The sequence below is a fragment of the Nostoc sp. GT001 genome (genome assembly GCF_030382115.1).
Taxonomy (GTDB): Bacteria; Cyanobacteriota; Cyanobacteriia; order Cyanobacteriales; family Nostocaceae; genus Nostoc.
This window is the reverse complement of record NZ_JAUDRJ010000003.1, coordinates 3,960,548-4,421,920: the sequence shown is the minus strand read 5'-3', so window position 1 is coordinate 4,421,920 and position 461,373 is coordinate 3,960,548. Positions and strand designations below refer to the sequence as shown.

Here is a 461,373-nt window from a genome sequence, read left to right as displayed (position 1 = left end):
GTGGAACGCATCGAGCGACTCTTCTCACCTAAGGTATTGTCTCAACGGGTTGGGCAGGCAATACAAATCAGCATCGGCTTGGTGTTGGGCAGTGTTGTGTTATGGTTCCTGCGGCGAACTCTAATTCGCAAACAAACGATATTGCAAGCTCGTTATCAAGAGCATATGGCTGAGGCAAAAGAGGCTGCGGTCAAACGCTCTCAGGCAGAAACATCGGCCAATATTCAAGCAATCGACACCAGCGAACCAGAGGCACACACCATCGCCCATCAGCGATCGCAATTTCTAAAAATCATCCAGCGACAGTTCACTCTCAAGCGCCAACTGGGGATCTATTCTTTTCTCACCTTGCTACTGTTTTGGGCGTTTATTCTCGTATGGTACATCGGGATTGTGGTCATCATGTCTCGCGTCCCCTACCTGATGAGATGGTGGAGTGATGCTTTAGCGCGTCCCCTGGCGCTGCTGATTATTTGGTTTTTCATCAGTGTTGTCATTCGTATTGGCAAAAGCTTAATTGACTACATCACCGATGTCTGGACAACCCATCCCTCTCTCCCTTTGAGTGAAACTCAACGGATTGCCCTGCGAGCTGCAACAGTTTCCGGGGCACTAAAAGGATTAATCGCTTTTGTTTTCATTACCTTCGGGATCTTGCGGACTCTAGACATTTTTAATGTACCCACTAGTTCAATTTTGGCAGGGGGTGCTGTTATCGGTATTGCAATTTCCCTTGGTTCTCAAAGTTTAATGAAAGATTTGGTCAATGGCTGCTTGATTTTGATGGAGGATCAATTTGCTGTGGGAGATGTGATTGAGATTGGGAATAAAAGCGGACTGGTGGAAAATCTCAACCTGCGCGTGACTCAACTACGCAATGGCGAAGGTCAGTTAATTACCATTCCTAATAGCAATATCACTGATGTCAACAACTTAACCCGCCTTTGGTCGCGGGTAGACTTTTCTATTGTGGTGGCCTATGAAAACGACCCGAAGTATGTTTTAGAAATTCTCAGGCAAGTATCCCAGGAATTGTATAACGAACCAGAATGGCGCGATCGCTTACCAGAATTGCCTGAAGTGCTGGGGATTGATGACCTCTCCCACACAGGAATGTTAGTCCGCGTCTGGATTAAAACGGCACCGATGGAACAATGGAATGTTGGGCGAGAGTTCCGTTTAAGGGTGCGGCTAGCCTTTGAAGCAAACAATATCCAGATTGGCAGACCGCAACGGATCAGTTACAACACTGATTTGGGATGAACTGAGTTTAAACGGTTCTTCTTCCATTCCCAACTACTTCAAGCAATCCAGTTACCAAGATTTGCTCAACCAGTTACAATCTCTAGATGAAACGGGTATCTTAAGCTTGTGAATTTTCAAACCTCTCTTTTATGCCTTCAAATGAGCTTGTAGGATCATTTACATTAACAGCAAATCCCGGTGTTGGTATTTCCACATCGTTTTACTTATGTTATTGACGCTGGTCATATCGTGCAGGTAGGTAATTTTTCAGAATTGATTGCCCAATCAGGGTTATTTGCCAGACTGGTAGCCCAACAGTTAGAAGGGGAGCTTTAGTTCTGCTTCAGCCTCGGTATGAGGGCACTTGAGCATTAGCAATTTATCTCTGCGGCAAAGGTGGCTTTTTTAGGCGCAGATAGCTAAAGAGAGCGAATGTGTTTAATACTTTACTCCCGTTCAAAGACAAAAATAATGGAAATCGGTTTATTTGTCTTGGGATCGGATGGCTCATATAAATTTAGCAATCGGTAATTCAAAGTCTGAAATTCGTTGATCCATGATTCCAGGGTTCTGAAATACCAAGGAGTAGGGTAAAAGGGTTGATCCGCATTTGGTTGCCATGAAGTTTCGCGCCACCCATTGGAATATGTAGAGTCACCACAAGCAATTATCGGGTGAAGTGTTTGAATGATTATTTTGCCCTTGTCCTCTAACAGGCTATGACCCGCCTTAGCGATCTCATCAAGAGCGCATTCGCCTAGAATTGAAAAGTTGCAGATCAAGCAAGAGAAATAGTTAATGGTGCTAAATCTTTGTGATGTAAGATCCGAGTACGAACAGACAACAAAGCGAGAATCACCACTATCTTTTGCTGTCTCAATAAGATCGGTGCAAAAATCAACACCCCAGCCATCAATTCCTAAAGAAAAAAGCTGTCGAGACAACCATCCCTCGCCGCATCCAATATCTAAGAATGTTCTTGGATTAAGTTGAGTTATCACTTTAAGTATAGCGGCATCTGTGGCGATCGCACGGCTTTCAATTTGTTGATTACGAATTGCTTGTGTCCATAATTTAGCATTCATCTGCCATGAGTCAAGGATTCGTTTTTCATTCTCGTCCATACAACACCGCTCAAATAGCACGAACAATCTTCTCCTTTAAAACATAAGCGATAATGCAGCCAGATGCAGGATTTACACTATTTCTAAGAATCGCAGTTGTAACTCATGCCTAGACATGATTACACCAATTCTTTAGGTTCTCTTGATTGGCGATACTCAGTTCGTGAAGCCCTAAAACTCTCAAGCAAGGTTCTGTTTGACAATCCCACTGCTACCCAAAATTTAGAAGCATTCATCAAACAGGCGATCGCTGCAAGAAGTTAAAGAAAGTATATTTTGACTTTAACTGAAAAATAAGTAAGTATTAACATTGATATTCAAAGGCTATGAAAGTCGAAAATGAAACGTCCAAATCGCCTTGCTTGGATGGGAGCGATCGCACTCGCTGCGATCGTTTTACTTAGTTTGTTCGCGGCTCCCAATAATACTAAAATTAACGCTGGCTCTACTTATAACGATAACTCTGATGGCTATGGTGCTTGGTATGCTTTTATGCAACAACAGGGAATTTCTATTAAGCGCTGGCAAAAGCCTTTTAGTGATATTCAGCCAGAGAACAGCCCAGTTACCTTCCTACAAGTAGGCGGCTATCCCAGAGAAACCACACTGGATAGTCAAGAGCGGGAATGGGTAGAAAAAGGAAATACTTTGGTAATTTTGGGTGCAAAGGCGCGGGTTACAGAAGCGGAGTTTAGCACTATGCAAAAATCTCCTGAAGGTGATATTAAAATTGATACACGTAGACGATATAAAAAAGCTAACTCCCAGCAAGTTAATTTAGGCGATCGCTTTGGTGCTGTTGTCTGGAAAGAAAATTACAAAAAAGGAAAGGTGATTTTTTCTACCACTCCTTATTTAGCCGCCAACGCTTACCAAGATTATTTAAGTAATTTCAAGTATTTAGCTAGTTTGGTTACTGAAAAAAGTAACACAGTCTTTGTCGATGAATACATCCACGGCTATAAAGATGCCGATGTCAGAAAGAAAGAAAACGAAGGAGATTTATCTAGCTTTTTTGCCAAAACTCCTTTACTTCCAATCTTGATACAGGTAGGTATCCTGCTATTAGTGCTAGTTTGGGCGCAGAATCGCCGCTTTGGTAAACCAGTAGCTTTAGATACACCAGTTGTAGATAATAGCGAAGCATACATCCAAGCTTTAGCCGGGGTGTTGCAGAAAGCTGATACCACCGACTTTGTTGTTGAAATGGTGGGTAAACAAGAACAACTACAACTCCAAAAAGCCTTGGGATTAGGGCAAGTACTTTTAGAACGTCAAGCCTTGATCGATTTCTGGATGGAAAAAACAGGCGCAAGTGCAGCAGAACTAGATGCAGTTTTAAAGCTACAATCTCGCAAAAAACCCATCAGTGAACGAGACCTGTTAAGCTGGTTGGGGAAATGGCGAACCATTAGATTAATTCGTAATACTTCTCTACGAGAGGCTGCACTTCGACTACGCTCTGTTACCACGCCAACGGCTACGCGGTAGTTGAGCGCAGTCGAAACTCAGTACAAGTTCGTAATTCATAATTCGTAATTATTTTTGCGAAATTGTACTCTGCGTTGGTTATTTATCAATAAAAAATATGAGTGAAACACATCCTATCTTAATTCGGCTTGGTCAAGGTCTTAATCAAGTAATTGTCGGACAATCTAGCTTAATACAGCAACTCTTAGTAGCACTGCTAGCGGGTGGGCACGTAATTTTAGAAGGAGTACCGGGAACTGGGAAAACCCTTTTAGTAAAGGTGCTAGCGCAGTTAATTCAAGGGGATTTTCGCCGGATTCAATTAACACCAGATGTTTTACCTTCAGATATTACTGGTACTAATATTTTTGACTTGAATAGCCGCAATTTCACTTTGAAAAAAGGGCCAATATTTACTGAAGTATTGCTAGCGGACGAAATCAACCGTACTCCGCCCAAAACACAAGCGGCGCTGCTAGAAGCGATGGAGGAGATGCAGGTAACACTGGATGGTGAAAGTTTGCCTTTACCAGATTTATTTTGGGTAATTGCGACACAAAATCCCCTGGAATTTGAGGGTACTTATCCTTTACCAGAGGCACAGTTAGACAGATTTTTATTTAAGCTGGTAGTAGATTACCCCGATAAAGCTGCTGAAAAGCAAATGTTACTCAATCGTCAGGCGGGTTTTGCCGCACGACGTTTGGATATTAGCCGTTTGAAACCAATCGCAACAGTAGCCGACATTTTGCAAGCACGACAAGCAGTCAAAGAAGTTAAAGTATCAGAAGCGATCGTTGATTATTTGTTGGCATTGGTGACAATATCGCGTCAATATCCTGATTTGACTTTGGGTGCATCACCTCGCGCTACTGGTGCTTGGTTGCAGACATCTCAAGCCATAGCATGGTTAGCGGGAAGGGATTTTGTAACACCAGATGATGTAAAAGCAGTTGCATCACCGTTGCTACGTCATCGTCTCATATTGAAACCAGAAGCGATGCTGGATGGTTTACAAATGGACGCAGTAATTGCGTCGGTAATTAATCAAGTACCAGTTCCAAGGTGAAAATTTCAAAGTCCCTCTCCCAAACTTGGGAGAGGGATTTAGGGTGAGGGCTTTTGGCAATTTTTAGATGAAAGGGCGGTTAAAAGCCACATTTTACAGAAGCGAAGTTGTTTCACTAAGACATAGCGATCGCCATCACAACATTACTGATAAAATATGCAAAATGCGAGAACTTTACCCAGCGATCGAGCCTTACTTAGAAGGTAGTTTACAGGTTTCCGACCTTCATACTATCCATTTTGAAGAATCAGGAAACCCGCAAGGTCAACCCATCGTTTTGCTGCATGGGGGGCCTGGTGGTGGATGTCCAGCTTTTTATCGGCAATATTTCCACCCAGAAAAATGGCGGTTAGTCATGTTTGACCAGCGCGGTTGTGGTCAAAGTACGCCCCATGCTGAATTACGAGAAAATACCACTTGGGATTTAGTCAGTGATATCGAAAAACTGCGCCAACATTTAGGTATAGAAAAGTGGGCTGTCTTCGGTGGTAGTTGGGGTAGCACTTTATCATTAGCCTACAGTCAAACCCATCCCTCTCGATGCACAGCATTAATTCTCCGTGGGATCTTCATGCTGAGACAAAAAGAATTGTGCTGGTTTTACCAAGAGGGTGCTAGCTATATTTTTCCTGATGCTTGGGAAGAATATCTCAAACCGATTCCCATAGATGAACGTGACGATCTGATCGCAGCATACTACAAACGCTTGACCAATCCAGATTTAGAAATTCAATTAACAGCAGCGCGTGCTTGGTCAATTTGGGAAGGTAGTACCAGTAGACTGTTTTTAGACCCAGAACTTATGCAAAAGTTTGGCGAGAGTGAATTTGCTTCAGCTTTTGCTCGGATTGAATGCCATTACTTTATGAATAAGGGATTTTTGGAAACAGAAGATCAATTACTGTTAAATGTAGACCGTATCCGCCATATTCCGGCTGTAATTGTTCAGGGACGCTATGATGTAGTCTGCCCAATGATATCAGCTTGGGAATTACATCGGGCTTGGCCGGAAGCGGAATTTATAGTGGTTCCTGATGCCGGACACTCGATGAGTGAACCAGGAATTCGTAGTGCTTTGATTGAGGCAACAGATAATATTTAATTTGGTTGAATATTGAATTTAGATGTTTTTCTGAGTCACTCGATTTTAGATTTTCATTTTAATCCAAAATCTAAAATCTAAAATTGTTCGGTCAGTTAAAGATGCAATTGTTAGTTTCCAAACATCTAAGAAATTGCACGCTGATGGAATTGTCGGTATAAAAAATTGGATAGCTTTACTATAGATTTAAGTAAGTGGGCGTGAATAGACAAAGTTTTTTAGTAAGGCTTGGAGTGTTTGACTGCAACCCTTTAATTGATTTTATATTGCATAATATAGTTTGATTTATTCTGTCCACTAATTAACATCGTAATGAACAAAATTGGGATTTTACCTGGAAAAAACCTTTAAGGATTCGTTTGAGTGAATTAAACTTAACCCGCCTGATAGCTTTATTCACTTCTACCCACTGCCGTTTTCTTTTACTTGCTTCTGGATAATCTTCACTCAGCATATCGACTGATAGTAAATACATCTTGACACAGTAAATTTTGCCTTGTTTGCGGTACTTGTAAGTTCCCAGTTCATTTCCATCTACTTGCCCAATTATCCCTGCTTCTTCCCACGCCTCTTTAGCTGCGGAATCAGGCGGACTCATGCCATTAGGGATATCTCCTTTCGGAATCACCCAGTGTTGAAAGTCACGGGTTGTAATTAGCAAGATTTCAACTTTACCATTGTTCACTCTGTAAGGAATCACCCCAGACTGTTTCAACACTTTGCTGGCTTTTCGACTCATATAATTTACATCCTGTACTAACTAGCTTTTTTGTACAATGCTTACTTCAGAAAGTCTAGAGCTAATACCGGATAAATTTTGGTTAATTTTAAGTTATGAAAAGATTAAAAACAGATTTTTTTTATAAGAGTTAATTATTCAAAAAATTTCTAGCATTAGTGTTTGAGCGGGTAATGATGGTTTTAATTCCGCAGTTACGTTAGGAATAAGAATTAAATAACATCGACTTTTGTAGGTTGGGTTGAGGCACGAAACCCAACATCTCTGGGGCGTTGGGTTTCGCAGACTCAACCCAACCTACACAGGTTATTAAATCCACGATCCTTATGTTCAACTAACTGTAATAACTGTTCCCGTACTCTCATTGGCTAATCTATCCACTGCACACACGGCATAGGTTCCCGCTTGTTGGACGGTAGCGAAGGTTGTGCCAGCAGACAAAATTCGCACAATTGTCCAAGTATCGCCACTCAGCCGATAAAGTGTCCAGGAACGAACTGGCTGATTATCTCCAGGCTGCCAACTCAGTTTGCGGTTATTGACTTGTAATCCAATGGGTGGAGATGGTGGTGTTGTATCCTGCCAAGGCAAAGTTGGCGGTAGCGCAGGTTTGTTATACAGCAAACTTTGGAATTTATCAGCAATGCCCTGACTATTTTCTGTCAAAACACCGACATTAAAAAAGATATTCCCTAGTGATAACTGTGCAGCTTGACTACGAGTAACTATCACCTGCTTTTCAATCTCATCACTCTCCCGACTCTTGTTGCTTGGTTCTGTCAGATTGTTGCCAGCGTAAACGTGTCTTTGTTTTGTGTTTACTTGTGTCCACCACTTTAGTAACGCTGAATAACTTTGTTGTGGTTGGTCTGTGCGCCAGTAAAGTTGAGGAGCGATATAATCAATCCAGCCTTCTTCTAACCATTTCTTTGAGTCAGCATACAGCACATTGTAAGCATCTAATCCAGTAATACCAGCGGGTTGGCCGGGGCGATAAATTCCAAAGGGACTAATACCAAATTTAACGTCGGTTTTGGTTGTTTTAATTCCTTGCCAAAGCCGCTGTACCATTTTGTTAACATTGTCTCGTCGCCAGTCGCCAAGGCTGAGTGTACCACCAGCTGCTTTATATGCAGCGTAGGTTTTATCATCGGGGAAAGGTTGTCCCTCGATGGGATATGGATAGAAATAATCATCTAAGTGAATGCCATCAACATCGTAGCGCTTCACTACATCGAGAATTACGTTATACGCCCTATCCTGAACTATTTTTAGTCCTGGGTCCATCCAGCGTTGAGTTTTCCACAAATAAACGCTTTCTGGATTGGTAGCTGCGATGTGGGGACGGACTGTTTTTGCTGGGTCGGTGGAGGTGCTAGCGCGGTAAGGGTTAAACCAAGCATGGAGTTCAATATTGCGCTTATGACATTCTGCGATCGCAAACGCTAAAGGATCATAAAATGGTTCTGGTGCTTTCCCTTGAGTTCCTGTAATCCAAGCACTCCAAGGCTCTAATTGAGATTCATATAAAGCGTCTCCCTCCGGTCGCACCTGGAAAATCAGAGCATTGAAGTTTAACGCTTGTAATTTAGTAATAATTTCGGTAAGTTCTGCTTTTTGTTGAGCAACAGAAAGTCCTGCTTTGGAAGGCCAATCACCATTCCACACAGATACTATCCATGCCCCCCGGAATTCCCGGCTATGATTTACCCTAACACTACCGATAGGTGTGGGTGTTGGAGTTGGAATTGGTATTGGAGTTGGAATTGGTGTTGGTGTTGGTGTCGGTGTTGGTGTTGGAGTTGGCGTTGGTGTTGGAGTTGGAGTTGGTGTCGGTGTCGGCGTTAATATTGGCGGCTGTACTAGGTAACTAGAGGCAATTTTTTCTGCCTGACCTAAATACACCAAAGCTTGATAAATAATCACTGCCACATCTGCACGAGTAGCTGCGAGATTAGAATTGAGTAATTTAATATTTGGAAAACTAACCACCAATCCAGCGCTGGTGGCAATAGCTACGTGGTTTCTACCATACTCAGGAATCTGAACAGAATCCTGATAAATTTGTGAGAGTTTTGAGAGGAGTTCAGGTTTTATCTCGGTAGCAATTTCTAAGCCTGCTACCAAGGAAACTAAGACTTCTACTCTAGTAATTCGGTTAGCGTAACGGAAAGTTTTATCAGGAAACCCGCTAATAAATGCTTTTTCGTAAGCTGTTTTGATGGCTGCTGCTGCCCAATAATTTGTGGGTACATCAACAAAGGGAACATACTGCCGCTTCTTGGAAACTGTCCCAAATGCTTTGGCGATAATAGCGGCAAATTCAGCACGGGTAAGTGAATTATCAGGGCGATAAGTGCCATTAGGCAACCCACTGACAATACCGCGTTGGGCTAAGGCTGTAATAAATGAGCGTGCCCAATGGTTTTGAATATCCGAGAAGGGAGTAGCAATAGATACCATTGTTGATTGCAGCTAGCTGGCCTGATTTGATTTCCTTAGTTAATTTAGCAATTTTGTTGGCGGATCGCTGCTGCAATATCTTGTAAACTTTTTTGGGTATTGGGTGCTGGGGATTAAGCATTCAGAAAACTTTTCTTTAGTCCCCATTCTCCAATCCCTATTGCACACTTAAGGTAGAACGCCCATTCAACGCCAGCATCACGCGTGAAATGCCGCTAAAAATAATGCTGACACCAACTAATGTCCCAATTAGCCAAGGCGCATTGAAGGGCCACTGGAACCAAATCATTGCACCTAACACGAGGGTAATAATGCCATTAGTTAATATCCACGTCCAGTTTTGTTGTGGACGCAACTTAAATGCCAGAATTAACTCGAATGTGCCTTCAGTCAACAAAAATGTGCCAAGTAACAGAGTCAGTGTCAAAACACCCGTATAAGGGTAAACAAACAGCATGATGCCGGTGGCAATATAAAGCCCGCTCAAAAGAAGTTTCCAAAGAAAACCTCCTCGTTCGCGGGTTTGCGTGGCATAAACTAGTTTTGTAAATCCGGCGAAAATCAAAATTGCTGCAATCCAAGTTTCGGCGAATATGGTGGTGAAGTTAGGGGCTGCGATCGCAATAACCCCTAAAATACTCAAAAGAACACCTGTTATCAGTGACCCATTCACATTTTTGTTAGTATCTCTAGAAATATCGGTTGTCATAAAAATCCTTTTCCTATTCTTAGACTAAACTCTACATTTAGGTTAGGGAATTTCTAAGTAACAGAGTATGAACCCTACGATAGACTCTTCAGTATTAACTTAATTCTAATAGTGACTAAAATCTATCACTCTTGAGACACTAAACAAATCATCTCATGATAAATCTATTGTCTGTAAGTAATCATTATAAGAGTCTTGCAAGACTGCTAAGGCGTTCATAAACAGAGATGAGACGATCTCCTTCAAGTTCAACAGAAGTATTTGGATAATTTTGAATAGCTCCAATTAGTGTAACTTCACCATTTTGTTGAATAGATGTACTTAAAGCGCTTCGCAATGCCTCCTGATTTAGTTCTCCTCCTGGAGGATGAACTACCTCACCAATTTGGTTAACTAAAATTGGCCCAGCCCAACTAGCTAGTAAGCTATTTAAAAAGGCAGCATCAGCTTTTATTGGTGCTTTCAGTGCCTTACGAGCTACTGCGGGATCTTGTTGCGCCGCCTGTAAATAAGCTCTTAATGTTGGAGTAGTTTCGCCAGTTTCTGTAAACTGAGTTAATTCTTCAACCGATATTTGCCCCTGAAAAGTACCATACTTTAAAACAACTTGCTCGGCAGCATTAGCATTAGTAGTTGAAAATAGAACGATAGCGCCTAAGCCTAAAGCTACTGTCTGAGTGAGTAACTTACTAAATTTTTTATTGTTTAAGCGACTGAAAAGTTGAGAAATCTGCATTTTGTTAAACTTGATAATGGTATGGAGCAGATATAGACAAAAAATGCCTATATCGTTAGTATTAAACCTTTTCATTAGGCGAAGCCGCATGAGGTAGTATTGATTTATCTTCGTCTAAAGTTGGTGCAGGTACGCCCAAATGCTTCCTTGCAGTTTCTTCAGCAAGCTTTCGGTCTTGTTCGTTCTCGAACTGATTCTCATCTAACAAATGAGGATTTTTTGCTGCTTCGTCTCGGCTTGGTCGATAACCATTTTTCCACCTGTACTTCCAGTCCATAATTTAAAAGGCAGATATCCTGCAATTTGATTTCCTAGTTCTTTATAGTAGACGCTGAATGGAAAGTGATACTCCTGCTATGGGTTGAAGAGGCTCATTCATAGGGTATAATTTTAACATTTTATGGTAAAAATACTTTACTGCGTAAAATTTAATACTTTAATACGTAAATAACAAGTCATGAGTAGCGATCGCAAAATAACTATTGTCATGACGATCTGCGATCGCTACTGGTGTTACATAAAATTTTACAGTTGCAAGGATTTATTTGATTTTATATTTTCATTCAAAAATAGATATGATAAATATTATTTTAGATATTGCCCAAACACATAATCAGACAATTATGCTTAAAGAACAGATTACACAAGAACTAGAAAAATTACCTGAACCTCTGTTACAGGAAATTTTAGATTTTGTTCAATTCTTACAAGCAAAGTACCAAAAAGATAAAATTTTAGAAATCACCATTATGAGTGAATCATCACTGCAAAAAGATTGGTTAAAACCAGAGGAAGATACAGCATGGCAGGATTTGTAAAAGGAGATGTTGTTATTGTTCCATTTCCCTTTTCAGACTTAACTCAGACAAAACGCAGACCTGCTTTAGTTATTGCTACACTTCAGGGTAATGACCTGATTCTTTGCCAAATTACTAGCCAATTTGTTGGCGATATCTATGCTATTGAAGTGGACAATAGTGATTTTAACTTTGGGAGTTTAAATCAGCCAAGTAATATTCGACCAAATCGCATTTTTACTGCCGATAAACAAATTATCTTATATCAAGCAGGTCAAATAAAATCTGAAAAATTAACAGAGGTGATTAATAAAATTATTGAAATTATACAGTACTCAAGCCTGTAGTTATATCGATTATTTGATTAAGTTGGACTAGTGTCAGATGGTTCGGTAACTGGCGGTTGCGTCACAGTTATACATGGATTTGGTGCGTCTGATTGTAAAACAACGCCAAAACGGTTGACTTGGGAGGAGTTTAGCAATACTGTTGCTGGCCAAGGTTTTGAATTTCGGGGAACAGGGATAGTTACAACTGGGTTATTAGGATTAGCTGGAGTTTGGGTACTTTTATTGGCACAGACTCGCATAGACACCAAAAAACTGCCAGAAGTAGGATTTGGATTTGATTTTTTCTCAATAACTTCTAAAAAAGTCCCACGGGGGAGTGATTGATTGTTTCCCAAGGAGATGTCATTGTTAGTTTGAATTACCCAACCAGGAGAAAGATTAGCCAGCGATCGCGGTGCGGGTGTTGCTTCGATGGTAGGATTTTGAGTTTGTAATGGATTGGAAAAAATTGGAGAGGTTCCTCGCAGTTGCTTGACGAACAATCCTAAAAAACCTGCTGCAACGACAAATATTAATGGAACTATCCACTGTGGGAGAAATTTAGCAGTTTTGACTGGCTTAATTTCTGGAATTACCTGAGTTACTCGCTTTGATAAAAACTGAGTCGGGAATTCATTTGCTTTTACCTCTTCTAAAAACGTATCTACATCAATTGAAGTGCTTCAGTAAAGTCCCGCTCATATTGCTGTAACTTTTGTCTAAATTCCTGACGAGCAACTGCTAACATCTCATCTTCAATTGCAGTTGCTTCTATTTCGGATATTCCCAAGCGTCTTCTGAGCGCGTCCAAAGTCTTGCGACCACAAAAGAAACATCGCCACGGCTACTGTATCGCGCCACTTCTTTACGATACTTCTGTTTAGGATCGCCTTGCGGAACTTTTGTAAGTCGAATCTTAAAGCCTTCTCTACTTGTGTAGATTTCTGGCTTCATCGTCGGCTGTATTTCTCTAACTTTTCTGCTGGCATACTCATGCAACTCGTCAATTGAGACAACGCCATCTTCATCTAAGTCTGCCGCCCCGGTTGTGATTCCTTCAATCAAATAACTTGGATTGTTGTAAATACAAAATTTGCCAATATTCATAACGTGCTATGAATGAGAAGAGTACTGTAAAGTAAAAATAGATACTCTTGCTTACCACATTTACTTTGTTAATTTAGCAATACCAGAGCGATCGCAATTGCTGCCTAAATTATGATTTCATCATCCTAAAGTTACAGAGGCACTTTGAATTTAGTACAAAATTTATCAAATTTATGTCTAAAGAAATAAGCACAAAATTAACCTGGCTCTACCTAAAAATTCTCTATGCATAGAATAGTCAATTCTCAACAAATATCTCTATAGATATAACTAAAAAACCTACTTTTATTAGAATTACGCCTTTAGGCTCACGCAATTTAAACTAAAAAGGTCAATACTAAAAAATAACATTATTCAGAATTAAATCTGGTTGTAATTAAAAATTGCAGCCTAGACAACAAACAAATAGACAAATAGAGAAAAAAGCACAAACAATGGCAACTTCTACAGACCGCGATCAACAGATTCAAAAACTGCATGAACTAATCAAAGATATTGATTATGGTATGTTTACTACAGTCGATGATGATGGCAGCTTGCATAGTTACCCTATGTCAAAGAGTGGTGAGATTAACTCTGATAGTATACTCTGGTTTTTTACTTATGCTGGTTCCCATAAGGTAACTGAAATTGAACACCATGAGCAGGTCAATATTAGTTTCTCATCACCCGAACAGCAGCGATACGTTTCTATCTCAGGTACAGCACAACTTGTAAAAGACCGCAACAAGATGCGAGAGCTATGGAAGCCGGAACTTCAAACCTGGTTTCCTAAAGGACTAGACGAACCTGATATTGCTTTGTTGAAGGTGAATATTAACCAGGTTAATTATTGGGATAGTGTATCGAGTTTCAAGCCACAAACAATTAGTTTTTTGACACCATCACGTCTTTAAGTAATTCGTAATACTTCTCTAGGAGAGGCTGCACTTCGACTACGCTCTGTTACCACGCCAACAGCTGCGCTCAGGAACCACCCGTCGTAGACATCGCTCCATTTGTTTTCATGAAAATATGATGACTAATAAGGAATCGCTTTTGCTTTATAGGATATAGTACAGTTTTAGAGATATGAGCAAAAATGAATGTAGAGACGTAGCACTGCTATGTTTCTACAAGGGTTATGGGTAACACATATTTAATTTTACTCATATCTCTTTTATGTAAAATCGTAGTCTTTCTAAACGCACAGGGACGAAAAGCAAGCGCAGAGTGTTTTGGAAGCAATGTTGTATTTAGGAAGTATCAGATGTCGCACAAACAATTGATTTATTGCTGGCAAAAATGGTTACTTCCCATCTTGATGTCTGCCACTGTGCAAATAGTGGTTCTAACATTAGGGATCTTGAGCATCTTGGGAAGCACTGCTCCTATGAGTCATGCTCAAGCTGTTTTTAGCACTATGCACATCCAGCAGCAACAGATACCATCAAAATCAACAGTGCTAAATGCTACTGTATATCACAGTCCCGATTGTAACTGTTGTGGCGGGTGGATTGATCACTTAAAGGCACAGGGTTTTAAAATCACAGATTTTTCAACAACTGACATCGAAACAGTCAAACAAAAGTACAACGTGCCGGATAACTTGTCATCTTGCCACACAGCAATTGTTGATGGATATGTTATTGAAGGACACGTCCCAGCAGACGACATCAAACGTCTGCTGCAAGAAAAGCCAAATGTTATTGGTTTATCTGTTCCTCAAATGCCTGTAGGCACTCCTGGGATGGAAATGGGGAATCGAAAAGACCCGTTTTCTGTGCTTTCTTTTGATCGCAAGAACTCAGTAGTAGTATTCAATAAGTATCCTGGTGAGTCCTGATTAAAAGGGTCTTTTAACTCGAAACTCACCACTCTTTATTTAGAACCAGTTTTGATCAACTGCGACAAATGACTTAACCATCTCCTTAACCAGAAAGTAGATGGTGTGCTGGCAATATTTTGAGAAAGAAACTCAATGGCATGGTTACAATCTTGCAGACTGGCATCGAGTCCCATTGCATGATAAATTTCACGAGCATTGCAAAAGGCAGCCATCGCTTCTGATTCTCGATTGATTTTTTCTAATACCAAACCCAAATTAAACCAGGCATTTGCTTCCCCATTTAGGTCATTAAGATCCCTTCTAATCTCTAATGATTGCTGATAAAAATCCAACGCCCTTTGGTACTTTCCTAAAGCCTTATAAGCACTGCCCAATCCGCTCAAGGCCATGCTTTCAGCATTGCGTTGGCTTTGCCCGCCGTAGGCATCGCTAATGAATTTTGCTAGCCCTAACCATTGTTGGTAAAACTCAATTGCTAGTTGGTAAGATCCCAATGATTCATAAGTATTGCCCAAACTTCCCAGGCAAATGCATTCCCCAGTCCAATCGCCTGTTTTCTTGGTAATACTCAACCACTGGTGATAGAATTCAATCGCTTGCTCGTACTTACCCAGGTATTCATAAGTATTACCCAAGCTTCCCAAGCAAATACCTTCCCCAGTGCGATCGCCTATTTTCCTGGTAATACTTAACCACTGGTGATAAAATTCAATCGCTCGCTGGTATTTTCCCAGTGATTGGTAAGCGTTACCCAACCCAGATAAAGATTTGGCTTCTTCTAAGCGATCGCCTATTTCTTTAGCTATATCTAACCACTGCTGATAAAACTCAATTGCTAGGTGGTACTCACCTAGTGACTGGTAAGCATTGCCCAAACTTGCCAAAGAAATGACTTCTGCATTGCGATCGCCTGTTTCTCTGGCTTTTTCTAAGCACTGCTCTTCAAACTCAATGGACTCAATATTATTTAGGCTCCCGGATCTTATTACTTCTGTCATTCTCTATAGAAATTTTTGCTCGATAAGCTGTCGATTATACAATTTTCTATGGCTTTAGCACAGGATAAATATAACTTATGTCAAAATTTAGAAATTATTCTTCAATATCAAGCTTTCTTGTATACTTTTAATACACTGCAATCACTATGTATAAAAGGCTTTTATTTATCCTTAGTAACAAGCATACAAATATACCATACTGAAAAACTTAGCTTTCTCAAAAGATACAAGAAAAATCAAATTAATCAGCAGCAGCATAATCTGGTAATACGTTGAGTTCTAAATTAACAGCACTTAAATAATTTTGATCGTTTAAAACTTGTGATGGTAATTTATCTGCATTCACAGCAGCTTTAACCAAATCTTTCGCAAGAATATTTTTATTCAGAGTTTTAAGTACTAGTGCTTCTCCGCTAGGAATACCGTGTTGTTGCAGACCTCCTTGATAAGCAAAAGTAACTAGATTAAAAGGCTGGAGGTAATTCGCAGAAGTCGAGTTAGTGGATAAATTATTAGAGTTAACAGCTATTGTTTCACTGTTGTTAGTAGTAGCTGTTTGAGCGCCAGCGATTCCAGGTACAAGAGTGATAGAAGCAAAAATCAGTGCAGAATTTATTAAGGTAGTAAGTTTCATAAGTTATACTTAGGTAAAATGCAATCGGTGTTCCTTAGTAATAGAGTCCTCTTTATTATTAATCTCAACTTCCTTCAGTCAGGTCATCTGATCGGTTGATCTATGACTCACCCAAAAGGGTGAGCTAATTGAGTGATACAAACAGCAATAGAGACTCAGTTGAGTCTAGACACAACAAGGATTGGTTGAAATTCTCAACTACTTAACTGAGGCAAGTTGAACATTTATGCAATTTTTGAGTTCGCCTGTTGAGTTCCCCTCACAAAGCAGAGATTTCTGCGGCAGGTGACTCAAATACGCTCATTCACCCAAGCCTAATCACAAGTATTTCCCCGAATGTCAGAGAAAAACACTGCGTGCTGCTTTGCTAAAGCGTCTCTACATACCTAAAATTCTCTCTTAGGAGAAAAACTTGACACTTAAGTGATTATTTAGTATAAATGTACTATAGAAGTGCTTGATATTGCATAAAACTTTACCACTCCCGACTACGCCAATAGGAGAGTAGAAAATAAATGAAGCTATCTAAGATAGACTTGAGCAGTTTAGTAGCGATCGCTCATTCTGATGGATATTTGCAGTTGTTGCTCGATCGAGGCAACGAACTAGAGTTTTTAGAAATTCCGGCACCGATACAAGCTTATGAAGGATTGCAAGAACTCAACGAAGCGATTGCCGAAACGACTGCATTACCCTTTGAAGAAGAACCAATCGTCATGCTACCAGTTGTCTCATCAATGGCTATGGCTGTAGGCTACGATCGCAACGAACAGATTTTGCAAGTTGAGTTTCAAAGTGGAGCGGTTTATCAGTACTTAGGCGTAGACGAGGATACTTGGGAAGATTTACATTCCTCGGACTCAATTGGCAGCTTTTTCAATCAAGAGATTAAAGGTAGATATGAGTGCGATCGTCTAGATCATGCAGATTAATGACTAATAACTGCATGTAGGGTTTTCAATAATTCTTGCGTTGTATAAGGTTTAGGTAAAAAGGCTGTATACTCAGCCGTTTTATCGATCGGTACTTCTTCACTTTTTACTAGTCCACTTACAGCAATAATCGGCAACAGCGGATTTATATCTTGCAATGTGCGAATGGTAATTGCTCCATCCATCTTAGCCACTCAACATAGACTAGTAATGCTTTCTTCAGAGACAATAGAAAAAACCCATATAATATCAACGCAGTTATGACAACCACACTTACCTCTGCTGTTAAACCAAGAGCCGAAGATAGTTTTGCCATTACCTTTGCGCCATTATCTCTGGAAGAAATCTACGCCAAATCTGACGATTCAGCCAATGGTGCTGTGGTTGTGATGAGTGGTATGGTTCGCAATCAAACCGATGGTAAACCTGTGATTGCTCTAGAGTATCAAGCTTATGAACCAATGGCGTTGCGGATATTTTATCAAATTGCTGCTGATATTCGCTTATCTATGCCTGATGTGAATCGAGTCGCGATTTATCATCGTGTTGGACGTTTGCAAGTTGGGGAAATCAGCGTTTTAGTAGCTGTGGGTTCTCCTCATCGAAGTGAGGCGTTTGAAGCTTGCCAATATGCTATTGATACGCTCAAACACAATGCCCCTATATGGAAGAAAGAACATTGGCAAGACGGTTCTAGCACCTGGGTGAGTATTGGTGCGTGTGAAACATCAGGAGAAAATTGTTGATTTGAAGAAGAATTCAGAAATCAGGAGTCAGATTGGAATGGCACTAAGAAAAGCTCTAAGCTATGCGGGATAAGCGCTACAGCTTTTAAAGCTATTGAATTTTGACATCCTCACCGACCTAAAGGCGCTCTTAAGAAGGAGTAATGAGTAATAAGTAATGAGTAATGAGTACAATACCTCTGCCAATTTACGAGGGTTCAACGCCAGTGGAAACGGGATGAATACGTCCTAAAGAAGTAAGCTTGGCAAAAATCTGGGTTAATAAAATAGGCTCAGGGATTTCGGGAAGCATTTTTAACATTTCACGAACATATCGAAAACCACGATGGTAAGCCTTAAGGTCAATAATGCCAGAACCGGGATTGAGTTGCTGGAAATCAGCGAGAAGATGGTGGGATAAATTGACCATAAAAAATGCTAAATTAGAAGCATTAGTCACGGCAGTTTGGCTCAGGTTCATAAAATCTTCCAATCCCCAAAACTGCTTGGCATCCCTAAAATTAAACTCGATTTGGAAACGGAGTTTGTAATAGTCGATAATTTTTTCAAATGACAGAGTTAGGTCGCTAGAAAAAATAATTACATGGCTGCAAGCATTAGTTTTAAGATTGGTTTTGACCAAAATCACTACATTGAGAGCTTGGGCAAATTCTTTGTGAATAAGAGTGGCTTGATAAATATCAGTTTGAATATCATCCTCAATAGCACTTTTACATAAGTATTTGTCAGGTATATTACGATAGTCTAGCTTATCACCGTATTTACGACGAGAGCGCTTACTGGAGTCAGGATTTTCATAAGGGAAGTATAATGCTGAATCATGGCGCAATTTGGAAATTATCTGCAAGTTGACAAGACGTGCCATCTGCAAAGCATTGTTGTTACCAAAATGACCATCTACTACCAAGTAGGTGAGGGAAATAGAGTTAGCTAATAACTTGAATAGTGAACCAATCATTTTCTGAATTAGTATTAATTCAGATGTTAATATCACTTCCTTTTTATTTTTGTTTTTACTTCCTTTTGGTCGTCCACGCCCACGCTTTTCTTTTTTGTTTGGTTTTTCGATTGTCGAGGTACTTTTTGTTTGAGTATCTTTCTTTATTACCTGTTCTATCTGAATCGGAAACGAGTGCCTCTGTTCAACACTCACTAATGATAATACAAAGAAAGATAATCCTGATATCGGTTTATTGGCTAGGCTAGAAAAGAATCTATCTAATCCATAAGTCTTTTTACCCGATTTACTGACTACAACTTCATCTCCTGCAAGCAAATATACCTCATTCGCACGGAACAAATGCTTGCGGAAAAATAGCCAAAACAATGTAGCCCAAGGTATTACTGTATGAAAAAACCGCAACATCGTCCGATAACTACCACCAATGCCTGCCCAACGGGAAATTCCCAACATCGTGACTCGTCCGCTCATCGCTAACATAGCCAGGATTATCTGGTTCAATTGCCGCATCGTCGTAGCGTTTATCTGCGGTAGCAAGCATTGTAGCAGTGATAAGATATCGGACATGGGCTGATTGTAGTTTTTGAGTTGTCGTTGTGAGAGACAATAACTCTACTACATCGGCCCTCTCTCCTCATCCTCTTATTTTGGCTAAGGTATTGGAGTAAATACCCATTTTTCATCCACTATGAAACTCATTACTTTAAAGCATTGCGTGAAGCCTTAAGATTCAGACCCAAATATGTGGTGAAGGTATTGGTATGGAACAGGCGACTGTCCTTGATGCAACGTTGCGTAGCACTGCCGCCGTAGGCATCGCTCGCTGGTAACATTGAGAGTGCGCTTTGCTCCTGGTGTAACTAACTGCCTAACTTCCCACCTTGTTGCGATCGCTGTGCCTGACAGAGACAGTGGGATCAGATGTACGGGTTGCCGAGTTATTGCTGCCTAATTTTGTCCGAAGTATTGTTATAAAAAACTAGTAGTCTGACGCAGCTCGAGGATAATTTGAACAGCACCAACCACAGCTATAAGCCCAATCAACTCCATACCTGACAAACCCGCGCCAACTACAGCGAGAATCAGAATAACAGTTGCTGCCACAAAGCGATACCCCGCTCGGACTTTGCAGCGTAGTCTGGTGTCAGTGCTCACACCTGTAAGATAGATGATTCCAAGGGTAAAGAAGCACAGCGCCAAGCTAGCGCAAATAAGCCAGCGTTCAGCAGATGCCAGTACCAGACCTGTATCACTTGCTAGAGCGTGCTCCACCCCAACTCCGGTAGCGGCAATACCAATCACCAAAGGTAAGTGCATATAGACCCAAGTCTGATAAGCTCTTATGTGGCGGCAAGCACGAGCAGCCTGGATTGCTGAACCACCAAGGTTGTCAAAATACAGCCACCACAAACTAAAAGCAATAGTCAAGCCAAACACGGCAGTATATGCTGATGAGAAATTCCACTGCTGTTGTGCGACCCCATTAACTACCGCTAAGACTGCCTCGCCTAGCACAATTAAGGTAAATAAGCCAAAACGCTCAGGCAAGTGTGAAGCGTGGGGAGCCAGTTCCACATGCACAGCCTTTCCTGCTGTCAATACTATTCCAAATTCTACTGTCAGCGCTAAGATCCAAAACCCAAATCGCAGTGGTATTGGTACAAATGCCGACACCAGCCAAAGCAATGCCCCTAGTCCAGAACCGCTCACGATTCGGGTTGTTAGTGGTCGTGCTGTAACTATATGCTTTCCAGCACGTAAGAACTCAAGGACAAGCAACACCCGAGCAATAGCGTACGAAAGAGCGAAACCAACTGAACTTTTACCCAACCCGTCGTGTACGTTCACAGCTAGTGCCGCCACTGCAAGCATTTGTAAAGCGGTCAGGAGTCGGTGTCCCAAATCATCAGTATCAAATAGATTGGCGTAGAACGTAGCTCCAATCCAAGACCACCAAATCGGCACAAAGAGCATCAAAAAGCCAAGGAAGCCCGATAGTGATACATCCCGATTCAAATTGTGAGCAAGTTCCGAAATCGCAACTACGAAAAATAGATCAAAAAAGAGTTCCAACCACGTCGCGTGCCGTTCTTCTTCCTTATCTTCACTAATACGTAATTCAGGAGATTTCAACCATTTATTCATCCCACACACTCCTTAATCAACTGTGTATAAATTGCATAGTTGTATCATCAGATGGTATAAATTGGCATTGATGGCATTCAGATGTTTTTTCAACCAAAGATATGGGCAGAATAACCTGAAAACGGGTGTTTCCTGGTTCGGAGAACAAGCGGATCTCGCCTTTATGCTTTTCAACAATTCGGTAACTAATCACTAGACCTAAGCCTGTTCCCTGACCCACCCCCTTGGTGGTAAAGAAAGGCTCGAATATCCGCTCTTGGATCTCTGGCGGAATGGCTGGACCATTGTTGGCAATTTCTACTAGCACACACTTATTTTCTCGTGCTGTGCGAATCCTGATTTGTCCTTGTCCACTCATTGCATCAATCGCATTGTCAATCAAGTTCGTCCATACCTGGTTGAGTTCGCTACCATACACCAAGATTAGTGGTAGGCTCCGGTCATAATCGCGCGTTAGACTAATGCCACCCTTGAGCTTATGACCAAGAATAGTCAGCGTACTTTCAACTCCCTGGTGTATATCCACCTCCTGCATCGGAGCCTGATCCATATAGGAGTACTCTTTAATAGCTTTGACCAGTTCGGAAATGCGCCCCGAACTTTGGTCAATTTCGTCCAACAACTCAATTCCTGTGAGTGTGGCTCGAGCCAAGCTAGAACTTCAGCGAGTGATCCTGGGGGTAAATGCTCCACAATAGTATCCAGGGATTGAGTATCCAGTCCTCCCCGGACTAAGGAAGAAACAATTTTCCAGCCATCAGGCACGTTGTGTAAATCCAACCAGGCTGTCACTTCTTGTTCGCGATCGCTCTGCGCAAGTAAATTTTCTAAGTCGCAGGGTGTTTTGGCACGTACAATTACTGAGTGCAACAAGTTGTCAAGAAACAACAGTTGTTCTTTTGTCATCTGCCTGTGATTGAGTTGGAGTCCAAGGTATGGCAATTGTTGAAAGATTTTCTGCAAGTGCTTCCCACCTCGAACAACGGCTGTTGCTGGGTTGTTTAACTCGTGGGCTAGTCCAGCTGCTAAAGTACCCAGTGCAATTAGCTTTTGGTGGTGTTGTGACATAGATTCCAACATTTGCACCCGTTGTGCCGTGATGATTAAAAGGTCACGTGTAATCGACGGACAGGTTGTCAGCATTTCCCAGAAAGTATCTGTGTGCCATTTCAACATATAACTCGGTTTCACGGCACGCACGTTGAGAAGATAGTGAGGAACATCTAATAAAATCAACTCATGACCTGTATATGTTCCAGCACCAAAACTCATGACGTGTTTTTCTGCATTGCCGACCTTTTTAGTAAACTCAATTTCGCCTTCGATCAGTACATAGAAATAGTCTAGTGGTTCTCCCTCAATGGCTATGTATTCTCCCGAAACCAGACATAGTTCGCAGCCGTGTTCAGATAACCATTGCAATTGCTCATCTGTCAATTGTGCAAAAAGTGACACTTGACGCAAAGCATCTAACATAATTACACCTTACTGAGATATTGATGGATGAACTGAATAGCGATCGCACCCTCTCCGACGCCAGAAGCAACTCGCTTCACAGACCCATTACGCACATCTCCAGCTACAAATATGCCTGGTACACTCGATTCCAGCAGGAAGGGTTGGCGATCCAGTTTCCATGCCTTTGAACATCGTTTATCGGGTATCAAGCTTGGCCCAGTTAAGATAAACCCTTGTTCGTCTCTGTCCACAATTCCAGCCAGCCAATCAGTGTGTGGGTTGGCGCCAATTAAAATGAACAGCAACTTTGTGGGAATAGTTTCCTTTTCGTGGGTTTTAGTGTCAGCGATCGTAATTGCTTCTAGGTTAGTCTGGCCATGAACCTCGACAATGTGAGAGTGAAACCGTACCGTGATATTGTCTGTTGCTAAGATTTGGTCTATCAAGTACTTTGACATACTTGTAGCCAGTGAGTTGCCGCGTACCAATATAGTCACACGGCGAGCATACTTAGAAATGTACACCGCAGCCTGCCCGGCTGAGTTAGCTCCGCCAACTACATAAACATCTTCATTTTGGCAGGAGAGTGCTTCGGTCATTGCCGCACCGTAGTATACACCGGCCCCAGTCACATTCTCAATCCCAGGCACATTAAGCTTACGATATGAAACACCTGTCGCAATCAGCAATGCGTAACAGCTTAATTCTGTCCCATCTTTCAGCTTAATGATGCGATAACAATCTTGCAAGCGAATGTCAATTACCTCTTGAGGCGAGAGAATCTCTACTCCGAATCGTTTAGCTTGAGTAACGGCGCGGCGAGCTAATTCCGATCCAGGAATTCCTTGGGGAAAGCCTAAATAGTTCTCGATCCGGGAACTCGTCCCTGCTTGACCCCCTGGAGCTTCTTTTTCAATCAATACTGTGCGTAGACCTTCAGAAGCTCCATAGACTGCTGCTGCTAAACCAGCTGGTCCAGCCCCCACGATCGCCAAATCGTAAAAGGGCATTTGGGCCTGCATCTTCAACCCGATTTTTTCAGCAATTTCGGCGTGCGTTGGCTGTATGAGATACGAACCGTCAGGGCAAACTACTAGTGGCAAATGCGCGGTATTACATTGAGCATATCTAACCCACTCACGCGCTTCTTCTTCTACCTCAATGTCCAACCACTGATAAGGCATATAGTTGCGGGCCAAGAAGTCCTTAATGTGATGACTCTTGGGCGACCAACGAGAGCCAATAACGCGGATACCTTCAAAGGGTGGGCGGTATGACGAAATCCAATCGTCTAATAAATCGCTCAGAGCTGGATACAGAAGGTCTTGTGGCGGCTCCCAAGGTTTGAGAAGATAGTAATCAATCTTTGCTGTATTTATCGCAGAGATAGCAGCATCGGTGTCTGCATAAGCTGTTAGTAAAACTCGTTTTGCAGACGGGAAAATTTGCATAGCCTGTTCCAGGAACTGCACGCCCGACATTTGTGGCATCCGCTGGTCTACTACACAGAGCGCAACTGTTTCGTTACGTAATTTTACCTGTTGCAATACTCTTAAAGCATTTGCACCTGAGTTGGCTCGTAGTACCCGAAAGCGATCGCCATACTCATGTCGGAGATCTCGCTCTATGACTCGTAGAACTCCGGGGTCATCGTCAACAGTAAGTAGTACAGGATTAACCAAAATAGCTCCTTTCTGGGGATGATATTTGTAATTATTTGCCTCATCCTAAGCCTTGAGTGTCTTATGACTATATTTAGAACTATTGACTGACACTTTTGTTAGGGTTCAGGCTTTAAAATCGGTTGTTATATAACAACAATACAGCCAAGAGTCCTGAGTAGCTTTTGATGGAAAATATCTTTGCCACAAGGGAAGATAGTCTAAGTTTTACCCCTTCCAATAGATTTTTTCTCAAATGCAAAGCCAACTCTGTACAAGGTTTTGAGATGAATTCTACTAAACAGATTTAGTATTTTTATACAGAATTTAGTTGCAGTTGTGTCAAAGACAAAGCATAGTCCCAATACTCTTTGAATAAGTAAGGGAGGCTAGGAGTGCAGGGAGAAAAACTTCCCCAGACCCCCCGCTCCCCCTGCTCCCTTTACTCATTTTAACAAATAACTTTCCTTAACCGAACTGTATTGAGCCTAGTCCTAATAGCTTTGGATAAACTCTACTCTCTTTGTTGAAACTGTGTATTTGCTATCCAATTTTTAGGACTACTAAAACGTCTTTCAACGCAATCTACACACTAGCCATCTCAGCAGTTTCATACTGATCCAAAACAGTTACGCTGTCGCAAAATGCACTCATCATCAGGAATTGTTTCACGTTCTCTGGTGCCCCAACTATATAGAGTTCAACATGAGAACCCAGTTTTTGCTTAGTTAAAATCAGAGACCTCAGACCAGCAGTAGTAATACATTCTAATTCTTGTAGCAGTAAGACTAGACGATTGATTGGCTGTTCTGTAGCTTTGGCGATCGCTTCCTGAAAATGTACCACACCATTGGCATCCAATAACCCAGTTAAGGAGATTTTAGCAGTACCATTACTCACTTCTAACAGCGTTGCGTCGAAAGATACTTGAGTCGGGAGAAGCCTGACTCTAACTTTGAGATCGTCTTGAGTAATCGGCAGTTTTACCGTCAGGTTTGCAGCATCAAAATCGGCATACCTTTGCCCATTGATCCATACATCGCCAATCCGTACACTGCCTGGTGGTAAGATATCTGGTGCAACTCGCAGAATGTTGTCCTTAAAGCCACCCGGCTTTGGTTTGAAGTACAAATCCATTGGCTGTTTATTAATCAGCAAATTTGTATAAACGCAAGCTAAGTAGGCCAACTCAAACGAGTGATAACCGCTCATTGAGTGGCTCCCCTTGCCTCGTTCCGTTCCTAACAAGTAGGGAATCCCATTGGACAGAACATTGAAGTAGATACCCCCAGCTACGTAATCGAGGAACCAAGCATTATAGAAAGCTGCCGCTTCACGGGCTTGGCGTTGATACTCAGGTTTATCAAGTGAGCCATTTAAGATCAGGTAGGCTAAGATAGCTTGTTCCTGTTGCCACCAAGCTTTCCGATTATGCCAGACAAAGCGGTGTACCTCTTGCCCTGGTTTTAAGGTGCGTTCCACGACATCGTACCACCCACCACGCTGTTGGTCGCTACCGACTGCTGGCATGATTTCTGCAATCTTTTCTGCCAGAGCCACATAGTTTTCTTTTGGTTTCAGGTGGTTCATCCGCATTAAGTTCCAAGCAATTTTCAGGTTATGACCTACAACTGCTCGATTCTGCTGCCATCCCCAAGTTGTATCGTGAGTCCAGTCCTCATAAAAACGTTCTTGGACAAATGGGCTATGGTCATAATCTGGGAACCGCTTTTCAATGGTGTCGAAGGTGTACTCCAAGAAATTTGCGTATTCTTCTTTGCCAGTCGCTAGCCAAAGATTGATCAAATAAGCCGGAGCATGATCACCTACCGAGTTCCAGTTCTTCTTGGCCTGATTGTGGCCTAGAGTCTGAGCGTGGGGGCTGAGAGTAATCGGATCGATGTGAGAGAAAAATCCTCCTTTCTCTGTCTTGTCCAAGAAATACTTGTCAAACAGATTAATCGTCAACTCGATATCTTTGATGATGCGGGGATCGCCTGTTATCCGATAGGTTTGGGTGGGGCCAGCTAGGGCATAAATTTGCTCGTAAGCTGGAATAGCGTCATAATCATCCCCAAATTCTGAGGAGAATATTTTCTGTTCGCTACCACCTGGGTTCACATCAACAGCATGGTACCAATAGCAAATTCCTTCGCCTTCATCTAGAAAACGCATGTGTTGGCGCAGATATTCAGTACCTTTTTCCGCAGCTTCAAGATAGCGATCGTCCCCAGTCATCATGTAGGCTGTAGCAAAACCGTAAACTAGGCGAGAAATGGTGTCAGTCTCCTGACGATTACTATCTTCTTTGGAACCAACTAAACCGATACCTGTGCGATATTTTCGATAATCAATTTCGCCATCTTCAAACTGAGCTTTGAGGTAAAAATCGCCAAGGCTTCGTATCTGCTTGACCCACCAATCTGGTCTTTCAAAAAGATACTCATTTTCTGTTCTACCCAGAAAAACTATGTGTTTAGCTTCAAATTTATGTTCACCTGCTTCAGGATAAAAAATGCCATAGGCGAAAAGATAGCAATTTGGAACGAGCATTGAACTTATTTGGCTAGTGCAATCAAAGAAAGGCTCATCTAAATTGCGTACTAGTTCAGCATAGGTCATTGATGTCAATGCTACTTTAAATTTCCTGCCATCTGAGGTTTTAAGTTCAAAAGTACCAAAATCTCCTTTACCTGAATCAAAACCGATAACATACCCAGCAATCAAATCCGAAAACGAAAAGCCTATGTTAGTCATTGAATTCACTCCGAATTGGAAATTCATTAACTGGAAACCATTTAGAAATCAAAACAACAACGCTACGCTCTTTAACACGATAGACGTTACTTGAAACTATAGTTTCTTCTCCTGGCTCTGCAATATCCATTGGCGAAGGAAGAGCAGTATCTACGACTCTGCACCATCTTCTTCCTTTCATAGAAGGAATTTCAAAGTCGAGATCCTCCCAATACATGTTGAGCATGATATGAATATCTGCTTCTCCTTCAAAGCCGCCAACAGTCAATGCGAGAACTCTAGCATGAGAGTCTTGCCAACCTGGTTCAAACAACTTACAACCATGCCAAGAAATGTCTGCCAACCCACGTTCGTTAACTTCACCAGTGAAAAAATAACTCCGACGTAAGGCAGAATGGCAGTAGGATTTGCGTAAATTAATCATCCCTTTGAAGAACCTAAAAATATCAGCATTCTTCTCGGCAAGATTCCAATCTAACCAACTAATTTCGTTATCTTGACAGTAAGCGTTATTGTTACCTTTTTGGGTACGTCTGACTTCATCACCAGCCACAAGCATGGGTACACCTAGAGAGAGCATGAGAATGGCTGCAAAATTCTTAATCTGTCGCCGACGTAATGCATCAATTTCTGGATTGTCAGTTTCTCCTTCAACCCCACAATTCCAACTCAAATTGTCATTGACACCATCCCGATTGTTTTCACCATTGGCTTCATTGTGCTTGTGGTTGTACGAAACTAAATCATTGAGGGTGAACCCATCATGACAAGTAATAAAGTTGATGCTGTTAATGGGTAAATGTCTGCTTGATTGATATAAGTCAGCACTTCCAGCTAGTCGCCAAGCAACTGCTCCAACCATTCCAGGATCTCCTTTGACAAAGCGCCGGATATCATCTCGAAAACGTCCGTTCCATTCTGCCCAACGATATCCAGGGAAATCGCCAATTTGATAAAGCCCACCAGCATCCCAAGCCTCGGCAATGATTTTGGTGTCAGCTAGTGTTTCTGATGTTTCAATGTGCCAAATCACTGGCGGATGGATCATTGGTACTCCGTCTTGGCTACGAGATAGGATGGAGGCTTCATCAAAGCGGAAACCATCAACATGCATCTCTTTCACCCAAAATTCCAGGCAATCTACAATTAACTTTTCTACTATGGGATGGTTGCAATTAACAGTATTGCCACACCCGGAGTAGTCCATGTAGTACTGCTTATCCCCATGCACTAGGTGATAAAAGATATCATTAAAAAGTCCTTTGAAACTGATGGTTGGGCCTTCATGGTTGCCTTCGTCGGTGTGGTTAAAGACTACATCTAGAATGACTTCAATTCCTTCTTTGTGTAAAGCCTTAACCAAATCTCGAAACTCTCTGATATGATTTCCAACATCAGGAAAAGCACAATATGAAGCTTCTGGAGCAAAGTAACTGTGGGGGTTATATCCCCAGTAGTCTTTTAGTTCCTTACCGTTGACTTCTCGAAGAATGTTCTTTTCGTCAAAGTCAAATATTGGCAGGAGTTCAACCGCTGTAATTCCTAACTCTTTGAGGTAAGGGATTTTCTCTATGATCCCAGAAAAAGTGCCGGGGTGTTTGCAGCCGGAAGATGATGATTTGGTAAATCCGCCAACATGTACCTCATAAATGATGGTGTCACTCATTGAGCGATTGAGCGGGCGATCGCCTTCCCAGTCATAATCAGATATATCAATAACTACACTACGCATAGATGTAGTCACGTTATCTTTTGTCCCTAAAGCATCGTTGCGCTGCCAAAGAGTGTTGGTGTTTCCTCTAGCATAAGGGTCAAGTAGTACCTTATTCTTATTAAAGCGGTGTCCTGCTCGGTGTAAATCAGGATTACCATTAACTCGATAAGCATAGTGAGCGCCCGCTTTTAACCCTCTAACATAGATATGCCAAAAGTGGAAGGTTTTATTAATCTTTGGGTTTAACTGAATAATTTTTGTTGGCTGCGGAGCATCATCCCGATCAAACAATAAGAGTTCCACAGAGGTAGCATGTTCTGAAAAGAGGGAAAAGTTTACTCCATCTTTGTCTGGTACTGCACCGAAAGGATGTGAACATCCCGATTCTAACTGGTAATCAGGTATTGCTAGTTCAACCTGATATCTATCTGTAGTTAAAGTCATTTGTCTTTCTGTCCTGACAGTATTTTACTGATGAGTCATTTAGCACTATTTTAGCCACTAAAAAATTCTTTATTGTGTTTTGCAATGATGTGTTTAGCAATTTATTAATGGCTATTTTTATGTTAAATAACTCATGAAATTTTCATTACAATATTGCCTTCAAACATGCTTGTAGCTTGTATTATCTACTCTTCCATCTTTTTCTTGATTAGGTTTAAGCAATTGTTGAGTAAACTTGGCGAAAAAATAAGTCACCAATCTAACTATTCTGGAAATTTAATTGCCTATTAATTGCTTTACAAGAGTTAATATTAATGAGTGTATAGTATAGTTTCAAGGGTTAAATTTTGGGGATATGTTTGTATTTTTTAGATAATAAATAAGTAGGTAAAGACTAGCATTTTCAAATATTAAATATGGCAAGGCTACGGTGTACACACAAGTAGAAAAAGCTTGATTTTCCATTATTGAGTCATATCATGTCCGCTTGATTGCTTATTAAACCCGAAGAACCCCACCCCCGCCAAAGCTACGCTTTGTCTCCCCTCCCCGCAAGCGGGGAGGGGATTAAGGAGAGCCAGCGCGGTCTTGGGGGTTTCCCCCATGAGCGACTGGCGTGTGGGGTGCAATGACTGTGGTTAGCATAACTAATTATGCGGACATGATATTACAACGAAGTTTTATTCTGACAAAACCTGTTCTGCACATTGCTGGATTAATTTGGCGATTAAACCTGTCCAACCAGTTTGATGACTAGCACCAATACCAGCGCCATTATCTCCATGAAAGTATTCATTGAACAGAATCAGGTCACGCCAATTTGGGTCAGTTTGAAATTTATCTGTTCCACCATAAAAAGGTCGTTTACCAGAAGCATCTGTGAGAAAAATTTGGATTAGTCTTTGAGCTAATTCAATTGATACTTCCTTGAGCGTCATCATTTGACCTGAACCGGTGGGACACTCAACTTTGAAATCGTCTCCAAAGTAGCGATAGAACTTTTGTAGTGATTCTAGGAGTAGATAATTAATGGGAAACCAAATTGGCCCACGCCAGTTGGAATTACCGCCAAACATCCCTGTACTAGACTCAGCAGGTTCATAATCAACTCGATACTCCCGGCCATCTACTGTTAAAACGTAAGGATCGGATGCATGAACTTTAGAAACAGAGCGAATACCATAAGGTCCGAAAAATTCTGTTGCATCTAACATTTTTTCTAGGATGCGACGGAGTTTATCTGGATAGGCGATCGCTAGCAGTCGGCGCTCACCGATACCTTCTTTCTGCATACAAGCAATATTTCGGGTCAGATCGGGGCGATTTTTCAGAAACCATTGCGTCCGCTCTCTAAAGCCTGGGAGCTGATCTAAGGTTTCTGATTCTAAAATGCTCACGGCACATAATGGAATTAGCCCCACCAGCGATCGCACTTTCATCGGGAATTGATGACTATCTGGTAAATGTAGAGCATCGTAGTAAAAACCATCAGTTTCATCCCATAGCGCTATTTCGGCATCACCAACGCCGTTCATCGCATCAGCAATGTACAAGAAATGCTCGAAAAACTTGCTGGCGATATCTTCATAGGCAGAATTTTCTTTTGCTAATTCTAAGGCGATCGTTAGCATATTCAGAGAATACATCGCCATCCAACTTGTACCATCTGCTTGTTGCAGATATCCACCAGTTGGTAGTTGAACACTGCGATCAAAGACACCAATATTATCCATGCCTAGAAAGCCACCCTGAAAGATATTCTTACCCTCAAAATCTTTCCGGTTAACCCACCAAGTAAAGTTCAGCAGTAATTTTTGAAAGACGCTCTCCAGAAATTTTTTATCTGCACGACCATAGATTTTTTGCTCAATCTGATAAACCTGCCATGCTGCCCAGGCATGAACGGGCGGATTGACATCACCAAAAGCCCATTCATAAGTCGGTAGCTGGCCGTTAGGATGCATATACCACTCTCGTGTCAAGCGACTCAGTTGCAGCTTGGCAAAGTCGGGATCAATCATCGAGAGCGGAATTACATGAAAAGCTAAATCCCAAGCCGCAAACCAAGGATATTCCCATTTGTCGGGCATGGAAAGTACATCGTCGTTAAATACATGAAACCATTCATGGTTTCTGCCATTGAGCCGTGATGCTGGCGGCGTCGGCCTAGCTGGATCGCCTTTTAGCCATTGGTCGGCTACATAGTAGTAAAATTGTTTGCTCCATAACATTCCAGCAAATGCTTGCCGCTGCACATTCCGCCTGTCTTCTAACATTGGCAACGGACAAATTCGCTGATAAAATTCATCTGCCTCGCGCTGGCGCTGTTGCCAAACTGTATCAAATTCCGTACCGAATGGTGCAATTAAATTTTGCGCGTCACTTAATCGTAATCGCACTGTCTTGGTTTCGCCTGCACCAATTTCTAATTGGTAACGAGCTGCAAATTTAGTGCCGATCCGATTGGGATTGACCCCTGTTTTTTCCTCATTCACTACATAATTATTTATTCCATCTTTAACGTATGGCGAAGCATTGTTGACCCCAAACAATCTTTGATTATTAGTCTCATTTTCTGTAAATAGTAGTTCTGGAGTTTCATTACAGTACAGCCATCGAGTTTCTAAAGAGGGGTGATAAGCTTCGATGGTGCTGAGGTCAGAGTTAGATTGGCTAATTTTTAACCACGGCTTTTCTTGTTGATTACCAGTCCAAGACCAGGTGTTGCGAAACCAAAGCGTTGGTAATAAATGCAACGTTTTTGCTTCCGGTCCTCGGTTAATCACAGTGATTTGAATCAAAATGTCGTCGGGTGAAGCCTTGGCGTATTCAACAAATACATCAAAATAACGGTCTTGGTCAAATATACCTGTGTTGATTAATTCAAACTCCGAGTTTTGGCGACCTCTGCACCGATTTTCTTCTACGAGCTGACTGTATGGGAAAGCTGCTTGGGGATATTTATAAAGATATTTCATATAGGAATGAGTCGGGGTATTATCCAGGTAGAAGTAGTATTCTTTAACATCTTCCCCGTGATTCCCCTGATTTCCTGTAAGACCGAAAAGCCTCTCTTTGAGAATTTCATCCTCACCATTCCAGAGAGCGATCGCAAAACATAGTCGCTGATGATTATCGGAAATTCCCGCAATTCCATCTTCTCCCCAGCGATAGGCGCGGGAGCGGGCATGGTCGTGGGGAAAGAATTCCCAGGCGGTACCATTAGGGCTATAGTCTTCGCGCACTGTTCCCCACTGCCGTTCACTCAGGTAAGAACCCCATCGTTTCCAATAAGCGGTGCGATCGCGGTCTGCTGCTAATCTTGCTTCTTCTTGAGTCATAGGGATTTTGGATTTTGGATTAAAAATCTTTAGCACAAGGTTGTTTTGAATGTCTTAAATAATACTTTTTCTCTGACTGCAAAACTTAAAACTCAAAATTCTATGTGGTAGGTTGTGTTGCTATCTAGTCGCTAAGAACTTCCGCCACCGTCCAGGCTTGAGCAATACAACCTCATGGAGTGAGTATAGCAATTCGTAATTCGTAATTCATGGGGAAGGGGAAAGGGGAAAGGGAAAAGGTTTTTTATCCCTTACCCTTTTCCCTTTAACCTTTACCCAACCTCCACTAACCTTTACCCAACCTCCACCTAACATTTTTGGGTTGGCAGACTACTAGTGTTCTAGCTTACCTATTGCTCATGATAGTTCCGGCTCAATCCTCCATCTACATAGAAGGTTGCGCCTGTGATGTAATCAGCATCGGCTGAGGCTAAGAAGCTAACTATAGGTGCGATATCTTCTGGCTTACCTAAGCGACCCAAGGGAATGTTTTTTAACAGTGCTGCTAATTTTTCGGGGTCATTTAACAGCTTACTATTGATTGGTGTCTCAATTGCTCCAGGAGCCACGTTGTTAATTGTAATTCCCAAAGGCCCAAGCTCAACGGCTAGGTTACGCATCATCATTTTTACGCCACCTTTACTGGCACAGTAGCTTAGTGAAGTGGGGAAATGCTATTTCCTCATGAGTGGAGCTAATATTAATGATTTTGCCAGTTCGCTTGGTTTCTATGAAGTGCTGCACTATCGCTTGAGTGGCAAAAAATGTACCTTTGAGGTTGAGATCGATGACTGCATCATAGTCGGCTTCAGTGATGTTCCAGAAATCAGCATTTCTACCATCAATACCAGCATTGTTCACAAGAATGTCTAACTTGCCAAAGTATTGAATACCCTGGTCTATAAGTTGACGAATATCACTAATTACACTTAAATCAGCTTTAACAGTTAAACCTTTGCTACCAGCTGCTTCTACCTTCGACAGAGTTTCTTGAGCGCCTTCAGGATGAGAGCGGTAGTCTATTACAACATCTGCACCTTGTTCAGCGAGATGTACAGCAATAGCTTGACCAATTCCTCCGCTACTACCTGTTACTAAAGCTACCTTACCTTCTAGTTTCTTCATTGACTTTCTCCTTTTAGAGTATTTTGATGTTTTCTAAGGTTGATAAATGACTTTCAACTAAAAGAATATTTGTCAGAATTCAAAAGTCACAATAGTTCAAGAATCAGGAAAATATTTGCTGAATGAATCTATCAATCTGACTAGATTCTTTACAAATTTTGACTTTTGACTACTAAATTCTTCTATATCCCTGTTTTGTCACTCGAAGGAGAAAAAATACCTCCCTTTAGTGAGCCTCAGATATAGTGAGGAATTGTGCGATCGCGCTAGCTACTTTGCAGCATCGTATAATTGTGACTTATTTGTTACGAAAGTAGAAACCAATCAAGCTTATAGATTATTCTCTGTTGAAAGTAATAGAAGAGGGATATCTGCCAGATTTTTTGCTAGTCAAGCTTTGATACCAAGTTTGTTGTTTCTAGGTTAAATTTACCCATGCTTTGGTAGATGTGGTACTTTAACATTTTTAAAAATACAACGATAGTTGGGAACATGAAAAAGTTTCCCTGTCAGGACTTCGCGTTCACCCATAGCTATTAGGTCAAAAATTTTTACGGCAACTAATGCTCCTAATGGAGATGCAATACAATAAAGCCATTGGTTTTGCCAAGACCATGCTAATAAAGCAGGGCCAATGCTGCGTGCTGTATTCAAACTAGTACCAGAAATGGGCGCTCCCAGCCACACCATAGTTGCCACTAGAAGCCATACCATTAAAGGTGTCCAGCGCAATAAATGATGATGACTCAAGAAGATAAAGATAGACAGAACTAACAGAAATGTCATGAAAACTTCAGCTAGAAATACATACCACAATGGATAACCTATTCCAGGTGAAGTGATACAATAATTGACGCTGACCAGATAATTTTTCCACAAAGCTAATGCTAAAGATGTGCCCAGAATAGCGCCAATAAATTGACCAAAAATATATCCAATTAAGTCATGTTTATGCATTTTGCCTTGCAACCAGAACGCTAATGATAAACATGGGTTGAGGTGCGCCCCACTAAGTTTACCTAAAGGTGAAATACTAAATAATGCACCACTTCCAGCAAAGATCACACCATTAATTAATAAACGAGGACTCACTGCCGGGATGAGATGCTCCATAGGTAAGCCTTTGCCAAAATTGAAGGTGATGATACTGAATCCAATCAAGAGATTAAAAGCAGTTCCCACCAACTCTGCACCATATTCAGACCAGTTAAGGGTTTTCCAATTTTTGAAAGCATTCATGAGTTTATTTCTGCTTTTTAGACTAGAAGAATATATCAACCACCAATTAAATGATTAGAAAATAGTGCAGAGGTTCTTATCATAATGCCAATTTGGTTTTTATGAAAAAGTTAAGTAACACAGGAGCATCCCAGTTTTTTGCAGTAATCCGAAGTAACCGCTATACTTCCTACACTCTAATGCTAATCTTGCCAAAGTACTTGCCTTGATTCATGTAATCAAACGCTTCTTGGGCTTGCTCAAACTCAAAGACACTATCGACGATAGGACGGAGTTTAGCGATGCTAATAGCACGGTTCATAGCTTCAAAAGATTCACGATGTCCAGGAGTCAAAATGCCACGTAATCGGATGCGGCCGAGAATGAATTGTAATGCATTAATTCCGGCATCTGAAACCGCTTGTGCTCCTACCATGAGAATCGTTCCACCTAAACGTACCACTTGCATTGACTTAGCCAAGGAAGCACCACCACTCATTTCAACTACGTAATCAACACCACGTCCTTGAGTTAACTGCAATACCTGCTCCTCCCAATCAGGGGTTTGTTTGTAGTTGATGACATCTGATGCGCCCAACTCCTTGACACGTGACAGTTTGGCGTCACTACTGGAGGTGATAATGACTCTTGCACCCGCAAAATGGGCAAATTGCAAAGCAAACAGTGAAACAGCAGATGTGCCTTGTAAAAGAACTGTATCACCAGCTTGTAGTCCCCCTTCTGTCAAGAGTGAGTGCCACGCGGTGAGAGCAGCAGAGGGTAGCGTAGCAGCTTCTTCGTCGGTGAGGTGTTCTGGTACTTGCACTAGTGATTCTTCATCTAAAACAGCATATTCTGCCAACAAGCCCGGTAATATCGAACCAAGGGTAAACTTGGTCATCCACTCGCTTAGTTCTCCAGAAACCCATTTTTGGACAAAGTTTCCACAGACGCGATCGCCTAGTTTTACCCGTGTCACACCATCGCCCAAGGCTACGACTTCTCCCACTCCATCGCTTAGAGGAATTAATGGCAAACTTAAAGCGAACGGATATACACCTTTGGCAATCATCCGATCTCGGTCATTGATAGAAACTGCCTTTACTTTGATTAGGACTTGTCTACAACCGGGGCTTGGTTGTGGTAGTTCAGTCCGCTTAAATTGATTCACTCCAGCGACATTTTGAACTTCATATGCTTTCATTTTCAACTTGCTCCTTTTTGTGTATCAGAAATTTTCTTCGTAGTTCAAAAAAATACATTGCAACCTGACAAACAGCTTGTTTAAGGCTGAATACTGACTGCTAACTGCTATAAGCTTCCACCAAGAACTTCCTTTATGCTGTTATTAGCTAAAAAGAAGCGCTCATCCTCGCTGGCAAACTCTTCTTTTTTGTTGGAAGTTGTCACATAAACCATCGCAATGCTCAGACTGCTCCCTTCAAACATTGGTAGATGAGGATAAATATTTTGAGGTCTACAATCCTTAATGATTGGGCGTTTCTAAGTTAAGATCCGTTTGCCATGACTATGCGTTCAGTCTACAAGTTATGAAACATAGTTACAAGGGACAATTTTTTGGGACAAGGTTGTATTTTGTGGTGCTATTCCAGAAGTATAAAACTTTGGATATTTGATAAGCGATCGCGCCAGTGGTTCTAGTAGTCCGCCAAGTGAACTTGGCGGGGTAAAGGGTAAAGGGGAAGGGGGAAAGGGTTTAAATCCCTTACCCTTTTCCCAGTCCTCACAAGCACATTTTTGGGTTGGCAGACTACTAGTGTGATTGTTCTATAGGTAAGCGAACCTGAAAACAAGTACATCCAGGTTGGGAGATGAGGCTGATGTCACCTTGATGGTGTGTAACAACAATGCGGTAGGCGATATGCAGACCCAAACCTGTGCCTTCTCCCACTCCCTTCGTTGTGAAAAATGGCTCGAAAATGCGTGAATGAATCTCAGGCGGAATTCCGGCTCCATTGTCGGTAATCTCCACTAGCAAGCTGTCATTTTCTCTTGATGTGCGTATCCAAATCTGCCCATTTCCTTGGATCGCATTGATGGCATTATCAATTAGGTTAGTCCATACTTGGTTGAGTTGACTGCCATAAGCATAGATCCTGGGCAAGCTTAGATCGTACTCGCGGGTTACAACCACGCTTCTTTTAAGCTTGTAACCGAGAATTGCCAGCGTACTTTGCAGCCCCTCATGCACATCCACTTGCTGTAGTGGAGCCTGATCCATATACGAGTAATCCTTAACCGCCTTGATTAGCTTAGAAATGCGTGTCGTGCTTTGCTCGATTTCGTTTAAAAGTTCAACTCCTGTTAGTGTTGCCTCAAGCCATTTCAGGGCATCGCTTAACAAGTCGGCAGTTACATGTTCTACAAAAGTGTCTAGCCATTCAGTGTTTAGCCCAGCTTGTACTAGGGCTGGAGTGAGTTTCCATACATCATCTACGCTGTGCGTCTTTAGCCAGTCTGCAACCTCGTTTTCTAGGTCGCTCTGTGTTAGTGAATCAATGTAAGGCGCTGGTGTGGCACGCTTGATCGTGTGGTGCTGTAAGTTCACAATATACGCCATTTGCTCTTTAGTTATCGGCTGTTGACTGAGCTTGAGTGCGAATGATGACAACCTTTCAAGGGTTTCTTGTAATTGCTCGGCAGCTCGACAACTAGCAGCAGCAGGATTATTCATTTCATGGGCAAGACCAGCCGCCAACGTGCCAAGTGCAACAAGTTTTTCACGTTGTTGTGAGGTTGACTCTAGGACTTGCATTCGTTCCCCCATGATGTTCAGAAGATTACGGGTAATCGAAGGAAGATTGGTAAGCATTTCCCAAAAAGCGTCTTTGTTCAATCGGAAGAGATGGCTTTCCTGCAAAGCACAAGCACTAGCAAGGTAAGGCTTGTTTGTAAACAAAGGAACCTCACCAAAGGGGGTTCCAGGTTCGTAAGTAGCCAAATACATCTCGTGACCGCCGAAATTTTTCGTGATCCGAAGCTTGCCTTCTAAAAGGACGTAAAAATAATCAGCACGCTCTCCTTCTTTTGGGAATTTCTTACCTGGTTCTAGCCATAGGTCGCTACCGTGTTCTGCTAACCAGTGGAGATCCTGATCATTTAACTGCGCAAAGAGGGACACCTGGCGTAAACTTTGTAAGTCTATCATGCTTAAATCTTGCTAAAATAGATTAGGACTTACGCAAAAAACCTCTCTAACTCTTATTCCTCTGTGTTATCTGCGTTCTCTGTGGTTTGATTTTCCGTGACCTGTGCGTAAGTCCTGTAGATAAATGGAACCGCCATTGCGCCCTCACCCACCGCTACAACGACACTCTTTCAAGACATTAAAAGCGGATACAAATTTTGCCGAAGTGTGCACCTTTTTCCATATACTCAAATGCTTCAGGTGTCTCATCAAAGGAAAATACTCGATCTACTATCGGTCGTAACTGATGCTGTGCGATCGCCCGATTCATATCCTCGAACATATCACGATGACCGACGTGTATTCCCTGAACCCGCACGTTCTGCTGAACAATTGGGACGATATTTAAATCTGCCGCCATACCCGTGAGAACACCGATCAAGCTAATCTGACCACCAAGACGAACTGCACGCAGAGACTTTGCAAAAGTTCCAGCACCGCCTACTTCCATGATGTGGTCTAGACCGACGCCTCCGGTAAGTTCCCGGGCTTTTTCATCCCAGTTCGGTGTCTGCTTGTAGTTAATCTCATCGGAAGCTCCCAACTGACGTACTCGCTCCAACTTTTCGTCGCTACTTGATGTCACAATTACACGTGCACCTGCAATTTTGGCAAACTGCAAGGCGAACATAGAGACGCCTCCCGTGCCTTGCAAGAGTACAGTTTCTCCTGCTTTCACGTCACCCTCTGTAATCAGGGCGTGCCAAGCTGTAACTCCTGCACAAGGTAGTGTAGCAGCTTCCTCATCTGACAGATGTTCCGGTACATGCACAACGCCATCCTCATGCAGTACCGCATACTCTACTAACATCCCATCTTGCGATCCGCCCAAGTCCGACTGAGCCTTTTCTGCTGTCAGTTTACCAGCAAGCCACTTCTGCATGAAAATGCTAGCCACCCGGTCTCCGATCTTTACACGCGTAACACCTTCTCCAACTGCAATCACTTCTCCAACACCATCAGAGACAGGAATCAGAGGTAAGGGTTTAATAGGAGTGTATACGCCTTTCACAACCATCAAGTCACGGGCGTTCAGTGAAACTGCCCGCAACTTGATGAGCAATTGATTAGGGCCAGGAATTGGCTCAGGTCGCTCTGTAAAGATGAGAGAATCTATGCCAAATGTGTCTTTAATTACATATGCCTTCATAAGTTATCTCCTTCAAGATGCTGTCAGTATTTTCTATTTTTAGGCTGTCTTGCTAGTAAGTGGTGAAGCCTTAAGTTAAGAGTTGTCCAATCACAAAAAATCACTATTTAGCACAGCAATGGCAGTTTTTGATTGACAAATACCCTTTCAAGGAGGGGAGTATCAATTCTTCAACGACGGGCTAACGTGAACGCAAATTCCTTCGTGATACCTGACTTCACAATTTGCTCATACAATTGTTCCATTGGTTCTAAGAAGCGTGCACTGCTCAGTGGTCCTACATCCATCGGCTCAAACCCAACGTCTTCAATCAAAGAAGCGACTACGATCTTAGCTACTTTGTCGTCACCGCAGTAGAAGAGGACTGCTCGCTCCGAGCCAAACAGCCGGGATTCGCTCTGAAATATGCTGGCTGCAACAATGTTGAAAGCCTTGACAACCCGAGCACCTTTTACATGCTTGGCTACCTCTTCGCCGCCAGAATTTGTCCATCCCACCAAAAGACCGCTACAATTTGACTCAATTGGGTTCGTGCTGTCGATCAGGATTTTCCCTTCAATTGTCCCGGTACAAGCAAGAGCGTCTTCGACTGCGAGCCAGGGTACAGCAAGGAGAATTACTTCGCCAAACTGTGCCGCTTCTGCCACACTACCTATGCTGGCATTTTCACCAGCAGACTTGGCTACCTCTTGCAGTTTCTGCCGATCGCGCGAGCCGCTAAACATAACTTTGTGACCCTTCTTTGCCCAGATATTACCTAGACTGCCTCCGATATTTCCTGAACCGATAATGCCAATATTCACACAGTTACCTCCAACTGACTAATTTCCTAACTTTTTTTGGTAGCTTTTCTGAGCATAGACAAAGCTCTAAAGGCTGACTATTGATGAATATCCCTTTTCTAAGAAATATTTCTGTTTCTTTACATCCATTACGGGCGATCGCTCGTAAACAGCTTCTGTCACTTTCAGAAAACAATAATCTAAATCAGGCTCTGGAACTTTTATTTCACAAAGGTTTGAGGCTTTATTTTCTAATATAAATTAAAATCTATAGCCAAAAAGTGAAAAGTAAAGCTGCGAAAAGCTTTTAGCGATTGGGTTTTTCCACTTTGACAAAAGCTGTTTACGGACGCGCTCGCTTCCGTTATGGATGGAAGAAACAAGTCTAATCCTCTTGCCTTCTGCCTCACTTCGGCTACGCTCAGTGACCTCCTGCCTCCTGCCTTGTTTCTTAGAAGAGGGAAACGCTATAAGTTTAATAAGCACCAAGCATTATAACAAGGGTGGATATTTCATAAATAGTTTGTATTCTTTTGCTAGTAGTCTGCTAATCTAATTTTCTCTAGTAAATTTTGTCATTGGTAAGCTAATTCCAAAACAACGAGACCTATTGCAAACAAATATATCTTCAATAGATTTTATAGTTTTTTTTACTCCGGCGTGTAATCAATCTAATTTTAATATCGAAAAAATCCAAACTTGACCCTAAATATTTACCCTTGTAGTGGTGCTTTTTGCTCTCTAAACTTTAAAACGTTCAGAGTAAAATTATGTGTCATTTTAGAAAAATCACTTATGTTTAAAAAGGTGCTTTTGCTAACTTAGATTGGATTATAAAGCTTGTTTGCTATTTCTAATAACAAAAGTACAAACCTTATTTACAGCGCTTCCGGCTATTATGCAATACGGTTTTTCTTCTTGTCCTCTCCTATCAAAGCTTTCAGATTTTAGGATGTACCTCATAGCTAACGGAAGTGCTGTAAGTCTAAGTGTTCTTATCTTTGTTGATCCTCTTAAAAGAATATCAAACAAATTCCAAAAGCCGAAAATCCGCATTCAGACGCATAAATGCATCATTTTTGACTTGAAATGAGTATCTATTGACATCATTAATTATTCTGAAATAGCAACAATTTACTTAATAAGGAAACCATATTATGATTCATCGAATGATTTTTGTTCCTCCTAAGCCAGGAATAACCGAAGAAGAATTTCAACGTCACTGGAAGGAAAATCATGTACCTCTAGCAATAAAAATGCCTCACCTAAAGCCTTACCTTATCTCTTTTAAAATTCCCTTTTTAGAAGACCAAGGAAATGATCTTTTTAGTGGTGGAGTAAGTGAAAGTTGGTTTGAAAATGAGAATGCAATGCTAGAGGCAATTCAGTCTAAAGAGTATATACAAGGAGCTAGACCCGATGAACCTAACTTTGTTGCATTCTGGCAAATATTCGTTTTGGATACAGAAGATTATGTCCTGAAGGAAAAAGACGCACTCAAACAAGAATCTAGCTTAGTCAAAATGTTTATTCTACTGAAGCGTAAACCTGGTATGTCATTGGCTGAATTTCGCCAATATTGGCTGGAAACTCATAGCTCCCTTGTACTGAATCTACCTGGTATACGACGTTATGTTCAATGCCATGTACAAGATTATTTTTATGTAATTGGTGAATCTAGTTTTGACGGTGTTGAGCAAATTTGGTTTGACGACACGCAGGCAATTGAAAAAATGATGAAGTCGCCAGAGTATCAAGATAAAGTTATGCCAGATATGGAAAACTTTGTTGAACCTAAATATATTTTTCGCTTTGTTACTAATGAGTACTGGGCTGCTGGAGAGCCAGTCTACTAATATACGTTGGCAAAAGTTAAAGTATGTGAATTAAGGTAAAACACCTGTTTTTAGCTATATGAGTGGTGCGATCAAGGAGAGAGCAGTGAAATCACGTTTCCCTTTTAAGCAGATAATATTTTTCACCTTGATTTCTGGTAATTTTAGTTGGATTGCAACAGGTTTTTCCTCTGTTTTAGCAGCACCAGAAGTAAATAAATCATCAAACGCTACAACTCTAATTCCAGGCAAACTAGATACCACAGAACTAACAACAACATCAGCAGCAAATTCTCAAATTGGTGATTATGATTTGAATCTGGATCGTTCAATTCAATCCAAACAGCAAGGAAATATTCATGCTCTAATGACTCAGATAACTGATGTCTCTGAACTATCTGATGTACAACCCAGTGATTGGGCATACACTGCCCTACAGTCTTTGATTGAACGTTACGGCGGAATCGCTGGATATTCAGATAACACGTTTAGAGGTAATCAGGCGCTAACACGCTATGAATTTGCTGCAAGTTTAAATGCAGTGCTTGATCGGATTAAGGAATTTATTCCTGCTGGTACATCTGACAAAGTTACAACAGAAGATTTAGAAACTCTGCGAAGACTGCAAGAGGAGTTTACTGCTGAATTAACTACACTACGGGGTCGAGTTGATACTTTAGAAACTCATATTGCTGAACTAGAGGCCAATGAATTCTCCACAACAACTAAACTGAATGGTTTGGTTTCGTTTAATATTGTTGGAGCCACCACCAATGGTTCTGTGAAAAGAGAAACTGGGCGTCGTGTGGGTGGCATACCTGAAGTAGAACTTGTTAACAGTAAACCTAATATCACTTTCAGTTATCAAACAGTTCTGGGACTTAACACATCTTTTACTGGTAAAGACTCTCTAGTACTGCAACTTGCTGCTGGTAATTCTAGAACCCCTGTCACTACCGAGTACGGCTCTGGTGGAATTAGTACTTTGGGATTGCCTTTAGGAGATTTTCTTGCTGGTACCCAACTTGATAGCTTAACAGTCTTTGATTTATACTACTCCTTTCCGATTACAGAATCATTTCAGGTAACAGTTGGTCCACGCATCAATTGGCTAACCCTTTTCGACATTAATAGATTTACCAACCCTTACGCAGGGGGAGCAGGAAGCTTCAACGCTGTAAATAGTCCCACACTGATTACTACTGTACGGGGTGCAGGTGCAGTCGTGTCATGGAAATTAAGTGACCAACTTACATTATCTTCTGGATATTTAGCGGAGAGTAACGAGTTTTTACCTACTAATGCTGCATCTGACCCCACTAGGGGGTTGTTTGGGTCTAACCGCACTAACTCGCTGACGGCTATGTTGACTTACTCTCCAACCCGGAATGCCAACATCAGGTTTACCTATGTCAAGGGCAATCAAGGAACTAACCAAATAGGACAAATTTTTGAAAGACCTATTATAGGATTAGCTGATGACGGGCGTGGTGGTCCCCTCAGAGGAGGGAGTTCTAACGCCTTTAGTGTAAGTGCAGACTGGTTGTTAAATCAAAAATTTGGGGTCTTTGGACGCTATTCTTACTCTAGGATCGATTTAGAACCAGCAACTCCAGGTGTGTCTAATGGTAATGTGAATGCTCAATCCTATCAAATAGGACTTGCTTTCCCAGACCTGGGTAGTGAAGGAGCAATAGGCGTCCTTTCTTATACAGTTCCCTATTCTGTTACTGAAGGTCGAGAATACCTTGTTTCTACTGGTGGCGATGGTGGAAACCAATATGAGTTAGAAGCCACCTATTTCTTGCCCCTCTCCAACAATATCGCAATTAACCCATCTGCTTATGCAATCTGGAACCCAAATAATTTTTCTGATAATCCGACTATCTACGTGGGTTACTTACGAATGCAATTTATTTTTTAACCAAATATAGCAACAGACAGGGAGCTTAGGACAGCAATAAAATCACAAAGTACGCTGTTGAAGACGCGTTTCCCGCAAACTGTCCTAACGGCTTTGGCGACTGCTATATAACAAAACCCGACTTTTGACTTCTAGTAAGCGAAGCTTAAGTCGGGTTAGTTCATCTCCAATCACTCGTATATCTTTCCAAAAGCCAAAATGCCCAATTTTTAAGTTTTCAGTGTAAGTAAAGCTTTCTAGCTGGCATTACCGAATGGCACTAAGAAAAGCCCAGAGACTTATTGTATCCTCGTTCCCAGCCTGGAGGCTGGGAACGAGTTCCGAGAGGCTCTGCCTCTTGTCAAGAAACTCTTTGGCAAAGTACTGGCGATCGCATCGGCATCAAAGTTACCTAACGCTTTTGCTGTTTCCGTTTCAAAACCCATCCAGTAGTTAAATAAGTCGCAACTACCAACAGAGAAGAATCACTAGAGGGTTCAGGGACAGAGATGGAGCCGATAGGTGTACCCGATGAAACCCCAGGTTCCTCAGTGGGAATAAATTGTATTCCATTGTTAAGAGCGATCGCTACGATTGTTGCTAGGTCATTGGCATCTGGAGACGAACCAGAAGAATTGTCAAGTTGCACACCTGCTTGCTTAATCAAGTTTTCCACAGGTGTTACAAAAGAATTTGAAGGTCTTTCCTCGAAAAAATTGTACACTAAGGCTCTTGCTGGCGTTGTTTGATTATTTATGATTGCACGGGGGCGCTTGGCAGGAAGGTAAAAGAAACTTCCGGACGGCGCATTCACAGTTTGCCCTTCCAAATTTAGTGTTAACTGCCCGTCCAGAACCGTGACCGCTTCACTATCATTGCTGTGGATTGCCAATGGAAGCGTACCACCCTGTGGGAACGTAGCCAGGTATGCTGAGTATTTTCCTTTACTATCAACTCCAGATGTTAAAAACTCAAACTCAATTCCCGCCAAAGAGTAAGTTGGTTGTGTGTCTTCTGGTGCAACGAATATGAAATCCTCCAAACCTGTCTCAGAAGATGTAATGCCCAACGTACTTGCGGATGCAGGCTTTAGGCTCAAACAAGCAACAAAAAGCGTTGTAACAACGGTAAACGTTGATAATTTTTTCATAATCATCACGCAGATATGTATTTCATGAGTAAAGGGTTTCAAATTTTATCTTTTTTTGCCAGACTAGGGATGAAATCTTAGCTTTGTTGGGAGCAGGTGGAGCGCGATTTTACTTGTCCCAGTTTGACAGAAGAAAAATAATGCATGATCAAGGCGAGAGGTCTTTCCCATACGTTCACCTGTCTAAGGAAAGTTACTTAGTCTAGGTACAGCATTTTTACTAGTCTGGGAAAGTCATACCTCTCTTTTTCTATTCTCTCGCTCCAGAGATCGCTGGATTTCATGGACTAGGTATAGGTATGGGAGGCACAAACTCTAATCCATATTTTTGCGTAGCAATTGTTATGATTTTTTGCAAGTCTATGGGAGGAGCAATTGGTGCAGAACGATCTTTCACTTCCACGCCTACATCCTTGAAGAATTCCAAAAATTTTGCAGGAGTAATTACAGTAACCAAATATGCTGGCGTTTCTCCAGAGGTTATAAATCCATGTGTGTGTTTTCTTGGAAGGAAAGCCCAAGAACCAGGAGTTACAGTCATAGTTTCTTGCTTCATCTGGACTGTAAAAGCCCCTCCACTCACATGAAAGTAACCCTCATCTTCAAAGGGGTGTTTATGCGGTGGAGTTGCAGCTCCCGGTGGATTTTCAAAACTAACAAATCCAAAATTCCCGCCAGTCTCTTCACCAGTTGCTAAAAGTGTATATCGGCCACCCAACGCATCATATACTGGACGATCGTGTGCATCTGGTGGCACTATTATATACTTGCGATCTGGTTTGTATTGTTTATTAAAAGGTGCTATAAATTCTATTCCATTTTGCATACCGATCACATACATTTTTCTTGCCCAATTAGGAAATGCCCAATTAGGAAATGCCCAATTGTAAAATGGAAAAGACGGAGTATATAAGTTAGCCACTGGCATACCAGCTGCTTTTATAAACCTTTCCAAAGGTGTTGCCAAAGACCGGGAGGGCTTTTCAGGAAAATTGTATAAAAGGAATTTAGCTGGTTGAGTACCACTATTTCTAATTGCGTGTGGTAATTTGGGAGGGAGGTAAGCGAAGGTTCCGGAGGGCGCACTCACGCTCTTTCCATCTAAATCTAGTCTTAACTCTCCATCTAGCACTACAAGCACATCACTATCATTGTGGTGAACTGCTAATGGCAACCCGTCACCCTGTCGTGAAAGTGTAACTAAATTTACTGAATACTGTCCGCCTGTATCTTCTCCTTGTATTAGAAACTTAAATGTTGAAGTGTTCGCTAAAGTGTAAGTTGGAGTTGGTTGGTCCGGTGTAACGGTTACGAAATTTTGAGGTTCCGGGCTATAATAATTCCGGATTCGTTCAGTTCCTTGGGCGGCTTTCAAGCTTATGTTAAATGAAACAAAAGAAAACGCCACTATCAAGATAACTATTAGAAATTTTTTCAGATTAAACATAAACAGTTGTTCTCCCGATAAAGTTCTACATCACATCAAGTTCTTTCCTGCTCTTTTCTCCTCTACATTCCATGCAAGTTTGCAGTCCATTAGCAAGCTCTGATAATTTAGTTTGCTAATTCAGGTTGCAATAGCAAAAAAGAAGCAATGTGATTTTGTTAGATCGAGTTTTAATTCTCAGTTACATAGCTATATTCTCAATAGAAATGAGCTATTTCACTGCAATGTCTGCAACAGGCTATGCCGACGCTTACGCACTATTAAATAGGTAAAAGTTAGTTATTTAGTCCAGGTACAGCATTTTTACTAGTCTGGGAAAGTCATGCCTCCCTTTTTTCATTTTCTCGCTCCTGCCAGCTGGAGTATTTTCAGTTGACCTGAGGAGGCCAGTTAGGCTGGTTCACAAATTCTATGTGGTATTTGTTAATAGCGATTGACGCGATTTTTTCTGGGGAAGCAGATGGTGCAATCGGTGCATTTAGGTCAGTTACTGGAGTACCTACATCCTTGAAGAAATTCCCAAAAAATGCAGGAGTAAACAAACATATCAACCGTGTTTCTGTCGTTCCAGTGGTTATCCATGCGTGCTGATGCCCTCTGCCAAGCAAAGCAAAGGTTCCAGGAGTTGCAGTCGTAATTTTGTCATTCATCAGGATTGAAAAATCTCCACCACTTAAGATAGAGTACAACTCATCTTCATTATTGTGACGGTGCGGTACAATAGCATTCCCTGCTGGATTTACCACACTGGCGAATGTAAACTTCCCATTAGTCTCTTCATCAGTTGCTAAATATGTATATCTGCCGCCTATCGAATCGTACACTGGGCGATCGCGTGCATCTGGTAGTACCACTAGGTAATTGTGATTCGCTTTGTTTTTATTAAAAGCATAAAAAGGTGCGCGAAAATTAAAACGGTTAAAAAATCCGTAGAAATTAAAAGCATAAAAGGGTGCGCGAAAATCTATTCCGTTTTTGAGAGCGATCTTTTCAATTAAACGCCGATTACCCACTGGCGAAGACCATCCAGAGAAGTTGTCTACTGGCACACCCGCTGTTTTTATCAATTTTTCCAGAGGTGTTGGTGACTTAGAAGACCCTTCATTAAAACTATATAACAGGAATTTAGCAGGTTCCGTCCCACTATTTGTAATTGCATATCGTGACTTGGCAGGAATATAGGCAAAAGTTCCAGGGGGCGCATTCACGACATCACCATTCACTTTTAGTCCCAATTGTCCGTCTAAGACCAGAAGCGCTGTAACGTCGCGGTAGTGGAATGCTATTGGAAGCCCACCATTGTGTTTTTCAATTGTAACCTGGTATGCTGAGTACCCGTCTGCTGTATCTTTTCCTTCTGCTAAAAACTTAAACTGACTGTCAAATAAGGAGTAAGTTGGAGTAGGTGTGTTTGATGCAACAGTGATAAAAGGCGAATATTCTGTATGAGAACTATTGCTTTGTTCAGTTCCTTGGGCGGCTTTCAAGCTTACATTGAATGAAACAAAAGAAAACGCCGCTATCAAGATAACTATCAGGAATTTTTTCAGATTAAACATGAACAGTTGTTCTCCCGATAAAGTTCTACATCACATCAAGTTATTTCTTTCTCGTTTGCCTCCTGCTCCTTTCTCCTCTACATTCCATACAAGTTTGCAGCTTGTTAGCAAGCTCTGATAATTTAGTTTGCTAATTCAGATTGCAATAGGAAAAAGGAAGTAATGTAATTTTGTTAGATCGAGTTTTAATTCTCAGTTACATAGCTATATTCTCAATAGAAATGAGCTATTTAGCTGCAATGTCTGCAATAGGCTATGCCGACGCTTACGCACTATTAAATAGGTGATTTATACCCCTAATTTTTAGCACCTAACAAAATCGCACTGCTCCCTTCTTCTTTGTTATGGGAAGCAAAGTCAAAGCGTCAAAAGCACGCCCGACAAAGTTTGAGGTTCCTTATAGAGTCAAAACAAGCATTAAAGAGAAGCTTGTGGAATTTTCTTAGATTGTGAAAGCTGGCAGGCGCAAATCTGCCTCCAATGGAGGAGGATTATCTTGGTCAACAAATCCTTGACTTATCTCAATAATTCTACCGTCTGGATCTGCTACCCAAACAGTGCGCCATCCAGGGATATATTCATCAAAGTTAAAAGGTCCTAAAGTAATCTTAGCATCGTCGCCCATTTCAGCTAGTTTAGCATCCACATTATCGACTTTAAAAGCAAGGTGACGCACTGAGGGGTACTCAGGTCCATCATTAATCGGAGGGGCTATAGGAAGCTCCTCTTTAGCCTTAAAAAGCTCAAAGTAGAATGGATAATCACTCATCTTGATGAAGACAATCTGACCGCCATCTGGCAGTTTTGCCACCCTAGCCCGCTTAAAACCAAAGTTTTTAGCATAGAAGATTTCGGTAGCGATCGGGTCTTTGCAAGTAAATGCCACTTGAGAAAAAGTTAGCGAAGCCATCTTTTGGTTCTCCGTAGTCTTTGAACTAGTGTTAATACCAACGTTGTTTGAAGCTGCATAGAATATTTTCTTTACTCACCAGGAGTTCTATGCTGTTCCTGATGTGCGACTTGACTTGGAATTGGTATAAGGATGAGTAAATCTATTCTGTATTCCTTTATTGAAGAAACCTCTTGCATAAATATTTTTTTGTCTCACGCAAAGAAGAAGATGAAAAGAAGGATTTTAGCAAGAGGTCTAAGGAATACAGTTCTTCTGGTCAATTCAACTTTTGATTAACAAAAGGGCCAAATGGCAGTGTATCGTGGAAGTTTGCCATGTAAGCAATCTTGCCGTCCTTTATCTGAAAATAATTTGAGCCTCTAGCATCTATTGGTACACCGCTAGCATTAGCTGCCTCAATGTGCCATACAACGCTGGCTTCGTTACCTTGAACAACTATATGTAAAGGACGATTTTGAAAACTGGAGTAGCCCTTTTTAAGTCCATCAATTCCTCCTCTTAAGGACTCGACACCTTCGATACGACCTGCAAGTTGTTCGTCCATAACAACATTGTCGTCGAATAGTGTTAGCCAAGTTTCCCAATCACCAGCGTTTACAGCATCAAAGTATTTGTCAACTACTTCTTTCGTATTCATACAAACCTCTTGCAACAATTAAAAATGGTATAACGATTTACAACAGCAAAAATCTTGGCAGATGCATTTAGGAAGGTTTTTAATTTGCAAACTTCCTGTTTAGTTCCCGATTAAACATTACGATCGAGAAAAGCAGCAACTAGAGAATTTGTTTCCATGAAGCCATTGAATTTAGCAATCTTGCCATCACGGACAACAATAAAATGGACAATTGGCACATCATAAACTCTATTAGTAGCCCTATTAGAGGCTCTTTCATGGTTGAGAGTCATTGCTTTGTCGTCTTGAGCAACAATTTCCTGTAGCTGAAAAAAATTGACCTTTACTGTCTCATCAATGAGAGCGAAATATTCAGCTACTTGATCGCGCCCTTGTCGCTTACCACACCAGGGTACTACTTGTGTGGGTCCGGGTACTTCCCATTCAATATCATCTGTTACCATATCCAGTACACCCTGCATATTGCCCTTGGCAAATTCTGCATACCATGTTTTAACCAACTGGAGAGTTTCTTGCGTTCTGGATGTAGTCGTTTCTGCTGGACTTTGAACCATGAATTTTACCTTTGTGAGAAAAACGACCTGCTTTAGGATGGGTAGATATAATCTTGCTGCTGTGCATTGCAACAGGGATATCTGCAAATGTAAATTTCAGAGAGCATCTGAGCATTAACAATGCTCTTAACTCATGTACAAACCGCCGTTAATGTTGATAGTTTGGCCAGTAATAAAACCATTGTTTGCAAGCAGTACCGCTACCTGACCAACTTCTTCTAAAGTACCGAAACGACCCACGGGTATTACCTCTTCAGGGTTAACTTTAATATTTTCAATTACGGCATCAGTTTCAATCAGCGCTGGCGCGATCGCATTAACGGTAATCCCTTCTTTCGCTAGAAGGGAAGCATAAGAATGAGTCAGTCCCAACTGACCTGCTTTAGTTGCAGCATAATGCGGGCCAACAGCTCCACCAGTGAATGCTGCTATTGAGGACACATTAATAATTCGTCCCCATCGAGCGGCACGCATACTAGGCAGTATGGCCTGCGTAACTAGGAATGTAGACTTGAGATTCATTGCAATTAACTTATCCAAGTCTTGCTCCTGGATAGTATCGAGTGGTACACGATAGCCGCCGCCTGCATTGTTCACTAGGATTTCCACAGGCCCCATTTCTTGCTCAATGCTTTTTAGCATACGGTTGACTTCAGAGGCTTGTGAGACATCGGCAGCTATAGCTAAGGTGCGACCTCCAAATTCTCTAATCACGGCGCAAGTTTCTATTGCCTCTTTCTCCCGCGATCGATAGTTCACGACAACATTTGCACCAGCTGCGGCAAGAGCTTCAGCAATTCCTTTTCCTATACCACGGCTTGCACCGGTGACTAAAGCCAGTTTGCCACTCAGTTTGCTGGTCTTTTTAGCTTCAACAATTTCTAAGGTTTGTAAAGTTTGCTTTTGCATAAAGCCCTCTGGATTGATCTAAACTTACGTAACTATGAAATGGACTGACAAGTGGATTTGAGGACAATACAGTTTAGATAAGTCCAAAACCCTGATGTAGAGACGCGATTTATCGCGTCTTCAAAGACTAATTATCTACACTCATCTCTCAAACCACTGTCAGTAGTTTTTTCACATCAGGATGATCATTCAGTTATTAAGTACGCATTGAGGTAAAAGCAACATCGGTATTGAATGGAACAGAATCGTGGTAGTTGCTCAAGTAAATAACTTTGTCATTTTTAACTCGGTAGTAGTTAGCACCTTTAGTGTTAATGTCAACACCATTAGAAGTAGTTGCCTCAACCTCCCAAAGGACGAAAGCCTGGTCTCCTTCAACAAGCACTTTCCGAAGATGCATAATCCATTTTTTGTAGCCCTCTAGCATCTTGTCTGCCAGGATTGCCATCGGTTGAACCCCTTCTTGGCGACCTGCTAACTGCTCGTCCATCACAAAGTCTTCGGCGAATATCCCCACCCATTTACTTAGGTCTCCTTGGGCAAACCCACTGTTAAGATATTCGTAGTAGTTCTCAATTACTTTTCTAGTGTTCATTCTGACTTTCCTTCCTTCTTTGTATACGAGAGGACTTTCTTATTAACGTGAGTAAAAAAGCTGAAACTAACTAATGACGTAGTTTTTTGTAGGCTGTGTCAGAGGCGAAAGGAATAGTGTCATGAAAGTTCTGCATATAGACTATTTTGTTGTCTTGAAATCGACAAAAATTCGCACCCACAGCGTGAATTGGGACGCCAGTATCAGTGATGGCATCAATTACCCAAGCAGTACAAACTTCGTCACCTTCAACAATCATGTATGTTGGCTTGATTTCAAACTTGGAATAATGCTTTACCAAGTTGTTTGATAGAGTTCTCATGGACTCAATGCCTTCAAGATGACCCGCTAACTGCTCATCTACTATAATTTTGTCATCTAGTAAAGATAACCAAGTACTCCAGTCGCGTTCGGTACCAGATTTGTAGTAAGTGGTCATTAATTCTCTAATATTAGCCATAACTTCCTTCAAACCTCTTAAAAACAGTGTTGTTCAATTGATTGTGTTGCTTTGATTTTTGGGATTTACAACCAAAACCAATTTTTTGTGGATTATGGCTTTGATTGTTTATGTCTACTTAACTTCAGTAAAAGAATGAACAATGTATTTGGTAATAACGGGTTTACCAGTAGTAAGAGACTTTGTTAAAATCCAAGTTTGAGGAATACGAAAAGCCGATGATGTATTATCAGAATACTTGCTTGCTTTCCAGACAACTATGACATCAATTTTTGCGGCATCGGAAATTGTGATGTCAAATTTTTCAACTGTATGGTCTTGGTCATAATAGGTTTTACCAACAGCTTCATACCAGTTTCGGAAATCATCATGATTTTGGATTGTACTGTCAGGAAAAATCATTTCTAACAAAGTGTCTGAAACCATTGGCAAAAGTTCTTCTACATCTGCGTGGCGATTTAGCCTGTCATACCAAATTTTGCCGAATTGAATAAGTTCTTCTTGTGTTAGGGTTGTTTTTTGTCCAACACTATGATTGCGCTCTTGCGATTGAATAGCCATATATTGTTCCTTGTTTGATTTTCTGATTTACAAATTGCTTGGTTTACTGTTTATCAACTACTTAGCGAAAAAGTTAGTTCATTACTGCCCACACTTGACGCCAATATTTGTGCCGACAATTTCGTTTGTCAGTACCAAATCAATCAAAAATGGCCCATTGTGATCCAATGCTTTTTGGATAGCTGGGGCAATCTGATCTGGTTTCTCTACCCGAATAGCCTGAACCCCTAAAGACCTTGCTAATTCAGCGAAATCGATATTTGGGTTGCACAAGTTAAAAGAAGATGGGTAGTCGTGTTCTGGTATTTGTTGCTCGCCCCAATAGTGCAGAATATTGAGCTTGAGGATTTGATAGCTGTGATTATTACAGATGACAAATTTGGCATCTATATTGTGGTGGGCAGCTGTCCAGAGGGCTTGGATAGTATACATACTGCCGCCGTCACCCGTGAACGCAACTACGGTTTTATCTGGATGAGCCAGCTTAATACCGATCGCTCCGGGAATACCAACACCTAGCGAACCGCCTCGTGTTTGGTAATATTGTCCTAGTTTTGTCGGTGGTATATACCGACAAAGTTCGGGAGAATTGGTAATGGCTTCATCGAAAATAATGGCATCTGCTGGGAGATGGGCAGCTAATTCTTCTGCAAAACGAGTCATGTGCAGAGGTACTGAATCCCGAACCGCTTTATCAGCTTCCAATCGAGCCGCCGATTCCCGCTTCTTGTTTTCAGCTATCCGGCTAGCCCTAAGAGAAGCCTCTTGCTTCTGTTCAGGTGTCAAAGTTGACTCAAGAGCGATCGCTAATTTGCTCAGACTAGTTTTCGGATCGCCAAGCAGCCCCAGATCCACTGGAAAATTCTTCGCTATTTCGTAGGTATTCAAGTCAATGTGAATTACTTTCGCTGACGAAGCAAAAACTCCAGATAGTGCCGGAAATACCTCTGGAAAAACGTAGGTTCCAGTAATCAAGATTACGTCTGCTTGTGATGTAACGCGACGGCTATCATCCCCAAACATGTGACCTAACAACCCTCCGAACAGAGGATGTGTAGCACTCATGTTCGCTTCCGATGAATCTGCTCCCCAAACTTGTGCGCCGATGAGTTCGGCTACATTTGTCAACTCAGTTTGGGCATCGGAAAAAGCCACACCATCGCCCATAATAATTAGGGGATGTTTAGCAGTAGCTAATAAAGTTGCTGCTGTTGCCAGTTGATCGGGTTCGGGCGCAACCCGTGTCACTGGAAAAGAAGTTGGGACAACTTCTTCATAATTAGGAGCATCAAGGATATCCATCGGCAGGGAGACGAATACCGGCCCCATAGGCGGCGTAGCGGCTATTTTGATAGCTCGGCGTAGCACGCGTAACAAAGAAGAAGGATCTACTACCCTAGTTGACCATTTTGTTACAGGCTTGGCCATACTGACCAAATCTGCTGCCATTTGGGCATCCATCGCATCGTAGCAGATACCAGCTTCGCCAGCCAGTACTACTAATGGTGCATGACCACGCATGGCCTGATAAATCATCCCGATGCCATTGCCTAAACCGACTCCGCTATGGAGTTGCACAATAGTAGGCTTTTTGGTGGCGCGGGCATAGCCATCCCCTGCACCAACTGCTATTGTTTCTTGCAATGCAAAGATATACTCAAATTCTGGATAATAGTCTTTTAACGCATCTAGGAACCCCTGCTCAACGGTGCCAGGATTGCCAAACATGTAATTTATGCCATCTGCCAGAAGTTGTTCGATGATTGCAAAGCGACCATTTCGGTTAGCCATCAAAGGCTTATCGTTGCTCTGTTTGATCAAACTTACCATCCGTACCGCCTCAGTCCTTTATCCAGAACTTCCACTACCTTTTGACCAGTTGTATAAGAATCTGCGGTAGACCGACCTGTGATAAATGGATAATCAACAATTACGGAGATTTCTTTCCCAAAATTACCGTGATATGATCCATCTGGGCTGGTGGCATCTTGGAGAATATACTCTAGAGGATAGGGAGGTGGGCCCATGTTAATGTCTGCGCCGACAAATCCGGTGCCATCCTTGTAATCATATTCCTTGCAATGGCCTGTGACGTGCTTACCCCAAATAATGCTCTTGCGGTCTGCTAAGTCACGAGCAAAGGCGAGACAAGTTACACCGTAGCATTCTGCTGCGATCGCCTTACCCTTTCTGTAGAAACTCAGAATCAGGTCGTGAACCCGATGGTTATTTACTAAATCAACAATAGGGCCACTACCACCGACTATCAGTAGAGCATCGTATTGTTCCAAATCCTTCTGCACTTCATCGAGTGCATTGTTGTAAGCTTCCATTTCCCGAAGGAATTTTTCAGCACTCCAGTAAGGGCGATCGGGCAACCATTCTGAGAGGATGATTGGGTTGTCCAGTCGTGGGTTCTTAGGATCTTCCAAGCGCTTGACTTTTTCGGCCATCTCCTGGGAAACAACAGTTCGACCTAAAGGTGGGTCGATATAAGTAGGATCCATGCTGGGAGGAAGCGCTACTGGCCTTTTTCCTGTTGCAGTTGCAAAGTCAACCTGATAACCCGCAGCATCGAAAGTTTCTAAAGGTCCTACCAGTTCTTCACCCCAATAACCATATTCCGATAAAATTATGAGAATTTTTTTCACAAGATTGTCTCCTAGTCATGAATTAGTTTTGAGATAATTAGCTTGCAACTTTTAGTCTTGAAACAGAGGTAGTAGCCCTTCTGTTTGAGAAACGATTAGTGGCAATAGATAATTGCTGGATTTGTTCGGTAATCGCATCAATGAATGGTTCAACTTCATGTTTTGAGCGACCAGTAACAAGATCACCGTCCACCACCACACCTGTAGGCGATGTTGTATAAACTGCACCCGCATTGAGAATATCTGCAAGGACAACCTCATGGCAGATAACTTGTCGGTCTTTGAGTAATTCAGGTATTGGTGTCAGTATCCAAAGACCGTGGCAGAGTGCGCCTTTAATAATCCTGGGATTTGCCATTGCCTTGGCGTAAAACTGTACAGCAGGTGAAGTGCGAACTTGTTCAGCACTAATTGGCTGACCTATTGGTGGCTCAAAGTAACGCAGACGCACGCTAGTATAGTTAGCCGTCATAATTACAGCCGCATAGTCGTTAACATCTACGTTTTGAAAATCAATATTTACGTCTATCGTTCGAGGTGTATTGCCCGTATCTTCATCACTGAAAAAACGAACGCTCGGCTGATCCCAGAGCCTAGACATCAGATGTACCGTTGCTTGAAGTTCTGAGAAGCGTTTTTGATATGCTTCAATTTCTTCAGGGATGAACTCACTTTCTAGAAGAATTGCGATTTTTTTCCCACCAAGGGATCTAGGTATCATATTGGTTCAATATTCTTAAGGTCACTAGATTATTAAATTTGGAATGTACGTGACTTATTCTTAAGCCTTTAGCAAAAAGTTTATAGAGACTAAAACATAAATACAAGGGTGAATATTTTGCAGAAAGGTTACTTTTTTTATTGACTAAATTTTATGTAAATTTAAAAAAATAAAATAAAATTACAATGGTTTATTTTTCGCTATAAGGTTGTATTTTTTTGGTAATTACGGCTCGATAAATGCTCAGAATCACCCTAAGAATTCAGGAGTCAGAACTCAGGATTCAGAATAGTTAAAGAATCAGCAGAGCGTTTGATGAATAAATATACCAATCATTCTAGATTCCTGATAAATTCTGACTCCTGACTCACCTCGGCTACGCTCGGCGACCACCTGAGTGCTGAATTCTTACGAATCACCTTTATACTGCAAGTAATCATTCATAAATAATAAAATTTTAATACTTAAAAATAATAAGTTTACGACAATAAATAATCGTATTATATTTTTATCAATTCTGAGTTTTGACTTCTGATTGCGGAATTATGTGTAATCAGAAGTTTTCTCCCACTATCAATAATAATTGACAATTTTTCACAGACTTATCTTGACTTAACTATGAATTTAATCAACCAAGAAATTTATTACAAGCTGGAGCTAATGCGAAAGGCTCTGAGCGAAACTGGTGCAATGGGCGTGCGATTGCGCGGTTCAGATTGGTTCGCTTGGGCTACTGCTGGTGGTTCTAACACAGTGCTACTCGCTAGTGAGACTGGAGTAGCAGAAGTTTTGGTAACTGCTAAAGATGCCTGGATATTGACTGATGAGATTGAAGCTCAACGCTTACAGGATGAAGAACTTCCGGGTAGAGATGAGTCGTCAGATCGTCTTTACAAACTGCACATTAATCCTTGGGCTGATAAGGTTGCCCGCGAGTCTTTCGTGCGTGAGGGTACAAACGGGGGAAAGATTTTGAGTGACATTCCCACCACCCATGAAAGTTCATTACCTGTGTCACTCATAAATCAGAAGCGGGTGATTCTGCCAACAGAACTGGAGCGCTATCGGCGAGTGGGGCGTTTAGCAAGTGAAGCAATGACCGAAGTACTTTTGAAAGCCCAGCCTACCTGGACAGAGTACCAACTGGCCGGAGCAGGTGCAGAGGCGTTGTGGTCAAGAGGGCTACATCCAGCTTTGACGCTAGTCGCTGGAGAAAGGCGTCTGCCGCTATACCGTCATACCACGCCCAAACAAGAGGCGTTGGGAGGTGCAGCAATGCTGGTTTTTTGTGCGCGGGGATACGGTCTATATGCAAACCTGACAAGATTCGTCTTTTTTGGTTTGGGACATGAGAATGCAGAGACACGAAATTTCGCATCTCTGCATTCTCATGTCCATAAGATTGAAGCTGAAGCTTTGAACTTGTGTGTTCCTGGCACGCCTATCAACGCAATTTATGACGCGCTTGGTAAGGCTTATGAGCAGCATGGTTATCCCGAAGCAATTCGCCAACATCACCAAGGAGGAACCACTGGCTATTTATCTCGTGAAATCATCGCTAATCCAACCACGAGCGAAAATTTAGTGGAAAACACGGCTGTAGCCTGGAACCCAAGTTTACCAGGAGCAAAGGTTGAAGATACTTTCATTATCCAGAAGGATGGAGGGCTAGAAAACCTGACTTTCGATCCAAAGTGGCCAAGCGTGAAAGTTGAAGGACGCGATCGCCCCTTGCCATTAGAAATTGACTAAAATTAAGCCAGCCGCAAGCCTCTTGATGTGGTGTATCAATGGGTATTGCGGCTAGTTCGTTCTAATTTTATTGGTGGTAAATCGCCCGTCCATAAGTTTTAGTCATTGCTTTGAGGCGATCGCTAATCTCTGGCGTTAAAGCTGCGGACTGATATCGCCAACCCCAACCCCCTACATTTTTGCCAGGAAAGTTCATCCTAGCTTCGGTACCTAATCCCAAAACATCCTGTAGAGGAATAATCGCCTGATTAGCTACAGAACTTAGTGCCAATCGAATCAAATCCCAGTGGATTCCAGACTCACTCTGACAACCTAAATAACCTAAGACTTGTTCTTTTTCTGGGGGTAACAATTGATTGAACCAGCCAACTGTCGTGTCATTGTCATGAGTACCCGTGTACACAATACAATTAGACTGATAATTGAACGGTAAGAAACGTTTTTCAGCTTGTGAACCATCGCCAAAAGCAAACTGTAAAATTTTCATGCCGGGAAATTCAAATCTGTCTCGCAGAGCATATACCTCTGGTGAAATTTCTCCCAAATCCTCGGCGATGATTGGCAGATTACCTAACTTCTGTTTGAGTACCTCAAAGAAAGCCTCTCCTGGAGCTTCAATCCACCTACCATTCATAGCAGTTGTTTCGCCCTGCTTTACAGCCCAGTAAGCTTGAAACCCGCGAAAGTGATCGATGCGAATCAAGTCTACATAGTTAAGCATGGACTGGAAGCGTTGCACCCACCATTTGAAATTCTCCTGCTGTAGCCGCACCCAGTTATAGATCGGGTTCCCCCAAAGCTGTCCAGTCGCGCTGAAGTAATCTGGTGGTGTTCCTGCCATTAGTGCTGGCTCACCTGTCTGTTCATCAAGGCAAAAGTTACCGGGATTAGCCCAAACGTCAGCGCTATCGTGAGCCACATAAATTGCGATATCTCCTAGTATCTGAATCCCACGCTGGTTAGCGTAGCGCTTTAGTTGTAACCACTGCGAGAAAAACTCAAACTGTAGATATTTATGGTAAAAAACTTCATCTGCAAGTCGCTGCTGCCATTGCTCGATCGCTTCTGGTTTGCGTTGAGCGATCGCCATCTCCCAAGTATTCCAACTAGCGCCGTTATGGGCATCCTTAAGCGCCATAAACAAGGCATAATCATCTAGCCAGTAAGCCTGACTCTGACAAAACTCCTGAAATTCCTCTTGCTGACTTGATTTTGCACTAGTTTTGAAGTTTTTGCAGGCTTTTTGCAGGATTGGTATCTTGGTTTGGATAACCTGGGAATAATCTACTCTTTCAGTGGAAAACTTTGGTAAATTTGTGAAATCTTCAGCCAACAAGCCCTTTTTTTGCAGCAGTTCTGGGCTGATTAACAGGTGATTTCCGGCGATCGCTGAATAAGAAGCATAAGGAGAATTACTATCTCCGGTAGGCCCCAATGGTAATATCTGCCAAAGCTGTTGCTGACTTTCTACTAAAAAATCAACAAAGCGATAAGCTTCCGATCCGAAGTCACCAATACCAAACTGACTAGGAAAAGAAGTAGGGTGTAGCAAAATCCCGCTAGATCTGGGAAAAGGCATAATAAACCTCTATCTTAAGAAATGGGAATAAAACATAAGATTAAGATGCATAAAACATAGATGCAAAGGTTAATTTTTCGTAAAAAGTTTGTATTATTTGGCTCTCTTTTTTTAATTAGGCTTTCACTAAAAAATAATTACCATAAATACCAAACTTTTTAATTTTTGCCAAACAAAATAGATTGATCAATGCATAACTATATCACTATCAAAATAAGACTACACTATCTCATACCTCATTTCTGATTTAGAGAGAATGAAATGGAAATAAAAATCGGTAAAATCAAAAAAGTGCAACCTTTTACCAAAATTATAGCCATTGTATTTATGTTGGATATTTTATAAATTATTTTATGGTTATAGGATATTTTAAATTTTTTATGCTCTTTTGTTTAGCAGATATAAGTATTTAAGTACATGGCTAAAACCTTTATTTGTAGTCGAAATAAACCTAAGCAAAAACAGTAAATTTATATCTTATAAACTTTTAAAGCATCCTCTTAGGTTATATTTGATGCAAGCAAAATTTTAATGTTAATACATTTTTTGGTAATAAAATATTCTTCTGAAATCAAATACTTAGTAACTTGAATTTCCTTGTAAATTTACCCGCGATCTGTTTCTTAAAACAACCACAAAAAAAAGAGGTTTTTCTCTGATGCGGAAATTTTATTTGATGGTTTTCAGCTATGCACAAATTTTGCTACTGGCTTCTTGCCGTTATACTTCCAATAACGCCACATCTACCTCTGCACAGGCGCTAACGCAGTTAACAAATAGCACTGTAGCTGCTACGTTATCTCAAGTAATACTGCCGCCAGCATATCTCATTTCACCAATGAAGGTTTTGCAGAGTGAAAAATACTCTGAGGGAATTGTCTTAGACGCTAAGGGCAACCTCTACTTCTCTCAAACTAAAGCTGGGACAATCACAGTTGTAACTCCTGAAGGCTTCACTAAAATCTGGGCTAAAGTCCCAGGTGCTAATGGTCACAAGATCCTGCCCAATGGCACTCATGTTGTCGCTGCCAAAAACTCGGTAGTACAGCTAGATGCTGATGGCAAGCTCCTGAAAGTGATTGCGAAGGAATTTAATGGCAAGCCCCTGGAGTATCCCAATGACATTACTATTGATTCACCAGCAGGAAGTTTTTACTTCACTGACTCCGGTAACTCAAACCCCCAGACCTCAAACGGCGCAGTTTACTATGTGGATTCTACAGGAAAAATTAACTTAGTTGTTACTGGATTGGCTTTTGCCAATGGCATTGTCCTCACTCCAGATCGCAAGCGGTTGTTTGTTAGCGAGAGCAATAAGAATCAAATCTTGGTCTATGACATAGTGTCACCAGGAAAAGTGTCTTCGCAGAAAGTGTTTGCTCAACTCCCTGTCAAACAGGGAGAGCAAATCGACAATAAGCCTGACGGTATATCCCTAGATGCGATGGGTAATCTTTATGTCGCTCACTATGGCATGGGTCAAGTGCAGGTTCTCAATCCTGAGGGTAAGCTGATCCGTCGATATTCAACTGGTAATCTCACCACCAGCAACTGCGCTTTTGCAGGCCCAAAGCTCGACCAGCTATTCGTAACTGGCGGTATAAAAACAGAAGACGGTTATGGAGGGATATTCCGCTTGGATATTGGCGTACTCGGATTAGATATCCGCCAAATGGGAACAGATCCTCGTTACAAAAAAGACGGCAGCATTCCTAGTTTGCCAAAGTAATCCCTCTCTGAAGAAACACTTTGCGTAAAGCTTATGTAGCAAGGGTAGGAGAGGATAGAGTATTTTGCTGCTCTGGAGAAATTGGGACAATTTCAAGACCAAGAGCATGAGCTTTGTTCCTGAGATTTTTGAGAATCAGTTCCTGATATTTTTGCTCATAGTAGTCCATACCAGGGTCGGTATATTGCCCAGCAGTCGCCCACATTTGGTAAAACAAGCGTGCCAATTTATGGGCAGTAGCGGTGATGGCTTTTGGAGCACCCAAGCGCGATCGTAAACGCCTGTAAAAAGCACCCAAAGCAGAACGGCTTTGAGTTAGAGAAAAAGCAGCCATCCGAAAAGCCGAAGCTGCACGATTAACAACTCGACGAGTCTGAGAACTTTTGACTTTACCACCAGTAATTTTTTGACCAGGGCATAAACCCAACCATGAGGTAAAGTGCTTAACAGTGGGAAATCGTTTGGGGTCTAATCCAACTTCTGAGAAAATGGTTTGCACAGTCAAAACATCAAGGCCATCAATCAGGGTAAAATCTACGCCAGAAATGTGATAAAGATATTTACGTAAATCAAAATTGGGATTATTGCCTACGGGCTTTTTTCTGCGTTTTCGCTTGCTGGGAGGTGGTTCATCCTGTACTTTAATTTCAAACGTATTTAAACATTTTTCAATTTCTTTATCTATGGCAGCTATCTGTTGTTGATAAACCTCATAAAGGGTTAACTCTTGATTGAGGACAAACAAATGTTCTGGACGATAGTCTCCAGTTAGGGCTTTAGCAATGTCTGTTTTACTACTTTTAATTCTAGGGTCTTTGAGGGCAGCTAACTTTTGTGGGTCTCGTTCACTAGCGACAATTGCCTTAATAATTGTCATTCCAGTTAAACCACTAATATCGCTAATCACTTGATGTAAATGTAGATTCATTTGAATCAGTGCTTTTTGCATTCTTTGCAAATGAGTTCCAGCACTTTTAATCAAGCATTCTCTTTGGCGAATATAACTACGTAAGATACAAACTTGATCTTCTGGGCGGAAAGAGCCAGACAATAGCCCATAGGTGTGTAACTGTTGTAACCATTGACAGTCTTTGACATCTGTTTTACGTCCTGGCACTGTTTTCAAATGGTGAGCATTTACCAGTTTGACCTCAAACCCTCTGGTTTCCAAAATTTGGAACACCGGAATCCAATATACTCCTGTTGCCTCCATTGCTACAGATGTTACGCCACATTGACTCAACCAATCAGCCATTGCCATCAAATCTGGGGTAAAACATCCAAATCGCCGCACATTTTTCTCGTCTCTCAGAGGCGGAACACACACCCAATGTTCTGCACTACCCAAGTCAATTCCTGCCGCATTCTCATTTATTTGCGCTAAATGTGAAGCATTAGATGACTCTAGCCTTTGTTCTTGACCACTAAATGGATTTTGATCTTGGTTTATTGGCAATTTCATCTTGGCACCCCAGTTTGATCATTCCAATATGTCCTGACCTGGGTTGGTTATATGTAGATAATCTCTGAAACGGGATAGGAAAATTTTCCTTCACCAATGCCATAACCATTCAACCCAGAACCATGCTTTCAATCAGGCTTTTTTTAATACACTATTGTGGGTACGGTTTTAACTGTCAGGATACTTATAAATGTATCTGGTATTTCGCCCATGCGCCCATGCTTATTGTTTCTTTCATCCATAACGGGCGGAAAACGCCGCCAGTGCGGTGCTTTCAAGAAGCACATTCGGTGGAATTAAGTTCTGGTTGATTATTTGTGCAATCTATTGTCCAATCAGGAGGCATTTGCATGATTAACCTTGTCCACACTTTAGAAACCTGCTGGTATCTTTCGTCACCTTGGGGCAAAGAAATTTTACCCCTAGAAGTATGCCTGCTGGAGAGAGTCTACCTCTCCACCATCAAATCATTCGGCTACTGCTGCGGGGTGGAATGGTCAGATCAAGGCTGGAGTTACAAGATTGCCTGCGACAACAATAATATAACTGTTTTGGGACGTGAAATTATTGGCACGGGCGAACTCCTTGCACTGACTTTTGAAAAACCTGTTTTCAGACTCGGTGAAACCGTCGAGTTCCGGTTTCATGGCGACGGGCTCGAGCTTCGGATTGTCCAGGGCATTCAACTGATTTGCGATTCTTGGTTTTACTGCATCGAATGGATGTCGCCAAGGATATCTGATAAAGGGGATGAGGTTTTCACCTCCAGAGATTCCATCGCACGAGTGACTGACTATGATTTGGAGAGGGTACGAGTATGAGCAATAGACCTGCCTTATTTTTATTTTCAAGGCAGGTCTAGTATTTAGGTAACGCAAGTAGGAATTAATAAATTTGAGATTCAAGCACAGTCAAGTTCCTACCCAGAAAGCATGGCAACAATCTCTTTTAGCCCACTTTTCTTGGCAATGTCTAAAGGAGTGTCTCCGTTCTTACCTTTGATATCTAAGCGAGCACCTGCGTTTAGCAGGAGCCTGACTCCTTCAATATTGTTCTGCCAAACTGCATCGTGTAGGGCAGTATATCCGTTATAAGGACCCTGAACATCTATATTAATCCCATATTGAATCAGAATTTTCATTACCTCTGGATGTCTCAAATAGGCAGAGGCATGGAGTGCAGTGGCCTTCATATTTGAGTCAACCGCGTGAATATCAGCACCAGCGTCAAGGAGTAGTTTCACCATTTCTGATTGGCCGTTAGCAGAACTGACGAGCAAGAGGCTATTTCCACTGCTGTCTGTTTGGTTAACATTTACGCCAGTTTCAATGAATTTTTTAGCGTCTTTAAGGTTGTTATTGATGACCGCAGCAACTAAATTAATATTCATATTTGTAAGATGAAAAAGTTAAAGCCTGTTTATATGGTCAATTTTTATTTTGCAAGTTTCTATTATTTTAGCCATGCTTAGTATTGCTGCTAGAACGATTGGAAAACCTCCTGAAGCGTGCTTGTACTACTTCCTTTTTCTCCAATTTGATAAAGTTCATTAAGCTTTCAGCTTTTTCTTGAGTTGAACTTTCTAATTTCAGCAAAGGCATTTCCAGCCAGCAGCTTCGGCAGAACCAGTATACCTGGTTATTACTAATGTGTTGTAGAAGTAGGTGGGAGCAGAAAGGACAATTTTTCATATGATCTGCTGGTTGAGAGTTGACTTTTGACTGCTGATTGCTCTCAAGCTTTGATTAGTCAGGAACTGCATCTGACGATCAATAGACTTATTGCAGAGCTTGGGAAAGGATCAAGATTAAAGATTCAAGGAAAATTCAGTCTCTTTAACCGTTTTTTATTCTCCTGTTCCTAACTGTTGCAAAAGATAATTTTGCAGGAGGCTAATAACCCAATGGGGCATTACTGAATTCAAGTATAAAATTTAAAAGTTCGGTATTTTCAACTATTTCATTTGCGTCTTTGCAATAAACTAAATTCATACTCAAAATCAGCAACGTCTCAGCGTGAGCAATTACTCCCTTGCTGCTACTACCGTTATCATCAATCGCATCAAATCATCCCGCTGATAATTTATTGCCTTTTGTGCGTGAGGATAGTTAGTTGATCGGTAATAGCTCGTAATTACCTTCCGTAGCCATTCATATGCCGATAAGACTTCGGAGTACCCCGATTTGAGTACAGAATTGTCACCTGATGGGTAGATTCTGGTGTAAGGAAGAGGAAATTCCAAACCATGTTTGTATCTTTAATGATTTCAACACGATTCGCAATTTGAAACTAAGGTTATGTGTATCAAACCATTGTCTATTTTTGCAACCGAACCATTTTCGCTTTTTAACATAAGTACTTCATTAGCAACAGTACTCTTATTAAAAATTTCAGCAATTTCTTGGATACAGGCTTGCAACCGTTGAGCTTCTGCAAAAGTTACAGTTGTGGGTTCCTGGTTGATTAATTCGCTTGAGTGTGCCTTTTGTGGGACTCTTTGCCAACATGGGATGCTCTTACTCCGATGCGACCTTCGCCATGTTTGCGGGGTTGTATTGTGGAGGCGGAGAAATTGGCGACCGAAATGGCGTCTATCTAGATAGCCCACAGCTTCAGCAATCTGCTCTACCGACTGGTCTGTTTCGATAAGCAGACGGCGTGCCTCTACCATACGACGCTCAACAATCCAACAGAGTACGGTTTTTCCAGTCTCTCGCCGTACAAGATCGGTGAGGTAGGCAGGGGATCGATTGACCGCCTCAGCCACCTCTCTAAGACTAATTGAATTATGATAATTTGTCTCAATAAATCGAAAAACATGGCTTAACAAAGGTTGGGACTGAAGCAAGAACTTTTCAAAACTTGTCAGTATCGCCGTATTAATAGCGATGTTAACGTTATAAGAGTCAATGCCATTTAATAAATAATTAGAGTTCATCACTTTAGCCTCATTCATTGCATTAAATACACTTGGATTTCATCTCATCTGAACTAGAGTAGAATCTAAATATTTCTCATTTATGTTATGTTAACTTTCAGTTAGCCTCCAGAAAATAATTCCTTTAATGTTATAGTTTCTCTTCCTTTATTTATAGATATCCTTTGATAACTAGTTTGGTCAACGCCTGATCCAATACAGCAATTCATCAGAGGCAGAAACGTCGCGATAAAAGCTAAGTTGCTCGCATTTTAAGTAGCACGAACCGCGATGTCCTCGTCGAAGCAAAGTTTCGTTTCCTTTGGCAATGACTTCGTTCGTTTCATCATCAAAACAATTCCATTCTGAGTAAATAACTTCACCATTGAACATAATAATTGGCCAAGCTATTGTTACACTTGGTTGAGCAAGAATTGCCCAACGATTTACTTCTCTATTTGTTGCTGCGGTTCTGCCATAAAAAGGTCCATCAGCACAAAAATATACAAGATTATTGGCATACTCACCTGCTAAAATGTCCCCCCGTCCTTGTCGTAGCGCTTCACAGTGGGTTGACCACCAATGTTTATTTTCCTGTTCTACTTGCTCTAAACTGTATTCTAGAGTTATTTCAGGTAAGGTATCATTACGTAAGGAAAGATATGTCTCTGCGTCTTTGAGTAGTTTTACTGCTAGTTCATTAGAAACTCGTTCAGGCTTGGAGTAATCTATTAACATATCATTGTAGTAGTTGGTTCGCTTCGTCATTTCAAGCCTCTACAATCTTTAAGCAATTTTCTCTGTGTATGCTTTTAATCCTGAATGCCTATAATCACTATATGCTGTAAAAAAACTAAGTTTCTGCTAAGGGTATGATCTTTACAAAAAGAAATCGGAAAGCAAAACCGTTGTTGTCCAGAATGTGTACATATAGCAGCCGCGGAAATTAGAGGGGAAAGCCCCCGGTGCATGAATCGGGGGATATAACCTGGTAAGTTAGTGTTAGGAGGCCTTGAGAGTGAGTAATTCTCTCAAAGGCTTTGCGTATAATTATCTATTTCAACACTGCTTTTAGCCAGTTAAGATAGAAAACTTAAGCGGAAAAGTTTGTGTTTTTAATTTGGATTTTAGGCAAAGTTCCAACGGAAGCGGTTTTTCACCAACAGTAAATGTAAATAACAGGTTTTGCTAACTTTGCTAAAATTTGCATTTTGTACCATTCTCAAGCAATTGGTTATTGAAGTAATTTGCACAGGTATAATCTCTAAATTTCTTGCTAATAGGGTTGAAAATTACTAACACTCGCCTAAAAAACAGAAATGTTTCTTTACATCCCTTACTGGGCAGGCGATCGCCTGTAAACAGCTTTTATTACTCTCATGAGAGTATAATCAATCTACTATTTGTTTAACTCATCAAGGGTATTTGATTGGGTTCAAGAATGGCTATTTCCACTTTTACAGATGTGCATTTTTGAAAACTGGAATCGTGCTATTGCTTATGTATCAAGCTTTTTAGGCTAAATAGTACATTTATCTGTGCAATTTTAAATTTGAAGAAGAGAATGTCACAGGAAATAAAGAACTTATCTTTATCTTAAGTTTCTTATCTTGAGTTGCAAAAGTTTTGTAAAGTTAGCAAACTTAACTGCAACAGACATCAGTCAACCAACCACATAAATGAGGGTGCGTAAGATGAGCAATTACCAATGCTGCGAAACTTTAGATTCGTATACATTGCCTCTGGACTAACTCCTTCGGTTGCACATTGAGTCTGCTACCGAACGGTTTTGACTACCAACAAGGCACTTTTGCAGGATACGAGATGCAGGAAGATACATAAGTCCTAATGGTATGGAATTTTTTCGCCATCTAAGTCATCTTTAACTACCTCTTTTTTTGCGAATGTCCAGCGAAACTCACAATTGGACATTGCATTTCTCAAAGAAAGTCAGCAAACTGCCCATGTCTTGGTAGCCAAGGCGGTGGTCAAGACGCTGGAAGACATAGAAATGCAATATGCATTTGGTATTTCGATAGGTGCGATGGCGTAACCGCCCGCCGTAGGCGATCGCATTCCTTTAGCATTCCAATAGCACAAGCTGTAACACAGTTCAATTTAGTTACTCAATTGACGATTTTTTGGAATTGTCGCTTAATAACGCCTCAAATAGCTTAACTGATTGTCATGTCTAGATTTTAACCATCGGACGAAATGCTTGCTGTGCTGAATTTGATGAGTGATTTAGCAACAACTCTATTATTGCCACGAGTGACTTCCCCCAATTCTGTAGCAACCGTAACTGAGGAAACAAGCTATGCGTAATGACTTTTTAATTAAAACTGATTCAGCGTGTTTCGTACCTGACAAAACAACGATCAAGACTGCTAACTATACTCAAAGGCATCGACCCGGTTTTACAAAAAGTGGCGATCGCTTTGCCTCAAATATGAGTCATGCACAGAAGATAGCTCAAACTCAGAAGCTTTTAGATAGAGCGATCGCCTATGCTTGGCACACAGTCAAGAGCGATCGTAGACCACCAAAACTGACCCGCACGCGTTGGGTATGGCAACTCGCAGCTTCTTACCATCTAACTCACACCTACCCTCAACTGATAGAAAAAGCTTCTTGGCGCTTTGCTGCATTTGGTCGGAACAATTTGGCACAGTGGGCTGCACAAAAAGCCAGAGAAGAAAGGGGTCACGACCGACTTGCCCTACTCGATATTCAGTCGATGGGATACAAAGCTGAGGCTGTAGTGGAAGCACTCATTCCCCACAGTGCAACGGTATTAGGGAATTATTTAGCTCAGAGTGTACATACTCCAGATCCAATAGGTTGCGTTGGCTATTCCTATACGCTGGAACGGATAGCGACAGGCATTAAAGAAAAGCATATTCACTCGGTTGAGGCTTTGCTGCCACCAGGTATCTGTGCTACCCGGTGTCTGCGTGTACACAGTAGTATCGGTGGTGATGTCGAGCATGTGAAGGAGACGGTTGAGATGGTTGCAGAACTTACTCATAAGGAGCGCATCGGTGTAGCGATCGCCTGCTACGAAACTGCATTACTGTATTTCAACCCTCTTGCGGAAGATGATATTTCAGAGGAGGAACTGAAATATGCATTGAGACCGCTAGAGTCACCTACACATATACAAGGAAAAGTTTACATTCACTCGCTCACCCGATAGAGTCAGTCAGTCCAGTCTTTCCAATGCTCCCCTAACTTTACTGTCCAAAATAGTTGATTTACTCTCAATAATTTCACTGAGGATGCTATCCATGTTATCAACCAAATTGTTTACTTACATTGCCTCTACTTTGTTGGCCAATACGTTAATTGTTGAATTATTGCCACCAGTATATGCTAAGTCAGTTGAGCCTATTAAATCTATAAATCCTGTAGAGAAGTTAGCGCTCAATCCATCATTTCCAATTTGTGCATATAACACCTTGCTGCAAGGTAATGGTGTGGAAACTTACTCGATCCAGTCCAATAAAGGCGAAGTGATTCCATCTCCCTTTAATTCTAACGGTTCGGGTTTAACGACCACCACAACAATTACAGATATCGGGCAGCGATTTTTGATTCAAGATTTTGATAATAGACTTCTTGAGAACGATATCGAAGTTTTAAATGGCATTGAACTTGACCTAGATAGTATTTTAGATACTGAGTTTGAACAAAAAGGGGCTATCCTAATATCAAAGTGCTGCTTGTAGTCTGAGCATCAGGTTTTTTCAATCAACTGCTCCCAGCACTTTCAATGTAGCAAAGGTTGCTGGAGCTAAACCTGTAACTCCCCTAATTTTCATTCGCTGATAGAGTTTTTCTGCTTTGAGTGTTTTTGAGCAATTACCTGTTGTTACATCCCACAGCCTAATTGTCTCATCTTCACCACTGCTAGCGAGAGTTCGATTATCAGGATTAAAAGCGATTGACCAAATCCTGCCTGTATGTCCTTGCAAGGTTCTGAGGCATTGACCCGTACTAGCATCCCATAGCTGAACTGTGTAATCTTGGTTACAACAAGCTAGTGTCCGGCTATCTGGACTAAAGGCAGCTAACTGTAACCAACCTCTATTTACCTGTAAAACTTTAAGGCATTCATTAGTGTAGATACTCCACAATCTTATTGTTCCATCAGGACTAGTACTTGCTAATAGCTTTCCATCTGGACTGAAAGCAACTGACCAAACCCAAGCTGTATGCCCTGACAAAGTTGTTTTACACTCACCAGTAGCAACATCCCATAACTTCACTGTCTGGTCATGACTGCCGCTAGCTAATAGATCGCCCTGTGGACTAAAAGCAACTGACCAAACAGCTGCGCTATGTCCCTGAAGAATTCTCAAGGTTTTACCTCCACTCACATCCCACAGCCTCACTGTTTGATCTTCGCTGCTGCTTGCCAGTGTTTGGCCGTCAGGACTAAAAGCAACTGACCAGACTAAAGCGCAGTGTCCGTGGAAAGTTCTCAAAGCTTGACCTGTGTTAGCATTCCACACCCTTACAGTTTTATCTTCGCTAGCACTAGCAACTGTTTGACCATCAGGATTAAAAGCAACTGACCAGACGGCTGCATGATGTCCTTGGAAAGTTCTTAAAGCTTGACCTGTGTTAGCATTCCACAACCTCAGTGAAGAGTCATGACTACCACTTACCAGTGTTTGCCCATCTGGACTAAAGGCGACTGAAAGTACCTGTTCAGTATATCCTTGAAATGTTTTGAGGCATTGACTGGTGTGAATATTCCATAACTTAACAGTCTGATCATAACTGCCACTAGCCAGGAGATTGTCCTGTGGACTAAAGGCGACCGAGTATACCCAACTTGTATGCCCCTGGAAAGTTTTGAGACACTCACCAGTACTGATATCCCATAATTTCACTGTCTGGTCATGACTACCACTTGCTAAAAGATCGCTCTGTGGACTAAAGGCAACCGAATATATTTCATTGGAATGTCCCTGGAAAGTTTTGAGGCATTCACCAGTGTCGATACTCCATAACTTCACTGTCTGATCTTCACTGCTACTCGCCAGCATCCGTCCATCTGGACTGACAGCAATTGACCTTATTCCATCACAGTGTCCTTGGCAAGTTTTAAGGCATTCACCAGTGGAAACATTCCATGACTTAATAGTCTGGTCATCACTACCACTGACTAACATGAGTCCATTCGGACTAAAAGCAACCGAGTGTACCCAACTAGTATGCCCTAGAAACGTTTTGAGACATTCACCAGTGGAAACACTCCATAACTTAATAGTCTGGTCATCACTGCCACTCGCTACGGTGCTACCATCTGAACTAAAGGCGACTGACCAAACCTCGTTCTCATGTCCTTGCAAAGCTTGTAAGCATTGACCCGTATCAATATCCCACAGTTTTACTGTATAGTCACCACCACCGCTGGCAAAAATTCTACCATCTGGACTAAAAGCAAGTGATATAACCCAGCTACTATGTCCCTTAGAGACAAAAACCTGTCTGCCATCTGCAACCTGCCGTAAGTGAATCTCACCATTGGTATCACCCAAAGCCAAAAGTTTACCATTAGAGCTAAAAGCTACTGACAAAACACCACCGAAGGTTTCAGCAAAAACAGACTTATCAAAATTGGCGTTTTGGAAATTTACATCGTGCAATTTCAAACACCGCAGGTCTGCTTGCCAAACGCTCAGATCAGAAAAATCATAGCCAGTGAGATCGCTCTCTAAATGACAAAGCAGATTGAGAATATTCCCAGTTGTATAACTTTGTTCTAAAGGTGATGTCTCTCGTAGCCTTCCTAAAATTTGGGTTAGCTGATTTTCAAGGTTTCTTTTGCTTCTTGTGACAGCGAGCAACCCATCTATAACTGGCTTAAGAATAAGGCGAATTTGAATTTCCTTCACGTAGTCTTTAGCCGTCGCCTTCATCAAAGCATGACACCTGAACAAATCAAGATTCTGAGTTTCAATCTCTTGACAAACTATCTCTATCAATCGCTGAGTAACATACTCCATGACTACAGGTTGTAGTGTAAAGAGTGCTGTGCTTTTCTCGACTAAGGAGCGCCTTACCAGAGACTCCAGAGCTTCTAGTAAGTTTTGTGGTGGAATTGGTGATACAATATCCTCTCGTATTTCTGATAGCGAAACTGGCTCACGATTGATTGCTAGCCAGTATATGATATCTTTTTCTAAATTTGCCAAGCGCGAAAACTGCTGGTCTAGCAGATCGCGAATGCTACCAAAAACAGCCGTGTAATGTTGCAGAAATTCAGCAACATTACCATCAAAAACATCTTGTATCGTTGTCGCCACTATTTTCAAAGCTAGGGCATTACCTGCATAACGCTCGACTACTGCTGGTAATTCTGACTCTGAGCCAGAAAAACCCTTGGCTTCAAAGATTTTTTGCCCTGCTACTACCTCTAAACCACTCAGTTGTAATGAGCGAACAGCCAGTGTTTCTCCTCCCAGTGAGGCTATATCTTTGGGTTTTTCACGTGAAGTCAGCACCAAGGAGCTTTGATGCATAACTTGTCCCAATCGTTTTATCAGTAAGCCATAATCTTCATAGCCTTCTCGATAGCATCCAGCATAAGCGCCTGTTTGCAGAATAGTCTCTACATTATCTAATACGATCAGACAGCGCTGTTGTTGTAAATATTCAATTAGTTGTGATATTCTACCATCTACACTTTTTGGTAAGTCAGTTTCTAAAACCTGCTCGTTAGAAAAAAATTGAATTAAATTTGCCAGCAGGTCAAAAAGTGGGGGAGCATTGTAGAGCGATCGCCAAATAACGTACTCAAACCATCCTTGAACCTTTTGTGATAATTTGGCAGCAAGAGTTGTTTTACCAATTCCTCCCATTCCTAACAGCGCCACCACTCGACAGCGTTCCTTAATCAGCCATTGCTCTAGTAGAGTCAGTTCATCTGTGCGCCCATAGAAAACAGATACATCCACCATCTCTCCCCAATCAACGCGCTTGGGGTTTTTCAAGTCTTTTTGCCCTTTTAAATCAGAGTCTGGACTTGTGTAATCGCTTTTATCCAGTTCCAAATTAAACGTCATAAACAAACGCACAAGCGTTCGTTTGTCAACCCCGGTTTCACGAGTAAGTATCTTTCTGAAAGTGACAGGAGTGATCCCAGCTTGTTCGCTTAATTCTTCTAAGGTAGATTTGGAGCCATTGTTTTTCCTAAATTCCCACTCAAGTTTGGCATTCTGAAGCTTTTGCCAGCCTTCACGAGTCAGTATAAGCCCACGATTGCGTTTGGGTTTCTCTGGTTTCATAATTTTTTAGGGAGAATTGTATTTGGAGTAATAGGCTCCGACCACTGGCATTTATGGAAGAGAGTTTTCACTAAATTATAGTTGTTGCAAAACAAGCTAAATAATTCGATAAAACCCTGTCAGAGAAACCATTTAAAAAATATAATTTTAGATAGTTAAAACTGAAATAGTAAAAGATATTGAGGGAGTTTAAACGTTATTAATCGCCAAATCTATTATTAGCAGATTAAGAGTTAATTTGTAAATTTATACCCACCATTCATGATGATATTAATAAATATCTCCTGAATTGAATTACCAAGTTTTGACTCTAGTGGAAGAAAATTTTAATTTCCTGTTTATAATTTTTGATTAATCTTGATTACTCAGTAGTTTACTATGTAATAGTAATTGGAAAGTCATTAAAAGTCAATGACAATGGCTAAAAAAAATGCTGCTAATTTAACAATTCAATTTTCGCTAGAGGAGAAAATCATCTTGGAGGAATATTGTGAGAAAATGCAGCGAACAAAGAGCGATGTAATTCGAGAGATGGTACGCACACTTAAAAAATACTTAGACAGTAGCCAAAGTATTTAGTAACTTTGGAAACCCATATTTAAAAAGTAAGCTATTGTGCATCTAATGTTCCAGAATGAAGTCCCTAAATCTGCAAAATAGGCAGTTAAATCTCCAATTTTTACAACCAAGTTAAATACGCAATAGCTTATGGGTTTTCAAACCTCTGTAATTTTATATATGCAACGATTGAAGAAGAATTCAGAAGTCAGAATTCAGGAGTCAGAATAAATCAGTCGGGGATTCAGACCGCGCAGGAATTGAAGACCACCAAATTTNNNATTTGGTGGGGGTGCAAAAACGCCNGANNNTTCATCCGCCAGTCGCACAGAAAACATTGCGAATTCTGACTCCTGACTCCTGAATTCTGTTCGATAAATTCAAAAGCCGTCTCTTGGCTCCAGGCTCAACACAAAGTGAAGCAAAGTCAAGCCAGGGAGAAAGTCAATTCTCGATTGCTCCTAAAACTTTCAAAGAAGTAATAGTTCCTTGGGTTAAACCTGTAACACCAGTAATGTTCATTCCCTCATAAGGTCTTTCGTTTCTTAAAGTTTTTAGGCATTCACCCGTCAAAACATCCCACAACTTTACCGTTTCATCTTCGCTGCCACTTACCAGAGTTTGACTATCTGGACTAAAGGCAACTGATCTTATCCAATGGGTATGACCATGCAAAATTTTGATACATTGACCGGATTGGACATCCCACAACCTTACCGTTTGATCTACACTCCCGCTAGCCAGAAGTTTACCTTCAGGACTAAAAGCAACGGACAATACCCAGCTTGTGTGTCCTAACAAAATTTTGAGACATTCACCTGTGCTAACATCCCAAAGCTTCACAGTTTTATCTTTACTGCTACTGGCTAAGGTCTTACCTTCAGGACTGAAAGCGACGGACAATACCCAACTTGTATGTCCCGACAAAATTTTGAGACATTCACTTGTGCGAATATCCCAGAGCTTGACTGTTTGATCATCACTGCCACTGGCCAGGATATTACCTTCAGGACTGAAAGCAACCGACCATACCCCATGACTATGTTCCAAAATATTCAAAACTTGACCAGTGTTGACATCCCAAAGCCTTACAGTTTTATCATCACTGCCACTGGCGAGAATTTTACCTCCAGGAGCAAAAGCAACTGACTTTACCCAGCCAGTATGTCCCCGTAAGATGTTGCAACATTGGCAGGTGCTGCTATCCCACAGCCTCACAAGTTGATCGTAACTGCCACTTGCTAATATATTACCTTGAGGACTAAAGGCAACGGTTCTGACTCGATTAGGGTCTCCTCGCAAAGTTTTGTAGCACTTCCCATCCGCGACATCCCAGAGCTTTACGGTTTGGTCATTATTGCTGCTAATTATGGTCTGGCCACCAGGAGCAAAGGCAACAGACCACACCCCATTATTGTAGCCCTGCAAGTTTCTTAAGGCTTGACCAGTGCTAACATCCCAAAACCTCACAGTTTGGTCATCACTACCACTGACCAAAGTTTGACCATCTGGACTAAAAACAACAGAACAGACAAAACTTGTATGTCCCTGCAATGTTTTAACGCATTCTCCTGTGCGGAAATTCCATAGCTTCACAGTTTGGTCATCACTACCGCTAGCCAAAATATTACCATTAGGAGCAAAGGCGACTGACCTAACCCTGTCACTATGTCCCTGGAAAGTTCTCAGGCACTTCCCATTTGAGATACTCCAGAGTTTCACAGTTTGGTCATCACCACCACTAACCAAGGTTTGACCATCCAGATTGAAAGCAATTGAGGAAACCGAACTAGTGTGTCCATGCAAAGTTTTGAGGCATTCTCCTGTGCAGAAATCCCATAGCTTCACGGTTTTATCACTGCTAGCACTGGCTAAAATTTTACCTTGAGGACTAAAAGCTACAGATAATACCGAATTAGTATGTTTTCGTAAAATTTTATAACACTTACTATTCGGAATAGTCCACAAACGCACTGCCCAATCATCGCTGCCAGAAGCTAAAACTTCACCTTGAAGGCTGAAGGCAACAGCTCGTACCCGCTCAGGATGTCCTGTTAAAGTTTTCAGGCATTCACCTGTGTTGACATCCCACAATTTCACACTCTGGTCACTACCTCCACTGCAAAGAATGCTACCATTTGGACTGAAGGCGATCGCTCGAACCCAATCAATATGTCCTAGACAGGTCAAAAGTTGTTCGCCCTCAGCAAAGTCTCGCCACAAGCAAATCTTGCCATTTGCGTCACTCGCCGCTAAAATTTTTCCGTTGGGGCTGAATGCTAAAGCAGAAATTTTACTGAAATTTTTAGTAAAAACCGATTTAGATAAATTAGCGTTTTGGAAATTGACTTGAGGTAAACTTACACCCCGCATATCTACTTGCCAAACGCTTAGGTTAGAAAAATCATAACCTCTTAAATCTGTCTTTAACTGACGAAGCAAGTTGAGAATATTCCCGCTTGTATACCCAGGTTCCAGTGGAGATTCTCCTTGCAGCTTGACTAAAATTTCATTTAAATGATTTTCTAGTTTTTTTGGGGTTTTAAAAATAGTTAAAAGTTCATCTATAACGGGCTTAATAATTAAGCGTATTTGAGTTTCTCTAATGTAGTCTTTGGATTGAGCTTTACTCAAAGCATAATACTTCAGAAGCACAATCTTTGGAGTTGCAATTTCTTGATAAGTTTGCTGAATTAATTTACTAGTGATATATTCCATTACTACAGAGTGTAATGTGAAGAGGAAACCACTTTTTTCACTTAGCGTTGACTGAAATTTGTCGATGAGACTTCGCCTGATCAAAGACTCTAGAGCTTCTAATAACTTGTGTGGTATTACTAATGAAGTTAAATCTTCTTGCAAATTGTAGAGTGGAATTGACTCACGATTAATTGCCAGCCAGTACATAACCACACGCTCTAAATTAGATAAACGCTCAAACTGCTGCTCTAAAACAGCACAGATATCGCCAAAAACAGATGTCTTTTGGTTCAAGAACCCACAAATATCACCATTAAAGACATCTTGAATAGTCGTTGCAACTATCTTCAAAGCCAATGGATTACCAGAATAAAGCTCAATCAGTGCTTTCTCTTGGGATTCTGCTCCAAACAGACCTTTGAGGTGAAAAATTTTTTTTCCTTCTTCCTCTTTCAGACCCCTCAGTTGTAATGAACGAACAGGTAGTGCTTGTCCTTCGTGTGACGCCACGTCTTTGGGTTTTTCACGTGAAGTCAGCACCAAGGAGCTTTGATGCATAACTTGTCCCAATCGTTTTATCAGTAAGCCATAATCTTCATAGCCTTCTCGATAGCATCCAGCATAAGCGCCTGTTTGCAGAATAGTCTCTACATTATCTAATACGATCAGACAGCGCTGTTGTTGTAAATATTCAATTAGTTGTGATATTCTCCCATTTACATTTTTTGGTAAGTCAGTTTCTAAAACCTGCTCGTTAGAAAAAAATTGAATTAAATTTGCCAGCAGGTCAAAAAGTAGGGGAGCATTGTAGAGCGATCGCCAGATAACGTACTCAAAACATCCTTGAACCTTTTGCGCTAATTTGGCAGCAAGAGTTGTTTTACCAATTCCTCCCATTCCCAACAGCGCCACCACTCGACAGCGTTCCTTAATCAGCCATTGCTCTAGTAGAGTCAGTTCATTTATGCGCCCATAGAAAACAGATACATCCACCATCTCTCCCCAATCAACGCGCTTTCTAAACTCCAAGGCTGAAAGTCTCGCCAAATCGGGATTTAACTTAAGATAGTCTTGGGGATTTAACTCTAAGTTAAACGCCATGAATAAATAAACTAGCGTTCGTTTGTCAACCCTTTCCTGGTTAGTAAGTATCTTTGCGACTGTATTTGAAGTTAATCCAGCGCGTTCACTTATTTCTTCTAGAGTGTACTTGGAGCCAGATTTTTCTCGGATTTCCCCTTCAAGTTTTGCCTGCTGAAGTTTTTGCCAGCCTTCAGGAGTGAGTATAACGCCACGATTCCGTTTTGGCTTGTGCCGATTCATAAATCATGAATACCTATTTTTTACAGCAAAAGCTCATGGGCAGACCTTTAAAAATAGTGATTCCCGTCAGTTTTGGCTCAAAGCTTGGTCATGCATGGAATCAGGGCTAACAATAGAACTCTTGCATCAATATTTTGTGGTATGATTAAGAGTTATTTAAATTTCATCTTTGACAATTCAAATAGTAAGAGTTTATAAATTTTTTCGATCAAGTACTATCAGGCGTTCGCTAACTAAAAAATGGCAACAAACGCTGTTTAAGTTATTGATTAATTCCTGAGATTATTTGATAAATTTAATTTTTTAATCGATTACAAATTATTCCAACAGTGAACACTAGTTACCGATAACTGATATTGATGTGGTGTTTCGCCAAATATGAAATCGATAACTGAGGAGTTTATAACAAATAAATTATCCAATCTTATAAGGCAGACAAGATGTCCGCCCCACAAGAATTAATTGGATGTTTTTTAGTTGGAAGTCTCTCTGAGAACAGTTAAACCAGCGCTGCTGTTGTTTTCAATGTAAAAATCTTCTCAATCACATCTTCTACTACCTTATCTGGCGTAGAAGCACCAGAAGTAATTCCCACAACAATTTCTCCATCAGGCAACCAGTTTTCTGTAGTTATTAACTGCCCATTTAATTGCCGATGTTCAATAGAATATCCTGATTTAAGGCGTTCAACAGTATCAATATGATAAGAAGGAATTCCTCGCTCAAAGGCAATTTGTTGCAACTGAGTAGTGTTCGAGGAATTAAACCCACCAATTACTACCATCAAATCTAAATTATGTTCCACTAATTCCAACATCGCATCTTGACGTTCTTGAGTGGCATCACAAATGGTGTTGAAGCTTTGAAAATGCTGATTTAATTCGGTGGGGCCATATTTCTGTAACATAGTTCGCTCAAAAAGCTTACCGATTTGCTCAGTTTCGCCTTTAAGCATTGTAGTTTGGTTAGCAATGCCAACTCTTTCTAAATCGCGATCGGGGTCAAATCCTGCTGAACAAGCTTTCGCAAATTTTGTCAGAAATTCTTCACGGTTGCCACCATTGATAATATAGTCAGCAACATATTCTGCTTCTTGCAAATTCAACACTATTAAATACTTGCCAGCGAAGGAACTAGTCGCAACTGTTTCTTCGTGCTTATATTTGCCGTGAATTATTGATGTATAATCGATTTTTTTGTGCTTTTCTACTGTATTCCAAACTTTAGATACCCAAGGACAAGTTGTATCAACAATTTTGCAGCCTTTCTCGTGAAGTATCTGCATTTCTTGAACGCTAGCTCCAAAAGCGGGTAATATGACTACATCACCAATTCCAACAACAGAAAAGTCTTTATTCTTTCCTTCAATGGGGATGAATTCTACTTGCATCTCCTGCATCCGCTGATTTACAGAAGGGTTGTGGATAATTTCGTTAGTAATCCAGATGTGTTCTGTGGGGAAGTGCTGACGAGTTTCGTATGCCATCGCTACAGCCCGTTCTACACCCCAGCAAAAGCCAAAGGCCTGCGCTAGTCGGATTGTCACATTACCCCGTTGCAGAGTGTAATTGCGATCGCGAATTTCCTGAATCAAGTTACTCTGATACTCAGATTGCAACTGGGTAGCAACTTCTGCTTGATGACCAAAGCCCTTGCGATTGTAATTTTCTGAATGTTGGAGGCTGCGCTTAAAAGCTTTTGTATCCATTAGATTTGTCTACTTAAACTCACTATTTCTTATTTTCTCGCGCCTAGACGCGATTGATACAGAGTTGTCTTCAAAGATATTACTTCTTTTTGGGCTTTAGCCTTTTTCTGGCGCAGAACGTTGACGCTGGGGTTTTAATTCAATCTCACTATAAATCTGCAATGCAGAACGCCAAACCATATAGCCTTCAGGACTTAAGTGTAAGCCATCAGTAGTAAATTCGCGGCGGAGATTTCCTTGCTTGTTGGTAAACAAGGGATATAAATCGAGGTATTTGACACCTTTTTTGGTAGATAAGCTTTGTAATTGCTGATTTAACTGGCGGATGCGGCTATTGGCAACAGCCAATAGTTTATCTCGTCCTTTCCAAGTTGCTTCTTCTGCCCCATGTGGCAAAATCGATTGGACAACAATTTGCGCTGTGGGATGCTTCTTTTGTAAGTAATTGATAATTTGCCGCTGATTATCTAAAATTTCCCCATTGCTCATCCCCTTAATTAGATCATTAATACCAATCATCACAAAAATCACTTCTGGCTGGGTGCGGTCAAATATTTTTAATCTTTTCAAGAGTCCATTGCTGGTTTCGCCAGAAATTCCTTGATTGAGCCAATTGTTCCCTTCGGGTAATAACTCAGGGGGAAACCACAAACTTAGAGAATCTCCCGCCAGGATGGTTAAATGCGGGGGACGTTGGTCAGCGGCGACCTTGGCTTCTTGGTTGAGGATATCTACCCACTCTCGATAACTGAGTTGGTGACGGCGACCTAAATCAGGTGTAGCAATTTGCGGTGAGTTATTTAGTTTGATTGGCTCTGGGGATGTGATTATCCCAAAAAAAGCGGCCAATCTCTGCTGTTGCCAAATTAACAGGATGACCGCCAACATTAGGATGCCGTTGGTTAACAGCGAGAAAAATGCCCAGATAGGAAAGGTTTTTGCAGATGTAGACACGACTAGCGAAATTTACCAATTATTTGAATCAAATTTTAACGCTAGCGATCGCAAATTACCCAATCTTCAAGTGTAAATTGGCGAGAAAGGGAAGCAAACTCCTAACTCCTAACTCCTAACTCACCACTCAGTACTCTCTACTAAGTGGGACGATCGCCAAACTCGGAGTTGTAACCTTCTTCACCGTGTTCGTTGATATCCAAACCTTGCAATTCAGCTTCCTCTTTGACTCGCAGCCCGACTGTAGCATCGATAACTTTGAGAATAATCCACGTACCAACACCTGCGATTACATAAGCAACGGCAATTGCTACTAGTTCAACTCCCAATTCACCAAAATTACCACGCAGCACTCCGTTTTTACCTCCTCCGTTGACTTGAGTAGTGGCAAAGATGGCTGTTAAAATTGCCCCCACTGTACCACCAACGCCATGCACGGGATAGGTATCTAAAGCATCGTCAATTTGCAGCTTATGCTTGAAACTCACGGCATAGAAGCAAACAAAGGTGGTGATGAAACCAATTAAAATCGCTGATAGTGGTGTGACAAATCCGGCGGCGGGAGTGATACCCACTAAGCCAGCAACGGCTCCTGTCGCTGCTCCTACGGCTGTTGGTTTACCCCGTAAAACCCCTTCCAAAATAAGCCACATCAATGCACCCGCCGCCGCTGCCGTATTGGTGGCGACAAAGGCTGTTGTTGCCACATTTGTAACTAAGTTACCAGAAGTTCCACTGGCAATAGATAAAGCACTCCCAGCGTTAAAACCGAACCAACCAAACCACAACAAGCCAGCACCCAGCAAAATAAACGGAACGTTGTGCGGCGGGCTAAGACGATCGGGATGGGTTTTGCGAGGACCAAGGACGATCGCTGCTACCAAAGCTGAAACGCCGGAACTAATATGAACTACTGTGCCACCTAAGCAAAGTCCAGGGCACCTAATCCACCATACAAACCTAAAAATCCACCTTTCGCCCAGACCATGTGAGCCAGAGGAGCGTAAATAAAGGTTGACCACAGTAGGACAAACAGCGAATAGGCGCGGAAACTCATCCGCTCTGCGATCGCTCCAGAAATTAAGGCTGGGGTGATAATGGCAAACATGGCTTGATAGATCATGAATGCCTGATGGGGTATTGTTCCGGCATAAGAGACGACTTCTGGCGGGTTTGACCCTTTGAGATAATCGGTTATCTCTAACCCGACACCATTCAACCCCAGCCATTGCAATCCACCGATAAACGGTAAACCTGGCGCAAATGAAAGACTATAGCCCCACAGAATCCAGGTAACTCCGACGATCGCCATTAACACAAAGCTCATCATCAATGTGTTTAGAACGTTGCGCGATCGCACAAATCCACCATAGAAAAATGCCAATCCTGGTGTCATTAGCAGCACAAGTGCTGCTGAAATCAGCATAAATGCCGTATCTCCAGTATCAGCAGTAGGCGGGGCAGCAGTTGGGGTTTGGGCAAAAGCATTGCCCATCAACGGCCCTCCTAAAAACAGTAGGCTGATAGCTCCAATCATCACAACTTTCTTCAACACTTTTTTTCTTCCTAAGCACCAACGATTTGTATACTTAACTACATTTGATTACTTTTATTGCCACATTTTTGTCTTGAAAGTTACTTAACCTCAATGTTCTTGAAATGTTAACAAAAATATAATCCTGATTGTCGTTGCTAAAATTTCAATCAGCGTATAAACACGCAATCATTACATTGCATCTTTTTTTTTAAGAAGAGAAGAATAGTATTTTATTCAAGCCTGAGAAAATTCCAAATTTTTAGTTACTTACTGTTACAAACCAAAATAATTGTGATAGTTGACAAGTTGTGAAAAGACTTTTGCAATTTTGCATGGGATTATTATCTGTTTAAAAGGGAAAGTTATAAAAGTTATTGGTGAAAAATAATATAGAACTTTTACTTAAGTTCTGGGAGCAAACATGATAATTAAAACACTCATTAAAGCTAAACATCCTCCGATTAAGTCGTAGCGATCTGGAGTTACCCCGTCTACTTTCCAACCCCAAAGCATTGCCATTGCGATAAACACGCCGCCATAAGCCGCATACACTCTGCCAAAATTTGTTGGTTGTAGAGTTGCAATAACCCCATAGAAAGCTAAAGCAATTCCCCCCAATATGCCCAACCAAAACGGTTTACCTTCGCGTAACCACAACCAGATTAGGTAGCCGCCCCCAATTTCCAATAAACCAGCCCAAAAAAAATACAGCAGGGATTTAATCATTTAAACGATTATTTAATAACATATAACTCAGTAAAATTACGCTAACGCTTTTAAGTAAACTGTTGTCATTAATTAAAGTAAGTTTGTTGAATTGGGCATTGAGCATTAGGCATTGGGCATGGGGCATTAGTTATTTCCTTCTCCCCTGCCTCCCCTGCTCCTCTGCTTCTTCCCCACTCCCCAGAATGTAGATAAGGCTCAAGGATGAAAGCACCATTACCTGATAACGAAGCCCAGAGAATCGAGGCAATTTTGCAGTATAAGATTCTCGATACGCCATCGGAAGCCACCTTTGACGATCTGACTCGTTTAGCCTCGTATATTTGTCAGACTCCTATTGCCTTAATTAGCTTAATTGATACAAATCGCCAGTGGTTCAAGTCAAAAGTCGGTTTGGATACCCCAGAAACACACCGAGATTTCGCATTCTGTGCCCATGCCATTCTCCAGCCTGATATTTTTGTCGTGCCTGATACAAGAGATGACGAACGGTTTGCAACAAATCCACTGGTGACATCTGATCCAAATATTCGGTTTTATGCTGGTGTACCTTTAACTAACCCTGAAGGATACGCCCTCGGAACCCTGTGTGTAATTGACTACGTACCACGAGAACTTAATCTAGAACAATTAGAGGGATTACGAACTTTAGGTCATCAAGTCATCAAGCAACTGGAATTGCGCCGAAATTTAGCAAGTTTGGTACTTGTTACCAAGAAAAGCAACCAGGCACAGAAGGTACGCAAGCAATTTTTTAAAAAGATTGCAGCAAGTTTTGGTTTCTCGTCGGTAATTTTAGTTCTGATTGGGGTGGTTTCTTATCAGAATACAAGAATATTGACTAATTTTAATCGCAGTATAGTAAAACATACTTATAAAAAACTTAACAGCCTAGAGAAAATACTGTCCCAGGTAAAGGATGCTGAGATTGGACAACGTAGTTACATCTTCACTGGAGAAAAACTTTATCTAAAATCGTATCAAACAGCACTTAGTAACGTCGATCAAGAAATTGCCCAGCTAAAGAATTTAACAGTAGCTCAAGCGAATCAACAAAAGCAGATTGCAACGCTTGAATTTCTGATAACGGCTAAACTTACTGAACTAAAACAGACTATCGACTTGCGGCAGAACAAGGGATTAGAGGCGGCGTTGCAAGTACTGCTGAAAAACGATCGAGAAAATCTCATGGATGATATTCGCAAGGCGATCAATGAGATAGAAAATGAGGATAGGGGACAAATCCAAAAGCAGTCACAAGCTGCAAAGGCTTGGACTCGAAACACAGTTCTGACACTGGCGATCGCTATTTGCCTAAGTTTTATCGTTCTTGCTGTAGTATACTACTCGATCTATCGTGAGGTTATTGAGCGGAAGAGAACAGAAGAAACCTTAAATCAAGAACGCAACTTTATCTCAGCAGTCCTTGATACAGTCGGAGCGTTGGTAATAGTTCTCGATTCTCAAGGGCAAATCGTTCGTTTCAATCAAACCTGTGAGCAAATAACTGGTTACTCCTTTGATGAAGTGAGGGGTAGGTATAGCTGGAACTTGTTCCTCATTCCCGAAGAGGTGGAGCCAGTCAAAGCAATTTTTGACCAGTTACGATCTGGTCAACTTTCCGATAATTATGAAAATTATTGGGTAATGAAAGATGGTAGTCGGCGGCTAATTGCCTGGTCGAATACCACTTTAAAAGACTATGAGGGCAATGTTGAGTACATTGTCGTCACTGGCATTGACATTACCGATGGCAAACGCGCACAACAGCATCTAACTGCACAATATGTTGCAACCCGCGTTTTAGCCGAGTCCGCCACAATTAGCGAAGCTACTCGCAAAATCTTGCAAGGAATCTGTGAGAGTTTGGCATGGGATTTGGGTGAAATTTGGATGGTAGATGAGCAAGCAAATGTGCTGTATTTTCTCGATATCTGGCATAAAGCATCCATTGAAATGCAAGAGTTTGAAATACTGAAGCGGCAAACCACCTTTGCACCCGGAATTGGACTACCTGGAAGGGTTTGGGCTAGTTCTGAACCTGTTTGGATCTCTGATATCGCTAAAGATATTAATTTTCCTGACTTCAAAATAGCTGCTCAAGTAGGACTACACGCAGCTTTTGGTTTTCCGATCCGCAGCGGTAACAAAATCCTCGGTGTGATTACCTGCTTCAACCGGGAAATCCAGCCCCTTGATGAAGATTTAGTAAAAACAATGAATTCTATCGGCGAGCAAGTAGGGCAATTTATCCAGCGTAAACAGGCTGAAGAAGAAATACAACGCCAAAATTTGCGATCGCAACTATTTACCGAAATCACCCTGAAGATTCGTCAGTCTTTGGATATCGAAGAAATTCTCCAAATCACTGTCAAAGAGGTACAAAAGATTCTCCAGACTGACCGAGTTTTAATTTATCAGCTTTTGCCAGATCAGTCTGCAAATACCGTTATTGAAGCAGTAGTTTCTGGTTTACCAGCAATCAAAGAGCAAAACAACGCCGCCCCCTATTTTGAAGCAGAATATCTCCACCAGTACAATCTACAGCAGTATCGTCAAGGCAAGATTTTCGGACTGGATAATTTGGATCTCCTGGAAGTTGAACAAAGCCATCTGGAATTAATGCAACAGTTTGGGGTCAAAGTCAATTTGGTTGTACCTATTCTTGTCAAAGAAGAACTTCGCGGTTTGCTCATAGTTCATCAGTGTGACGATTCCCACCACTGGTCTAGTTTTGAAACCGATCTTTTGCGGCAAATAGCCGACCAAGTAGGTATTGCTTTAACCCAAGCCCAACTATTAGCAGCCGAAACTCGTCAGCGACAAGAACTTGAAATTGCCCGTCGCCAAGCCGAATTAGCTTCGCAGACGAAAAGTGCCTTTTTGGCAAATATCAGTCATGAAATTCGCACTCCGATGAACGCTGTGTTGGGGATGACCAGTTTGGTCTTAGATACTCCCTTAGACGAAGAACAGCGAGATTTTATTGAAATAATTCGCAGTAGTGGAGACGCTCTTTTAAGTTTAATTAACGAAATTTTGGATCTTTCCAAACTTGAGGCTGGAGAGATGGCTCTCGAAACTCTCGATTTTAACCTATCCACTTGTGTAGAAGAAGTGGTGGAATTATTGGCTCCCTCAGCCCATAACAAGGGATTAGAAATTGCTGCAATAATCGATCGCAATGTCCCCACCCAACTCAAAGGAGATACTGGTAGGCTGCGGCAAATTTTGATGAACTTAATCAGCAACGCCATCAAATTTACCAGCGTTGGCGAAGTATTAGTACAAGCCGAATTGCGTTCGCCCTTGGCGTTGGCAGAGCCATCGCTTTCCTCAACTACAGCCACCATCCATTTTGCGATTACAGATACAGGTCTTGGCATTAGCTCTGAAGACCAACGCAAACTCTTTACACCATTTACCCAAGTGGATGCTTCGACCACTCGCAAGTATGGTGGTACCGGTTTGGGATTAGCCATCTGTAAACAACTTGTAACTTTGATGGGAGGAGCGATTGGGGTAGAAAGCCAGATGGAAAAAGGATCTAAGTTTTGGTTTGAGTTGCTTTTTACCAAACAAGTTGAGCCTGTTGAGCCAAAATGCGAACGCGGAATTTTGCAAAATCGCCGCTTATTGGTAGTGGATAACAACACTACTAATTATAAAATTATCTCCCATCAAGCTACTCATTGGGGAATGGAGGTAGATCGAGTTGACAGTATTGCTGCGGCCGTTAAAGTTATTCAGCAAGCTAGCGAGGAGGGTAAATTATATCATGTTGCCTTGGTTGATATGCAAATAGCCCAAACAAATGGCATGACAATAAAAGAACAAATTCCAGCCAATTCTGCAATTACTGAGATTCCTTTAATTCTGCTCGCTTCTACTAATCAACGGGATGAAGTACAACAGGCGCTCAAAATCGGATTTGCTACTTATTTATTCAAACCCATTAAGCCATCACGACTCCTTGATGCCATCATAAATATTTTAGAAACTCAGCCGGAATCAGAACAAGAATTTAGAGGCAGGGAGCTAGAGGCGACAGAAGAAATTTCGAGTCCAGAAACTTCAGATATTCTGACTTCTTCCTCTAACCTTTCTACTAAATCCAAGTTAAGAATTCTCTTAGCCGAAGATAATTTGGTGAATCAGAAAGTAGCACTAAACCAACTCCAGAGTTTGGGCTATAAAGCCGATGTCGTTGCCAATGGAAAGGAAGTTTTGCAGCTATTAGAAAAAATTCCTTACGATTTGATTTTAATGGATTGCCAAATGCCAATTCTCGACGGTTTGGAAACTACAAAAGAAATTCATCGTTGGCAAGAGGATGCTTTTGCATTGGGTCATCGTCCTGTAGTGATTGCGATGACAGCTAATGTAATGAAAGAAGACGAACAAACCTGTCTAAATGCCGGAATGGACGACTATTTGAGTAAGCCAGTATTTAAAGAAAAATTGGCTGAGACTTTAGAGCATTGGACAGGTGTGATCGTTTCCCAGCAAGAGGCAGGTGTGTATGAACAGACTGTTTCCACTGACTTAGCAATTGATTGGGAACACTTGCATCGGATATCGGGAAATGATGAAGAATTTGAATTAAATTTATTGCAAATATCCATTGAAGATATTAAACCACGTTTAGAAATAATGAAAGCAGCGATCGCAGCTGATGACTTTGGGCAAATATCACGAGAAACTCATCACCTTAAAGGTGCTAGTGCCAACATTGGAGCTACAGCTATGTACTTAGCAACTGACAAACTAGAACAATTAGCTAGCGATCGAGACCTTAAAGGTGCTACTAATTTAATTTTAGAATTAGAAGAATTTGTCAACTGCATTCAATATTTTTTAATTAAAAACAAAGTCGTGAAGCAGGCGGGAGGTAGGAGGTAGGGGGCAGGTGGGCAATGGTTTCCATAACACTACATCAAGGACAATTGCCCGATTCATCCCGACACTTGACATTATGCAAATTATGTATTACGCTTGTAGTATGCAAAAAAAGCCTCCTCAAAAGCATTGCAATAATGCTTTCCTTGGGTCTGTAGCTCTAACGGTAGAGATCCCGGATGTCACTTGTGCCCTGACAGAAAAAGCTTACATACTTGCTCAATGGTAGAGCAATCGTCTCTAAAACGATAAGTTGCAGGTTCAATTCCTGCGGTGTAACCACAGCTTTTTCAACTCGCATGAGGTGTGAGTGTAACTCTCACAGGGAGGGTATCGGTTCAATCCCGATCAGATCCACTAATACGAATTCGTAATTAAAACAAGAGGTGATTGTAATGGTTCATATTCGATTTGAAGGACGTTCTGTTGATGTGCCAAAAACACAATTGGGAATTGCAGCAGGGATGAATGATGTAGCAGTAAAGGAGCGCGTTGCTCGGCATTTAGATGTGAATAGCGATCGCCTTTCTGCCTATGTAATCGATCGCCGTCCTAGTGGCGATCTGATCGTTCGCCCGGAAGCTGTCTATGGTTAGATAGGAGTTAAGAGTTAGGAGTTAGGAGTTTTGAATAAATTAGTTTCTTCGATCGAACGCTTTTAATTTTTCACTCTGAACTTATGATCTAGCACTTTTAAAGCAGAAGGTAAGAAAGTATAAAACATAAACCTTTCCTTCATTTCTAATTACATAGTTTTATTCCGCGCCCTAACTTGTAAAGCCTACACACACACTCCGGCAACGGAATGCAGGTTCAAATCCTGTCGCTCCCTTTGATGGGAGCGTAGCCAAATTGGTATAGGCAATTGTGAAAACTGCTTTGCTAACTTGTGCGGAATTTCAATTATTTGAATTGTATTTATCTATAACCTGTACTCAATACGGAGGTGAGTTCAATGATGTTAGCTAACTCATGTTTAATGACAACTCAATTAGAAAAACTGCATTTAAACAACGTGAGATATGAGCGAACATCGTTTGAGCGAGATTGTAATTGAGCGTCCTCGCGGTGGGAGGAGAATTAGCCTCAAAAAGGTGACTGGCTTTAAGAAGCAATTATACAAAATCACCCAGGATGCAATTCAGGATGGATTGTTGAATCCCTATTTGATTAAACCAACAAATAAATCTAAGTATCTTTCAGACCATCTCGGCCCTCTGCGTCGGTTTTTGCGATCGCAAGTCGGACAGCCTTGGAATGAGGTTTACAGCCAATTGTGTCAACGATTAGATCCCAGCACAATGGCAGGACAGCATGTTATCGATCATGTATGGGACTACGTTGAACGGTATGTGGAAATAATTGATGGTGGTTTCTATAGCAAACCTTATCAAGGGTATGGAAATCAGCTAGATACAAGCTATCGCGATCGCTTCTATATCCATCCTGAAACCGGAATTCTTTGTGCAGTCGAGAAAATACCTCGAAAGCAGAAGCAAAAGCAGGAACAAACGGATATTCTCATCATTGATAATTATCATCAATACCAAAAGCTAAACGAGATTTGGTATTTAATTACCTTTGAAGATATTCCGCCAGTACACACTCATTATGTGATGGATGCTGTCAAGGGTAAAATTCATTATTCTGCTGCAACTTATAGAGGTCAAACAATTTACGCTGTTAGGAAACAGCAGTGTAACAAGAAAGAAATTCGATTTATTTTAAATCAACTTTCTAAAACCTAAAATTTTCACTTCGTGCCCTAACTGAAAAAGCTTACATACTAGCCGAATGGTAAGGCACTTGAATGAAGATCAAGCAACTACGGGTTCAAATCCCGTGTGTGAATCAACAGCTTTTTCGACTTGCACGAGGTGATCTTATTTCATTTCAATATGGAGGTGATATCATGTCCGCTTGATTACTTACTAAACCCCAAGAACCCCACTCCGCCAAAGCTGCGCTTTGTCTCCCCTCCCGAAGAGCGGGGAGGGGCTGGGGGTGGGGTGCAATGACTCTAGGAATCATAACTAATTATGCGGACATGATATGAGAACGATGAAGAAGATTAATGATTTCAACATCGAGCCTGAAGATTTCGACGATTTCTGCTTTTGAACCCTTGAGCAAACGTCGTCGTGGCTTCCCATCTGAAAAAGCTGTTAAACGTGGCTATCGCCTTGTTCATGGCGACAAGGAACTACAGGAAAAGCTTGGTAACAATGACCTTTATCTTTGTGGTTCTGGTCGCTGCTTTCAAGAAGTGCTGTCGCAATCGCGGCAGATATGATGGCAGCTTACGCAGCTACTACTTTTAGGGAGTAGTACTAACGATTTCGATACGTTACATCAAATTTCGGGGTTGCATATTTGCGGGATGATTTTACTATTTTTGTGGGATGGGCAACAGTCCCTTGTATTTCTAGGCGGGCAGGATGCCCACCCCACAAGAATCATCCCTTAATTCAGCAACGCCCAAATTTCTAATTGGCAGTTGTTGCCGCGCCCCGATCGCAGAAGCTTACATAATTTTGCAAAAGTTATACACAATGCTTCTACAACTTGCGCGGTGACTTTATCACCTCGCGTGCAACATCTGCCTCCTCATCCATCACAACTAGAGGAGGTTCATAATGAATACCGCAGAACGTGACCTGCGTTTGGAAATGCTCAACAGTTTGCTAACAACTCCTCACCGCAAGCTTGAGCAAGTCGCAGAAATTCATCAGTTGATTGTTGAACTCGATCCCATCTTCTACGGACACCTGGCAGTTTGGTATCAGCGTCATGGTGATGTCCGCGACCACAAGGAGGTGTTTGTTGCTCACTTGTTAACTAGCAATCTGACTGAACACCGAGATGCTGGATTTATGATGCTGCAAGAGTTTCCACCCTATCAGGTGGCTCGTGTGGTGGACTTTATGAAGCAGCAGCAGAATAAACTGCCTCGTTCGGCTCGGACTGCGGTACGACGTTACTTGAAGACACGGGAGAGCAATCCGGCTCTGTTCGATCGCGCCGCTTTGCGGGGTCGTAAAGCAATGAAGCACTTATATGCTTCACTGCACATTAAGCCAAATGAGCGGGCAAATGCGATTCTATTCCGCGATACTCCTCCAGAGGGTTCCTTGGCAAATGTGCTGAAGCAGCTTGCTAAGGCAGAAAGTGCCGCAGAACAGGCACGGCTGATTGTGGAGTTCAACATTCCCTACACGATCGCAATTGGTGCAATCAAGCAACTTACACCAGTTGTCTTGGTGGCGTTAATCAACAGCATGACTCCTCAAGAAGCGATCAACAACCTCAAGTCTCTCCAGACTAGAGGTGCAATGGATCACCCACAAGTCAAGAAGCTGATTGATTCCAAGCTGGAAGCAGCGTCTAAGAGTACGCGTGTCTCAGCATTCAAAGCACAGATTGCCACAGACGCAGGAGATTTTGACGCAGACACCGTTGCCCAACTGGAAAAGGTGACAAACGAACAGGTAAAGCGGCGTGGTGCGATCGCTCGTCCAACTGCTTTACTAGTGGACAAGTCTGGTTCAATGGAAAATGCGATCGCGATCGGTAAACAACTCGCTGCCCTAATTTCTGGTATCACTAAGGCAGAATTGTTTGTCTACGCCTTTGACACCATTCCTTACGCTATTACAGCAAAGGGCAAGGAGTTGACCGATTGGGAGCGGGGCTTCCAACACATCAATGCTGGTGGTGGTACTAGCATCGGCTGTGCATTGGAAACAATGCGGAAGAAGAAGCAGGTAGTTGACCAGATTATCATAGTGACGGATGAGGGCGAAAATGCGGCTCCTTACTTCGGTGAAGTCTACAAGAATTACTGCCGGGAGTTGGCGATAATGCCCAACGTGGTGATTGTCCGTGTGGGTGGTCATTACGACTGGGTGGAGAGTCAATTGAAGCAGCAGCAAGCACCTGTAGATACGTTTACTTTTGCGGGTGACTACTACAGTTTGCCGAACATCGTCCCACTGCTAACGCGCCCCTCTCGCCTGGATTTGCTGATGGAGATTTTGGATATGCCGTTGCCTGTGCGAGATGATAAATAAGTTCTAAAATTATAACAATGCTTATTATTATAAATAGTAAGCATTGATTTTTTGTAAACTTTAACCGCTTGTATTTTCCTCAAGCCAAGCAACTAAATCAGATATATTTTAAAAATCCAAAAACTCTTCTCCTAAACCTTCTAATTGCTCAGTAGTTAATACCTGGAGACGTTCAATTATTAATGAATCTATCTTACCAAAGCGTCTATTTAAAAGGCGTAAAGTATATTTCAATGCTTCCTTCTGCTCTCCCCTTTGTTCTCCCTTCTGCAAAATATCTTGATAAATTACTGACTCTTGCATAAGATCCTCCTGCAATAATTGACGAATAAAATCTTTTTCAAACTTTAACCCGGCTAAAATCTCGGTGTAAGCAGCAGTATTTTCCCGGATTTCTCACCACACCTCTTAAAGCCTTCGCTTGTGCAGGGGAGAAGTAATGAGTAAGAAGTAAGAAGTAAGAAGTTTTTACTTATTACTCATTACTCATGAGTCATGACTCATGACTCATTACTCATTACTCATTACTCATTACTCATTACTCATTACTCATTACTCATTACTCATTACTCATTACTCATTACTTCTCCTCTGCTCCATCAAATCGCTCTACAGCAAAATCTCTCTTTTCATCTCTTCTAATTTTATGTAGTATATTGTATTATATTAATATCCTGCGTGCCCCAACTTTTGGAGCCTACATACTAGTACGAGAGGAACGGTACACTGCCAAATGCAGTGGGCGTGTGTGAACGGGGAGTGCGAAGAACCTGGGAGGTTGGCTTAAAAGTAGCCATCCTTGAAAGAGTGTGTAACAACTCACCAGCGGAGTCCCTCTAGTAACTGAGAACACGCAATGCTCCAGCAACTTGCACGCAGAATTATATTAATTCGTAATTAAAAAAGTGATATTTCATCACGGTTTCTAGGGTTGCATTGGTAGCCTTATTTTTGAAAATTGGTATTAGTTATGGCTAACATATTTAACCTAATCAACCAAATTGCGATCGCAGAAGCACAGTTATATACCACCCAATTCCTTGCACCCTGTGTCAAAGGTGGACGAGTTCGCACAAGGGTAGCCGGGATGGTTTACACCTTCACGCCAAAGCCTAGTAAATTTGAAGGTTGGGGCATCTTTCAGGCTGTAGATGAAAAAACAGCAAAGGTTGTAGAAGAAGCAGACTTACCCCAAATTGCAGAATACCTGCAACACTTTCCCCAAATACGGCTGCGGTTAGCACACCAACTGCAAAAACAAACTTGGTTAGCATACCCAGTGAATGAAGCAGATGTGCGTCAACGGTTGAAGGTGGTTAAGCCGATCGCAGTCCACTTAGTTACTGAGGGTATCGCTTTTGAGCAAATCATTGCCCGATGGAATGGACAGTCTTGCTGGTTCGAGGAAATAGATCGCCGAACCGATCCGGTAATTGTTGAAACTCTGCAATCTGCCGTCAAGCAACTCATTCCTGCGGAAGAATTACAGTTTAAAGGCATTACTCCAGAAATCCGCACAGTGTATGAATTAGCAACTCGGCGCATTGAGGGATTTACTCAACCCCAACAGGATGAAAAGCGATTGAGAAAGGCATTGCAAATGGGTGGTGGTACTTTAACTCAATTCCATGATCGCAACGATTACTGGACAGTCGATTGGACAACTGCTGATGGTGTTCGCCATAGTAGTGCGATCGCTAAAAATGACTTGACTGTTGTCAGTTCTGGTATTTGTCTGAGTGGACGCGATCGCGATTTTGATTTGCAATCCTTAGTAGGTGTAATGGAACACCAAGAGTATTAATTACGAATTACGAATTATTATGAGTATCTTTTTTCACGAACAGCTTTACCGCACTAATGCTGTGATGGCAAAGCTGAAAAACTATCCTGTAACCATTTGTGGAGCTGGAGCATTAGGAGCTAACATAGCTGAAAACTTAGCTCGGTCTGGTTTTGATAAACTTACAGTGATAGATCGCGATCGCATTGAGGAGCGTAACCTTTCAACTCAGCCTTACTACCGTTCCGATGTGGGAGCGTTTAAGGCGAAGATTTTGGCGAACAATTTATATAGAGCAATTGGGACTAAAGTTGATGCCAAAACAAAGGAGTTGACACCAGCAAATACAAATCAATTACTTCAAGACAGTCAGCTAATTGTTGATGTCTTTGACAATAGCGTGGCACGTCAAGCAGTGAAAAATTATGCTGAAAAATTAAGCGTACCTTGCCTTCATGCTGGACTATCGGCTGATTATGCAGAAGTGATTTGGAATGACGTTTATCGCGTTCCTTCCGAGGTTAATGATGATGTCTGTGATTATCCGCTTGCGCGAAACCTGGTGATATTAACCGTTGCTGTGGCGTGTGAAGCGATCGTTTCATTCATTGCCACAGCAGAACAGCGTAACTTCAGTATCACCCAGAAGGATCTGACTGTTAAATCTTTATTTTTGTAGAAGGTACTTGTCCCGCCGCCGCGATCGTGGCTCAAAATGGAAAATGTTTAAGCTTAGCGATCGCCATCTCCCAATTACTGATACAAATCACTTCCTCTGCTCCCCTGCTCCTTTACTCCCTACTCCTCTATATTCAGCAATTTCGCCATCGCCAACCGTTGCAGTTTCCCGGTAGCACCACGAGGTAGTTGATCTAAAATGTGAATTTGCTTGGGAACTTTGAAGTCTGCCAGCATAGTTGCACAGTGAGCTAAAAGTTCTTTTTCGCTAACTTCTGCTTTCAGAACCACAGCTGCGTGGATATCTTCTCCTAAAGATTTGTGGGGGACGGCAAAGGCTAAGGCTTCGGCGACGGCAGGATGGCGCAGTAAGACATCATCCACTTCTAAAGGAGAAATTTTTTCCCCACCCCGGTTAATCAATTCTTTAATCCGTCCAGTCAAGCGGAGGTAGCCGTCTGCATCCACTGCACCCTGATCTCCGGTGCGGAACCAACCGTTCACAAAAGCAGTAGCGTTAGCTTCTGGGTTGTTTTCGTAGCCATCTATAACGTTGGGTGCTTTTATCACCACCTCGCCCAAGCTTCCCTGAGATAATAGGTTGCCTTCGGAGTCCATAATGCCCACTTCCACACCGAAGCCATAACCTACAGTACCTGGTTTCCTGACTTTTGGCGGTAGGGGATTGGTGGTCATTAAGTGAGATGCTTCAGTCATGCTGTAAGATTCCACCACAGGAGCATTAAGAGTAGCCTCTAACTGTTCAATGATAATCGGCGGCAAAGAAGCGCTACTAGAACGAATAAAACGAAAACGGTTAGCTTTGACAATTTCTGTATTACGGCTAGCACGCGCCAAAATTGTCTGGTGCATGGTTGGCGCTGCGGAGTACCAAGTGGGTTTGTAGGTATCTACCAATTTCCAAAACTCCAAGGCATTAAAACCATTGGGACAAACTAATGTACCACCCGAAGCCAGAGTTGCCAGCAAACAGCCCACTAATCCGTGAACATGGAACAAGGGCATTAGGCAAAGTGTAGTATCAGCTGCTGTGAGTGAGTAAGCACTAATCAGATTGCTGAGCTGAAGCGATTAAGTTGCGATGACGAATCGGCACACGCTTGGGACGACTGGTAGTGCCGCTAGTGTGGAGAATCATCGCTATATCATCAGCGTTGGGGGCTACGGGATTCGCAGATTCTGCTGGTTTTGAGCCTGTTTTGACTAATTCAAAGCTTAATGTGCCGTCAGTATTTATCTTGGCATTAATCACCATCATGTCGGGTGTGACGCTAGCAATGGCTGCTTCTGACCCCTCAGACAACGTAATCACTGCTTTTGCTTGGGTATCTTGATAGTAAAAGGCAAATTCTTCTTGTTTGTATTTGGGATTTAAGGGTGCAGCAGTGCCACATAACGCAGCAGCCAAAAAGGTAATCGCCATTGGTGAACCGTTAGTCATGGCAATGGCAATGCGTTCTCCCCGTTTCAATCCAAAGCTGTTGAGTTGAGATACCAGTCCAATAACATTCTCGCGTAATTGCTTATAGGTTAGCGATCGCCCTTCAGACGTAACTAGGGCTGGATGATTGTCTTCCCCTACTAAAAGCTCAAATAAATTCATTAGTTTTTCTGATCTGTAAATACATGATTTAGCTTAAACAAAAAATTATTACTTAGCTTTTAGTTATGAGAGAGTGCTAGAATGCTGTTATTAACAACAATATTTTCAACAGCCTTATAATAATCCCTATGACAAAATTTTGTTATGGAGATCATCCTGTAAAATCATAAAAGTGTACATTGAATAAATTTATGGATCTGCGCTCAAGCAGATAGAGTTATTAGCATTAATTCTCAAAATGCTCTTGGAGTAGTCCTTTGGATATAACTAGAAGAAATTTGTTCAATAGCTTATATAAATAGCCGTGTACTCAATTTCCAAAACATATTAATAGTAATTATGAATTCCATAAAAATTACTATGTTGGGCGAAAGCTTAGAGCGCCAAGGTGGAATAGTTTCTGTGGAGAAGCTCATTCTTGAAGAAACTACCTCTGATATTCAAATTAAACACATTACGACTTTACCGAATGGTTCTACTTTCCATAAAGTGTTAGTGTTTTTGCAGGCAATAGGTAAGTTATTTTGGAACTTATTAAACCAAAGAACTGACCTAATTCACATTCATGTTTCAGATAGAGGTAGTGCTTTTCGTCATTCAATTACTACTCTTGTTGGTTGGTTATTTAAGAAACCAGTAATTATTCATACTCATAGTGCTGATTTTCATTTGTTTTACTCTAAACTACCTCAATTGCTTAAGCAGTGGCTAAGTTGGTCTTTTTGTAAATGCACCCGTTTCATTGTTTTATCAGATAGCTGGAAAAATTTTTACATTGAGAATCTTGGTTTGAAGGCAGAGCAAGTTATTGTTCTCCCTAACCCAGTAAAAATTCCTGCACAAATTCCACAGCGAATAGATTCCAAACAGATATTTTTCTTATTTTTAGGGCGCATTGGTGAGCGCAAAGGTGCTTTTGATTTAATTAAAGCATTTGCTTCTATGCCTGTTGCTCAACAAAGCCAAGCCAAGTTAGTGATAGCAGGGGATGGAGATGTAGAACAAGCTCGTAGTTTGATCCCAACTCTAAATCTTACTGACTACATCACTATTCTTGATTGGGTAGATCAAGAAAAACGCGACGAGCTTTTAACTAAAGCTGATGTCTTTGTGTTACCTTCCTACAACGAAGGTCTGCCTATGGCACTACTAGAAGCAATGAGTTGGGGTTTGGCAGTTATCACTACCGCAGTAGGAGGAATACCCGAAATAGTTACTCAAAACCAGAATGGTTTATTAGTTAATCCGGGGAATATTCAACAATTGTCAGAGGCAATGCAATCCTTAATTGCAGACGAAAATCTGAGAATATCTTTGGGAAATAACGCACGAGTCAGAGTTAAAGACTTGGACATAAATAATTATCTTACGTCTTTAACATGCATTTATACAGCAGTTATCAATTGAGAATCATCTTGATGAAAATAGTTTGAATTGACTTCCACTATGTATTAAATACCAAACTTCAAAACGACGTAATGAATTCTGTATAAGGATAATAGGCGTTAAAAAGGTATGGATTTAATATTAGGGAAAATCAAGGGAGCGATAGAAGTATTATTCTTTTGTTGTTCGGATTATTCTAAACTTGGTATACTGGCTCATAAGTGAGGGAGGTGCAGAAATGAAAACTTTTCCGGAAGTGAAATTATTTGATACAAGATTCCATAAAGTTAAAGTACAAGAATTAGTTGATTATTTAATAGAAGCAGCAAAAAGCCAAAAAAAGACAGTTGTAGGACATGTGAATATCAGAGCAATGAATTTCGCTTATGAAAAGTCTTGGTATCGAGATTTTTTGAATAAGGCTGATTTAGTATTTTGTGACGGATTTGGTGTAATGGTAGGAGCTAGATTCAACGGTTATTCAATGCAATCTGCACATCGAATGACAGCACCAGATTACATCGAAGATTTAGCATTAAAGTGCGCTCAAGAAAACCTTTCTTTATTTTTGTTAGCTGGAAAACCTGGCGTAGTGGATAAGGCAATTACTAAGTTAGGATCAATTGCACCTAATTTACGCGTACATGGACATCATGGTTATTTTGATAAATCAGGAAAAGAGAATGATTTGGTAATAGAAAAAATTAATAAATTCCAACCAGATATTTTATATATTGGTTTTGGTATGCCATTACAAGAACGCTGGATTTTAGATAACTTCAATAAAATTGAAACTACTGTATTTTTACCTTTGGGTGCTTGTCTAGATTTTTATACTGACTCTATATATCGCGGCCCGCGTTGGTTGACTGATAATGGTCTGGAGTGGTTAACACGCTTAATTACTGAACCCACTCGTCTAGCAGACCGTTATCTTGTAGGCATTCCATTATTTTTTTATCGTGTAGTTAAACAGCGAATCACTCAAGGAATGATAACAAATCGCTAAATAAATTTTTCTAAATTTCGCGTTTGTTATGACCATGACTGGTGAAAAGTGGCCAATTGTTTCCCCTACCTCTGCGGCCAAGACTAGAATTAGAATTGACGTGACATTCTCCTAGTAGCCAAAGTGCCAGACTCTCTGCCATTAAGCGATCGCTATCTTGCCTTAATCGATGAAATTGTCGAAACCACCCTCAAGGGCAAAATTAGCTCTGTAGAACAGGTGTATCAAATGCTGCTTAAAGGAATTACTTCCGGGACAGGGGAAGTGTTTGAGCTAGCTTTGAGCGATCGCCTGAATTCCCTCCAAAGTCAAGTAGATAGCGAAAAAGACGAACTCAAGAAAGCCAAGGCGACTCGCTCTTTGAGAGCCATTAAGACCATTCAAAGCCAATGGCAACGCTGGCAAGAGCAAAATAAAGCCACAGAAGCGATCGCCTTTGCAGCTACAGAAATCACCACAGCACCTGCTGCCGAGCGTCTAGCGGCATTTATCCGGGTTACTGACCCAAATCAGAAGTATCCGCTAAATTTACAACAGTTACAGCAGTTATCAAAGGCATTGCAGCAATTTGCTCAGGCAGATGCTGATTTACAACAATTTTCCGAAGGGATTACCCGTGGTTTAGCTTCTTGGCAGCGATTGCAAGACAACTTACTCAGTTGGATGTACGAGCAAAAGGAATCTTTGGGATTTGGCGGCGTACCGGGAGAAAGTGGCCCTTGGGCAAGTTGGGCTAAACAACTCAATAGTGAATTACCCAAAACACTACTTCGCACCTTAGCTAGGGAAGAATCCGCAATTGAGTTTGCCGAACGACAACGAGGCATCACCCTTAGAGATTGGGTGGAAATGGCATTGATTTTACAGTTCTTGCAACGGGGACTAATTAACTGGTTTGACCAACAAGCTTACGATGTGAAAGCGGGACCAAAGTTGTCCATTTCCACTTTTTTGACCTTTGCAGTGATTTGGAGTCAGTTAGCAAGTGGTTTTAGGAGCATTGGGACAATATACAGCGATGCCTGTTCTCAAATCATGCTCCAGATTTTACGAACCTTTGCCCAGCGTCCGTATTTTCCCTTTTACGGCGGGATTTTTGCCTCTTTTACTGGTACTTATTTACGAGATGCCCTAGATTATCTGGATGAACCACTGCGAAGAGGTGAGGGAACGCAAGAAAAGGCACGGATTTTGACCCTTTTGGGCTATTCTCAGCGGGCTTTGGGACAATACCAGCGGTCAATTGATTTTCATCAGCAAGCGCTAGATATAGCCAGAAATGCAGGCGATCGCACCTGTGAAATTGCCAATCTCAATCACCTCAGCCGTACCTACGTGCAACAGCAAAATTATGCTGAGGCAATTAACTACAGTCAACGAGCATTAATACTGAGTCGGCAAGCAGGCGATCGCACCGGAGAAGCAAACGCGCTAGTGAATTTGGGTTACAGCGAAGTCATGCAAGCTCAGGAATTGGAAAACCTAGAACCAGAAACCTATGAAGCCGCAATTAATTATTTGGAACAAGGTTTAAAATTATCAGAAAAATTAGGCGATCTTCAAAGTAAAGCCTTATGTGTCAGCAGCTTAGGAATTGCCTATCTAGTAATTGGAGAACACCAAACGGCAATTAAGTATCTGGAAGATGGCTTTAAAACAGCGCAAGTTTCCGGTGATTTGTATCTCCAAGGACGGAACTTAGCTTATTTAGCAGAAGCTTATTATCATCTGCAAAATTCCGAAAAAACTGTTTACACAGGCTGCTTGGGAATGTATCTTTTAGAGCAAATTGCTTCTAATGAGTGGCGTCAAGCAGCAGGGTTACTGACAATTTTACAAGGACAAATCGGGGCAGAAGCTTTCCAAAAGTTCTTACAGCAACATCGCCCGAAAATTATTGCGGTTATTGGTGTGGATGGGTACGATCACATTCCGCAATTGTTAGAAGAATATCAGGGAGATATGTGAGAAGGCAGGAGGCAGGGGGCAGGAGGTAAACCCCATACAAAAAATATATTTTCTTCGTCCCGCTTCTTGTCCTCTACCTATCTTTGGTAAAAACCGTGCGATCGCTCCACAGCTTAACAAATCCCAACAGTCTCTATACGAGTAAAGAAATAACACTCTCTTTAAGTATATTTTGTAGCAAAACTCTATATTTAACTTGCTTATTTAAATGAATTTTGGTGGCACGATAAGTCTGCCTTAGCTGCTTTCGCGAAATTTCATGAAGCTTGAGTCTTTTGAGCAGGAACAATATCTTCTGTCGCTAGTTTCAAGGTTCTAGGGATCTGAATTCCCTGCACTATAACCCTAGTCACCATGAACAAAGACATCGCCAACCACAAAAGATGTACACTCTGTAACTTCCAAGCCAGGGCTGCTGTGGGAATAAACCCTAACCCAGTTGCAATAAAAGCCGCATTTCGGAGTATTAATGCTTCTGCCAAACCAAAGAAATAAGCCTCAATTGAGACGACGAAGGCATACAGCGCCAGTACGCCCATTAGCCAGGGAATATAGCGATCAATCTGGGTGGTTATTTCCGTATGATTTGTGAGTAGCCCAAATACCGTCTGAGGAAACAGGATGCAGGTAAGGGACATGGTAACTGCAAACATCAGAGTCACGCCTACAGAAACGCCAAGCAGTGGAACCATCTGCTTGCGATCGTTTGTGCCATGAAAGTTGCCTGTCAAGGTTTCTGTTGCATAAGACAAGCCATTGAGTATTTGAATTCCTAGCGTCAGGAACTCAAGCAGTAAGACATTTTCTGCAAAGGCGATTCTTCCCATCCCAGCAAACAGATTGGTAAAAGCCCAAAAGGTAAACCCAACTGCCAGTGTCCGCACAAAAAGCTCCCGACTCAGGGCAAAAGTCTCATTCCAAGCAGATTTGTCCCAAAGTTGAGGCGCGACGGCACGGATCTCTTTCCACTGGATTTCACTCTTGGCCCAAATTAGTCCAAGCACCATCATGAGAAATTGGCTCAAAGCTTGTGCCAAGCCTGCTCCCATACTGTCCCAACCCACTCGCAGAATCATCTGGTAACTTAAGACGATGTTAAGGATGTTACCAAAAGCCGATAAGGCCAACACTTTCCCGCTCTGTTCGCGCCCCATCAACCAGCCAAACAGCACCATATTCACCAAAACCGCAGGTACACCCCAAATCCGCATGTTGAAGTAGTCCACTCCAGCCGCTTTCACCTCTGGAGCATTGTTCAAGACAATAAACCCCAACTCTCGCAGTGGGTATTGTAGGAGCAAAACAGCAAATCCTAAGCAGAGGGCAATTAAAACATTCCGTAAGCCTAGCAGTAGTACTTCCTCGCGATCGTTCCTTCCAGTCGCCTGGGCAGTTGTGCCAGTCACAGAGAGACGCAAAAAATTGAATGTTCGATAGAAGTAATTAAACAGAACTGTCCCCAGTGCAACGCCAGCTAAATGACGAATGTCTTGCAAGTGTCCTAAAAAGGAAACACTAACCATTCCAGACAACGGCACCATTAAATTGGAGAGCATATTTGCGATCGCTAATCTGAAATAGCGAGGAATCCATCGGTCTTGCAAGTCATTATTTCCTAACATTTAGAATTAGTTAGCTGATGCGATTGGATATTTAGCTAATTCGTAGTTCGTTATTTTCGGCGCAACACCACACCAAATTGTCAAATTGGTGATTTTGAATTAGTTGTAATTGAAGAAGAATCCAGAATCCAGAATCCAGAATTCTGAAGTCAGAATCAATTAGCGGGGGTCTTAAACTCACTTATTTATCCACCAGTTGTGCATTATTCATACTGAATTCTGACTCCTGAGTTCTGAATTCTGTTTGATAAATCTCCTACTATTTTAATCACGAATTACGTTAGCGAGGTAGGAACGTTATTACAAATTACGAATTATTTTAACCCCTGTCAAACCCGTTCTTCTATTTGCGTATAGTCATAATATCCAAAAATTGCTTCTGGGTGACGATAATGTTTAAACTCTATCAAGTTATAGAAAGGATCTTCTAAAAAAAAGGTATCATGCTCTATAAAAGAATCAGCAAAACGGAGTTCGGGTTTTTGTCTAAAAGTGAGCTTTTGTCGCTCTGCCCTTGAAAGTACTTCTTCCCAATCACTTTTTAAGCTAAAGACAATTCCGCAATGCCTGGGGTATATCGGTTGAGGTACAAGGATTTCTTTAGTCAAGAAAGCCACAAATTGATGTCCGTGGAGATTAAGAATTAAAAGTTGACGATTTTCTCGACCAGGAATACAACCCAAAGCATCAACATAGTAGGTTTTTGCCAGAGCAAGGTCTGTCACAGGAAAGGTAAGATGAAATAAAGTTTTGTTCATTGCTAAAGACTACTTTCAAAAATTCAAGGTAAGGTAATCAATCGCTTGTTTTAAACTCCCTAATAGTATGCTGGAGTAGCCAACAAGATTAGAGATTTAAATTCACCACGTGATATTAATACCACAGGCAATAATTCAGCTAGAAAACTAAGTATTTTCTGATTATCTTATACAGAGTGCATATTAATTAGTATTTTTCCATCTTTTCTGGAACGCGAAGACTCGAAAGCATTTAAGATGTCTCTCAAGGGGAAAGATGAAGTTACAAGTTTTTCAATTCCACAAAGTTTTCCTTTGTGAATCATGGCGATTACGTTATTAAATATTCCATATCCAGAATGTCCACGAGAACCTACTATTGTATGTGCCCCACTTACAAGACTATTCAAATCTATAAATGCTTCTGAGTCTGCCCGACCTAAATAAATAATTTTTCCTCTTTTGGCAATATTTCTTTCCATCATTGGGATGGTATATTTAGCTGCTCCTGCGGCTTCAACTTGAATATCGGCTCCCCAACCTCCTGTAATTTCTTGAACCATCTCCGAAAAATCATTTGTGGAGGCTATATTGTAAGCGTAATCAGCTCCCATTGATTTAGCAATATTGAGTCTTTCTTCAATAGAATCAACTGCTATTACTATTGCTGCACCTGCTGCTTTAAGTAACATCACAGCACCTAGTCCAATTGCTCCTACACCATAGACTATGGCAAATGCACCAGGTAAGAAACCATTTCCCGATATAAAGATACCGTTATAAGCACAACCGATAGGTTCTATTAAAGTACCTATTTTACAAACCTCTTCAAAGGAATATCTTTCTTGTAAATGATTAAGTTTCCAACAATATTTTGCTTTGAGAGTTATATATTCAGCGAAGCCACCATCTACTGTTAATCCCAACAGTTCGACATTTTCACACTGATTAGGCATTCCTATGCGGCAAGGTGTACAGTGTCCACACCATAAAATGCTTTCTGTAGTTATAATATCACCCTGGTAAAATCCTTTAACTTCTTTACCAACTTCGACGATTTCACCTGAAAGCTCATGTCCTAAAACAACGGGTAACTTGGTAGGGCCAGAAAATAGAATATACCCTTCTTTATCTGTCTCATAAACGTGAATATCTGACCCACAGACACCACAATATTTAACCCTTACTAGAAGCTCATCATGCCTAAGAACAGGGAAGCTTTTATCAACAATCTTCAATTGTGGATCTTTCCAAGCAAGGCTCCCGACAACACCTAAATTTTTGTTAAGGTTTTGCTTCTTTGGTGTCCATGTAGCTTCAGCCAGTAATGCTTTCATTAAATAATTTCCAATTACTTGTAATGAATGATTTTTCACAGAGGGATTTCTCACCTCCCTGCGATGCCTGTAAGCACATTGTCTTGGTAAAACACTGGAGCAGAATACTGTGGCAGTAGTTTACAAAGTGCCAAGATATATGTGTTAATTTTGACAATTTCTATGAGAAATTATTGAAGTATGATTTGAATATCATTTTTAGCCCCACCTTCAAGGGCGTTTATAACTGCCTTACCAAGAGGTACAGAACCTTCTGCAATGTTTATGCTGCCTTTTACATCCAAAATAGTCACGTCATTAACAGTTATTTTTTATACCGATATATTTATGTCCTTCTTTTACTCAATGAAAAAATATTAAAAATTAATTCAACAAAAAGCAAGGACAGTTAAGACAATTAAGGAATTTAATAAAAATTTTATAATTCCCCTAACGGGGATGTATGAGTGTTATGAAAGTACAATCGCCTCTGAGTGGGCAGAATAGCAAAAAAAATCGCAATGTTAAGATACTCAAAACCCACATTCCGGCTGAAGCAGATCGTGTTTGCGATCGCATTTCGCCCACCATAGGCGATCGCACATTGCAGAACCTGAGTAATTTTCTTATCCTTACTCAAAGAAGTCCTGCTGATTCATATAATCGTTTGAGCATTGCTGAAATCTTTGTACTATAATCCAAATCTGCTGACCACCGCCCTGATAGCTGATCGATTAATGGCGCAATTCCCCGCGTTACAAAGCGAAATCTGGGATCTACTACTTCTTGTACCAAAGGTTCTAAACTGGCGTAAGCTTTCAAATGTTGGATGTGCGCCCTGACTCCAATTCTGGCACTTGGAAAAGACGCAGCCTCCGAACCGCCACCGATCGCACCTAAGCCTGCAAAGTTATTTTGCTCAGGTCTAATATCGCCACCAAACCGTAAAAATCCAGTTTCTACACACATTTGGCAAAAGGCAATATCATAGTTCACTCCTTCTATACCTGCTTCTTCCCGATAAAGTTTTGGGATATCAGGAAACTTTGTTAAGGCATTTTCATTATTGTTTCTGAGGAATAATTGTAACTGTATTTCAGAAGTATTACCGTTCGACATTAACCGCTCAAATTGACCAGGGCAAACCACCAAATTCGATCGCAAGCTAACAGTACGAGTTGCCGCATCCCAACTAACTGCAACATTAAAATCTCGCAGTTCAATCGCTTTAACATAAACTACTTTGCGATAGGTAATGCGATTGACATTAGCTGCTTTTGAAAGGTCAATTCTTAGACGATCTACTAAATCGATGGGAATGTAAGCATTACCATTAACTAGCACTCCTTGTTCCGAGTAACTTTGCCCATTAATATTGATATTAATTGGCGGATAATTTGCTTCTGTCGGAGTTCCAGTAGTGGGGTCAATTACACGACTCCAAGTTACCAATCCATCGACAATTCCCAAAGCAAAATCGCGGCGACGAGTTTGCAGCAAAGCCCGATCTTCTGGATTGCTGAGAAACCCTACTTGCATTACCAAAGCTGGCAGCGTTGTCTGACGACAAAATGCTAAACTACCCAATCCACTATCTGTATCTGGTTTGACTCCGCGATTCGGTAATTGGGGTACGCGGCGCAACAACCCCACTAGTAGCTGTTCAGCATTGCTCTTGCGATCGCTATTATTAGCAATGTAGAAAACGCTAGCCCCACGCACAGAAGGGCTATTAGCCGCATTAGCTGCAATTTCTAGGGCGACATCACCCCGGCGGCCGCGGGAATTGATCCAGGTGATAGTTTGGGCGGCGCTCAAGTCATCAGGAACCGCTAAAATTTCCAAACTCCGCGCCCTCAGTTCCGTGACAATCAAATCCCGCAGCAGAATCATTTCTCTAGCTTCAGTTGTACCACCTGCGATCGCACCTTGATCTATTCCTCCCGCTTCTTTGCCTCCATGAGCCGCTGATATAAAAATACGCCCCATTTTCAGTATTTCCTCTAGTAAAATTAAGTCTAAGCAATTCTATACATCATTCTTGGTCTAGCAACAAGAATATAATAGCTATCAGAAGTCTAAAGTCATTTGTCCTTTGGCATTTCTCCAAAGTTCATGACCAATAACCAATAACCAATACTTCGGCTTCTCTTCTCTACGAGAGCTGCGCCAACGAGACGCTACGCGAACGCGGTAGTTGAGCGCAGTCGAAACTCAGTACAAGTGACTAATGACAAAGCCATGCAAATCCCCCGCTTGCACCCAGACACAATTGAGGAAATTAAATTACGGGCTGATATTGTAGATGTCGTCTCGGAATACGTAGTTTTACGCAAACGCGGAAAGGATTTTGTCGGTTTGTGCCCATTCCATGATGAGAAATCTCCCAGTTTCACCGTTAGCCAGACCAAGCAAATGTACTATTGCTTCGGCTGTCAAGCTGGGGGAAATGCCATTAAGTTTGTCATGGAGTTGGGAAAGCGTTCTTTTGCTGACGTGGTGCTGGATTTAGCACGGCGTTACCAAGTCCCTGTGCAAACTCTCGAACCCGAACAACGCCAAGAATTACAGCGTCAGCTATCTTTGCGTGAACAGTTGTATGAAGTTCTGGCTTCGTCCGCACAGTTTTATCAACACGCACTCAGACAATCACAAGGGCAAAAGGCACTTAAATATTTACAATCTAACCGCCAATTCAAAGAAGAAACTATACAGCAATTTGGTTTAGGTTATGCCCCCGCAGGTTGGGAAACTCTCTATCGTTATTTAGTGGATGATAAACATTACCCAGTGCAAATACTGGAAAAAGCGGGATTGATTAAGCCACGCCGGGAAGGGGGCGGATATTATGATGTATTTCGCGATCGCTTGATGATTCCCATCCGCGATGTCCAAGGGCGCGTCATTGCCTTTGGTGGGAGAACTCTCACGGATGAACAGCCTAAATATCTGAATTCACCAGAAACCGAACTTTTTAGTAAAGGTAAAACATTATTTGCCCTCGATCAAGCCAAAGGTGGGATTTCCCAACTCGATCAAGCCGTGGTGGTAGAGGGATATTTTGATGCGATCGCTCTCCACGCTGCTGGTATTAATAACGCTGTCGCCTCCCTTGGTACAGCCTTAAGCTTAGAACAAGTCCGGTTAATATTACGCTACACCGAATCGAAACAATTAGTACTCAACTTTGATGCTGATAAAGCCGGAACTAATGCCGCCGAACGGGCGATCGGTGAAATTGCCGAATTAGCATACAAGGGCGAAGTTCAGTTAAAAATTCTCAATTTACCCGATGGCAAAGATGCTGATGAATATTTGCATAGTCACACTCCAGAAGATTATGGAGAACTGCTAAAAAATGCGCCACTTTGGCTAGACTGGCAGATTCAGCAAATTATTCAAGACCGAGATTTGAAACAGGCTACTGATTTTCAGCAAGTAACTCAGCAAATAGTCAAATTACTTAAAAATATAGCTAACAGCGATACACGAAATTATTATGTTTCCTACTGTGCAGAAATACTCAGTTTAGGAGATACCAGACTTATACCCCTAAGAGTCGAAAATCTGTTAACTCAAATTGCTCCGGCTGCGGCTACATATTCTAAGCCCGTATCAGCAAAGAAAGCATGGGGAGGTGGCAAATCCGCATTGTCCACTACTTCGGCTTCTCTCAGTACAAGTCCCAACTCTCCACTCCCCACAGAACGCAGCCTTTTAGAACACGCAGAGGCATTATTACTACGGATTTACTTGCATTGTCCCGAACAGCGTCAAATGATTGTTGACGAACTAGAGGAGCGAGATTTGCAATTTAGTCTTTCCCACCACCGATTTTTATGGCAACAGATTTTAGAAATGTCATCCGGTGATGGAGAGACGAAAAACTTTGCGTCTCTACCAAATTTAATTTCCCGTCTCCAAGATCGGTTTTTAGAATTTGACAGCGAGATTGGGTTAATTTCCCATTTATTTCATGTGGATGAAAAAAACCAGAAAGAAATACTGCGGACTCCGCAAGTAGTTCAAGCTGCGATCGCTTGTATGGATTTAGTGATGCTTGAAAAACGCTATCGTCACTTTTTGGAACTATGGCAACAAACCGATCCAGAAGCGGAACCAGAGCGCTATGAATATTATTATCAGGCTTTCTACGCTGAAAAAATCAAGCTTCAACAAATAGACCGACAACGCTTATTTTCCATCACCGAGTTATTGTAGCCTTGCACTCACGCTCAACCTAAATCTTGATTAGACCTCAAGATAGTTCAGTAGACTTCTTGGCATTGTGGGGAAAAATATCGGACAGGCGTTTTGCAAATACCTCACGCCCTCATCCCCTCTTCTCCCAAGGGAGAAGGGGAATTGAATGTCTAGTTCCCCTCTCCCCAAGGGAGAGGGGGTGAGGGCAAAACGTTGTCACCAAGTGGGTTTAGCGTTAAGTTGACACCTATGAAGGCCTTGCACCCCTACGACATGTATGGTTCAAATACATGAAAATTGCTGTCTGGACAAAATTTCATCTTTGCGGTTCTCAACAGCCATGCTGCCTCTAAAGTGGTTGTATCCCCAGCAAAGTTGGTAAATCCAGAGAGGCGAGGTGTTGATAAGCTCGATCTATAACTCGCTTACCTCTAAGAAAACCTGTATTAGCTCCAGGACAAATATACTGGAGAGTTTCTGGTGTGAAACGTTCTAACAATAATCGAATGCTCTGAATTTGCCTTGGCCAGTGAAAGGTTTTAGCTGTCCGTAATGGTACTGATTGACCATTCTGGTTTGGGAGTAAATGGCGACCAGAAAATAATATACCTCCAAGTTCACTGTAGTAGAGACAAGATGAGCCGGGAGAATGTCCTGGTGTCCAAATTACTTGTGTTGCAATATCAAGAGTAAATTCTTGTCTAAAAGTAGTTACGGTTAAGCCTGGTAATAAATACGCTTCTTGCTCTTGAATTAGCACCTCGCAGCCAAAGGCTTGCTGAAATTCAGCAGTCTTGCCAATAGCGCCGCGATGGGTGATAAATAACCAACGCACGCCTCCATGTGCTGTTAAAAAATCTTGATTTGTTTTTTCTAGTGCAGGGCAATCTATGAGGATATTGCCTTCATTTCTTACAATAAAATAAGAGGTTCCCCCTAATGTGTCCCGATTGGGTGGAAAAGCAAAAATGCTCTCTTGTGCGAAGTCCGATTGCAGAGAACCTCCGCTGAGTACTTCGTCCAGGAAGACAGCCCGTGGTGGCTTAGTTGTATGACTTGGCTTTTGAGGTAAAGGGCACATAATCAAAGAACCGAAACTGAGGAGTTGTGGACAATTTGATGACAGTGTGGAAATTCTCAAGAATTGCAACTTGAGCGTTAAACAGCACTGTTATTGGGATTTGAGGTCTGCCTTGTAGTTAATGCTATGGTGCTGAAGCTACTGGTGGGGCGTTTTGTCAAAATTACTGAAGAGAACATGGCATTTTGGTTTCTGTTTATCCTCCTGCTGGGGCTTGCTACTTATCTAATGGTGCAGCGCAGCGTTGCTCTCATTACCCGCACACCAGTATGGTTGTTGTGGCTGGTTTTAATGACACCAGCATTCCTGTTGAGTGGATGGACGCTAATCTACGGGGCGAAACAACCTCCACCGCCAGGACTGATTCTGTGGTCGGTATTTGTCTGCACAGTCTTGTACTGGGCGTTGTTTCAATGGGGGCGTCAAGTACCAAGAGATACACAGACAGACGAAGCCCAAACCCCAGCCTCAGAATCACAACCAACTATCCAGCCTACCCCAGAACCAATAGTGCGTCCCATTGAACTAGCCGAAGAAACTCAACTGCGAAATTGTTTTCCTTGGTCTGTATACTACGTTCAAAATATTGAGTATCGACCACAATCTGTGATTTGTCGGGGGCAGTTGCGAACTAAAGCCAGCAACGCTTACCAGCAGATTAAGACTAATATTGAAGCACAATTTGGCGATCGCTTCTTGCTGATTTTTCAAGAAGGCTTCAATGGCAAACCTTTCTTTGTCCTAGTTCCCAACACTCAAGCTGCTGCGAAACAGACAGATACACCACGACGCAACCAGGAACGATTAACTCGTCCAGGATTAGCGCTGATGCTGCTAATAGCTACTTTGATCACTACTACCTTGGTGGGAGTGGAAAATGCTGGTGTTACTCTGCCGCCTATTTGGCAAATTGGATCTTTGTTTCAACTTCTATCTAACCCAGATGTCCTATTCAAGGGATTGCCTTATGCTTTAGGGCTGATGGCTATTTTGGGCACTCACGAACTTGGGCATTATTTGACAGCTAAATTCTACAAGATTCGCTCGACGTTGCCTTACTTTATTCCCGTACCTTTCTTCTTGGGAACTTTTGGCGCATTTATTCAGATGCGTAGTCCCATTCCCAACCGCAAAGCTTTATTTGATATTAGTATTGCTGGGCCAATTGCAGGTTTTGTTGTCACCTTGCCATTACTAATCTGGGGTTTGGCTCATTCTGATGTAGTTTCCCTGAGTGAAAAAACCCGACTTTTAAATCCTGATGCCCTTAATCCCAAATATTCAATTTTACTGGCTATCCTCTCGAAGTTAGCTTTGGGAAGTCAGTTAACAGCAACATCAGCCCTCGATTTGCATCCAGTTGCAGTAGCAGGTTTTTTAGGGCTAATTGTCACAGCGTTAAATTTAATGCCTGTGGGACAATTAGATGGAGGTCACATTGTCCATGCGATGTTTGGACAACGAACTGCGATCGTTATTGGTCAAATTTCTCGCGTGCTGTTGCTATTACTTTCTTTAGTTAGGGAAGAATTTTTGGTGTGGGCAATTATCTTATTATTTATGCCGTTGATTGATGAACCTGCACTGAATGATGTCACTGAATTGGATAACAAACGTGACGTTTGGGGGTTACTGGCAATGGCTTTGCTGATTGTAATTATTCTGCCATTACCGCAAGCGATCGCTAACTTTTTGCAAATTTAAAAAAGCAGAATTCAGGAGTCAGAATGGGNNNAACCTTAGCTATCCGNNNACAGGANGTCAGAATNNNGGAGTAAAACAGTCTTTTTACCTGGCTTTGAGGCGAATCGTTGTGTACTTCACTTTCCTTGCAATTGGCTGTATCAGCGATCGAGATTGTTTTTTTCAGCAGCTCATAGATTTGTCTATGAGGTTTTCCCCTTGTCCTCCTCCATGACGTTCTCAAACCTTAGCGTTTTGCTAATTCTGGAGTCCGCCCCTTCAAGCCAATCATCAATTTCAGCATAAATACTTTTAATACAGGTACTCGCTGCAAGAACCATAAACCCAAGCGACGAACTACCACCATAGGGAAGAAATTATTAGAAAACATCCGATCTAACAAATCAGTGAAACCTAAAATTGTCAGATTCTCTAGTTTGCGCCAGTGTTCATAACCTTTGAGAATCTGAATGTCACCAATATCTTTACCCGCTTTGTGCGCTGCTTGAATTACTTGCGCCAAAGCTGCTGCATCCCGGATACCCAGATTTAAACCTTGTCCGCCTACGGGATGACAATTGTGTGCCGCATCACCAATTAATGCTAGTCGCGGGAGAACATAGCGATCGCTTTGCATGAGTTGTACCTGGAAAACAAAGCGATCGCCTAGTAATTCCAGTTTCCCCATCTGATCGCCATAGCGGCGGGTTAATTCTGCCAAAAATTGCTCATCATTTAAAGCACACAAAGCTTTTGCTTCTTCATGGGGCGCTGTCCAGACAATGCGGCAACGGTTCCCCGGTAAAGGTAAAATCGCAAAGGGCCCGCTAGACCAAAATCTTTCGTAAGCGGTGTTATTGTGGGGTTTTTCTGGTTTGACAAAGGCCACAATGCAAGACTGCCAATATTTCCAGCCCGAAGTTTTGATTCCAGCAGCTTGCCGAATAGGCGATCGCGATCCATCTGCTGCTACAACTAATTTGCTGCGAACTGTTCTTAGTTGATCGGCAACTTTAATATCTATGGCGACTATATTCTGGTGGTATTGCGTATTTACCACTTCCGCCGGACACAGATAAGTCACATTTGGGCAATCTTGGACGAAATCTTGCAACGGCTGCAACAAAGCTTGGTGTTCCGCCACATAACCCAACTCTGCTGTACTTATATCATCTGTGGTAAATTCCACCACATCAGGATGATCGGCATCCGAAAGACGAACTCGGCAATATTTAGCGATTTGAGGCAACATTTTGTCCCAAACGCCAATTCCTTGATAAATTAGCGACGAAAGCTGATGAACTGCATAGGCTTGTCCCTTCGCTACCGCCGCTGATGCCACTTTTGCCTCAATTAGCAAAATACTCAAGCCAGAATCTTTTAAAGCAGAGGCTAGAGTTAATCCAATAATCCCACCGCCGACAATTACCAAATCATATTCATATCCCCGCTCATTTGGCGGTGTTAGTTGAGGGGAAATTTGCTCAAGCTGCGTTATGGCCATTGTTAAGTTAGATTACAGCGTCTTAACTCTTATTTTGACGCGATCGCGCCTTCTTGAGCAAGTTAACAATTCAAAATTAAAGATAGCCCTCACCTCTAACCCCTTCTCCCAACATGGGAGAAGGGGAACTAGAGAATTTGCTCCCCTCTCCCAGTATGGGAGAGGGGCTGGGGGTGAGGGCAAAATCTGGCAAGATCCCAGCCCAAAATATTGAATAATTTATTTGCTGACTCGATAGACTGGTCTAACCTGACGATAAGTATTAAGCAAGCTGAGAAATTTATTCCCATCAAAATTTATCGGGTCAACTTTTTTACTAGAACGGTCTACTAGTTTATGGGTAGTGATGCGATCGTCTGGGACTTGACTTTGAGCAATTAACCAAGCAAGAGAATTATATTGAGCCTCCGTATAGCCGCTATGGGTTTGTTGACTACTAGCGTCATAACTATCTGGCGGTGTTTCCAAAGAAACGTGATAAGCAAAATTATTTACAGACGCGGGTAAAGTCGGATTAGTCTGCACAGTTTCCACTCCCTGTGGAGTCTCAAACACAGAGTTAGCTGCACCAAAAGCCCGCTTTTCTGGCGGTACTAGATAAACTACCGTTCCGTCTAACTTGATTAAAGCGTGGTAACTTGCTTGCACACTTTCATCATCATGGGCTACTTGAAAGAAATTGATGGCGCTAGAAGCTGAATAACCAGTTTCATGGATGACGATAATTGGTTGGTTGTTGAGAGGAAGTCCGTTAGCATCTTGGGCGTACCGTTCTCCATAGTTAGTTGGGTTAACTGCGACAACTTCATAATTAGGTCTGTACTGTGCAAAAGCTTGAGTGGTTACATACCTTGCTACAGGCTGGTTAGTCTTGACTGGGGACTTGATAACATTTTGAAATTTCTTCTCTGGCTCTTTCGCTGATTGAAATTGCGCCTGGGGATATTTACTGAAAGCTGTAACCTGTGGATTGGCTGCACGGGATATTGTCGGATTGTTGTGTAATTTTGTTGCTCGTCCAATTAGCAGCACTACAATTAGAGTGGCGAACATCAGCCAGATTAGTAGCACTCTAGTCACCCAGTCTGTAAACTTCATTTTTCTAATACCCGTAAAACGGTAGATATTAATTTATAGCTAAACTGGTATTTCAGTCGTAGAGGCGCACTTCTGTAAACCCCTACCGCTTATGGTATCCAAATAATCATCGCTATAATACCTTAATTCTAGTCAAATATACCTTGATAATCCCTGCAATGGTGCTGTTAAAAGCCATTTAATTTCAATGCCGTGGGTAGTGGATTGGTGGGTGTAAAAATCTTCATCGTGTAGCGCTGTTAATGATGTTTTGCCCGCATCCTCTTCACCAACTACTAGCAGCTTAGAAAAATATTATCCTTTAGCTTCTAACCTGGCTCGAAGATAGGTCAAAATGGGAGCGTTGAATCCCCTTCTAAATTGAACCTTCTGCCCTCTGCCTCCTGCCTTCTGCCTTCTTCAAGGATTAACTAGCCAGATTAGACGCTCGGCAGTTTCCGTACCATCAAATATAGCTGAAGGCTATGGAAGACGAACGCAGAACGAATATATCCAATTTCTGCACATTGCTTTAGGTTCGCTTCGAGAACTCGATACTCAGTTGATTATTTCTAAAGAAGTCGGATTAGCATCGCCTGAACTATTTACTCCTGTTTTGGAAGAAGTTGATAGATTGCAAGGAATTTTAGTGTCAAGCATTCAAAAGATTAAGTCTTAAAACCCTTCTATCTCTTGCCTCCTGCCCTCTGCCTCCTGCCTATTGCCTACGCAAATTAGTTCAGACAAAGCGGATTTTTATAGTTAGCAGTCGGCAATTCCATTAGTGTTAATCAATAACTGTTACGTGAAATTGAACAACTCAATGATAAGCAATTATTAACATTGCTAGATTTTACTCTTTCTTTGCCACAAGTGTATAGCTAAGTTTCGCTACTTTCGGTTAATACTTTCTTCTTATACCTACTGTTTAATCCCTTATCAATTCTTAAATTAAGAATTACTGGGACTGGTATAAGAAACTAAACTAGCCATCAAGTTGATACAAAACTTAAACACTTTATTATATATACTTACGTAAGACTGTGATATACCTACTGACATATCATATTTTTTTAGTCAACACCTCACTATGAAACAAAAAAACAACAACCCTAAGACTCGTGTTGTTAGGATATTGTATGGTTCAAAAACCAAAATTTTCTTATTAATCTGCGTTTTTATCATTAGTGTTTTTGGCATTTTGTTATCAAATTGGTTGATGACGAGCCAGACAGCTTTAGCTAAGATTGACCTTTTGCAACCTGCTCCTACTCAACCGCTAGGCTATTACGACTATTTCGGCAAACTGCTGAGTCCTCAAGAAGCAGCAGGAGTAGTTGCAAATAAGGGACTCAATTCTAATGACCCCATTTCCTATCAACGGGTAGGGGCAGTTAAAATTACTCAGGAATTAATAGCGCAAGGTGAAAATATATTCTTCAACCGTAAGATTGGAGACACACTTGGTTTCCAAGGAGTATTTGGTTTTGCACAGGGATTAAATAAAATATCTGATGAAATAGGTGTAGCGATCGCTAGTTTGCAAGGTCAGCCAACGACAAACCTAAAAATTACTCTCCAGAAGAATTTAACCTTAGGTAGCCGAACTTTTCCTAAAGGGACTGTAGTTAATACAGGTTTAAAAGTTCCAGCGAGACAGGGTGTTGCACTAGGATTAAAACCTAACGGCGACATTACCTGTGCCCTTTGTCATGCAACTCTTTCCAATAGTAAAATCATTCCAGGAACATCTAATGGGGAACTCGCAATCCCTTTGTTGATTGCCTTAGCACCAAATACAGCCGCAGGGTTTGCGCGGTTAAACTTCAACCCATTAGATCCACAATACAAAGGCAAGGGTAAGACTATTATTGACAGCAAAGGCAATAAAGTAGAACTACCCGATCCAAAGAAGTTAGAAGATGCCTTTGATGATGCTGTGTTAGATGTACCTTTCGGTTTTTTCGAGAGTTCACCGGATGGTATTAGAGACAGTACTAAAATTCCCAGTCTCTTCACCTTTAAAAATCATCCTTATGCAGCATCAGGAGAAGCAGCTGTTAGCCCGTTTGCTGGACTCAGCGCTCTGACTAACAGCGTTCACTCTTCAGAAGTCAATCTGTTCGCAGCCGCTCAAATCAGTGCAGATACTCTTGGTATTGATCCAGAAGTTTATATTGGTACATTACTGCAAAATGCTGCCGTTAAGAGCCTACGTTTACCAGAAGGAGTTATAGTAAAACCCTCTGAATGGCTGCGGAAAATCCTACCGAATCCTATACAAGCAGAATTAGAAGACCAAATTCCTACTCCTGGCACAGGAACTTACCCAAACCTGCGTCCCAGTTTGTTTACTTACAACGGTTTAGTTTTCAGCCCAAATACTGGAAAGCCTGAAGATATTGCTAGCGGCACTTTCTTATTTGCTAACAATGCTATGTCTGCTTTCCAAAATAGCTTAGTACCACCCGCCAACCAGACTTCAGAAAACTGGCAAGCCTTGACCAGCAATTCTGTTAAGCGTGGTGCAAAAGTATTTGAGAAAGCTAATTGTGCAACTTGCCATATTCCACCCTTCTTCACCGACAACAAAATTCATCCACTTGATGAAATTCGTACTAACCCAGCCCGTGCCCAGTCTCGCTTGGGGCTGAATAAATTGTTAGTAGCACCCAAGCTATACACTTTTAATACTCCCGTTCCCATACCTGCTAATGCTGAAGTGCTGAATGTACCAACGCAGGGTATATCTGATACTCCCACAACTTTACCCAAAGGAATATTGCCCAAAGGCGGTTACAAAACGACTACGTTACGTGGTCTTTATGTAAACGCACCATATTTGCACGATGGTGGTGCAGCAGTAAGGGCAGGAAGCTTGAAATTTGACTCAAATGGTAGTTTTACGGTAGTTGATAAGACTGGCTTAGGGCTATCTGGCACTCTTAGTCAGGGTATACCTGCCGATCCAGCTAGCAGCTTGCGTGCCTTGGTCGATCGCAATCTTCGTGCCTTAGTTATAAAAGCCAACAAAGCTAACCCTAGTTTAGTGCGTAGTAACCTTGATGGCACAGGTCATGACTTCTATGTAGATAGACAGGCTGGGTTTAATTCCAATCAGCAAGCAGACCTAGTTAATTTCTTGCTGGCACTTGATGACAATCCTGGAAGCTTTTAATCAAGCTACGGCTGATAAGCTGTTCTACCTTAAACTGGTATAATTAGGGTGGGTAAGACTCTGCCTACCCTACAAGACTTTGATTAAATCTTAGATATGCAAACTAGATTTGGAACAGGTTATCCGATCTTAAGAAGCTTTTTCTGGGAAATTACTGCTTGCTTTCGCTTCGTCCACCAGCCAAAACCAACAGCAACCAATGAGCCACTTACTGTGTAGGGTTCGGGAACTGGGCGTGGTATGACACTAAAGCTGCCATAATCTACATTGCTTGAAAGCTCTGAATATCCTTCGTCGAAACTACTATAAAATACGTTAACATTGCCATTTCCATCTTCCCCGCTTCCAGAAACTAGGTAAGAAAAACCGTTCTGGGTTAACAGTGGTGTACTCCCATTCAACAGATTATCATTGGTTCCGTATGTACCTGGTGAGAGCAACCCCATGATTGTCTCAGTAATCCCTTGGGCTGTCCTTGTACCAGTTATTCCTGTGATTGTGTAATTGTTTTTTATCGGATCTAGATCATCGGTGGTAAGGATGCCGCTAGCGGAAATTGTACTATTTCCTTCATAACTGGGAAAAGAGTACTGAAAATCAAATAGTTGTACAGCTTGCGCCGCAGAAGATGCACTGACAACAGTGATACCTATAACAGCACTAGCGGCAGCAATACCAAGCTTTGTGACTAATTTCATCAGATAATTCTCCTGAAAAACAATGTTGGTAGGTTCAAAAATCAGTGCTGTGCTGACAATTCTGGAACATTACCTAATAGATATTCTCCGTCTAAACTGCGCTACTAGCCGAGACTTGATGAAACCACATATCAAGTATTTGGCAGAACATTCACCTTTCATCGTTTCCTATATTCCCAACGCGGGTTTACCTGAGAACCTCGGCAGTCAAGCTGACTACTGTCATTCACGAGTAACAAAGGGTGTGTTACGTTTTTGCGCTAACACACCCTACGACTACGATCGCTTTATAATTGCGATGTCTACGACAGGCGTAGTTGCGACATCACCAACGCTACAGGCAATCGCCTCTTCTGAGATAAGATGTACTAAGCACTCTTCCCTAAGTATTGAAAAATTGTAGTTGACTACTCTAAATGTTTAACAGGCATTGATACCAGGTTTCCCAAGCAATCAGCAACTTCTTTCCGATGACAGCGATTCGGGTTCATTTCAGCGCACAACAGTAAAACATTACCCGTTTGAGCAATTTGTGCAATTTCATGTAGAGCTATATCTGCTTCTTCTTGATTTACTGGAATCCAATTTTCCTTCCCAGATGTATTACCTAAAGCGGTTTTAGAAATATACTCAATATTATTCAATTCACAGAATATTTTAATTTTGTCGCCGTACCATTTACGACTCCAAGCACGAGGAACCATCCTCACATCAACAACACATTCAACATTAAACTTTTGTAGGTATTCCAAGAAGGCATCGTAGTCTTTGCGATTGCCATATCCAAAAGTAAGTATACATCTTGTTTTAGCAATATCTTTAACTTTCATTTTTAATTCCTGGAACAATCAACTTTTAATATTACATTTTTATTAATGGTGGGTAAAATATCCCAATAATCATAAAACTATTTTTGTGACTTTTTAGGTTTCCCATGATAAAGTATAAATCTTTTTTGTTTAAAAACTCGTCTTCTAGTTTCTGGCGGACTTTTTCTAAAGCCTCCTTTTCTTTATTGTCCATACTTGTTTCCTTTGATCTATCTCTACAATTTCTATAAAGTTGTTGAATTTCCCAATCGCTTATTGTACAACGATGTTTATCTCCATCTTGAGAAATAAACTCGTAACCAAAATTGTAAGGGATTTTATCTAACTGCACTGAAGGCTCAAACAAGTCTAGTTGATCCAAGATTCCTTGCTGTTTTGGGTTCCATTCTCGTTCTGTCTCGTTACAGAAGTATTTTTTTATAGTTTGTGGTTTAATAATACCGAGAGACTTACCTTGTTCTTTAATCTCCCGAATAGATTTGAATTCTAGTGGCAGAACCAAGGCTTTTCGCTCTTCCCAGTTTTTGCGAGTATCAATTTTTCGTATTACTTCTATTGAAGAATCATCTATACGAAAACTTTCTTCTCTATAATCTTTGTCATTTCTTTCTATTTTAGCACTTATAATTGACCATCTTGGATAACATTTATCAAAATCTAGTTGACGAAACCGAATGGGATAAATGCGAATCCACTGAACTGGTTTTTCATCATCATCTAATAAAACTTCTGCTGTACAGACTGTNNNTTGATATTTGGTACTAATNNTTGCAATTAAAATTTTCCTTCTTTCCATAGAACAACCTCTATTTTATGAACTAGTTTATTATTTACAGTGATATTATAGATACATTAGCAATTTCAGTATAGTATCAAAACTTTTCCACTACATACTGCCGAAACTCTCAAAATTTTGGAAAATAATAAAGTAAGTCGAATATTATACGACTAACCCAAATTCTTCTCGGAAAATATGACTCATTCTTTCCTTGAACGCCTGCGTAGTCCAGATAGCCCAGTCCTCGTATTCGACGGGGCGATGGGAACCAACTTACAAACCCAAAACCTCACCGCTGAAGACTTCGGCGGCGCACAGTATGAAGGTTGCAACGAATACCTAGTCCATACCAAACCCGAAGCAGTCGCTAAGGTTCACCGCGACTTTCTCGCTGCTGGTGCTGATGTGATTGAAACCGATACCTTTGGTAGTACGTCCTTAGTGCTGGCGGAATATGACTTGGCAGACCAAGCTTATTACCTCAGCAAGACAGCCGCAGAATTGGCGAAGCGTGTGGCCGCGGAATTTTCCACGCCAGAAAAACCCCGATTTGTGGCTGGTTCTATCGGCCCCACAACGAAACTCCCTACCTTGGGACATATTGACTTTGACACCATGAAGGCGACTTTTGCTGAACAAGCAGAGGCGCTGTGGGATGGTGGTGTCGATTTATTTCTGGTGGAAACTTGCCAAGATGTGCTGCAAATTAAAGCGGCGCTGAATGCCATTGAAGAAGTGTTTGCCAAAAAAGGCGATCGCAGACCGTTGATGGTGTCTGTGACAATGGAAAGCATGGGCACAATGTTGGTTGGTTCAGAAATCAGTGCTGTGCTGACAATTTTGGAACCTTACCCAATAGATATTCTCGGTCTAAACTGTGCCACTGGCCCAGACTTGATGAAACCACATATCAAGTATCTGTCAGAACATTCACCTTTCATTGTTTCCTGTATTCCCAACGCGGGTTTACCTGAGAACGTCGGCGGTCAAGCGCACTACCGCCTGACACCGTTAGAATTACGGATGTCGCTGATGCATTTTGTTGAAGATTTGGGTGTCCAAGTGATCGGGGGTTGCTGTGGGACGCGTCCAGAACACATTCAACAATTGGCAGAACTTGCTAAAGGTCTGAAGCCAAAAGTTAGACAACCTAGTTTAGAACCAGCAGCAGCATCAATTTACACCACTCAGCCTTACGACCAAGATAATTCCTTCTTGATTGTTGGCGAACGTCTCAACGCCAGTGGTTCCAAGAAGTGCCGCGATTTGCTAAATGCGGAAGATTGGGACGGACTCGTTTCAATGGCGCGGGCGCAAGTTAAAGAAGGCGCACACATCCTCGATGTCAACGTCGATTACGTGGGACGTGACGGTGTGCGGGATATGCACGAATTAGTTTCGCGCATTGTTAATAATGTCACACTGCCTTTAATGCTTGACTCCACCGAATGGGAAAAGATGGAGGCGGGTTTAAAGGTTGTAGGTGGTAAGTGTTTGCTGAACTCCACCAACTACGAAGATGGGGAACCGCGCTTTTTGAAAGTGCTGGAGTTAGCGAAGAAATACGGTGCTGGTGTAATCATTGGTACTATCGATGAAGATGGGATGGCGCGGACAGCCGAGAAAAAGTTTGCGATCGCCCAACGCGCATACCGCCAAGCTGTAGAATATGGCATACCACCCACAGAAATATTCTTTGATACCCTAGCGTTACCAATTTCCACCGGGATTGAAGAAGACCGAGAAAACGGTAAAGCCACCATTGAATCCATCCGGCGCATTCGTGAAGGATTGCCTGGATGTCATGTGATTTTGGGTGTTTCCAATATTTCCTTTGGTTTGACTCCAGCCTCGCGGATGGTGCTGAACTCGGTGTTTTTGCACGAAGCGACAACGGCGGGAATGGATGCAGCTATTGTCAGCGCTAACAAGATTTTACCACTCTCGAAGATTGACGAACGCCATCAAGAAATTTGTCGCCAGTTGATTTATGATCAGCGGAAGTTTGAGGGTAATGTTTGCGTTTACGATCCCTTGGGAGAGCTTACCACAGCGTTTGCTGGGGTAACAACTAAACGCGATCGCTCCTTAGATGAAAGTCTCCCCATCCCAGAACGTCTCAAACGCCATATCATCGACGGCGAACGCATTGGTTTAGAAGAACATCTGAAAAAAGCCTTAGAAGAACATCCCCCCTTAGAAATTATCAACACCTTCTTGCTAGATGGCATGAAAGTTGTCGGGGAGTTATTCGGTTCTGGACAAATGCAGTTACCCTTCGTCTTGCAATCTGCGGAAACTATGAAAGCTGCGGTGGCGTTTCTAGAACCCTTCATGGAAAAATCAGAATCAGGCAACAATGCCAAGGGAACCTTTATCATTGCCACAGTCAAAGGCGATGTCCATGACATTGGTAAAAACTTGGTGGATATCATCTTGTCCAACAACGGCTACAAGGTGATTAATCTGGGAATTAAGCAGCCAGTAGAAAACATCATCAACGCTTACGAACAGCACAAACCTGATTGTATTGCCATGAGTGGTTTGCTGGTGAAATCCACCGCCTTCATGAAAGAGAATTTGGAGGTATTCAACGAAAAGGGAATTAGTGTCCCCGTAATTTTAGGTGGTGCGGCGTTAACTCCCAAGTTTGTCTATGAAGATTGCCAAAATACCTACAAAGGTAAAGTTGTTTATGGCAAAGATGCCTTTTCTGACTTGCACTTCATGGATAAATTAATGCCAGCAAAGGCAACTAATAACTGGGAAGATTTGCAGGGATTTTTGAATGAAGTGGAAACTGCTGAAGTTTCGACAAATGGTCACAAAGAACCAAAAGCTACAACTGCTGAAGAAACATCTGCTGAACCAAAAGTAGTAGATACAAGACGTTCTGAAGCTGTGGCTGTAGATATTGAACGTCCCACCCCACCTTTCTGGGGAACGAAATTGTTGCAGCCTAGCGATATTCCCATTGAGGAAATATTCTGGCACTTGGATTTACAAGCTTTGATTGCTGGACAGTGGCAATTCCGCAAACCAAAGGAACAATCTAAGGAGGAGTATCAGGCTTTCTTGGCTGAGAAAGTGTATCCAATTTTAGAAAGTTGGAAACAGCGAATTATTGAAGAGAATCTGTTGCATCCGCAGGTGATTTATGGGTATTTCCCTTGTCAATCTGAGGGCAATTCTCTACATATATATGACTCAGAAAACCAATCACAACAGATTGCAACTTTCGAGTTTCCCAGACAAAAGTCTTTAAGACGGCTGTGCATCGCAGATTTCTTTGCACCAAAGGAGTCGGGAATTATTGATGTCTTCCCCATGCAAGCCGTGACTGTAGGGGAAATTGCTACAGAGTTTGCCCAAAAGCTGTTTGCTGCCAATCAATACACCGATTATCTGTATTTCCACGGCATGGCGGTGCAGGTAGCGGAAGCTGTAGCTGAATGGACACACGCCAGAATTCGTCGTGAGTTAGGTTTTACTGCTGAGGAACCCGACAATATTCGGGATATATTGGCACAACGCTATCGTGGCTCACGATATAGTTTTGGGTATCCAGCTTGTCCAAATATTCAGGATCAGTACAAGCAACTGGAGTTATTGCAGACTGACAAGATTAACTTGTATATGGATGAAAGTGAACAACTTTATCCAGAACAGTCTACCACTGCAATTATTACCTATCACCCAGTAGCAAAATACTTTAGCGCGTAGAATCTTACTCGTTAAAGTAATACGCTTGGTGTTAGTGATATAGCAATCCTAAATCATTCGTGAACAACAAGATCCCCGACTTCTTGGAGAAGTCAAGGATCTGAGCCTAACGATTTTCACAAATCAAATAGGATTGCTATATTTTGCTCTGGAAAATCGCCCTAATCTGTTCTCTACCTCTCTAACCCTCTCCTGGTAGGAGAAGAAGGGGAGTAAGATTCAAAGCCTCTAACGCCACGTGCTTCAAGTCGGGAAACCCGCCCAACGCAGTGACTCCTCCTTGTAGGCTACGGTGTAAACACAAGTCTTTGAGAGTTGCCTCGCAGCGTTTAGTATCCCCCCTAACCCCCCTTAAAAAAGGGGGGAACCAGAGTCAAAGTCCCCCTTTTTAAGGGGGATTTAGGGGGATCTTCAACGATTCGATTTTAGTTTTATACAAAGATGTGTGTACACTGTAGCCTTGTAGGAGAGAGGTTCAGATGTTACTTTGCTGATTTTTACGGGAATCCTGTAGTTGTATGCGCACCAAATTTGTTAATCTCTCAGCTTAGGTAGGCTTATTTATGCAACTCACAGACTCGTTAGATATTAGAAATTCAGAATATTTATCAAAAAATCGCCTCATCAGTTACCATCACCAGTTGCGTTTAATTTTTTCGCTGGGTAATCAGGTAAAAAACGTTCTGGAAATTGGGATTTTTAATTCTCTATTAACAGACATCCTGAAGAATAATGGATACAACGTCTCCACTGCTGATGTTGACCCCAGCCTCAAGCCAGAAATAATTTTGGATTTGACTACAGATTTTTCCTTACCAAAAGATAAATTTGATGCGATTGTCCTGTTTCAAGTTCTGGAACACTTCCCCTACGAACAGTCAGAAGAAGCATTGAGAAAACTCGCTATTGCAACTAAGAAATTTTTGGTGATTTCGATTCCCTATTGCACTCAATACCTCTCGTTTCAGGTGAAAACTTCTTTCTCCGGTAGACCAAGGCATTTACTATTCAATGTGCCAAAATTCTGGAGTACAACACCAGTCTGTGACGAACACTGCTGGGAAATGGGTTTGAAAGGATATCCGAAAACGCGGATTTTAAACTCTGTTGCCAAAGCTGGGTTAACTGTTAAGCAAGAATTTATCGATCCCACTTATCCATACCATTATTTTTTGGTGTTGGAGAAGAATTCTAGTAATACTTAAACAGCAATCTGTGGGGAGTGGGGAGTCGGAAGTAGGGGAATCCGAATCAGAAAATGGCGGCAAACAATGCTTCAAAAAGGTGCGATCGCTTAAGTTATGCTTTTAAAATCCTAATTGGTATCATACCCTTCTATGTTCTCCGGGTTTATCCTGGAAAACAGATGGCTAGGTTGTATTACCTACTATCATCATTTCAGATACTAACATCGAAAATTACCAATTATGCTAGAACAAGGCACTATCAGTATTCATACTGAGAATATTTTCCCGATCATTAAGAAGTCGCTTTACTCAGACCACCAAATCTTCTTGCGGGAACTGGTATCCAACGCTGTAGACGCCATCCAAAAGCTAAAAATGGTATCCCGCGCCGGCGATTATGCTGGAGATATCGGCGAACCAGAAATTGAAATTGCCATTGACAAAGATAAGAAAACTCTATCCATCTCCGATAACGGTATCGGGATGACCGCAGATGAAGTTAAGAAATATATCAATCAGGTTGCCTTCTCTAGTGCTGAAGAATTTATTCATAAATATGAAGGCAAATCAGATCAACCGATAATCGGCCACTTTGGTCTTGGTTTCTACTCTTCCTTCATGGTGGCGCAAAAGGTAGAAATTGATACCCTATCCTACCAAGAAGGGGCGCAAGCGGTTCACTGGACTTGTGATGGTTCGCCAGCTTTTACTCTCGAAGAATCTTCCCGGACAACTCGCGGTACTACTATTATTCTCAGTCTGCAAGGGGAAGAAGAGGAATTTCTCGAATCAGCACGAATCAAGAATCTTGTCAAGACATACTGCGACTTCTTGCCAGTCCCAATTAAACTCGATGGCGAAGTAATAAATAAGCAAAAAGCACCGTGGCGAGAGTCTCCAAGTAACTTAACTCAAGAAGATTATTTAGAGTTTTATCGCTACCTGTATCCTTTTCAGGAAGAACCGCTGTTATGGGTACATTTAAATACAGACTATCCCTTTATCATCAACGGGATTTTGTATTTTCCCAAAATGCGACCGGATGTAGATGTTACCAAAGGGCAGATCAAGCTATTTTGCAATCAAGTTTTCGTTAGCGACAACTGCGAAGAAATTATCCCGCAATTCCTGATGCCGATGCGGGGTGTGATTGATAGTACCGATATTCCCCTGAACGTATCGCGCAGTGCCTTACAAGGCGATCGCACCGTGAAGCGAATTGGTGACTACATTGCCAAAAAAGTAGGCGATCGCCTCAAAGAACTTTTCCGCGACAACCGCGAACAATACATTAGCGCCTGGAAAGACCTCGGTACTTTCGTAAAATTCGGCGTTCTCAACGACGAGAAATTCAAAAAACAAATCGAAGATATCATCGTCTTCCGCACCACCGCCAAGCTGACAGAAAAAGTTGCTGCTGAAACTCCAGTGGTTGAAGTCCAGTCTTCAGACGGCGATGCTTGGCAAGATGTCACTCCTTCACCCAGTTCTGACTCAACTCCCATAGCTCCCTATACTACGCTGAAAGAGTATCTAGAACGGAACAAAGAACGTAACGAAAACCGGGTTTTCTACAGCACTGATGAAACAACCCAAACTACATACATAGAACTGCACAAAAATCAAGGTTTGGAAGTCCTGTTTATGGACTCCTTCATCGACACCCACTTTATCAACTTCCTAGAGCGGGAATATCAGGATGTCAAGTTTACGCGGGTAGACTCAGATTTAGATAATACCCTGCTGGAACAAGATAAAGATAAGGAAATTGTCGATCCCAAGACGAACAAAACCCGGAGTGAGACAATCAAAGAGTTATTTGAGAAATCTCTCAACAAACCCAAACTCAACATCCGTACTGAAGCGTTGAAATCAGACGATCCTCATGGAACACCACCTGCGATCGTGCTTTTACCAGAGATTCTCCTGCGGCTGCGAGAAATGAGCGCCATGATGCAGCAGGGAACAGCAGAGTTTCCCGAAGACCACATTTTGTTGGTGAATACTGCTCACCCGCTCATTCAAAATCTGGCAAATCTGAACCAAGGTAGTATCATTCAAGGTGATGGTGAATCGTCTACAAATCAGTTAGTCAACTTGATTTGCCAACACGTCTACGATTTAGCGCTGATGTCTCAGAAAGGATTTGACGCTGAGGGAATGAAATCCTTCGTCGAGCGATCAAATGAAGTACTCACCAAGCTGACAGAACAAGCGAGTAAATAGTGCTGAGTGGAGCATTGGACATTGAAAAGAGGCAGAGTGGCAGAGGGGATGAGGGCAGAGGGGAAAAACTTAGTGTAACTTCTCCTCTGCTCCCCTGCCTCCCCTGCCTCCCCTACCTCCCCTGCTCCCTCATCTCCCTCATCTCCCCACTTCTGCTGCCTAAGACCTAAAATGGAAAGGCTGTATTAAAATAACAATCTGGAGATAGTAGCTATGTCCCGTCGCTGTGAACTAACTGGTAAGAAGGCAAATAACGCTTTTTCTGTTTCTCACTCCCACCGCCGTACAAAACGCCTTCAGCACGCTAATCTGCAAGACAAGCGTGTTTGGTGGGAAGGCGGAAATCGCTGGGTAAGACTAAAGTTGTCTACCAAAGCAATTAAAACCCTACAAATTAATGGGTTAGAAGCAATGGCAAAAGCAGCTGGGATTAACCTGAATCATTACTAAGTAATCTGGATTTTATAACCCGAAACTTTCTTAGGTTGGAATATAGGTGATTCGTAGTGGCGCACAGCTAGCTGTGCGCCACTAGTGTTTATTACACCTTTAGTAGCAGGTAGGCTCTCTAATTAGACTTCTTGCAAAAGTCGGGGTAAAGGTGAAGGGGAAAAGGGTAAAGAAACTCAAAATCCTTCCCATTTAACCTTTACCCTTTTCCCTCTCTTGGAAAAATATATTTTTGCAAGAGGTCTATTTTGAATTCTGTTGGCAGTCAGAGAGAAAGATAGAAATTCATTTTGATTTGGAGAATTTACTTGATTTAGTAGGCAAGAGGCAAGAGCAAGAAGACTATTTGAGTTATACTGAGCTTTTTGACGCAATCAATATGAGTTCTTTATGTAATTTTTACACTACGGATAAATCCCGGTATTTCTGAATAAAAATACTTACCAGGTTTCTATTTTTCATAATTAAAGTTAGACCTCTGTATACCCAAAGTTAATTATGAATTGATTTTTTAATTGCTCAACACTTTTAACAAGGAGACGAGATAAAGATTAACTGAATAAATACACAAACTTCCCGGACTCGAACAACTATCAAAGGAGGAAACAGAAGCCTTGATAGTTTAGCTATGAAAGGAAATCCAGAAACTAAAAACCGCACTGGAAGCGACAAGTAATCAAGACTATCCACCAAGCAAGACTAGTTGAGCAATTACAAATAAACAAGGGAATACTGAAAGCAGGTAGTGTATTTTCTTTATACTTTATGACAACGAACAGTTATGAAACGTCGAACCACTTAGACCTGCAAGAGTGTCACAAACAGTTACATCTCACGGTTCAATATCAAAAAATATTGGCGAGGATTCTGGCTAAGATTCGCGCATCTGTAAACATCGAATCCCTCTGTTCGACTTCTTGTCAAGATATTTGTCGGCAATTGAAGATTGAGCGAGTTGCAATCTATCGCTTTAACACTGACTGGAGCGGTAGTTTTCTCAATCGTTTTGGCTTTGCAGAACATCCTTGGGATGCATTGACCGCATTTGGACAGGACTTAGTTTGGGAAGATTCGCATTTGCAAGAAACTCAGGGAGGGCGATATCGCAAAAATGAGCCGTTTGCTGTAGCTGACATTTACGATGCCGGGCACGCTCGTTGTCATATTGAAGTATTAGAACAGTTTCAGATTCGGGCGTATGCGATCGCACCCATCTTCATCGGGCCAAAATTGTGGGGAATGCTGGCAGCTTATCAACACTCTGCTCCTCGGCAATGGTATCCTCACGAAGTCGAATTCTTTGCCCAAGCTGCCAGCCATCTCGGTTTAGCAATGCAGCAAGCAGAAAATTTAGAACAGACTAAACAACGCACAGCAGAACTGCAAGATGCGATCGCAAGGCAACGTGCGTTGACGGAAGTAGTAGGAAATATTCGCTCGTCTGTAAATACCAAAATTATTCTAGACACTGCCTGTCAAGAACTCTGCAAACTCCTGAAGTTAGAGCGGGCAGCAATTTACCGCTTTAATGAAGACTGGAGCGGCGAATTTGTCAGCCAATTCGGGATGGTAGAAGCACAGTGGAATAGAATCCATCCTTTTGGTAAAAATCTCGTTTGGGAAGATACCTACCTCCAAGAGACGAAAGGTGGACGCTATCGCAATAACGAAAGTTTTGTTGTCAACGATATCTACCAAGCCGGACACTCGCGTTGTCATATCGATATTCTGGAGCAATTTAAGATTCGGGCATATACTTTAGCGCCCATCTTCATCGGCCCAAAACTGTGGGGACTGATAGCAGCATATCAACACTCCGGGCCGCGCCAATGGGCAAATTACGAAGTGGAGTTTCTGGGACAGGTAGGGGCACAATTAGGAGTAGCGATTCAGCAAGCCGAGAATTTGGCTCAGTCGAAACAACAGGCTTCTGCCCTACAAGATGCGATCGCAAGGCAACGAGCATTAACTGAAGTAGTCGGTAAAATTCGCTCCTCCCTGAATATTGATTTAATCCTAAAAACCACTTGCCAAGAAGTATGTAAACTGCTGCGAGTTGAGCGGGTTGGCGTTTATCGCTTCAATGAAGACTGGAGTGGCGAATTCGTCAGTAATTTCGGTATGGTTGAGGCACAGTGGGATAGCATCAATCCCTTTGGCAAAAATCTCGTTTGGGAAGATACCCACCTCCAAGAAACTAAAGGGGGACGCTATCGCAACAATGAAAATTTTGCCGTAGAGGATATTTACCAAGCTGGACACTCACGCTGTCACCTCGATATTTTGGAGCAGTTTAAGATTCGCGCTTATGCGCTAATCCCAATTTTTGTGGGAAGGAATCTCTGGGGATTGCTAGCTGCCTATCAACATTCTGCACCGCGCCAGTGGGATAGTGTGGAAGTGGAATTTTTAGGACAGGTTGCTAGCCAACTAGGAGTAGCACTGCAAAGTTCTCAAATGGTGACTCAAATTCAAACTCGCGCTGATGAACTGCAACAATCAGCTGAACAGCGCCGGATTTTATTTGATTTGGTCGTCAAAATTCGGGAATCCTTGGATTTGGAGACGATCCTTAAGACTACAGTACAGGAAGTGAGGCGATCGCTAAATACAGATCGAGTCGGCATCTTCCGTTTCGATCCGAATGTCGGTTTTTGCAGCGGTGAATTTATTGCTGAAGATGTCTTACCCAAGTTTGATTCTGCCCTTGCTGTGAAGGTACAAGACTATTGCTTCGGCGATCAATACGCACCCCAATATCGTCAAGGGCAAGTGCAAGTAATGTCTGATGTCAACAGCGTTGGCTCCAAAGTCCCTCATCTGGATGTAATTGAGCGATTCCAAGTCAAAGCACAGATTGTTGTGCCGTTGATGGAAGGGGATGAATTGTGGGGGTTGTTGTGCATTCACCAATGCACCCATACACGTCATTGGGAAGAAGCTGAATTGGAATTTGTCACCCAAGTGGCAGCTCAACTCAGTGTAGCACTACGTCAAGCCAACTTATTTCAACAATCCAGTTTACTGGGTCAAACTCGTGAAGAAGCGAATCAACTCGCTCAAGCACTGAATGAGCTGCGTACTGCCCAAATGCAAATTATCCACGCTGAAAAAATGGCCAGTTTGGGGCAACTGGTGGCGGGAGTTGCCCATGAAATTAATAACCCGATTAATTTCATTCACGGTAACTTAGAACACGCCCACCAATACACGCAAGAATTGCTTCGCTACGTGCAGCTTTTTTGGCATCATTATCCCAATGCCGCACCAGAAATCCAAGAGTTCTTCAAAAAAGCCGAAATAGAGTATTTGGTCGAGGATTTACCTCAATTATTCCAGTCCATGCAGGTAGGTACTGAACGCATTCGGGAAATTGTCACATCTTTGCGGAACTTCTCGCGCCTAGACGAAGCTGACTTCAAACCAGCAAATATTCACGAAGGCATCGACAGTACATTAATGATTTTACAAAACCGTTTGAAGCCCTCAGCCGATAGCCTCAACATTCATGTGAGCAAAGATTATGGTACTTTACCTCTAATAGAATGCTATCCCGGTCAGTTAAATCAGGTATTTATGAATTTGCTGTCCAATGCCATTGATGCTCTAGAAGAACGAACCACGCAGGAATCTTCTGAAGCACTGGCAAAAAACCCCTGCAAAATCCAAATTTCTACCTCCCTACTCAATAAAGATTGGATTGTCATTCGCATCGCCGACAACGGACTCGGCATAGATGAAAAAGTCCTCTCTCGACTGTTCGATCCATTTTTTACTACCAAGGTTGTCGGTAAAGGTACAGGTTTGGGACTGTCTATCAGTTATCAGATAGTTACAGAAAAACACAACGGTAAAATATACTGCCAATCTGAACTTGGCAAAGGTACAGAGTTTGTGATTGAGTTGCCGATTCGTCAGGTCGCAGCTAGAAAATCAGTAGCTAAACTCAAGGTGTTAGACCAGGTATAAGCAAAGAGGTAAAGTGATGATTTTTACCAGTTAAACTGAAAAATTATCACTTTTTTACTCAGCACTCACTACTGTTTTGGTAACAGTGGTGTTACATAATTGTTTTACTTTTTCTGTTACCCAATCAACACGATCCTTTCCCCAAAATCTCTCGCCTTCGACTACCCAAGTCGGGACTCCGGGACAGCCAAATTGTTCGTATTCTGCCAAAGCTGCCACTGCTGCAAGTTTTGCTGCTTCCCCGTAGATTAACTCAAGAATGCGATCGCCATTCAACCCAACATCATTTGCAACTTTCTTAATCACAGACTCATCGTTGACATCAAGTTGGTCAATGTACGTCGCTCGAAAGAACGCAGCATCAAGCAGATGCTCTTTCCCAGCTCCACAAGCAGCGTAATAGGCTCTCGCGGGAAGTTCTTCGCGACCAAACTTCATTTTCTCCCAACGCTTCACCCACCTACCAAATTCTTCAAATTCCTTGAGCCGAATTTCAATGCCGTACTTTTTCGCCCACCGCAGACAATCTTCTTTGTGATAGGACGATAACACGGCGCTTTCACTTCGTCCTTGTAGGTCAGCTACCTTGATACCTCGTTCCTTCGGTATGTACATTGGTCGTCGTTCAATATCAACAGGTAAACCTTGCAAAGATTTTTCGGCAAGAGCAATACCAACAAGAGCAAAAAATGATTTATTTTACTTATATTTAATATAAATATCATAAAAGGTGTTATTGTCTGAACATTAAGTGATTCATAACTACTCCTTAAAAATTATTGAAACAGAATTAAGTAGTCTTAATTGTTCAACGTAAAGAACGATACTTAATTAAATGTAAATTTTAAAGAAAAGTTAATGAATTATTAAATCTCTAAACATATTTCTGTAAGACGTAAATTTAAGAGAGTTTATCTGTGTTATGCTGAATAAATTTGAATCTTCAAGTGTTTTTGTTTTGGTTTTATCTATCAGTAATTTATCATTAATTGACTATACCTTAGCTAGTAAGATAAAAGGTTTAAAACAAAATCAAGCTAATGTAATTACTCAAAATTACGTTAGTGATAGATGGGATAGTATAGCAATCGATTCAGAGTTAAATTCAGTAAAAAGTAATTTGTTTTTTCAAAGTGAAAACTATAAAGGTAGACTTTCAAAACAATATCAATTTACTATATCTCAAGGAGCTATTCCACCAGCGATGAGACAACTTGCTGAATCTTTAAGAGGAGAGTTTAAAAAAGTATCTTCTATAGAAGAAGCTGATATTCTTAGACAAGAATTATCACAATTCCCAGAAAAAATTTCACTATCAAAGGAGGAGTACGACTATTTACAACGAGTAGTAAAAGGGAATGGACGTTTTCAAATAGTTGTATTTGGTACTGTAGTGACACTAACTGGTGGTGGTATATACATATGTGTTAAAGAAGAGTGTGCTGCTGAATTGGTAAGTAATTAACTTTTAATCCCGAAAACATGGAAAACATGGAAGAACAATTAGAAGCATTTGTTAATGCTCTAGAAAAAGAAATCCCAGAAAACGGAATTATAGAAAAAAGATACCTTGATTATTTAACAGAAAATTTTCACAAACAAGAGATAACTTTAATTTTACGTAATTTAGGGGTGAAAAAATTAGATAAAAATGAATACGATGCGGCTATAAGTATTTTTGCGACAGCAATTAATTATGATAGAGATAATCCATATCTACATCTTTTTTACGGTATGGCTCTTTGTAAATTGCCAGAAACAATGTCAATAAAAAATGCTAAGGAAGAATTTAATATAGCAAAAAAACTTATAGAAAAAGAAAAACCATCTGATTATCGAGAAAAGCACCTATCTATACTTAAGAAGTATTTAGACTATTATAAGTATTCTCCTGATGAAGTATTTATGCCAAAGAATAAGAAACAACCAAAAGTACAGCAAGATTTTCATGGTCCGGTCTACGGAGTCGTTGGAAATGTTGAAGGCGATTTTAAAAACTATCCGCCAGAACAGAGACAAAATCTTGCTGAGGCAGCAGCAGAAATTCAACAACTTATCAATCAACTAGCTCAAACTAATCCAACAACAGACGTAGTTACAAAAGAGATTGATCAGAAAATTAAACAGAATCCGAAATTAAAAGAAAGATTGAAATCTGCACTGGAAGCAGGAGGACTGGAAGCGTTAAAGGCAATATTTAACCATCCAACTTTTAGTATTCCGGTTGAAACAATAAAAGGATTCCTAGAAGCCTAATAGGTGATGCTTTGGGTTTACTTATGGAGAGGGAGAAGCTTTTTTGTCCTGTCGTTTGGTGTTTACTTTGGCTTGTTGGTGTGATGAAGCCTCTTCTATTCTTAATAACGGTTCCACCACAGGCGATAACATAGCCAAGCTAGCCGCTGCTCCTAACACCTGCTCGTCAGTCACTTCCAAATATTTCTGCAACTGTTCTAAATTCCGATGTCCCGAAATTTCCTGAATTACCCGCAGTGGGATACCAGCATTACTCATCTGGGTGAGCGCGTTACGCCTGAAGCTGTGGATACTCACGCCAATTATCCCAACTTGTTTGCAAGCTGTTCTCAAAATCCTAGCGTTTGCCTCACTCTCTCCACGCACCTATCGACCAATACCAGGATTTAGTGAACTGGGATTACTGCCATTCGTATCAGCGATTGCGGTTTTGTCAAAATTGGAGAAAAGGGAGAGAGTGATCGCGCCGTGGTTGATTAGAGGGAAAGAGATTAGACAGTCAGGATATTGACTCACGCACAACACTTATCTAATAACCCAAGTTGCGGGTTATCAAAATCTGGGTGCTTTTCATCCAGAAATTAGCGCAATCGCCAATTTTCTCACTGGAGGGGATTTTACTCCTTAAGTGACCCCTAGTGCTCGTCTAAAAGAGTAACTAGCAACTTGGGTTATTACGAATTAGCGATCGCCGCGATCGGGTTGCATTAGCGAGTATTCAAGCATCGGATGCCCCATGCTCAGTATCTGGTTGCTACAGTCGCGGTGAAAAATACTAAGCTGGTAGATAGCACGTTAAAACTTTAGCGGAAATTCGCGATCGCATTCATCGGCGGTTTAGAATTCCCCATTGGCGAACTACCTGTAATTACATTATGTTTGATGCATTATCTGACCGTTTAGAATCCGCCTGGAAAAAACTGCGGGGACAGGACAAAATTTCTCAATCCAACATTCAAGATGCATTGCGCGAAGTGCGCCGCGCCCTGTTGGAAGCAGATGTCAATCTCCAGGTAGTCAAAGATTTTATTAGCGAAGTCGAAGCCAAGGCACAGGGAGCCGAGGTGATTATCGGCGTGCGACCTGACCAACAGTTCATCAAAATTGTTCATGATGAACTGGTGCAGGTGATGGGAGACGAAAATGTTCCCATTGCAGAAGCACCAGAACAGCCTACTATTATTCTGATGGCTGGGTTGCAAGGTACTGGTAAAACCACAGCTACCGCTAAGTTAGCCTTACATCTGAGAAAATTAGAGCGTAGCTGCTTGTTGGTGGCGACAGACGTATATCGCCCAGCAGCGATCGATCAGTTGCTAACCTTGGGTAAGCAAATTGACGTACCAGTCTTTGAACTAGGAAGCGACGCCGATCCCGTAGAAATTGCAAGGCAAGGTGTAGAACGCGCCAGGGCAGAAAATGTAAACACAGTAATTATTGATACTGCTGGTCGCCTGCAAATTGACGAAGATATGATGGCGGAATTAGCCCGCATCAAAGCAACCGTCCAACCCCATGAAACTCTGTTGGTGGTGGATGCGATGACTGGTCAAGAGGCCGCAAATCTTACCCGCACTTTCCACGAACAGATCGGAATTACTGGAGCGATTCTCACCAAATTAGATGGTGATAGCCGTGGTGGTGCTGCGCTTTCGGTGCGAAAGATTTCGGGAGCACCGATTAAATTTGTGGGCGTAGGTGAAAAAGTCGAGGCACTGCAACCGTTTTATCCCGATCGCATGGCATCGCGGATTTTGGGAATGGGCGATGTGTTAACCCTGGTAGAAAAAGCCCAAGAAGAGTTTGATTTAGCCGATGCTGAGAAAATGCAGGAGAAAATCCTGTCAGCAAAGTTTGACTTTACTGACTTTCTCAAGCAGTTGCGAATGCTGAAGAACATGGGTTCTCTGGGAGGCTTGATCAAGATGATTCCAGGGATGAACAAGCTTTCAGACGATCAACTCAAGCAGGGAGAAACCCAGTTAAAGCGCTGTGAGGCGATGATTAACTCCATGACTCGCCAAGAACGCCACGACCCCGATTTATTAGCCAGTTCTCCCAGCCGGCGGCGGCGGATTGCTGCTGGCTCAGGCTATAGAGAGTCAGATGTCAGCAAATTGGTAGGTGATTTCCAAAAAATGCGATCGCTCATGCAGCAAATGGGCCAAGGTGGCTTCCCTGGAATGCCGGGAATGTTCGGCGGTGGCGGTGGCATGGGTAATGCCTTCGCAGGCGCTGGTAATCGTCCCGCAGCCCCCGGATGGCGAGGTTATGATGGTGTCCCAGCCACGAAAAAGAAAAAACCCAAAGATAAAAAGAAAAAAGGCTTTGGTAATCTTTAATTATTGGGCATGGGGCTCTTGCATAAATCAAAAATAAGAACCCCACCCCGCCAAAGCTATGCTTTGTCTCCCCTCCCCGCTTGCGGGGAGGGGTTGGGGGTGGGGTGTTATGGACTTTGGCAATAAGTCTATTACCAATGACAAATGACAAAGGACTAATGACAAATAGCAGCAAATGCTAGGCAGTGCTAAAATTAGCATTTCGACCTCAGAATTTATCAGCAGAGGAAACTAACCCTCAATTTCTTGGCAATAGCCACATTTAGGATACTTCCTCACCAATTAGTTGCTAACTAATATCTAACAACAGGAGAATGATTCTTCAACCATGATCAAACTGCGCTTGAAACGATTCGGTAAAAAGCGGGAAGCAAGTTACCGCATTGTCGCCATTAACAACCTCGCTCGCCGCGATGGCCGTCCCTTAGAAGAATTGGGTTTTTATAACCCCAGAACTGATGAAGTGCGACTAGACGTTCCCGGTATCGTCAAGCGACTACAACAAGGCGCTCAACCCACTGACACCGTTCGTCGCATTCTAGTAAAAGCTAATGTTTTTGAGCAGGTCAGTGCAACAGCCGCATCATAATTTCGGAACAAAACTCCCAACAGCTAGCCCCAACTATGTTGAGCTGGTTCGGTTTTTGGTGCAGCCGTTTTTGGAATCTCCAGAGACATTAAGTGTCGATTGTGAAATTTCTCAGGCCCTCAACCGGGTTTGGGTTCGCATCGCCTTTGAAAGCACAGATAAAGGAAAAGTGTTTGGTCGAGGGGGACGCAATATTCAGGCGATTCGTACAGTAATTGCCGCAGCCGCAGCCGCAGCTGGGCAATCAACATACCTGGATATCTACGGCAGCACCACGCCGGGCCGCGAGGGTATGTCTTTTGATGAAGAGACAGAAGAGCGATCGCCACCGCCGACTAAGAGAGAACCGCGAAATGATGAGCCTAAACCCATTGTTAAACCACGCCTCCGCTAGGTTGAAACTAAAGAGCAAGTCTGAGCGGTTGTTGTTACCTCCGCTCAGAATTTTTATAAAGATGGAAAGTAGCAAAAAGATTTAAAAATCTTTTTTTGGACTCTTCACCAGTAGGGGCTATGCCCTCACCCCCGGCCCCTCTCCCAACATAGGAGAGGGGAGTAAATTCTCCAGTTCCCCTTCTCCCTACAGGGAGAAGGGGTTAGGGGATGAGGGCAAGCTGTACGCCCCTAGGGATGATTCATTTATTACAAAAATTTTTCAAAATGTTAGGTAATAAAAACATAATTTCGCCGTTAGGGACTTGCGTGAAAATAAAGTACCAATAAACCGAGTTTCGACTGCGCTCAACCCTCAGATGTCGAGAGTTGAGCGCAGCGATGCACTGAGCGCAGTCGAAGTGTCGAAACCCTCCTGGCTGGGACACTATTAACCCGCAGATCCCTTAGCAAGAAAAAATTAACCTTTGTCAAATACAGATCCTCACCAATTAAGAAATACTATGGCAGGTGCCTTAACAATTCAGCTGCCGAATGTTCCCAGTGCGATCGCTCTTGCAGGAGATGGAGAAGAAAATCTCAAAATCCTATCTCGGCAAACAGGAGCCGCTTTAGTGCTACGCGGGCAAGAATTAGTGATTTCTGGTACTGAAAAGCAAATTGATCTGGCTTCTCGATTAGTGCGATCGCTTGAAGACCTCTGGATTAAAGGCAATACTATTTCCAGTGCCGATATTTTAACAGCCCGTCAAGCCATAGATAGCGATCGGCAAGGGGAACTGCAAGATTTACAGCGAGATGTCCTCGCCAAAAGTCGCCGCGGTGAAGAAGTCCGTGCCAAAACCTTCCGCCAGCGCCAATATATCGACGCACTCCGTAGACGCGATCTCACCTTTGGAATTGGCCCTGCTGGTACCGGCAAGACTTATCTCGCTGTTGTTGTCGCCGTGCAAGCACTCCTTGCCAACCAAGTGGAAAAGCTAATTTTAACTCGCCCTGCCGTCGAAGCCGGTGAAAAACTCGGTTTTTTGCCTGGAGATTTACAGCAGAAAGTTAATCCTTATCTTCGCCCACTTTACGATGCTATTTATGAATTCATCGACCCAGAAAAAATACCCAGTTTAATGGAACGCGGTGTGATTGAAGTCGCACCACTCGCCTATATGCGGGGACGCACTCTCAATAACGCTTTTATAATTGTCGATGAAGCTCAAAATACTACACCCGCTCAGATGAAAATGGTTTTGACTCGTTTGGGTTTCCGTTCGCGGATGGTGATTACAGGCGACATGACACAAACTGATTTACCGCTTCATCAACAATCGGGTTTAGGAGTGGCTTTACAAATTTTAAAACACGTTGAAGGCATTGCCTTTTGCGAATTTTCCCAAAGAGATGTCGTGCGCCATCCTCTAGTTCAGCGTATTGTCGCTGCTTATGAACAATATGAAAAATAGGGATTGGGCATTAGTCATTAGTGAAAAAACTGACAAAGGATAACAATTGATGAGTACTACTTTGAAAGAATTTTTAGAAGCTTGCGAGACTCTTGGAACGTTGCGTTTAATTGTTACTAGTAGCGCTGCTGTTTTAGAAGCACGAGGTAAGGTAGAAAAGTTATTTTATGCAGAATTGCCTAAAGGAAAGTATGCGAATATGCATACTGAAGGCTTTGAGTTTCACTTGAATATGGATAAAATCACTCAGGTTAAATTTGAAACAGGTGAAGCGAAGAGGGGTAACTTTACAACTTATGCCATCCGGTTTTTAGATGATAAACAGGAATCTGCTTTAAGCCTCTTTTTACAATGGGGTAAACCGGGAGAATATGAACCAGGACAAGTGGAAGCTTGGCAAACTCTAAAAGAGAAGTATGGCGAAGTTTGGCAACCTTTACCAGCAGAAATTTAATACAGCTAAACTGATAAGGGTGGAGGAAATCGGATATCTGCACTGAACTGCTCGATATTAACGCTGCGATGAATCGGTAAAATATATTCTAAATTTTCGTGGGGACGGGGAATAATGTGATTAGAAAGTACCTCGCCACCGTCAACTCGCAGCACCGCCTTTAATCCTGCTGTCACTGCTACATTCACTTCGCCTACAGCTCCTCGAATTAAGACAGTAATTCGTCCCAAATCAGTGTTTTCATAACCAACAAGGGTTACACGGGCAGCTTTACACATGGCATCTCCCACTTCCACTGCTGCGGGAACGCCATAAACTTCAATCATGCCTAATGCCAATGTCATGCTATTACTATAAATTCGGGATAGGGCTAATTATCTCACTACAAAGTTTTAATTTATTACAGAAAATTACTTAATTTTTAATCGATAAACAATAACCATTAAATACAAAATTGCTAATGCTTGTAATGAAGGTAATTTGGAGTTTTTGCTTGCTATTTTTATTCCTTATCTGGGGTGGCGATGCTTTAGCAGGAGAGTTGTCTGAAAGGTTAGCAAATTTTCCCCAATGGGAAAAACTAACTTCAGTGCAATCGGCTTCGGGTGATTTAGTTTACCCTGAATGGATGTCTGGTACTTGGAAAGTTACAAGTACCTTAGTAGATTTAGCTGCACCTTTGGCACCAGAGATTGTAACACCAGGATTTGAAGGTAATCGCCGACAATTAAATCAGCCTGTGAGTTTTGTTGTAAGATTTGTGAAGGAGCAAGCACATACTCCTTGGTTAAAAATATTACCTGAGATAGATGATAAATCCCCCAACTTAGTAGCGGATAGAGCATTTAATAGCTTGAATTTGGCAAGGGCTTATTTAGGGGATGAAGCAGTGTTATCAGTCAAAGTAGATCCAGATTCACCTAATCGTCAAATTACATTCTTGCGTAGCAGTCGCCAACTAGTTTCCATTGTGACTGCACGCGCCACAGAAACTACCCCTAATGGTAAGTTCATCACCACAGAAGTGTTTCAACAACTATTTAAAGGCGGTTCGCGCCCTTATTTAAACTCTGTAGAATCTACTACGGCTTATCATAAACTTCCAAAATCCAATCCGGCGATTGAGGCAGATCAAGTAACTGCTGTCTATCTTTCACCCCAAGATCCAGATTACTTTAAAGCCGGTTCTCGACCAGTTGCTCTCTACCGCTATCGCCTCGAATTTTTCCCTCAAGAACTACCAACTACTCCCAAAGGGTGATTTGTCATCTAGCTCTTGACTACTTTGTAATACGTCTGTAGTATATAAATTCCAAGTTTACGATCGCGCTCTTGGACGGTGTGCATCATGGCTAAATTTCAAGATATTGTCAATTACTTTCGCTCTGACTGGAAGCTGAGTCTCTTTAGTATCGCAGCATCCAGCGTTTACGAAATTATTGATTTAGTTGTTCCTTATGCGATCGGGCAGATATTAAACGTTTTGTCTGCTCAACCTTTGGACAAACCACTTCAAAGTGCGATCGCAACTTTTTCGGACATCACTAATTATCCAGTTACTAAAACTCTATCTTTGAGTTTATTGCTGGGTTTAGTTTTCCTTGTCACTGTAGTGAGAGCGCCAACACAACCTTGGTTAACCCACTGGTTTCATTGGGATATAACCTTAAGGTTGCGTCGGCAGAAAGCCCAAACAGCCATAGAAAAAATTCTCACTCTTCCACTAGAATTTTATGATGAAAATAACCCTGGACGCATCGCTGGAAGAATAGCTAGAGGTATCTCTAACCACACTTTTACATACCCTGAAATTGCGGGGCAGTTGATTCCTAAACTAGTTCGGGTGCTGGGAATTTTCGTATTTATCTTAGTGATTGAGTGGCGAATTGCGATTTTATATCTGATTTCCTTTGTGCTTATTCTTAGCTTTACCTTGAAAGATTTAAAGCAGCTAATTTGGCACGAAACTATTCTGGATAAATATGGAGAGGATACTGAAAGTCGCAATTCGGAACTGATCACCAACATCAAAACGGTGAAAGCATTTGCCACAGAAGCTAACGAACTGAAGCGGCAAAAGCAACGTTTGGATCGCGAATTAATGGTGGTTGAGTATCGTGTCCACAAAGGTTATACGAAACTGGCTACTTGGCAAAGAACTGTAATTCAGTTCTGCGTCTTTACTATTCTGGGTATGACTCTCGCAGCAACCGCAGACGGAAGAATTTCTCTGGGTCACTTTGTTATGACTTTAACTCTTTCTAGCATGGCTTATGCCGAATTAGAACCTATTAGCAATTTGGCAGAAATTTTTGCCCGTCGTTATTCTTCAATGTTGCGGTTTCACGAATTTCTCCAAGAGCCAACTGCATCTGATTCAGCTAGTCTTTTAGAAGAGAGTAACCAGACAGAATCACCTTATAAATTTACTGGAAAAGTCGAGTTATCACACGTCAGTTTTGGATATGATCCCAACCGTCAAGTTTTGCAAGATATCAACTTGTTGATTGAGCCATACCAAACAGTGGCATTAGTGGGGCGTTCCGGTTCTGGTAAGTCTACTTTAGTGAAATTGCTGTTGCGATATTTTGAACCTCAATCAGGTCAAATTCTGATTGATGGTCAAGATATTCGCACTTTGAATGTAGGTAAGTATAGACGAAGGCTAGCGATCGTTCACCAAGAAGTAGACGTTTTCAACGGTACTATCTTGGATAACCTGACTTATGGCAGAACAAATGCCAGTTTGGAGCAGGTTAAGGAAGCCTGTAGAATTGCCAGAGTCGATGAAGTAGTGCAGCACTTACCCCAAGGTTATTACACCGTGGTGGGAGAACGAGGTGTCAGGTTATCTGGAGGACAAAGACAACGCTTAGGAATTGCTAGGGCGTTGTTAGTGGAACCAGACGTGCTGATTTTTGACGAAGCCACCTCTAGTTTAGATTATGAGTCTGAGCGTTCAATTCAGCTAGCGATGCGATCGATTCAGGGCACTTGCACCACGATTGTTATTGCCCACCGTTTAAGCACAGTACGGGAAGCAGATAAAATTGTCGTTCTAGAGCAAGGAAAGATTGTAGAAGTGGGTAGCCACGACGAACTCTTGCGTCACGAGGGTATTTACCGCCGCTTGCACTCCCTGCAAGAAACAGGAGAACTTCTGAGTTAGGCGACATACACATTTGGGATTTTGGATTGACCCTACAAATTAATCTGCTTGATTAAATCGACCTTATTGCCAATAAAGTCGATTTTTTTTCCAATTGTCCAGAACAGTATTTTGTACAAGACTGTTTGACTACTATACAAAAAAAGTTTCACGATTCTGATTTTTGAAGAATATTTCAGATAAAACCCCGAACAAATGGGCTTTTGAGTCTCATTATGTTTTCAGAAATCAAATTGAAGTCCTATAAGTACAGCTTTGCGTAAAATCATGGCAATTGAGGGTTGAAATTTAAACGCAAAGGTACGCAAAGAATTCGCTAAGAATTAATGAAATGTTGTACTAAGATTTGCTCTTACCTGATTCTTTCTGTGCCGCCTCACTATATTTTTTATATAGTTGAGTACGAATCTTAGCTTCTTGATAACGACTGTGGGTTTGTGGTACTGTACTCATTAAATCTGAAGCCCGTTGCCACTTAGCAGCAATCTCTAACCACTGAGTTGAGGTTGTAGCTGTTTTTCCAGATGCAGAGGCTTGGTTGGCAATTCGCACAGATATTTGAAATGGATCGTCAGATGGCTCAGAAAAGCTATTGTTAGGAGAGCGAGATGGTGTTTGGGCTTTCCTCTCGTTAGTATTTTCTGTAGTTAAAGATTTGGAACTTTCTGGTTGTATTAGGTTTTTCAGTTTATTACCTAGCTGGGCATAAACAACCCAACTAAGCAACAACAGCGAGCATAAACCAGCTGCTGCTAATATCTTTGTTTTAGGTTTATTTTTGTATTTTTCTTTGTTAATAAGTACTAAAGGACGAGAGACTTGAGTTTTAGGATAATTTGGTTTTCCTAGTTCAGCTTGAGCTTCTGTGAAATCTTTAATTAATTGCTTTAGAATACTTGGCTGAATTAATGTAATTTCCTGTGACCAAAGCAATTGGTTTTCGCGATCGCTATCTATTTCTTTTAACCACAGCAATTGTTGTTCTCGAACAATCCGACTATTGATCTTAACACGGCGAATGTGACGCGGGGCGATAGACTCAAGAATTTGCTGGATTTGTTCTACCAGGGGAGATTGCTCTAGTTGCTCTACTTTAGCTGCCTCGCACAGAATTTGTAAGACACCATCAGAAAAAATGGCTCTAGTTCTGACACAAGACTGGGCTAGCTTTTCGTTCAATAGCTGAATAATTGCCGCAACGCTGCCTTGGTGAGCTTGCCAAGCTATATCGTTTATCCGGTCTACCACCTGAAATTTAGTGATAGCTCTTCCACCCTGACTGATTAACGTATTCATTAATTTAGGGACTCTTTTCTACTGACCTTGATCTTGTCTTCGATTTTACGAGTAAAAAGATGAGTTGCCAAATAATATCATAAATATAGAAATATAGAGCCTTCTTTTGCGGTTTGTAAGGAAGCTCGCTGATGGTCAGTTGATTTGTACGCTGCCACATTTTCAAGATGTGGAATTCTTCGGTTGAAACTGCGCTTTCAAGGTAACGCCTATGCTGACGGACGAGTTACCTATTTGATATAGTACACGATCGCGTCTTTTTGCGTAGGCGTAGCCCGCCATAGGCATCGCCTTTAGTCAGAGTCAGCTAGGTGAATACACTCTGTTCCCGATGCAAAGTGCCTATGATATGCGATCGCAAAGTTCATAAACTAAACAAAATAATCATATCAGGATACTTTTGTGAGGAATTATAGTTTTTTTTACCTTTTTGCCACAGTGACAATAATAAATAGCACAGCGATCGTTACATTAGAAGATATATAAATAAAAATCAACAATGATTTTTTTTCGTTCGCAGTTCACACAAAATCATGAGTGCAAGTACCATTATTTCCGATAATCCCTTACTCCAAGGCAATGGTTTACCTCCCTTTACAGAGATTAAACCAGAACGAGTAGTACCAGCCTTCAATCAGTTGCTAGCAGAACTTGACCACCAACTTGCCAGCTTAGAGGCTAGTGTACAGCCCACTTGGAGTGGTTTAGTAGAACCCTTAGAAAAGCTGACAGAACGGCTTACCTGGAGTTGGGGGACGGTAAATCATTTAATGGGTGTTAAAAATAGCCCGGAACTGCGCGAAGCTCATGAAATCGTACAGCCACTAGTTGTACAATTTATCAACAAACTCGGTCAAAGCCAACCCATCTACAATGCTTTTAAGGCACTCCGTAGCAGTGATAGTTGGGCAACTTTAGAATTAGCGCAACAGCGCATTGTAGAAGCCGCCATTCGAGATGCAGAACTTTCTGGTGTTGGCTTAAAAGGAGAGGCAAGAGACCGTTTCAACGCCATTCAGATGGAGTTGGCAGAACTTTCTACTAAATTCTCTAACCATGTACTTGATGCCACGAAAGCCTTTAGCTTAACCCTGACAACAAAAGCAGAAATTGACGGTTTACCACCAAGTTTAGTGAGTTTAGCTGCCCAAGCTGCACGAGCCGCAAAAGAAGAGAACGCCACACCAGAAAATGGCCCTTGGCGCATCACTTTAGACTTCCCCAGTTACGGCCCTTTCATACAGCACAGCACCCGTCGAGATTTGCGTGAAAAGCTCTACAAAGCTCATATTACTCGCGCTTCTAGTGGCGATTTAGATAATAATCCGTTAATTGTGCGTATTTTGGAGTTACGGCAAGAACTCGCAGATATACTTGGCTTTAAGAGTTTTGCCGAGTTGAGCCTTGCAAGTAAAATGGCTCCTAATGTTGAGGCAGTCGAAGCACTATTAGAAGAACTACGCCAGGCCAGTTATGATGCTGCTGTCAAAGACTTAAAAGAACTCCAAGCTTTTGCTGCATCTTATGGAGAAGAATATCAAGATTTAAAACATTGGGACATCAGCTTTTGGGCAGAACGCCAACGAGAAGCAAAATTTGCCTTTACCGCTGAAGAATTACGTCCCTACTTTCCCCTTCCCCAAGTGCTAGATGGCTTGTTTGGGCTTGTTAAGCGGCTGTTTGGTGTTACAGTAACCCCTGCCGATGGTAAAGCTCCAGTATGGCATGAGGATGTCCGTTATTTCCAAATAGCCGATGAAACTGGTTCTCCCATCGCTTACTTCTACTTAGACCCCTATAGCCGTCCAGCAGAAAAACGCGGCGGTGCTTGGATGGATGTATGCATTAATCGTGCCAAAACTGAAAATGGTGCAACTGCCATCCGGTTGCCTGTGGCTTATTTGATATGTAACCAAACTCCCCCAGTAGATGGCAAGCCGAGTTTGATGACTTTCTATGAAGTAGAGACTTTGTTCCACGAGTTTGGTCATGGATTGCATCACATGCTCACCAAGGTTGACTATGCTGGAGCCGCAGGCATCAATAATGTGGAATGGGATGCAGTGGAACTACCCAGTCAGTTTATGGAAAACTGGTGTTATGAACGACCCACTTTGTTTGGCATGGCTAAACATTACGAAACTGGAGAAGCCCTACCAGAGCATTATTATCAAAAGCTGCTAGCGGCGCGTAATTATATGAGTGGTACTGGTATGTTACGGCAAATTCACCTTAGCAGTATTGATTTAGAACTACACTACCGCTATCGTTCTGGCAGCAATGAAACTCCAGCAGATGTGCGTCATCGCATAGCTAAGACTACTACTGTTTTACCACCACTTCCAGAAGATTCAATGTTGTGTTCTTTTGGGCACATTTTTGAGGGTGGTTATGCAGCAGGTTACTACAGTTACAAATGGGCTGAAGTCCTTAGTGCTGACGCTTTTGCCGCTTTTGAAGAAGCTGGGCTAGAAAATGAAGAAGCTATAAAAACTACAGGTCGGCGGTATCGGGATACGGTGCTAGCACTCGGTGGTAGCAAGCATCCAATGGAGGTGTTTAAAACTTTCCGGGGTCGTGAGCCAAGTACGATCGCTTTGCTCAGGCACAATGGTTTAGTAAGTGCAGCTGCAAACTAAACAACACCTATGTAGAGATGTTGCAATACAACATCTCTACAACATTAAATATTGGCTTAACTAAACATTATTTTTTAGTTTAGGACTTACGCAAAAACTCTCTGAAACTCTTGTTCCTTTGCGTCCTTCTCTAACGAGACGCTGTGCGAATGCGTCCTTCTCCCAAGGGGAGACCTAACGCGAATGCGGTTCGTTTTTTCATGATTTTGCGTAAGTCCTGTAGTTTAAGGTGTTCCTGGAAGAATCGGTTCTCCGGCAACATCATCTAAGCGGATGCTGCCTAACAAATTTCGCCACTCTGCTTTCAGGGCTGCATCTTGAGGATTTTGTTGACGCAGTTCAGCCAACGTCGTCAGTGCCTCGTACCATATCCCATTTTGGGCATAGATAGCATAGCGCTTTATAGGTTCTGCTGTTTCTATTTCTTTGACTGTTGGTTGACTCAGGTTAACTCGTTTGATTACCCCTTCAACAAAAGTTGGGGGCGAGTTCTTTTGCTTGTCACAGTTAATTGTGAAAAACCAACGGTATTGTGTGTCTACTGCTAAAGCGGGAGCATTGCTAGGCAAAGAAACGCGGATTACTCCTGGCTTATCCGATAAAGCGATCGCTTTTTTGTATACCTCGTTAGCGTCTGGATCTTGCAGTACAAATTCAACTGTATATGGCGAATCTTTGGTATATGGCACATAGAAAAACCAACTTGGATGTTCTACAGTTGTTTGTCCCCAGACATTAATCACTGAGTTAGCTTCCTCAGTAAAGGGTACTAAAGCAGTCAAGTCAATTTTAGTTGTAGGACATCCAGTTTCCCCACGCTTCGCTCCACCACGAACGCGACCTCCAGGAGGGGAGCCAGCTGGAATTGGAGGTTGATTAAAGGTTTTCGCTTGAGCAAGGATCGTTTTAGTATCAGAGCGATTAGGGGTTGGTTTCGCCAGTACTGGAGTCAGACTAACTGATAAATTTGTACAGCTAAAAGCTACTACTAAAAACAGTTTTATCGGTTGTGAATTTGAATTCATAGAAACCTGACCTCATAGGATTTTAGATTTTAGATTTTAGATTTTAGATTGGGCATTTAAAAGAGGCAGAGGGACAGAGGCGAAAGACTTACTGCTACTTCTCCTCTGCTCCCCTGCTCCCTCGGTTACTGAGCGTAGTCGAAGTATGCTCCCTCGGTTACTGAGCGTAGTCGAAGTATGCTCCCTCGGTTACTGAGCGTAGTCGAAGTATGCTCCCTCGGTTACTGAGCGTAGTCGAAGTATGCTCCCTTGCTCCCTCGGTTACTGAGCGTAGTCGAAGTATGCTCCCCTGCCCCTGCTCCTATTCCCCATTTCCCGCCCGCGCTTTTGTTTTTGAATTATTATAAATTGACATCAAAACCCCCATAGCTACCAACGATAAAGCCGAGGGTACGAAAGGCACCCAAGCACCCGAAATGAACAGACCAAAGCAAACTACATACAAAACGCTAGAAGTAACACCGATTGACAATGCCAACCAGGGTAAGGAAAGCCTGCGCCAAGCCAAGACTCCCCCAATCAAAGACCAGCCCCAAATCCAGGCGACCTCCGCCCACCATGACCAAGCCCGCAGCAAAGGCCGCCCATCCTGGACTGCACCAAGGATCTGGCTGACCATGTGAGCTTGTACCAGTACTCCTGGCATTTGCTCATCTAAAGGAATGCCATAAGGTGTAGGCCAGGTGTCTGGAGAATCGCCCTTTGCAGTCACACCAATGAGAACAATTCGGTTTTTGATGGCGTTGGGGTTAATTGGACTAGATAAAAATTGCGTTAGCTTTACCTGTTCGGCTATTTCTTTTGAAGAACGATAGTTGAGTAAGATTTGACCGCCATTCGCATCAATCTTCTGATAGCCACCAGTACGAGACTTCAGATTTGGAAAAATAGTCTTACCCAACTGCAAATTTCCTTCAGGGGTGAACTTTGTTTGAATTCCTAAAGGGCGCAGATAAAGGGATGCTAGTTGTAAACTGAAGGAATATTCAGCAGAACACAATGATGTCGTCTCCTGACTCATGAACAGAAGATGCCGACGAATAACTCCATCGCGATCGTGAATAAAGTCACTGAATCCCAGATTTCCTGGGGGGATTTCTGGTGGCGGCTTAATGCCTTTGATATTTTCTGAGCGATCGCTCCCCTTGCATACGCCAACCAAGTTATGAGTTTGCTGGAGACGAGTAATTAAATCTGGCTCTTTGGCCTGAAAATCACGGTAGATATCCAAGCCGATCGCGCGGGGTTGGTACTGATTCAGTTTTGCTAAGAGTTTATTGAGAGATTTTTCGGAAATAGAAGCTCCGATCAAGTACTCGCCATTTTGTCTTTGAATGGCTAAATCGTCATCGTCAATTGTGATGATCAACAGTCGGTGATCGAGAGCTTCGGCAGGGCGCGATCGCATCATCAGGTCAAAGGCTTGAATCTCTTGATTTTCTAGCAATCCCACCAATCTCGCGCCAAAAACCAAAGCTGTAATTGCCAAGCTGGATAATACAGTTCTCTTAAATTTGCGTCTGTTAGACAAAGGTAAACTTGCTTGCTCTTCCTCTTTAGATTTTGTAGACCTTAATTCATCCCAAGTCGGTGGTATCTGCGCCGGATTTTGGCAAATTACTGGTAGCCAAGTCGCACAAGGAAATCTATCTTCAAGTCCTTGCAAGCGTTCCCGCGCTTGGCGTACCGCTTGATATAAAGACTCGCCACCAGCAAAGCCTTGGAGAAAATATTTTAAAAACTCCTTCGCAACCTGGTCTGGGACGGGTTCGCGCATGACAATTATTTGAGGAATTTGCAAATCAGCCAATTCTCGCGCTAACCCCAATCCATCACAGGAGTTGAATATAGCTAATTGCAAACCGTTTTCAATGGCTTTTTTGAGAGCGTACTTTAACTCGCCAATGGTAAGACTATCAGTTCTATTCAGGTAAATTCGTCCGCTTTCCCCATTTTTGTTGCTAGAACTGTGTCCCGCAAAGAAGAGAATATCCCAGTTTTTTCCCCAGAGATGGTCAGTCAATTCCTTACGTTGTGGTTCTACCAAAAAGCTCACTTCTGCGTTACTACACTGTTGCAGTAAAGCTCGATCGGCTTGGGTGTCAATCCCTTTACTATTGCCCACAATTGCCAAAATATTGACTAATTGATTGAGAGTGCGTGGCTTTTGAGTGCGATCGTAAGATGGTGAAGAAAGGGCAATTTCAGCTTTGGGATAGCGTTCTAACAAGTCCCAAAGATGCCAAGGTAATAACTGCAATTGGCTATTTTCTGTTTGCAGAATCACCCGTACTTCGTCGCTAGACGATAATCTTTCTAACCATTTTTCCCTCAACGGGCGAAACTCCTCTGCTCGCAGCCAGGTATTAAAGCGTGCCCGCAAAATATGAGAAGCGTTTTCGCAGTCTTGCACCATCGATACATTCGTCACCTGCATTTTGTCAGCATGGAGGCGATAACGATTGCCTATCTGCCGATAACTAGACTGCCAATGACTATAATAGAGCGGCATTTCCGGGAATGAAGGGAGCCTCCCGGTGATTTCGGTTGTAGCACGCTCGTGTTCTTCACCAATTTGGAGGGTGACAGCAAACCCCTGTTCAAAACTACCCTCTCCAAATTTGATCGCCACTAATTTACCCATAACCGTCGCTATTTCCCCATGCAAGATCGTGCCCTGTTCTAATGTCCGATCACAAGCGTCTACAGATTTTTTTCAAAATCCCCAAAAACTGGCTTGGATTTTTAATTTTTAATTTTCAATTAATGAATTATCACTTAATAAATTACCGACAAAGAAGGAAGATAGCTACATATTTCAAATTCGGAAATATTCGGTAATACTGGTATTATCCAAGGATACCCTAACACTAAATTGCTCTGTAGGTTCACCACGAAACTGCAACTGAATATAGTTGTCTGATTTTCTCGATTGAGCATCTAGAAATATTGCTCCTGAACTATCTATAACAGTGAGATGAACTCCTGGTGGCAAGTAGATTTGATTTCCAGTGGCGTGCAATTGGAGATGAATACTAGTTTGTTGATCTTTTTCGGGGCTGATTTCTACAATCAACATCACAGGTTGGTTGTGGATTTGGATACCTAAATCAATCACTTTTGCCCGTTTAGTAATTGATTCTGGTTGTTTGAGGGTATCTAATTCCAAAGTTTCAATACTGCGAAAGGCATAAGTTGGCATGAGTTCTGGCACGTTCCACAGCGATTCAATAGTCTCCCAACCAGTTTCAAAGATACCAGCAAACCATTGACTCAAATTCACTAATGAATTAGGTGGGGATTGGCGCAGTTCCCAGATGTGGTCAATAAACGCTTCCAATGGTTGCAGTTGCGCTAAAGGAACTGTTTCAGTGGCTACAGTAGGGATAAAACCAAGCAGCCTTGCTTCTTCGAGCGATTCATCAAATTGAACTATTAAATAACCCACCCGTTCTTCCCAAGTTTCTGGAGGAATAAAACATATTTGCTGATGCAGATGGACAGGGCGACACTCCAGACGGCCAATTGAGGGCAGTTCTAAATCAGCGATATCCCCACAAAGGCGCATGATGGGGTTCCAACTGTCACTAGCTTGAAGATCGGTAGGAATATCCATCATTTGCAAGTAGTCATTCACCACCCATACAGCTAAAGTATTCAGCCGGACTTGCTCTGCTTTTTCAAGATTTGGTTGCTGGTTAGCAAATTGCTGGGCAGTTATGCGGGCTGTTTGGGAAATCGGCAATGTTAAAGCGACATCATCTAGCTGATAGGTGGAGTTATTCATAAGTCAATTTCTAGGGATCAATGCTGCTATGTATATATCACCCGCATTCAATAAATTTATGCCACAAAACTGAATACTGGAAAAAAAACTGAATACTGGAAAAAGAGAATTGGGGACTGGGGATTAGGTAAAAATATCCCATAAAATTAAAAGATTGTATATTGAAATGATCTGGGAGATAGAGATTTTGAGTATTTATACTTCTATGAAGATAGCCTCAAACTGCTAAAAGCGGTTTATCAACTAGCAGATAGGTTGCCAAATTTTGAGCCGACAATTTGAGCGTTCAATCACAACCAATTACCAATCAATATATAGGCAGACCAAAAGCTTGGCGCTCTGTAGTTGGGATGTTTTAGCAGTTGTAGTTGGGCACGATGGACTGCTTCGGCTTTGGTGATTTTGCCACTCTTGAGTTCTCGATAGAAGGCACTAACAAACATCGCTGTTGATTCATCATCAATTTGCCACAGGGAAGCGATGGTACTACGTGCCCCAGCACGGACAGCTGCTCCTGCTAGACCGAGTGCTGCACGGCTGTCTCCTGTTGCTGTTTGGCAAGCACTCAAAACCAATAATTCTACGATGGTTTTACCCTGACTGTGAAAGAGAGTATCAAAATCTTTGACATTGATCTGACCATCGAAATCTAAAATAAAAGTGTCTTCAAGGCGGGAGCTAAACTGACCGTGGGTTGCCAAATGCACTATGTTGAATGAAGTAGCACCAATTTCACTTTCCAAATTCTTTTTCTTAAAATCGCCATCTAATAGGCTGGTTGTCGAAACTCCAGCTTTCGCAATACCGTCAAATTCAGATTTGATCGCCAGCAATGGTGCAAACTTGGGAAATCCTGGCGGTGGCTGAGTCAGTCCTGCGGTTAGCGCTCTCAGTTGCTGTTTTACCAGCGGTTTTGGGTCGAGGAGTTGCAGACCGACACTCAGAGCGATCGCATATTTCTCTACTAAATATTGTTTACCATCGTAGAGAGCTGCCATTGGTAAATTGCGTAATGGCCCATCTAGGACGAACACTAACGTATCGACGCCACTTTGTTGCAATTGTGACTCAATAGGTTTAAGTAGCCAGTTGTAAACTTCTTGCGATTGGGTTTGGACGATCTTAGTAGCAGTTGGATTGACAAGATTTCTTCGCAGTTCTATTAAAAGGTTCTCTACTTCGGCTTGGGAAATCTTGGTACTGTAGCTTTGCAAAGATTGTGTAGGAATTTTGACAATTACCTGGAGTTCGTCACGAAGAATAATTGGATAAAGGATGGCAGCCTTGGAATTATCTTTCTCTACTACTCGATCGAGGGCTACTTTCTGACCTTGCAGACAAGCTTCCTGAAAGAAGTCGTCTAATTCTGCTAGTTGGAGTGCTTCAATCCGTTCGCGTGCTTTCTCCAATATTTTTTCATTTGGTTTTCCTTTTTGGGATTGCAGTAGCAACTCCACTGACTGGCGGTAAACGGGTTCTACACTGTCCCGGAAGTCAAATTGCACATCTTGGTTCACGACATCTTTATTGACTACTAAATCTTTGCGGAGAGACTCAAGAGTGTCTACAGCAGCATCATAAGCGGCGATCGCACCATTAATATCTTTTTGTGCCCAAAGCAATCTACCTAACTGCCACTCCAAGCTATAGGTAATTTCTGAGGCATTGCTACTCTGTGCCAAAGCTAATCCTTGCCGGGTCAGGTCTTGCGCTTCTGCCCACTGTCTGGTTTCTTCGTACAAGCCGCCTAAACTCTTTAGAGCATAAGCCTCTGCCCGTTTGTCTTCTAAACTGCGGGATTGCTGGATGGCACTAGCGAGTAATTTTGCTGAGTCTTTTGTACTTAATCCTGAGTAAGAACTCTGACTTGATGCTTGCAATACACCACTCTTGACTTTGGCTAAACTTTGTGAATAGTTAACGTGAGCGTAAATACTCGCACGGCTGAGGGGAAGTTGCTTGAGGTGGGACTCAATGGACGGCAAAATAGTTTGCACCTTTGCCCATTCTTTATCTTTAATCAGTAGTCCCAGGTGATTGAGTTGTGCTTGAACTTTTGTGAGGGGTGAGGGAGATACTGCAACTGTTTGTTGATAATAGGCGATCGCCTGTTCCTTTTGGTTTTGTTTACGGGCATTATTCCCCAAGCTGAACAGACTAGCCCCAATATCAGCGCTTGATTGGAGATTTTGAGCAATTATCAGACTTGCTTCTAAGGCTTTGCGTGACTTTTTCAAATCGCCCAATACCAAAAGGGCATCACCGAGCGATCGCAAACTCACTGTTTTTTCTCTAGAATCTGGTTGAGATTTTAACGTCTTACTTATTCGATCGAGTGTTTTGAACGCTCGCGGGTAAAATCCTTGGGTGCGCCACGCTTGTGCTTGATTGATTAGCGATCGCACCACGCCACTTTGATTATCTGCTTGTTTGTAAATTTCTTCTGTCTGCTGCCAAGTTGCCAAAGCCGCCTCAGACTGTCCCATTGCCAATTGCAGACGACCTTGAATATCTAATGATTGGGCAAATATTTGCAGATTTTGGTTTTTATCCTGTCCTTGGAGTAAATTTAAGCTTTCTGTAATTGCCTGCTGCGCCTGACTCCATGCACCGAGTTGCTGGTAAGCTAGGGAAAGATTACTCAGTGTCACTGCTAGTGCAAGGCTCTCCCCTTGCTGGTCACTGAGCAATGCCGAAGTGTGCTTATATATTTGGACAGCCTGTTGTAATACTTCTACAGCTTTGGCAAATTTGCCATTCCTGTATAAAACTTTGCCCTGCTGTAGGAGTGAAGCGGCATCAGTGGGCACAGCCAGCGATATTGTACTATTTATTGGCAGTTGGGATAAAGAATTGATTGAGCTAGGAACTTTTGCTAGCACTGGTGAACCGACAATGCATAGCAAAGCGATCAAAAAGTACAAAGGCAAACGTAAACAGTGAGCTAGTGCAGTGAGCCAGCGCGTCCTTGCCGTTTCTCTACTCCTGCTTTTAAACTTTAGAGAATTTGCGCCAAAAATCCTAGTTGTTTTAGCCATAAGCATGACGAGAGGTAGGTGATAACCAGAAACACATAGGATGAACTATAGGCTAACAGGGTAATGTTACCATTCCCATCCCTCAGCAATCTTTGAGCTTCCACAATTTTCTGATTTATGGCGATCGCGGTGAAACTTGATTAGCAAAGTATAGTTAAAAGGCGATCGCTAACCTTAACCAAAAACCCGCCGAAACAGTACTGAGTAAAAAGTAAAATTAACTAGGTCTAGACATGAAATCAATTCCGAGGATGAATACCTCGGCTGAAAACGGGAAGATTCATCAGTACTACTTCTGACTCAGCACTGGCTCGACCGTGGCTAGCTATTCGTTAACAGCACCGATCATAATAATCCCTCCAATTCTGCAAACTTACGCAAACGCGGTAAACATTGGCGTTGATAAAAACTGCTTAATGTCGGAATTGACAACCCAAATTCCTCAGATAAATCTTTCCAGCTAACTTCTGGGGGTAAGCGTTTGATAATTAACACCTGACAATTCACATCTGGACGCCCTTTAATGTAAGTACCGCGCAGTTCCCCATCCGAATCTGTCTTCGCCCATATCTCCAACTCTTCCAAAATTGGAGGTGCTTGGGGGGTAGCGTGTAGGTTATCTACAGGATCGATGGTTTCACTTATTCCACCAGATGTAGACTGACGAATTCTCAAAGGGACTGTTGTGGCTTGTTCTCGGTTCTGCTTAAGGTAAAAGTCTTGTAGTCTCCGTTTTAGGTAAGCATTCAGCCAGGTGATCACACTGCCATAATTTGGATCGTAGATTTGACCTGTCAAACCTTCACAAACATTACGACAGAAATACAACCAAGTTTGTTGTAGTGCGTCTTGATAGTAGGGAGTAGTTTCCCTCCAGAGTCTACTTGCTGTCAAGCGAATAATTTGCGTGAGCAGCTTCTGACGCTGAGGGCTTCCAGGTTGGTGTCCACAGGCTTCTATAACTAAGCGGCGTAGCTGTTCATCGAATTGAACCATGACAATCTTGGCGAAGAAAGCAAGAATATCTTAGTATTGCGTATAACAACACCCGAAAGAATTACCTTTCGTCAAGATACTAGTATCTTTTTAAAAGGCGGTGGTGCATTCAAGTTATTTTAAATGCATATTTTAGTTAAGTTTTTGAAACAGCAGTAATAGTTTTTTCTAATGATTGCAATGCTGTCAATAATTTGCCTTTTTGGGGTTTAGAAGCTTTAAGTTCTCCTGTAATCTGATCCATATTTGTCTCTATAGTTTCATAATTATTACGAGATTTAACTTTGATACCGTCTTCAACTTCTTTCCAAGAATCCTCAAATTTATCAAATTCTTTTTTAGCTTGAACAAAGTTGCCAGATGTAACTGCGGCTTTAGTTTTGGATACTATAGTTAGTAAACTACTATTACCTGTAGTAGATGTTGTCGCCGGGGCTGATGCTACGCTAGGATTAGGAGTCACCGCTGGGGTAGTTTGGGTAGTAGCTTGTTCGGGACTGTTACAGCCTACCAAAGCTAGCAAGCTGATACCTACAACGCTCGACATTAGTTGAAAAAACTTCATTGTAAAACTCCTTGATTAATTATAGGACTTACGCAAAAACTCTCTGAAACTCTTGTTCCTTTGTGTCCTTCTTTAACGAGACGCTGCGCGAATGCGTCCTTATTCCAAGGGGAGACGCTAACGCGAATGCGGTTCGTTTTTTCATGATTTTGCGTAAGTCCTGAATTATTAAAATCTAATTGATGAAAGAAAAAAGTCTCATATTTGCCAGTATTAACAGCAACATTTATAGAGATAGTCTCTACTAGCTAAATATATCATTTAATCCTATACTTATTTCTATAATAAGTTTCAAAAGCAAAAAAAGGTAACATAAGACGGGCATTTGATTAATAATTTTTTATACAGGAGATAACTGCTTCCTTTGCAGGATAAATTGGCGGCTGTAAGCATCGAAATTTCAAGCCATATTGGTTTAAATTATCCCATAAGAGACTTCCAAATAAAAAATATCCCAAATTCTCTTGTAGTATGGGTGTCCTCATCCGTCACATATTCAAGGCGGTCAGGATGCCCACCCTACAAGATGGATAATTTATTTCTTGTCAGTTCCTAATTCCGCAAAGCCTAATTTTAATAACCACTAGTATAAAATAATAATCTTTCTGGAGCAAAGACTATGAAACGAGCATTTCGCAAGTATCACCGCGCGATCGGTATCATAATTTGTCTACCTTTAATGTTAACTGTATTGACTGGTATATTGACAACTATTGTTAAGGAATGGTCAATTAGTACTGGGCTTTCTTCTAGTTTGCTGTTAAGAATTCATACAGGGGAAATCTTGCATTTAGAAGCAATTTACCCAATTTTTAATGGATTGGGATTGATTGGGTTGCTGGTGACAGGAATAAGTATGTCTGGATTATTAAACCGTAAAAAACGGAGCGACCTCAATAATTAAGATTAGCTTATTCGAGATTTGAGAGGTTCGGTGAAGAGTACTTACAACAATACCTTAATTTTTATCAAATGATAAAAATTAAGGTAATAAAATTATAGTATATTTCAAGTTGGGGAGTTACACTAGCTAACTCTGTCACCAAGATATAAACCAGGTTTTCCTTCTGAATTCTGCTGTATCAGATTTGATTTTTATCTTACTCCCCACTCTCTTTAATATAATCCTAGCCAGGATAGGATATTTTCCCACCAAGAATATCTCAGATTACCTACACTCAATTTCATTTTGTTGCGAATATCTTGGATTTTCCAGTTGGTTAGTTTAGCTAGAGTTTGCGCCTCTTGTTCAAAACGTTTAGGTAAAGACTGCTTATATTGTCTACCAGCCTGACATTTGAGTTCCCCTTGGAACGGATGTTGCAAAACATAACGTCCTTGGAAAGATTCACTGTTGGCTGTTTGTTGAAATATCAAGTCTTCAGGGAATTTGTCGCGGGTATAGCGAACATGCAAGCGAGAGATAAAAACGTTACTTCTAGGAGAGGGACGACGAAAGCTGGGGGTNACTGGCACATTACTTGGAGAATTATCATCTAGCCAAAATACACCTGCTTGCTTGAGTTCTTCTGGAGTCAGGGGTTCGGCAGAACAAGGATCGCAACTACCCATATCCCAAGCGTATTCTAAAAAACCAACTTTCCTGTCTTCTTTGGTGTAGATAGTTTGAAACATGGATTTGTAGAATTCACCAAATTCATCTTTGACAAATAAGGGAATATTCGCGTCGGAGGGAATTTTTACCGTCCGATAGTTAGTGATTTCTGCCTGTCCTTGGGGCGAGAGAATGTAGACAATTAAATCCTGCTCTGTCTTAGCATTGATCATGCCCAAACGAATTGGCAGCATGAATTTAGGTGATTGGTAGGAAATTTGTAACGGACGGAGAAACTGGTAGCCAGATTGCTCGAATTTATCCAAGTTGACTTTAGCAACAAAGAATTTCATTGAGGAGCGAATATAAGGCTGAAGTAACTGTTTCGCACCTCTGGGGATTTTGTAGCCATTGCGTTTAAGCCAAGTTTCCAACCCACCAGATTCTTTCGCACTGAGGATCACAATATCGTATTCGCCAACGTTAAAACGTGCTTCAACCGTCACACCCAAACTAGCATCGTCCCTTGCACTTCCCGCCTCACTTCTCGCTGCTGCTGGCGCTGGTGCTGCTGATAACTCTCTTTCGTAAACTGGGGCACAAGGATCTGGGTCAAAATATTCTACCAATCGCGGCGCACTAAAAGCATCTAGCCGCTCGATAATCTTGGGTTCTGTGACGCGAACTTGTTCTTTTTGCAGCACTGTTGGCACTGGTACTACCATTGCAAAATCTTTGACTTCGCCTTGAAAATCGTTTGCCATTGTCATGATAGTGCGATCGCCATCCCGCGCGATCGCTACCTGAGAAGCTTTGTTATACAGTTTTGTATCAGCTTTGGCTACATAAAATCCACAAAATGCCCAAGCTGCGGGGGCAAAGCACAAAACAGCTACAATTGCTAACAATAATGGTGTTAAAAGTCGAAAAAACTTCATTATTTTATACCTCTATCTTTTTGAGTTAGGAGTTAGGAGTTAGGAGTTCTATCTCTGCTTCCTGATCTTTTTCTCGCCAAGTAAACCTTGGGGCTAACCAGAAACCATCTAGGAGGATACTCAACGGTGCAAGGGCAAACAGCGCCCAGAAAACTGCTGTGGAAACAAAGAAATAATTTCGCAGGATAAAGGTTAATCCGGCGATGCAAATTGCCCAAACTATACGCCCAATTCGGGAATTGGGAATCGATCGCGGATCGGTAATCATAAATAGGGCGAACAGCAGCAAAGATCCACTCATCAATCGATGCCAGTAAACATCCCAAGTCCAACCCAGCCAGAAATTGCGAATGGCTTCTAGCAAAGAGTAGGAACCCAAAAAAGCTGCTGTGGTATCCCAACGACCAATGCGCTGCAAAATCATACCGCCAGTACCGAGAAATAATAGCCCATACCACCACTCTTCACCCCATTGTCCCGGCGAAACCCAAGCATCCGGGGTGAGAATTAAGGCAGATATGATGCCAAAGTTGGCGGGATTGAAGAAATGCTTATCGCCGACTTGGAAGATAAATTTGCTAGCGATCGCAATTGCTGCGGCTATTGCCATTGTCGTCCAATGGTCAGCCCGCAACAGTAAACTCAGTCCCAGTGATGTAATTAAAGCACTGCGAAAATTTGCTACTTGTTCTTTGCCTGTTACCCATGACAATATCCATTGAGTTGCTAGACTTGTGGCGATCGCTACCGCAATTAACTCTGGTCGCAGCGTCCAATCTCGTGTACCGATTCCCAAGACTAGGAACAAGCCCAAAAATAAAATCTGATAATCTCGTATATCTTTTAGTAACATCAACCCTTAATTCAGGGATTCCCCGTAGATTTGTCATCAATCTAGACGAGAGATAGGTAAAATAGCATTGCTGTTACAGATTTTGTTACAAAATAAAGCATTGACAGACCAAAGCGATCGCTCTGATGTTAGAACCTTTGATGCCGAATTTTGATGCAATACCCCAAGTAAAAATAGCCAAAAAATAGAGTGCGATCGCACTCTATTTTTGAAATTAATTGATGCACAAGCTCAATAGCAATTACACCAGCACAATGTCTAGATTAGTACTAAGACCAGAGGGTTTGTTCTCGATGGTCGCGAATAGGCTTCCATTGTAGGATAAGTTTCCATTATTGTAGTCGTAGCTGAACTGGCTGTTAGAGGTAGCGCCAAAGCCATACTTAGAAATCTGGATTTTGTCACCCTCTTTCCACTCAAAGTCTTTGATAATGTCAACGCCTTCGTAGAAGCTATCGAAGACAAATGTATCTGCGCCAGCACCGCCATACAGTACGTCTTGTCCGCTGCCACCTTTTATGTAGTCATTACCAGCCCCAGTGATGATTGTGTTATTTGCGGCACTACCAATCACATTGTCATTGCCGCTCCCGGTTATGATGTTCTCGAAGTTGAGAATGTCTTCGTTATAGAAGCCTGGGAAGGATGCAACACCAGTTGCCAGGTTGTAAGTGCCTCCACCATTCCAGTATGTGTAATCAACGGTGTCTATACCAGCACCACCATCCATGTAATCATCGCCACCACCACCACTAACTGTATCGTTACCAGCCCCAGTGATGATTGTGTTATTTGCTTCACTACCAATCACATTGTCATTGCCGCTCCCGGTTATGATGTTCTCGAAGTTGAGAATGTCTTCGTTATAGAAGCCTGGGAAGGATGCAACACCAGTTGCCAGGTTGTAAGTGCCTCCACCATTCCAGTATGTGTAATCAACGGTGTCTATACCAGCACCACCATCCATATAATCATCGCCACCACCACCACTAACTGTATCGTTACCAGCCCCAGTGATGATTGTGTTATTTGCTTCACTGCCAATCACATTGTCATTGCCGCTTCCGGTTATGATGTTCTCGAAGTTGAGAATGTCTTCGTTATAGAAGCCTGGGAAGGATGCAACACCAGTTGCCAGGTTGTAAGTGCCTCCACCATTCCAGTATGTGTAATCAACGGTGTCTATACCAGCACCACCATCCATGTAATCATCATCACTGCCACCGCTGATTATATCGTTACCAGACCAACCTTTGAGGGTATCTTCGCCACTATCGCCGTAGATACTATCATTGCCAGAACCCGTCCAGATAAAATCATTGCCCTCATAACCAAAAGCCTTTACATCATCGGAAGTCAGTTGGTTGTAGTAGTCGTTGCCAGAAGTTCCGTTGTAAGTGAATACCATGAGAGATCATCCTTAATTAAAATAATTGTGAATGTTAACTAAGTAAGCTGTGTTGTTCGCACGCGTTATCAGCTTCTATATTTAAGTAATCAACATCATTCTGTAAGATTACGCAAAAAAAAGTTTTTATAATCTACAACTATGTAAAAAAATATAAAGTAGGATAAAACCCTTTTACTTCTTGCACTTGCTTGATTCAAACTACAAATTTTGACACCGACCTAATGGGTGTTAGCTTTGTTTTAGCGGCAGGAAAAAGCGACCAACATGTATTTCATGGCGATCGCTATGAGATGTTTACTTAACTTCGCAAAAATAAAATATGAGTTCTATATATTGAGTAAGGGACTTCCAAATAAAAAAAACATCCCAAATTTTCTTGTGAGATGGACATCTTGCTCGTACTAGATTTAGGGCGGGCGAAACGCCCACCCCACAAGATGGATAATTTAGTTCTTGTCAGTCCCTAAGTAGACAGAAAAAACCAAAATATGTGATGCAACTTGCTCCCCTGTTCCCAATTTTCTACCGCATTCTCCAGCCGAGTTTTCCCAACTGTCTTTGGACTGGAAATTCTCATGCTAAAGCGATCGCACTCACATTCGATGATGGGCCACATCCGCAATACACACCCGAAGTCTTGGCAGTGTTAGATCGTTACAAGATTACAGCGAGTTTTTTTGGTTGGGTGTTTGCGTCAACCGTTCACCAGCCATTGCTAAAGCCGTTAGCGATCGCGGACACTGGATTGGATTGCATGGCTACGATCATCGCTCTTTTCCTATGCTTTCCCCAAACGACCTAAAGGACAGTTTAGAAAAAACCCAAGCTGCCATTTACAATGCCTGCAATCTGCAACCTGAACAAGTGCGAGATGTTCGCCCCCCCAATGGTTTCTTTACACCCGTGACTTTAAAATTGTTCTTTCAGTGGAATTACCGCCCAGTAATGTGGAGTGTTGTACCAGAAGATTGGGTGCGGCCAGGTGTCACTACTGTGGTACAGCGAATTATGCAACAGGTCAAAAATGGTTCAATAATTGTCTTGCATGATGGTGCTTGCGGTGGACAAGATGTTGCTGCGACAATTCAGATTCTTATTCCGCAACTGCTAGAACAAGGTTATAAGTTTGTAACTGTTGATACTCTATGGCAGCAAACTAAGACAACCCATTGATTGTTACACATTTCCAAAATAGGTGAAGTTAATAATTTGTTTTAAATCAGGCTTTCCCATAAATGATGCCAGAGCAGTTTTCGATTATTGACGTTCCCCTAGATGCCCCAGAGGCCGATGAAGATTTAGGAACCAAAGAAAAGTTCTGGTTTCGCCATCAGTATTTAGGTCGTTGTCTATTCAAGAAAGCTAGACCAAACACAGGAGAAGATTGGGCAGAAAAGATTGCAGCCGAGTTGTGCGAGTTACTAGGTTTACCCCATGCTGATTATGAACTGGCAATATTCAATGGGGAAAACGGTATTGTTTCACCCTCATTTTTGCCGCCTCAAGAAGGTGCAATTCTCATCCTTGGTAATGAAATTCTGGCTCGGCTAGTATCTAATTATCCACAAGATTCTAAAGACCTGTCCCAACACACAATTGATAATGTATTCAATGCGATCGGAGATGCTTCAGTTAATTTACCTATCGACTGGACACCACCAGAGAGAATTAGTCATGCGACAGAAACTTTTGTTGGGTATTTACTTTTAGACGCTTGGATCGGGAATAGCGATCGACACCATGAAAATTGGGCATTCATCAGTTTACAAGACAAGATTTATCTAGCACCAACCTATGACCATGCCTCCTGTCTCGGTAGGAACGAGCCTGATTCTAAAAGAAAAAACAGACTAACCACAAAAGACGCTGGCTTTTCTGTCCAAGCGTATGTAGAAAAATGCAATTCTGCGTTGTATGCTATAGTTGGTGATCAAAAAACTCTCAAGACTTTTAATGCATTTTGTGAAGCGCAACAACGGTATCCAGATGCAGCGAGAGTATGGTTGAATAATTTAGCAAGGGTGTCAAGCAATGATACGTTAGAGCTTTTTGAGCGTATTCCATCTAATCGCATATCGCAAACAGCAATTGAATTTGCACAGAAGATATTGGAATTAAATCAAAGTAAGCTGCTGAACACCCTACTATGAAAACACTTTTTTTAGCTTGGCAAGATCCTAATAGTCGTGTTTGGCTTCCCATTGGTCGCTTAAAATTTGACGGAAAAAAATATCAATTTGTATATACGCAAGGTGCTGTAAAAGCTCAAACTGAACATAATTTTCAGCTATTGTATTCCTTCCCAGACTTAAACAAAGAATACACATCAGTTGAACTGTTTCCCTTGTTTTCTAATCGATTAATGCGACGCTCTCGCCCTGACTACAAAAATTATATTGAATCGCTAAATATTCCCGAAGGTGAAGACGATCCAGTTAGCATTCTTTCTCGTAGTGGTGGACGCAAGGTAACAGATTATTTTGAAGTTTTCCCATGCCCAGAACCACATGAAAATGGTTTATACCACATCCATTTTTTTGCACATGGACTACGACACCTTCCTGCTTGTGCAACTGAACGGATTAATCAATTACAAACGGGTGAACTCTTATATTTAGCTAACGAATTTCAAAATCCCCATGACCCGCGTGCATTGCTCTTATGCACTGAGGATCATTACATCGTAGGTTATTGCCCTCGGTATATTGTGGATGATGTTTTTAAACTCAAGAACAAAAATTCAGAACTTGTAAAAGTACATGTTGAGCGCGTTAACCCAGTACCGACCCCTCTGCAACTGCGTTTATTGTTGAATATGACCGCAGAATGGCATGAAGATTTTCGCCCATTTTCTAGCCAGGAGTATCAGCCTTTGGTGGCTGATATCCCTGTGGCTTATACTAATTTCTAGAGTTGATGTGTAGCTAAAAAAGCTTCGACTTCAGCAGCAGTAGGTTGAGAAGCGATCGCACCTGCTTTAATAGTAGTCAGTGCCCCAACAGCACTGGCATAAGTAACAATGCGTTTTGCTGTTTCTGCATCCCGCAAGCTGTGGATACCATATTGACTCAGTTGATAGATGAATCCTGCCAAAAAGCTATCTCCTGCACCAGTTGTATCAACTACAGGGATGGAAAACGAGGGTAATTTGCCTTCGTTCTCACCCAGACAATAAGTGCAGCCGTTTTCCCCATCTGTCACCAGTACCCCCTCAATCGAAGCTAGACGATAAGTAATGGCTCCGGGATCTGCGGTTTCAAATAACCATTCAGCTTCTTCTTTGGAGAGTTTGAGGAAATCAACTCGATTAAATAATTCGGGAATTTTTTGATGGGCGATGTTTGGCTCCTTCCAAAATACAGGACGCCAGTTGACATCCAGCACAATTTTTAAGTCGTAATGTTCTGCTAACTCTAGAGCGCGGTTTATTGCCTCTTCACTTTCAGGATAGGCTAATTCCAAAGTACCCAAAACTAGAAAATCTGCCTGTTGAAACAGCGAATCTGACAATTGTTTAGCTTGCAGGCGAGTATCGGCAAATTCTGCGGTATCGTACTGACCAAATCCGGCAAAGGTGCGATCGCCAGCCAGATCCCGTGTAACATAAACTTGCCGCGTTGGTGCTGTGGGATGGCGTTGTACTCCTGTCGTTTCTACACCTACATCTTGTAATAGCTTGACCAATTCATTCCCTGGTTCATCTTCGCCAACAGCTCCGATAAATCCCGCTGACATTCCTAGCTTGACTAAAGCACAGGCTACATTAGCTGGTGCCCCTCCTGGATAAGGAGTCCAAGATTTCACTTCTTCCAGCTTTAGCCCTAATTGATCGGCTAAACAATCAAATAAAATTTCACCAAGGCACAAAACACGGGGATTGCTCATCTCATTTTCAATTTTAGATTTTGATTTGGGATTAGGAATTTACAGTATAAAATCTACAATAGTTTTTGATAATCTGTCGCCAGTCCTTCATAGAATGAAATAGCAATTTTTACTACTCCTATAGCATATATATGCTTCTCATACTCGCTTATTTTAACTAAGTGCTTAGACAATATATTTATGAAAATAAGCTATATTTATTACATAAAGTTTCGCGTAGTTTATATTTTTGGCAACTTGAAATCCAAAGAAAATATTGACAATCATATTACTGCTAACACTTGAAACCCCTACCAAGAAAAGAATCTTCTAGAATTAGAAAGAGCGATTAAGTACATATACCAAGGGAGGATAGAAATAGTCATGGCTGGTGGCAAGTCTGAGACCCCCGTTAGTCTGTCAGACAGAGAACTGCAAATTATCGACCTAGTGGCCGCTGGCTTAACTAACCAAGAGATTGCAGGAAAACTGGAGATTAGCAAGCGTACAGTTGATAACCATATCAGTAATATTCTCACGAAGACTGAGACAGATAATCGAGTAGCCCTTGTCCGCTGGGCTTTACAGTGGGGCAAAGTCTGTTTGAATGATGTCAATTGCTGTACTCTACCTAACCAGATCGAATGAACAATTTACCAGTAGAAGCTTAATTGCTTTGGTCTAGTAAATTACAAGCCAATTTTGAGTTTTACTGATTGTTCTCCTCTTTACGCCTAAGTTTTCAGTGTGAACACTCTACCAAAAGTTCCGAGTCCATCACTCAGCCGGAGTTTATGTTAGTGGAGCCAGCTGACCCTCGGACTCGGAAACTAAAAAGATCAGAATTCCTTTCCAAGTTGACTGGGGATTGGGGACTGGAGAAGCAGGGGAGCAGGGGAGCAGCACTTCGGCTACGCTCAGTGACCGAGGAGCAGTTGCAGTAAGTCTTTCTCCTCTGCCCCTAGGTTACTGAGCGACTTGCTTGCCTTGTGCCGAGTGGAGCCGAGGTAGCAAAGTCGAAAGGAGCCGAAATGCTGCACCTCTGCCTCTTATGTCCACATACCGCAACTAAACAATCATCTACAAAAATTAGCAACAATTCAGTGGTGCAAGCGTTACATTTGAAAGAAATCTATGTTGTCCCATCGGCTTTGGGAGTAGTGTTTCAATGAATACTTCCGCTTCTTTTCAGGGTAGCTCGTCTCCCTTTGAATTTTTTAACTTTGATTTTACGATACCTCTATCTGAAAAGGTTCCCAGTCTGGAAGACCAATCTTCAGACTTTCCGCAAAACACACAAGATGCCGACTTACTCAGACAGCTATCATTTATTCCAGGGTTGAAAGAAATTTTGATGCTGCGGCAGGTTCATGCTTTAGAACATGCTACTGTTTGGGTTCTTAGCGAATCAAAAAGCCCCTATTCTGCTCCAGCAGAATTCACTAACGTTCAACTAGATAATGAACTATTAGGCGGTTTATCTACTGAGCAAGGATTCTACCTCTATGGTGAGGTAAATATTAGTGATTTGCGGCGTGCAGTTACACTTGCTCGACATCGCATCACCAGTGGAGAATGGGATTTGGCTGTACATCCCCGTTGTGGGACAAATTTATCAGTAGCAATGGTCTTAACGGCTGGACTAGCTATCGGTGTGCATCTGTTGCTACCATTTCGACCAATCGAGCAACTTATAGGTTTGGGATTAGCAGCAACGACGGCCGCGGAACTCGCACCAGATTTAGGTTCTATGGCACAGCGTTACCTAACAACTGCCATTCCTTTTAACCTAGCAATTGAAAATATTACCCGTACACGAGATGTTTGGGGGCGTGAGGCACATTTTGTTAAAGTGGGCTGGCAAGAATAAAGAGAGCAAGAAGATATGAGGAGGACAAAATAAAATTTTCTCCCCCATCTCTCCACACTCTCTACTTCCTACTCCCATACAAAAATTATGAGAAAACTTTATTTCTTACTTCCCGGTACAGATAGCAAATTTGCCTGTGGTGGTCTTTGGGCTGAGTTAAAAGCACTTAATCTAGCTCAGAATTTCTGTAGTGCTGAAGTTATAACTTACCGTCAACGGGAAAAAGATAAGCTTTTTATTGATGATTTGCTAAAAGAGCAAAATTTAAATGATGTAATTTTTGTGATCAGTTGGGGATTTGATATAGCTAAACTCGTGGCTAAACTTAAGCAATACAATGTTGTTTATCATGCACATAGTGCAGGTTATCGATTTAGGCTACCTGCAAGTATTCCAATCATCACTGTTAGCCGCTATACAATGGGATATTGGGGAGAAAAATCACCCAATTCTCTGATTTATTATTTGCCAAATCAAATTTCTGATGAGTTTCAAAATTTAGGATTGGAACGGGATATTGATGTTTTAGTTCAAGCTCGGAAGTCTTCTGAATATTTAATTAAAGAATTGATTCCGGCGTTGCAAAAACGTTGTAAAGTATTGGTTGTTGATTCTTATGTAGAGGATTTACCCGGACTATTCAACCGAGCGAAGGTTTACCTCTATGATTCTGCTGAGTACTGGGCACAACAGCGCGTTAGTGAAGGATTTGGTCTACAACCAATGGAAGCTCTTGCTTGTGGTTGTCAAGTATTTTCTAGTGTCAACGGTGGACTAGCCGATTACTTAGATCCTGGATTTAATTGTTATAAAATTGCTGGATATTCTCAAGAATATGATGTCCAACGAATTCTCAAGGTGATTGAATCTTCGGAAGTTTTTAGCTTATCCGAAGATTGTTTTGTTGAGCATCGGACTGAAAATATTATTAAGCGTTTCCAAGTTATTCTGGATGAGTTAAATGAGTTTTTTGATCACAAAATTCAGCAACCATCTAATATTAAGAGTTTGACGAAAATACGGATGGCGAAATTACTCGCTCAAAAGATATATGGGAAGCTGAAGAAGAAATATTTTAAGTAATAGAAACTAACCACAGAGGCGCACAGATCACAGAGAGAAGAGAGGAAATTGAATGAATCGGCGGTTATTAGTTACTGGGGGTGCCGGGTTTATTGGGGCGAATTTTGTCCATCATTGGTGTCAGGTTTATCCAGACGATCGCGTGGTGGTGTTGGATGCTCTTACATACGCGGGAAATCGTCTGAACTTGGCGCTGGTTGAGGGAAGAGAGAATTTTCGGTTTGTGCAGGGGGATATTTGCGATCGCACCATCATAGACAACCTATTATCAACGGAAAATATTGATACCATCGCTCATTTTGCCGCTGAATCTCATGTCGATCGTTCGATTCTTGGGCCGGCTGCTTTTGTGCAAACTAATGTGGTAGGAACTTTCACGCTGCTGGAAGCTTTTCGGCAACATTGGGAGGCGAAAGCACAGCCATCTGATTATCGTTTCCTGCACGTTTCTACTGATGAAGTCTACGGTAGCCTGGGCGCAGATGACGCAGCTTTTTGTGAAACGACAGCCTACGCTCCTAATAGTCCCTATTCAGCTTCAAAAGCGGGTAGCGATCATTTAGTGCGTGCTTATTATCATACTTATCAACTTCCAACCATTATCACAAATTGCTCTAATAATTATGGCCCTTATCAGTTTCCCGAAAAGCTAATTCCTCTGATGTGTATCAACACTTTGATCGGGAAACCATTACCTGTTTATGGTGATGGGAAAAATGTACGCGATTGGCTTTATGTGGGCGATCATTGCCGTGCTTTAGATGTAGTAATCAATCATGGTCTACCAGGAGAAACATACAATATAGGTGGCAACAATGAGGTGGAAAATATTAACCTCGTACAGCTTTTGTGCCAGTTGATGGATGAATTATCACCTGATTTACCTATACATCCAGCAAAGCAATTGATTACTTTTGTTAAGGATAGACAGGGACACGATCGCAGATATGCAATTAATGCAAACAAAATTAAAACTCAGCTTGGTTGGACGCCTTCAGTAACAATTACTGAGGGTTTACGTTTAACAGTTGAATGGTATCTCAATCATCGTGATTGGTGGGAACCTCTGCTGTCTGCGGAATATCAAGCTTACTATCGCAAAAATTATCTGTAACCTACAAACTCACATTCTGCATCTAATGCTCTGACAGTTTCTGTAGATAATGACTATCCTTGAATATAAGGGAATTAAATCAACGTAAATTGCCAGCAGGTGTAAGATGCTGCAACCAGAACAGATATTACAAGACCGTTATCAAATTCAACGGCAACTCGGCAACAATGGAATTCGCCAAACTTGGCAAGCATTGGATTTACAAGCCTCTGATGGCGAAAATTCTATCGTTGTGGTCAAACTTTTGGCCTTTGGCGGTACTGTACAGTGGGATGACCTGAAACTTTTTGAGAGGGAAGCACAAATTCTTAAGCAGCTAAATCATCCCCGCATCCCTCGATATATAGATTATTTTTGTATCGACGATCGCACACTTTGGTTTGCCTTAATCCAAGAATATATTCCTGGTGAGTCGCTTAAAGAAAAACTTGCTGCTGGCCAAAGGTTTAGTGAAAAGCGAGCGAGAAAAATTGCTGTTGAGGTTTTAAATATTCTCACCTATCTACATGAATTGAATCCTGGAGTGTTGCATAGAGATATTAAACCGAGTAATTTAATCTGGGGCGACGATAATCGGATTTATTTGGTTGATTTTGGCGCAGTTCAAGACAAAGCGGCAAGAGAAGGCGTTACTTTTACCGTTGTCGGTACTTATGGTTATGCCCCGATGGAACAATTTGGTGGTCGAGCTGTTGCGGCTTCAGACTTATATGCACTGGGAGCGACTTTGATTCATTTGCTCACTGGAACTTCCCCCTCTGATTTACCCCAGCAAGATTTGCGACTACAATTTACAGACCGAGTTAACTTGAGTCCCAGTTTTGTTAGTTGGCTACAAAAGTTGATAGAACCCGCTCCCGAACAAAGATTTACTAGTGCCAGTCAAGCATTAAATGCTCTCAAATCGGGACTGACTGTCAAATCTGCAAATAAGAATCAGCTTTTGCCGTTAAAAGAAATAATCAACAATTCTGGATGCGGGATCAATAATCACAATGAAACAGTCCCAGAGGAAATTCTTGGTTGGAATTGGGGCGCTTTTCTGATGCCTTGGTTGTGGATGTGGCCGAATCAAGTATGGTATGGTTTATTCTGTTTTGTACCTAATGCTTGGTGGATAATGGCGATCGCACTCGGTGCAAAAGGCAATGAATGGGCTTGGAAAAGTAGGCAGTGGCGCAGTATTGAACAATTCAAAGCCCATCAGAGAGGCTGGGCGATCGCTGGTATTCTCCTGGGAGCGCCTATTAGTATTATGTTGTGGATTCGAGCGATCGCTTTACTCCAATCTGCATTTTAGTAGGGCATTGGGTATTGGGCATTGGTATTGTTTATTCTCCCCTGCCCCTCTGCCCTCTGCCCCCTGCCCCCTGCCCCCTGCCCCTCTGCCCTCCCGCTTCCTTCTAACTACTAACTTGCGATTCAACTACACCTACGGGACAAGAAACATTTGTCCCTCCCAAACCACAATACCCGTTGGGATTTTTAGCCAGGTATTGCTGATGGTAAGCTTCAGCGTAGTAAAATTCCGGCGCATCCAAGATTTCTGTAGTAATCTTGCCATAACCTGCACTGTTGAGGGCTTGCTGATAAGCTTCCCGCGATGCTTCTGCTAGCTGCTTTTGATTTTCGGAATATACATAAATTCCCGAACGGTATTGAGTGCCAGCATCATTACCTTGACGCATCCCTTGGGTAGGATTGTGGCTTTCCCAAAAGACTTTCAGCAATTCGGCATAACTAATCACTTTGGGATCAAACACAACCAACACCACTTCATTGTGACCAGTGCGCCCACTACATACCTCTTCATAAGTAGGGTTGGGTGTTAAACCAGCAGCATAACCGACTGCGGTAGTGTAAACTCCTTTAAGTTGCCAGAATTTGCGTTCTGCACCCCAAAAACAACCCAAACCAAAAATTGCCTTCTCTAATCCATCGGGAAAAGGAGGTTTTAAAGGATTCTTGTTGACATAATGAGCGGCGGGTACTGACATAGATTGTGCCCTTCCTGACAAAGCTTCTTCAGGTGTAGGCATAACTGACTTTTTGCCAAATCCGAATAGTCCCATTGATTTTGACTCTGATATATATCTTTACCTTATTTACTATTCTAAAGATTCTAGCGATCGCTTGGGCTGTAAGTATTAATACTTTGCTGATATTGAAGGTGCGCTTTCGCCGCATCAAAGGCAATTGTGCCAGTTGCGTAAGTCCTGTTAGCCTCAGAAGATAATTATGGATAAAACACCGAAAATTGACCGTCAAAGGGAGCATCAAGCGAATGAACGTACCTTTCTGGCTTGGCTACGCACTTCTATTGCATTGATTGGCTTTGGTTTTGCGATCGCCCGATTTGGCATATTTCTGCGCCAGTTGAATCTTGCTATTACCCAGCAAGAACCTCCATTACATCAATTATCCAACTCGGAAAATTTGGGTGTTGCTTTGGTAATTTGTGGAATTTCGACTATTGCCTTAGCTGCATGGCGATACAACCAAGTTTTCTGGCAAATTGAAGGAGGGAACTATAGACCAAATAGGTTAATGGTTTGGATCATGACTGGAGTAGTAATTATTTTGGGGCTTCTCTGTCTTCCTTTGCTCCTATGGCGCGATAAAGTACCTTCTCGTTCTCCGGTTCCAAGTCAACCACAGTCCCGAAAGGGGAGTGTGTTGACTTTGTACCTTTTTAGGGGTCAAAAATTCATGCACAATCCTTTCCAATCTAAGAGGAGTAAAATTTGCAGTGGGAAAAGTTATTCTTCGCATTTATTAAGTAATGAGTAATGAGTAATAAGTAAATACCCATTACTCATTACTCATTACTCATTACTCATTACTCATTACTCATCTAATTTGGGGCTGAATCGTCATACACTGATTTTGAACTAATGAAAGCGGTTGCCCTCAAAGAAACGATGAGCGAAAGTAAGATATCAGAGATATTAGAAACCTTCGAGGCAGACTTGCTGTCGGAGTGGACTCAAGAACTAGCCACTGTGAATATTCGGAGAGGCTTGATTAAAGAAGCACAGCTAAAGGAGGAGTGCCGGGAATTCCTTAGTTTGTTTCGGATTGCCGTTGGGCAGGGCAACTTTACCAATATTCAGACAGCGACATGGCAAGATATGCGGGAGATGCTCAACAGCATTTCTCGATCGCGATCGCAAAATGGTTTCACACCCTCAGAAACGGCTACATTCGTCTTTTCGTTCAAGCAACCCCTCTTCAACCGAATGCGTCAGCAATTGAAAGACCCCATTGAGTTGGGTGAAAATATCTGGCTAGCCACAAACTTACTCGATCAGCTAGGATTGCTGACCGTTGAAGTCTATCAAAAGACGCGGGAAGAGGTGATTTTGCGGCAGCAGGAAGAGTTGATGGAGCTGTCTACCCCAGTGGTTAAACTCTGGGAGGGAATTTTGGCATTGCCGATAATCGGTACTCTGGATAGTACCCGGACTCAAATGATGATGGAGTTGTTATTGCAGAAGATTGTCGAAACCAGTTCAGAAGTTGCCATTATTGATATTACCGGGGTTCCCACTGTCGATACCCTGACTGCTCAACATCTGCTCAAGACTATTACTGCCGCCCGTCTCATGGGAGCCGATTGTATGATCAGTGGCATTCGTCCTCAAATTGCCCAAACAATCGTCTATCTCGGCATTGATTTGACAAATGTAGTCACAAAAGCAACCTTAGCCGATGCCTTTCTGACGGCGCTAAAACGGTTGGGAACAACCATTACCCGCTCTCAATCCAAATAGCTGGAAGAAAGCAATGGAACGCATTCCTATACTTAAAATGGGCAATTTTCTACTTGTGACAATCCAAGTAGATATGCACGATCACCTTGCCATGACGCTACAAGAAGACCTGACAAACCTGATCACTCAAACTCACACTCACGGTGTCCTGATCGATATTTCGGGATTAGAGATTGTTGATTCTTTCATTGGTAGGATTTTAGCCAACATTGCCAGAATATCAAGGGTGCTGGATACTGAGACTGTTGTCGTCGGGATGCAGCCTGCTGTGGCAATTACTCTAGTGGAATTGGGGCTATCGCTGACGGGTATTCGCACTGCCCTAAACGTTGAAAAGGGTATGGCATTGTTGCGCTCGTCATTCAATGAAACCACAAATCAAATCACTGCCACTAAATGGGGTGCAGATGATGATGGAGAAGACTGAAACGATTAACATTCAATCTTCTATAGATGTAGTTTTAGTTCGGCAGTCTGTGCGCCAGCTGGCCGTGGAAATTGGCTTTAACTTAGTAGACCAAACTAAAATTATCACCGCCGCCAGCGAGTTAGCCCGTAATACCCTAGACTACGGAGGGGGCGGCACAGTCAAGCTAGAAACGCTTCAGGAAGGGCGACGACGAGGACTCCGACTGACCTTTGAAGATCGGGGGCCGGGAATTTCCGATATCGAACTGGCGCTGAAGGATGGATTCACCACAGGCAACGGCTTAGGTATGGGGCTGGGTGGTGCCAAACGACTTGCCAACGAGTTTGAGATTCAGTCTGTGGTGGGAGAAGGAACACGGATAATAATTGTACGATGGAAATAAAATGAGAGAATCTGTCGCCGTCACAATTACTGAATCTAGCCAAGCTGGGGAAGCTAGACGGGTAGCGATGGCTTTAGCAACTCGGCTCGGTTTTCAAGAAACAGAACGGGGCAAGGTTGGGATTGTGGTGACAGAAATTGCGAACAATCTGGTACAGCACGCCCACGGCGGAGTCGTGTTGCTGCGATCGCTCAAGGAAGATTCCAGAGTTGGCATTGAAATCTTATCGCTAGATAAAGGACGGGGAATGGTCGATGTGGATGAGTGTTTGCAAGATGGCTTTTCCACAGCCGGAACCTTGGGCAATGGTATGGGTGCAATTCGTCGCCTTTCTAGTTTATTGGAAATTTACTCCGTTCCCAACCAAGGTACAGCCCTTCTCGCCCATATCTGGACAGACTCAGCACCCCATCAACCTGAGAAGATTTTAGAAATTGGAGCAATCTGTTTGCCCAAACAAGGAGAAGAGGTTTCAGGAGATACCTGGACATCGGAAGTCGATTGTTGCCGTAGTCTGTTGTTAGTAGCTGATGGTTTAGGGCACGGGCCTGCGGCTGCTTCTGCTGCTGACGCAGCCGTAAGAATCTTTCAAGAACATCATCATCGTTCTCCGGGTGCGATCGTCGAAGCTGCCCACGCCGCCTTGCGAAGTACGCGAGGGGCAGTACTTGCCATTGCCGAAATCGACTTTGAACAACAGTCTGTCCGCTTTGCTGGAATTGGCAACATCGCTGCTAGCATTTTCTCCTTTACTGAGCATCGTCATCTGCTATCTCACAATGGCACGGTCGGACATGAAATCCGCAAAATTCAAGAGTTTAGCTATCCCTGGTATGCCAACGGAATTTTAATTATGCATTCTGACGGATTAGGCGCTAAGTGGCAGATTGCTCGTTATCCCGGCTTGATGCAAAAACATCCCAGCCTGATTGCAGGTGTGCTATACCGAGACTTTTACCGAGAGCGGGACGATGTTACGGTGTTAGTTGCGAAAGGAATGGGCAGTTAAGGCAAATGAGTAATGAGTAATGAGTAATGAGTAATGAGTAATGAGTAATGAGTAATGAGTAATGAGTAATGAGTAATGAGTAATGAGTAATGAGTAATGAGTGGATTGTTTTTTATTTTTCTTTCAATTTGTTGATTGAAGTTGTTAATATTTTAATAATTCTTTCATTCTCTTCTATCAGATTTTGAAATTTTGATTTTGACACCAACTCCGATTTGATCATTATTTTTATCCAATAAATGGTTTCGTTGGCTTCCTTTAAGGCTATAGAATACTTATTGATAAAGTCTTTATTGGATTGTGCATATTTAGCTTCTGAACAGTTTGCACCTATTGATGTCCCGCTTCTTAAAAATTGTTTAGACAAGATTTTACCAGCGTCGTCAAAAGGTCTTTTATTTAGCTCGGAATAAGCTTTAATAACTCTTATTGCAAAGTTTTCTGTTCTTTCTTGAATACTGATACTTACGTTATAATTAATCATGAGTAAAAAAAGAATGTGGTAATTCAACTTTACTTTATAAGTCAATACAGTTCAGTTAAGGCTAAAACTCTTTATCAAAGTCAATTTTTTTAACGAACCGCAGAGGCGCAGAGGGAACAGAGAGAGGAAAACAATGCTTAACTGAACCGTATTGCTTTATAAGTAATGGGTATTTACTCATTACTCATTACTCATTACTCATTACTTCTTACTCATTACTTAAAGAACGCGAAAAATAACTAGAAGTTTAAGAATTTTGAATTGGAGCGAAGCGACTTGACAATCCTTTTGGCGATCGCCATTCAGTACGAACAAGATGTTGTGCAAGCTCGGCAACGAACTCGTGAGATCGCCGAGCAGTTGGGCTTTGATGTGCAAGATCGGGCGCGATTGGCAACGGCAGTTTCCGAAATTGCCCGTAATGCCTTTCAATATGCCGAAGGTGGAACAGTTGAATTTTCTGTGGTAGGAGAGCCGCAAGCCTTTCTGATTCAGATTCAAGATCGGGGTGGGGGCATTCCTGATTTAGAGGACGTTTTGGCCGGACGCTACACCTCTGAGACGGGAGCGGGTCTAGGCATCGTGGGTACTCGTCGGTTGATGGATTTGTTTGAGATTGAATCGCTACCGGGACAGGGAACAACGGTAACAATCGGCAAAAGGTTGTCGAAACGCACACCTACTTTCACCGATTCGCAATTGCAGCAGATTCGAGAAACCATAATGGGGCGATCGCCTGAAAATCCCTATCAAGAAATTCAGCAGCAAAACCAAGAATTACTCCGGGCTATGGCAGAGCTACGGAAGCGCGAGGAAGAATTAAGCCAACTCAATCAAGAGTTGGAAGATACTAATCGTGGTGTAGTTGCCCTCTATGCAGAACTAGATGAGAAAGCCAGTTCTCTGCAACAGGTAAACGATCTAAAAACCCGCTTTCTCTCGAATATGAGTCACGAGTTTCGCACGCCGCTCAACTCGATTTTGTCCCTCTCTCGGATGCTGCTAACCCGGATGGATGGGGATTTAACTATCGAGCAAGAAAAGCAGGTGACATTCATCCAAAAGGCGACGAACGGATTATCAGAATTGGTCAATGATTTGCTGGATTTGGCAAAGGTGGAAGCTGGAAAAATTGAAGTGCGTCCCAGTTCCTTTGAAGTGAGTGATTTGTTTGCCACGCTGCGGGGGATGCTACGCCCATTATTGGTTCAAGGTTCCTCTGTCACCCTAATTGTCGAGGAAGCTGAAGACATTCCACCGCTCTATAGCGATGAGGGCAAAATTGCTCAAATTCTCAGAAATTTTGTCTCAAATGCGCTGAAATTTACCGAGCGGGGAGAGGTGCGCGTCAGCGCTGTGCAAACGGGTCATACCATCACCTTCTCTGTATCTGATACAGGCATCGGCATTGCTCCTGGCGATGAAGAACGGATTTTTGAAGATTTTATGCAAATTGACTCCCCTCTGCAAAAGCAGGTAAAGGGAACCGGGTTAGGATTGCCGTTATCGCGCAAGCTAGCGGAACTACTTGGGGGCAGCATTTCGGTGAAAAGTCAGCTAGGTGAAGGCTCTACCTTTACAGCCTTGATTCCCATCGTCTACCCAAATGCCACCGAATTGACTACCGTACTGCAACCAATCGCATCAGTTGAGCTAACTCGCCTGCCCATTCTGGTGGTTGAAGATCATCCAGAAACCCTATTTATTTATGAAAAGCACCTTCAGGAATCAATCTATCAATTGATTGCTACCCGCACCTTAGCTCAGGCAAGGCTGGCCTTACAAAAACTTCGACCGACGGCGATTATACTAGATATTCTGCTGGAGGGGCAAAACGGCTGGACGTTCTTGCGAGAAATCAAAGGAGATGAAACAACCCGCACTATCCCTGTACTGGTTATTACCATTGTTGATAACGAAAAGCAAGCACTGGCGCTAGGAGCAAACGGTTTCCTAATTAAGCCGGTAGACAGATTGCCGCTGTTGAACAAACTTAATAGGCTAATTACTGAGAACAAGCCTCAAAAAGTCTTGTTAATTGACGATGACCCCGCCTATCGATATCTTGTGAAACAGTTGTTAATAAATACACCTTTGAGCATTTTAGAAGCCACGAATGGAAAAGAAGGGTTAAATTTGGCACAACGGGAGCAGCCAAACGCCATTGTGCTGGACTTGGAGATGCCAGAGATCGACGGGTTTGATGTACTCAAGCAACTTAAAAACAATTCCGTCACTCAGTCGATTCCTGTGATTATTCACTCATCTGCTCAACTGGATGCAGAAGCGCAGAGCAGGTTAGCGGCGCAAAGTATAGCCATTGTTTCCAAAGAAATAGGCTCTCAAACTACGGCAATTGCCCAACTTCAAGATGCGCTCATCAAAGCCGGACTTGTTCTAGAGGTTTCAGGGAAAAGTCATGTCTGAGCCACGGGTTACGATCCTGCATGTTGACGATAACGAAGCCAATCGTTACGTTGTTACCCGTATTTTGCAAAATGCAGGTTTTAGCGTTGTGGAAGCGGCAAATGGAGCAACAGGTTTAGAAGCTGTTGCAAAGCTTCAGCCTGACTTAGTAATTTTAGATGTCCAATTACCAGATATCAGCGGCTTTGAAGTCTGTCGCCAAATTAAGGCAAACCCGGAAACGGCTTTTATCCCTGTGCTACACCTTTCTGCAAGTTTTGTCCAAAGCCAGGATAAAGCAGAAGGCTTGGATAGTGGTGCCGATGCTTATCTGGTGCAACCTGTTGAACCAATTGAACTGCTTGCCACTTTGCGATCGCTGCTGCGAATTCGCCGAGCAGAGGAAGCTGCTTTGTCCTCAGCGCGAGAGTGGCAAACCACCTTTGACTCCATGAACGACGGCGTATCTCTGGTAGACCGAGAAGGGATAATTATACGCTGTAATCGAGCGATGATGCAGCTTTTTAACAAGCCCTCCCACGAAATCTTAGGTTATGCCCACAATGAACTGATGGGCGCAAAATTGGGAATCGGCGATGGCACTTGTTTTCGCCGTGCGAAAGAAAGTCACCAACGGGAAATTCTCGAATTCCAGTTCCAAGAACGCTGGTTTGCCAAAACTATTGACCCGGTACTTGATGGGGATGGGACTCTCACAGGCGCAGTTTTTATTCTGTCAGATATCACCGAACGTAAGCGAGCAGAAGCATTGCTGAAAGAGCAAAACGATCGCCTCAATCAACTGATGATTTCTTTGCAGCAACAGACTGAACAAGCGGAGCAAGCTAACCGCATCAAAGATGAGTTTCTAGCAGTGTTGTCTCATGAATTGCGATCGCCCCTAAATCCAATTCTGGGTTGGGCAAGAATTCTCCAAAAGAGTCATCAGGATGCAGCCAAAACTCAGTACGCTCTCGAATCCATTGAGCGCAACGCGAAACTGCAAGCACAACTAATCGAAGATTTACTCGATGTGTCGCGTATTCTCCAAGGAAAGTTGAATTTAAACACAGTTCCAGTCGGTCTAAATTCTACGATCAAAGCTGCCCTTGAAACCGTGCGGCTGGCTGCTGAAGCTAAATCTATTCAGATTCAAACAATATTTGAACCGAATGTTGGGCCAGTGTTGGGTGATTCTGGTCGTTTGCAACAAGTTGTTTGGAATCTACTTTCTAACGCGATTAAATTTACCTCACCGGGTGGTCGAGTAGAGGTGCGGTTAGAAACAATTGAGAATGAAGCAGATACTCATGCTGCGGAATACACTCAAATTACTGTCAGCGACAATGGTAGGGGCATCTCTGGTGAGTTTCTGCCCTACGTCTTTGACTACTTCCGCCAAGCCGATGGGACAACGACGCGAAAATTTGGCGGGTTGGGGTTAGGGTTAGCCATCGTGCGTCATTTGGTTGAATTGCACGGCGGAACTGTTCACGCAGACAGTCCTGGAGAAGGCAAGGAGCAGTATTTAAAGTTAAACTGCCACTGATCGCTACTTCAACATTGAATCAAATTAATACAGCCGATCGCGATCGCTCAGATTTAAATCTCAATGGATTGCAAACGCTGCTTGTAGACGATGATAGAGATTCGCGGGAGTTTATTGCCTTTGTGCTAGAACAGTACGGGGCACAAGTGACTGAAGCAGACTCAGCACATGATGCTCTGAGCAATTTGATGCAAGCAAAATTTGATTTGTTAATTAGTGATATTGGTATGCCCGATATGGATGGCTACACCCTAATTCGTCAAATTAGAAACCAGTCACCCGATCAAGGCGGAGAAATTCCAGCGATCGCCCTGACTGCCTATGCGGGAGAAATTGATCGACAACAAGCACTAGCCGCCGGATTTCAACATCATATTTCTAAACCAATTGAGCTAGAAGTATTAATACAGGCTATTTTGACGATAGTAACGGTTTAGCAACCTGAATTTTTTGATTGGGGAACTCCAAGAAATAAATTATCCAATATTGTGGAGTGGGCAACATGAGCGCCCTATGGACTGGGCTATCGTGTCGCCACTGGTGTCAACTTAAGCCAAAAATAGCGTACTGATTGGGTGTTGTTCACCCGCCAGCCAGGGATTGTAAATCCCTGACTAATTGCTCAAGTCTACTGAAGTAGACTGAAAATTTTTGCGCTCTAAGAGGTTGTTTGAAAAGTGTTTCGCTGTGACTTTAGCCCTCTTCTGTCACTCTCCGGGAGGGCGATCGCTAGAAGCCTCATGAGGCAATCAATACAAGCTATACTATTAGAAAAAAATGGGTCTTGTATTTACTATTAGAAAAGAATCGCGCAATCGCTTGCTATACAAAAGCTCTAGATTTTAGAAAAGGCAAATGTTTTCGGAGAGTGACAGAAGAGGGTTAGGCACTTTTAGATCCCCCTAGCTAAATCCCCCTTAAAAAGGGGGACTTTGATTCTGGTTCCCCCCTTTTTTAAGGGGGGTTAGGGGGGATCTAAAACTATTTGATACCGACAAAAGGACTTTTCAAACATCCTCTAAAGTCCTCTGAAGAGGACTTTAGCTATGAGACAGGGATTTACAATCCCTGGCGGACGTGCGGTTTCGCGTTAAGTTGACACCAATGGCGAGACACCCACCCCACAATAAATAGTTGTATATTTTTTTATTTGGAAGTCCCTTGCTATCAGTTACAGTAGGGTATATAAATAAACTCAATTAACATTAGCCTCAGAAATAACCGTCACACAAGCATTCACTAAGGGTAACAGCGGCCCTAATTGTTCTTGTCCATTCACGGCTAAATCGCTGTGACACAAATAAACTCTCTCCGATACACGAGAGAGTAAATCTGTCAAAATTCTTCGCAGTCGTTGTTCTTCTGCCAATTTCTCATCTTCTGCTGTCCAAGGTTCGCCTAATCTATCTCGCAGAAAAAACGGCGCACCGAACAAAGTTGCTGCACCACCTTTCGCCCACAGGGGTGAACCAGCATCTAGCCAAAAATGCCATCGGTGCGATCGCCTACTAGATCGATATTGAAATATAGTTGCTAAGGTGACAGCTTTTCTCGCTCCACCAATGGGACGCACGGGGTAAGGGTTGGCGGTAATCGTACCACGTCGCAGTAATTGAATGAATTCGATAATAGTTGTATGAGGCGTTGTCTCAACTGGGGCAATTTGTCGTAACCTGGTGTCAATTTCCCAGTAGTGTTGGGCGGTTTCTAATAATTCCCGCAATGCTGCTAGTTGTTCGTAAGGGAGATTGCTCCCATTCCACAAAAAGCGTTGAATTGATCTGTCTAACAGAGAAATAGGACTGGGAATTAACCGCAGTTCTTGTTGCGATCGCTGCTGTTCTAACCACTCTAATATCTCATTATAGGCTGTAGTCGCTGCATAACCGATTCGATCCCAGCGCTCAAACGTTGATACTGGTAGCAAGTTGGGGCGATCGGGATGGGGGACAAAGCAGTAATCTGCAATTAAACCAGCACGTACCGGATCAATTTGAGTGCTGAGTGCTGAGTTGTGAGTGCTGAGTGAGGAGTTAGGAGTTAGGAGTGAGGAGTTTTCTGGTGGTTGTTGTTTCCTACTCAAGACAACCAGCATTTCTGCGACGGCATCCCGATCTACAAGGCGTCCCAAGCCGGGATAAACTAGTGCCAGCATGGTGAGTAAGGCGCGAATGACGGGTGAACTAATTAAGGGACGTTGGTCATTCAGCGATTCTACTGGGATATTTTGTTTAATCAGGATTTCTACTAGAGTATAACGAGCGATCGCATCTAAACCTGGTGCAATAATCGCCACTTCTTCCGGTTGCACTTGCTGCGATTGGATGGCATTAGCAATTTCCTCTGCTGTTTGCCGCAATAATTGGGCGCGGGAGGTGGTTTGAATTGAATACACCGTTTTTGGTAAACTCAACATTACCATCGGTTCTGTGACTAATTCCACCATCTGTTTAGTCAGTTGCTCGCTCAAAGACTCTGGAGGCGGCCCATTCAAGATTTCTACCCGACAACGCTCTGATAACCTTTCTAGATAGCTGGGGTCTGCTCCCAATCCCAATCGCACCGCACCGTCAGGATTATAGCTAAACGCGCCAACTGCACCTCGATCTAATAGCAACTCAAACAAAAGACGCGCTACGCTAGGATAGTCATCGACATCATCCGCTAGTACTGCCTGATAGCGTTTAGTTAGGTGCTGTTGGTAGTTGCGATCGCTCAATAAATGCTGACTATAAAGTTCGGTAATAATCCCATAAGTCAGTAAACCCCTCTCTAAACACCAATTACGCCAATCTAGCAGCAAAGATGCTAAAAATTCCGGCTCTAAAGTTGTGGTATTTTCCCCTAGACCCTTGGCTAAAATCTGGGCAATATCTTCACAAGGTATACCACTGTAAGCTGCTAATTGTAATAAGTCCAAGATGCGACGCACCAAGCGAGATTCATTCACTCCCGCCAGACGTAAAATTTCTTCGTCTAATTGCGGACGCCAAAGTTTGGTTGCTAACTCTTGTTCGGTTTCTGGTCGCAATCTTACCGGAAACTGTGCTTTCAGGTTCAATGAGTTAATCAGCAACGGCCAAAATAAAATGACTTCATCCTGAAAAAAACCTAGTGGCGTCTTGGCACGAACCGGATATTTACCCAAGGTGGAGGTAACAATTATATCTCCTAATTCTCGACGATTATCATCATTGGCAGCTAAAACTAAAACACCCGGCTCTGTTTGCTTGAGATATAAAAATTCGGGTACATGACCAGTTTTTTTACGTCCTGTTTTTTTTGTATAAAATGATTCAGTATATTGTTTTTCTGATGTTACCCAATTACAAAATTGCTCTACCAAGCGAGCTGTCTTACCACTGCGGCTAGTGCCAACAATCCAAACCGAATGAGAAACCACAAACTTTCTCCTTGTAGATTTGTTAGTATACCTCGTGCGTTAACTTAAGGTTAATAGTCATCAAACAATGCTGAATGATTGTCTGCAATGAAAAACTCTGTTTTTAGTCAAAAAATCTATTCTTTCTTACTTGCTGCTTATCGATGGTACTTACAGACTCCTGAACGTTCTTTAGATGAAGCTTACAATGCAGCATTAAAAATTCAGGAAATAGAAGATAAGCATTTCAATGGTAATAAAATAGACAATGACTCAACCATGTACAGTAACAGTGTGATGGATTATTTTGAGTCAGACCTTAAGAAGCTATTAAAAATTGCCAGGATGCGGTTGACGGAGTTTAGAGGAAGCCGTTGGTTTCTAAATGAAGAGAATCAAAAAGCTGCCGAGAAAGCAGGTATAGAGTATCTAAGTCCTTCTTTAGTTTTAGAAAAGCTAAACTATATCGACCAAGTTATATCTAAATACACAACAAGTTCCGATCAAACAACTTCCAAAGCTTTAGTAGTACAACCTCCAAATCTCCCAGTTAACTCTGTCACATCTGACGAAAAATTGCTGCTCGTCAATACTCCAACATTACCACCCAAAATACCAAATCAAGACTTAAATCATAAACCAAAAGCCAAGAGTAAAACCGATACAATGGGTGTTTTACCTCGCTCTATTTTAAGTACTATCAGTCGTCTGCAAGTTGAATTAGACCCTAATTCGGAACAAGAAGTAATTCAGAGTTTTCGTCAAACTCAGAAAAGAACAATAATCTCTATCAGGTTTATTTTACTATTAATTATTGTACCACTTTTAACACATCAAATAGCAAAAGCTTTTGTAGTTGGGCCAATTATTGATAAATTTAGAAGCACTCAGGAAATGCAGATATTTCTCAATTCCGAAATGGAAGAGGAAGCTCTTGTAGAATTACAAAGATTTGAAGAAAAACTCAAGTTTGAAAATCTTATTATCAAAGCCCCTCCACTGTTACCTGAGCAGATGGAGACTGAAATGAAAAATAAGGCGAAAGAGCTTGCTGAAGAATTTCGTCAAGAAAGTTCTGGTGCTATCAAAAATGTTTTTGCAGATATGTTCTCGGTGGTTGCTTTTATCTGGCTTTTGTTAGTCAGTAAGTCTTCTATTGCTGTAGTCAAAGATTTCTTTGATAATATTGTTTATGGACTTAGTGACAGTGCAAAGGCGTTTATCATTATTTTGTTTACTGATATCTTTGTAGGATTCCACTCTCCTCATGGCTGGGAAGTACTGCTAGAAGGAGTATCACGTCATTGGGGATTACCAGCAAATAGAGATTTTATCTTCTTATTTATTGCTACATTTCCGGTGATTTTAGATACTATTTTTAAGTATTGGATCTTCCGATATTTGAACCGAATATCGCCTTCTGCTGTTGCGACTTACCGTAATATGAATGAATAGGGGATTGGGGATTAGAAAATTTTTTGGTGTTTGATTTTAGAATTTGAGCGAGGTGGGAGAATCTTAAACATTTTGAATTTTAATGAAAAAGACACTTACTGGATTAAGAAAGTTTAATCAAATTATTGCCATCAGCTTACCTGTAGTTTTGTCGATTTTCCTGGTGCGGATGCAATCTTTGACTCATCGAGAAGTCATTTCACCAGAATGTCAGGTGAAAAAGTGGAATATTCCAGTGTCCTTGACTGGTGAAAATCAAGATGCATTTCCACAAAAACAAAAATTACCATTAATCCCAAGACTACCAATTACTTGTTGTGAAAGTGATACCTCTTGTTTGGATGAAGTAATTTATGGAGAAATACCAGAGAAAAAGGCACTGATAAGTGCGATCGCTCGCAGTCTCCAATATCTGCAAACAGCTAATGCGGCGGCTGCTTATCAAAATTATCCGGTGGCTGGGATTACGCGCGATCGCGTCATCAAAAGTTTGCAAAGATTCCGCGAACTCCTATTAAAAACCAATTCTGCGACAGAATTACACCAAGCCATTGAGCGGGAATTTGTTCTTTACCAGTCAGTCGGTAAAGATAACCAAGGTTCCGTTTTATTCACCGCCTATTATGAGCCACTTTACGCAGCTAGCCGCGTCCCGACAACAGAATATCGCTATCCTGTTTATCGCTTACCTCCTGATTTCAACTCTTGGACTAAGCCTCATCCGACACGCGAGGAGTTAGAAGGAGCAGATGCTTTACAAAGTGCAAAAGGCAAATTGCGAGGATTAGAGTTATTTTGGTTTCGCTCTCGCCTCGAACCATATCTAGCTCAAATTCAAGGTTCAGCGAAACTTCAGCTTCCCGATGGGACTCAAACCACAATCGGCTATGCGGGTAACACCGCTTATAACTACAAAAGTATTGGGCGAGAATTAATAGATGATGGCAAGTTACCGCAAGAAGGTGTAACTATGCCGATTATTCTCGATTATTTCCAAAAACATCCCCAAGAATTAAATATTTATATTCCGCGCGATCGCAGCTTTGTTTTTTTTCAAGAAAATCACGGAAAGCCAGCTCAAGGTTCGATCAACGTACCATTAACAGCAGAGCGTTCTATTGCTACAGATAAATCTCTGATGCCTCCTGGTGCTTTAGCGTTAATTCGCGCTTCTATTCCCTTCGTTAATCCTACCGGAAAAATGCAGGAGCAGATTATTAGCCGCTATGTTCTTGACCAAGACGCTGGAGGTGCAATTAAAGGTGCAGGTAGAGTGGATTATTTTTTAGGTACTGGGAAAATTGCAGGCGATCGCGCTGGTGTTACAGTCAGCAATGGACAATTATTTTATCTCTTACTCAAGTCCAAAAATTAAACACACTGCGATTTTAATACTAAAATTCCTGACTTCTCTAAAAAGTCAGGAATCTTAGCTTTTGCTGAAAATGAAGCACCCATTCCAAATCAATGGAATGCTTACGCTGTATTCATTTTGAATTTTGAATTTTGTTAGCGCAGCGTTAGCGAGTCTGCGTTCGCGCAGCGTCTCGTAGAGAGCGTCATTTTGAATTCCGCCTTGCGGTACTAGGCTTCTAAATCCATGTCACCATCATCATCGTCATGATCGTAAGGGATATCGTCAAGGTCTATCATTTCGGAAATTTCTTCTACTTCAGTTAGATACTCAGATTCTTGATGTTCGCGTTCGATTAGACGACCAGTTGACTTCAGCCATTCCAAGAGAATAAATTCATTACTTGTACGAATTACAGGCGCTCGCTGGTTACGAGGTTCTTCACGTAAAGGACTTATAGGCATAAAAAAAACTCACTTTGAATTTATAGGTTAGCGTACAAAAACGTCAAAATTGTACATTAAGCTTAAAAGTCTTGTATGACAAGTCTTTTCTCAACAGACAAAATATGACCCATTGAAGTTTTGTCTCAAGTCCATTTAGCTACTTACCATTAAAATGTCCAGATGTCAGTTTTAATAATAAATATTTCAGCGGATGCAATATATATTACAAAGCATTTGGTACCTTAACGAGAGTTTCATACATATCAGAGGGTAATGCAGACAGTCTATTCGCTACAGCGACTGCATCAGCTAAGTTACTAAATTGACATCGGACTATTTCTTGTCCATTTCCTGAAGGAAATCGTTTCCTAGCTTTATTAGATACAGCACAAATAATCGCTAAAGCTTTGGCGAACCCATCTTTTGTCAATATTCTTTCTTGAGCGAACCCTTCAACTGGGATAAGACAAACCTCAAATCGATAGCCAGGTCTGGGAGAAACAGCTATGTCGATATATGGCTTATCTTCTTTTCTGATTCGGCGTAAATATTTGGCTGTTAAATTAGTATCATGCAAATCAGTCCCAAGGGCGTAAGTAAAAAAGCAATCTTCAGTGAGGGATTCAGGACGAGTAATTATATCCGTGGGCATAAGTTCCAGTAGTATCGGTATGCTGTCTGCGTGTGTGACACACTAGACTTGTCCGTTCTTCTTAGCACATTTTTTTGACGGTTAGATGTATCAGTGTCACGCGAGACATTACAATACATTTCGACTAACTAAAATTTTAATTTTTGAAATACTTATGACATCAAACACCTTCAGAATCAAAGGGTGTAGAGATTTAGATTCGGAGAGGGGTCTATATAGTCAGTTACATAACCGAAAATATTTCTCAACATAATCAAATCATAACATAGTTGACGCCAAATCCTGCGATCGCTTCACCTGAAAGCATCGGTGAATGCCTAAAAGCGATCGCGATCGCAAACTATCTAAATATTTATTTATACTCATCTACTTATAAACTGAGTGGGAACCGCTACATTAACGTAATTATGGAGAAGCTTAAATATATTTTGGGAATTTAGAGATGTTTGAAAAACGATTTTCAGGGCAAATTTATTTTTTCCAGAGAAAAATCTGACACTTTCACTTAATATTTAGTTTTGGTTATTAAGACTGTTTAGAGGTTTTAATCAGTATTTAATAGACTTTATTAATTACTTGACAAACTGCACACTATTAAAACTTAATCTGAATCTATAGTTTGCGGCTATTTATCTCAAACTTGTGGATTTTTCAGCGTTTTTTGTGTTTTTCACGACATCAAAAAAAATAAATAGTGGTTTATGCTACTTAACGAAATCATTAATGTGCCATTCACGTTATTGACTCAGTGCTACTACGGTTTTTGTAGTGTAGGTAGTAAAAATAGGCTTTCTGAGTCCTTTTCAAATAGGGCTATACCAACCAATATTTCTGGCATTTTCTCACTGTTGTTTAAGTTAACAACTTATACCAGTCTTAGATAAAACTGCGCTCAACACATAGGTTAAAGCGTAGCAATATCTCGTAGGTTAAGGAGTAAAAACCAACACGTATGAGATGTTGGAATCTTGGATTGCGTCCTTCAAACGCCACTTGCTTCTCCCTTGGAGTCAAAGGAGAGGCTTGGCGTAGCTTGCTTAAACGCAGAAAAGCCGGAAAACCCTTATACATCTGTGGTTTTCAAGCCGAGATGCATAGCAATCACTTTTCAGATTGGTATTAGCCATGAGTAACAGCGATGCCGAAGGCGGGCTACGCCTACGCAAAACCCGTTAGAACTAGCTACTATTCCGTCTCCACCAAACTTTTTTGAGGCATTCAATGAACAAGATTAATCTGTACAAACAACACCAGACCAAAAATAGGGTATTGATTTTTACTTCTTTGACTGTTTTGGCTTCTTCATTAGTACTACCCTTCCAACAAGCCTTTGCGGCAACATTGACTACTGTTGTAAATTTCAACGGCACTAACGGAGCTAGGCCAGAAGCTGGTGTACTTAAAGGTAACGGTACTGACAACAATCTTTATGGAACTACTTCTGCTGGTGGCACTTCTGGCAAAGGAACCGCATTCAAGTTAACTCCTACTGCTTACACGACTCTGACTACACTGATAAACTTCACTGGAACCTCTGGAACCAACAAAGGGACTAATCCAGTCGCTAGATTATTTCAAGCAGCCGATGGCAATTTATATGGCGCAACCTTTACAGGTGGTGCAAGTGACCTCGGCAGTGTGTTTAAGTTGGCGAAAACAGCTTTTACAACCCGACAACTCTTGCAAATTTCACAGGCGCTAATGGGGCTAACCCAGCAGGCCCGACTGATTACAGGTACTGATGGTAATTTGTGGGGGACAAGCTCTACAGGTGGTGCCAATAATAAAGGAACTATATTCAAGGTTTCGCCTACTACCGGGGCACTCACCACTGTCGCAACCTTTAGCGGTACTAATGGAGCAAATCCATTAGCAAGATTGCAACTGGCTAGTGATGGAAACTACTACGGCACTACCTCTACCGGGGGAGCAAGTGGTAACGGAGTTGTGTACAAGTTAACTCCCGCAGGAGTACTGACTCCATATAGCTTTAGTGGTGCTAATGGGGCAAATTCGCAGTCTGCATTAATTGAATCTGGTGGATTCCTCTACGGCACTTCTAAACTGGGTGGAGCCAACAATAAAGGAGCTGTATTCAGGTTTCCGCTCGGTGGCGGTACACCCGTTTTAGTTGCCAGTTTTAATGGTACCAATGGGGCCAACCCAACGGCTGCACTCATAAAAGCAAGCAATGGTAACTTCTATGGCACAGCTTCTGCTGGTGGGGCAAATAACAAAGGAGTTATCTATCAGCTGACTGGGGCAACCATCACTGGCTTAATTAGTTTTAATGGTACTAATGGGGCAACGCCAGAGTCGACGCTAATTCAGCTCTCAAATGGTGCCTTTTACGGTACTGCCTCTTTTGGCGGTAGTTCTAATCTAGGAACTGTGTTTAAGTTTGTAATCTAGTTCCAAATTTAATCGGCGTGTAGAAAATGGTAAAACGTACATTTGAACGTCTACCATTTTTCTACAATCGATGTAAACTTAATCTCGATATTTGCAATCCAGCTTCTCAAATCAGAGAAATTTAGTTTTAGATAAATCTTAATATCATGTTAACTTAACTTCAGAATACTAATGTAAAATATAGAACTTTACTACAGGTTGATAATTTGATTAATAATGAATGATGTTAAAATATGTTTAATTGTAGTAGTTGTAAAATTTGATACAAACAAGGACAAATTATAGTACACCATAGGAAAATTAGCAAATGTTTAGACAAAGTTCTCACGAGAGAAACTTTTTCAAAGCTTTAACTGTTAGTGCGGCGAAAGAATCTCACAAGTTAAGACGGGCATTTAAATCCTGTCTGACTATTTTGCTTGAATCTGTACCTTTTTTGATTGCTTGTGCTGTATTGGTTAGCGTTATCAGCCTCAAAAGTCCTATTCTGGTCTTTTGTTTACTTGTAGGTAGTTTAATTGCAGTCATCACCCAGCAAATTGGTCAGCAAGTGAATTTACCAAGGCGATCGCTAATATTATTACAAATTTTAGCAGCAGCGATCGTTCTGAGTTTATATTGGTTAGACTGGTTTGCAGCCCCCGCACAAGCACAGTTTTTTGGGGAAGCTGAAAAGTTTTTCAAAAAAACCTTAACAGCAAACAACGGTGGTGCTGGCGAAACTCCAGTAAGCCTGATATTTAATGTGTTACGGGCAATTTACTTACTTTATATTGCAATCTCCCTAGTTGGTGTGATTAATGCAGTGCGTAAAGATGAAGATTGGCAAAGCATCGCCAGAACTCCCCTATTAGTGGTTGTTGCTGTTACCATTGCTGATGTACTCACACGCTTTGTAATCGGCGATAGCAGTAGATAATTCAAATATTTCAAATGTCTCAAGAGCGGGAACAAGAATTTCGTCCAGTCAATCAGGTTCTGGGAAGTCAACCTTCATTAGGGCCAATTCCTGCCGATCAAATTCTTCCTTGGACGGTAATAGCCTTAGCCTCCTACTTTATTATCAATGGGATTTTTGGAGGTCTTTTTGAAGAAGAGTTTCAAAAATGGTTGTGGACAGTACTAATGACTGGTTGGGGAATAGGAACTTGGTGGATTTTAACTGGTGGTAGGAGTTGGAGTTTTTTAAGTAAATTTATTGGCGTTCCCGCTTGGACAAGAGGCTTTGCTCGTTATCAAAGCTTACTGGAAGTTAACCATGAAGCAAAAAATCGGAAAACAAAGCGTCGGCATCGCCGGAAATGAAAGTAGATTAACGCCATTTGAAGACGCCTTGCACTTGGCGACAATGCTGCGTGTTGCAATGAATGGACGTGATATTGGCGCTTACCTGTTGACAAAAGGTACTCAAAAAGATCGGTTCTGCTTTGTTTTTGGTTTTGATTGTAAGGGAATTCATACCACCTTAAGACCTGAACAAATTGATACACTTTTTAATAACATTGAAGCTGGATTAAAAGACATTCCTAGCGGTGAAAGGATGACGCTGCACTTGGGTTCTTTTAGTTCAGATAAAGAGCGCCAAAAAGAGTTAGCAACATTAATCAAAAATGCGCCATCGCGAGACATCAAATATTTGTTGATGGCGGAGAGAGCCAGAATTAAAGAACTTACTATATCTGGAATTCGTAAACCTAAATTTTTGCGGATTTATGTAACTTACACCATTGAATCTAACTCACAACACGCAGATGATTGGATAGAAAAGCTTTTAGTCAAAGCTGAATCCTGGTGGTTGAAATTTAAAGGCGATCTTTTAGAAGTAGAAAATCAACGTATTGAAACCCTGATTACAAATGCTTACAACCAGGGTTTTCTCCGTTGGGAACAAATCTTATCTAACAAAATGGGATTGGATGTCAAACCTTTGACTGCTGATGAACTNTTGGGGGAAATCTGGAAAAGGTTTAATGATACGCAGCCAATAGATATTCCCCAGTTAATGACTTTAGATGAAGAAGGGTTACACGAACAAGTTAATTCCGATTTAGCTAGTACTAAATTACTTCTAGACAATATCCACGGCACAACTTTGCTGATGGAATCTAGTGTACCTTGTGCCGATCGCCGCTGGGTTAATGTTAATAATCGTTATATTGGCGCACTGTCATTTCTGGAAAAACCCGGTGGTTGGGTTAATAAATCGTCTCAACTGCGCTATTTATGGGAACTGTTGGCCAGAGAAACAGTAGTAGATACAGAAATTTTTTGCGAGTTGACTGCTGCCAATCCAGCATTGGTAAAAACTACTTTGCAACGAGTGCTGAAGCAGTCAAACATGACAACAATCATGGCTCAAGAAAAAAGTAAAACTATTGATGTCAACGCTCAATTAAAGTTGAAGAAGTCGGTAGCAGCGCAAGAGCAGTTATTTGAAGGTGCAGTCCCGATTTATACGAGTCTCGCTATTTTAGTACATCGTCCAACTTTAGAAAAATTAGATGAGGCCACAAGATATATTGAAAACTGTTTTCAACGTCCAGCCAGAGTAATTAGGGAAACTGAATATGCCTGGAAAATTTGGCTGCAAACTCTACCAATAGTTTGGGAGGGTTTATTAGCAACACCCTTCAACCGTCGCCAACTATATTTAACAAGCGAAGTTCCGGGATTAATGCCTCTAGTTTTAACCAAAAAAGGTGACAAACAAGGCTTTGAGTTGATTGCTGAAGAAGGCGGAACACCCATACATTTAGATTTATTTAATCAGCACAAAAATTTAGCTTTGTTTGCGACAACTCGTGCTGGTAAATCGGTATTGGTGTCAGGAATTTTAACTCAGGCTTTAGCGCATGGGATTCCGGTTGTGGCGTTAGATTTCCCTAAACCTGATGGGACATCTACTTTCACTGACTACACAGAGTTTATGGAGAGGAATGGAGCCTATTTTGATATTTCCAAACAATCGAATAACTTATTTGAGCAGCCAGATTTACGATCGCTAGAAGCAGAACAACAGCGCGATCGCTTTAACGATTATACCGCCTTCCTGGAATCAGCGTTAATGACAATGGTTTTAGGATCGTCCACTGAAAGTCAAATTTTATCGCAAACCGTGCGATCGCTGCTCAACCTCGCTTTAGAAGCCTTCTTTAGAGATGAGGGCATCAAAGAGCGATATCGACAGGCAATGGAGGGAGGATTTGGCACTCTTGCTTGGCAGAAAACCCCTACCTTAAAAGATTTTCTCTTCTTTTGCTCACCAGAACACTTGCAGTTAAGTTCTTTAACTGGCAGAGTCGAAGACGCCCTCAGTCAAATTCAGTTACGCTTACGATTTTGGCTTTCTAGCCGCGTGGGACAAGCTATTTCTGCACCATCCAGCTTTCCAACCAATGCACAACTGTTAGTTTTTGCTCTCAGAAACCTATCGGATAGTGAAGATGCAGCCGTACTATCCTTGAGTGCTTATTCAGCCGCACTCCGACGTGCATTAGGTAGTCCAGCTTCCATATTCTTTATTGACGAAGCACCAATTTTATTTGAGTTCGAGCAAATTTCTGATTTAGTTGGTAGAATTTGTGCGAACGGTGCTAAAGCCGGTATCAGAGTCATCTTATCAGGACAAGATCCTGACACCATTGCTAAATCTAAAGCTGCATCGAAAATATTGCAAAACCTGACAACACGGTTGATTGGACGCATTCAGCCAGTTGCAGTGGATAGTTTTGCAGACATCTTGAAATATCCCCGCCAAGTTATTTCTCGTAATGCCTCAGAAAGCTTTTTTCCCCGCAAAGAAGGCGTTTATAGCCAATGGTTATTAGATGATAACGGTATTTATACGTTCTGCCGTTACTATCCAGGTTACGAACAATTGGCAGCAGTTGCTAATAATCCTTATGAACAAACTGCACGTAGCCAAATGATGCAACTTCACAGTGATAAATATGAAGCAATTTCTGCGTTCGCACGTCAATTAGTGGCCACTCTGCGTAGTAGTTAATTGAGTTATTGAGGCAGTTAACAGTGAGTCAAACCATTTTGGATTTTAGATTTCTGATAGTTTAGCATTAGCGAGTTACGAGCGTCTTTTAGATTTACTGCACCCACTATTAGGTTGTAGCTTAAGGATTTTAGATTTACAGTGCATTGCAACGGGAGTTGAACCGAAAAACTAATTCTATTATCCAAAATCTAAAATTAGCACGGTTAAAAAGCTAAATTTTTACCTCACTATATAATGTAGTCTACCTTTTTCAGGCACAGATGTATGCGAAAAACTACCATTTTTACTTTTACCTTACTATCATCTCTCGCAATACTACCAGCGATCGCACAAGTTCAGACAGGCGGATTAGGTCAGGTTTGGACTGACTTTCAGTCATATTCCAAAGATATGCAAGATTACTTTCAGCATAATAATTTGAAGGATACCTTAAACCCTTTAGAAGAAGGTCAGAGTCGAATTGCTATTGAGAATGCCAAGGGAGATTTAAAGATACCTAACCCCGTCATCGCGGGACAAAAAATTCGTGATGATGTAATTAACTACTCTTATAATTCAGATGCTAAATCAAGTCGCTTTGAGAATAATTCAGCAGTGCGGGGAAATTTAGTTAGTAATGAACTTAATCGTATAATTACCCGTGGAGTCGCAGTAGGTGTTCTCGGTAAAAATGGACAAACTAGGACAAAAATAAAGTTAGAAAATACAGAGAAAAGTCTGGAAGATATTGAGGGATTTGCCCAGGAAACAGAGGGTAGCAATAATATATTTCTTGAGAAAATTAAGTCCGGTATTGCTAACGTAACTAAAGATGCACTTAAAGCCTCTGAACCAACAGTAAATGCTATTTCTGGATTAGCAGAATTGCTAGGTGTTAGTCAAGTGCAAATGATGAAAATTCAACAGGAACAAATAAAAATTGTAGCTGAGACATTTGGTCAAACATTACAAACAAATCAGGCTTTGCAATATTCCAACTTAAATTTAGCAAATATTTCTCAGCAAGCGGAAGAAGCTAATCGCGCTCGAAGAGTAGAAACATCAACAGAAGCAGCGCGACTTTTACGAGCAACTTCTCAACTAGATTTGTTTGGCAGAAACGTTAATAATAAGGATTTGAAACTAAAAAAACTTTAACTTTCCAAAGAGCTTTTAAAATCCTTTAACTGATGACAGCCAACAAAAAATCTAAAAAAAGTCTGGTAGAGTGCGTTACCTTCTAACGTACCCTACTAAATCTAAGAAAACAGCCGATAAACTCAAAATGCAACTTGCTATTAAACTAATTTTTGCCCAAGTAGGCATCGATCAGATTCTCGATACTGGTGCTGCAACTTCCCAAAGCCTTGCCGAAGGTTGGGATAAACAATGGCTGGATTTATTACAAAATAACACTAGTAATAATTTGTATGGAGCGCTGACTAATCTGGGTATTTTTTTTGCTGTAGGAACCTTGTTATTTTTTATGATACAATTCCTCAAAGACTTAATATCCTACGAATACAGCCGTCCCATATCAGCTTTAATTTGGCCTTTTATTGTGGTAGTACTCTTAAGTAATTCAGGCAATGGAAGTATACTTTCTAATCTGACACTGGGAGTGCGGAATTTTTTAAACACTGTAAATCAGCAAGTAGTGGTATCAGCAGATGCAGACAAAGTGTACCAGCAAGCGCTGAATATGAGTGTTGCTGAGGAAGTAGCTGGTTCTTTACTACGTCCTTGCCAATCACTAACTGGCGAACAACAAACTCAATGTTTTGTTAAAGCTGCTGATAAAGTTAACGTTCTCTGGCAGAAATATAGAAATACTTATGGAAATAAAAGCTGGATAAATAGACTACAAACTAAGGTAGATAATATCAGATATGGTACTGGCATTGTATCAGAAACCTCTTTTAATTCTCTGTTAGGTTCTACAGTCCAAACGAGCATCAAAAACTTTTTAGTTTCCTTACAGTATGCCTTCCAGAATTTGATAGAAGCTACGATGTTATTAATAGCAGCTTTAGGCCCAATTGCTGTAGGTGGATCTTTACTACCTGTAGCTGGTAAACCAATTTTTGCATGGCTGACCGGCTTTTTATCTATTGGAATCGCCAAAATTTCATTCAATATTATCGCTGTGCTGACTGCCGCAGTGATTGTCAATGGCTCAGGTCAAAATGCTAATGTCGATCCAGATTTAATGTGGTTCATAATTTTTCTGGGAATTTTAGCACCAATTTTATCTTTAGTTGTGGCTGCTGCTGGTGGTTTCGCAGTCTTCAGCGCTATCAGCAGTACGGCTTCTTTAGTAAAGGAGAGGATATAGAAAATTCAAAATTCAAAATTCAAAATTAATAAACTACTTACAACACTTGTAACTAGTAAGTATATGCAAAACATCATATATAATAGCTGAAGTTTTTGCGGGAAGAGGTGAGGAAATGGTGCGTTTACTAGAAAAAAGACAAAGAACGGGAAGTGTTTTGACATTTTTTGCGATCGCTACCTTCAGTTTACATATATTAGTTTTATTTTTATTCTTATTACAAGGGCTAAATATTCGCCAACTTAGTTTGAGAAAACCTCCCAACTTTGTACAATTAATCAATGGCAAACCAGTAGCTAATATTGATGATTTAGCAAGAGAACCAGAAATAATTCGCCAATTTATCAGCAAAACGATGATATCAATGTTTAGCTGGTCTGGAACCTTACCACCACAAAATATTGAAGAAGTTGCAAGCCCCAAACCAGATTTAGGAATACTTATTAATACACCTCAAGGTGGTAGCCAAAAAATTAGTACCAGCAGTTGGGTAGCTAGTTTTGCCTTATCAGAAGACTTTCGTAAAGGTTTCTTAAGCACAGTTGCAGAAATGACACCGCCAGAAGTTTTCTCTGAAAATCCCAACCAAGCGATGACTTCACAACTAGTAATTAAGAGAGTTTATCCGCCAAAACAAATTGCACCAGGTAAGTGGCAAGTGGGTATGGTAGCCGACTTAGTTCAAAAAAATCGAGTTGGTGGTGCAAGACTTATAACTCCTTTTAATAAAGATTTCCTTGTACGTGCAGCAGATTATTTTGCTAATCCCCAAGTAAGCAATAGCACCGACTTGCAAAAAGCAATTTATAGTGTTCGCACTGATAGACTAGAAATTTATGAAATTCGTAACTTATGTTTGCTAGATGACTACAACTTGAACGCAGATAAATCAAAACCATGCGGAACTGGACAAACATCTGATAGGTTTATCAGATAATCGATTTTTTACGTAAAGATAGTTCAATTTATAAGATAAATTATTAATGCAATTACTCAAACCAGAAAATAAGAAAAATAGCCCCTTACCGTTGTTGGCAGTAGGAACGTTTGGTTTACATCTATTTACCTTGCTGTTACTAATATTTCACGGGTCTATGTTACAACAGTTAGGCCGACAACTTACACCTCAAAGTTTAGTGCAACTTGTTGATGGCCATTCTATAACAGTAGACCCCCAACCCAATTTAGAGCGGCAACCAGAGACTATTCGGCGTTTTGTGGGTGAAACTATGAGTTTAATGCTTACCTGGTCAGAACAACAGCCACCAACACAAGTCTGGGAAATTACCTCCCAACTGGTAGCTGATGATTTTAAAGAAAAACTTAAATCAGAAATTACTAACTTAAATCCAGATAGCCAATTTGAAAATGTTAATAGAGGAGCGGAAAATGTCTTAGTAATCCAAAAAGTTTCTCAACCGAAAGCAATAAGTAATGGAAAATGGAAAGTAGAGATACTTGCCAATCAATTAATTTTTAACAGTTATGATAAATTAGGTAAATCAGTTTCTTTTAATAAACAAATTTTAGTAAGAGCAATAGATCAGCCTGTAACTTCACTAGCAAATGCAGCACTACCGTCGCAGTTTGCAGCTTACCGCCTTGGAGAAGCCAGATTAGAAATTTATAATATATGTGAAATTAAAGATAATAATTGTTCTGGAAATCCAAACTAGGCTCTACCATGACCCGATACTCAACTCCTGCCCAAACGCCTCCCCAAAATGGATTTACTCTAACTACCGACGATCGCCAACCAGAAGTAGAATCTGTAGATTGGGAATCGCGGATGTCAAGGTTGGTCGGTTTTGAAGAAGAATCTTCTTCTAGTGACACCGAAGGCTCAAAAGACTCTGCAACGCCGCCAGAGCCTCTTTCTCAACCACAAGAAGTTCAGACTAAGCAAGCACTCTCATCTAATCCCTTTGCCAAGTTAGGCTTGGTAGGGGCTGCTACCTTAGCGATAGTTTTGGTGGGTGGTGTGTTTTTATCTCAGTTGATGAGTAGCAGCAATCAAAAACCAAAAAATATTGTTTCTCCACCAGTGCAAGAGCAGCCCACTGATGAATCCATATCTCAACAGATGGAAGGCCAAATAGATACTCTCAAAACGAAATTAGCTCTGACTGAACAAGCACAGATGGTGAAAGCTGCCCAACAACAGCTGAGAATTGCCAAATCAACGCCGACAGTAGCCTTACGACAACCCTCAGTTAGCCAGAAAGTGATCCCAACACCCCCACCAACAGCTTACGTACCTCGGACAGTGACAGTTGAGCGCGTCATTAGAGTACCTGCTTCTCAACCTTCGCTATCACCCCAGCCACCAGTTGTGAACCCTACTCAACCAGTAGTTAATCTAACTCCACCAACTCCACCAAGCCCATTTGAAGAGTGGGCAAGGTTAGCAAAGTTAGGTAGCTATGGTCAAGTTAATGCTAGCAATCAACCTACTAGTAATATAGCTACTTTGGAACCTCCAACCAATGCGCAGCCGCAGCAAGAGACGCCAAACCCCAATCCCGACTCTAATCCCGAACAAACGTCACAAACCCCACAACCAGAAAATTCTGCGGTCAGTCAAGCCCAACCGCAGGGACAGAAATCTGTAGCAGTTGGGAGTAGTGCCAAAGCTGTGTTGGCGACAGCAATCTTTGGAGAAACTAGTAATAAGTCAGGCGGTGGTGGTGATGCAGACGAAGCGAAAAACGTATTTGTAATCCGATTGAAAGAACCACTAAAATCTACTGATGGTACAGTCGCTCTACCCGCAAACACCGAATTCCTCGCTGAAATTGGTTCGCTTTCTGAACAAGGTCTTTTGCAGATGAACGTAGTCAAGGTGATCTCGCAAAATAATGGCAACCCCACAGAACGAAGCTTACCCAACAATGCAGTTATTCTTCGCGGTACCCAAGGTAAACCTTTAATCGCAAATAAATATCCCGGTCAAAGTTCGTCTATAGCCTCGATGGATGCAGGACTATTTGTTTTGGGAGGTATTGCTAAAGCAGCAGAGTTAGTAAATCGCCCTGATACAAAACTCGTGCCATATTCCATAGAATCAAAATCTCCCAACACTAGCACCGAAGACCCTAACGATACCACCACCAACACCTCCACTGGACTTGTTAGTGAGACTGAGAATAAACGCGACCTTGCAGCCGGGGTTTTAGAAGGTGGTATGAACTCTGTAGTACCCCAAATTGCCCAACGCAATCAACAGGCGATCGCCCAAATGTCTCAACAAGGTGGTGTTTGGTTTTTGCCAGCAGGCACAAATATTGAAATATATGTGAATCAAGCAACTCAGTTTTAAGGGGTAATATTTATACTAATTTTAGATATTTGCAACCATGAAAAAGAATATTAAATTGTCAGGAAATAATCCAAAACGTTCTTATTTCCTACCTATAGCTTCCTTAATTTTCTCGGTTGCTATGTTCTGGTTGGTAGGTCGCGCCGTAGCTAATAACGCCGTTCTGCGTTCCATTTTTTCCTGTCAAGCACAAGGTTTAGGGGGACTAGTACCTACGGTTGATGTCTGGTATCAACAAGGAACAAACTTAAGTTTTATTCCGGCTGGAGAAATAATTAAAAAAGTTTGGTTAAATGACCCATCACAAGTAACTATGGATTTTGATGGGCCAGTATGTATGCAGTTTGGCAAAGAACCTAATAGTAGTTCAGGAGATTGTAAAAACTCCGCAGCAAATGTAATTCAACTCAGACGAATTCAAAAACTGGACATTCCTGGACTTCCTCCCACTACCAATACACTTTTAACAGTTGTTACCGAAGCGCAAGGGAAAAACAAGTTGTATACTTTTCGAGTGATATATAAAACAGATAATCCTGAATATCACACCTTAGCAATTTTTCCCGATCCTTCTGGACAGGAAGGAGCTTGTTCAAGAGTTTTACAATAAAGTTATAGCAAAATTACCCGATAGCCATAGAAGTTTCCCCTCGACAAAAAGCGTTGACTCCTACGTATGTCTGCATTGTGGCCGATCAAAAGCCCTGCTATAATTCTCTGCATATAAAAAAGGTTACGAGAGATTTAAGTCTTTGGGCAGTTTTATTTCTTTACGTAGCACGCTTAAGATAACGTGTGAGGTAGTCCTGTAGTTCAATCACTTGAAAAACGCTATAACTTAACAGATTTGACTGACTTAGGTATTTTTAGCCTACATCTTTATAAATCTTCAGATAAAAACTAACCACAAATTCCAAAATTGTGTAAATATAAAGAAAAGCTTAAGAGGTTACAGACTCATGGTGACAGCGAAAATGATGCAACAGCTTTGGGCTGTAATCGAGTCTACCCAGGTCAACACCCTGCTCCAGTTTGACGATGCTGCTTTAGTACAATTGCTTCTCCAGCAGTTAAAAGCCAAGCAGGCGCTTGATGCCCAGGCAGATAGCACTCTAAATACTTATATAAAATCTAAACTGCCCCTAATTCGTGATACGGCTGAGGGTCGATTATCTTTAGGGCAAGGCAGCAATCATTAGTCTGTAAAAATCAAATGATTGCTCGCTGCCAAGCATACGCTCAGAGTTGAAACAGTGGAATATTATGAATAACTGGCTAGTAATTGCCCTAGTAGCTTATCTAATTGGAGCAGCGATTGAAGGGGTGAGTGCAGCCAGTCAGCTATCTCATTCAATGCCAGAATTAGCTAAAAACACACAAGCTCATCCTTCAGAGTCTGACACTGAGACTAGTTCAACTTGGCGAGTTGTGGCCGCCATCGCCTCAGTCAGTATTTGTGGAGCTTTTTTGTGGCCTTGCCGCCTTTTCCACCGTTTAATTAAAGGCAATGTTCGTTCCTAAGCCTAAAACATTAATACTGGAAGAAGCTCTCCTCTTCTGAGAGAAGAGTTGTGAGTTTGGCTCCCGATTACCTATTCATACAGTTTGTTCGGGTTCTGTCGCTACAGGTTGCCCAATTTTCGGCTCCGTTCCCGCAAACAGTCGTTCAATATTAGTGCGATGGCGCAAAATCACATACAATCCACCAGCAATCCCAAACAGAATATAGGGTAAGGGTTGATGCAAAATTACCATGAAAATGGGAACTGCGATCGCACCTGCTATTGAACTCAAAGAGACAATCCGCGATATCGCCACAACGACGGCAAACACACCCGCTGTTGCTAAACCTACCTGCCAACTCATTGCCAACAAAATCCCCAAACTGATAGCAACAGATTTACCACCAGTAAAACCCAAAAAAATTGATTTACTATGTCCCAGAATGGCAGCTAACCCAGATATGGTTACTAGCCACGGTTGCCACAGTTGTACATCTACCGTTTGAGGGATATAATTTTGGATTGGTTCAAAGTTAAATAACCAATAAACTAGAGCGATCGCTAATACTCCCTTTAAGGAATCAAGTACTAAAACCAATGCTCCTGGCCCTTTGCCCAAGGTTCTTAGTACATTAGTTGCGCCAGTGGAACCGGAACCAACTGCCCGAATATCAATACCTTTTAACTGCTTCACAGCAATGTAGCCAGTGGGAAAAGAACCCAGCAGGTAAGCTATGACCACAATTGCTCCGCACAGAGTTAACCAAATAGCCATAATACAATTCAAAATTCAAAATTCAAAATTCAAAAAAGTCAAGAGGTATTACTCTTGACCAATGACTCATTTAAAAGTCGTCATCATAGTTTCTCACCATTTTGGGGTCAGGAGCAAAGGCTAACCATAGGGGAAATTGCAAGAGTGACAAACTGATTTGTTCTTCTGAATCGTCAATGATAATTAAGGGCAGTTGATTGGCTTTCGTCAATCGGTCTGCTTTTTGAGCGAGAGCGTCAGATGCCTCAAATAATACCACACCCCGGTCTGGGCCGAAATCTGGGCGACCGATTCCTAGACAATCTTGCAAGCCACGCCGCCATTCGCCTAATCGCTCCGGTGTATTAGCTAAGACTAAAGTACGGACGCGATCGCCATAAAGCTTGTGTAATATCGAAATTGCAGCTGAGGCAATCAGAATATTTTGTAAGCGGCTACCCATTGTCCGCAAACCACCCCTTCCTCCTTGGGTAAAAAACCAGTTGGAGATTCGTTCAGCGTGGATTGGTTCAAAGGTACGGCGTAGTTGCCACGGTGGCCCGTAGTAATCTGGTTTATTGCGGTATTGGTCAATTAGGCGGCGAATTTGCTTTGTAGTATCTTGAAACTGCTGTTGGGCAAATTGGGGTATTCCAGGTTGGGGTTCAGCTGGTTTAGCCTCTTTTACAGCTGGTTTTTCTCGTTCCACTACACTTGGCGTTAGTTGCAACTGCTCGGCGGCAGAGGCCAAATCCTGTAAGCTACCCGTGAGATAGTCTTTAAAACCCTGCACCCGAATTGCCAAGTCTTGGGATGCACCAGCAAAAGTGGTTCGCATCTCATTGCGGATACGTTCTTGTCGGCGTTCTAATTGTTCTACAGAAATTTGCAGAGTTTGTTTGCGTTGTTCTAACTGCACCAATGACTCTTGCACGAGTCGCCCCAGTGAGGTTTGAGTTTCACTCACCTGTGTCTGAAGCTTTTCGTAAGAAGCTTGCAGCTTGGCTATTTCTGACTTAAGAGCTACTTCAGCACTCTGCAACTCTGCTATCCGCTGCTCTGCTTCTGTATATAATGAATGATTTCCTGATTCTATTTCGGACCCCAGCGCGACATTTTCCGCTTCTAACTGCGTTACAAACTCGCCATTTAAATTTTCTGTTAGCTCTACTGTAGAATCTACCACTTCTGCATTGGAAATGAGTGGTTCAAAATTTGTGTAGTCCTCTGATGAGCTAATGGCTTCTATGTCTACCACTGACTCAACTGATGGATTTACTGGATGTTCAACTGCATTGTTTTCTTCTAGTTTCTCTGCCAACCGCTCATCAATTGGTTCTGGGGTTTGAGATGCCTCTGGGTTCATAAACAATAGTGTAATTCCTATGATGCGAATAAATAGCTTTCAGAAATATTACAATTGACCTGCCATAAAAGTCCTGAGCATGAGTGCTGAGTTCTGAGTCTATATCAAAACGACTCAGCACAGATGGCACTCAGCACTAAATACGCGGACAACGTTGTTCTAAACAAGTTTTCAAGGTGTTGGGGTCAAATAAAATCGGCAAAAAGTGAATACTTTTAATTTCTTTAAAGTAAAACAAAATGGGGACTCTATTCCAAAATATCCGCCAGTTTTGCCATTCCTGGTAGGGAAAGCGCCGAATCAATTTTTCGCCTCTGTAAATATCTAAGTCGGTAGCGGTAAATTGCAAACGCAACGTTAACGCCTGAAACATGAGAAACAAACCAAACAGCGTGAAAACAGAGCCTACCCAAGGTTGTACCAACAGTAGTGGAATCGCGGCAATCACCAACACTATCGGTATATTGTAACTAGGCTTGAGTTCCACAGTTGATATGGAGTTAGAAGTAAATGAGCTGGTCACAGTTTTAAATCCTGCTTTGTTTAGTAGGCATCTCTCCTATTTTAGGAGTCAGGAGTTAGAAGTTAAGAGTTAGGAGTTATGAGTTAAAACTCCTCACTCTTAACTCTTAACTCCTCACTTCTAACTTCTATAGCCCTATGAATGCACTGCCAGTCCCCTGAAACATTAACCAAGAAAGAAAGAAGTTGCTCACAAATATAATCAGCAAGGCAGTCACAACAGCAGTTGTAGTTGACTGTCCTACACCTTTAGCACCTCCTGTTGTCGTCAACCCCCAACTGCAACCAATTACAGCGATTAAAATACCAAAACAACACGCCTTAATCATGGCGCTTAAAATATCCCAGATACCAAGGAAGTTACGTGCTGAGTCTAAAAATACTGTATCAGACAGGTTGTAGATATTTGTCGCAATGATGAATCCTCCAAACATTCCCGTTATCAAAGACAGGAGGGTTAAAATTGGTAACATTAAACAGCAAGCAATAACGCGGGGAATAACTAGATAATCGATTGGATCTGTTTTTAACATCAACATGGCATCGATTTGCTCTGAGACTCGCATGGTACCGATTTCTGCTGCAAAGGCAGAACCGACTCGTCCCGCCAAAACCACTGCTGTCAACACAGGAGAGAGTTCTCGTGTCAACGCTATCGAAAGCACTCCGCCGATAATGTTTCCGGCGCCAAAGTTGATAAATTCCCGCGCCACTTGAATGGTAAACACCGCACCAACGAAAATAGCCGTCAATAGGGCAATAAATAAGGAATCTGGCCCAACTGCTGCCATTTGTTCTAAGGTGTTACGCCGATGGATTTTGCCCCTCAATAGGTGAACTAGTACTTGCCCACCCAGAAAAATCGCCGCCAGCAGCCGCTGACTCCATTCCCCTAAACTGGATTTGGATGTAGTCTGGTTCAATGTTCTGTAGCTAACTCGGTAACTGCCTTAAGAATAGCGGAAGTCATGGGAATGGGGAATGGGTATTGGAAATTGGGCATCCCTTCTCTGCGAGACGCTACGCGTAGCTTGCTTCCCTGGAGGGGTACGGCTACGCTCAGGGCAAGTGGGCATTGATTATTATTCTCAGTCTCTCTGCTCTCCTGCTCCCGACTCCCGAATAAGACTGAATATTAACTTAGATTAAAGATGTTCTCAGAAAATGAAGCTGTTCTGAAACGTGCTGCAAAGCAATAAATAAGTAGTACACTGGGCTATAATCTTTATTCTGCAAGGCTTTTCTAGATTTAAGTTTCTTTATATATCCCCAGCATAGGCTGTAACTACTACCCATTTATTTTAATGAAAACTTAAGATTTTTGACAGATTCGCTGCTCTGGGGCGATCGCTCGTATTGTAGAAAATGACAAACCGCTATCTTGCTTTTGTCACCTCTACTCACGGAGTTTGTCTTAAATGACTATTTTTACTAACTTTCTCCGCTCGCTACTACTTACAATCATTTTTAGTTTTGTCGTTCCCATGTTCCTCATTGGCGGCGGATTGCTTTTTATATCCCTCATCGGTAACATTCCTGGCTTACAAGAGTTAACCGAGGCAATCGCTACTGAGATTATGCATTTTCTCGCCACCTTCGGCAGTGGAACTCCCCTACGCGGATTATTTGTAATTAGCTTGACCTTTAGTTTCGTTGGCGCACTGTTTGATATGTTTGTATATTATCGGCATCAAATTTTACGTTTAAATTCTTAAGTAGTAAAAATAGCTTTGTCTGGGGATTAATTATGGGCTGTAGAAAACAGGAAAAAGTGATATTTCCCAGAGTGAAAGTACTACTAGTCTTAACCTAAATAGAGATGAGTGTTGCTGAATGAATTTGTATTAATTAAATTGAGTGTCGAAGTAATTGATTAAATATTTATATATTCATTAGTTATTAGTGATTAATTACTGACAACTAGTGAACGTGCGCGACCTGAGTCAAACCAGTCCTCAAACATTTAAAAAGCCAGAATAACAAGGCATCGAGAGCTTTTAATTTTGCAAAATAGCTAAAATAGCCTTTCTAAATCATCAGGTTAACGCTAAACTAGAGTTTGGCATTTTATGCTAACTGTAATCTTTGAGGATTTGATTAGTATTAATCGAGAATATCAAATAAAACTCACTGAAAAATATAAAAATTTCCTTAAAATTCTGACGATCGCAATGCCTACTCATGTTTCTTAACAGAGGAAAGCAGGTCGTCTGACCGTTGGGGATCTTATATTGAATTTATTACGAGGTATGTTGACGAGCTCATGGTTTGGCCGTTTAAGCCCAAGTTTAAAAAACAAATTGCGCGGATTGAAATTACTGGTGCGATCGCTGAGTGCTACTCGCAAACGCGTCCTAGAAGCCCTGAAAACTGTAGAAGAAAAAAAGTTTCCGGCATTATTGCTACGTATCGATAGCCCTGGCGGTACAGTCGGAGATTCTCAAGAAATCTACAGTGCCCTGAAGCGTTTGCGCGAGAAAATCAAAATCGTCGCTAGCTTTGGCAATATTTCGGCTTCTGGAGGAGTATACATCGGTATGGGAGCCGAACACATCGTTGCCAACCCAGGTACAATTACGGGCAGCATTGGTGTGATTCTGCGTGGGAATAACTTGGAACGCTTGCTAGAAAAAATTGGTGTCTCCTTCCAGGTAATTAAGTCTGGCCCTTACAAAGACATTTTGGCTTTCGATCGGCAACTGACCGAACCAGAAGAACACATCCTGCAAGAATTGATTGACACAAGTTATCAGCAGTTTGTCCAAACGGTAGCTGATGGCCGTTCTTTAACGGTAGAAGCTGTAAAAAGTTTCGCCGATGGTCGGATTTTTACTGGACAGCAAGCCCTAGCCTTGGGTGTTGTAGACCGCTTGGGCACAGAAGAAGATGCCCGTCGTTGGACAGCAGAACTGGTTGGTCTCGATCCAGAAAAAACTCTCTGCTATACCCTAGAAGAACGTAAACCCTTATTGAGTCGCTTTATACCAGGAAGTCGTCAATTTTCATCAGGAATTGGGGCTGGTATTGATTGGCTCGAATTTGAAATGTCTACTAGTGGTTTACCTCTGTGGTTATATCGACCCTAATATGAGTTAGGAGGAGCCAGTGCGGTCTTGGGGTTTCCCCAAGTGGAGCAACTAGCGTTTATGAGTGAAGAGTTATGAGTTAAAAATCTTAACTTCTCATTCTCAACTCCTAACTCCTCACTTTTGCGTTTTAAGGAGGATTTTGGCGTGGACTGGCAAATGCGGGCTATTCGCGGAGCAACAACCGCTTCAGAAAATACTGTTGAGACAATTCAAGAGGTAGTTACAGAACTACTCAATGAACTGGAAAACCGGAATCAATTCCAGCCAACGGACATCATTAGTGTGACTTTTTCAGTGACACGCGATTTGGATGCAGTTTTTCCAGCTGCGATCGCAAGAGCGCGTCCTGGTTGGGATAATGTGGCTATGTTGGATGTGCAGCAAATGCACGTCGAAGGCAGCTTACAGCGCTGCATTCGCTTCTTAATCCACGCCTATCTGCCAGCCTCCGCCTCAATTCATCATATTTATTTACGCAACGCCGCTAGCTTGCGTCCCGACTGGAGTTTGCCTCAGACTTTACAAGCATCACAGCAAGCAGTTAAATCAAAAGTTTAAAATACTTAATATTTTTAGGTTAAATCCAGTTTTCCAGCCTGCAAATTAGAAATGCGGCTGTAGTGACGAGTATTGTTTGTTACTAAAGTGTAATTTTCTGCAACTGCAACACTAGCAATTAGTAAATCAAATTCAGCAATAGTTTGTCCTATTTTACTGAGTTCTGCTTTTAATTCACCATACTTTCTCAGAGCAGGAGCGGTTAAAGGTAGAACGGGTAAGTTTTGAATAAAGTCTTCTGCACGAGCTAAATTTTCCAATACTCGTTGAGAATTATAAGCACCAAAATATAATTCAGCAACCGTGATGCTGCAAATACAAATTTGCTCCCATCCTATTTATCTAACTTTATTTTTGACTGAATTAATATCCTTAACTCAATAAATGTAAGTATCAGTATCAAGTAAATAAGTCATAGACTAATGTCATTGTTAGAAATAGTACGGCTATCATAAATATCTTTGACTATTTCCTCAGCAGTACGTTCATCTTCCCAAGGGCCAAGCCTTTCCATAAACGTGTCTAGTGAATGCGATTTTGCCTGGTGTTTAGATGAGAGAATGATTTCATTTGCTATCAATTGATTTGCTTCTGTCACTCCTAATTTTTTGGTTTCCTCTTTAGCTATAACCATAATTTGCATCAAGGTTATAGCCTGACGCAAAACATCACCTTTATTTGTACCTATTTTATTTGCTAGTTCGTCTAATATCTGATTTAGTTCAGGTGACAAATCTAGGTTTAAGCGAACCATCTTTTGAGTGTTAGTCATGGTTCCATCCTTATCTAAAATCTTAATTACATTATAGTTGGCTGAGGCTGCAAGATTGATAGCGATGATTCAAGAACTCGATCGGGTTATTTTGACTAGGGATCTCCCAAAACATAGCTTAGAAGAGGATGATATAGGTACAGTTGTTTTCGTGCATCAGGGTGGCAAAGGATATGAGGTTGAATTTGTCACATTAGATGGAGAAACTGTGGCAATTGTTTCACTCTACAGCATACAAGTACGTCACATTGGTAGAAAATAAATTGCGCGATCGCGCGTGATAAATTAATGTAAACAGTGCGATGTATACTTCGTAAATTTATCCTCTTGAGCCTAACGATTGAAGTCGCGGCTAAAGGCATACAGCCAAATAATACTTGAAAATTTAAAATATATTTAGTTTATACGAGACGCTAGATAAAATGAGTATTGAAGAAATTATGATAGACAAGGTAAGAATATTACCTCCTGATAAGCAACAAGATGCGTTAGATTTTGTAGAATTTTTACTTGCAAAAATACAAAAGCAAGAGTTATCTTCTCAAGATAAAAATTTAGGGGTTTCAGCTTTGAGTTTGGCTCAACAATATGTTGGTTGTGTGGAAGCAGCGAGTGATTTGTCTACTAATAAAGATTATATGGATGGTTACGGTTCGCGATCAGGCGATAGGTATTGCCCAATCTTTAGAGTGTGATACGTGTATATTATTTTGTTGTAAATGCTTATACAAAAACTTTTAGTGGATGATTCATCTGTTTTGTTTGATCTAGTAAATGATCGTGCTTTAGCTTTTGCATCTCTTCTTTAAGAGTTTTCTGAACAATTTTGACGATTAAAGCTTCTAAGTCTGATACTGTGAGACTACTTAGAAGCTGGTCTGATGTTGGTTGGAAGTTTTGCATAGAAAATATTTCTGCATCCTGATCTATTAGTGTAACTGATGTTTGTTTTTCTATTTCAGAGTAATTTAAGGATTCACTTGTAATCATATTTTTAGTTATTAAAGGATTTTTTTTATTCCAATTTGACACAATTTCAAAGTAACCTGTGGCATCTTCTAAACAATACTCAAACATATTTAATAAAATATCTATCCAGCCCCTTTTTCGTAAAAATACTTTGTTGGGATTTTTACGAAAATACTTACCGTCAATTTTTTTATTTACTTTGATTTCAAGTTGTTCAAACAAACCATTTAATCCTTTATAGCCATATTCTTGCGAGTAATCTCTAAAATCAAATAGTTTTATTTCATTAACATTTGGATATATTGATAGAGCTTTAAATCTGTTTCTCAACGTTTTTAGATCACTCTTTTTTATCTCGAAGCCGATAAAAGTTTTGTTTTTCAGCCTAGAAATATCTTGCATAATTTCCTTAACAAGTTGCTCTTCCTCAACTTCAAACTCTAAAAATTTAACTTTGATATATTGCTGATTAGTTCTTTTGAGAAGCCGAGTAATAGTGTATCCATATATTCTTTGTACTGCTTTTCCCTGTACCTGTAAATAATCCGGCCAAAATTCTAAGTCAAGAAAAACCAAATCATAGATAGAATCATTAGAAAAGTTATTGATAAATTGGCCATCAATCTTGACCTCTATCTTATACATAAAATATTTTGGGAATTATTTACACATTAAAAATATACAAAAAAATAATTACAATCAAAACAGGATATACACGTATTGAACCGCTAATCTATTTGCGTTTGATCTGCGTGCATATGCGGTTAGAAATTCAGACTTTTCTAGTTACAAAACCCAACCTTAATGAACTAAAGCGATCGCACTTTTTGTCAAGCTTCCACAGTGAATCCATTAAACGCCATGTTTTCTATAAAAATATCGGGTTTCATCCTGGCTTGTAAATCAAGTTTTGAACTCGTAAACTAGCTTTTGCGACTTGAAAAGTAGCTTTTCTGACTTCAAAAGCAGCTTTTCTGACTTCAAAACCTGTTAATGTTAAAGAATTTCAGTAAATCTAACCACATTTATTTATAAATTAATCTTAATGCCTTAGAATTAATGCCTTAGAAATTCTCATAAAAAAACGCAAATATACGCATTAAACGCAATTTTTCAGCATTTCCATACGTACATTTGCGATAAAATAAAAAACGATACCTACGGCTGGCTACGCCTACGCAGCTTTAATGCACTAATGCGATCGCACGTTTCGTTAACGCTTCAGCAGTCAATCCATTAAATGCCATCAACTCGCCAGCACTCGCGGTAGTCTCCCCACGCTTCCAAGCAAAGGTGTCGCGCTTCGCCGTACTCCGCAACAGAATCGGTTCTAACATCGCCGCAGCACCACCTGTCACCGCAATTAGCGCATCACCATCAAATAATTTGGCAAATGCTGCATCATCCAAGAAACCGCCTTCGGGTTCAGAACAGGTATCCCACGCGGTATCATGACTACGGTACAATTGCCGAGGATTGATCACAGAAACTATTTTCACGCCAATACCTTCAGTTTCTAAGAAAGCCGCAGCTTCAAATACTGGCATTAATGTCATATCGCCAATTACAGCAAATACAACTTGTTTATCACCAGCAATTTCATGTAATAACACTGCACCATCGCGTAACCCTTGACGAGTTTCTTCTAAAGTTGTGCGAATTGGTAACGGCGATTTACTTGCTGTAATTACAATTCCCTTATTCTTGGTTTTCAAAGCCCAGTCATAACAGGCTTGAATACTATTAGCATCAGGGGGAAATAATGGGAAAACATTTCCATTTCGCATCAACGAAGCAAAGTAAGCTTCAATTTCTGGACGTTGGTGAGTCCAACCGTTACGCCCTTGCTCTAATGCACCTGCTGTGAATAAAGTAATAGTCGAGGGAGTTTGACGGCGCAATTCTGCCATTGATTGGGTTACAGTTTGCCAAATTGGTAATCCGTTGATGGCAAAAGATTCGTAAGAACACCACAAAGTTCTCGCACCCATTAACGCTAAACCCGCAGCTAAACCGGCACAAGCATCTTCACTCAATGGTTCATAAACTTGTCCATTTGGTGCTTGATTATATAAGTCGTCGGTTGTCGGGTGGATAATCTTTAATGCTTGGTTGATGTTGGCAATTCCTGATGCTTCGTTACCATCGGCGTTGGTGACGAGGAAATTTCGATCTTTATTTCCAACTATTCCTACCAATCGTCCCATTGCGGTTGTGGAAACTTTGGCTTCACCTCCAACTGCATATTCTTCTAAAGGTAATTCGCCTAATTCTGGTAATGGAAATTCAAATTCTGTCACCACAGTTTTTGCTGCTGGGCCACCACCTGCGCGTTCGGCATTTGTTCTGACTAATTGCCAAGCTTCCGCAGATAAAGCACGGGTTTGCAATGCACTGATAATATGTGGCGCATCCAACGTATCTTTAGGATATAAGTTGTGAGATTTTGCACCCCGCGCGTGGACTCCTGCACCTTTGAGTTGTTTAATAATGAAGACGGTAAGTTTACCACCAAGGGCCGATCGCGCTGCTTTATCTACACCCGAAAGTACTGCTTGCGTAAATTCTAGGCGTTTCTCAAAGGAGAAAGCCGTACTATCAACGTAATCCCCTGGTTGGTTTTGATCGTCAAAATCTTTGGCATCCACTAACACGACTTCATCAAAACCGTTACCTTGCCAATATGCTTGCATCTGTTCATTGGTTTTGAGGGAAACCATGCTGTGATGTTCTTGGCTGTAACCGTTCCACACTAACACCGGCAAGAAGTTGGTGACAGCAGGATAAGCTGTATGGAAGTGAGCGATCGCACTTACAATATAAGGCTCACCCAATCCACCATCCCCAACTGTAAAGGGGAATAATTTATCTTTGTGCAACAGTGCAGCCGCCATTGCAAAGTGTTGCCCTTGTCCTAAAGGCCCCGCAGGTGCGAGAATACCAGGAATGTAACCAGAAAGGTGTCCTAATAGTCCGTGCTTTTCTCGGAAGCGATCGCGCAATTGTTGGACTGTAAAAATTCCCATGTCCTCTAGCGAACGATCCAAGAACATGGCACTATAAAATCCGGGGGCGTGGTGTCCGACTTCGGTAATGATGTTCTTGTATCCCAGCATGACAAGAGATGCGTAAGCTTCTGCTTGGCTAGCAAATCCGCCGGGATGCCCAGAAGCCTTACTACCAGTAACTTGCAAAGTCAGGTAGCGTAAGGCATCGGCGGCAAGTAAAGTTTGATATACAGCTGCTTTATCTGTGGGAAATGCGATCGCGATTTTGCCCGACTCAATAGCAGGTGTTGCACCATAAGTTTCAAAATTTGGTAAAGCTTCACCAAAATATTGAATCCCTTCCGAAAAATTAGGAAGCGCTGAAGATGCCTTTGCGGAGATTGCAGTCATGCTGAGTACCTTTTGACGATGAGGTGAAACTGTAGATGCTCGTTGAATTTAACCAAAATTTTACATCTTCGAGGTTGTAACAGTTTATTGCTTTTTTGCAACGTTAGAATAAGTACTTTAAATAGTTACGCAACCAAGATTTCAATTAGTTGAAGTAGCAAAAAAATATTAAGTAGGAAAAAAATTTATGAAATTCCCAAATGGGCCGCAAACTCCAGCAGTTGTACAGATGCTGCGCTGGGTTGTTAATCCGATGTCATTTATGGAGGCTTGTGCCAAAAGCTATGGCGAGATTTTTACTCTCCGATTAGACAAAAATCTGCCTCCTATAGTGATTGTCAGCAACCCCGAAGCGCAACAGCAAATTTTGACAAATGATACCAAAGAATTGGAAGCACCTGGCGATTTGAATCAGCTGTTTGAACCTTTATTGGGCAAGCATTCTGTGATTACTATCAGCGGCGCAGAACACCAGCGCCAACGTCAGTTGCTAATGCCTCCATTTCATGGCGAAAGAATGCGGAACTATAGCCAGGTGATTACCGATGTCACCAAGCAAGTTATCAGCCAATACCAAATAGGTAAACGCTTTAATATTCGGTCTGCAACTCAAGCTATTACCTTACGGGTGATTATGCAAGCTGTATTTGGTCTATATGAAGGGCCTCGCGCCGAAAAACTACAGCACTTTTTGGGCGATCTTTTAGAAAAAGCCAGTTCTCGCTTAAGTGTAGCTTTGCTTTATTTTCCAGCTTTGCAAAGGGATTTTAGGCCGATTAACTTCTGGGGAAAACAGAAGCGCCTTCAGCAAGAAGCTGACGAACTCATCTACCAGGAAATTCGAGAACGTCGAGAACAACCAGATTCATCACGCACGGATATTCTTAGCTTACTCATGGCTGCTAGAGATGAAGCCGGTCAACCCATGACCGATGAAGAGTTGCGCGATGAATTGATGACTCTGTTAGTCGCTGGTCACGAAACCACAGCGACAGCCTTGGCATGGGCATTATACTGGATTCACAAAATACCATCAGTGCGCCAAAAGCTACTGCAAGAATTAGATAGCTTGGGCGACAACCCAGATCCCAGCACCGTTTTCAAGTTACCTTATCTCAACGCTGTTTGTTCCGAGACATTGCGGATTTACCCAGTAGCTATACTAACTTTGTCAAGGGTAGTCAGAACCCCGATATCGCTAGGTGGTTATGAATTAGAATCGGGTACAATCCTACTTGGTTCTATTTATCTGACCCACCAACGGGAAGATATTTATCCAGAACCTAAGCAGTTTAAGCCAGAACGCTTTTTAGAACGGCAATTTTCCGCTTATGAATATTTGCCCTTTGGCGGTGGTGCTAGGCGCTGTATTGGGCTGGCATTTGCCCAGTTGGAAATGAAGCTTGCACTTGCTCAAATCCTTTCTAGTAAGGAATTAGAACTAGTTAATAAAGGTGAAGTGCTACCTAAACGTCGTGGTTTGGTGACAGGCCCAGATCGCCCCATTGAGATGGTTGTCAGGAGTCAACGTCAGGTAAAGTCTCCCATTTTACAGACAACCACTGTTTGATGCTGGGGGGTTTGATGGTTGCGTTCAGCAAATTTTTTCCTCGTTTTTCCTCGTTCCCAGTCTCCGACTGGGAACGAGATAGAGGAGAGAATAATTGCGATCGCTGCATACAGCACTTCCGGCAGCTATGAGGTACATCCTCAAAGCTGAAAGCTATGATAGAAAAGGGCAAAAAGAAAAACTGTACTGTATTGCATAATAGCTGTCAGTGCTTTAACCCAAGTTTTTCTAGTCCTCTTCTAGAGGACTTGCACCATTAGACAGGGAATTCTATTCCCTGGCGGTCTGTATTGCATAATAGCTGTCAGTGCTGTAACGATCGCAGTCTTATTTCTAAATCACAAATTACCTATACCCCAATATAGATTTACTCTCCAGAATTAGCCTTTACAGTTATGAGTAAGAGGACATTTAGGAGAATTAATAATTCATGCCTGATGAGCATCGGTTAGAAGAACAATTTCTATCCCAAGAAGCTGAAAAACAAATATCCAATCAGCTAGATGAAGTAGAACAAATAGAAATAGATGTAAAAACCGATCTGTTAAAAATACTTCAGGGACAGGCAGATGGAGTTGCGGTTGCAGGGCAAGGATTAGTCATTAAAGAAGACATTCGCGTACAAGAAATAAAACTGCAAACAGATAGTATTGCCATCAATCCCTTTAGCGCTCTTTTTGGTCAAATAGAACTTAATGAGCCAGTAAATACAATTATTCGCGTTGTACTCACAGAAGTAGATATTAACCGTGCCTTGACCTCAGACTTTGTTCGTAGCCAGATGCAAAACTTTGGGTTGAATGTAGATGGGGAAATTGTCAGTTTTGAGCCAGAAGAAATTCAGGTATTTTTACCTGGTGATGGCAAAATAGAATTTAGGGGAAAGGTGTTGTTAAAGGAAATGGGAAATACTCGCCCTTTAGCTTACACTGCGATCGCTCGCCCACGAACTCATTCACAACCCGCGATGCTGGAGGGTTTTAGCTGTACTGAAGGAGAAGGGATTTCCATAGAATTAATTACAGCGTTCATGCAGAAAGCTAAAGAACTGATGAACATACCATCTTTTAAATGGGAGGATATAGCTTTTTCTATCAAAGATATAGAAGTACAAAAAGGTACTTTAATACTGATGTTAGAAGCTCAGGTAAAACAAATACCCTCATCAAGTTTAATCTCTCTTTAGTAGGATTGACACTATTTAAAGATAATTTTTGTTACTGAGGGATGATGTCAATGTAATAAAAATTTTCTAACATTTCAGAAAGCTAATTATTTCTAAATTCCAACTATGCAAGAGTATGATGTTGTCCTAATCGGTGCTGGACATAATGGGCTAGTTTGTGCAGCTTATTTGCTAAAAGCTGGTTATAGCGTTCTGTTACTAGAAAAGCGTTCTGTACCAGGTGGCGCAGCAACAACTGAAGAATGTTTACCGCAAGAAGCTCCTGGATTTAAATTCAATTTGTGTGCTATTGACCATGAATTTATTCACTTAGGGCCAGTTGTTGAAGAATTAGAACTAGAAAAATACGGCTTGCATTATTTGGAGTGCGATCCAGTTGTTTTCTGTCCTCATCCTGATGGTAAGTATTTCTTAGGACATAAGTCGGTGGAAAAGACTTGTGCAGAAATCGCCCGTTACAACGAACGTGATGCCAAAAAATATGCAGAATTTGTAGATTTTTGGCAGCGATCGCTAGGTGCAATGATTCCCATGTTTAACGCACCGCCAAAGTCAGTTATAGACATCCTTGGTAACTACGACATCACCAAACTGAAAGATTTAGTCTCAGTTATTGGTTCCCCTAACAAAACGCTGGACTTCATTCGCACAATGTTAACCAGCGCTGAAGATTTACTTAACGAGTGGTTTGATGAAGAATTTCTGAAAGCGCCACTAGCCAGACTAGCATCAGAACTGGGCGCGCCGCCATCACAAAAAACCCTTGCCATTGGTGCAATTATGATGGCAATGCGTCATAATCCGGGAATGGCCAGACCTCGCGGCGGAACTGGCGCACTTGTACAAGCTTTGGTGAATTTAGTCACAAGTAAAGGTGGCGTTATTCTCACAGACCAACATGTTGAAAAAGTTTTAATTGATGATGGCAAAGCTGTAGGTGTGCGGGTTGGTGGTGGGAAAGAATATCGTGCCAAACACGGGGTTATTTCTAATATTGATGCCAAGCGGTTGTTCTTACAAATGACAGATAAAAGCGATGTTAACGCAGCCGATCCAGATTTATGGGAAAGATTAGAACGCCGCATCGTTAACAATAACGAAACCATCCTCAAGATAGATTTGGCTTTAGATGAACCACTGCGCTTTCCACACCACGCTCACAAAGATGAATATCTCGTTGGTTCTATCTTAATTGCAGATTCCGTGGCTCATGTAGAACAAGCCCACAGTAAATGCACTTTGGGAGAAATTCCTGATGCTGACCCATCAATGTATTTGGTGATGCCTAGTTATTTAGATCCCACATTAGCACCACCAGGCAAGCACACCCTATGGATTGAGTTTTTTGCCCCTTATCAAATTGCTGGTGCAGAAGGTACTGGTTTAAAAGGAACTGGTTGGACGGATGAATTGAAAAACAAAGTTGCAGATCGGGTGATTGATAAATTGGCAGACTATGCACCTAATGTCAAAAATGCAACTATCGCCCGTCGGGTAGAAAGTCCAGCAGAACTAGGAGAAAGACTAGGTGCGTACAAAGGAAATTATTATCATGTTGACATGACTTTAGATCAAATGATATTTTTCCGTCCCTTGCCAGAAATAGCCAACTACAAAACGCCAATTGATAATCTATTTTTGACTGGTGCAGGGACTCATCCAGGTGGCTCAATTTCGGGAATGCCGGGACGCAACTGTGCGCGGGCATTTTTGCAGGCAAAACATCCCATTAGCCAAACTTTAAAGGATGCGCGGGATTCGATTAAGTCCACTGTCGAGTCAGTGTTTGGCATTAATTAAGCCTTGCACAGATAAACTCAAAACCCTCATGTAGAGACGCGATTTCTCGCGTCTTTATTTATTAGGCAATCACGAAAATATTTGCATTAGTCATGGCTAGACCCATTCCTAGTTGAGCAACTTCGATTTGACCGGATAAGCCTGTACCATCAGCATCAAAAAATAATCCCCCTGTATTATTGTCGTAGATAAAGCGATCGCTGCTGTTTTGTGCTACTGAACCGATAAAAAATTGCGTGGCTTGAAGTATACCCTCACTAAGTCCACCTCCAAACCCTATTTTAGAAACATAAATTGTGTCATCTAAAGACGAAAAATCTGTAATGTTATCAATTCCTTCAGAAGGGGTATTAATAATAAAAACATCAGATCCAGTTCCTCCAGTTAGGGTATCGTTACCTAAAGCTCCAACGAAAGTATCGTTACCACTTCCCCCTATAAGGATGTCATTGCTATTTCCACCATTTAGCTGATTATTACCAGTCTCATTAATATTGGCTGTACCTGTGGTGAGATTTTCTTCACGGGCTGTTAAAGAAGAGCTAAGAGTTGATGAAATGGTCAGAGGTGATATCGCACTATTGGCAACAGTGAGTAAAGTTCTAAATACCTTTTGGTTGCTAGTTAAACTTTCATCAAACTCTTGGATTGAATTAGTTGGATCTAGAAATGAAATAACATAGTAATTTCCAATTGGGATATTAGGAAACGCACCGTTCCAAGTCGCTGTTCCCGAATTGAATGGATTAATCGAAGAAATAGTTGTATTACCAATTAAGTAATGAGAGCCAATACTATTAGTGATATTGGTATCAGTAGAAGCGTAAAAAGAAACCGATAAATTACCTGTAGCGGCTGTACCATTGTTGCGAGGATAGACCGTGATGCTAAAATTTTCCCCATTTTTAATAGTGTTATTACTAAAACTTCCAAGAGTTGTGTTAAACCACACATCAGAATCTACTAAATCAGCTTTGTCAGTGGGTTTGCGTGTAGTAGTGTCTTCGTTGATCCAGGTTTGAATCTCATTATATCGAGTGCTTGTAATTCGGGCGAACTCGTTGTAAAGCGGAGTTTGGTTGCTGGTTGTCTCATTTGAAGCTACTCCATAAATAGTCGGTTTATTTGTGTTGGAATTATTCAGCCAGAGAGGGCCTCCACTATTGCCAGGTGAGATATCTAGCTCATTACTACGCAAGATCGAGTCAGTTGTACTTGTGATTTTTCCACTCTGAGTCCACATATCATAGTTATCAAATTTCCCATCGATATTGGAATCAAACTTATCAGAAGGGTATCCAGTAACATTCATTAAAGTTCCACTGGTGAGATTATCGTCATATCCATAGTTAAACCAGCCAGTGAAGTTTCCAATATTGCGGTCAAGAGTCACCAATCCTATATCGTATTGAAAAGTTTCGCTTTTCGTCTGATCTCCTTGAATCCATCCTTCAAAAGAACGTGTATGAACAGATTTGGCTTCACCATAGTACTCGTAGTCAGCTCGGTTTGTACCAGCAATGATATTTCCTTTAGAACCAAGCATCACCTCAATTTTATCTGCCCAACCCCCATATCTCGTGTCATACACAGAGTGCCCTGCTGTTAAAAAGTGGTAGGGAGAAATCATCGCACCAGAGCCGTTGATGATAATATCATCAGCAGTATCAATAACCCCATCTGGGCCTTTCCAGCGTATTCTCATCTTTCCTATAGCACTAAACGGAAAAGTTGTGGTGTTGCTAACTTTTGTCCGTCCATCAGGGGAGAAAATAGACATAGCTTTATATCCTTAATAGAAAATAATGAATACAAAATATCCAAATTTAATACCAGAAATTATTTCCTGGCATTAGCAATACACTAGGAATTTATATGAGAAACATTTCCTATTATTGCGTTTTTAAGTAATATCAACCATATAAGTTGCCATGTATTTAATAGAAATTATGTCTACAACTTATCAATAATATAGAGTTGACTTTGTGTTTTGTTTTGAAGAAAAATAAAACTAATTAATAGAGATAAAGGTTGGAAAAACTAGCGATTCTGATATTACATCCACGCTCATCCCTATGATCCTGGCTGATTTATACCGTCGGTATTAGCGGATTGAAGAAGGTTTTTATCAGGGTAAATTACTACACGAGTACGATGTTTAGGACGAGTCCCAGCTAGGCAATATATATAGCAACACAAATAATTGTTTTTTGAGTAAAGTAGGTTCTAAGCGATTGCTTTATATGTATTTATTATGATAATATTATACACTATTGATTTTAATAAAGTTTTATGCATTGTCAACAAAACTCTTTATGAAAATAAATATAAGTAAATTAATGGGTAAAAACTAGTGTATTTTGATAATACTCAAAAAACTAACAAATTTTAACATCATCTAATAATTTTTGTAGGTACAGCATGGTTTTTCGGCACTGCTTCGTTGCATCTGGCTTGATAACTTTCTTGGCATTTGGCTGTAGTGGTGGGGCAAACTCATCGGCAGAAAATACTACACAGGTTGTTCAAGAAAGCAATGTAACCCAACTTTTCATAGAAGCGAAGGCTACGCAAAAAGCAGAAGATTACTTTCATCAAGGCAATAATTTATTAGATAGACAAAATTATGAAGATGCCATAAAAGCTTATGATAAAGCGATCGCCATCAAAGTTGAGAGTCCTGAAGCTTGGATTAACCGTGGCATCGCCTTAACATCGTTGCAACGCTACCAAGACGCTCTTGCATCCTATGATCGAGCGATCGCCATCAAACCCGACAAATATGAAGCTTGGTATAATCGAGGCATCGCCTTAACATCGTTGCAACGCTACCAAGATGCTTTTGCATCCTATAATAGAGCGATCGCTATCCAACCCGACAAATATGAGGCCTTAATTAACCGAGGCATTGCTCTGACAAAGCTACACCGCTACCAAGATGCGATCGCATCTTATGATAGAGCGATCGCCATCAAGCAAGATTTGCACCAAGCATATTACAATAAAGCTTGCTCTTATGCTTTACAAAGCAATCTAGAATTAGCAATTGAGAATCTAGACAAAGCAATCAAGCTTGTTCCTGATAAATACAAGAAATTAGCAAAAACTGACCCAGACTTTAGCAAAGTGCGTAGTAAAAAGCAGTTTCAGGAATTACTGCAATAGTATTTTATCACCACCACTCAGTGTAGAATATAAACCTGCTGTAGAAAGGATTTTTTCTTGAGCGGTTTGCGATTAGACATGAAAAAATTGTTAATCACCGGAGCAAGTGGTTTTTTAGGGTGGCATCTTTGCCAGCTTGCAAAACAAGAATGGGAGATTTATGGCACTTATTTATCTCATCCCTTAGAAATTCCTGACATGAAAATGTTAAAAGCGAACTTAACAAATTTTCAGGAATTGAAACGTATCTTTAATGATGTAAAACCAGAAGCAGTTATTCATACTGCTGCACATTCGCAACCAAATTTTTGTCAAACCAACCCCAAAGAATCCCACGCAATTAATGTTATCGCATCCTGCAATATTGCCGGGCTTTGTGCGGATAATTCTATTCCTTGTGCTTTTACTTCAACCGACTTAGTTTTTGATGGCTTAAATGCTCCCTATCAAGAAACAGATGCCGTGTGCCCTGTAAATCTTTACGGTGAGCAAAAGGCGATCGCAGAAGCAGATATGCTAGAAAGGTATCCCATGACCGCAGTGTGTCGGATGCCGTTGATGTTTGGTGCAGCAACACCCACAGCGAAAAGCTTTATTCAGCCATTTATTCAAACTTTACAAGCCGAAGAAGAACTAAGTTTATTTATAGATGAATTTCGCACACCAGTAAGTGGAACAACTGCCGCCAAAGGACTTTTATTAGCATTAGAAAAAGTTAACGGCATCATTCACTTAGGTGGCAAAGAGCGGATTTCGCGTTATGATTTTGGACAGATATTAGTAGAAGTATTTCAACTTCCTGCTACCGGACTTAAATCTTGCCGACAACAAGATGTGAAAATGGCAGCACCTAGACCAACAGATGTTTCCTTGGATAGTTCCAAAGCTTTTGCATTGGGGTATCAGCCTTTATCTGTAAGGGAAGAATTAGAGGCAATACAATTGAGTTAAGACTAAGTGTTAAAACTAAAAACAGGAATAGGCTATTTTGGAATGCGATTACCTCTAGTACACTACGCATAGGCATCGCAACGGAAAAACCTGTTTTATTGAGAATTTAGTAATGTAATTGATAATTTAACCCCGCCCTTCTTTAACGAGCGTCTTGATTCGGACTCCTGTTAGCGCAGCGGGGCGTAAGCCCATTCTGAATTCTTTTTCAATTTTACCTTTGATTAAAGTTTGCTTAAACTCCTAATTTTAAAATGGGGTGTCTCAAAACAATTTGGGCAGTTGTTTGCTTCTTATTGAAAAATGATTTCATAACTGGATCGAACAGTTATGGATTTCAATTGGGAAAATAAGTAAGTTAGATAAAAGCTATTTTTGTAGCTTGTAATTGCATTATTTACAGAAGTTGATGGTAAGGAAAATTGAGATGAAATTGGTTCCAAATTTATTGGTTGCTGCTACTATTGCTTTAGGTTTTTCTACCATAGATGTAAAATCTGCATCTGCTGCAATTGTTAATTACGCTTTCACCGTTGATACTCCATTAACAAAGGACAATGGTTTTTTTAGCTTTGATGACTCAACCTTCAGGAATGACTATAATACCGAAGCTCCCATTAAGTCACTTTCTTTCAAATTTGATGGCGACTCTACCATTTACACTGAACAAGATGATGCAAATTACCCAGATTTTCCTCTTGTTTTTAAAACCACATCCTTAACAGGACAAACGTATTTTGGATTAGATTATCAGTTTAATGATAAAGCTAATCCTTCCAGTTCTATCAGTTATGAAATTATTGGTGAGGATTTTACAATTTACTCTAAAACTTCTCCCAATGCTGAACTTATATCAGGTACAGTTTCTTATAGACAAGTACCTGAATCTACACCTTTAGTTGGTGTTCTTTTTGCTTGTAGCCTTGGCTCAATAATGATGAAGAGAAAGGTAGCATCAATGAAAAAGATTAAAATCTAACCTTGGTTAAGTTGATATTAACAATTCCTTTGCCAAGGATTAATCTCTTATTAGTAGGCTTTTATGTGGGGGGAAACAACATCTGACACATTGATAGCAGAGGGAAAAATTGGAACTTAAAATCTGATTTTGATCGTACCAATTTTTTATAAAGCTGCACATTATGACCCCTCCCAACCTGTCCTTAACAAGGGTGGTGGGGTTATTTATATGGGTTTTAATAAAGAATTGGTATAAGGAAATAATTACGAAATTTTCCTCCGATTACTCCACCTTCTTTGTGTTAGCTGTTGCTGCACTTTAACTTGTTAGCCAGGAGTAGAGAATGGTAGATTACCGGAATTTTGAGCAGTTCTTGCACAGTCGAATCAAACGACGCAACTTAATTATTGGAGCAGGAGCATTATCTGGTTTGGCGATCGCTAACCAATTTTCTTCTCAAAGAGCGATCGCTAGAAGCAGATTTTCCAATTATCCTTTCACTTTAGGTGTTGCATCGGGTGAACCCTATCCTACCAGCGTAGTGATCTGGACTCGTCTTGCTCCTGAACCCCTAAACGGAGGTGGAATGCCACCTGTGAATGTGCCAATTCGCTGGGAAGTTGCAACTGATTCTAATATGAGGCGGATTGTCTCCAGAGGTACGGTACTGGCAACTCCAGAACTAGCTCATTCAGTTCGAGTTGTGGTAGAAGGACTGCAATCTGATACTTGGTACTGGTATCGGTTTCTTGTCGGTCAAGACGCTAGCCCCGTTGGTCGCACTCGTACAGCGCCTTTAGCAAATAGCTACTTAAATAAATTTAACTTTGCCCTTGTCTCCTGTCAGCACTATGAGCAGGGATACTATACTGCCTACAAATATCTGGCTAAAGATGACCTCGATTTAGTAGTGCATGTGGGCGATTACATCTATGAAGGGGGAATCACAGAAAATCGCCCTAGACAACACAATGGTTCAGAAATTTTTACTTTAGAGGATTACCGCAACCGTCACGCCCTCTATAAAACCGATACCAATCTGCAAGCAGCTCATGCAGCGTTTCCGTGGATTGTTACCTGGGATGACCATGAGGTAGAAAACAACTACGCCAACAACATCTCACAAATTGATACTGAACCAGATCAGGATCGGGCAATTTTTCTCCAACGGCGAGCTATTGCTTATCAGGCTTACTACGAACACATGCCACTCCGCCCCTTCTCGCGTCCCGTTGGCCCCGATATGCAACTTTACCGTCGGCTCTCCTTTGGTAACTTAGCCACCTTCCATGTTTTAGATACCCGCCAATACCGCACCGATCAGCCCTGTGGTGATGGCACTAAAGAACGTTGCCCAGAAAACTTAGATCCGAATGCAACGATTACCGGCAAGGCACAGGAGGATTGGTTATTCGATGGTCTAAATAACTCAAAAGCGAAGTGGAATGTTTTGGCGCAGCAAGTACCAATTGCTCAAAGAGACACAACACCAGGGGAAGGCGGAACTTACAGCATGGATAAATGGGATGGTTATGTGGCTTCGCGCGATCGCCTCATGGCTTTCCTCGGACAGCGCCAGCCTTCTAATCCAATATCCTTGGCAGGTGATGTGCATTCTAACTGGGCGATGAATCTGAAGGCTAACTTTGATAACCCAGAATCCGCCACACTTGGAAGTGAATTTGTCGCTACCTCAATTAGCTCCGGTGGCGATGGGGCAGACAGCAACCCCAACGTTGAAGCTTACTTACCCGATAACCCACACATTAAGTTCTACAATGCTCAACGGGGATATGTTCGCTGTGCCTTGACTCCCACAACCTGGAAGACAGACTATTTGGTTATGTCAAAAGTCACAACCCCAAATGGCACGATTAGTAAGCGGGCTTCATTTGTGGTTGAAGATGGTCGTCCAGAAATACAACAAGCCTAATCGTCTAATTCCCAGGTATAGCAGGCTACGGTGTACACACAAGTCTATATCTTTCTTTATTAATGAATCTCGCACTGTGTTTTGATCCCGCCTCGGAATGAATTCCGAGTCTCATAGCCCAAGTCCACTTTCAGTGGAGTTTCGCTATCAGCCCAGAACTTCAGTTCTGGGCGGGATATGGGTGGGCGTGACAGTTTCACTGTAGAGGATTTTTCGACTTGTGTGTACACCGTAGGGTATAGCAGGAGGCAGGAGGTAAGTAGTTAAACAAAATTAATTACACAAAACTAAGGCATGAAACCCTTATCCAGACTGGAAACTCATGTGTAAATAATTCTGTGCGATTACTTAAAAGTATTACTATTCCTAGCCTTGGGGTTTTCAAAATGTCCTAATCCATGTGGCTACGGCTATATTATCCCTCTTCTGTCACTTTCCGGAATAAGCAAGTAGTAAATAAACTAAACTATCCAGAAGCATAAGAAGGTTTAAATTGATTCATTGCACTAATTAAATGATTGAATCCCAGGAATAAATCGGAATTAGGAAAAATATCTAGCCAAGGATAAATCAACCAAAATAGTAAGAGCGGTTGGAGAATTAGACGGAGATTATTTAAAGTATTCTTCCATCCGACCTCATGGTTCCATAGTTTATGATTAGAAAAATCAACAGAAGTATTTTGTTGTATCTCTGTTCCCATTTGACGAGATTTATTTAATTCTAGGAAAGCTGAAGAATTTAAACTAATCATTGTGTAAACACAAAAAATAATTTCCCACCACCTCTCAATATGTTGGAAATTAGTAAAACGATAATCTGTCCAACCTAGTTCCTGCTTACACTGGCGAAAACCATATTCTACCCATGTTCTTAATCCATATAGATCGCCTAAAGTTTTCTTCAGCTTTCCTTGAAGATTTGTCATCACAAATGTTGTAGAATTTTCCGGCATGGTCTCTGGGTCAGTAGTTATTTCCCAGTAAGTTATGGCTCTTTTTTTACCATAAACTATTTCCCTAATGTATCTAATCTCTGATTTTTGATTGCTAAATGTTCTCTCAAATTTACACCACTTATTCGCCCTAACCCTCTGATTAGCTGGCAACCAGACTCCATGATTACTTCTTATTGCTACTACATAATTTAATTTATATTCAGCCAATTTTTTAATAAATTGGCTACTTTCACCATATAAACTATCTGCCAGTACCAGTTCAATATTAAAGCCATCTTCAATTAATTCTGTAATGATTTCTGACGCTAACTCTATTTTAGTTTGATATCTATCTGATTCTTTTAATGTCCCTTTTGGCTTGAATACTTTTACACTTAATGGAAATGTTATATTAGAGTAAACTCCATAAGCATTGACTGTAACTATCCCATTATCTATTTTTCCGACACTCCCTAGATATTGCCTTGCTACATAATCTGTCTTTTTACCTTTTTTCCTATCTCCTGTTTCATCTATTACTACCGTAATGGCATTTCCATTTAATGCTCTCTTGATTTGATTTAATCTTCGGATTTTTAATTCATTTATTGACCAATTTGAATTGGCTATAAAATGATGTAATCACTGTGCAGAGTTTATACTCACAACTTTAGCTATTTCTGGTAATGATTTTCTTTTTATTGGCGAGATTATTCCTAAGTGCAAATATTTGAAGCACTCATAATTTCTTACCTCTTTAAATAAATCTTGATACTCTGCACAATATTCATCTACGATCGCAACTGTTGGGTGGGCGTCTCTTGCCAAATGTTTCAGGATTTGTAATTCTACATCCATTGCCCTGCTTACCTTCCAGAGTTTTTTCTTTTAATCCTTTTATTAAGAATACTCGGAAAGTGACAGAAGAGGGTTATATCATGTCCGCCAAATTACTCATAATAAAATAACCCCACCCTCAACCCTTTCAAGGGCAGGCTTTTAGGCTTTCGATAAATAGTTGAGAATGTTCTCAATTATTGAACGTAGTTTTAAGTTCTCAGACAATGGTTTTGGTTTTAAAATCCCAAAAATTTGTCTAATCAAAAAAACCTGCCCCAGAAAGCACCCTCAACCCCTCCCCGCCTGCGGGGAGGGGAGACAAAGCACAGCTTTGGCGGGGTGGGGTTCTTCGGGTTTAATAAGCAATCAAGCGGACATGATATTAGAACCAAACAAAAACAGATAGAAAAAGGTAAATCATCAGTGTTTATCTGTTTCTATCTGTTTTTTCATTAAAGAGGAGTTAAGAGTTTTAATTCCTAACTCCTAACTTCAGTTTAGTAAGCATCCATTGGCAGACAAGAACAAACAAAATTCCTGTCGCCAAAGGCTGCATCAATGCGGCCAACTACCGGCCAGAATTTATACTCACGAGTCCAAGGTGCAGGATAGGCAGCTTGTTCGCGAGAATAGGGATGCTGCCATTCTCCGGTGATGAGACTTTCGGCAGTGTGGGGTGCGTTCTTCAAAACATTATCTTGGGTATCCACCTTGCCAACTTCTATTTGGGCAATTTCTTGGCGAATAGAAATCAACGCATCACAGAAACGATCCAACTCTTGCTTAGATTCACTTTCTGTAGGTTCCACCATGATTGTACCCCCTACAGGCCAGGAGACAGTTGGCGCATGGAAACCATAATCCATGAGACGCTTGGCGACATCATCGATTTCGATCGCAGCGGATTTTTTTAGCGATCGCAAATCTAAAATACATTCATGGGCAACTAGACCATTTTTCCCTTGATACAAAACCGGATAGTACGATTCCAGTTTCTTGGCCATGTAGTTAGCATTGAGAATCGCCACCTTAGTAGCTTGGGTTAAACCATCTGCACCCATCATGGCGATGTACATCCAAGAAATCACCAAGATACTCGCACTACCCCAAGGTGCAGCCGCCACAGCACCAATATTTGAGTGCTGAGTTGAGTTGTCGATAGTGACAACAGGATGTCCGGGTAGAAAAGGCACAAGATGAGATGCAACACCAATGGGCCCCATACCAGGACCACCGCCACCATGAGGAATGCAGAAGGTTTTATGCAAGTTTAAATGGCAGACATCCGCGCCAATATCTCCAGGACGGCAAATTCCCACTTGGGCGTTCATATTTGCCCCATCCATATAAACTTGTCCACCGTGACTGTGGACAACAGCGCAGATTTCCTGAATTGGCTCCTCAAAAACACCGTGGGTTGAGGGATATGTCACCATCAAAGCGGCTAATTCATTGCTGTGTTTTTCTGCCTTAGCCTTCAAGTCATCAACGTCAATATTACCTTGTGAGTCACAGGCAACAGCCACCACCTTCATCCCACACATCACCGCACTTGCTGGGTTTGTCCCGTGCGCAGAAGTGGGAATTAAACAAACGTTGCGGTGTGCTTCACCCCGATTTTCGTGATATTGACGAATTACTAAAAGTCCCGCGTATTCGCCCTGAGAACCAGCATTTGGTTGCAGAGAAATTCCCGCAAAACCAGTAATTTCAGCTAACCATGCTTCAAGTTGCTCAAATAGGATTTGATAACCTTGCGTTTGCGACGCCGGGGCAAATGGATGAATCTTGCCAAATTCCTCCCAACTTACCGGAATCATCTCAGCAGTTGCATTCAACTTCATTGTGCAAGAACCCAAAGGAATCATCGATGTCGTTAGCGACAAGTCCTTGCTTTCTAATTTGTGCAGATAACGCAACAACTCCGTTTCTGAGTGATAGCGGTTAAATACTGAGTGAGTGAGATATGTACTTGTACGGGAGAGAGGAAGATGGGAGGATGAGGAAGAAGTTAATTCTTCTAAAGTGAAGGGTAAATCATCTGTACCAGCGAAAATCTGCCAAAGGTCGATTAAGTCTTCTGGTGCAGTTGTTTCATCCAGCGAAATACCAACAGTAGTTGCATCAAAAACCCGCAGGTTAATTTGAAGTTGTTCGCTAGCTGTCAAAATATCTTTTAAATTGTGTCTTCCCAGTTCTACTCGCAGCGTATCAAAGAAATCTTTGGAAGCGATGCTGTAACCCAAACGCTTCAGTCCTTCTGCCAGCAACACTGTCAAAGAGTGGATATTTTCGGCAATTTGCTTAAGTCCAGCAGGACCATGATAGACCGCATACATACTCGCCATCACCGCCAGTAGCACCTGTGCAGTACAGATATTACTAGTAGCTTTTTCGCGGCGGATGTGCTGTTCGCGGGTTTGCAAGGCGAGACGTAATGCAAGCTTACCTTGGGCATCTTTTGATACTCCCACAATTCGCCCTGGAACTAGCCGCTTATACTCTTCTTTCGTAGCAAAGTATGCTGCATGAGGGCCACCAAACCCCAAAGGAATACCGAACCGCTGAGTGCTTCCGACAGCAATATCAGCGCCAAATTCCCCAGGAGGGGTCAGTAAAGTTAAACTTAGAGGGTCTGCTGCTACCGTCACCAATGCACCCTTAGCATGGGCTTTTTCGATAAAAGCGCGGTAGTCGTAAATGGTGCCATCACTAGCAGGGTATTGCAGAACAGCCCCAAAAATAGGTTGATCAAAATCAAACGTTTGATGAGCGCCAACAATAATCTTAATCCCCAATGGTTTAGCGCGTGTTTGCAACACATCAATGGTTTGGGGATGGCAGTCACGAGAGACAAAATAGGCATTGGCCTGATTTTTGGAGACACCATAGCTTAGGCTCATCGCTTCAGCGGCGGCTGTGGCTTCATCCAGTAATGAAGCATTGGCAATTTCCAAACCTGTTAAATCAATAATCAGGGTTTGAAAATTCAGCAGCGCTTCTAATCGCCCTTGAGCAATTTCTGGCTGATAAGGAGTGTAGGCAGTATACCAACCGGGGTTTTCTAAGATATTACGCCCAATCACAGGAGGGGTAATACTGTCGTAATATCCCATACCAATGTATGAACGGAAAACCTGATTTTTGGCAGCAACTTTTTTTAAAGATGCCAGTGCTGCATACTCACTTTCTGCTGCTGGTAACTTTAGCGGTTGCTTCAGCCGAATTGTCTGTGGAACTGTTTGGTCGATTAGGGCATCTAGGCTGGGAAATCCCAAAACCTTAAGCATTTGCTGGATATCATCGGAGTTAGGACCAATGTGTCTTGGCACAAAACTACTTAACTTTTGACTTTTTTCGTCCAGCACTTGCTGCTCATTAGACTTGAGAATAGGGGCGTTCGATACCACAAATTACTCTCCAGATGGTACTATTTCATATTTTGCAATAAATACTGATGAGAAGTAGGTGTAACTTTTCAATTTATCTAAATTTCATCACTTATTTTCGAGTGGAGTGAGAGATGGGGGAGACAAGGAAGATGGGGGAGACAAAGGAGAAATTTTTACCATGTCCCCTCTCTCATCCCCCACTCCCTACTCCCCTTCTACTTGGGCGCGATACTCATCAGCTGTCAAGGCATCTTCAACTTCGCCAGGGTCATTGACGCGCACTTTCAAAAACCACCCTTCCCCATAAGGGTCTTCTGACACTTCTTCGGGAGAACTAATTAAGGCTTCATTCCGTTCTATAACGGTGCCTGTCACTGGTGAATTCAGTTCCTCAACGGCTTTCACTGATTCAATTGTGCCAAAGTTTTCTCCCCTGGTAAGAGCGTCGCCAATTTCTGGTAGTTCCAAAAAGACGATATCACCCAATTCATGTACGGCAAACTCAGTAATGCCAATGGTGGCAATTTCACCATCGATTCGCACGTATTCATGAGAATCCAGGTATCTGAAATCTTGAGGATATTCAAAAGACATATCACTTCCTCTCCCTTATTAAAAAAATTATTGCCCCAATAGTCATCCAAGCCATATTTGGTAATGAACCTGACTGTAGATTGAATAACTCACAACACATTATTCCTCAAAAACCTCAGCGCTTATCAGTTGGCAACACGATTTTTTGACCGATAAAAGGGACGTTTGACTACAACTGCTGGATAAGCTTTGCCGCGAATTTCGACTTCTAGCTGCTGACCAACAGTTGCTAACTGGGTGGGAACGTAGCCTAATGCAACAGGATAACCAAGTGTAGGTGACAGGGTGCCACTAGTAACTTCTCCCACAACTTTACCTGTGGATAACACTTGATAGCCATGACGGGCAATGTTGCGTCCTTGGGTTTGTAAACCTACCAATCGACGCTTCACTCCTTTGGATTTTTGCTCTGCTAAAACTTCCCGACCAATAAAATCGCCTTTAGTATCTAAGTGAACTAGCCACCCTAAACCTGCTTCTAAGGGTGTGGTGGTGTCATCTATATCTTGTCCGTAAAGTGCCATCGCTGCTTCTAGGCGCAGAGTATCTCTCGCACCGAGTCCACAGGGGATAACACCACTTTTATGGAGACTTCGCCACAATTCTACTCCCACATCTGGGTCTACCATTACCTCAAAGCCATCTTCTCCGGTGTAACCTGTGCGGGCTAAAAAGGCAGGTTTACCTAGTAAGGTTGCTTCTAAATGTCCAAAGGCTTTAATTGGTTGTAAGTTTTCTTGCACTAATGGCTGGAGATATTTAATCGCTTTTGGCCCTTGCACGGCAATTAAGACTTTATCTGGTGAAAGGTCTTGGAATTGCAATTTATCTAGGTCAAGGTGTTGTAATAGCCATGCTTTATCTTTATTGGAGGTTGCCGCATTGACTATGATGAATGCCTTTTGTGTACCACTGGTGTCTTCACCTTGATAATAAACAATGATGTCGTCAATAATTCCCGCTTGGGGATTTAACAATACGGTGTATTGTGCTTGACCAGCTTGCAAACGACTCAAGTCGGAAGGTACTAGCGGCTGGAGTTGGGAAATCAGGTTTTTACCTTGGAGGGTAAATTTGCCCATGTGGGAAATATCGAACATTCCGGCTGTATTTCTTACAGCCTCATGTTCGCGGCTAATTCCACTAAATTGCACAGGCATTTCCCAGCCGCCAAAGCTGGTAAGGCGTGCTTTGAGTTCTACACCCAGTTGATATAAAGGGGTTCGCGCCAGAGATTGGGCGTTGTCTTCTTGATTAGCCACAGGTAATTATTGCGTAGATGCGGAGCAACTTGCCGTTAGGCATCGCACCTCAACATCTATCATCCTACGAGAGATTAGGGAAGAGGTGACAGGGGACGGGTGATAGGGAATAATCTCTACCCTGTAACCTGTACCCTATTCCCTTCTCCCTTTTTCTCCTTGTCCCCTTCTGTAAGGTTTAATAGTTAATGGTGGAAGTGTTGAGATTTATTAAGAAGACATTATGAAATATTGGCAACTGTTAGCTAGCTTTGTCTTAGCTATGGTTCTTTTTTTGTTTCCCCTATCGGCGCAAGCTGCAAGTTCTTCTAGTATTACCCGTTCTGTGGGTAATGATGAACTCAAGGGCAAGGATTACTCTGGTCAAAGTTTAATTGGTACTGAGTTTACCAATCTCAAATTAGAGAATGCTAATTTTAGCAATGCTGACTTACGTGGTGGCGTATTTAACGGTAGCTTATTGGAGGGAGTAAATCTGCATGGTGCTGATTTTAGTGAGGGCATAGCCTATCTAACAAGGTTTAAGGATGCTGATTTAAGTGATGCTGTGTTGACTGATGCGATGATGCTACGTTCTACTTTTGATGGTGTGGATGTCACCGGTACTGATTTTACGAATGCAATTTTAGATGGAATACAAGTGAAAAAGCTTTGTGTTAAAGCAAGTGGTGTAAATTCTAAAACTGGTGTGGATACTCGGAAATCTTTAGGATGTAAGTAAATCCTAACCCCTCTTCGCTAGTGGAGAGGGGTATATTTTTTTAACGAATTACGAATTACGCGCAGCGATCGCTAGTGATATGCTTCTCTTAAAAAGCTGGCATAATTTGCCCGAACCGTCATAGTTGTCGGATGACTTATACCTAAAGTCCGTTCGCAAATTTTCAAAGCTTTCTCAAATAAAGGTTTGGCTTTCCTATAGCGTCTTGTGTGACGGTAGAGTGCTGCTAGATTGTTTAGACTAATAGCGACATCGGGATGGTTATTTCCCAGCAGACGTTTACTCAGTTCTAAAGCTTGCTCATACAAAGGTTCGGCTTGCTTGTAACTTCCTGTAGATTCGTAAAGTTGTGCTAAATTATTCAGGCTGGTGGCAACATCGGGATGGTTATCTCCTAGTAGGCGTTTTCTTAGTTTTAATGCTTGCTTGAGCAAGGGTTCGGCTTCGCTGTAGCGTTTTGTATAACAGTACAATGCTCCTAAATTGTTCAGACTCGTGGCAACATGGGGATGTTGTTCTCCCACTAGGCGTTTCCACAGTTCTAAAGCTTGCTGATACAAAGGTTCGGCTTCGCTATAGCGTCCCGTATATTCGTAGATTAATGCTAAATAGCTCAGGCTAGTGGCGACATCGTTATGTTCTTCTCCTAGCAGGCGTTTTCTCAGTGCTAAAGCTTTCTCAAGCAAGGGTTCGGCTTCCCTGTAGCGTCCTGTAGTTTCGTAGAGTGCTGCTAAATTGTTCAGACTAGTGGCGACATCGCTATGTTCTAAACCAAGACGATTTTGAGTCAGTTCTACACACCGTTGCAACCAAGGCTCTGCTTGCTGATAAAGTCCTTGACTTTGATAAAACCAGGCTAATTTGGTAAACAGAGTGATTAGATTTTCATCGCCCAGATATTCGGATAGGTGAGTTGCAACTTCTGTAATGTGCGGGATATGTGGAGTGAAGTTGAGAATATCTTTAGAGTTAAGCTGTTGCGGAATTAGCTTTGCTACCTCTAACATCATGGCTGCAAATTTAGTTTTTGCTTCATCCGCCTCACTTGACTTATGCAACTTCACTTGGAAAAGTTGTCGAATCTGTGGATTTAGAAGATAAATTCCTTTACTTTTCTGGTGTAGCAAATGCAATTCCAGTAAATCGGCTATGGCTTTCTCGTTAAGTTTTTGTTTTTTGTCATCTTCTATTGTCTCAACAGATAGGGGAATGTCAGCTAAAGCACACAAACTTAGCAAACAACCAAAGCTTTGGGCATTTTCATCCAACTGTTCCCAACTCAATTCAAAAGCTTCAAATATACCGTATTCATCAGGCATCAATGAGTTAGCATTGACTACTGGTTCATGTTCCACTCGTTTCTTCTCTAGCCGCTTCAGCAGTGTTTCCAGAGACAAATCTGGCATTTTATCCAAATATCGTCCCACTAACTCTAACGCTAAAGGTAAATATCCCAAAAATTTACAAATTCTTCTCGCAACCCAAGCTTCTTGTTGCAGTCGTTCTCGAACCACTAGCGATTTTAATAGTTTCATCGCCGCCAATGGTTTGAGGGCATCTAATTCGCTATTATATTTTACGCTCAGATAAGCTTGTAACTTTTCTAGTTTGTCTCGATTGTTGAAAGTCGCTAACTCAGGAGAATTCTGGGCAAACTTGTCATATACCTCACCCACCCACTTTGTGAAAGCAGTAATATCAACGTTTAATTCGCTGGCAAGTTTAACTTTAGTTTTACCTAAGTTTTCTGTCTGAAAATATTTTGCAAAAGCTACCGTTTGCTCTAGAGATAAGCCATTCGTAGCAGCTTCTTTGGCTAGAAAATTAGCCCATTGCATAAACAGCTTTGTGAAGTTTATTTTTATTCTAGCTTTGTCTTTATTAGTAAATATTCTCCCTTTGGAGTAAAAATACCATTTGGATAAAAATATTTAAAAACAGTGGCTTGGCTTTAGGTATCGTCACTTGAGCCTCTGAAGTTCAAGTTTCGAGTTTTGTACTCAAAATGGCTATGCGATGTCTACGGTGTCACTGAGCGTTGGTCATTGAGCGTAGCCGAAATGGGTCATTGAGCGTAGCCGAAATGGGTCATTGAGCGTAGCCGAAATGAGCCGAAGTGGGGGCTACGTCTACGCTCTTTAAGGTACATTTTTACTGAGTATAATTAACGCTTATTCCCGTGTCACCTTGAGTCAAAATTTAGCCCAATAATCGCTGCCAAGTTAGTTCTTTTGCCGCTTCATCCCAATGCCAGCGTAATAAATTAGCAGGTTGACTCTTGGTAATTCCAGGCAAACCAATTGCTTGTCTAGGTGCATCTGTAGCTAGTAAAATGGCAGTCTCTACATCACAAATTCCCCACTTCACCAAATTCTGCACTCCCACTAATAAGGGTAAAGTCGTCCCCGATAAAGTGCCATCGGCTAGTCGTGCTGTACCGTTTTTAACTTCAATTTGCCGACTGTCCCAAGGATACATGCCATCGGGTAGCCCCAGAGGTGAAAGGGCATCACTCACAAGAAACAGCCCTTTTTCATAATCACTAGCGCGGATTAATATTTGCAGCATCGTAGGCGAAACGTGTTCACCATCAGCAATAAAACCACACATCACATTATGATGAGTAATTGCTGCGCCTAATAATCCTGGTTCGCGGTGATGCAATGGTGGCATGGCATTGAAAGCATGAGTTACCATCGTTGCACCGAGTTCAAAAGCAAGTTGCCCTTGGGCTGATGTTGCTTGAGAATGTCCTAAACTAACGGTAATTCCCAAAGAACGTAAATATGGAATTACTTCGCCAGTGGGATCTAACTCCGGCGCTAAAGTTATGACTTTCACAATGTGGGCATAATCACCCAAAACCCGCTTTACCTCGTCAATTGTTAAGGATAACAAGTACTCTGCTGGGTGTGCGCCGCGCTTTTGGTAATTCAAAAATGGCCCTTCTAAATGGACTCCGAGAATCTTGGCAGATGACCTCACTCCCAACCCCTCTCCGTTGACGGAGAGGGGAGTAAAATTAGCAATGACTGCAAGCGATCGCTGAATCTTTTCTACTGAAGTTGTCACAAGTGTTGGTAAAAATCCATCTACCCCGACATCCCACAAAAATTGCGTTATTTTCTGGAGTATATGAGCATTTTCAGCCGTTAAATCAGGAAATGCCAAACCCAAAGCACCGTTAATTTGCAAATCAACCCCACCCAATGAAATCCAGTCGCCAGCTACATCGATTACGGATGCACAGCTTGCCCCTACTGTACCCATTGGCAAAATTTGCTCAATTATGCCCTCTTGATTAACCAAGAGTATCTGCAAATCTTTGTAACCAGGCACTCTAGCATTGATAATATCTACAGGTTTTTGTATTGCTTGGGTCATCACACTGGCGAGAAGATACCTAAATCTGATTTTAGATGCAACCAACATCAATGAATCAATTAAAACAACGCCAATAGATGAGATGATAATCGGCATCACCTAGCTTCCATAAGCTAAGTAGGTCGGTGTGAATATTTATTGTTGGGATGAGGCAGGAGGCAGAAGGCAGGAAGCAGGAGGGAAGAGGGTTTAAGTCTATTTAATTTTTCTTAACATAGTTTGGTTTTTCCACATCGTTCTACTTAGCTCAAATAATTTTGAATTTTGAATTTTAAATTTTGAATTATTATGACTCCCCTAGTTGGTATTATCATGGGCAGCGATTCTGATTTGCCCACTATGAAAGATGCGATCGCAGTTTGTGAAGAATTTGGTGTAGAGAGCGAAGTGGCGATCGTTTCGGCTCACCGTACCCCAGAACGTATGGTGCAATATGCTCAACTTGCACACCAACGCGGTATTAAGGTAATTATTGCTGATTTAGGTGGTGCTGCCCATCTCCCTGGAATGGTAGCATCTTTAACTCCACTTCCTGTGATTGGTGTTCCTGTACCCACTCGGAACTTACAAGGTGTAGATTCTTTGTATTCTATTTTACAGATGCCTGGTGGTATTCCTGTGGCAACAGTAGCGATCGGTAATGCCAAAAATGCCGGTCTTTTAGCAATACAAATCCTCGCAACTCATCAACCAGAATTGTTAGAAAAAGTGCAACAATATCGTCAAACCCTATGTGAATCAGTAATTGCCAAGCAAGCAAAACTAGAACAATTAGGCTATGAGCAATATTTACAGCAAATGCTTTAAGATAATTCGTAATTCGTAATTACTTAAGAAATCTTAACAGCAGAGCAGGGGAGGCAGGGGAGACAAGTGGACAAGAGGTGAGAACTTGAAACAAGTCTTTCCCCTTGTCCCCAAGTCCTCATGCCCAATGCCCGATTAAATTCTCAGATTGAAGCGATCGCTCCAGAATCAATGCAGCATTCTGAAGTATCTTGATCTTGAGACCTTAGTCAAAAATTGAGAGCTAATGTGCCAATTGCTCGGAATGAATTGCAATGTTCCAACGGATATTTGCTTTTCTTTTGAAGGGTTTTCTGCACGGGGAGGAAAAACAGATGACCATCGCGATGGTTGGGGCATTGCTTTCTTTGAGGGAAAGGGATGTCGAATGTTTTTAGATGCTCAACCTTCTGTTGCTTCTCCGGTAGCTGAGTTTGTGCGGAGTTATCCCATCCACTCAACCCATGTCATAGCCCATATCCGCAAAGCTACTCAGGGTGAAATTGCCCTACACAATTGCCATCCTTTCCGCAGAGAACTGTGGGGTCAGAATTGGGTGTTTGCCCACAACGGTAATTTGCCAGATTTTAATCCAGAAAATTTGGGCTTTTATCAAGCCGTAGGTGATACCGATAGTGAAAAAGCATTCTGTATGATCCTAGAAACACTGCGATCGCGCTTTCCTAAAGGTAAGCCTGACATAAAGGAACTATACTCTGTGCTGCAAGAAATTACTGGTTTAATTGCAAAACTGGGTATATTTAATTACTTATTGTCAGATGGAGAACACTTTTTTGCTTATTGCTCAACTAATCTCAGCTACATTGTTCGCCAAGCGCCCTTTGCTGCTGCCCATTTAATTGACCAAGACATGACTGTAGATTTTCGGGAAGTGACTACTGAACGCGATCGCGTTGCTGTCATTGCTACCACACCCCTGACTGACAACGAAGTTTGGACACAAATTCAACCGGGTGAATTACTAGTTTTTCAGGACGGTTTGCCCTTGAAATATGCATTCACTTAATAATAACGTGAGTTCGATGAACCTCTCCCTCCCAGCCTCCCTCTCCGAAACGGAAAGGGAGGAGAAACGAAAAATTAAGCTTTTTGCTCCCCTCTCCGCGTCGGAGAGGGGCTGGGGGAGAGGTCAAATAAGACTTGTCGAACTCACGTTAATAATAAGTAGTTATTCAATTTTGCCCATTTAGATAATTTCTAGATGGGTTTTATTCTTCATGGTGTTTGTATTAAGTAATTTTGTTGATAAATTAAATAGAAACTCTATATAGCAATCCTATTTAATTTGCTTTTTACTGAGAGGCTCAGATCCCCGACTTATTGAAGAAGTTGGGGATCTTTTTATTACAGATGTACATTACTTTTGTAACTTACCAATTTATATAATTTCTGCCCAACTTAGTTGTTAAAAACTTATATAAAATACCGATTTTATTGGTATAAATTTTATGTCTTTACACTGAAATACATCTATATTAATATAGTTAAGAAAATGCTGTAACTAATGTTAAACAAGAGTCACGGATATTTATACTGACTGGAAACATCATTGTAGAAAATGTATTCCTAACGACATAAAATAAAATTCTCTGATGAATACTATCCAATTGCTCCTCCTCATTGCAATTTTCTTTATCACAAGTGTCATAAGTGTCATTACAGGAAGCACTTCTTTAATTACCGTCCCTGTAATGTTGCAATTGAGTATTGAACCGCGTATTGCTCTTGCCACTAATATGTTGGCATTAACCTTTATGAGCGTTGGTGGTACATTGCCTTTTATTGGTAAAAAAGCAATTGACCGCAGTCGCTTGCCAATCATGATTGCCCTAACGCTTTTAGGCTCAATTATCGGTGCATTACTTGTTTTAGTTGTACCTTCAAAATCGATGCCTCTAATTATCTCGATTTTGATGATTGTGGTTGCCGTGTTTTCAATCACCAATCGGAAAGCTGGAATAGTTTCAAGAACAGGGAAACCATCACCAATAGAAGAAATTGGTGGATATGTGGCAACTTTTGTGCTTGGTGTTTATGGTGGTTTCTTTAGCGGTGGCTATGTCACTATGCTCACAGCAGTTTATGTCAGCCTATTTCGGATGACATTTGTACAGGCGATCGCAAACACAAAATTTATCAATATTTTTTCTTCGCTGATTGCCACCATTATTTTCTTTATGCAGGGAATAGTTGATTACAAACTAGGTATTATTCTGAGTATTACTATGTTTATTGGTGGAGTTGTTGGATCGCGGGTTGCTCTTAGACTCAGTAACCTCTGGTTGCACCGTATATTTCTCACTACAGTAATTTCTCTTGCACTCAAGACGTTATTTGATTTTGTTGCACTGCATTGAGCGAAGTCGATATCTACGATGGTCACTGAGCTTGTCGAAGTGCGGGCTACGCCTACGCTAGATTAGCTATTCCCTAGCAAGTTGCTTGATGCAGCAGATAGTTGATTGCGATGCCTACGATGGTCACTGAGCCTGTCCTGAGCGTAGCCGTTCGCGCAGCGTCTCCGATAGGAGAAGGGCGCAGCCGAAGTGCGGGTTGCGCCTACACAATTTGATAGTTGAAAGTAAAAGCATTTTTATTTTTCACAGAACTGGTAAAATCACCATTACCTTGATGAAGAATGTGAGGTTTTTTGGTATTTGCAACTAGATAGATGGAATCATCCAGTATTATAAACACTATTAACTGTATTCCCATCAGTTATCTGTAGATTTAGTGGAGGAAATGGAATGAGTTTGTGGCAACGCCCACTGAAAAGATTACAAGCGATGTCTTACGACAAGCTGCTTCGCATCTACGCTGAACATAGAACGTATCGGTTCAGACTAAGTTCGCTCAAAGGCTTTGTATCACTCTTTTTGGTAGGGACTGTATTGAGTGTGGCGCTTGCCGCCTGCTCTGGTGGTGGAACTGGGAGTAATTCTGCCTCTGAAACCCCTGGTGCTACTGCTACCCCTGTGGCTGCCAGTAAAGATAATGTTGAATTAACTCTAGTTTCCTTTGCTGTCACCAAAGCGGCTCACGAAGCTATTATTCCTAAGTTTGTAGAACAGTGGAAGAAAGATCGTAATCAAACTGTCGTCTTCAAGCAAAGCTATGGCGGATCTGGTTCCCAGACACGCGCCGTTATTGATGGTTTGGAAGCAGATGTTGTTCACTTGGCACTAGCTGGAGACACCTCAAAGATTGAGAAGGCTGGATTGATTCAGCCAGGATGGGAAAAAGAAGTTCCCAACAATGGTATTGTCTCCAAATCAGTTGCAGCATTAGTCACTCGTCAAGGCAATCCTAAAGGCATCAAAAACTGGGCAGATTTAGCCAAAGATGGTGTCAAATTAATTACTGCTAATCCCAAAACATCAGGCGTTGCTAAGTGGAATTTCTTGGCACTATGGGATTCTGTGATTAAAACAGGTGGCGATGAGGCGAAAGCTACTGAATTTGTGACTAAAGTTTACAAAAATGTGCCAATCTTACCTAAAGATGCACGGGAAGCTACTGATACATTCGCCAAGCAAGGACAGGGTGATGTCTTAATCAACTACGAAAACGAAGTTATTTTGGCACAGCAAAAGGGCGAAAAGGTTGAGTATGTTGTTCCTGACGTGAATATATCCATTGACAATCCGATCGCTGTCGTCGATAAAAACGTCGATAAGCACGGAACCCGCGAAGTTGCTGAAGCTTTTGTCAAATACCTCTATACCCCAGAAGCACAACAAGAGTTTGTCAAATTAGGATTCCGTCCTGTGGATGAAACTATAGCTCAAACCAAAGAAGTTACAGACAAATTTCCCAAGGTGAAAACTTTGGGTACAGTTGCAGACTTGGGCGGTTGGGAAGCAATTGATAAGAAGTTCTTCGCAGATGGGGGCGTGTTTGACAAGATTCAATCCCAAAAATAATTCGTAATACTTCTCTACGAGAGGCTGCACTTCGACTACGCTCTGTTACCACGCCAACGGCTACGCGGTAGTTGAGCGCAGTCGAAACTCAGTACAAGTTCGTAATTCGTAATTTATGATCCCACAACTTTCTTTTCTCCAGAATTAAAAGTAGTTGGTCTGTGCTTGAATTACGTTAGCGTAGCGGTAGCGAGTCCGCGTACTCTTTCAGAGAAGCAAGCTACGCTTTTAGCGTCTCGTAGAGAGCGTCATTAGCAATTACGAACACTGCCAAAAAGCTGCTTGTGAATTTTAAATTTTGAATTTTTCACTATGACATCTGTATCTCCTTCTGTGGAAGTTGAACGCAAAACGCCATTCTGGAAGAGATTGGGGCAAGTTCCTTGGACTTGGCGAATTACCATTGCATACCTGACGGTGATGTTGTTTGTCCCTATAGCTGCTATGTTCCTGAAAGCAGCTACAGAACCTCCATCTAGGTTTTGGGCGATCGCAACCAGTGATATCGCACTAGCAACATACAACGTAACTTTTGTTACAGCAATATTTGCTGCCTTACTAAATGGCGTATTTGGAACTCTGATTGCTTGGGTTCTAGTTCGCTACGACTTTCCCTTCAAACGCGTGATCGATGCCACAGTGGATTTACCCTTTGCACTACCAACTTCGGTAGCAGGGCTAACCTTGGCAACAGTTTACAGCGATAATGGCTGGCTAGGTTCGCTACTAGCACCACTGGGAATTAAGGTATCTTTTACCCGCACGGGAGTAGCAGTGGCAATGATATTTATCTCACTACCTTTTATTGTGAGAACTGTGCAACCCGTGCTTCAGGAAATGGAACATGAAATCGAAGAAGCCGCTTGGTGTCTGGGTGCTTCTCAATGGCAGACATTTTGGAAGGTGATTTTGCCGCCTTTATTTCCGACGATTTTGACTGGTGTTGCCTTGGGTTTCTCTCGTGCAGTTGGAGAGTATGGTTCGACTGTGATTATCTCTTCCAATACGCCCTATCAAGATTTGATCGCACCTGTACTGATTTTCCAACGGTTAGAGCAGTATGACTATTCTGGTGCAACAATAATTGGCATAGTTTTACTATCAATTTCCTTGGTACTGCTATTGACAATTAATTTCTTACAAGCATGGGCAAGGCGATATGACACTAGATAAGCCAAGTTTTCACTCATTTGTATCTGAGACACATACAGCCAAGCCGAAAGAGCAGAAGAGTTGGGTGCCAATAGTTTTGATTGGGATAGCGATCGCCTATTTAGCCCTAGTTCAATATATCCCGGCAATTAACGTTTTTGTCCAAGCCTTCAGCAAAGGAGTTGGGCCATTTCTGTCCAACCTGACGCGACCAGATTTTATCCATGCAGCTTGGCTGACACTGTTGTTAGCTGTGATTTCTCTACCTTTAAATACGGTATTTGGTTTATGTGCAGCTTGGGCGATCGCTCGTAACAAATTTCCAGGACGCGCCATAGTTTTGAGCATTATTGACCTGCCTTTTTCGATTTCGCCCGTAGTTGCAGGATTAATGATTGTGCTACTTTACGGCCGGAATGGCTGGTTTGGCCCTTGGCTCCAAGCCCATGATATCAAGATAATCTTTGCCTTTCCAGGTATGGTATTGGCTACAGCCTTCGTGAGTATGCCCTTTGTGGCGCGGGAAGTGATTCCTGTTTTAGAAGAATTTGGTAAGGATCAAGAAGAAGCTGCTAGAACACTAGGTGCAAAAGATTGGCAGATATTTCTGCGCGTCACTCTACCTAGTATCCGTTGGGGCTTACTCTATGGTTTAATTTTGACCAATGCCAGAGCAATGGGTGAATTCGGAGCGGTTTCCGTCGTCTCTGGTAACATTGCTGACCAAACCCAGAGCCTACCACTGTTTGTAGAAGACGCTTACAAACAATACGAAACTGAAGCGGCTTTCTCTGCGGCTGTACTGTTAGCGTTGCTAGCAGTAGTAACCTTGGTGCTGAAGGAGATTCTAGAACGAAAAACCCGCATTAAAGATGTTGAATAGAAAAATCAAGCAATTGTAGTTATCTTTTGAAATAGGATACAAGCAAATCATGGGACATGGTACGATCTACTTAGTACCTATCAGGAAATTACCGTTAGGGTTAAGAGTAGTTCTGTACCAATCCCGATCAGGAATTGAAATAATTAAGATATGGCTACTGATAATACACTTACCAATAAACGGATTCGACTCAGAATTCCTAAAGATTATCACCAGGAACCTGTTATTTCTCGCCTGGTGTCTGACTACGGACTGATTGTGAATATCACGGCAGCGATTTTGGGAGCCAATGCTGTCGGAGATGGTTGGTTTGATCTTGAACTACAAGGAACAGATGCACAAATCCAAAGCGGGTTAACTTATCTCCGCGATTTGGAATTGGAAGTTTGGGATGATACTAAAGCAAGCGATTGGTAAGGGTTATATAGAATTCCGATTTGATTTCTGAAAGCATACTGAGACTGAAAAGCCCATTTTCTCAGGGTTTTATCTGAAATCTTGTTCAGAAATCAGATATAGCAATCCTAAATCATTCGTGAAAAATTAGATCCCCGACTTCTTCGAGAAGTCGGGGATCTGGACATCGCACATTTTCACAACTCATTTAGGATTGCTATATGAGTCCTATAGCAACACAAACAGTTTATTTATCTGGTTTTAAGAGAATTGCAACCCGCAGATCCCCGACTTCGTAAAAGTTGTCGGGGATCTTGTTTATCATGAATGATTCAGAATTGCTGTAGTGTTTTTTTTACAAAAGGGTATACCAAGTACCGTTATTATTTTGACGTAAAATACGGTATTTTCCTTCAAGAAATTCCAGCATTTTTGGAAAATTTTTGTTGATAGTAGGCTGCTGAATATAATCAATAAAGATATAAGGAGGCTTAGATGAATCTAACTCTTCTAGAAGTTTTGTCCATTGCTCAGGTAGAAAATATTCAAGTGCCCAACCACGTAGTGATGTTGCCTGAGTCCGATTAGAAAAGTAGTAAATAGATGGATCGCCAGCTACATAAATCTTACCAGGAAGACTTTCTGCTTGGGAGATAAATTCAGCCTCTGAACGAAGAGACGGATATTTTTCTCTAAAAACAGCCTGATATTTAAATCGTGTATCTTCAGTTAAAGCAAAGTTATTATTAACTAGAACAACACTCTTTTTTAGCAGAGTGTGCGATAAAGGGAAGAAAAACAAAAATATCAGTAGAATTGTAGTAAATGGGGAACTCAATTCTTTTAAAGACTCCCATAAAACATCTAATCCTTTAGTAGCTAAAATACCTAAAGGTACAAAGAATAGTAAATAATGGTATTCCCAAAATGCCCCACGTTGTAGAGCAATCACACCCCAAGCAAAAATACACCAAATCACGAGTAGCAAAGTCAATATATTCTTAGACTTACGCAATGATACATCTACTGCAACAGTAGCGGCTAAAATTAGAGGGTAAAAATTATTTAAGAACCATTTGATTCCTGCAAAAAGCCCACTTGGGTTAAATTGGGAATTAGCAACAATCCGAGGTGGATATAAAAAAAACGTCTCATACAAAATTGGTAAACTATTAAACCAGGCAAAATAACTAACAATAAATAAAATAGGAAATATAATCCCCATAAAAATGGGAATAAAGATTTCTACAAATACTTTTTGAATTGGCTCCCGCTTGATTAGCACAGAATAGATTAAAAGAGTTATCCAAAAAGAAAGTAATATTAACAAAAGTATTAATTTAAATGTGATGACAATTCCACCAATAAAGCCTGATAGTAAAAGTAGAAAAAATCTTTTTCTACCTTCATATTGAAAAGATTGAGAAGTCAACCAAACACAAGTAAATAAAGGCAAACTAACCAGTGCCTCTACTTGAGTCAGATGCCAAGGCTGTGAAACAGTATAATAAACGCCAACCGTTAGCAAAGGTACTAGACTTGCGATTATCGGATGCTGAAAATAGCTTTTGAGACTCAGCAACAATATTATAGACAGAAACACCATATAAATAAGTTCAAAGAGATGGATGCCAATCTCATTAAAACCAAATAAACTTCCCGCTAAAAAGTAAAAGCAAAAAATCCCCGGTTGCTTCACATCCCAAAAATCACGATAGAGTAACTTTCCTTGTTGCATTTCTAAAGCACCAAGCCTAAAAAATGCTTGATCTCCGTCAAATGGAAAAGGTAAATGTATAAGACCAATAATCACAATCCCAATCAAAACGAGAAAGTCAATTTTATTGAATTTAGTAATATTAATCATCAAACTTTATACTTTATAATCAAAAATTAACCGACTATCTTATGCTGATTAATATCCTAACAGTGAAAAGAAGAAGGTAATTTTAGGATATGAACTTAAAGTTTAAAGTTTTCGCGATCGCGCCAGCAATGATCTGTCAGTTTATTAATAATTAGCTCTAGTACCAACCAAGTCCCACATCGTTGCGCGTGGATTGCTCATATCGTCCGAGAGGTTTGCTTTCGTCCTTGTTGATGTCTTTAATTTAACTAAGTATTAAAAGGGTTTAATTTTTGTGGCGGTAGTGGTATCCGTCCGTAAAGCTGCGGTTATTGGCAATGAAAAGCTATTTCTCTCCTTGCGCCCTTGTAACGCAATATGCATTTCTTTTGTTCCTCCCGCTCTTTGCTACCGTGTATACACAAGTCGGATGTAAAGAGGTGCATAGGATTTCTAAGAGGCAAAAACTTTGGATAATCCCATCTTAATTCACGCTAAAACATACCAGGAAAGCCGCAGACTTTCGGTTGATAAAAAAAGGGCGGTATTATTATGAGGCGATTCCCCAACATCAATCGGTAAATATCTGGCAAATCAGTGGAGTAAATTGCTTAATGAAGGTGGTCTGATTAAATGGGAGCTAAAAATTAAAGTAATGCAGTTTATTAAATTTAGCAACGTGACAGCTTACCAGAAAATATTACTATTTTGGAGATGTCTATAGAACTTCCTAGTGATGATTGTGCAATTATATTAATACCTAATAGTCCTTCTCCACCACATGAAGTAGATAGAACAGTAATACCATCTTGCTCCGCAAATCCATTAGAACCGTTAGATGTAAACTTGGTAGTTTTAATCGGAGATATGGTTTGACCAAGAGCACCACCACTAAAGCTATAGGTTCTGCTTAAGCTAGCACCTTTACTCATTGAATTAACTGTAGTACTTCCTTGGTACAGTATCTGTATATCTTCAACGAAGAAACCACTAGGAATAAAAGTCTGGGCACGTAAAATACACCTTTGACGCTGACCCTCGCTTGCACTGATTTGATCCAAGGCGATGGGTAAGGTACTAGTGACAGATCCAGGAAGCGTATTTGTAACACTACATCCAGACGTTATTATTGCTCCAAAAGAAATACTAGGTAAATCGTGAGCCAAAGTCTTGGTCATAATAACGTTCATTCCAAGAATTGTAGATATAGACAGTAATACACCAAATTTTTTAAAGTTCATATAGATTGTACTCATATTGTTAAAGTTGTTTAAAGTGGTGAATTCTCAAGATAATTAATGCAATACTTGAGCGCCTCAATCTTGATGCTTAATATTAGAAAAAGAATGTAAGGAACTAGTGAATAAATACAATACTTATTAAAACTTAAATTTTGTAAACGACATTCCACAGTTGGAGGGTCAGGTGATATTTAGGTTTATTCGTGTAAGTCCCTAAAAGCTATGTGTAACTTATTCTCTCACAGGATCATGGAACGGGAGCAACGCGCTTTGGTGAGGTTGGGTAAAAAGGATGCGTTCAGTTTTGATTCCAAGATAATAATGACGATATCACCGAAGAGACAGATAGAATAAAGTCTCACTTCGTTTAACGTCAAGTACTCTACATAACTTGCTCCTGATTTACGTTAATTTGCTGATTGCTTTTTTATTAACTTTGTGATATTTTCCTTTACATAACAATTTAGTTCATTAAATCGATACAGTTACCGTAGTTTAATAAACCGTAGGCATCGCTATTGGGAATTAATCTGATGTCTGAGAGTAAATCTGTAGAACCTGCTTCAGTCCACAGTCGAATTCTTGTGCCTCAACGGTATAATAGGCAACCTATAATTTCTCGGCTGGTGTCTCGTTATGGTTTAACTTTCAATATCAAAGCTGCATCCCTGACATCTGACCATGACAGCGATGGCTGGTTTGATTTGGAACTTTCAGGAAATCCCCAAAAACTGACAAATAGCCTATCTTACTTGCAAGGATTGGGAGTGAATTTGCTACAACTAGCGATCGCTAACCAAATTCAACCCAACCACCACACTCTACCTTTCCCAAATCCAGCTACCAAACTGAGTCCCAAAGACTCTGCATGGCTGACAAATAAATGGCAAGAACAATTCCAGCAATGGATTTCTCTGGGTCAAACCAATAGATTGCGCTTACAACTGTGTGTCTTAAAATCTTATTACCAAGAACCAGTGATTTCCGAATTAGTTTCTCGTTATGGACTAACGGTCAATATTACCAGTGCTATACTTCAACCCGATACGCAAGATGACGGCTGGTTTGACTTGGATTTGTGGGGGAGAACAAAGCAACTTTACTCTAGCTTGAGTTATTTAGAAAAACTGGGACTACCGATTTGGCTGGATTTGTCTAGCGTTTATAGCGATGTCTACGACGGTCACTGAGCGTTGGTCATTGAGCGTAGCCGAAATGAGCCGAAGTGCGGGCTACGCCTACGCTAATTAATAAAATCATCACTATCTAATGTCAGTACTAAATAACCAAAAAACCAATTCCCAAAACAGATTATCACTGGTTTCTTCAGTTTCTGAAAAAAGCCAAGTCACTCAGATTCGTCTGCGAATACATATTCCCAAATGCTATCTGCAAGCGCCCGTGATTTCGCAGTTAATTTCTACTTGTGGCTTGGTGGTTAATATTACCAGGGCTATGCTACAACCAAATACAGATCAAGAAGGATGCTTTGACATCGAACTGCGGGGAACAGTGCCACAAATTTCTCGCGGTTTAGCTTACCTAGAATCCCTGAATCTTAGAATTGTGGGTAAGCCGAATGCTGACGGCGATAGCTGGTTTTACTGAAATACAGCAGAATTCAGAATACAGAATGGGCTACGCCCCGCTGCGCTAACAGGAGTAAAACACGCTTTATACCTGGGTAACAGACTTAGCTTGTATACCTCACTTTCCTTGAAATCTGCTGTAATTTAAATTTCGTAGTACCAAATTTCTTCTTCTTTTAAGACAATTCGATGTAAGGAGAGACGATCGATCAAGCCCTCTTGCTCAAACTGCCCAAGAACACGAGTGATAGTCACACGAGTTGAACCGAGCATTTCCGCCAGGTCTTCATGAGTCAGACGCATATCTATTAAACGTCCCTTCTCAACTTCCGAACCAAACTTTTTGGATAACCATGCCAACAGCTTGATGAGCATAGTATCCACTTTTTTATGGCTACGAATAATCATCAATTCTTGAGCCTGTTGGATATGGGCCAGTAGAGTCTCTGTTAGTTCAGTCCACTCCTCTACAGGTAAAACTGTTGCCTCCACTTTGGTTAGGCATTCCATCTGATAAGGTTCTAATTTTGACAATCTCTTACCAACGACATCTCCAGGGCCCCACAATCCTAAAGCAACGGTTGTACCATCTTCTAGATAGCTAAAAGTTCTCACAAAACCCGTTTCAATCTTCCAAAGGTCATTATGATGCTCTGGCAGAAATGACCTACGGGCAAAAAGTTGCTTAGTATTGTTACTGCTTGAACTAGATAAGTTTGTGTACAAAGACAGCATATTATATAAAACTATTCTCCGATAAATTAACCGTAGTATTACATTTATATCAGGTTATAAGAACCTATGGATATTTTAAAGAGGAGAGTGGGGAGTGAAGAAGGGAATAGGTTACAGGGTAAAGGTTACAGGGTACAGATAATTCCCTATCACCACATATTTGGGTGTGAAGCCCCGTGCTTCACGCAATGCTTTAAAGTAATGAGTAAGGAGTAATGAGTTTCATAGTGGATGAAAAATGGGTATTTACTCATTACTTATTACTTGTTACTCATTACTCCAGAATCACCGCGCCTTTAGGTCGGTGAGGATGTCAACTGTCACCTGTCACCTCTCCCCCTCCATTCCCTAAATTCCCGCACCATCAAGAAAATCTTCAATCATCCCATCAGAATTTTTGCTTTTAGGGTTATTGGTTTGTTCGTCTCCAAGTTCAGTTGGAGACAAACTAGATTGTTCCAACTGCTCGAACTGTTTCTCTAGAGCCTTGACACGTTCAAATAAAGCGCGGATTACCTCAGCTTCTACGTCGCGGACTTTATCATGATCCAGAACGCTGCTAGACGAGTTATTCTGACGAGTTACGCGCCCTGGAATCCCAACTACAGTAGTGTTACTGGGGACATCTCGTAGCACTACAGAACCAGCTCCGATACGGACGCGATCGCCAATTTGAATATTTCCCAATACTTTCGCACCCGCTCCCACAACCACATGAGAGCCTAAAGTTGGATGGCGTTTACCGCTTTCTTTCCCAGTCCCGCCAAGGGTGACACCTTGATAAATCAGAGCATAGTCGCCCACGATCGCAGTCTCGCCAATCACTACTCCCATACCGTGGTCAATAAACACTCCCTGGCCAATTAATGCCCCAGGATGAATTTCAATTCCGGTTAAAAACCTACTAATATGAGAGATGAATCTTGGTATGAACGGAATTCCAATTTTATAGAGCCAGTGCGCCAATCGATGAAACACTAGAGCTTGGAGTCCAGGGTAACAGAACAATACTTCTAGCCAGTTACGGGCTGCTGGATCACGCTCAAAAATGGTTCGCAAATCAGTTATTAGCATACTCTGTTGAGATTTTTGTTGGTAGGTGAGGCTCTGAAAACAGAAACTCAGGATAATTCCCAGAAAAAGATCGAGTTCTTTATGGGAATTGTGTAATATCAAAATCTACGGTAATTCGATAGAGTATAGTGTTTTTGTGGATAATAAGTGGGATGCTATCACATTCCACAGTTGAAAAAAATTAATTTCGCATAAACTGCGATATGTCTCTCAATTCACCGTAGTATGTTGAGTACAGTGTTGAATAGCCAAAACTACGCTCTCTTGGATCTGTCTTCCAAAGTGGAATACGCATTGCTGGCACTATTAGAACTGGCAAGCCACCACGGAAAAAAACTTCCTTTAACCATGAGCGAGATTACTGCCAAGCAACCCATACCTGAGCGCTATCTGGAACAAATTTTGACCAACCTCCGGCGTGCTGGTGTGGTGCAGAGTCAACGCGGATCTAAAGGAGGTTTCGTTTTAGTTCGGGAACCTTGGCAGATTACAATACTTGAAATTGTCACTTTGGTTGAAGGCGAGCGGAAAGAGAAAGATACCTCTAACTCTCCGACTCTGGAAAAGACTCTGGTTTATGAAGTTTGGGAGCAAGCTAACGCTGCCTCGATAGAAGTTTTGGGTCGTTATACACTCCAAGACTTGTGCGAGGAAAGAGAAACTCGCGCCCAGCAGAGTCCAATGTATTATATTTAGTCACGACGGAGTACCCACATGCGGATAGCGAAAGATATCACAGAGTTAATCGGCCGAACTCCTTTAGTTCAATTAAACAAAATTCCCCAAGCTTCAGGAGCGGTTGCTCGGATTGTGGTGAAGCTAGAAAGCATGAATCCAGCATCTTCTGTGAAAGACCGGATTGGCGCGAGTATGGTGGAAGCGGCAGAAGAAGCAGGCTTGATTCACCCCGGAAAAACTGTTTTAGTAGAGCCGACTTCTGGAAATACAGGAATTGCGCTAGCGATGGTGGCAGCCGCTAAGGGGTACCATCTCATTCTAACGATGCCTGACACAATGAGCCACGAAAGACGATCCATGCTCAAAGCTTATGGCGCTCAACTAGAGTTAACACCAGGGGTAGAAGGGATGCGAGGAGCGATCGCTCATGCAGAGGAGCTTGTAGCTAAAACGCCCAATGCCTATATGTTGCAGCAGTTCCGCAACCCGGCTAACCCGAAAGTTCACGCCGAAACCACAGCCGAAGAAATTTGGAATGATACCGATGGAGAGGTAGATATTCTCGTGGCGGGAGTGGGTACTGGTGGGACGATTACGGGAGTTTCAGAAGTTATTAAAAAACGGAAGCCGAGTTTTAAAGCGATCGCAGTTGAACCAAGCAACAGTCCGGTATTAGCAGGTGGTAAATCAGGACCTCACAAAATTCAAGGTATCGGCGCGGGATTTGTCCCAGCAATTTACCGTCCAGATGTGGTAGATGAAGTGATCCAGGTAGCGGATGAGCAAGCGATCGCTTACAGCCGTCGCCTAGCAAAAGAAGAAGGATTGCTATCGGGGATTTCGACTGGCGCTGCTTTATATGCAGCTATTCAAGTGGCACAACGGCCAGAAAATGCAGGTCGCCTCATCGTCATGGTGCAGCCTAGCTTTGGCGAACGCTACCTCAGTACCTCACTATTCAAAGACCCAGAGGAGAATGAGTGGTTGAGTAAAGTTTGATTTCTTATAGTTAAGTAAGCATTCTCAGGATAAGACTCTTAATGAGGCAACTTAGAATCTTGAATTAAATAAGTTCCAGGATTAGATAGGGGCGGGTTTCCTCGATATAGTTGCGCAACTGTTAATTAGATCGTCAAATCTGCCCTTCCTTACAGTTTGGGGAGTTATTTAATCCTGATTCCTTCCTTTCGCAAATTTCCGCCACGCCCGTCTTACTCCTTACATTCATTTACTAGAATTTTCGCCAATNNNATCGGTAATTTCATTATTTTTCACCAAAATTATCAAACAGATGCTACTAGCAGCTAGCTTTATTGGACTTAAAGCTTCGCTTTTTAATACAATAAAAATGCCTAATCCGATCAGAACGAAAGGCACAAGATTATTAACGTAGTGAGTAAATAGTTCAGCTATAAATCTGTTGTTAATTAATTTATATGCAGCGTAGCACCAAACTCCTAACAAGAGAAAAAATAATCCGATAATTACCAAAAAACTCTCTAAGTTGCAGCTAGCAAATAAAGGCACGTAGACACTAATATTATCGCTACCATTGGCAATTGTAACGGCTGCCACACTATAAGCTTGGGGAGAAAANAAGCTAGCAATTGTTGATGCTTCAGCTTCTTCTGTGGTAGCTATAATTTCTTTTGATGAATCTTCTTCCCGATTCACTAAGCTACTGATACCTATGGACATTGGTAGTAAACCAAGTAATCCAATCCAGTTTTTTGATAAAACTAACCCACCAAACAAACCCGGAAGACTAAGGATTAACAGAACTGTAAAACCGAGAAACTGACCAGCAACTATATGCCGGGGGCGAAAGTTAGCATTGATTTGAGAAAAAAATAATAATAAAATGACAATATCATCAATGTTAGTGGCAATGAACGCGATTGCCCCTGTAGTAATTGCAGTAACTAACTCGTTCATATTTTAAGATAAAGAAGAATTGAGGAGTCAGTAATAATTACTGTGTCATTTTAAATCTAAGTTGTACCAGAAGGTTAAAATAATTCGTGATTGATAATGACGCGCGAGTATTTCGTCAATAATTACGAATTACGTTAGCGTAGCGGTAGCAAGAAACGAGCGTCATTACGAATTACGAACTTGTACTGAGCGTAGTCGAAGTATTACGAATTACGAATTACGAATGAGTGAATTTGGTATGGTGGTAAATCGTAGATTCTAAAAATCCAGTATGAGTCAGCTAGGGACAGCTTTCAGTGAAGGGATAATTGCCTTCATCGCCACTAACATAGATGACATCATTATCTTGTTAATTTTTTTTCACAGGTAGATGTTAACTTTCGGCGGCGGCATATCTTACTCGGTCAATATCTGGGTTTTACAGCCATTATCATCGCCAGCTTACCAGGATTTTTTGGTGGATTGGTTGTACAACGGGAATGGATAGGATTGCTAGGACTACTACCAATAGCAATTGGTATTCAGCAATTAATATCTAGAAAAGAAAAAACGATCACACTTCAGACAGTCAGTAGTGATTTTAGAGAGCCTACACCTACGAACCCAGTATTATCTTTTATTTTGAGTATTTTGCACCCCCAAACCTATAAAGTGGCAGCAGTAACGATCGCAAATGGTGGTGACAATATTAGTATATATATCCCTTTGTTCGCTGGTCATGACCTTGCTAGTTTGGGAGTAATTTTAAGTATATTTTTTATCATGGTAGGGGTTTGGTGTGCGATCGCTTATTTTTTAAGCCGTCAACCTACCATTGCTAATATTTTAAGTCGCTACGGTAAAGCTGTTGTACCTTTTGTGTTAATTGGCTTGGGTCTGTTCATTATGTATGAACGAGGTACATTCACTCTACTACCTTGGGTGAGAAGTTAATCAACGTTGCATATTGAATGCTGGATTTGAGATTCAACGATGAAAGTTCCAATCTTAAATCTAAAATTTGTTATAGAAATACGCACAAAATCCTTAGTGTTCGATGTTCAGAGAAAAACTTTTTGTTTACCAATTCTTAACCAAAACGTATTTTTAACATCAATATAATGAACAATGATTTTTTCAATCATTGGAAGCTGTATCATGCAATACTCCATGATCTCTGCGATTGGGCACAGTTATATCCGTTTTTGCCCAAGCATTCAACCTGTTTTTTGTCTGATTTCAATGATTGCCCCGTTTTTGTGCTTTAACTCAGCACAAGCGCAGATAATCGGAGAAGATATCACTTCAATTACTACTGACACTGCTTCGTTTCCTACTATATCTATTACCAAAGTTGCAGGTGACAGCGAATTTGCAGGCAATACTTTTACTCTCAACTTCGGGGGNCAAATTGAATCAATTACAGGATTGACAACCACAGAAGGTAGCACAACATTTAGATCCATCCCTGCTTTTGTGCAGATTCGCCGTAATCCCACTACAGATGACAGAAAGCTAGCTTACTACAGAGGCAGTTTCGACTCCTCGTCTAAGACCTTTAACTTTCTCAGTTTAGGCCCACTTCCAGAAAAAACGCTATTTAGTATTAACAATATCTTGGCAGGCCCAGATAACGTTTTTACTAACATAGGTGCAAATTTAGGCGGCACACCTTACAACGGTAACGCTAGTATCGAGCGGCTTGACTTTGTACTGGTTAGACCTGTTAAGGCGAGTAATAAAATTCGCTTTACCGTCTTCGAGCGTGGATTACCTACTGGACACGATGGTTTCGGTATTGCGGCGATTACAAGTGTGGATAAACATGGAAATCCTACTTCCTATGGGCCGATTTACGTGATAGCAGCTTCCACCTGGGGTAAAACACCGTTACAAGACCCCATTCCACAATATTATTTCCTGAACAATGCTGCCAAAAATAATCGGGAAATTCCCATAAACCCTGCACTCACTATTCCACCGAATCAAGTTTTAGGAGATCTTCTGATTCGCACCGACGAACTCGTGTCGCAAGGAAAAAAAGTCTACGGCTACTCGCTGTTTGCCCCTGATGTTACTTGCACTCCCAAAACACTGCTGAATGTCGCTAATTCTTGTTTTCCTACGAATACTGGAACGAACGGAGGGATAGATTTAGCCGCACCTAATCTCGGTGCTGTCTTTTTGGAGAGTCAGTAAGGAGCAAAAAACTTTTACAACCACACTCTATTATTGAGTCCTGTTAAACCTGATGAACCAATTTCCAACTTACCATCATCAAAATGGCATAAATAATAAACCGTAGTGGGCGTTGCGGAGCTACCTGGCAGATTTTAGCGCCTAGTAACACCCCAGGCACAGAGCCTAGCCATATAGGCAGTACCAAACTCCAATCAACTGTTCCCAGGCTAAGATGACCAAGGGCTGTAAACAGCAGTAAAATCGCTGCGTGTGAAATATCTGTACCCACTAACTTTCGTGCATCAAGGCGGAAAAACCCAATCAGCACTAGGGCAAACATTGAACCTGATGAGACGCTAGTTAGACCGACAAAACAGCCTAAAATTGCTCCCAATGTGATTGTTAAGAAGCGACCAAAGTTAGTTTCTAAGTCTAACTTTGGCAGTTCGGGTAAATTAAATTTGGGGAAAAAAGTCAATAACAACAATTGCACTAGTGCTAACACAGTGACTAGCAAAATCATCCCGCCAAGCAAACGGAGCAAGATATTATCCAGGCTATATTCACCTGTATGTTTAATGAAGTGCAAAATCCCCACTCCGAACAATGAACCTGGAACACTCCCAAATGCCAGCCATTTGACAACTTCTGTGTCGAGGGTTTTCTGTTCCCAATGCTTGACGCTACCAACAATTTTCATCAAAGTGGCGGCCACAACATCAGAACTCACAGCGATAGAAGGCGGAACCTGAAAAATAAAAATCAACATTGGGGTGATGAGAGACGCTCCACCAATTCCCGTCAAACCAACGATGATTCCAACAAAAAAGCTTAAGAACGGTAGTAATAGATAGTGCATACTCTTCGGGGGTTTCAACAATTAGTTATCAGTTATCAAAGTCCTGTTGAGTCTCCCACTTCTATAAGTGAGCAGCGTCGGTAAGGGTTGATTAATTTCCCAAACGAAGCCTTAATAACTGTTCACCGACTTAACTACGAGCAGTTAGAGAGCAGAAACTCAGCCAAATCTATAGCCCAGTGGTAGACAGGGCTAGTTATGACAAGTTATTGCGTTTCTCAAGGATTCCTGGACAACTCAAAACCTGTGTGGAAGTTTTTGTAAGCATGACGACTGGCGTTTAGCTCAAGCAGACTTTGATAACTGCTTATNNNTCAGTCGTTCTGCCAAATTCAACTTCTACTAGGTTTTCTGCGGTTTTACATATAAAATCTCGTAAGACTATGTACTTACCGTATTTTACTCGTAAGTATGATNNNACGTCCAGCGTATTCGCGTTGTATATCGCTCATTATCTGGATAATACACCGCAGTCAGTCAAACTCCCTACGGACTGGTTGCTCAAAAATTTACCTACAAGTTAGTAAGCATAAGGATAATTCCAAACTTTGTAGAGACGCGATATATCGCATTATGCTGCAATTAGGCAACATCCTGAAAGTGATTACAATACTCAAGGTCAATTTCGATTCCCTAGTTTAATGACTCATGGAAAACTTTGTTTTTTGCAATCAAGTCAAAATTCTGTTTGGCAAAGGTCAAATCGCCAACATTGCTGCTGAAATTCCTGGTAATGCCAAAATCCTGATTAATTATGGTGGGGTAGCATCAAAACTAACGGCGTCTATAACCAGGTGAAGTCTGCATTGGCAAACTTTGGCTATAGCCAATGCCTAGTTCTTTACTCAGTGTTGAAAAAATATTGACTTACAAGCAACTATCATGATATTTTAAATCAGACCATTCGGTCGGTAATATTTAATTTACAGCAATTTTCAATTCAATCAACTCCCTACTATCAAAATCGCTGTAATGTCCAAAGGCGAAGAAACAAAAACCAGAATTCTTGAGCAAGCAGCCGAACTGTTTAATCAACAGGGGTATGCAGGTTCATCGATGTCAGACATTATGCGTGTAACTGGATTGCAGAAAGGAGGAATTTACAATCACTTCCAAAGCAAAGATGATCTCGCACTACAGGCTTTTGATTTTGCGATCGCTCGCATTAAGCAGCATACTAGATTTGTATTACGAAGCAAACACCACGCAGTAGAACGTCTGCAAGCAATCATTGGGGTGTTTAGTAGCTTCGCAGAAAATCCACCGATTAAAGGAGGGTGTCCACTGCTGAATACTGCTGTGGAAAGTGATGATGCTCATCCGGCGTTGCGAGAACGTGCTCAACAAGCAATGAACTCTTGGCTACATCTAATTTGTCGAATTATTGAAAAAGGAATTGAAAAGGGTGAAATTCGCTCTGAAGTGAGTGCTGATGAAATTGCTACCATCATAATTGCAACACTGGAAGGAGGCATAATGATGAGCAAGCTATATGGAGATTCAATTCATATTCATAGGGTAATTAATCACCTGAATCAATACTTGAAAACTTCTCTTTAATTGAACAGACCGAGCAGTATTAAAAAATCTCAAGAGAAATAATGCTAGTAAATAACAACTTACATAGACCATTAGAAGTAGTATTAGCAATTCCTGTCAAAACATACGACATTGATTTTATGGGAATTGTGAGTAATATCGTGTATATCAGATGGCTAGAGGATTTACGTCTAAAGTTTTTAGATGAACATTGGCAACTCAATCAACAAATTGAACAAGGATATACACCAATTCTAGCTGGAACAGAGATTGAATATAAACGTCCAATAAAGATTATTGATAAAGTGATTGGACGTTTATGGCTGAGTGGTTTAGGACGCTTAAAGTGGACTGTGAAAGCTGAAATTTTATCTAACAATGAGTTAGCAGCAGTGGCTAGCCAGAAGGGTGGTTTTGTCAGTCTGGAAAATAATCGTCTTATTCCCATTCCAGAGGAATTACAGAAAAAATATTTACAGTATCAACAAGGGATTCAGAAAATTTAATAATTAGGAATACTTCGATATTTTTTTAATTTTTTACAGACTATTCGGTTTGTTTTTGTATAAACATAATCTGGACTATAGCAGTCCTAAATCATTGATGTTTCCCTTTAATACCCTCTTTGCAAGCGGAGCTAGCGTGTATATAAGTCGAAAAAAGCCCGATTTCCTATTGTCTTCTCGTTCCATACTCTGCATGGGAATGAGGATGACCTCATCAGGCTTAGATTTTTAGGACTTGTGTCTGCACTGTAGATAAGCGGTCAGTGAGACGAAGTGTAGCTTAAGCTCTTTGGGGTTATTCGGGTTTAATAAGTAATCAGGCGGACATGATATGAGAGGTCAAATATTCACAAATATTGTGTTGAGTGGGTAAACAGCCAACTTTTTTATTGTCAATCTCGTAAATATACGGGAACTTCTTGTTCTGAGTTTTGGTCACTTTATGTCACTTTGAACAGCAAGACCGTTCTGACTCCAATCAATTAGGTATAGTCGAACTCAGGCATTGCAGCCTTATATGTCGTCCAATTTAACTCACCCTAACTCTTCGGTAAACCACTGTACCCATCCAAAGGTATGTACAAATGCTATTATCCGTTGTCAGCTTTTCCTGAATTGTCTTTATATATACAATAATTACACTTTGTTAGTCAGATTAACGCAGACTTAAAGCACTTTCAAATCGCTAAAATGGATGTTTGCTTATGGAAAAATTTCGTAATATCCAACCAAATATTACCATAATTCTTTATATGTATACTAAAAGTTTATGAAAGCTATATCAAACGACACTTCAAACACTTTTGCACCCAAAAACCTCTATACTAGACTAAACTTTGATAAATTTGAGAGTTTTGTTAATTGCAATACCAAAAACTATCAATTTTTAGATGAAATACTAGCGTATCTTATAGTCTATAGTTTTTAAGGTTTAGTCAAAACTATATCCAGTATCATCAAAAAACTGCAAACTTCATGTGGTGCAAAAATCAAGTGGGGAGTGAAAACATGAATTTACGTAGAGATGCATTGCAAATCCTCAAAGAAACTAGCCGAACTTTTTATATCCCAATTAGTGTTTTACCGCCAGGATTGCAAGAAGCAGTAGCATCAGCATATTTGTGTATGCGTGCCATTGATGAAATTGAAGATCATCCCGAACTAGATAATGCTACTAAAGCCAAGCTGTTAAGAACCATTAGCCTGACATTGCAAGCAGGAGTTGATGGTTTTGCGGTAGATGCTTTCTTTGCAGGATTTAGTGGGTATGAGAATTCATTAGCAGAAGTCACTTTGAGGATTAGAGAATGGTCACTGCTAGCACCAGACACCATTGCACCTCGAATTTGGGATGCCACTGCTGCAATGGCAGACCGGATGGCTTATTGGGCAGAAAAAAACTGGAAAATTTATACAGAATCTGATTTAGATCGTTATACCTTTGGAGTTGCAGGTGCAGTGGGACTGTTACTTTCTGATTTATGGACTTGGTATGATGGAACACAAACGAACCGTATCCAGGCGATTGGTTTTGGTCGGGGTTTACAAGCAGTCAATATCCTGCGTAACCACACTGAAGATTTGGGGCGTGGAGTAGAATTCTTCCCAGAAGGTTGGAGTGCAGAAAATATGCAAGAGTATGCCCGACGCAATATCGGGCTGGCTGAAGCTTATATCAAAGACCTTCCTACCGGGCCAGCCTTAGATTTTTGTCAAATCCCCTTCACCTTGGCAAATGGCACTCTTGACGCCCTTGCTAATGGTAAAGAGAAACTCAGCCGCAGTGATGTTTTTGCACTTATCGAACAGCTGACTAGTGTGAACATGAAAGCTAGCTAATAATCTCTTAACGACTGATGGAGATGATTCTAAATTGCCTCCAAATTTGGGCATCCAAAATCCTATAGCGACTTTCTGTAGGGTAGCCAGTGCGGTCTTGGGGTTTCCCCAAATATAGTAACTGGCGTTGGGCACTGCCCTCCAATACCTTTTAATACCAATTCTCCCATGCAAAAACCAGATTAAAGCTGATTTTCTGAATGGGATAATAGCGCGATGAACGCCACAAGCCTTGAGAGAGCGTGACTAGGAATTAGGAATTGGTAGAAAGCAGCATAAACAGTATTTGCCAATGTAAGTATAATAAATAATCTTGTTTAGCGATCGCTTTAGGTAATCTCAGTTAAACTTTAGGAACTCTTCAAAGGATTTCCAGCAGAAATTACCTGGCAAGAGTTGATTAATGTCTAAATAATTGAAAGGGAGTATAACACTCCCCGTGATTATTCGTGCAGCGAGTTGAGAGTGCATGAGCTACTGCTTAAATCCTACCTGTTCCAATCCAGAAAATTTGGTATATAGCCAAAGGTGTCAGTCTTGTGGCTCGCAACTACTGTTGCGCGATCGCTATCAGGTGATCCAACCATTAGGTCAGGGTGGCTTTGGAGCGACCTTCCTAGCCAACGATCAAGGCTTACCAGGAGAACCGAGTTGCGTAATCAAACAATTACGCCCATCAGGAAGCGCCCCACACGTTTTACAGATGGCCAGAGAACTCTTTGAGCGAGAAGCTAAAACTCTCGGTAAGATTGGCAATCATCCCCAAGTACCAAGATTGTTAGACTATTTTGAAGATCACGAGCAATTCTACTTAATTCAAGAATATATCAGTGGTGACACCTTGCAAGAGGAGGTCAAACTTAACGGCATCTTGAGTGAAACTGGAGTCAAGCAATTTTTGAGCGAGATTTTGCCACTATTGCAATACATCCACGATCAAAAGGTGATTCACCGTGATATTAAGCCAGCCAACTTAATCCGCCGCACTCAAGATGCCAGAATGGTACTGATCGACTTTGGTGCCGTCAAAAACCAAATCAGCCAAGGTGCAACAGGCCCATCAGGACAGACAGCATTAACTGCGTATGCAATTGGTACTCCTGGTTTTGCACCTCCAGAGCAAATGGCTATGCGTCCAGTCTACGCCAGTGATATTTATGCATTGGGGGTAACATGCATTTATTTACTGACTAGCAAAACTCCTAAAGATTTAGATTACAATCCCAACACTGGCGAGATGATGTGGGAGCAGCTTGTGCAAGTGAGCGATCACTTGGGCAATGTGTTACGAAAAATGTTAGAGGTGTCTGTACGTAATCGCTATCAGTCAGCGGCAGAAGTTCTCAGAGCATTGGAAATAGAACCATACTTAGATAGTTTAGCAAAGGGTTTGCTGATTAAATCTGATAACGGATCTAAAGAGCGAACACATAACCACCTGGAAAATTCTGCTGTTTTATGTAACAACCCAGCTGCTACCAGCACTGGAGTGGCACAGGTAGCGGCAGCGATTCGTGCTAGACGAGCCAAGGCAGCGGAAGCTGCGGGATTACACCAGGGTTCTGGGATGGCTAAATCAACGACTTTCAGTAGCAACAGCAATAGTTCACAAGGTCAAAATTCTAAAGTTGGGCGGAAGTTAGATACCCAAGGTTTATTAACAGCTTATCTGAAGGGAAGACGAGATTTTGCCTTACACAATTTAAATTTGCTAAATCTGCAAGGTGCTGATTTATCTCAAACAAATTTTCATTCTGCTCAATTGCAAAAAACCAATCTTCAGGGAGCTAATCTTCACAATAGTGACTTTGGCAGAGCCAGTCTGACTCGAGCAAATCTTAAAGATGCTAATTTGAGCAAAGCATACTTTAACCATGCTGATTTAGAAGGAGCAGACTTGAGAGGCGCAGACCTTAGCAATGCTTATCTCAGCAATGCTAACCTCCGAGGAGCTAATTTGTGTGGTGCTAATCTCACCAGTGCTAAAATTTCTGATGAGCAGCTAGCACTAGCAAAAACAAATTGGATGACTGTGCGCCCCAATGGAAAACGAGGCTTGTTATGATTTGAAAGCGTGAACTACCGCAATCTTATAGACGGATGGAATTTCCTAATTCATCGGAAATAGCCTCTTTTGTCGCCATAGTTCTATGCGAATATTTTCCTATATTAGGTTCTAGATTATCCTGATGGATGAATCCTTTTTCTTGAAGTCAATTATTTGAGATTAGCAGAATAGCCTCAACCTCCCTGCTTTTAAGTTCTCCATTTTTATTAATAATTTTAAAACACTCATTTTATCAGAATCACAAGGTTGAACTTTTCTTATATCTGGGAAAATTAGCCCTGATTATTCTCGATAAAAACTTAGATTTATTCAGAATTGACCAAATATGTATAATGTTTAGGTTGAGCCATAGCTATCACTCTCATCAATATTAAGAAATATCCAAATATCTAGCAGAAATACGTAGATATTTGTGAATTCTTCATGAAATCTTTATGATTTTCATCTGTTACAAATAACAAATGATTATTTACAATAAACAATAAAGCATCATAATAATTTTATAAAGATATTTATTTATATGCTTTTTATGGCTATAAATAACAGGGAATCTCACACCTAAAATTTGTAAAATAGAATGATCCTAAACCACTAAATTTTTCAGATGGCAGCAAAAAGCAAAAAATCAATTATTCCTGGTTGTCGGCTGGAGATGTATATTACAACCGAAATCAGGTAGTATAAGGTTTACGTATAATGACTGACTTTGCACAAACGGAAATAGAACGGCGATTAACTTTATATCAAGTATTTCTCAAGTTGTATGAACACCACAGCAGCCTTCTAGATGAAATACTTCAGCTAGAAAACCTATCTCAACCGTCGTTGAGGAGAGTCAAGACGACGGGTTACGTACATGGTGTAGTGGATAGTGCTGCTGTTTATTTGATGACTAACTTGGGCGACAATCAGACTCAGAGTTTACGACAGCCACAACAAATCTGGACGATAGGTCGTAATCGCACCAGTGGTATTTGCATTGCTGACAATCATCTGTCTCGTCGCCACGCTGCTATTCAGCATATTGACGAGCAAGGCTTTTACTTAATTGATTTCAACAGTACCAATGGCTCCTTTGTGAATGGTAATCGTGCTGTTAGGCCGATTAAGCTCAAAGATGGCGATCGCATCCGTCTAGGAAATATGGCTTTTGATTTTTTCGTGACTTCTACCTACCGCGTTCTGCCAACTGTTGCAATGGATTTATTGATGCAGCTTGTGTATCGAAAGAATAATCATACAGTAGACATACTTACTTATTCCCAGAATAGACAAAAATCTCTAATTGAAAAACCAGATTCTAATTTAGAGGCTTTCAAAAATTTCGGCATAGTTGAGAAGTTTGACAATTTTTATGACAACTTCAGTTCAGAACAGAAATCAGAAATTTTAGACCGCCTGTTTACCACACAAGTACTGTCTAATCCCAACCAGCTAAAAAATTGTAACTTTTAGCAGTTTTCAATTGTTTGAGGAGTGCTGTTAGCGGTAGCGTGGCATTTAGTTTGTTAGTCTGTGCTGAGTAAGAAGGTAAGTTTTGCTGAGGCAGACAAATAGTGAAAGTTAAAAGGGAACTCGTCAAAATATATAAAAAAAATTAAGAATGTGATTAAATATCATAGCAATCATTTTGAAGTAGCATCTCTAGCTCACAATAAAAAGAAAGCGATTCAGAGATTGAGTGAGTAAGTTACGCTCTATCCTGTCAACAGGAGGATACTCAAGATCTACCAGAGTGATGTACTCCCGGTTATGTGGCTCACCACTACGCGTCTACGGCAAAAAAAACCCCCAGTGGGTGTTAGCCTACTAGGGGAGTTAGTTATCAGGGTGCATCTACCAATTAAGTGTTCTCAGGTTGAAGACCATACTCCGGATAAATTTGTACAAAGGTCAATTATTTTTTAAATAAAAAAACCCCCAGTGGGTGTTAGCCTACTAGGGGAGTTAGTTATCAGGGTGCATCTACCAATAATCTTTTCTAGGGCAGCCAGCATCTTCCGGGAAAAATGGACTAAATTAGAGGCGATGTCTACGATGGGCTGTAAAGCTCGTACCTCTATGAAGAAGTAAAGCATCCCTGAGAGAAAAAGACTCGCAAATATCTCTCTACGAGACGCATTTGCGATCGCTATTGGTAACGCAAGTAGTAGAAAAAATTCCCAGTGGGTGTTAACCTATCAGGGGAGTGAGTTATCAGGGTCAGTTATTTTTTAAATAAAAAAACCCCCAGTGGGTGTTAGCCTACTAGGGGAGTGAGTTATCAGGGTGCATCTACCAATAATCTTTTCTAGGGGCAGCTAGCATCTTCCGGGAAAAATGGACTAAATCAGAGGCGATGTCTACGATGGGCTGTAAAGCTCGTACCTTTATGGAGAAGTAAAGCATCTCTGAGAGAAAGACTGGCGAAAATTTGTCTAACAGAGGCATTTGCGATCGCTATTGGTAACGCAAGTAGTAGAAAAAACTCCCAGTGGGTGTTAACCTATCAGGGGAGTGAGTTATCAGGGTCAGTTATTTTTTAAATAAAAAAACCCCCAGTGGGTGTTAGCCTACTAGGGGAGTGAGTTATCAGGGTGCATCTACCAATAATCTTTTCTAGGGGCAGCTAGCATCTTCCGGGAAAAATGGACTAAATTAGAGGCGATGTCTACGATGGGCTGTAAAGCTCGTACCTCTATGAAAAAGCAAGCTACGCGTAGCATCTCTGGGAGCAAAAGACTCGCTAACATTTTTCTACGAGACGCATTCGCGATCGCTATCAGTGACGTAACTAGAAAAAACCCCCAGTGGGTATTAACCAACCAGGGGAGTGAGTTATCAGGGTGCATCTACCAATAATCTTTTCTAAAATAAATGGGTGGCTACCGGATAAATTAGCAGAGGTTGAAGCTTTTACTATTTGTTGCTCAAAGAACAACCTCAAAGGGGTTAGTTATCAAGACAGACCTACCAATTAAACGCTCGGCGCGCTGCCTGACAAAATAGGTGTGTCAGGTTAATCAATAGGACTCAATTTTCATAAAAAAACCCCCAGTGGGCGTTAGCCAACCAGGGGAGCTAGTTATCAGGGTGCATCTACCACTTAAATGTTCTAGGTTTAACCACCATGCTCCGGATAAATTTATGAGAAAATTGATTGTTATCGTGTGTCAAAAAAACCAAAGTGGATATTAACTCAATTAGGGGAGTTAAAGATCAAGGGACATCCATCTATTAATCAAGTATTCTAGGATTAAGCACTATTTTCTGGTAGAGAATATCTGCGTCAGAAGTTGCTGTTGTTTGCCAAAAATAAAAAAACCCCCAGTGGGTGTTAGCCAACTAGGGGAGTTGAAGATCAAGGTGCATCTACCAATTAAGTGTTCTAGACCCAAGTAATCCGATCCGGATAAAGTTGTAAAGGCAAAAAACCAAAACGACACCGAATCAGAAACATTCAGGGGCAGGATGCATCTAAATTATCAGAGAAAGCGAAAAATCGACTTGAAACTTTCGCGTTTCAAACCAGATTTAGGAGGCGGACAGGAGAAGTTGTGACCCAGGAATTCCATATTTCCGTAACCCCAGTAGGGCAAAATGACTACTTGGTGCGGACGGAACAAGTCGCGCCTGGGGTACCATTGGCAGAAGAATTGGTGACTTGGCCTATAGCTGATTGGTTGATGGCTGCTGGGCATTTGATGAATGACCCGTTGAATTCGGTGTTGCAGGGAGATCCATTCACCTCTGGTGGCCATGAAAGCGATATCGCCAGAAACTCTGTGAATTTGGTGGCGTTGGGTCAACAATTTTATAACGCCCTATTTCAAGGCACTCTCAGAGATAGTTGGATTACTGCCCAAGGTATTGCCCAGAACCATCAGCAAGTACTACGCTTACGCTTGGGGCTAAAAGATACTAGATTAGCTCGTTTGCCTTGGGAAGTAATGCACGCAGGCGATCGCCCTCTGGCTACTGGGCCTTATGTGGCTTTTTCTCGCTTCCAAAGTGGAATTTCGGGGGCTTCTCCTTTGCGGTCGCAAAATATGCCCACACCACCAGAACAAGGTGGTGTCAGAGTCTTGATGGTAATTGCTTCCCCCTCAGATCAAGTCCGTCTTGACTTACAGAAACAAGAAGCGATTAAACTACAAACGGAACTTCACCGTCAAACGTCACGACCTGGTGAAAGTCGGAATCGTTTCCCCGAAATTGAACTCACTGTATTAGACCAACCAGGGCGGGAAGAACTGACGCAAGCCCTAGAACAAGGCAGATACCACGTTCTCCACTACTCTGGTCATAGTAATTTAGGCGCAAATGGCGGAGAAATTTATCTTGTTAGTCGCAGAACTGGCTTAACGGAAATCTTGACTGGAGACGATTTGGCAGGTTTGCTCGTCAATAATAATATCCAAATGGCAGTGTTTAATTCCTGCTTGGGCGCATACACAGCAGCGTCCAATCCCTCTGGAGATACTGGCGAACGAAACTTAGCGGAAAGTCTCGTGAAACGAGGAATTAGAAGCGTTTTGGCGATGTCAGAAAGGATTCCTGATGAAGTGGCATTGACGCTCACACAATTGTTTTACCGCAACTTGAGTCAGGGATATCCAGTAGATTTGTGTGTAAGTAGGGTGCGCCAAGGATTAATTTCTGCTTATGGTTCTCTCCAGATGTACTGGGCATTACCGATTTTATATCTTCAGCCAGAATTTGACGGTTTTCTGAGTCAGGAAACTGAGGTATCCGCAAGTACGGAGTCGCTGAATCAGTATAGTTCGCCTTTAGGGGCAACTTCCACGATGTACCCTGGTATACCTGATGATAGCGAGATGCCTTTAGGAATGGAAGACATGATTCCTTCTGGTTTGACGCGGGACTCTTCTGGGTTGGACTGGCTGGGTGAAGATACTTGGGGCGATCTGGTTGATGAAATTGAGTATGATGACCCAAGCTATGAAGAAGATTCTGCAATCGTTTCGGATTTGTTTCGTCAGCTAGATAACCAAAAACCTCCAACTGAACCGGATCAACAAATTCGCGAAAATAGTCTTCACCAAAGCCAGATTTCTGAGGAAGTCATTTCCTCTGAAGAGTCAGCAGATTTGTGGGGAGAAGTTCCACCACCGCCACCTGCAACTCCAGGAAACCTTGAAGAAAATTGGCAAAATTCTAATTTTTCGCAATCGCAACCACCCCCGCCAAGAAATCGTACCCGTCGCCGCAAACTGTGGCCGATTGTGGGTGTTGTGGGGATCAGTGCGATCGCCGCTGCGATCGGTTTAAATTGGTGGTGGCAAAATCGCCCCCAAGCACTGCCTAAAATACCAGAAATTCCTGCCCAGTCTCTACCTGATTCTCGACCGATTCAAAAGCAGCCGAATATCGATTTAGGAATAGCACCCACTGGAATTGTCACTGCTACTGCTACGGAAAAATTGAGCCAGGGTGACTTGCAAGGTGGGCTATTGGCTGTAGAAGAACTACTGAATCGGGGCGCACTGGCTGCGGCTGAAACTTCCTTAAAACTAATTCCTAGTAAACAAGCTGACGATCCCTCTGTGAATTTTTACAAGGGAAGATTGGCGTGGCAGTCGATCCAAACTGGAGACAATAACTATAGTGTCGATGATGCCCGTCGTTATTGGGAAACTGCTGCCAAAGCTAAACCCGAATCGCTTTTGTATAATAACGCTTTGGGATTTGCCTACTACACAGAAGGCAATCTGAATCGCGCCAATGATGCTTGGTTCAAGGCTTTGAATTTAGCTCTCAAAGAACAGAACACAAACTCAACATCCAGAAATACAGCAGTTCCTCAAGATGCTTTAACTTCTTATGCTGGTTTAGCTCTTGGATTGTATAAATCTGCACTTAGTCAATCTAATGGAAAGCAGACGCAATATCTGAATGAAGCGATCAAATTGCGACAAACAGTTCTTAAGTCCGACCGAGAAAATTTCCAGGTAGATAAATTAGCTAAAAATTGGCTGTGGACGGAGAAGGCGATTGAAGATTGGCGATCGCTCCTTCAGCAAAAAGGCGAAGAACAGTAATATATTGTGATGAGTAAGGAGTAAGGAGTAAGGAGTAATGAGTAATGAGTAATGAGTAATGAGTGAAATCTTTAATTCAGCGGGAAGGGCGAAAGAAACAAGTCAAATCCTCTTTTCTTCTGCCTCCTGCCTTATTTCTTAGGAGTTCGACTTTATTCCTAAATTTTTCGTGATTTAGGATATAGCCAAAAGCTAAACAAGCGGCTAACTCTAGGCATGACAACATAAGTTAATAGCAAAACCATAGTAATCGTTATAATCAACGAAATAATCAAGGGTGGTAAAGCCCGAATTAGGGGTACTAAGAACGTATTCAATAAATTAATCAACACATATACAGCTCCCCAAGTTAGCAAGGCTGTTTTATAGCGCGGCGGAGTTTTTAAGGGTTGACCGGGAAGAGAAAACCAAGCTTCTAATCCACTAATTTTTTGAACATAAGGATCGGATTCAACCAAATGCTTACCTTGATTGAGCAAATGTTCGCGATCGCGCGATGTCATCCACACATCTAAATTTTCATAACTGTCAAATCGGAAGATAATCACATATTCATTTCGCACCCCAAGTTGAGGACAAATCACATTTGTTCCCATGTGACCTACATAGGTTCTAGAAACCCTGGTAATCTCTTTCAACCAAGCTTCGTAAGCGGTTTCGCATCCTGGTTTGACAAGTTGTGTAATGACCACGGTTACAAATTGATCGTTCTGTTCTATCTCCATTAGTTATGCCAATCAATTGTGGATTTTAGATTTTTTCACGTAGTTTAAACTGTTCCACATTTAATTTGCATATATTGGGCGGGCGAGACGCCCACCCCACAAGAAATTTACAATTTCAGATTATGCAAACTAAATGCGGTTGAGCTTACCAATTGCAGAGCGAGTAGCAATTTGGGATTTTCAATTGAAAATCCCAAATTTAAAATATAAAATTCGGTCACGCTCAAGCTAAGGGATATCCAGGTTTTCCAACTTCAAGCCGAACAACATTAGCAGGAACGACACCAGTGGGTGGAGGTAAAAACATTCCACCATTAGTCACAACATAAATTGCGGTGCGTAGGCGTAGCCCGTCGTAGACATCGCCTTCAGTTTGACCAAAAGCCACGGCTGTGCTGCCAATTACACCTTGCTCGGCTTGAGCAATAATAGTAGTACTGCGATCGCTTGCAATTCGCACAACACTGTTGTAAATATGCGTCGCTCCATAAAGATTCCCTTCCACGTCAAAGGCGAAGTCATCAATATTAGTTTGCTCAACAAAAATTTCCGGCTCACCTGGTCGATTTGCGGTATCGACGGGAATTCGCAACAGCAACATTTTTTCCGTATTTGAAACGTAGAGAAAATCACCAAAACGCTTCAAACCATTTGCAGCCGGAATGACATTTTCCGAATTGCTGCGAGCAAGCATTGGATGTTCTAGCCAAATTGAGGCGCGAGGTTGAGCGATATCAATCAGCCAAATTGCACCCCGATAAGAATCTGCTGCTAAATACTGAGTGTCAGAAAGAGGAGTGATGCCATTGAGAAATATTGCATCTGGCAGTTTCAGCAAGGTTTCCACTGTCCCATCACTGGCAACTAAAGAAATCACTGGTATAGAATCAGCATTCCAGCCTGTTGCCACTAAACCCCCGTTTGCAGTGAAAGCAAGACCACTCACTTTACCCTCAAGAGTGGCATGAATCTGCTGATTGCCATCTGGACTAATACGAACAATCTCGCCAACTTCGTGATTAGTTACAAATATTGTGCCATCTGGTGCGATTGCTAGATTTTCTAAAAAAGTATTAATGGGGAATGAGGTGACAACTTTAGCTGGTGCTAATTCAATAGTTGTATCTGCGTAAATCGGCGGTAAAACTGCGGAATTTCCCATATTAACCTACCACTGTAATTGAATGGGGCCACCAAACTTTCGCATCTCTGCAAAAAATAGTCCTTGCGCTCCTCCATCGGGAAGTGTTGCCAAATAAACAGCTGTTTGCGCTCCTTCTTCTGCTGTGAAAGGAGCATCATCTCCTCCCATATCGGTCTTCATCCAACCTGGAGAATAGGCATTTACGAGAATGTTAGCACCTTGAAGTTCTTTCCCCAGAATTGCTGTTAGTCCATTTACTCCTACTTTTGAGAGTCGGTAGGAAGGTGCTAAAGGGTAGTAGTCACTTGAAACTGACGCTAGAGACGCCATTTCCGTTGAGATATTGACAATGCGACCGTAGTTTTGCACCTTCATTAACGGAATTAATGCTTGAGAAATTCTGAGTACCGCTAAAACATTAGTTTCAAAGGTAGATCGCATCGTTTCCAGTTGGACAGTCAGTAAGCTGGACTCTTCAGGCTTGGTTGTGGGATTTACACCTGCATTGTTGACCAGAATATCTACTTTACCGTAAGTTTCACGCAACCATTCGGTAAACTGCTGCACGCTTCCATCATTGGTAACATCCAGCTTGTGATAGTCAACATCAAGCCCTTCACTCGATAACTGCTGCTTGGCAGCAAGACCATCTGTTTCATTACGACTCGTCAGAATTACGCGGTTGCCAATTTGGGATAATTGACGGGAAATTGCATATCCTAGCCCTCGGTTACTTCCTGTGACTACAGCAATCCTTTTTTGAGTCGTCATTTTTATGACCTTCAAACTGCTTTTAAGTTTACTGTACTGAGATGTTGTAAATTAAGCAAATTGATTTTAGCAATATATATTTTATGGTTTATATATTGACAATAAATACCAAATATGATTCTAGTAAAGATGAATTGCAATCTTGGCGGCCTTTAATATAGCAATCCTAAATCATTCGTGAAAAATTAGATCCCCGACTTCTTCGAGAAGTCGGGGATCTGGACATCGCGCATTTTCACAACTCATTTAGGATTGCTATATATGAGGCGATATCAAAAACGTTTCAATCCCTAATAGGGATTTTGATGAATTGCAATTCGAAGTAGTAGCTAATGGTCAAAGCGTTAACAAGTTTCAATCCCTAATAGGGATTTTGATGAATTGCAATTGATGGTTGAAGGTAAACCATACAGTTGGTACATAGAAGTTTCAATCCCTAATAGGGATTTTGATGAATTGCAATCCAGTTGGGCTGATTTACCAGGGTGTGACCAAATCGTTTCAATCCCTAATAGGGATTTTGATGAATTGCAATTATCACGATAGGCTATGGAAGCACTGTAAAGCTTGTTTCAATCCCTAATAGGGATTTTGATGAATTGCAATGCTTACCTTCGCCAGCTTCGGGTTACGCAAAAGCTGTTTCAATCCCTAATAGGGATTTTGATGAATTGCAATTCTAATATTGCTCCAGGTGCTACTCTATCATGGGATGCGTTTCAATCCCTAATAGGGATTTTGATGAATTGCAATTGGATGAATGCGCGATCCTCTTCCACACATTTGCGTTTCAATCCCTAATAGGGATTTTGATGAATTGCAATATGAATCCAGAAGTGCCTTGGGCTTTCAGGATGGGGTTTCAATCCCTAATAGGGATTTTGATGAATTGCAATCCTTATGAAGTAGGATTACGACTGTATGATGTCACGTTTCAATCCCTAATAGGGATTTTGATGAATTGCAATTAGGAACACAGATTTTTATCACCGAAACTTTTAAAGTTTCAATCCCTAATAGGGATTTTGATGAATTGCAATATAAAAGAAACGCCGCCCTCTTTTGTTGTCGTCAAGTTTCAATCCCTAATAGGGATTTTGATGAATTGCAATGTGCTTAAAAACCCTTCTACATCATGTTCAACCGCTGTTTCAATCCCTAATAGGGATTTTGATGAATTGCAATGCAAAAGGGAAGTAACCGTGAATAGGATCGATGTGTTTCAATCCCTAATAGGGATTTTGATGAATTGCAATAGCGGGAGCCTGAAAGGCAAGCTGTATTTAGTTTTCAAGGTGCGGTTGCGCGATTCTGGAGCAATGATAGCATTAGAGGATTCCTTTGGGAAGAGTGCCGGGAAAAGTTAAAGGCTGACATCCTAGTTTTTGTAAGCATTTCAGAGATTGCGCGGATGATAATTGGGTAATGAGTGGGGTGAAATGCTTGCTGGTATTGAGATAAAAGCAATTTTTTGGGGCNNNGGAATTTGTACACCTACCCATTCGCGCATTGACATACAAAAACTCTGCGAGATATGCGTCGCTAAAAATAATCTAATGGTGATGGGGGGCGCGATCGCTGCCTTCGGAGCCAGAAATCCCAGTCTTTATATNGCTTATAGCCTCCCACATCACACACAACAACACTTGTAATTTTAGTCTTGAGACTCCTCAGAGATAGATTCTGATTCGGTTTCAAGTTCTTCTGTTTGAACTTTGGGGGCTGGAGGTTTAACGGGTTTTGGGCCACGTGCTAGTGCAGGATTCACAGGTTGTCTGCCTTCATCCCTATATGACGATCCTTTTTTCCCTTTGTCAGACGAGCGTTCGCGGCTCGGTTTTGAGCTTTTGGGGTTGGATTCAATCGGGGTTACAGAATCCGAATTTTCGGAATTGCTGTCAGTGCTTCCTTGAGACTGACGTTCCGATTTCTTAATTGGACGTTCTACCATTGTTGATTTTTGTAAATTTATCTGTATGGTACATCGGTTTGGTGACTGTCAGACTGTAGAGTAGCATTTTTAAAGATTTTATCGAACAGAATTCAGGAGTCAGGAATCAGAATTCAGAATAAATTTTGTACGACTGGCGGATAGCGCCGACGGCAAGCGAGTCCGCGTATTCTTTCAGAGTTGCAAGCTATGCTTTTAGAGGATGTCTGAAAACTTTTTGGTGTTGTATTCGAGACTTGTAGATCCCCCTAAATCCCCCTTAAAAAGGGGGACTTTGATTCCAGTTCCCCCCTTTTTAAGCCTAGGGGGGATCAAGCGAAATATTGAATACTTCTCAGACATCCTTTTAGCGTCTGTCTGCGACACGCTGTTAGCGTTCGTAGAGAGCGTCTGAATAACCTGATTGATTCTGACTCCTGAATTCTGAATTCTGAATTCTGTTTATCAATTAACTTACTAAATTAAAAAATGGGTGCGTTATCCATAGCTAAACGCACCCGACAACTATTAAACAAAATCAGGTCGTGCCTGTTGCCTTGATTTGAACTTTTCCTCTAAAACTACCCAATTTTCTTGCTCAATTAAGTTAGTCAACTCATCGAGATTTTGACGATATTGTTGCAGCGATCGCAGCAATGCTTGACGATTATACCGTGCCATCATCACGCCCAACTCTGGATTCCCACCACCCACACGACTAGTATCCCGGAAGCCTGAACTAGCTAACTTTTGGGCTAATTGCAAAACATCGGGGTCAGTTTCGCTCAAACAAGCCGCAATCAATGAGGAACTGACCATTACAGGTAAATGGGAAATCCAACTCACAGCGCGATCGTGTTGCTCTGGTTGACAATAATAGATATTAGCTCCCAGCGATCGCACAATTTCTTCCACAACTGTAATTGCACTAGTTGGGGTTGTAGTTATCGGTGTTAATACGTAAGGTTTATCAACAAATAAATCTCGCTGTGCAGCTTCTATCCCACTGTCTGTTCTGCCCGCCATTGGATGACCACCAATAAAATTATCCCAAAGGGGAGTAATATCCTTGACTATCTGTGCTTTCGCCGAACCTACATCAGTGACGATTGTAGTAACAGGCAAATGAGCGACTAACTGTTCAAATTGATGCACAATAAGGGCTAGAGGTGTACAAATAAATACAACTTCTGCGGCTGCTAATAGGCTCAGATCGACTGATGCTTCATCAACACTGCCCAAGCTAACTGCCTTTTGACAGGTAGCTTCACGGCGACTAACTCCTAAGATATGATGTCCTTGCGATCGCAAATCAAAGCCCAAAGATCCGCCAATCAGTCCCAATCCTAAAATCCCAATATTCATTTTTGATTTTGACATTCCGTTTTTTATGACTTTACCAACTATTAAAGTTGGCATCCAAGGGGTAGCATCGATGACTGTAGAGGAATTACTGGAACAATACGCAGCAGGAGTCTTAAACTTTAATGGTGTTGACCTCCCAGAAGCCAATCTGAGTGGAGTAAAACTCAGTGGTGTAAATCTGAGCGATGCTAATTTGAGTATAGTCAACCTGAGTGGCGCGAATCTGAGTGAAGCTAACTTAAGCAATGCCAAGTTGAATGTAGCTAGACTGAGTGGTGCGAATCTATGCAGCGCCATTCTCAATAACGCCAGTCTCAACGTCGCTAATTTGATTCGAGCGGATTTAAGTCGCGCTCAACTCAGAGGAGCCTCATTAATCCGCACCGAGTTAGTTCGCGCTGATCTCAGTCGCGCTGATTTATTGGAGGCCGATCTCACTGGTGCTGATTTGCGAGAGGCGACACTCCGCCAAGCGAATCTCCGTCACGCTAACTTAAGTGAGGCTATCTTGAGAGGTGCTTCTTTAACTGGAGCCAACTTGGAGATGGCTAACTTAAACGCCAGCGATCTCAGTCGTTCTGACTTGAGCGGTGCAAATTTGCGAGATGCCGAACTCAGACAAGCCAATCTTAGCCATACTAATTTGAGCGGGGCTGATTTGAGTGGTGCAAATCTCCGATGGGCTGATTTGAGTGGCGCAAATCTCCGATGGGCAGATTTGAGCGGTGCAAAATTGAGCGGGGCTGATTTAATTGGCGCAGATTTAAGCAATGCCAATTTAACAAATACAAGTTTAGTCCACGCCAATTTAACTCAGGCAAAATTAATTAGGGCAGAATGGATCGGTGCTGACTTAACAGGAGCAACTTTAACGGGAGCCAAGCTTTATGCCACTTCCAGATTTGGTTTAAAAACTGAAGGCATGGTTTGTGAATGGGTCGATCTTAGCCCAAATGGCGATCGCTCCATTGTCCAAAACTTCCATTCTGAAGAATCACGAGATTTTTTTAACGAAACACCGCCAACAATTCGGATTATTGTTGATGCAGCTCTAGAACATGAAGCCAATTTTGCGATCGCTGGCGCTTACTACCAAATTGCTCAAGAATATCGGGGGCTGAAACAACCTCCAAGCATCGAAAGTGGCCGTCGTCGAACTATTTTTACCTTTCATGTAGATAGCGACGAAGCATTATTTATCACTGCTTACATTGTCATTCTTCCCTTTCTAGATGCAGCATCTATCCAAAAGAATATTTGTAGCATTATGGAAATGATTAACAGTGAAGTTGTTGCAAATCAAAACTTAAAATTGCTAAAATCACCTCATATAGTGAAACAACTAAATACTCTTTTAGAACAAGCTATAAATCAGGCTACAATAATTAAACAGACGAAAAAAAATATCGAAGTAGCCGCAAAGTTAAATTTTTGTAAAGCCCCAACCCAAATAGTTTTAACGAATTCCAGCGCCCACACTTTGATTGTTTATGACCATCCCAACTTTGGGAAAAGATTTATTAATCGTTCTGCTCTCAACGCTTCAGCTTATGATATATCCAGTGATTCAACAAAAAATATATTACCTTCATTAGATATAATTATAGATTTTGTCAAAGGATTTCATTATATTAGTCATTAGTTATGGGGCATTGAACTAATGACAAATGACCAATGACAAACGACAAGAAACAAAAATTTTGGAGGAAAAAATGCGCGATACCTTTAATAAAATGATTGGTCGAACTCGCTATGTAGTGTTTCGCCTATTTCTGCACTTAGGGGGAGGTGAAGTAGCGCCAATTTTGGGAGTATTGAATAGTGCTGGACGGGATGCGATCGATGTCGATGGCGACTTAGAAGTTTTAGGAGAAGGATTGGTAGAAATTAGCCAAACCCTGCTGCAATATGATGAATATTGGCTTTCTGCTGCTAACGAAGGTGACGTATTTTTTAATGAAGGCGAAGCGGGGGATTACGTGAATGAATTATTTACTGACTCTGCCGAAAGATATCTCAGCGAACCAAATTACAGTTCTGACTCTGGATTGAATGAACCTTTATCTATACCTGTAACCCGCAACGTCATTGTGATGATTACAGTAGCTTATGAAGGAGAAGTACCAGAATTGGAAACCGATCTTTCTAACGTTCAGGCGCTCAAGGAAGGCTTGAAAGCATTGATAAATTTGCATTATAAACATAGATTAAAGGCAATCCAAGTACATTTCTCACCAGCACAGTTAGGCGATGAACTTACTAGCGATCAACTGTTGCAATATTACCCAGAATTGATTCCTTTGTAATTTGTTGGGTAGTCCGTACCTACTACTTACATGATAAATTGTTAAGCTCAGAGATAGGACAATAATCCAATGATCATGACCATAGTACGTAAATTTACAGCCGTTTTTTTAGCTCTGAGTTTGTGTATCACAACTGTCGGTTGTGGTGGAGGAAACGAAACTACTCCTCCGGCTAAGAACGTTAGCCAAACCTCAGTTAACACAAAACTGAGTGACGGAGAGTATCAAATACAACAAGCTACTTATGATGATGCAACTGGTGAGTACAACCTGTTTTTACTAAACAATAAGCCCCCAACTTTTTCAACCGAAAATTTGCAAATGGCGCGGTTAACTGACGATCAAATTAAGGAGGGTAAAAAAACCTATCTGAAGGTAGAAAAAGGACAACCGATTTTATATCTAACAGAAGACTTTAAACTTGAGTACGTCCATAACGTTACCGAGAATAAAACCAATCCCCAAACCGGACAACAAGAGACGGTTGTAGTCCGTCGAGAAAATAGCTTCTGGGCACCATTTGCCGGGTCTGTGGCTGGTAGCTTGGCGGGACAGGCAATTGGTAGTATGTTGTTTAGACCCCAATATTATGTACCCCCTGTCTATCAACCAGGACAAGGATTAAGTGGCTTTGGTGGATATGGCGGAAGCTATGGCCAAGCAGTTCAAAGTTACCAAAGCCGCTACAATACGCAACCCGCAGCCGTGAGAAATCGCACTGCGTTCCGCAATACAGGGACAATTAGAAGGTCATATCCTGGTAATTCAAATATACGCAATACCCCGCGTAGCACTACAGGTAATAACCGTCCTTCTGGTTCTGGTTTTGGTGGTAGCACCTTGCAACCTTCTGGCAGAGCCACCTCACCTAGACGCAATTCTGGCAGTGGTTTTGGTAGTGGGCGTAGCACAGCACCCCGCCGCTCAAGTGGTTTTGGCAGCAGACGCCGTTAATCAATTACAAGTTGAATAAATAGACTGCTTAACAAGTAAAGGTAGTTGTACATAAAGAAGCCGGAGGGTAACAAGTCAAACCTCCGGCTTCTCTTTATATCTATGCAATTTAGGAGGAGGAATTATTAATTATTCGGTTAAATAATATGAAATACTAAATACAAATATTGCTAAGAGAACAGGAATCACTTTACTAAAGTCTATTCGCTTTTGTTGAACCATTTCTAAACAAGATATCGGAATCATCAGAGGCCAGAAGATAGTTGTCACCACAAACATCACAACCGATAAAAATTTATCTTCTGGATTGGAAGCAGGATGACGTAGGGAAAATATTAACCAATTAGTTAAAAAATAGCATGTCATTAATAAGTAACCAATAGTTAAAGTCAGTTGTATCTGATTCACCGTGAGTACTCCTGAAGTTATGTAAGCTTTACTAATCATCATTCGTACAAAGTTATAACATATACATTCGGAACCTCACGCCGTATTTGCTTATGCAAACACTCCCCTTTGTGAGGAGAGGTTTGGGGTTGAGGTTCAAAAATTTACTTTATATAAACAATACCTTAGCCAAAATAAGAGGATGAGGAGAGAGGGCCGATGTAGTAGAGTTATTGTCTCTCACAACGACAACTCAAAAACTACAATCAGCCCATGTCCGATATCTTATCACTGCTACAATGCTTGCTACCGCAGATAAACGCTACGACGATGCGGCAATTGAACCAGATAATCCTGGCTATGTTAGCGATGAGCGGACGAGTCACGATGTTGGGAATTTCCCGTTGGGCAGGCATTGGTGGTAGTTATCGGACGATGTTGCGGTTTTTTCATACAGTAATACCTTGGGCTACATTGTTTTGGCTATTTTTCCGCAAGCATTTGTTCCGTGCGAATGAGGTATATTTGCTTGCAGGAGATGAAGTTGTAGTCAGTAAATCGGGTAAAAAGACTTATGGATTAGATAGATTCTTTTCTAGCCTAGCCAATAAACCGATATCAGGATTATCTTTCTTTGTATTATCATTAGTGAGTGTTGAACAGAGGCACTCGTTTCCGATTCAGATAGAACAGGTAATAAAGAAAGATACTCAAACAAAAAGTACCTCGACAATCGAAAAACCAAACAAAAAAGAAAAGCGTGGGCGTGGACGACCAAAAGGAAGTAAAAACAAAAATAAAAAGGAAGTGATATTAACATCTGAATTAATACTAATTCAGAAAATGATTGGTTCACTATTCAAGTTATTAGCTAACTCTATTTCCCTCACCTACTTGGTAGTAGATGGTCATTTTGGTAACAACAATGCTTTGCAGATGGCACGTCTTGTCAACTTGCAGATAATTTCCAAATTGCGCCATGATTCAGCATTATACTTCCCTTATGAAAATCCTGACTCCAGTAAGCGCTCTCGTCGTAAATACGGTGATAAGCTAGACTATCGTAATATACCTGACAAATACTTATGTAAAAGTGCTATTGAGGATGATATTCAAACTGATATTTATCAAGCCACTCTTATTCACAAAGAATTTGCCCAAGCTCTCAATGTAGTGATTTTGGTCAAAACCAATCTTAAAACTAATGCTTGCAGCCATGTAATTATTTTTTCTAGCGACCTAACTCTGTCATTTGAAAAAATTATCGACTATTACAAACTCCGTTTCCAAATCGAGTTTAATTTTAGGGATGCCAAGCAGTTTTGGGGATTGGAAGATTTTATGAACCTGAGCCAAACTGCCGTGACTAATGCTTCTAATTTAGCATTTTTTATGGTCAATTTATCCCACCATCTTCTCGCTGATTTCCAGCAACTCAATCCCGGTTCTGGCATTATTGACCTTAAGGCTTACCATCGTGGTTTTCGATATGTTCGTGAAATGTTAAAAATGCTTCCCGAAATCCCTGAGCCTATTTTATTAACCCAGATTTTTGCCAAGCTTACTTCTTTAGGACGTATTCATCCCGTTTCCACTGGCGTTGAACCCTCGTAAATTGGCAGAGGTATTGATAAACGATAACTGCTATAGCTGTAGCTATTAAAGCAATCATTAAGCAGTCTTAAAAAATCGAATAATTTCGCGGACATGATCGAGAAATTGCCCGTCCGTGGAAAGTTGCGCGATCGCATTTCTGGCTTCTCTCCCCAAACGCTCATGTTCTGTTTGATTTGTCGCCCGTAATTCTTCTAAATTAGCTGCAATCCGGGCTAAATCTCTGCGCGTTTCTTCGGCAAAACGTTGTTGAGTCGCGGATAAAGAATAGGGTTGTTCGGGGTTGAGTTGATCTTCCAATGACTGAATTTTTTGTTCCAATATCGAGAAGCGATCGCGCAGTTCAAAAATATCTTCGCGTGGATACTTCCATTCTTGGCGAATCATCGCTAACCGCGCATATAAATACTCATAAGCGCGAATCGCGGGACGCAGAATTGTTAATAATAAAGCTGCACCAGAACTTATATATCCAACTGTACTAATACCAGTGGCAGCAAGAGTATAAAGACCAACGGCTGAGAATAAGTGTAAAGCAATGGCAACCCAGAGCGATCGCTTTGCCAACAATGTGACATACTTCACTTGTTTCTCATCGACTGGAATTCCTTTCTCAGTTGATTGTGCTGCTTCTGCTAAGACTTCTTTGGCTTGAAAATGCACATTCCAAGGTACGGTAACAATTACCAACAGCCACCAAAAACTAGCACCACCAATCACCCAATCAAGAAAGTTGCCAGCAGGTATGTGCAACCATTGCAGTAAGCCAAAAGCTGCCAACACCACAACCACAATTCCTGCAATGGAACTGATGAAAAAGTTAATATACATCTTGCCCTGTCTCCGGTGAAACTATACCTCGATCTTTACTATGCCTCACCAGTTATACGGAAATGATTGTGATGGTTTTTCTAGTAGCACATATCATACTGTGCAGAATTCAGACTTAGAGAATGTTTGAAAAGTCCTCTTATCGGTATCAAAAGTTTTAGATACCCCTAAATCGCCTTTAAAAAGGGGGACTTTGATTCCCTTTTTAAGGGGGGGAAAGGGGGGATCAACAAGTGCCTAAAATCACACCCAAAGACTTTTCAAACAACCTCTTAAAAAAATTTTCTGATTTCAATAATTAACAACTTGTAAGAAATCATGATGTCAGCAAAATCTTACATAACCGGAAAAAAGCACTTTGATGACACAGGTTTACTCAACTAAATAACTGCGCCAAATTTTTTGAGTATTTTGACTACCCTTTTCTGGAAGCAGCAATCGCCAAGTTTTACCTTCTTGCTGAATTTGTAGATAAACATCAAAGGGTTGTTTTGGTTGCGTCAAGCGTCGTTTTGGTAGCTTAACAATCAAGTCGTAGGTTCCCCGAACATGGAAAGCTGGTAAATTTTCAATCGTCAGGGGTTGTTCTTGGGTAATTGATAGCCGCTTGATTTCAAATCCTTGAAAATCTAAATCCAACTGTTGGCTAAGTTTTTGTTGAGTTTGTTCTAGCCCAAGTGCGATCGCTTTTTGCACTAAATCGCTAGTCGGTAGCAGTCCAATACTGCCACAAGCTGTCACTAGCACCAGCAATATTGCTGTCAAAACTAACCGCACCATGTTATTCCTGAGATTCCACTTATCAGCGATAGTATAACTGTAGTTTCTCTCAATTCTCTCATCTATCATGCCAAAACAGTCTATAGGTCTTGATAACCAACTCTACAATTATCTTTTATCTGTTTCGCTGCGAGAACCAGAAATTCTCGAAAAGTTGCGCCAACAAACCGCCAATCATCCCCGGAGTGGAATGCAGATTTCACCAGAACAAGGGCAGTTTATGAGCCTTCTGGTGCAGTTAATTGGAGCGAAGAAAACCCTAGAAGTTGGAGTGTTTACGGGTTATAGCTCACTTTCTGTAGCTTTGGCACTACCAGCTGATGGGAAAATTATCGCTTGTGATGTGAGTGAAGAATTTACTGCGATCGCTCGGCGGTATTGGCAAGAAGCTGGGGTTGCTGATAAAATCGATCTCCGATTAGCACCAGCTTTGGAAACTTTAGATCGGCTATTGGCAACTGGGCAAGCCGAAACTTTTGATTTTGCCTTTATTGATGCTGATAAAGAAAATTATGATGGATATTATGAGCGATCGCTGCAATTAGTTCGTCCAGGTGGATTGATTGCGATCGATAATGTTTTATGGTCTGGACAAGTAGCTGATGAGCAAAATCAAGATGAAAGCACCCAAGCAATCCGAGCGCTGAACGAAAAGTTACATCATGATGAACGAGTTACTCTCTCCCTTGTCCCCATCGCCGATGGACTTACTTTAGCAATCAAGCGACCTTAATACAGCAAGGGCACACAACTAATTGTGCGCCCTTACCACATTTCTATTTACTTAGAAGTTATAGCCAAGTCCTAATTGTAGTCCTACATCTGTGTCATCTACAAAAGCAGCATTTACACCACCTGTTAGCGTAAATCTAGAACCGATAGGAACGTCTACACCACCTGTTAACAACAATCCAATATCAGTATCAGTGTTAGCTTCAATTGCTATGCCAGCACCTATGTAGGGAGATATGCTATAAGTTCTCTCGCCTACCGAACCTGCTCTGCGGGGAGAAAAATCCAAAGTTACGGGAACTAGAAATATTGTATCGTCCCCAAAGATTACTGATGGTCGCACTGATAGATAGTTTGTCAGACCAAGTTTGCTGATTACTGTAAAGTTAGTATCGCTCAGAGCTGTATCGTCGCCGCTCAAACCAATGTTACCACCAACTCCGATATAGCTTCTGCCACCACGAGTACTTCTACCTACATTCACATCAGGCGTTGTACTTCCTGTTGATGGCTGATTTAACTGACTGATGTTAACATCAGGCGGAATCAGGACTTGGTTAATTGCATGGATGACACCATTGCTAGCTTTCACGTCTGCTTGGAGAACTCTGGCATTATTCACCGAGACTTGACTGTTAGCGGAATCGATTTGAATATTTACAGGTCTTCCTTCATCGGTTGTCAATTCCCCTGCCGAGAGTTGACTAGCAGTTACCGCACCGGGAACCACATGATATCTCAAAATCTTAACTAATGCTTCTCTGTTTTCTGGTTGCTCTAACTGTTGTAAGGTAGCGGCAGGCAAAGCAGCAAATGCATCATTGGTAGGAGCGAAGACTGTATAAGGGCCTGGCTGTTGAAGAATATCTGATAGACTAGGCTGTCTTTAATAAAGAAGTCAGAGTTGTAAAAGAACTACTGGATGCCGCCAGAGAAACAATATCAGTACTTGCAGGAGTTCCAGCGACAACGTACTGACTAGCTGGAAGATTGCTAGCAATGGGTTGCGCCCGTCCTTGTCTAACTAAAGCTTGATATAAAAGTGCTGCTGCTTCAGCACGAGTCAAAGACTGTTGCGGATTGAGTTGTTTTACATCCGGGTAGTTGACAACAAGATTACCTACTGTCGCTGCTGCCACACTGCCAACAGCATACTCAGGGATAGCTGAGGCATCGTTGTAGTAATTAGTGAGAGTACTTGTATCGCCACCAGTTAAACCTAAGCCACTACTTAAAGCAACGATCCCCTGCACTCTAGGAATTTCTTGATTTGGTCTAAACACGTTCCCAGGATAGCCTGCCAAAAATCCAATTTCGTAGGCGTTTTGAATTGCAGCAGCCGCCCAGTAGTTAGCAGGAACATCACTAAATCCACCCGCACTTAATTGCCGGACTCGGTTTTGGGTACTGAAAGCTTTTTGAATCAAGGCAGCAAATTCAGCACGAGTCACAGGCTGATTTGGTCTATAAGTACCATCAGGAAAGCCACTAATCACGTTATTCTCAGCTAGGGCTTGAATGAAGGGACGCGCCCAATAATCTGAGGAAACATCAGACAGGTTAACTGTTGAAGTAGGCGATGGTGTCGCAGGTGAGGGTGTTGCAGATGGAACAGGAGTTTGAGATGAAGCTGGGGCAGAAATTATGATGGGGGTTATTGTAGCAGCTGTCATTCCCAGAACTAGCAAAGTAACCTTTGTTGATGACCAACGAAACAAACTAGACATGGAAATATCCTCTTTTCAATTTCTTGGGTTGACTATTGGAAAATACTGGATGCAAGGTTAAGTGAATACAAATATCCAGATGATTATTTGGTTGCCTTGATATGGAAACCAAAATGAAACCCGTTAACTCTGGAAAGTTCAAATGTGGGACATTATGAGTAGCTGCTCTGATATCTCATAACATTTATCCAAATGTTTACCACATTATGTAGTATCGGATTCCTATTTGTTTGTTTTTTAAAGAACCGCAGATCGCACTAAAGAGAAGCAGGCATACTGTGGTAATCTCTTCTGTTGCAACAATAAAGATAATTAATGCAAGTAGGCGATTTTATCAGTTCTAAAATTGCAGTCAAGCAGTAAAATAATTGGCCTTTAATAGCCATCTCTTTATAATTGCCGACGAGGGTTCATGCCGTCAAACTTAATGTATCATGATCTTTAACAAGATTTAAGAAATAAAATGCCTTTTGGCGATATGATGTATTATTAATCTTTGATCGAAATTATACAACTAACTCAGGGCTAGATTTTGAGGAAAAACTTTCACTCTTTAGATAGTTGTCCTTGGTGGTAAATTTTCAAATACTAGACTGGAAATTAGCGATCGCAATCAAAATTTTCGAGCCTGATTGCGCCAAGATTTTTGGCTAGGAATTATTTTTTTACAAAAGACTATTTGATAAAAGGGAACCCAAAGATCAACTAGGATTTCTGGAGGATGGCTAATCTGTATCAATTTTGCTCACAATTCCTCTGGAGGTAGGGCAACAAATCCGGTTTTTAGTCCACGCTTGAATCCTGCTTTTTCATAGAAGTGCAACGTCTCCTCGTTTTTTGAGCCACTTAGAAGCATCACTTTATAGCACTGTTGCTGCCATGCTAAAGCTAGGGCATAATGTAGCACTTGTGTACCTAATCCTTGTTGTCGAAAATCGAGATGGGTGACAACATTTTCAATAATGCCGTATGGACGTGTACCACGCGTTAAGTTGGGAACAATAGTTAAGTTGCATGTTGCTACTAGCTGGTTATCAACATCAGCCACTATGTAATACAACCGGGGATCATGTAAAATTCCATCCCAGATAGATTTTGACATCCTCACCGACCTAAAGGCGCTCTTAAGAAGGAGTAATAAGTAATAAGTAATGAGTAAATACCCATTTTTCATCCACTATGAAACTCATTACTCCTTACTCATTACTTTAAATCTGTCGTAGAACGACGGGGCTTTTACCCATTTTTTTGGTAAAACATCATCAGTCGGTAGAGGCGCATCAACAGGATTTAGATGGTTATATAAAACCAAAAGTTGGAGAAGTTCGTCGCGTGTAATGAGGCGAACGGTAATTATCGGTTTAGACAAGACTGTATTAGGGTAATTTAATTATCCCAAGAAGTATGTTTGGCAATTTCAAATGTCAAAATTCTGGGAATGTCAATTCAGTGCGAACAACTCCAGCACGCTGATGACGAGCTAGCAGTTTAACCGTGCTACCATGAGGCGCACGCACTACCCATTCCACCTTCGCCCGATCCTTGGTAGGATCGCTGTGCCGTCTAATGGGAGTTGAAGGCTTGTAGGCTCGTCCTTCTAATTGACCTAACTCTTCACGGGGCTTACCCGTTACCAAAGTTCCCCCAGGAGGCAGTTCAATTTCACAGATACAGCCCCGCACCAACTTTTTTTCTAAAGCTTTTTGGGTGACATTGGTGGGCAACCAGCCTGTATTATGCACAACCAATTGCACCCGATAAGTATCATCACCCAAGCTGTGGATACTGGCTTCGTAAATCTCTAAACGCGGAGATATTAATAGATGCCAAACCAGCCATTCTGGGAAGAGGGCTATTTCTTTCTCCAGAAACTGAGAGGGTGGATTTGCCCAAGCGTACATCGTATCCCAGCCGCCTAGTTCAATCTGTCCGAGTTGGGGATGCTCGAAGGGATACCAATCTATGTAGCCCTTACCTGCAAGTTTTTCATCGCTCCAACGCAGCAATTTCAGGTCATCTTCTATAGAGTGTTCTCGCTGCCAATCGATGTATTTATAATCATTAATTCCAGCTTGGCGCTGCGGACTCCAGACTTCTACTGTCCAGGCAAATAGACCTTGATATTCATAAGCCCAGTCGTCGAATGTACCTGTAATTATATCTTTGGGGTCATAGCGGAAATCATGAAAGGCAGAGATGGCTGGGTATTGAGTAAGTTCAGTACCTTTTGCACCAATGCGTTGATAAGTGCGGAGATCATTGACGGGGAATTCGTCATCGCTGAGGTGGGTGTAGGGACGAATGAAAACACCGCTAAAGGTGTGAAAGGCGATCGCTCCTGTAATATTAGGATGTGTAGTGATAAATTGAACTAGCGATCGCACTTCTGTTTCAGATGTAGGATAGAGGCCAGATCCAAATTGCTCAGATTCTTGCCGCCACAAAAATGGAAAATTCCGGTTTAAATCTAGTCCTTCTTTAGAAGGCTGAATTTTAATCTGAACTCCGTCGTAATTTTCGATATTTCCTTCTGGTAGTACGCGATAATATTGACCACCTGTTTCTGTTGGTTCGCGTCGCACCAGCAGCCGAGGTTCAGTAGGACAGACTTTCCAAGCCCCATTGTCATCGGGGATTCGCATCAGTAAAATCCGACCATCGCCATCGATATCTTCCATCACTAACCCGTCATTGCCTTCTTCATCATGGGGATAAGGGCGAGTACTGGAGCGAATAAATTTCGGTTTGTCAGCCAATGCCAACTCCGCGCCATCAGGATTAACACGGGGACAAATGTAGAAGGTGCGGGTATCCAAACAACGGGTAATTTCTGGGTGAGTACCGTAAGCTGTCACTAATGTTTGCAATAGGTATAAACAAACACTTGACGGTGCTAATTCAGTGGCGTGAATGTTGCCATCAACCCAGAGGGCAGGTTTTTCTTGATGTACGCCAGTGGCAAAGTTGCTAACTGTTAATACCCAGATGTCACGTCCTTCGTAACTTTTGCCAATGCTTTCTATGCGTACTAGTTGGGGAAATTCCTTCGCATAACTGTGTAGAATGCGTGTCAGGTCTTCATAACGATAGTATTTATCAAACCGAACATCTGGCATAACAAACCTCCCCATACACTCGTTGATCATTATTTACCATACTAAGGTAAGTGCATCTCAAACACTATTGATAAGCGAATTTAGAAGTATTATCATCTCGATCAAATAATTACTAGTTCGTAATTATCAAGTCCGAATAATATCAATTAATTTATGCCGTTTTGTATGCTCAACTCGTGCGTCTTGCATTGCTGCAAAATGGTCTGCAAGCGTTACTTTCGGCTTAATTTTCATCTTCTCAGTACTATTAAGAGTAATTTTTGACCGCTTAATATTTCTTGAAAGTATTACTGAGCGATCGCATCTCCATCAAAATAGCAGCCTCAACGATGCTAGCGTATGTCAGAGTCCGATTTCATAGCACATTTGTTCGACCAATCCTGACGAATGTATTTAACCACGCTGTCTTCTGTATTTAAGCCAATTACCAATGACGAGTAACGCTTGAGTTCGGCATCTGCGTTAGCAACTGCAATGGCACGATCAGCAATTTTGAACATTTTGATGTCATTAATTTGATCTCCAAAGACCACAATCTCACTTTCCTGTAACCCATAATTCTCTACCAGAGTCCGAATAGCTTGGTCTTTAGTAGCTTTGCAGTCATGAATTGTTAACCAGTACCACCCCGGAGAGTATTGGTTCTCGATCAAGTGTGTCTCTACGGTAGTTCCATGTTTTTGAATAATCGCACCTTGAAGTTCGAGCAGTTGTTGTGCGTGCCCAATCACGGTCAGACAAACAACTTGATCGCCAAAAGAATGCATCAAATCTTCAATTGTTCGCCATCTTCGGTCTTTGCTTGTTAGGCGATCGTTAAGATACCATCGCATACCGTCGTTAATTACATCTTTATAGTAAGCACAATCTTCTCTGCCATTAAAACTAGATACAAACGGAACACAGCCGAACTCTAGGATAAGTTTGTAGATACTTTCAACTACAGAAGGACAAATAGAGTTAATGATTTCATGTCTGCCAGAATCCAAATCAGAAATAAAAGCACCATTAAATTCGATAATCGGTAGAGTAAGATTCAAACCTTTCAGCATCATTTGCATAGAAACAACGCTACGCGCACTAGCCACAGTAAACTGTAATCCTTGATGCAAGAGTTCGTGAAGGACTTTCTTGCTTAACAAAGAAAGAATTGCATTATCTCCAAGCAATGTACCGTCTAAATCTGAAACATAGACAGTGTTCATAATGTTCATAAACTTTAGCTACCACTGATTGAGACGAAAATTATATCTTAAATTTACGGTAAATCGCTAGAGTTTATGTAATATATATGTACAGCGCCTCGTAGAGAATGAGAGACGCTGCGCTAACGCTATCGAACGTTATTATCAATTACGAATTATTTTGATTAAGTTTCAAAAGATTAATTCGGCTTACCCATAATCGTAAAAGCTGCCCAGTAGTAAGGATGGTTATAAAGAATTTTGTCTGATGCCATTTTACTATTTCTATATAGTTGTGTCGCTAAATAAGTTTGAATTCTTACTTCCTCTGGATGCAGATTATTTAAGATCTCTTCATACCATTTTGTCAGTTCTCCAGCAGTTAGTTCTTTTAGCCATCGTGTTGCTTCGGCTAAAGCAATAACTGCTGATTTATTAGGCTGTAATCGCCGGTAAAACTCGATCATCACCAAGGCACTAGCCGAAGATTCTACACTCCAGAGAGTACTCACTACATGAGGTACACCCTGAGTTACAAAACCACTGACTAAACTCACATATTCGCTGCTGATAGTGTAGTTGTTAGTACTTAAATTTTCACAGGCAGAGAGGGTAATAAGATTGTAACTATCTAGATTTTGTTGGCAGATTTCATCTAGAGTAAGTCTGTCTTCACCTGCTAATGCTAATTCTGATTTTTTAGGTTCAGCTAAATTATTAGTGACATGACCCGTAAAATGCAAGATATTATAATTATCAGATAAGGCATTTCCGACAATATTTTTCGTTGCTTCTACCCCCTGAATTCGTTGGATATTATTGAACATCTGGCTAACAACTTCAGACTCCAGTTTGGCAAATTTAAGTGTGGGATAACCTGTACTTTCAGGATGTTCAACACTGAGCAAGAACTTATTTTGCCACTGCCAAATATCCTCAGTTCTGATTGATAAACCTATTTGGGCACTAGGTAGATAGGTGACGCTGAAATTTGATTCTACGTTGGGTAAATCTTCTGGTGATGGTGAAGAAAGATGGAAAAGTGTATGAATGGGCAATCTGTACAAGTCACGGTGAGGAATTAAGACCAGTTGGGTGATGCCTTCGAGTTCCTGTGCAATTGTGGAAATATTTAGGATTTCATACAGTTGCAACAGTTTCTCTTCCATTTCAACTCGCCAAGAATGGTGACTTTTACTTTCTTTGTCGTGGGCTGTGCTGCGATATTCTTGGTATTGTTGATGCCAATCTTCTAGCCAAATTTCAAATTCAATTAGGCGCTGCACTGCTTCGGGTAGAGGCAATTCATTGAGACGAATAGCATCTTCTCCTAAAGGTATTAGCCCAGTATCTTGCATGGGTGTAAACAGGAGAATTGGTGATGGCGCTTGGTCTTTGAGAATGAAAGTATGTAGGGCAACTGGGCTAATATGCCAGTAAATAATTGCTGTTGTGGGATTGAATAGTTGTTGAATTGCGCCATAATAAGGCGAGTAAATATTATGATTCCAGCCAGAAAGCAGCCAGTTTAAACAAGCATTTTTACCTTGTTCGGCAATTTCCCAAGCTTCTACTAAATCACCCGATTCCACAGCTAAATCAACTGCCAATTGATCGAAGCCTAGAAATTTTAGAGCTAGCTGTTTTTTACTTTCGTCTGAGCGAGTTTCTTCACTCAGTAATTGTCGCAATAAATCTGTCCCGCGTTGCAGCAATTCTTGAACTTGTGTGGTTTGTCCCAAACCCATCAAAACTTTGCTTAGAGATTGTAAAACCTCTAAATGCAACTGGGGAAAATATTCTAATGTCAGGGTTAACAGCGCTTGATGGTACTCAGATGCAGCTTTGCGCCAATAATCGCGGGTATTGGTATGTTTTTTACCTTCTTCGTAGTAAGTATTAGCGATCGCAAAATGCAATCTCCCCCAACCTTCTGGATGGGTATCTGTCCGCAGATGCCTTAACCCTTCTTCGTAGCTGGCTAATTTTCCTTCGTAGCCGCCCTGTTGTAAAGCGGGATTTGTCGCTGTGATACTACTCGGCAAATTCAGTAATTCGTCATAATTCACTAAATGACCGATCGCAGTTCCCCGACCAATCCAAGCTTCCCAATAATCTTGTTTGATTTGCAAAGCGTTGTCATAACAAGCGATCGCTTCGGCAAATTGTTCTAAATTAAACAGTGCTATTGCCTGATTATACCAAGCTAAGTGGAAGTCGGGTTTAATGGCGATCGCTTGCCGATAGGAGGCGATCGCTTCTTCTCTCCGTCCTAAATTGTCTAATGCTATACCTCGGTTGTACCAAGCTAAGTAGAAGTCGGCTTGAACTGAAAGTGCTTTATCCCAGGAGGCGATCGCTTCTGACCACCTTCCCAAATTAAACAGTACTACACCCCGGTCTATCCAAACTTCATGGTATTCTGGGTTAATTTCTATAGCTCTGTCATAAGATATAATTGCCTCAGCAAATTGTTCGCTGACAGCTAGGGCTATGCCTCGGTGATACCAGTTTTCCTGGTCTTCTGGTTCGAGTTGTAGCGCTTGGTCATAACTAGCAATAGCTTCTGGTAGCCAACCTAATTTCAGCAGTGCCAAACCCTTGCTAGACCACGCTTCTTGATAGTCTGGCTTGATTTCTATAGCTTTGTCAAAAGAAGCGATCGCTTCTTCAAAATATCCTAATTCTCCGAGAGTTCCACCCCGGTTGTACCAAGCTTTGTAGAAGTCTGGCTTCAATTCTATGGCTGTTTCATAAGACGCGATCGCTTCATCAAAACGTTCTAAATGGAACAGCGTTAAGCCTCGATTAAACCAATATTCTGAGAATTCGGGTTGCATTTCAATAGCTTGGTCATAAGATGCGATCGCACCTAACAGATCGCCTGTTTTCGCTTGCTGAAGACCTTGGTAAAACCACCCTTGAGCGTGGGTAATCGGATTATCACTATGCCGCTCAATAATACCAGGGGAATTACTGCTTTGAACAGCCAAATCAGAAGCAAGTTGCTGGACTAAATTGGTACTTTGATCCAACCTTACCCACAACTCATCTAAAGTATTAGCCACATTTGGCTCTAAATTCGTCAAAGTGTTATCCCAGGTTTCCACCGAGGGAGACGTTGCTAATTCAGTCTTTTGTCTAGTGGAAAGGAGATTTACTGGTGTTGTAATTTGAACAACAACTTCTTCGTCAAACCTCAATTCAGTTAACAAGCTGATTGAATCTTCCGCTGCCGGGAGAGGGATATTTTCTGGTATTGTGGCTTGAGCGTCTTCCCTTTCATATTCCCATACCACTTCCTCGAAGTTTTCGGGCGATGTCTCCTCAAAAGAGACATTTTGAGGTGCTGACGTTATTGGTTCAACATCTGGCACATCATATTCCCATAATTGTTCGCCAAAGCTAACGATTAGCTCTTGTTCAGGAGAAGTTGGGATAATTTCTTCATCGGTTGTAGTTTCTACCACATCTGGCTCATCATACTCCCATAACTGCTCGCCCAAATCGCGGATCAGTTCTTGTCCAGGAGTAGTTTCTATTACATCTGGCTCATCATGCTCCCATAACTGTTCGCCCAAATCGCGGATCAGTTCTTGCCCAGGAGTGATTTCTACATCATCTTGTGCCTGATTGTCAGGGTAATCTTCTATTTCTGTAGGTAAGTTTTGCATTAGCCGAATGCCAATGTCATAAGCAACTTCTCCAATTCTGCCAACACCAAGTTCCCCCAATTGCACCATCTGTGTTGCTAAAAGAGGATTTGGTGTAGGTGAAGCTAGCAAGCTTTCACCAAACATCACCAACCAGTCTATCCAACGTTCAGCCGGAACGCGATTTTCAATCCGTTGCAGATACCTCAATGCCCACTGTCGTCCTCGTGCTTGATGCACGCCTTCTAACAATTGGATAAACAATTGTTCCAGATCCGCATTGGTTAGTTCTGGTAGTACCCCCACCAGATTGCGTCCTCTCGCACCCTTGAGAGAACTATTCTGTTTACTTGCAATGAGGCGCTTTATAAACCTTTTAAGCGACTGCGATATCCGCCTGAGCATCTGCCACACTCTTGGATTTTGTTTTTCTAGATTGTAGCCATCGTTGTGTTAAAAAAATCATCAATTACGTAAAAATCCATTAGATTCGGACAGCGCTTCCGTAGCAGGTTAGCAAAAAATATACAAATCTTCAAGAGCATAGCATTACAACGTTACAATTCCCAGGTTTAACTCTTGAATTTGATTCTGGCAAGCAGTTAATTTTCAGTTTGCTCTGTAGTCGATTGACCGTCAGGATATAACTGACTAATTAATGCCTGGACAAGCACTTGTGGATCGTCTGTTTCAACGGCAAGCTGTTGAGCAATTTGCTGACGTAAATTTTCATCCTCCTGTAACATTACAAACAACTGTTCTAGGGTGACAGTTTGGTATTCTCCCTCTGGGAGGTTTTCTGGTGCATCTGCTGACTCTGATACTGGGGCAACTACCTCAGAGGGCAAAGGAGTGCTAAAAGCATCTGGCCCTTCATATTCCCAAACTGGTTCGCCTTCATTGCGTGTCAACAACTGCATCCCGATATTATAGGCAACATCTCCAATTTCTCCGACTTTTAACTCACCCAATTGCACTAACCGCGCAGCCATTTCATTATTGGGTGTCGGAGATGCGAGCAATCTGTCGCCAAAGCGCCCTAACCACTCAACCCAGTCTTGAGTTGTGATGCGATGTTCAATATTATGCAGCCACTTCTGTGCCCATGCTTCCCCTCGTGCTTGATGTACCCCTTGCAACAGTTCGTTGAAGAGAAATTCCAGATCAGTATCGCTCAAGGGTGGTGCTGGTTCTTTTTCCACATTCCCCCTAGATTTTGAGGTAGTCTGTTTTCCACCAAACAAGCTCTGAAAAAGCTTTTTGAGCCATTGAAATAGCCGCTTGAGCATCTGCTGCACCATCGAGTTTTACTTTATCTATAAAATTGTAGCGATCGCACTGGACTATGGCGTTAGTTCAGTAAATAAAACGTATAGTCATTTGTTATTTGTCAAGAGTTATTCTCCTCTGCTTTCCAGTCTTTTTAAATAGAACAAATGTACTAAATGATATGCTATAATTCCCATACTATTGATGTTGAAATCATAGTAGAGGATAAGCTCTGGTTGCTTGCTTTCCTGAGTGCCAAAATTTACGGCATTAGTTGAGTCTTGGGCTATGGCAACATCGATCAACAAAGCAGGTACGAGAGTTTAAAATAATTGAATCCTCAACTCGACTCGGTGCTACTAATTCACGTTGAAAGGCATTGAAGTCTATTTTTCCATGTCTTATGAACCCCTGCACCACAAATATCGCCCCAAAAGTTTTGCTGAACTGGTGGGCCAAGAGGCGATCGCCACCACCCTCACGAACGCGATCGGCACATCGAAAATTGCCCCTGCCTATTTATTCACTGGGCCAAGAGGTACGGGGAAAACTTCTAGTGCCCGGATTTTGGCTAAATCCCTCAATTGTCTCAAAGGTGATCAGCCCACTGCTGAACCTTGTGGTGTGTGTGAGGTTTGTCAGGGGATCACCAAGGGGTATGCCTTAGACGTAATTGAAATTGATGCTGCTAGTAACACTGGTGTCGATAATATCCGCGAGTTGATTGAAAAAGCCCAGTTTGCTCCTGTGCAGTGTCGCTACAAGGTTTATGTTATTGATGAATGCCACATGCTCAGTACCCAGGCATTCAACGCGCTACTTAAGACACTAGAAGAACCACCGAGACACGTGGTTTTTGTATTGGCGACAACAGACCCGCAAAGGGTTTTACCAACAATTATTTCGCGCTGTCAAAGGTTTGATTTCAGACGCATTCAGTTAGAGGCGATGGTGAAGCATTTAAGTGCGATCGCCTTTAAAGAAAACATTCATATTTCACCCGATGCTGTCACCCTGGTAGCCCAACTTTCTCAGGGAGGCTTACGGGATGCCGAAAGTCTACTCGATCAATTGGGTTTATTAGCAGGTGAAGTCACACCAGAGCGAGTTTGGGATTTGGTGGGGACGGTAAGCGAACAGGACTTGTTAGCCCTTTTAAATGCGATCGCTCAAGATAAACCGGAAGCAGTTCTAGACTGTACTCACTACATCCTAGATCGTGGTCGAGAACCCCTAACTATTCTGCAAAATCTCGCTGCTTTTTACCGCGATTTACTCATAGCTAAAACAGCACCCAACCGCCATGATTTGGTTGCTTGTACTCAGCAAACCTGGATAGCGCTGGTTGAATTTGCCCAATACTTCGATATGAGCGTGATTTTGGCGGGACAGCAACACCTACGAACATCAGAAGTGCAAATTAAAAACACCACCCAGCCGCGTTTGTGGTTGGAGGTAACATTACTAGGATTGTTACCCAGTGCGACGACGAATATTCAGCCACAAGCCTCAAGTTTCGCGCCGCGAGTTAATAATCCTGCTGTATCTCCAAGCTATCCTCCAGTAGTTGCCCAAAATCAGCCAGTCTCTTCTGTACCTCTGGCTGAACCGAAAACAAATCATAATTCTTTAAACCATCATCAAGCGGCTGCCCAAAATCACCCAGTCTCTTCTTTACCTGTAGCTGAACCGAAAACAAATCATAATTCTTTAAACCATCATCAAGCTGCTGCCCAAAATCAGCCCATCACTTCATCTCCCCTAGTTGAACAGCAAACCAATGACAATTCTGGTGCTAAATCAGTTTCACCACCAACCCCAGAACCTGTTGCTGTTCCTGTGCCACCTGCGAACATTGAACCAGTAACTTCAGAAGTTGTTGGCGAAGCAGAATATGACTTAACTCAGATTTGGCAACAAGTGCTTGCCAACCTCCAGCCAAAATCAAGGCAAGAAATGCTGCGTCAAATGAGCCAACTTATAGAGTTCGACGGTGTTATGGCTCGAATTGCTATCAAACAGGCATGGTATGACAAGGGAAAATCTTATCTACCGATGATTACGGCAGCTTTCCAGCAGACTTTCCAGCGTGAAATCCAGATAAATATAGAAAAAGGAATTTCTTCAAACTCTACCTCCGCCAAAAGAAATCCTCCGCCAAAAGACTCTACTCGCGTTCAGCAACCACCCACACCTAGCTACAACCAGCAAATTCCGCCTCCAGCGTCAGCACCACAGCCAACTAATCCACCACCAGCACCGACAGCAGCAAAAAATGGAAATGGTGTAAATGGAAATGGTGTAAATGGAAACGGTGTAAATGGAAATGGGGCGCAAACTTTGCCTCCACCCCCAAAACAAACACCCGCACCTGATTGGGAACCTGATGAAGTAGCGATCGGAGCTCAACGTATAGCAACATTCTTCAACGGACAAATTATCCGTTTTGCAGATGATTTCCCAGAATTCTCCGATTCCATAACTACACCAGAATGGGTAGAAGAAGCAGACGTGGATGATGAATAAAAAATGCAAAATTATTTTTGGTAATTTTGCATTTTTAATTTTGAATTTTTTATTCCCCAAAGGGGCTATTCCCCATTCCCCGTATGCAAGGTTTTCACCCATTTCAGGCGCTTTGGTCTTACCGACATCCGAGCAGTAGTACTGCTCATGACGACTAACCAGTGCAACATATATAAACTGCCACGCAGGGTTTGCACCAGCATCGTCAGATATGTAGAAAGTGGGAACTTTTGATCTTGACGCGCCCGCTTCAGACCTGTGAACATTCCTACCATCGACATAGAAATGGATAAGCCTGTGATCGGACTTAACATTGGTGGACGATGACGAGCGATCGCCATTAATAAATCTGGGACTGCTGCTGTCGGTAAGATATACATAATCAGCATGAAAATCAGCAAATCCCAGGTTTTACGCGTTCCCATGCGGTTTTTGAGAATTAAATCCCAATAATCCAAATAGCGCTGATAACCGCCTTCTGCCCAACGGTTGCGCTGATGCCAGAGTGAAACTGCATTTGTCACTCCTTCTTCTTGCACTGCTGGATGGAAAACACACTCAATATCCCATTTATCCAAATGTAAACGGATTGTCAAATCCAAATCATCGGTAATGGTTTCTTCATTCCAGCCACCGCAGCTTTCCAAGGCGGAACGCCGGACAAATTGACCATTACCTCGCAGTTCGCCAATGCCACCAAGGGCAGTCCGCTGTTGCTGAAACCAGGTATCAAGTGCCATTTCTGCCATTTGACCCTTAGTCCAAAAGTTGTCTTTAGCGTTGGCGTTCGCGTTAGCGTCTGCTTGCAGAATCGCTTTTCGCACCTGCACCGCCCCCACATTTTCTCTTTGAAATAAAGGTACTACCTGTTGCAGCAAGTCTGGTGTTACTTGGGCATCAGCATCAAATACTGCTATAATGTCGCCCTTTGTCAGCGGCAACACCTGATTCAACGCCCCCGATTTGCCACCAGTAGCTTCTGCTGAACGCCTTAGTACTTTCAGTTGGTCGTGTTTCTGTTCGAGTTCTGCTAATAAATGTGGCGTGCTATCACTGCTGTGATCGTCAATTATCCAAATTTCGTACTGCCCACCTGGATATTCCAGATTACAAAGATTTTTGACTAATTTAGCAATTACCGCTTCCTCATTTTTCGCAGCTACTAGCACAGAAACAGAAGGCAAATCTCCCTGTATTTCTTTTGGATAGCGACGGGATTTAGTAAACACCACCACCAAAGCATGAAATCCTAGAATGGTGGTCAGTCCTAGAATAAAAATTGAAGCCCAAGAAACTAAATGTAGAGCGATCGTGCCACTCCAGACGATAGTCAAGACTAGAGCTGCTTTGCCTCTACGACCTTGAAACCGGGATGGTAGAGACATAGAATCTGTCTCTAACACCGACTCCTCATCTACTGATAGGTCAGACAACAAGGAGTTGAGCGGATCAAGCTCTTGATAAGAATCTTCTTCGGGCCAGGAATTCGCTGGCATAGGTTAGGTTGCTTGATTCAAAAACCACTATTTGTCTACAGTTAGTAATTTTACGGACAAATATCCCTAAGCTACTTTTCCCGATATTAATCGGAATGGGCAAACTGCAATACCCGCTATCCCTAAGCCAAAAGCCGCTGGGACTACCTTTGTTGTCACCGCCACTGTGCGTAATTACCTCATATTAACCGCGTTTACTACTCTTAGACAGAAGCTTGATTCCTTTGATAGCCACTTCGGCAGGAAGCTTGTAGAGTCGGACTTTCTCCAACGAGAACTCCGGTTTGGGTAAAGTAATCGCAAGGTAGCAGCAGCTTTTTGTTGGGAAAAACTGCAATAACGGCATCCACCACTTTACAGTAGACATTTTTAGTGTTACCGTTTCCAGATTCGATAACAGTTAATGCAGCATTATTGTAACCGAAATTTTAATATTTCTTAGTAGTAACTTCATTTATTGGGCATTGGGATTATAGATAGGTGACAGGTGATAGGGAATAATCTGTACCCTATTCCCTTCTTCACTGACTACTATGTGCTTTAGACACATCTTTGGGGAATACTACTAACATCCACTAATATCCCTAGTTGCTAACTAACTTGAGGAATATTTAACTATGTCTATTGAGCAACTCCAGCCTGCAACTCAACAACAAGCCAGTGTTTACTTACCTTATGTTCAGGGCGCTAGGCGCAATTTCTTACCCTATGCCATCAGTCTTTATCAAAAAGGCGTCTTGGAAGGACATCGGAAAATAGAAGCCAGCGAACATGTCCCCTTTGTCGCCTCCTGGAATGTTGCTACTTTACCCTCAGACTTAACCCGTTGCCGAATTCAGTTTGATGGCAATGCTGACCTGAGTTATGAACTGATGATGGCTAGTTTCGAGTTTATTAATTTTTTAATTGAACTTATGGACAACTATAAACGTTATCGTATAACCGATTTTTCACAACCATTTTACCGCAAGCTACTGCGTATAGATGATTGATTAAACTCAGCCGGATTTGCAAAAGTCCGGCTTATTTTAAATTGATAGATAAATAAGTTCGTATCATAGTAAGGACTAAAGTTCTTATTTTCTAAGATTATTTGCTCACAAGGCACTGATTTTTACAATAGACTTCTTGGCATTTGTAGGGAAAAGGGGAAGGTGGGGTCCCCTCTGGGGATAAGGGGAAAGGGGAAGGGGAAAAAGTTCTGTATCGTCCCCTTCCCCTTTAACCTTTACCCTTTTCCCTCTCTCGGAAAANGTGCTTTTTGCAAGAGGTCTAATTCAGCTTCAGCCTTGTGAGCTTTTTTACAACAACCTTTCAGTTTTAAAACGTCTTCCTAAGTCCGCTGTCTTTTCTTCTTTTCAGAACGACACCAAAACTAGCTACCATCAGAGTTCCGAGAAGGCTAGCGGGTTCTGGAATAGAAGTTTCATTTATAGGTACTATGATTCTTAGATTTGCCAAACTAGCGTTAGTTATGGTCAAGGATGTTACGCCTGGGAAACCTGGGATATCAGACTGGAAATCAAAGACCGTGGGAGTTAAATTACCATTGGGATTACTATATCGCTCCCCATATCCACTCACTTCAAAAGTACCTTGATATTTCTTTCCGGTGTTTGGGTCAGTGACAGTACCAGTGTAGAAAGCTTTTGTCAGATTAAATTCATCTTGAACTACTCCTTGAAATGTGGTTCCTGACAATTGTCCCTGGTAAAGAAAGGTAGTCAATTGACCACCAGAAAGCACTAAGCGATGTCAAAACACCATCAAACGAGACAATTGGAATACCTTTAAAGTCAACAAAGTGATGCAGACTTCCATCGGAGCGTGTTTCTACCTGTAAATAGTCTGATTGGTATACAGGAACATAATTAGGATTATTATTAGTGCCTAAATTCCGGTAATAAGTTCCATTTTCATCCGTATCAATACGAGTGGTACTATTATTGAAATTGGGATTATTTCTGGGAATTTCGATAGTTCCTGATAATGTGCTTAGGTGCTTTGAATTGTGATGAATTGAGCAGCAATTGCACTTGCTCCACTCATAGCGATCGCGACTGCCGCAAGACAACTGCTACTAACAGCTACAAAACCTAGCTTAATCCCTGATGAACTGACTTTCATTAACAAACTGTTCCTTTAATTGCCGATAGTAAACACACCTAATTTGCTGAGATTTATTACAAATATTTCTCAAGCATGATTTATTATTCCCAAGCTGGTGATGGAAGCTTCATCGGCAACAAAAAGTCTTGTCAATCGCTATTTTTATCGAACAGAATTCAGGAGTCAGGAGTCAGAATTCAGCAATGTTTTCTGACCGAAAAAGCGTCTGAATAATCGGCGTTTTTGCACCCCTACGCTTATTGAAAATTTATTGGTCAACAAGAAAGTCGCGGGTCTGAATCCCCGACTGATAGCGCTGGTGGCAAGCGAGTCCGCTTACTCTGTAAGAGTTGCAAGCTACGCTTTTAGCGTCTGTCTGCGACACGCTGCGCGTTCGCGTAAGCGTCCCGCAGGGAACGTAGAGAGCGTCTCCGGCTCCGCTCCTGAATTCTGACTTCTTCTTCAATTGATTCTAATTTTTAGATTAAACTACAACGCGATCGCGTCCTTTTCTTTTGGCTTGATTGAGTGCTTCTTCAGCAGCATTAACTAAAGTAGCAGGTTCAGTTCCTATTGCCGGAATCACGCTAGCCACACCTAAGCTGACGGTTAAAACAGCAGCAGGTAAACCACCAATGCTAGGATACTCACATTTAATCTCTAAAACTTTTACTTGCTCTCGAATATATTCGGCAATATCCATTGCAGCAGTAACATCTATTTGAGCAAGAATGGCAAATTCTTCACCACCATAACGAGCCACTAATACTCTACTGCTTTCGTCTCGAAAATCTCCTCTTTGGGAACTCACAAAAGCACTACTGGTAGAACAATTGATATTCCTACTATATGAGAAACTGCTATGAGTTAGTGAGTCTTTAATGCTGTTACAGATAGTATTAGCGATTTGTCGTAAACACTCATCTCCCGCCGCTCTACCATAAGTTTTATTATAAATTTTAAAATAGTCGATATCGCACAAAATCAGTGATGTTGGAGTGTTTTGACTAGCGAAATTTTGCCACTCAATTTGTAGGTAGCTTTCAAAGTAGCGGCGATTAACTAATTGAGTTAGTTCATCTAAACTAGAGAGGAAGAGAAACTGTTGATTTTCTTGCCTCAACCTTTCAACATGAATATTGTGGAAATGCTCACTTTTTTTGAGATATTGTTGGAAATATAACCGATATAATTCACACGCAGGAGTACTGCGATCGCCTTCTAAATTAATTAGCCCTATACTTTGTAATTTATATGCCAATCTTGGCTCTAATTTTACATAATTTGTAGTATTAATCACTTCATAAAAAGCATCTTCCAATTCTGGCTCATCTCGAAGTACTAGTAAATACTGCCTTAGACACTGGTTATAGATTCCGGCTTCTGTGGGTGCTTGTTGCAATAATTGCCCTAAATCCCCTTTTAATCCGCCTTTACCCACAAGGTGATACAATGCCAATCGCACCAAATAAGGATTTCCTCCCACCATTGCCATCAAACTATCGGCATCTTTACCATCTGTCCAATCCAAGCCATGACGTTGTGCTAAATCCTGCACCTGCTCTTTCGTAAAAGGAGGTAAATTAATTGTCAAACCAATATTAAATGGCGATTGAGTCAGTTTTATGGGAACAAGAATTTCTGTTGAATAAACCAGAACCAGACGTAATTTTTGCCAAATTTCTACCCTTTTGGCTTGTTCATGCCACGATCGCACTAATGGTAGCAATTCTCCAGTAATTTCCTGATACTCAAATACCCAATCCACCTCATTTAATACTAAAACCAAGGGACTTGAGAGCGCAGACAGTAAATATTTTTGGAAATAGATAGAGCAGCTGACTTTGCTACCCATATCTTCATCCCAATAATCATTGAGTTTTGGTTCTAGCTGTAACTCCCGACTAACATTGGCACAGAACCAGCGCAAAAATTTATCCAAACTGGCAAATACTGCTTTGTCTGCTTGCTGAAAGTCCAAAGTTACGGTGCGAAAGCCTTGTTTATTAGCGTGTGCAAGCAACCGGAGAATCAAAGAGCTTTTTCCCATCTTTTTGGGCGCTTTGATGCAAATTACACTCCCAGGTTCAGCCATTTCTGCGTAAGCGAGTTCTTCAATTGGCGGGCGAGGGATGTAAAATCTGGAATTAAGAGATACTGGGCCAGTAGGAAATTCTAAGGATATCGCTGTGGCGGCTCGGTTGAATTCCTTAATTAACTGCTGATGTGCTTCGCTAAAAGGGTGATTTTCTAGAGTCTGGCGAAAGTTGGATTTATGTATTGGTTCTTTGCAAAAATTACTCAGTACTTGCCATAAATGAGCAGCAGTTTTCTTGACACGTTCCTCGCCGTAGTGCGCTTCACTCGCTATATTAGTGTAGGTTTTTCCTTCCCATGAAGAACGCAATATCAATTCTTGGAGCGTCGTTAAACCGGTTGCTTGACTGGCTTTTAGTAGCAATACTAGTTCATCTATAGTCATTACTCATTGACTCTAATTCAGTATGATATTTTTTCACACCATTCAGCTTTGTAAGTCAACTGATTTTGGATTTTGGATTGGTGATTTTGGATTGATCTGAACCGAATAATCTAAAATCTAAAATTGGCACGGTCAATGTCGGCTGCCTTCTATGCATAGCGGCCAGCCCTGACTAAAAAAGCTACAAAAAAGCCTTGACAATTTTTTGCATCCTTAAATTATTTGGCGTGATTTAATCATAGAATTTTTTTTACAAATTTTTCGGGGTTTTTAGGTAATTATATGTGACTTGAACTACTTTTTTTAGACATATCTTAGAATGTAGATGCACACAATGTAGCGATTGTTTTCTAAAAGATTGCTATTGCGATCGCAACAGAGGTTACATTCTTCTAAATTCCATGCCAATTTATGATATGGGCTGATATATCCCTGACTTAAGTTACAGCCTAATAAACCAACTAGGCGATTTGCCCATAACTGAATCTTTAGGGTGCTAAAACAGCGTAGAGAGAAAGCTACAGAATATCTTCCTCATCGTACCAGCAGCTATGCATATCCAAAAACCCGCTACCCATGAATCGGAAGCTCCACTTTCAGTACAAGATTCTCAAAGTTTCCCCGAAGCCAAAGACTTATCTCTAGAAAATTTAGATCCTTGCCAATGCTCACAAGCCGCCTTACAAATGGCACTAATCGCTAGTGGCTTGGGGTTGTGGGATTGGAATCTGGTAACTGACAAAACCTATTACGATCCCCAGTGGAAAAGCATCCTGGGATATAAAGTAGACGAAATCGACAACGATTATAAATCCTTTGAACAACTTATACATCCACAGGATTTACCAAGAATTCGCCAGGTATTGCACGATTATCTCCAAGGATGCATACCTGTGTTTGAAGTCGAATTGCGAATGTTGACTAAATCCGGGGAGTGGAAGTGGATTTTGACTTGTGGCAAAGTATTTCAGTGGGATAAATTCGGTAAACCAGTGCGGATGGTGGGAACGCACAAGGATATTAATCAGGATAAGGCGATGTCTACGACGGTCACTGAGCGTTGGTCATTGAGCGTAGCCGAAATGAGCCGAAGTGCGGGCTGCGCCTACGCTACTCAACAATACCAACTATTTGAACAACTCCAAACCGAAATTGCTCAACGCCAGTCTACCGAAGACCAAGTTAGGGAAAAATCACAACAGCTAGAAACTACCCTCGAAGAACTCAAATATACCCAAAAGCAGTTATTGCAGAACCAGAAAATGGCTAATCTCGGTCAACTGGTGGCGGATATGGCTAACGAAATTAACAACCCCGTTAGCTTTATCTCCGGCAATCTCCATCCGGCTAGTAAATACGCTGAAGATTTAATCAGAATTATTGAACTTTACCAACATCACTATCCCACGCCTACCCCAGTTATTACCTTACATTTGCAACGCCTCGACCTTGGTTTCGTGAAGACAGAATTTTTAAAATTACTATGGTCAATGCGAGTCGGTTCTGAGCGCGTCAAAGATATTGTTTTCGCCTTGCGTAATTTTTCCACCTCTGACGAAAGTCAAATGAAAAAGGTTGACATACATGAAGGATTTAATAGTGTTCTCAGGATTTTGCAACATCGTCTCAAAGAAAAACCTGATAGAGCAGAGATTAAAGTAATTAAAACTTTTGGTGAATTACCTTTAATTGAGTGTTATCCTGGTGAACTAAATCAGGTATTCATGAACATCTTAACTAATGCTATTGATGCTTTAGAAGAGAGGATGAAGTATGATGATTCTTTTACTCCCAAAATTTTGATTCATACAGAAGTTATTAGCAGTCATTTATCATTGGTCAATAATCATGAACCTTGGGTAAATGACAAACTACTAGGGAAAAAACACAAAGTTATCATTCGCATTTTTGACAATGGCAAAGGTATACTTCCCCACATCCAAAGACATATATTTGAACCGTTTTTTACAACCAAACCAATAGGTAAAAGTCAAGGGCTAGGGCTATCAATTAGTCGGCAAATTATAGTTGAAAAACATCAAGGAAAACTTAAGTGTAATTCTCAATTAGGTCAAGGGACAGAGTTGGTGATTGAGATGAATACAACACCAAGACACTATGCCGCGATTAGAAAACACGCCAGCTTTTAGGTAATGAACTTTGGGGAGGAGATATTAATTTTTGCAAGTCGATACATTCACAATATCTGAGTTTGATACATTTGGTATTGTCTTTTGAACACCTAAATTACAGCACAAGCCATCAGTACACTTCCTACGATAATCACTGCGATCGCACTAATTATCGGCGTATACTGCTGCAATGGTTGAACCCATGAAAAACGCTTCAGCCATTGGTGAGCATAAATAATCACTAAACCAATGGTTACTAGTACAACTGCCAATCCCACACTGAATGCACACACCAAGATTAAACCGTATGCAGTTTGGTGAAGTGCGATCGCACTCAACAATAATACCAGCGCTGATGGGCAAGGAACTAAACCACCAGCTATCCCCAAAGTTAAAAGAGACTGTAATGTAACTTGATTTGCAGAATGATGGCGATCGTTGTGAGTATGGTGATGCTCAGAATCATTGTGAGTGTGATGATGTTCTGGTGCGGGGTTGAAATAGCGATCGAGTAACCAAAAACCAACACTACAGACCATCAATCCGCTCAATAAACTGAGAAATGGATACAATTGCTCTGGTAAAATATATTGAGATAATAATAAAGCTAGAATACCCAGTGCAAAAACGCTGATTGTGTGGGTAAGAGTTGTCACCAATCCCAGCACAACTGCTTGCCCAGGAGTGCCCCGCGAACCAACGAGATATGCTGCTACCATCGTTTTTCCGTGTCCAGGTGAAAGAGCATGTCCGGCTCCAGCCACCAAAGCGATGCCAATACCACTGAACATTAAAGATGGAGAGAGGGTCATCTGAGCCAGATTTTGCATCAGAAAGCTACCATGTCCGATATGAGCCACGGCTGATTGACTCGGCAGGAAACTAACTAGCAATGCTAAACCTAAAATCAGCATCGGCCTGTTCATAAACTACTCGTTTCCGATTTAGAAGCGCGGTACAAACCATAGCCAATCAACGCCAAAATAACGCTGACTGTTGCAACGGCGACGTTAGGATAAATCGGAATACCTCCTATGATTGGTGGAGGTTCTTTCAGATCGGCTTGCAAACTGGTTCCAGGAACCACTAGCGTCACAAAGAAAAAGGGCGACCAGAAGATTACAGGTACTAACATGGCAAAGGTATAAGCGATGTCAGGTTCAGTTGTTCGTCGCCATAGTAACCACAGCGCCACAATACTCATGCCACTGAGCAACCACAGCATTACTGCATCATGAAATTTAGCATGGGGATGCCATTCGGAGTTAAAAAGGTGAGTCGCGTTCCAATCGACTGCTACGGAAACTACAGCAGTGCTGACGAGAACAATAGAAAGCAAAATACGACTAATTCTTCTCATAAATTTAGTTAATCGGTTTTGTTGATTTGTGGGTTCATCAACCGTAGATCCCACAAATGAAGGTACAGTGTGCTGCTGGATAAACGATAGACTTTTCTTGCTATATCTAATCATGATTTAGGTCATTCTTGCGATGTCTACGGTGGGCTACGCCTACGCAGTTAGCATTGCAGAGTTTTACTTTTTCTTTAAAAACATCCTGGGTGTGACTCCGACATATTTTTTAAAATGTCTTGTAAAACGACTTTGATCTGTACAACCAACAAGTAGAGCAATTTCTGCGATCGCATATTTTCTTTGTTGCAATAGTTCTTTAGCTTTTTCCATTCGTTGCCCCAGCACATATTGATAGGGCGCTACACCCATTGACTGTTTAAATAATCGGCAAAAATAATATTGACTCATGCCCACAATTTCTGCCAGTTCAGCCAGATGTAGCGGTCGATCTAAATAGCTATGAATGTAGTCCAACACTGGTCGGAGTCGATTGTTGGGCATCTCTCTCACATCAGGCTGCATTTTTGGTGAAAATGCACAATATTGTCGCAGCAAGTGAATTATCAACACTTGTATCAGTGATTCGGCATAAAGATTTCCACCGATTCCACCCGTGTCAAATTCTGCTTGAAACAAACGAGCGATCGCTTCAATCTGTGGATCGTGGGCATTTACCGTACTGAGCAATTCAACTTTGTTTTCATTCAGCCCCCCGACTTCATCTGCCGTTTGAGACAAAAACAATGGATCGATCGCAAACATCAATGATTCATCGGTACTCTCCCACGCCCAAACCCCCGACATCTTCGCAGGACAAATCCAGAAATCTCCTTTAGCTTGAGACTTTTCCGATTTTTGTTCGCCGATATGAGTGATTTTTTGTTGATTATGGTCGCTCAACAAAAGACAAAGCAGATGATGGTTGCATCCAGGAAATTCAAGCTCGTTCGGTGCTGAGATATGGCGATCGATAGTTAATCCAGGCAATTGAATCACCCGGCGCTCAGAAATCCATGTTTCCTTCATAAGCAGTCCAATTAGCGATCGCTGTAAATCCCATTTTTATGCCTTGAAAAAAATGTCCACAAAGAACAAGATATGGCAATACTGTTCGGTTAAGGCAAGAGACGCAATGAATCGCCGTCAAGACAAAACGACTGATTATTGTAGAGACGGCGATTTATCGCGTCTTTGCGATTTAGAATTTTCATCAAAAAACCTTAACCGAACCGTATTGGCATAAGTCCCTAATTAAGCAATTTGCTGCAATCCATTAAGAGGTAGATCGAGAATCACTCCTGAATTTGGAGAATAACCAATATCTAGAGAAACACTAGCTTTTATCGTCTGAGAACCACCAATTATAGGAGTTGTAGAAACCCTATCTGTTATTAGATTAGACACGAAGGGAGATAGTGTAGGATTGTCATTTGAATTAATATCAATGTCAATAATCTGTCCGGGAGTTAACTGCAAGGTACTAAAAACAGCCTGAGCCTGAGCTTTAGCATCTTTAACAGCTTCGCTCAAAACTTGCAGTCGTGCCTGCTGCAATACTTCGTCTGAGGCAGTGAAGCTGATATTCTGTATGACATTTGCACCTGCTTGAATAGCTTTGTCAATTGCTGCCCCAGATTGATTTGTTGGTAACTCAAACTGAAGTGTGTTGAGGCCTTCAAAGCTGGTGAGAGTTTGAGTACCATTTTCATAGCTATAGACAGGATTTAGTTGAATAGATGTAGTTTGAAGTTCTTTCGCCCCAAGCTTTTGCAGTACATCAACTACCGCTGTTGAACGTTGAGCAACTTGTTCTTGAACTTCGGTTGCAGTTTTTCCCTCTACTTTAATCCCCAATTGCACCTCAGTTAAAGTAGTGGCAACGCTGACCTCTCCTTTACCAGTAACTTCCAATATCTGAGCAGTGCTACCAATGAGGGGATCGGCGATCGCAAGACCCAAATTTCTCACACCGATGAGATTATCAGTAGCCGAAGCAAGAGTCCCTGCTGAATTTGGAGAATAACTGATATCTAGAGAAACACTAGCTTCTATCGTCTGAGAACCACCAATTATAGGAGTTGTACTAGCTGCTGCCGAAACCTTATCTGCTGTTAGATTAGACACCAATGGAGATGGTCTAGGATTATCATCTGAGTTAATATCAATGTCAATAATCTGTCCGGGGGTTAACTGCAAGGTACTAAAAACAGCCTGAGCCTGAGCTTTAGCATCTTTAACAGCTTCGCTCAAAACTTGCAGGCGTGCCTGCTGCAATACTTCGTCTGAGGCAGTGAAGCTGATATTCTGTATGACATTTGCACCTGCTTGAATAGCTTTGTCAATTGCTGCCCCAGCTTGATTTGTTGGTAACTCAAACTTAAGCGTATTGATGCCTTCAAAGCTGGTGAGAGTTTGAGTACCATTTTCATAGCTATAGACAGGATTTAGTTGAATAGATGTAGTTTGAAGTTCTTTCGCCCCAAGCTTTTGCAATACATCAACTACCGCTGTTGAACGTTGAGCAACTTGTTCTTGAACTTCGGTTGCAGTTTTTGCCTGTACTTTAATCCCCAATTCTACATCAGTTAAAGTGGTAGCAACACTGACTTCTCCTTGACCAGTAACTTCCAATATCTGAGGAGTTTTTGCATCAGTGCTATCAATGAGGGGATCGGCGATCGCAAGACCAGGATTTCTCACACCTGTGAGATTATTTGTGCCAGCCATCTTATTCTCCTTGCTTAAATGATGTTTGATACCTGTTGATGTTTTAATCTTAAAGGATGTCTGAAAAGTAAACCGCGTTTATCACCAATACATACTGGATAAAAAACGCTCTCGCATTCGCCAGCCAAAATCTGATAATTTGACAACTCTAGGGTCGTCAGAAAACCCCATTCCACCAAGAAAGAGCAATCCTGTACTGCTACGCTGCTGATTTAGGTATTGGATTGACACTGGTCTACTGGTAATGTATCTGGACTTTAATTCAACGTGAGTTCGATGAACCTCTCCCTCCCAGCCTCCCTCTCCGAAACGGAAAGGGAGGAGAAACGAAAAATTAAGCTTTTTGCTCCCCTCTCCGCGTCGGAGAGGGGCTGGGGGAGAGGTCAAATAAGACTTGTCGAACTCACGTTAATTCACATTAGGTAGGCGTAATTTAGCTTAGAACAACCCTAGCCATACCTAAACTGACAGCTAAAACAGCAGATGGTAGACCATCAATGTCAAAATACTGAATCTAAATGATGGGAAAATAAAAGTGAGTAATACCCATCCAAACTTGCTGGGCTATTTACCCAAGACAGATAAACAGCAAATTTTATCAGTCAAAATTTATGACTTCCAATGTTTCCTCTCCAACTCGAAAGCGACCCACTCAAGCAATAGGAGCCAAAATTTTCCACTGGTGTAACATCATTAGTCTATTTATCATGCTCACCAGTGGACTACAAATTTACAACGCCAACCCTGTTTTTGGTGGACGCGCAGGTTTGCACATTCCTCCGATATTTACTTTAGGAGGTTGGCTTGCAGGAGGTAGACACTGGCATTTTGCCGCAATGTGGCTATTCTCATTGAATCTGTTGTGGTATGGAATTTACATTTTAATTACCCGGCGCTGGCGACATCGCTTTGTCGGTGCTAATGACTTCAAAGCATTACAAAAAACTCAAAATTCCCAACGCCTAATTTATGCTTGGCATCGGATTGCTTATACAGCAATTATTCCTATTTTGCTGCTGGCATTATTTACAGGGATAGGAATGTATAAACCTGCTCAATTTCCCTGGATTGTGGATTGCTTTGGCGATTGGCAAGCATTGCGAATTGTTCACTTTGCCTCAGTACCGATGGTTATCTTATTTGTAGTAATTCACTATCAATTAGGGAAAAAAGCTGGAGGTACTCAACTAACAGAATCAATGTTTTAGTAAACAAACTTTGGTCATGGAGATAAATAAACGAGAAGACAAATGACAAATGACAAATACTTCTCTACGAGACGCTACGCGAACGACTTCGCGGTAGTTGAGCGCAGTCGAAACTCAGTACAAGTGACAAATGACCAATGACTCTTTAAAAAAAATGAACTTTTTTGATAAATTGAATGGAAATATCTTACAAAATCAAAGCTTACTATTTGTAGGACTCGATCCAAATCCAGAGATGATGCCTGGGCGTTATGAATCTGAAGAACTCATCGCTGGTTTGGAGAAGTGGTTACAATTCATTATTGCGGAAACTTCTGATTACGTTTGTGCTTATAAACCGACACTTGGCTTTTACGAAGCTTTAGGTATTCCTGGTTTAGAACTGCTGTACAAAACTTTAGCAGCTATTCCAGCCCATATCCCAGTGATTTTAGATGCTAAACACAGTGACTTAAATACTAGTACCATCTTTGCCCAGACTGTGTTTACACAATGGCAGGTGGACGCAATCACTCTCAGTCCCTATACAGGACAAGATCACGTAGCACCTTTTTTGGTCTATCCTGATAAAGCGGTGTTTATTTTATGCTGTACTTCTAATCCAGGTGCAGAAGCTCTACAGCAATATCCTACAAAGGAATCACCCCTTTATTTACAGGTAGTAAAAGAATCAAAAACCTGGGGAACTCCAGAACAATTGGGTTTGGAAGTGGGAACTACAAATCCTGAAGTTTTAGCACTTATTCGAGCAGTTGCACCTGAACGAATTATTATGGCGCGTAGCATCTGGGCGGAGGGTAAAAACCTGAAACAAATTTTAGAAGCTGGCTTGAATAGTAATGGTGATGGTTTACTGATTCCTGTTCCTCAAGATATGTTGGGAAATATCCAATTATCAGAAGAAGTCCAGTCTTTACGTGCAGAAATAAATCAAATAAAAACTGAAATTGTTCACGAAAATTCTACTTGTTCTGTGTGGTTTCCTGATGTTTGTTTTCTAAATCAGCATCCCCACCAAGATTTGATTTTACAACTTTACGATCTTGATTGCATTATGTTTGGCAGCTTTGTCCAAGCATCAGGAGCAATATTTCCTTATTACATCGACTTACGCAAAATTATTTCCAACCCCCAAGTTTTTAATCAAGTTCTTACAGCTTATGAGGATATTTTGAAGAACCTAAATTTTGATAGATTAGCAGGTATTCCTTATGGTTCATTACCGACTGCGACTGGTTTAGCTTTGCGCCTTCACTGTCCGATGATTTTCCCGCGTAAAGAGGTGAAGGCACACGGAACTAGAAGAGTAATTGAGGGTAACTTTCATGCTGGTGAAACAGTTGTAGTGGTTGATGATATTCTCATTAGCGGCAAAAGTGTCATGGAAGGGGCAGGAAAGTTGGAATCAGCAGGATTAAAGGTTAATGATATTGTGGTATTTATCGACCATGAACAAGGGGTGAAAGATAGGTTACAGCAAAATGGTTATTGCAGTCATGCGGTTTTAACTATTTCGGAAATCACTAATACTCTCTATCAAGCAGGGCGAATAAATGAGGAGCAATTTTCAGCTTTGGCTGAAAGTTAATCATTTAAATAATGGGAAGTGGAGAATCTGGAAATATTTTTATTGTCTACTTCCTGTTGAGCAGATTTAATTACTCGGTTAAATGTAGTAAATAGAATAATTTTCGCTTTAAAATTAATTATGAATTTTTCACTGAATCAACTACTTAGATGGTTAATTTTTACGTTGTTATTTCCTATAGTATTTCTCAATGGTTGGCTGGCATTTTTGCTAGTTAAAAACTTTCAACCTGTCTTCACAATTCTTGTATTGGCTACTTTGCTTGCATTCGTTTTAAACTATCCTGTTTCGATTCTCCAACAGCGGAGAGTTAAACGCAGCTATGCAGTAGCATTAGTTTTTATATTAGCATTGGTAATTGTTGTGGCTTTGGGTATCACATTAGTACCTATTGTTTTAGAGCAATTTAATGAAATGGTTAAAGTCTTTCCCCAATGGATTGATTCTAGCGAAGAAAAACTTCAGAGTGTCAATAATTGGTTTTTCAAACACAAATTAAATGTGAATCTAAGTCAGCTATTAGCAAAAATTACTGACCAATTACCTAATGAAATAGAGTTTGTTTCCGATAAACTTTTAAGTATTATCATAGATACAATTGATAGTATCTCTGAGGCGTTAATCACAGTAGTGCTAACTTTTTACTTGTTGTTAGATGGCCCAAGAATTTGGGAGGCGATATTTAAGAAGTTACCTGGAAATCTTGCCCAGCAAATAAGCCAGTCTATTCAGCAAAATTTCCAAAATTACTTGATTGGTCAGGGAACTTTGGCTTTGCTGATGGGTGTTTCCATAACATTATTGTTTTTAGGTTTTCAAGTCCAGTTTGCTTTACTCTTTGGTTTGGGAGTTGGGCTTTTGAGCTTAATTCCCTTTGGTGATGTCGTCAGTCTTGTTTTAATAACTTTAATAATAGCCTCACATGACTTTTGGTTAGCAGTTAAGGTTTTTGCGGTAGCTGTTGTTATCGATCAGTTAATCGATCAGGCGATCGCACCACGTCTTTTAGGTAAAATTACTGGTATTAGACCAATATGGGTATTAATTGCTCTGCTTGTAGGAACCAATGTTGGTGGAGTCTTGGGTTTACTAGTTGCGGTACCTGTAGCTGGTTTTATCAAAGATGTAGCAGATGGTTTTTCTAAATCTGTTAATTCTGATAACCTGGGTGAGGGTGAAGCAGCATCAGAATTGTTGGTAGAAAAATCAATATCACATGAGTTGTAGATAAAAATTGCCATCTCTACCGTTAACGAGAAGTTGCAACGGTATCATTTAGGTCGTAATTCACTCAAGTCAACCTTATTCCCAAACCTCGTAAATTGGCTAAGGAATTAATATGGACAAATTGCCCCTAAAACAGTTAGTCAAAAACATTTATCAGGAATTACTGCCTAGATTACAGATTGAAAGTGTCAATCCCTGCGATCCAATTAAGGTAAGCTATCTTCCACAACCTTGGCGGCTGCTTGGCAGAGGAAATTACGCCGCAGTATTTTATCACCCCGATTGCCCTGACTGTGTAGTTAAGATTTATGCCCCAGGAAGGATAGGCTTTGAAGAGGAAGTAGAGGTTTACCATCGTCTAGGTTCTCATCCAGCCTTTTCTGAGTGTTTGTACGCCAAGGATGGGTTTTTAGTCTTGAAACGGCTTTATGGAACAACCCTCTACGATTGTATGCACTTTGGTTTACTAATTCCCAAGCAGGTAATAAAGGACATTGATGAAGCTCTTGACTATGCGCGAAGTCGTGGACTCCACCCTCATGATGTCCACGGGCGTAATGTCATGATGTACCAAGGCAGAGGATTAGTCGTAGATATATCAGATTTCCTGCATCAAGAAGCTTGCTCAAAGTGGAATAACCTAAAAAAGGCTTACTACTGGTTATATCTGCCCGTGTTTTACCCACTGCGACTGCGCGTACCATACTTTGCCTTAGATATCGTCCGCAAATGTTATCGCTTGGGAACTTCTGTTAAAACTTTTTGTTGTCAACTACTCTTAAGATTAACTAATATTAAGTATTTAAAACGTTAAGAGCTTTTATCAATATAAGCACTCAAAAATACTAGTTGGTTTACCATCTCCTCAGCCGAACGAGTAGCAACCAACTTGAGCAACCCTTGTAACTGTTGCCCTACGGAATAGCGTTGTTGCTGCAACAAGATAATGCCAGCATGATTTCTTTCTGTGGCTAAAAACTCGTTATGTAAGCAGCAAAAGTCTCTTCGGTTGTAGCTATAGATAACACGCCCTTGTTCTGTTGCCCAAATTAGCTGCTCATCATCAGAATAGCTCTGCCTGCTCACATCGGCCACTGTCACAACATCCAAGTTTGCATTACAGAAAGCTTTGATTAGGGACTTCTCAACACTGTCCTCATCTAAATACAAACGAATTTGGCTCACTGTCTCTTCGCCGTGTACTCAGCTTCCAAACGGTCGTATTCTTCAATTTCTGCGGCAATCTCCCTGTCAATTACTTGCTGGTTAGCATAGTAGTAAGCTAGCGCGGCATAAACTTGTGCCAACATTAGCTGTGGTCTTTGGACAACTATCTCTTCCGGTTTCACGCCTGCGTTGAAATCGATCGCAATATTATGTACCGTAATCCGGTGTCCCGCAATCCGAGGGCGACCACCACAGGTTCCCGGTGTGCTGACAATCAGTGTGCCAATATCGGTAATTGTTTGCATAGCTTGTTTACTAAATTTTGCTCTCATAGACAACTGAGCAATTTTAAACTTCTTCTAATCTAGAAATATAAATATCCAGTTGTTTATTTAGCTACTCACAGCAAAATAAAACATTTATCCCTAATAATTAGGAGTCTACCATTAATCCCACAATACCAAACATCCTGCCTGCATTGGAGACGATAGACTTTTTATAAGAGTAATTTTGACAAAAACTCGAATCTCCCAACATTTCAAGGCAGGTATGGGGCAATGGTGCGGTTAAAACTTTGGCAGTGGGTAGTCTTAGCAATCCCGATCGCGTTTATCATCATTTTCTTACTGGTGTCCGCTCGGTTCGCAAATTCATGCGTGGGGCATTAATTGGATTTGGGGTGTATTCACTGTTTTATTTGTTGGTTGGCGTTGGCTGCTAGTCAAGTGGACTCAACCAGCTGTTAACGAGGTGGAAGCTGTATTAACTCAAGTCCGTGAAGAATTGGAATCGACAACAGAGGATACAGTAAGCCTACCTGTGGGAAGTGACACCACAAAACTTGCAGAAACCGCCCTTCAAGAAATTCTCCAAGCAGCACAAAGCGAGCGCCCGATTTGGGAAGACTGGCAAACTTTTTGGACGCGATGTCAGGATTTAGTTGTAGCGATCGCTCGTATCTACAATCCTCAGATTCAATATCCCCTACTAAACATCTACGTCCCCCAAGCTTACGGGCTGATTCGGGGAACGGTGGATGATATGGATAAGTGGATGCAAAAGTTATCCCCAATCCTCAATCAGGTAACGGTTGGACAAGCATACCAAGGATATGAGGTCTACCGGAAGTTGGAACCATCGGCTCGGAAATTCTGGAAAGCTTGGAACTGGGCACAATGGATCTTAAACCCGGTGGCGGCGGTGGCAAAACAAGCCAGTCAGGGTTCTAGTAACCAAGCAACTCAGCAATTATTGGGGAATTTGAGCCAGTTATTTCGGGAAGCTGCCCTGAGAAATTTATGCCGACAAGCGATCGCACTTTACGGACGTAGCATCTTACCAGTGCCAGCAACCGTAGTTTCCCCACCAACTTTACCCAAGGCAAAAACCCAAACACTGCGAGAAATCCTGACTCAAGCTCAACCAGCCGAGGCGGTTGAGCAAAAACCCGTGAATATTCTGCTGGTGGGGCGCACGGGATCGGGAAAAAGTAGCCTGATTAACACGCTATTTCAGGCGGATCTCGCAGCCGTTGATGTTTTACCCAGTACCGACCGCATTCAGAATTATCAATGGCAAACTGAAAGTGGCGAAACCCTAACGCTTTGGGATACACCTGGTTACGAACAAGTCAACCGTGCCGAACTCCGAAACTTAGTGCTTGATTATGCCATAAATTCAGATTTGCTGCTGTTAGCCACCCCTGCCCTCGATCCTGCCCTGCAAATGGATGTGGACTTTTTGCAAGACATCAAAGCAGAAGTTGCAGATTTACCTGCGATCGCGATCGTCACCCAAGTAGACCGTACTGCGTCCAATCCGAGAATGGCAACCACCTTATGATTGGGAATGGGGCGATCGCCCCAAAGAAATTGCCATTAGAGAAGCCACTGAATATCGCGCTAAACTGCTAGGAAACTTCTGTAATCTCGTTTTACCCGTGGTTACAAGTGACAGCAAAACAAATCGAGTTGCCTGGGGAGTAGAAGCGCTATCCTTGGGATTAGTGGATGCGATCGCACCTACCAAGCAACTCCGTCTCGCCCGCTTTTTGCGTAATCTAGAAACTCGCATCGTCGCCGCCGCCAAAATCATCGACCACTACACCTTCCAAATGACGACAACACAAGGATTAACGGCATTGCTCAAAAGTCCCGTCCTTCAATTTGTTTCTACCCTCTCAACCGGATCTCCAGCCTTAGCGTATATGCTGGCGGAGCAAATTCCCGTGGAACAGTTGCCGATTGTGATTGGCAAATTGCAAATGGGATATGAACTTTTCTCACTCTTAAACCCCAAGTCGCTCAACTTTGAATTGCTATCCCTTTGGCCGCTACTGCTGGAAAACACCGCTGCACCCGATCGCAACGCCTGGGCATTTGGTCACGCCCTAGTGGAGTATTGGACTCAAAATTTGACGGTTGAAAAACTCCGGGAGCGATTTGAGTATTATTTAGCGATCGCCAAATAATTTGTCTGCGATCGGCAATATCTACGAATGATTGTTACGTATCTTCGATTCTCTTGCAAATACTACGTCTAAATAACGAGTTTAAGCTGTTACGTAACCCCCGTAGATTAAACACCAAAAGTTGTATTAGGAAATAAAAATAAATTGCGAATATTTACTTAGGAATTTTGAACAATTTCATACTATACAAGTAAAAGCAAAAATGCTGTAACAGATTGTAATCTCAATATCAAGGTTAAGATTACGATTAAGAGTATGTGTCTGCTGAATTACCCGCTTTAGCTAAGTTTTTATACAAATATATTTTTGTTCGGAGTTATTTATGAAAAATATGTTAAAAACCTCCATCTCTCAAGAACAGAATTCAGATCCGAGCTATAACATTTCGTCTTACAACAGGCTGCTTTCGGTAGTGAAGGATTTAGCTTGTGTGCGGACTATTGAGGAAATTATTGAGATTGTGCGTTTGGCTGCTCGCGATCTCACAAATGCTGATGGAGTCACTTTTGTATTGCGGGATGGTGAATGTTGCCACTATGTCGATGAAAACGCCATTGGCCCACTTTGGAAAGGTATGCGTTTTCCGCTCAAGTCTTGCATCTCCGGTTGGGCAATGCTCAATAAAAAAGCAGCCGTAATTGAGGATATTTACCAGGATGCACGAATTCCGATTGAGGCGTACAAGGTAACTTTTGTCAAAAGTTTAGTGATGGTTCCGATTCGGGTTTCCGATCCACTGGGTGCGATTGGAGCCTACTGGAGTACACGCCACCTAGCCACACCCGAAGAAATCGGAATGCTAGAGATTTTAACCGATACTACAGCAGTTGCGATCGCAAACGTGCAACTTTTCCAGAAACTAACGAACCAAAATGCCCTAAAAGACAAATTTATTGCCATGCTTGCTCATGAACTAAGGAATCCTGTTGCCCCCATCTCTAACGGCGTTCAGCTACTAAAGTTGAAGCTAGGACAGACTGGCGCAGTTGGGGAAACAGTTTTAATGATGCAAAACCAGATTAAGCACCTCTCGAAATTGATCGATGAGTTACTTGACGTATCGTCCATCACATACGGGAAGATTTCATTAAATCTTGAGAAGGTTAATCTGGTGGAATTGGTTCGCCAAAGTCTCAATGACCATGCACAAGCAATCAACAGATGGAATCTTAAAGTAGTACAAGACCTGCCAAACACACCCGTGTGGGCCTATGTTGACACCACTCGCTTCTTCCAAATCTTTGGGAACCTTCTTGATAACGCCTTAAAGTTTTCCCAGCCAGATGGGACGATCTGGGTAGATTTCTCAGTTATTCCAGGTGAGAATGGCTCAGGTAGTGTGGCTGCCTTATCTGTAAGAGATACAGGCATAGGGATAGACCCGACAATATTACCAGAACTTTTCGAGCCGTTTACCCAGGCTGATCGCAGTTTAGATCGTTCGCGGGGCGGGCTAGGTTTGGGACTTTCGGTAGTAAAAAGTCTTGTAGAACTTCATGGTGGTAATGTTGAAGCCTCAAGTAGAGGGATAAATTTGGGAGCAGAATTCAAAGTCACTCTCCCTATATGCGAAGAGATTACAACCTTAGACAAAGACCTAGAGATTACAGAGGCGGCGAAAAAATCGTTGAAGATTTTAGTCATCGAAGATAACGAGGATTCAGCCTTATCATTACAAGCAGTACTTGAGCATTTTGGGCATGAAGTTTCCATTGCCAAAAATGGAGTTTTAGGGGTAGAAACTGCAAAGAAGCTTGAGCCTCATGTAATTATTTGTGACATCGGACTTCCTGAAATGGATGGATTCGCCGTTGCACAGGAACTAAGTAAAGACTCCAAATTTACTCGCTCAATTCTGATTGCGCTTACTGGCTACGGTAGCCAAGAGGATCGGCAGCTTGCGCTGAAGGCTGGTTTCAAATGTCACTTAACCAAGCCTGTAGACTTTGAAATACTGATAGCAGAAATCGATCGATACTTTGATGAAGTATTATCAAGCTAAAATTCTGAAAAAGCTTTAATAACCCTTTTGAAAGCGGGGTTGCACATTTGCGGGATGATTTTACTATTTTTGTGGTATGGGCATCTTGCCATTGGTGTCAATTTAACGTGAAACCTGCTTGGTGAAAACGTTTTGCTCTCTCCCCCAGCCCCTCTCCCAAGGGAGAGGGGAGCTAGACATTAAATATCCCCTTCTCCCAAGGGAGAAGGGGTTAGGGGATGAGGGCGTGAGGGATTTGCAAAACGCCTGTCTGATATAGTTTTTGGCTTAAGTTGACACCAATGGCAGGATGCCCACCCCACAAGAATCATCCCTTAATTCAGCAACGCCTTGAAAGCTAGCCAATTCTTGTATTTTTAGAAAGAGAATTCTCCTTCGCTCTTTCAACGATTATCATTCTTCTTCAGTAGACTTTTTGTAAAAATGCAAAATTCGCCCTCAACCCTTACCCTAAATCCCTCTCCCAAGCTCTTGTCATTACCAACATCTTTTAAACTGACTGGGTGATAAAATCAGCAGCCCAACACATATCCTGTAATCGCAACCAGCCTCGCCATAAGGTCTGCCAACCAGGTAGACCATCGGATTTGCGGCCAAGAAAACCACCCAAACGAGCGATCGCTAAAAAGAATTCACCCAAAGTCAACTCACAATTTGTCAACCCAAGACGAGCAACTAAGACTTTTAACATAATTGTAGGTATGTACTCGTGTGCCTTCAGTTGGGAATTGCTGCGACTAAGTTGGCGTAACTGTAATAATCTGACTGAAACTATAGCAAAAAAGCCAAGTAACCTTACCAGTGATGAAGCTGACTCCAATTGACGTTTTTCTACAGCACAACCAGTTTTGAGACACTTATGATACTCTTCAATTAACCAACGTGTAGCATACCAATCTAGTTGCATGAGGGCATCCTCACGAGCATTTACAGCAACAGTGGTAAATAGAATCCATTCTAAATCTCCTTCTGGTTCCCAACAACGAATACACCAACCATCTATTGGCTGTTGTTTTCTTTCACAGCCAATTGCTGGGGGTTGAATTGTCAATTGAGACCAAGCTACTTGTAAGTTAACTTGACGTTTGGGTTCTCCGTTGCGCCCACGCAAAACAACAGTTTTCTCCGCCATTGGTTGTAAAGAACGAGCAAATGCCTTGAGATACCCTTTGGTGGCATCAGGTTTAGTAATCACTCGGTTTTGAGTGACTCGTACTAAGCAGTGCCAGTACAAAGCTTTGGCTCGTCGAAGGTAAGAAAAAATATCACTCCCCCTGTCTCCGACACTTACCCAAATTGACCCAGTTTGTGGTGTTGGTGCAGTGCCGATGGATTCCACCATCTCTGCCCAAATTTCCCCTTCACCATCTGTTCTCAATAGTTCTGGTAGCGCTTCCACCAACGTGTTGTCATTGTCCTTTTTTTGACTACGCAGCCAAGGTATTTGTCCTGCCAATCCCAAAATTTGTGGATTCAAAGGTAACGGTACTACTGCTAAACACGTGTGTAGCATCATTCCTCTACCTTTGCCATCTCCAATATGCCCTAATCCCTTAACTTGCCGATGATGAGTATAATCTAGTTCTGTTGTGTCTTGGATGAATAAAACAACATTGGATTTTATTTCAGTTGCGCTTTGTTTCGTCTCCGTGATGTGAGGTTGAATTAATGCCTTATGAGTTACATCGTCTTCCGCAAATAATCGGTACGCAGCACGAATTTCATTCCAGCCTTGCATCATATCTGGTAAACTCCCTTGCGGGTTGGCAGCTATGGCTGCACCGATAGCGATCGCTCTTTGCGTACGACGAGTATCCCCTAATTCGGCATCTCCCCATTGCTCAACTGCCCAAGCATTGAGGTCTGTGAAATTTTTCAACTTCATACTCTGACTCTATTACATCCCTACCTCACTTTAAAAGATGTTGGTAATGACAAGCTCCCAAGCTTGGGATAGGAATTTAGAGTGAAAGCTCATAGATTCATGCAATAAGTCTAGTAAAACTTAATTTTTTGCAAGTGCCATCTGATGAAGTATTGGAGAATTCTATATCGAGGTCAATCTTCAATATTTAGATGCGTTTGTCCTGGTAAATTTGGTGTTTTATCTAAAATTTACACACATGAAAGATATATGCCTCTACTGTTCGTTACGGTTTGCGAAAAAGCTTAGAACAACTAAAAAGTCACCACACTGCGAATTGATTCACCTTTGTGCATTAATTCAAAAGCATCATTAATTTGCTCAATGGGCATTACATGGGTAATTAAATCATCAATATTTATCTTACCTTCCATATACCAATCAACAATTTTTGGCACATCTGTACGTCCTCTAGCACCACCAAAAGCTGAACCTTTCCAAACGCGCCCAGTTACTAGTTGAAAAGGACGAGTACTGATTTCCTGTCCAGCACCAGCAACACCAATAATCACGCTCACACCCCAACCTTTGTGGCAGCATTCTAATGCTTGACGCATCAATTTGACATTACCAATACATTCAAAACTGTAATCGGCACCGCCTTTTGTTAAATCAACTAGATAGGGAACTAAATCACCCTCTACTTCTTGAGGATTAACAAAGTGCGTCATGCCAAACTTTTCCGCCAAGGCGCGTTTGTTGGGATTAATATCTACCCCGACAATCATATTTGCCCCTACCATCCGCGCCCCTTGGATGACATTTAAGCCAATACCACCCAAACCAAAAACTACAACATTTGCCCCAGGTTCCACCTTGGCAGTATTGATGACTGCACCAATACCAGTAGTAACACCGCAGCCAATGTAACAAACCTTATCAAAGGGGGCATCTTCCCGAATTTTTGCCAAAGCGATTTCCGGCAGCACCGTATAGTTAGCAAAGGTGGATGTACCCATGTAATGATGAATCATTTGCCCATCGAGACTAAAGCGACTAGTGCCATCAGGCATCACACCGCGTCCTTGAGTTAGGCGAATGGCTTGACAGAGATTAGTTTTGAAACTCAAACAATATTCGCACTGGCGACATTCGGGAGTGTAAAGGGGAATCACATGATCCCCTGGTTTGAGACTGGTGACACCAGCGCCTACTTCTACTACCACACCAGCACCTTCATGTCCCAAAATAGCCGGAAACAAACCTTCGGGATCGTCACCAGATAGGGTAAAAGCGTCGGTATGACAAACCCCGCTTGCTTTCACTTCAACTAACACTTCGCCGGCTTTTGGCCCCGATAATTGAACGGTTTCAATTGTCAATGGCTTACCTGCACTATAAGCTACTGCTGCTTTAACTTCCAATGTCAGCGCTCCTGTATAGTTTTGTCATTTGTCATTTGTCATTTGTCATTCGGATTAGGGGAGAGGTGACAGGTGATAGGGAATAATCTCTACCCTGTACCCTATTCTCTTCTTGACTCCCCAGTTTCCTCACAGGCATTGAACGCATGATAAACTTTTGTATTACTTCATCGTATTTATTAAGCACGATCGCGGCTATAACGATAAATATTATTACCTTTGTTAAAATGTCATTCTCTAGCTAGATTGGTTAAAGGCGGCAACAGCTGTTTTGGCAACGATGTAAACTGGATGTCAGCAGCAAACCTCAAATAATTTGTCCACCCCTAAATTAATATATTTTTTCACAGCTTATGAACCCTGCCCTAACTCAAATTGGCGCTCAAATGTCCAACCTGACTGGCGTCAGAGCAATCATGAAGGATATTATCGAAACATTACGAGCGGGTGCAGGGCAGCAGTTTATTAATTTGAGTGCTGGTAATCCGTTGATTTTGCCAGAGGTAGAACAATTATGGCGGGATTGCACTGCACAGCTTTTGGCTAGTCCAGAATATGGTGAAGTAGTTTGTCGCTACGGCTCAAGTCAGGGTTATGCACCATTTGTGGAAGCGATCGCTAATGATTTTAACAAACGCTACGGGTTAAACTTAAGCGATCGCAATATCCTGATCACCCCCGGTAGTCAAACCCTCTACTTCTATGCTGTAAATAGCTTCGGTGGCTACACCCCTAGCGGCGAGTTAAAACAAATCGTTTTGCCCCTCAGCCCTGACTACACAGGTTACGGCGGACTATCCTTAGTTCCAAAAGCTTTAACTGCTTACAAACCGACTCTCGATATTGATGAAGCCGCCCACCGATTTAAATATCGCCCCGACTTCAGCCAACTGTCGATTACAGAAAATACGGGTTGTATCCTCTTCTCTCGCCCTTGTAATCCCACTGGTAATGTCCTCACTGAGGATGAAGTGAAAAAGATTGCTGCTTTAGCTGCGCCTTACAATCTGCCCGTGTTAATTGACTCGGCTTATGCGCCTCCCTTCCCGGCATTGAACTTTACCGAAATGACACCAGTGTTTGGCGATAATATCTTACACTGCATGAGTTTATCAAAAGCAGGATTACCAGGAGAAAGGGTAGGTATTGCCATTGGCGATGAAAAGTGGATTGAAGTGTTGGAGTGTTTCCAAGCAAATATTGGTCTCCATTCTTCACGTTACGGCCAAGCGATCGCAGCTCTTGCAATTAATTCTGGCGCTTTAGTAGAAATTTCTCACACTGTCATCCGTCCCTTTTACCAAAATAAATTTACTGTTTTAGAAACCAGCTTAGAACAAGCAATGCCCAAGAATTTACCTTGGTTCCTCCATCGCGGTGAAGGAGCAATTTTTGCTTGGTTGTGGTTGCAGGATCTACCCATAAGTGACTGGGAATTTTATCAGCAAGTTAAACAAGTAGGTGTGATTATTGTCCCCGGAAGTAGCTTCTTCCCCGGTTTAGACGAAGAGTGGGCGCACAAGCACCAATGTTTCCGCATCAGTCTCACAGGCAGCGATGAGGAGATTGCTACTGCTATGCAACGTTTAGCAAAAGTGGCTGAAGAAGCTTATAAAGGTGCGGCTGTGACTGCCTAATACCGCAAGGCGCAATTAAGGGACTTCCAACTAAAAAAATATCCCATCGCTGAGTAGGCAGGGGGGCAAGGGGAGAAAGAAAAATATTATCTGAGTAAATTGGATAATTTATTTTCTGGAAGTCCCTAAAAATTAAAAATTAAAAATCAATACAGTGTAAGCATTTCATTGATTTGGAATGGTGGTTTATTTCCGCCGTGTTGTACTAGTAGGAAAAATGGAAATGAAACACGAAGAAGCTAATAAAGAGATTGGAGGCAGAGGTGCAGAGAAGCAGAGGGGTAAGAGAGTCGGAGGAAATTCAAAAATTAAAAATGTCCAATCTCCAGCCCCTAATCCCCAGCCCGTAGTTGCCAGTCCCCAATCCCCAGCCCCCAATCTCGACGATTGGCTAGAAATTGGTAAGATTGTTTCCCCTCAAGGATTATCTGGAGAATTACGGGTTTATCCTGTATCAGACTTTCCCGAAAGATTTGAGGTGCCAGGAAAACGTTGGTTGTTGCGTTTAGATGGTACAGAACCGCAACCAATCGAATTATTGACAGGACGTTATATCAGTAACAAAAACTTGTATGTCATCAAATTAGCTGGTGTGGAAAATTGCGATCAGGCGGAGGCGTTGCGCGGTTGTAAGTTAATGGTGCCAGCTAGCGATCGCCCCCAATTAAGCGAAGATGAATATCATGTCCTCGATTTGATTGGCTTGGAAGTCTTCATGCAAGCATCTGGCGAACTCGTTGGTACGGTGGTAGACATCATCCCCGCCTACAATGATTTGTTAGAAGTAAAGTTGCATGAATCATTGGCTGGCGACAAAAAGCAAAAGACTGTTTTGATTCCGTTTGTGGAAGCGATCGCACCAGTAGTAGACTTGAAATCTAATCGCATTGAAATCACGCCACCGCCTGGGTTATTGGAAATTAATAATTAAGACATTAATTTATCTCCCTCTAGCTAGTTTCGCTGTACTAGATACTTTCAGGAAAAGCAAAGCTTGAAGCATAAGAAAACTAGGAGGCGGTTTAACGCAAGAGTCAGTGGTGTTTTCTTATCAAATTGTTGTTATCGCTTGACCATAGCTTCACAGCATTTCATTTTTGTGTGAGCAAGAAACTAATCTTGAGTTGTCTTTGATGCGATCAAAATCGAACGCTGTTGCTGAATTGGAATATTAAGTATGTTCGCTAGTTTTTGACGATGCTTAAATCCTATATCGTGCATATAACAGTGGCGCAAAATAATCTGTTTCAATAAGCGATCACAAACAGGGTTTTTGGAGAACTCAGAGTGCAATTTATCAATTTTGTCGGCATCTAATTTTTTTTCAAACTGCAATTCAATAATTTGTTGAATCAAGCAGAATGAAGGTTGATTCTTGGTTTCGGTTACTTTTATATATATATCACGACCTTTAGGAGAACCTAGAGAAAACGAAATTTTGTAAAGCATCGCTAAAATAAATGTGTAATTAATACCTAAGTAAAAAGACTCAACTTCCCGAATAATTTTAGAGTCGGGAAGCTTTGGATTTTGTTCTAATATCTTTTTAAGTTTTCTGATTGATTCTTCTTGCACGTATTCCGAAAATCTTAGAAATACTCTGAGGAATCTTAGTGAAACCATAACTGATTCTTCATAGATTAACTCTAAAGAGTGTCGTTCTAGGGAACCAAGTCTATTTCTTAAAATTTGTCCACAGACTTCAATTGCTCTGAATACTTTATTCACCTTTACCATTAATTCTTCTACGTCTTTGTCGTCATCTACAAGGCTATTCTGATCTTCATGTTGTTCAATAAAATCTTTATGTTTATCAGCTTCTAATCGTTCTTGCCTTGCGTCACGATTCTCTAAAATAAGGTCAGGTATTTCTTTAACAAAATCTTGAAGAAAATATAAAGAACTTGCTTCTAATGTTACTTCTTTCTCATCAGAAAAAATATCCATAACAGAAAGTAGAATCTCGTCAAGAATCCACGGATTTTTGGAATGGTAGGTAAGAAACAGAACTATGTTTGATGCCTTCTCAAGATGAATCGTATTTACTAGATGTTTTATTCTCTTTTTAGCTTCTTCGCCTTGATGAAGAGAGTCTGCCAATTTTTTTGCTGCAAAGAAGTAAAACAGATAACGGTAACGAAACTTTAGACCAGCCTCTGATCGTTGAAGAATAAATGAACTGACCAAATCTCTAATTACTTTGTCTTGATCAACTGTTGTAATAAAATTCTCTGAGTACTTTTTAAAAAATACCTTTAAGCTAGAGTCATCAAGACTTTCGGAGGGAGACTCTAAAATTGCTCCCCCAAGTTCTGATAAAACATTGAGATATGTATCAATCTCATTTTGTTTTACATGAACACGCTCTAGGGCTTGGTAGATCAAATATTGATAACAGTGTCCGTAAGCAGTAATTTCAAGTCTCTGCGTGGTCATTGTCTCGAAAGACTGAAGAAGCATCAAAATGTGGAATGGTTTTGCTGGAACTATATTCTTACGTACAAGCGAGTCTACATGGAGACGCAGTTCATCTATCTTTGCCCAAATCTGCTGATCGTCTGTTTCTTCAGTTAAGTCTAGTGCAACCCATTTCTCAATTAGTTTTGCACGATGGACATTATCAAAAGGGAGAATTTCTAATTTTTTATAATCATCAAGATCAGGAAAATCAGGTATGGCAAATCTAAAAGATTCCTCAGCAAACAGAATAGTACGAGGGAAAATCGAATTAAGACTTGCTATAAATTTACTTTTACCCTTCTGATTAAGTTTGACTGCTGATATATCATCAACAATACAAATAACATTAGATTTCTTAATAAATTCTTCTACCGATATAAAATTATATGTATCTAAAACTAACCTTGCAATTTGTTCCTCAATCCTAGAACTTTTTATATTTGCTCCGTCAACCAGTATAGGTAATAATCCAAAGGAAAGAGCATCTAGACAGATTTTTTTGGCAAGAGTAGTTCTGCCTGACTGCTCATCTCCTAAAATTAGGATACGGCTATCATATTCTAGTAGCTTTTCACCTGAAATATTCGATGAGATTCCTTCTAACGATTCTTTTATAACTTTTAAATTAGGGAAGACAAATAAATCATTTAGAGAAATAGTTTCACGATTTCGATGTGCAAACTTTATTCCAGTATCATCAAGGAAATCTTTAAATTTGTTTGAGAATTCTATATTTGAGTTTGAAGTAGTGCTTAAACTACTGAAGTGGTGTTCACTAGAATTTAAAGAATCTGTTTTTTTTTAATTGCTCTGTTAATCAAGCTAATAAAAGTTGGAAAATGGTTACGCAAGAAGTTTTCTGTATCTAGCTCTGCTTCGTAAGAAATTCCTACAAAAGGGGGGATTGAAGAAATTACTCCTTTGACCTTTGCTGCTGCTGATTTATCTGGCTGATTCAGTTTATCTCGGATTTCTTTCAAGAGCATAAGAGCTTCATTAGGATAAGTAGGTGAGTTTACCTCAATTTTATGAACTTGGTTCACAATTTCTGCAACTACAACCTGTGCCTCTTGTTCTGAAATTTCGATAGATTCTGACTGCTCTGATAGAATCTTCCAGTACTCTTGTTCATACGGCTGCATCGATTTTTTTAATTTGGTAATCTGCAACTTAATTCGCTCCTTGTCTTCATCGGGAGTAGTTGTCAACGTCAATTCTTTTCCGAACACTTGTTTACGATAACTGGTCAAAATTTCCTCAACCTCACCCAGGCGATCGCTTGACATCCCTAAACTCCAAAATTTCAAAGACAACTGTTCCGTTTTACACAATCTAGTTCATTATGTCTTTAGGGTTTTTACATAACTAGGACTTACATATGGTACATGGGTACTACTAAGTGTTTCAGCCATGTTTAGCATCCAGGGATCGCAAATATGCAAGTAAATCAGGGTTATGCAAAGCGCCTGAAACGACCAAATATAATGAATGATCTACATTATGATTAATTTGTACAGTACGTAAGTTATAATAACTTGCAAAAATTTGTACAGAAAGCTCTAGATGAAGAAAATGCCGATTGATAGGATTAATCAATAGCGTAGGTGTAGCCCGTCGTAGACATCGTTTCCCAACCTGTTGCCCAAAGCCAAGGAATTTAGTCACGAAGGCTGAAAAAATTCATCATGGTAGATGGCCATCATCTGGAAAACAAGTATAATTGCTTACTGATGAACCCATCAAAAACCTTTTGGAATGGAGTGTCGATAATGACATTAGCAACGACTCCACAAACAAAGCCTTTAACTGATGAAGAATTACAAAAGATAAACGCCTACTGGCGTGCAGCTAACTATCTTTCCGTTGGGCAAATATATCTACTCGACAATCCGCTACTAAAAGAACCCCTAAAGCTGGAACACGTCAAACCCAGACTATTGGGGCACTGGGGAACAACGCCAGGGCTGAACTTAATCTATGTTCACCTGAATCGGGTCATCAACAAATATGACCTCAACACAATATACATTGCTGGCCCCGGTCATGGAGGCCCTGGATTAGTAGCCAATACTTACTTAGAGGGGACTTACACTGAGTACTATCACAACATCTCCCAAGATGCTGAAGGAATTCAGAAACTCTTCAAACAGTTCTCTTTCCCCGGTGGTATTCCCAGTCACGTAGCACCAGAAACCCCTGGTTCAATCCACGAAGGCGGAGAATTAGGTTATGCCCTTGTCCATGCTTTCGGTGCTGCCTTTGATAACCCGGACTTAATTGTTGCTGCTGTTGTCGGTGACGGTGAAGCCGAAACAGGTGCTTTAGCGACTAGCTGGCATTCTAACAAATTTCTTAACCCTGTACGTGATGGTGCTGTGCTGCCGATTCTGCACCTGAATGGGTATAAAATTGCTAACCCAACGATGCTGGCACGGATTAGCCATGAGGAGTTGGAGAGTTTATTTATAGGCTACGGCTACAAACCATACTTTGTTGAAGGTGACGATCCCGCAGATGTCCATCAGCAGATGGCGGCGACTCTAGAAACAGCGATCGCCGAAATTCAAAGTATCCAAAGGGAAGCCCGCGTACATGGTTTCACCAAACGTCCCCAGTGGCCGATGATTGTCATGCGAACCCCCAAAGGTTGGACAGGGCCTAAGGAAGTAGATGGTAAAAAAACCGAAGATTATTGGCGATCGCACCAAGTTCCCTTTGGCAATATAGCCAAACAGCCAGACCACCTGAGACTTCTAGAAGATTGGATGAAGAGTTACAAACCAGAAGAACTCTTCGACGCTAACGGTAAACTGATTCCCGAACTAGCAGAACTCGCCCCCAAAAAGCATCGACGCATGGGTGACAATCCCCACGCTAACGGCGGTATTTTGCTGCATGACCTGAAAATGCCCAACTTTCAAGACTATGCTGTAGATGTCTCTGAACCAGGGAAAGCGATCGCGGAAGCTACTAAAGTAACTGGCAAATTTCTGCGAGATATCATGCGACTTAACCAAGAAAGTCGCAACTTCCGTATCTTCGCCCCCGACGAATTAGCATCAAATCGTTTAGACCCTGTACTGGAAGTTACTGACAGAGTTTCCGTAGCTGATATTTACCCTGAAGATGACCACCTTTCCCCCGACGGTCGGGTAATGGAAGTTCTCAGCGAAACTTCTTGCCAAGGATGGTTAGAAGGCTACCTCCTCACCGGGCGTCACGGATTCTTCACTTGTTACGAGGCATTCATCCACATCATTGATTCCATGTTCAACCAACACGCCAAATGGTTGAAAACCACCAAACACATTCCCTGGCGTAGACCAATCGCTTCCCTCAATTACCTACTCACCTCTCACGTTTGGCGACAAGACCATAACGGCTTCTCTCACCAAGACCCCGGTTTTATCGACCATGTACTTAACAAAAAAGCCGAGATCGTTCGCGTCTATTTGCCCCCCGATGCCAATACTCTATTGTCGGTAACTGACCATTGTCTAAAAAGCCGTAACTATGTCAACGTCATCATTGCTGGAAAACAGCCAGCATTGCAATATCTCAACATAGATGCCGCTATCAAGCATTGCACCAAAGGCATCGGCATTTGGGAATGGGCAAGCAGCGACCAAGGCGGCGAACCAGATGTAGTGCTGGCTTGTGCTGGGGATATTCCCACCTTAGAAACCTTGGCGGCTGTAGACATCCTGCGTCAGCATTTTGCAGATTTAAAAGTGCGGGTAGTGAACGTAGTCGATTTGATGACACTCCAGCCCAAAAGCGAACATCCCCACGGCTTGAGTGAAAAAGATTTTGACACAATTTTCACCACCGACAAACCTGTTATCTTTGCCTTTCATGGCTATCCCTGGCTAATTCATCGCCTAACCTACCGCCACACTAATCATAAAAATATCCATGTGCGTGGCTACAAGGAAGAGGGAACTACCACCACCCCCTTTGACATGGTTGTTCTCAACGATTTAGATCGCTTCCATTTAGTAATTGATGTAATCGATCGCGTGCCAAAACTAGGATCTAAGGCAGCTTATGTCAAACAGCACATGCAAGATAAGCTGATTGAACACAAGCATTACATTCAGAAGTACGGCGACGATATGCCGGAAATTCGTGATTGGAAGTGGCCTTATTAATAGGGGATGAGGATAGAGAGGCAGAGGGGAAACTCTTCTCCCTGCTTCTCTCTTTTTTAGGAGGGTATTATTGATCATTAAGATACTTTAGATACTCAAATTTCTAACTCCTCATGTCCTACCCTTTTGAATTAGTCAAGTACTAGTGAAACCCAAAAGCATCTGCATAATTTTTTAACTTTCCAGTGAGAAGTACTTAAAGTTACTTAATGCATCAAACGCTACTTACTTTCATAGTTAGCGCTAGGATAGCTATGTATTTTATGAAAGTATAAATATGGCTCAAACTTTTTACGTAAATCCAGTATCAGGCAGCAATACCAACCCAGGTACTCAACAAGCCCCCTTCAAAACAATTACGCAAGCCCTCAAGGTAGCGACTGTTGATACCAAGATTCAACTAGCAGATGGTAATTACAATGCTGCTAATGGTGAAGTCTTTCCGTTGACGATTCCATCTGGCGTAACAGTGGTGGGTAATGAAGCCAATAAAGGCAATGGTATTTTAATTGAAGGAAGTGGTAGTTACCTGAGCCGTACTTTTGCTGGTCAGAATGTCACATTTGTACTGCTGGATAAAGCTGAACTCCGAGGAGTGACTGTAACAAATTTAGCTAGCCGTGGTAGTGGTGTCTGGATCGAATCAACTGCCCCTACTGTTGCTAATAGCACCTTCATCAACAATAAGCGGGAGGGAGTATTTGCTACAGGCGATGCTAACCCAGTGATTCTAGGTAATGTGTTCAGTGAGAATGCAGCTAATGGAATTGCGATCGCTAAAAATTCTAAAGGTCAAATTGAAAATAATACCTACTTTAAAACAGGTTTCGGCATTGCCATTAGTGATACTGCATCACCAATCCTTCGAGATAACAGAATCTATGAAAACCGTTCTGGGATCGTCATCTCTGGTAGTGCCCGTCCCGTATTACGTAATAATGTCAGTGAAAATAATACTGATGATGGGATCACAGTAATTGGAACTGCTCTACCGGATATCGGCAGTATCAATAATCCAGGGGGCAATACTCTACGCAATAACGGTAAATTTGATTTGCAAAATGTCAGTTCCAATAAGCTGATTTCTCTAGGAAATAAAATAGATGTGTCTAAAGTCGCCGGAAACATAGAGTTTGCAGATAGTTCGGTTCCAACACCGACACCCACGCCAACACCGACACCAACTCCAACACCGACACCAACGCCAACGCCAACCCCAACTCCAACGCCAACGCCAACGCCAACCCCAACTCCAACTCCAACCCCAACTCCAACTCCAACTCCAACTCCAACCCCAACTCCAACCCCAACTCCAACTCCAACTCCAACTATCGAATTAACTGATATTGCAAATCATTGGGCAGGTGGTTTTATTCGGGAATTAGTCAAATTGGGGATAGTTAATGGTTTTCCCGATCGCACATTTAAACCCGATGCAACTATGACACGGGCACAATACGCTGCATTACTGGTAAAAGCTTTCAACCCATCGCCCAACCGTGCGGTGATCAAATTCAAAGATGTACCAGCAGACTTCTGGGCATCTAAAGTTATTGATCAAGCATATCAAGGTTCATTTCTCTCTGGTTTTCCCGACAATACCTTTGGCCCTAACAAAAATATTCAGCGCGTGCAAGTGATTGTCTCTCTGGTGAATGGACTGAAGTTATCTGCTGATGGTACAGCAAATATCAAAGTTTTCGATGACCAAGCTAAGATTCCTGAATATGCTAAGGATGAGGTAGTAAAAGCTATAGATAAGGAAATTATCGTCAATTACCCAAACCTGAAACAACTTAATCCTACCCGCGATGCTACACGGGGTGAGGTAGCGGCGATCGTGTATCAAGCTTTGGTAGATGCTGGGCGTGTAGCAGCGATCAATTCGTCTTATATAGTGACTGCTTGAGGGAGGCAGGGGGGCAGCACTTCTCTTCGAGAGGCTGCACTTCGACTACGCTCAGTGACCGAGGAGCAGGGGAGCAGAGGAGTAAATCATTTATAGGACAATCAGTTCAGTTAAGTATTTCTTCCTTTTCTTCCTTTGCGTTCTTCTCTACGAAAGCTAATGCGTAGCTTGCTTCTCCGTAGGAGTATGCGTTCTTTGCGTTAGCCTACGGTAATTTTGCGTCTGCGTTAAAAAAATTGGCTTTGATAAAAAGTTGAGCTTTAATGCAAGCGTATTGAGCGATCGCCACCAAATATTGACTGCTTTTAACGGTGTCTTCACCTGCCCCACTTTCCTGGAAACCCAAATTAAATCAGGCTTTCTGAATTTGGAATTTTGAATTGGTATTATTACTATGTTCCAGTAATAGAATTGATAACGAAGGCTTGGTAAAGTCTTCAACTCTCAAAAGATAGAAGCTTTAGTAGCAGATTTTACCTGTAAAAAAACAAAAATCTGTATTCAAAGTAAGCTTGTAGCATATAAAACGCTTGTAAGATTTTTATGACTTCCCGGATTCGCTTTTTAATGTGCCCTCCTGACCACTACGATGTGGACTATGTGATTAATCCTTGGATGGAAGGGAATATTCACAAGTCATCGCGCGATCGCGCCGTGGAACAGTGGCAGGGACTACATCAAATCCTTAAACAACACGCCATTGTAGACTTAGTACCACCTGAAAAAGGCTGGCCTGATTTGGTTTTTACCGCCAATGCTGGCTTAGTTCTGGGCGATAATGTCGTCCTCAGTCGCTTTTTGCACAAGGAACGTCAGGGAGAGGAGCCTTTCTTCAAACAATGGTTTGAGGCAAATGGTTATACAGTCAATGAACTTCCCAAAGATTTGCCCTTTGAAGGCGCAGGAGACGCACTCCTAGATCGGGAAGGACGCTGGTTATGGGCAGGATACGGTTTCCGCTCAGAATTAGATTCTCACCCTTATCTGGCTAAATGGCTGGATATTGAGGTGCTATCCCTGCGATTAATAGACGAACGTTTTTATCACCTGGATACTTGCTTTTGTCCCTTAGCAAATGGCTATTTGCTTTACTATCCCGGTGCTTTTGATTCTTACTCCAACCGCTTAATTGAAATGCGAGTCGCACCAGAAAAGCGGATCGCAATTGAAGAAGCCGATGCACTGAACTTCGCTTGTAATACGGTGAATGTGGATAACATCGTCATCATGAACAAGGCGAGTGATGCTTTGAAAACCCGTCTTGCAGATGTAGGTTTCCAAGTGCTGGAAACACCGCTGACGGAATTTCTCAAAGCTGGTGGTGCGGCTAAATGCTTAACTCTGCGGGTTACGGAACCAGTTAGAGATGAAATTCATGCCAATGTCTCGGTAGAAAGCCGCATCATTCGGATGGAAGGGCATTTGCTAGATGCTGGCTTAATTAACCGCGCCTTGGATTTGATTATAGATGCTGGGGGAAGTTTCCAAGTCCTGAATTTCAACTTGGGAGAACAACGACAAAGTACCTCAGCCGCAGAGGTGAAGGTATCAGCACCATCTCATGAGGTGATGGAAGAAATCATCTCAATGTTGATTGATTTGGGTGCAGTGGATTTACCCCATGATGAGCGAGATGCCAAGCTGGAGCCTGTAATTCAAAATGGTGTAGCGCCCGATGATTTCTATGTCAGTACCATTTATCCCACAGAAGTGCGAATTAATGGTCACTGGGTGAAAGTAGAAAATCAGCGAATGGATGGAGCGATCGCCATTACGCAAACTCCCAGAGGTTTAGTTGCTCGGTGTAAAATACTGCGCGATTTAGAAGTTGGTGAACAGGTAATTGTAGACGTTTTAGGTATCCGCACCATCCGCAAAACGGAATCACGGGAAGTCCGTAGCACTCAAGAATTCAGCTTTATGTCGGCGGGAGTTTCCAGCGAACGGCGCGTGGAATTGGTCGTTGAACAAGTGGCTTGGGAATTACGTAAAATCCGTGATGCTGGTGGTAAAGTAGTTGTCACGGCTGGGCCAGTGGTAATTCACACTGGTGGCGGCGAACACTTGGCGCAACTGGTTCGGGAAGGATATGTACAGGCGTTGCTGGGTGGGAATGCGATCGCAGTTCACGACATCGAGCAAAATATCATGGGCACTTCCTTGGGTGTAGACATGAAGCGGGGTGTCGCCGTCCGTGGTGGACACCGCCATCACCTGAAGGTAATTAATAGTATCCGCCGTTATGGCAGCATTCCCAAAGCTGTGGAAGCGGGAGCAATTAAAAGTGGCGTGATGTATGAATGTGTCCACAATAATGTACCTTTTGTGCTTGCGGGATCGATTCGGGATGACGGGCCTTTGCCTGATACCGTAATGGATTTGATTCAAGCACAGGAGGAATATGCCAAACACCTAGAAGGTGCAGAGATGATTTTGATGTTGTCATCGATGCTGCACTCCATTGGCGTGGGGAATATGACCCCGGCTGGTGTGAAAATGGTATGTGTGGATATTAATCCAGCTGTAGTGACTAAGTTAAGCGATCGCGGTTCTGTAGAATCAGTGGGTGTGGTGACAGATGTGGGATTATTCCTCAGTCTGTTGATTCAGCAGTTGGATAAGTTGACAAGTCCTTATGTAAATAAGGTAGGTTAAGAAAACGTAGACGCAAAGACGCAGACAAAGAGAAATGACAAGAGTAGCTTTCAGTGAAGAGTTGCAGATTAATTGGGTCAGTTTTATCGCTGATTTCTTGTTGGTAGGGATGGTGTTTGGCCCGCCTATCGCTCCCTTTTTGGCTGCGTCTGGAGTGTCTTTGCTTCCTGGAATTGCGGACATCATTTATTTCATGGGTAATCATGTCTGTCCGCAACCAGATATGGGGTTAGATTTAGCACCACCGTTTATTATGGCTGTGTGTATGCGCTGCTACGGCACTGTCACGGGTTTGCTGATTACTCGTCTGCTGTATGGCGTAACTGGTGGTAAGGGATTTTACTGGTTAAGTCAGTATGGCTGGAGTGGTGCGGCACTAGCTAGTGTGCTAATGATGGCTTATCCTTTGGAATTGGCAGCACAGGTTTTCGGTTTGTGGAGTTTTAATAATTATCTGGTTACGCCTTTTGGGTTGATTACAGGTTTGGCATGGGGATTGTTTACTATGCCAATCTTGCATGGGTGGCGGGTTGGTAAAATCAGCTTGCATGAATTGTAGAATTAGAAACCGCACGTCAGTAGCCTCTTCCAACTGATAGAGGCAAGGGTGCGGCATGACCGAAACCAAGTGCTGAGGGCGATCAATTATGATTCAAGCCTTACGTAAACTAGTAACATTCGATGAATTCATCGCTTGGTATCCAGAAAATTCGCAACAACGTTATGAACTGCATGATGGAGTAATTGTTGAGATAGCACCACCAAAAGGCGACCATGAAGAGGTCGTTGGATTTTTGGTACTAGAAATATCTGCCGAAATTAAGAGGCTAAAACTTCCCTACTTCATTCCTAAAACAGCGTTTATTAAACCATTGGAAGGTCAATCAGCTTATTCTCCAGATGTGCTGATATTAAATCGGACTAATTTAGTAAATGAGCCTCTGTGGAAAAAAGAATCAACTATTAGCCAAGCAGCATCAATTCCTTTAGTAGTTGAGGTAGTTAGTACTAACTGGAGAGATGATTATTTAAAAAAAGTGGCAGACTATGAGGCAGTAGGCATTCCTGAATACTGGATTATAGATTATGCAGCTTTAGGTGGTAAGCGGTTTATAGGCAATCCTAAACAACCAACTATCTGGATTTACTCGTTAGTTGAAGGAGAATACCAAGTCAGGCAGTTTCGAGGTAGCGATGCCTGTAGCGGTATAAGCATTATCTCACCTACTTTCCCGGAATTGAATTTAACCGTCGAACAGATTTTTCAAGCTGGAGGTCTAATAACATAGTTACAACCCCACTTGACTGATTTTGAAAGGCGATCGCATTTAATGATAAAGAGATAAAGACCTCGATAAATCATTAACTCACAACTTCTGCTAGCTAAAACGACAAGAATGCAAGTCGGATGTGTTTAATAATCCTAAAACTCGTTGGTGCAAAAAGTTGCAGTAGCGATCGCTAGTACTGTAAATACTAGCGATCTGTTTGTGATTGTTATCCTCTTATACTGCTTGTACTTACCTCAACCTTCTGCGCTCCTTCAATGATTTGGTAGAGTTTGTGTTCAAATTTCTGCATACACGCTGACCAATCAAATTCGAGTATAGAGGGGCGAGCGTGTCTAGTCATATCTGCTTTCAAATCGGGATTTTCCAGAATCGCAATTACCTTTTGGGCGAAGTCTGTAGGGTTGTTAGGTTGGGCAAGGAAGCCGTTACGACCAGGAAATACCTGTTCTGAGGTTGACGGCGCAATAACAGCAACCAGAGGAGTTCCAGATGCTAATGCTTCGTTATTTGTCGTGCAGAAGTTCTCGGTAACGGAGGGATTAACAAAAACATCCGCTCTGGCAAACCAACCTAGAAGTTCTGTACCGTGAGACTCACCCCATACAGTAACGCCCGATCCAAACTTTTTAGCACGTTCGCGGATCTCTTCATCTAGCGGGCCACTACCAACAATTACCAGATGAACATCAGGAATTTTGGCAGCTATGATTGGAAAGATATCAAGCAATTGATTGACATTCTTTTCGGGTGTGATGCGTCCGACAAACAACAGAGTTGGTCGGTTATCGTTGGGAATTGGGTTGTAACAAATATTTCGCGGGTGAAATTTTTCGCAATCGATACCTTGATAAGCGACGTATTCAGCGCGTTGGCATTTCAGTTCTTCGTATTTAGTCAGTTGCTCTTTAGAAGAGAAGTAATTGAAGTCATAAGACTCACTAAATTGCTTAACTAAAATGGGAACGATGGGACGAACCAAATTGAAGAATCGGTCTCCAAAGTAATATTTGATATAGGCAACGATATCTGTATGGAAGAGTGATATTATTGGCGTGCCTGTTCGTTTTGCGTATTGAGTGCCGATAGGGCGACCATAACCTTGCAAGAAAAATGAGTACAAACCTCTCATTTGTGCTGCTTCTTCAACTACGATAATATCGGGTTTGAATTCCTCCAGCAACTTGGTATCACTCCAATACCGATAGTTCAACGGTTGAGGAAGAGACTTATAGAATAGCAGCGGTTCTGTGGGGAATGCGTAAGCAGAGAAATTGGGGAAAGACTGAATTTCCTCCAAACCTGGCATGGGGCGATCGCCAACATTTTTGGGGTAGCGATCGTTGATTTGCGGATGGATTAGAAAAACCTCATGTCCCTGCTCTAGTAACCAACGAACTCGTTGGTGAACTGCAACGGAAACACCAGTTAAGAAAGGAGCGTACAACCCTGTAAACAGTGCAATGCGAAGTTTTTGCTTAGTCATAATAAAGGGGAATATTTCACAAAATTGCTGGTTTTTAACTTAGGATTTACGCAGCAAATGTTTCATGAACATCCTGATTATCTGGCTCAGAAATTCCCACCAATACAGTTAGACTAAGGATTTACGCATTGTCAAATAGCTGAAATTTTCGATTTTGAAGTGGATGTTTATAAAACTAACTTGAAACTATCAAAACATCCAAAATACTAAGTCAAAATTCAAGACGGTTCAGTTAAGGCTAAAAACTACAACTGGCGTAGGTTGGGTTGAGGAACGTAGCTTGCTTCCCGCAGGGTAACTCAACATTATCAAGGCTTTGTTGGGTAACGCTTAAGCTCAACCCAACCTACTATTCTTCTTAACTGAACCGTATTGAGTCAAAATTCCCCTTAATATATTTGTCTAAACCCTTGCTAAAAATGTAAATACATTTTGATAATCAACAAGTAAAAACGTATCTTTTTACAAGGGTTATAGCTAATATAGTTCTACTAAATATAAGATAATATAATTTGAAGACTAGGGAATGTTTAGTGTAATAACTTTCATGCCCTAGTTGATATTTAGCGATTTAATTCAAAGAGAAACCTTGCTATTAATAGGCTGATCCAACCATTGATAAGGGCGATATTCCACTAAGCGGATATTCCAAGGCCCTTTAACGCGATAGCTGACACCGCGCCAGGTAACTGTTGATGTCCACAGGGATGATAGCATCGCTAACCCATAAACCCACTGTGTCAACGGAATCCCAATCAACATTTTAATGATTGTAGCAGCCGATAATTTGGCGTAGACGTGGAACGGCTTGCCGGTAGGCATCGCCTGGTCATTAGAGTGAACCACTCGCTGTATCTCTAATTCCAACACCAGCATTATCAAGAGTAATCCGACAGTGTAAACTCCATAGCAGACTAACAACAGAGCCGCAGCTTCCCATTTTGCCTCTAATAGCGACTCTAGAACTAACACGCTCAGTAGAGTCGGAAACAAAATGCTAGAAACAGCTTCACTAACAAGAGCCAACCAACGGGGATGATACAGTCGAGAAAAAAGGATAAGGCGCTTGAGATAGTCTATTAAGTTGAATAAATCAGTCTCTTCGCGATTGACTATTAGCAGCGAAGGCACAAACTTTACCTGAAAACCATGTTTTTTCAGGATGTCGTGCATCATAAAATCTTCGCCTAAAGCTTGTCCCCACTTATCTAGCAGTTCTGTTTGGCGAAGCACTTCTGTTTTCACAGCCAAAGTTCCACCCCAAGGAATCTGGAAGATAAACATTTGCACTACTGTGGATACATTGCCGATGTATCGTACTAAAGAACCCCAATAGCTACCTGTTGGTACGTACCAACGATTGCCTGTTGTTGCGCCTACTTTGGCATCGCCTAGAGGACTGACTAATTCTCGCAGCCAATTCAGATGAACTATAGTATCAGCATCTACTAAAGCAACCACCTTATAGGAGTCGTCCAACTCTCGGACAGCTTGGATTAAAGAACTGCATTTGAGACTACAACTGTTACGTACTATTCTCAAAGGGCTGATTTGAACGTTGGTTGCTTCTTGCTCAGTGATGGTTTCACTAGCAATTTTCCAAGCAGGATCTTCGTGACTATCAACGATCAACTTTAAATCATACTGTGGATAGTTTTGATTTAGGAGCGATCGCAAACATCTAGGCAAAAATGGATCGGCTCCACGTAAGCAAAGAATTACTGCTGTTTTGGGTAACTGATCGTCTGGTAATAAGTTTTTTTTAGACGAGCGCAGATACCATATAAAGACAAGCGTGAAACACACCTGAATAACCAGCCAACCCATCAAAGACTTAGACAGAAATATTGCCAAATCTTCCATTAAATTTTTAATCTCCGACAGAATAATGGATTGGAAATTAGGGATTGGGCATGGGGCACAAGAGGCAAAGGGGAAAAACTTACTGCAACTTCTCCTCTGCTCCCCTGCTCCCCGGTCACTGAGCGTAGCCGTTGGCGTGGTCACTGAGCGTAGTCGAAGTGCAGCCTCTCGTAGAGAAGTGCTGCTCCCCTGCCTCTTTCCCCATTCCCTTTACGAATCAAGTGAATATTTCATGATGATGGTCACTGTTGTATTTTTGTTTACAACAAAACTGGCATCACGAAACTTTGGTGTACCTGTTTGTATAGACACAGTTGGATTTTTGGAAATCCCAAAACCTTCTTTGGGAATACCGAAAAAGTCTTTATTGAGTTTGCGATCGCCATTTTGATCGTCAACCACAGCTACAGCATAAGTTCCAGGTTTCAAACCGGAGAATTCTTTTTTTACAGAAGTGCCAGTAATCTTAGCGCAGCCACTTTTAGCTTCACTAGTACTACTCATTGGAAATCCTTTTTCATTTGCATAAACTCGGAAGCAAATCTCACCTTTTTGGTGATGTATTCCATTTACTACAACATTAAGTGTTGCAGTTGGCTCTGCGTTCACTGTTTTAGCAAAGCTGATGCTCACTAAAGTAGCAAGCAAAACATGAGATAGTTTCAGCATAATTTTGTAGTCAAATAGGTGATTTTGGGGCTGACTTTTCACGGGATCTGGAAAACCCCTCTCCAAACCTCTCCCCTACAAGGAGAGAGGCTTTGATTTCTCCCCCTTCCCTACAAGGGAAGGGGGCTGGGGGTTAGGTTTTCCGTTGGCTTTTCCACATGACGTGAAAACTCAGATTTTGGGGTTGATATAAAGCTGGCGATCGCTAGCTTTTATTTGTAAACTGGCTCTTTCAAAAAATGACTTGCTTTTCTTTAACGAATGCTGTTTTCCAACCTTTCCAAAGTACTTGCAGCACACTTAGCAAATCTTTCAGCAAAAGATATTCTGTCCCTTTTAACTGCTGTTGTAGACTTCTATGACAGCAAAGCCGCTCATTCAAACTCAAAGGACTACGCCATATAGAGAGTATATACTCCCAGATTATTCTCCAATGTGGGAATAAAATTTGTCCTTTCTTTGCTGAATCAAACCACACTGTATACTCATAAAAATCAGGCAGCATACTCAAGAATGATTTTTGATTTGTATTTGTTAACAACAAATAATTGGGGAAAAACATACTCATTGATTGTTGCGGATGACTTCTGAAGAAAAACAGGTATTCAGGGATTTCATAAAACCTACCGAGAATACCAAGTCTTAACAAAAGAATTCCATCTGCATTACCGTAACCACCCATAGGCGGTATTTTTTTCAAAGCACTAGCGCGAATTACCCCGTAACATTGATTGCATAAATGCTTGGTCAGTAATTCGTGAAAGCGCTCCTGTGGTTTTAGTGCATCTGCCTTGACTTTGATATTGTAATTTTGGATAAAATTCCCCTGTTCATCAATGAAATATGCATGGGAGTGACACAAGATTATGGTAGGATCTTGGTCAAGCACATCGACACACTTCTTGATAAAATCTGGAGAATGTAGATCGTCATGGGCTGCCCATTTAAAATACTCACCTGATGACAGTTGCAAGACGCGATTAAAGTTACCAGCACAACCTATATTCTTGTCATTGCGGTAGTAACGAATACGTTGATCTTGCTCTGCATAAGCTCTACAAATTTCTTCAGTTTTATCTGTCGATGCGTTATCTGAAATAATTAGCTCAAAATCTTCAAAAGTCTGAGCCAAGAGTGAATCTATGGCTTCTTTGATAAATTTTTCACCATTGTATACAGGTAATCCGATGCTCAATCGTGGCTGATTGCTACTCATAGAAAACAAGTATTCGGAAAATCTGTGGATTAGTTTACGCTTAATCGTAGTTAGGTAGATGCAAGGTAAGAATTCAGAATTCAGGAGTCAGGATACTTTGATACCAACCTGAATCATTTCAAGTAAATCAAGAGTCTCCCAGATGTTTCATTTTCCAATCATTCTGTGAGCGATAGCGGGGCGTTTAGCCCATTCTGACTCCTGACTCCTGAACTACTAAAAATCTATGAACTATTTCATCAAGCTTTGAATATCTGTTTTTTGCAGCCATTCATGTGTTCGCTGCATTCCTTCTTCGAGGTCAATTGCTGGTTTATAATTTAACAGATTTTGGGCTTTGGCAATGGAACAAGCATAGGGACGAGTCATAAAATCTATAGACTCTGGTAATATATCAACTTTTTTCCGAAAGAGTTTTTGTCCTTGAACGCGTAGCTTTAGAAACAACTTGATTTCATCTTTCGATAATGAAAGGGGTGCTTGTAAATCTTCCATTGCTGCTAAACGCATAAAATACTCTTTCCACGAAGTTTCTTGTCCATCGGTGATATTAAATATTTCACCGTAGGTTTCTTTTTCTATCGCCAGAAAGATGCTATCAATCAGATTATCTATATATACGTGATTAATCACTCCCTTAGCATCATTGGCACAGGCAAATAACTTTTGGCGCATCATCAGAATTGGTCTGACTATCCAGGGGATACTTCCAGGGCCGTAAACATCGCTTAGCTCGAATAACAATGATGCCAAAATCTGGAGGATGATTCAGTTCTAATACTGCTGTTTCAGCTTCTATTTTAGTTTGACAGTAGGGATTATTTTCGCCAGAAAGTGGCCCGGATTCTGTAACACCATCAGGATAGTTAAAACCGTAAACCATCACACTAGATAGATGCACAAATGTTTTGACCCCAGCCTGTTTAGCGGCTTTAGCCATGTTGACAGTACCGCCAACATTGACTTCACGAAAATGCTTAATTGCACCAGCTTCTTCGGCAATTTGCTCTGTATGTAAAACGATATCTACTCCCTGACAAGCCTTTTGAGCAATAGTAGAATCGGTAATACTACCAATAATTACCTCTACACCTAAATTCTGTAATTGTTTGTTCTGTTCTGTAGAACTTTGTAGTCCCCGAACTTTCATCCCTTGCGCTATGGCTAACTCGGCTGTACGCAATCCGACAAATTCATTAATTCCAGTAATTAGGAGGGTTTTGTTGTTGAGGTTCATATAGTAAAGGTTATACCAATTTTGGATTTTGAATTAAAAGAAAAGTGCTAGTTTTGATAGTTTGTATTCAGCACTTTAGTGCTTAGAAAATAAGGACTAAAGTCCTTACTACAAACTTGCTTGTTTTTAACAAGTTACTCTGAGCAAGTTATCTTGGTTAGAAAATATCTCCCGGATCTGCGGAGCGGAGTTTGTTAATCGCAAGCGCTCCTGATGTTATGCACATTAAAACTGTTGAAGTTAAGACAATCACTGCATTATTAGTGGTCATCATTATTGGTAGTTTAGTTGCTTCTGCCGCAAAGCTATATAACAAAACAGAAGTAATAAATCCTGGGATATAACCTAAAATTGCTAAAATCAAAGCTTGTTGAAATACCACATTTAATAAGTAGCTATTGGCATAACCAATGGCTTTTAAAGTGGCGTAAGCAACGAACTGTGTAGCAATATTGCTGTAAAGAATTTGATAAACAATAACCACCCCAACAACCGCAGCCATTGTCAACATCAAGTTAAGAATAAAACCAATGGGTGTTCTGACAGCCCAGTATTGTTTCTCAAAATCAATGAAGCCTTGGCGGGTAAAAACTTGGACATCATTAGGCAAACTTGCTTGCAAATTTTTTAGTACTTTTTCGGCATTAGCACCAGGTTTGAGGGAAATCAAACCGACATCAATCATATCTGCTGGACGAGTATTGGGATTTATCCTCAAAAAAGTTGAGTCACTAACAAGCAAATTTCCATCTACCCCAAAGGAAGGGCCTAATGTGAATAAACCACCAATTCTTACTCTATAGCCAATTAATGAACTGTAGGGAAATATTTCAATTGTCTGTGCAGTTTCTCCCGCATTAAATTTTTCAGCTATTGGGCCAAACTCTGGGCGAGAACCTCGGTCAAAAAGCACAACATCGGGAATTTTGAGTTTATCTAAATTTTTCTCCACTTCTGGGAGATTCATCATAGGTCTACCTGGATCGAAACCAATAACATATATTGAATATTTCTCACTAGTAGCCGGATTTTTCAGTTTGGCAAATTGCAAATACATGGGGCTAACTGAATCAACGCCATCAAACCCCAAAGATTGGTATAAACGAGTCCGCGAAAAACTTTGATTTGAGGTCAAAGATTTATATTGCGAACTAACTAAAAATAAATCTCCTTTGAGATTTTGATGTACAGCAGTTGCACTGGAATAGAGGGCATCTTGGAAACCAAGTTGCACAAACATTAGCAGCACAATAAAACCAATTCCGGCTACAGCTACTAGTAAACGAACTTTTTGCTGGGCTAGCTGTAGCCATCCTAAAGGAATTTTAAAATTCATGGATTTATTTTCATTTGTCATTTGTCATTTGTCATTTGTCATTTGTCATTGGTGAATGACATCTGCCAATTGACTAAATCTGAATGGCGACATCCACTTGTAAGTTAGTTAAACGAGCAACTTTTTCACTATCTGCGGGATTATCGATGGAAATTTTAACTTCAACTATTCGGCGGTCTGTGTCTGAACCAGGGTTTATGCTGAAGATATTTTGCTTGTCAACTTGCCAACCAATTTCTTTGACAGTTCCTTTTATTGTTCCAGTAAATGCAGTGCTGTTAATGGTGGCTTTTTGTCCTACACGCACTTTTTGAACATCGGTTTGATACACCTCTGCAATCACATACATTTGAGATGTTTTACCGATTTCAGCAAATCCTTTGTTGGTGTTGATTACTTCTCCAGTTTTGGCGTGAATTTTCAAAATTTTGCCATTTATGGGAGATTTTATATAACTTAAATCCAAGTCGGCTTTTGCTTGTTGAACAGATGTTGTTGCACTGTTGACTTCGGTTTGTGCGACTTGAACATCTACACTACGCACTTCGCTAATACTGGTGAGTTGTGCTTGTGCTTGCTTAACTTGTTCTTGGTATGTGTCTTGAGTTCGCTTGAGGATGGCTTGAGCTTCTGCTAGCTGCTGTTGGGTAGTTTTTAGTTGCAAAGCTTTGCTATCTGCTACAGAAGCCGCGATCGCACCTTGTTTATATAATTGCTGATAGCGGTTATTCTCGGCTTGAGCATTGTCTACTTCCGCCTGGATGCGGGCAATTGTCGCTTCTTGAGTAGCAACATCCCCTTTATATTGTGGCTCTAACCGGGCAATTACAGCCTTTTGAGCATCAATATCTCCAGTTTTACCTCCAGATTTCACCTGCGCTAGTTTAGCTTTGGCAACTTGCAGTTGGTCTAAAGCCTGTTGCAATGCAGTTCTAGAACGACCATAATTTTCGAGATAGGCCAGTGTTTGCCCAGCTTTAACCGCATCTCCTTCTTTCACCAACAGTCTATCTACTCGCACCCCATTATTGGAAGCAGGAGCAGTCAAAGAAGTAACTTCGCCTTCTGGTTCCAAACGTCCCAAGGCTGTCACAGCAACTTTTGCAGGTGTGGCAGCTTTTGGTGAATTTGCTGGTGGTGTCTCAACTTTTGGTTTAGACCAAAACGGTACCAAACTATAAAAAGCGATTAATCCAGCCGCTAAAGTTAGAGAAGCTGCTAAAATTACTTGCGATCGGCCTACGGGTTTTGTGAATAATCGGCTTTCTTTATTTACTGCCATATTTTCATTCCAATTCTGCTTTTTTAGGAGATAGCCTGGTTATATTTAGTCGATTAGATATAGACTCATCCGCAAATTACCAAGAGGATTTTGCCTCTAGGGTTTCTACCTTAATAATGTGGATGGATCTAAATTGGTTTTATATGAATTGTTCTACGCTTCTACCGCCCAAAGTTACTATTGTGGCGTGAAAATTAATGGAGTNGTTACTTCAAAGCTTCCTAAGTTATATCCTAATTTGACATCTAATCCAGTAGCGTAAAATACAATAGCGCTAACCAGAAAACTTAACTCNNNAGAACAACGAAGCGCTAATAAAAATGAACTTAAAATNTGGATAAACTTGTCATTAAGTATGGCGTAAAATTTGATTTTTGTCAACCAAAAAGCTTTGCATAAATCCTGATTCTCTCACTAAATTATTTCATCCCAGTAAGATGAGATGCTGCAAAAGTTACTTGTCACTAATCTCTTGTTTAGCAATTGAATACCAACAGATATTTAGTTATTAAGCAGATTTGATATTACTAACAGATTATTATTAGCAAGGTTGTGTACTATAAGACATTATTATTGCTTTCGATTCTACTAATTCAATGCATGAAGTTATACCTTTGGTGAGTTACGTTAACATACATCTAAAAATACCTAGTTAAAAGGGCGGTTAGAAACCGCGTCTACACAAACAAAACCCACCTCCGTGGGATTAAAACACTCAATTTTTCTTAGAGGATGTTTGAAAAGTCCTCTTATTGGTATCAAAAGTTTTAGATCCCCCTAAATCCCCCTTGAAAAGGGGGACTTTTACTCCGGTTCCCCCCTTTTTAAGGGGGGTTAGGGGGGATCTAAANGTGCCTAAAGTCACAGAGAAATACTTTTCAAGTCCGCCTCCGCGGACTTTGTTTGTGTAGCCGCGAATTCTATTCGCCCTAACTGATGCAATCACGATTATGTTTATCAAGTAACATACTAAAAATTAATATTTGCTTTATAAATAACCACCTTGCTTTTTAACTTGACTTATATTGAAAAATAACCAAAAACTTTGACTAAATTATGATGTTTCTCTGAGAAAAAATACTTATGGATATTTAATTCATCTATGTATTCATTCAATTGTGATTTACTAGACAACAGATTTTCATTGTTAACTTAATTCAGCACAAACTTATGGCTAACACGTAGATAACAAAATATCTCATACATTTATAGAGTCATAAATTATACTTTTTTGCTTATTTTTATTCAAATTAACATCAGTAATTGTTGATGTTTGTTTATGAAATAACTTTAAAGAAATGATTTAGTTTCTGTAAAATATGCTAGTATTTTTATTAATTCAATGCTTTAAAGTAGTTAAACAAACTAGTTATTTAATTGAGATTTTTAAATTAAAAATAACTAAAGATAACTGCTTTGTCATTACCTTGTGACCGTTTCATTACTTGTTCAAGTTACATAAATTCGGATTCAAGGTGGTGTCTTTTGTGTAACAAGCTTGTCAACTTTCCTGGTTTAAATAGCATAAAATATATTATCCCGGACGTTGAAACTGGCTATGACATTGAACAAGATACAGAACGTTGTCATTCACAACAGCTATGTTGCTGTGGTTAGCCTAGATAATCAAATGCTTTTGGGNNNNAAAAACGTTTCTGTTCTCTTAGCTACTCCTCAGTTCCCATCACCCAGTAGGATACCATTACTCAAAATCTTTACCATTACAAATGGATTAAATTCACTGGTCAAGCAGCTATTACACTCCAAAACTATTTTACCAGTTTTAACAACGTCTTTGACCTATTGCCACAATTTCAAGAGTCTAGCGTTGGATAACATTTTTGTGCGATGTCTACGACGGGCTACGCCTACGCAGTGTGCCAAAGCCGCCTGAAAACATCAGGTTTTTCCCTGGCAGTATGTGTCGTGTGTTGTCGATTTGGAAACAAGCATTTAGCAAAGATAAGATAGCTAACTGCTTAGAAAACGAGAGTTTTTCATTAATTAGTAGGCAACAGAAATTACTGTAGCTACACAATTCACAGTACTAACTATGCCCTATGTCTGCTTATTCAATTGATACTGCCTTAACGGAGTTAGAGAGCCTGATAAATAATTGTGAACAGGCTGTGATTAAGTCTATCGAGGGAAAAAAAATGAAATCGGATAAATCAGTGTCAATCAACAAAATTAACAGACAATTACAACACAATCCTATCGCCATTGTTGGAATGGCTTCTCTATTACCTCAAGCTAGAAATTTGCGGGAATACTGGCAAAATATAGTAAACAAAATTGATTGTATTACTGATGTTCCTTCTACTCACTGGAGCGTCGAAGATTATTACGATCCAAATCCTAGAACTACTGAAGATAAAACCTACTGTAAAAGAGGCGGGTTTCTTCCAGAGGTAGATTTTAACCCGATGGAATTTGGCATACCACCTAGCATTTTGGAAGTCACAGACGTATCGCAACTATTAAGTTTAGTGGTTGCGAAAGAAGCGATGGAAGATGCTGGCTATGGCGAAAAACGTGAGTTTAACCGCGAGATGGTTGGGGTAATCTTAGGCGTGGCTATGGCCAAGCAATTAGGAATGCCACTTTCTGCCAGGTTGGAATATCCGATTTGGGAAAAAGCGCTTAAAAGCAGTGGTTTATCTGACGAAGATACCCAAAAAATCGTTGATAAAATCAAAAGCGCTTATGTGAAGTGGGATGAGAACGCTTTCCCTGGAATGTTAGCTAACGTAGTCGCGGGTAGAATTGCCAATCGCCTCAATTTTGGCGGGATGAATTGTGTAGTTGATGCTGCTTGCGCTAGTTCCTTTGGTGCTTTGAAAATGGCAATCAGCGAACTAGTTGAGCATCGTTCTGACATGATGCTAACTGGTGGTGTTGATACCGATAACACCATCATGGCTTACATCTCATTCAGCAAAACACCGGCGGTTTCTCCTAGTGAAAATGTCAAACCTTTCGATGCTAAATCCGATGGGATGATGTTGGGTGAAGGTATCGCCATGATGGTTCTCAAACGTTTGGAAGATGCTGAACGTGATAACGATAAAATATATGCCGTAATTAAAGGTATTGGTACTTCCAGCGATGGACGTTACAAGAGCATTTATGCTCCGCGCAAAGAAGGTCAAGTTAAAGCCTTAGAACGTGCTTATGAAGATGCCGGCTTCTCTCCTGCTACTGTTGGTTTGATGGAAGCACATGGCACCGGCACAATGGCTGGAGATCCGACAGAATTCGGTTCTTTAAAAGACTTCTTTGATGTCCATGATGATAAAAAGCAGCATATCGCTTTGGGTAGTGTGAAATCGCAAATCGGACACACAAAAGCGGCTGCGGGTGCGGCGAGTTTGATTAAAACTGCTTTGGCTTTACATCACAAAGTATTACCGCCGACAATTAACATCACTGAGCCAAATCCCAAACTCAACATTAAAAATTCATCCTTTTATTTGAATACCCAAACTAGACCTTGGATTCGTCCAGAGGGCGAAGCGCCAAGACGTGCGGGTGTGAGTTCTTTCGGCTTTGGTGGAACAAACTACCACGTTGTTTTGGAAGAGTATGAATCCGACCAAAACGACGCTTACCGCTTACACAGTGATGCTAGTGAAGTGCTGTTGTTTGCTCCCACAGTAGAGCAATTGTTGAGCAAGTCGGAAGAGATTTTAGGTAAGTTGCGATCGCCAGATGCACCTACACATTACTCACAATTAGTCAATGAGTGCAAATCACAACAAATTCCTCTTTCTGTTCCAAGATTTGGGTTTGTCGCTGAAAATCTCGAAGAAGCTTGCAAGTTTCTGCAAACTAGCATTGACTGGCTGAAACTCAAAGGTTCAGCAGCATCTTGGGAGCATCCCCAAGGAATTTATTACCGCTCCTCTGGTATGGAATTGGGCGGAAAAGTTGTCTCTCTATTTTCTGGTCAAGGTTCGCAATACCTGGAGATGGGACGCGAACTGGTGATGAATTTTCCTTTGATGCGCCGTCTTCATGGCTATATGGATAGCCTGTTGCTCAAAGATAATTTGCAGCCGCTATCAGAGATTGTTTTCCCTCATCCTGTGTTTGGAGAGGCAGAAAAGAATGTCCAAATTGCTGCCTTGCAACGCACAGAATACGCTCAACCAGCGATCGGGGTGTTGAGTGCAGGGATGTACAGCATCCTGCAACAAGCTGGGTTTAAGTCAGATTTTGTTGCCGGTCATAGCTTTGGTGAACTAACAGCGCTATGGGCTGCGGGTGTTTTGAGTACAGAAGATTACTTGTTCTTAGTGAAAGCTAGGGGTCAAGCAATGGCTGCACCTGAAGATCCAGATCATGATGCGGGAAGTATGCTGGCTGTCAAAGAAGATATCAGCAAAGTAGAAGCAGTGCTGAGACATTTTCCCCAAGTTGCGATCGCTAATCAAAATTCTCCGACTCAATTTGTCTTGGCTGGGCCTACCGCAGAAATAGCGAGAATCAAAGACGCTTTACACGAGAAAGGATATACAGCTGTATTGCTACCTGTTTCAGCAGCGTTCCATACACCGCTAATCGCCTTTGCTCAGAAATCCTTTGCGATCGCCACCAAGTCTGTTAAATTCCAAAGTCCCAAAATCCCTGTTTACAGCAACGTTACCAGTAAGCAGTATCCCAAGGAAGCCCAAGGTATTCAAAAAATTCTGGAAACGCACCTTTCTAATTCAGTGCTGTTTAAGCAGGAAATTGAAAATATCTATGCGGCGGGTGGTACTTGCTTTGTGGAATTTGGGCCGAGGAGAATTCTGAGCAACTTGGTAAAAGAGATTCTTGGCGATCGCCCTCATATTACCGTATCTTTAAACCCCAGCACTCAAAAGAATAGCGATCGCTCTTTGCGAGAAGCGGTTGTGCAGTTGCGGGTGATTGGTTTGACTTTAAATAACCTCGATCCTTACCAACTTCCCCAAACTATTCCCCCAATTGAGACGAAGAAGACATTAAATGTTCGTTTAAACGGCATCAATTATAGATCCGAAAAAACGAAAAATGCCTTCGCTCTAGCTTTACAGGATGGGCATAAAGTCACATTACCTACCCCTGAATCTTTTGAAACTGTAGCTCCTTTATTTAGCAGCCCAGGTGTGACTCCAACTCTCGCAGCGATCGAGACTAACGGACATAAAAAACTTACCCCAGCAATGAACGGTGTGACTGCTACTATCATCGCCCAGCCAGAGCAACAGATGAATCCTGTTACCCTGTCACAACCAGCCCAGGAATCTAAGATGCAACCAACACCAGAAAAACTTACAAATTACGAACAACTTTTAGCAAGTTTAGAATATCTCCTGACACAGTTCCAGGAAAATCAAGCCGAGAATTTACAAGTTCACGGTACTTATCTCAACCATCAAATGGAATACGCTAAAGCGTTTTTCCAACTGATGCAGCAGCAGAATTCCTTGTTGAGTGAAAGTAAATCAACAGCCGAAACTGCCAAAATGAAGCTAGTTGTCATGGAAAGCTTAGAGCGTAGCATGATGCAGTTTCATTCCCAACAAGGTGAAACTCTACGCATCCATGAGCAATATCTTCAAGAGCAGTTGGAATATACTAAGAGCTTTTTCCAACTAATACAGCAAGAATATTCTCAAATCATCTCAGGTGAGGGAACAACTCAACTAACAGAGAAACTCAGCAATTTCACTCCGTTCACAACAGAAACAACTGTTAGTGATGCACCGACCAAGATAGTAGAAAGCCAGCCTTTGCCTGTAGCTGTTACCCAAGAACCTCTCCCGGCTGCTGTAGAGCCTGTAGTTGAAACTTCTTACTCTCCACTTCCCACTCCCCATTTTGCCACTGTCGAGACAGTCGAGCCTGTAGTCGCGCCACCTGTCCCAGTAGTAGAAGAACCCCAAGCTGAGGTTGTAGTCAAAATTAGCTCACCCCCAGTTAAGGAAGTTGTTGCAGAACCAGCACCCACAACTGCTGCACCTGTATCTGGCGCAACCATCGATATTGTTGACTTGGATAAAAACCTGTTAGCCATTACCAGCGATAAGACTGACTACCCAGTCGAAATGCTGGAAATGGACATGGATATGGAGGCTGATTTAGGAATTGACTCCATCAAACGGGTGGAAATTTTAGGGGCGCTACAAGAGATGTACCCCAACCTACCCAAGCCCAATTTAGAAGAACTGTCAGAAAAACGCACCATCGGTCAAGTTGTAGAGTATCTGCAATCCCACGCTTCTAAAAGTGTTTCAGTAGAAATTGCAGTTCACGAAGTACAACCAGCAACCGAGATTGCAGTAGAGACTGCACCAGTAGTTGAGGTAGTCGTTGCACCTGAACCAAGCATAGTTGTTGCATTCACCCCAGAACCAGAAGCCGCTCCTTCTACAAGTGATGAATTTGCAAACTTAGGTGAAACCCTGTTAGCCATCACCAGCGATAAGACTGGTTATCCAGTGGAGATGCTGGAACTGGAAATGGACATGGAAGCCGACTTGGGGATTGACTCGATTAAACGGGTAGAAATCTTAGGGGCGATGCAAGAAACGTACCCCAACTTACCCAAACCAAATATCGAAGAACTCGGCGATCTCCGCACCATCGGTCAAATAGTCGATTACCTACAGCAGTTGGCTGGAGGNNNNAAAAAAAAGTCTGAGCCTGAGTTTGTCCAACAGCAGCCACCTCAATTAGAACATGAACTAGAGCATACTATCCAGCGCCATCCGGTCAAACTCAGAAGCCTAGCACAGCCCGATTATTTGGATTTCACGTTACCAGAGGGACACATCGGTTTAATCACCGATGATGGTTCCCTCACCACTTACAAATTAGCTGAATCCCTAATCGAGAAAGGCTGGAAAGTAGTAGTTATCAGCTTCCCCCAATCGCTTCTCGTCCAACAAGCGCCCCTACCCACAGGAGTAACCCGCGTCACCTTAGCAAACTTGAGTGAAGAACATCTCCAACAACAATTGCAAGCGATCGCATCTCACTGCGGAGCGATTGGGGCTTTCATCCATCTACACCCAATGTTTGTAGGAAATCACACCTACAGTATTTCTTATAACGAATCAGAAAAGGCGATCGTCAAGCACGTATTTTTGATGGCGAAACACCTTAAACCTTCCCTCAACGAAGCCGCAAAGCATGGACGTAGTTGTTTCTGCACAGTTGCTCATCTTGATGGAGCCTTCGGTTTAGAGTATAAAGTCAACTTCGGTGCGATCGGCGCTGGTTTGTTCGGATTAACCAAAACTCTGAGATGGGAATGGCCAAAGGTATTTACTCGTGCGATCGACCTAAGCCCTAGACTTGATGCCAAACAATCAGTACAAAACATCATCGCCGAACTTCACGACCCCAACCTTTATATAAGTGAAGTTGGCTACGGCTCACAAGGACGAGTCACCATTATCGCCGATTAAAAAGTTGATTAATGCCGTGTGCAACTTTCTCTCGAACCTAACCCCCAACCCCTTCCCTACAAGGGAAGGGGAGTAAGAATCAAAGCCTCTCTCCTTGTGGCTACGGTCGAATTACCCCCCTTAATCCCTCCTTGGAAAGGGGGGAAAAAGAAATCTAGTTCCCTCCCCTTTACAAGGGGAGGGTTAGGGTGGGGTAAAACCCTGGTTAATCAGCTACTTCAGACCGAGGGTTTCAAGAATAAGTTACACATCAAAAAACCCAATTTATGCAGGTATTCACGAGGATTTATGACACAAACAGCCCAGCTTAGTCCATCATCTGTCTTTGTCGTGAGCGGCGGTGCAAAAGGGATTACGGCTGAGTGTACTATCAGATTAGCTCAACAGCAACCCTGCAAATTCATCCTCCTCGGTCGCTCTGAACTATTAGAAACCGAGCCAGGTTATGCTCAAAATTCTGATGAATCAGCATTGAAAAAATGCATCATGGAAAATCTTCTTTCTCAAGGAGAGAAGCCCACACCCATGAATGTACAAAAAATATATAACAAAATTACCTCCAGCCGTGAAATTAAAAAGACTCTAGCAGCAATTGAAAAAACCGGAGCTAAAGCAGAATATATCAGCGTCGATGTCACAGATACACAAGCTTTACAAGAAAAACTTGCCACTGCTGTGCAACATCTCGGTCCAATTACCGGAATTATCCACGGTGCTGGTAACTTAGCTGATAAGTTAATTGAAAAGAAAACAGAAGAAGATTTTGAAAAAGTTTACACTGCTAAAGTTCAAGGTTTAGAAAACCTGCTAACTTGCGTCAACCCTAATCAACTTCAGCATTTAGTTTTGTTTTCTTCCGTAACAGGCTTTTACGGAAATCCCGGACAATCTGATTATGCGATCGCAAATGAAATTCTGAACAAATCAGCCCATATATTTAAGCAAAGCTATCCCTCATGTCATGTCGTCGCAATCAACTGGGGTGCTTGGGACAGTGGGATGGTGACAGCAGAATTAAAGAAGATTTTTCAAGAGCGAAAAATTGATATAATTCCCATTGCAGTCGGGGCACAAATGCTCGTTAAAGAAATGGATAATACCAATCACGCAACTGCACAAGTTGTTATTGGTAGTCCACTCGTTCCACTGGCAGCGGAGTTAGATTCAGAACTACAAACTTATCGTATTCGTCGCCAAATGACATTAGAGGCTAATCCATTTTTGCACGATCATACGATTGCTGGTTCTCCAGTTTTACCAGCAACTTGTGCAATGACCTGGATTATCAATGCTTCTGAACAATTATATCCCGGTTATCGGTTGTTTAATTACCAAGATTTTAAAGTTTTAAAGGGGATTACTTTCAATGAGACATTAGCGAAGGAACATATTTTAGAAATAGAAGAGATTTCTAAAGTTAATCTTGAAAGAATCGAACTTAAAGCCAAAATTTCGAGTAAAAACCCAGAAGGCAGAATCCATTTTCATTTTAGCGCTCAACTAAATCTCCAGCGTGAAATCCCAGATGCACCAATCTATGAATCTCTCAATCTCGAACCAGATAATATCATCACTGCGACAGGAAAAGCATTTTACCAAAATGGTGGGGCTACATTATTTCACGGCCCCGGTTTTCAAGAAGTTAAGAGAGTTTTAAACATCAGTCCTGAAAAAATCACTACAGAATGTCTGTGGCCAGAACTCAGCGCACAGCAACAAGGACAATTCCCAGTCCAATGGGTAAATCCTTACACCACTGACTTGAGTATGCACGCCTTATGGATTTGGACACAACACTTTCATGAAGAAGGTTGTTTACCTGGAAAAGTAGAGAAATTTGAACAGTTTGAAGCGATACCACATAACGAAACATTTTACGTTTCTTGTGAAGTACTAGCTAAGACACCAAGCAGTGCGATCGCAAACTTTATCATACACGACCGTCAAGGTAAAATCTATTCACGAATGCTCGGCGCTCATGCCATTATTTGGTCAATGAAAATGCTTAGAAGCTAGTAATCTGTGAAATTAAAAGTTTGTAGTAAGGATTTTAGTCCGTGAACTCGTGGCGAATTGAGGGTTGAATTTTAAACGCAAAGGGGCGCAAAGGGAAACGCAAAGGTTCGCAGAGAATTCATGAAATGTTGTACTAAGTAATAAGTCTTTACTGCAAACTATCAAAGCTAGCTTAATCTTAGGATTGTTATAATTTGCCTCGTTTGAAGTTTGGGGAACAGCGTAAATCCTGCCTGGTAAATATCTCTTGCTAAATACCCAAACTCGGAGCATATAAATCGTGGAAAAAATAGCCATCATCGCATTATCATGCCTATTCCCCGATGCAAAGAATCCTGAAGAATACTGGCAAAACATCGTTAATCAAAAAGATTCGACATCCTCTGCAACCGTCGAAGAAATCGGAGTAGATCCGACAATATTTCACAATCCAGTTAAAGGTACACCAGACAAAACCTATTCTCTCAAAGGCGGTTACATCCGCAACTTCCAGTTTAATCCATCTGAATACAATCTACCATCAGAATTTGTTGCTAGTTTAGATAACACCTTCAAATGGTCATTGTATGCCGCTAAACAAGCAATCGTACAAAGTGGTTATTGGGGTAATCAAAATGTCCTGGCAAAATGCGGCGTAATTTTAGGTAATTTGTCATTCCCAACAAAATTATCTAATCAATTATTCTCGCCAATTTACCAGCAAGCTATTAATCCTGCTGTCAGAGAACTTTTGCAGTATGAAGATTTTGATTTAGCTGTCCCAAGTGCAACTAAAGCATCTTTATACAATGCAATGATATCTGGTTTACCAGCATCTATCGTAGCTCAAGCTTTATCTCTATCGCAAATTAATTTATGTCTGGATGCTGCTTGTTCGTCATCATTTTACGCGATTAAACTAGCATCTCATTACTTATGGTCACACAAAGCTGATGTCATGTTAGCTGGAGCTATCAGTTGTGCAGATTCCCTATTCGTGCGGATGTTATTTTCCGGTGTTCAAGGGTATGCAGAAAACGGTATCAGCCGTCCCTTAGATAAGTCATCTAGAGGATTAATCCCCGCCGATGGTGTTGGGATGGTGATGCTGAAGAGATATTCTGATGCCGTTAGAGATGGTGATAATATTCTTGCCACTATCTGCGGTAATGGACTCTCGAATGATGGCAAAGGTAAACATTTACTGAGTCCAAATCCTAAAGGACAAGTCCTAGCTTTTGAACGAGCCTATAATGAGGCGAATTTTAGTCCCAAAAGCATTGATTATTTAGAGTGTCACGCCACTAAGCACATTACTAGGAGATACAACTGAATTCAACTCCATAGAAACATTCTTTGGTCAAAACCAAGCTGCGCCTCTGGTAGGTTCTGCTAAGGCAAATACTGGTCACTTGTTAACTGCTGCTGGCATGGTTGGCTTGACTAAAGTGATTTTGAGTATGTCGCATAGTGTAATTCCAGCAACCATGAATGTTTCGGAACCTTTAACTTCAGAAAAAGGTACAATTTCTGCCGATAAAATTGTTAGAACAGCTACAACATGGCCGAATAATAATGCACCAATTAAACGGGCGGCTATTAGCGCTTTTGGTTTTGGTGGCACTAATTCTCATCTGATTTTAGAACAAGGAAATACAACACAATCTGTTGAACCAACTCCACCTGTTCCGCCTACCAAAGTCGCCATTGTCGGCATGGATGCCTTTTTTGGTAACTGCAATGGCTTAGATGCTTTTGAACGCAGTATTTATGATGGAACACAACATTTTACTTCTCTACCGCCTCAAAGATGGCATGGGATAGAAAATCAAGAAAGTGTTCTGAAAGAGTACGGTTTTCCAGACGGGAAAGCACCAGTAGGGGCATATATTAAAGATTTTGAAATCGATACTTTATCGTGCAAAATCCCACCGAATGAGATAGAGAAATTAAATCCACAACAATTGTTGCTTCTGAAGGTTAGCGATCGCGCCGTCAAAGATGCGAAACTAAAGGAAGGTGGCAATGTAGCGGTTATAGTCGCCGCCGAGACAGAATTCTCTGTGCATCAGTTACAGCAAAGATGGAATCTCTCTTGGCAAGTTAAGGATGGCTTACTCAACCAAGGAATTTCTCTACCTGCTGAACAGCTTTCCCAACTGGAAACCATTGTCAAAGATAGCATTCACCAACCAGTAGAAATCGGCGAATATGTAAGTCACATCGCCAACATCATGGCAAGCCGGATTTCTGCTTTGTGGAATTTCACTGGCCCTGCATTCACCGTCAGCGCTGGCGAAAATTCTGCCCTCAAAGCTTTGGAAGTTGCCCAAATGCTACTCGCTACGGGAGAAGTAGACGCGGTGGTTGTGGGTGCGGTAGATTTAGCTAGGTGGTGTAGAAAATGTCTTGTTCCGCAGCCAATTTGCCCCAATTAATACGGGTGTCAATACGTTGGGTTACGACCAACAAGCAAATGGCTGGACAGTTGGCGAAGGTGCGGGTGCTGTCGTCCTCAAGCGCTACGAAGCTGCTAAAGAAGATAATGAACGCATCTATGCAGTAATTGATGCTATGAGTTTCGCACAAGGTAATTCTACTTTGAGTGACGCTTTGGTAAAACCTGATGCTTCAGCTATCAGCAATGTCTGCAAACAAGCTTTCCAGATGGCGGAGATTCAACCCACAGAGGTTAACTATGTGGAAGTCTTCGGTAGTGGCGTTCCCCAGGAGGATGAAGCCGAAATCACAGGTTTACTCCAAGCTTATCCGAAAGTGGGCAATGGTTTGCACTGTGCATTGGGCAGCGTCAAAGCCAATATCGGCCACACCTATACAGCATCGGGAATTGCTAGCTTAATCAAAACCGCTCTCTGTCTTTATTACAGGTATATTCCCGCCACACCCAAATGGTCTGGTGTCAAAACACCGCAAGTATGGGAAGGTAGCCCCTTCTATGTGGCAATGGAATCAAGACCTTGGTTTGTCGATAAAGGCGGCACACGCAGAATAGCAGCAATTAATAGCATGGCTATAGATGGGAGTTATGCCCATTTAATCTTATCGGAGGAACCCAGCCAAGAGGAGCGCGATAACAGATATTTGCAACAAATGCCTTTTCATCTGTTTCCGATCGCAGTTAGCGATCGCTCCACTATACCCGATATCCTAAACCATCTCCAAAAATCCATTGAAGCTAGTTCTTCTTTATCAGCTACCGCCAGCGAAACATTCGCTACTTTTCAACAGCACTCTAATCCAAAATACGTTTTATCAATCACAGGACGTAACACCAAAGATTTACTCAAAGAAATTGAATCTGCCCGCAAAGGTATAAATAATGCCTTTGAAAACGGCACAGATTGGCAAACACCACTAGGTAGTTATTTCACAGCAAAACCATTAGGTAAAACTGGAGCAGTTGCTTACGTTTACCCCGCAGCCGTCAATTCTTATATTGGCATTGGTCGCAGCGTCTTCCGCTTATTTCCGAAAGTATTCGAGGATTTAAAAAGTAACAATCTCTACAATCGGGCTGCCGATGTTGAAAAGTTAGTTTATCCCAGAAGCTTGCCTAAATTGACAACCAGACAACTAGAAACACTCGAAAAGCAATTGTTAGATGATTCACTAGCAATGTTTGAAAGTGAAATCGCCTTTGCCAGATACATGACGGCAATTTTCCGAGATGATTTTCAAGTCAAGCCGCAATCTGTATTTGGGTATAGCTTGGGTGAAACTAGTATGATGGTTGCCCAAGGAGTTTGGAGTAATTTTGAGGGCGGAAGTAACACCTTAAACTCATCACCTCTATTTGGCGATAAGTTATCTGGGCCAAAAAATGCTGTGCGTGAATATTGGGGATTAACCGATTCACCAAACAACAATCTTTGGAATACCTATGTTCTCATGGCTACTCCATCGCAAGTTAGAGAGTGCCTCAAACAGGAGAATCGCGTCTACTTAACTCAAATCAACACACCAGAAGAAGTATTAATCGCTGGTGATGATGCCGCCTGTAAGCGAGTGATTGCGACTTTAGGCTGTAACGCCTTCCCCGCTCCCTTCGACCATGTGATACATTGTGAAACGATGCGATCGCAGTACGAGGAAATCAAGAAGGTAAACACCTTACCATCGCAAAATCTCCCCGGTATCGTTTTTTACTCAGCCGCCGATTATCAACCAATTGTACTTGATAGTGATACCATTGCCCACAACATCGCCAAAGGGTTGTGCCAAGAACTTGATTTTCCGCAATTAGTTAATCGTGTCTACGGTGATGGAGTCAAAATATTTCTAGAAGCAGGCGCGGGTAATGTCTGTTCGCGATGGATTGACAAAATTCTCGGCAACCAAGAACATATCACAGTCTCTCTAAATCGTAGAGGGATGGATGACCATGCTGCAATGGTCAAAGCATTAGCAAAACTACTCAGTCATCAGGTGAACGTGGATTTATCACCACTGTATAGCAAAGCCCAAGACACTGCTAATTCAAATAAAGCAACATTGAGAACAGTTACCTTGGGTGGGAAAGCGATCGCTGCTACAATTTTGAGCGCAGAAAATCGTAAACTTGTTGAAGATTTTGCTGGGGATCTTAGGAGCGATCGCTTCAAAATACAGCATCCAAATATACCTAATCTCCAACAACCTGAAATCACAGATTTTCTTAATACTTCCAAACACATAACCCAAGAAGAAACTTATTCCTCTAACATCTTGCCTCAGCCAGAAGAAGTAAAACCGAAAAATATCATTGATAACGTTTTTGAACCGAAAGAACAATTACAATCTTCTGAGTCAAGCGCAATTAGACAGCCAATTCCTCTTTCTTCTGCACCTGTCATAACTCGAAAAATTAGTAGCATCATCAGCATGTTCGATTTAAATAAGACCCAGTATCAAAAGCTCAATGCTAATAATTCAAAGATAACTAAAGCACACACAGCCTTCTTACAAGCTAGACAAGATTACAGTCAGCAAATGAGCGAAATCATTCAATTGCAACTAGCTTGCGCCCAAAACTTACTTAACGACGAATCTTGACATAAGTCTACATACTTCAACCGTCAATAACCTTGGGTAAGGGGAAAGGTGGATTGATAAAAGGAAAATATTTCTTCCCCATTCCCTATTCCCCATTACCCCTTATCCCCAGAGGGGGCCCCACCTTCCCCACTCCCCTTATTTAATAATTGTAATCCGAGGGATAACTGCCGTGACAACCGTAGATACGGTACTAAGTAAACACGATAATGGCCTTAATTTTTCTTCCTGGTCATATAACAAAAACCAGGTTTGGAAAGGTTCTTTAGAAACTGTATCTTTTGAGAAACAAACCATCAAAGATAAATTGATGGTGTTAAATAAACCCTGCTACATCGTGAAAGTTGCCGGAAAAATCGGTGTCACTAATGAGGGTTATTTATCCCCTGGTGATAATGGCACAACAGCACAAGTAGAACTGCTGACATTTGCAGCCCCAATCCGCATTCAACAATTTGGAGATCCCAATTTTCTCTCCTCTCATGGAGTGAAATATGCCTACGTTACCGGCGCAATGGCTGGCGGAATTGCTTCCGAAGAAATGGTCATTGCACTCGGAAAAGAGCAAATTTTGAGTTCCTTTGGTGCAGGTGGTTTAACTCCAGAACGTTTGGAAGCAGCCATAAATCGCATTCAACAAGCTTTACCTCAAGGGCCCTACGCATTTAATCTAATCCACAGTCCCAATGAACCTGCGAGTGAACGCCGGGCTGTAGATTTATATCTCAAATATCAAGTAAGAACAGTAGAAGCCTCTGCATTTCTCGACTTGACCCCCAACATTGTTTATTACCGTGTTGCTGGATTGGGTTTGAATAACGCCAATCAAATTGAAATCAAAAATAAAATCATTGCCAAAATTTCTCGCCGAGAAGTTGCGACTAAATTTCTGCAACCAGCACCAGCCAGAATAATCAAAGAACTTCTTGAACAAGGGCTAATTACTGAGTTACAAGCAACCCTTGCAGCCAAAGTTCCGATGGCTGATGATATTACCGTCGAGGCTGATTCTGGAGGACATACAGATAATCGTCCCCTAGTTTGTGTGTTACCTTCTATTATTGCCTTGCGGGATGAAATTCAAGCCCAATATCATTACCAAACACCGATTAGAATTGGCGTAGCAGGGGGAATTGGGACACCACAATCAGCATTAGCAGCCTTTATGATGGGTGCTGCTTATATAATGACTGGTTCCATTAATCAATCATGTGTTGAATCTGGGGCTTGTGAACATACCAAAAAGTTACTAGCCCAAGCAGAAATGGCTGATATGATAATGGCCCCAGCAGCAGATATGTTTGAAATGGGAGTCAAACTGCAAGTTCTCAAACGGGGTACAATGTTCCCCATGCGAGCGCAGAAATTATTTGAACTCTATCGCGCTTATGATTCCATTGAAAGCATCCCCATTGCAGAAAGAGAGAAATTAGAAAAACAAGTTTTTCGTAAAACTATTGCTGAAGTATGGGAAGGAACTGCGGCTTATTTGTCCCAAAAGAATCCTGAGAAACTTGGGAAAGCAGTCAATAATCCTAAACTAAAAATGGCGTTGATTTTCCGCTGGTATCTAGGATTATCTTCTCGCTGGTCTAGTTCTGGTGAAAAAGGTAGAGAAGTCGATTATCAAATTTGGTGTGCTCCGGCAATGGGCGGTTTCAATGACTGGGTACGCGGTTCTTACCTGTCTGAACCAAATAATCGTGGTGTAGTTGATGTTGCTAATCAAATTATGACTGGTGCAGCCTTTTTGTACCGTGTCCAAAATTTGAAAATTCAAGGGCTGCAAGCTTCCGATTATTACAGTCAATATCACCCTGTTCGTTCTACATCCTTGTTGGAGATTTAAAAATGACTATAAAACAGTCTTTCACAGCAGACGATATTCAAATATTTTTGGTATCTAACTTAGCTAAGTTGCTAGGAGTCGCAACTGATGAAATAGATGTCAAAGAACATTTAGAAAACTATGGTTTGGATTCAGCCCAAGCAATGATTCTAGTCAGTAACTTAGAAAAGTTGCTCGGATTTCAACCATCTCCGTTGCTGCTGTGGCATTATCCAAATATTGAAGCTCTTTCACAGCGTTTAGCTGAAGAAGTGCAAGAAGGTTCACCAGTTCAAGATACAAAGGTAGTAGCCTCTAATGCCAATACTGCACCCTCTGTTCTAGATTTAGGTGCTGAGGCTGTTCTTGATCCTACCATCCATCCTGGTGCTGCATCTAATGTACTTGTGGGTGAACCCAAGAACATCTTTTTAACTGGAGGAACAGGCTTTTTAGGAGCTTTCATCATCCGGGAATTGCTACAAGAAACTAATGCGGATATCTATTGCTTAGTACGTGCTGCTAATGCCCAAGAAGGCAAAAGCAAACTCCAAAATAATCTGGAACAGTATGCTATTTGGCAGGAAGAATTTACCTCCAGAATTATTCCGATTGTCGGCGATTTATCTCTGCCATTGTTAGGTGTTGGTTCGGAACAGTTTCAAATTTTAGCTACCAATATTGATACTATATATCATAGTGGTGCTTTGTTAAATTATGTTTTTCCTTACTCAGCACTGAAAGCAGCCAATGTTTTAGGAACGCAAGAAGTTTTGAGATTGGCTTGTCAAGTTAAAGTCAAGCCTGTACATTACGTTTCTAGTGTTGCTGTTTTTGAATCCACTGCTTATGCTGGCAAGGTTGTCAAAGAGCAGGATGAATTCAATCATTGGGAAGGTATTTATCTTGGTTACTCCCAAACTAAATGGGTAGCTGAAAAGTTAGTTAAAATTGCTCGTGACCGTGGACTGCCTGTAACTATCCACAGACCACCACTGATTTCTGGTGATAGCAAAACAGGTATTTGTAACACACATGACTTTATCAATCTGATGACCAAAGGTTGTCTACAAATGGGATATTTTCCTGATGTAGATTATATGTTGGATATGTCACCTGTGGACTATGTAAGTAAAGCGATCGTTTATCTGTCAAGACAGAAAGAATCCATAGGTAAGGCTTTCAATTTACAACATCCCCAACCCGCCGCTTTAAAAATGCTAGTTGAGTGGATACGCTCATTTGGTTATTCAGTTGAAATGATTCCCTATGAAAAATGGCAATCTGAGTTAATCAATAATGTCACTTCTGCTGACAATCCTTTATACACTCTGCGGCCATTTTTACTGGAACGTTGGTCTGATGAACAACTGACTATTCCTGATTTGTATTTACAAGCTAGAAGACCCCATATTAGCTGCCAAGATACTCTTCATGCATTGGCAGGTAGTTCTATTGCTTGTCCTCCCATTGATTCTCAATTGTTTATGACTTATACTTCCTACTTGATTCAAAGCGGCTTCTTGAATCTCGCTTAGAAATTCACAACTTGCGTAGGATGTGTTAGGAACGTAACGCACTATCCCGGATACTTTCGGTGCGTTACGGAAGCCTTAACACACCCTACAAATACAACAAAACAAGTTTATTCAGTCGATGTTTTTTAAAACTCAGTACTGCTGAATAGTTAATATTTCAGATGCCAGCAACAACTTATATACCAACAGTGGCAATATAATTGCCCTGTTTTTTTATGCTCAATCATGTAAATATTTAGTATTCACCCCTTGACAGAAGCAATTGAGGATAGAATGGTTAATGTCGGGCATAAAAGTTTGATTTTACCTGCTGGCTTTTGTGAGTGATTAAAAGCCTTATGCTAGTAATCTGAAATAACCGAACTTATTTAATGCCCAACTTCTTCGATGCATAAGTCCTAAATTTGCGTTTGGACTGCTACATCTATCCAATGCACTAAACAAGCATTTGAAAGAGTAATAACTCAAGATATTTCTTGTAGGTTGAGATATTACGCGTACTTAATTGTAGAACGAGAACCACTGTAAATGCAACGCAGCTTGATCAAGTTGAATTCACCAATATTCTTAAATGAAAACAACACTTCAAAGACAGAGCAAACAAACTGCTCTTATTACCGGGGCAGCTAGATGGAATTGGCTACGAATTAGCCTGTATTTTTGCTGCTCATGATTACAATCTGGTCTTAGTAGATAGAAACGGGCCAAAGCTAGTAGAAATTGCAGCTAAATTCCAAGAGAAATTTGGAATTTTTGTCAAGGCTATTGTTAAAGATTTATCTATATCAACGGCTCCTGAAGAAATTTTCACGGAGTTACAAAAAGCCGATATTAATGTTGATGTGCTGGTAAATAATGCCGGATTTGGTATCTATGGATTATTTCACGAAACAGACCTAGCTACTGAACTGGAAATGCTACAAGTAAATTTGGTGTGTCTCACCCATTTAACCAAGCTATTCCTGAAGCACATGGTCAAGCAAGGTGAAGGTAAGATATTAAACGTCTCCTCGGCTGCTGCTTTTCAACCAGGGCCTTTGATGGCAGTTTATTTTGCTACTAAGGCTTATATCTTATCGTTTTCGGAAGCGATCGCTAATGAATTAGAAGGTACTGGTGTCACTGTGACAGTTCTTTGCCCAGGCTCAACCGCATCCGCTTTTCACGAAAGAACCGGAATGGCTGACTCTAAGTTGCTCAAGGGTAAGAGGATGATGGATGCACGAACAGTAGCAGAAGTTGGTTTTCGTGCCTTAATGAAGGGTCAAACCATTGTCATTCCTGGTTTACTCAATACAATACTTGCAAAAAGCGTCAGATTTGTACCTAGAAATCTGGTAACAAAAATTGTCAGAAATATGCAGGAAGATAAATAAGCAGGGGGAGCAGGGGAAGAATAATTAACTTAATTAATGACTAATGCCTAGAATTAGTATTGCCAACACTTTAAATCCCAGCCAAAATCTGCTACCGCAACAGCAGCAACATAATTGTTAGCGGGTACTAGTTCAAATAAACTCCAGTCTTCAGTTATCTGTAACTTGGCTGGTTCTGTGGGAGTGAGCGACACTTCAATTTGCTCTAACTGGGATAGTCCGTCTCCAGTTGCTTTTAAATAAGCTTCCTTACAAGTCCAGTAACGGAAAAATACCTCTTGCTGTTGGTTGGGAGATAGCGATCGCAACATTTCATATTCTCTCGGTAAAAAGAACCGTTTGGCAAGAGCTTCAATATCAGACATCGGGCGAATATATTCTAGGTCTACACCAATTTCTCTGGTGCAATTCACTGCACACAAACCCAACCCTTGGGAATGAGACAAGTTAAACGCCAGTCCACTATCGGCAAATGTATCTGCTAATACTGGTTTGCCACGCTGTTGATAATTAAACTGCACTTGTAAAGGCTTGATATCTAAATAGCGACTTAATATAGTTCGCAAAATACCACGACCAGCAATAAAACGCTGCCGATGTTCCTGAAAATAGAACCGTTCCGCACGGGCCATTTCGTCACTGGAAAGAGTTGCTGCTAAATTTTGTAGTTGTAGTTCTGGTTGGTCAAGTTCTATACGCCAGACATGAATATCATCCGGTAGCAAAGTGAAATCCGTGGGTGCAGGTAGCCAAATATCATTAGAAGCGGTCATTGAGTCAAAAAGTCAAGGGAATTGTACTTTAATAGTTTGTTTAATTACGACGATTATTATGGGTGGATCTGGTTTAACGCTTTAGCATTACTATATACAACTGCGCGTGTTTTTCCTAGAATTTTCCATAAATCAAAGGAACTACGACCAATGTCTGCAAGTGTTCTGAAGTAGATATCTCTTCAGTAATAAATAGTTTTTTTCAGAAAGTGTTAAATCTGGAACAAAAAACTCTTGCCAAAGCTTGTTAAAAACCTATTACAACTACTTTTTTGTAGAACATAGTGAGGATGAATGATCATTAATTTGGAGTACTTTGCCTTTTTTATACTGCTACTAGCAGCGCTGCTATTAGCAATTAGGCAAATGAGCGTTGCTTTGGATGAGTTAGATATTGCGCGTTTTACTCTCTGGACAGGTATTGCTTCTGTTCTTGCTGGTTTACCAATGATATTGTGGTAGCCTCTGGGTCAATGCCATCCTCTCTATTTTGGGCTTCCAAGCAATACGACTCCATCCGTTGAGTATCCTAGCAACTAGAATGTCGTCCTGCCTATTACTCTATTCGTTGTTGCTCTAACCATTGTAAGACCCGATTCCATGCCCACCAAGGATCAGAATCGTTTACCTGACGCTGGCAGTCTTTACTGCTCAAATAGCCAACATGGCCGCCGTATTGAGTGAGTAACAAATCTATTGCAGGATTGCGATCGCACGCTTGTTCTAATTCCGGTATGATAGCTGGGTCAAAAAGTGGGTCATCGGCAGCATATAAAATCAAAGTCGGTTTCGAGATTTGCGGCAATATTTGTAAAGCACTACTAGCTTGGTAATACGCCTCCACGGAAGGAAAACCAAGTCGCTTAATTACCAGTTCATTGTCAAAACCCCAAATACTGTTCGCCCGTTCAATCGCTTCTGGGTCAAGGCTTCCAGGATGGGCATCATGAATTCGCCACGCCAGTTTTTTTAAATTTTGGGCAATCCCTGCTTCCAAATATCTACCAAATGGCTTTGTAACTAGATAAGATAGCGATCGCTCCGAATCCAAGCTTGGACAAATCACCATACCACCGCCAATATCGCTATCTTCTAGTCCTAAATCTCCATAGTCCCTAATCACCTCACCAGCCACCTTCACCGCCCATAGCGCCAATTGCCCCCCTAAAGAATACCCTGTAAACCAAAATTTACCCGGACATCCTATTGCCTTAGCTGCGGCGGCGATGCGAACAAAATCTTCCCCCTCATACAAACCATCAGAGGTGAGAGTCGGCGACAATTCGGCACTTTTGCCGTGGGCACGCCAATCAAATAACACCACAGCATATCCTTGAGCGTAAGCCTTACGTCCTAGCACTCTCAAAAACCATTCTGTTTTTAATTCTCCGGTAATGCCATAAGTACCGATAATCGTGCTGTGAGCATTTTCCGGGATGGCAACCAAGCCAAAAATTGGCACACCTTCCCCACCAATGAAGATTTTCTCGTGATAAGACGGTTCTGGGTCTTTAGTAGTACTTTGCCAGTTACGTTTTCCCCACAAAGCGGTGTATACAGTCATCATCACACCGTTTTGTAAAAACCAAGACGGATTGTAGGTGGGAGTATAACACATCATAGACTATAAGATTTCGTGTAATTGAGTCTTGATTTCACAGTCATTTAATCTTAATATTTATGTAAGATTTAAAAACTTTTTCATCATTGATTCAAAAATCTTTGTATCTATCAAAGGTTGTTAATTATCCTTAATAAGTAGTAGTAATTTTTAAGAATGCCGAGGATTCTTGTCATAGACGATGACCCAGCGATTTCAGAACTAGTTGCCGTCAACTTGGAAATGGCTGGCTACGATGTTAGTCAAGCTGAAGACGGCATCAAAGGTCAGGCGCTGGCTCTCCAGCTTCAACCAGACTTGATCATGCTCGATTTAATGTTGCCCAGAGTAGATGGGTTTACCGTTTGCCAACGCCTGCGCCGCGACGATCGCACCTCTGAGATTCCCGTGTTAATGTTGACGGCTTTGAGCCAAACTCAGGACAAGGTGGAAGGCTTCAATGCTGGCGCAGATGACTATCTCACCAAACCTTTTGAAGTTGAAGAACTGCTGGCGCGGGTGCGGGCACTTTTGCGGCGGACTGACCGGATTCCTCAAGCCGCAAAGCACAGTGAGATTCTCAACTATGGCTCATTAACCCTCGTTCCCGAAAGATTTGAGGCAATATGGTTCAATGAGACGGTGAAATTGACTCACTTGGAATTTGAGTTACTTCACTGCTTATTGCAACGCCACGGTCAAACAGTTTCTCCCAGCGAAATCCTCAGAGAAGTTTGGGGCTACGATCCTGATGATGACATAGAAACGATTCGAGTGCATATTCGCCACTTGAGAACCAAGCTAGAACCAGATCCCCGCCATCCCCGCTATATCAAGACAGTGTATGGTGCTGGATATTGTCTTGAATTGCCCGGTGTACCTCCAGCAAATGAAGGGGCTTCGGTAACAGTCGTTGAATAAAATGACGCTAAATTGCCTTAACTAAGCTATCACTTAGGCAAGAACTTCTCTGTAACTCTTATTCCTTACCGCTTAGTTAAGGTTATTGGTAAGACTTTCTGCTGTGTAGAGACGTTGTATTGCAACGTCTCTACAAACGCATCCTTGAGATTTTAAGATAAAGCTGATTTTGTCAATGAGTTAAAATACTTAAAATAAGTTTAATCAAAATGATAATCATGTGGTACAGAGGGAGAGGATGCGAGTATAGATCGCACTTCTTTGCCTCTTTTTGATTATCATTATTTTCAAAGTCTTTGACAGCTTAAATATTATATGAAAAAGTTATAAAAAAGTATTGTAACGACAGAATAACTTTGTCAAAAACGTGCTTAATTCTTAGGTAAATTCAATTTATGAAACTGAAATATATACAAAATTGGAGTTAAAAAAAATGCGGTTTTTTATAAAAGGTTATTTGGTAAGTATGTTGGCTGGAGTTATAAGCTTAATAGCGAACCAAGCTTTGGCAGTAACGGCACCAGGAGCTACTATGAAGAATTCCTTTCCCCAAGACAATTCATGTTTAAGCACTTCGAGTTATGGGGGAATTATCAATAACTGTAGTTACAGTGTTCAAGTTGTAGGAACCTTGCAACTGTCACCAGGTTCTCACCCAACGTCAGTCAGAATTTATGGAAATAATAGCTCGTGTCAAGCAGTTTCGATTAATGGTGTTGGAAACGGTTTCTCGTTTAGTTCTCTAGTTTATACTACTTCTGGGCCAAAAGATTGGCAAACCCTTAATCTCGGTAGCCTTGATGTAAATGATGGGCCTGATGGGAATAGCGAAACAGGTACACTTTTTAGGTGTTCGCTCGAAGCTGGTGGCATTATAGGCAATTTCACAGCAAAGTAAGGTTTCTGAAGGTAGACATTAGCCGTCATTGAATTTCTTAAATTGTAGTGCGATCGCGCTGTTTCACCACAGCGCGATATTTTCCCAAAGAACTTTTCTACTTATTCCCGCACAATAAACCAAACCGAACTAACCCGCGCTCATAACCGCGACGCATCAACCCCAGTGATAACGCCCCTTGAATGGTAGTCCAACCGGCGTTGAGTAAACCCCAAAGTGCTTGGGGAGTAAATGCCGAATCAATGACTACATTCCAAAAGGGAGCGACGGCGGTTGACCAATCGGCGGTGCGAATATTGTTTAATGGAAGTTGACGTGCGATCGCTTCATATTCTGGTAAAGAAATCACATAAGGCAAACAATACACCCGATAAATATCCTGCAAATGCTTTTCCTCATCCGCCGTCAGTGGTAACTTATCAGTCGGTCGATGACACCAAGTCACCATAATTAACTTCCCGCCAGGTTTCAATACCCGATAACATTCCTGGAGAAACTTAGTTTTATCTGGCATGTGTTCGCCGCTTTCTAGCGACCAAACCAAATCAAAAGAATTATCAGCAAAAGGCATTGCTTGAGCATTGGCGACTTGAAACTGAGTTTTCAGACTCAAATTCGCTTCCGTTGCGCGTTCCGTTGCTCTGGCAGCTTGCACAGGACTCAAAGTAATTCCTGTAGCCTTAGCATTAAACTTTTCTGCCAAATATAAAGAACTGCCGCCAATACCACAACCCACATCGAGGATATTTTCTGCTGCTTGTACCCCCGCCCAATTGAGCAGTTCCTCGATTAAATCAATTTGAGCTTGACGGCGGTCTTTTTTCTGGCTGCCATCAGTCCCGTAATAGCCGTGGTGCATGTGTTCGCCCCAAATCTGTTCCCACAGACCAGAGGAAGCATCGTAGAACTGCTGAATTTGCTGGTAAAGTGTTGCACTCATGAAAAAAGTAGTATTGAGACGAAGTAGAATTCAAAAAAAACATACAGGTAGGCTACCATGTATGTTTTTAATTAAATAAGGGTATTTTTACTTCCAGGGAAGGTAAACCGAGATTTATCCTCCTGGGAAAAATTTCTCAGTTTTACCTTAATAAACTTTACTGAGTCGAATTTATGTCAATTCTCCTAAATAGGGCTACAGCTTAAAGCATCTGGCAACCCATTTTAAATCTGACTTTTTGAATTTTGAATTTTGAATTAATTATGACTGTCGCTCGCACAATTTGTTTGGGGTTTCTGGCTGTCATTGCTGTTGGTACTATCCTGTTGATGATGCCTTTCTCAACTAGCGATGGTACATGGGATAACCTGATTGTGGCACTATTTACTTCCACATCCGCAGTTTGTGTCACAGGTTTATCAGTAGTCGATCCTGGTACTTATTTTTCCTTTTGGGGTCAGTTATTTATTGCCCTCTTAGCTCAGATTGGCGGGTTGGGCTACATGACAACCACCACATTTCTGATTTTGCTAATTGGTCGTAAGTTTGATATGCGGCAAAAAATCGCCATTCAACAAGCTTTAGACCGACCAGGGATGAGTGGTAGCTCCCAAGTTATCCGTTCAATTATTGCCACAACTTTAATTTTTGAAATTACCGGAGTCTTCTTACTTATACCAGCTTTTGTTCCAGAGTATGGATGGAGTCAAGGACTTTGGTTAGCGATTTTCCATAGCATCAATGCTTGGAACAATGCTGGTTTTAGTTTGTTTAAAGATAACTTAATTGGCTATCAATCATCCTTTTTAGTAGTCTTCACCATTAGCATGTTGATTATCTTTGGGGGAATTGGCTATCAGGTAATTTTGGAAATGTATCTTTGGTTGCGCGATTGCATCCACAAAAAAACTCAAACCCAAGTCTTTACCCTAGATTTCAAAGTTGCGACTAGTACAACTCTGATATTATTAGTAATAGGAATAATAGCCTTTTTCTGTATAGAAATCAGAAACCCTGCAACATTTGGCTCTCTAAGTTTTCGTGACCAGATATTAGTAGCTTGGTTCCAATCAGTTACTCCCAGAACTGCTGGTTTTAACACCATTGATATTAGCAAAATGACTACGGCTGGTCTATTTATTACGATTGCACTAATGTTTATTGGTGCAAGTCCAGGTGGTACAGGGGGAGGTATGAAAACAACAACTTTAAGAGTTCTAACCAGTTGTACAAAAGCTATTCTCCGGGGAAAAGAAGAAGTTTTGTTGTATGATCGCAAGATAGCAATAACTTTAATTTTAAAAGCTGTAGGTGTGTTAGTAGGATCGGTAGCGACCGTGATTTTCGCCACGATTTTAATTAGCCTCACAGATCCAACATTAGATTTTATTCAAATTTTGTTTGAAGTAGTATCAGCCTTTGCTACTGTAGGGCTTTCTACAGGCATTACAGGAACTATATCTACAGCAGCAAAGCTCATCTTAATTGTCACTATGTACGTTGGAAGAGTAGGTGTTTTACTACTGATGTCTGCCGTACTAGGAGATCCCCGCCCTACGAGAATTCACTATCCTGAAGAAAATTTACTTGTGGGATAGTTATGGAGACAGAATAGGGAATGGGGGAGAAAGAATAACCAATGCCCAAACTGATAAAATATACATTAGAAGGCAAAAATAAAATTTTTAATTCAAGCGGTATAACCGTTTTTTGCCCTAAATACAGGGAGCCATAATAAGGATAACAACGGTGAATCTGTCATCATTAAGTTTTTTTCGCAGTTTACGTAAAGATAACCACCAATTTGCTGTAATTGGGTTAGGTCGTTTTGGAAGGTCTGTCTGTTCCACGCTGCACAATTTTGGTTATCAAGTGCTGGCAACAGATATTGATGAAAAACGAGTTTCAGAAGCATTAACTGAGGGAATAGTTGGTCATGCTTTGCAACTAGACTCTACAGAACCAGCCGCACTCAAAGAAGCTGGAATTTTTGAATTTGATACTGTAATTGTTGCAATTGGCAACTACGTTCAAGAAAGTATCATAACCACTCTAAATGTGAAAGAGGCTGGTGTACCTCATGTAGTTGCTAAAGCTTCTAGTGAAGTTCACCGTAAACTATTGCGGCGAGTAGGAGCAGATCATGTTGTTTTTCCTGAGTATGAAGCGGGTTGTGCCTTAGCGCGTACTCTTACCAAACCAGCAATTCTAGATCGGTTTGACCTCGACCCAGATAACAGTATTGTAGAGTTGATTGTGCCTGATGAATTTCACGGCAAAACCATCACTGAACTGCAACTTCGTAACCGCTATGGTTTAAATTTGTTAGCAGTAAGCCAGGATGGTAAATTTCAAATTAATCCTGACGCTACCAAGCGTTTAGAGCGTGGTTCAGCAATGGTTGTTATTGGTTGCAATAAAGATATTAATCGTTTGCCGATTTAAAAAAGTTAGGAGTTAGGAGTTAGGAGTTATGCTGTGTGCAACTTTTACTCCAACCTAACTTCCAGTAGAGAATAGACTTATTGCATGAATCAAAAGCCCTCTCCCAAGCTTGGGAGAGGGACTTTGAAATTCGTTCTCCTTCTCCCAATTTTGGGAGAAGGGGTTGGGGGATGAGGGCAAATCGCCTTAACTCTGAGTTTTTATTGTCAGGGACTTGTTGAAGTGGATTGTGGTTCAACTGAGACAGGCACATCGCCAGGGTTCGCGGACGTTTCTGGTTGATTTGGCGTCTGTGACTCAGGTGTTTGTGCTGTAGAATCTGAACTCTGAGAAGGAGTAGCTGTTTGACTAGCTTGAGGTTGCTGTTGCCCAGTTTTCTGAGCAATTTGCTGCATTAGCTGCTCAATTTTCTGGGCTTGTTCAATGTTGCCTTGCTCGCGATATTCGTTGTGAGCGCGTTTCAAAACTCCACTGGCTTTTTTGAACTCGCCCTGATTATATAAAGTTACTCCCAAGTTATAGTAAGTTGAGGCGCTTTTCGGATTTAGGCGAATAGCTTGCCGATAAACAGAAATAGCCTCAGGAGCTTGACCATGCATTGCTAGCAAATTTGCCATATTGCTGTAGGCTGTGGCATTTTTAGGATCTAGCTTCAAAGCTTGGCGATAAGTAGCGATCGCAGGCTCGATTTGACCTTGTTGTTGCAAGGCGATCGCTAAGTTAAGATAAGCATTGGCATTGCTGCCATCTAGATTAATCGCTTTTTGGTATGCTGCGATCGCTTCCTCTAACTTTCCTTGTTCGTACAGCAACAAACCCAGATTATACAGTGCTGCCACCCTTGTGGAATCTATCACTAAGCTCTGGCGATAAGCCGTAATTGCTGCATCTTTTTCTCCTTGTCGATGCAACACTAACCCTAAGTTGTAATAAGCTTCGCTAGAATTGGGATTAAGTTTTATCGCCTCTGTAAATTCTTGTAAAGCTTCATCCAGGCGATTTTGCTCTATTAATATATTACCCAGATAATTCCGTGCTGCCCCAAGGTTAGGATCTCGCTGCAACGCTTGGCGAAAGGCATATTCTGCACCTTGTAAGTCTTGGCGGTTATAGCGCGTAACTCCCTGCTGGAAAAAGCTAGCTACTTCGAGATCCTGAGAAATTGCAGTTTCTGCCAGCAGCTTGCTAACTGGAAAATTAGTAATTGTCGGTGCAGCCAAGAGCAAAAATGCAGAACAGCCACCGAGTGTTACCTGACAAAATAAATTTAACCAATGAGAAAATAGGTATTTTTCAGACATTAATAGCAGACCTGTACTTATTTTTAACTCCTATAAGTCAGAGTACCCACCACGAAAGAAAAAATTCCTAATTTCCAACTTTTAACTCCTAACCCCTCACTCCTAACTCCTAACTCCCCACTCCCACACCTGACGGCAAAATTAGCATGGCATCACCGAATGAATAAAAGCGATATTTAAAAGCGATCGCTTCATTGTATATATTCAATAACCGTTGTCTACCAATTAGGGCACTTACCAACATCAATAAACTAGAACGCGGTAAGTGAAAATTCGTAATCAAACCATCTACCACCCGCCATTGATAGCCGGGATAAATAAACAAGTCTGTTTTTCCGCAAAATGGTTGTAAATTACCAGATTGAGCCGCCCCTTCTAAAGCCCTTACTGCCGTTGTTCCCACAGCAATAATTCGACCGCCAGCAGCTTTAGTGGCGCGGATTTGCTCTACTGTAGCAGCAGGGACTTCAATCCATTCTTCATGCATCTGATGGGTAGTTACGTCTTCTACTTCCACAGGGCGAAATGTGCCGACACCAACGTGTAGCGTCACAAAAGCTTGATTGATTTGGCGATCGCGCAACTTTTGTAATAACTCTGGGGTAAAGTGTAATCCTGCCGTTGGAGCCGCGATCGCTCCTGGTTGTTTAGCATAAACTGTCTGATACTGTTCATCAGCAGCTTTTGAGGTAGTGATGTACGGTGGTAACGGTACTTCACCAAATACCTCTAACAGTTCTACCAAAGTCTTTCCCTCTGGTACATCAAATTGCAACAAACGCCCCCCGGTAGCTGCGTCTGTTTCTAGAACCGTAGCCGTGAGTTGGGGACACCTCTCTACGAGAGGCTGCGCCAACGACAGGCTCAGTCCATCGCTGGGGATTGGCGAAGAATCTTTATAATCCCGAATCCCTAATTGCCTTGGTTCAAAGATAATCTTCGCTCCCTGTTTGAAGCTTTTTCCTGGCTTAACTAAAGCTAACCAACAGTTATGCTGCCGTTCTTCCAACAGCAACACCTGGATTTTCGCACCAGTGGATTTATGACCATAAAGCCGCGCTGGAATGACTCTTGTATTGTTCATAACCAACAAATCACCAGAGCGTAGCAGTGCAGGCAAATCATGGAAAATATGGTGTAGAGGTGCTGCTTCTATGCCTGTAGTCCGAGAATCAACTACCAGTAACCGTGAGCTATCTCTAGGAACTGCTGGGTTTTGGGCAATGAGTTCTGGAGGTAGTGTGTAGTCATAGCCAGCTACCGAGCAATCTAATTCCAAATCTTTTGCTTGTGGACGAGATGTATCTTTCAAATTGGCTTGTACTAGTTTTTGCTTTATTTAGTATTTATACTCTCTTAAAAAGGTTGAGTTAAGTTTTCCCTTCTAAAGGAACTTTAAGGCATTTTCGCTCAGTTTTGTCGCAAGGCTATAAGATTGTTACTATTAAGTAACACGGAAAAATTAACATAAAAATTGGGTAAACCTCCCCATCTAAAAACGGGGGCTTTTACCCTACCGGGAACAGGTATTATTGACGAATATAGATATGTAGGATTGGCTTTGATCCCAAGCACAACAAACATGGAATACTTGTACTATCTGGCAAATGCCAGTCTAACCCTGAGGGTCGTTCAACACCTCCACGCTAGACCCCAGACACCAGTTTCGTTCGTCACCGTAATTCATCAAATTGATGGCTGGGTGGTTAGGATCAAACTCAAAGGTCAAGTCTCGGCCCAAGAAGATGGCGACTTTCGCGCTTTTCTAAATGAATTAGGAATTAGCTACGAACCGCCAATGAGGGTGCAAATGGCACTTTGGAGTTTGGAAGCGGGACAGTGCCCTGTGGATGTGATGCGTCGCTATCAGGTAGCGATCGTTTCTCATGGTAGCCCAGAAAGAGACGAAATTGAAGCGTTCCGGCAACAGTTTGTCAGGGGCTTAGGTTACTGTCCAGAAACTCTGGCCTGAGACTATTTGGTTGTAACGCCACTACAAAATTATTGGTCATTGGTAATTAAGATATTTTATCCATTACCAATTAACCATTATCAATTGAAGAGTCAAAAGCTGCCAGAATGTATTCTTGCAGCTTAAACTTATATCCGGGTACTGATGAAGTAGCTAGAGCTTCCTGATTTGCTATAACCCCAGTCAGATTTTTTGATATTTTTTGGCAGTAGACAATAGCAACATCAAACCTACAAGAATAATCTGCCTTCTCAGGGTACTGCGCTAAAAATATTCCAGCTGTACGCCAGATTTTTGCTTGCTTTTGTGGAGTGATTGCGCTTCTTCCCCCGGCATCCCAACTACCTGAACTACGGGTTTTAACTTCAACAAATGCCAATATTGAGTGCTGAGTGCTGTTAGCGGTAGCGGGGCGTTTAGCCCGTAAGGAGTCCTGAGTAAAGAGTTTTTCCCCAGTTCGTCCATCATATTGAGCAATAATATCAATTTCTCCCCAGCGGCTAGAAAAGCGACGATGGAGAATTATCCAACCAGTAGATTGCAACCATTGGGCTACTAGGTCTTCTCCTAAATGACCAATATCTGGATAATGAGATGGAGGAAGGTTAGCCATTGACTAAAAATATGATGAATTCTGTGAATTCTAGGTTAAGCGATGCCTGCGGCGGGCTATGCCTACGCACAACGGGTTCTACACTCAACTTATTCAGCACTGAGTTGGAATTGAAGCGTAAAACAAACCATCACATTTGGGTAAGTATACTCAGCTTATTCCTGTGGGGAATAGTTGGCATCACCGCAACAGTCGGTTTTACTCCAACAGCTCTGGCACTTGAATATAATAAGGAAATTTTGGTAGAGGCTGATTTTTCAGGACGTGATTTAACAGACTCTAGCTTTACTAAAGCTAATCTTCGCCAGAGCAACTTCAGCCGAGCTAATTTGAACGGTGTCAGTTTCTTTGCAGCAAATTTAGAGTCTGCGAATTTGGAAAGTTCTGATTTGAGAAATGCCACTTTAGACTCAGCTCGTTTAGTCAGAGCAAATTTGACAAATGCACTATTGGAGGGTGCCTTTGCTGCTAACGCCAGATTTGATGGTGCAATCATTGACGGGGCAGATTTTACCGATACGCTGCTGCGTCCCGATGAGCAAAAAAAATTGTGCAAACTTGCCAAAGGGACTAATCCGATTACAGGACGAGATACGCGTGACACGTTGTTTTGTCCTTAGTATTTTCTACCTGGGCACTAGTGATTGGGCATGGGGCATTCCCCATTTCCCACTCCCTACTTAACCTACCAACCATCTGCACCAATCTTTTGACAAACAATTTGCATTCCTTTGCCTGGTGAAGAATTAGCTACAAAAGGTATTTCTCCTTTTTCTCGATCCTCTTGAAGTAGCTGTCCCTCCGAACCATAAATGGCAATGCGATTCCGAAAAAGCCGCGATTCTTTGCACGAAGCATCGAATGTAGTCTCGAAAATGCCATCACCATACATTCCGTAAAGCTTGTATGTAGTGCCTTTTATAGTTTCCGTATCCAGAGCTACACTGTTTCCTAATTTATCATGCCCTACAGTGATATATCTCTGTGCATCTTCAGCGATGGCACTACCATTACTTAATAAAATAGCGATCGCTCCCACAATCCCGCCTATCTTAAAATACATACAGTTTCAAAATATAAGATTTCATATATTTCTAGCCGCAATCAAACGGGTTCTGGCAGGGTAAAAGCACTGAAATCAAGACAGAGCAAGATGCTTATGATTTTATCAGAGGCGATCGCATCTGTGTTCAAATGGGAACCATAAGAAAATAAGCTATACATCACACTAGATTGGTTTACCCATGTCTGACGAACAAGAGCGTAATTCCGCTTTTAACGCTGCTGCCAACATTAATGTTCAACATCCTCAATTACAGGATTTATCCTTAAGTGCAGCCCGTAGATTATATAAAGGTGGGATTCGATCTGGCGATCCGATCAGAACCAGAGTGCAAGCCCAAGAAATGTTAGATAAAATCCCTCCATCTCAAAGAGCAGGGATTGATGGCAAATCTACTGATGTTAATACCCAAAAATACCTATCAGATAAACACGCCAGTCATATCAAATCGCATAGCAAAGGCGGCTCAAATGATCCTCAAAATATCAAGTGGGAAAACGCCAAAGATAATTTAGCCCGTGGCGATAAACCCATGACTTCGCAGGAGCAAATGAGACTAGATGCTAAATGGCATTTTGACAATCTAACAGGTGCAGTTAAAGCAGGTGTTAAAGCCGCGCCCCTGGGAGCAGCCATTGGTGTAGCGACGACAGCACCATTTTCGTTACTAACCAACGCGCTGCGGGTAGTTCGGGGTGAAATTTCTGCACAAGAAGCCGCTATAGAAACATTGAAAGATACCGTAAAAGGCGGCACAGTTGGGGGTGTGACAGCGTTTGTAACCACAACAGTAGCAGCAGCTTGTCCACCAATTGCGATCGCTTTAACCGCAGCAGCACCAGTTTTAGCTGTTGTTGGAACTGCGGGTATGGTTTACGAGTTTTTCAAAATCCTCGATGACCATAAACAAACTGTGAAAATCTATTATGAATCTTTAACTCAACAAGAATTAGAAAGATTACAAGCAATTGAAAAAGAACTGATTTATGAACACCATAAAAATCTAAAGTTTTTGGCAGAATCAGAAGCAATTAATCAAAAAATTACAAATCGTCCAATTGCACCGGGAATAGAAGGGACTATGCAACGCTTACGTGAATCAGTCGCTATTGCTCAGTCTTTAGGACTAGCATCAACTGATAGTAAGTTACTGCCTGATTCTCAACTTCTTTACCTTCCTCCTCATTCCTAGAGAATTAGTCAAAAATTGTATGATTTTTATAATTCCTCTTCTGTTTGGTGTTTTAGGGGCGGCAGTTGGTGCTGTCGCAGGTGCTTTTACTGCTCATGCTGCTGGAGAAAAGGACAGACAAGCAGGCAAGCATCACAGACAAGTTGCAAATGAATTAACAGACAAATACGCTAATTTAGAGAAGAAATATTATGAATTTGCTGATCAGAGCAAAAGGCAGATTAATGATTTAACTCGCCAACACGCATTAGATGAAGTAGAAAAAGACTGTTTGCGTTTGGCAGTGCGATTGCAACAGAATCTCATTTCCTTAATGTGGGAGATTGATAGAGAATCTACAACAGATGCTTTAAATAGATTTCAAGCAGCAGTGGAGCAAACTAACCAAGTTCTATACCTCTTAAAAGAGGAGTTAATTATTGTTCCTAATGACTACTATGCACGTCTTTTAACAGCAACAGCAGCAACTAAACAAATCAACACTGTAAAACCCAACAATGTTGGCAGTAAAACTCTTCTCAGTGTTGACTTAGGCAGAACTTCCACAAAAACTTGTGTGAGTCGTGAACCAGGCAGTGTGGTGTTCGTACCTGCCAACGTCAAGCAGATGTCAATAGAACAAGTACGCGGTGGTGTTTTTGAAGCCAGAGCTACTGACCCCTTAATGGATTTGTGGCTGGAGTATCAAGGAAATGGATATGCTGTTGGTCAACTGGCAGCCGATTTTGGGGCGAATTTAGGAGTCGGACAATCTAAGGTAGAAGCTGCACTGGTAAAAGTTTTAGCAAGTGCTGGCTACTTCAAACTCAGAGACGATATCTCAGTTGTACTTGGTCTGCCTTTTCTTTCTTTAGAGCAATTTGAAAAAGAAAAAGCACAATTGATTAGTCAAGTAGGTGGCCCTCACGTGTTGAACTTCCGAGGCGAATCTGTGTCGCTGAATGTCAGTAAGGTATGGGTAATGCCAGAGGGCTATGGCAGCCTGTTGTGGTCTGAAGCTCAACCTAAGAAAAGTCCTAACAGTCCCGATTTTACAAAAATATCGGTGGCGATAGTTGATATCGGACATCAAACCGTCGATCTTTTGATGGTAGATAAATTCCGTTTTACTAGAGATGCTTCTAAGAGTGAAGACTTTGGTATGCATAAGTTCTATGAACTGGTATCTGCTGAAATAGAAGGTGCTGATAGTCAATCTCTAGCGCTGATTTCTGCTGTTAACAAACCCAGAGGCGAGCGTTTTTATCTTCCTAAAGGAGCAAGCAAACTCACTAACTTAGACGATTTTCTTCCTAACCTCACAGAGATGTTTTCTCGTGAAATCTGTAGCCGTGTTCTAGCCTGGTTGCCAGAGCGTGTAACTGATGTGATTATTACTGGTGGTGGCGGTGAATTCTACTGGGATGACGTTCAACGTCTACTCAAGGAAGCAAAGATTTATGTCCATTTAGCGGCACCCGCTAGGCAAGCTAATGCTTTGGGGCAGTATATTTATGGTGAGGCGCAATTACGCGCCATTGATCGCCGTGCTAGGTCAGAAAACTGATGTTACTTTGAATTTATCCCAAAGCAAAGATAATTTTTGGTAGCTGTAAAGATTGATTTAACATACCAGTAAACAAATGAAAATTAAACTTTATGATGATGTCAAACAGAGACATTATAAAGAGTGTATTCCTCTTAACCAACCGAAAGACTTTAAGGCAGGACAGGAATTGCTTGTAAACAAAGAAAATATTTACAAGCTACCGGATAAAAATTGGGAAGTTTGTTATTTTGATTTAGAAAAAGAGGTGACTTACCCATTTCTAATAACGCACGATGAGATAAAAAATGATTCTAGAAAAGAAATAAATTTTTTAATTGTTATTGAATCTGAGTTTGAAGAACTAATTACAATACCCGAAATAAAGGAATTGATAGACTCTCAGAGGGTAGCGATATCTCGTTCAATGACTACATTAGCGAGTACATTTGAATTCCTAGATACTTATCAACCTTTTGAGCCATATTATCAAAGGCTATCTTGAAATAGGTGCGTGACTATCAATCGATAAGGGGCAACGCGAAAAAGTGAGATCGGGGTTTAATTCTCAGTTATATAGCTAGATTCTCAATAAAAATAGATGATTTATACCCCTAATTTTTAGCACCTCACCAAATCGCGTTGCTCCCAAATCGATACAGCTTGTTAACAATCACCAATGCCCTATTTGCAGTCTTTCCTATGACGATCGCACTATAAAAGTCAATCGCAACATTGAGCAGGAACTAGCTAAAAAATTGCGATTACTGAATATTGACGCTGCCGAATAATATTCAAAAGTAGACTTATGAAAAAGCGGGTAGTTTACCGCACTTCTGGAATAATGTTATTAACAGACTACGGTTGTACGTCCAATTGGGCGATTTTCAGGTTTGGGTTTAATTGTGATTTCTACATCATTACCCAAACTATTCAAATAGCTAATCAATCTATCAAGTGAAAACCCGCTTAATCGTCCTCTAATTAATGAAGAAACTTTAGGCTGATCAATTCCTAAAATTTCACCAGCTTGCACTTGTGTTAATTTTCGAGTAGTAATGATTTCACTAATTTTACGAGCAAGTTCGGCTTTGACAAGTCTTTCTTCGGGATTAGGTAATCCTAAATCAGCAAACACATTCCCGCTACTAACGTAAACATTATTTTCGTTACTCATTTTTTAGCTCGTTCTTTTTAGCTGTTTCTGTTGAATAATCTTTCTGAGCGTCTTTTAATCTCTTTTTAACCAAATCTATGTCTTGTTGCGGTGTAGCAATACCATGTTTTGATTTCTTTTGAAATGAATGCAATAAGTAAACAACTCCTGCAAATTTAACAGTGTAAATTGCTCTGTATGTATCCCCATCAAAATCATCTACAATTTCTAAAACGCTAGCCCCTGAAAATCCATGTAAAGGTTTTGCATCAGGATGCTTTTCACCATGTTGTGCCAAATCCAGGGCATAACCCATTACATCTTGTACATCTTCAGGAAACTTCTTTAAATCATCAAGAGCGCTTGCAATCCATTTAAGTGGTTTTTCTTGTTGTTCACTCATGCAATCTCAATTATGCTAAAACTGGCATATTCTGTCAACAAGTAATTTTGTTGTATCAAATTTAATCTATCACCATCAAATATTGATTAAATCTTGCAAGTGACTTCAGAACTAAAAATAGCGATCGCACTCCACCAAATACAATTAGGAACTAGTCTTGTACCTCAAAATTTATCTCACACTCCTAACCCACTCTGTAATCCCTTGAGCGATCGCTTTTGCCATTTTCTTCTGTTCTTCTGGGTTCACTACCTGCTCAAATTCATCAGGATTACTCATAAAACCCAATTCCAGCAATACTGATGGCGCAGCAGCGGGACGTGTCAGTGCTAGGTTGTTCCAAAACACCCCATAATGAGGTCTGCCGAGTTTTTTGACTACATAGTTCTGTAAAAATATTGCGAGGCTGTGGGCTTGGGGATGATACCAAAACGTGCCGAATCCCTTGGTTTTCTCGGCATCGCCATTATCGGGTAGAGAGTTGTGATGTATGGAAATAGCGATCGCAGGTTCTTCTTGACTGATAATTGCCTGACGTTCTACTAGCGAAACTTCCTTGTCGTCCTCCCGCGTCATCACCACCGTTGCCCCTCGCTTCACCAATTCGTCCCGCAACAACTTGGAAACTACCAAATTGACATCTTTTTCTAAATATCCAGTTGGCCCACTGGCACCAGATTCTTTACCGCCATGCCCTGGATCTAGTACAATCTTGAAATTAGCTAAAAGCTTTCGTCTTGTGTTCCCGATTTTAGGCGGATGACGCAAAGCCAAAACCAGGGTTGTACCGTCGTATCTCAGCTTGTATCCCCACTGTTGAGCTTTTTTGAGGTTAAAGGTGTATTTTACTTGTCCTGGGGCTTCCTGTTGCCAGTCTAGGCGATTAATTAGGGGGTTGTCATCCAGGCGAATGATGTCTGTTTGGGCAGTGGTATTGTAGAGAGTGAGAGCGAGAGTTTGCTCACTTTGTTGTACGCTCACGGGTACGGGAACTTGCAAGGGGAAAACTATCTCTGTCGCACTAGGGAGTTGACGGTATCCGACACTGCGAATTATTGTTTGTGGCGGAACTGCACCAGGGAGAATGCGGGTTTCTTTACTATTAATCCAAGCGCCATAATCTAGGCGCAACCATTCACCTTCCCTACCTGTAACTGTTGCGCGTGTGCCTTTGGGCAATGGTGTAAGTCGGGAATAATCGGTGCTAGGGCCAGTACGAGCAACGCCTAACTCTACTGTAACCTCAGAAACTGGCAACTGTGATCTTGAGAGGATTTCAATCTTACCAGATCCTGATTGAGTTATTGTCTTCCCATCAAGCGTCAGTTGAAATTGAGGTTTTCCTAGATCGGCAGCTGTTGCTACTGCGGTGCAACCTTGATAGTTGCCTACGCTAGACTGGGCATGAGGCTGATTTTGACCTGTCAAAGCTGCCAAATTACTTGGTAGTTGTGCTTGTTGAGGTTGTGGTAAAAGGGCAATAGTTTGATTAGCCAGGGTTACAGAGACATTAGCGTTAGGAGGTGCGATCGCGCTAAAACAAATTACTTCTCCCGGTAATCTGGCAATGTCAACTGCGGGAGTCAGAGAATCTTTCGCAAAGGCTACCCCCTGTGGTAGTTCAGGGCTAGCGTTAAGCCCGATCACCTTAATTTTAAGTTCTTGATTCTGGTGACGCACAGTAAAAAGATTTTCCCCCAACTGTAAGGGGAAACTAGGCGAAAAATGACCAGCTTTGCTGCGGTTAATTGGCTTACTATTGATCAAAACCTGACCATCTGGTGGTGCAGTGCCCAGAAAGAAGATTTTTTGGGCACTTGTCTGGTAGTTTGTCTGGGGAAAAACGACTATGAGAGATGGCTCTGCCAAGGTTACTGAGGAGGTGAGAATACAGCCTAATATTACTAATCCTAAGAGGTTTTTCACAGCAAATCACAGAAGATGACACCACAACAACTGTGGCACAATGACGGGATGTATTTTTAGAAGTTGTTAGAAATTCAAAATACTATGACTAAGTTTATCTTTGTTACTGGAGGCGTAGTTTCCAGTATTGGTAAGGGCATTGTAGCAGCAAGTCTAGGGCGTTTGCTCAAGTCGCGCGAATATTCGGTGTCGATTCTCAAACTCGACCCTTATATTAATATCGATCCTGGGACGATGAGTCCCTTTCAGCATGGGGAAGTATTTGTTACCCAAGATGGTGCAGAGACAGATTTGGACTTGGGGCATTACGAACGCTTTACCGATACCTCGATGTCGCGTTTGAACTGCGTGACTACTGGCTCGATTTACCAGGCAGTCATCAATAAAGAGCGGCGCGGAGACTACAATGGCGGTACTGTACAGGTAATTCCTCATATTACCAATGAAATTAAAGAGCGGATTCTGCGAGTTGCTAAAAGTACAAATCCTTCTGTAGTAATTACAGAAATCGGCGGGACAGTGGGAGATATTGAGTCACTGCCGTTTTTGGAAGCAATTCGCCAGTTCCGTAAAGAGGTAGGACGGCAGAATGTGCTGTACATGCACGTTACGCTGGTGCCGTGGATTGCCTCGGCGGGTGAAATGAAAACTAAGCCGACACAGCATTCAGTTAAGGAACTGAGATCCATTGGCATTCAACCAGATATTTTAGTTTGTCGCAGCGATCGCCCTTTACCCAAGGGATTAAAGCAGAAATTGTCGGGATTTTGCGATGTACCGGAAGAATGCGTCATTACTTCCCAAGATGCCAAAAGTATCTATGAAGTACCGCTAAATCTAGAACGGGAAGGAATGGCAGAACAAGTGCTGAACTTGCTGCAAATGGAACAACGTAAACCAGATTTGACGCAGTGGCAAACCTTGGTACAACGTTTACATAGTCCCAAGCACGAGGTAGAAATTGCGATCGTTGGTAAATATGTGCAGTTAAGTGATGCCTATTTATCTGTAGTGGAAGCACTAAATCATGCTGCAATCTCCACTTATGGCAAACTGCGCCTGCGTTGGATAAATTCGGAAAATTTGGAAACTGAACCAGCCGAAAATTATCTTGAGGGTGTCGATGGCATAGTTGTACCAGGAGGTTTCGGGGTTCGGGGAGTTGATGGCAAAATTGCCGCCATTAAATACGCCCGCGATCGCCAAATTCCCTTTTTGGGATTATGCCTGGGAATGCAATGTTCCGTGATTGAATGGGCCAGAAACGTAGGGGGATTAACAGGTGCCAACAGTGCTGAATTTGACGTTCATACAACTGATCCGGTAATTAATTTATTGCCAGGACAGCAGGAAGTAGTTGATTTAGGCGGTACAATGCGCTTGGGGCTATATCCTTGTCGTGTTATACCTGATACTTTAGCTTTCAAGCTTTATCAAGAAGATGTAATTTATGAACGACATCGACATCGATATGAGTTCAACAATGATTACCGCGATCTGTTGTTAAAGTCTGGCTATGTGATTAGTGGTACTTCTCCCGATGGACGTTTAGTTGAAATTGTGGAATTACCCAAGCACCCATTCTTTCTTGCTTGCCAATTTCATCCAGAATTTCAATCACGCCCCAGTACACCTCATCCCTTATTTAAAGGGTTTATTCAAACAGCGATCGCTCTTTCTCTTTCCACATCTAGCACACCAACACCATTGGAGGTGTCATAACAATTCGTAATGACGCTCGAATACTCGCTACCGCTACGCTAACGTAATTCGTAATTCAAAATTAATTTTTTAGATTTTGAATTGGTGCATAACAACATTAACTTAAGGCTTCAGTAGATTTGGACATCCAGGGTGCATCATTCGTAAATTTCGGACTTGAGGAGATGTTGTGGCGTACTGGGTGAAAATCCTTTACGAGAGGAAAGAATATGTAGTAAATTTTGAACGTGTCCATGCTTTTTGTTATGAACTGAATGGCAGAGTTACTTTTTGGCTACCCGATAGCGCCATTCCCATAGTAATTAACCCACAAAGTAACCTGGAAGATTATCAAAAAATTCTCGATTATTTAGAATGTGTGACAGGATTAGAATTAGATCATGCCCACTGGGTGAGAATAATTTACGAAAAAAATGAATATGTAATTAATCTCAACTGCATCAGTTCCTTTTGTCATGAACCGAACGGTAGGATAACTTTTTGGTTGCCAGATGGCACTATTCCCATCATCATCAACCCTGTGAGTAATCCTGAATCTTATGAAAAAGTTGTGAAATACGTTAAGAAAGCAACAGGATATTCTTTATCTTAGTGTGAATGAGGAACTTACTCTTGTTAAACTTTTAACTAAAGGTAACGTAGTTAGCAATACAGCACTTCCGGCAGCTATGAGGTACATCCTCAAAGCTGAAAGCTATGATAGGAAAGGGCAAAAAGAAAAACTGTACTGTATTGCATAATAGCTGTCAGTGCTTTAACCCAAGTTTTTCTAGTCCTCTTCTAGAGGACTTGCACCATTAGACAGGGAATTCTATTCTGTAGAAGTTATGCAAATGCCAGCGATTCTTTCTGGAGAAGATATATTACCTGGATTTGAGTTGCAAGTATAGGTAGGCGATAAGCCTGATGGCATAACTTTGCATTCTGGAAAAAAGTTAGTGTCTATGGCAAGTTGTAAACCAGATTTTTCTTCTAATTCGTAAAGACTGATGTCTCTAGCTGGGATTGTTTTAACCATAATTTAAAATCTTGAATAGTGTTGCCACGCCAACTTTGCTGCACCCACTATCCCGGCAAAATTACCTAACTCTGCGGGCAATATCTGTAAACCTTCTCGTGATAAAGGCTGTACTCGCTTCTCAATTTCTGCCTTTACACCTGGTAAGAAAAACTCAAAGCTGCCACTTATACCACCACCAATAACAATCGCTTGCGGTGTGAGTACATAAATCAAACTGGTCAAACCAATTCCCAAGTACTTACCATATTCTTGCCAAAAAGTCAATGCTGCGCCATCTCCTTGTTGGGCAAGAAAACCTAATTCAATGGGTTCTTTAAGAGTGCGGCGGCGAATTGCAGTCGCACAGGCATATTGTTCCAAAGAGCCTCGATTGCCACTATTACAAATTGGCCCATCAGGGTTGAGTGAAATTAAACCCAATTCCCCAGCGGCTCCTTGATGTCCAATAAATAGTTTGCCATCGAGGATAATTGCACCACCAACCCCAGTTCCTAAAGTTAGCAGAATCAGATTTTGAAAGTGGCGACTAGCTCCCAGCCAAGCTTCTCCCAAAAGAGCGCAATTAGCATCGTTAGCGATCGCAGTCGGTTTGCCAGTTTTAACTTCTAACCAGTCTGCTAAAGGCACATCGATCCATCCAGGTAAGTTAATGGCGATTTTGGCAATGCGTCCTGCGGCATCGGATGGGCCAGGAGTACCAACACCAATGGCAACAGCTTGATTTTCTGGATCAATTTGAGCGATCGCATCTACCAACACCGTCAACACCGCTTCCGGCGTTGTCGGTTGGGGAGCTGCCACAGTCAAAGATTGCAGACAAGTACCATCAGCGGCAAAACGCCCCAGCTTAATAGCTGTTCCACCCACATCAATGCCAATTACTTGAGAACTCACCACTTTAAAATCCTCACACCAAGCCATAAACCTTTGCGTATCCTCTGCGCTTACCTCTGCGCCCCTCTGCGTTTCAATTTCCACCCTTAATTCGCCACTATTTTCCGCAAATCTGTACTTAGCGTTTTGGCGCGAAAGAATTCTAAATTTTCTATTTTATTGAATGCGAGTCGTTTTCATTACCAATCTTAAGACGCGGGGCTTTCAATTCTGCTCTCTGTAAATTAGCAACAGTTGTGGTACGAAAACTCGATTGTTCCTGCCAAGCTGTAATTGGCGTACCCCTTAAGATACCAGCAAGAGCAACGGAAAGGATAAACCCGCCTGTAGCGGCAGCAATTAACGTTAGATTATCTTTCATACAAATCTCTCTATTGTTTATTTGTGTTTATTTGTCCTTTGTCCTTCGTCTTTTGTTCTTTGGGACTTCCAGAAAATAAATTATCCAATTTACTCAGATAATATTTTTCTTTCTCCCCCTGCCCCCTGCCCCCTGCTCCCCTGCCTAGACAGCGATGGGATATTTTTTTAGTTGGAAGTCCCTTTGTCCTTCGTCTTTTGCTAATGACTAATGACCAATAACTACTTTCGGATTCTATTTTCTCTCCGTAATCGGGGATTGACAAATTCATTTAACCCCTCACCAAGTAGTGATAACCCTACAACCATGAATGTCATCGTTAAACCAGGGAACAGGGTAGTCCACCAAATACCAGTAGGTAGAGCTTCTAGGGCTTGTTTTAAATCATGTCCCCATTCTGCCACTTCTTCGGGAAGTCCTAGCCCCAAAAAGCCCAAACCACCCAACACCAAAATCGCATCAGCGGCGTTGAGTGTAAATAGGACGGGTACGCTTTGAATGACGTTGAAAAACAGATAACGAGAAAGCACAACCCAAGTGGAAGCGCCCATTGCTTGAGCAGCTTCGATAAACACTTCAGTTTTCACGCTCACGGTGTGGTTGCGAACAACGCGGTAATATTGGGGGATGTAGGCAATGCTAATAGCGATCGCTGCATTTAATATCCCACGCCCTACTACAAACGCCAGTGTCACAGACAGCAGTAGCCCTGGTAGAGTGTAGATGCTATCCATAATAAATAGCAACACCTTATCCAACTTCCCACCGAGATAACCACTCAGCATCCCCAAAGGCACACCGATAATCATACTCAGCGCCGTTGCCAAAATCACCACCTGCAAAGCAGCTTGAGCGCCGAAGATTGTTCGGGAGAACACATCATAACCCAGGCGACTAGTACCAAACCAATGTTTAGCTGAGGGTGGCTCGTGAATTGGATTAGAGAGGAAATCTTTGGGGTTTTGCAGCCATCCCCAAGCCTGCAATACGGGAGCGAAAAATGCCAGGAAGATGAAAAATAGGGTAATGGCTAACCCGATGAGCATGAGTTTTTGGGAAAGATTGAGACTTTTGCCAAACTGTAAAAATGTCGGTAGTCGCCGTTTTGTAATGGCCATAAAGCGATCGCCTGGAGCAAAGCTTGATACGCTGACCATTTTACATATTAGATGGAGAATTGCGTAAACATCCTGAATAAAAGTCCGACTGCTTCGCGGTGTATACAGAGCTAGACTGAGTTAGAGGTGAAATTATGCCTTATTTTTAACCGTGATCATCTTTATCAACCAATCAGTCATCTTGATGATGCAGCCTTTGATTTCTTTGACACACTTTCAGTATTTTAACTGTTGTCTTAGCTATTAATACTTACTTAATATGTTGCACAATCTTTTTCATTATCTTTAGTCATTGTGAAACCTCTTCTACAGACTTACTTAGAACAAGAAATCTGGATACTAGTAAGAGATAAGTGGTATTTCGCCACAATTATCGGAGTTTGGGATGATTTGTTGTGGTTTAAACATAGAACTTACAACAAAGATACAGAGGAAGATACTTTCTGGGAAATGGTTGTGAAAATCAGTGAAGTAATTGCTATTGATAAAGTTAAGTCTATTATTAGCAGAAAACCAGATATGCTTATTTCACGGCTACTAGAAACTGAGCAAGATACAAGTGATCGTCATCAAGATAATTGATATTAATTAGCTCAATTTCTGAGTTAGAATCATCCTTTGCACCTGTCTCAAGATGCAAAGAATGAGCTGTTAAAGTTATCGGCTATGGCGCAATACAGTTCAGAATGAGCAACAAAACCCTGATGTAGAGACGCGATTTATCGCGTCTTAAAATAACAATTATCTACACCAAGAACCTATAACCCAAGCGTATTGGGCTATGGCAGGTATTGGATATTGGGAACTGCCCAATTCCTAATATCTCAAAGATTACTTTCAATCAACTGGCGATATTCGCTCTTTTGCTTCACGCCTTTGACTTCCTTCACCAGTTCCTTGTTTTTGAACAATTGAACCGTTGGCGTTCCTGTCACACCAGCATTTTCAGCTATATCTCGGTCTTTGTCGATATCAATTTCCACAAAGTGAATTTTACTGTCAAATTCATCCACCACTTTATTTAAAATTGGCTTCAGGGTATGACAAGGGCCACAGCCAGGAGAGACGTATTTAACCAGGAGTAAGCGATCGCTTTCATGGAATAATTTCCGTAAAGCATAACCTCCCTCATGACGCGTTCCATCCAAGTTAAATCCAGCTTCTTCCTCAGCTTCAGTCTTTTTGGCTGGCTGATGTTCTAATTCATTATCTGCTGTTTCTGCCTGTTGATGGAATTCTTGAATCAAGCCAGTAGATGACAACCAACGTTCTGCCAACATCGCCGCCATACAACCAGTACCCGCAGCCGTAATTGCTTGCCGAAACTCATGATCTTGGACGTCGCCAGCGGCAAAAACCCCTTCTACGCTGGTTTCCACAGTACCGTGCTTGGTGACAACGTAACCCACCTCATCCAGTTCTAATTGCCCTTTAAATAAAGAGGTATTGGGAGTATGACCAACGGCGTAGAATAAACCCTTAGCGTGCAGTTTGCTCTCTTCACCAGTTTTAGTATTGCGGATTTTCACCCCTTCCATGCGATCGCTACCGAAGATATCTACGGCTTCTGTGTTCCAATGCACCTGGATTTTCGGGTTGCTCAAAACCCTGTCTTGCATGGCTTTAGAAGCCCGCATTTTATCAGTGCGTACCAACATATTTACCTTGGAACCATATTTGGTGAGGTAAATTGACTCTTCCGCCGCCGAGTCGCCAGCACCAATTACAGCCAATTCTGCACCGTGGAAAATTGGTGTTGCACCATCGCAAATTGCACAAGCAGAGATACCCCGACTCCAAAATTCGTGTTCGCTGGGTAAACCTAAACGCTTTGCTGTTGCACCAGTAGCAATGACGATGCTGTTGGTTTTTATTTCCCTTTCTTGCGATCGCACTGTAAATGGACGCTGACTCAAGTCAACTGATATAACATCTTCAGTATATAGTTCAGCCCCCCAGCGCTCCGCCTGTGCCTTCATCTGATCCATCAGTTCAGGCCCAGTAATTCCTTTAGGAAACCCTGGAAAATTCTCAACTTCCGTCGTTGTCATTAGTTGCCCACCAGGTAATCCCCCGGCTTGGAAACCTTCAAATACAACGGGTTTCAAGTTAGCGCGTCCGGCATAGATGGCAGCTGTGTACCCTGCTGGGCCAGAACCGATAATTACCAAGTTTTCTACTGTAGGGTTAGTCATGAAAATATATGAACTCATAACGACTACGCTTAATATAGCACAACAATTTACGATTGGCTATGGCAGACGGTAAGCGATCATAAAACGCCTACGGTACTTAGTATCTGCTCAACGCTTGCCAAACATCCTCTTAAGCGCTAAGACTCTTCTTGCAGATATTTTCTGATAGTTTCAACATCTAGTGCTAAAAATTCTGCTGTTTCTTGAATACTCATACCTTTATCAACACATTTTGGGACTAATTTCAACTTTGTTTCTAGTTCAGTTTTCGGCTTAGTCTTTGCCAACATACTCTCGTACAATCGAGTATTTTTGAATGCATCTAAATCAAGCATTGTAGATTTCGTAGGTTAGGGTACGTATGATAGATATAAAAGCGTTATTTAGTGTATTATGTCCTTTGCGATTAAAGACTTAGAACAGCTACAAACTGAGCATCCAGAATGGCAGATGGAGCTGGTAGAGGGGAAAATTATAGTTATGGGGCCATCAGATTACGAGTCAGAGGAAATTGGCGCTCGTCTCATTACCTTCTTGAATAACTGGGTCATGTCGCGCAGACTAGGACGTATAACTGGTTCTAGCGCTGGCTTTATCATACCGAGTATAGAAGATGGTGACTCGGAAAAAACAAATCTGCGTGCCCCTGATGTGTCTTTTGTTCGCGCTGACAGATTGAAGAAGACCAAGCGCGACTTTGTAGAGTTAGTTCCAGACTTGATGGTTGAGATTAAATCTAAAAGCGACAGAATTAAACCGCTTGAAGAGAAGATTCAGTTATTTTTGCAACTTGGGTCTACAGTCGGTATATTGATTGACCCTGACAAATTGACAGTAACGGTTTATCGAATAAACCAAACTCCAATGGTATTACAAAATGGAGAGACACTTGTATTACCAGACTTGCTACCAGGTTGGGAACTAGCAGTATCAGAACTGTGGCCACCTGAGTTTGAATAAAGTAGTCTCACAAATGAAATTAAGAATCTAGCTCTTGGTGAACAACAGGGGCTTAGTTATATCTGTGTCAATTGGGATACAAGGATTCTGGATTGTCTAACCGGATCTTGCCAAACTTTTTTTCTGGAGGTGATAGGAAAGCGATCGCAGCTGGGTAAGTTACATCTAGAACACCCAAGCACTTCCTACCCCAGGAAAACACTTATGAAAACCGAATTAAAAGCCAAGTTTCTCCAACACATCCTCAACAAAAAGAATGAAAATGAGGGTTTTACACTTATTGAATTACTAGTAGTAATTATCATCATCGGTATTTTGTCTGCGATCGCTCTACCTTCTTTCTTGAACCAAGCTAACAAAGCCAAGCAGTCAGAAGCTAAAACTTATACAGGTTCGATGAACCGCGCGCAACAAGCTTATTACTTGGAACAAAATCAATTTGCAGCCCAAGCTGACTTTGGTAAATTAGGTCTTGGCGTGGCAACACAAACCACGAATTACATATACAAAATTACTGGCGGTGGTAGTGGTAGCCCCAGCCTAGTAAGTAACCAAGCAGATACAGTGATTGCTACTGCACCCCTCAAAACTTATGTTGGTGGTGTGAGTGTAGCAACACAAGCTGCTACCAGTGAAGCTACTACTATAGCTATTTTGTGTGAAGCAGACAAAGCAAGAGTTAACGGTGGTTTAGCAGCAGGTGATGCTACCGCTGGCGCAACCGGACCTAGTTGTCCCACCAACTTTACTCCTTTGAGATAAGTAGAAACATGATTTACTACGTGAGAATATAGTTCGGTTAAGCCACTTCATAGCAAAACTAATTCTTTATGTAGTTTGCATTTAACTAAATTATGTACTTTTTAAAGTGGGTAGATTTTTCTATCCACTTTATTTCCATAATGTGAGTCCTTGACAATATATTACCCATACATTTTCCCCAACAATCACAATGATTACTAATACATATAGTTGGCAAAATCAGGCTGAAGAATACTTCCTTCAAGAAAACTATCTGGAATCGTCAAAATTATATGAGCAGGCAATTGCTATAGAACCAAATGCTGTTTCATATTATTGGCATTTAGGATTGATATTATTATTACAAGGTCAAGAGGCAGAAGCTCAAATGACTTGGATGCTGCCAATGACAGAGGCAGACGAAAAGCATTTAGAAATTTGGACACTTGAACTGTTTGAATTTTTGCAAATAGAAGCAGAAAGGCGCGAAAATCTAAGGCAATACTCCATAGCCTGGTTAATTCGTCAGCATATGCGGGAAATTAATCCTAGTGATATCAATAATTTACTCCAGATTTTATTGCTTTCTCTCAAACTCGAAAAATTGGAAGAAATTGATGATTTGCGTGAGTGGGGATTAATTAAATTTTTAAATGAAAAGCAAAGTGCAAATGTCAATACCGAACTATTAACACAAGTTTTACAAGAAGTTTTAAGTACTATTCCTTTACATCCAATAAATTTAGATTTAGCAGAAGCTTGTTTACCTTACTTTTCTGATATTTATCAATGCTTCGATATATTACTTACGGCTGCTCTGCAAATTGGTCATACTTTACTACAGCCTGTACTAGCATCATCTCTTCTAAAATTACATTTACGATTGGAGCCAGAAAATGTAGAAATTTTGCGGCATTTAGCGATTTTTTATCAAGATGCTCGTAATTATTCTCAGGGGATAGAGACGGCTAAGTTGTGTTATTCCTTATCAGAAGGCTTGGCTGATAAAATTTTTGCACTCCATTTGCTGTTAAGAGGTCTAATGTCAGCAGGGGGATATTGGCAAGAGATATGTACAACTTGCCAAGAATTAGAAACTGTATTTCAACAGTTTATTCAAGCTCAACCAATTCCTTTAGAAAAAGGAAGAATATTGCGTTTACTTACACCATCTTTTGCGATCCCTCACATTAAAGATGCTCCTGCTGAATTCCGAGCTATTCATAATAAAGTAGCTGAAATTTTTTATAATGATCTTCAAGCTCTTGCAAAATCAGAAGGAAAAAACTACGAGCGCCAAATTATTAATCATTCCTCTTTAACTGCTCATTCAAAAAAATTAAAAATTGGTTATGTATCTTACGCTTTAAGAAATCATTCTGTTGGTTGGCTAGCTCGCTGGCTATTTCAGCATCATAATCGAGATAAATTTGATATTCATACTTATTTTGTTAATTACAAATTAGTAAATGACTATCTCCAAGAGTGGTATCTAGGTAATGCAGGAAAAGCCCGTCAATTAGGTATGAATGGTCTAGAAATTGCTGACCAGATATATCAAGATGAAATTGATATTTTAATTGACCTTGATAGCATCACTCTAGATGTTACTAGTGAAGTAATGGCACTCAAGCCAGCACCAATTCAAGTTACTTGGCTGGGGTGGGATGCATCAGGTATACCTGCAATTGATTACTTTATTGCAGATCCTTATGTACTGCCAGATGATGCACAAGATTACTATACAGAAAAAATCTGGCGATTACCCCAAACTTACATAGCAGTAGATGGTTTTGAAGTTGGTGTACCAACTCTCCGCCGCGATGACTTGGATATTCCTATGGATGCCGTTGTCTATCTCAGCGCCCAAAGAGGATATAAACGTCATCCAGAAACTATAAAATGGCAAATGCAAATTCTCAAACAAGTACCTAACAGCTACTTTTTGATAAAAGGGCCTGCTGAACAGGAAACAATTAAACGCTTCTTTTACCAAATTGCCGAAGAAGAAGGTGTAGATTGTTCTCGGTTACGATTTTTACCACAAGTTTATTTAGAGTCAGTTCATCGTGCTAATTTAGGCATTGCTGATATTGTATTAGATACATTTCCCTACAACGGAGCAACAACAACCTTAGAAACATTGTGGATGGGTATCCCTTTAGTGACAAGAGTTGGTGAACAATTTGCAGCACGTAACAGCTACACTATGATGATGAATGCGGGTATCACAGAAGGTATTGCCTGGACTGATGAAGAGTATATAGAATGGGGTGTGCGTTTGGGGAAAGATGAGGCTTTACGTCAGCAGGTGGCTTTGAAATTGAAAGCATCTCGACAAACAGCCCCGTTGTGGAATGGCAAACAGTTTACCCGTGAGATGGAAAAGGCTTACGAGCAGATGTGGCAAAGGTATATTGAGGGTAAATAAGCTTTTAGTGAGGGTTTTAACCCTCAAATTCAATATTAATAAAAGCTAGTACAATGTCTAAGCTAATAATGAAAAGTTTGTAGTAAGCACTGAAGTGCTTACTACAAACTTATTTATAAAGCGCTTCTTAAGATGCGCTCAAGCTATCTACATCGCAGGATAGAAGAGTTTCTGCTTTAGCTTGTGCGATCGCCTGTTGATTATCTGTTGCTAAAGCAATTCGAGTCTGAATTCTAGGCAAAAGAGTTTTCCATTGTGTATCACTCATCTTACTAAGCAGAGAAATTTCTGGCCCCTCAGTTATATCGACATCATCTTCCATGAGCAAATTCATGGTCAAAGACGATAAAAGCATATCGGCTTCTTCTTCAGAAATATTTTGAGTATCTATCAGGAGAGTTAAGTTACTTTTATCTGGGTGAGTAGTGAGAGTAGAAATGACACTTGCTAAATCTTGATATAGTAAGTCTTCTGGCTGTAACCAATCTGGAAAAATAATTAGGTTAATATCTCCTAAGCGGAAATTTTGACTCAGAGTATCTGCAAGATATTTACTAAATAGTTCTTGGAAGAGACTACCTATTTTATCTGAGTAAGAGCGACTATCTAGAAAACTAGGATTAGCTTGCATTTTTGCCTTGATTTCGGCGCTCTTTTGTTGGCGTAATTTAGGGTTATTGCCGAGTGCGATCGCTAACTGTATATAAGACTCTTCACTATCTGCGACTAAATCAGGTATATCTAATGTCTGCACCATTGCAGCCCCCATTGTAGAGCGAAAACTAGTTCCCAGTCTAGCAATTACTGGTAAATTAACCTGTAGTGGTTCTATTAAAGAAGTTGTTCCAGAAAATGGAAAAGAATCTAGATAAATATCGGCAATTTTGAAGTATTCTTTAACTTCTTGGCGGTTTGGCACGGGCTGAGGATCTAAAACTATTAATTTTTCTGCCGATATTCCATGCTTTGAAAACACTTTCATTAAGTGATTTACAAAAGCTTTCTTAGGATAATTGTTTGACCAATTTGGGCCAAATGGCAGAAGCACTAAAACAGAGTTAGGAACTCCAGAAATTATTTTTGCCCAAATATCAATTAGTTCAGGGATGATTTTAAAGAAGTTAGCACCAGAGATAAAAATAACTGTTTCTTCGGATATACCCAAACTTTCTCGATCGACTTTGACAATTACATTTTCTTCCTCATTACCATAACTAAAGCAATGAGCAGACCCTTCAAGTTTCACCAACTTTTCTTGATATTGCTGTTCTGCCGTTGGCGATGGATCGGTTAGAGTACCAGAAATGTAATAATCTATATGCCGCATTCCTGTTGTTACCACAGATCCGCCACTTGTAATTTGTATTCTGGCTAACCGATGCATTGATAAAAGGCAAATTTGATTTGTTACTGCCGTCACATTGGTAGCAATAAATAATATATCGAGATCATCAGCACGAATAATATTTACCTGTTCTACTAAATCTTGTGGCAGTAGTTTAAAAGAGTTAGCACAGCTTTGACAATATTGCTCTAGTTTATGACCAGTTTGATTAAGAGAGTACAAAATTACTTCAAAATCTCTACTGATATACTCATAAACAGGCAGGTAAGCAAATGTTTCAGAACCAGGTAGAAAATGTGCAGCCAGGACACCCAAGCGTATTTTTTTTCTGGTTATAGGTCTATCAACAAACTCGTAATCTACCTTATAACCCTTAACTTTTAGTAAATATTCTATAATTCCTGCACGTTTAACATAGATATCTTTAAGATTATGATCATTAAAATATAGGGCAATAAAATTAGAAATGGACACAAAATTATTAAGTATTGTATCCCACGATTGAGAATCAGAATTTTGTAATATTGATGTGTGTAAATAATTAATCCATCCTTGCATAAAGTAATAGTAATTATCTGCCTCACCCGGTTCTTGAAAGTGAACTGGGGAAGAAAATAGGAATTGTAAATAGTCCTGAACTAACCAATGGGGTATGTGAGAGAGGTTATGCTGTAATGGTAACTGGTCAGCACGGCAATACAGCATAGCTGCGAGTAAACTCTGAATTGCTTTTGGCTGTTCAAAACCTTGAGATATAGTTGTAACGATATTATTAACAAAAATCTGTTCTTCATTAGCCAGGCTTTCATATTTGATGCTACTATTCACTAACATCTTATGTGTTTTACCTAACAGACCCAGATACATATCTGTTATCTGCTCATCTGAAGCATTTAGACATTCTTCTGTTATTTGTTTTCGCAACTGATGCAATTCTCCATTTTGTTCACTCAAAGTTGCGTATCTATAAAGAGCTTGTTGCCTCGTTGCTTGAGGATATCGTGTATCGCTGTAAATTGTCTTAAAAAGCTTTTGATAATCTAATAAAATAGCATCTTTTAAAGCAGCATTCCGACGAGTTTGTTGTTGTGGATGTATCCTAAATTGGGATAAAACTTTGTCAACAAAACCGATTTTGTATTGACTCATAACTCTGAGCCACATTTCTAAATCTACAAGTTGGCAAAACTCAGAGTTAAATAATCCTACTTTATCAAAAACATCTTTTCTAATAAGTACTGTGCTTGGCTCTCCAATTTTATTAATTGGATTGTCAAGTATATTGGAATCTTGCAAAAGTTGCTGTCCTGATTGAATTGGCTTTAATTCTGACCAAGCTTTGTGTACATCCTTAGCTTCGTGATGCATTAAAAAGTTTGAATCATAGACAGTATCGCCAGTATTAGTGAAAAGTCTTCTCGGCGAAAAAACCAAACCTATTTCTTCATCTCGTTCAGCCAAATTAACCATTTCTTCAATAGCAGTTGGCTCTAATAAGTCATCTTGAAATAAAAACTTTATATACTTGCCTTTAGCTTGAGAAATACAAAAATTCCAATTCTGAGCTAGTCCATACTGAGTATGATGGAGAATTGAAAAATCAAAGGATAATTTTTGGTTAAATGATTTAGAAATCTCAACTGTTTTGTCAGTAGAATTATCGTCAGATAAGATAATTTCTATATTTGGATAGGTTTGGCATAATACACTATTAATAGCTTCTGCAATAAAGCTTTCCCCATTATAAGTAGGAATGCAAATACTTACAAGAGGCTGAAAAAATTCTTTTGGCTCTGTTTCTACATCTTGACTATAATGTTGTATTATTTTCTTGTTTTCTGCTTGAATTTTAAGGTTTAGGTTTCTAATTAAGTGAGGACTACAGCAAGGATCATATTCAAGGATCTTACCCCACTTTTCTTGCATGAAATTAACTGCTATCTCTTCAATATATAAACGTTCTTCCTTCCTAATTTGAACTTCCCAACTGCTGAATTCATGGTGAATGAGCTTGACATGAGGAAGATAAATATTTTTATATCCTTTCGCTATCAGTTTTAAACACAAATCCACATCGTTGTAGACAAGAGGTAATGTTTCATCAAATCCATCAACACTTTCAAACACGTCTCTACGACACATTAAACAATCTTCTGTTACGGCTGAGACGTTCTTAATCAATGCTATATTAGCTAAAGTTTCGTATTCGTCTATTTTAGTAAGTCCTTTATAGATATGACTAGCAATTTTGCCTAAACCCAGTGCTAATCCTACGTGTTGAATAGAGTTGTTGGAATCAATTAAAAATCCACTAACGGCACCAATACACTCTCTTTGGGCTTGCTCAACCATTACATTAAGCCAATCCCCTTGAAGAACCTGAATGTCACTACTCAGAAAAAATAAATAATCACCTTGCGCTTTTGTAACAGCATAATTATTTAGCTTTGAGTAATTCAATGGAATATTATGAGAGTAATACTTAAATCGATTAGGCTGTTGAACTTGCCACTTATCAATAATTTTTAATGGCTGAGATATACTACCATTATCTATGACAATTACTTCATAGTTCGGATATAAAGTTTCTGCAAAAATTGATTCTAGGCATTGATTGAATATGGAGCCAAAATCTCTTGCAATAATGATAATACTAACTAGTTTATAAGAGTCTATTTCGTAACGAGCATGGTAATGCCCAGGAATATTAGAGTCTGGTAAGATTGTGCCTTTTTCGCCTCTTCTAGCAAGCGCATCTGTCAAAGCCTTAAATCCTGCTTCATAGGCATAAGATTTTGCAGTCGTAGAAGCAGATGTAGAACCAGAGTGAAGACGCCAATGATATAGAACTTTAGGTATATGAAATATTTTCTCTGTTTTCTCTGTCAATCTCAAAACCAAATCGTAATCTTGGCTTCCTTCATAACCAACTCTAAAACCGCCGATTTCGTTAATAAGCGATCGGCGATAAATGCCGAGATGACAAGTGTACATTCGAGACAAAAATGAATCAGGACACCAATCTGGTTTATAAGTAGGGAAAAGAAATTGGTTGTTGTCATCAACTTTATCTTCATCTGAATAGATCATATCTGCATCTGGATGCTGATTGAGCAGCAGTGCTACTTCGTATAAGGCATCTGATGTTAATAAATCATCGTGATCAAAAAGTGCTATAAACTCTCCTGTTGCTATTTCTATAGCTGAGTTAGAGGAACGAGAAATATGACCATTTTCATTTTTGAAGATAACTTTGATGCGGGAATCTGTTCGAGAATACTCTTCTAATATTTTTCTAATATTAGGTTTGGTAGAAGCATCATCAGCAATACATAACTCCCAGTATGGATAAATCTGATTTAATACAGACTCAATGGCAGGTTTTAAGTATTGCTCAGGAGTATTAAAGACTGGGAATATTATACTAAAAACAGGTTGAAAGTCAAGACAAGAAACCGTTTTATTTTCTAAGGCGGAAGCGATTAAGATATCTATATCCCAAGCTGCAAGGTTTTGAATTAGTTTTTTTGCCTGTGCCTCCTGGTTTTCCTGTTTCAAAACAATTCTTGCCTTAATGCGTGGTAACAAAGCTTGCCATTGGATATTATATAAGTCTCCAACTAAGGAAATTTCTAACTCATTAGTTATGTCTAAATCTTCTTCCATCAGCAAATTCATGGCGACACTGGATAAAAATAGTTCAGCATCTTCGATTGGAATGTTACTACTGTCAATCAGCAGAGTAGTATTTTGACTATCAGGATAAGTTGCAAGAATTTTAATCACTTCTTGCAACTCTAAACCAATTGATTCTTCTGATTGACTCCAATCTGGGAAGATAATAAAGTTAATATCTTTCAGATTATTAACAATCTTTTTTGAATTATATTGTTGTGTACTCTCTTCTAGTATTAGTGGAAATTTACTAATCGGGAATACATCTATAACTCGTAAAATATTAGAATTTTTTGGTGATATTGTTGATTCTGATTCAGCACAAACTATGCTAATCATATCATTGATAAAGCGCAAAACAGAATCTTTGCCATATTGGACAAATATGCCTTGTTGATTTCGTACCTCTTGCAATGTTTCTCTTGCATATTCTACTTCTTCTAATCCATAAGCAATTCCCTTTAATTCCTTGTCTTCAGATTGTTCCAAAACTTTAGAAATAAATGAGCTTTGAAGCCATTGCTCTTTGCTAGTTCCTTTGATTGGCATTACTATGGAAATACACCCACATAAAGCCGCCATGTAAGTAATATAAGAATATGGATCATAAGAAATTAAATATTCTTTTATATTAAATATTTCAATAAGAACTTCTTGAGATAAATTATCATCCAACAGAAGGGAATTGGACGGATGAATATGGATCAATGGTTTGTGAAATTTGTGACCTTTCCTTATAATGTGACAATATCCATCTCTTGATCTGGCATTATTTTTTAATCTGGGTTCTACGTATACAGGGGAAAGAATATTATAGTATTTTACATTTTTTTGAGGATTGTATGTACTATAATGATAAATAAAATCATCTTTTCCCCATGTTGTATATATATCATGTGGACAATGAATGCCAAGTTCGCAAAGAATCCATCTAACTACATACTTTGCATTTACAAGATTGCCAACAACAACCTCTGAATATATTACAACCGTATTCTCATTGAGATCAGCTTCTGTTGCATAATCATCAAAAATATTGTTTGGCAATCTAGCTCCATCTGTGTCAAATATTTTGCAAGGAATATTATATTCATCAATGATTCGAGCGAGATTATAAAGAGCGACAACTCCACCCGTATTAAATTTAAATGCTGGAGCAGATATAATAAAGTTTAACTGACATTTTTTGGTATTTCTACTCATAATATTTACCTTAATAGTTAGTTTTTTTTGGCAAAAAAAGGGTTTAAATTATTATAGATATCCCCATTATTGGTAAGCAAAAAATAATGGTGTGTGCCGATGTATCTTTGAGTCTAAAAGCAAAAGCTATAACTATCTTTTATCTAAATCATTCATTCTATATATTGGATAAGCTATATAGGACTCCTATTTAATTTTTGAACAAGACTCAGTACTGATCTATGCCTTCTTTCCTGTTCCCTATTCCCTGTTCCCTGTTCCCTGCTCATGCAAGTAAATTCAGAAATAAAACCGGATTCCTATATATTGGATAAGCTATATATTGGATAAGTAATTGATTGTTTTTTGTTAACTAGTTTTACCTTCAATAATAGCAATTCTAATAAGTTTAGCTATCATGCGAATCTGATCTTGATTAACTGATGTTCCTGTAGGTAAAACTAAAATAATATCTGCTAATTGTTCAGTTTCAGGTAGTACTAGTCTGGCATACGGAAAATACGATCTGTAAGGCTCCATTCGATGACAACCTGGATAAAAATAGCGCCGAGCTATCACATTTTGAGTATGAAGAATTTCGAGTAGTTTGTCTCTACTTATTTTAGTTTTATATTGTTCTATTTCTAAAACAATATACTGATAGTTACATTTTTCACCTTCATTATAAGTCAATAAAGAAATCCCTGGAATATCAGCAAGCTCTTTTTGGTAACATCTATAATTACTATAGTTAACTTCAATAAAGCTATCAATACTTTCTAGGGAAGTTAATCCCATTGCTGCTGATATTTCATTCATCTTGCCATTTGTACCAATATAGATAACATTATCCATACCAGCAAAACCAAAATTTGTCATCAAGCGAATTTTTTCCGCTAGTTCATCACTATTTGTAACAATTGCTCCACCTTCAAATGTATTCAAAAACTTAGTAGCGTGGAAGCTAAAAACTTCGGCATCTCCAAAGCTACCAATCATACGTCCTTGATGTGAACAACCGAAAGCATGAGCCGCATCAAACATTAATTTTAAGTTGTGGGTACGGGCAATTTTACTTAAAACCTCCACGTTACAAGGACGACCCCACAAATGAACGCCAATAATACCTGTAGTACGTGGAGTTATTAACTGCTCTATTTGTTTTGGATCAATGTTGTGTGTTTTAGGATCAATATCACAAAATACAGGGGTAATTTCTTGCCATTGTAGAGCGTGTGCAGTTGCAATAAAGGTAAAAGAAGGGACAATAACTTCACCTTTTAAACCCACAGCGCGGATAGCTATTTCTAATGCTACTGTAGCGTTACAGCTAGCAATACAATGCTTTACTCCGACAAATTCAGCAATGCGTTGCTCAAATTCTTGTACATAAGACCCATTGTTCGTTAGCCATCTTTTATCTAAGATGTCATTGATGCGATTAAGTAGGTGTTCGCGGTTTCCAATATTGGGACGACCAACATGTAATTTTTCCGAGAAGGTTGGTGTTCCGGCAAACAAAGCTAATTCCTTGAAGTATTTTTTTATCTGAAACATTTTTTCTTTTATATTTTGGAAAACTTTATAAAACATTAAAAAAAGATTTTATTATGTTTTAAAAGTGAGGGTATTTGATATATTAAAAATAAAAGTAAAATGATATCAAAGGTTTATTCCATAACTTTTGCGTAAAGCACTGTTTCCCCTAAATGTATCGTGTAATGATCTATGTACAACTGGTAGCCAATATCTAAACTATGGATAAAAATAGGAATATCAAAAATGTCATTTGGTCTATGATATATAGAAATAGCAAGTTTTGGACGGAACTTACGGATAGTTTCTACAGCCCCATGTAAGGCACTTAACTCAGCACCTTCAATATCCATTTTAATAAAATCCACTCTATCTATACTTTTTTCATATACAAGTTGATCAATTGTGGTAGTAGCTATAGGTATTTCCGATGGAGTGTTACTAATATTTGCACTAGGTCCATCACCATGTAAATAAAGCTGAGTTTCTGAACTATCTGTTAGAGCATAATCACTAATAACTACTCTCTCTGCCAAATCCTGATTCTGCATCAAGTTGTAGCAAAATACATCTAAATTATGTGGCTCTATTTCAAATGAAAAAACTTTGCCTTCTGAGCCAATAGTTGATGCAAAAGCTATTGCTGTATCTCCAAAGCACGCACCAGCATCAATAACATAATCTCCTAGTTCAGGACATATTTTAACATTATTTCTATTAAAATAATATTGCTTAAATAAAAATGTCCAAGCCACATTGAGCCACCAGCAATCAATAGTAATATATTGATCTTCAAAGCTAACCGCATACTTCTGCAATTCACCAAAAATACCAGAGTAATCTGTATCAGATTCTGAAACTATCATTTCCTTAGCTTTCTGTCTGTCTCGCCAGTGTTGTTCATTATTGGTAGGTAATTTAAAGTGTAAATGTCCTACCATTCGGAAAAGTAACAAGTTTGTTAACCAATTCTTAGACTCAGAATCAGCTAGAATTTCGTGAACTTGCTGAAGATTTTCCTGATTTTGGAAAAGAAATTTAAGATAATAACTGTATGAGTCTATAAAAATCTGTCTGTTGGTATGATCGTTTGATAATGTTTGAAACATATCATAATCCCAGTTATTTTCCTGAAAACTATGAATATTTATATAAAACTCATGGATAATATCATTGATAAATTTGGACATAACTTTTTGTCACCATATTTCTAAGATATTGGGTTAATTTGTAGTAATTATATTTTCTAATAAAAATTTGTTGTAGTTTTCAAGAACTCCTGATTTATCTCGATCACCGATTTTGCGATTTCCAATATATATCCCCCACGGCTCTAAGTTTTTGCTGACAACTGAGCCAGCACCAACTGTAGCCCCTTCGCCAACAGTAACACCTGGTAAAATAACGCTATTTGCACCGATTACACAAAATTTGCCGATGTGTATAGGTGCTCTCTTAGTATTTCTATACTTTTCGTCAATTGTAGGATTTCCAAAACCCCATTCCTGAAAATCTTCTGAGCCAGTAAAAATTCTTACACCAGAAGATAAACCTGAAAAATCCTCCATTGTAAAATACTCACCTCCCGTTATTGAAGTGAATGATGCAATATGAACGTTGTTACCTATCTTGATTCCTTTTTTGGCATATATAAATACGAAATCATCAATTATGATATTTCTACCAAATTCTATATTTTCTAAACCTATTATCTTTGTATACTCAAAAATACTTACACTTGGTATCCCATACTTATTAATAGGGGTTTGCATATTTGTTAACCTCACATTTTGAATAATTTATAAATATCGATTCAATAAATTTCGCTTTGATTACTTAACTCTGAGCTTGGCAATTAAGAAAATAAGCTTGTTTATTTACTTGGCTTATCGCTATTTCCCTCTTGCTTCTTAATCTTCTCTAATACAACTTTGTAATCTTGCCGCTCAGGATGTAACTTCACTAGCTTCTCCAAAAGTTCCATCGCACCTTTCGCATCCTTCAATTGCAACCGCAGTAAAGACAGCTTCTCTAAAGCAAGTTGGTTTTCTGGTTCCCGTTGTAAAACCAACTCGTAGCCCCGCGCCTGTTGCTGTAATCCTGACTCAGGAGAAGCAGACGCAGTTGCTGGCTTTGGTTGAGTAGCCTGTTGGATTGCCGGAATTACTGCAAATACCGTAGAACCAAAAAACGAGAACATCGACACTATCGTGACAATCTTTTGCCGCCGCTGAATCTGCTTTTTGCGGGTAATTAGGTATTCTTCGTCCGAACCAGCCATGCCTGACATACTTGCTGCGGTAAATACTTAGGTATCAGCAAGCCTCCCGTTCTGAGGATACCCATCTGTTCAACAGAAACTAACATCCTCGCTAAAAATTTTTCACACAAACTTCAAATACTGACTCTGAAGACGAGAGAACCTTATGGTAAAACTATGCTGTACTGCCAATTTTGCCATGCGTAGTTTACCGCCGATCGCTCTTATACCTCAAAGCAAAACCCTACCCTGCGCCCTAAGAGGTCTTATTCTCTGAGCAAAACATAAAAATTATATAAAGATTTGCAATTATTTCGCCTAAAGCCAGATGTTTGCGATAATCTAAATAGCATTTAAATCAACAGAAAGAGTAAACATTTCTATTAAATTGCAATTTCCCTGTCAGTCAAAGACTTTCAAACTAGCTCGTATCCTATAGCTACTGCAACAAGCAAGCATATTTTTTCTAATTTAAACAAACAGAATTTTTCCAGTAGTCCTCAGTCACACTACTTAGTGGAACTTCCTTGAGGAGTAATTATTCTGATCGGCGTTCACAATAAATATCTTACGAAAGGTAGTGTTGCACTCTTGCAGAAAAAAGGTAGACCTAAAGGGGAAAAACAAAAGGGGCAAAGGTTAAAGGAAAAAGGGGAAAGATAAACATCCCTTACTCCTTATCCCGAAACTTTTATCTGGCTTCTGCAAAAAGTTTAAGGACTGCTTGGTAAAATTGGGATTTTCTGGTGGTAATTACCGTACAAAACCGAATTNNNCAGNNNCTTAGTAGAGTTTGTTATGGTATAGTTAAAAAGTTAAGACTAGCTTTACAAATTACACCACTCTACGGGCCGGCAACAATTGCAGAATGGAAAGCAGTTTTAATTAAGCATTTACCCACAAAATCAGAATTGAATCGAGGTTATGACTCAGCAAGTGATTCACCCAATGGTGAAATTGCAACGCAACGTGCAATCACTCATAGAATCTAATATTATCAAGCCAAGCGATAGCATCTGGAAAATCGCTCTGCTCTATGGTAATGAATGGCAGCACTGGAAACAAGAACTGCTTGACTTTGGCTTTAGTATGCAAGACCCAGTTAGTGAATTGCTAGCTGTAGAAACTTGGGATGAGGAGTAGGGAATAGGGAATAGAAATTTTTAATATTCACCACTCCCTAGTGGTTCATCGCATTAATTTTGCGGGGCTGCTAGCTCCCCGACTTCTTGAAGAAGTCGGGGAGCTGAACACCACTAACCTCTTAAAACTTTTGCGATAGACCACTAGTACTCTGTCCCAAAAGTTTTGATGGGTGAATAAGTTTGTAGTAAGGACTTCATTCCTTGATTTTAGCGCTTAAGCGCTCACTAAAAACCAAGCATTGTTGACTCGGCGGACTACTAGACGTGATTAATCGCGTCTCTACACACTCCCGATTCTCTAAACTTTACAGGCAGCTAAAGCCGCAGCCAATTCCTTTGCATTTTGATAGCGATCGCGTGGCAATGGTTCTGTAACGCGATCGATAACATCCCTTAATTGGGAACTAATAGTGGGAACTTTTGCCACATCAAACCTGAAGTTTCGCCCTCGTTGGCGGTAATACTTGAAAGGGTTTTCGCCTGTGAGCAGAAAAATTAGTGTTGGACCAATTGCATACAAATCAGATTGAGTCAAAGGTTGTCCTCGTTCTTGTTCAGGAGCGCAGTAACCTTCTGCACCAATTCGAGTACCGGGCGCTGTGCCAATTTCTTTAACTGCGCCAAAGTCTAGCACCACTATACGATTTTCTGAACTTCGCACCATTAAATTGGCGGGTTTGATATCGCGGTGAATTAGTGGAGGCTCTTGGCTATGAAGGTAGTCTAAAATATCACAGGTTTGGATCATCCAAGCGATCGCTTGGTTTGGTATTACTGGGCCAGTGGTATAGACACGTTTCTCCAAATCTTGTCCGTGGATTAATTCCATTGCCAAGTATTTTTTTCCGCCTTCTACAAAGAAGTCATAATACTTGGGAATTCCAGGATGGTTAAGGGATTTGAGAGTATGCGCCTCTCGTTCAAATAACTCTTGAGCTTTGACAATTTTCAGCATATCAGCATTCATTTGCTTCAACACCAGCAGTTGTGGCATACCCGCAATCAGACCAGCCTCATCCCAAGCGAGATAGGTAGTACCCATACCTCCTTGTCCGAGAGTTCGCAACACCTGATAATGGCGAATTCTCTGTTGGACTGAGAGAGGTTGACCGCAGTGGATGCAAAATAGATTGTTTGGGGAATTACCTTCGTGCGTGCAAGTGGAGGATGAATTTGCCGGGTTTTTTGCTGAGTAAAGTGTCTCGGCGGCGTTTTCTTCTATCCCTTGTATTTGCTGCGATCGCAAACCAGTTTCCAGTACTGTTACCTCCTGAATTTGGAATTGCAGTATTGGGCCTCCCTGTGCCAATTGCAAAAGAGAATTATCTGGTAACGGACTCTGAAGTACAAGGATACCGTTGAGAAAAGTCCCATTTGTACCCTGACTAATCAGCTGCCAAGCATCGCCATTGCTAGCGTCACCGACTTTTCTCAGTTCTAGATGATGCCGCGAAACTAAACTATCATTTAAAACAACGTGATTATCTGCCGCTCGACCAATCCGAATTATGGAGGAGTTCTCAAAGCTCCACTGCTGGAGGGGCGTTTTCTGTTGCGGTTCTAACAGGGTCAGACTAACCACAATACAACCTACAAGGTAAATGGATTAGGGATTGGAGAATGGGGAAAGGGGAATGGGGAAAGGGGAAAGGGGAATGGGGAAAAACCTTATATACCTTATATATTATTGAGCCTTCCAATCCTTTTCCCCTTACCCTTTTCCCTTTAACCGAGCAGTATTGCTCCCCTGCTCTCCTGCTTCTTCGCCATTCCCATTTATTTATGATTAACTTTCTAGATTTGGGCGTACTTTTGCCCGAATAAGTATACCAGTAATATTGTCGTGACCGTTGTGTTGATTTGCCAAATCAATTAAATCTGTCACACCCCGTTCTAAGTTAGCGCCAGAACTAAGTAAGGGTTCTAAGTGCGTCTGCCAATGAGTTTCTAGTAAATCATTATCTGATAGACCATCCGATGCCAACAGCAGAAGAGTATCTTCGTTGATGTCAAAAAAGCCTACGTCGGGATTAATCGAGTTTTCATCACGAGGCCCCAAGGCTTGGGTAAGTTGGTAGGCATCTGGACGGGCGTAAGCTATGCTTGCTTCCACTCCTCGGTTAATTTCCCGTTGCCCAACTTCGTGATCTACTGTGACTTGTTCTAGCCCCTGCTTACGCGTCAGGCGATAGAGACGGCTATCTCCCACATGAGCGACTGCTGCTTGAGTATCTTGAATTAAAAGCATTACTAAAGTTGTACCCATACGCCCAACTCCAGAACGGGCATCTTGTTGATTGAGCTTGTAAATCGCCTCATTAGCTAAATACACTGCCTCACGAATGCTATCTTCTGTTGGCAGCTGGTTGGCAATCCAGTGTTCTTGAAAGTATTGCCGTAGGGTGTTGACTGCTAACTCGCTGGCTATCTCGCCGCCAGCATGTCCACCCATACCATCACAAAGAATATACAAACCATACCCTTCTAAAACTCGACTTTTGGGTAACTCCAGTTTATGAATTTTGGTTTCAATGCCAAAGTAGTCTTCGTTATGATGACGTTGACGCCCCACATCTGTGCGTCCTGCATCTTCTAAGCTACTTAACTGCATTGCCAGCACCACAGTTGGCATATCATCAGTTTTGCTAATGATATCTTCTAACTCATCTGATTGCGGGGTAGTGGACACAGCAGTATTTTTCTCCTTTATTGGGGGCAAAGTTGCGGTTCCTAATGCTTCCAGTTCAATAGAAATTTCCTCCAAACGCGATCGCAATTGGGCGATCGTCTGAATCTTACCCACCTCTAAATCCCCCAACATCTGGACTACGGAGCCAAATTGAGTCCGTTGCGACTGTCTAAATAGTGCTTGCCAAACTCTTCCCAAAGCTTGGATCGTTAACGGCTCCTCTGGAATGGCAGATGTTTGGCTTTGGGCATCTTCTGGCGACTCCGTGGCGGGCTGAGAATTCGGTGATTCCACATACAACCTTTGTAGTGCCAACGTTTGGTCTTCATCCAATCGCAAATTCGACAAATCTAAAAGGCTTTGACGACAATTTACTGGTTCCAATACTGCCCAAAGTTGGGTCATTTCATAACACCAGTGTAAAATTTTTAACGAACTGGTTGTTTCTTCTTGCCACAGGTCGAGTAAATACTGCCAATCCGAGCGGTTTTCGATTATTAATACCTGTATATCACCTTGCTGCCATGCGTCGTGAATCGACGGTATTCCCCGCTCACCTTGGGATTGTAAAGCAATATAAAGTTTAGCAAGGCGAGGAATCTCACTCGCTTCCACTGATGGTGTTAGCAAATCTGATTCCTGACTTTCTAGGATTGCCTCAATCGGTGATATTTGATACGGCTGGCAGTCTAAAACTCTGACACCTAAATCAGTAATAATGTCAGTTTCCGTTTGGGTTGGTAGTGCATCTAATAATTGATAGCGCTCCTGGGAGTCTAAATAGGAGCCTAATGTAATTTGAAAACTAGGAGATACAGGAGATGAGGAGGGTATTGCTTGCTCATCTCCTTCACCTCCCACATCTCCGACATCCCCTTCTCCTCTCAAAGCTTCCCCAGTAGTTTCTTTAGCAATAATTGCCCAAAACACTGTTCCACATTCAGTGTCACAGTTATGACAACGTAGTGCATTCACAGGTACATCATCGGTACTGCATTCAGGACAGACCTTGTGAGTCAGGGACGTGCCACAGTTTTGACAGAATTTGTTGCTATTGGGGTTTTCAAATTTACACTGAGGGCAAATCAGCATAGTGGAAGTTCCTTTATTCCCGTTCGTTCCAAGGTGCTTCTAGCCACTAAGATCCAAGGTGCCACAATTGGCTGTCCCTGACTACAGTAGATTGTAGTTTATCAATGAATTTTGGTGGCAGTATTAATTGTGACGCATATTATATAAATATTTCATATATTGGCAGCTAATTCCTTATAAATGGAGCAGGGGAGCAGCACTTCTCTACGAGAGGCTTCTCTTTCAGAGACGCTAACGCGAACGCCAACGGCTACGCAGTTCGACTGCGCTCACCGTAAACTCAGTGACCGAGGAGCAGGGGAGTAGAGGAGAAGTTGCAGTAAATTTTTCCCCTCTGCCCCTCTGCCTCTTGTGCCTAATGCCCAATTGTCAAGAGTCTGGCAATTGTGGAGGTTCAACTTTAAACCATTTTTGATAAATTTGCTTGTAAGTGCCATTGGATAGCAAAGTTGCTATACCTTTGTTAATTGCATCCAAATGCGGTGAATCCTTGGGCATAGCAATCCCGTAGTATTCTTGAGTAAGCAAATCCGCAACAACTCTGATGCCTTTGAGTTTGCCATTTTTAATCGCATACAAAGTCGCGAAAGCATCACTAACAACAGCATCAACGTTGCCATTGAGCAAGTCTTGGAAAAATTCTGGGCCAGAATTAAAAGTACTAATTTTGGCGTTGGGGATGGTTTTGGCAAAATCTGCCCCAGTAGAACCAATTTGGACAGCAATTTTTTTACCTTTGAGACTATTGAAGTCTTTAATATTTTGATTGTCTTCGCGGACAGCGATCGCAAGTCCGGCTTTAAAATAAGGTCGTGAAAAAGCAATTGTTTTCAGGCGTTCGGCGGTAATCGTGATTCCACTAATTGCTGCATCGACTCTTTTGGCTTGCAAAGTCGAGATCATGCCATCAAAGGGCAGACTTTCAAACTGGACTGCAAAACCTGCTACTTTAGCAATCGCATTCATCAAATCAATATCAAAGCCTTCCAAGTTCCCGCTAGCTGTTTGAAATTCAAAAGGGACAAAGGTGGGGTCTGTAGCCACCTTGAGAGGTTTAACTTCTGGGTTAGTAGTGGGATATAAACTTTGACAGGCAATAATCAGTAGTAGGCAGCCTAAGCTGAGAATTAGCTGCTGCCATTTGAAGTTACTTAATTTCACTATAGTAATTTTGTTCTAGCAATCAATATTTACGATACTTGTCATGATGTTATAAGAAAGAATACATACGTATGACTTTTTGCTAATTGCCTTTGTTTGTGTTCCATATTCTGACTCCCAATTTTTAATCGCTTATGGCTTCTACCACTTCTGCTTACCAAATTGCTGATTTGTTCGCCGAAAGAGCTAGAAATTTGACACCACCAACTTACGGCACTGAGTTAACCAAAATCATCACCGTCAGCTTTGCCTATGGTCTGGCTGACCCAATTCTCTTTCCCCATGCTGACTTGTCTGCTGCAAGTGCGGCTGTACTGGCAGAAGAAGCTCCGATCGCTCTCAATTACGGGCCACCTTCAGCCCAACTTTATGAACAAATAATCCTCCGCTTGCAAGCTCAAGGAATTCCTGTAGGTCGCGATCGCGTAATTATTGGCTACGGTTCCGGTCAGATTTTGGGCTTGCTACCAGATGTGTTTGTCGAACCTGGTGATGTGGTAATTGTAGAAGGGCCAACCTTCTTGGGAGTAGTTAGTAGATTTGTCCAGGCTGGCGCCCGCCTGATTACCATTCCTGTAGATGAGATGGGAATGGATGTAGATGCGTTAGAAGAAACTTTAAGCGACCTGAAAAAACAGGGTATTCGACCCCGTTTTATTTACACTATCCCTACTTTTCATAATCCCACAGGCACTACTATGCCGTTATCTCGCCGCCAAAAGCTGGTAGCGTTAGCGGCTGAGTATGGTGTGTTGGTGGTGGAAGACGATGCCTACAGCGATTTGCGCTTCCAAGGTGAAATTGTGCCATCCTTAGCAAGCCTTGACAAGGAGGGGTGGGTGTTATATGTGAATACCTTCTCGAAAATCATTGCGCCTGGTATTCGGCTAGGCTGGGCTTGTGGCGATCCAGCAATTATTGAGCGGTTGGCAATGTTCAAAAGTGAAGGGCCTGTGGGGCCGTTTGTCAGCCATGTGGTTGGCCGCTACTGTGCTACAGGCAAACTAGATCATCACATTCAGGAGTTAATCGCGTGCTACAAGCATAAGTGTAATTTGTTGTTAGAAGCGATCGCTCACGAGTTTCCCAGTGATGTAGTTGCTTTGCGTCCAGGTGGTGGCTTTTTCGTTTGGTGTAAATTGCCGCCAGATATCAGCGCCAAAGCACTCCTCAGAGCTGCCAATGAACACGGCGTCAGTTTTCTGCCAGGGACTCGTTGCTATGCCAATGGACAGGGAGATGATGCCATTAGGCTGGCTTTTAGCTTTCAAACAACCGAGAAGATTGTTGAGGGAATTGCTGTCTTGGGAGCAGTGTTGAGGAAATGGCGGTAATTCGTAATTCGTAATTCCTTCCCAGTCTTCGACTGGGAATGGCTTTTAGAAGGCTTCCGCCTTCCATTTAAGCAGCAGAACCGCAACGAAAAGCACTTCTTTCTTAGACCTGGAAACGAGATTTAAAATTTTGTAAACTTTAAAAAATTTGCTCCAAGCGCTGGAAATCGCGCTGGACTTCATACCAGAGACTTTTATTATGAGGATCTGTTTTCAAAGCTTTTTTCAGATAAATTCTGGCTTTGAGTAGTTGTTTTTCAGAAATTAGCGCCCGTCCCCAAATTTGATAAGCGATCGCCAACCATTGACGGACTTCTGCATCTGTTGACAAACGATCTGCTAAAGCTTCCGCCAGGGCGATCGCTTGCGGAAATCGTCTTTCTTGCAAAAATCGCTGCAATTGCTCATAAGTCTTCCACTTCAGCCGTTCTTCTATTTCCAACAGATTCGGCGGCTTTGGTTTCCCTGATTCTTGGCTTGTCACCGTCGTTACTGGTGTTTTCTGCCGCTGCGTTGCCTTGGCGTCGTCACCTCCAGACGTTGACACCTGACTTGAATGTACGCCAATTTCCTCTGGTAGTACTACCGTCAGCAGGAGTTTGTAGGCNTCTGTCAAGGCAATAAACTTATCTTTGGCTTTGTTGTCATCTGGGTTGATATCGGGATGATATTGCTGCGCCAGTCGTCGGTAAGACGCTTTGATGTCAGCAAAAGAAGCTCCCGATCTTAAACCTAGTAAACGGTAGCAATCTCCAAGATCCATCTTGAGCTATCAGCTATCGAATATTTAGCTATTGGCTATTATCTGTCAGTATCAGCTTCAAGCCCGGACTATTAATAATAAGGGCTAATTTTCTATTTTAAAGTTCAATGTTGACAGTTTGTTTAAAGAAGGGGAGTGGGGAACTAGGAGTTAGGAGTTAGGAGTTAGGAGTTAGAAGTTAGAATTCTTCCCCTGCTCCCCTGCTCCCCTGCTCCTCGGTCACTGAGCGTAGCCGAAGTGCTGCTCCCCTGCTCCTCGGTCACTGAGTTTACGGTGAGCGCAGTCGAACTGCGTAGCCGTTGGCGTTCGCGTTAGCGTCTCTGAAAGAGAAGCCTCTCGTAGAGAAGTGCTGCTCCCCTGCCTCTCTACTCCCCAGTTATTACCGAGGTTCGTTCTTCAATCACACGGTCAATTAAGCCGTATTCTTTTGCTTCTTCGGCAGACATGAAAAAGTCACGATCCATATCTTTTTCAATCTTTTCTATGGTCTGACCTGTTTTATCGGCATAAATGCCATTGAGCTGGTGACGAATCCGCAGAATCTCTCTAGCTTCAATTTCGATATCGGTTGCTTGTCCACGGGTGCCACCTGAAGGCTGGTGAATCATAATCCGTGAGTGAGGCAATGCTAACCGTTTGCCTTTTGTGCCAGCTGCCAGCAGGAAAGACCCCATTGAAGCAGCTAATCCCACGCAAATAGTTACTACATCTGATTTGATATGTTGCATGGTGTCAAAAATAGCCATGCCAGATGTAACCATTCCACCAGGAGAATTGATGTATAAATAAATATCTTTACCTGGGTCGTCTGAATCCAGATACAGCATTACAGCAATAATTTGATTGGCGATTTCATCATCAATATCGCGCCCCAAGAAAATAATCCGTTCCCGGTAAAGGCGATCGTAGATGCTAATCCAATCTGTATATTGTCCACCGGGCATCCGGTAAGGAACTTTAGGAACGCCTATAGGCATAATTTACTCCGTTTTTAATAATTTGGGGGCGGTGGGAAAGTTAGGAGTTAAAAGTTAGGAGTTTTCAATAACTCATAACTCATAACTCCTAACTCCTAACTAAATTAAAGGACACTGGCAGGAAGTGGGGGATTTGCAAGTTCTTCTTTCTCAAAAACTCGGTCAATTAAACCGTATTCTTTCGCTTCGTATGGTGTTAAATATAACAACCGATCCATGTCTTTAGTAATTTTTTCTGGAGCCTGTCCAGTGGTGCGATGTAAGATATCAACTAAGGCCCCTTTATTTACTAAAACTTCCCTGGCGCGAATTTGAATATCCGTTGCTTGACCTTGGGCGTAGCTCTTAGGCTGATGCAGGATAATCGAGGAGTGAGGCAAACTAGCGCGGCAACCTTTTGTACCAGCACTGAGAAGCATCGCTGACATACCCATCGCAGAACCTACGCAGATGGTATGGATAGGAGGCTTGATATATTTCATGGTGTCATAGATGGCGAAGGCTTCGGTTTCAAAGCCAATGGGTTCGCCACTGTAACCGGAAGTGCCGGTAGAGTTGATATAGATTTTAATCGGTTTTTCGGGGTCGTCGGACTGCAAAAACAGCAATTGGGCCACGATTAATTCCGTAACAGCAGGCACCAGAGGCATCCCAATATAGACGATTCGCTCCTTCAATAAGAGGGAAGGTAAATCTGGCGGTGGTGTCCGGTAAAAGTTATCGCCGTAATATGGGGCTTGAACAGCCTTGATTGGGGAAATGTCCATAGCAACTGATCGCCTGAAACTATGCCGTTAACTGTAATACATCCTAGCGCGATGCACGCTTCCCTCAAGGTGCGGATTTCTCCCTAATGGTGAAGGTGGCTTCGCATCTGCCAATGCTTGGCTTCTAAGATATTCTGATTATATTAGTGTATTTATGTTGGATAGGTTTTCCGTAGAGCTAAAGTAGTGCTTTGAAGTTATTTTTTAATATGTATATCCTGAATAGGGACTCTGAGTTATGAAGGTTAATTTGCAGCCTGCCTTGAATGATGGTAATTTGGACGCAAATCAACTGAACAGTCAACGTCAGTTGGGAATTTCGATTTCAGCGACCGCAGAGACTCAAGACCGCCATGTACCCCTGAATTTATGCTTAATTCTCGATCATAGTGGTTCGATGAACGGGCGATCGCTAGAAACGGTGAAAAAAGCAGCGAATCGTCTGGTAGATAAACTCAATCCTGGCGATCGCCTCAGTGTGGTAGTTTTCGATCACCGGGCCAAAGTCTTAGTATCTAGTCAAAGTGTCGAAAATCCAGAGAAAATCAAACAGCAAATTAATCGCCTAGCCGCCGATGGTGGAACTGCGATTGATGAAGGGCTGCGCTTGGGGATTGAGGAGTTGGCGAAGGGCAAAAAAGATACTGTTTCCCAAGCTTTTTTGTTAACCGACGGTGAAAATGAACACGGTGATAACAATCGCTGTTTGAAATTTGCTCAATTGGCTGCTAGCTATAATTTAACTTTAAATACTTTGGGATTTGGTGACAACTGGAACCAAGATGTTTTAGAAAAAATTGCCGATGCTGGCTTAGGTACTTTATCTTATATTCAAAAACCCGAACAGGCAGAGGAAGAGTTTAATCGCCTGTTCAGCCGTATTCAAACAGTGGGATTGACTAATGCTTATCTGTTATTCTCTCTAATGCCCCATGTCCGGTTAGCGGAACTCAAACCCATCGCCCAAGTTTCCCCAGACACAATTGAGTTACCACTGCAACAAGAAGCTGATGGACGTTTCGCTGTGCGGTTGGGAGATTTAATGAAAGATGCAGAACGGGTAATCTTAGCTAATATTTATTTGGGACAATTGCCAACAGGTGAACAAGCGATCGCTAATGTGCAAGTCCGCTACGATGACCCAGCCGCCAACAAGGTAGGTTTAGTTACACCAAATATCCCAGTTTATGCCCATGTAGTCAAAAACTACCAAGCAGACCTGAATCCCCAGGTGCAGCATTCTATTTTAGCATTAGCGAAGTACCGCCAAACCCAGCTAGCCGAGACGAAATTACAACAAGGCGATCGCAGTGGTGCAGCGACAATGTTACAAACGGCTGCGAAAACTGCGCTACAAATGGGAGATACTGGCGCAGCGACGGTGTTGCAAACTTCTGCTACCCAGCTACAATCTGGTGGAGATTTATCTGAAAGCGATCGCAAGAAAACCAGAATTGTCTCCAAAACAGTTTTGCAAGATACTCCTCCTCAATGAAAGTTAAATTGCTCTCGGCGTTAAATGACAATAATGTTGATGTGGCTCAAACAAGTAGCCAACGTCAATTGGCAATTACAATTTTTGCGCTCGCTGGTGAGTCCGATCAAAATCTTCCCCTTAATCTCTGCTTGATTTTGGATAAAAGTGGTTCCATGCATGGACACCCAATTAAAACAGTGATCCAGGCGGTGGAAGGATTAATCGATCGGTTGAAAGTAGGCGATCGCATTTCAGTTGTAGCTTTTTCCGGCACTGCGGAAGTCATTATCCCTAACCAAGCGATCAAAGACCCCAAAAGCATCAAAACTCAAATAAAAAGCAAACTGACTGCTAGCGGTGGCACTGCGATCGCTGATGGTTTGGAATTGGGAATTACAGAACTGATGAAGGGTACAAGAGGCGCTGTTTCCCAGGCGTTTCTGCTTACAGATGGACATGGAGAAAGCGGTTTGCGGATTTGGAAGTGGGATATTGGGCGAGATGACAACAAACGCTGTCTGAAACTGGCGCAAAAGGCTGCCAAGCTGAACCTAACTATCAACACTTTCGGATTTGGCAATAGCTGGAATCAGGATTTGCTAGAAAAAATTGCTGATGTTGGTGGTGGGACTTTAGCCCATATTGAACATCCTGAACAAGCTGTGGAGCAATTTAGCCGACTGTTTGGGCGGATTCAGTCTATCGGGTTAACTAATGCCTACTTGCTGTTATCTTTAGTTCCCAATGTCCGACTAGCCGAACTTAAACCTATTGCCCAAGTTGCCCCAGACACAATCGAGTTACCAGTAGAACCCGAAGCTGATGGTAGCTTTGCTGTGCGTTTGGGAGATTTGATGCAGGATGTAGAACGGGTAGTTTTGGCGAACATTTATCTGGGACAATTGCCAGAAGGGAAACAAGCGATCGCTCATCTACAAATTCGTTATGATGACCCGTTGGTTAACGAAGAAGGTTTACTTTCGCCCTTGATACCGATGTATGCAGATGTAGTGCGAGCCTATCAACCGACATCTAATCCGCAGGTACAACAGTCTATTTTAGCATTAGCGAAGTATCGCCAAACCCAGTTAGCCGAGGCGAAATTGCAACAAGGCGATCGCACTGGTGCAGCCACAATGCTACAAACAGCCGCTAAAACCGCTTTACAAATTGGAGATAAAGGGGCAGCGACAGTGTTGCAAACCTCAGCCACTCGCCTGCAAGCTGGGGAAGAACTTTCTGAAGCAGACCTCAAGAAAACTAGGATTGTATCAAAGACTGTTTTACAAGAATAGTAAAAATTCAGCGTTGCTGATTAGCGGGATGAAAGTTTCGCGCCAAGGCGCAAAGCGAGAAAAAATATTTTATTGCTCAATTAAGCAACAAAGTAGTCGCATATTCCTAACTTATTGATTAACAACCAGCGAAGAATTTGACTTATGCTTATCCAGAAGATTGTCCAAGAATTGCAAGACATCCCTGAAGATAAACTAGCAGAAATTTATGACCTAATTCACTAGTATATAAGTCAATACGGTTCAGTTAAGCATTGTTTTCCTCTCTCTGTTCCCTCTGTGCCTCTGCGGTTCGTTAAAAAAATTGACTTTGATAAAGAGTTTTAGCCTTAACTGAACCGTATTGGTATATAAGTCTACAACTTGGATTAATAATCGAAGTTTGGCAAGATACAGGAGTATACAAAGCTACAACTTGGATTAAGTCGCTATAGGAATCTTAAATCTAAGCCGTTGATATATTCTTGCTGAATGAAGCGATCGCGATCGCAAGCTTTCGGCTCAAGCATACACCAAAATCAATGCGTGAATTACTTAAATAAACAAGCAAACTGGGGTTTGAGAAAGTCAAACGCCATTTTGAATAAGCAATATGCCTTTTTGCTTATTAAATATGAAGTTTTGAGAAAGTAATATGCCTTTTTGCTGATTGAATATAAATTTAAGTTAAATATGCGAAAGTTTAGACATCCGGCAACAAAGGTAAACGATGATGTTGATACCTGCATCACGTAGCAATGCTGCCCCAGAGGGTGGTAATCACTGACGGGGCAACAGTTTCATAGCGGTTATACCAATTTGAAAAAAGAATGCGACAGATAGACCATTTGTAGAGACGCGATTCATCGCGTCTTTACCCAAGGATGTGTTGCGATCATTAATGTATTAGTCCTTTGCACCAATAAACCTGTCCAATTCTTATTGCCCTAAATTGCTGCGAAGCTTGGCAATGTCACGATGTGGGGGAATACCAAATAGTTTTTTATATTCCCGGCTGAAATAAGACGGGTCATCGTAACCGACCTGAAAGCTGGCGATCGCCACGTCCATGTTTTCGCCGAGCATCAGACGGCGCGCTTCCTGAAGCCGTATTTGTTTCTGGAACTGCAAAGGACTCATCGCCGTGACGGACTTAAAATGTTGGTGAAAGCTTGACACGCTCATGCCGAGTTCACGGGCTGTATCTTCGATTTTCAGCGGCTGATCAATGTTCTCGCGGATTTGCTTGACCACTCTAGAGATGCGCTGCGCGTCGCCTTCGGTAGTGATAAGCTGGCCCAGGCGTGCGCTCTGTTTTCCTTTTAAAAGCCGGTAGATGATCTCGCGGATGATGAGCGGCGCGAGAAACTTCATTTCGTCCGGCGTGTCAAATAGTTTCACCAATTTGACGACCGCATCGAGTAAATCGGCATCAACCGGGCTGACATCCATCGCCTTAACTCGAGTGCCGCTTTTTTTAGTTTCGATGCCAGATTCAATCATCACCACAGCCACAAGTGCCGGATCGAGGTCTATGCGAAGATTCAAATAAGGTTTTTCCTCGGACGCTTCGACGACATTACTCATAATCGGCAAATCAAGCGTCGAGATTAAGTAATGACCGGAATCATAGTGAAATAATTCATCGTTCAAAAGCACATCCTTGCTGCCCTGCGCGATGACGCAGAAGGCGGGCTTTAATACGGATATTTGGCTCTCGGTCGGTTTCGACGATTGATATATAAAAATGCCCGGAAACACTTCCAAAAGGCTGTTTTCAGGAGCGATACGAATCATTCTTTCGATCAGCTCCTCCCGATTGATCTGCATCTTTCGCTTTTCAAATTCTGCTTCTTTTTGGTTCATAAATTTATCTTAAACATTTTGTTTCTGTTCAGTACGTTGCACGGCAATTTTTTGGAGAATTGTCCGGTTTTTTTCAATGAACGTCCTAACGCTATCCGTTTTCACGCCCGCATAATTGAACTCATACAGCAAACGGTAGAAACGCTGCTGATAAAAACAGATTGATATTTGGAGAAATTTAAGATTAATAGAGCAATAATTTCAACTTGTAAATCAGATAATGAAAAGGAGAAAAATTATATGAAATATATATTATTTTTAGGGATGATGACTCTTATGATCAGCGGGCAAGCTTACACACAAACAGAACAAAAAGAACAATCAAAAACAACAAAAGAAATGGAACAAATAACACCAAAGGGATATACAACTTTTAAGGTAAGCGACAACGTTACGATGTATAAGGTTACTTTTAAAAACCAATACAAAATGAATGTTGCGGGACATCTATTTATTCCCAATAATTTAGATCAGAGTAAAAAACATTCGGCGATCATTGTTGGGCATCCTATGGGAGCAGTAAAAGAACAAAGTGCCAACGTGTATGCTGCTAATATGGCTGAACGAGGATTTGTGACTTTATCTCTTGACTTGTCTTTCTGGGGTGAAAGTGAGGGCGAACCACGCAACGCTGTTGCGCCTGATATTTATTCTGAAGATTTCAGTGCAGCAGTTGACTTTCTTGGGACGCGTCCATTTATTGACAAAAACCGAATCGGAATAATTGGAGTTTGTGGTAGCGGAAGCTTTGTTATCAGTGCCGCTAAGATTGATCCGCGAATGAAAGCGATCGCAACTGTCAGCATGTACGATATGGGAGCAGCCAACCGAAATGCACTTAACCATTCGCTGACCCTTGAGCAGAGAAAGAAAATCCAGGAGGAGGCTGCAAAGCAACGTTATGTAGAGTTTACCAATGGTGAAACCAAATACACAAGTGGGACTGTACATAGGTTAGATGAAAACACACACCCTATCCAGCGTGAGTTTTATGATTTCTACCGTACACCGAGAGGTGAATACACGCCTAAAGGAGGATCGCCGGAACTCACAACGCACCCGACGTTAAGCAGTAACGTTAAGTTTATGAATTTTTATCCGTTTAATGACATAGAAACGATTTCCCCTCGTCCTATGCTTTTCATCACGGGTGATAAAGCTCACTCAAGAGAGTTTAGTGAAGATGCCTACAAACGTGCAGCCGAACCTAAAGAATTGTATATCATTCCGAAAGCAGGACACGTTGATTTATATGACAGAGTTGAGTTAATTCCCTTTGATAAACTCACGTCATTTTTTACCGAACATTTAAAGTAACGTTCGTTTGGGATAAGAACCGAATAATTATGAAGAAACCGTGGTTTGAGTGAAATTAGGATGACCCCTAATTATGCCACAAAATATTTATGCAAGAGTTCTTTTCTTATCGACAAGTACCTGAACCTAGTACTTTAGGTAGCATACTTCTTCTTGGCATTATTGGCTTGTTCATGAAAAGAAAGGTAAGATCAATCAAAAACATTAAAGCTTAACCTCGACTTAAGAGGGTGTAATCCCGCATTTCTCACAAGCTCAAGGCGTTTGATGGAGCAAAGGAGAAGTAATGAGTAATGAGTAAAAACTTCTTACTTCTTACTCATTATTTCTCCCCGGCACTTGCGCAGGCTTTAAGAGGTGTGGTGAGAAATCCGGGTAATGTGGTTGGGTTCCCACCTACGCACACTCTCTTAATAATTGTCCTAAAAAAAGCAAAACTCCAATGAAAACCACTGGCATTCATCATGTAGCTGTTATTTGTTCTGACTACGATCGCTCTAAAGCATTTTATGTCGAAACTTTAGGCTTTCGGATTATTCAAGAGACTTTTCGCGCCGCCAGAAATTCTTATAAATTAGATTTAGAAGTTGCAGAAAATACTCAAATTGAACTATTCTCTTTCCCCAATCCTCCAGAACGACCTAGTAAACCAGAGTCTTGTGGTTTAAGACATCTTGCTTTTCAAGTTGATGATGTAGAGGAAACTGTTTTTTATTTAAAATCAAAAGGAGTAGAGGTAGAAAATATCAGAGTTGATGAAATTACACGTAAGAAATATACTTTCTTTAAAGACCCAGACAATTTACCATTAGAAATTTATGAGCGTTAAAATTACTGCTGACAGGTGAACTTGTTATCACTATAGATAATGAAGCGATGTCTATAACGACCTACGCCTACGCACCAGTCTAATTACGGCTTATTGCTGGCAAAATTTCTATATTCATAAACAGTGAATCTCCTGAAAACAAGTTATTTTGATTCTAAGTCGACTTTACGGCATAAAATTTATCTGGTTGTTTGGAGGACAGTAAATACTTCTACCAAAAGAATCGCCAGTTTCAGCATCCCTTACTTCCACAAGTTTAGCGTTATCAGTACAGACACTTCTACCTCTAGACATTCTCAACTCACCTTGGACAAAACCAGTCACTATCCACACCATTCGGTTGTTGGAAATCGATGATTTGTATAGCCCTGTTTTGGCTGCAAATTCCTCGTATGTTGTAAGTTTTGCTTCTGTGATTTGCATCTTACTAGACTTTTTAATAACACTTTCAATCGTCATCAAACGGCTTGCTGGTAAGCTATTATTTGCAGGATATATTCGTACTCTTGAGTTAAATGGTATTGGTTGATTGACTTGCTTTTTTGTCTGTACTACTTTAGCTGTGACTGTCTGCACTAGCAATAAATTAGTGGTGCTAGCAAATACAAAAGCAGATAATGAAGTTATTGTAAAAATATTAACTGTAGTGCAAATGCGCTTCATAATGCTCAGAATATTAACAAGTTCATACCACTTTAGGCGATCGCCTGCGTAAGTCTTTGTATCTTCGCGCAACTCTATTCTGTGAGAACATCAAGTTTAGCCAGTATTTTTAAGCTTTCTTTGGGGTTGCCAGTTGCGGTCATTGGTTTAAATCTGGTATATTCCCAGTCAAAAAACTCAAAAGCGATCGCTAGTAGATAAATATCTGCAATATCCAGCCAAAGAACCCAGGATAATGAATCATAATTAATCTCTATAGCTTTGAGTTATCAGCCATCAGCCACCAGTTACCAGCCGGAAGCTGAGATGCCGAATAATCAAGGCTTTGGATTCAACTTAACGAATTGACTATGAATTCTGAACAAATCAAAAATTCTCTAAATATTTCGCCAGCGATACGTGTGGGAGTACTGGGTTTTGGCGGACTCGGACAAGCAGCCGCCAAAGTAGTTGCTGGCAAACGAGAAATGATTTTAGTCGCAGCAGCAGATCAAAAAGGCTACGCTTATGCTGCTGAAGGTTTAAATACTGAAAAATCCGTTGCAACCTATCAGTCCCAAGGTTCGGTGGGTTATTTAGAGCCAATTGGTACATTAACAAATCAAAGTATTCAGGATTTAATCGAAATAGCTGAAGTAGATGGGTATTTTTTGGCTTTACCCAACCTGCCAAATGACTTTATTCCTAATGTCGCCAAGGAGTTTATCAAATCTGGTTGGCGTGGAGTATTAGTAGATGCAATTAAACGCACCACTGCTGTAGAACAACTCCTAGCGATGAAAGAGGAACTGCAAGCCGCCGGGATTACCTACATGACAGGATGTGGTGCTACCCCTGGACTATTAACAGCAGCCGCAGCTTTAGCCGCCCAAAGTTATGCCGAAATTCATCAAGTTGAAATTACCTTTGGGGTGGGAATTGCTAACTGGGAAGCTTACCGCGCTACTGTTCGGGAGGATATAGGTCACATGCCTGGTTATACAGTAGAAGCTGCTAGGGCGATGACTGACGCGGAAGTAGAAGCACTACTAGATAAAACTAATGGCGTCCTGACCTTGACAAATATGGAACACGCTGATGATGTGATGTTAGAAGTAGCCGGGATAGTAGGGCGTGATCGCGTTACAGTTGGTGGTGTAGTCGATACCCGCAATCCCAAAAAGCCTCTCAGCACCAATGTGAAGGTAACAGGACGTACCTTTGAAGGAAAGATTTCTACCCATACATTTACTCTGGGAGATGAAACCAGCATGGCAGCCAATGTCTGCGGCCCTGCTTTTGGCTATCTCAAAGCTGGTAGACAATTGCACCAACGCGGCATCTATGGAATATTCACCGCTGCCGAAATTATGCCCCAATTTGTTAGGTAAGTAGGGAATGGGGTATGGGGCATGGGGCATGGGGTAGGGGAAAAGGTTAAAGGTTAAAGGGAAAAGGAATAAATTTAATCTTTCCCCTTTTCCCCTTACCCCTTTCCCTTTCCCCATGCCCAATCCCCAATGCCCAATTCTTATAATGGTATTTCAACGCTGATAAATCGGAGGTAAGTGTGACCACTACGGTACACTGGCAGGAACGGGTTGGTAATCAAAGAGATTGGATTTGGCGTGGCTGGCAAACTCGCTACACTTACATTCGCCCTAGTCAAAGTCACCCCAAAACAACACCGCTAATTCTGTTACATGGCTTTGGCGCTTCCATTGGTCATTGGCGACATAATTTAGAGGTGTTGAGTGAGCATCACACAGTTTACGCTATAGATATGTTGGGTTTTGGCGCTTCTGAAAAAGCCGCAGCTAATTACAGCATCGAACTCTGGGTTGAACAAGTTTACGATTTCTGGAAAACATTTATCCGTCAACCAGCAATATTAATAGGCAATTCCAACGGTTCACTGATTTCGATGGCCGCCGCTGCCGCCCACCCCGATATGGTGCTGGGTATGGTAATGATGAGTTTACCCGACCCATCATTAGAACAAGAAGCAATTCCTCCTGTGCTACGTCCAGTCGTCACAGCAATCAAAAATGTTGTCGCTTCGCCGTTGATACTTAAACCTGTATTTAACTTCGTGCGCCGTCCTGGGGTGCTGCGTCGCTGGGCACGTCTTGCCTACGCTAACCCAGAGGCGATTACCGATGAACTGATCGAAATTTTAGCAGGGCCTCCCCAAGACCGGGGTTCTGCGAGGGCGTTTAGTGCTTTGTTCAAAGCTGCGATCGGAATTAACTTTAGTCCTAGTGTCAAGACAGTATTACCAACCTTAACAATTCCAATGCTTTTAATTTGGGGACAAAAAGATCGGTTTGTGCCGCCAGCCCTAGCTAGCCAATTTGCCCAGTATAACGAGAAGTTGGAACTGCTAAATCTGGAAGACGTAGGGCATTGTCCCCATGATGAATGTCCAGAACAAGTTAACCAAGCGATTTTAGATTGGATTGAGAGAGGAGTTAGGAGTTAGGAGTTAGGAGTTAGGAGTTTGAATTCTTCCCCTGCTCCCTCATCTCCCTCATCTCCCTCAAGCTTCTGCCTTCTTGCACCTAGCCAATCGTTGCTTGGTTACTGTCAACATCTGTAGTACCATTCACAGAACGCGCCACAGAAATCATTTTGTTGAGAATTTCTTGACTGGGAACTTTACCTTTCAACACCACAGTGCTACCCGTCTGAGCCACCCAAAGGGTATTAACATCGTCGAGTTGGGGATCTTCATCAAATGCCAACGCTACCCGCTTTGCTAAACCACTTTGGTCATATTCTCCGCTTAATCCCAGACGTTCTGGGGGTATTGATTGCGTAGCCGTAGCGACATCACTACTAGAAGCTTGCTGTATAGACTGTGGAGCCGGATTTACTTCGGCATTTTGAGGTTTTTCCATGCCAAACAATCTTTGTAACCAACCCATAAAAACTTTTCTCCTTAATTAGAGGCTTATCAAATCTGAGTATAAAAGGTTTACAACAAATGCTGCATCTGCCAATGAAAAGATATACATTCAACAAAATGTTTGCTTGCAGTCGGATTTCTAAACAATTTATCGATTGAGAATGCAATGAGTGCAACGCTTAAGTTTACAATAAGAGGTCGCACTGAAAATTTAGTGCGGTAGTAGGTCTAGCGTTGCCCTGTGCTAGTGTCTGCGTTACTCAATTCCTGCTCTAGCCTCTGTTGGCGAAGATGAAACATACCCTTTCAGTTCTCGTAGAAGATGAGGCGGGTGTTCTTTCCCGCATTTCTAGTTTATTTGCGCGTCGCGGCTTTAATATCGAAAGCCTTGCTGTTGGCCCTGCTGAACAAGGAGGAGTCTCCCGAATTACAATGGTTGTCCCTGGTGACGATCGCGTGATCGAGCAACTCACTAAGCAACTGTACAAGTTAGTCAATGTCCTAAAAGTCCAGGATATTACCGAAACTCCTTGTGTGGAGCGAGAATTGATGCTTTTGAAGGTGAATGCTAGTAGCAGCAATCGCTCAGAAGTGATCGAATTGTCTCAGATTTTCCGGGCGCGAGTCGTGGATGTGGCGGAAGATTCTCTCACCTTAGAAGTTGTGGGAGATCCAGGTAAAATGGTAGCGATCGTGCAAGTATTACAAAAATTTGGTTTGAAAGAAATCGCCCGCACTGGCAAAATTGCCCTGACTCGTGAATCAGGCGTGAATACCGAGTTACTCAAATCTTTGGAAGCAAAGGTTTAGTTGAGAATTTAAATTAAGACTCAGAAATACTCAACCGCAGCAGAAGTCATAGTGGCAATTGTTACTATGACTTCTGCTTAGGGACTAGCAAAAAAACAGATATCCAACTAACCTTCAATTTTGGCGTTCCCGCTTCTCCTGTCGGAGACGCTACGCGAACGGGTTGCCGTAGGCATCGCTTCTTCTGGTGATACGTTACCATAAATGACAGACATAATCCCTGGCATGTATTCATCCATCATCGTGACATTGGCGTAAATCAACCGTTGAATGGGAGGAAAACTGAGATTTTTTAAACAAAATTTGACAAAATTGTAATAACGTAAAATTAAATATACTGTATTGCTAGTCAATTTTGACTCCTCAGCAGCGCTTTTCGGATAGGTTATCCACCTTTAAAGTCTTAGAAGTCTGGGAGTAAAGGACTGAATTTGCTGTTGTATTTTTTTTAGTTAAAACTGCCGGAAATTAAATTCTATATACCTTATTTAATGCTGTATAAATCTAATGTATCCTCTTGGCACAGTACTCCGCAGTCGTTATAAAATTATTCATCCCTTGGGAAGCGGTGGATTTGGCGAGACATATTTGGCAGAAGATTTGGATATACCTACAACTCCCAAGCCTAAATGTGTTGTCAAACACCTGAAGCCGCAAAACCAGAATGAAGCACTTCTGAAGATTGCTAAAGGTTTATTTAATCGGGAAGCTGAAACTTTATATCGCTTAGACAACATTCACAACCAAGTTCCCAAACTATTCGCCCATTTTGAAGAAAACGGCGAATTTTACCTAGTACAAGAATTTATTGATGGGCATGACTTAAGCAAAGAAATAATAGCAGGTCAGCCTTGGGGTGAAACAGAAGTAAAAAAACTGCTCGCGGATGTTTTAGAAGTTTTAGTATTTATCCATCAACAAAATATTATTCATCGTGATATTAAGCCACAGAATATCATGCGTCGTCGTCAAGACGGAAAGATTGTGCTGATTGATTTTGGAGCAGTGAAAGAAATTAAATGCTTGGAGACCAATACTCAAGGTCTAGTCACATCAAGCATCCTGATTGGCACAAATGGCTATATGCCAAATGAACAAGCTAATGGCAAGCCGAAACTATCTAGCGATGTATATGCAGTAGGTATGCTAGGAATTCAAGCACTGACAGGCATATCGCCTCAAAAGTTACCCGAAGATCCGGTAACAGGTGAAATAATTTGGCGCGATCGGGCGAATGTCAGCGACAGATTTGCCGAGGTGTTAACAAATATGGTGCGCTCTCACTTTAGCCAGCGTTACCAAACAGCAGCAGAAGCGTTGCAAGCACTTACTCAATCACCACCATCACCAAAGTCAGATCGCCAGCGATCGGCACCTAATCGGAAAGTTATGGTAATAGGCGGAGCGGTTTTACTTGGATCTATCATGTCTTTGTATGTGGTATCTAGATATTTTGCTCAATCACCAACTCCTCCAAATCCACAGACACTTACTCCACAACCGCAAGCAGTTACTCCGAAACCGCTTTCTACAATCAAAAAATTCTCTCAGTTACCTTGCGATAGCGATCAACAGTTATCCTCCCCCCCGCAGCTACAGGCAAACCAACCTGGGAAACTAACGTCTATAAATATTACGGGCAGATTGATCCAAAAACCAAAGAAGCCAACGGTAGAGGGTTGATGGCTTTTAAACAAAATAATTTTCAATACTATGGAGACTTTAAAAATAATAAACGTAGTGGTTGTGGGAGATTATCATATCCAGAAAAAAGTAATATTAACTATTATTTAGGGCAGTTTGAAAATGACCAGTTGCAAGGGCTGGGATCTTTAAAATTGAGGAATGGAAACGAATATAGAGGAAACTTTGCTAATAATAAATGTCAAGGAGAAGGAGTATATATATTTACAGATAAAACTGAGAAAGATGGACTCTGGCGTGAAGATAAGTTAGAAGGAAACGATAATTTGTCATGTAAGGGGTCTTCAGCATCTAGTATGCCAACTATCAGCTTTCTCAGTCTAAAACCCTTTTAACAGTTTTCAGCTTATTTACTTAGGCAAAGTCTTCCCATCAATTGGAATTTTATGCATTAATGGCAGATTTAAATTCCTCATATCGAATTGCATTAAAAGATAGTAAATTCAGGAGACGGAAAAGTTCTGCGATTGCTCTGTTACCGGATAAGTAGGTCAACCAAAAAAAACGTAAGATAGATAGAGTGCAGAAATCAAGTGATAGATGATGCCTAGCGCGTTAAGAATAATACTAACTACTGAAGAAGACCTGACACTAAAAGAACTCAGTTGTGCAGATAAAGTACCACATCGAACCAAACAAAGAGCGATCGCTTTGCGCCTCAATGCCCACGGATGGAATGTACCTCAGATTGCAAAGTATTTAGGTTGGGCACAACAAACGGTCAGGCAGACAATAAAACGCTGGCAATTTCAAGGGTTAGGAGGTTTGTGGGAAGCGCCAGGACGTGGAAAAAAGAGTACTTGGCAAGAAGAAGATTGGCAAGTAGTAGAAGAATGCTTGGGACAAAATCGTCGTTACAGTGCTCGGCAGCTAAGTCAAAAGCTATTTGAGGAACGACAAATCGAACTAGGAGCCGAACAAATCAGGCGACTACTCAAAAAAAGGGGTGGTATTGGAAACGTATCCGCTACTGTCCGGCTTTAAATCTGAATGCAGGATATTTAAAAGCTAAACGCCAAGATTGGGAATTACTCAAGCTATGGGCAAAATTAGGATTGGTTTGTTTAAAGTACTTGGATGAATCTGGTTGTTACTGCACTAGTCCCACTGATTATACTTATGGGCGTAGGGGAGAGCAAAAACGTATTCGACAAAATAGACGACGCGGTAGGCGGATCAACATCTTCGGTATTTGGGAGCCGAAATCTAGTTTTAATTACGCTTTGATGCTTGGAACATTGAAAGCACCGACCTATGTCCAACTCATGGATTGGCAGGCTCAAATTGCTGCACACCGCTTATTGGAAACTGGACAAATTACCGTCATCATTCACGATAATGCCTCTGTTCACAAAAGTCTTTTGGCTCGCCAGCAGCATCAACGTTGGCAACAGCAAGGATTGTACATTTTTTTCTACCTCCTTATAGCCCACAAATGAATCGCATTGAAGACGAATGGTTGCATCTCAAACGTGATGAGCTTGCCGGCCGAGTTTTTGACGATGAATATGAATTAGCGATCGCTATTATTGAGGGTATAGAAAATAGAGCCGTGCAAGGTCAGTACCAAGTTGAACGTTTTATGTTTAATTAGGTTGACCTACTTATTATTTAATTATTCAGATTGAAAGTACATATAATTTAGCAACTGATGTTTATGGAGAGCGGAGGTAGTTTGTAAATTGGTTGGCTCCCACTTGATTTAGGTACAATGGTTAGATACTTGGGTGAAATAGGTTGTTATTTTGATGGAAAAATTACCAGTGTTACTCTAGAAGGGATTAATAATAAACATCAGTTAATTAAAATACTTGGATATGGCTTCCGTGACTTCAGCAATTTTGGATTACGCAGTTTATTAAACAGGCACTTTACTATTAATTTCCCACAAAAATGGCAAAACATCCTAAAATCTTAAGAAATACTTAAGTTTCTTTCCATTTATGCTGGTTAAATACATCTAATGGTTTATACTTAGTTTGTTATCAAATATTTTGATAAATTAAATATTTATACTGAATACCCCTAATTACGTACTTATCCGCATTTTGTAACTATGATGGCAAACTATGGATGGGATTAATACTGTTATTTACAAGTATTAATTAAGTAAGATTTTCCATAAAATTAGGGTTTCTGAATGAATTTTAGGTTGTATACATTACACAATAAAGGTGTTTTATGAAGATAAAACTTATACTTTATATTTCTTGTTTACTTATTTATACAAGTTTAGGTGTTCTTCCAATACAGCAAATGCTAGGGCAAGAAGCATCGCCACCATCTCCTGAGCCAAACACTGTACCAGCTTCCCCAACAGAACCATCTCCTACACCAACTGCTGTACCAGTTCCCACAACAACACCAGATACTATACCAACTTCTTCTTCAAAATTCTCACAACTACCTTGCGATAAAGATCAACAGCTATCNCTCCCCCCCGCAGCTACAGGCAAACCAACCTGGGAAACTAACGTCTATAAATATTACGGGCAGATCAATCCAAAAACCAAAGAAGCCAATGGTAGAGGGTTGATGGCTTTTAAGCAAAATGAATTTCAATACTATGGAGACTTTAAAAATAATAAACGTAGTGGTTGTGGGAGATTATTATATCCGGTAGAAAGTAATATTAACTATTATTTAGGGCAGTTTAAAAATGATCGGTTGCAAGGGCTGGGATATTTAAAATTGAGAAACGGAAACGAATATAGAGGAAACTTTGCTAATAATAAATGTCAAGGAGAAGGAGTATATATATTTACAGATAAAACTGAGAAAGATGGACTCTGGCGCGCAGATAAGTTAGAAGGAAGCGATAATTTGTCGTGTAAAGAGTTCAATAGGAATTATCGATAGTCTGCACATCAATCTGATTAATTGAGCTTGGCATTCTAGTAGCGTGCATCTGAAGTAAATTCATAAAGCAAAGGTTATTAAAGAAGATGAAAATTAGACTTTCTGCTACTGCTTTAGTTGTTTTCACAAGTTTGAGTTGTTTTCCAGCGCAACGTTTACTGGCCCAAGAAGCACTTCCTGTTGCAGGGCCGGCAATAGCATCAAACAATAATAATAGTAATAATAATATTATTGTTGATGGATTACCTGCTGCAGGACCTGCGATACAGCCAGGAAGCAGACGCTCTTCATCACGCCGAACAGTCATTAGTAGAGCAGAATCTATAAGGTCATCAAGGCGTTCAACATTCATTGGTAGAGAGGAACCTAGAAGGTCATCAAGGCGTTCAACAGCCATTAGTAGACCAGAATCTAGACCACGAGTCAGACTAGTAACGGACACACCACAGAGACAAACTCCTTCAAGAAGGAGAATAAAACAACCATCTACACCAGTTCAAAAAGCACCTTCAGTCTCTCCCAATTTCCCAATAAGACTATGGTAAAACTATAGATTTATAAAGGGCAAAATGGAAAGCCAAAAATTATAATTTAGGAATTAAGCTTGCTGATTCTTTAATTTTGGCTCGTTGAGAGGAAAGCATGTTTTAAGCTAGTAATGAAGAGAGAACAATATATCAGGTAACCTGATTAAGGCTTTAAGCATTGCCTCAGAGGTTGTTTGAAAAGTGTTTTGCCGTGACTTTAGATACTTTTAGACTCCCCAACCCCTTAAAAAGGAGGAAACCGGAATAAAAGCCCCCCAATTTATCGGGGGATTTAGAGGGTTCTAAAACTTTTGATACCGACAAAACGACTTTTCAAACATCCTCTCAGATTTGGAATTGTACAATGTATGCCCTTAGATAAATCAGATAATACCAATTCAGTCATACGCTCATTTATAAAGCCATAAATAACAAGGGTTTAGAAGTATTTATATGCCGCATTCTTTTTTGAAATTGGTTTAATTTCTTAAAGTTGATTAAAAAAAGTGATTATTTTAACTTAAATAGCTAGCTTCGCTCCAAGCTGAATAGTTTATGCAAAACAAGATAATCAAGAATAACCTGGAACTTTGTACTGGTTTAAGTATTGGTTTTGGTGCAATTGCACTGTTCTTCTGGCTGCAATCACAGCATACTGCTAGGGTGAGTATTGAGAAACGTGCAGATTCCCAAAAAACAATTGAGAAAGTAGCATCTCCTATAGTCAAGCCAACTGTTTCCGCAGTTTCTAAACAACACATCCATCTAGTACTTAAACGAAGTATGCGGAAGCTGTATGTATATAAAGGAGACAGTTTACAAGCTAGCTACCCAGTCGCGGTTGGTAAACCAGGTTCGGAAACGCCAATAGGAAAGTTCAAAGTTATTGAGATGTTGAAAAACCCAGATTGGACACATCCTAAAACTGGAAAATTAGTTCTTCCAGGTGCAAATAATCCTTTGGGAGAACGCTGGATTGCATTTTGGAATGTTGGCAGAGAATACATCGGATTTCATGGTACTCCTGATAGAACATCTGTCGGGAAAGCAGCTTCTCATGGTTGCGTTCGGATGTATAACGAAGATGTTCGTGAACTGTATGAAATGGTCAAACTTAGTACAACTGTTATAGTAGAACCCTAGTCTGGCTTACTCTATACAAATGTACTAAAAATTTCCAATGCTGAATGATTAGCTTACCTTTCAACTTGGGCGATCGCTTCTTCTGGTGAGACATTACCATAAATGACAGACATTATCCCTGGCAGGTATTCATCCATCATCGTCACATTGGCGTAAACCACTCGTTGAATGAGGGCAAAACTGAGTCTGTCACCTTCTACATCAATGCTGGTTTTGTAGCTAATCTCGCCATCGCTAAAATCTAGCTCAAAGTTGCCAATCATCATACCACAATTAGCTCTAGTTATAAACTCTGCTACAGCCAACCGCTTATTTTCTGGTGCATTGACTGGAAAAATTGAGTAAAAAACAAATTGATTTTGTTCACTTCTGGCTCTAGCGTAACAATTCCATTTGCCATTTTCGCCTTGGAACGGTATTTGTAAAGCTGGCTGTTCTGGAAGTTGTACAAACGGCCAATTATCAGCTTGGAAGAAATTAATTATTACTTCAAAAATACTACCATCTGTAGAATCTGATGGCAAAGCTGCCTCTATTTTTTGTGTTATGTCATCTGTGTTAATATCAGCGAATTCAGTCAAAAATTTATCGATTCCTTCTAGCATTTTGGCAGCAGATTTTTGAGTTTTAGCTGACAAATTTGCCTCAGTCCAATCTTTAAAAAAGTTGACAATACCTTCAGCAATTCCTTCACCGGAAGCGCTTGTTTGAGCCAGATTTTCTAGACTAATATAAGACCAAAGAGTACGATAGCCGATTTCATCTGATTCTTGTTGCTGTTTAACAGATAAACCCAACCAACTTTCGGTGAAGAGGATTTGGTTATCGGGTTGTTCTTGGCTTAAATTCAGGATATATTTTGCAGTTTCATCAATGTTGACGGCGTGTTCAGACAGGAGTGGTAATAAATCTGGTTTCAGGCTGACTTCGATGGTAACGTCTGGTTCGCTGAGAAATTTGCCAGATAATAGGGGGTTACGCGCATCTGGTTTGAGATTGAATAAGGCGGCGGTATCGATGCGTTGGTAGAGTTGTGGGTTGACTTGGAAGGTGAGGCGACACTCGATGAGTTCGTTGTCTTGTTTGGTGAGGGATAGGGTAATGGCGTGAACGGTTAGTGGTGTTTGGGAGGAGTCGTGTAGGGTTAACTCGGTGTTAAGCTGATAAGTTTCAGTGTGATCTGCCATACAAAGATGTGATTAAAGTTGCAAAATATCTTCATCAAATATCTTTAGGATATGCTGGCAGCGAATTCCAGAGGTAATTTAAGGGATTCTTAAGTTTTTAGGCATTTCCTAGAAGCTGCTGTTTTCAAAGAACTGGTTAAAGTTTTTTCGTTTCACTCACTCTTTAATTTTTTGAGCCGCTGTCCACAACGTATCAATCTTCATAATCCTTAAAATTAATTGCATTCTCCAAATCATTACTCTGATATATTTCTTTTAGAAATTCTCTGGCATCATCATCATTTTGTGCGTAGCGATTGGCTTTAAGTCTAACTAAATCCCTGATTTGACCAGGAGGCAATTCCATTTCAAGTAAATTTCTAAAAGCCGTTGCTACTTCCCACTCATAGTCAAAGAGACTTGTCATAGTTTCTACTGCTTTTATAGATGCTTGAAGGTCGTCTGGCTCTTCATGATAAAACCGGATTAAAAAATCACCAATTACTTCTAAATAGTCCTTATTTTCATTCATAAACATTTAGCTTACGGTGTTAAATATGCAGTCTCTACCTTGTATTCAAATTTACTTTCATCTGATATGGCTATAATCATAACCATATTATTTAAAGGAACCTCTATTTTAACAACTTGCATCTGTTGATTTAGTTCATATCCTATTCCTAAATTATCACCTGTAAAGTGGTGTTCTATTTTTAGAGATGTTCCCTTCGCCTTTGATACTCCTTGTTCAATAAAACTTGCATCAATTTTTTGCTGATTATCTTGTAAAGCTATGTTGATAGCAGTTTTCATTTTGCCGATATCCGTAAACTTTGTAGCACGATAGGTAGGCATACCCGATGTGCTCCATTTATTTAAAGCTTCAAAAACAGCATCTCGATTATTTTCGTCTATAGCTTGCCAATCGGCTATTTCTTGCTGTAACTTAGCAATGTTATCCTTATTACTTTGAATTTTTGCTTCTAGTTCAGTTACTTTATTTGGATTTTTTTGTTTAGCCTTTCTATTCTCGGCGGTTACTAATCTCTGTTGAGTCGCTTCAATTTTAGTTTTATTTAACAGTATATTTTGATCGCGCTTGTCACGAAACTGGGTTTTCATAGCGTCTAAACGCTCTTGCAAGTCAGCTTCGACCACTGAAGGTCCGTGTTTACTCAAAATATGTATCGTCTTTTCTTTACCTGATGATGTAAGTATCTTATGACCTTCGTGAGCTTCGATACCACCAGGTGCTAGTTTAAATTGAGAAACGACGTTGCCTTTCTTTAATTGGCTATCTTCGGTTCCCCTTTGGATAACATATTTATACTTCCATTTGTCTCCAGCATCCAAAACTGTTATTGATTTGAAAACAGAATTATTTTTCTTAACTGTATTCGCAACTGCCTTAGCATCCTTTTGTTTGAGTTTGCCATCCTTAGCATACTTAACTTCCTCTTGATGAAGCTGTTTTAATCCTGCTTGCACATTAGAAGTATATTTTCCATCCTTTTTATTCTTAAACTTAAGCTTGTCTTTGACTTTATTGCCAGCTTCGCCAAACTTATCTTTCATTGCTCCTTTCTTCTCTTCAACCCATTTTTTAGCTGCTTCTTTCTTATCTTCAATCCATTGCTGACCAGCTTCCTTCTTATCTTCAACCCACTGCTTACCGGCTTTATATTTCTCCTTCGCCGAATCTTTCAGTTCTCCAGCCTTCTTACCAAACTTACTATTCTTAACCTTGTTACCAACTTTCTTAAACGCCTTTGCGCCTTTATCAATTACCCAATCAACTGCTTTTTCCATCGGTTTACGCAGTTTGCGGAAGATTGCTTGAACCTTGCTAGCAATTCCATCCAAGCCCAAAAGACTTGCTAGGAAACTGATGACGACTGGTAAAGATTTTGCTAGGGCATTTTCAACGCTTTTGATTGCTTGATCGATCGCACCACTAGCGATCGCACCAATCGCATCCAGTATCGCATTAATTAAATCGGCAATCTGCTGGGCGCGTTCAATAAAGAATTTGACAATCTCATAAATCGCCTTAGCAGCTTTGATGAATGCTGAAGCCGGAGTCAACAGGCTGAGAATCCACTCAATCCCGGCTGTAATTACTTTTTCAATAATAAAGTTCTTGATGGGTTCGATTACCAAAGCATTGAGGTCGCCCATCTTCTCTTGGACAAACTCCCAAATCCCAGCCACTCCCTGACTGGCTAAGACTTGAAATACATCAACAGTTTGTTCCAATCGGCTGACCTTTTCTTCACCCAATCGTTTCACAGCTTGGGCACGAATTGCTTCATAAGTGAAGCCTAAAAGCTGCATTGCTAGGCTAAAGATCCCTTTGAGATCGAAGTTTTCTGGCATTTCAATACCAGTTTCTGCCATTGTGCCTGTCAGCCAGCCGATTAATCCTTGCTGGAGGTGCTTCCCGATATTATTCATAAAGTTGAGGAAGCCTTGCTTCACCGCCTGGATCAAATTAGTCAAGAAACCAATCGGGTCTTTGAGGATTTGCCCAACTACGCCAGCAACTCGCGCTAGCACTTGCAAAAGCATTTTGGTCAGTTCAATGATCGTCTTGATGACTCCCACAATGAAGTCGAAAGCTTTTTGAATAAAACCTTTATTTGCTGCCTTCATCTCTTCAATGCGGGCATCAACAGCTTCCAAATTTTCTTTGTATTTCTGCGCTAGGGTGTCAATTAGCTCATCTTGCTTATCGTCAACACTTTGTTGCAATTCTTCAAATTTGTTGTCAATGTCTGCGGCAGCTTGTTGACCAACTCCTTTTAAGTCTTGCGGTAGTTGGTTAACATAATTCTGAATCTCCTGCTTACCACTGGCTATTTCTGCTTTGGCTTGGGTCAGTCCTTTACTAATAATGGCGACAACTTTGTTAATGACACCATCCATCTGATTAATGTAAAGCTGCCGTCCCTCTTGATAGAAGGCGTTCACCTCTGAGGGCATACCAAACAATTTGTCTATCAACCATTTTCCTGGTCCCAAAATGCCACTGTAGCGATCGCTCTTATAATCGTCCATCCGCTTGCCAACGTAATCCTCGAAGGCAATCTTTGCGTCAGCAGCACCAGCATCAAAGGCTTGTATAACTTGCCCATCTAGTTCACCGAGGGTTTTCTCAACTTTGCCTTTGGTCTTGTCATAAATCTTATTAATATCACCAGCAACTTTTGTCCGTGCTTGCTCATCCTTGCTCTTGGCTCCAATCTGCTGCTCCCCTACCTGGCCCAGGTTTTGGGTACGGATACCGTGCATTGCTTGCAAATGCTGCTGGGCTGTAGCTTCTGCCGTAGCTTGAGCAGTTGCGAGTATCCCTTGCTCTTTTTGGCGATATTGTGGCGGCGCTTCTTGTGCATTAGTTTGAGCATCTTTTTTGGCTGCAAGTGCCCCTTGAAACTCCGGTTCGTTGGAGTTTGCCAATTGTTCCTCGGTAACATCCGCCTCTTTCATCTGCTGGTCAAGTTTTTTACTGTCATCTTGCAGTGGTGCCTCGACCTCAGCTTGTCCTTTAGATTTGGGTGCAGCTTTATCTGCATCAACGCCTGTTGGCGCTGTCCCTGGCTCATTCTTTGGCAGTGGTGTTACTTGTTTAGCCTCAATCCCACTGGCATCAGGTTTTTCTTTAGTTTTTTCTTCTAACTGACCCTGAGAGCTTTTCTGTTCTTCTTTAACCTGACCGCTCAAATCGCCCTTAACAGAGTCAAGTTTGTTGTTATTTTTAAAGTTGTCCGCCTCTTCCAAGTTCTTGGGAGCCATATCAGCAATGCGCTCCATCAATTTGGCTTTGAAGGCGGCAGCGTCAAATCCTGGTGTTGGGGCTTGTTGCATCTCCCCAACTTGATTGGCTTGCGCTTTGCTGTCTACTTCATTACCTGGAGGTTGAGCTGCCGCTTGGGCTTCTTGGGCTTTGCTATTGGCAGGTGGGTGTTTTTTCTCAAGTCCTGCAACCTCTTTTGTTGTGCCGACTACCGCTTTAAATGCTGGGTCATCTTCAGGGGAAGTGGGAGCCTTTTTACCATCATCTGCTGTAATGGCTACATTTGTTCCTGGTAATGCTGCGATCGCTTTCCCTGCGTTTCCTCCAGGTAAATCTGCGGCTCCCTTACCTACATCTGCTCCTTTGTTTTGAGCTTGCTGTTGAGAATCGACCTTTTCTGTATTAACTTTGGTATCTTTTGACTCAGGCTCTTTTGGTTGATTTCCCCCAACCTCAACTTGTTTCTGAGTTACTGCTGCACCAACTTTTTTTGTTGGAGGTGGGTCTGTTGCCGCGTTCCCACCATTATCTGGGGGTGTCGGGGTAGCTTGATGTTTTTCTGTTGTAGGCTGATTTTGTTGTTCGCCGTTTTCTGTATCAGTTTTAGACTCTAATTTTTTTTGCTTATCTTCGTCACTTGGTTTTTGGAAATTCTCTCGCAGTTGGATAGCTAGCCCATACCCCGCAGAGGTTGTCGGCACTTTTGTCTGAAGTTTATTTTCTTTTGATGCTACATAAAGAGATTTTGGCTGCACTGCACTGCCATTCTGCTGGACAACGTGCGTCAACTCATGGGCCAGTAATTCTTTGCCTGCATCACTTCCAGGAGAATATTCGCCCTGACGGAAGAACACATCTTGCCCTGTGGTAAAAGCACGAGCTTGTATAGATTCATTTAAGCGATTAGATTGAGCATCAGTATGAATCCGAACACTACCGAAATCAGCCCCAAATGCTTGCTCCATTGGTTGCTTGATATCATCTGCCAGCGGCTGCCCATTGCCACGTGCTTGTTGGATTGAAGTTTCTAGCTCAGATGTTGCTGCTGTTCTTCCTCCACCCTGACGCTGCACCAAAGGGGTAATAGAACCTGCCAGAGATTTCATTTGTAATTGGTCTTCTTTCTCTGGTAATGCCTCCCGACCTACGCTCATCCTCTGCATCACCAACTGAGCGATGTTATCAGCCTCCTGCTCATAAATGTCTCCAGGCTCGTTAACTGTCAGTTTTGTTTGTGGACGCCGCAATGATATTCGACTAATGTCATGTCCAAGCTGTTTGCTTGGATATTTTACCTCATTCACTATCTGGGATGAAGTACCAAGCGGCTTCATTTGCAATTCTTCTTCTGGTAGTTCCTCCCGTTGCAGCGAGGGAGTCTCTCCCCAAGATTTCATTTGTACTTCTTCTAGCAGTTCCTCGCGCTGAATACTGCCCTCTGGCTTCATTTGCAATTCTTCTTCATCATCAGGTAATTCTTCTCGCTGAAGTTTCCCACTCAGTGGCTGATGAATTTTTTGCATCACCTGACGCGCCGTTTGATCGGCTTCTTGCTCGTACTTATCTCCAGGCTCCCCAATCGTCAGCTTTGCTTGAATTGGTGTTGGTGTATCTGGTCTTCTGACTGGAATATTGGCAAAGTTATGACCAAATCGAGTTGCTTTTTCCAGTCGAGAAGTCAATGATTGATCCATCTTGGCTTGCAATACAGTCAGCCGTTCGTGTCCCTCTGGCGTAATCGTCCGATGCTTGGCTTGTAATTCCAATCCAGCTGCTTCCATCTTTTCTTCTGCAAAAGCTTCATTCTCTACGTCCATTTGTGTCACGGGCGTAAAAGATGCTTTTTGAGTTTGGCCGCCAAACGGTTTATAGGCCAATTGAGGAGTTTGTTCTGGTGCTTGGGAATTAGAAAAGCTGGATGAGGGACTTTTGAGGGATTTCATCGGTTTTTTTGCAACTATTGACGATTCAATTTGTCTAGGTGATTAGTTTTGATTATCATTTACCCAAAATTGCAATTATCAAGATAATTTTAGAACGCTAATCAATTAGAAAGAATTAAGATGTGTTTCCCCCGAAGATAAGTACTAGCTTGTAAATAGTTTCATGTCGGATAAAGGAGAACACGCAGCCGTGTTCCCCTAGCCACAAAGAAAAGTATCCTTGAATCTGCCTTTTGATATTAGTACTTTCTATTGTTTGTATTTTATCCATCCAGTATTTTTCCGCTCATAGAAAAGTGAAATTGTCACTATCAAGTGTGAGACCCACTACCCCCTGCACAATACCGATGATCTCATCTTGCTCTGCTCCCAGTTTGTCTAAGAATATTCGTGTGTTGCTTCCAACAACTTGCAAGCGGTAATCCTGTGAAAATCCGTTGAGTTCAATTCGGTCTTGGCTAGAGTTGAAGTCAGTAATAATAGCCAAGTCTCCAAAACCAGGATTCATAATGTTGTTATCGTCGTAGAAAACATTTTCAGCGTCCCCCAGGATAAATCTATCTACCCCAGTCCCGCCAGTTAAGGTGTCAGTTTCCCCTAATCCAGGTGGAAATGGACTATTAGGAAAAGTACCGATGAGGATATCGTTTCCAGACCCCCCATTGAGTATTTCATTGCCGGGCCCGCCTTGTAGGCTATCATTGCCATCCTCACCATTGAGGATATCATCGCCATTATTACCGTCTAGGGTATCGTCGCCTGCTCTTGCATTTAGAGTGTTATTAGAAGTATTACCAAAAAGAAAGTTGTTAAAACTGTTACCTATCCCGGTAATGTTGCCACCTTCCCTCAGCCTCAGATTCTCCAGATTGGATCCTAGTATGTAGTTTACAGAAGACCGGACGTTATCTGTACCTGAATTCGCAGCCTCTGTAATGGTATCTAGAGTAGTGTCAACAATGTAAGTATCGTCACCTTCTCCCCCATTCAAAGTGTCAATACCTACACCACCATCAAGTGTGTCATTGCCCTTATTACCAGATAATCGGTTATTTTGATTGTCGCCAGTAATGCTGTCATTTCCATTTGTGCCGATGACATTATCAAAGTTGACTGCGGTAAATGACAATCTTCCTAAACCAGGAACGTTATTTGCGGCTAAACTTTGGGTTTGCAGGTTAACGACGATAGATACCCCAGGCAAAGATTGGGATGCATCTATGGTATTGTTGGCAACCTTAGGATTAGCAATAACTTTTTCTACTTTAAAGAGTAGGTCTTTTCCCAATCCCCCAGCTTTTTGAATAGTTCCGACACCTGACAAGTTAATAGTTTGACCTAGTTGAGTGTAGTCTGCGGTATCAATGCCATCTCCACCATCAATGTTGTCGTTACCCTGACTGCCTTTGAAGGTATCACTACCTGCACCACCTTTTAGAGTGTCGTTTCCTGTGCCCCCATCAAGTGTATCATTGCCATCTCCACCATTTAGGCTGTCGTTCGCTGTCCCACCTGCGAGGGAATCGTTACCAGCCAAGCCATTCAAGATATCGTTACCGGAGGCACTATTGGCTTTACCACCACTAGCCCAACCAACTATGGTGTCATTTCCTAAACTTCCATTTATCGTATCAGGATTTATAGTACCGAAAACCATATTATCTCTCCTAAATTTTTCACTAAATATGTAAGTTCAGCATTAATCAAAGAACTATTTATCAGTTCAATGTAAATTACTGGTAATTTGCATAATCTCACGTTAAAAAACATTAACTATTTAGTTAGGAACTTCTCAACAAACAATATCCAACTACTTACTGTGGGCTGATACAAAAAGCCAGCCCTTTATTGCAAGCGAAACGCTTACTCTACAAAATCAGATAGTTTATTTCCTGAAAACCCATTAATTAATTACGCAAATTATTAAATAATTAGGCCAAATATTTTGGTTTTTCCGCAACTTTTTGAACCCATGCTGTAATTATTTAATTATCATGGAGTATAAGGCTGCACGAACTTTTTTATCAAATCTTAAAAATCCTTAATAAATCCGATTTATAATAAATTGATATATGTTTGTAAACCTGAAATTAAATATTTTTTAAAATCTACTGATTTGTTTGGTTAATGTTGATGTTGCCAGCTTTTTAGCTTGATGGTGTTTGTCATGAGGTTAGGTTTAAATATCATTTTTTTGTTAAAAAACTATTATGTTTAATTACAAAATAACATTTATCTATCCTGTGGAATGATAAATATGAATATTTAGTTATATATTGCTTCCCTATAGATAAATACATCCCAACTCTGTATTTGGAGCAATAGCCTATGTTGGATTGAAAGGGGACTGAAGCAAAGCCAGAGCGCGTAAATTGGGGACTCTTGAAAAGTTGAATGGGGATTCAGACGCTAACCAAATCTTAATTATATTTTCTTCCCCATTACCCAGCCGAGACTTATAGTCGTTCCGTTGCTAAAATTTTGCTTAGTCTCTAGCCTATAGAAAATGCTTCGATACCGTAACCAAACAATATTGATTATTATTTCTGTACTCATCGTTGTACTGATGGGATTTTTGTTTAAGTATTACAATGGGCCTGCCCATCACTGGTTTAATGACTACGGAGCAGCTGTATTTTACGAAATATTTTGGTGTCTGTTCGCATTTTGGTTTTTCAGAACTCGTGCAGCAGTAATCCAAATTCCTATATGGGTTTTTGCGATCACCTGTATACTAGAATTCTTGCAACTTTGGCATCCGCCACTATTAGAGCAAATTCGCGCCACCTTGATAGGTAAATTGTTACTTGGTACGACCTTTGTTTGGTGGGATTTTCCTCATTATGTATTGGGTTCTGTTTTAGGCTGGTTGTGGCTGCGACAATTACATGGAATAGGTTATGCAAAAAAAAGTCAAGGTTAAACCTAATTCAAAGCAGCATAAAATTGAAGAACAACCTGATGGTAGCTTGACTGTTTATTTAAAATCGCCCCCAGTTGATGGTAAGGCTAATGAAGAGTTAATTAAACTATTAGCGGATAAATTTGATGTACCGAAGTCTCATATCAGAATTAAGTCAGGTTTCTCCTCTCGGCAAAAGCTGATGGAAATTGATACGAATACCTAACTGCTGCTTAATAATATCTTTTGTGAAGACTTTGCTGCCTTCTGAATGTGAGCTACATTCCACCCAGTACATTCTCTACTAGAGACAAGAAAGGAGAGATAGAAACTTGCTCTCATCTAATTTTTATGCCTCTGTAATACTGATATACCTTGGTTGAGTTTTGACTCTTTCTATCCAAGCTTGGATAGCAGCATATTGTGTTAAATCAAACCCACCTTCATCAGCTACATGAGTGTAAGCGAACAAAGCGATATCAGCAATCGTGTAACGTTCTCCCACAAAAAAATCTTGAGAAGTTAAGTGTTTATTCATCAAGTTAAGTGCTGCATAGCCTGGTTCGCGTTTTTGTTTGATTGCTTCACTATATTCTTCAGTTTTACCTAAAATAGAAATCCAAAATCTTGATGTAGCAATAAAAGGCTCATGGCTATATTGTTCAAAACATAACCATTGCAGCACCTGCGCTCGTAAAAAGCGGTCATAAGGTAAAAACTCTGTACCTTCACTTAGATAAACCAATATGGCATTTGATTCTGCCAAATATTTCCCTGACTCGATTTCCAGAACAGGTATCTTACCGTTAGGATTTTTACTTAAAAATTCTGGTGTTCGAGTCTCGCCTTTCAAGATGTTAAGCTCTATCCTCTCAAAAGGCATACCTAGTTGTGTCAATAAAAGACGTATCTTATAACCATGACCAGAAGGTAAAAAATCGTACAGATGCAGTAGTTCCATGTTAAAATACAGTTAGGAATGTATTGAGAAGTAAAGGTTCAAAATACAATATTTTACCAAAAGATTTTCCCAAAACCGGATATTTTTTTTGTATTTAGTATCTGAACGTACTACAGGAAAATATTCAAAAAAATAAAAAAAAACATTATTTATTTCTAGATTGAGACATTTAATTTAGTTAGCGGTCGAAAATAAAACTATGTGTGGAAGATTTACTCTAAACCAGTCGGCAGAAGGATTGTCTGAAGTTTTCCATGTCGAGTTAGTTCCCGATTTGGCAGCGGAATATAATATTGCGCCTACGCAAATGGTGGCAACAGTGTTGCAAAATACCGAAAGCGAAAAGCGGGAATTTAAGCAGTTGTATTGGGGATTAATTCCGTCATGGGCGAAAGATGCAGGAATGGGGGCAAAGCTGATTAATGCTAGGGCAGAAACTGTTGCTGAAAAACCCGCTTTTCGTTCGGCTTTTAAGCACAGACGCTGTTTAGTGTTAGCTGATGGCTTTTATGAGTGGCAACGCCAACAAGGTAAGAAGCAGCCATTTTATTTTCGTCTTCAAGATGGGCAACCCTTCGGTTTTGCAGGTTTGTGGGAGAGATGGCGATCGCCTGCTAACGAAGAAATAATCTCTTGTACAATTTTGACAACGGCAGCTAACGAATTACTCCAACCCATCCACGAGCGGATGCCAGTGATTCTGGAACCACAAGATTACGATTTATGGCTAGATTCTCAAGTGCAAACAGCCCAAACTCTACAGCAGCTATTGCGTCCCTATCCAGCGCCAGCAATGATTGCATATCCAGTTAGCACCTTGGTAAACAACTCTCGACATAATAGTTCAGAATGTATCGTACCCCTCAGCGAGAAGAATGCCCCCGCAAATCAGTTAAATTAACTATTGAGTGAACTGGGGGATTGGGGAGATGAGGGAGCAAAGAGTGCGGGGACCGGGGGAGTAATGAGTAATGAGTAATGAGTAATGAGTAATGAGTAATGAGTTGGAGCAGGGGGACAACGAGGAATTATTGAACAAGTCTCTCCCAAGTCTTCCCCCTCTGACTTGTCTACCTTTGTCTCTTCTGCATATCCAATTCCCAATGCCCAATCCCCAATCCCCAATCCCCAATCCCCAATGCCCCAATACCCAATACCTAGAGAGAAATATGCCAAGAACACAAAAGAACGATAATTTTATTGACAAATCCTTTACTGTGATGGCGGATATTATTCTGAAGATCCTGCCAACCAACAAAAAAGCGAAAGAAGCGTTTGTTTATTATCGAGATGGTATGTCGGCCCAAGCGGAAGGGGAATATGCTGAGGCATTGGAATACTATGAAGAAGCTCTAACACTAGAGGAAGATACCAACGATCGCGGCTATATTTTCTACAATATGGGGCTAATTTATGCCAGCAATGGCGACCACAACAAGGCTTTAGAACTATATCATCAGGCAATTGAGTTAAACCCACGTATGCCCCAAGCCTTGAACAACATCGCTGTGATTTACCACTATCAAGGCGAAAAAGAAAAAGAAGCTGGAGATAATGAGGCTGGCGAAGCACTTTTTGACCAAGCAGCAGACTATTGGATTCGTGCGATTCGCATGGCCCCCAATAACTATGTCGAAGCTCAAAACTGGCTAAAAACCACTGGGCGATCGCAAATTGACGTATTCTTTTAGTCATTAGTCATTAGTTCTTTGTCATTTGCTAAGGACTAATGACCAATACTTCGACTAGGCCCTTCGGCTACGCTCAGGACAAGCTCAGTACAAGTGACCAATGACAATTTATGATTGACCAAGAACAAGTTCACAAAGTAGCTAATCTTGCTCGTTTAGAATTGACTCCAGAAGAAGAGAAACAATTCACTACCCAGTTGGGAAGTATTCTGGACTATATCGAACAATTGAATGAACTTGATGTCAGTAATGTGTTGCCAACAACACGTGCAATTGATGTCAGCAATATTACACGAGAGGATGAATTACAACCCTATCCTGACCGAGAAAGTATTCTGAATAGTGCGCCTGAACAGGAAGGCGAATTTTTCAAAGTACCAAAAATCCTCAATGCTGAATAGTCAAACAATTTGGGATTTTAGACTTCGACTACGCTCAGTCGAACGATTTGCAATTTTAGATTGACGATAGCGCAGCGTAAAGTCTTCTCTTCTCACAAAGGGAGACGTTATGCATAACTTGCTTCCACAAAATGGTACGAGAGGCTTGTCGCGACACTTGTAAGAGTACGCCAACGGCATAGTAACTCTTAGAGATGCTACCGCGTAGCTTACTTCTCCGTAAGAGTACGCTTAGTGGATGTCCACGTATACTTAAATTTGTTTCACGCACAAGGGGCGGGGAAGCAAAACATACATAAGTTATGTTGAACATTTGTTTACATTCTTGGCAACTATTAAAATACTTGCTCGTACTGCCAAAGTATGTTATATGTCTAAATCTGTAATTACTGTTACCGTCAAATTGTTCGCTGCTTATCAAGAAGCCTTTAGGGTTTCGGAACTAGTGCTGGAATTTCCTAATAGTATGCCAGTCAAAGCAGTATGCGATCGCCTCATAGCTGAACACCCTGAACTCTCACAATGGCGCGATATAACCCGTTTTGGGATTAATTTGATATTTGTCGAACCAGATACCCTACTACAAGATGGGGATGAGGTTGTGTTGATTCCACCAGTCAGTGGCGGCTAGGAAAAGAGTTAGGAGTTAGGAGTTAGGAGTTAAGAGTTAGGAGTTAGGAGTTAGGAGTTAGGAGTTAAAGGTTCAAAACTTCTAACTCATAACTATTCAAAGAGAATTGGTCTTAGCAGTTAGGTTTATTAAGTTATCTAACTCTTGCTGCATCTGACTAACAACTAATTCATAACATTCATTGACATAGTAGCGATCGCTAGCTGCTTCTCTACCGTAGCGTTCAAATACAATTGGCGGACAAACCCGCGTATACATGGGCACTGGCAATGGAATATTGGGCAACGGGCCAATTGCTAATCCCCAAGGCAGTCCGAGATAGATTGGAAAAACTTCTGGGTCGATACCTAATAGCCAAGGCATCCCCCACTCGTGGAGTTGCTGTACAAATTTGTAGCAGTCAGCGATGACAATGAGTGTATCGTGAGCGCCCCAGGAAATCACAGGCACAATTGGCACATTTTCCCGTAATGCTAACTTGATAAATCCTTGTCGCCCCGCAAGGTAGATTTTGTTACGTAAATAATGCGGTCGGAAGACATCTTCGGCTCCACCGGGATAAACTAGCACACTCGCTCCAGAACGCAAGGCTGTGTAAGCCATTTTTGGATGAGCGATGATTGCTCCAGCCTTGGCGACCAGTTGCGCTAGTGGCGTGCTAACCTGCCAAGCCTTGGGATGCATCAAACCATAAATGGGTTTCTCTACACCAAATCTTCGGAACCAGTCGTACATCATCATTACCATATCTGGGGCTGCGAGTCCGCCATTGTGCGAACCAACAAATAAGACTTTTTGCTGGGGTGGAATATTCTCCCAGCCACTAGTTTTAACTTGGAAATAGTAGTGATACAAAAACCCAAATAGGGGCATCAGAGATTCTATGAACTTTGGATCTCGCTCATCCAAAGACCAACCGGTTTTTTTGTTTAAGAAATGTTGCTTTTTTGACATCGATGCATTCTAACAGCATTGGCAAAGTTCAAACAATCCCTTGTTTAGATATAACTCAATCCGGTTGGGTTAAAGCTAAAACTCTGTATTAAAGTCAACATAGACGCATAAGGGTTGATTTTACTTAATTGCGATCGCTTAATCATTAGATACTTGGTGAAATTAAATATGCGTTATCCATAACTCTTGTAGAGACATAGCACTGCTACGTCTCTACATTACTTTTCACTCATATTTCTATTGCCACATCGCGGCGATTAATTTAGTGATATCTATGGAGTAGTTGCTGGTTTTGAACGCTGCTGTTGGTAAAAAGCCACAACTTTTTGAAGATATGTAGCAGTAAATCCGCTGTTGCAGCCTGTATAGCTGCCAGTCATCCACCAGCAACCGACGCCACGCACAGCAGCGGTTTCATTATTATTGCTGGTGATAAATTGTTTGTTAAACTCACGGCGCGTGATGCAAGAAACGACTTGACGTGCCTTCGCGGGGCTATTTTCAAACTGCGTTGGTGTTAGTTCTTGTTTAAGACAATATTTCGACCAGCCTTTTAAGGTTTCTGGTTTAACTTGCCATTCACTGTAGAGTCCATCATTTGCGGTGCTGGTCTGCGGTGCAGCTAGTCGCAACGCTTCTACCATTGCCGCGACTTGGGCATTAGAAACCTGTTGTTGTGCTTGAGCTAACAATGATGACAGTCCAAAGCTGACAATCACTCCGCTAAGTAGTAATGCTATCGGGTTTCTCCTCATGATTTTGGACTTATTTTTAGATACCAATATGTAGGATACTACGTTTTTACACTTAGGATCGTGGATTTAATAACCTGTGTAGGTTGGGTTGAGGTACGAAACCCAACGCCCCAGAGATGTTGGGTTTCGCAGACTCAACCCAACCTACAAAAGTCGATGTTATTTAATTCTCATTCCTTAGCAATTATCGAAGATTAGAGTGAATGGGTATGGGAAAGAGGACTTGGGGACAAGGGCAAATGGCACTAAGAAAAGCTGTAAAGTATGCTGTATAAGCATTACAAGTATTGATTCGTTAATAGCAGTGGACGCTTGGCTGCGTAGGCGACTGTTTCGGCTTTTCTTAGTACCATTTGTCTTTAGGCTACAGTGACTCCTAGCGTATAAGAACCAGGATCAAAAAAGCCAGAACTGAAAATTCCGCCATTTTGAGGGAAGTAATCATAATCACTTACTGAAATGGAGTAAGTACCTGCCCCTAGTGAAGCGGTGATTGATTGAGAAGTACTGGAACTCTGTAAGTTCCCAGCACTATTAAATACGCCGAGAACTGGAAAGACACCACTGTAATTCAGCGTGCTAATAGTCACAGTTCCTGGGTTAGTTAAAGAAAATGTGAAAAAGTCGAAATCAGGATTGTTCCCTGGAAGTCTTGCCAGTTGAGCAGAGGTATTAACTTCTGAACCTAATGTTAAAGTACCTAGCTTCTCAGCAGTGGCTAGTGTATTGTTTGTCCCTTGTGCAGCATCTTCTTTCTCGTAGAACAGGAAGTCGTCACTATCAAGCTTCAGAGGCGATGCTTGCACAACACCAACGAGTTCATCTATTTCTCCTGAGTTGTCCAGAAATACCCTTGTATCGGCTCCCACAGTCTGCAAGCGATAGTCTGCCAGTGTTCCTTTGAGCTGGATTGTATCTTCATTGGAGTTGAAGCCACTGATGGTAGCGTAGTCTGCCAAACCAGTACTTCCACTATTGTTATCGTCATAGAAGACATTAGTAGCATCTCCAAGTAAGAACTGATCTTCCCCAGGCCCTCCAGTTAGGGTATCAACCTCCCCTAATCCAGGAGAATCAGAACCGTTAGTATCAACGCCTATGAGGACATCATTTCCAGGTCCTCCAAAGAGAGTGTCATTGCCGGCCCCGCCACGGAGGGTGTCATCGCCTTCTCCTCCTTCGATTTGGTCATTGCCAGCCCCGCCAAACAGGCTGTCATTCCCATTCTCGCCCAAGACGAGGTCATTACCTTCCTGACCATCAAGAAAGTCATCACTATCCCCACCAAGCAAGGTGTCATTGCCGCCTCTGCCAAAGAGGGTATCACTGCTGCCTCCTCCAATCAGGGAGTCGCTAAAACTAGAGCCAAAGACTTGCTCGATATTGAACAGGACATCATTCCCATCTCCCCCACTGGCAGTTCCAGCGCCAAGGTCAACGGTGACTCCAGCAGTGGCATTTGAATAGTCAGCAGTATTAATGCCAGTCCCACCAAAGAGTTGGTCATCCCCGCCTCCACCTTGGAGTTGGTCATCGCCATCCCCACCAAGCAAGGCGTCATTGCCGCTGCCGCCTAGCAGGGTATCATTGCCTTCTCTACTAATGAGGTTGTCATTCCCGTCCTCACCATTGAGAAAGTCATTGCCAGCCCCACCAAGCAGGATGTCAATGCCGCTACCGCCAAGCAGGGAGTCATTGCCGTACCCGCCATTGATAAAGTCGTCGTTAGCCCCGCCAAGGAGGGTGTCATTGCCGTTATCGCCAAAGAGGCGGTCATTACCAGCCTCACCATTGACAAAGTCATTCCCGTCCCCACCACTGATGAAGAAGTCATTGGCAGCTCCGCCAAGGATGGTGTCATTGAACCTAGAACCAACGACTCTTTCAATCTCCAACAGGACATCACTCCTGCCCTGCCCTGTAGCGGTTCCAGTGGCAAGGTTAATCGTGACTCCGGCAGTGGCACTGAAATAATCAACAGTATCAACACCAATTCCACCCAAAAGTTGGTTATTGCCAGTCCCACCACGCAAGGTGTCATCGCCAGCCCCACCACGGACAGTATCGTTGCCTTCTTCGCCATCAAGCAGATCATTGCCAACTCCACCATCAAGCAGGTCATCGCCACCTCTACCAAAGAGGGAGTCATTACCGCGCCCGCCAATTAGAAAGTCTTTGAAAGCAGAACCAAAGACTTGTTCGATATTAAACAGGACATCATTCCCAGCCCCTCCTTTGGCGGTTCCAGTCGCCAGGTTGACGGTGACACCGGCAGTGCTATTTGAATAGTCAGCAGTATCATTGCCAGTCCCACCAAAGATTTTGTCATCCCCGTCCCCTCCTTCTAGTCGGTCATGGCTAGCCCCGCCAAGGAGGGTGTCATCGCCAGCCTGACCAATCAAGTTGTCATCGCCATTCTCGCCATCAATCTGGTCATCGCCAGCCCCGCCATTGAGCGTGTCAACCCCTTCCCCGCCAAAGAGTTGGTCTTTACCGTCTTCTCCAGCGAGTCGGTCATTTCCGTCTCCGCCTTCGATAAGGTCATTGCCAGATCCAGCAAGGAAAGCATCATTACCGAACCCACCAAGCAGGGTGTCGTCACCGCCTTTGCCAAGGAGTTGATCGTCCCCATCCTCGCCATCGAGAAGGTCATTGCTAGATCCACCAAGGAGGACATCATCGCCCAACCCACCAAGCAGGGTGTTCTCGCCGTCCTCACCATTGAGAAGGTCATTGCCGTCCTCGCCATTAAGCGAGTCATTGCCAGCCCCACCCAAGAGGTCATCATTGCCGCCCCGACCAAAGAGGTTATCATCACCGCCCTGACCAAGGATAGCGTCATTGTCAAACGTGCCAATTAGAGTGTTATTCTGGTTGTCTCCAATAATGTCTGCCATATCAATCCCCTCGCTTATAAGTTTGATTCAGAGATATTCGCTGGCAAAGATGTCATCTATGAATAGCCCTGCCAGCGGGGAAAAACCCTAGATAGGTAGTTCAATTTAAAAGCTACAATGAAAGCTACAATAAGAATGTGAGGATCTTGTGAAGAAATACCTTAGCAGAAGAAAAGGTAGAAGTTCCTTCTCTTCGAGACGCTCCGCGAACAAGTGATACAAGCGGATATTGTCGCGCCAGAGCAAGGCTTCCAGAGAGATTATTAGAAAAAAAACTGTTCAACTCCTCAGTACAAAATCTAGAAGATAAAGTGACAAAAGAACATTTATGGTATGGTCGCAATATTAAAGTAATAGATGGGTCAACAGTGTCTATGCCGAACACCGTAGAAAACCAAAAAGAATATCCAAGTAAAAGTAGTNNNAAGCCCGGATGTGGGTTTCCAATTGCGAAAATTGGTGTGATATTCAGTTTGGTGACAGGAGCCGCCGTTGCTTTATGCATAGACGTTTTGAACACTCATGATATTAAATTAGCAAGAGAACTGTACAGTTCTCTTAAACCCAATGATGTGCTTATAGGAGATAGAGTTTTTTGTGCTTACGCCGATATGTTTACTATCAAAAAGCTTGACTGTGATGCTGTATTTTGTAAGCATCAATCTCGTACAACAACTATGCAGAAAGGTAAAATTATTGGAGATTGCGATAAATTAGTTACTTGTTATAAGCCTAGAAGTTGTCCAAAAGGATTGAGTAAAGATGAATTTGATGCTCTACCTAAAACCATAATTGTAAGAGAAATTTACTACTACATCGTTATTACTAGTTTTCGTACTCAANNNGTTAGTTTAATTTCTACTCTCNNNGATAAATCAATTTATTCTATTAATTAACTTTATTCCCAAATTATTAGCAGCAACTTCTCAAAAACGCCTCCGAATTTATCGCACTTTGCTAAAAGTTGTTGCTCACAAGGCTGTTCCCGACCGCTTAGGTCGAAGTCAACCACGAGTTCGTAAACGTCGCCCCAAAATTTTCCCCTTAATGACAAAACCCCGGCATGAATTACGTAAACAATTACAAACTGCTTAATTGATAAGCTTTTCCGCTTTTCTTAGTGCCATTCGAGACAAGGGCAAAGACTTGTTGCAAGTTCTTACCTCTTGTCACCATATATTTGGGTCTGAATCCTAAAGCTTCACGCAATGCTTTAAAGTAATGAGTAAGGAGTAATGAGTGGATGAAAAATGGGTATTTACTCCAATACCTTAGCCAAAATAAGAGGATGAGGAGAGAGGGCCGATGTAGTAGAGTTATTGTCTCTCACAACGACAACTCAAAAACTACAATCAGCCCATGTCCGATATCTTATCACTGCTACAATGCTTGCTACCGCAGATAAACGCTACGACGATGCGGCAATTGAACCAGATAATCCTGGCTATGTTAGCGATGAGCGGACGAGTCACGATGTTGGGAATTTCCCGTTGGGCAGGCATTGGTGGTAGTTATCGGACGATGTTGCGGTTTTTTCATACAGTAATACCTTGGGCTACATTGTTTTGGCTATTTTTCCGCAAGCATTTGTTCCGTGCGAATGAGGTATATTTGCTTGCAGGAGATGAAGTTGTAGTCAGTAAATCGGGTAAAAAGACTTATGGATTAGATAGATTCTTTTCTAGCCTAGCCAATAAACCGATATCAGGATTATCTTTCTTTGTATTATCATTAGTGAGTGTTGAACAGAGGCACTCGTTTCCGATTCAGATAGAACAGGTAATAAAGAAAGATACTCAAACAAAAAGTACCTCGACAATCGAAAAACCAAACAAAAAAGAAAAGCGTGGGCGTGGACGACCAAAAGGAAGTAAAAACAAAAATAAAAAGGAAGTGATATTAACATCTGAATTAATACTAATTCAGAAAATGATTGGTTCACTATTCAAGTTATTAGCTAACTCTATTTCCCTCACCTACTTGGTAGTAGATGGTCATTTTGGTAACAACAATGCTTTGCAGATGGCACGTCTTGTCAACTTGCAGATAATTTCCAAATTGCGCCATGATTCAGCATTATACTTCCCTTATGAAAATCCTGACTCCAGTAAGCGCTCTCGTCGTAAATACGGTGATAAGCTAGACTATCGTAATATACCTGACAAATACTTATGTAAAAGTGCTATTGAGGATGATATTCAAACTGATATTTATCAAGCCACTCTTATTCACAAAGAATTTGCCCAAGCTCTCAATGTAGTGATTTTGGTCAAAACCAATCTTAAAACTAATGCTTGCAGCCATGTAATTATTTTTTCTAGCGACCTAACTCTGTCATTTGAAAAAATTATCGACTATTACAAACTCCGTTTCCAAATCGAGTTTAATTTTAGGGATGCCAAGCAGTTTTGGGGATTGGAAGATTTTATGAACCTGAGCCAAACTGCCGTGACTAATGCTTCTAATTTAGCATTTTTTATGGTCAATTTATCCCACCATCTTCTCGCTGATTTCCAGCAACTCAATCCCGGTTCTGGCATTATTGACCTTAAGGCTTACCATCGTGGTTTTCGATATGTTCGTGAAATGTTAAAAATGCTTCCCGAAATCCCTGAGCCTATTTTATTAACCCAGATTTTTGCCAAGCTTACTTCTTTAGGACGTATTCATCCCGTTTCCACTGGCGTTGAACCCTCGTAAATTGGCAGAGGTATTGTTACTCATTACTTATTACTTATTACTCATTACTCCTTCTTAAGAGCGCCTTTAGGTCGGTGAGGATGTCAACTTGTCCCCTTGTCTCCCCTACTCCCCTGCTTCTTCCCCAAATTGTTAAGCTGGGTTCCAAGTGCCGTGGAAACTGTGGGGAATAACGCTAGGTAATCCTAGTTTGCAAACTGGTTCTTCATCCAGACGATCGCTATCAAATACCCAAACTTCACTACTATGAGAATTACCATCGTATACAACAGTTAGCACCCAGCCTTGCTCAGGGTTTTGGGCATCTTCGGCGTAGATGGGTTCTGAAGGATAGCGGTTTTCGCCTAAGTCTGCTTCAGTGAGGGTTTCGGTTTTGTAGTCGAAGCGGGCGATCGCACTGAACAATTCTTTATCTGTATTCGTTCTTTGGGGCATTAATAATATGTAAGTATAACGCCAAGGTTGCCCAACTTGCGTAGCTTGCCGCCGTAGGCATGGCTGCACGCTGGGAAATTCACACTTGCGGTTGACAACTTCCTGTATTGCTGTCACTTTACCAGTTTGAGGATTGAGGCGCACTTGCCACAATGTTCCTTTACTTACTGTGTGCGTCTCACCAGTTGCAAATTCTCTGAGATACTCATTAGTTTGGTGAAAATCTGCATATCGTACCATATCCAGAATCACGGAACCGTGTTCATCTTCATAGCCATTGCCAAAATGCCAATTAAACCAGGCATCGGTTTCACCACGACTCACTAAAGATAAGTTTTCGCGATCGAAGATTAACACCTGGGTTCCTAATTTAGGTTCCCATAACAGAGATTCACTAAAGGTAGTCAGACCAAGAATGACTGATAGTGTTTTCATCCGCATCGGTGGCATGAAAAACACCAGATACCTTTGAGTTAAAACAAAATCATGTATTATAGAGCAGCGATCTAGCTTAAAAGCAGTTTTTTGGATGATTTTGCCAGTAGCATCACTTTTGTAGAGATTCAGTTGTACAGAACTTCCGATACTGATTCCAAAGTTAAAAATCTCGCCTGTTTGTGCATCACGCTTGTAATGAGCAGAATAAGGTAATCCGTTATCCAAAGCACCTAAATCATCCAATCCCTTCGTTTCTAAAGTTTGCAAATCAAGGGCGTAGGGATTGGTTGGTTCCCATAAAGCCAATAATTTATCAGGTAATGCCAACACTGAGGTATTCGCTGCATTCTTCATCTGTTGGCCCCAGCGCTTCCAGATGGGGCCTGGCGTATGCATCCCATAGACACCATAAAGAAACCTATCCGCTTGAGTTTCAGCTAGATATTCTGCTGTTTGCACATAGCGATAGACTCCGGTAGCTCCTGCATCTGTGAAATGAACGCCGAGAATTGCCCCGTCTCCATCAAACCAGTGTCCGACACGAGCGCCACCGCGTTCTAGGCGTGCAGGACCATTGCGGTAAAGAGTGCCACGCAAGCCATCTGGAATTTTGCCAGAAATAATTGACAGTTGAGTAAGGGGAAATTCTTTTGCTTGGTTCTGCGATCGCACCAGCCCAAGAATTATTTATTGACTTTTTGGTAATAGTATGCATACTAAAACTTCTGGAAATATTGATAATGTAGACAATTGCATTTTTACATTGTTGCAATTTTTTAAAGATGCAAAAAATGGAGTAAGCATTGTTGATTTATCAGGAAAGTCTCTTTTCTCCCACCCTTGCCCCTCTGCCCCCCTGCTCCTCTGCCTCCTTCTCACTACTCTGGTAAAAAATGCTGAAACTATTAAGATTAGAAGCATCTGCCTACTGAATACTTACTAAACCTTCCCAGCCATGCCTCTGTCACGCATAGTAACGCTGATTGTCGGTCTGATCGTCATTTTGGGGCTAGCCCTATGGCTAATTGATTCCCTATCACGCCTCTATTGGCAATTATCCTATTCGCCGTTGCTAGGCAATTTGCTGCTGTTGCTGCTGATTATCCTGATTGGAGCCTTGGTTGCCGCTTTTGTTTATTATGTATTGGTGATTAGATCCGGGGAAAAGCGATCGCGCCGTAACCCGAAGCGAGCGACTGCGGCACAAATTCCGGCTGCTAAATCTGATGCTGCTTCTACAACTCTCCAGGCTGTGCGGCAACAGGTAGCGCAAATTCAAGATGAAGTCACACGCCAAGCTTTATTAAGTCGCTCGCGAGAAATTGAAGCCAACCTCGCACGGGGTGAAATTCAAGTAGTGGTATTTGGTACGGGGAGTGCTGGCAAAACTTCCCTAGTTAATGCGATTATGGGACGCATGGTCGGTCAGGTGGATGCACCGATGGGTACAACTCAGGTTGGAGAAACCTATTGTCTGCGGTTGAAGGGATTAGAACGCAAGATTTTAATTACGGATACGCCGGGGATTTTAGAAGCAGGGGTGGCGGGAACGGAACGGGAACAAATGGCGCGAGAATTGGCGACAGAAGCAGATTTACTGTTGTTTGTAGTAGATAATGATTTACGACGCTCAGAATATGAGCCGTTGCGGGGGTTGGCAGAAATTGGGAAGCGATCGCTCCTAGTTCTCAACAAAACTGATTTATATACAGATGAAGATAAAGAATCCATCCTTGCGAGATTGCGTCAACGGGTACGGGGATTTATTGCTACTAATGATGTGGTAGCGATCGCTGCTAATCCCCAATCTGCACAACTAGAAACTGGCGAAACCTTCCAACCTGAACCCGATATTGTGCCTTTGCTGCGGCGCACGGCTGCTGTTTTACGAGCCGAGGGTGAAGATTTGGTGGCGGATAATATTCTTTTGCAATCTCTGCGATTGGGAGACGAAGCGCGAAAACTCATTGATGGGCAGCGTCGCCGTCAAGCTGACAAAATCGTAGAACGGTTTCAATGGATTGGTGCTGGTGTGGTATCAGTTACGCCGATACCAGTTGTAGATTTATTGGCGACAGCCGCAGTCAACGCTCAAATGGTTGTGGAAATTGGCAGAGTGTATGGCTGTGAATTGAATATGGAACGGGGACGAGAATTAGCTCTTTCTTTAGCGAAAACCATCGCCAGTTTGGGCATTGTTAAAGGAGCAATTCAATTATTATCTACAGCCTTGCAACTCAATGTTGCCACCTTCATTATTGGTAGAGCAATTCAAGGTGTGACAGCAGCTTATTTAACGCGAATAGCTGGTAAAAGTTTCATTGAATATTTTCGTCATGACCAAGATTGGGGTGATGGTGGAATGACGGAAGTTGTACAGCGACAGTTTCAAATTAATCGCAGAGATGAATTTATTAAAGCTTTTATTCAGGAAGCGATCGCACGGGTAGTGAAGCCATTACAAGATAAATCTGAGGTGGTTGAACATGATGAAGAATTAAATAATTGAAAATTCAAAAATAAATGTGCTTACTGTTAAGCAGTCCCAAATCATTTAGCCATCGCACGCAACACCTGCCCAACTTCTTCTGTTTCATCTCTAGCAAGCTTTTTGCCGTTTTATAACCGTCGAACTCACGTTAAATTATGCTCCTGTGCTTTCCAGCGAGTCAAGCTGCTATTTGTGCGATCGCCTCAGCAAGCCCTAATTATTCATGTCATATCATGTCCGGTTAAAGACTTATCATTAAAACCGCAGAGGGGAGGGATTTTTGGGTTTTCTGCATAGATTTGGGAATTATAACTAATTAGCCGGACATGATATCATAAGGCGACAGTTGTCTCCCTGTTCCCCTCTTAGGAGGCTTTGGGTTTGATGAACTTGAGGGTCATGCGATCGCTCTCTCCAATGATCAGAAAGCGTTGCCGATCTTTTTGACCTTGGCTCAAGGTTGGAGGTAGTGTCCAAACTCCGCCCGGATAGTCCTTGGTATCTTTTGGGTTGGCATTAATCTCTGATTTACCTACCAATTTAAAGCCAGCTTTCTCCACAGCAGCAATTACCCCATCTTCAGACATATAGCCAGTTTTAATACTCTCTTCTAAAGAAGTCCCCTCAAGGGCGCGGTGTTCTTCCACTCCCAAGATGCCCCCTGGCTTGAGTGCTTTATAAGCCGCCGCATAAACCTGCTCGTCATAGCCAGCTTTGACCCAGTTGTGAATATTACGGAAGGTAACAACTATATCCACAGAGTTATCTGGGGCTAGGGTAAGTTCATTTGGGGGATTGATTTGGGCGACTTTGACCTTACCAAAAACCTCTCGATTAGCTGCCAGCTTCTCTTGGAAAGCCAAAGCGGGTTTACTCATGCTGGCAGTCAAGTTAGTAACTATGAGTTGTCCCTTAGACGCTAGAAATGGGGCTAATATCTCAGTATACCAGCCGCTCCCTGGCTACAATTCAACTACAGTCATATTTGGGCGCAGACCGAAGAATTCGAGGGTCTGGGCTGGGTGGCGGTACTTATCTCGGTCACGATTTGCAATGGAGCGATGACTGCTGGTGAGTATGGTTTGGAACGTGGTTGTGCTGTTAAATGTTGCTTTTTTACTCTCGTTGGCTAGAACAGTTGGGGGCATTACGGATGCTAATACAAGGATTGCTAGAGTCAGGGCTTTTAGTAAGCCTTTGCGGTGGGTAAGATTTTGTGCAAATTTCATAACTGTTGTTTTTACTTTCCGCTTTAGCATAGGGCAAATAGCGTTCTCATAAATGGATGCGGTGGCGTACCCGTTGTAGGTATTACTCTCCCGTTTTCCTAGTGACCTGCAATCATCGGTTTGAGCCAAGATTAAGGTTCTTGGCAACTTTTGGTGATCTTGGTTGGGGTAAGGCAGAAGGNCAGAGGAAAGAAAAATTCCCACAATTGAAGCTTTGCTTGGATTATAGAACATCTGCATCCCAAGAAAGCCGTGAGCATGCCTGCGGCCGCCCCTTGAAGTCACAAATCCCACGCCCGGATAAGAAAACGTTTTAAAACTTTCTACCTTAAAGTACGTAACCTTTCATCATCACCAAAATCTGACAATAACCAAGATTAATTGCAACTATAAAAGTCAAAAAAACGAACGTTTTCTTAACTGTTTCAGCGGACAGTTCAACATACCTATACACCTGATTACTTGATGTGTAATATCCAGTCATACCAATTGGAAGAAATACGGAATTTTGCAGTCTAATTCCCCTAATAGTGGTAGTATTTTCACTAATCACAGTGTAATTGCCTATTTGAAGATGTTTTTTCTGTCTAATCATCCGAATTAGCGGTATTAGACTGATAAAAACAGTCTCATAAATAGTTTGCCTACTACAAAATCTGACTGGTGGGAAATCCTATATTTATCCCTGCCAGAGCAGCACTTTGTTGCAACTGATAGCTGACAGCAGCCAAGAGAGCTAACCGCTATGTGAAGCGGTTGTGCTTGCTTGAGCTTGTCTTTAAGCTTTTGTGTCATGCCCCAAGTGGGGGAATCTCAATTTTTAGTTGTTAGAGCGAGGTAAGGAAAATGCAAAATAAATCTACTCAAATGAAGAATATTTTCAAGGTACTGGCGGTAATTCTGGTCATATTTGGTATCTACACTGCTCAGTCTGCTATGGCCTATAGCGCTCAGACTTTCACAAAGGCCAGTCTTGAGGGAAATTATGCCTATGTCAACAACAGTGCTAATGTTGCCAGCTTAGGGCCGATAACCTTCGATGGAAAAGGTGGACTAACTGTAGACCTCATAGCGAACTTACCGTGTGCCAATCCGATTCCTAATTGTTCCAGAAGCATTAACGATCTTCCCCCGGTGACGAATGGAACTTATTCGGTGGCCACAAATGGTACTGGTGTTGCTACGATCCCTTTCTCTACTGGCACGGTGACATATAATTTTATAATCTCCGAAACTCAGAAAAAAGGAAGAATACTCCTGGCAACCCAGGTTTTTGCGATTGGTCAAAAAGGAGGATTGGCTGGGCAGTTAATCGCTCCCACATGGAGTCGAGTATCAGACTAAGGATGAAGCAAGGATAGCCGAGTAGAGTGAGCAAGACTGAAACCTTGTCCACTCTATTTTTGTAACACTGATATAAGCTGTTGCGTATTTAATTTGTATATGCGATGCGGGCAAGATGCCCGCACTACAATAATTTTACGTTTTTGTGTTATACAATTTAGCTGCACATCAGCTTTTTACTACGCAAAAATACTTAAAAAAATTAGCTTGTATTTAAAGTATCAAAATTCTGGTTATTTATTTCTAAAGTATTCCGGAAACAGGAGGGAATGTCAGAAAAACTAGATAAAAGGACTTACTGAGTAACCAGGTCATGACCCACCACATAATCGGTAAATTACTACAAGGGCGTTACCAAGTTGTCCAAAGCCTCGGTGCAGGGGTGTTTGGACAAACATACATTGCTGTAGACGTAGATTATCCAGAGAATCCTAAATGCGTTATTAAGCAGATTAAAGTTAGCAGCTCCGAATCCGGCTACTTGGATATGTTGAGGTTACTGTTTCTGACTGAAACTGAAACCCTCAAGCTTCTGGGAAGCCATAACCAAATTCCTGAATTTATCGCCTGTTTTGAAGAAAACGAGCGATTTTATATAGTGCAAGAGTGTATTGAAGGACATGCGCTGACTGCGGAATTGCCCATCGAGCAACATTTCGGGTGTCTGTGGAGTGAAAGCGAAGTTGTAGAATTTTTGATAGATGTCTTAGGTATTCTAGAATTTGTTCACTCTCAAGGTGTGATCCATTGCGATATCAAACCGGAAAACTTGATCAGACGTACTGTTGATAACAAGTTAGTTCTGATTGACTTTGGCTCAATCCAGTCGATCGATTTTGGCATAGGTGCAGAATTGCCCATTTATAGAATTCCCGTCACTTCATTGGGATACATACCGCCAGAACAATTTATTGGTCAAACACAGCCCAACAGTGATATTTATGCTTTGGGTATGATTGCTATCCAAGCTTTAACAGGGCTAGAACCACTACAATTAAAAACCGATCCTTCTACTAATGAAATTTTTTGGCGTTCTCAAAACACGCCAGTTAACGATTATTTAGCTGCTGTTCTCAGCCAAATGATCCGTTATAATCACCAAGACCGCTTTCAGTCTGCGGGTGAAGTACTGCGGGTACTCAAACAAATAATTTGGGAACCTCTGCTATCAGAAACATTAGAGGAAGATTCTCAATTTTCCCTAGAAGTAGCAAAAAATCCTGCGTCTGGAAAATCATCGCCATTCTTAACAGGAATGAAAGTAGGATTGGCAGCTAATTCTTTATTGATGGGATTTGGTGTATATTCTTTAGTTAATACTGCACCTGCATATTCAGAAACAGATACTTTATTTAAAGCAAAAAAAGAATATCAAGCAGGAGATTTAGAAGAAGCGATCGCACTTGCTAAATCAATTCCTTCCCACAGCAATGTTTATCCAGAAGCACAAGCCACAATCGAAGAGTGGCAAGAGCAATGGCAAGTAGCTGCACAGCAATACGAAATAGCACAACTAGCTTTTCAGGAGAGCAGATGGTCAGATGTTCTTCATGCTGCTGCGAAAGTTCCCAAGATTTTATATTGGCAATCTAAAACAGATAAAATAGTTCAGAAAGCATCTGTAAACATTGAAGCACAAACGCAAGATTTATTAACAAAAGCTTACGAAAGAGCAGGTGAAAAAGATTTTTCTGCTGCGTTACAATATCTGCGTCAAATTCCTCAAGAAAGTCGTGCGGGTGCTTTAGTTCAAGACAAGTTAGCTGAATATAATCGCAAGCGGCAGATCAGAGCGCCTACTTTTTACAGAAAGCCTATAAAAAAGCATCTATTGGTGATTTCGATCGTGCCGTCAAATTTCTTAGAAATATTCCCCAAGATACTCTAGTTTATGCTCAAGCTCAAGTCAAATTGAATGAGTATACTCAAAAACAACGCGTGGTAGCTGACTATCAAAGGATAGCTTCTGCAAAAAGAACAAATTTATTCGTCCCTAAAAGCTCAGTTACTAAGGTTGAATATCTTCAAGGAGTAAATTACCTTCAAGAGGTTAATATTCGGTAGGTTTCGTAGATGAGTTATAAGCAAGAAGCTTAAGGTCAGCGAATTCATAATTTGGATCGGAGTTCTGAGTCAGAGAACCTAAACCACTTGATAAATTCACTATTCGCCCTGCTTTTGATTTCTTTAAAAGTGGCAACAACGCTTTTGTAACTGCAAACACTCCAAATACATTCGTTTCATAAGTATGTCGTAGTGTTTCAATATCAACTTGACTAGGCAAAAGGCGTAGTTTACCGCCGTAGGCATCGCCATCACTTATTATTCCAGCATTGTTCACAAGGAAGGATATCAAGTTTTCCGAATTCGCTCTCGATTTGTTTAGCCGCAGAGTCGGTAATTACGAATTACGAATTACGAATTATTTTAAGAGTGGTTGGCTGTCGTGTTTGCACCAGTAGTAATTCACACCTCAGATAGCTGTTGAGATAATTTTTGCAGCGTAAAGTAACAATTGACTCAGAAATTCTTGAAGAAGGTAGATATGCAAACCAAACAGCTTGGCAATTCGGAGCTTAACATTACCCCAATCGGCTTTGGTGCTTGGGCAATTGGTGGAGGTGGATGGGCTTTTGGTTGGGGAGAGCAAGATGACCAGGAATCGATCGCTGCGATCAATCGCGCTCTTGATCTTGGCGTTAATTGGATTGACACCGCAGCTATTTATGGTTTAGGGCATTCTGAAGAGGTTGTTGCTAAAGCGCTCAAAGGTCGATCTAGTCGCCCCTATGTTTTCACTAAATGCTCAATGATCTGGGATGAAAAGGGCGAAATTAGTCGCAGTCTCAAAGCGGATTCTGTGCGGCGGGAGGTTGAAGCCAGTCTGCGCCGACTCAACATTGAAACCATCGACCTCTACCAAATCCACTGGCCTAACCCTGATTCAGACATCGAAGAAGGCTGGACAACTTTGGCCAAGCTCAAAGATGAGGGTAAGGTTCGCTATATTGGAGTTTCCAATTTCAATGTCGAACAGTTGAAACGTATCCAGGAGATTGCACCAGTTACGTCATTGCAACCGCCTTATTCACTGGTGAAGCGTGATGTCGAAAAGGAAATTCTGCCTTTTGCTTTGGAAAATAATATAGGTGTGATTGTGTATTCACCTATGCAATCTGGTTTGCTTACAGGAAAGATGACACCTGAGCGGGTTGCTAATTTCCCAGATGATGATTGGCGCAAAAATAGTAGTGAATTTCAGGAGCCACGTCTATCTCGTAACCTGAAGTTAGTTGAGGTGTTACAACACATTGGTAAACAACACGATCGCTCCCCAGGTGAAGTTGCGATCGCTTGGACTTTAAATAATCCGGCGGTGACTGCGGCGATCGTTGGCGGACGCAATCCTAAGCAGGTGGAAGGAATCATTGGTGCTGGAGACTTTCGCCTCAATCAGCAAGAACTAAATGATATTGATACTTTCCTGCGCGAGAATCCATAAAATCTCTGGTGGAAAACCTCATAAACCCCACGGCTTTAGGGACTTCCAAATCAAAAAATATCCAACTATTTCTTGGAAATCCCTTAGTCGGGGGTTTATTCATACTTTTATTTTGTCGCTACACCGATAATATGAGGACTAACAATTGGTAATTGCGCATCAAATCGCTCATAATGGATGCTACTAAAACCAGCATTTCCTAATGCTATCCAAGTTTCTCTATCTGGATGACAACCGTCACCTATCACTTTCCAAATCGGACTAACTGTGTTTTGGATTTGTCGCAATAAACTTCCTTGAGGTGCGGCAACATGTTCAATAAATAAAAAGCGTCCACCTGGTTTAAGTACTCTTAAAATTGCCTGCAATGTATAATCTATATTTGGCACTGAACACAAAACCAATGTACTAACAACAGTATCTATACTGTTATCTTCAGCATCTAACCATTCAGCATTACCAATGCGGAGGTCGATATTTAAACCCAGTTTTTCTGCTTGTCTTTGGAGAGAGGAATGCGTATGTGAGTTTGGCCCGATTCCTATCCAATGGATATCTTTAGGATAGTAGGGTAAGTTAGCGCCTGTTCTGGGACCAATTTCTAACACTTTACCTTGGAGATTAGCAAAAAGAGAACGTTTGCGATCGCTGACAATTCTATCATATTTACTACTATTTGAAGTCATCATCCAGGCAAAAAAATGTTTACCAAGGTTTGCAAAAATATTATTTTTTGAATCTCCAATAATTTGGTTTACAGTCATTATCTACTTCCTAATTTTTGAGCCGAGAAATTGGGGTGCTAAACAACTATTTGATAGCCTCAAGGTACAATATTTCGTGTTTGTTGTACCTCACCCATTAGACTCACCTGATAGGATGAATTTAATAACCTATTACGCGTAGCAGACTGACCGTAAGATATCACAGAAATGACAAAAGGATAGAGGCGTTTATATATACGATGATGAACCATCGCTATTAATATATCTTCAGTATTTCGCCCTTCAGAACGAGCTTATTTAATGCACTATACTTTCCGTATTAGTAATAATGAAATTGCTGCCAAAGATGTTCCATCCATACCTAATATCTAGTGATCGCCCCCACTGGTCGCATGATGGACATTAGACCTCTTGCAAAAATATGTTTTTGCACTCTTAGGGAAAAGGGTAAAGGTTAAAGGGAAAGGATTTTGAGTTTCTTTACCCTTTTCCCCGACAAATGCCAAGAAGTCTATTAATGGCTAGGAGGAACCGCATATATGCAACGCCGAATTCAGGAGTGGAGCAAGAAAAGCTCCGCCAAGGCTCCAGAATAACTCTTAGTGGGGGATTTTTATTTGCGTCTCCCAATCTCTGCATATTTTTTGAGTACGGTAAACCGTATTTGCTCGTTAGTTCACAAAGATTAATTAAATTGTTAAGTTTAGTTACATAAATAAGTAAAAAAATGCTGCGAACATCGCTAAATGGGAGAAATTATGAGAAACGGTAGTATACTTAAAGATCGAGACAAGCTCAACAACTTTGCCTTATCGTTAGCGAGTCTTAGGGCTAACGAGCATCATGAGCCTTACAGCCCGTCGTAGACATTGCTCAGATGCGAATATACCAGCATTTTTGANNNGTCTTTAATCAAGTTTATCAGAGCGTTAAGGGAAACAAGGAACAGAGGAAGCAGAGAAGCAGGGAGCAGGGGAGCAGAGGGGAAGTTGTAGTAAGTCTTTCCCCTCTGCCCCTCCACACGCCTGCCTATTGTCCCATGCCCAATTTTCAAGTTAGTTTTCATTATTTAAGGATCGGTAACATCTATGGGAATTAAAGAACAGCCTAAGTCACCTCGGTTTCGGATCGTTGCTAATATATTACTGGCAGTATCCGGCTTATTCCTGCTCCTAAATTTATTTTTGCCTGGTTTATTTGCTTCCGGCCCTGCTGGTGTTCCCTATAGCCTATTTATTCATCAAGTACAGGAAGGGGAAGTTAGCCGTGTTTCTGTTGGTCAAAACCAGATTATTTACCAACTAAAAACAGAAAATTCCGAGCCGGGCCAGGTGTTTGCAACTACACCAATCTTTGATTTAGAGTTACCCAAACTGCTAGAAGAAAAGGGAGTTGAGTTCGCTGCTACACCGCCACCCAAAAATACTTGGTTTACAACCCTCTTGAGTTGGGTGATTCCACCACTGATTTTTATTGGTATTTGGCAGTTCTTTCTCGCTCGTGGTGGTGGTGGCGGTGGCCCCCAAGGTGCGCTTTCCATTGGTAAGAGCAAAGCTAAGGTTTACGTTGAAGGCGAATCTGCTAAAATCACCTTTGCAGATGTGGCTGGGGTAGAAGAAGCGAAAACTGAGTTGGTGGAAATTGTGGATTTCCTCAAGACTCCAGCACGCTTTACGCAAATCGGCGCTAGGATTCCCAAAGGTGTGTTGTTAGTTGGCCCTCCGGGTACTGGTAAGACACTTTTAGCGAAAGCCGTAGCAGGAGAAGCAGGAGTTCCATTTTTCAGCATCTCTGGTTCTGAGTTTGTGGAATTGTTTGTCGGTGTAGGTTCTTCCAGAGTGCGGGATTTGTTTGAACAAGCCAAAAAACAAGCTCCCTGTATTGTATTCATTGATGAATTAGATGCAATTGGTAAGTCTCGTAGCAGTAACGGCTTCTACGGTGGTAACGATGAGCGCGAACAAACCCTTAACCAATTACTAACTGAGATGGATGGGTTTGCAGCTGGGGATGCAACAGTGATTGTCCTCGCAGCTACCAACCGCCCCGAAACCCTAGACCCGGCATTGCTGCGTCCAGGCCGTTTCGACCGTCAAGTATTGGTAGACCGTCCCGATTTATCTGGTCGTGAAGCAATTCTCAAGATTCACGCTCAAAAGGTAAAATTAGGAGATGATGTAAATTTAAAAGCGATCGCTACTCGTACCCCCGGTTTTGCTGGCGCAGATTTGGCAAACTTGGTAAACGAAGCCGCATTATTAGCAGCGCGCAATCTCCGTGAAAGTGTTGCTCAAGAAGACTTTGCTGAAGCAATTGAGCGGGTAGTCGCCGGTTTAGAGAAGAAGAGTCGTGTGATGAACGAGACTGAGAAAAAGATTGTTGCATACCATGAAGTGGGTCACGCAATGGTCGGGGCGCTCACAACAGGAAACGGTCGTGTAGAAAAGATTTCGATTATTCCTCGTGGGATGGCAGCTTTGGGCTACACTCTGCAATTACCAACTGAAGACCGCTTTTTAATGAATGAACACGAACTGCGGGGTCAGATTGCAACTTTGTTGGGTGGACGTTCCGCTGAAGAGATTGTGTTTAACAGTATTACCACAGGTGCTTCCAACGATTTGCAACGAGCAACTGACTTGGCAGAACGGATGGTAACAGCTTATGGTATGAGCAAAGTCTTAGGGCCATTAGCTTACCAACAAGGACAACAAGCAGCATTCCTGGGTAATGGTGGTGCTAATCCCCGGCGGGCAGTAAGTGAAGACACATCCAAAGCCATTGATAGAGAAGTCAAGGAAATCGTGGAAACAGCCCACGAACAAGCCCTAGAGATTCTCAGACAGAATCGAGACTTGCTAGAAGCGATCGCTACTCAACTCTTAGAAACAGAGGTCATTGAAGGCGAAAAATTGCACGATTTGTTGAGTCAAGTTAAACCCGTAACTCATTCGTAATACAACTCTTGGAGAGGCTGCGCCCGAAGCGTAGCTATGCCGCAGGCTTTACGGCTACGCGGTAGTTGAATCTCGACTTCGCTCGATTACCGCGCAGTCGAAACTCAGTACAAGTTCGTAATTCGTAATTCATACATAGAGGGACGCAGAAGATAACTTTGCGTCCCTCTGCGTTAAACCTCTGCGTTCCTCTGCGTTTCAGAAATTCCACTCACCGCAATGCAAACACCAGCCAGGAAAAATGCTAATCCACCTCCAACAGCACCAAAAAAAGGTGTTATCTGTTGCGGTTGGGGAAATATAACGCCAAACAAACTCATCGCTAAAGCAAACCCACCAAAATACATCCCAATTCCTAATCCCGCCCAGCGCTGGGGTACTAATCCTAAAGCAAAAGGAATTGCGCCGTTGACAATTAAACTAAAGCTCGCAACGATTACTACAATTATCGGAATTTGTGCGCCCAGAGATATCATTATCAATAACGAAGGAATGATTGCACAGATTCCACAAAGCATGGCTTGACTATTACCAATTTTGACGGCGAAGATTCCTGCTGGTATGCTGGCAATTGCGATCGCTAATCCAATCCACACCATTTGCACATCAATATTATCAGTATTCAGTTGGGCTTTCAGCACTTTACCCAAGACATCCATGAGAAAACGGATACCCCACGCTACACCGAAACCAGTTCCTAAAATCAACGCCAATTTCTGTAAGGGCAACTTTACTATTTCTGCTTGGTGTCTATCCACTGGTGCTTCTGGAGGATTGACTAACCGCAACACAGCCGCCGCCCCCAGCATCACAAAAGAACCGAGCGCAAAGGTATAAACTGGCCCTAAGCTCAAAATAAACTTGTAGCTTATCGGTCTAAAAGCCCCAATCGCACCGCCTACCAAAGTGACAAAACTTACTGCTAGAGGTAACTGGGATGGTGTCGAATACATTCCTAATAGGCACATGACTGGAGAGCGAAATATTGTCATTGCCAATGCCCAGGCTACCAATACTATAGGTAAGAGCGATCGCATCACGGTAGTGGGCGGGATCAAACTTACAACGCATGGTATGGCAATAAACAAAGCCGATGCCAGAATCATACCTACTGAGATAAAAGGAAACCGAGTTCCTACCCAGCGTCTAGCTTGGTCTGAAAGTCCACCCATCACTGGTTCCAGCACCGCACCTAAAGCATTTTCGACTAGCACCAAACCAACTGCCAATGAGGCCGGAAAACCAAACTGAGTCAAAAGTTGCGGCAAATAAATATTATAAATTAACCACGAGAGGGTAATTGCTCCCTGCACCGCTGCCAACACCCAAACTTGCACCCATAAAATATTGAAATGAGATTTCGAGATAGTCAAGTCGCTTCGCTCCAATTAAAAATTAAAAATTAAAAATTATTAATTAAAAATTTCAAGACGTTCTCTACGAGACGCTGCGCCTAGCTTGCTTCTTTGCAGGAGTACGTGGCCTCGCTAACATTACGCTATCTATCATTGTTAGCTCTGTACCAAAATTAATTAATTAAAAATAGAATAATTTTTAACTTTTAATTCTAAAAACGTCATCAGCAGATGGGAAGTGGGGATTTAAACTGCAAACTCGCTCTGCTCACGGCAGAAGAAGAGGGGAAAGGGAAAAGGTTAAAGGGAAAAGGACAGATATTCTCCTTTCCCCTTTCACCCTTCCCCTTTAACCCTTCCTTGTGCCTTCTGCCTCCTGCCTCTCTTGTTAATACTCCGGAACTGACGTATCGATTTCTTTACTCCAAGCGGTAATTCCGCCTTTGACATTCGTCCCGACAATCCCGGCTTCCTTGAGAATAGCTAGGGCTTTTGCCGATCGCCCGCCCATCTTACAATGAGCAATTAAGCGGTGGCCGTTCAATATTTCCTTCACCTTAGCAACACCATTCCCATTTTCAATGTCTGGTAAAGGAACCAACACTGAACCCGGAATCTTGGCAATGTCGTACTCGTGGGGGTTGCGAACATCTAGCAGTACAAAATCCTTCGCACCGCTATCCAACAATTCCTTCAAATCCTTGACAGTCATTTCTTGACTTTCCATCTGCTGTTTTGCCTCCTCTGCCTTAGCTTGTGGAATCCCGCAGAATTCTTCGTAGTCTATCAGCTTTTCAATTACTGGGCGAATCGGGTTCGGACGGAGCTTTAACTCCCGAAATTTCATATCCAAGGCGTTGTATAGCAGCAATCGCCCGCTAAGAGTGTTGCCTTGTCCGAGAATGATTTTAACAGTTTCGGTTGCTTGGATTAAACCAATAATTCCTGGCAAAATTCCTAAGACGCCACCTTCTGCACAAGAAGGAACCATCCCTGGTGGTGGTGGTTCTGGGAAAAGGTCACGATAATTTGGCCCACCTTCGTAATTAAATACACTAGCTTGCCCTTCAAAGCGTAAAATTGAACCGTAGACGTTGGGCTTATTCAGCAATACGCAGGCGTCGTTAACTAGATATCTGGTGGGGAAGTTATCAGTACCATCCACTACGATATCGTAAGGTTGAATCAG

358 protein-coding genes, 1 tRNA gene, 21 pseudogenes and 1 CRISPR repeat array (2 of these 381 only partly in view) are annotated in these 461,373 nt (G+C 41.5%); of the genes and pseudogenes, 189 read left to right on the top strand and 191 right to left on the bottom strand.

Going from position 1 to position 461,373, the window contains the following annotated elements:
* A protein-coding gene (locus tag QUD05_RS21650) for a mechanosensitive ion channel domain-containing protein (RefSeq protein WP_289797870.1) crosses the window boundary here: on the top strand, positions 1-1,263 show its 3' portion. 531 nt of this gene lie to the left of the window's left edge; only the last 1,263 of its 1,794 coding nucleotides appear in the window; its start codon lies off the left edge, out of view; its stop codon occupies positions 1,261-1,263.
* Between the two features lie 180 nt (positions 1,264-1,443).
* Positions 1,444-1,581 (top strand): hypothetical protein, encoded by a 138-nt coding sequence (locus tag QUD05_RS21645; protein WP_289797869.1) that lies wholly within the window; start codon positions 1,444-1,446, stop codon positions 1,579-1,581.
* 110 nt (positions 1,582-1,691) lie between these two features.
* Here the strand turns inward: QUD05_RS21645 and QUD05_RS21640 are convergent, their stop codons facing one another.
* Complete coding sequence (locus tag QUD05_RS21640; protein WP_289797868.1) at positions 1,692-2,369, bottom strand: class I SAM-dependent methyltransferase; 678 nt, start codon at positions 2,367-2,369, stop codon at positions 1,692-1,694.
* Positions 2,370-2,474: 105 nt separating this feature from the next.
* Here QUD05_RS21640 and QUD05_RS21635 point away from each other — a divergent pair, with 105 nt between their 5' ends.
* The 4 genes from QUD05_RS21635 to pip all read left to right on the top strand — a co-directional run bounded on the left by QUD05_RS21635 (position 2,475) and on the right by pip (position 6,010).
* Positions 2,475-2,633, top strand: coding sequence for a hypothetical protein (locus tag QUD05_RS21635; RefSeq protein WP_289797867.1), 159 nt, complete (start codon positions 2,475-2,477; stop codon positions 2,631-2,633).
* Positions 2,634-2,708: 75 nt separating this feature from the next.
* Positions 2,709-3,860, top strand: a complete 1,152-nt coding sequence (locus tag QUD05_RS21630; RefSeq protein ID WP_289797866.1) for a DUF4350 domain-containing protein — start codon at positions 2,709-2,711, stop codon at positions 3,858-3,860.
* A 97-nt stretch (positions 3,861-3,957) separates the two neighbouring features.
* Positions 3,958-4,908, top strand: a complete 951-nt coding sequence (locus QUD05_RS21625; RefSeq protein ID WP_289797865.1) for an AAA family ATPase — start codon at positions 3,958-3,960, stop codon at positions 4,906-4,908.
* A gap of 163 nt (positions 4,909-5,071) precedes the next feature.
* Positions 5,072-6,010: a prolyl aminopeptidase gene (gene pip / locus QUD05_RS21620; protein ID WP_289800040.1), complete on the top strand. Its 939-nt coding sequence runs from the start codon at positions 5,072-5,074 to the stop codon at positions 6,008-6,010.
* Positions 6,011-6,311: 301 nt separating this feature from the next.
* On the opposite strand, the gene QUD05_RS21615 is transcribed toward pip, so the two are convergent.
* The 5 genes from QUD05_RS21615 to QUD05_RS21595 all read right to left on the bottom strand — a co-directional run bounded on the left by QUD05_RS21615 (position 6,312) and on the right by QUD05_RS21595 (position 10,934).
* Positions 6,312-6,749 (bottom strand): NUDIX hydrolase, encoded by a 438-nt coding sequence (locus tag QUD05_RS21615; protein ID WP_289797864.1) that lies wholly within the window; start codon positions 6,747-6,749, stop codon positions 6,312-6,314.
* A 330-nt stretch (positions 6,750-7,079) separates the two neighbouring features.
* Positions 7,080-9,212, bottom strand: a complete 2,133-nt coding sequence (locus QUD05_RS21610; RefSeq protein WP_289797863.1) for a glycoside hydrolase family 10-like protein — start codon at positions 9,210-9,212, stop codon at positions 7,080-7,082.
* A gap of 157 nt (positions 9,213-9,369) precedes the next feature.
* Positions 9,370-9,921: an HdeD family acid-resistance protein gene (locus tag QUD05_RS21605; RefSeq protein WP_289797862.1), complete on the bottom strand. Its 552-nt coding sequence runs from the start codon at positions 9,919-9,921 to the stop codon at positions 9,370-9,372.
* A gap of 184 nt (positions 9,922-10,105) precedes the next feature.
* Positions 10,106-10,657 (bottom strand): alpha/beta hydrolase, encoded by a 552-nt coding sequence (locus QUD05_RS21600; RefSeq protein WP_289797861.1) that lies wholly within the window; start codon positions 10,655-10,657, stop codon positions 10,106-10,108.
* 61 nt (positions 10,658-10,718) lie between these two features.
* Complete coding sequence (locus tag QUD05_RS21595) at positions 10,719-10,934, bottom strand: bromodomain-containing protein (RefSeq protein ID WP_289797860.1); 216 nt, start codon at positions 10,932-10,934, stop codon at positions 10,719-10,721.
* 298 nt (positions 10,935-11,232) lie between these two features.
* Between QUD05_RS21595 and QUD05_RS21590 the strand changes: the two genes are divergently transcribed.
* Complete coding sequence (locus tag QUD05_RS21590; RefSeq protein WP_257236308.1) at positions 11,233-11,475, top strand: DUF2281 domain-containing protein; 243 nt, start codon at positions 11,233-11,235, stop codon at positions 11,473-11,475.
* Entirely contained in the window at positions 11,460-11,801 is a 342-nt protein-coding gene (locus tag QUD05_RS21585; RefSeq protein WP_289797859.1) for a type II toxin-antitoxin system PemK/MazF family toxin, read from the top strand. Before QUD05_RS21590 ends, QUD05_RS21585 begins: the two co-directional genes overlap by 16 nt.
* A 17-nt stretch (positions 11,802-11,818) precedes the next feature.
* On the opposite strand, the gene QUD05_RS21580 is transcribed toward QUD05_RS21585, so the two are convergent.
* The 3 genes from QUD05_RS21580 to QUD05_RS21570 all read right to left on the bottom strand — a co-directional run bounded on the left by QUD05_RS21580 (position 11,819) and on the right by QUD05_RS21570 (position 12,890).
* The gene (locus QUD05_RS21580; protein WP_289797858.1) at positions 11,819-12,286 is read right to left on the bottom strand and encodes a hypothetical protein; all 468 of its coding nucleotides are present in this window, start codon (positions 12,284-12,286) and stop codon (positions 11,819-11,821) included.
* A gap of 161 nt (positions 12,287-12,447) precedes the next feature.
* The gene (locus tag QUD05_RS21575) at positions 12,448-12,573 is read right to left on the bottom strand and encodes a hypothetical protein (RefSeq protein ID WP_289797857.1); all 126 of its coding nucleotides are present in this window, start codon (positions 12,571-12,573) and stop codon (positions 12,448-12,450) included.
* Positions 12,555-12,890, bottom strand: a complete 336-nt coding sequence (locus tag QUD05_RS21570; RefSeq protein WP_289797856.1) for a hypothetical protein — start codon at positions 12,888-12,890, stop codon at positions 12,555-12,557. The genes QUD05_RS21575 and QUD05_RS21570 overlap by 19 nt, the downstream gene beginning before the upstream one ends.
* A gap of 434 nt (positions 12,891-13,324) precedes the next feature.
* On the opposite strand from QUD05_RS21570, the gene QUD05_RS21565 reads away from it, so the two are divergent.
* Positions 13,325-13,786, top strand: a complete 462-nt coding sequence (locus QUD05_RS21565; RefSeq protein ID WP_289797855.1) for a pyridoxamine 5'-phosphate oxidase family protein — start codon at positions 13,325-13,327, stop codon at positions 13,784-13,786.
* Between the two features lie 353 nt (positions 13,787-14,139).
* Positions 14,140-14,715 carry a DUF411 domain-containing protein gene (locus QUD05_RS21560; protein WP_289797854.1) on the top strand — a complete coding sequence of 192 codons (576 nt, stop codon included), beginning with the start codon at positions 14,140-14,142 and terminating at the stop codon, positions 14,713-14,715.
* A gap of 35 nt (positions 14,716-14,750) precedes the next feature.
* Here QUD05_RS21560 and QUD05_RS21555 read toward each other — a convergent pair whose 3' ends face one another.
* Entirely contained in the window at positions 14,751-15,716 is a 966-nt protein-coding gene (locus tag QUD05_RS21555) for a tetratricopeptide repeat protein (protein ID WP_289797853.1), read from the bottom strand.
* Between the two features lie 241 nt (positions 15,717-15,957).
* Entirely contained in the window at positions 15,958-16,350 is a 393-nt protein-coding gene (locus tag QUD05_RS21550; protein WP_289797852.1) for a hypothetical protein, read from the bottom strand.
* A 515-nt stretch (positions 16,351-16,865) separates the two neighbouring features.
* Between QUD05_RS21550 and QUD05_RS21545 the strand changes: the two genes are divergently transcribed.
* On the top strand, positions 16,866-17,282 hold the full coding sequence (locus tag QUD05_RS21545) for a KTSC domain-containing protein (RefSeq protein ID WP_289797851.1): 417 nt from the start codon (positions 16,866-16,868) through the stop codon (positions 17,280-17,282).
* Here QUD05_RS21545 and QUD05_RS21540 read toward each other — a convergent pair.
* Positions 17,279-17,467, bottom strand: a complete 189-nt coding sequence (locus QUD05_RS21540) for a response regulator (RefSeq protein ID WP_322636757.1) — start codon at positions 17,465-17,467, stop codon at positions 17,279-17,281. The two genes, QUD05_RS21545 and QUD05_RS21540, sit on opposite strands and share 4 nt — an antisense overlap.
* A gap of 75 nt (positions 17,468-17,542) precedes the next feature.
* On the opposite strand from QUD05_RS21540, the gene QUD05_RS21535 reads away from it, so the two are divergent.
* A complete protein-coding gene (locus QUD05_RS21535; protein WP_289797850.1) occupies positions 17,543-18,028 on the top strand; it encodes a molybdenum cofactor biosynthesis protein MoaE in 486 nt (161 codons plus the stop codon).
* A 187-nt stretch (positions 18,029-18,215) separates the two neighbouring features.
* Here QUD05_RS21535 and QUD05_RS21530 read toward each other — a convergent pair whose 3' ends face one another.
* The 14 genes and pseudogenes from QUD05_RS21530 to QUD05_RS21460 form a co-directional block, all read right to left on the bottom strand.
* The gene (locus QUD05_RS21530; RefSeq protein ID WP_289794346.1) at positions 18,216-19,556 is read right to left on the bottom strand and encodes a transposase; all 1,341 of its coding nucleotides are present in this window, start codon (positions 19,554-19,556) and stop codon (positions 18,216-18,218) included.
* A 402-nt stretch (positions 19,557-19,958) separates the two neighbouring features.
* The gene (locus QUD05_RS21525) at positions 19,959-21,134 is read right to left on the bottom strand and encodes a low temperature requirement protein A (protein ID WP_289800039.1); all 1,176 of its coding nucleotides are present in this window, start codon (positions 21,132-21,134) and stop codon (positions 19,959-19,961) included.
* Between the two features lie 16 nt (positions 21,135-21,150).
* Positions 21,151-21,684 carry a sensor histidine kinase gene (locus tag QUD05_RS21520; RefSeq protein ID WP_289797849.1) on the bottom strand — a complete coding sequence of 178 codons (534 nt, stop codon included), beginning with the start codon at positions 21,682-21,684 and terminating at the stop codon, positions 21,151-21,153.
* Entirely contained in the window at positions 21,627-22,610 is a 984-nt protein-coding gene (locus tag QUD05_RS21515) for a cyclic nucleotide-binding domain-containing protein (RefSeq protein WP_289797848.1), read from the bottom strand. The genes QUD05_RS21520 and QUD05_RS21515 overlap by 58 nt, the downstream gene beginning before the upstream one ends.
* Positions 22,611-22,612: 2 nt before the next feature.
* A complete protein-coding gene (locus QUD05_RS21510) occupies positions 22,613-24,274 on the bottom strand; it encodes an FAD-dependent oxidoreductase (RefSeq protein WP_289797847.1) in 1,662 nt (553 codons plus the stop codon).
* A gap of 564 nt (positions 24,275-24,838) precedes the next feature.
* Positions 24,839-27,010, bottom strand: a complete 2,172-nt coding sequence (locus QUD05_RS21505; RefSeq protein ID WP_289797846.1) for an AGE family epimerase/isomerase — start codon at positions 27,008-27,010, stop codon at positions 24,839-24,841.
* On the bottom strand, positions 27,003-29,168 hold the full coding sequence (glgX, locus tag QUD05_RS21500; protein ID WP_289797845.1) for a glycogen debranching protein GlgX: 2,166 nt from the start codon (positions 29,166-29,168) through the stop codon (positions 27,003-27,005). Before glgX ends, QUD05_RS21505 begins: the two co-directional genes overlap by 8 nt.
* Before the next feature lie 680 nt (positions 29,169-29,848).
* On the bottom strand, positions 29,849-32,509 hold the full coding sequence (locus QUD05_RS21495) for an MGH1-like glycoside hydrolase domain-containing protein (protein WP_289797844.1): 2,661 nt from the start codon (positions 32,507-32,509) through the stop codon (positions 29,849-29,851).
* A gap of 350 nt (positions 32,510-32,859) precedes the next feature.
* Positions 32,860-33,634, bottom strand: a pseudogene (locus QUD05_RS34480) (glucose 1-dehydrogenase).
* Positions 33,635-34,063: 429 nt separating this feature from the next.
* Complete coding sequence (locus tag QUD05_RS21480; protein WP_289797841.1) at positions 34,064-34,873, bottom strand: MIP/aquaporin family protein; 810 nt, start codon at positions 34,871-34,873, stop codon at positions 34,064-34,066.
* A 169-nt stretch (positions 34,874-35,042) separates the two neighbouring features.
* Complete coding sequence (locus QUD05_RS21475) at positions 35,043-36,056, bottom strand: zinc-dependent alcohol dehydrogenase family protein (RefSeq protein WP_289797840.1); 1,014 nt, start codon at positions 36,054-36,056, stop codon at positions 35,043-35,045.
* Positions 36,057-36,626: 570 nt separating this feature from the next.
* Positions 36,627-38,021 (bottom strand): ATP-binding protein, encoded by a 1,395-nt coding sequence (locus QUD05_RS21470; protein WP_289797839.1) that lies wholly within the window; start codon positions 38,019-38,021, stop codon positions 36,627-36,629.
* Between the two features lie 178 nt (positions 38,022-38,199).
* Positions 38,200-39,210 (bottom strand): zinc-dependent alcohol dehydrogenase family protein, encoded by a 1,011-nt coding sequence (locus tag QUD05_RS21465; protein ID WP_289797838.1) that lies wholly within the window; start codon positions 39,208-39,210, stop codon positions 38,200-38,202.
* Between the two features lie 170 nt (positions 39,211-39,380).
* Positions 39,381-40,013, bottom strand: a complete 633-nt coding sequence (locus QUD05_RS21460) for an NADPH-dependent F420 reductase (protein ID WP_289797837.1) — start codon at positions 40,011-40,013, stop codon at positions 39,381-39,383.
* Positions 40,014-41,149: 1,136 nt separating this feature from the next.
* Here QUD05_RS21460 and QUD05_RS21455 point away from each other — a divergent pair.
* Entirely contained in the window at positions 41,150-41,848 is a 699-nt protein-coding gene (locus QUD05_RS21455) for an EthD domain-containing protein (protein ID WP_289797836.1), read from the top strand.
* Positions 41,849-41,933: 85 nt separating this feature from the next.
* On the top strand, positions 41,934-43,751 hold the full coding sequence (locus QUD05_RS21450) for an iron uptake porin (protein ID WP_289797835.1): 1,818 nt from the start codon (positions 41,934-41,936) through the stop codon (positions 43,749-43,751).
* A 391-nt stretch (positions 43,752-44,142) separates the two neighbouring features.
* Here QUD05_RS21450 and QUD05_RS21445 read toward each other — a convergent pair whose 3' ends face one another.
* The 13 genes from QUD05_RS21445 to QUD05_RS21385 form a co-directional block, all read right to left on the bottom strand.
* Positions 44,143-44,880 (bottom strand): cupin domain-containing protein, encoded by a 738-nt coding sequence (locus QUD05_RS21445; protein WP_289797834.1) that lies wholly within the window; start codon positions 44,878-44,880, stop codon positions 44,143-44,145.
* Between the two features lie 280 nt (positions 44,881-45,160).
* Positions 45,161-46,327 carry a cupin domain-containing protein gene (locus QUD05_RS21440; RefSeq protein ID WP_289797833.1) on the bottom strand — a complete coding sequence of 389 codons (1,167 nt, stop codon included), beginning with the start codon at positions 46,325-46,327 and terminating at the stop codon, positions 45,161-45,163.
* 368 nt (positions 46,328-46,695) lie between these two features.
* Positions 46,696-47,886, bottom strand: coding sequence for a cupin domain-containing protein (locus QUD05_RS21435; protein ID WP_289797832.1), 1,191 nt, complete (start codon positions 47,884-47,886; stop codon positions 46,696-46,698).
* 442 nt (positions 47,887-48,328) lie between these two features.
* Positions 48,329-48,796 carry a VOC family protein gene (locus tag QUD05_RS21430; protein WP_289797831.1) on the bottom strand — a complete coding sequence of 156 codons (468 nt, stop codon included), beginning with the start codon at positions 48,794-48,796 and terminating at the stop codon, positions 48,329-48,331.
* 259 nt (positions 48,797-49,055) lie between these two features.
* The gene (locus QUD05_RS21425; RefSeq protein ID WP_289797830.1) at positions 49,056-49,436 is read right to left on the bottom strand and encodes a nuclear transport factor 2 family protein; all 381 of its coding nucleotides are present in this window, start codon (positions 49,434-49,436) and stop codon (positions 49,056-49,058) included.
* Between the two features lie 110 nt (positions 49,437-49,546).
* Positions 49,547-49,990: a nuclear transport factor 2 family protein gene (locus QUD05_RS21420; protein WP_289797829.1), complete on the bottom strand. Its 444-nt coding sequence runs from the start codon at positions 49,988-49,990 to the stop codon at positions 49,547-49,549.
* A 126-nt stretch (positions 49,991-50,116) separates the two neighbouring features.
* The gene (locus QUD05_RS21415; protein ID WP_289797828.1) at positions 50,117-50,899 is read right to left on the bottom strand and encodes an SDR family NAD(P)-dependent oxidoreductase; all 783 of its coding nucleotides are present in this window, start codon (positions 50,897-50,899) and stop codon (positions 50,117-50,119) included.
* A gap of 196 nt (positions 50,900-51,095) precedes the next feature.
* On the bottom strand, positions 51,096-51,494 hold the full coding sequence (locus QUD05_RS21410; RefSeq protein ID WP_289797827.1) for a nuclear transport factor 2 family protein: 399 nt from the start codon (positions 51,492-51,494) through the stop codon (positions 51,096-51,098).
* A 70-nt stretch (positions 51,495-51,564) separates the two neighbouring features.
* A complete protein-coding gene (locus QUD05_RS21405) occupies positions 51,565-51,954 on the bottom strand; it encodes a nuclear transport factor 2 family protein (RefSeq protein WP_289797826.1) in 390 nt (129 codons plus the stop codon).
* Between the two features lie 114 nt (positions 51,955-52,068).
* Positions 52,069-52,515: a hypothetical protein gene (locus tag QUD05_RS21400; RefSeq protein ID WP_289797825.1), complete on the bottom strand. Its 447-nt coding sequence runs from the start codon at positions 52,513-52,515 to the stop codon at positions 52,069-52,071.
* 81 nt (positions 52,516-52,596) lie between these two features.
* Positions 52,597-54,345, bottom strand: coding sequence for a thiamine pyrophosphate-binding protein (locus tag QUD05_RS21395; RefSeq protein WP_289797824.1), 1,749 nt, complete (start codon positions 54,343-54,345; stop codon positions 52,597-52,599).
* Positions 54,339-55,166, bottom strand: a complete 828-nt coding sequence (locus QUD05_RS21390) for a type 1 glutamine amidotransferase domain-containing protein (RefSeq protein WP_289797823.1) — start codon at positions 55,164-55,166, stop codon at positions 54,339-54,341. Before QUD05_RS21390 ends, QUD05_RS21395 begins: the two co-directional genes overlap by 7 nt.
* A 37-nt stretch (positions 55,167-55,203) precedes the next feature.
* The gene (locus tag QUD05_RS21385; RefSeq protein WP_289797822.1) at positions 55,204-55,887 is read right to left on the bottom strand and encodes a DJ-1/PfpI family protein; all 684 of its coding nucleotides are present in this window, start codon (positions 55,885-55,887) and stop codon (positions 55,204-55,206) included.
* A gap of 618 nt (positions 55,888-56,505) precedes the next feature.
* Between QUD05_RS21385 and QUD05_RS21380 the strand changes: the two genes are divergently transcribed.
* Positions 56,506-57,639 (top strand): M24 family metallopeptidase, encoded by a 1,134-nt coding sequence (locus tag QUD05_RS21380; protein ID WP_289797821.1) that lies wholly within the window; start codon positions 56,506-56,508, stop codon positions 57,637-57,639.
* Between the two features lie 67 nt (positions 57,640-57,706).
* Here the strand turns inward: QUD05_RS21380 and malQ are convergent, their stop codons facing one another.
* Positions 57,707-59,218 (bottom strand): 4-alpha-glucanotransferase, encoded by a 1,512-nt coding sequence (gene malQ, locus QUD05_RS21375; RefSeq protein ID WP_289797820.1) that lies wholly within the window; start codon positions 59,216-59,218, stop codon positions 57,707-57,709.
* A 658-nt stretch (positions 59,219-59,876) separates the two neighbouring features.
* Between malQ and QUD05_RS21370 the strand changes: the two genes are divergently transcribed.
* Positions 59,877-60,947, top strand: a complete 1,071-nt coding sequence (locus QUD05_RS21370; protein ID WP_289797819.1) for an SMP-30/gluconolactonase/LRE family protein — start codon at positions 59,877-59,879, stop codon at positions 60,945-60,947.
* A 31-nt stretch (positions 60,948-60,978) separates the two neighbouring features.
* Here the strand turns inward: QUD05_RS21370 and QUD05_RS21365 are convergent, their stop codons facing one another.
* Positions 60,979-62,409 (bottom strand): IS110 family RNA-guided transposase, encoded by a 1,431-nt coding sequence (locus QUD05_RS21365; protein WP_289794880.1) that lies wholly within the window; start codon positions 62,407-62,409, stop codon positions 60,979-60,981.
* Positions 62,410-62,759: 350 nt separating this feature from the next.
* On the opposite strand from QUD05_RS21365, the gene QUD05_RS21360 reads away from it, so the two are divergent.
* Entirely contained in the window at positions 62,760-63,230 is a 471-nt protein-coding gene (locus QUD05_RS21360) for a DUF1392 family protein (protein ID WP_289797818.1), read from the top strand.
* A 98-nt stretch (positions 63,231-63,328) separates the two neighbouring features.
* Here the strand turns inward: QUD05_RS21360 and QUD05_RS21355 are convergent, their stop codons facing one another.
* The 4 genes and pseudogenes from QUD05_RS21355 to QUD05_RS21345 all read right to left on the bottom strand — a co-directional run bounded on the left by QUD05_RS21355 (position 63,329) and on the right by QUD05_RS21345 (position 66,094).
* On the bottom strand, positions 63,329-63,799 hold the full coding sequence (locus tag QUD05_RS21355) for an ankyrin repeat domain-containing protein (RefSeq protein WP_289797817.1): 471 nt from the start codon (positions 63,797-63,799) through the stop codon (positions 63,329-63,331).
* A gap of 749 nt (positions 63,800-64,548) precedes the next feature.
* Positions 64,549-64,668: pseudogene (locus QUD05_RS34135) on the bottom strand (catalase); the annotation flags it as partial.
* Between the two features lie 7 nt (positions 64,669-64,675).
* Positions 64,676-65,347 carry a helix-turn-helix domain-containing protein gene (locus QUD05_RS21350; RefSeq protein WP_289800038.1) on the bottom strand — a complete coding sequence of 224 codons (672 nt, stop codon included), beginning with the start codon at positions 65,345-65,347 and terminating at the stop codon, positions 64,676-64,678.
* A gap of 180 nt (positions 65,348-65,527) precedes the next feature.
* Entirely contained in the window at positions 65,528-66,094 is a 567-nt protein-coding gene (locus tag QUD05_RS21345) for a hypothetical protein (RefSeq protein ID WP_289797816.1), read from the bottom strand.
* A gap of 1,156 nt (positions 66,095-67,250) precedes the next feature.
* Here QUD05_RS21345 and QUD05_RS21340 point away from each other — a divergent pair.
* From QUD05_RS21340 to QUD05_RS21330, 3 genes are all read left to right on the top strand, one after another.
* Positions 67,251-67,379, top strand: a complete 129-nt coding sequence (locus QUD05_RS21340) for a hypothetical protein (protein WP_289797815.1) — start codon at positions 67,251-67,253, stop codon at positions 67,377-67,379.
* 264 nt (positions 67,380-67,643) lie between these two features.
* Complete coding sequence (locus QUD05_RS21335; protein ID WP_289797814.1) at positions 67,644-68,522, top strand: hypothetical protein; 879 nt, start codon at positions 67,644-67,646, stop codon at positions 68,520-68,522.
* A 91-nt stretch (positions 68,523-68,613) separates the two neighbouring features.
* Positions 68,614-69,054, top strand: coding sequence for a hypothetical protein (locus tag QUD05_RS21330; RefSeq protein WP_289797813.1), 441 nt, complete (start codon positions 68,614-68,616; stop codon positions 69,052-69,054).
* 18 nt (positions 69,055-69,072) lie between these two features.
* Here QUD05_RS21330 and QUD05_RS21325 read toward each other — a convergent pair whose 3' ends face one another.
* The 6 genes and pseudogenes from QUD05_RS21325 to QUD05_RS21300 form a co-directional block, all read right to left on the bottom strand.
* Positions 69,073-72,624: a WD40 domain-containing protein gene (locus QUD05_RS21325; RefSeq protein ID WP_289797812.1), complete on the bottom strand. Its 3,552-nt coding sequence runs from the start codon at positions 72,622-72,624 to the stop codon at positions 69,073-69,075.
* Between the two features lie 1,002 nt (positions 72,625-73,626).
* The gene (locus tag QUD05_RS21320; protein ID WP_289797811.1) at positions 73,627-77,205 is read right to left on the bottom strand and encodes a WD40 domain-containing protein; all 3,579 of its coding nucleotides are present in this window, start codon (positions 77,203-77,205) and stop codon (positions 73,627-73,629) included.
* A 499-nt stretch (positions 77,206-77,704) separates the two neighbouring features.
* Positions 77,705-78,913, bottom strand: coding sequence for a 4-hydroxy-3-methylbut-2-enyl diphosphate reductase (locus tag QUD05_RS21315; protein ID WP_289797810.1), 1,209 nt, complete (start codon positions 78,911-78,913; stop codon positions 77,705-77,707).
* Positions 78,914-79,009: 96 nt separating this feature from the next.
* Positions 79,010-79,867: an SGNH/GDSL hydrolase family protein gene (locus QUD05_RS21310; RefSeq protein WP_289797809.1), complete on the bottom strand. Its 858-nt coding sequence runs from the start codon at positions 79,865-79,867 to the stop codon at positions 79,010-79,012.
* A 140-nt stretch (positions 79,868-80,007) separates the two neighbouring features.
* Positions 80,008-81,404: pseudogene (locus tag QUD05_RS21305) on the bottom strand (ammonium transporter).
* 402 nt (positions 81,405-81,806) lie between these two features.
* Entirely contained in the window at positions 81,807-82,130 is a 324-nt protein-coding gene (locus QUD05_RS21300; protein WP_289797808.1) for a YnfA family protein, read from the bottom strand.
* Between the two features lie 204 nt (positions 82,131-82,334).
* Here QUD05_RS21300 and QUD05_RS21295 point away from each other — a divergent pair, with 204 nt between their 5' ends.
* Positions 82,335-87,032 carry a GAF domain-containing protein gene (locus tag QUD05_RS21295; protein ID WP_289797807.1) on the top strand — a complete coding sequence of 1,566 codons (4,698 nt, stop codon included), beginning with the start codon at positions 82,335-82,337 and terminating at the stop codon, positions 87,030-87,032.
* A 157-nt stretch (positions 87,033-87,189) separates the two neighbouring features.
* Here QUD05_RS21295 and QUD05_RS21290 read toward each other — a convergent pair whose 3' ends face one another.
* Positions 87,190-87,330: a hypothetical protein gene (locus tag QUD05_RS21290; RefSeq protein ID WP_289797806.1), complete on the bottom strand. Its 141-nt coding sequence runs from the start codon at positions 87,328-87,330 to the stop codon at positions 87,190-87,192.
* A gap of 94 nt (positions 87,331-87,424) precedes the next feature.
* Here QUD05_RS21290 and QUD05_RS21285 point away from each other — a divergent pair, with 94 nt between their 5' ends.
* From QUD05_RS21285 to QUD05_RS21265, 5 genes are all read left to right on the top strand, one after another.
* Positions 87,425-87,625 (top strand): hypothetical protein, encoded by a 201-nt coding sequence (locus QUD05_RS21285; protein ID WP_012407952.1) that lies wholly within the window; start codon positions 87,425-87,427, stop codon positions 87,623-87,625.
* Positions 87,626-88,051: 426 nt separating this feature from the next.
* On the top strand, positions 88,052-88,777 hold the full coding sequence (locus tag QUD05_RS21280; RefSeq protein ID WP_289797805.1) for a hypothetical protein: 726 nt from the start codon (positions 88,052-88,054) through the stop codon (positions 88,775-88,777).
* 32 nt (positions 88,778-88,809) lie between these two features.
* A tRNA-Phe gene (locus QUD05_RS21275) sits at positions 88,810-88,878 on the top strand.
* A 225-nt stretch (positions 88,879-89,103) separates the two neighbouring features.
* Positions 89,104-89,322 carry a hypothetical protein gene (locus tag QUD05_RS21270; protein WP_289797804.1) on the top strand — a complete coding sequence of 73 codons (219 nt, stop codon included), beginning with the start codon at positions 89,104-89,106 and terminating at the stop codon, positions 89,320-89,322.
* 343 nt (positions 89,323-89,665) lie between these two features.
* Positions 89,666-91,099 (top strand): vWA domain-containing protein, encoded by a 1,434-nt coding sequence (locus QUD05_RS21265; protein ID WP_289797803.1) that lies wholly within the window; start codon positions 89,666-89,668, stop codon positions 91,097-91,099.
* Positions 91,100-91,207: 108 nt separating this feature from the next.
* Here QUD05_RS21265 and QUD05_RS21260 read toward each other — a convergent pair.
* Positions 91,208-91,495 (bottom strand): annotated as a pseudogene (locus tag QUD05_RS21260) (DUF4351 domain-containing protein); the annotation flags it as partial.
* 574 nt (positions 91,496-92,069) lie between these two features.
* Here QUD05_RS21260 and QUD05_RS21255 point away from each other — a divergent pair.
* Together QUD05_RS21255 and QUD05_RS21250 are read left to right on the top strand one after the other, a co-directional pair.
* Positions 92,070-92,903 carry a hypothetical protein gene (locus tag QUD05_RS21255; RefSeq protein WP_289797802.1) on the top strand — a complete coding sequence of 278 codons (834 nt, stop codon included), beginning with the start codon at positions 92,070-92,072 and terminating at the stop codon, positions 92,901-92,903.
* A 19-nt stretch (positions 92,904-92,922) separates the two neighbouring features.
* A complete protein-coding gene (locus QUD05_RS21250; RefSeq protein ID WP_289797801.1) occupies positions 92,923-93,561 on the top strand; it encodes a ThiF family adenylyltransferase in 639 nt (212 codons plus the stop codon).
* 119 nt (positions 93,562-93,680) lie between these two features.
* On the opposite strand, the gene QUD05_RS21245 is transcribed toward QUD05_RS21250, so the two are convergent.
* On the bottom strand, positions 93,681-94,586 hold the full coding sequence (locus QUD05_RS21245) for an AMP-binding protein (protein ID WP_289797800.1): 906 nt from the start codon (positions 94,584-94,586) through the stop codon (positions 93,681-93,683).
* A gap of 40 nt (positions 94,587-94,626) precedes the next feature.
* Positions 94,627-95,184 carry an AMP-binding protein gene (locus QUD05_RS21240; RefSeq protein ID WP_289797799.1) on the bottom strand — a complete coding sequence of 186 codons (558 nt, stop codon included), beginning with the start codon at positions 95,182-95,184 and terminating at the stop codon, positions 94,627-94,629.
* A gap of 339 nt (positions 95,185-95,523) precedes the next feature.
* On the opposite strand from QUD05_RS21240, the gene QUD05_RS21235 reads away from it, so the two are divergent.
* From QUD05_RS21235 to QUD05_RS21225, 3 genes are all read left to right on the top strand, one after another.
* Positions 95,524-96,591 (top strand): glycosyltransferase family 4 protein, encoded by a 1,068-nt coding sequence (locus QUD05_RS21235; RefSeq protein WP_289797798.1) that lies wholly within the window; start codon positions 95,524-95,526, stop codon positions 96,589-96,591.
* Between the two features lie 217 nt (positions 96,592-96,808).
* On the top strand, positions 96,809-97,579 hold the full coding sequence (locus QUD05_RS21230) for a WecB/TagA/CpsF family glycosyltransferase (protein ID WP_289797797.1): 771 nt from the start codon (positions 96,809-96,811) through the stop codon (positions 97,577-97,579).
* Positions 97,580-97,702: 123 nt separating this feature from the next.
* Complete coding sequence (locus tag QUD05_RS21225) at positions 97,703-99,547, top strand: tetratricopeptide repeat protein (RefSeq protein ID WP_289797796.1); 1,845 nt, start codon at positions 97,703-97,705, stop codon at positions 99,545-99,547.
* Between the two features lie 257 nt (positions 99,548-99,804).
* Here QUD05_RS21225 and gntT read toward each other — a convergent pair whose 3' ends face one another.
* The 5 genes from gntT to tftA form a co-directional block, all read right to left on the bottom strand.
* Entirely contained in the window at positions 99,805-101,169 is a 1,365-nt protein-coding gene (gntT, locus tag QUD05_RS21220) for a guanitoxin biosynthesis MATE family efflux transporter GntT (RefSeq protein WP_289797795.1), read from the bottom strand.
* 329 nt (positions 101,170-101,498) lie between these two features.
* Positions 101,499-101,927, bottom strand: a complete 429-nt coding sequence (locus QUD05_RS21215) for a VOC family protein (protein WP_289797794.1) — start codon at positions 101,925-101,927, stop codon at positions 101,499-101,501.
* A 167-nt stretch (positions 101,928-102,094) separates the two neighbouring features.
* The gene (gene iolM, locus QUD05_RS21210; protein WP_289797793.1) at positions 102,095-103,282 is read right to left on the bottom strand and encodes a scyllo-inosose 3-dehydrogenase; all 1,188 of its coding nucleotides are present in this window, start codon (positions 103,280-103,282) and stop codon (positions 102,095-102,097) included.
* A gap of 379 nt (positions 103,283-103,661) precedes the next feature.
* A complete protein-coding gene (locus QUD05_RS21205) occupies positions 103,662-103,862 on the bottom strand; it encodes a hypothetical protein (protein WP_289797792.1) in 201 nt (66 codons plus the stop codon).
* Complete coding sequence (tftA, locus tag QUD05_RS21200; protein WP_289797791.1) at positions 103,859-105,211, bottom strand: hormogonium tapered terminus morphoprotein TftA; 1,353 nt, start codon at positions 105,209-105,211, stop codon at positions 103,859-103,861. The genes QUD05_RS21205 and tftA overlap by 4 nt, the downstream gene beginning before the upstream one ends.
* 252 nt (positions 105,212-105,463) lie before the next feature.
* Between tftA and dnaG the strand changes: the two genes are divergently transcribed.
* Positions 105,464-107,443 (top strand): DNA primase, encoded by a 1,980-nt coding sequence (gene dnaG / locus QUD05_RS21195; protein ID WP_289800037.1) that lies wholly within the window; start codon positions 105,464-105,466, stop codon positions 107,441-107,443.
* Positions 107,444-107,774: 331 nt separating this feature from the next.
* On the opposite strand, the gene QUD05_RS21190 is transcribed toward dnaG, so the two are convergent.
* Positions 107,775-108,506 carry an MBL fold metallo-hydrolase gene (locus QUD05_RS21190; protein WP_289797790.1) on the bottom strand — a complete coding sequence of 244 codons (732 nt, stop codon included), beginning with the start codon at positions 108,504-108,506 and terminating at the stop codon, positions 107,775-107,777.
* Between the two features lie 177 nt (positions 108,507-108,683).
* Here QUD05_RS21190 and QUD05_RS21185 point away from each other — a divergent pair, with 177 nt between their 5' ends.
* Positions 108,684-110,210 (top strand): site-2 protease family protein, encoded by a 1,527-nt coding sequence (locus tag QUD05_RS21185; protein WP_289800036.1) that lies wholly within the window; start codon positions 108,684-108,686, stop codon positions 110,208-110,210.
* Between the two features lie 226 nt (positions 110,211-110,436).
* On the opposite strand, the gene QUD05_RS21180 is transcribed toward QUD05_RS21185, so the two are convergent.
* Positions 110,437-111,693: an FAD-dependent hydroxylase gene (locus tag QUD05_RS21180; protein WP_289797789.1), complete on the bottom strand. Its 1,257-nt coding sequence runs from the start codon at positions 111,691-111,693 to the stop codon at positions 110,437-110,439.
* 219 nt (positions 111,694-111,912) lie between these two features.
* Entirely contained in the window at positions 111,913-112,791 is an 879-nt protein-coding gene (locus QUD05_RS21175) for a peptidoglycan recognition protein family protein (RefSeq protein ID WP_289797788.1), read from the bottom strand.
* A 397-nt stretch (positions 112,792-113,188) separates the two neighbouring features.
* On the opposite strand from QUD05_RS21175, the pseudogene QUD05_RS21170 reads away from it, so the two are divergent.
* Together QUD05_RS21170 and QUD05_RS21165 are read left to right on the top strand one after the other, a co-directional pair.
* Positions 113,189-113,449, top strand: a pseudogene (locus tag QUD05_RS21170) (four helix bundle protein); the annotation flags it as partial.
* A gap of 411 nt (positions 113,450-113,860) precedes the next feature.
* Complete coding sequence (locus QUD05_RS21165; protein ID WP_289797787.1) at positions 113,861-115,948, top strand: di-heme oxidoredictase family protein; 2,088 nt, start codon at positions 113,861-113,863, stop codon at positions 115,946-115,948.
* A gap of 119 nt (positions 115,949-116,067) precedes the next feature.
* Here the strand turns inward: QUD05_RS21165 and QUD05_RS21160 are convergent, their stop codons facing one another.
* Positions 116,068-116,646, bottom strand: a complete 579-nt coding sequence (locus tag QUD05_RS21160) for a PEP-CTERM sorting domain-containing protein (RefSeq protein ID WP_289797786.1) — start codon at positions 116,644-116,646, stop codon at positions 116,068-116,070.
* A gap of 19 nt (positions 116,647-116,665) precedes the next feature.
* Between QUD05_RS21160 and QUD05_RS34475 the strand changes: the two are divergent.
* A pseudogene (locus QUD05_RS34475) lies at positions 116,666-116,866 on the top strand (homocysteine S-methyltransferase family protein); the annotation flags it as partial.
* Positions 116,867-117,053: 187 nt separating this feature from the next.
* On the opposite strand, the gene QUD05_RS21150 reads toward QUD05_RS34475, so the two are convergent.
* Both QUD05_RS21150 and QUD05_RS34470 read right to left on the bottom strand, forming a co-directional pair.
* Entirely contained in the window at positions 117,054-117,476 is a 423-nt protein-coding gene (locus QUD05_RS21150; RefSeq protein WP_289797784.1) for a DUF488 domain-containing protein, read from the bottom strand.
* A 31-nt stretch (positions 117,477-117,507) separates the two neighbouring features.
* Positions 117,508-118,272, bottom strand: a complete 765-nt coding sequence (locus QUD05_RS34470; RefSeq protein ID WP_502911406.1) for a DUF8757 domain-containing protein — start codon at positions 118,270-118,272, stop codon at positions 117,508-117,510.
* 177 nt (positions 118,273-118,449) lie between these two features.
* Here QUD05_RS34470 and metH point away from each other — a divergent pair, with 177 nt between their 5' ends.
* From metH to QUD05_RS21125, 5 genes are all read left to right on the top strand, one after another.
* On the top strand, positions 118,450-121,977 hold the full coding sequence (metH, locus tag QUD05_RS21145; RefSeq protein WP_289797783.1) for a methionine synthase: 3,528 nt from the start codon (positions 118,450-118,452) through the stop codon (positions 121,975-121,977).
* A 563-nt stretch (positions 121,978-122,540) separates the two neighbouring features.
* Positions 122,541-123,182: a class I SAM-dependent methyltransferase gene (locus QUD05_RS21140; RefSeq protein ID WP_289797782.1), complete on the top strand. Its 642-nt coding sequence runs from the start codon at positions 122,541-122,543 to the stop codon at positions 123,180-123,182.
* 222 nt (positions 123,183-123,404) lie between these two features.
* The gene (gene htpG / locus QUD05_RS21135) at positions 123,405-125,390 is read left to right on the top strand and encodes a molecular chaperone HtpG (protein WP_289797781.1); all 1,986 of its coding nucleotides are present in this window, start codon (positions 123,405-123,407) and stop codon (positions 125,388-125,390) included.
* A 213-nt stretch (positions 125,391-125,603) separates the two neighbouring features.
* A complete protein-coding gene (gene rpmB / locus QUD05_RS21130; protein WP_289797780.1) occupies positions 125,604-125,840 on the top strand; it encodes a 50S ribosomal protein L28 in 237 nt (78 codons plus the stop codon).
* Between the two features lie 765 nt (positions 125,841-126,605).
* Positions 126,606-129,809, top strand: a complete 3,204-nt coding sequence (locus QUD05_RS21125) for a GAF domain-containing sensor histidine kinase (RefSeq protein WP_289797779.1) — start codon at positions 126,606-126,608, stop codon at positions 129,807-129,809.
* A 54-nt stretch (positions 129,810-129,863) separates the two neighbouring features.
* Here QUD05_RS21125 and QUD05_RS21120 read toward each other — a convergent pair whose 3' ends face one another.
* Positions 129,864-130,460 carry a DsbA family protein gene (locus QUD05_RS21120; protein ID WP_289797778.1) on the bottom strand — a complete coding sequence of 199 codons (597 nt, stop codon included), beginning with the start codon at positions 130,458-130,460 and terminating at the stop codon, positions 129,864-129,866.
* Positions 130,461-130,731: 271 nt separating this feature from the next.
* On the opposite strand from QUD05_RS21120, the gene QUD05_RS21115 reads away from it, so the two are divergent.
* Both QUD05_RS21115 and QUD05_RS21110 read left to right on the top strand, forming a co-directional pair.
* Positions 130,732-131,274 (top strand): hypothetical protein, encoded by a 543-nt coding sequence (locus tag QUD05_RS21115; RefSeq protein WP_289797777.1) that lies wholly within the window; start codon positions 130,732-130,734, stop codon positions 131,272-131,274.
* A 26-nt stretch (positions 131,275-131,300) separates the two neighbouring features.
* Positions 131,301-132,065 carry a tetratricopeptide repeat protein gene (locus tag QUD05_RS21110; RefSeq protein ID WP_289797776.1) on the top strand — a complete coding sequence of 255 codons (765 nt, stop codon included), beginning with the start codon at positions 131,301-131,303 and terminating at the stop codon, positions 132,063-132,065.
* A 21-nt stretch (positions 132,066-132,086) separates the two neighbouring features.
* On the opposite strand, the pseudogene QUD05_RS21105 reads toward QUD05_RS21110, so the two are convergent.
* Positions 132,087-132,416, bottom strand: a pseudogene (locus QUD05_RS21105) (tyrosine-type recombinase/integrase); the annotation flags it as partial.
* A 524-nt stretch (positions 132,417-132,940) separates the two neighbouring features.
* Here QUD05_RS21105 and ffh point away from each other — a divergent pair.
* The 5 genes from ffh (at position 132,941) to QUD05_RS21080 (ending at position 137,300) form a co-directional block, all read left to right on the top strand.
* Positions 132,941-134,407, top strand: a complete 1,467-nt coding sequence (gene ffh, locus QUD05_RS21100; protein WP_289797775.1) for a signal recognition particle protein — start codon at positions 132,941-132,943, stop codon at positions 134,405-134,407.
* Positions 134,408-134,735: 328 nt separating this feature from the next.
* Positions 134,736-134,996 (top strand): 30S ribosomal protein S16, encoded by a 261-nt coding sequence (gene rpsP, locus QUD05_RS21095; protein WP_012409382.1) that lies wholly within the window; start codon positions 134,736-134,738, stop codon positions 134,994-134,996.
* The gene (locus QUD05_RS21090) at positions 134,959-135,390 is read left to right on the top strand and encodes a KH domain-containing protein (RefSeq protein WP_289797774.1); all 432 of its coding nucleotides are present in this window, start codon (positions 134,959-134,961) and stop codon (positions 135,388-135,390) included. The genes rpsP and QUD05_RS21090 overlap by 38 nt, the downstream gene beginning before the upstream one ends.
* Positions 135,391-135,892: 502 nt before the next feature.
* Positions 135,893-136,846 (top strand): PhoH family protein, encoded by a 954-nt coding sequence (locus QUD05_RS21085; RefSeq protein ID WP_289797773.1) that lies wholly within the window; start codon positions 135,893-135,895, stop codon positions 136,844-136,846.
* Positions 136,847-136,895: 49 nt separating this feature from the next.
* Positions 136,896-137,300: a ChuX/HutX family heme-like substrate-binding protein gene (locus tag QUD05_RS21080; protein ID WP_289797772.1), complete on the top strand. Its 405-nt coding sequence runs from the start codon at positions 136,896-136,898 to the stop codon at positions 137,298-137,300.
* Between the two features lie 5 nt (positions 137,301-137,305).
* Here the strand turns inward: QUD05_RS21080 and QUD05_RS21075 are convergent, their stop codons facing one another.
* A complete protein-coding gene (locus QUD05_RS21075; protein WP_289797771.1) occupies positions 137,306-137,644 on the bottom strand; it encodes a carbon dioxide-concentrating mechanism protein CcmK in 339 nt (112 codons plus the stop codon).
* Between the two features lie 116 nt (positions 137,645-137,760).
* On the opposite strand from QUD05_RS21075, the gene QUD05_RS21070 reads away from it, so the two are divergent.
* Together QUD05_RS21070 and QUD05_RS21065 are read left to right on the top strand one after the other, a co-directional pair.
* Positions 137,761-138,561 (top strand): DUF6816 family protein, encoded by an 801-nt coding sequence (locus QUD05_RS21070; RefSeq protein ID WP_289797770.1) that lies wholly within the window; start codon positions 137,761-137,763, stop codon positions 138,559-138,561.
* Positions 138,562-138,648: 87 nt separating this feature from the next.
* Positions 138,649-140,469 carry an ABC transporter ATP-binding protein gene (locus QUD05_RS21065; RefSeq protein WP_289797769.1) on the top strand — a complete coding sequence of 607 codons (1,821 nt, stop codon included), beginning with the start codon at positions 138,649-138,651 and terminating at the stop codon, positions 140,467-140,469.
* A 339-nt stretch (positions 140,470-140,808) separates the two neighbouring features.
* On the opposite strand, the gene QUD05_RS21060 is transcribed toward QUD05_RS21065, so the two are convergent.
* Positions 140,809-141,765 (bottom strand): hypothetical protein, encoded by a 957-nt coding sequence (locus QUD05_RS21060; protein WP_289797768.1) that lies wholly within the window; start codon positions 141,763-141,765, stop codon positions 140,809-140,811.
* 533 nt (positions 141,766-142,298) lie between these two features.
* On the opposite strand from QUD05_RS21060, the gene QUD05_RS21055 reads away from it, so the two are divergent.
* Entirely contained in the window at positions 142,299-144,404 is a 2,106-nt protein-coding gene (locus tag QUD05_RS21055; protein WP_289797767.1) for a M3 family metallopeptidase, read from the top strand.
* 224 nt (positions 144,405-144,628) lie between these two features.
* Here the strand turns inward: QUD05_RS21055 and QUD05_RS21050 are convergent, their stop codons facing one another.
* The 6 genes from QUD05_RS21050 to QUD05_RS21025 all read right to left on the bottom strand — a co-directional run bounded on the left by QUD05_RS21050 (position 144,629) and on the right by QUD05_RS21025 (position 153,815).
* Positions 144,629-145,429: a DUF928 domain-containing protein gene (locus QUD05_RS21050; RefSeq protein WP_289797766.1), complete on the bottom strand. Its 801-nt coding sequence runs from the start codon at positions 145,427-145,429 to the stop codon at positions 144,629-144,631.
* A gap of 301 nt (positions 145,430-145,730) precedes the next feature.
* On the bottom strand, positions 145,731-148,073 hold the full coding sequence (locus QUD05_RS21045; protein WP_289797765.1) for a CHASE2 domain-containing protein: 2,343 nt from the start codon (positions 148,071-148,073) through the stop codon (positions 145,731-145,733).
* 174 nt (positions 148,074-148,247) lie between these two features.
* On the bottom strand, positions 148,248-149,216 hold the full coding sequence (locus tag QUD05_RS21040) for a DUF1822 family protein (RefSeq protein WP_289797764.1): 969 nt from the start codon (positions 149,214-149,216) through the stop codon (positions 148,248-148,250).
* Positions 149,217-149,506: 290 nt separating this feature from the next.
* Positions 149,507-152,254: a CHAT domain-containing protein gene (locus tag QUD05_RS21035; RefSeq protein WP_502911405.1), complete on the bottom strand. Its 2,748-nt coding sequence runs from the start codon at positions 152,252-152,254 to the stop codon at positions 149,507-149,509.
* Positions 152,255-152,599: 345 nt separating this feature from the next.
* Entirely contained in the window at positions 152,600-153,250 is a 651-nt protein-coding gene (locus QUD05_RS21030; protein WP_289797762.1) for a sigma-70 family RNA polymerase sigma factor, read from the bottom strand.
* Between the two features lie 136 nt (positions 153,251-153,386).
* Positions 153,387-153,815, bottom strand: a complete 429-nt coding sequence (locus QUD05_RS21025) for a DUF4363 domain-containing protein (protein ID WP_289797761.1) — start codon at positions 153,813-153,815, stop codon at positions 153,387-153,389.
* 619 nt (positions 153,816-154,434) lie between these two features.
* On the opposite strand from QUD05_RS21025, the gene QUD05_RS21020 reads away from it, so the two are divergent.
* Complete coding sequence (locus tag QUD05_RS21020) at positions 154,435-154,719, top strand: peptidase (RefSeq protein ID WP_289797760.1); 285 nt, start codon at positions 154,435-154,437, stop codon at positions 154,717-154,719.
* A 212-nt stretch (positions 154,720-154,931) separates the two neighbouring features.
* On the opposite strand, the gene QUD05_RS21015 is transcribed toward QUD05_RS21020, so the two are convergent.
* The 3 genes from QUD05_RS21015 to QUD05_RS21005 all read right to left on the bottom strand — a co-directional run bounded on the left by QUD05_RS21015 (position 154,932) and on the right by QUD05_RS21005 (position 158,569).
* Positions 154,932-156,308 (bottom strand): DUF2330 domain-containing protein, encoded by a 1,377-nt coding sequence (locus QUD05_RS21015; RefSeq protein WP_289797759.1) that lies wholly within the window; start codon positions 156,306-156,308, stop codon positions 154,932-154,934.
* 25 nt (positions 156,309-156,333) lie between these two features.
* Complete coding sequence (locus tag QUD05_RS21010) at positions 156,334-157,161, bottom strand: RnfABCDGE type electron transport complex subunit D (protein WP_289797758.1); 828 nt, start codon at positions 157,159-157,161, stop codon at positions 156,334-156,336.
* Between the two features lie 241 nt (positions 157,162-157,402).
* Positions 157,403-158,569, bottom strand: coding sequence for a calcium-binding protein (locus QUD05_RS21005; protein WP_289797757.1), 1,167 nt, complete (start codon positions 158,567-158,569; stop codon positions 157,403-157,405).
* 496 nt (positions 158,570-159,065) lie between these two features.
* Here QUD05_RS21005 and QUD05_RS21000 point away from each other — a divergent pair.
* From QUD05_RS21000 to QUD05_RS20990, 3 genes and pseudogenes are all read left to right on the top strand, one after another.
* Positions 159,066-159,745: pseudogene (locus QUD05_RS21000) on the top strand (polysaccharide deacetylase family protein).
* A 62-nt stretch (positions 159,746-159,807) separates the two neighbouring features.
* Entirely contained in the window at positions 159,808-160,722 is a 915-nt protein-coding gene (locus tag QUD05_RS20995; protein WP_289797756.1) for a HipA domain-containing protein, read from the top strand.
* Entirely contained in the window at positions 160,719-161,483 is a 765-nt protein-coding gene (locus tag QUD05_RS20990) for an HIRAN domain-containing protein (RefSeq protein ID WP_289797755.1), read from the top strand. Before QUD05_RS20995 ends, QUD05_RS20990 begins: the two co-directional genes overlap by 4 nt.
* Here QUD05_RS20990 and QUD05_RS20985 read toward each other — a convergent pair.
* The gene (locus QUD05_RS20985; protein WP_289797754.1) at positions 161,480-162,457 is read right to left on the bottom strand and encodes a carbohydrate kinase family protein; all 978 of its coding nucleotides are present in this window, start codon (positions 162,455-162,457) and stop codon (positions 161,480-161,482) included. The genes QUD05_RS20990 and QUD05_RS20985 overlap by 4 nt on opposite strands.
* Before the next feature lie 363 nt (positions 162,458-162,820).
* Between QUD05_RS20985 and pedR the strand changes: the two genes are divergently transcribed.
* The 5 genes from pedR to QUD05_RS20960 all read left to right on the top strand — a co-directional run bounded on the left by pedR (position 162,821) and on the right by QUD05_RS20960 (position 167,803).
* Entirely contained in the window at positions 162,821-163,084 is a 264-nt protein-coding gene (gene pedR, locus QUD05_RS20980) for a photosynthetic electron transport-dependent transcriptional regulator PedR (protein WP_099103136.1), read from the top strand.
* 520 nt (positions 163,085-163,604) lie between these two features.
* Positions 163,605-164,306, top strand: a complete 702-nt coding sequence (locus QUD05_RS20975) for a DUF6391 domain-containing protein (RefSeq protein WP_289797753.1) — start codon at positions 163,605-163,607, stop codon at positions 164,304-164,306.
* Between the two features lie 87 nt (positions 164,307-164,393).
* Positions 164,394-165,389 (top strand): glycosyltransferase, encoded by a 996-nt coding sequence (locus tag QUD05_RS20970; protein WP_289797752.1) that lies wholly within the window; start codon positions 164,394-164,396, stop codon positions 165,387-165,389.
* 52 nt (positions 165,390-165,441) lie between these two features.
* On the top strand, positions 165,442-166,503 hold the full coding sequence (gene rfbB, locus QUD05_RS20965) for a dTDP-glucose 4,6-dehydratase (protein ID WP_289797751.1): 1,062 nt from the start codon (positions 165,442-165,444) through the stop codon (positions 166,501-166,503).
* Positions 166,504-166,609: 106 nt separating this feature from the next.
* Positions 166,610-167,803 (top strand): serine/threonine protein kinase, encoded by a 1,194-nt coding sequence (locus QUD05_RS20960; protein WP_289797750.1) that lies wholly within the window; start codon positions 166,610-166,612, stop codon positions 167,801-167,803.
* Between the two features lie 103 nt (positions 167,804-167,906).
* Here QUD05_RS20960 and msrA read toward each other — a convergent pair whose 3' ends face one another.
* Both msrA and QUD05_RS20950 read right to left on the bottom strand, forming a co-directional pair.
* The gene (gene msrA / locus QUD05_RS20955) at positions 167,907-168,575 is read right to left on the bottom strand and encodes a peptide-methionine (S)-S-oxide reductase MsrA (protein ID WP_289797749.1); all 669 of its coding nucleotides are present in this window, start codon (positions 168,573-168,575) and stop codon (positions 167,907-167,909) included.
* Positions 168,529-168,690, bottom strand: a complete 162-nt coding sequence (locus QUD05_RS20950; protein ID WP_289800152.1) for a hypothetical protein — start codon at positions 168,688-168,690, stop codon at positions 168,529-168,531. Before QUD05_RS20950 ends, msrA begins: the two co-directional genes overlap by 47 nt.
* A gap of 51 nt (positions 168,691-168,741) precedes the next feature.
* Between QUD05_RS20950 and QUD05_RS20945 the strand changes: the two genes are divergently transcribed.
* From QUD05_RS20945 to QUD05_RS20925, 5 genes are all read left to right on the top strand, one after another.
* On the top strand, positions 168,742-169,293 hold the full coding sequence (locus QUD05_RS20945; RefSeq protein ID WP_502911404.1) for a YidH family protein: 552 nt from the start codon (positions 168,742-168,744) through the stop codon (positions 169,291-169,293).
* Between the two features lie 104 nt (positions 169,294-169,397).
* Complete coding sequence (locus tag QUD05_RS20940) at positions 169,398-170,276, top strand: STAS domain-containing protein (RefSeq protein WP_289797748.1); 879 nt, start codon at positions 169,398-169,400, stop codon at positions 170,274-170,276.
* 13 nt (positions 170,277-170,289) lie between these two features.
* Positions 170,290-170,703, top strand: a complete 414-nt coding sequence (locus QUD05_RS20935; protein ID WP_289797747.1) for an STAS domain-containing protein — start codon at positions 170,290-170,292, stop codon at positions 170,701-170,703.
* Positions 170,642-171,088 carry an anti-sigma regulatory factor gene (locus QUD05_RS20930; protein ID WP_289797746.1) on the top strand — a complete coding sequence of 149 codons (447 nt, stop codon included), beginning with the start codon at positions 170,642-170,644 and terminating at the stop codon, positions 171,086-171,088. The genes QUD05_RS20935 and QUD05_RS20930 overlap by 62 nt, the downstream gene beginning before the upstream one ends.
* Position 171,089: 1 nt before the next feature.
* Positions 171,090-172,097: an ATP-binding SpoIIE family protein phosphatase gene (locus QUD05_RS20925; RefSeq protein WP_289797745.1), complete on the top strand. Its 1,008-nt coding sequence runs from the start codon at positions 171,090-171,092 to the stop codon at positions 172,095-172,097.
* Between the two features lie 112 nt (positions 172,098-172,209).
* Here the strand turns inward: QUD05_RS20925 and QUD05_RS20920 are convergent, their stop codons facing one another.
* The gene (locus QUD05_RS20920) at positions 172,210-172,581 is read right to left on the bottom strand and encodes a four helix bundle protein (protein ID WP_289797744.1); all 372 of its coding nucleotides are present in this window, start codon (positions 172,579-172,581) and stop codon (positions 172,210-172,212) included.
* A gap of 261 nt (positions 172,582-172,842) precedes the next feature.
* Between QUD05_RS20920 and QUD05_RS20915 the strand changes: the two genes are divergently transcribed.
* Together QUD05_RS20915 and QUD05_RS20910 are read left to right on the top strand one after the other, a co-directional pair.
* Positions 172,843-175,008 carry an ATP-binding protein gene (locus tag QUD05_RS20915; protein WP_289797743.1) on the top strand — a complete coding sequence of 722 codons (2,166 nt, stop codon included), beginning with the start codon at positions 172,843-172,845 and terminating at the stop codon, positions 175,006-175,008.
* Positions 175,001-176,973 (top strand): annotated as a pseudogene (locus tag QUD05_RS20910) (hybrid sensor histidine kinase/response regulator). Before QUD05_RS20915 ends, QUD05_RS20910 begins: the two are co-directional and overlap by 8 nt.
* Before the next feature lie 758 nt (positions 176,974-177,731).
* On the opposite strand, the gene QUD05_RS20905 reads toward QUD05_RS20910, so the two are convergent.
* Positions 177,732-179,939 (bottom strand): PD-(D/E)XK nuclease family protein, encoded by a 2,208-nt coding sequence (locus QUD05_RS20905; RefSeq protein ID WP_289797742.1) that lies wholly within the window; start codon positions 179,937-179,939, stop codon positions 177,732-177,734.
* A gap of 78 nt (positions 179,940-180,017) precedes the next feature.
* On the opposite strand from QUD05_RS20905, the gene QUD05_RS20900 reads away from it, so the two are divergent.
* Positions 180,018-181,373, top strand: coding sequence for a proton extrusion protein PcxA (locus tag QUD05_RS20900; RefSeq protein WP_289797741.1), 1,356 nt, complete (start codon positions 180,018-180,020; stop codon positions 181,371-181,373).
* An 82-nt stretch (positions 181,374-181,455) separates the two neighbouring features.
* Complete coding sequence (gene mltA / locus QUD05_RS20895) at positions 181,456-182,748, top strand: murein transglycosylase A (protein WP_289797740.1); 1,293 nt, start codon at positions 181,456-181,458, stop codon at positions 182,746-182,748.
* 209 nt (positions 182,749-182,957) lie between these two features.
* Here mltA and QUD05_RS20890 read toward each other — a convergent pair whose 3' ends face one another.
* Positions 182,958-183,191 carry a DUF3134 domain-containing protein gene (locus QUD05_RS20890; RefSeq protein WP_289797739.1) on the bottom strand — a complete coding sequence of 78 codons (234 nt, stop codon included), beginning with the start codon at positions 183,189-183,191 and terminating at the stop codon, positions 182,958-182,960.
* Between the two features lie 205 nt (positions 183,192-183,396).
* The gene (locus tag QUD05_RS20885) at positions 183,397-183,825 is read right to left on the bottom strand and encodes a hypothetical protein (RefSeq protein ID WP_289797738.1); all 429 of its coding nucleotides are present in this window, start codon (positions 183,823-183,825) and stop codon (positions 183,397-183,399) included.
* 269 nt (positions 183,826-184,094) lie between these two features.
* Here QUD05_RS20885 and QUD05_RS20880 point away from each other — a divergent pair, with 269 nt between their 5' ends.
* From QUD05_RS20880 to QUD05_RS20820, 13 genes are all read left to right on the top strand, one after another.
* A complete protein-coding gene (locus QUD05_RS20880) occupies positions 184,095-184,265 on the top strand; it encodes a hypothetical protein (RefSeq protein WP_289797737.1) in 171 nt (56 codons plus the stop codon).
* 781 nt (positions 184,266-185,046) lie between these two features.
* Complete coding sequence (locus QUD05_RS20875) at positions 185,047-186,237, top strand: choice-of-anchor tandem repeat GloVer-containing protein (RefSeq protein WP_289797736.1); 1,191 nt, start codon at positions 185,047-185,049, stop codon at positions 186,235-186,237.
* A gap of 307 nt (positions 186,238-186,544) precedes the next feature.
* Positions 186,545-187,156 (top strand): hypothetical protein, encoded by a 612-nt coding sequence (locus QUD05_RS20870; RefSeq protein WP_289797735.1) that lies wholly within the window; start codon positions 186,545-186,547, stop codon positions 187,154-187,156.
* A 14-nt stretch (positions 187,157-187,170) separates the two neighbouring features.
* Positions 187,171-187,542, top strand: coding sequence for a hypothetical protein (locus tag QUD05_RS20865; RefSeq protein WP_099101832.1), 372 nt, complete (start codon positions 187,171-187,173; stop codon positions 187,540-187,542).
* Positions 187,496-190,243, top strand: coding sequence for a putative type IV secretion/conjugal transfer ATPase (locus QUD05_RS20860; protein WP_289797734.1), 2,748 nt, complete (start codon positions 187,496-187,498; stop codon positions 190,241-190,243). Before QUD05_RS20865 ends, QUD05_RS20860 begins: the two co-directional genes overlap by 47 nt.
* A 267-nt stretch (positions 190,244-190,510) precedes the next feature.
* Complete coding sequence (locus tag QUD05_RS20855) at positions 190,511-191,383, top strand: hypothetical protein (protein WP_289797733.1); 873 nt, start codon at positions 190,511-190,513, stop codon at positions 191,381-191,383.
* Between the two features lie 127 nt (positions 191,384-191,510).
* Positions 191,511-192,560: a hypothetical protein gene (locus tag QUD05_RS20850; RefSeq protein WP_289797732.1), complete on the top strand. Its 1,050-nt coding sequence runs from the start codon at positions 191,511-191,513 to the stop codon at positions 192,558-192,560.
* Positions 192,561-192,675: 115 nt separating this feature from the next.
* Positions 192,676-193,497: a hypothetical protein gene (locus tag QUD05_RS20845; RefSeq protein ID WP_289797731.1), complete on the top strand. Its 822-nt coding sequence runs from the start codon at positions 192,676-192,678 to the stop codon at positions 193,495-193,497.
* Positions 193,498-193,543: 46 nt separating this feature from the next.
* Positions 193,544-194,236: a hypothetical protein gene (locus QUD05_RS20840; RefSeq protein ID WP_289797730.1), complete on the top strand. Its 693-nt coding sequence runs from the start codon at positions 193,544-193,546 to the stop codon at positions 194,234-194,236.
* An 8-nt stretch (positions 194,237-194,244) separates the two neighbouring features.
* Positions 194,245-195,879, top strand: a complete 1,635-nt coding sequence (locus QUD05_RS20835) for a TrbI/VirB10 family protein (RefSeq protein ID WP_289797729.1) — start codon at positions 194,245-194,247, stop codon at positions 195,877-195,879.
* 37 nt (positions 195,880-195,916) lie between these two features.
* Positions 195,917-196,489 (top strand): hypothetical protein, encoded by a 573-nt coding sequence (locus tag QUD05_RS20830; RefSeq protein ID WP_289797728.1) that lies wholly within the window; start codon positions 195,917-195,919, stop codon positions 196,487-196,489.
* 349 nt (positions 196,490-196,838) lie between these two features.
* Positions 196,839-197,078 (top strand): hypothetical protein, encoded by a 240-nt coding sequence (locus tag QUD05_RS20825; RefSeq protein WP_289797727.1) that lies wholly within the window; start codon positions 196,839-196,841, stop codon positions 197,076-197,078.
* Positions 197,079-197,142: 64 nt separating this feature from the next.
* Positions 197,143-197,400 carry a hypothetical protein gene (locus QUD05_RS20820; protein WP_289797726.1) on the top strand — a complete coding sequence of 86 codons (258 nt, stop codon included), beginning with the start codon at positions 197,143-197,145 and terminating at the stop codon, positions 197,398-197,400.
* Between the two features lie 75 nt (positions 197,401-197,475).
* On the opposite strand, the gene plsY is transcribed toward QUD05_RS20820, so the two are convergent.
* From plsY to QUD05_RS20800, 4 genes are all read right to left on the bottom strand, one after another.
* Positions 197,476-198,156 carry a glycerol-3-phosphate 1-O-acyltransferase PlsY gene (gene plsY, locus QUD05_RS20815; RefSeq protein WP_289797725.1) on the bottom strand — a complete coding sequence of 227 codons (681 nt, stop codon included), beginning with the start codon at positions 198,154-198,156 and terminating at the stop codon, positions 197,476-197,478.
* A gap of 70 nt (positions 198,157-198,226) precedes the next feature.
* Positions 198,227-199,501: a DUF3086 domain-containing protein gene (locus QUD05_RS20810; protein ID WP_289797724.1), complete on the bottom strand. Its 1,275-nt coding sequence runs from the start codon at positions 199,499-199,501 to the stop codon at positions 198,227-198,229.
* A gap of 136 nt (positions 199,502-199,637) precedes the next feature.
* Complete coding sequence (locus tag QUD05_RS20805) at positions 199,638-200,024, bottom strand: DUF3119 family protein (protein ID WP_289797723.1); 387 nt, start codon at positions 200,022-200,024, stop codon at positions 199,638-199,640.
* 127 nt (positions 200,025-200,151) lie between these two features.
* A complete protein-coding gene (locus QUD05_RS20800; RefSeq protein ID WP_094350672.1) occupies positions 200,152-200,946 on the bottom strand; it encodes an MlaE family lipid ABC transporter permease subunit in 795 nt (264 codons plus the stop codon).
* 495 nt (positions 200,947-201,441) lie between these two features.
* On the opposite strand from QUD05_RS20800, the gene QUD05_RS20795 reads away from it, so the two are divergent.
* From QUD05_RS20795 to aroH, 3 genes and pseudogenes are all read left to right on the top strand, one after another.
* Positions 201,442-201,738 carry a hypothetical protein gene (locus tag QUD05_RS20795; protein WP_289797722.1) on the top strand — a complete coding sequence of 99 codons (297 nt, stop codon included), beginning with the start codon at positions 201,442-201,444 and terminating at the stop codon, positions 201,736-201,738.
* 548 nt (positions 201,739-202,286) lie between these two features.
* Positions 202,287-203,109 (top strand): annotated as a pseudogene (gene sppA / locus QUD05_RS20790) (signal peptide peptidase SppA).
* A gap of 159 nt (positions 203,110-203,268) precedes the next feature.
* Entirely contained in the window at positions 203,269-203,670 is a 402-nt protein-coding gene (gene aroH / locus QUD05_RS20785) for a chorismate mutase (protein ID WP_289797721.1), read from the top strand.
* A 14-nt stretch (positions 203,671-203,684) separates the two neighbouring features.
* On the opposite strand, the gene QUD05_RS20780 is transcribed toward aroH, so the two are convergent.
* Both QUD05_RS20780 and QUD05_RS20775 read right to left on the bottom strand, forming a co-directional pair.
* Positions 203,685-203,978 carry a PIN domain-containing protein gene (locus tag QUD05_RS20780; protein WP_289800035.1) on the bottom strand — a complete coding sequence of 98 codons (294 nt, stop codon included), beginning with the start codon at positions 203,976-203,978 and terminating at the stop codon, positions 203,685-203,687.
* Positions 203,979-204,082: 104 nt separating this feature from the next.
* The gene (locus QUD05_RS20775) at positions 204,083-204,442 is read right to left on the bottom strand and encodes a YlcI/YnfO family protein (protein ID WP_289797720.1); all 360 of its coding nucleotides are present in this window, start codon (positions 204,440-204,442) and stop codon (positions 204,083-204,085) included.
* Between the two features lie 64 nt (positions 204,443-204,506).
* Between QUD05_RS20775 and QUD05_RS20770 the strand changes: the two genes are divergently transcribed.
* The gene (locus tag QUD05_RS20770; RefSeq protein WP_289797719.1) at positions 204,507-204,704 is read left to right on the top strand and encodes a DUF4926 domain-containing protein; all 198 of its coding nucleotides are present in this window, start codon (positions 204,507-204,509) and stop codon (positions 204,702-204,704) included.
* A gap of 160 nt (positions 204,705-204,864) precedes the next feature.
* Positions 204,865-205,137, top strand: coding sequence for a DUF2281 domain-containing protein (locus tag QUD05_RS20765; protein WP_289797718.1), 273 nt, complete (start codon positions 204,865-204,867; stop codon positions 205,135-205,137).
* Positions 205,138-205,165: 28 nt separating this feature from the next.
* On the opposite strand, the gene QUD05_RS20760 is transcribed toward QUD05_RS20765, so the two are convergent.
* Together QUD05_RS20760 and QUD05_RS20755 are read right to left on the bottom strand one after the other, a co-directional pair.
* Positions 205,166-206,056, bottom strand: coding sequence for a hypothetical protein (locus QUD05_RS20760; protein WP_289797717.1), 891 nt, complete (start codon positions 206,054-206,056; stop codon positions 205,166-205,168).
* A gap of 539 nt (positions 206,057-206,595) precedes the next feature.
* Positions 206,596-208,809, bottom strand: coding sequence for a phosphoketolase family protein (locus tag QUD05_RS20755; protein ID WP_289797716.1), 2,214 nt, complete (start codon positions 208,807-208,809; stop codon positions 206,596-206,598).
* Between the two features lie 187 nt (positions 208,810-208,996).
* Here QUD05_RS20755 and QUD05_RS20750 point away from each other — a divergent pair, with 187 nt between their 5' ends.
* From QUD05_RS20750 to crtO, 3 genes are all read left to right on the top strand, one after another.
* Positions 208,997-210,379, top strand: a complete 1,383-nt coding sequence (locus tag QUD05_RS20750; protein WP_289797715.1) for a cytochrome P450 — start codon at positions 208,997-208,999, stop codon at positions 210,377-210,379.
* Positions 210,380-210,809: 430 nt separating this feature from the next.
* Positions 210,810-211,565, top strand: coding sequence for an LmeA family phospholipid-binding protein (locus tag QUD05_RS20745; protein WP_289797714.1), 756 nt, complete (start codon positions 210,810-210,812; stop codon positions 211,563-211,565).
* Between the two features lie 105 nt (positions 211,566-211,670).
* Positions 211,671-213,365 carry a beta-carotene ketolase CrtO gene (crtO, locus tag QUD05_RS20740; RefSeq protein WP_289797713.1) on the top strand — a complete coding sequence of 565 codons (1,695 nt, stop codon included), beginning with the start codon at positions 211,671-211,673 and terminating at the stop codon, positions 213,363-213,365.
* A 61-nt stretch (positions 213,366-213,426) separates the two neighbouring features.
* Here crtO and QUD05_RS20735 read toward each other — a convergent pair whose 3' ends face one another.
* A complete protein-coding gene (locus tag QUD05_RS20735) occupies positions 213,427-215,145 on the bottom strand; it encodes a trypsin-like serine protease (RefSeq protein WP_289797712.1) in 1,719 nt (572 codons plus the stop codon).
* A 641-nt stretch (positions 215,146-215,786) separates the two neighbouring features.
* Here QUD05_RS20735 and QUD05_RS20730 point away from each other — a divergent pair.
* The 4 genes from QUD05_RS20730 to QUD05_RS20715 all read left to right on the top strand — a co-directional run bounded on the left by QUD05_RS20730 (position 215,787) and on the right by QUD05_RS20715 (position 220,375).
* A complete protein-coding gene (locus QUD05_RS20730; RefSeq protein ID WP_289797711.1) occupies positions 215,787-216,530 on the top strand; it encodes a tetratricopeptide repeat protein in 744 nt (247 codons plus the stop codon).
* A 78-nt stretch (positions 216,531-216,608) separates the two neighbouring features.
* Complete coding sequence (locus QUD05_RS20725) at positions 216,609-217,481, top strand: SDR family oxidoreductase (protein ID WP_289797710.1); 873 nt, start codon at positions 216,609-216,611, stop codon at positions 217,479-217,481.
* Positions 217,482-217,908: 427 nt separating this feature from the next.
* The gene (locus tag QUD05_RS20720) at positions 217,909-218,460 is read left to right on the top strand and encodes a PEP-CTERM sorting domain-containing protein (protein ID WP_289797709.1); all 552 of its coding nucleotides are present in this window, start codon (positions 217,909-217,911) and stop codon (positions 218,458-218,460) included.
* Positions 218,461-218,785: 325 nt separating this feature from the next.
* On the top strand, positions 218,786-220,375 hold the full coding sequence (locus QUD05_RS20715) for an alkaline phosphatase D family protein (protein WP_289797708.1): 1,590 nt from the start codon (positions 218,786-218,788) through the stop codon (positions 220,373-220,375).
* 466 nt (positions 220,376-220,841) lie between these two features.
* Here QUD05_RS20715 and QUD05_RS20710 read toward each other — a convergent pair.
* The 4 genes and pseudogenes from QUD05_RS20710 to gcvT all read right to left on the bottom strand — a co-directional run bounded on the left by QUD05_RS20710 (position 220,842) and on the right by gcvT (position 227,400).
* Positions 220,842-222,170, bottom strand: a pseudogene (locus QUD05_RS20710) (IS701 family transposase).
* A gap of 479 nt (positions 222,171-222,649) precedes the next feature.
* The gene (gcvP, locus tag QUD05_RS20705) at positions 222,650-225,562 is read right to left on the bottom strand and encodes an aminomethyl-transferring glycine dehydrogenase (RefSeq protein WP_289797707.1); all 2,913 of its coding nucleotides are present in this window, start codon (positions 225,560-225,562) and stop codon (positions 222,650-222,652) included.
* A 186-nt stretch (positions 225,563-225,748) separates the two neighbouring features.
* Positions 225,749-226,138, bottom strand: a complete 390-nt coding sequence (gene gcvH / locus QUD05_RS20700) for a glycine cleavage system protein GcvH (protein WP_289797706.1) — start codon at positions 226,136-226,138, stop codon at positions 225,749-225,751.
* Between the two features lie 125 nt (positions 226,139-226,263).
* Complete coding sequence (gcvT, locus tag QUD05_RS20695) at positions 226,264-227,400, bottom strand: glycine cleavage system aminomethyltransferase GcvT (RefSeq protein WP_289797705.1); 1,137 nt, start codon at positions 227,398-227,400, stop codon at positions 226,264-226,266.
* Positions 227,401-227,623: 223 nt separating this feature from the next.
* Here gcvT and QUD05_RS20690 point away from each other — a divergent pair, with 223 nt between their 5' ends.
* The gene (locus tag QUD05_RS20690; RefSeq protein WP_289797704.1) at positions 227,624-228,121 is read left to right on the top strand and encodes a pentapeptide repeat-containing protein; all 498 of its coding nucleotides are present in this window, start codon (positions 227,624-227,626) and stop codon (positions 228,119-228,121) included.
* Between the two features lie 71 nt (positions 228,122-228,192).
* On the opposite strand, the gene QUD05_RS20685 is transcribed toward QUD05_RS20690, so the two are convergent.
* Positions 228,193-229,959: a tetratricopeptide repeat protein gene (locus QUD05_RS20685; protein ID WP_289797703.1), complete on the bottom strand. Its 1,767-nt coding sequence runs from the start codon at positions 229,957-229,959 to the stop codon at positions 228,193-228,195.
* A 361-nt stretch (positions 229,960-230,320) separates the two neighbouring features.
* Positions 230,321-231,505, bottom strand: a complete 1,185-nt coding sequence (gene nagA, locus QUD05_RS20680) for an N-acetylglucosamine-6-phosphate deacetylase (RefSeq protein WP_289800034.1) — start codon at positions 231,503-231,505, stop codon at positions 230,321-230,323.
* Positions 231,506-231,793: 288 nt separating this feature from the next.
* Between nagA and purE the strand changes: the two genes are divergently transcribed.
* The 7 genes from purE (at position 231,794) to QUD05_RS20645 (ending at position 238,687) form a co-directional block, all read left to right on the top strand.
* Positions 231,794-232,312, top strand: a complete 519-nt coding sequence (gene purE / locus QUD05_RS20675) for a 5-(carboxyamino)imidazole ribonucleotide mutase (protein WP_289797702.1) — start codon at positions 231,794-231,796, stop codon at positions 232,310-232,312.
* Between the two features lie 226 nt (positions 232,313-232,538).
* Positions 232,539-233,318, top strand: a complete 780-nt coding sequence (locus QUD05_RS20670; protein WP_289797701.1) for a class II glutamine amidotransferase — start codon at positions 232,539-232,541, stop codon at positions 233,316-233,318.
* A 586-nt stretch (positions 233,319-233,904) separates the two neighbouring features.
* Positions 233,905-234,669, top strand: coding sequence for a sulfite exporter TauE/SafE family protein (locus tag QUD05_RS20665; protein WP_289797700.1), 765 nt, complete (start codon positions 233,905-233,907; stop codon positions 234,667-234,669).
* Between the two features lie 390 nt (positions 234,670-235,059).
* On the top strand, positions 235,060-236,235 hold the full coding sequence (locus tag QUD05_RS20660; RefSeq protein WP_289797699.1) for a sulfate ABC transporter substrate-binding protein: 1,176 nt from the start codon (positions 235,060-235,062) through the stop codon (positions 236,233-236,235).
* Positions 236,236-236,547: 312 nt separating this feature from the next.
* Positions 236,548-237,408, top strand: a complete 861-nt coding sequence (gene cysT / locus QUD05_RS20655) for a sulfate ABC transporter permease subunit CysT (RefSeq protein WP_289797698.1) — start codon at positions 236,548-236,550, stop codon at positions 237,406-237,408.
* Complete coding sequence (gene cysW, locus QUD05_RS20650) at positions 237,395-238,270, top strand: sulfate ABC transporter permease subunit CysW (protein ID WP_289797697.1); 876 nt, start codon at positions 237,395-237,397, stop codon at positions 238,268-238,270. Before cysT ends, cysW begins: the two co-directional genes overlap by 14 nt.
* A gap of 150 nt (positions 238,271-238,420) precedes the next feature.
* Positions 238,421-238,687, top strand: coding sequence for an NIL domain-containing protein (locus QUD05_RS20645; RefSeq protein ID WP_289797696.1), 267 nt, complete (start codon positions 238,421-238,423; stop codon positions 238,685-238,687).
* Positions 238,688-239,021: 334 nt separating this feature from the next.
* Here QUD05_RS20645 and QUD05_RS20640 read toward each other — a convergent pair whose 3' ends face one another.
* Positions 239,022-240,533, bottom strand: coding sequence for a hypothetical protein (locus tag QUD05_RS20640; RefSeq protein WP_289797695.1), 1,512 nt, complete (start codon positions 240,531-240,533; stop codon positions 239,022-239,024).
* Positions 240,534-241,183: 650 nt separating this feature from the next.
* The gene (locus tag QUD05_RS20635; RefSeq protein WP_289797694.1) at positions 241,184-241,690 is read right to left on the bottom strand and encodes a hypothetical protein; all 507 of its coding nucleotides are present in this window, start codon (positions 241,688-241,690) and stop codon (positions 241,184-241,186) included.
* A gap of 596 nt (positions 241,691-242,286) precedes the next feature.
* Here QUD05_RS20635 and QUD05_RS20630 point away from each other — a divergent pair.
* Positions 242,287-242,943, top strand: coding sequence for an NIL domain-containing protein (locus QUD05_RS20630; protein ID WP_289797693.1), 657 nt, complete (start codon positions 242,287-242,289; stop codon positions 242,941-242,943).
* A gap of 79 nt (positions 242,944-243,022) precedes the next feature.
* Positions 243,023-243,361 (top strand): NIL domain-containing protein, encoded by a 339-nt coding sequence (locus QUD05_RS20625; protein WP_289797692.1) that lies wholly within the window; start codon positions 243,023-243,025, stop codon positions 243,359-243,361.
* A 125-nt stretch (positions 243,362-243,486) separates the two neighbouring features.
* Here QUD05_RS20625 and QUD05_RS20620 read toward each other — a convergent pair whose 3' ends face one another.
* Both QUD05_RS20620 and cysE read right to left on the bottom strand, forming a co-directional pair.
* A complete protein-coding gene (locus QUD05_RS20620) occupies positions 243,487-244,077 on the bottom strand; it encodes a Crp/Fnr family transcriptional regulator (RefSeq protein ID WP_289797691.1) in 591 nt (196 codons plus the stop codon).
* A gap of 348 nt (positions 244,078-244,425) precedes the next feature.
* Complete coding sequence (gene cysE / locus QUD05_RS20615) at positions 244,426-245,151, bottom strand: serine O-acetyltransferase (protein WP_409880231.1); 726 nt, start codon at positions 245,149-245,151, stop codon at positions 244,426-244,428.
* Between the two features lie 225 nt (positions 245,152-245,376).
* On the opposite strand from cysE, the gene QUD05_RS20610 reads away from it, so the two are divergent.
* Both QUD05_RS20610 and cysK read left to right on the top strand, forming a co-directional pair.
* The gene (locus tag QUD05_RS20610; RefSeq protein WP_289797690.1) at positions 245,377-245,847 is read left to right on the top strand and encodes an RrF2 family transcriptional regulator; all 471 of its coding nucleotides are present in this window, start codon (positions 245,377-245,379) and stop codon (positions 245,845-245,847) included.
* An 18-nt stretch (positions 245,848-245,865) separates the two neighbouring features.
* Entirely contained in the window at positions 245,866-246,828 is a 963-nt protein-coding gene (cysK, locus tag QUD05_RS20605) for a cysteine synthase A (RefSeq protein WP_289797689.1), read from the top strand.
* Between the two features lie 225 nt (positions 246,829-247,053).
* On the opposite strand, the gene QUD05_RS20600 is transcribed toward cysK, so the two are convergent.
* Positions 247,054-247,764 (bottom strand): cadmium resistance transporter, encoded by a 711-nt coding sequence (locus tag QUD05_RS20600; protein ID WP_289797688.1) that lies wholly within the window; start codon positions 247,762-247,764, stop codon positions 247,054-247,056.
* A 271-nt stretch (positions 247,765-248,035) separates the two neighbouring features.
* On the opposite strand from QUD05_RS20600, the pseudogene QUD05_RS20595 reads away from it, so the two are divergent.
* Positions 248,036-248,697: pseudogene (locus QUD05_RS20595) on the top strand (cadmium resistance transporter).
* A 1,288-nt stretch (positions 248,698-249,985) separates the two neighbouring features.
* Here the strand turns inward: QUD05_RS20595 and QUD05_RS20590 are convergent.
* On the bottom strand, positions 249,986-250,783 hold the full coding sequence (locus QUD05_RS20590) for a sulfite exporter TauE/SafE family protein (RefSeq protein WP_289797687.1): 798 nt from the start codon (positions 250,781-250,783) through the stop codon (positions 249,986-249,988).
* Between the two features lie 648 nt (positions 250,784-251,431).
* On the opposite strand from QUD05_RS20590, the pseudogene QUD05_RS20585 reads away from it, so the two are divergent.
* From QUD05_RS20585 to hetF, 7 genes and pseudogenes are all read left to right on the top strand, one after another.
* Positions 251,432-251,595: pseudogene (locus tag QUD05_RS20585) on the top strand (NADH-dependent alcohol dehydrogenase); the annotation flags it as partial.
* Positions 251,596-251,755: 160 nt separating this feature from the next.
* Entirely contained in the window at positions 251,756-252,343 is a 588-nt protein-coding gene (locus QUD05_RS20580; protein ID WP_289797686.1) for a TetR family transcriptional regulator C-terminal domain-containing protein, read from the top strand.
* A 41-nt stretch (positions 252,344-252,384) separates the two neighbouring features.
* Positions 252,385-252,828, top strand: a complete 444-nt coding sequence (locus tag QUD05_RS20575) for an acyl-CoA thioesterase (protein WP_289797685.1) — start codon at positions 252,385-252,387, stop codon at positions 252,826-252,828.
* A 1,008-nt stretch (positions 252,829-253,836) separates the two neighbouring features.
* On the top strand, positions 253,837-254,667 hold the full coding sequence (locus QUD05_RS20570) for a squalene/phytoene synthase family protein (protein ID WP_289797684.1): 831 nt from the start codon (positions 253,837-253,839) through the stop codon (positions 254,665-254,667).
* A gap of 469 nt (positions 254,668-255,136) precedes the next feature.
* A complete protein-coding gene (locus tag QUD05_RS20565) occupies positions 255,137-256,732 on the top strand; it encodes a serine/threonine-protein kinase (RefSeq protein ID WP_289797683.1) in 1,596 nt (531 codons plus the stop codon).
* Between the two features lie 699 nt (positions 256,733-257,431).
* Positions 257,432-258,190 (top strand): FHA domain-containing protein, encoded by a 759-nt coding sequence (locus tag QUD05_RS20560; protein WP_289797682.1) that lies wholly within the window; start codon positions 257,432-257,434, stop codon positions 258,188-258,190.
* A 2,081-nt stretch (positions 258,191-260,271) separates the two neighbouring features.
* Positions 260,272-262,776, top strand: a complete 2,505-nt coding sequence (gene hetF / locus QUD05_RS20555; RefSeq protein ID WP_289797681.1) for a cell division protein HetF — start codon at positions 260,272-260,274, stop codon at positions 262,774-262,776.
* A gap of 158 nt (positions 262,777-262,934) precedes the next feature.
* Here hetF and QUD05_RS20550 read toward each other — a convergent pair whose 3' ends face one another.
* From QUD05_RS20550 to QUD05_RS20530, 5 genes are all read right to left on the bottom strand, one after another.
* Positions 262,935-263,501: a putative antibiotic biosynthesis monooxygenase gene (locus tag QUD05_RS20550; protein ID WP_289797680.1), complete on the bottom strand. Its 567-nt coding sequence runs from the start codon at positions 263,499-263,501 to the stop codon at positions 262,935-262,937.
* Positions 263,502-263,724: 223 nt separating this feature from the next.
* Entirely contained in the window at positions 263,725-264,663 is a 939-nt protein-coding gene (locus QUD05_RS20545) for an SMP-30/gluconolactonase/LRE family protein (RefSeq protein ID WP_289797679.1), read from the bottom strand.
* 6 nt (positions 264,664-264,669) lie between these two features.
* A complete protein-coding gene (locus QUD05_RS20540) occupies positions 264,670-265,416 on the bottom strand; it encodes an SDR family oxidoreductase (protein ID WP_289797678.1) in 747 nt (248 codons plus the stop codon).
* Between the two features lie 280 nt (positions 265,417-265,696).
* Positions 265,697-266,672: direct repeats of the CRISPR family, unit length 37 nt; unit sequence GTTTCAATCCCTAATAGGGATTTTGATGAATTGCAAT.
* 398 nt (positions 266,673-267,070) lie between these two features.
* Positions 267,071-267,367, bottom strand: coding sequence for a hypothetical protein (locus QUD05_RS20535; protein WP_289797677.1), 297 nt, complete (start codon positions 267,365-267,367; stop codon positions 267,071-267,073).
* A gap of 507 nt (positions 267,368-267,874) precedes the next feature.
* Positions 267,875-268,711 carry a prephenate/arogenate dehydrogenase gene (locus QUD05_RS20530; RefSeq protein ID WP_289800032.1) on the bottom strand — a complete coding sequence of 279 codons (837 nt, stop codon included), beginning with the start codon at positions 268,709-268,711 and terminating at the stop codon, positions 267,875-267,877.
* Between the two features lie 70 nt (positions 268,712-268,781).
* On the opposite strand from QUD05_RS20530, the gene QUD05_RS20525 reads away from it, so the two are divergent.
* The 3 genes from QUD05_RS20525 (at position 268,782) to QUD05_RS20515 (ending at position 271,971) form a co-directional block, all read left to right on the top strand.
* On the top strand, positions 268,782-270,353 hold the full coding sequence (locus QUD05_RS20525) for a pentapeptide repeat-containing protein (RefSeq protein WP_289800031.1): 1,572 nt from the start codon (positions 268,782-268,784) through the stop codon (positions 270,351-270,353).
* Positions 270,354-270,423: 70 nt separating this feature from the next.
* Positions 270,424-271,017, top strand: coding sequence for a DUF1517 domain-containing protein (locus QUD05_RS20520; protein WP_289800030.1), 594 nt, complete (start codon positions 270,424-270,426; stop codon positions 271,015-271,017).
* A gap of 69 nt (positions 271,018-271,086) precedes the next feature.
* A complete protein-coding gene (locus QUD05_RS20515) occupies positions 271,087-271,971 on the top strand; it encodes a hypothetical protein (protein ID WP_289797676.1) in 885 nt (294 codons plus the stop codon).
* Positions 271,972-272,100: 129 nt separating this feature from the next.
* Here the strand turns inward: QUD05_RS20515 and QUD05_RS20510 are convergent, their stop codons facing one another.
* A complete protein-coding gene (locus QUD05_RS20510) occupies positions 272,101-272,337 on the bottom strand; it encodes a hypothetical protein (RefSeq protein WP_354666145.1) in 237 nt (78 codons plus the stop codon).
* A 294-nt stretch (positions 272,338-272,631) separates the two neighbouring features.
* On the opposite strand from QUD05_RS20510, the gene QUD05_RS20505 reads away from it, so the two are divergent.
* The gene (locus QUD05_RS20505) at positions 272,632-273,972 is read left to right on the top strand and encodes a transposase (protein WP_289794346.1); all 1,341 of its coding nucleotides are present in this window, start codon (positions 272,632-272,634) and stop codon (positions 273,970-273,972) included.
* Positions 273,973-274,029: 57 nt separating this feature from the next.
* On the opposite strand, the gene QUD05_RS20500 is transcribed toward QUD05_RS20505, so the two are convergent.
* Both QUD05_RS20500 and QUD05_RS20495 read right to left on the bottom strand, forming a co-directional pair.
* Entirely contained in the window at positions 274,030-274,803 is a 774-nt protein-coding gene (locus tag QUD05_RS20500) for a hypothetical protein (protein ID WP_289797675.1), read from the bottom strand.
* 372 nt (positions 274,804-275,175) lie between these two features.
* Positions 275,176-275,583: a hypothetical protein gene (locus QUD05_RS20495; protein ID WP_289800028.1), complete on the bottom strand. Its 408-nt coding sequence runs from the start codon at positions 275,581-275,583 to the stop codon at positions 275,176-275,178.
* Between the two features lie 67 nt (positions 275,584-275,650).
* Between QUD05_RS20495 and QUD05_RS20490 the strand changes: the two genes are divergently transcribed.
* Positions 275,651-276,316, top strand: a complete 666-nt coding sequence (locus QUD05_RS20490; protein WP_289797674.1) for an O-methyltransferase — start codon at positions 275,651-275,653, stop codon at positions 276,314-276,316.
* A 51-nt stretch (positions 276,317-276,367) separates the two neighbouring features.
* Here QUD05_RS20490 and QUD05_RS20485 read toward each other — a convergent pair.
* The 7 genes and pseudogenes from QUD05_RS20485 to QUD05_RS20455 form a co-directional block, all read right to left on the bottom strand.
* Positions 276,368-278,042 (bottom strand): annotated as a pseudogene (locus QUD05_RS20485) (fasciclin domain-containing protein).
* 745 nt (positions 278,043-278,787) lie between these two features.
* Positions 278,788-279,144 carry a GNAT family N-acetyltransferase gene (locus QUD05_RS20480; protein ID WP_289797673.1) on the bottom strand — a complete coding sequence of 119 codons (357 nt, stop codon included), beginning with the start codon at positions 279,142-279,144 and terminating at the stop codon, positions 278,788-278,790.
* A gap of 87 nt (positions 279,145-279,231) precedes the next feature.
* Entirely contained in the window at positions 279,232-279,411 is a 180-nt protein-coding gene (locus QUD05_RS20475; protein ID WP_289797672.1) for a hypothetical protein, read from the bottom strand.
* Positions 279,412-279,466: 55 nt separating this feature from the next.
* Positions 279,467-281,158, bottom strand: a complete 1,692-nt coding sequence (locus QUD05_RS20470; protein ID WP_289797671.1) for a M14 family metallopeptidase — start codon at positions 281,156-281,158, stop codon at positions 279,467-279,469.
* A gap of 332 nt (positions 281,159-281,490) precedes the next feature.
* Positions 281,491-282,372, bottom strand: coding sequence for an HAD hydrolase family protein (locus tag QUD05_RS20465; RefSeq protein WP_289797670.1), 882 nt, complete (start codon positions 282,370-282,372; stop codon positions 281,491-281,493).
* Positions 282,373-282,542: 170 nt separating this feature from the next.
* Positions 282,543-286,400, bottom strand: a complete 3,858-nt coding sequence (locus QUD05_RS20460; RefSeq protein WP_289797669.1) for a CHAT domain-containing protein — start codon at positions 286,398-286,400, stop codon at positions 282,543-282,545.
* 197 nt (positions 286,401-286,597) lie between these two features.
* Positions 286,598-287,296 (bottom strand): hypothetical protein, encoded by a 699-nt coding sequence (locus QUD05_RS20455; RefSeq protein WP_289797668.1) that lies wholly within the window; start codon positions 287,294-287,296, stop codon positions 286,598-286,600.
* A gap of 364 nt (positions 287,297-287,660) precedes the next feature.
* Here QUD05_RS20455 and QUD05_RS20450 point away from each other — a divergent pair, with 364 nt between their 5' ends.
* Positions 287,661-289,790, top strand: a complete 2,130-nt coding sequence (locus QUD05_RS20450; RefSeq protein ID WP_289797667.1) for a DNA polymerase III subunit gamma/tau — start codon at positions 287,661-287,663, stop codon at positions 289,788-289,790.
* A gap of 65 nt (positions 289,791-289,855) precedes the next feature.
* Here the strand turns inward: QUD05_RS20450 and QUD05_RS20445 are convergent, their stop codons facing one another.
* Both QUD05_RS20445 and QUD05_RS20440 read right to left on the bottom strand, forming a co-directional pair.
* The gene (locus QUD05_RS20445) at positions 289,856-291,286 is read right to left on the bottom strand and encodes a glycosyltransferase family 2 protein (protein ID WP_289797666.1); all 1,431 of its coding nucleotides are present in this window, start codon (positions 291,284-291,286) and stop codon (positions 289,856-289,858) included.
* Positions 291,287-291,470: 184 nt separating this feature from the next.
* Positions 291,471-291,653 (bottom strand): hypothetical protein, encoded by a 183-nt coding sequence (locus tag QUD05_RS20440; protein ID WP_289797665.1) that lies wholly within the window; start codon positions 291,651-291,653, stop codon positions 291,471-291,473.
* A gap of 250 nt (positions 291,654-291,903) precedes the next feature.
* Here QUD05_RS20440 and ebsA point away from each other — a divergent pair, with 250 nt between their 5' ends.
* Positions 291,904-292,278 (top strand): type IV pilus biogenesis protein EbsA, encoded by a 375-nt coding sequence (ebsA, locus tag QUD05_RS20435; protein WP_289797664.1) that lies wholly within the window; start codon positions 291,904-291,906, stop codon positions 292,276-292,278.
* 328 nt (positions 292,279-292,606) lie between these two features.
* On the opposite strand, the gene QUD05_RS20430 is transcribed toward ebsA, so the two are convergent.
* The 3 genes from QUD05_RS20430 to QUD05_RS20420 all read right to left on the bottom strand — a co-directional run bounded on the left by QUD05_RS20430 (position 292,607) and on the right by QUD05_RS20420 (position 295,877).
* On the bottom strand, positions 292,607-293,014 hold the full coding sequence (locus QUD05_RS20430; RefSeq protein ID WP_289797663.1) for a PEP-CTERM sorting domain-containing protein: 408 nt from the start codon (positions 293,012-293,014) through the stop codon (positions 292,607-292,609).
* Between the two features lie 267 nt (positions 293,015-293,281).
* Positions 293,282-293,413, bottom strand: coding sequence for a hypothetical protein (locus tag QUD05_RS20425; RefSeq protein ID WP_289797662.1), 132 nt, complete (start codon positions 293,411-293,413; stop codon positions 293,282-293,284).
* A gap of 466 nt (positions 293,414-293,879) precedes the next feature.
* Positions 293,880-295,877 (bottom strand): AAA-like domain-containing protein, encoded by a 1,998-nt coding sequence (locus QUD05_RS20420; protein ID WP_289797661.1) that lies wholly within the window; start codon positions 295,875-295,877, stop codon positions 293,880-293,882.
* Between the two features lie 551 nt (positions 295,878-296,428).
* On the opposite strand from QUD05_RS20420, the gene QUD05_RS20415 reads away from it, so the two are divergent.
* Positions 296,429-298,027, top strand: a complete 1,599-nt coding sequence (locus QUD05_RS20415; protein ID WP_289797660.1) for a PAS domain-containing sensor histidine kinase — start codon at positions 296,429-296,431, stop codon at positions 298,025-298,027.
* Positions 298,028-298,119: 92 nt separating this feature from the next.
* On the opposite strand, the gene QUD05_RS20410 is transcribed toward QUD05_RS20415, so the two are convergent.
* The 4 genes from QUD05_RS20410 to QUD05_RS20395 form a co-directional block, all read right to left on the bottom strand.
* A complete protein-coding gene (locus QUD05_RS20410; RefSeq protein WP_289797659.1) occupies positions 298,120-298,935 on the bottom strand; it encodes a nickel/cobalt transporter in 816 nt (271 codons plus the stop codon).
* Positions 298,932-299,483 carry a DUF6640 family protein gene (locus QUD05_RS20405; RefSeq protein WP_289797658.1) on the bottom strand — a complete coding sequence of 184 codons (552 nt, stop codon included), beginning with the start codon at positions 299,481-299,483 and terminating at the stop codon, positions 298,932-298,934. The genes QUD05_RS20410 and QUD05_RS20405 overlap by 4 nt, the downstream gene beginning before the upstream one ends.
* 63 nt (positions 299,484-299,546) lie before the next feature.
* Positions 299,547-300,392, bottom strand: a complete 846-nt coding sequence (locus QUD05_RS20400) for a helix-turn-helix transcriptional regulator (protein WP_289797657.1) — start codon at positions 300,390-300,392, stop codon at positions 299,547-299,549.
* A 225-nt stretch (positions 300,393-300,617) separates the two neighbouring features.
* Positions 300,618-302,093, bottom strand: coding sequence for an SIMPL domain-containing protein (locus tag QUD05_RS20395; protein WP_289797656.1), 1,476 nt, complete (start codon positions 302,091-302,093; stop codon positions 300,618-300,620).
* Between the two features lie 611 nt (positions 302,094-302,704).
* Between QUD05_RS20395 and QUD05_RS20390 the strand changes: the two genes are divergently transcribed.
* The 4 genes from QUD05_RS20390 (at position 302,705) to QUD05_RS20375 (ending at position 306,930) form a co-directional block, all read left to right on the top strand.
* Positions 302,705-303,301, top strand: coding sequence for a cytochrome b/b6 domain-containing protein (locus QUD05_RS20390; RefSeq protein WP_099099995.1), 597 nt, complete (start codon positions 302,705-302,707; stop codon positions 303,299-303,301).
* Between the two features lie 154 nt (positions 303,302-303,455).
* Positions 303,456-304,889: a bifunctional orotidine-5'-phosphate decarboxylase/orotate phosphoribosyltransferase gene (locus QUD05_RS20385; RefSeq protein WP_289800027.1), complete on the top strand. Its 1,434-nt coding sequence runs from the start codon at positions 303,456-303,458 to the stop codon at positions 304,887-304,889.
* Positions 304,890-305,009: 120 nt separating this feature from the next.
* Positions 305,010-306,116, top strand: a complete 1,107-nt coding sequence (locus tag QUD05_RS20380; protein WP_289797655.1) for an AI-2E family transporter — start codon at positions 305,010-305,012, stop codon at positions 306,114-306,116.
* 112 nt (positions 306,117-306,228) lie between these two features.
* Positions 306,229-306,930 carry a serine/threonine-protein kinase gene (locus QUD05_RS20375; protein ID WP_289797654.1) on the top strand — a complete coding sequence of 234 codons (702 nt, stop codon included), beginning with the start codon at positions 306,229-306,231 and terminating at the stop codon, positions 306,928-306,930.
* Here the strand turns inward: QUD05_RS20375 and QUD05_RS20370 are convergent.
* Together QUD05_RS20370 and QUD05_RS20365 are read right to left on the bottom strand one after the other, a co-directional pair.
* Positions 306,927-307,301, bottom strand: a complete 375-nt coding sequence (locus QUD05_RS20370; RefSeq protein ID WP_289797653.1) for a DUF5615 family PIN-like protein — start codon at positions 307,299-307,301, stop codon at positions 306,927-306,929. The two genes, QUD05_RS20375 and QUD05_RS20370, sit on opposite strands and share 4 nt — an antisense overlap.
* On the bottom strand, positions 307,298-307,615 hold the full coding sequence (locus QUD05_RS20365) for a DUF433 domain-containing protein (RefSeq protein ID WP_289797652.1): 318 nt from the start codon (positions 307,613-307,615) through the stop codon (positions 307,298-307,300). The genes QUD05_RS20370 and QUD05_RS20365 overlap by 4 nt, the downstream gene beginning before the upstream one ends.
* A gap of 225 nt (positions 307,616-307,840) precedes the next feature.
* Here QUD05_RS20365 and QUD05_RS20360 point away from each other — a divergent pair.
* Positions 307,841-309,753, top strand: a pseudogene (locus tag QUD05_RS20360) (GTPase family protein).
* Between the two features lie 322 nt (positions 309,754-310,075).
* Positions 310,076-311,755 (top strand): hybrid sensor histidine kinase/response regulator, encoded by a 1,680-nt coding sequence (locus QUD05_RS20355; RefSeq protein WP_289797651.1) that lies wholly within the window; start codon positions 310,076-310,078, stop codon positions 311,753-311,755.
* Positions 311,756-312,245: 490 nt separating this feature from the next.
* On the opposite strand, the gene QUD05_RS20350 is transcribed toward QUD05_RS20355, so the two are convergent.
* Both QUD05_RS20350 and QUD05_RS20345 read right to left on the bottom strand, forming a co-directional pair.
* Entirely contained in the window at positions 312,246-313,640 is a 1,395-nt protein-coding gene (locus tag QUD05_RS20350) for an IS4 family transposase (protein WP_289797088.1), read from the bottom strand.
* Positions 313,641-313,933: 293 nt separating this feature from the next.
* Positions 313,934-315,043: an S-(hydroxymethyl)glutathione dehydrogenase/class III alcohol dehydrogenase gene (locus QUD05_RS20345; RefSeq protein ID WP_289797650.1), complete on the bottom strand. Its 1,110-nt coding sequence runs from the start codon at positions 315,041-315,043 to the stop codon at positions 313,934-313,936.
* A gap of 353 nt (positions 315,044-315,396) precedes the next feature.
* On the opposite strand from QUD05_RS20345, the gene QUD05_RS20340 reads away from it, so the two are divergent.
* Both QUD05_RS20340 and rimM read left to right on the top strand, forming a co-directional pair.
* Entirely contained in the window at positions 315,397-316,680 is a 1,284-nt protein-coding gene (locus QUD05_RS20340) for a valine--pyruvate transaminase (RefSeq protein WP_289797649.1), read from the top strand.
* A gap of 223 nt (positions 316,681-316,903) precedes the next feature.
* Positions 316,904-317,611: a ribosome maturation factor RimM gene (gene rimM, locus QUD05_RS20335; protein WP_289797648.1), complete on the top strand. Its 708-nt coding sequence runs from the start codon at positions 316,904-316,906 to the stop codon at positions 317,609-317,611.
* A 182-nt stretch (positions 317,612-317,793) separates the two neighbouring features.
* Here the strand turns inward: rimM and QUD05_RS20330 are convergent, their stop codons facing one another.
* Together QUD05_RS20330 and QUD05_RS20325 are read right to left on the bottom strand one after the other, a co-directional pair.
* Complete coding sequence (locus tag QUD05_RS20330) at positions 317,794-319,116, bottom strand: STAND family AAA ATPase (RefSeq protein ID WP_289797647.1); 1,323 nt, start codon at positions 319,114-319,116, stop codon at positions 317,794-317,796.
* Between the two features lie 806 nt (positions 319,117-319,922).
* On the bottom strand, positions 319,923-320,453 hold the full coding sequence (locus QUD05_RS20325; protein ID WP_289797646.1) for a hypothetical protein: 531 nt from the start codon (positions 320,451-320,453) through the stop codon (positions 319,923-319,925).
* Between the two features lie 456 nt (positions 320,454-320,909).
* Here QUD05_RS20325 and QUD05_RS20320 point away from each other — a divergent pair, with 456 nt between their 5' ends.
* The 5 genes from QUD05_RS20320 to QUD05_RS20300 all read left to right on the top strand — a co-directional run bounded on the left by QUD05_RS20320 (position 320,910) and on the right by QUD05_RS20300 (position 329,144).
* Positions 320,910-323,291, top strand: coding sequence for a phosphoketolase family protein (locus tag QUD05_RS20320; RefSeq protein WP_289797645.1), 2,382 nt, complete (start codon positions 320,910-320,912; stop codon positions 323,289-323,291).
* A gap of 277 nt (positions 323,292-323,568) precedes the next feature.
* Positions 323,569-325,200: a DUF1565 domain-containing protein gene (locus tag QUD05_RS20315; protein WP_289797644.1), complete on the top strand. Its 1,632-nt coding sequence runs from the start codon at positions 323,569-323,571 to the stop codon at positions 325,198-325,200.
* Between the two features lie 543 nt (positions 325,201-325,743).
* Complete coding sequence (gene argZ, locus QUD05_RS20310; RefSeq protein ID WP_289797643.1) at positions 325,744-327,855, top strand: bifunctional arginine dihydrolase/ornithine cyclodeaminase; 2,112 nt, start codon at positions 325,744-325,746, stop codon at positions 327,853-327,855.
* A 34-nt stretch (positions 327,856-327,889) separates the two neighbouring features.
* Complete coding sequence (locus QUD05_RS20305; protein WP_289797642.1) at positions 327,890-328,414, top strand: DUF2085 domain-containing protein; 525 nt, start codon at positions 327,890-327,892, stop codon at positions 328,412-328,414.
* 88 nt (positions 328,415-328,502) lie between these two features.
* Complete coding sequence (locus tag QUD05_RS20300; protein WP_289797641.1) at positions 328,503-329,144, top strand: Uma2 family endonuclease; 642 nt, start codon at positions 328,503-328,505, stop codon at positions 329,142-329,144.
* A 208-nt stretch (positions 329,145-329,352) separates the two neighbouring features.
* Here QUD05_RS20300 and QUD05_RS20295 read toward each other — a convergent pair whose 3' ends face one another.
* From QUD05_RS20295 to QUD05_RS20265, 8 genes are all read right to left on the bottom strand, one after another.
* The gene (locus QUD05_RS20295) at positions 329,353-330,630 is read right to left on the bottom strand and encodes a glycosyltransferase (RefSeq protein ID WP_289797640.1); all 1,278 of its coding nucleotides are present in this window, start codon (positions 330,628-330,630) and stop codon (positions 329,353-329,355) included.
* A gap of 576 nt (positions 330,631-331,206) precedes the next feature.
* Positions 331,207-332,493 (bottom strand): glycosyltransferase family 2 protein, encoded by a 1,287-nt coding sequence (locus tag QUD05_RS20290; RefSeq protein WP_289797639.1) that lies wholly within the window; start codon positions 332,491-332,493, stop codon positions 331,207-331,209.
* A 210-nt stretch (positions 332,494-332,703) separates the two neighbouring features.
* Entirely contained in the window at positions 332,704-333,162 is a 459-nt protein-coding gene (locus tag QUD05_RS20285; protein WP_289797638.1) for a DUF2141 domain-containing protein, read from the bottom strand.
* A gap of 232 nt (positions 333,163-333,394) precedes the next feature.
* Positions 333,395-334,378, bottom strand: coding sequence for a glycosyltransferase family 2 protein (locus QUD05_RS20280; protein ID WP_289797637.1), 984 nt, complete (start codon positions 334,376-334,378; stop codon positions 333,395-333,397).
* Between the two features lie 231 nt (positions 334,379-334,609).
* Positions 334,610-335,056 (bottom strand): NAD-dependent epimerase/dehydratase family protein, encoded by a 447-nt coding sequence (locus tag QUD05_RS34125; protein ID WP_354666144.1) that lies wholly within the window; start codon positions 335,054-335,056, stop codon positions 334,610-334,612.
* Positions 335,022-335,615 carry an NAD-dependent epimerase/dehydratase family protein gene (locus QUD05_RS34120; RefSeq protein ID WP_354666143.1) on the bottom strand — a complete coding sequence of 198 codons (594 nt, stop codon included), beginning with the start codon at positions 335,613-335,615 and terminating at the stop codon, positions 335,022-335,024. The genes QUD05_RS34125 and QUD05_RS34120 overlap by 35 nt, the downstream gene beginning before the upstream one ends.
* Before the next feature lie 157 nt (positions 335,616-335,772).
* Positions 335,773-336,951 carry an ABC transporter permease DevC gene (gene devC / locus QUD05_RS20270; protein WP_289800026.1) on the bottom strand — a complete coding sequence of 393 codons (1,179 nt, stop codon included), beginning with the start codon at positions 336,949-336,951 and terminating at the stop codon, positions 335,773-335,775.
* A 73-nt stretch (positions 336,952-337,024) separates the two neighbouring features.
* Positions 337,025-338,233 (bottom strand): ABC exporter membrane fusion protein, encoded by a 1,209-nt coding sequence (locus QUD05_RS20265; protein WP_289797636.1) that lies wholly within the window; start codon positions 338,231-338,233, stop codon positions 337,025-337,027.
* 1,558 nt (positions 338,234-339,791) lie between these two features.
* Here QUD05_RS20265 and QUD05_RS20260 point away from each other — a divergent pair.
* The 7 genes and pseudogenes from QUD05_RS20260 (at position 339,792) to QUD05_RS20230 (ending at position 357,461) form a co-directional block, all read left to right on the top strand.
* Positions 339,792-340,069, top strand: a pseudogene (locus QUD05_RS20260) (hypothetical protein).
* Positions 340,070-340,293: 224 nt separating this feature from the next.
* A complete protein-coding gene (locus QUD05_RS20255; protein WP_289797635.1) occupies positions 340,294-345,672 on the top strand; it encodes a type I polyketide synthase in 5,379 nt (1,792 codons plus the stop codon).
* A gap of 288 nt (positions 345,673-345,960) precedes the next feature.
* The gene (locus QUD05_RS20250; RefSeq protein ID WP_289797634.1) at positions 345,961-347,688 is read left to right on the top strand and encodes an SDR family NAD(P)-dependent oxidoreductase; all 1,728 of its coding nucleotides are present in this window, start codon (positions 345,961-345,963) and stop codon (positions 347,686-347,688) included.
* Between the two features lie 280 nt (positions 347,689-347,968).
* Positions 347,969-352,719 (top strand): annotated as a pseudogene (locus QUD05_RS20245) (PfaB family protein).
* Positions 352,720-352,891: 172 nt separating this feature from the next.
* Positions 352,892-354,568 (top strand): PfaD family polyunsaturated fatty acid/polyketide biosynthesis protein, encoded by a 1,677-nt coding sequence (locus tag QUD05_RS20240; RefSeq protein ID WP_289797633.1) that lies wholly within the window; start codon positions 352,892-352,894, stop codon positions 354,566-354,568.
* Positions 354,569-354,570: 2 nt separating this feature from the next.
* Positions 354,571-356,085 (top strand): thioester reductase domain-containing protein, encoded by a 1,515-nt coding sequence (locus QUD05_RS20235; protein ID WP_289797632.1) that lies wholly within the window; start codon positions 354,571-354,573, stop codon positions 356,083-356,085.
* Positions 356,086-356,656: 571 nt separating this feature from the next.
* Positions 356,657-357,461: pseudogene (locus QUD05_RS20230) on the top strand (SDR family NAD(P)-dependent oxidoreductase).
* A gap of 53 nt (positions 357,462-357,514) precedes the next feature.
* Here QUD05_RS20230 and hetI read toward each other — a convergent pair.
* The gene (gene hetI, locus QUD05_RS20225; protein ID WP_289797631.1) at positions 357,515-358,234 is read right to left on the bottom strand and encodes a 4'-phosphopantetheinyl transferase HetI; all 720 of its coding nucleotides are present in this window, start codon (positions 358,232-358,234) and stop codon (positions 357,515-357,517) included.
* Between the two features lie 294 nt (positions 358,235-358,528).
* Between hetI and QUD05_RS20220 the strand changes: the two genes are divergently transcribed.
* Positions 358,529-358,696, top strand: coding sequence for a hypothetical protein (locus tag QUD05_RS20220; protein WP_180277755.1), 168 nt, complete (start codon positions 358,529-358,531; stop codon positions 358,694-358,696).
* Positions 358,697-358,790: 94 nt separating this feature from the next.
* On the opposite strand, the gene QUD05_RS20215 is transcribed toward QUD05_RS20220, so the two are convergent.
* Positions 358,791-359,855 carry a YheT family hydrolase gene (locus tag QUD05_RS20215; RefSeq protein WP_289797630.1) on the bottom strand — a complete coding sequence of 355 codons (1,065 nt, stop codon included), beginning with the start codon at positions 359,853-359,855 and terminating at the stop codon, positions 358,791-358,793.
* A 156-nt stretch (positions 359,856-360,011) separates the two neighbouring features.
* Between QUD05_RS20215 and rpaA the strand changes: the two genes are divergently transcribed.
* Together rpaA and QUD05_RS20205 are read left to right on the top strand one after the other, a co-directional pair.
* The gene (gene rpaA / locus QUD05_RS20210) at positions 360,012-360,755 is read left to right on the top strand and encodes a two component system response regulator RpaA (RefSeq protein WP_118170349.1); all 744 of its coding nucleotides are present in this window, start codon (positions 360,012-360,014) and stop codon (positions 360,753-360,755) included.
* A gap of 433 nt (positions 360,756-361,188) precedes the next feature.
* Positions 361,189-361,653 carry a hypothetical protein gene (locus tag QUD05_RS20205; RefSeq protein ID WP_289797629.1) on the top strand — a complete coding sequence of 155 codons (465 nt, stop codon included), beginning with the start codon at positions 361,189-361,191 and terminating at the stop codon, positions 361,651-361,653.
* Positions 361,654-361,750: 97 nt separating this feature from the next.
* Here the strand turns inward: QUD05_RS20205 and QUD05_RS20200 are convergent, their stop codons facing one another.
* Positions 361,751-362,593: a methyltransferase domain-containing protein gene (locus tag QUD05_RS20200; protein WP_289797628.1), complete on the bottom strand. Its 843-nt coding sequence runs from the start codon at positions 362,591-362,593 to the stop codon at positions 361,751-361,753.
* Between the two features lie 263 nt (positions 362,594-362,856).
* Here QUD05_RS20200 and QUD05_RS20195 point away from each other — a divergent pair, with 263 nt between their 5' ends.
* The gene (locus QUD05_RS20195) at positions 362,857-364,191 is read left to right on the top strand and encodes a TrkH family potassium uptake protein (protein WP_289797627.1); all 1,335 of its coding nucleotides are present in this window, start codon (positions 362,857-362,859) and stop codon (positions 364,189-364,191) included.
* A gap of 151 nt (positions 364,192-364,342) precedes the next feature.
* A complete protein-coding gene (locus QUD05_RS20190; RefSeq protein WP_289797626.1) occupies positions 364,343-365,038 on the top strand; it encodes a potassium channel family protein in 696 nt (231 codons plus the stop codon).
* Positions 365,039-365,244: 206 nt separating this feature from the next.
* On the opposite strand, the gene QUD05_RS20185 is transcribed toward QUD05_RS20190, so the two are convergent.
* Positions 365,245-366,339, bottom strand: coding sequence for a tetratricopeptide repeat protein (locus tag QUD05_RS20185; protein WP_289797625.1), 1,095 nt, complete (start codon positions 366,337-366,339; stop codon positions 365,245-365,247).
* A gap of 109 nt (positions 366,340-366,448) precedes the next feature.
* A complete protein-coding gene (gene queA, locus QUD05_RS20180) occupies positions 366,449-367,678 on the bottom strand; it encodes a tRNA preQ1(34) S-adenosylmethionine ribosyltransferase-isomerase QueA (RefSeq protein ID WP_289800025.1) in 1,230 nt (409 codons plus the stop codon).
* Positions 367,679-367,921: 243 nt separating this feature from the next.
* Between queA and QUD05_RS20175 the strand changes: the two genes are divergently transcribed.
* Positions 367,922-368,311 (top strand): hypothetical protein, encoded by a 390-nt coding sequence (locus tag QUD05_RS20175; protein ID WP_099103349.1) that lies wholly within the window; start codon positions 367,922-367,924, stop codon positions 368,309-368,311.
* 70 nt (positions 368,312-368,381) lie between these two features.
* On the opposite strand, the gene QUD05_RS20170 is transcribed toward QUD05_RS20175, so the two are convergent.
* Positions 368,382-368,924, bottom strand: coding sequence for a YraN family protein (locus QUD05_RS20170; protein WP_289797624.1), 543 nt, complete (start codon positions 368,922-368,924; stop codon positions 368,382-368,384).
* Positions 368,925-368,947: 23 nt separating this feature from the next.
* Between QUD05_RS20170 and QUD05_RS20165 the strand changes: the two genes are divergently transcribed.
* Positions 368,948-369,544 carry a pentapeptide repeat-containing protein gene (locus tag QUD05_RS20165; RefSeq protein WP_502911403.1) on the top strand — a complete coding sequence of 199 codons (597 nt, stop codon included), beginning with the start codon at positions 368,948-368,950 and terminating at the stop codon, positions 369,542-369,544.
* 65 nt (positions 369,545-369,609) lie between these two features.
* Here QUD05_RS20165 and QUD05_RS20160 read toward each other — a convergent pair whose 3' ends face one another.
* Entirely contained in the window at positions 369,610-369,987 is a 378-nt protein-coding gene (locus QUD05_RS20160; RefSeq protein ID WP_289797623.1) for a hypothetical protein, read from the bottom strand.
* A gap of 181 nt (positions 369,988-370,168) precedes the next feature.
* On the opposite strand from QUD05_RS20160, the gene QUD05_RS20155 reads away from it, so the two are divergent.
* From QUD05_RS20155 to QUD05_RS20145, 3 genes are all read left to right on the top strand, one after another.
* Entirely contained in the window at positions 370,169-371,179 is a 1,011-nt protein-coding gene (locus tag QUD05_RS20155; protein ID WP_289797622.1) for a hypothetical protein, read from the top strand.
* A gap of 415 nt (positions 371,180-371,594) precedes the next feature.
* Complete coding sequence (gene fcmB, locus QUD05_RS20150) at positions 371,595-372,725, top strand: filament morphology actin-like protein FcmB (RefSeq protein ID WP_502911438.1); 1,131 nt, start codon at positions 371,595-371,597, stop codon at positions 372,723-372,725.
* A gap of 76 nt (positions 372,726-372,801) precedes the next feature.
* Positions 372,802-373,209, top strand: a complete 408-nt coding sequence (locus QUD05_RS20145) for a hypothetical protein (protein ID WP_289797621.1) — start codon at positions 372,802-372,804, stop codon at positions 373,207-373,209.
* A gap of 345 nt (positions 373,210-373,554) precedes the next feature.
* Here QUD05_RS20145 and QUD05_RS20140 read toward each other — a convergent pair whose 3' ends face one another.
* The 3 genes from QUD05_RS20140 to QUD05_RS20130 all read right to left on the bottom strand — a co-directional run bounded on the left by QUD05_RS20140 (position 373,555) and on the right by QUD05_RS20130 (position 376,189).
* Positions 373,555-373,881 carry a helix-turn-helix domain-containing protein gene (locus QUD05_RS20140; protein ID WP_289797620.1) on the bottom strand — a complete coding sequence of 109 codons (327 nt, stop codon included), beginning with the start codon at positions 373,879-373,881 and terminating at the stop codon, positions 373,555-373,557.
* Positions 373,874-374,263 (bottom strand): type II toxin-antitoxin system RelE/ParE family toxin, encoded by a 390-nt coding sequence (locus QUD05_RS20135; protein ID WP_289797619.1) that lies wholly within the window; start codon positions 374,261-374,263, stop codon positions 373,874-373,876. Before QUD05_RS20135 ends, QUD05_RS20140 begins: the two co-directional genes overlap by 8 nt.
* 171 nt (positions 374,264-374,434) lie before the next feature.
* Positions 374,435-376,189 carry an N-acetylmuramoyl-L-alanine amidase family protein gene (locus QUD05_RS20130; RefSeq protein ID WP_289797618.1) on the bottom strand — a complete coding sequence of 585 codons (1,755 nt, stop codon included), beginning with the start codon at positions 376,187-376,189 and terminating at the stop codon, positions 374,435-374,437.
* Between the two features lie 84 nt (positions 376,190-376,273).
* Here QUD05_RS20130 and pyrG point away from each other — a divergent pair, with 84 nt between their 5' ends.
* On the top strand, positions 376,274-377,911 hold the full coding sequence (pyrG, locus tag QUD05_RS20125) for a CTP synthase (protein WP_289797617.1): 1,638 nt from the start codon (positions 376,274-376,276) through the stop codon (positions 377,909-377,911).
* 169 nt (positions 377,912-378,080) lie between these two features.
* The gene (locus QUD05_RS20120; protein WP_289797616.1) at positions 378,081-378,503 is read left to right on the top strand and encodes a hypothetical protein; all 423 of its coding nucleotides are present in this window, start codon (positions 378,081-378,083) and stop codon (positions 378,501-378,503) included.
* Between the two features lie 219 nt (positions 378,504-378,722).
* Here the strand turns inward: QUD05_RS20120 and QUD05_RS20115 are convergent, their stop codons facing one another.
* The 4 genes from QUD05_RS20115 to QUD05_RS20100 all read right to left on the bottom strand — a co-directional run bounded on the left by QUD05_RS20115 (position 378,723) and on the right by QUD05_RS20100 (position 381,305).
* A complete protein-coding gene (locus QUD05_RS20115; RefSeq protein ID WP_289797615.1) occupies positions 378,723-378,929 on the bottom strand; it encodes a hypothetical protein in 207 nt (68 codons plus the stop codon).
* Between the two features lie 3 nt (positions 378,930-378,932).
* Entirely contained in the window at positions 378,933-379,853 is a 921-nt protein-coding gene (locus tag QUD05_RS20110) for an ROK family protein (protein ID WP_289800022.1), read from the bottom strand.
* 124 nt (positions 379,854-379,977) lie between these two features.
* Positions 379,978-380,187: a hypothetical protein gene (locus QUD05_RS20105; RefSeq protein WP_289797614.1), complete on the bottom strand. Its 210-nt coding sequence runs from the start codon at positions 380,185-380,187 to the stop codon at positions 379,978-379,980.
* 221 nt (positions 380,188-380,408) lie between these two features.
* Positions 380,409-381,305, bottom strand: coding sequence for an ABC transporter permease (locus QUD05_RS20100; RefSeq protein WP_289800021.1), 897 nt, complete (start codon positions 381,303-381,305; stop codon positions 380,409-380,411).
* Positions 381,306-381,599: 294 nt separating this feature from the next.
* On the opposite strand from QUD05_RS20100, the gene QUD05_RS20095 reads away from it, so the two are divergent.
* Entirely contained in the window at positions 381,600-381,887 is a 288-nt protein-coding gene (locus tag QUD05_RS20095; RefSeq protein WP_289797613.1) for a hypothetical protein, read from the top strand.
* A gap of 242 nt (positions 381,888-382,129) precedes the next feature.
* On the opposite strand, the gene trxB is transcribed toward QUD05_RS20095, so the two are convergent.
* Positions 382,130-383,500, bottom strand: coding sequence for a thioredoxin-disulfide reductase (trxB, locus tag QUD05_RS20090; RefSeq protein ID WP_289797612.1), 1,371 nt, complete (start codon positions 383,498-383,500; stop codon positions 382,130-382,132).
* A 137-nt stretch (positions 383,501-383,637) separates the two neighbouring features.
* Positions 383,638-383,835, bottom strand: coding sequence for a hypothetical protein (locus QUD05_RS20085; protein ID WP_289797611.1), 198 nt, complete (start codon positions 383,833-383,835; stop codon positions 383,638-383,640).
* A gap of 58 nt (positions 383,836-383,893) precedes the next feature.
* On the opposite strand from QUD05_RS20085, the gene QUD05_RS20080 reads away from it, so the two are divergent.
* The 3 genes from QUD05_RS20080 to QUD05_RS20070 all read left to right on the top strand — a co-directional run bounded on the left by QUD05_RS20080 (position 383,894) and on the right by QUD05_RS20070 (position 387,632).
* Positions 383,894-384,460 (top strand): Uma2 family endonuclease, encoded by a 567-nt coding sequence (locus QUD05_RS20080; RefSeq protein WP_289797610.1) that lies wholly within the window; start codon positions 383,894-383,896, stop codon positions 384,458-384,460.
* Positions 384,461-384,664: 204 nt separating this feature from the next.
* Positions 384,665-385,222 carry a type IV pilin-like G/H family protein gene (locus QUD05_RS20075; protein WP_289797609.1) on the top strand — a complete coding sequence of 186 codons (558 nt, stop codon included), beginning with the start codon at positions 384,665-384,667 and terminating at the stop codon, positions 385,220-385,222.
* A gap of 190 nt (positions 385,223-385,412) precedes the next feature.
* Positions 385,413-387,632, top strand: a complete 2,220-nt coding sequence (locus QUD05_RS20070; RefSeq protein ID WP_289797608.1) for an O-linked N-acetylglucosamine transferase, SPINDLY family protein — start codon at positions 385,413-385,415, stop codon at positions 387,630-387,632.
* Between the two features lie 127 nt (positions 387,633-387,759).
* On the opposite strand, the gene QUD05_RS20065 is transcribed toward QUD05_RS20070, so the two are convergent.
* From QUD05_RS20065 to QUD05_RS20045, 5 genes are all read right to left on the bottom strand, one after another.
* Positions 387,760-393,855: a glycosyltransferase gene (locus QUD05_RS20065; protein WP_289797607.1), complete on the bottom strand. Its 6,096-nt coding sequence runs from the start codon at positions 393,853-393,855 to the stop codon at positions 387,760-387,762.
* A gap of 348 nt (positions 393,856-394,203) precedes the next feature.
* Positions 394,204-395,427, bottom strand: a complete 1,224-nt coding sequence (locus tag QUD05_RS20060; RefSeq protein WP_289797606.1) for an aminotransferase class I/II-fold pyridoxal phosphate-dependent enzyme — start codon at positions 395,425-395,427, stop codon at positions 394,204-394,206.
* Positions 395,428-395,504: 77 nt separating this feature from the next.
* The gene (locus QUD05_RS20055) at positions 395,505-396,560 is read right to left on the bottom strand and encodes an FkbM family methyltransferase (protein ID WP_289797605.1); all 1,056 of its coding nucleotides are present in this window, start codon (positions 396,558-396,560) and stop codon (positions 395,505-395,507) included.
* A 33-nt stretch (positions 396,561-396,593) separates the two neighbouring features.
* Positions 396,594-397,142, bottom strand: coding sequence for an acyltransferase (locus QUD05_RS20050; RefSeq protein WP_289797604.1), 549 nt, complete (start codon positions 397,140-397,142; stop codon positions 396,594-396,596).
* A gap of 101 nt (positions 397,143-397,243) precedes the next feature.
* Complete coding sequence (locus QUD05_RS20045) at positions 397,244-397,651, bottom strand: tetratricopeptide repeat protein (RefSeq protein ID WP_289797603.1); 408 nt, start codon at positions 397,649-397,651, stop codon at positions 397,244-397,246.
* Between the two features lie 903 nt (positions 397,652-398,554).
* Here QUD05_RS20045 and QUD05_RS20040 point away from each other — a divergent pair.
* A complete protein-coding gene (locus QUD05_RS20040) occupies positions 398,555-398,773 on the top strand; it encodes a DUF4327 family protein (RefSeq protein WP_012407469.1) in 219 nt (72 codons plus the stop codon).
* A gap of 300 nt (positions 398,774-399,073) precedes the next feature.
* Here QUD05_RS20040 and QUD05_RS20035 read toward each other — a convergent pair whose 3' ends face one another.
* From QUD05_RS20035 to QUD05_RS20025, 3 genes are all read right to left on the bottom strand, one after another.
* Positions 399,074-400,357, bottom strand: coding sequence for a protein kinase domain-containing protein (locus QUD05_RS20035; protein ID WP_289797602.1), 1,284 nt, complete (start codon positions 400,355-400,357; stop codon positions 399,074-399,076).
* 204 nt (positions 400,358-400,561) lie between these two features.
* Complete coding sequence (locus QUD05_RS20030; protein ID WP_289797601.1) at positions 400,562-402,556, bottom strand: serine/threonine phosphatase; 1,995 nt, start codon at positions 402,554-402,556, stop codon at positions 400,562-400,564.
* A gap of 369 nt (positions 402,557-402,925) precedes the next feature.
* On the bottom strand, positions 402,926-403,717 hold the full coding sequence (locus QUD05_RS20025; RefSeq protein ID WP_289797600.1) for a basic amino acid ABC transporter substrate-binding protein: 792 nt from the start codon (positions 403,715-403,717) through the stop codon (positions 402,926-402,928).
* A gap of 134 nt (positions 403,718-403,851) precedes the next feature.
* Between QUD05_RS20025 and QUD05_RS20020 the strand changes: the two genes are divergently transcribed.
* Positions 403,852-405,051, top strand: a complete 1,200-nt coding sequence (locus tag QUD05_RS20020) for an aminotransferase-like domain-containing protein (RefSeq protein ID WP_289797599.1) — start codon at positions 403,852-403,854, stop codon at positions 405,049-405,051.
* Between the two features lie 139 nt (positions 405,052-405,190).
* On the opposite strand, the gene QUD05_RS20015 is transcribed toward QUD05_RS20020, so the two are convergent.
* The 3 genes from QUD05_RS20015 to QUD05_RS20005 form a co-directional block, all read right to left on the bottom strand.
* On the bottom strand, positions 405,191-405,814 hold the full coding sequence (locus QUD05_RS20015) for a J domain-containing protein (RefSeq protein ID WP_289797598.1): 624 nt from the start codon (positions 405,812-405,814) through the stop codon (positions 405,191-405,193).
* Between the two features lie 365 nt (positions 405,815-406,179).
* Positions 406,180-406,791, bottom strand: coding sequence for an ATP-dependent Clp protease proteolytic subunit (locus tag QUD05_RS20010; RefSeq protein WP_179067384.1), 612 nt, complete (start codon positions 406,789-406,791; stop codon positions 406,180-406,182).
* Between the two features lie 104 nt (positions 406,792-406,895).
* Entirely contained in the window at positions 406,896-407,558 is a 663-nt protein-coding gene (locus QUD05_RS20005) for an ATP-dependent Clp protease proteolytic subunit (RefSeq protein WP_289797597.1), read from the bottom strand.
* Positions 407,559-407,796: 238 nt separating this feature from the next.
* Between QUD05_RS20005 and QUD05_RS20000 the strand changes: the two genes are divergently transcribed.
* Positions 407,797-409,053 (top strand): vWA domain-containing protein, encoded by a 1,257-nt coding sequence (locus tag QUD05_RS20000; protein WP_289797596.1) that lies wholly within the window; start codon positions 407,797-407,799, stop codon positions 409,051-409,053.
* Positions 409,050-410,330: a vWA domain-containing protein gene (locus QUD05_RS19995; RefSeq protein ID WP_289797595.1), complete on the top strand. Its 1,281-nt coding sequence runs from the start codon at positions 409,050-409,052 to the stop codon at positions 410,328-410,330. Before QUD05_RS20000 ends, QUD05_RS19995 begins: the two co-directional genes overlap by 4 nt.
* A gap of 918 nt (positions 410,331-411,248) precedes the next feature.
* Here the strand turns inward: QUD05_RS19995 and QUD05_RS19990 are convergent.
* The gene (locus tag QUD05_RS19990; RefSeq protein WP_289797594.1) at positions 411,249-412,175 is read right to left on the bottom strand and encodes an AraC family transcriptional regulator; all 927 of its coding nucleotides are present in this window, start codon (positions 412,173-412,175) and stop codon (positions 411,249-411,251) included.
* Positions 412,176-412,415: 240 nt separating this feature from the next.
* Between QUD05_RS19990 and QUD05_RS19985 the strand changes: the two genes are divergently transcribed.
* The 3 genes from QUD05_RS19985 to gloA2 all read left to right on the top strand — a co-directional run bounded on the left by QUD05_RS19985 (position 412,416) and on the right by gloA2 (position 414,321).
* Entirely contained in the window at positions 412,416-413,492 is a 1,077-nt protein-coding gene (locus QUD05_RS19985; RefSeq protein WP_289797593.1) for an alpha/beta hydrolase, read from the top strand.
* Positions 413,493-413,581: 89 nt separating this feature from the next.
* Positions 413,582-413,707, top strand: coding sequence for a PEP-CTERM sorting domain-containing protein (locus tag QUD05_RS19980; protein WP_289797592.1), 126 nt, complete (start codon positions 413,582-413,584; stop codon positions 413,705-413,707).
* 227 nt (positions 413,708-413,934) lie between these two features.
* On the top strand, positions 413,935-414,321 hold the full coding sequence (gloA2, locus tag QUD05_RS19975) for an SMU1112c/YaeR family gloxylase I-like metalloprotein (protein ID WP_289797591.1): 387 nt from the start codon (positions 413,935-413,937) through the stop codon (positions 414,319-414,321).
* A gap of 165 nt (positions 414,322-414,486) precedes the next feature.
* Here the strand turns inward: gloA2 and QUD05_RS19970 are convergent, their stop codons facing one another.
* On the bottom strand, positions 414,487-415,056 hold the full coding sequence (locus QUD05_RS19970; protein WP_289797590.1) for a hypothetical protein: 570 nt from the start codon (positions 415,054-415,056) through the stop codon (positions 414,487-414,489).
* 278 nt (positions 415,057-415,334) lie between these two features.
* Here QUD05_RS19970 and bioU point away from each other — a divergent pair, with 278 nt between their 5' ends.
* Both bioU and QUD05_RS19960 read left to right on the top strand, forming a co-directional pair.
* Positions 415,335-416,354: a (S)-8-amino-7-oxononanoate synthase BioU gene (gene bioU, locus QUD05_RS19965; protein WP_289797589.1), complete on the top strand. Its 1,020-nt coding sequence runs from the start codon at positions 415,335-415,337 to the stop codon at positions 416,352-416,354.
* A 179-nt stretch (positions 416,355-416,533) separates the two neighbouring features.
* Entirely contained in the window at positions 416,534-417,445 is a 912-nt protein-coding gene (locus QUD05_RS19960; protein ID WP_289797588.1) for an alpha/beta fold hydrolase, read from the top strand.
* A 79-nt stretch (positions 417,446-417,524) separates the two neighbouring features.
* Here the strand turns inward: QUD05_RS19960 and QUD05_RS19955 are convergent, their stop codons facing one another.
* On the bottom strand, positions 417,525-417,890 hold the full coding sequence (locus tag QUD05_RS19955) for a BON domain-containing protein (RefSeq protein ID WP_289797587.1): 366 nt from the start codon (positions 417,888-417,890) through the stop codon (positions 417,525-417,527).
* 272 nt (positions 417,891-418,162) lie between these two features.
* On the opposite strand from QUD05_RS19955, the gene ilvN reads away from it, so the two are divergent.
* A complete protein-coding gene (gene ilvN, locus QUD05_RS19950; protein WP_289797586.1) occupies positions 418,163-418,681 on the top strand; it encodes an acetolactate synthase small subunit in 519 nt (172 codons plus the stop codon).
* A gap of 107 nt (positions 418,682-418,788) precedes the next feature.
* Here ilvN and QUD05_RS19945 read toward each other — a convergent pair whose 3' ends face one another.
* Positions 418,789-419,034, bottom strand: coding sequence for a hypothetical protein (locus QUD05_RS19945; RefSeq protein WP_289797585.1), 246 nt, complete (start codon positions 419,032-419,034; stop codon positions 418,789-418,791).
* Positions 419,035-419,188: 154 nt separating this feature from the next.
* On the opposite strand from QUD05_RS19945, the gene QUD05_RS19940 reads away from it, so the two are divergent.
* From QUD05_RS19940 to QUD05_RS19910, 7 genes and pseudogenes are all read left to right on the top strand, one after another.
* On the top strand, positions 419,189-420,364 hold the full coding sequence (locus tag QUD05_RS19940; RefSeq protein ID WP_502911402.1) for a protein kinase domain-containing protein: 1,176 nt from the start codon (positions 419,189-419,191) through the stop codon (positions 420,362-420,364).
* Positions 420,364-420,720, top strand: coding sequence for an MORN repeat-containing protein (locus tag QUD05_RS19935; protein ID WP_289797584.1), 357 nt, complete (start codon positions 420,364-420,366; stop codon positions 420,718-420,720). Before QUD05_RS19940 ends, QUD05_RS19935 begins: the two co-directional genes overlap by 1 nt.
* Before the next feature lie 205 nt (positions 420,721-420,925).
* Entirely contained in the window at positions 420,926-421,369 is a 444-nt protein-coding gene (locus tag QUD05_RS19930; RefSeq protein ID WP_289797583.1) for a helix-turn-helix domain-containing protein, read from the top strand.
* 71 nt (positions 421,370-421,440) lie between these two features.
* Complete coding sequence (locus QUD05_RS19925) at positions 421,441-421,824, top strand: transposase (protein ID WP_289796907.1); 384 nt, start codon at positions 421,441-421,443, stop codon at positions 421,822-421,824.
* Complete coding sequence (locus QUD05_RS19920; RefSeq protein ID WP_289796906.1) at positions 421,821-421,979, top strand: hypothetical protein; 159 nt, start codon at positions 421,821-421,823, stop codon at positions 421,977-421,979. The genes QUD05_RS19925 and QUD05_RS19920 overlap by 4 nt, the downstream gene beginning before the upstream one ends.
* A 105-nt stretch (positions 421,980-422,084) precedes the next feature.
* A pseudogene (locus QUD05_RS19915) lies at positions 422,085-422,303 on the top strand (transposase); the annotation flags it as partial.
* A gap of 263 nt (positions 422,304-422,566) precedes the next feature.
* Positions 422,567-423,244 carry an MORN repeat-containing protein gene (locus QUD05_RS19910; RefSeq protein WP_289797582.1) on the top strand — a complete coding sequence of 226 codons (678 nt, stop codon included), beginning with the start codon at positions 422,567-422,569 and terminating at the stop codon, positions 423,242-423,244.
* Here QUD05_RS19910 and QUD05_RS19905 read toward each other — a convergent pair.
* A complete protein-coding gene (locus tag QUD05_RS19905) occupies positions 423,225-423,641 on the bottom strand; it encodes a hypothetical protein (protein WP_289797581.1) in 417 nt (138 codons plus the stop codon). The genes QUD05_RS19910 and QUD05_RS19905 overlap by 20 nt on opposite strands.
* Positions 423,642-424,326: 685 nt before the next feature.
* Between QUD05_RS19905 and QUD05_RS19900 the strand changes: the two genes are divergently transcribed.
* On the top strand, positions 424,327-424,914 hold the full coding sequence (locus tag QUD05_RS19900) for a L,D-transpeptidase (RefSeq protein ID WP_289797580.1): 588 nt from the start codon (positions 424,327-424,329) through the stop codon (positions 424,912-424,914).
* A gap of 53 nt (positions 424,915-424,967) precedes the next feature.
* Here QUD05_RS19900 and QUD05_RS19895 read toward each other — a convergent pair whose 3' ends face one another.
* The 4 genes from QUD05_RS19895 to QUD05_RS19880 all read right to left on the bottom strand — a co-directional run bounded on the left by QUD05_RS19895 (position 424,968) and on the right by QUD05_RS19880 (position 433,473).
* Positions 424,968-426,101, bottom strand: a complete 1,134-nt coding sequence (locus QUD05_RS19895; RefSeq protein WP_289797579.1) for a type III secretion system chaperone family protein — start codon at positions 426,099-426,101, stop codon at positions 424,968-424,970.
* A 193-nt stretch (positions 426,102-426,294) separates the two neighbouring features.
* Positions 426,295-426,612 carry a hypothetical protein gene (locus QUD05_RS19890; protein ID WP_289797578.1) on the bottom strand — a complete coding sequence of 106 codons (318 nt, stop codon included), beginning with the start codon at positions 426,610-426,612 and terminating at the stop codon, positions 426,295-426,297.
* 11 nt (positions 426,613-426,623) lie between these two features.
* Complete coding sequence (locus QUD05_RS19885) at positions 426,624-431,816, bottom strand: eCIS core domain-containing protein (protein ID WP_289797577.1); 5,193 nt, start codon at positions 431,814-431,816, stop codon at positions 426,624-426,626.
* 286 nt (positions 431,817-432,102) lie between these two features.
* Positions 432,103-433,473: a calcium-binding protein gene (locus tag QUD05_RS19880; protein WP_289797576.1), complete on the bottom strand. Its 1,371-nt coding sequence runs from the start codon at positions 433,471-433,473 to the stop codon at positions 432,103-432,105.
* A gap of 849 nt (positions 433,474-434,322) precedes the next feature.
* Between QUD05_RS19880 and QUD05_RS19875 the strand changes: the two genes are divergently transcribed.
* Together QUD05_RS19875 and QUD05_RS19870 are read left to right on the top strand one after the other, a co-directional pair.
* Positions 434,323-434,739, top strand: a complete 417-nt coding sequence (locus QUD05_RS19875; RefSeq protein WP_289797575.1) for a ribosomal maturation YjgA family protein — start codon at positions 434,323-434,325, stop codon at positions 434,737-434,739.
* Positions 434,717-434,944, top strand: coding sequence for a DUF167 domain-containing protein (locus QUD05_RS19870; RefSeq protein ID WP_289797574.1), 228 nt, complete (start codon positions 434,717-434,719; stop codon positions 434,942-434,944). The genes QUD05_RS19875 and QUD05_RS19870 overlap by 23 nt, the downstream gene beginning before the upstream one ends.
* 123 nt (positions 434,945-435,067) lie before the next feature.
* Here QUD05_RS19870 and QUD05_RS19865 read toward each other — a convergent pair whose 3' ends face one another.
* Complete coding sequence (locus QUD05_RS19865) at positions 435,068-435,679, bottom strand: glutathione S-transferase family protein (RefSeq protein ID WP_289797573.1); 612 nt, start codon at positions 435,677-435,679, stop codon at positions 435,068-435,070.
* Positions 435,680-435,878: 199 nt separating this feature from the next.
* Here QUD05_RS19865 and QUD05_RS19860 point away from each other — a divergent pair, with 199 nt between their 5' ends.
* The 4 genes from QUD05_RS19860 to QUD05_RS19845 all read left to right on the top strand — a co-directional run bounded on the left by QUD05_RS19860 (position 435,879) and on the right by QUD05_RS19845 (position 438,402).
* Positions 435,879-436,580 carry an SOS response-associated peptidase gene (locus QUD05_RS19860; RefSeq protein WP_289797572.1) on the top strand — a complete coding sequence of 234 codons (702 nt, stop codon included), beginning with the start codon at positions 435,879-435,881 and terminating at the stop codon, positions 436,578-436,580.
* 268 nt (positions 436,581-436,848) lie between these two features.
* Positions 436,849-437,370, top strand: a complete 522-nt coding sequence (locus QUD05_RS19855; RefSeq protein WP_289797571.1) for a photosystem I assembly protein Ycf3 — start codon at positions 436,849-436,851, stop codon at positions 437,368-437,370.
* Between the two features lie 110 nt (positions 437,371-437,480).
* Complete coding sequence (gene gatC / locus QUD05_RS19850; RefSeq protein ID WP_289797570.1) at positions 437,481-437,771, top strand: Asp-tRNA(Asn)/Glu-tRNA(Gln) amidotransferase subunit GatC; 291 nt, start codon at positions 437,481-437,483, stop codon at positions 437,769-437,771.
* Positions 437,772-438,141: 370 nt separating this feature from the next.
* Complete coding sequence (locus QUD05_RS19845; protein WP_099103963.1) at positions 438,142-438,402, top strand: MoaD/ThiS family protein; 261 nt, start codon at positions 438,142-438,144, stop codon at positions 438,400-438,402.
* Positions 438,403-438,498: 96 nt separating this feature from the next.
* Here QUD05_RS19845 and QUD05_RS19840 read toward each other — a convergent pair whose 3' ends face one another.
* The 3 genes from QUD05_RS19840 to QUD05_RS19830 form a co-directional block, all read right to left on the bottom strand.
* Entirely contained in the window at positions 438,499-439,356 is an 858-nt protein-coding gene (locus tag QUD05_RS19840) for a lysophospholipid acyltransferase family protein (protein WP_289797569.1), read from the bottom strand.
* Positions 439,357-439,628: 272 nt separating this feature from the next.
* Complete coding sequence (locus tag QUD05_RS19835) at positions 439,629-440,111, bottom strand: hypothetical protein (protein WP_289797568.1); 483 nt, start codon at positions 440,109-440,111, stop codon at positions 439,629-439,631.
* Between the two features lie 359 nt (positions 440,112-440,470).
* Positions 440,471-443,008, bottom strand: a complete 2,538-nt coding sequence (locus QUD05_RS19830) for a calcium-binding protein (protein ID WP_289797567.1) — start codon at positions 443,006-443,008, stop codon at positions 440,471-440,473.
* A 374-nt stretch (positions 443,009-443,382) separates the two neighbouring features.
* Here QUD05_RS19830 and QUD05_RS34115 point away from each other — a divergent pair, with 374 nt between their 5' ends.
* Both QUD05_RS34115 and QUD05_RS19825 read left to right on the top strand, forming a co-directional pair.
* Entirely contained in the window at positions 443,383-443,904 is a 522-nt protein-coding gene (locus tag QUD05_RS34115) for a hypothetical protein (protein ID WP_502911437.1), read from the top strand.
* Positions 443,905-444,367: 463 nt separating this feature from the next.
* Positions 444,368-445,708, top strand: coding sequence for a transposase (locus tag QUD05_RS19825; protein WP_289794346.1), 1,341 nt, complete (start codon positions 444,368-444,370; stop codon positions 445,706-445,708).
* A gap of 132 nt (positions 445,709-445,840) precedes the next feature.
* Here QUD05_RS19825 and QUD05_RS19820 read toward each other — a convergent pair.
* Positions 445,841-447,296: pseudogene (locus QUD05_RS19820) on the bottom strand (carotenoid oxygenase family protein).
* Positions 447,297-447,536: 240 nt separating this feature from the next.
* Between QUD05_RS19820 and QUD05_RS19815 the strand changes: the two are divergent.
* A complete protein-coding gene (locus QUD05_RS19815) occupies positions 447,537-449,090 on the top strand; it encodes a YcjF family protein (RefSeq protein ID WP_289797566.1) in 1,554 nt (517 codons plus the stop codon).
* Positions 449,091-449,437: 347 nt separating this feature from the next.
* On the opposite strand, the pseudogene QUD05_RS19810 reads toward QUD05_RS19815, so the two are convergent.
* Positions 449,438-450,019, bottom strand: a pseudogene (locus tag QUD05_RS19810) (class I SAM-dependent methyltransferase); the annotation flags it as partial.
* Between the two features lie 1,128 nt (positions 450,020-451,147).
* Here QUD05_RS19810 and QUD05_RS19805 point away from each other — a divergent pair.
* Together QUD05_RS19805 and QUD05_RS19800 are read left to right on the top strand one after the other, a co-directional pair.
* On the top strand, positions 451,148-451,645 hold the full coding sequence (locus QUD05_RS19805) for a hypothetical protein (RefSeq protein WP_289797565.1): 498 nt from the start codon (positions 451,148-451,150) through the stop codon (positions 451,643-451,645).
* Between the two features lie 313 nt (positions 451,646-451,958).
* Positions 451,959-453,533 (top strand): protein kinase domain-containing protein, encoded by a 1,575-nt coding sequence (locus QUD05_RS19800; protein WP_502911401.1) that lies wholly within the window; start codon positions 451,959-451,961, stop codon positions 453,531-453,533.
* Positions 453,534-453,695: 162 nt separating this feature from the next.
* Here QUD05_RS19800 and QUD05_RS19795 read toward each other — a convergent pair whose 3' ends face one another.
* Entirely contained in the window at positions 453,696-453,986 is a 291-nt protein-coding gene (locus QUD05_RS19795; protein ID WP_289797564.1) for an SDR family NAD(P)-dependent oxidoreductase, read from the bottom strand.
* Positions 453,987-454,190: 204 nt separating this feature from the next.
* Between QUD05_RS19795 and QUD05_RS19790 the strand changes: the two genes are divergently transcribed.
* Entirely contained in the window at positions 454,191-455,147 is a 957-nt protein-coding gene (locus QUD05_RS19790; protein WP_289797563.1) for an aldo/keto reductase, read from the top strand.
* Positions 455,148-455,254: 107 nt separating this feature from the next.
* Here the strand turns inward: QUD05_RS19790 and QUD05_RS19785 are convergent, their stop codons facing one another.
* Positions 455,255-455,911, bottom strand: a complete 657-nt coding sequence (locus QUD05_RS19785) for a class I SAM-dependent methyltransferase (protein WP_289797562.1) — start codon at positions 455,909-455,911, stop codon at positions 455,255-455,257.
* A gap of 1,049 nt (positions 455,912-456,960) precedes the next feature.
* Between QUD05_RS19785 and ftsH4 the strand changes: the two genes are divergently transcribed.
* Positions 456,961-458,829 (top strand): ATP-dependent zinc metalloprotease FtsH4, encoded by a 1,869-nt coding sequence (gene ftsH4 / locus QUD05_RS19780; RefSeq protein WP_289797561.1) that lies wholly within the window; start codon positions 456,961-456,963, stop codon positions 458,827-458,829.
* Positions 458,830-459,002: 173 nt separating this feature from the next.
* On the opposite strand, the gene QUD05_RS19775 is transcribed toward ftsH4, so the two are convergent.
* Together QUD05_RS19775 and moeB are read right to left on the bottom strand one after the other, a co-directional pair.
* Complete coding sequence (locus QUD05_RS19775; protein ID WP_289797560.1) at positions 459,003-460,202, bottom strand: MFS transporter; 1,200 nt, start codon at positions 460,200-460,202, stop codon at positions 459,003-459,005.
* 370 nt (positions 460,203-460,572) lie between these two features.
* A protein-coding gene (moeB, locus tag QUD05_RS19770) for a molybdopterin-synthase adenylyltransferase MoeB (protein WP_289797559.1) crosses the window boundary here: on the bottom strand, positions 460,573-461,373 show its 3' portion. Its footprint extends 372 nt past the window's final position; the window shows 801 of its 1,173 coding nt (coding positions 373-1,173); its start codon lies off the right edge, out of view; its stop codon occupies positions 460,573-460,575.

Coding starts and splice junctions, on each gene's coding strand:
- QUD05_RS19940 (WP_502911402.1), top strand. CDS start 419,189: ATGTATCCTCTTGGCACAGTACTCCGCAGTCGTTATAAAATTATTCAT.
- QUD05_RS20985 (WP_289797754.1), bottom strand. CDS start 162,457: ATGAGCAATCCCCGTGTTTTGTGCCTTGGTGAAATTTTATTTGATTGT.
- QUD05_RS20440 (WP_289797665.1), bottom strand. CDS start 291,653: ATGTCTACTGTAAAGTGGTGGATGCCGTTATTGCAGTTTTTCCCAACA.
- QUD05_RS20390 (WP_099099995.1), top strand. CDS start 302,705: ATGACTTCCAATGTTTCCTCTCCAACTCGAAAGCGACCCACTCAAGCA.
- QUD05_RS21530 (WP_289794346.1), bottom strand. CDS start 19,556: ATGTCCGATATCTTATCACTGCTACAATGCTTGCTACCGCAGATAAAC.
- QUD05_RS21365 (WP_289794880.1), bottom strand. CDS start 62,409: ATGAAATTGCCAATAAACCAAGATCAAAATCCATTTAGTGGTCAAGAA.
- QUD05_RS20835 (WP_289797729.1), top strand. CDS start 194,245: ATGACCCGATACTCAACTCCTGCCCAAACGCCTCCCCAAAATGGATTT.
- QUD05_RS20145 (WP_289797621.1), top strand. CDS start 372,802: ATGAAAATTAAACTTTATGATGATGTCAAACAGAGACATTATAAAGAG.
- rfbB (WP_289797751.1), top strand. CDS start 165,442: ATGAATCGGCGGTTATTAGTTACTGGGGGTGCCGGGTTTATTGGGGCG.
- QUD05_RS20075 (WP_289797609.1), top strand. CDS start 384,665: ATGAAAACCGAATTAAAAGCCAAGTTTCTCCAACACATCCTCAACAAA.
- QUD05_RS19845 (WP_099103963.1), top strand. CDS start 438,142: ATGTCTAAATCTGTAATTACTGTTACCGTCAAATTGTTCGCTGCTTAT.
- ffh (WP_289797775.1), top strand. CDS start 132,941: ATGTTTGATGCATTATCTGACCGTTTAGAATCCGCCTGGAAAAAACTG.
- QUD05_RS19980 (WP_289797592.1), top strand. CDS start 413,582: ATGCAAGAGTTCTTTTCTTATCGACAAGTACCTGAACCTAGTACTTTA.
- QUD05_RS21455 (WP_289797836.1), top strand. CDS start 41,150: ATGATTCATCGAATGATTTTTGTTCCTCCTAAGCCAGGAATAACCGAA.
- QUD05_RS20610 (WP_289797690.1), top strand. CDS start 245,377: ATGTTGAGTACAGTGTTGAATAGCCAAAACTACGCTCTCTTGGATCTG.
- QUD05_RS20870 (WP_289797735.1), top strand. CDS start 186,545: ATGTTTAGACAAAGTTCTCACGAGAGAAACTTTTTCAAAGCTTTAACT.
- purE (WP_289797702.1), top strand. CDS start 231,794: ATGACTCCCCTAGTTGGTATTATCATGGGCAGCGATTCTGATTTGCCC.
- QUD05_RS20070 (WP_289797608.1), top strand. CDS start 385,413: ATGATTACTAATACATATAGTTGGCAAAATCAGGCTGAAGAATACTTC.
- pedR (WP_099103136.1), top strand. CDS start 162,821: ATGGCTGGTGGCAAGTCTGAGACCCCCGTTAGTCTGTCAGACAGAGAA.
- QUD05_RS21585 (WP_289797859.1), top strand. CDS start 11,460: ATGGCAGGATTTGTAAAAGGAGATGTTGTTATTGTTCCATTTCCCTTT.
- QUD05_RS20170 (WP_289797624.1), bottom strand. CDS start 368,924: ATGGCTAACCTTCCTCCATCTCATTATCCAGATATTGGTCATTTAGGA.
- nagA (WP_289800034.1), bottom strand. CDS start 231,505: ATGACCCAAGCAATACAAAAACCTGTAGATATTATCAATGCTAGAGTG.
- QUD05_RS19930 (WP_289797583.1), top strand. CDS start 420,926: ATGATGCCTAGCGCGTTAAGAATAATACTAACTACTGAAGAAGACCTG.
- QUD05_RS21050 (WP_289797766.1), bottom strand. CDS start 145,429: ATGAATTCAAATTCACAACCGATAAAACTGTTTTTAGTAGTAGCTTTT.
- QUD05_RS20540 (WP_289797678.1), bottom strand. CDS start 265,416: ATGACGACTCAAAAAAGGATTGCTGTAGTCACAGGAAGTAACCGAGGG.
- QUD05_RS21005 (WP_289797757.1), bottom strand. CDS start 158,569: ATGGTATTCACTTACAACGGAACTTCTGGCAACGACTACTACAACCAA.
- QUD05_RS20290 (WP_289797639.1), bottom strand. CDS start 332,493: ATGGAAGATTTGGCAATATTTCTGTCTAAGTCTTTGATGGGTTGGCTG.
- QUD05_RS21605 (WP_289797862.1), bottom strand. CDS start 9,921: ATGACAACCGATATTTCTAGAGATACTAACAAAAATGTGAATGGGTCA.
- QUD05_RS19855 (WP_289797571.1), top strand. CDS start 436,849: ATGCCAAGAACACAAAAGAACGATAATTTTATTGACAAATCCTTTACT.
- QUD05_RS20085 (WP_289797611.1), bottom strand. CDS start 383,835: ATGCTTGATTTAGATGCATTCAAAAATACTCGATTGTACGAGAGTATG.
- QUD05_RS20630 (WP_289797693.1), top strand. CDS start 242,287: ATGTCTGAGAGTAAATCTGTAGAACCTGCTTCAGTCCACAGTCGAATT.
- QUD05_RS19895 (WP_289797579.1), bottom strand. CDS start 426,101: ATGGCAGATCACACTGAAACTTATCAGCTTAACACCGAGTTAACCCTA.
- crtO (WP_289797713.1), top strand. CDS start 211,671: ATGCAAGAGTATGATGTTGTCCTAATCGGTGCTGGACATAATGGGCTA.
- QUD05_RS20175 (WP_099103349.1), top strand. CDS start 367,922: ATGGAATACTTGTACTATCTGGCAAATGCCAGTCTAACCCTGAGGGTC.
- QUD05_RS19785 (WP_289797562.1), bottom strand. CDS start 455,911: ATGACTGTAAACCAAATTATTGGAGATTCAAAAAATAATATTTTTGCA.
- QUD05_RS21180 (WP_289797789.1), bottom strand. CDS start 111,693: ATGGCCATAACGCAGCTTGAGCAAATTTCCCCTCAACTAACACCGCCA.
- QUD05_RS21175 (WP_289797788.1), bottom strand. CDS start 112,791: ATGAAGTTTACAGACTGGGTGACTAGAGTGCTACTAATCTGGCTGATG.
- QUD05_RS21570 (WP_289797856.1), bottom strand. CDS start 12,890: ATGAATATTGGCAAATTTTGTATTTACAACAATCCAAGTTATTTGATT.
- QUD05_RS19825 (WP_289794346.1), top strand. CDS start 444,368: ATGTCCGATATCTTATCACTGCTACAATGCTTGCTACCGCAGATAAAC.
- rpsP (WP_012409382.1), top strand. CDS start 134,736: ATGATCAAACTGCGCTTGAAACGATTCGGTAAAAAGCGGGAAGCAAGT.
- QUD05_RS21245 (WP_289797800.1), bottom strand. CDS start 94,586: ATGCCCTTGTTCCATGTTCACGGATTAGTGGGCTGTTTGCTGGCAACT.
- QUD05_RS20685 (WP_289797703.1), bottom strand. CDS start 229,959: ATGCAATGGGCTAATTTTCTAGCCAAAGAAGCTGCTACGAATGGCTTA.
- QUD05_RS20055 (WP_289797605.1), bottom strand. CDS start 396,560: ATGTCCAAATTTATCAATGATATTATCCATGAGTTTTATATAAATATT.
- QUD05_RS21335 (WP_289797814.1), top strand. CDS start 67,644: ATGCGTAATGACTTTTTAATTAAAACTGATTCAGCGTGTTTCGTACCT.
- QUD05_RS21630 (WP_289797866.1), top strand. CDS start 2,709: ATGAAACGTCCAAATCGCCTTGCTTGGATGGGAGCGATCGCACTCGCT.
- QUD05_RS21020 (WP_289797760.1), top strand. CDS start 154,435: ATGAAACGAGCATTTCGCAAGTATCACCGCGCGATCGGTATCATAATT.
- QUD05_RS21215 (WP_289797794.1), bottom strand. CDS start 101,927: ATGAACAAAACTTTATTTCATCTTACCTTTCCTGTGACAGACCTTGCT.
- rpmB (WP_289797780.1), top strand. CDS start 125,604: ATGTCCCGTCGCTGTGAACTAACTGGTAAGAAGGCAAATAACGCTTTT.
- QUD05_RS20045 (WP_289797603.1), bottom strand. CDS start 397,651: ATGGCTGGTTCGGACGAAGAATACCTAATTACCCGCAAAAAGCAGATT.
- QUD05_RS20300 (WP_289797641.1), top strand. CDS start 328,503: ATGATTCAAGCCTTACGTAAACTAGTAACATTCGATGAATTCATCGCT.
- cysE (WP_409880231.1), bottom strand. CDS start 245,151: ATGCTAATAACTGATTTGCGAACCATTTTTGAGCGTGATCCAGCAGCC.
- QUD05_RS20020 (WP_289797599.1), top strand. CDS start 403,852: ATGGCTTCTACCACTTCTGCTTACCAAATTGCTGATTTGTTCGCCGAA.
- QUD05_RS21495 (WP_289797844.1), bottom strand. CDS start 32,509: ATGACTCAAGAAGAAGCAAGATTAGCAGCAGACCGCGATCGCACCGCT.
- QUD05_RS19875 (WP_289797575.1), top strand. CDS start 434,323: ATGCTTCGATACCGTAACCAAACAATATTGATTATTATTTCTGTACTC.
- ebsA (WP_289797664.1), top strand. CDS start 291,904: ATGTCTATTGAGCAACTCCAGCCTGCAACTCAACAACAAGCCAGTGTT.
- QUD05_RS20380 (WP_289797655.1), top strand. CDS start 305,010: ATGAATTTTTCACTGAATCAACTACTTAGATGGTTAATTTTTACGTTG.
- QUD05_RS21395 (WP_289797824.1), bottom strand. CDS start 54,345: ATGGTAAGTTTGATCAAACAGAGCAACGATAAGCCTTTGATGGCTAAC.
- QUD05_RS19835 (WP_289797568.1), bottom strand. CDS start 440,111: ATGAGGAGAAACCCGATAGCATTACTACTTAGCGGAGTGATTGTCAGC.
- QUD05_RS21320 (WP_289797811.1), bottom strand. CDS start 77,205: ATGAATCGGCACAAGCCAAAACGGAATCGTGGCGTTATACTCACTCCT.
- QUD05_RS20200 (WP_289797628.1), bottom strand. CDS start 362,593: ATGAGTGCAACACTTTACCAGCAAATTCAGCAGTTCTACGATGCTTCC.
- QUD05_RS20410 (WP_289797659.1), bottom strand. CDS start 298,935: ATGAACAGGCCGATGCTGATTTTAGGTTTAGCATTGCTAGTTAGTTTC.
- QUD05_RS21625 (WP_289797865.1), top strand. CDS start 3,958: ATGAGTGAAACACATCCTATCTTAATTCGGCTTGGTCAAGGTCTTAAT.
- QUD05_RS20490 (WP_289797674.1), top strand. CDS start 275,651: ATGCCAAAACAGTCTATAGGTCTTGATAACCAACTCTACAATTATCTT.
- QUD05_RS21540 (WP_322636757.1), bottom strand. CDS start 17,467: ATGGATGGAGCAATTACCATTCGCACATTGCAAGATATAAATCCGCTG.
- cysW (WP_289797697.1), top strand. CDS start 237,395: ATGACACTAGATAAGCCAAGTTTTCACTCATTTGTATCTGAGACACAT.
- QUD05_RS21410 (WP_289797827.1), bottom strand. CDS start 51,494: ATGAACACTAGAAAAGTAATTGAGAACTACTACGAATATCTTAACAGT.
- QUD05_RS19840 (WP_289797569.1), bottom strand. CDS start 439,356: ATGTCAAAAAAGCAACATTTCTTAAACAAAAAAACCGGTTGGTCTTTG.
- QUD05_RS21535 (WP_289797850.1), top strand. CDS start 17,543: ATGACAACCACACTTACCTCTGCTGTTAAACCAAGAGCCGAAGATAGT.
- QUD05_RS20460 (WP_289797669.1), bottom strand. CDS start 286,400: ATGCTCAGGCGGATATCGCAGTCGCTTAAAAGGTTTATAAAGCGCCTC.
- QUD05_RS19830 (WP_289797567.1), bottom strand. CDS start 443,008: ATGGCAGACATTATTGGAGACAACCAGAATAACACTCTAATTGGCACG.
- QUD05_RS21525 (WP_289800039.1), bottom strand. CDS start 21,134: ATGAATAAATGGTTGAAATCTCCTGAATTACGTATTAGTGAAGATAAG.
- QUD05_RS20850 (WP_289797732.1), top strand. CDS start 191,511: ATGCAACTTGCTATTAAACTAATTTTTGCCCAAGTAGGCATCGATCAG.
- QUD05_RS20640 (WP_289797695.1), bottom strand. CDS start 240,533: ATGATTAATATTACTAAATTCAATAAAATTGACTTTCTCGTTTTGATT.
- QUD05_RS21085 (WP_289797773.1), top strand. CDS start 135,893: ATGGCAGGTGCCTTAACAATTCAGCTGCCGAATGTTCCCAGTGCGATC.
- QUD05_RS21055 (WP_289797767.1), top strand. CDS start 142,299: ATGAGTGCAAGTACCATTATTTCCGATAATCCCTTACTCCAAGGCAAT.
- QUD05_RS20415 (WP_289797660.1), top strand. CDS start 296,429: ATGCATATCCAAAAACCCGCTACCCATGAATCGGAAGCTCCACTTTCA.
- QUD05_RS20690 (WP_289797704.1), top strand. CDS start 227,624: ATGAAATATTGGCAACTGTTAGCTAGCTTTGTCTTAGCTATGGTTCTT.
- QUD05_RS21475 (WP_289797840.1), bottom strand. CDS start 36,056: ATGAAAGCATATGAAGTTCAAAATGTCGCTGGAGTGAATCAATTTAAG.
- QUD05_RS20760 (WP_289797717.1), bottom strand. CDS start 206,056: ATGTATAAGATAGAGGTCAAGATTGATGGCCAATTTATCAATAACTTT.
- QUD05_RS20885 (WP_289797738.1), bottom strand. CDS start 183,825: ATGCCCACGGATATAATTACTCGTCCTGAATCCCTCACTGAAGATTGC.
- QUD05_RS21070 (WP_289797770.1), top strand. CDS start 137,761: ATGCTTGTAATGAAGGTAATTTGGAGTTTTTGCTTGCTATTTTTATTC.
- QUD05_RS20295 (WP_289797640.1), bottom strand. CDS start 330,630: ATGACTAAGCAAAAACTTCGCATTGCACTGTTTACAGGGTTGTACGCT.
- QUD05_RS21140 (WP_289797782.1), top strand. CDS start 122,541: ATGCAACTCACAGACTCGTTAGATATTAGAAATTCAGAATATTTATCA.
- QUD05_RS21115 (WP_289797777.1), top strand. CDS start 130,732: ATGCTGAATAAATTTGAATCTTCAAGTGTTTTTGTTTTGGTTTTATCT.
- devC (WP_289800026.1), bottom strand. CDS start 336,951: ATGAATTTTAAAATTCCTTTAGGATGGCTACAGCTAGCCCAGCAAAAA.
- QUD05_RS21290 (WP_289797806.1), bottom strand. CDS start 87,330: ATGCGAGTTGAAAAAGCTGTGGTTACACCGCAGGAATTGAACCTGCAA.
- QUD05_RS20830 (WP_289797728.1), top strand. CDS start 195,917: ATGAAAAAGAATATTAAATTGTCAGGAAATAATCCAAAACGTTCTTAT.
- QUD05_RS20975 (WP_289797753.1), top strand. CDS start 163,605: ATGAATACTTCCGCTTCTTTTCAGGGTAGCTCGTCTCCCTTTGAATTT.
- QUD05_RS20825 (WP_289797727.1), top strand. CDS start 196,839: ATGGTGACAGCGAAAATGATGCAACAGCTTTGGGCTGTAATCGAGTCT.
- QUD05_RS20950 (WP_289800152.1), bottom strand. CDS start 168,690: ATGCGGCGAAAGCGCACCTTCAATATCAGCAAAGTATTAATACTTACA.
- QUD05_RS20375 (WP_289797654.1), top strand. CDS start 306,229: ATGGACAAATTGCCCCTAAAACAGTTAGTCAAAAACATTTATCAGGAA.
- QUD05_RS20670 (WP_289797701.1), top strand. CDS start 232,539: ATGTGCCAATTGCTCGGAATGAATTGCAATGTTCCAACGGATATTTGC.
- QUD05_RS19935 (WP_289797584.1), top strand. CDS start 420,364: ATGGCTTTTAAACAAAATAATTTTCAATACTATGGAGACTTTAAAAAT.
- QUD05_RS20040 (WP_012407469.1), top strand. CDS start 398,555: ATGACTCAGCAAGTGATTCACCCAATGGTGAAATTGCAACGCAACGTG.
- dnaG (WP_289800037.1), top strand. CDS start 105,464: ATGCAAATCCCCCGCTTGCACCCAGACACAATTGAGGAAATTAAATTA.
- QUD05_RS21300 (WP_289797808.1), bottom strand. CDS start 82,130: ATGATTAAATCCCTGCTGTATTTTTTTTGGGCTGGTTTATTGGAAATT.
- msrA (WP_289797749.1), bottom strand. CDS start 168,575: ATGGGACTATTCGGATTTGGCAAAAAGTCAGTTATGCCTACACCTGAA.
- QUD05_RS20745 (WP_289797714.1), top strand. CDS start 210,810: ATGCCTGATGAGCATCGGTTAGAAGAACAATTTCTATCCCAAGAAGCT.
- QUD05_RS20400 (WP_289797657.1), bottom strand. CDS start 300,392: ATGAAGGAAACATGGATTTCTGAGCGCCGGGTGATTCAATTGCCTGGA.
- QUD05_RS20775 (WP_289797720.1), bottom strand. CDS start 204,442: ATGACTAACACTCAAAAGATGGTTCGCTTAAACCTAGATTTGTCACCT.
- QUD05_RS20280 (WP_289797637.1), bottom strand. CDS start 334,378: ATGAGTAGCAATCAGCCACGATTGAGCATCGGATTACCTGTATACAAT.
- QUD05_RS20755 (WP_289797716.1), bottom strand. CDS start 208,809: ATGACTGCAATCTCCGCAAAGGCATCTTCAGCGCTTCCTAATTTTTCG.
- QUD05_RS19985 (WP_289797593.1), top strand. CDS start 412,416: ATGAAATATATATTATTTTTAGGGATGATGACTCTTATGATCAGCGGG.
- QUD05_RS20450 (WP_289797667.1), top strand. CDS start 287,661: ATGTCTTATGAACCCCTGCACCACAAATATCGCCCCAAAAGTTTTGCT.
- QUD05_RS21045 (WP_289797765.1), bottom strand. CDS start 148,073: ATGGGTAAATTAGTGGCGATCAAATTTGGAGAGGGTAGTTTTGAACAG.
- QUD05_RS20750 (WP_289797715.1), top strand. CDS start 208,997: ATGAAATTCCCAAATGGGCCGCAAACTCCAGCAGTTGTACAGATGCTG.
- QUD05_RS21125 (WP_289797779.1), top strand. CDS start 126,606: ATGACAACGAACAGTTATGAAACGTCGAACCACTTAGACCTGCAAGAG.
- QUD05_RS20140 (WP_289797620.1), bottom strand. CDS start 373,881: ATGAGTAACGAAAATAATGTTTACGTTAGTAGCGGGAATGTGTTTGCT.
- QUD05_RS21010 (WP_289797758.1), bottom strand. CDS start 157,161: ATGTTACTAAAAGATATACGAGATTATCAGATTTTATTTTTGGGCTTG.
- QUD05_RS20920 (WP_289797744.1), bottom strand. CDS start 172,581: ATGATTAATTATAACGTAAGTATCAGTATTCAAGAAAGAACAGAAAAC.
- QUD05_RS21345 (WP_289797816.1), bottom strand. CDS start 66,094: ATGACGAAGCGAACCAACTACTACAATGATATGTTAATAGATTACTCC.
- QUD05_RS20005 (WP_289797597.1), bottom strand. CDS start 407,558: ATGGACATTTCCCCAATCAAGGCTGTTCAAGCCCCATATTACGGCGAT.
- QUD05_RS34125 (WP_354666144.1), bottom strand. CDS start 335,056: ATGATGCGCCAAAAGTTATTTGCCTGTGCCAATGATGCTAAGGGAGTG.
- QUD05_RS21440 (WP_289797833.1), bottom strand. CDS start 46,327: ATGTTTAATCTGAAAAAATTTCTAATAGTTATCTTGATAGTGGCGTTT.
- ilvN (WP_289797586.1), top strand. CDS start 418,163: ATGAAACATACCCTTTCAGTTCTCGTAGAAGATGAGGCGGGTGTTCTT.
- QUD05_RS20730 (WP_289797711.1), top strand. CDS start 215,787: ATGGTTTTTCGGCACTGCTTCGTTGCATCTGGCTTGATAACTTTCTTG.
- QUD05_RS19905 (WP_289797581.1), bottom strand. CDS start 423,641: ATGGCTGTTGAACGCCTTGATGACCTTCTAGGTTCCTCTCTACCAATG.
- QUD05_RS20665 (WP_289797700.1), top strand. CDS start 233,905: ATGAATACTATCCAATTGCTCCTCCTCATTGCAATTTTCTTTATCACA.
- QUD05_RS20970 (WP_289797752.1), top strand. CDS start 164,394: ATGAGAAAACTTTATTTCTTACTTCCCGGTACAGATAGCAAATTTGCC.
- rpaA (WP_118170349.1), top strand. CDS start 360,012: ATGCCGAGGATTCTTGTCATAGACGATGACCCAGCGATTTCAGAACTA.
- QUD05_RS34120 (WP_354666143.1), bottom strand. CDS start 335,615: ATGAACCTCAACAACAAAACCCTCCTAATTACTGGAATTAATGAATTT.
- glgX (WP_289797845.1), bottom strand. CDS start 29,168: ATGACTTTAACTACAGATAGATATCAGGTTGAACTAGCAATACCTGAT.
- QUD05_RS21405 (WP_289797826.1), bottom strand. CDS start 51,954: ATGGCTAATATTAGAGAATTAATGACCACTTACTACAAATCTGGTACC.
- QUD05_RS21560 (WP_289797854.1), top strand. CDS start 14,140: ATGTCGCACAAACAATTGATTTATTGCTGGCAAAAATGGTTACTTCCC.
- QUD05_RS21565 (WP_289797855.1), top strand. CDS start 13,325: ATGGCAACTTCTACAGACCGCGATCAACAGATTCAAAAACTGCATGAA.
- QUD05_RS20100 (WP_289800021.1), bottom strand. CDS start 381,305: ATGGCCATTACAAAACGGCGACTACCGACATTTTTACAGTTTGGCAAA.
- QUD05_RS20470 (WP_289797671.1), bottom strand. CDS start 281,158: ATGCCAGATGTTCGGTTTGATAAATACTATCGTTATGAAGACCTGACA.
- QUD05_RS20420 (WP_289797661.1), bottom strand. CDS start 295,877: ATGACTATAGATGAACTAGTATTGCTACTAAAAGCCAGTCAAGCAACC.
- QUD05_RS19995 (WP_289797595.1), top strand. CDS start 409,050: ATGAAAGTTAAATTGCTCTCGGCGTTAAATGACAATAATGTTGATGTG.
- QUD05_RS20115 (WP_289797615.1), bottom strand. CDS start 378,929: ATGGTTAAAACAATCCCAGCTAGAGACATCAGTCTTTACGAATTAGAA.
- QUD05_RS21600 (WP_289797861.1), bottom strand. CDS start 10,657: ATGCAGATTTCTCAACTTTTCAGTCGCTTAAACAATAAAAAATTTAGT.
- pip (WP_289800040.1), top strand. CDS start 5,072: ATGCGAGAACTTTACCCAGCGATCGAGCCTTACTTAGAAGGTAGTTTA.
- QUD05_RS20525 (WP_289800031.1), top strand. CDS start 268,782: ATGACTGTAGAGGAATTACTGGAACAATACGCAGCAGGAGTCTTAAAC.
- QUD05_RS20575 (WP_289797685.1), top strand. CDS start 252,385: ATGCTAGTAAATAACAACTTACATAGACCATTAGAAGTAGTATTAGCA.
- QUD05_RS21555 (WP_289797853.1), bottom strand. CDS start 15,716: ATGACAGAAGTAATAAGATCCGGGAGCCTAAATAATATTGAGTCCATT.
- QUD05_RS20155 (WP_289797622.1), top strand. CDS start 370,169: ATGTCTGACGAACAAGAGCGTAATTCCGCTTTTAACGCTGCTGCCAAC.
- QUD05_RS20855 (WP_289797733.1), top strand. CDS start 190,511: ATGCGAAAAACTACCATTTTTACTTTTACCTTACTATCATCTCTCGCA.
- gntT (WP_289797795.1), bottom strand. CDS start 101,169: ATGTTAGGAAATAATGACTTGCAAGACCGATGGATTCCTCGCTATTTC.
- QUD05_RS19790 (WP_289797563.1), top strand. CDS start 454,191: ATGCAAACCAAACAGCTTGGCAATTCGGAGCTTAACATTACCCCAATC.
- QUD05_RS19865 (WP_289797573.1), bottom strand. CDS start 435,679: ATGGAACTACTGCATCTGTACGATTTTTTACCTTCTGGTCATGGTTAT.
- QUD05_RS20050 (WP_289797604.1), bottom strand. CDS start 397,142: ATGCAAACCCCTATTAATAAGTATGGGATACCAAGTGTAAGTATTTTT.
- QUD05_RS21505 (WP_289797846.1), bottom strand. CDS start 27,010: ATGACTAACATAGGCTTTTCGTTTTCGGATTTGATTGCTGGGTATGTT.
- QUD05_RS20315 (WP_289797644.1), top strand. CDS start 323,569: ATGGCTCAAACTTTTTACGTAAATCCAGTATCAGGCAGCAATACCAAC.
- gloA2 (WP_289797591.1), top strand. CDS start 413,935: ATGAAAACCACTGGCATTCATCATGTAGCTGTTATTTGTTCTGACTAC.
- QUD05_RS20545 (WP_289797679.1), bottom strand. CDS start 264,663: ATGGGAAATTCCGCAGTTTTACCGCCGATTTACGCAGATACAACTATT.
- QUD05_RS21185 (WP_289800036.1), top strand. CDS start 108,684: ATGGCATTTTGGTTTCTGTTTATCCTCCTGCTGGGGCTTGCTACTTAT.
- QUD05_RS21610 (WP_289797863.1), bottom strand. CDS start 9,212: ATGGTATCTATTGCTACTCCCTTCTCGGATATTCAAAACCATTGGGCA.
- QUD05_RS20935 (WP_289797747.1), top strand. CDS start 170,290: ATGGAACGCATTCCTATACTTAAAATGGGCAATTTTCTACTTGTGACA.
- QUD05_RS19885 (WP_289797577.1), bottom strand. CDS start 431,816: ATGAAATCCCTCAAAAGTCCCTCATCCAGCTTTTCTAATTCCCAAGCA.
- QUD05_RS21075 (WP_289797771.1), bottom strand. CDS start 137,644: ATGACATTGGCATTAGGCATGATTGAAGTTTATGGCGTTCCCGCAGCA.
- QUD05_RS20620 (WP_289797691.1), bottom strand. CDS start 244,077: ATGCTGTCTTTGTACACAAACTTATCTAGTTCAAGCAGTAACAATACT.
- QUD05_RS19805 (WP_289797565.1), top strand. CDS start 451,148: ATGCAAAATAAATCTACTCAAATGAAGAATATTTTCAAGGTACTGGCG.
- gcvH (WP_289797706.1), bottom strand. CDS start 226,138: ATGTCTTTTGAATATCCTCAAGATTTCAGATACCTGGATTCTCATGAA.
- QUD05_RS21435 (WP_289797832.1), bottom strand. CDS start 47,886: ATGTTTAATCTGAAAAAATTCCTGATAGTTATCTTGATAGCGGCGTTT.
- QUD05_RS21190 (WP_289797790.1), bottom strand. CDS start 108,506: ATGTGCCCTTTACCTCAAAAGCCAAGTCATACAACTAAGCCACCACGG.
- QUD05_RS21090 (WP_289797774.1), top strand. CDS start 134,959: ATGTTTTTGAGCAGGTCAGTGCAACAGCCGCATCATAATTTCGGAACA.
- QUD05_RS21080 (WP_289797772.1), top strand. CDS start 136,896: ATGAGTACTACTTTGAAAGAATTTTTAGAAGCTTGCGAGACTCTTGGA.
- QUD05_RS20195 (WP_289797627.1), top strand. CDS start 362,857: ATGACTGTCGCTCGCACAATTTGTTTGGGGTTTCTGGCTGTCATTGCT.
- QUD05_RS21110 (WP_289797776.1), top strand. CDS start 131,301: ATGGAAGAACAATTAGAAGCATTTGTTAATGCTCTAGAAAAAGAAATC.
- QUD05_RS20340 (WP_289797649.1), top strand. CDS start 315,397: ATGAACCCTGCCCTAACTCAAATTGGCGCTCAAATGTCCAACCTGACT.
- trxB (WP_289797612.1), bottom strand. CDS start 383,500: ATGACTAACCCTACAGTAGAAAACTTGGTAATTATCGGTTCTGGCCCA.
- QUD05_RS21400 (WP_289797825.1), bottom strand. CDS start 52,515: ATGGCTATTCAATCGCAAGAGCGCAATCATAGTGTTGGACAAAAAACA.
- QUD05_RS21465 (WP_289797838.1), bottom strand. CDS start 39,210: ATGAAGGCATATGTAATTAAAGACACATTTGGCATAGATTCTCTCATC.
- QUD05_RS20960 (WP_289797750.1), top strand. CDS start 166,610: ATGCTGCAACCAGAACAGATATTACAAGACCGTTATCAAATTCAACGG.
- plsY (WP_289797725.1), bottom strand. CDS start 198,156: ATGGCTATTTGGTTAACTCTGTGCGGAGCAATTGTGGTCATAGCTTAC.
- QUD05_RS20080 (WP_289797610.1), top strand. CDS start 383,894: ATGTCCTTTGCGATTAAAGACTTAGAACAGCTACAAACTGAGCATCCA.
- QUD05_RS20220 (WP_180277755.1), top strand. CDS start 358,529: ATGATCATTAATTTGGAGTACTTTGCCTTTTTTATACTGCTACTAGCA.
- hetI (WP_289797631.1), bottom strand. CDS start 358,234: ATGACCGCTTCTAATGATATTTGGCTACCTGCACCCACGGATTTCACT.
- QUD05_RS20250 (WP_289797634.1), top strand. CDS start 345,961: ATGACACAAACAGCCCAGCTTAGTCCATCATCTGTCTTTGTCGTGAGC.
- QUD05_RS21255 (WP_289797802.1), top strand. CDS start 92,070: ATGGCTAACATATTTAACCTAATCAACCAAATTGCGATCGCAGAAGCA.
- QUD05_RS21545 (WP_289797851.1), top strand. CDS start 16,866: ATGAAGCTATCTAAGATAGACTTGAGCAGTTTAGTAGCGATCGCTCAT.
- QUD05_RS21380 (WP_289797821.1), top strand. CDS start 56,506: ATGAATTTAATCAACCAAGAAATTTATTACAAGCTGGAGCTAATGCGA.
- QUD05_RS21420 (WP_289797829.1), bottom strand. CDS start 49,990: ATGGTTCAAAGTCCAGCAGAAACGACTACATCCAGAACGCAAGAAACT.
- QUD05_RS21060 (WP_289797768.1), bottom strand. CDS start 141,765: ATGAATACGTTAATCAGTCAGGGTGGAAGAGCTATCACTAAATTTCAG.
- QUD05_RS21065 (WP_289797769.1), top strand. CDS start 138,649: ATGGCTAAATTTCAAGATATTGTCAATTACTTTCGCTCTGACTGGAAG.
- QUD05_RS20945 (WP_502911404.1), top strand. CDS start 168,742: ATGGATAAAACACCGAAAATTGACCGTCAAAGGGAGCATCAAGCGAAT.
- QUD05_RS20110 (WP_289800022.1), bottom strand. CDS start 379,853: ATGGCTTGGTGTGAGGATTTTAAAGTGGTGAGTTCTCAAGTAATTGGC.
- QUD05_RS21265 (WP_289797803.1), top strand. CDS start 89,666: ATGAATACCGCAGAACGTGACCTGCGTTTGGAAATGCTCAACAGTTTG.
- QUD05_RS20285 (WP_289797638.1), bottom strand. CDS start 333,162: ATGCTGAAACTATCTCATGTTTTGCTTGCTACTTTAGTGAGCATCAGC.
- QUD05_RS20350 (WP_289797088.1), bottom strand. CDS start 313,640: ATGAAGTTGAAAAATTTCACAGACCTCAATGCTTGGGCAGTTGAGCAA.
- QUD05_RS20580 (WP_289797686.1), top strand. CDS start 251,756: ATGTCCAAAGGCGAAGAAACAAAAACCAGAATTCTTGAGCAAGCAGCC.
- QUD05_RS21315 (WP_289797810.1), bottom strand. CDS start 78,913: ATGGATACAAAAGCTTTTAAGCGCAGCCTCCAACATTCAGAAAATTAC.
- QUD05_RS21165 (WP_289797787.1), top strand. CDS start 113,861: ATGAAACAAAAAAACAACAACCCTAAGACTCGTGTTGTTAGGATATTG.
- QUD05_RS20320 (WP_289797645.1), top strand. CDS start 320,910: ATGACATTAGCAACGACTCCACAAACAAAGCCTTTAACTGATGAAGAA.
- QUD05_RS21425 (WP_289797830.1), bottom strand. CDS start 49,436: ATGAATACGAAAGAAGTAGTTGACAAATACTTTGATGCTGTAAACGCT.
- QUD05_RS20995 (WP_289797756.1), top strand. CDS start 159,808: ATGATGCCAGAGCAGTTTTCGATTATTGACGTTCCCCTAGATGCCCCA.
- QUD05_RS21515 (WP_289797848.1), bottom strand. CDS start 22,610: ATGTTAGATGCTTTGCGTCAAGTGTCACTTTTTGCACAATTGACAGAT.
- QUD05_RS21285 (WP_012407952.1), top strand. CDS start 87,425: ATGGTTCATATTCGATTTGAAGGACGTTCTGTTGATGTGCCAAAAACA.
- QUD05_RS20215 (WP_289797630.1), bottom strand. CDS start 359,855: ATGATGTGTTATACTCCCACCTACAATCCGTCTTGGTTTTTACAAAAC.
- QUD05_RS20030 (WP_289797601.1), bottom strand. CDS start 402,556: ATGCTGATTTGCCCTCAGTGTAAATTTGAAAACCCCAATAGCAACAAA.
- QUD05_RS20735 (WP_289797712.1), bottom strand. CDS start 215,145: ATGTCTATTTTCTCCCCTGATGGACGGACAAAAGTTAGCAACACCACA.
- rimM (WP_289797648.1), top strand. CDS start 316,904: ATGAAACACGAAGAAGCTAATAAAGAGATTGGAGGCAGAGGTGCAGAG.
- QUD05_RS21330 (WP_289797813.1), top strand. CDS start 68,614: ATGTTATCAACCAAATTGTTTACTTACATTGCCTCTACTTTGTTGGCC.
- QUD05_RS20405 (WP_289797658.1), bottom strand. CDS start 299,483: ATGATTAGATATAGCAAGAAAAGTCTATCGTTTATCCAGCAGCACACT.
- QUD05_RS21520 (WP_289797849.1), bottom strand. CDS start 21,684: ATGGATCAGGCTCCGATGCAGGAGGTGGATATACACCAGGGAGTTGAA.
- QUD05_RS19920 (WP_289796906.1), top strand. CDS start 421,821: ATGAATCGCATTGAAGACGAATGGTTGCATCTCAAACGTGATGAGCTT.
- QUD05_RS20480 (WP_289797673.1), bottom strand. CDS start 279,144: ATGTCAAAATCTATCTGGGATGGAATTTTACATGATCCCCGGTTGTAT.
- QUD05_RS20365 (WP_289797652.1), bottom strand. CDS start 307,615: ATGAGAGCAAAATTTAGTAAACAAGCTATGCAAACAATTACCGATATT.
- QUD05_RS19860 (WP_289797572.1), top strand. CDS start 435,879: ATGTGTGGAAGATTTACTCTAAACCAGTCGGCAGAAGGATTGTCTGAA.
- QUD05_RS19890 (WP_289797578.1), bottom strand. CDS start 426,612: ATGAATGAAAATAAGGACTATTTAGAAGTAATTGGTGATTTTTTAATC.
- QUD05_RS20725 (WP_289797710.1), top strand. CDS start 216,609: ATGAAAAAATTGTTAATCACCGGAGCAAGTGGTTTTTTAGGGTGGCAT.
- QUD05_RS21550 (WP_289797852.1), bottom strand. CDS start 16,350: ATGAAACTTACTACCTTAATAAATTCTGCACTGATTTTTGCTTCTATC.
- QUD05_RS19955 (WP_289797587.1), bottom strand. CDS start 417,890: ATGGGTTGGTTACAAAGATTGTTTGGCATGGAAAAACCTCAAAATGCC.
- QUD05_RS19800 (WP_502911401.1), top strand. CDS start 451,959: ATGACCCACCACATAATCGGTAAATTACTACAAGGGCGTTACCAAGTT.
- QUD05_RS20060 (WP_289797606.1), bottom strand. CDS start 395,427: ATGTTTTATAAAGTTTTCCAAAATATAAAAGAAAAAATGTTTCAGATA.
- QUD05_RS20515 (WP_289797676.1), top strand. CDS start 271,087: ATGATCATGACCATAGTACGTAAATTTACAGCCGTTTTTTTAGCTCTG.
- QUD05_RS21595 (WP_289797860.1), bottom strand. CDS start 10,934: ATGGACTGGAAGTACAGGTGGAAAAATGGTTATCGACCAAGCCGAGAC.
- malQ (WP_289797820.1), bottom strand. CDS start 59,218: ATGCCTTTTCCCAGATCTAGCGGGATTTTGCTACACCCTACTTCTTTT.
- QUD05_RS20465 (WP_289797670.1), bottom strand. CDS start 282,372: ATGAACATTATGAACACTGTCTATGTTTCAGATTTAGACGGTACATTG.
- QUD05_RS20135 (WP_289797619.1), bottom strand. CDS start 374,263: ATGAGTGAACAACAAGAAAAACCACTTAAATGGATTGCAAGCGCTCTT.
- QUD05_RS20305 (WP_289797642.1), top strand. CDS start 327,890: ATGACAAGAGTAGCTTTCAGTGAAGAGTTGCAGATTAATTGGGTCAGT.
- QUD05_RS19880 (WP_289797576.1), bottom strand. CDS start 433,473: ATGGTTTTCGGTACTATAAATCCTGATACGATAAATGGAAGTTTAGGA.
- QUD05_RS20930 (WP_289797746.1), top strand. CDS start 170,642: ATGAAACCACAAATCAAATCACTGCCACTAAATGGGGTGCAGATGATG.
- QUD05_RS21355 (WP_289797817.1), bottom strand. CDS start 63,799: ATGAATATTAATTTAGTTGCTGCGGTCATCAATAACAACCTTAAAGAC.
- QUD05_RS19815 (WP_289797566.1), top strand. CDS start 447,537: ATGCCTCTGTCACGCATAGTAACGCTGATTGTCGGTCTGATCGTCATT.
- QUD05_RS20865 (WP_099101832.1), top strand. CDS start 187,171: ATGTCTCAAGAGCGGGAACAAGAATTTCGTCCAGTCAATCAGGTTCTG.
- QUD05_RS21040 (WP_289797764.1), bottom strand. CDS start 149,216: ATGAATAACTCCACCTATCAGCTAGATGATGTCGCTTTAACATTGCCG.
- QUD05_RS20105 (WP_289797614.1), bottom strand. CDS start 380,187: ATGAAAGATAATCTAACGTTAATTGCTGCCGCTACAGGCGGGTTTATC.
- cysT (WP_289797698.1), top strand. CDS start 236,548: ATGACATCTGTATCTCCTTCTGTGGAAGTTGAACGCAAAACGCCATTC.
- QUD05_RS20535 (WP_289797677.1), bottom strand. CDS start 267,367: ATGGTAGAACGTCCAATTAAGAAATCGGAACGTCAGTCTCAAGGAAGC.
- QUD05_RS19870 (WP_289797574.1), top strand. CDS start 434,717: ATGCAAAAAAAAGTCAAGGTTAAACCTAATTCAAAGCAGCATAAAATT.
- QUD05_RS20645 (WP_289797696.1), top strand. CDS start 238,421: ATGGCTACTGATAATACACTTACCAATAAACGGATTCGACTCAGAATT.
- QUD05_RS21590 (WP_257236308.1), top strand. CDS start 11,233: ATGATAAATATTATTTTAGATATTGCCCAAACACATAATCAGACAATT.
- QUD05_RS20845 (WP_289797731.1), top strand. CDS start 192,676: ATGGTGCGTTTACTAGAAAAAAGACAAAGAACGGGAAGTGTTTTGACA.
- QUD05_RS20160 (WP_289797623.1), bottom strand. CDS start 369,987: ATGTATTTTAAGATAGGCGGGATTGTGGGAGCGATCGCTATTTTATTA.
- QUD05_RS21445 (WP_289797834.1), bottom strand. CDS start 44,880: ATGAAAAAATTATCAACGTTTACCGTTGTTACAACGCTTTTTGTTGCT.
- QUD05_RS20925 (WP_289797745.1), top strand. CDS start 171,090: ATGAGAGAATCTGTCGCCGTCACAATTACTGAATCTAGCCAAGCTGGG.
- QUD05_RS21250 (WP_289797801.1), top strand. CDS start 92,923: ATGAGTATCTTTTTTCACGAACAGCTTTACCGCACTAATGCTGTGATG.
- QUD05_RS21240 (WP_289797799.1), bottom strand. CDS start 95,184: ATGAATTTATTTGAGCTTTTAGTAGGGGAAGACAATCATCCAGCCCTA.
- QUD05_RS20265 (WP_289797636.1), bottom strand. CDS start 338,233: ATGGCAGTAAATAAAGAAAGCCGATTATTCACAAAACCCGTAGGCCGA.
- QUD05_RS21270 (WP_289797804.1), top strand. CDS start 89,104: ATGATTTCAACATCGAGCCTGAAGATTTCGACGATTTCTGCTTTTGAA.
- QUD05_RS20205 (WP_289797629.1), top strand. CDS start 361,189: ATGCGGTTTTTTATAAAAGGTTATTTGGTAAGTATGTTGGCTGGAGTT.
- QUD05_RS20355 (WP_289797651.1), top strand. CDS start 310,076: ATGAAAAATATGTTAAAAACCTCCATCTCTCAAGAACAGAATTCAGAT.
- QUD05_RS20235 (WP_289797632.1), top strand. CDS start 354,571: ATGACTATAAAACAGTCTTTCACAGCAGACGATATTCAAATATTTTTG.
- QUD05_RS20565 (WP_289797683.1), top strand. CDS start 255,137: ATGAGCTACTGCTTAAATCCTACCTGTTCCAATCCAGAAAATTTGGTA.
- QUD05_RS20990 (WP_289797755.1), top strand. CDS start 160,719: ATGAAAACACTTTTTTTAGCTTGGCAAGATCCTAATAGTCGTGTTTGG.
- QUD05_RS19900 (WP_289797580.1), top strand. CDS start 424,327: ATGCAAAACAAGATAATCAAGAATAACCTGGAACTTTGTACTGGTTTA.
- QUD05_RS20505 (WP_289794346.1), top strand. CDS start 272,632: ATGTCCGATATCTTATCACTGCTACAATGCTTGCTACCGCAGATAAAC.
- QUD05_RS20765 (WP_289797718.1), top strand. CDS start 204,865: ATGAGTATTGAAGAAATTATGATAGACAAGGTAAGAATATTACCTCCT.
- QUD05_RS21025 (WP_289797761.1), bottom strand. CDS start 153,815: ATGAAGTTTTTTCAACTAATGTCGAGCGTTGTAGGTATCAGCTTGCTA.
- QUD05_RS20550 (WP_289797680.1), bottom strand. CDS start 263,501: ATGGAGATAGAACAGAACGATCAATTTGTAACCGTGGTCATTACACAA.
- QUD05_RS20795 (WP_289797722.1), top strand. CDS start 201,442: ATGACTATTTTTACTAACTTTCTCCGCTCGCTACTACTTACAATCATT.
- QUD05_RS20500 (WP_289797675.1), bottom strand. CDS start 274,803: ATGTATATTAACTTTTTCATCAGTTCCATTGCAGGAATTGTGGTTGTG.
- QUD05_RS20840 (WP_289797730.1), top strand. CDS start 193,544: ATGCAATTACTCAAACCAGAAAATAAGAAAAATAGCCCCTTACCGTTG.
- mltA (WP_289797740.1), top strand. CDS start 181,456: ATGAAAAAGACACTTACTGGATTAAGAAAGTTTAATCAAATTATTGCC.
- QUD05_RS21370 (WP_289797819.1), top strand. CDS start 59,877: ATGCGGAAATTTTATTTGATGGTTTTCAGCTATGCACAAATTTTGCTA.
- QUD05_RS20510 (WP_354666145.1), bottom strand. CDS start 272,337: ATGACATGCTATTTTTTAACTAATTGGTTAATATTTTCCCTACGTCAT.
- QUD05_RS21635 (WP_289797867.1), top strand. CDS start 2,475: ATGCCTAGACATGATTACACCAATTCTTTAGGTTCTCTTGATTGGCGA.
- QUD05_RS21385 (WP_289797822.1), bottom strand. CDS start 55,887: ATGATACCTAGATCCCTTGGTGGGAAAAAAATCGCAATTCTTCTAGAA.
- QUD05_RS21470 (WP_289797839.1), bottom strand. CDS start 38,021: ATGATAGACTTACAAAGTTTACGCCAGGTGTCCCTCTTTGCGCAGTTA.
- QUD05_RS20820 (WP_289797726.1), top strand. CDS start 197,143: ATGAATAACTGGCTAGTAATTGCCCTAGTAGCTTATCTAATTGGAGCA.
- QUD05_RS21430 (WP_289797831.1), bottom strand. CDS start 48,796: ATGGCTTCGCTAACTTTTTCTCAAGTGGCATTTACTTGCAAAGACCCG.
- QUD05_RS20625 (WP_289797692.1), top strand. CDS start 243,023: ATGTCAGTACTAAATAACCAAAAAACCAATTCCCAAAACAGATTATCA.
- bioU (WP_289797589.1), top strand. CDS start 415,335: ATGAATTCTGAACAAATCAAAAATTCTCTAAATATTTCGCCAGCGATA.
- QUD05_RS20590 (WP_289797687.1), bottom strand. CDS start 250,783: ATGCACTATCTATTACTACCGTTCTTAAGCTTTTTTGTTGGAATCATC.
- QUD05_RS20000 (WP_289797596.1), top strand. CDS start 407,797: ATGAAGGTTAATTTGCAGCCTGCCTTGAATGATGGTAATTTGGACGCA.
- QUD05_RS21150 (WP_289797784.1), bottom strand. CDS start 117,476: ATGAAAGTTAAAGATATTGCTAAAACAAGATGTATACTTACTTTTGGA.
- cysK (WP_289797689.1), top strand. CDS start 245,866: ATGCGGATAGCGAAAGATATCACAGAGTTAATCGGCCGAACTCCTTTA.
- QUD05_RS21350 (WP_289800038.1), bottom strand. CDS start 65,347: ATGAACTCTAATTATTTATTAAATGGCATTGACTCTTATAACGTTAAC.
- QUD05_RS21360 (WP_289797818.1), top strand. CDS start 62,760: ATGATTAACCTTGTCCACACTTTAGAAACCTGCTGGTATCTTTCGTCA.
- tftA (WP_289797791.1), bottom strand. CDS start 105,211: ATGGGGCGTATTTTTATATCAGCGGCTCATGGAGGCAAAGAAGCGGGA.
- aroH (WP_289797721.1), top strand. CDS start 203,269: ATGCGGGCTATTCGCGGAGCAACAACCGCTTCAGAAAATACTGTTGAG.
- QUD05_RS21280 (WP_289797805.1), top strand. CDS start 88,052: ATGAGCGAACATCGTTTGAGCGAGATTGTAATTGAGCGTCCTCGCGGT.
- QUD05_RS20185 (WP_289797625.1), bottom strand. CDS start 366,339: ATGTCTGAAAAATACCTATTTTCTCATTGGTTAAATTTATTTTGTCAG.
- argZ (WP_289797643.1), top strand. CDS start 325,744: ATGACTTCCCGGATTCGCTTTTTAATGTGCCCTCCTGACCACTACGAT.
- QUD05_RS20330 (WP_289797647.1), bottom strand. CDS start 319,116: ATGACCACGCAGAGACTTGAAATTACTGCTTACGGACACTGTTATCAA.
- QUD05_RS21235 (WP_289797798.1), top strand. CDS start 95,524: ATGAATTCCATAAAAATTACTATGTTGGGCGAAAGCTTAGAGCGCCAA.
- QUD05_RS20810 (WP_289797724.1), bottom strand. CDS start 199,501: ATGAACCCAGAGGCATCTCAAACCCCAGAACCAATTGATGAGCGGTTG.
- QUD05_RS20445 (WP_289797666.1), bottom strand. CDS start 291,286: ATGCCAGCGAATTCCTGGCCCGAAGAAGATTCTTATCAAGAGCTTGAT.
- QUD05_RS20720 (WP_289797709.1), top strand. CDS start 217,909: ATGAAATTGGTTCCAAATTTATTGGTTGCTGCTACTATTGCTTTAGGT.
- pyrG (WP_289797617.1), top strand. CDS start 376,274: ATGACTAAGTTTATCTTTGTTACTGGAGGCGTAGTTTCCAGTATTGGT.
- QUD05_RS20660 (WP_289797699.1), top strand. CDS start 235,060: ATGAGTTTGTGGCAACGCCCACTGAAAAGATTACAAGCGATGTCTTAC.
- QUD05_RS21640 (WP_289797868.1), bottom strand. CDS start 2,369: ATGGACGAGAATGAAAAACGAATCCTTGACTCATGGCAGATGAATGCT.
- metH (WP_289797783.1), top strand. CDS start 118,450: ATGACTCATTCTTTCCTTGAACGCCTGCGTAGTCCAGATAGCCCAGTC.
- QUD05_RS20010 (WP_179067384.1), bottom strand. CDS start 406,791: ATGCCTATAGGCGTTCCTAAAGTTCCTTACCGGATGCCCGGTGGACAA.
- QUD05_RS21230 (WP_289797797.1), top strand. CDS start 96,809: ATGAAAACTTTTCCGGAAGTGAAATTATTTGATACAAGATTCCATAAA.
- QUD05_RS21035 (WP_502911405.1), bottom strand. CDS start 152,254: ATGGCTAAAACAACTAGGATTTTTGGCGCAAATTCTCTAAAGTTTAAA.
- ftsH4 (WP_289797561.1), top strand. CDS start 456,961: ATGGGAATTAAAGAACAGCCTAAGTCACCTCGGTTTCGGATCGTTGCT.
- QUD05_RS21030 (WP_289797762.1), bottom strand. CDS start 153,250: ATGGTTCAATTCGATGAACAGCTACGCCGCTTAGTTATAGAAGCCTGT.
- QUD05_RS20425 (WP_289797662.1), bottom strand. CDS start 293,413: ATGAAAGTCAGTTCATCAGGGATTAAGCTAGGTTTTGTAGCTGTTAGT.
- QUD05_RS20770 (WP_289797719.1), top strand. CDS start 204,507: ATGATTCAAGAACTCGATCGGGTTATTTTGACTAGGGATCTCCCAAAA.
- QUD05_RS20715 (WP_289797708.1), top strand. CDS start 218,786: ATGGTAGATTACCGGAATTTTGAGCAGTTCTTGCACAGTCGAATCAAA.
- QUD05_RS20635 (WP_289797694.1), bottom strand. CDS start 241,690: ATGACCAAGACTTTGGCTCACGATTTACCTAGTATTTCTTTTGGAGCA.
- QUD05_RS20560 (WP_289797682.1), top strand. CDS start 257,432: ATGACTGACTTTGCACAAACGGAAATAGAACGGCGATTAACTTTATAT.
- QUD05_RS20570 (WP_289797684.1), top strand. CDS start 253,837: ATGAATTTACGTAGAGATGCATTGCAAATCCTCAAAGAAACTAGCCGA.
- QUD05_RS20495 (WP_289800028.1), bottom strand. CDS start 275,583: ATGGTGCGGTTAGTTTTGACAGCAATATTGCTGGTGCTAGTGACAGCT.
- QUD05_RS20065 (WP_289797607.1), bottom strand. CDS start 393,855: ATGAGTAGAAATACCAAAAAATGTCAGTTAAACTTTATTATATCTGCT.
- QUD05_RS20875 (WP_289797736.1), top strand. CDS start 185,047: ATGAACAAGATTAATCTGTACAAACAACACCAGACCAAAAATAGGGTA.
- QUD05_RS20455 (WP_289797668.1), bottom strand. CDS start 287,296: ATGGTGCAGCAGATGCTCAAGCGGCTATTTCAATGGCTCAAAAAGCTT.
- QUD05_RS21325 (WP_289797812.1), bottom strand. CDS start 72,624: ATGAAACCAGAGAAACCCAAACGCAATCGTGGGCTTATACTGACTCGT.
- gatC (WP_289797570.1), top strand. CDS start 437,481: ATGATTGACCAAGAACAAGTTCACAAAGTAGCTAATCTTGCTCGTTTA.
- QUD05_RS21480 (WP_289797841.1), bottom strand. CDS start 34,873: ATGAATGCTTTCAAAAATTGGAAAACCCTTAACTGGTCTGAATATGGT.
- QUD05_RS20520 (WP_289800030.1), top strand. CDS start 270,424: ATGCGCGATACCTTTAATAAAATGATTGGTCGAACTCGCTATGTAGTG.
- QUD05_RS20385 (WP_289800027.1), top strand. CDS start 303,456: ATGAACTTTTTTGATAAATTGAATGGAAATATCTTACAAAATCAAAGC.
- QUD05_RS20395 (WP_289797656.1), bottom strand. CDS start 302,093: ATGGCTGGCACAAATAATCTCACAGGTGTGAGAAATCCTGGTCTTGCG.
- htpG (WP_289797781.1), top strand. CDS start 123,405: ATGCTAGAACAAGGCACTATCAGTATTCATACTGAGAATATTTTCCCG.
- QUD05_RS21295 (WP_289797807.1), top strand. CDS start 82,335: ATGAAAGCACCATTACCTGATAACGAAGCCCAGAGAATCGAGGCAATT.
- QUD05_RS21415 (WP_289797828.1), bottom strand. CDS start 50,899: ATGCAAAAGCAAACTTTACAAACCTTAGAAATTGTTGAAGCTAAAAAG.
- QUD05_RS20530 (WP_289800032.1), bottom strand. CDS start 268,711: ATGAATATTGGGATTTTAGGATTGGGACTGATTGGCGGATCTTTGGGC.
- QUD05_RS20890 (WP_289797739.1), bottom strand. CDS start 183,191: ATGCCTATAAGTCCTTTACGTGAAGAACCTCGTAACCAGCGAGCGCCT.
- QUD05_RS19990 (WP_289797594.1), bottom strand. CDS start 412,175: ATGAACCAAAAAGAAGCAGAATTTGAAAAGCGAAAGATGCAGATCAAT.
- QUD05_RS21615 (WP_289797864.1), bottom strand. CDS start 6,749: ATGAGTCGAAAAGCCAGCAAAGTGTTGAAACAGTCTGGGGTGATTCCT.
- QUD05_RS20940 (WP_289797748.1), top strand. CDS start 169,398: ATGAAAGCGGTTGCCCTCAAAGAAACGATGAGCGAAAGTAAGATATCA.
- QUD05_RS21160 (WP_289797786.1), bottom strand. CDS start 116,646: ATGAAATTAGTCACAAAGCTTGGTATTGCTGCCGCTAGTGCTGTTATA.